Genomic DNA, 461,373 nt, shown 5'->3' on the forward strand with positions numbered 1-461,373 from the left:
GCTCGTGGTCACGCTCTCGGTCCTGGCCGGGCTGCTGGTGATCGCACTCGCCGCCACCGCCTACATGGTCTTCGCCAACCCCGCTCCCCGGCAGGTGACGGTGCCGAATGTCGTCGGGTCGGACCAGGCCACCGCGGAGAGCGCCCTGAAAGAGCAGGGCTTCGCCTCGAAGGTGGAGAACGTCGAGTCCGACGACGCGAACAAAGGCAGGGTCACGGCAAGCGACCCGGCCTCCGGCACCCAGGCCGCGTTCGGCAGCACGGTGACCTTGAAGGTCGGGCAGGGACCGACTCAGCTTGAGATTCCCTCCGATCTGAAGGGCAAGTCCTTCGACGACGCCAAGTCACAGCTCCAGAAAGCCGGTTTCACGGGCAAGATCACCAAAGAGGACATGAAACCGGCAGATGAGGCCGCCGATGCCGTGAAGGGGCAGGTGCAGGAGAGCGATCCCGTTCTAGGTCAGAAGGCCGCGCCCGACCACGACATCACCCTGAAAGTCGCGACGGGAACCTCCCCGGTGCCGGATTTCACCGGCAAGACCCTGGACGAGGCCCAGAGCCTGGCCACGAATGCGGGTTTCCAGGTGACGCTAAAGAGCTCGGAGGGCGAGACCAGCCAGCAGGATGCGGGGAAGGTCTTCAAACAGAGTCCCGACGAGGGAACCGCCCTGGACCGCAAGACGGGGAAGATCACCGTCACCATTGCAAAGGCAGCCCCCACGACCGCCAAGGTGCCGAACATGATCGGCATGGATGAGAGCCAGGCACAGCAGGCATTCAAGAGCGCTGGTTTCTCCCGGCCACTGCGGATCAGGCAGGTCGAACAGCCCGGACAACAGACCTACGGCCGGGTGAGCGCCCAGAATTTCGATGCAGACACCGAGCTGCCCAGGAACACCGAAGATGTGGAGGTGACCATCCCGACCCAGCCGGCCCAGAACTCGCAGGAACCTACCCAGACACCGAGCCCATCACCGACACCCCTGCCATCCCCGCCGCCGTCGCCGAAGCGCTGACTGGTGGGGAGCACATCCAGGCACCACCCGCGGACATGCTCACGTGAGGCAAACGCTACCGTTCCCGGACATTTTTCGTCAGTCTCGTCGCGCTCTGTACAGAAACGATTGATTCCGGGTAGGGTCCACCAAAAGCGCATCGATCCACAACGTAACTAAGGGAGGGTGATGGGTTGTGCGATACGTTGTCAGCGCTATTTTGGCTGCCGCGATCTTCTTCTCCGGCGTTACCCATGTCTGAAGTTCAGTACCGAAACGTTGCGTTCGCTGTCGCCCTCAAGACGACGGTGATCGCCACGGTCCTGGTCATCCTGGGGCTTTCCGGTTGGGCTCCGTGGCTCCGGTTGATCGGTTCCGGGGTCGGGTTGGTGGTGGTCGCGGTGATTGCCTCCTGGTACACCGACCGACAGCAGAGGTTCTTGAGGCGTGGCGAGAGGATCGTCTTCTCGCTCGGTGTCGGCCTCGCTGTGTGTCTGCCGTTCATCGGGCACGAGCACTTCTGGTTCCTCGTCAGCCTGGGCGCCCTCGGTACGGTCATCTCAGCGGTCTGGGGAGAGTGGATCTCCCGACCTGCTGACCGCAACGCCTAAGGCCCTTTCTTGCTAGGACAGCGCTGTGGTCGCCAAGGGGGCGAAACCCGCGGCGCGGGCTGGCGCGTCGGCGTCGCCGCAGGTCACCAGCCAGTTGGCGAGCATCTGGTAGCCGCCCTCGGTGAGCACCGACTCGGGATGGAACTGCACGGCCTCCATCGGCCATTCACGGTGCTGGATCGCCATGATGACCCCAGACTCAGTGCGTGCCGTCACCTCCAGCTCAGCTGGCATGGTGTCCTCGACAGCGGCCAGCGAGTGGTAGCGGGTGGTGTTGATCGGCGACGGCAACCCGGCGAAGATTCCCTGGCCGTCGTGGAAGACCTGGGAGACCTTGCCGTGCAGTAGCTCGGTGGCGCGGCCGACGACGCCGCCGAGGGCCACCACCATCGCTTGGAGTCCGAGGCATACCCCGAACAGCGGCGTGCGCCCTCCGACCTGCCGGATGACGTCGACGCACACCCCGGCGCGCTCCGGGGTGCCCGGCCCGGGTGAGAGCAGCACCCCGTCGAAGGCGTCCTCCCAGCCGGCTTCCGCGAACCTCGGGTCGTCGTTGCGCCACACCTGCGTGCTGGCCCCGATCTGGGCCAGGTAGGAGACGATGTTGTAGACGAACGAGTCGTAGTTGTCGATGACGAGGATGCGTGCCACGGGCGCAATTCTGTCACGCGGAGGCGGCCGGCACGCTGCCCCACCCCTGTTATGGACCAACCGGCGACACGGGCCTGGTGAAATTTCCGCCACCTTGCGCATCGTGCCGGCACACCGCGATGTTGCTGTCCCTTGCCTTATCATTCCCCCATTGCCCGGCGATGCCCCGTCGAGGCGGCCGATCCCGCCCTGTAGCAGGTCCTCTACTGAAAACGGCTATGACCCCCCAAACACGTAGGTTTTCCTCTATGGTAGGTGGAAATGCAGTCCGTGAGGAAAGCTAAGGAGAACGATGAAGTTCAAGTCCAAGGCAGTCGTGTTCATGGCGGCTGCCGCTCTGATTGCTCCGGGACTGGCGGCATGCTCGTCAGGTCCGGGGCAGCAGACCACGTTGACATGGTTCATCAACCCCGATAGTGGTGGGGCGTCGCCGACCGGCGGCGGGCAGGCGCAGCTGGCGGCCGAGTGTTCCGCGGCCTCGGGTGGTGAATACTCCATCAGGGTAGAGCAGCTGCCCAATGAGGCGTCGGACCAGCGGCAGCAGCTGATCCGCCGTCTCGCAGCTCACGACAGCGGGGTCGACATCATGAGCCTCGACCCGGTCGTCGTCCCCGAGTTCGCTGAGGCCGGCTATCTCGTCGACGTCCCCGAGCAGTACCGGCAGGACTTCACTGCGGACCGGGTCCAGGGTGCGCTGGATGCCTCGCACTGGAAAGGGAAACTGGTCGCAGCACCGTTCTGGGCCAACACCCAGCTGCTGTGGTACCGCAAGTCCGTCGCCGAGAAGGCCGGGCTCGACATGAGCGGTCCCGTCACCTTCGACCAGGTCATCGCCGCCGCTCAGGCCACGGGCAAGGACATCGCGCTGCAGGCCAAACGCTACGAGGGCTACACCGTCTTCATCAATGCGCTCGTGGCCAGCGCCGGCGGATCGATCATCGAGAACGAGGGGGCGGCCGCCGCCGACACCCAGCTGGGGCTCGACACGCCAGCCGGCAAGCGGGCCGCGACGCTGATCTCCAGCCTCGCCCGGTCCGGGGCCGTCGGGCCGGCGCTGTCGTCGATGAACGAGACCAACGCGCTCAACATGTTCCAGGACGAGAGCACCTCGGGGTTCATGCTGAACTGGCCCTACGTCTACGCGGCCATGAAGGGCAACGACGTGCCGTTCATGGACGACATAGCCTGGACGACCTATCCCCGGGTGGATGCGGATAAACAGTCGGCTCCCCCATTCGGCGGGATCGAGCTCGGGGTGAACTCGGCCTCCCAGAAACCGGACCTGGCGTGGAAGGCGATCCAGTGCATCACGACCGAGGACCATCAGAAGGCCTACATGATGGGGACCGGCAACCCTGCGTCCCGGGCCGCGGTCTTCGAGAACGCCGAGATACGTGAGCAGTTCCCGATGGCCGACGCCATCAAGGACTCCCTCAACGCGGCGGTGCAGCGCCCCCGGACCGCCTACTACGGCGACCTCTCGACGGCCATCCAGCGCACCTGGTCGCCGCCGGAGGCCGTGGACCCGGAGCGGACACCCCGCGAGTCCACCGAGCTGATCATGAAGGTTCTCAAGGGGGAGGCCCTGCTGTGAGCGCCACCACGACCCGTAGCGGCAGGCCACGGCTGTCAGACCGCGCGAAAGAGGAACGCAGGCTCGGCTGGAAGCTGGCCGGACCAGCCTTCGTGATCATGATCCTGGTGACCTTCTACCCGATCCTCCAGGCCGTCTACACCTCACTGTTCCAGTACCGGCTCACCGACCCGGGCAGCAGGCAGTTCGTGCTGTTCGAGAACTACCTGATCGTCCTGCGCGACCCGCTGTGGTGGCAGGCGTTCGGGACCACGGCTCTGATCACCGTGATCACGGTAGTGGTCGAGCTCGTCCTCGGGTTCCTGATCGCCCTGGCGATGGCCAAGGTCCTCGACGGGCGCGGGCTGCTGCGCACCATCGTGCTGATCCCGTATTCAATCATCACCGTGGTCTCGGCGTTCTCCTGGCTCTACGCCTTCGCCACCGACACCGGATTCGTCGATCCGCTGCTGAACAGCCTGACCTTCGGGATCTTCCCGAAGGACTTCGACTGGTTCGGCGACTTCTGGGCCTCCATGGTGCCGATCTGCGTATCCGAGATCTGGAAGACCACCCCCTTCATGTCGCTGCTGCTGCTGGCCGGCCTGACCCAGATCGACTCGGCCATGGAGGAGGCCGCGATCGTCGACGGCGCCACCTGGGGCGAGCGGATGCGGCGCGTGGTGCTGCCGAACATGAAGTCGGCGATCATGGTGGCGCTGCTGTTCCGCACCCTCGACGCCTTCCGCATCTTCGACAACATCTTCATCATGACCGGCGGCAGCCACGACACGGCCTCGCTGTCGCTGGTCGCCTACAACCAGACCATCTCGCGCACAGAGGTCGGACTCGGCTCCGCGGTCTCGGTGCTGCTGTTCCTGTGCGTGGTCGTCATCGCGGTGATCTTCGTCAGGGGCTTCCGCGTCGATCTCGCCCAGGGAAGGAGGTGAGGCGGGTATGACTCGCGAAATCACCATTGGACAGCGACTCTGGCAGATCGCCGGCAGCATCGCGATCATCATCTACACGATCGTTCCGCTGCTGTGGATCGTGAACCTGTCGCTCAAACCGGGATCCGAGCGGGCCGACGGCAATTTCTGGCCAGTCCACCCCACCCTGGAGAACTACGAGCTGATCTTCACCGGAGGCGCCCGGGATCTGTTCCTGCCCGCGCTGTTCAACTCCGCGCTGGTCACGGTCATCGCGACGATCATCGCTGTGATCCTGGCTACCTTCTGCGCCTACGCGATCGCCCGGCTCGACTTCCCCGGCAAGCGGCTCATCCTCGGCACGGCGCTCACGGTGTCCTTCTTCCCCGTGATCTCACTGGTCACCCCCCTATTCGACCTGTGGCGCCAGATCCACCTGTTCGACACCATCCCAGGCCTGGTGCTGCCCTATCTGGTCCTGACGCTGCCGCTGTCGATCTGGACCCTGTCGGCCTTCTTCCAGCAGATCCCGTGGGAGATGGAGCAGGCCGCGCAGGTGGACGGCGCCAGCAGCTGGGAAGCCTTCCGCAAGGTGATCGTGCCGCTGGCCGCACCTGGGGTGTTCACCACCGCGATCATCGCCTTCTTCACGGCGTGGAACGACTTCGTCTTCGCGATCTCACTGACCAGCGACAAAGCCCGCACCGTTCCCGCGGCGCTAGCCTTCTTCACCGGCGCCAGCCAGTTTGAGTCGCCCACCGGCGCTATCTGCGCCGCGGGCGTCGTGGTGACGGTGCCCGTGGTCGTTCTCGTCCTCATCTTCCAGCGCCGCATCGTCTCCGGCCTCACCTCTGGTGCCGTCAAGGGCTGAACCCCGACTAGGAGAGCAAACAGTTATGGCCAACATCACCCTCAAGCACATCGTCAAGGAGTACGGCGACGGTTTCAAAGCCGTCAATGACATCAGCCTGGACATCGCCGACGGCGAGTTCATGATCTTCGTCGGCCCATCGGGCTGCGGTAAGTCGACGACCCTGCGGATGATCGTGGGGCTGGAGGACATCACCTCCGGCGAGCTGCAGATCGACGGGCAGCGGGTCAACGACCTCGCCCCCAAGGACCGCAACCTCGCCATGGTCTTCCAGAACTATGCCCTATACCCGCACCTAACCGTCCGGGAGAACATCGCCTTCCCGCTGCGGCTCAACCGCAACAAGGTCGACGAGGAGGAGATCCGCCGCCGCGTCGACCAGGCCGCCGACCTGCTGGAGCTCAACGAGCACCTGGAACGCAAACCGGCGAACCTGTCGGGTGGCCAGCGGCAGCGCGTCGCGATGGGCCGCGCGATCGTCCGGGAGGCCGACGCGTTCCTCTTCGACGAGCCGCTCAGCAACCTCGACGCCAAGCTGCGCGGCCAGATGCGCACCGAGATCGCCCGGCTGCAGCGCCGGCTGGGCATCACGACGATCTACGTCACCCACGACCAGACCGAGGCCATGACCCTGGGCGACCGGGTCGCCGTGCTGAAACGCGGGCTGCTGCAGCAGTGCGCCTCGCCGCGGGAGCTGTATGAGGAGCCGGCGAACCTGTTCGTCGCCGGGTTCATCGGGTCACCGCCCATGAACTTCCTCCCCGCCACGGTCCACGAGGACCACCTGGAGCTCCCGATGGTCAACGCACCCATCCCGGAGAGCGCCCGTGAGGAGCTGGCGGGCAAGAAGGTCGTCATCGTCGGCCTACGTCCTGAGCACATCAAGGACGCCGACGCCACCCCACCACCCGAGGACGCGGTGTCCTTCACGTCGGTCGTCGACGTCACCGAGTGGCTCGGCAACGAGCAGTACGCCTATGTCCCGTTCCAGTCCGACCCCTCGGTGCAGAGCACCCTGGAGGAGCTGGACCGGGACCTCGACGGCGAGGGCATGCGCACGCAGTTCGTCGTCAACCTCGACCCCAGGTCCCAGATCCTGGAGGGCGAGGAGGCCGATCTGTACTTCATGCCGGAGTCCATGATGGTCTTCGACCCCGAGTCCGGCCGCAACCTGACCCGGGACGAGGCGAACGCCAAGCGCATCGCCGAACGCTCGGAGGCCGCGAGGAAGCGCGCCCTGGAACGGGCAAAGGACTAGCGCCCCGCCATAGCGAACGCCCAGCCTGCCAGTTCACCCAGCGGGCTGGGCGCTTTTCGCTGGCCCTATCGCCGTTTCGCTGGCTCTATTCGCATTTGCTGGCGTCACAGCACAGGCAAACGTGAATAAGGCCAGCAAACCCAGATCAGGACCAGCAAACCGGACTGCTGGAAGGGGCCGCTAGCTGCGCTTGGCGTGGGTCACTCTCAAGGCGCCCTGGAAGGCGGGAAGCGACAGGGACGACTCTTTGGCCACGCTGTATCCCAGGCCGTAGGCGTCGGCGTACTGCCGGTAAACGATCAACGCCCGGGAGGACTCCAGGGCGGTGCTCATCCGGTCGCCGGGGCCGATGGCCTCTATGACGTAGGGCGGGGCGTAGGGAATGCCGTGCAGGATCACGGAGTTGCCGACGCATTTGATCCCGGAGGTGGAGATGATCCGCTGCCCCTGGATGCTGACTGCCTCCGCTCCGCCCTTCCAGAGGGCGTTCACGACAGCCTGGATGTCCTGCTGGTGCACCACCAGGGCGTCGTCGTCGACTCCCGCGGGTTTCACGTCGGCGGGGGCGTCGGTGAGCGTCACGCGCAGGCCGGGACCGGCGACGGCGGTCGTCGAGGCCTGTTCCGCCGCTGTCCTCTGCTGCTGCTCCAGTTCCGGGGACGCGCCCTGCTGATGTCCGAGGGCGTCCAGCTCGGACCGGACCTTGCTGACGTCGCGGCTCAGTTGCTCGTTGCGCTGCGCCTGCGTTGCGATCAAGCCGCGCAGCGAGGTGTTGCGGTCGGAGCGCAGGTCGGTGCCGCGGGCGGCGAACGCAGAGGCGGTGAGCATCGTCCCGGCCAGGATGCAGATCACCCCTGTGCCGACCCGGCCCCGCAGACTCCGGGGCTGCCCTTCACCGCGGGGACGCCTGATGCGCCTCAGGAGACGGAGCAGTCGACCGTTTTTCATGGGCCAACCCTACGCGGCCCGCGGCACCGGATGTGTTCCCACCCGTGTGACTCCACTACCCTTGGCACGAGGAGATTGAAAGGAGGGGCGCGGTGCCCGAGTCCAAGGTGCGCAAGGAAGCCAAGAGCAAGACGCGCAAAGAGCAGGCCGAGGAGCTAGCGAAGACTCGCAAGGAGCGTAAGGAGCGCAAGCGCATCGCCGGTGGGACGGAACGCCGGTGGGTGCCGTGGCTCTTTTGCACCGTCGGGCTGCTGGGTGTGATGTGGATGGTGACCTGGAATCTGGCTGGCACCTACATCGGTTTCATGCGGTCGCTGGGCGAATGGAACATTCTGATCGCCCTCGGGTTGATCATCTCGTCGTTCATGCTGGCGACGTTCTGGAAGTGACCTGATGGGCTGGCAGCACGTCGTCGGTTCGTTCGACGCCGTGATCTTGGACCATGACGGCACCATCGTTGACTCACACGCGGCCATGCTCCGCGCCTACGCCACCTGGGCTGAGGAGTTCGACGTCGACCTGGAGAAGCTTCCCACGTATCTGGGCATGCCCAGCAGGGCCTTGACGAAGGCGCTGGTCGCGGAGGACCGCTGGTCGGCTGCGGCGATTCGCATCGAGGAGTTGGAGGTCACCGACACCGCGGGGGTTGCGGCCATGCCGGGTGCCGCGGAGACGCTGCGCGTGCTGCCCGCCGGCGCGGTGGCGGTTGCGACGTCCTGCACGCGGCGTCTGCTCGATGCCCGGATGGCTGCGGCGGGCCTGCCGCTGCCCCGAGTGGTCGTCACCCGCGACCAGGTGGCCAACGGCAAACCCGCTCCTGACTCCTTCCTGCTGGCCGCCGAACAACTCGGCGTGGAGCCGTCGCGGGCTCTCGTGGTGGAGGATTCGCTCGCCGGGATCGCAGCCGCCCGGGCCGGCGGCTTCCCCGTCCTCGGGATCCTCAGCACCCACTCCCCCGATGTCCTGCACGCCGACGTGCACGTGCCAGACCTGTCCCAGGTGACGTGGGAGGTCACGCACGACGGCATCCGGGCCGTGGTCGCCTGGGGTAGCGACTGATCGCTAAGCCACATAGTCACCCGTTAAGTTCTGAAGATCTTCTACCGCTTTCCCGCTTGCTATATGAGGGGTGACGGTGCCTGCGGGAATTCCTATGGGTGGTGCTGGTGTTCCGATATTCACCGTCGTCGGCTGGGTGTGGTGGTGGGGCGGCTATTACGGTCGGGGATGGTGACCACGTGGGCTTCGATCACATTCACCTCCAGCTGGGACGACAACTCGAGCTTGATGGTGCCGGTTTGTCCCATCCCGGACCAGACAATAGTCCAGTAGCTGGTGGCGGTGACTGTGTATGTGCCGCGCTTGGGGTACTGGTAGCCGCAGAACGGTGATGCCTCATCCCGGGTTTTGTTTGCTGGGTGTGGTATTCCTTTGCCGCAGGTTTTGTGGTGGCCATCGCCCATATCCCAGTCCAGACGAGTGACGCTGGCGGTGGCGGTGACGCTATAGCCGTCCTGCGACGCGGTCTTGACAATCGGCCCCCACGTGTTAGGAGCCGGGTCAGTGACCCACATCCAGTTACGCCACCCCACCAGCGTGTGCCGGCCGGGGAAGCCCTCAATCCGATCCGGCCACATCCCCATCCCCACCGGCCGCAACTCCATGCGTTCTACCGCGATTTTGGCTAAATCCGCAGGATCCGGGGGCTGAGCTTCTTCAGGGCCGGGTGCCCAATAATTGTAGGGAGAGTTCCCAGCGACATTACAGCTCATCACCACCCCGCCACTGTGCCCGGTCCAGATCGGATCCGTTTTCGGTGGCTGCGGATCAGCCGGCCTGACATAACACATATGCTCAAGATCCCACTGCCCACCATCAATACGGCAAGGAACCTCAGTCTTACCGTCATAGTGATAACACCTCTGCTCCCCCGACCCCCCAGAACCCCCAGACTGCGAACCACCAGACCCACCCGAATGCCCTGGAGCCCCCACCTCAAGCTCACAAACACCATACCTGCCCACCTCTGTGCAGCGGATTTCAGCGTTTGCTTGGGTAAAAGGCAGTTGGATTGCGATCAATAAAAAGACTATTAAGAGACTTAGCTTCTGGCACATGATTAGCATCCTGAACTTGCTTCGCTAGTAATAGCACCAATCAGCCACACCGTCGCCGGCTTGACCACCTGAATCTGCCAAGCCACGGTCCGTGGGCGAACAGGGTTCAAAACTTTCTCACTAGTCTTTGAATCGATAATTTCTACTTCCCTGCTGTCGGTACAGGCTTGGATTTCTACCATTTGAGAATCATCTACCTCAGTTGCTTCCGCAGCTCCTTTGATATGCACCTTAATGACTCCTGTCTGCACCCAGCCTTTGCTGCGATACTCACCAACTTGCCGCGTATCGAGTACCTGCGTTTGCCCCGTAGTGATATCCGCCAACGGCTGAATCGAAGCATCCGGATTCGTGCTCACCTCATCAAGGATCCGGAAATACTCCATCACCCGATCAGCAGCCTCCTGCTGCTCCGGACTGAACGTCTCCGATGGCTGCGGCGACACACTAGAAGGAGACGGACCAGGAAACGCAGACGTCGTCACCATCGTCGGCGATGCCACCGACGACCTATCGAAAGTTAAGGGACTCTTCGGAGCAGAAGACTCGCCACTTCCACACCCTGACACCACAACCACCACCGCCACAGCAGCAGCAATCCGCATACCCGACCGAACCATCACCCACACCTCCATTGGTGCACCACAACCCCCAGAACAGGAGGATGCAACTGATCCTAGATAACACAGCCCGCCCCGGGGAGGAATCCCAGAAAATTCCGGGAGGATTCCAGGAGGTGGGATGTGCTGCGCTTTATGCGCATGGTGCAGGGCTGACCGGATCTCTGTCGGCGGGATCTCGTCGTCTGGTGCCGGTAGACTCCCCTCACGTGACCGATGCGCGTACTCAAGCCCCTGATCCCGCCGACTCTGAGCAGACTGTGGTCCGCAAGGAGAAGCGGGAGCGGTTGCTGGTTGCCGGTACGCAGCCCTACCCCGCGGATCTGAGCCGCAGCCACACCCTGGCGGCGGTGCGGGAACGCTGGGGACACCTGGAGGCTGGCGAGGAGACCGGCGATGTGGTGACGGTCGGTGGCCGGGTCGTGTTCATCCGCAACACAGGCAAGCTGGCCTTCGCGACGCTGCAGGACGGCTTCACCCCCGGGGACAACGGCGAGCGGCTGCAGGTGATGCTGTCGCTGGCGGAGGTCGGCGAGCAGGCCCTCGCCGCGTGGAAGTCCGACGTCGACCTGGGCGATCACGTCTGGGTGGAGGGTCGAGTGATTTCCTCCAAACGCGGGGAGCTGTCGGTGATGGCCAAGGAGTGGCGGTTGGCGTCGAAGGCCCTGCGGCCGCTGCCGGTGCTGCACAAGGAGCTGTCGGAGGAGTCGCGGGTCCGCCGCCGTTACGTCGATCTCATCGCCCGCGAGGAGGCCCGGGAGATGGTGCGGACCCGCTCCGCCATCACCCGCGCGATCCGGGAGACGCTGCACGAGCAGGGCTACCTGGAGGTCGAGACCCCGCAGCTGCAGCTCGTGCACGGTGGCGCCGCGGCGCGCCCGTTTACGACGCATCTGAATGCCTTCGGCATCGACATGAGCCTTCGGATCGCGCTGGAGCTGCACCTGAAGCGCACCATGGTCGGCGGCGCGGACCGCGTCTTCGAGATGGGACGGGTGTTCCGCAACGAGGGCATCGACTCGTCACACTCGGCGGAGTTCACCATGCTGGAGGCCTACCAGTCGTGGGGCGACCAGTGGACGATCGCACAGCTCACCCAGGACATCATCGTCGCCGCCGCCGACGCCACCGGCTCGCGGCAGGTGGAGACCGAGAAGGGCACCATCGACCTCGACGGCCAGTGGCGCTGGCTGGCGTTCTTCGACGGGCTGAGCCAGGAGCTGGGCCGCGAGATCACCGTCGAGACCGGCGTCGAGGAGCTACGGGCCATCGCGGACGAGCGCGAGGTGGAGTACGACCCGAAGTGGCCGGCCGGGAAGCTGGCGATGGAGCTGTTCGGCGACCTCGTGGAACCCGGCCTGATCCAGCCGACGTTCGTGTGCGACTACCCGTCGGTGGCGCAGCCGCTGGCTCGCCCCCACCGCTCGGACCCCGGGAAGGTGGAGGCCTGGGACCTGATCATCGGCGGCATGGAACGCGGCACCGGTTTCACGGAGCTGATCGACCCGGTGATCCAGCGCGAGGTGCTGGTGGCGCAGTCGCTGGCCGCCGCCGCAGGCGACCCGGAGGCGATGCAGCTGGACGACGATTTCCTGGAAGCCCTTGAATACGGCGCCCCGCCGATGGGCGGCATGGGGCTGGGCATCGACCGTCTCGTGATGCTGCTCAAGCCGGGGGCCGGCATCCGGGAGACCATTCTGTATCCCCTGCTGCGTCCGTCTCATAGCTGAACGGAGGTCTCGACAAGGGCTAATTCTAAGGTTAGCCTTCGTGCAGACTCGAAGCCTGTCACCAGGTGACCCGAGATTTTCTGTGAACTGCCGTCGGCACCCCTTAAGGACCCCTTCATGCATCTCAAGCGGCCCCTCGTATCCCTAGCCCTGGTCTCCACTCTGCTGGTCGGTGGCTGCGCCGGCAGCGGCCAGCAGACCACATCTGGGTCAAGCAGCGCACAAAACACCTCGAGCGAGAGCGCTGGTTTCCCGCTGACCATCGAGAACTGCGGTCACCAGCTGACCTTCCAGAAAGCTCCGACGCGGACGGTGTCGCTGAACCAGTCGTCCACCGAGATCCAGCTGTCGCTGGGGGTGGCAGACACAATGGTGGGCACCGCGACCTGGACCGACCCGGTGCTGCCGTCCCTCGAAGAGGCGAACAGCAAGGTGGAGCGGATCTCCGACAGTGGCCCGTCGCTGGAGGCCGTCACCGCCAAGGAACCCGACTTCGTGACCGCGTCCTTCCCCAGCACCTTGAACGACAAGAACGCCGGCAGCTACGAGAAGTACGAGTCGCTGGGGGTCCCCGCCTACCTGGCCCCGAACCAGTGCGGCAAGAAGAGCGGCGACGACGCACCGGAGGAGAAGTTCACCATCGACAAGGTGTACCAGGAGGTCGAGGAGCTGGCGAAGATCCACGGCGTCCCCGACAAGGGCAAGCAGGTCAATGACGAGCTGAAGTCGCGACTGGAGAAGGCCATCGCTCAGAAGGGTGGCAAGCCGGTCAAGGTGCTGTTCTGGTTCGCGAACTCCGAGGCGCCCTATGTGGCGGGCGGCTCGGGCGCATCGCAGTTCGTCTCCGACCAGCTCGGCGTCACCAACATCTACTCCGACCAGAAGGACGAGTGGCCGCAGGTCAGCTGGGAGGACGTGGCTGACAAGAATCCCGACATCATCGTGATGGGTGACCTGACCCGCAAGAGCCAGACGGCCGATGCCGCCGACGAGAAGATCGCCTTCCTGAAGAGCAATGCTGTCACCGCGCAGATGGACGCGGTCAAGAATGAGCGCTTCATCAGGGTCGCGGGTGGCGACATGAACCCGTCGATCCGGACCGTCGACCTGACGGAGAAGCTCGTCGCCGGGATAGAGCAGTTCGGACTCAAGTGAGCCCATCCCAGGCCACGCAGAGACGCGCCCGTAGGCTCCCGGCGGCGGTAGTGGTCGTCGTCGGCATCGGGGTGCTGCTGCTGTCGATAGTGACGGCCATCAGCTTCGGACCCTCCGACCTGAGCGTCGGGAATGTCTGGGACGTGCTCGCGCACAAGCTCGGCTTCGGACCGGATCCGGGCCTGACCCCGCTGCGGGTCGCCACCATCTGGGACCTGCGCCTGCCGCGGGTCCTGCTGGCGGCGGCCGCCGGCGCCGGGCTGAGCCTGTGCGGTGTGATCATGCAGTCGCTGCTGCGCAACCCACTGGCCGAGCCGTATCTGCTGGGTGTCTCGTCGGGAGCCTCCACGGGCGCTGTGCTGATCCTGGTGATGGGGCTTGGCGGCGGGCTGGTGAGCTTCCCCGCGGGCGCCTTCGTCGGTTCTCTGGCGGCCTTCGCCGCGACGCTGGGACTGTCCCGCCTGGCGGGCGGCACCACCGACAAGATCGTGCTGGCAGGCATCGCCGTCACCCAGGGGTTCTCGGCCCTGACGTCGTTCATCATCATGGTCGGCGCGGACGCCAACACCACCCGGGGAGTCCTGTACTGGCTGATGGGCTCGTTCGCGAGCGTCTCCTGGACTGACGTGGCGCTTTCGGCGACGGTGCTGGCTGGGTTTCTCCTGCTGACCATGTTCATGGCCGGGTCACTGGACGCCTTCATGTTCGGCGAGCAGGAGGCCGCGACGCTGGGGGTTTCGGTGCACGCCACCCGGATCATCCTGCTGGGCGGGGCGGCGTTAATGACGGCTGTGGTGGTGTCCTCGTCGGGCGCCATCGGGTTCGTCGGACTGGTGCTGCCGCACATCGCGCGGTTGCTCGTCGGATCGCGGCACCGGGCCCTGCTGCCGGTGTCGGCGGTGTTCGGGGCGATCTTCCTACTGTGGGCCGACACCATCGCGCGCGCCGCCTTCGCCCCGCTGGAGGTGCCGGTGGGTGTGATCACCGCGCTGGTGGGTGTGCCGATCTTCGCCACCATTCTCGCTAGGACCAGGAAACGATGAAACTAGAAGCAGAAGATCTGACCTGGACCGCTGGCAACGCCATCATCGTGGACGGCATCAGCGTCCCAGCCATGCCCGGCCGGATCCTGGGGCTGCTCGGACCGAACGGGTCGGGCAAGTCGACGCTGCTGGGTATGCTGGCCCGCACCATCCAGCCACGGTCCGGGGAGATCATCCTGGGCGACCGCCCCTACGCGCAGTGGACACCGACGCAGATCGCCCAGCGGATATCGGTGGTGCAGCAGAAAGCGACCACGGACCAGGACGTCACCGTCCAGGACGTCATCGACCTGGGACGCATCCCACACCGCCGCCGCTGGGCCGGTCCCAACCCCCAGGACCGCAAAGTCGTGGCGGATGCCGCGAGGCGCACCGGGATCGAGCATCTGCTGACCCGGGACTGGCAGACCCTCTCGGGTGGCGAACAGCAGCGCGCCCACCTGGCGCGGGCATTCGCCCAGGAGGGGCAGCTGATGCTGCTCGACGAGCCGACCAACCACCTCGATATCTCGCATCAGCTGGAGATCCTCGCGACGCTGAGGGAGTCGGGGGTGAGTGTCGTGGTCGCGCTGCACGACCTGAACCTCGCGACCAGCTTCTGCGACGAGGTGCTGGTCATCCACCAGGGACGGGCGGTCTGCCTGGGCAAACCAGCCGAGGTGCTGACCGCCGACCTGATCCGCGAGGTCTACGGCGTGGAGGTGCGCATTCTCCACCCTGAGGGCGACGAGACCCCGCTGTTCCAGTTCCTCCGTCCCACGTCCTCAGCAGATACGGATTAGGACAGATACAGATTTAGGACCTGAACATCGAGAGCACCAGGAAGACTAGGCAGCCGGCGCCGATCACGATACTCAACCAGTGCATCGGGATGCCGTAGACGCTGTGCTGGTCCGTCACCTTCTCAGCCAGCTCCTGGCTACCCTGGAACCTGCCATTGACAACGGTCTATTACTGGTGGCGTTCCCCGGTGAGCATGGTCAGGATCAGGACGTTCTTCTCGGGGGCGTCGGCCGGGCAGTCGACCCGGTGGGTCAGGTGGCTGGTGAGGTGCAGCACCACGCCGGGACGCATCTCCACGACCTCGTCGCCACAGGTGAACAGCAGCCTGCCCTGGGCGCACTGCACGGTGATGGGGTGCGCTGCCTGGTGGTCGTCGAGACGCTGACCGGGGGCGAAGTTCATCAGGATGACATTCGCGCCATCGCCCTGAAGGTGCCTGCGCACCCCGGGCCGGCTGCGCGACGGGTCTGTCTGAGGGGCCGTGGCGATCGAGTCGATGACGGTCATCGTCCCGGTGGAGGACACCTCCGGCGCACCGAAGGCGTCGGGGGTGTTGATGGGCACCGTGATATCGGTCAGGCTCGGGTCGGCCATGGGGTTTCCTTTCGGGTGACGGATCTCAGGCTGCGGGGCGGTGCTGGTGGACGCGGTGGCCAGCAGCGAACATGCCCTTCATGTTGACGCCCGCCAGGGCCCGATCCAGCTGCTGGGGATGGGGCGAGACGAAACCGGTGATGGTGTCGACGCCGTAGGAGAAAAGTACCGGGTTCAGCGGGACGGACGGGCCAACCAGCACGGTGTAGGCGTTGCGGGAGAGCTCGATCAGGCGCGGCGCGGTCTTGTTCACGAAGGCCGAACCGGAGATGAAGACGTAGTCGCACTCAGGTAGGAGGTATTCGCAGGCGGAGTCCGGGTAGTCGCCGGGCTGTGGGTTGCGCTCCAGGCAGATGTACTCCCCCGCCATTTCGAGGGCCTTCTGGGCGAAGGGGAAATGCCCGATGACGGCGACCTTCTTGCCGGTGACGTCCGTGGCGTAGGGGTCGAAGACCATGCCCCAGTTGATGCCCTCGCCGGTGGGGACGAAGCCGTTGGCCTCAGCGACCTCCGGGGTGCTGTGCCAGGAGTTGATGGCGGCCTGCCCAATGGAGCTCTCCGCCAGGTTCCAGCTGCGCACCAGCTGGGCGGCCTCCCGCAGCGGCGCGCCGTCGAGGGTGACGCCGGGGAAGATGTCGGGACGGGATTTGACGTTCATCGTCCACGCCATGCCGATGCCACCGGCCGAGTTGATGACCCGGGTCCACTGCGCGCCGACATTGACCGTTGTCAGGGTCACCTCCTCCGGGATCGCGTCGATGAGTGCGTCGTAGATCTCCCAGGGGTTTCCCATGCCGTTCTCCGTCCAGCCAAGGTGGGGCTTACCTGATGGAGAGTACACGGCGATATCCGTCGCCAAAACCCCTAGCATTCATCGCTCAGAAACGTTATCATCGTTCCATGACGATGACTGAGGCAGGGTCCGCGCACCCCGAGACCGACACGGCGGCAACGCTGTTCCGGTCCCTGGCCGACCCGAACCGGCTGGCCATCGTCAAACACCTCATGCTGTCCGAGCACCGGGTCGCCGACCTCGTCAAGCACCTGGGGCTAGCACAGTCGACGGTGTCCGCCCACGTCAGGGGGCTGCGCGACAGCGGCCTGCTGACCGCGCGCGTGAGGGGACGCGCCACCTTCTATTCCCTGGCCGAGCCAGAACTGATCACCAACCTCCTGGCAGCCGCCGACGACCTCTTGGTCGCCACCGGCGAAGTCCCAGTCACCTGCGAACCGGAAGACGACGCGCAATGAGCAACCACCACGACGCAGCCCACGAGCACAGCGCCGCACCGCACGACCATCACAGCCACGAGAAGAGCTCCCACACCCACGGACATGGCCATGGTCACAATCACAATCACGCGCACGGATCGACGAACCGGAAGCGCCTCGGGATCGCCCTGGGGATCACCGGCGTGATCTTCATCGCCGAGGTCGTCGGCGCGATCGTCACGGACAGCCTGGCGCTGCTGGTCGACGCCGGGCATATGCTGACCGACTCCATGGGCCTGGTGGTGGCCCTCATCGCGGCGACGCTGATGAAACGGCCGCCGTCGGAGCAGCACACCTGGGGCTGGCAGCGCGCCGAGGTGCTGTCGGCGGGTGCGCAGTCCGCAATCCTGCTGTGCGTCGGCGGGTATGCGATCTTCGAGGGCGTCGGCAGGCTCTTCGCTCCCCCAGAGGTGGAGGCCGGCGGGGTCGCTTTCATCGGTGTGGTCGGCCTGCTCGGCAACGTCGCGTCGCTGATGGTGCTGCTCGGCGGCAAGGACAGCAACCTGAACATGCGGGCTGCTTTCCTGGAGGTGCTGAACGACGCGCTCGGGTCGGTGGCGGTGATCGTCTCCGCCGCCGTGATCGCCCTGACCGGCTGGACCCGCGCCGACACCGTTGCTGGCCTCCTGGTCGCCGTGCTGATCGTGCCGCGAGCGCTGAAGCTACTGAAGGAGTCGGGGTCGATCCTGCTGGAAGCTACCCCCAGCGGACTCGACCTGACCAAGGTGAGGGAGCACATGGCGGAGCACCCGCACGTCAAGGACGTCCACGACCTCCACGCCTCCGTCGTCTCCACCGACCTGCCCGTCCTGACCGCCCATGTGGTGCTATCCGACGAGTGCTTCAGCGACGGCCATTCCCAGGAGATCCTCTCCGAGATCCAGGATTGCCTGACCACACACCACGAAGTCAGCATCGAGCACTGCACGCTGCAGCTGGAGTCGGAGGAGGTCGCCAAGGAGCACAAGGAGCATTTGCACGCCTGAGGTTCGCGGGCGCTGTCCTTTTGGACAGGTGATCCTGTTCCTGCGGCGGGGGCGAAGGGCCGGGTGGCGCTGCGACGCTGATGCCATGAGAAACACAACCAGCAAGTCCACATCATCCACTGCACCAGCCACCAAGCACATCAGCAGACACAAGCCCCGCGGCTCCTTCCTACTGCGCTCCCTGGCACTGCCGGTGGCCGCTGTCATGGGAGCCGGCGCCTTCATGTTGCACAGCCCAAACGCAGCCATCGCTGCCCCGCCGGAGCCCACCGAATCAGCCTCCACCTCTGCTTCCGCCTCTGCGTCCCCGTCCGCCTCGCCCTCCCCCTCTGCTTCTGAAACCGGAGCATCCGCCGAATCCGCCGAGAAGGCCCGCATCACAGCGACAGCACAGGGCCTGGTGGACGCCGGTTTCCCGGCGGCTCTGGCCGCAGTGACGAAAGCCGATGGAAGCACCGTCGGCGTCGCCGTCGGCAAGGGAAACCTGGAAACCGGCGAAGCCCCACCCCTCGACGGCGAAGTCCGCATCGGATCCAACACCAAAACCTTCGTAGCAGTAGTGATCCTGCAACTCGTCCAAGAAGGCAAAATCACCCTCGACGAACCCATCGAAACCTACCTCCCAGGCCTACTCCACGGCGAAGGCATCGACGGCTCGAAAATCACCGTCCGCCAACTCCTGCAACACACCAGCGGCCTCCCCGAATACACCGACACTGTTCCTGGCGAGACCGACATCTTCCAGATCAGAGACAACTACTACTCAACCCGCGACCTACTCGATGTCGCTCTGAGCCATCCCGCACTATTCGAGCCTGGTAGCCAGTTCAAGTACACCAACACCAACTATCTTGTGTTGTCGCTGCTGGCCGAGAAGGTCACCCACCGGCCCCTGGCCGAGCAGATCACCCAGCGGATTGTTGAGCCATTGGGGCTTTCACACACCTACTACCCGGGCCCCGGAGAGGAAGACATCCGAGGCACACACCCCCACGGCTACCACCGCAACACCCCAACTGAGGACTGGAAGGACATCACCCGCATGGATCCGTCGTGGGGCGGCGGCGCGGGAGCCATGATCTCCACCCCCAGCGAGCTGAACAAGTTCTTCCAGGCCACCTTCGACGGCACCCTCCTGAGCCAAGACTCCATCGCCGAGATGAAGAAAACCGTCGACACCGGAGGCACGCACGGGAATGGCTACGGTCTGGGTCTCATCAACTACCCACTCAGCTGCGGAGGCACCGCTTGGGGGCATGGCGGCACCATTCACGGCTACCAGACCTACGACGCTGTCGGCCCCGATGGGGCCGCTGTCACCATCGCGGTGACTGCTCTACCCCAAACCTTCGTCGCCGACCTTCATGACACAGCAGCTTCGCAGGAAAAGAACCAACTCGGTTTGAAAGCCGTCGACTCCCTGCTGTGTAACCGCTGAGAACATATCAGCAAGGACCTTATTGCTCCCGCAGTCGCGCTAATTGCGGCTGCGGGAGCAGCACATCTGTTGCAACCCGATAGTGGCCGAAGACGGCTGCGACTTCCAGAACACCTGAACAGGGTTGCAGCGGACGGCTGGAACCCCACCAGATACCAACGCTGTCCTTTTGGACAGGGTGATGCTGTTCCTGCGGCGGGGGCGAACGGCCAGGTGGCGCTGCGACGCTGATGCCATGAGAAACACAACGAAGAACTCCGCACCATCCGCCAAGCACATCAGCGGGCACAAGTCCCGCGGCTCCTTCCTACTGCGCTCCCTGGCACTGCCGGTGGCCGCTGTCATGGGAGCCGGCGCCTTCATGTTGCACAGCCCAAACGCAGCCATCGCTGCCCCGCCGGAGCCCACCGAATCAGCCTCCACCTCTGCTTCCGCCTCTGCGTCCCCGTCCGCCTCGCCCTCCCCCTCTGCTTCTGAAACCGGAGCATCCGCCGAATCCGCCGAGAAGGCCCGCATCACAGCGACAGCACAGGGCCTGGTGGACGCCGGTTTCCCGGCGGCTCTGGCCGCAGTGACGAAAGCCGATGGAAGCACCGTCGGCGTCGCCGTCGGCAAGGGAAACCTGGAAACCGGCGAAGCCCCACCCCTCGACGGCGAAGTCCGCATCGGATCCAACACCAAAACCTTCGTAGCAGTAGTGATCCTGCAACTCGTCCAAGAAGGCAAAATCACCCTCGACGAACCCATCGAAACCTACCTCCCAGGCCTACTCCACGGCGAAGGCATCGACGGCTCGAAAATCACCGTCCGCCAACTCCTGCAGCACACAAGCGGACTACCCGAATACAACGACAAGATCGGCCTTGATGACCCCTTCGCCAACCGGGATGTCTACTATTCGCAGAGGGATTGCCTCGACGTCGCTCTGAGCCATCCCGCACTATTCGAGCCTGGTAGCCAGTTCAAGTACACCAACACCAACTATCTTGTGTTGTCGCTGCTGGCCGAGAAGGTCACCCACCGGCCCCTGGCCGAACAGATCACCCAGCGGATCATCGAGCCATTGGGGCTTTCACACACCTACTACCCGGGCCCCGGCGAACAGAACATCCGCGGCACACACCCCCACGGCTACCACCGCAACACCCCAACTGAGGACTGGAAGGACATCACCCGCATGGATCCGTCGTGGGGCGGCGGCGCGGGAGCCATGATCTCCACCCCCAGCGAGCTGAACAAGTTCTTCCAGGCCACCTTCGACGGCACCCTCCTGAACCAGGACAGCATCGCCGAGATGAAGAAAACCGTCGACACCGGAGGCACGCACGGGAATGGCTACGGTCTGGGTCTCATCAACTACCCACTCAGCTGCGGAGGCACCGCTTGGGGGCATGGCGGCACCATTCACGGCTACCAGACCTACGACGCTGTCGGCCCCGATGGGGCCGCTGTCACCATCGCGGTGACTGCTCTACCCCAAACCTTCGTCGCCGACCTTCATGACACAGCAGCTTCGCAGGAAAAGAACCAACTCGGTTTGAAAGCCGTCGACTCCCTGCTGTGTAACCGCTGAGAACATATCAGCAAGGACCTTATTGCTCCCGCAGTCGCGCTAATTGCGGCTGCGGGAGCAGCACATCTGTTGCAACCCGATAGTGGCCGAAGACGGCTGCGACTTCCAGAACACCTGAACAGGGTTGCAGCGGACGGCTGGAACCCCACCAGATACCAACGCTGTCCTTTTGGACAGGGTGATGCTGTTCCTGCGGCGGGGGCGAACGGCCAGGTGGCGCTGCGACGCTGATGCCATGAGAAACACAACGAAGAACTCCGCACCATCCGCCAAGCACATCAGCGGGCACAAGTCCCGCGGCTCCTTCCTACTGCGCTCTCTGGCACTGCCGGTGGCCGCCGTCATGGGAGCCGGCACCTTCATGCTGCACGCTCCAGAGGTAGCCATGGCAGCCCCACCAGAACCCACCGAATCAGCCTCCACCTCTGCTTCCGCCTCTGCGTCCCCGTCCGCCTCGCCCTCCCCCTCTGCTTCTGAAACCGGAGCATCCGCCGAATCCGCCGAGAAAGCCCGCATCACAGCGACAGCACAGGGCCTGGTGGACGCCGGTTTCCCGGCGGCCCTGGCCGCAGTCACGAAAGCCGATGGAAGCACCGTCGGCGTCGCCGTCGGCAAGGGAAACCTGGAAACCGGCGAAGCCCCACCCCTCGACGGCGAAGTCCGCATCGGATCCAACACCAAAACCTTCACCGCCGTGGTCATCCTGCAACTCGTCCAAGAAGGCAAAATCACCCTCGACGAACCCATCGAAACCTACCTCCCAGGCCTAATCCACGGCGAAGGCATCGACAGCTCGAAAATCACCGTCCGCCAACTCCTACAGCACACAAGCGGACTACCCGAATACAACGACAAGATCGGCCTTGATGACCCCTTCGCCAACCGGGATGTCTACTATTCGCAGAGGGATTGCCTCGACGTCGCTCTGAGCCATCCCGCACTATTCGAGCCTGGTAGCCAGTTCAAGTACACCAACACCAACTATCTTGTGTTGTCGCTGCTGGCCGAGAAGGTCACCCACCGGCCCCTGGCCGAACAGATCACCCAGCGGATCATCGAGCCATTGGGGCTTTCACACACCTACTACCCGGGCCCCGGCGAACAGAACATCCGCGGCACACACCCTCAAGGCTACGAGCGAAACAGCCAGGGACAGCTGGAAGATATCACCCGCATGGATCCCTCCGTAGCCACCGGGGCAGGAGCCATGATCTCCACACCCACCGAACTCAATAAATTCCTCCAAGCCATCCTTGACGGCACCCTCCTGAACCAGGACAGCATCGCCGAGATGCAGAAGACCGTCGACACCGGAGGCGCGCTCGGGAATGGCTACGGTCTGGGTCTCATCAACTATCCACTCAGCTGTGGCGGCTCCTATTGGGGGCATGGCGGTAGCATCGAGGGCTACGGCACCTTCAATGGCATGGGGCCTGATGGCACCGCCGTGACCGTCGCCGTCACCGCCCTGCCATCTGCCATTGTGGACGACCCCAACAACGCCATCGCGAAATACCAGCTTGGTCTGCAGGCGGTCGACTCCACGCTCTGCAACCACTAAAGAGACCCCTTCCCACTGCAGAGCGATGGTTGATGGGCCGGTGGAGTTCCAGCTGTCCTGCAACTCCACCGGCCCACGCACTAACCCTTGATAAGACAATGCTGCTCTCTTTCGGATAAAGCAACGCTCTCTTTCGGATAAAACAACACTGTGCCTGCGGCCGGGGCGAATAGCCGGGTGGCGCTGCAACGCTGAAACCATGAGAAACACGACAAAAACCTCTGCGTCGCTCACCGATCCGGCCACCGAAAGCACCGACAGGCACAGGGCCCGCGGCTCCTTCCTGCTCCGCTCCCTGGCGCTCCCGGTGGCCGCCGTCATGGGAGCCGGCACCTTCATGCTGCACGCGCCTGGGGTGGCGGTGGCCGATCCGTCGACGCCTGGGGCCTCGGAGACCCCGTCGCCCGTGGCGACTGGATCAGCTTCATCAGCCGAGAAGGAACAGGTGCTGTCAGCCGCACAAAACCTGGTCGATGGCGGCTACCCAGCAGCCCTGACAGCCGTACGCGACAAGGACGGCAACACCATCGGCGCAGCCGCAGGCACAGGAAACCTGGAAACCGGCGAAGCCCCACCCCTCGACGGCGAAGTCCGCATCGGATCCAACACCAAAACCTTCGTAGCAGTGGTGATCCTGCAACTCGTCCAAGAAGGCAAAATCACCCTCGACGAACCCATCGAAACCTACCTCCCAGGCCTACTCCACGGCGAAGGCATCGACGGCGCCAAGATCACCGTCCGCCAACTCCTGCAACACACCAGCGGCCTCCCCGAATACACCGACACTGTTCCTGGCGAGACCGACATCTTCCAGATCAGAGACAACTACTACTCAACCCGCGACCTACTCGATGTCGCCCTGAGCAAACCAGCAGCCTTCGAACCAGGCAGCCAATTCAGGTACACCAACACCAACTACATCGTGTTGACCTTGCTGGCTGAGAAGGTCACCCACCGGCCCCTGGCCGAGCAGATCACCCAGCGCATCACCGAGCCCCTCGGACTAGCGCACACCTACTATCCCAATCCCGGCGAAGAAGAGATCCGAGGCACACATCCCCACGGCTACCACCGCAACACCCCCACCGAGAATTGGCAAGACATCACCCGCATGGACCCCTCCTGGGCCGGCGGCGCGGGAGCCATGATCTCCACCCCCAGCGAACTAGGCACCTTCATCCAAGCCACCCTCAACGGCACCCTCCTCACCCAAGACTCCATCAACGAGATGAAGAAAACCGTCGACACCAGCAATCTGAGCGGTGTTCCTGGAAGCGGTTATGGCTTGGGCATATTCAGCATGCCCCTCAGCTGCGGTACCGCTTGGGGACACAGCGGCGGTATCCCCGGCTACACCACCCAGAACATGGTCGGCCCCGACGGCACCGCCGTCACCATCGCAGGCACCGCGCCGCTGCAGGCGATCGTAGATCCCAGCGACACCGCAGCTGTCCAGCAGAAGGCAAAGCTAATGCCTGACGCCGTCGACTCCCTGCTGTGCAAACGCCAAGGGTGAGAACTCTGCTGAGACTGAATGTTCACGGCATAACGATCCCTCGCCTGTGCTTGACTCACGACGCCCAGCGCACCTGACACACCAGAGGCGCAGGCTATCCGTTCGGACAGGTTCTCCCGGCAGAAAACACTGTTCCTGCGGTGGGGGTGAAGGTCAGGGTGGTGTTGCGACGCTGAAGCCATGAGAAACATGACAAAAACCTCTGCGTCGCTCACCGGCCCGGCCACCGAGGCCACCGGAGGACAGAAGCCGCGTGGTTCTTTCTTGCTGCGGTCCCTGGCGCTGCCGGTGGCCGCTGTCATGGGAGCCGGCACCCTCATGCTGCACGCGCCTGGGGTGGCCGTGGCTGATCCGTCGATACCAGGAACATCGGAGACCCCGTCACCCGCAGTGACAGGATCAGGCTCACCAGCCGAGAAGGAACAGGTGCTGTCCGCTGCGCAAAGCCTGGTCGATGGCGGTTTCCCGGCGGCTCTGGCCGCAGTGACGAAAGCCGATGGAAGCACCGTCGGCGTCGCGGTCGGCAAGGGAAACCTGGAAACTGGGGAAGCCCCGCCTCTGGACGGTGAAGTCCGCATCGGTTCTAGCACAAAGACTTTCACCGCGGTGGTGATCCTGCAGCTGGTTCAGGAGGGCACAATCAGCCTGGATGAGCCGGTGGCAACCTACCTACCCGGCCTGCTGAAAGGCGAGGGCATCGACGGCTCGAAAATCACCGTGCGCCAACTCCTGCAACACACCAGCGGACTACCCGAATACACCGACCAGACCGGCCACGAGGACCCCGTCGCCAACCGCAACAACTACTACTCTCCCAGGGACCTGCTCGACTTTGCCCTGAAGAAACCAGCGGATTTCGCTCCTGGCAGCCAGTGGAAATATTCCAACACCAACTACGTCATGTTGTCCTTGCTGGCAGAGAAGGTCACCCACCGGCCTCTGGCTGAGCAGATCACCAAACGCATCACCGAGCCCCTCGGGCTGAACCACACCTACTACCCGAACCCCGGCGAAGAAGAGATCCGAGGCACACACCCCCACGGCTATCACCGCAACTCACAAGGCGAGCTGGAGGACATCACCCGCAAGGACCCCTCAGAGGCCGGCGGCGCGGGAGCCATGATCTCCACCCCCAGCGAGCTGAACAAGTTCTTCCAAGCCGTCCTTGATGGCACCCTTCTGAGCCAGGACTCCATCGCCGAGATGAAGAAAACCGTCGACGCAGGGCAGCCCGAAACAGGCGTAGACCACTATGGCCTGGGCATCATCAGCACCTCGCTCAGTTGCGGAGGCACAGCCTGGGGACATGCTGGCAGCATCCCCGGCTACACCACCTTTAACGGGGTGGGGCCTGATGGCACCGCCGTGACCGTTACGGTCACCGCCCTGACAACGGCCATTGCAGATGATCCCAGTAGCGCCATTGAGAAATACCAGCTCGGTCTGCAGGCGGTCGACTCCACGCTCTGCAACCGCTAAGAAGACACCCACCTACTGCACTCCTGCGACTCCACCGGCCCACGGCGTTATCCCTTGGATAGGGGGACGCTGCTCTCTTTCGGATAGAACAACACTGTTCCTACGGCGGGGGCGAAGGGCCGGGTGGCGTTGCGACGCTGGAACCATGAGAAAAACAATCAGAAACTCTGCACTATCCACTGCGTCGACCACCGAGACCATCAGCCTGCGCAAGCCTCGCGGCTCGTTCCTGCTGCGGTCCCTGGCGCTCCCGGTGGCCGCTGTCATGGGAGCCGGTGCCCTGATGATGCACGCTCCAGAGGTAGCCATGGCAGCCCCACCGGACCCCACCGAATCAGCCTCCGCCTCGGCTTCTGCTTCCACCTCAGCCTCCGAGACGGAGTCCGCCGAGAAAGCCCGCATCACAGCGACAGCACAGGGCCTGGTGGACGCCGGTTTCCCGGCGGCCCTGGCCGCAGTCACGAAAGCCGATGGAAGCACCGTCGGCGTCGCCGTCGGCAAGGGGAACCTGGAAACCGGTGAGGCCCCGCCCCTGGACGGTGAAGTCCGGATCGGCTCAATTTCGAAGACCTTCACCGCCGTGGTGACCATGCAACTCGTCCAGGAAGGCAAAATCACCTTCGACGAGCCCATCGAAACCTACCTTCCAGGCCTAATCCGCGGGGAAGGCATCGACGGCTCGAAGATCACCGTCCGCCAGCTGCTGCAGCACACCAGCGGCTTGCCCGAATACAGCGACCAGATCGGCCTTGATGACCCCTTCGCCAACCGTGACAAGTACTACTCAGCGAGAGACACGCTCGATCTTGCCCTGAGCAAACCGGCGGCTTTCGAGCCCGGCAGCCAATTCAAGTACACCAACACCAACTACATCGTGCTATCGCTGCTAGCCGAGAAAGTCACCCACCGGCCCCTAGCAGAACAGATCACCAAACGCATCATCGAACCCCTCGGACTCACCCACACCTACCTGCCGGGTCCCGGAGAAGAAAACATTCGCGGCACACACCCCCACGCCTACACGAGGAACAACCAGGGGCAGCTGGAGGACATCACCCGGCAGGACCCATCCGCAGCAGGCGGCGCAGGAGCCATGATCTCCACCCCCAGCGAACTAACCAAGTTCCTCCAAGCCACCTTCAACGGCACCCTCCTCAACCAGGACTCCATTACTGAGATGAAGAAGACCGTTGAAGCCAGTGATCTGATTGGTGTTCCCGGGAGCGGCTACGGCCTGGGCATATTCTCCATGCCCCTCAGCTGCGGCGGCGAGGCCTGGGGACACAGCGGCGGTATCCCCGGCTACGGCAGCTACAACATGGTCGGCCCTGACGGCACCGCCATGGCTCTCACCGTAACCGCCCCACCAGATGCCATCGTGGACGATCCCACCGACACCGCGGCCATCCAGCAGAAGGGGAAGCTGGTGCGTGACACCGTCGACTCCTTGCTGTGCAACCGCTGAGGAGGAAATCCCTACCCGCCCAACGTGCATTCCGGCCGGGACCCCATAGGGTCCCGGCTCTTTGCCTGATACCCGTCATATCAAAGGCACCCCTGTCCATTTGGACAGGGTGGACGAACACATACTGTTCTCACGGCCGGGGTGCAGGAGGGGCGGCCGCTGCCAGGCTGGTTTCATGAAAGATTCGATGAACAACTCCGCATCACCTGTTGAGAAGAAAAGGATACTGGCAGCACTACAGAGCTTGGTGGACGCCGGGTATCCAGCTGCCTTGGCTACAGTGCGTGATCCTCAAGGCAACACCACCAACGCAGTCGCAGGCACAGGGAACCTGGAAACCGGCGAAGCCCCACCCCTCGACGGTGAGGTGCGGGCCGGCTCGAACACGAAAACCTTCGTGGCAGTGGTGCTCATGCAACTCGTCCAAGAAGGCAAAATCACCCTCGACGAACCCATCGAAACCTACCTCCCAGGCCTAATCCACGGGGAAGGCATCGACGGCACCAAGATCACCGTCCGCCAACTCCTACAGCACACCAGCGGGCTGCCCGAGTATCACGATACGCTGGTTCTTGAAAAAGACATCTTCCAGGTCAAGGACAACTACTATTCACACCGGGACCTGCTCGATGTTGCCCTGGGTAAGCCAGCAGCTTTCGAACCGGGCAGCCAATTCACATACACCAACACCAACTACATCGTGCTAACCTTGCTGGCAGAGCGGTTGGAGCATCGGCCTTTCGCAGAGCAGATCGACAAGCGGATTGTTGAGCCACTGGGGCTTTCGCGAACCTACTACCCGGGCCCAGGCGAGGAAGACATCCGCGGCACACACCCCCACGGCTACCACCGCAACACCCCCACCGAGGAATGGAAGGACATCACCCGCATAGACCCCTCCTGGGCCGGCGGCGCAGGAGCCATCATCTCCACACCCAGCGAACTAACCAAGTTCATCCAAGCCACCTTTGATGGAACCCTTCTCAACCAGGACTCCATCACCGAAATGAAGAAAACTGTCGACACAGACCATCCTGAAATATGGATGGGCGGCTACGGTTTGGGCATATTCCCCATGTCCCTCAGCTGTGGTGGCGAGGCCTGGGGACATAGCGGCGGTATCCACGGCTACGGCAGCTACAACATGGTCAGCCCCGACGGCACCGCTGTGGCCCTCACCGTCACGGCCATGCCGCATGGGCTCGTCTCTGATCCCACCGATATGGAAACTCTGCTGCAGAAAGCAAAACTGATGCCTGACGCCGTCGACTCCCTGCTGTGCTACCGCTGAGGAGGCGATCTCTGCCCGCAGAACCTGCATTCCGGCCGGGACCCTATAGAGTCCCGGCCTTTTGCCTGATACCCATCAGAGCATAGGCACCCTGTCCATTTGGACAGGTCCTTTTGGAGGAAACACATACTGTTCTCGCGGCCGGGGTGCAGGAGGGGTGGCCGCTGCCAGGCTGGTTTCATGATCAATGTAAAGAACTCTGCAACCACATCCGCTGCTCCGAAACGCAAAGCCACCCGGTCTGGCAAAGGGGTGTTCCGGGGCTCGTTCCTGTCGCGATCGGTGGCAGTGTCGCTGGCAGCCGTGATAGGCGCGAGCGCCTTCGGATTGCACAGCCCCAGTGTGGCTGTGGCCGATCCGTCGACACCTGGAGCTTCGGAGACCCCGTCACCCGTGGCGACTGGATCAGCTTCATCAGCCGAGAAGGAACAGGTGCTGTCAGCCACACAAAGCCTGGTCGATGGCGGCTTCCCGGCAGCTCTGACAGCCGTACGCGACAAGGATGGCAACACCATCGGCGCAGCCGCAGGTGTAGGAAACCTGGAGACCGGCGAAGCTCCACCCCTGGACGGTGAGGTGCGGGTCGGCTCCAACACCAAAACCTTCGTAGCAGTAGTGATCCTGCAACTCGTCCAAGAAGGCAAAATCACCCTCGACGAACCCATCGAAACCTACCTCCCAGGCCTAATCCACGGGGAAGGCATCGACGCCTCGAAAATCACGGTGCGCCAACTCCTGCAACACACCAGCGGACTCCCCGAATACACCGACTACATCGGGCTGGAGGACAAAGTCTTCGAAAACCGAGACATCTACTACTCACCCCGGGACCTGATCGACATCGCCCTGACCCATCCCGCAGCCTTCGAACCCGGCAGCCAGTTCAAGTACACCAACACCAACTACATCGTACTATCGCTGCTAGCTGAGAAGGTCACCCACCGACCTCTGGCAGAACAGATCACCCAGCGCATCATCGAACCATTGGGGCTTTCACACACCTACTACCCGGGCCCCGGAGAGGAAGACATCCGCGGCACACATCCCCACGGCTACCACCGCAACTCCTCAGCTGAGGAATGGAAGGACATCACCCGCATGGACCCGTCCTGGGCTGGCGGCGCAGGAGCCATGATCTCCACCCCCAGCGAACTAGGCACGTTCATCCAGGCAACCTTCAACGGCACCCTCCTCACCCAAGACTCCATCGCCGAGATGAAGAAAACCGTCGATACAGGGCAGCCTAATCACGGTTATGGGCTGGGCATATTCTCCATGCCCCTCAGCTGCGGCGGCGAAGCCTGGGGACACAACGGCGGCCTCCCCGGCTACGTCACCCAGAACATGGTCGGCCCCGACGGCACCACTGTCACCACCGCCGGCACAGCCTGGGGGCCAGCGCTCCTCTCTGACCCCACTGACAGAGCGGCTCTCCAGCAGAAGCAGAAGCTGATGTCCGACGCCGTCGACTCTCTGATGTGCAAGCGCCAAGGGTGAGAACTCTGCCGGACCTGGATGTTCAGGGCATGATGATCCCCCGTCTGTGTTTGACTCAGGACATGCCCGGTTCAGCCGCCCCGATGCGCACGCCGCCGCGACTCGCATGGGTCGCGGCGGCGGTGTGCCTGATCCTGCCCATCATGTACCTCGGCATTATGCTGGCGGATCCGGCTCAGGAGCTCCTCTACACGTTCGGAATATTCGATGGAGCGGTTTCCTACTTCGCATGCGCCTGCCTCCAGTCGGTGTTGCTGGTCGGTTTGCCGTATCTTCCGCGCACGGTGCTCATCGCCGCCATCGTCATGTATCTGGTGACTGTCGCTGGCAGTGGCGGGACGATTGGGATAGGGACGGCGCCGGTCATGTTCGCCGTGTGGTGGCTGGCCCGCTACCAGATAGCCCAGTTGTGGTTCATTGTCGTCGTCGGCATTTCCTGCGCCGTGATCGTGATGGTGGCTGTGGTGTACACGGCCCGTCTCGGACTCACCGTGATCCTCGTCGGGCAGGTAGCGAGTGCCCTGCTGATGTACGTCGCTCCGGCTGCGCTGGGCAGGTACATGCTCGGCCGCGAGCTCCTGAACCAGGCCCTGGAGGAGAAAGCTGAGCTGCTGGAGCGGGACCGGCGAGGACGGCTGGAGCGTGAGCTGACTGCCAGCCGCAATGCCCTGGCCCGGGACGTCCACGACATCGCCGGACACCACCTCTCCGGCGTCATCATCGCCACCCAGGCAGCCTCTGCTCTGACCCGCATCGACCCCGAGCGGGCCCGCCAGATGCTGCAGACCGCCCAGGAGAGCGCGCGTACGGCGCTGGCTGATCTGCGCCGCACGGTCGGCCTGCTACGTGGCGAGGGCGAGAAGGAACCAGTGGCGAACGCCGAGCAGCGGCCGGTGCCGTCGCTGAGCGCCATTGCCGACCTCATCGCGGATGCGCGCAGCCGCGGGCAGCACGTCGACTACACGACGCTCGGCGACCCCCAGTCCCCCGGCCCCCTGGCGGAGACTGTCGCCTACCGCATGGTCCAGGAGTCGCTGGCCAACAGCGCCCAGCACGCACCGGGAGCTCCCTGCCAGGTGCTCATCGTCCACCAGGAGAAGCGCGTGAGCATCACGGTGAGCAATAGCACCCCACCCGAGGGGACGGTGCCCATGGATCGCGGGGAGGACCGTGAGGGGCACGGCCTGTCCGGCATGGCGGAGCGAGCCGCCCTGGTGGGAGCCCGGCTCAGCGCCGGGCCGCGGCCTGACGGCGGCTGGTACAACCACCTCGTTATTCCGACGGGAAACAACCGGCTTCCACCCACCCCCGTTGCGCCTGCGAACCCCGAGGACCCCGGGTCCGTTGCCATTACCTGAATCGCACTTAGTGCAGTCGTCAAATATCATCGATACACAGGCCTTTAACGGCAGCAGTCATCGCACCCGGGGCACCGGGAAAGCGGCCGGACAGTGAACTGACCAGGACAGAGGCAAGAGAAGAAGAAAGCGCAAGGGCAGAAGAAAGGCAGCAGCCCATGATTCGTCTCGTCATCGCCGACGACCAGGCGGTCGTCCGGGCTGGGCTCAGCGTCATCCTGGGAGCTGAGGAGGACATCGACGTCGTCGGCGAGGCCGCCGACGGTGCCGAGGCGGTCAAACTGGCCCGTAGCCTGCAGCCCGACGTCGTCTGCATGGACATCAGGATGCCGGGCGTCGATGGCATCGAGGCGACCCGGGCGATCGTCTCCGACCCGGACGTGGCCGCCGACGTGCTCATCCTGACGACCTTCGACATCGACGACGACGTCCTGGCCTCGCTGGAGGCCGGCGCAGCCGGTTTCCTCCTCAAGGGCGCCGACGAGGCGACGCTGCTGGGCGCCGTCCGCTCCGTGGCGGCAGGAGACGGGACCCTCGATCAGCGGGTCACCCGCCGCATCCTGCATGAGCTGGCCAGCCGTTCGCCGCGCTCTGTCCAGGGAGGCACCGGCGAGGACGCCGGCGGCAGGGGTCCTGCGGCGACCTCCGGAGTGGGTGGCAGCGTCGCGTCAGTCCGGATGGCACCGGGAGCGGGAGCCGACACGTCCCCTGGGGTGACGAAAGTGCCCCACCCGGGCGGCGGGTCCGAGGAGGTATCCCTGACGGCGCGCGAACTGGATGTGCTGAGGCTGCTGAGCCAGGGGCTGTCGAACTCGGAGATCGCACGCCAGCTCTATGTGGAGCCCACAACCGTCAAATACCACCTGACCGGGCTCATGCAGAAGTCAGGATCCAGGGACCGGCTCCAGGTGGCGCTGTGGGGCATCCGGACCGGGCTGGTGGACCCGGGCACTGTGTGAGCCCGGCTCCGCGCCAGGTGACCGGCGGGACGCGCCAGCTGGGGTGAACCGGCGTGTCAACCGACGTTCAGCAGGGGGCGAGTGGCTCGATCCGCCACGTCGTCGCCTGGTCCTCCTCACCGGTGATGGGCTGCCCGGTGGTGGCGGACAGGGCCAGGCCGCTGAGTTTGGAGCGGATCCTCGCTCCGCCGTCTACCGGCAGGAGGTGCCACCGGAACCGGCTGCCTGCGGTGTCAGTCCCGGTGCTCACATCAGCTAAGGCCTCCAGGCCGCCGCCCGGGTAGGCGTTGGTGGAGGCAGCACCCAGCGCGGCCCCTTGCGGCGAGGTGATGACGTAGGTGAGGTCGTCCTGCCGGCGCAGGTGCCAGCGGGTGTCCTCACTGGTGGAGGCGCTGAGGGCGACGCCGCCGGGGGTCAGGGTCAGTGCCCGGCCTTCGGGGTCGAGGAGGCGGACGTCGCCGTCGGGTTGCGCCTGCGCGGGGGTGCGGTAGTAGGTGCGGACGTAGTCGATGTCGAAGGAGGCTGGCAGGGCGGAGTCCTGGGGCGCGCCCAGGTGCCCCTCCAGGCTGAGGACCACGTGCCGGGACATGCGCCACAAACAGGGGTCGGGGGCGGGTTGCAGATGCCAGATGAGCTGCCGGTCCCAGTAGATGAGCAGCTCGCCCTCCCGGCGCTCGACGCCGTAGAGGTGGTAGTCCGCGGAGACGTCGTCGGCTGTTTTGTGGGTGTGCTGACCGAGGGGACGGTCCGGGGCGTCGCTCGGCCAGAGGCGTAGGCCCGGTATCACGGCGTGGAAGTCGAAGGTCTCCTGGAGGTCGATCTCCGGGTTCGGGTCGGTGGCCAGCGTGCCCTCTCCAGTGAGGGTGGACGACTGGAACCACACGGCGGAAAGCACGTTAGCCGCCGAGGGCAGGGCTTTGGCCCGGACTTCCACATAGCTGCACACGCCGGGGGTGTCGAAGACGGACTCCACAGCCCCGAAGGTGTGACTCTTGTTCCTGAAGCTCTCGGCTTTGGCCGTCAGGTGGAGGACGCCGTCGGACGTCTCCGCGTTCTCCTCGCGGAAAGCCCCGGCCCCAGAGACCGAATACCACAGACCCCGACGCCAGCGCGCAGCGTCCAGCGGAGCATCGAAGGAGTCGCTGAGAGAGTCGATGAGCGTCCACTCCCCCAAGTCGATGCCGGGTCCCTCTGCATGGGCCGAAACCTGCCCCAGGAGAGGCAATCCAGTCAGCGCCGCTGCGGACAGCATGACACTACGGCGGTTCAGTGTGTTCGGTGTCGTCGTGTTCGGTGTCGTCATTGCTCATACTCCTCTCACAGCTCAGAGTGCTACCACGCTCACCGTAACTCTGGGTCAGCTCACAGTGGGGCGGGAGGTGGTCGCAGGTGGAGCGCTATGGGTTTTGTGGACACCGCTGAAAAATGGGATTTCTAGGCTGCTTGCTGGTTTTGACTCCATTCCTGTGATGGACGTCATTGGGGATGCAGTTCCTAAGCGTCGAGTGGAATCATTTGTGATTGAAGCGTAACTCTATCTAGGCTGCCACGGGACATGATAAAAGCCCGCGAAGGAGCCAAATAAAGGAGGAAGGAAAGCCGCGATGGCCAACGACACCACCACCTCGCCCGCCGCTGATCAGCAGCAGCCCGGGTTCATCCCCACTTGCGCGGGAAAATCCGTCGGCATTTAGTGCTCAAAGTTCCCTTAGCTCAGCTAGTGGACATAGCTCACCTAGCGCAATAGGCCAGCGGTGTGGGTTCGAAGCACGCATCAGCTCCGCGACAAGGCAGCTGCCCTGACGTTGCTTATAGACCCTACAAGGTCTACAATGATGGTGTGTGGAGTGTGGACATCGAGCTGATCGCAGACTGGCTCGCTTCACTGGACGATGACTCGCGCGAGCAAGTTGTTGCTGCTATCGAGTTGCTAGAGGACCGTGGCCCGCAGCTTGGACGGCCCATCGTCGACACGGTGACATCGTCGCGGCACCGCAACATGAAGGAACTCCGGCCGGGATCGTCCGGGCGCTCCGAGTTGCGGATCCTGTTCGCCTTCGATCCCAAGCGAGCAGCGATCATGCTGATCGCCGGTAACAAGGCGGGCAACTGGGTTCGTTGGTACAAGAAGAATATCCCGCTAGCCGATGACCTGTTCGATGACCACCTACGCGCATTGAGAAAGGTGAGAGAGGAGTGACTGCTATGGCCATGACACTGAAAGACTTCCTTGCTGAGAATCCCGTGGACCGGGAGCGTGTCGAGGCACACAAGGAACGGATGCTCACAGAGGTCCGCGCCTACCACCTCCGCGAGCTGCGGGAGCAGGCAGGCTTGACCCAGGCCCAACTGGCCGAGCGGATTGGCGTTGGCCAGCGTCAAGTCTCCAAAATCGAGCACGGCCACTTGGACAACGCGAAGGTCGGCACGATCCGCAACTACCTCAAAGCCGTCGGCGGCAGTTTGGCCCTTGAATATGTGGTAGGAGACCAACGCGTGCAAGTCGCCTAAACTCTGACGGTAGTTTCTCCGGGAGATCAAGCTCCCGGAGAAACTACCGTCAGAAAGCTGCGTGCAACCAACCACCACGCAATGGAGACAGACAATATGAAGAGCAGGTAGGGGCTAGTGACCTGCGGTACACGGAAGCCTATTCATAGGGTGGCTGATAAACAGTAAACTCCTTGTCAGGGCAGGTTGACTGCGGCTGTGAATAAGCCTCACGGCTGAATACATTAGGAGCGGGGGCCTGAGGTTTTCGGCTGGGATCTCTTGGCTTTACGGGCCTCGGCGACTCGTTTTGATCGCGCCGGTGCCTGCCAGACCTCATTCAGCACCTCAGCCATAAGATTGAGGACTTCCTCGGAGTCCTCCGGACCTTCGAAATCGTCACTCCACAGTTCCCTAGGATCACGTGACGTCTGCCATGTAGCCACGCTCATCCGATGGCAGCCATCGCAGATGAAAGCAGCATCCGCCATAAAGGTGTTAGTCACAGAGAAGGCGTTGCCAATAGAGACAGGGTTTCCAGCGAAATCGGTCAAGTTTACACCGCTGCACCGCTCCATGTGACAACGGGCTCTGCACCAACCACACATAATCGTTGTCATATCTCTTACCCGGCCTCCCTAGCCACACCCGCCCCGCTACGACCGTCACACGAGGCGAACTAAGGATATCGAGGCTCGCAAGGAACGGATGCTCACGGAAGTCCGCGCCTACCGCAGGCCGTTGTCGGTTGGCCAGGTAGCATCTATAAAAGTCTGAGAGACGGGAGCCCAAGCATGCAGACATTCGATGTCGAGGACCGCTGGCCCGAGCTGTTCGCACAACTTGATGAGGCGCAACGCGACAGTGTGCGGCAGTCCCTGGCCGCTGGCTGGCACGAGGGCTTCACCCCGACCCGTGAGGACGTGGAGAACCTCACCGACTACGCCCGCGGCGCAATCGACTTCGCCGAATACCGTCGGCGAAGTCACGCTGCCGCCCGCCGGGAAGTTGGCGTGGTCACCACCGGCCAGTGACATGACACCGAGGTTCGATACCTGGGAGTCGTATTTCTACCCAGAGACAATCGATCCAGCAACCGGCTACGGCACACTGCGTAACCTCTACGGCGAGCGTGACGCCAGAGTGCTCGCACGTCTGGAGTACGTCGAAACCTCAGGACGGGCACAGCAGATCGACAACGGCACCATAACTATTGCCAGAACCTACGACGGCGACCACATGCGAGCGATTCACTGGCACCTGTTCCAAGACGTCTACGAATGGGCGGGGCAGTACCGGAGAGTCAACATCTTCAAAGGACCAGGTCGCAGTTTCGGAGACGTCCTCACCGGTGAACTGGACCGCTACCTACACGATATCCACCAACTCATCACCCACACCCCATGGAACCAGCTAGACCGCCACGAGTTCGTAGACCAGGCGGCGACCGTGTTCGCCTACGTCAACCAGGCCCACCCGTTCCGGGAAGGTAACGGCCGCACATCGAAGCTGTTCATGCAACACGTCGCAGAACAAGCGGACTATAGATTCGATTACGCCCGCGTCACCCCCGAAGTGTGGAACCAAGCCTCTGGAGTGCTATGGGTTTTGTGGCCACTGTTGAAAAATGGGATTTCTAGGCTGCTTTCTGGTGTTGGCTCCATTCTTGGTGGACGTGGTTGGAGGTTTGGTACCCTAACGCCGAGTGAAGTCGTTTCTGATTGTAACGTAACTCGATCCAGGCTGTCACATCCTTTATAGCATGTTTCCGTGTTGGGTAGATCTTCCGGTTCACTACCTCCTTCTTGCAGGTGGCATTAAATGATTCCGCTGCGGCATTGTCGTAACACGACCCAGTTCTACCTACCGAGGCACGGATACCATATGTGTTCATGATTTCCGCGTAATCAGCTGAGGTGTATTGCGAACCACGATCCGAATGGAAGACGGTTTCACCTCGGGTTACTGGGCAATTTCTGACTGCCATGTGTAAAGCCTCGGCAACAAGCCGGGTGCGCATATTCCCGGCGATCGCATAACCGATGATCTTTTTCGAGTAGCAATCCATGACGGTTGCTAGATAAGTGAATCCTTCCCAGGTGGGGATGTAGGTGATATCGCCTACCCATTTCTGCCCTGGTTTGTTGGCGGTAAAATTCCTTTTCACCAGATCCGGGCGGTGGTGAAGATCCTGGGCCGGGATGGTGGTACGGACCCGTTTCCGGGGCTGACAGGCCACCAAGCCAGCCCGGTGCATGAGCTGACGCACCAGCTCTGGGCTCGCGTGGATTCCCCGTTCAACCAGAGCTGCGTGGATACGTCGATACCCGTAGGTTTGCTCAGACTCGTGGAAGAAATGCGTAATTAAAATAGTGAGTTCTTCCCGGCGTTTCTGCGTCTCGGATAAACCCTGATTCCGCCATCTGTAGTAGCCGGAACGAGACACTCTGGCCCAGCGGCACATCAGATACACAGGATAGCTGCCTTCCTCGCGGTGAATATAAACATATTCTTCGCTGCTACCGGGATTCCTGCGCGAAGAAGGCCGCCGCTTTATCTCTGAACTCGAACCCTCCGTCTTCGCTTCACCCAGCCTCGGCCTGCAAGCGCTTGTTCTCCGCCACCTGATCCGACGAGGCTTCTACCATACCTGGGTCGGGATGCTGCTTCCGCCATATTCTCACCCAGTTACCCACAGTTTGCGGAACCAGATTGTAGGACTTCGCCACTTCCGCTATCGGCCGAGACCCCTCAAGAACCTCCGCGATGATTTGTTCTTTAAACTCTTTACTAAATTTCGAAGCCGGCATAGTACAGATTTTACCTCACATGTTCGAATAAACTCAGGTTTTTCACCACTGTCCACGAAACGCCGGGCACTCCACTCGGCCTCGGGGGCTCGGTGTTGGTCGACGGCCCCGGGTTTGTGGAACGACAACCCGGCCAGGTGGAGCAGGAAGTGGTAGGAGGTCTCGGAGGCATAGGTGATCTGGAAGTGGGAGTCGATCCAGTTGGCGAGGTCGGGTACGGTCCAGAACTCGGCGGGTAGACCCAGCTGGCCGGGTGGTTGTTGCAGCACCTCGATGGTTTCTGCCCGCTGCTGGGGGGTGAGTTTGGAGGCGTTGAGGTTGCCAGCATGGCCGGTGTGTATTGACGCGAGTCGGGTTTCATGCCAGTCCTGTAGCCAGGTTTTGATGGTTGCGGTGGTGCGTTCTGCGAGTTCTGCCACAACCCCGATGTCCACGTTTCGTGACAGCAGTAGGATCGCTTCGGCTTTTCCTTTCATGAGTTTGTGGGGACCCTCGTGTTTGTAGTCTTGGAGGATCCGGAATTCCTCTGGAGATATCTCAACTGTTTTCACGCATCAAGGATATTACACACCCGACGGGATATCCACCACATCCACCCGGGAAACCCGATTCCCCCGGCCGACCCGAATACCCCACAGACATCGGATTTTGATTAAAGAGAGCTATAAGAGGCCGGAACAATGCCTCCGTGGACCGCTCCGCCACAGCCCGAGCAGCCTCGTCTCAATGGAGTCCGGCCTAAGAGGCCGGAACAATCCGGTGTGGCCGGAGTGGCACCATGACGGCCCCGTCCGGTCTCAATGGAGTCCGGCCTAAGAGGCCGGAACAATGTGGCGGCGACCGGATATTCGCACGCGTGTTCGACGGGTCTCAATGGAGTCCGGCCTAAGAGGCCGGAACAATTACGCCGCCGACACCCTCCTGTCACTCATCCCTTGGTCTCAATGGAGTCCGGCCTAAGAGGCCGGAACAATGATTGGAGACCAGGAGGCTTATTCATAGGGGTGTTTTGGCTTTCCCCAGCTAACACTTTACCCGAGGGGGATGTGAGGGCGGCTTGCCCGATCTGAGATAATTCAAAATGCAGAAAGAAAACCCTCAGATGAAAGACAAGCCGCCGCCGTGAATACTACCACAAGCCTTGACCGTGACCAGATCCTCAACCTGTGCGAACTGATCCACACATCCCGTTCCGGAAACCTTCCCCCGGCAGGGTCCCGTGTCCTGGGCTTGTTCCGCTGTATCCAGGTCACTGTGTTGATATTGCGGCACAATCTCACCCAGGAGTTGCTGGCCGACATCCACACAGTCTCCCAAGCCACCATCTCACGAGTGGTGGCGGTCTACACTCCCCTGATCGCCGAAGCCCTCCAGAACTGGGTGCCCAGTGTGGGGGACCTCGACCCGGACCGTCAGTACATCATCGACGGTACTCTGGTGTCCTGCTGGTCGTGGCACGACCGTCCCGAGCTGTACTCAGGCAAGCACCACACGACGGGGGTGAACCTGCAAGTGGCCTGCACCCTGGCCGGACAGCTCGCCTGGATCTCCCCGCCCCTGCCGGGTAGTGTGCATGATGCAAAGGCCATCAAGGAATCCGGCTTCCTCGCAGCCCTCGACAGTCAAAGTCATATTGGAGACAAAGGCTACATCGGATTGGGGATGATCACCCCCGCGAAGAAACCCGCCCATGGTGAACTCACCGACAGCGACAAAAGAAACAACACGACCATCAACCGCGTCCGCTACCTCATCGAACGTGTCATCGCGAACGTCAAAACCTGGCGTGTTCTACACACCGATTACCGCCGCCCCTACAACACCTTCGAAACCACAATACAAGCCGTCACAGGACTCATCTTCGCCTACAGTCTATGAATAAGCCTCATGGTGACCAAAGCCGTCTTGGGCGCGAAAAACCTGTCTCAATGGAGTCCGGCCTAAGAGGCCGGAACAATTCGCGATCAGCAGGCGACGTTCTATTACTCGTTGTTGTCTCAATGGAGTCCGGCCTAAGAGGCCGGAACAATGGTAGTTCATGGGTGATTTTGGACCCCGGCATACGGTCTCAATGGAGTCCGGCCTAAGAGGCCGGAACAATCACCCTCACCCGTGCTCAAGAGATGCTCACCGACCTCGTCTCAATGGAGTCCGGCCTAAGAGGCCGGAACAATTCCAAGGATGGCCGCCACCGCCCCGGGAAGTAGGCCAGTCTCAATGGAGTCCGGCCTAAGAGGCCGGAACAATGGACAAAACTCTGGCTTGTGTACCGGCTCTACCGCAATGTCTCAATGGAGTCCGGCCTAAGAGGCCGGAACAATTCGAAACCCAACTCGTGGTCCCCAACGTGCACCAGGTCTCAATGGAGTCCGGCCTAAGAGGCCGGAACAATCGGCTAGACCGGGGGGAGAACCGACAGTGAAAAGCAGTCTCAATGGAGTCCGGCCTAAGAGGCCGGAACAATCTGACCCTGGAATGACTTGGGCTGAGATCTCCTCGTCTCAATGGAGTCCGGCCTAAGAGGCCGGAACAATCGCAGCATCCCGAGCCACATGCGATTCTGTTTCTTCGTCTCAATGGAGTCCGGCCTAAGAGGCCGGAACAATCTGCCCAGCTGGCCGGCCAGCTGGGGATCAGGGATGAGTCTCAATGGAGTCCGGCCTAAGAGGCCGGAACAATGTCCCTTGATCGTTCCTGCCACGTCGAACGCTAGTAAGTCTCAATGGAGTCCGGCCTAAGAGGCCGGAACAATAGCTCGCCTCGGAAGGCCACCTTGACTAAGGACTTTACCAGCACCTGCGAGCTCTCCGCACCGCCGGGTCCCATAAAACCACTCTGTTGAGTTGTCATGGGGTAAAACACCTAGTCAAACCCCTTCGAGCGCTCCCCGGGGGAGACGACATGACCGGAGGTCTCGCAGCGGCTCACACCACCACGGGCCCCTCATCGGGCAACCTACGCGGTACCCCAAGCATACTGATGTCTGCGTCTTGCGGGGCGCCGAGGTCGATCACCACCACCGAATCGTAGGCGAGTGCGATCACATCACGAATGTCCCGTTCCCACATTGCGAGTTCAGCCTTGCTCAGGTCACACACGAACACCGAGTACTGGAGCCACTTCCCGTAGCCCTTCATGAGGTTGAAGGTGGCTCGCAACCGCTTGGGATCCGATATGTCATAGGAAATGAGATATCTTCGTCGGGCCATGGGTCACCTCGTCATCAATGGGGTGTAGGAATCCAGTTCTCCCGTGAAAGAAGCCGCCAGCACCCGTGCCTGAAGATCCAGCACCCTCCGGTACGACACCTGATAGCCGAACAGCGGGTGCTTCAGCTCCATTTCTAGGCGGCGTTCGTGCGCCTGGATGACGGAACGTCGCCCATCCGCGGTCAGTGCCACCCCGAGATGTCCCCGCATGAAGCTTTTCTCGTTGATTTCGCCGTTGTTGAGGCATTGCAATGCGACAGATTCCGCCACGAGGGCGCGGAACTCCTCGGCCAGATCGAGGGCGAGGGCCGGTCTGCCGTAGCGGGGCTGGTGCAGTACCCCGAGGAAGGGATCCAGCCCCACCCCGGTCAGCACCGCGACGAGGTCCTTCGTCAACAGGCTGTAGCAGAACCCGAGCACCGCGTTGACGGGATCGGGTGGCGGACGTCGCGCCCTGCCGTGCGCCTGGAACTCGGCCGCGACCTCGAGTCGGGGAGACAGCAGCTTGTGGAACTGCCCGAAGTACAGTCGCGCTGCCGTGCCCTCGATCCCGAGCAGCGTCTCCAAGGACGCAGCGGATTCGGTTTTCGCTTCCAGTTCCTTGAGCTGCTCCAGAATCGAATCGTCCAGCGACACCTTCGCGTTGCGGCGCAACAGCACCCGCTGGTTGTGGATCTTTCCCCGGATCATCTGCTGCGCGAACCGCAGGCCATGGACGCTCGCCAGCACCTGCCGTCGCCTGAGCGTCACGTGACCGTTCATCGGCCCCTGCGACCATCCGTCGAGCCAGCCCCCGTAGCTGAGCCAAATCACCACCGCGCCCCTGCGCCACAATGCCCTGAGTGCCTGGGTGGTGATCTGCACGTTTCCCACCACGCACACCTGGGAGATGTCGAGGAGTCACCGCTCGGCCACCGTCTCACCCTTGACCGCCACCAGCAGGCGGCCACCGGACACCTTCACCGACGCCCCCTGCGTGTTCACGTACACGGGTCTGGCGTCGGGATTCTTGACGATGATCCGACGCGGCTGCTCGCCGGAACGTTCGAGCAGATAGTTCGTCTCATCGGGCATGCACAGCGGCGCCAGCGAGCAGCGGAGGCAGCGCGGGTCGTTCAGCAGCGGCGGGGGCGGAAGTTCCTGCGCAGCCACCTTCCGCGCCAACGCCACCAGCTCCCGCACCTCCGTCTCCGCGTCCTGCCCCACCTCGATCGAAGCCCTGTGATGCGATCCCAGATAGGAGATGTCGGCGCGGTTCACTGAATACCCGGCGCGTCGCAGCAGCACCGCCTGGGTCAGGACCTGCACCCGGTCGGCAGGCCACATTCCGCCATCCCTGGGACCGGATCCCTTCTTCATGTCCACGGGACTCGACGATCCGTCCTCGTGGTCCACCCGGTCTATGACGGCCGTCACCCCGAGGTCCGGATCCGACAACGCCACCTGGATCGAGGTGAACGGTTTCTCCTCCTCATCGGGCGCGGGCATCCGCCCGGAACGACGATCCGTCGCGTCGTGGGCCACTGAACCCTGGATCGTGTCGTCGTTGTGAGCCCAGCGGCCGTCCACCCATTCGAGGTGGAACAGCCGCTGGCAGTACACCAATTCGTTCAGCATCCTCGCGGGAACCAGCTGCGGTTCCGCCGAGTACTCCCCCTGCGCCGGCATGGTTATCGCTCCACCGGCCGGAACAATCCGAAACCGAAATGCGAGAGGGACCCGAGCACCAGAGGCTCCGGGCGTTCCCCGGGACCCTTCGGAAGGGGTTCGTCGAAATCCAGCTGCAACAGCATCCCGCGGCGACGTTGCGCCATCGATTCGTTCCAGCGGTATCGACGGAACCTCACCACATCCCGGTCCTCCCAGTCGGCTAGCAGTTTCGCCCTCACCGGCGGCGTGCCCCCGGGGTGGCGGAAACCGAGTTCGCGTTCCACGAGTTTCTGCGCGAACTCCTCCCGCGGTTTGTTCAGCTTGGGGAAACGGTCGGTCAGGAACGGGGTCACGGAAACCCACGTGGTGGCATCGGCACTGGTGTATTCGTGCATCACCGTATCGACGGGTCCCATCAGCTGCAGGTGCAGTTCAGCTCCGGAGCGATACCCCTTGGGCGCGTTGCTCCAGCGCGGCAGGTACCTCGCCCCGGCCAGCCGGGAAAGCGTATCGGCAGGTATCCCGTCAGGCACCCACAACACCAGGTCCTCCACCTGCCCCGTCAGCTCACCGTCGGCGCCCAGCGTCGGCAACCAGAGCCAGTGGGGATGCCGATGCTGAGGGCCGTCGTCGAAAACACCGTGGTGTCCGGCCAGCGCCTCGACCCCGCTGCCCTGCTCCCGCAGGTCCGTGTTCTCCTTCTTGGTGCCTAGGATGCGGCCCCGGAGTCCATGGGCAGCGAGAATGCCGTCCTCGACACGGAAGGGGGCGGTGGGTTCCAGCCGCCACCGAACGGTCGTGGGTCTGAGCAGGTCATTCACCTCGCGACGGGCTGGAGCATTGCGAACTTCTCCGGGCAGCTCGTACCGGACCCACCGGGAACCGCTGGGGTATCGGAGACGGGCCTTGCGCATCTCCAAGGGAGAGGTCTCGAGTTGCTTCCTGGTCACGCCAGGCTCAGGTACCAGCACCTGGGTGTTTCCCGTCTCAGAAGGACGAACCCACCCTTTCTCATGCTGGGAATGCTCGTCGGAGAGTAGCCGTGCCTCACATCGCGACTCCGCCCGCCCCAAGTAGGACAGTTTTCTCAACAGTCGTTCCAAGGCGTCACGCTGTCCGGCGGGCAGGGTGAGATTCGGCCAGCGGATCACCACCTCGGCCTCGTCGCCCAGGTTCAGCCGAGGGTCGAGCTGGAGCGACGTGGAATGCTTGACTCCTTCGAGGAAATCGGGATTGGGCATGTAGTGCCGGGTCTGCGACGGCCTGGCATCCGGCAGCAGGTATTCCGGAGGTTCAGTGGCGAGCCCGGTCAGTAGGTCGCTGATCGTCTCTTCGGGTATGTCGTCGCAGCGGGTGTGCCAGATGCTGATCAGGGCGCGGAGCAGCCGCCAAGGTGACGGCGGCCACTCGCTGACCCCCTCGTTGAGGGCATGGTCCCACCCGTTCGCGTGGTATTTCCCTGTGACAAAGCGCAGGGCCACCTGGGTAGGCACGGTCACTTCCCCCCGCCGGTCCATTTCAGTTCCGAGATCGACGCGAGATCACCGTGCTGGTCGATGGCCTGCCGCAGCTTCGCGGTGGCCTCGTCCAGGGCGGGGATCTTGGCGAGGTCCTCGCAGTCCTGGTCCACGACCAGATGGCATGCGGTGCGCAGCCGCAACCCGTCCTGCCTGAACAGACTAGCCAGTTCGAAATCGACGAGGGCGTTCAGCACCGCCTCGGATTTCTCGCCGAGACCATAAGACTGGATCTGCCCATGATCCACGACAACGGACGCCGTGATGTCACGTGCCGTGTACTCGACCCGCTGGTGCGGCACCATGCCGTAGCCCTCCTTGGCTCCCCGCCCTTCGTCGTTGCTGGGGTTCACCGAATCCGTCTTCACCCCACCGGAGACCGCGGGCCGAACGTCGAGAGCGTCGATGAAACAGGTGATGGCCCGGGCAATCTTCGGCTGGGAGGGCCACGATTTCTGAGCGAAGAACACACCATGGATCAGAGACACTGGGTCCAGATCAAAAATGGCCTTGGCGAGGACACGGTGATCCACCAGCCTGCCTTTAACCAACCCGAGCCTGTTCTTCAACCACTCCTTTCCGGTCTCACCGTCAATCGTGGCGTCCATCAGGTAGGCGCTGGCCAGTCTGTGAGCCTCGAGACGGGAGCTGGTCAGGAACCCACCGTCAGCATCAACGATGCGCACATACGGCAGGCCATGCAGAGCCTCCGCCTGGTCGTTGACCGCCGGATCCCAGGTGCACAGTTCCAGCCGGTTCGCCATCGACTGGGGCGACTCCACGTGAAGGGCCTGCACCCACCCCTCGCCGGGCACATGAGCCTGGTAGGTAGCCGCCCCAAGATCGGGGAACCCGGTTGGCTGGAACCGGAATCCGACGGCGGACCGGAGGGTCAGAGTGAGGACGGTGCTGGTCATTGCAGTGCTCCTTCGTAGAGGTCAGTGGTTTCGTAAGACTCTGTGTTCTCGACTTCTGGCGCGCTCCTTCTGAGCGCCCACGGCTTCGAGGGCGCTGCCAGAGCCGCGAGAATTCGTGGTCCCAGACCGGGCTGGGACATGCGTGTGGAATGAGTGTGAACCTGAATGTCGGTTTCCTCAGCCCAAGGGAGACGGATCGTTCCTCGGTTGATCACACCGCTCGCAGCACGGTGTACGTCGGCAACACGATCGGCACGCAGCTGAAGTGGCCAGCTGGGTTCGAGGCCCACCGCCGCTCCCGTCGCATCCGACGCTGTTCCCCGCACGCGCACGGACCTGGACGCGAGGGCCTGGAGAATCGCCAAGGTCGGGTCCAAGAACAAGCACTCGCCATCTGATGTCACGGTGTCCATGTACTCTCCGCCGCTCCAGTCGACAGCCAGGAAAGCCAGCAGGTGATGGGTGACGAGGTCGTCATCGAGAAGTCCCCCAACCCAGGCGTGGATGTCGGCCCAAGGCACCAGGTACCGATGAGACAGGAAGGGCAGCCATCCCCGGGCCAGGTGGGTGTCCTCCCCCGGATGCTGTGCCAGCCACACCATTAGGTCCGCCAGCACATCGACGATGGGTCTGGCTCCGAGACCCGGCACCATCACCTCGGGGCCAATCGGATCTTTAGGATTCTTGGGATCCGCACCGACGAGCAGCCGACGAATCGGCTGCCCACCGCTTCCCCCGCCCTGCTGGGAGGCCGTGGGCGGCAGGAAGGTCGCGGAGGCGATCCCGGCGGCGATCCGCGCCTCGGGGCTGTTGAGGAACAGCTCCCGACACACAGGGATGACGGCATTCGCCGGCACCAGTTTCGAGGGATGTCCCAGTTCCTCACGGTTTTTCCGGGAGCGCAAAGCCGTCAGCTCCAGCTCGGTCTGAGCCCGAAGCATGGCGATTCCATTCCACCACTCGGGGTCCCGCACGAAAGCCGTCACGCTCGCATCGAATCGACGCGCCGCGGTTTTAGACGCCACTCCACTGGCCTTGTGGAACGTCCGGACACGGCGCAGCGGTTCCCTGGCCATGACCACCTCCGGGCGCGCCTTCACCTTGACGTGATCCAGCGGAACAGCGACAAAGGCCAAGCCGTTTCGTTTGAGAAAACCGAAACGCTGAAAAGCCGAAATACCCCTATTCACACCGAAGGAACGCACTGCCGCATACATGGACACAGCGCTAGAAGCGGTTCCACCATCCCAGGAAACCCGCGCCTCCTCGAAGACCTGACGCAGCTCCGGCAACGTGACGCTCTCCAACAGAGGCGCCCACAATTCGCCGCGGCCTTCCTCCTTCGCCGACCCCGGAATCGGTCCGTCCGGGCTGGACGAGACAGTGAAAGGAATGGCAACCCTGGAGTTCTGTTCACCCAGTCTTTTCGCAACCGATGCAGCAAACAGCATGGCCCCTTCCACCATGAGAATGAAACCCCAGGGGTTGACCATCGCGTCGGCGCTACCGAACGCGGAAGAACCGGGAGTCCCTGCCCCGACGGGATCGCCCTGACCTACGGAGGCAGCAAGTAGTTTCTCTGTCGACCTCCCCCACAGCAGATCCTGCATCCACGCCCGGCTGCGTTCGGGTTCCGCTCCGAGCTCCGGCAGAACATCCTTCAGGCGTTGGTGAACGTTTGTACTGAAATCCAGTCGGCCATCATTTCCCCCTGTACCGAGAATAGGAGGGTACTCCGTCTTTTTCGCGGTGAGGACCACGCTGGCGTCCATCCACGGCAAGGCATCGTCCGGAAGTCGGTTGCGAAGTTCCTGCACGAAGCGTTCCTTCGTCCATCCTTTTTCCGATTTCGCAATCAACACCGACCGAATCACCGCAAGAGCATTTCGGTAGGGCGCGAGCCTGTGCGCGGTGGAGGATTCCAATATCCGGATGTATTCCAACGGTGTCTTGTCCTTCTCACCGAACCCGCTACCGCCATTCCACGGAGAGAAAACCGGGGTAGGAACGAAATCCCGGACGAAGAAATCAGCGACGTCCTCCACCTCGGTGTCCATGTGGAACACGCCGTCACGCCAGCCGAACCGCGCCGCAGGATCGGCCTGTTCGGAAATCCCCTTGGCCACCCCGAGCGCCGCCAGGTAGTTGATCAGGGGAACACACCCCAGGCCAGGAAACACGTGCGTGGTCATTCTTCGGTTCCTTCCACGGCGGGGAGTTCGAGGGTGGCGCTGGCCCGCCAGTCGGCCATGCGCACCAAGGTTTCGAGATAGGCCAGACGGAACGGTCCGAGGCGCTCCAGAAGAGCCAGGGCGTTGGCGGTCCAAGAGTCGGCTCCGCTCCGGAAGATGCCGTGGTCGACCACCGATTCGGGCAGCTCGATCCCTGGAAGCGTCACGGCATTGATGGGTTCTTTGTCAAAGCTTCCGAGGAAACTCAGGCCGTCGCTTCCGTCGTAGCGGGGATCGCGGGCGGTGATGCGGATATGTCCGTGATGCGCCGCGATCAGATACAACACGAGAGAATGCAGCTCAGGCTCCACCCCCAAGTCGATCAGCAGTTGCCGTCCGGCATCGGTACGCAGCATGAACACCGAGATCAACTCGTGCCGGAATCCGAAACGTCGCTCCGCCCGGGCATTCTTCTGACCATCCACCATGAGTTCACGCCGCACTCGGAGCGGGGCAGTTCCGGGAGACTTTGCGTACAGCTGTTCCGGGTCATCGAGAGGTGTGTCCGTGTTCGCATCCAACAGCGCCTGCGCCCAGTCGCGGTGGGCCTTGCCGAGGTCGTGGAGCGCCCCAGCGACCGCCGCTGCGTGCAGGTGCGCATCATCGATCCCAACCGGACGGAGCGCCGCAGCGAGGGCCTCGACCTGTTCCCGGGTGTCCGCGAGGTGTTGATGCAGGGTGACCCATCCGTTTCCTCGGGCCCCGGCGTCCTGGGAACCGGTAATGCTCTCGGGAGTAGTCGCATCCGAGAGGTTGTGCACATCGACGTAGTCCTGGACCGTGTGCTTCTCGGCGGGGTCGAAACCGTGTTCGATGCTGTAGCCGCCGAGCCCGGCCTCCACCAGGATCAGCTGTTGGGGTCGCAGCTGGTCCGCTCTCACGGGGATCCAGCAGTCATCCTGGACCGAGAAGGTCCAGGCCCGCTGGTCTCTTCGGTCCCTGATGTCCTTCCGGTTCAGCAGTTTCTTCGCCCGGCTCATCGAAACGCCGCAGCGAAGCGGCTGGCCGGGGATCTCAGTCGTCAGCTCTCCCCGAGGCTCTTTCTGGGACGTGATGGAGCCGTTCGGTATCCAGGCCAACTGAACGTCGAGGTCCTTGTCGGGGCGGATGTAGCAGCTGATGTCGACATCGTTGCCTGTCAGATCGGGGGTGGTATCGAACAGCTGACGGAAGTCGCGGCGACGCAGGATGCGCAATTCCAGATCCTCCGGCGGTATGTCGTCGCCCAGCCGGTGGAGCTGGGCGCTGGTCAACGACATGCCCTCCGCGCGCCTCAAAGCCTCGACCGCGCACGCAACCTGTTCCGAGTCGTACGGATGCCCTTTGGCGGGTTCACGCCAGTGAACCACCGCTTCCCCCACCGGGTACCGGGCAGCCCTGTTGCAGCGCCCGGCTCGTTGGACGACGGACGCCCACGGCGCGGCCTCGGTGATGAGGGTGCGGGCATCGATGTCCACTCCGGCCTCGATCGCCTGGGTCGCGATGACGATTCCTCCATCACGCGCAATCCCCCGCAGCTTTTCGAGCTGGGTTTTGCGTTCCACCCCACGGAATTGGGAGTGGATCAGCAACCTGGGCTCCTCCGGGGCCAGTGTGCCGAGTTCCCGGTAGGCATCGACGGCGGCGTCAACCGTGTTCACCACCACCAGGGTGAGGGTCCCGGGTTGGTGGCGTTCGACGATCTGGGCGGCGAACTCCTTCGGTTTGTCGACCGGGGGAAATTCCCTGATCGTTCGCTCTGCCGACATGCGCCGGAGCAGCTCCGGGGACTCCGACGACTCGTCGATCCCCAGCACGTCGGCGCCTTCCCAAGGGTTGTCGACGGTGTCCAGGATGCGTTCGTCGATGGTGGCCGACATGATCATGAGCCGGCTCGGCTCTGCCGTGCCGAGTTCTCGTTGGAAGGCCGCGAATTGACGCAGGGTGGCGGTGGCCTGGGGCGCGAGCTGAACCTCGTCGACCACCATCAGGGTGCCGTTCCCGATGAGCGCGAAATCGATCGGGTAGGACGCTCGGAAGGTTCCGTATCCTCGTGCGAGTCCCCGCGACACCCCCATGTCGACGGTGCCGATGACGATGCTGGGGCGGTGCAGGTTCATGCGCCAGTCCTGCTGGGAGGACCGGATGTCGCGGCCACCCATGAACACGTGCACGCCGACCGCATCCAACAGCCCGAGCCGGTCGAGCCAGCCACGGACCGTTTCCTCGTACTGCTCCACCAGCGTGCGCGAGGGCAGGAGGACGACCAGTCGCCGCGGGGTCGCCGCCCGAACTGAGGCGTCGGGATGGAAGAGCAACCGCCACACATAGGCCAGGACCACCGCCGTCTTGCCCGATCCCGTCGGCGCCCGCAACGCGTCGGGGAAACCTTCCTCGGCAAGACGCACCTGATACCGGTAGGGGTCACATCCGTCCGGCGCACCCTCCGAGCGGGTGGCTCGCCGGAAGCACTCAGTGAAGTTCGAGAACCGCATCATCGCATCCCTTCAAGCTGTCTCCACCTACCTATGACGGCCAGACCGCGGCCAGTCCCCAAAAAATTTTCGGCAGGTCATCCCCACAGGAACGATCGTAGCAGAGTTGTGTACCTGCTCTGAAAGTTATATGCTCAAAGAGCCCGGGGCGGCTGCATTGAGAAAGAGCGGGTACCTGAGACCCATGCACACAGGGCATCGTCCGTCCCGGGTTGCACTCTGGGAGCGACTGACGAAAGAGGGGCGAACCGGATGAAGCGACGACGAAAGGCGGGGATACGAAGCGGCGCTAGCTCCCTGCCCTCGAGGAAACTGCTGCGGAGCATAACCAGCCGGGGTCGCAGTCTGGGTCATGTTCTGCGCAAAGCAAAACCCCGGCGACATCATTCCAAGGAACGAGGGGTCATCCGGGGTGTTCGTGGTCTATTGTGCCAGATGAGCAAGCCCGACGCAATCTTGCAGGCGACGGGGACGAACACTCGGAGGAAGCCTTGAATCATCCAGCGCATCGCGCATCGGTCGAGCGTTACGTCACACAGTCGCGTCTGGGACCCTACCTCACCGAAACCGGCAACGACTACGTCCTAGCCGAGGAGTTGTACGTCTGGAACCTCCGAGTCAGCGGCGCCTTTCATGAGGTGCTCGACGTCTTCGAGGTGGTGCTGCGCAACGCGCTGTGCGAGCAGCTCAGGCATTGGCACGGCAAGAGGACGGGCACTTGGCTGGACGATCCCACGAGCAAGCTCGATGATCGCAGGATCGAACAGATCAAGGAGGCGCGTCAGGCTCTGTCACAGAAAAACAAGCCGTTGACCGAAGGACGCATCGTAGCCGAGTTGTCGTTCGGATTCTGGAGGTTCCTACTGTCGAAGCACTACCAGAACACTCTCTGGGCCCCACATCTGAGGAAGGCGTTTCCCGGCATGAAACCGCAGCGCCGCGAAGTGGTCTACAAGCATGTCGAGGAACTGCTCACGTTGCGCAACAGGATCGCACACCACGAACCGATTCATCGCTTCCCCCTGGCCGACCTACATGCCGCAATGCTGCTGGTCACATCTTGGATCGACCCGGACATGTCCAACTGGCTCACAAACCTGAGCCGCGTGCCTTCAGTCTTAGCGGCCAAACCGAAGTCCGGTTCCGGATCAGGCGGCCGACCTTCTTGACCCCATAGCCGCACACAGACTCTTGGCCCAGAAGGAGAGCGTCAGTTCCGAGAAGGCGACCTCGGTCAGGGCCGGCTGCGGTAGTCCGGGATCAGACGACACGACACCGGAGCCAGCCTCGCTAGGGGTCGAGGGGCCTCGTCCTGTCGACCTCAACCAGGCCCCCTACCTCGCATACGAGTGACGCAATACCACTCATCATCGCCGAGTCATACTTCGGCAGCACACTGCAAATCGCCCACGCCACTGCGGATGCCCTGCCCAACACCCAGACCCAGGGCTCCAACGAAATGCCCGTTACCGATCGTCGCCGGCCCCAGTTCCCATCCAGTTTTGAATGAGTGAGTACTCACTCATACATTGGTGCGCCGTGATGACCCGCGCCCGACCTCTCCCGCCCGCCGAACGACGAGCGTCGCTGATTGCCGCGACCCGCCAGTTGATCCTGGACCACGGTCCCGAGGTGACTACCCGGCAGGTGGCGGAGGCCGCCAAGGTGGCCGAGGGAACCCTGTTCAGGGTGTTCCCGACCCGGCGCGACCTGATCGCCGCCACCATCGCCGACCACCTCTCCCCCGAGCGGCTCGCCGACATCTTCGCTGCGGCCCCCGCCACCACGACCGTCGACGAGACCACCGAGGTGTGTCTGTCCACCGCCGCCGACTACGTCACCACCTTCGGGCGTTTCATCCCCCGACCGCACCGGAGCGGCGACCAGGACGAGATCCGGTTCCGGATCATGGAGCTGTGGGAGGCCCGGGTCTGTGACATCGCGAACTGGATGCGTGACCGCCTGGCCCCGCACGAGGCCGAGTTGACGATCCCGGTCAAGGACTTCGCCCATCTCGTCATCACCCTGGCGATGGGGTATGCGCACGGCAGATCTCCCGATACCAGCTTGAACCCCGCCACCCTGGCACGCCTCGCTCTCGACGGGGCCCGCCGGAAGGAATCCCATTGATCACAAGACTCAACAGACTCATCACCGCCTATCTCAGGCCGTATTGGAAAGAGCTGCTGGCCGCGCTGGCCCTCCAGGTGGTGGCAACAGTCATGTCACTGTACCTACCGAACCTGAACGCCCAGATCATCGACGACGGCGTCGTCAAAGGCGACACCGACCTGATCTGGCGCAGCGGCGGCATGATGCTGCTGTTCTCGCTGATCCAGGCGACAGGGCAGATCGGCGCCACCTGGTTCGGGGCCCGCACCGCCATGTCGATGGGACGCGACCTGCGGGCCGCCGTCTTCGACCGCGCCCTGTCGTTCTCCACCCAGGAGGTGCGCCAGTTCGGGGCGTCCTCCCTGCTGACCCGCAACACCAACGACGTCCTGCAGGTGCAGACGATCGTCCAGACCACCCTGACCATCATCATCGGAGCCCCCATCATGATGGTCGGCGGTTTCATCATGGCCCTGCGCGAGGATGTCGGGCTCTCGTGGATCATCGCGGCCGGGGTCGCGGTGCTGGGCTCGGCCATCGGCCTGCTGGTGGTGTTCGCCGCCCCCCCTGTTCCAGCGGATGCAGACCAACCTGGACAACCTCAACCGCGTGCTGCGGGAGCAGATCACCGGCATCCGGGTGATCCGCGCCTTCATCCGCGAGGACCACGAGTCACGCCGCTTCGAGAAGGCGAACGACGACGTCTACAGCGTCACGCTACGTGCCTCCCGGCTGCTGATGCTGCTGTTTCCCTTCGCCATGTTCATGGTGAACGTCTCATCCGTGGCGGTGATCTGGTTCGGGGCATTCCGCATCGACTCTGGCGCAATCCAGCTCGGCCAGATGACAGCATTCCTCAACTACCTCATCCAGATCCTGATCTCGGTGCTGATGTCGACGATGCTGCTAACCCTCGCGCCACGCGCCGCCGTATCGGCAGACCGGATCCTGGAGGTGCTGGACACCGAGCCCACGGTTGCCCCGCCGGCCAATCCCGTCACCCCGAAGGAGGCGACGGGGGTCGTCGAGTTCCGTGACGTCACCTTCACCTACCCGGGGGCCGACACCCCGGCCCTGTCGGACCTCTCCTTCACCCTGAACCCCGGCCGCACGACCGCGATCATCGGCTCGACGGGCTCGGGGAAGTCCACCCTGGTGAACCTGATCCCCCGGCTGTTCGATGCGACCGGCGGCGAGGTGCTGATGGACGGCGTCGACGTGCGGCAGCTCGACCCCGACGCCCTGTGGTCGCGCATCGGGCTGGTGCCGCAGAAGCCCTACCTGTTCTCCGGCACCGTGGCCTCCAACCTGCGATACGGCCGTCCCGACGCCACCGACGAGCAGATGTGGGAGGCGCTGCGCATCGCCCAGGCCGCGGACTTCGTCTCGGAGCTCGAAGGCGGCCTCGAGGCGCGCATCGCACAAGGCGGTACGAACGTATCGGGCGGTCAGCGGCAACGCCTGTCGATCGCCCGGGCCCTGGTCAAGGAGCCTGCCGTCTACGTCTTCGACGACTCCTTCTCGGCCCTCGACGTCGCGACCGACGCCCGGCTGCGTGCCGCACTCGCCCCGGCCACGGCAAACCGCGCCACACTGATCGTCGCCCAGCGCGTCGCCACCATCCGCTATGCCGACGAAATCCTCGTCCTGGAACACGGTCGTATTGTCGGGCGCGGCACCCACGACGAGCTGCTGGCCAGCAGCCGCACCTACCAGGAGATCGTCGACAGCCAGCTGAGCGCCGAGGAGGCGGCATGAGCGAGAAGAACACGAAGACCACCGCCAACAAACGCCCCGAGAACGGCCCAGGCAAGATCAGCTTCGGACCCGGCGGTCCCAGCGGCACCGGCGAGACCGCCGCTGCTTTCCTGCCCTCGCTGCGCCGGTTGTTCGCGACCATGAGGCCGCAGCGGGTCATGGTCGTCCTCGCGCTGCTGCTGGCCGTCGCCGCGGTCGTGATGTCCACCCTCGGCCCGAAGATCCTCGGCGCGGCCACAGACCTGCTGCTGGCCGGCATCATCGGCAAGAACATGCCCGCCGGGGCCAGCAAGGAGCAGGTCATCGAGGCCGCCCGGGCCAGCGGGGACAACAGCACCCTCGTCGACATGCTGCAACGCGTCGACTTCACCCCCGGCCAGGGCATCGACTTCAGCGCCATCGGCTCGATCCTGCTGCTGGTGCTGGGGCTCTACGTCTTCTCCAGCGTCGCCACCTACGCCGCGAACTGGATGCTGATCGGGGCCTCGCAGAAGTCAGTGCGGCGAATGCGCAGCGACGTCGAGGCCAAGCTCCAGCGCCTTCCCCTGTCGTACTTCGACAAGCAGCCGCGCGGTGAGCTGCTGTCCCGCGTCACCAATGACATCGACAACATCTCGCAGACGCTGATGCAGACCCTGCCGCAGCTACTCAACGCCCTGCTGACGGTGCTCGGCGTGCTGGCCATCATGATGTGGATCTCGTGGCCGCTGGCGCTGGTCACCCTGGTCTCCATCCCGCTGTCGATGTTCATCGTCCCACTCATCATGCGCCGCTCACAGCGCCGCTTCTCGGACATGTGGAAGTCGACGGGTGAGCTCAACTCGGAGATCGAGGAGGCCTACACGGGCCACGCGCTGGTGAAGGTTTTCGGCCGCAAGTCCGAGGTGGAGGCGAACTTCCGCGCCCGCAACAACGAGCTGTTCACCTCGTCGTTCGGGGCACAGTTCCTCTCCGGGATCCTGATGCCCGTGATGTTCCTGGTCGGCAACCTCAACTACGTCGTCGTCGCGGTCTTCGGCGGCCTGCAGGTCGCGACGGGCCAGATGAACATCGGCGACGTGCAGGCCTTCATTCAGTACTCGCGCCAGTTCACCCAGCCGCTGACGCAGCTGGCGTCCATGATGAACCTGCTGCAGTCGGGTGTGGCCTCCGCCGAGCGGGTCTTCGAGCTCCTCGACGCCGACGAGATGTCGCCGGAGCCGGGCCGCGAGCTGACCGCCGAAGGCGGGCATGTCGTCTTCGAGGACGTCACCTTCTCCTACAGCCCTGACCGGCCGCTGATCGAACACCTGAACCTGGAGGCGAAACCCGGCCAGACGGTCGCGATCGTCGGCCCTACCGGCGCGGGCAAAACCACCCTGGTAAATCTGCTGATGCGCTTCTACGACCTGGACTCCGGGCGCATCCTCCTCGACGGAACAGACATCGCGACGGTGGACCGCCAGGCGCTGCGCGACAACCTGGGCATGGTCCTGCAGGACACGTGGCTGTTCGGCGGCACCATCCGCGACAACATCGCCTACGGCAAGGAGGGAGCCACCGAGGAGGAGATCCTCGCGGCCGCGAAGGCGGCGTTCGTCGACCGCTTCGTCCACTCCCTGCCCGACGGCTACGACACCGTCATCGACGAGGAGGGCAACAATGTCTCGGCGGGCGAGAAGCAGCTCATCACCATCGCCCGGGCGTTCCTATCCGAGCCGGAGCTGCTGATCCTCGACGAGGCCACCTCGTCGGTGGATACCCGCACCGAGCTGCTGCTGCAGAAGGCGATGGCGGCGCTGCGGAGCGGTCGCACGTCGTTCGTGATCGCGCACCGGCTGTCCACCATCCGCGACGCCGACCTGATCCTGGTGATGAACGACGGCGCCATCGTCGAGCAGGGCACCCACTGCGAGCTCCTGGCCGCGAAGGGCCGCTACTACGACCTTTACCAGTCGCAGTTCAATGCCCCCAGGCAGGAGGCGCCCGTTGGCTGAGGGACCGCGGCCACTGGCCCTAGGAGCTGGGAACCCGGGATAATGGCCGCACGACCAGGAGGTACATCATGAGTCATCACGAGATGGACATGGTGGTCCTGATCGCGTGCGGAGTGCTGCTGCTCGGGGTGGCTGCGGTGCGGATCTCGTCGCGCAGCTCCATGCCCGGCCTGCTGCTCTACCTGGGGATCGGCCTTTTCATCGGCGAGGCTGGACTCGGCATCCGGTTCGACGATGCCCAGCTGGCCTACAACATCTCCGCCCTGCTGGTGGCGCTGCTGCTGTTTGACGGCGGCTTCACCACCCGCTGGTCGGAGTTCAGGCCCGTGGCGGCCCGGGCTGGGCTGCTCGGGACGGTCGGGGTGCTGGTGTCGGTGGCGGTGGCGTCGTCCATCGCGATGCTGGTGTTGGGCGTCGACCTGCGCACTGGCATCCTGATGGCCGCGATGGTCTCGTCCACCGACGCCGCCGCTGTGTTCGCGATCCTGCGGCGCCTGCCCCTGAAGTCGAAGGTGCGCACCACTCTGGAGGGTGAGTCGGGGTTCAACGACCCGCCCGCCATCATCATCGTCACCGTCGTCGTCTCCGACGCCTGGAACCAGATGTCGGTGACGGGAATGATCGCGAACGGGATCTTCCAGCTCGTGGCCGGGGCGCTCATCGGCGCGGCCGTGGCGATGGTGGGGCAGGTCTTCCTGCACCGCATCTCCCTGCCCAGCGCAGGCCTGTATCCCCTCGCGACCCTCGCCATCGCGCTGACCGCCTACTCCGTCGCTGGGGTCATGGGTGGCTCGGGGCTGCTGGCGGCCTACATCGCGGGGTTGTGGCTCGGCAACCAGGCCCTCCCCCACCACTCGGCGACGGAGGGGTTCACGGAGTCGGTGAGCTGGCTGGCGCAGATCGGGCTGTTCGTGCTGCTGGGTCTGTTGGCCTCACCCAGCGAGCTCCCGGCGGCGGTCGTGCCGGCCCTGGTGATTGGGTCGGCGCTGACGTTCATCGCCCGGCCGATCTCGGTTCTCGCCTGCCTGACGCCCTTCCGGGAGAAGCTCAGGACCCAGCTGTTCATCTCGTGGGCGGGGATGCGCGGGGCGCTGCCGATCATGCTCGCGACCATCCCGCTGACGCACAATCTGCCGGGCGCCTCGCACATGTTCCACGTCATCTTCCTGTTGGTGGTGATGTTCACCCTCGTGCAGGGGCCGCTGCTGCCGCGTCTCGCCCCCTGGGCCGGGGTGCTGGAGCGGATCTCACCGCGGGAGCTGATGTTCGACTCCTCCCCGCTGGAGGGCATCAACGCCTCCCTCGTCCAGTTCCGGGTCCCCAGGAAGGGACGCCTGGTGGGCATGTGGGTGAAGGACCTGCGACTGCCGCGCGGTGCCGTCGTGTCCATGATCATCCGCGACCAGGAGGTGCTGATCCCGAACCAGGAGCTACGGCTCGAAGCCGGCGACCAGCTGCTGCTCGCCGTCCACTCTGGCCTGGTGGAGCGGGTCCAGGGCCGGCTGACGCTCATCAACGAGCACGGCCCCCTGGCCCGCTGGATAGCCTCCGGTCGCAATCGCCGCCGCCTACTCGACGGCGACTAACAGCCAGGTCTCCCGCACCTCTGGAACCCGCGGCATCGATGCTGAAGGAAGGCAAAGATGTCAACCGATGTTTCAGACGCCATGCAGGACCTCATCCGCCTCCAGCAGCTTCACGAAATCGTGAACCTCGACTACCAGCGAGGCTTGCGGGCTGTGGCCAATTCCGGAGTCAGCCAGCGCGAGATAGCTCAACGCCTACGAGTCACTCAGCCGACCATCTCCGCGGTGCTCCGCAAAGCCCAGGATCTCCCCCAGGTCGCCGAGGAATTCTCGGGCGCAGGACCCGCAGAGATCTGCCAGCGTTATGCAGCAGGCCTGATCAGCCGCGACCAGCTGATCGACGAGCTCACAAGGTGGCCATACGCCCCGGTCAAGGACGACGACCCCTACGACTGGCTCGTCGTCGCTCCTCCAGGATCCTGGGAAGAAGTCACGGACGCTCTATTCGAAGGCTGGATAGACGACGATATCTACGATGAAGTGATCCAACGCTCCGAGGAGCAGCACAAGGATCACTAGGTCATGCCAGAATCACACATAGAAACAGTCATTGGCTTGTCGCGTCCCGGCCAGGCGCTCGGCACGGATGCTCCCACCGCCTCGATCAAGAATCCACAATGGTTCACAGCAAACGGGAAACCACGCCGACAAAGGCTTATTCTCCATCGGCAGCTGCTACACCTATCGCGCCAAATACCCACACGCAGCCCGAGAGGGCCGTGCAGTCGTGCTGGCGGGGCCACCAGGCGCAGGGAAAAGCACCCTCGAAACCGACTTGCAGCGCATAGCTGAGGGCCGACCGCTCGTCGATACATCCCAGATTGCCGCTATGCGCGTCATCGAAACCAGCAGGCCACTGACCTTCCGAGGCAACACCCCTCGGCCGCGGGGAATCGACCGATGATTCTGCCCAACACGCTGCTGCCCTGAGTAACGGACTGCCGGTGGGGTCCTGCTGGTTTTCCAAAAACTGAAGGTCCTCATCTGCGATGAGAACCTTCACCGTGCGCGAGAGAGGAGTTGAACCTCCACGCCCTTGCGGGCACTGGCACCTGAAGCCAGCGCGTCTACCATTCCGCCACTCGCGCGTCGGGGATGAACTCTAGCACGATGCGACGGACCGCATGCAACTCAGGCCTGACGAGAACACCGCTTCCATCTACCATGTTGTGTCAGGAGGAACGAATGAGCAATAACCAGTGGCCTGGGCCGTACCAGCCCCAGGGAGGCTACCCGCAGCAACCTCAGCAGCCTCAACCGGGCTATCCCCAGCAGCCCCAGCAGGGCTACCCACAACAACCCCAGCAACCGCAGCAGGGGTACGGGCAGCCGGCTCAGGGGCCTGGATACCAGCAGCCGGGGTACTCGCAACCCGGCTACGGGCAACCCGGTTCCGGCTACCAACAACAACCCGGTTATGGACAGCCTGGCTATGGGCAACCTGGCTACGGACAACAGCCTTATGGCGCCGGCGCCCCCGGGTACGGGCAGCCCGGCCAGGGCATGCCTCCGAAGAAGAACAACAACGGCCTGATCATCGGGCTGATCGCGACGGTTCTGGTGGTCGCCATCGGGCTGGGCATCTTCTGGTTCATCAACCAGAACAACAATCAACAGGCCACCCCCACGACCAGCACGCAGACCACCCCCACCGGGAAGGCCAGTACGTCCAAGGAGCCAACCTCTTCGCCGACAAAGGAGAGCTCCAAGTCCAAGGATCCGACGCCGACCAGGAGCAGCCGTGCCTCAAACGCACCCGACATGCCTGATTCATTCGGCAATTTCACATTGCAGGATAGGAAGGAAATGGTTTCCACCTACACGAGCTCAGACAATAAATTTTTCGTGGCTTCCTACGGTGCCGGCGCGACAGCAGAACTGACTGCCAACGAGTTCGAGGATCCTCAGACCTTTGACGGCTGGATCTGCGGTACGAGCAGCAGCATGCTCATGTGTGCGGCCGATGCACATTCAGGAGTAGTCGTCACAACGCTGCAGGGTGAGAAATCAGCACCCAAAATCGTGGAAGTCTCCAAAACCTTCCTCGAAGCCTGGAAGTAACCCTTTACATAGTCATGGTCAGGAAGCCATGTTCCGGTGAGGCAACACGGCATGGCAGGCAATAGCACATGGCAGGCAATAGCAATAGCCCCTGCGAGGCTCACCAGCCCCGCAGGGATCACCACGAGACACAAGGGGCAGGGATGAGCAGCAGAGGCCTGGTCGTCAACACCGCCGCCGTGATGACGGCGGTGCTCGTCGGCTCCGGGGCCTGGTGGATCGTTAGCCGCAATGGGGAACCTGCGCAAACGCAGAGTCCGGCTCCCGCGCAGGAAACCAGCAGGCCTGTGGAGGCTCCCCTGATGCCGCAGGCTTTCGGCTACTTCTCGACCGAGCACGCGTCCCCGATCCTGACCAACTACTGGAACGTGGACGGCAGCAACTACCTGATCGCCCTCCACGACAAGATCGTGACGGCGGAGAACGTCATCACGGACCTGAGCGACGCGCAGGTCTTCGGCGACTGGACCTGCGGGTACCGGGCGTCCAAGATCAGCTGCGTCACGACTGCCTACAACGCCACCCTCACCACGACCCTGCACCCAGCCACGCCCCTTCCCGAGGCGGCAGAGATCAGTGCAGCCTTCCTGGCCAGCTGGGCATAGTGCCCACCCAGCTCCCCACGGGGCATCTTCGGTGAGAAGACCCGCCGATGGGGACGGCAGCTCGCAGAGGGCCTACCATGAGACGCGGGAGGCAGGAATGAGCAATGACCAGCGGTCAGAAGCGGGTGGATCCCACGGTCCGCCGGAGGATCATGCCCACGAGTCGCCGCCAAGGGCCGGCAGTTGCCTGAGAACTCTGTCCTTCGGCATCCTCGCCTTTGCCCTCGGATTCGGCACCTGCTGGGTCCTGACGCACCAGGGACAACCAGCTGCGCTCCCCTCCCAGGACACGACCACCAGCGCCCCCGCCCCCACGGTCTCCGAGGCCCCTCCCAGCGCCACTGTCTCCGTCTCCGCGGGGACGACCACCCCCCGGGACTCCAGCCCGACGCCCACACCCAGCGACGGATCACCCGCCCCCGGCGCCAGCAAGCAGAACCAGCAGCCCAGCAGCTCCGCGAGCACAATCCCCAACATGCCCTCGTCGTTCAACGACTTCAAGAACTCCGCGCCGAACCCCAACATGACCATCTACTACAAGGGAACGGTTTTCTTCCGGGCTCTGTACCTGGAAGGTGACAAGGCGTTCGAGACCATGACCCGGGACTTGAAGAACCCCCAGAGCATCGACGGCTGGACCTGCGGCATCGACGAGTTCGGCGGAGCCAAGTCCCTGAACTGCGTGACCACCACGCATGGTGGGGCGGTCAACACCTCCATGGGGGCCGACGCGGAAGTCACGATCCTGGTGGAAAACAGCAAGGCCTTCGTTGAGGCCTGGAGATAAAAGATCCCCGGCTGTGTGGGTTTTCGGCCCGGCGGCGGCGCTCCGGCAATAGCATCGGTACCGTACCAGCCGTCCGGAGAAAGCAGCCATGAATCATCAGCCCGCCTCACCAGACAACGGACTGCGCGTCGCCTTCGTCACCATGCACACCTCGCCCCTGGAGCGGGCCGGCACCGCGGACGCAGGCGGCATGAATGTGCTGATCGGCGCGCTGGCGCGGGCACTGGGGCTGCTCGGGGTGAGGGTGGAGTTCCTGACCCGCCGCACCGACCCCGGCCAGTCGGACCTGGAGGAGGTGGCCCCGTCGGTGACGCTGCGCCGCCTGCCAGCAGGTCCCCCTTCGCCGCTGCCGAAGAGCGAGATCGACCAGCACATCGACGAGTTCCGGGCTGGGATGGAGGCCTTGGAGCCCTACGACCTGGTGCACTCCCACCATTGGATGTCGGGGGTGGCGGCGCTGCCCGTGGCGCGCGCCTGGGGGGTGCCGCATGTGATGACCTTCCATTCGGTGGCAGCCCACCCGAACTCACCGCTGCGCGATGGCGAACCCCCCGAGTCACCCGCCCGGGTGGACGGCGAAGTGGTGTGCGCGGAGCAGTCGGACCTGGTGCTGTGCGTCTCCCGGCACGAGGCGGCCGTGGTCATCGGGCGGTGCGGCGCAGACCCGGAGCGGGTCCGGATCGTGTGGCCGGGGGTCAACGTGGAGCTATTCCATCCCGCGACAGGCCCCTGGCACCCCCCGGGTGTGCGGCCCGGATACGTCGTGTTCGCCGCGCGTCTGCAACCACTCAAGGCACCTGATGTCGCGATCCGCGCCCTGTCCCACCTGCCCGGCGACATCCGCCCCGACCTGGCGTTGATCGGTGAGACGTCGGCGGACTTCGCGGACTACGAAGCGGAGCTTCACTCCCTCGTCCGCGGGCTGGGCCTGGAAGACCAAGTGCATTTCCTGCACGGCCAGGACCGCGCCAGCCTGGCCCAAATCATCCGCCACTCCTTGGTGATGCTGGTGCCGTCGTACTCCGAAACCTTCGGCCTGATCGCCTTGGAGGCATCGGCGTCGGGGATCCCCGTTCTGGCGGCCGCAGCGGGAGGACTAACCGAGGCCATCTGCAACACCCACACCGGGCTGCTGATCCCCACCCACGACCCCCGCGACTGGGCTGCGGCACTCGCGTCACTACTCACCGACGCCCAGCTGCGCCAGTTCCTGGGCGCGACCGGCAGAGAGCGGGCGCTGACAATGACCTGGTCGCGTTCCGCTGAGAGCACCCTCCGGCAGTACCGTAGGTTGTTGTGAGAATAACCTTCATCCACGCCCATCCCGATGACGAGACCCTCGCGACGGGGGCGCTGATCGCCTGGCTGGTAGCGTCCGGGCATGAGGTGTCGCTGCTGACAGCGACCAGAGGCGAACGCGGCGAGGTGGTGCCGGGACCGCTGTCACACCTGGCGGACACCCAGAAGCTGGAGGCCCACCGGGAGCGTGAACTGGCCGGGGCGCTGAGGGTTTTGGGGGTCTCGCGTCACGGTTTCCTGGGCGATGCGCCGGGTTCCGGCCGCCGGTACCGCGACTCAGGGATGCGCTGGGTCAGGGAGGGGGTGGCGGGACCCGCTAAGGACGTGGAACCTGGAGCGCTGTGCACAGCAGACCCCGGTGACATAGTGGCGGACCTTGAGTCGTGGATCCGCGACGTCGCAGCCGAACTCGTCATCTCCTATGACAAAGACGGCGGCTACGGGCACCCCGACCACATCCGGCTGCACTACACCGCCGTCGTGGCCGCGCAGCAGCAGAAGGCGGGGTTCGCCTCGATCGTCCACCACCCAGGCAATGGCGTCTACTGGTTCGACCTGCAGCACCTGGAACCCGTCGTGGAGCGGGCCCTGACCCACCACGCCTCCCAGCTGACCACGCACGGCGACGGCACCCTCACCCACTCCGGCGGCCAGCTCGATTCGGTCACCACCTCCGTGGGCCTGCTGCCCTCCGACCAGACCCCAGGGGCTGTAACACTGGTCAATTCGCTGGCTCGCTAGGTCGCCAACCCCAGCCATTCCAGCCGGCCTGAGATCCTGCGCACCGACCCGCCGGGCACCAGGACCGGACCCTGCCCGCGCCACGACACCACCAGGTCGTCGACCGCGGCGACGTGCACCTGCCCGGCGAGGCAGCCATGGTTCCTCAGCCAGCTGAGCAGCATCCTGCCCCGGAGGGCATCTGGCTGCGCCACCAGGACTGCGACGTCGAGCGCATCACCCCTGGCTGCCCGGGTAAGGGCCAGCTCCGCCAGCTCGTCGAGGAGGTCGGCATCGCTGCGAGCCAGCTTGGCGGTGCGGGCCAAACCGACGGCGACGTCGCGGCCCAGCTCGGTGCTGAGCAGCGCCAGCACCGACCGGGTCCGGACCCGCGCGAATCGCGGGTCGGAGTTCATCGGGTCGCTCCACCAGTCGATGCCCCACTCCCGGCAGGCAGCCTCGGTCTCGACGCGCCGGATCCCCAGGAGAGGACGCAGGAACAGCCCACGCCGCGGCGCCATCCCCGCCAGCGACCGGATGCCGGAGCCGCGCAGCAACCCCAGCAGCACCGTCTCAGCCTGGTCGTCGAGGGTGTGGCCCAGCAACACCGGATGCCCGTCGCGGGACAGGGCTGCCAGGCGGGCCTCGCGAGCCGCGGCCTCGATCCCGCCGTCACGGCCCACCTGCACCTGTCGCACCTCGGCGGCGACGCCACGCGCCTTGAGCGCATCAGCCGTTTGTCCCGCGACCTCCGCGGAACCGGGCTGCAACCCGTGGTCCACCACGATGCACGTCACCTCAGCCGACACGCGCGGCGCAGCCCACGCGGCCCCCAGGGCCAGGGCCAGGGAGTCGGCACCCCCGGAGACGCCGGCGACGACGGGGCCCTCCGGCAGCAGGTCCGCCACCGCCCTGCCGACCTTCAGCGCGGTGGGTCCGAGTTCACGCCGCGCCATGACATCCCTCAGCCATGGACCCTGGCCACCCAGGCAGCGGGGTCGGTGATCTCGGCCAGGCTCGGCAGGTTGGCGGGCACCGCGAAGGCCGCCGCCAGCCCCGACATCCCCACATCAGCTGAGACACGCTGGCAGAAAGCCAGGCCATCGCGATACTGGACGGCCTTGTCAAGACCGGGTAGCAGCCGCAGCCATCCGCTGCTCGTCTGGGTCCTGGCGAAGGCCCGCCGCAACGCCCGCGCCGATGGCACGTGGCGGGCTCCCGCCGCATCCGCCACCAGGTCGGCATGGCCCTCCAGGAGAGTCATGGTGGCGGTCAACGCGTCCAGGTGGCGCTGCCCCTCGGCGGTGGCCAGCAGCGACATCACCCCCCGGCCCGCCCTGATCCCGGAGGCCACATCCACCGGGGAGGGGTCGTCGAGTGAGAGCGCAGCGATCAGGTCCTGGAGGTGTGCGAGCAGCCAGGGCGCCGAGTTGAACTGCACCGCGTGGGTCTGTTCGTGAAGCGCCACCCACAGCCGGAAGTCGCCGTCGGCAAAACCCCGGCTGCGCTGCACCTCGACGATGCCCGGTGCCACCAGCATCAGGCGGTCCGCATAGGGGTCGTACTGGCCGAGCAGTCCCCGTCCCACCGCCGTCAGCATCGCCCCGGCGGCGAGGCCATAGCCGATCCCGCAGAGGAGACGCCGCACGCCCGGTGGCCGCGCCTCAAGAGGCAGCCTGCGCAGCATGTCATCGACCATGCCGCTAGCCCGTCTCGACCATCCGGGACGGTCCACGACCACGACGTCCGCGGCGGCCGGGCCGCTCAGCTGCGAGTACTCGACCGCAAGGCCACCAGCCCGCCGGGCCGCCAGCCTGAGAGCGGCGACGGCGCTCAGCGCCTCCGGGCGCGAGACCCTGGGCCCTGGGTCGCTGCAGAGCCGCTGCACGGCCAGCGCCAGCGGCCACAGGACATGGGGACGGCGCTGCATCAGCAGCCGCACCCCGTGACCAGGCTCGCCGCCTGGTCGCTCCACACCTGGGCCGCCCAGCCGTCGGTGGACCCGTTCATCATGAACGCCATGGCCACCTCGCGCCCGTCAGCGGTCACGGTGGTCCCGGCGAGGGTGGACACCAGCGACAGGGTGCCCGTCTTGGCCCGCACGACGCCGCGTCCCGGCGCGGAGGCCTCGTCCTCGAACCGCTTCGCCAGCGACCCCGATACCCCCGCGATGGGGAAACCCTCCTGCACGATGGACGATTTGGGGGTCGTCATCACGTACCGGACGACCCCAGCCAGCATCGACGCGGTGACATGGTTCTCGCGGGTGAGGCCGGAACCGTCGTGCAGCACCGCGCCCTCATGCCACAGCCCGAGGCTGGTCAGCTCCTCCTGCACGGCCGCGGCCGTGCCCGCGAAGGTCGTGGGTTTCCCGAGCCTGTGGGCCAGCTGCATGCCCAGGACCTCCGTGAAGGAGTTGTTGGAAGCCTCCATCGCGGCCGCGGCCATGGCGTGGACACCCGGCGAGGATACCTTCGCGACCTCCTCGCCGGACGCCGCCGCGCTGGCGGGGGTGCCGTCGACCGCCACGCCCTGCGCGGTCAGCTGGCTGGCGAAGATGCGGGCGGCATCACCGGCGGGGTCGGTGGAGCGGGCCTGGCTGGCGTCCATTCCCTCGTCCGCCCAGAGCGCGGAGATCGGGGTCACCTGGTCACGGTAGCTCGACGGCCAGGTGGTCGCCCACGACTCCTGGAACAGGGAGGCGTCGTAGCCCAGTGTCACCTTCTCCACACCCTGCGACTTCAGCTTCTGGGCGGTCCTGGCGGCGAGCTCCTCCAGCGAGGCCCGCTTCGGGTAGGCGTCGGAGGCGGCGGAGGCGAGCAGCGGGTCGCCGCCGCCCACCAGCACCAGCTGCCCGGGGGCCGGTGAGACGACGGTGGTGTCGAAGGTCTCGGTGCCGTCGAAGACCGACAGCAGGGAGGTGAGCGTCAACAGCTTCGTGTTCGACGCGGGAACCAGCGGCTGGTCGGCATTCGACGCGGCCAGCACCTCACCGCTCTCGACGTCGAGCACCTGATAGGCCAGGGTTAACGACCCACCGTCCTGGACGCCCTTCGTGAGCGCCGCGATGTCGAGGGAGTTGATGCGCTGCTCCAGGGTCGCGCGGTCGGGCAGCGTGCCCGGGGCGGCCTCGGAAGCCGAGGCGATGGGTCCTGCGGGCGTTGGAGCCGGTGTCGGTGACGGCGTCGCGGAAGCCGGGGGGGTGGGCGCCGGGGTGTCCTCCCCAGCCATGGTAAAGACCGTGCCACGGAAAACCACCACGATGAAAGCGGCCGTCAGCAACGCCCCCACCACCCCCCAGATGATCACAGGACGCCACGGGATGTTGCGGGAGGTCAAATCGGCGCTCCTTCTCCGGTAAAGTGCTTGATCACGGGTCGCCACGAGGCGGCGGTGGATCAATCATAGGAGCGGACCCAGTGAGTGACGACGTCATCGAGAGCATCGAGATCTTCAACCCCGAGAACCGGGTGCTGTTCGACGTCACGGTGGAGATCCCGAAGGGCACCAAGAACAAGTACGAGATGGACCATCTGACGGGACGCATCCGCCTGGACCGGACCCTGTTCACCTCCACCCAGTACCCTTACGACTACGGCTTCATCGAAGGCACCCTTGGCCTGGACGGCGACCCCCTCGACGCGATGGTGATCGGCGCCGAACCTACCTTCCCGGGATGCTTGATCGAGTGCTACGCCGTCGCGATGTTCCGCATGACCGACGAGATGGGCGGCGACGACAAGGTGCTGTGCGTGCCGACCGCGGACACCCGCCGCAGTCACCTGAAGGACCTCGACTCCGTGGCTGAGCACATCCTCCTGGAGATCGAGCACTTCTTCAGCGTCTACAAGGACCTGGAGCCCGGCAAGTCCGTCGAGGGAGCCACCTGGACGCACCGCAAGGACGCGGAGGAGGAGATCCTCGCCTCCCTCGAACGAGCCAAGGGCACGCCTTTTGAACACCACCACGTGAACCTGGCGTAACCGCGTCACTCCACATCCGCGATGACCTCAGTACGGGGCCAGCGCCACAGGGTGAAGGGGCTGTGTGACTTGCACAGTTCCACGATCCGAGCACCCAGACCCGTCCGCCAGGTGCCTGCTGGGCCGTGTTCGAAAGTAATCTCTTCACGAAACCCATACGAATGCGCCAGGGTCACGGCTGAGGGTTTGCCTCTGCGTCGCGTCTTCAAAACAGTCCCCGGGGGGTTCGGATTACTCGCTGGGGAGAAGGAAACACACACCACTCCCTGCTCGGCAGAAGGACCATACCGCATATCGTCAATGAACCACGCGCTGTGTTGCACCACCACCCAAATCTCAAGAAAGAAAAAGGACGCTCCCTTCGGGCACCACTCACGTGAGCTTGGCGTAAGAGCCCAGCATCTGGGGGGTTTCCGCGACCTCGACCGCAGGCTCCCAGCGTGCCACAAGGCGGCCCAGCGGTGACCTCCCCCTGCCCTACAATCGTTTTAAACCCCTAGCCACACCGCAGGACGGCATGTCCAGCCTGCATAGCCAGACCGGAAACAACCCAACAGGCTGCGGCATTCAGCCGGCAACAAACAGCAAAAACAAAAGAAAAAGGAGCACCGTGCAGACCTTCAAGCTGCGCCATCGCGCAAAGGGCAGGACACTACTGGCGATACTGATCTCAGTGATCTACATCCTGGCAGACGCGGCCTTCGGGTACATGATCTTTCCCTACTTCAACGTGCACTACCGCCGGGGATCCAATACCTTCGCATATCTCGTGGTCCTTCCCCTCATAGGGCTGCCTTTCCTCGTGTCTCTTCTCTATCCCTCCTATACGGTACGGATCGACGATGAGACCGTCCTTGTTTCCGACGGCAAGAAGGAGCTGCACCGGGTCGCTCGCCGGGATATCGCACACGTGCGGTTGCACAACAAGAACAAGCACCTGGACATATACCACCACTCGGGCACGATGCTGCTGCGCCTGGAGCCGTTGTTTTGCAATCTGAAATGGGTGAATGCCAAGATGAATGCGATCGTCGATCACCTGCGTGACCGCTTCGGAGGCTCTGAGACACAGGCCAGGGTAAGGGCCTACGTCGAACGTTACATCGACTTCCCGGAGCAGTAGACCATAGCTGGGACCTCCTGAGACGCCGGGAATTGGCGTAGGGTTTCGGTTCGTGACTGATCCGGTGATCCTGGCCAGGGGGCTGCGTAAATCGTACGGGCAGTTCGAGGCGGTGCGAGGAATCGACTTCGAGGTAGCACCTGGCACCTCTTTCGGGCTGCTGGGCCCCAACGGCGCGGGCAAGTCCACGACGATGCGCATGATCGCCGGGGTCTCCCACCGCTCCGGCGGGCAGCTGCGCATCCTGGGGATGGATCCCAACGAGCAGGGTCCCCGGATTCGCGCCCATCTGGGCGTGGTACCGCAGAACGACAGCCTCGACGACCAGCTGACGGTCCGCGAGAACCTGATCTTCTACGGCCGGTACTTCGGGCTGCCGAAACGCTGGCTGGCCGCGAAGGCAGAGGAGCTCATCGAGTTCGCGCAGCTCACCGAGAAGCGCAACTCGCGCGTCGACGACCTGTCGGGCGGCATGAAACGCCGCCTGACGATCTCCCGGGCGCTGGTCTCCGACCCGCGCATCGTGCTCCTCGATGAACCCACCACGGGCCTGGACCCGCAGGCCCGTCACATCCTGTGGGACCGGCTGTTCCAGCTGAAGGAGAAGGGCACCACCCTGGTGCTGACCACCCACCACATGGACGAGGCCGAACAGCTCTGCGACCGGCTGATCGTCATCGACCACGGCCAGATCGTCGCCGAGGGTACCCCACCGGGCCTGGTGCGGGAGTACGCGGGCCGTGAGGTCGTGGAGCTGCGGTTCGGCTCCACCCGCAACGCCAGCGCCGCCGCGCAGCTGAGCGGGGTCGGTGACCGCATCGAGACCCTGCCGGACCGGGTCCTGATCTACGCTGCCGACGGTGAGGGTGCGCTGCGCGCCGTCCTGGAACGCGGCCTGGAGCCGAACTCGTCGCTGGTGCGGCGCTGCTCGCTGGAGGATGTGTTCCTGCGGCTGACGGGGAGGTCGTTGATTGACTGAGACCCAGGCTGTGATGCATCACGACGCCCAGGCGGCGCGGGTCGCGCGCTGGGGCGCTTTCTATCACGCCCGCAATGTGGTGTTGCAGCTGCGCGCCTGGTGGGTGAGCCTGTTCGCCATCGGAACCATCGAGCCGCTGCTGACGGTGCTGGCGCTGGGTGTCGGCCTGGGTGTGGTGGTGGACGCCGCCAGCCCCGGGGCGCTGGGCGTGCCTTTCCTGCAGTTCGTGGCGCCTGCGCTACTGCTGTCGACCACGGTGCATGCCGCGCAGATGGAGAACACCATCGGGGTGTACGCGGATTTCAAATGGAACGAGCTGTACCAGGCGGCGGCCTCCACCCCGACCACACCGTCGCAGCTCGCGGAGGGGCACTGGCTGGGATCGACGGCACGCTACGTGATCGAATGCACCACTGTGCTGGCGGTGCTGCTGCTCTTCGGCGCCGTCACGCCCGCCGGCGCGCTGATCCTGCTGCCGGTGGCGGTATTGACGGCATGGGCGTTCGGCAATCCGGTGATGGCGTGGACGTCCTGCCTGCACCGGGACCGTGGCCAGTTTTCGATCTTCTCCCGCCTGGTGGCGCTGCCGTTGACGCTGTTCTCCGGCACCTATTTCCCCCTCGACGTGCTGCCCGGGTGGCTGCACCCCATCGGCTGGGTATCGCCGCTGTGGCACGGGGTGAACCTGGCCCGGATCTGGACCCTTGGGCAGGCCGCCCCCGCCTGGCTGCCCGCGGTGCACATCGCCTATCTGACGGCGCTGACCGTCGGCGGGCTGCTGGTCGCACGGCGGATCTTCCATCTGCGGCTGACCGGGGTCCTGCCCCGCCCTGGCAAGGAACACACCAGGAACAGGACGCGGACAGCACCCGTGACGTCTTCCGTGGGTGAGCTGGCGGACGGCCAGTCCCTGCTGCAACACCCCCGGACCTCACCGGCATTCCTCACGGTCGCCGCCCGGGGACTGAAGGCCAATTGGGGAGCGAACAGCCTGCTGATGGCCTCGGGGGCTGTGGAACCGGTGCTCTACCTGCTGGCGATGGGTCTGGGACTCGGCACATTGGTCGGCCAGGTGGGACCGGGAGTCAGCTACGCGGCCTGGATCGCACCCGCGCTGCTGGCGAGCTCCGCGATGATGGGCGCGGTGATGGACGCCACCTGGAACGTGTTCATGAAGCTGAAGTTCGACAAGCTCTACGAGGCGATGCTGAGTACCTCGCTGGGACCGTTGGACGTCGCGCTGGGTGAGATCTGCGTCGCCCTGGTGCGCGGCGGCAGCTACGCTGTGAGCTTCGTCGCGGTGATGGTGCTGCTGGGGCTGGCGGGGTCGTGGTGGGTGCTGCTGGCGATCCCGGTGTGCCTGCTGATCGCGCTCGGGATCGCGGCCATCGCGATGGCGGCGACGTCGTTCTGCCGGACCTTCCAGCAGATGGACTGGATCATGCTGGCGCTAATGCCGATGTTCATGTTCTCCGGCACCTTCTATCCCGTCGACGTCTATCCAGAGCCGATCGCCGCGGTGGTGAAGTGCCTGCCGCTGTGGCATGGCATCGAGATGCTGCGCGACCTGAACGCTGGAGCAGTCAGCTGGGGCACCGCCGGTCACGCCCTCTACTTCGCCGCACTGGCCGCGGTCGGAATATGGCTGGCAGCCATCCGGCTGAAAGCACTCTTCCTGAGGTGATCTTCCATTGGTAGACCCGACGAAACAGCCATACGACCAAGGAGCTGGCGGAGACTTTTCAGAGTTCCTGGACAAGATAGCCTCGGCGCTTCAGCCCACGGCCCCGCACACGGCGGCGATGATGAAATCCGTCCACGCCGGGTACCTTGCACGCACGCAGCAGGGGGCACCAGGAATTACCCCTGAGACCCTCATATCGGATTTGGTGAGGTTACTCGCCAGTCTTGAGATGAGACTGGCCGAGGTCGGGAAAACATTGCCAGACCACGAGAAGTAAAAAGGCGAACCAGAGATTCCGCCAGGGAGCGCGGTGGTGAAATGCCTGCCGCTGTGGCATGACACACTTGACCTCATGCCGTCCTATCTGCTGCTTCGTCACCCGTCTGCGAACCGCGTCTACGCGGGTGAGGCGGCTGCCCTGACCGCCGCCGAGCTGGAGATCACCGCGCCCTTCGCGTCCGGGATCGGACAGGCCGAGGTGGCCGAGGTCAACTACCTGGCCTTCGATGCCGACCCCCTGGGGCGCGACGAGCTGGCGGCGATCGCACGGCAGTCGGCGGCGTTCGCGCTGTTCGAGCGTTCTGGCGACCTGCTGCGGCCCGTCGGCCTTCCCCAGGTCGATCTCCTGGACGACGACCTGGTGACCATCCCGAAGTACCAGGGCAAGACCAACGAGCAGTTCACCCGGTTGCTGCTGAACGTCACCGTCGCAGCCGCGCGCCGGCCCAGGCCGTACCGGGTGCTGGACCCGATGGCGGGGCGCGGCACCACCGTCTCGACGGCGCTGCTCGCGGGCTGTGACGCCTTCGGCGTGGAGGCCGACGACAAGGCCTTCGATGCGATGACCGCCTTCTACAAGACCTATCTGCGCCGCAAACGCCTGAAGCACAAGGCCGACGTCACGCCGGTCCGGCGCGATGGCAAGCGCATCGGCCGGCGTTTCGACGTGCGCATCAACCTGGGCAAACGGGAGCTGCTGGCGACGGTGTTCACCGGCGACGCCCGTTCGTCGGGGTCGCTGTACGGGAAGAAACGTTTCGACGCGATCGTCACCGATGCCCCCTACGGCGTGGTGCACGGAGCCGCCTCGGGCGGGCAGCGGTCGCGCACCCCGGAGCAGCTGCTCCGAGAGACGATCCCGGTATGGTCCGGGCAGCTGCATCCGGGAGGGACGCTGGGCATGAGCTGGAACACCCTCGGGATGCCCCGCGAGAACCTGGCGGCACTGCTGGAGTCAGCAGGCCTGGAGGTCATGGCGGGGGGCGCATGGGAGCATTTCGCGCACCGCGTCGACTCCTCCATCCGCCGCGACCTGATGGTCGCGAGAAAGCCGGCGACCTGAGCCAGGGCGTCTTCGAGCCCTAGCAAGAAGAATGCGTCTTCATAGCAGACCGGGAGGAATGCCATGACAGATTTGAAAGTTCATCCCAAGAGGGCCTGGCGGCCATCGTCGCCTGCCTGGATCCTAGTTCCACTGTGCGCCAGTGTGGTTGCCTACTACCCCGCCTTGCCCGTCTCCCTGATGCTGACGCTGGTGGCTTTGGTCATGACTTTGCTGACCCCACCCGGCGCGCCATACAGGCGCCGGTATCTCTGGATGGTCGGGGTGTGGACACTACTGCAGTTAGCGGGCATAGCGGTTGGCTTCTCGCTCTGGTCTTCCTTTTCCGAATCCGCCAGGTAAAAGAGACCTCGAACAGGTACTTCGGCCCGACCGCCAAAGCCTCGCTTTGCGGTAGCGCTACCCGCCAAGGATGGTGTCCGCAGCTCCCGCTGTCTTCGCTAGTGAGCTTCGATTTGGCAGAACCTCTAGACTCGGCCCATGCGACGACTTGTGCTGATGCGCCACGCGAAGACCCAGGCAAGCCACCCCCGGGGAGACCACTCACGGGAACTGCTGCCCGCAGGCATCCAGGATGCTCAGGAAGCGGGGGTGCTGCTGCGCGAACTCGGTGTGGAGCACGCACTGGTCTCGACCGCCACCCGGGCCCGGCAAACTTTCGCAGCCCTCGGCCTTGAGACTCCCGCCGAGTATCTCGACGACCTCTACTACGAGGGCGCCGACGCCCTGATGCGCCACATCGGCGAGACCGACCCCACCGTCACCGGGCTGCTGGTCGTCGGGCACGCACCCACCGTCCCCGCGCTGGCTGCCCAGCTCAGCCAAGCCGCCGGCCCCGGGCAGGCCGACCGCCTGGGGAGCTGGTACCCCACAGCCACCTTCACGGAGTTCACCTTCGACGGCGACTGGATCGACCTCGCGACCTTCAGGCTGGACAACATCCAGCTGGCGCGAGTGGAACGACGCTGACTCCGACAGAAACCGAGTACCAAGCCACGTCGTAACAGAGCCAGGCAGGGCAGCGGAACATCGGCCACCCCTTGACATTTGCAAAAGCAAATTGTAGATTCGCGATTGCGAATACGGAGCAAGGAGGTAAGCCGATGACCCGATCCCACCGCATAGCAGCAGCCTGCGGGGCCATGCTGCTGGCCTCCATCCACTGCCCCGCCCCGACTGTCTCCTACGCAGACGATGCCCCGCCCAAGATCTTGCTCATGCTGGATGCCTCCGGTTCGATGAAGGACCCCGACCCCTCCGGCGGCAGCAAGATGGACGCCGCCAAGAAGGCGCTCACCCACAGCCTCGACGCCATTCCCGCCAATGCCCAGGTGGGTCTCAGGGTCTACGGGGCGGACAACGACGGCGGCAGCAGCTCAGGGGCGTGCACCGACTCCCGGCTGGCCCGTCCGGTCGCCGCGCTCGACAAGTCCGGCTTGACCAGCGCCATCAATGAGTTCCAGCCCCGCGGCGACACCCCCATCGCATACTCCCTCAAGGAGGGTGCCAAGGACCTGGGGGATGACGGCAAACGGCATATCATCCTCGTCTCCGACGGCGAAGAGACCTGCTCGTCCGACCCCTGCCAAGAGATCCGGGAACTAGTGGCAGGAGGCATCAGCCTCCAGATCGACACCGTCGGATTCGGCGTTGAAGACAAAGCCCGCCAGCAGCTGAGCTGCATCGCCGAGGCGGGCGGCGGTTCCTACTACGACGCCCAGGACGCCGGCGCCCTGGACTCGACCCTCCAGCACCTCAGCACCCGCACCGCCCGGCCCTACACAGTGGCGGGAACTCCGGTGCACGGCACCGCCACCAAAGAGGAAGCACCCACCCTGACGGCAGGCCAATACACCGACGTGTCGAAGCCGGCACAACCCAAGAATGATGACCGGTACTACCGGATCAAACGGCAGTGGAAAAACTCCACCATCCGCGTCAGCGCGGTGTCCCGGATGCCAGGAGTAGGTTTAATGGACTCCATCGTCAGAGCTAACTGGAGTTTTGAGCTGTCTACCCCCGACGCCACGACATGCAGCAAATCAATGACTGGCGCCGCTGATAGCGATAAAGCCGGGGTCATGATGTCAGCAACCATGCTCGCACTCCAGCGGGACCCCCACAAGGAAACACCAAGCTCCGAGGAGACGAAATGCGCCGAGGCCGACGAACTGGTCTACAAGGTGAGTCGCCCCAGCGCCTCACAAGACAAGAACGAAAACCCCTTTGAGATCCGGGTACTGGAGGAACCACCCGCCGACAACGCCGACCAGCTCCCGGCCGGGATCTCCGAGGTCCCCCAGGCGAATTCAGATTCAGTCACCTCGCCAGCCTCCGGCACCCCCCAAGCGATCGTAGGGGGAGCCAGCTTCAATGACGCCACCGAGCTGCCTTCAGGAACCTACAGCACCGAGGTGATCCCAGGCGAGAAGCTCTTCTTCAAGACCCGGATCGACTACGGCCAGCAGGGCATCTTCTCCCTGGATAGCCTAGAGCTCTCACAGGCATCCATAGCCAACGCCCCCGGCATCGGCGAGTCGGCTTCCGTGGCATCAGATGTCTATGCCCCAGATTTCACCAAGATGAACTCCTCCGATAAGAAGTCGACTGAATATTTCGTTTCCGAGAAAAATGGAGTAGCCCATCCGGAGCCGACAATCAATCAGGTACCCGAGGTGCGCTTCCGGAACCGTTGGGACTCACCCACGATGTCTGACGACAAGAGCCAGGGATTCTCGATGGGTGGCTATTACTATTATGTTCTTGGTCTCGCCCCGGACAAGTTCTTGAAAGGCCAGCCTGGGAAGATCAACTTCTCCATCAAGGTCTCCGGCGACGCCGCTGGGCAGCCGACATCTACAATCTCACCCTCCCCCAACGAAAACGGCGAGGACACATCGCGATACCACGTCGCGGATCCCACGAAGCGGTTGCTGTTTGCCACGGGCGGCGGGCTGGTGGTATTCGGCTGCGGCGCAGCGATCTACGCGCTGCTGCGGCGCCGGCGTCGGAACATGTGACTCGGGACGCTGATGAATTGCCGGACACACCGAGCGCCGAGAGCCCAGCGCGAGTTATTGTGCAGGGTACAGCAGCATCACCCGCCCAGAACCAGACCGGCCTGCGCTGGGGATTCGCAGTAACAGGCTCCAGTGCGTAACTACACATAAGCGAAAGGGAGACGGATGAGCCTCTTGCGTCGTCTGCTCGCCACTAGCGGAGCTCTACTGCTGGTCTCTGCCAGCGGGTCAGTCATGCCCCCAGCCCACGCGGATGACCCCACAGACAAGCCGGTACACGGCACCTCCGAGCAGGCTAACGCCCCCATGCTCACTGCGGGCCGTTACACCGACGCCTCCCCTGCCTCAGACCCGAAGAAGACAGAACTGCACTACCGGGTCAAACGGCAGTGGAAGAACTCGTCAATCCGGGTAAACGCCATCGTCCAGAAACCCGATGAAGGTGGCTCAGCATCTAATGGTGGAACTGTCTGGCGTTTCGAGCTATCTACTCCCAATGATGAGCTGTGCGATTCCTCAAGCGGGAATGCCGTTGATCGTGAGAAACCCGGACTTCAGTTATCAAAAACCCTGCTGGCGCTCCAGCTGGATCCCAAGAAGACCAGCCCAGAGGCAACGGAGAAAGTCTGCGCCGGAGCCGATGAGCTGATCTACAAGGTGGGGGTGGAGCGCTTCCCCGGGGCGAAAGGGGAGATGCCCTTCGAGATCCAAGTGATCGAGGAACCCCCAGCCGAGAACGCCGATCAGCTCCCGGCCGGAGTCCCCGAGGTGCCCAAGGACGGCTCCAGCTCACCGGCTCCCAAGGGCACCGACACCCCACAGCCAGTCACCGGGGGAACCAGCTTCGATGACGCTGTGGAACTGTCCTCGGGATCCTACGCCGTCCAGGTGACGACGAACGAGAAGGTCTTCTGCAAAACCCGGATCGACTACGGCCGCCAGGGCACCTTCTCCCTCGACCAACTGGAGCTCTCACAATCGCTGATAAACCAAGCCGGGAATCTCACCATGGTGAACGTGATACCTGACGTCTATGCCCCGGATTTCAGCCAGATGAACTCCAATAAGTCATCTGGAGTCAGCAATTATTCCGTCTCCATGGAGTCTGGGGTAGAGCAGAAGGATCCCGTGATCAATCAAGTGCCCGAGGTGCGATTCCGGAATCGCTGGGACTCACCCACAATGTCTGACGACAAGAGCCGGGGGTTCTCGATGAGCGGGTACTATTACTACGTCCTGGGCACAGAGAGCACAGCCCAGTTCCTGAAGGACCAGGCCACGAAGATCTACTTCTCCATCAACGTCGCAGGTGATGTCACCGGCCAGCCGACGACAACAGCCACCGCCTCCCCCACCGGCGGCACCGCCTCACAGGATGACCAGTCAGCAGGCACGTCCACAAAGCTGGGGCTCCTCGTCGCCGGCAGCGGCCTGGTGGTGCTCGGCGGCGGCGGGGTGACCTACACGCTCCTGCGACGCCGGGGCTAACGCCGCTTAGAGCGAGGCCCTGCCACAACTCCTGCGGATCGCCACGCCAGGCACTGTCTTCCCTATACCGGTCCGGGTTATTGTGCATGAAGTCTTCGAGTGGGACTGCCCGCCGGAGGCGGCCAACCAACACTGGAGATTCGCAAGAGCAAACTCCAGTCTTCTGTACATAGCGAAAGGGAAATGGATGAGTCTCTTGCGCCGAATATTAGCCACCGGCGGAGCTCTACTGCTGGTCTCCGTCTGCGGACCACCCACGCCCCTGGCACACGCGGACGGCTCCACAGAAAAACCAATAAGCGGCACCTCCGAAAGCGCCAGCGCCCCTATTATCACGGCGGGTGAGTACGGTGATAAATCGCAGGGCTCGGACTCAGATAAAACAGCATTGTATTACCGCGTCAAAAGGCAGTGGAAGAACTCGACGATCCGGGTCAACACCGTCGCTCGCATGTCCAAGTCGGACTACTCAAAATATGGCGATAGAGGCATTTGGCATTTTGAGCTGTCGGCCGGTGACGAACAATGCGGCTCTGTGGGCGGGGACAGCATCCAGGACAGGAAGACGGGGACTCTGGTCTCGCAGACCCTGCTGGCACCCCAGCTGGATCCCAAGAAGGCCAGCCCGGACCCGAAGGAGAAGGCCTGCGCTGAAGCCGACGAGCTGATATACAAGGTGGAACGCCTGCCCGGGACCGGCGGTGAGAGGCCCTTCGAGATCCGGGTAGTCGAGGAGCCCCCAGCTGACAACGCCGATCAACTCCCAGACGGGATTTCCGAGGTGCCCGACAATAAATCCGGTTCGTGGTCCTCCCCGGCCTCAGGGACTCCCCAGCAGGTCACCGGAGGCCTTGGCTTCGATGACGCCGTCGAGATCTCCTCAGGGACCTACAGCACGGAGGCGCCCGCGGGGAAGAAGATGTTCTTCAAGACACGAATCGGCTACGGCCAGCAGGGACTCTTCTCCCTCGACAGCCTGGAGCTCCCGCAGAGGGTGATCAACAACGCCAAAGAGACGAGCGTGGCATATGTGGCATCCGACATCTATGCCCCGGATTTCAGCCAGATGAATTCCTCAGCGGTAACGGCCACCAGATTCCCCTTTTCTGAGAAGACGGGCGTGGTCCAGCAGAAGCCAGAGTTCAGAGTGGTCCCTGAGGTGCGGTTCCGGAATCGCTGGGATTCGCCCGCAATGTACTTCGGCGAGAGCCGGGGATTCTCTATGGACGGGTATTACTACTATGTGCTCGAGATGGGGAGCACACACAGCTCCCTGGATGGGATATCCGCAAAGATCAACTTCTCCCTCAATGTGTCAGGGGACGTCTCCGGCCAGCCGAGAACAACAGCCACCGCCTCCGGTGGGGGCACGCCCTCCGCAGAGGACTCCACGAAACTGGGGCTCCTCGTCGCGGGCAGCGGCCTGCTGCTGCTGGGAGGCGGAGGCGTGACCTATGTGCTGCTACGCCGCCGGCGCTGAGGACTCGTCATGGGGAGGGCGGGAACCAAGGTGGGCCCCTGCGGAGCAGCTCAGTGGCTCACCTTGTACACCTCAAGTTCGTCGAACCGCGCTACCAGCGTCGCGTGATCCAGAGCACCACTGACGGTGGCGCGCTGTCGGTATGTCTCCTGCCGCAGCGGCAGGGTCAGCACCACGTAGTCGATGTCTCTCCAACCGTTGGTCAGATAGCTGTCAACCTCGGTGTCACTGTTGGGTTTCTGGTACCAGATGACGTTCTTGCGGGGACGGCCCGCGATGATAAGGTCGAACCACAACGAGTTGTCAACGATCGTTATGTCGTCGGCTGTGGTGTTTGCCAGCAGCCATTCTTTGGCCTGCCGATACTGGGACACCTTGTCCTCGACAAGATACTTCTGACTCTTAGTCACGGCCAGACCCGCCGTCCCCGCCACCGCGGCGGCAAGCACAACGATCAGGCCCGCCCGCACGGCCCGGCCCACGCGCAGCTTGCGCAGTAACGCCAGCAGCCGAGCGGAGCACAACGCCACCGCCAGCGCCGAGGGCCAGATGAGACCCACCGGGTAGGGACCTGGCAGGTATCCGCCCCTCACCACCACTGCCCACAGCACAGCCAGCAGCAGTGAGAGTGGCCGGAGACGAGACCATCTGACGATCAGCAACGCGGCCACCACCCCGGCAAGCAGCACGATGCCGTCCGTCTCAAGCCACGACGCAACCTTGAGCGCCACGTCGCTGGTCGGGTCGAAAATCGACCCCGATGACTCGCGCGACACCAGCTGCCAGCGCAGAGCCCACTCCAGCGACAAATGCCCTGGGCCATCGAACAGCTCATTCTTCATGAGGGCGAAAAGTATGTATGCCAGCCCCATACCGGTGACGAGCCACAGATAGATCGGCACCACATAGCGACGGTGCGACCGGGCCGATTGCAGTAGCGACCAGAAGATGGCCGGGGCGAACAGCAGAGTCGTCTCTTTGGTGAGCACCGCACAGGCCAGCAGGATCGCGCTGACTGCGAAACGTGACAGCCGTTGTCGCCTGTCAAGTGCCAGCAGCCAGGCACCCAGCAGGAAAGGGGTAGCGATGTTGTCCAGCAGCACCAGCCGGCCCCAGTCCATCATCACTGGCGACGTGCTGAACAACACCGGCGCAATCACGGCTGCCCAACGTGGTGCGGACAACCGCCGCGCCAGCGCATACAGCAGGACGCACGACATCACGTGCACCACCAGCATCGCGATCCGTCCAGCAACCCACTCGTCTATGCCGAACAGCCGGAACGGCTGGTTCCAGGCTGCCAGCAGCATCCATCCCAGCGGGGGATGGTCGTACCAGTACGTGTAGTGCGACAACTCACCGTGAGTCGCGAGCGCCCACGCCTGCGAAACGTAGGTCCCTTCGTCGTCGAACGGCATGGGCGAGCGCAGCATATTCCAGGCGTGCAGCACAGCCGAGCCAATCAGCACCGGAAGCAGCCATATGAGGTCACGTACCGCTCTCTTGGACAGTCGCACTTTGCGGCGTGCTGGTGGCTCCTCCGAGACCCGCTCGTACAGGTCAGGCTCCAGCTCAGCCAAGGTCTGGGATTGGGCAAGTCGTTCCAACTTCACAGCCGCCGGTTTCATGCGAGTTCCCGTTCCTGCTGGCTTCCGCGCTCCTGCTCCGTCGCTGGAGCTTGCAGATGCGCTCCGATATGCGCCGTCTTCTCCCACGAGATGCGCCCAAAGGCCATGCGCCAGCACGCCCGTACGGCAGCGAATATGAGCAACGCCTGGTATGGCGCCAGGCCAATCAGCAGGAACAGATAGTGACGGATCCCAGGTCGCCGCCCCACGATCTGCCCCAGGTCATGCAGCCCAACGCACTCCACAAAAAGCGTCGCGAGCATCGGCAGGATGGGCATGAAAGTCAACAACGACCACCCGTCTGGCAAGGGTATGAAAAACATTGACCCCAGCGACAGCAACAGCAATGGGCCCGAGAACGCAATCAGGAAGGGAGTCAGCAGCGTGACCACAGCCAGCATCCGCTGCGATCGTTCTGGAAGCCGCCGCCACTCCCCCTTGCGCAGCACCTGGATGAACCCCTGATTCCATCGCGTGCGCTGTTTGATGAACTGCTTTACGGTGACCGGCGCTTCTTCACGCGTAACTATTTCTGGATCATATATTACCGAGACGGGCAAGCCATGACTTGATAATCGCACCCCAATCTCACAGTCTTCGGCAAGGCAGTCGGAATCCCACCCGCCAAGTTCGCACACAACCCGGCGGCGCATAAAGACCGTGTTGCCGCCAAGGGGAATGAAGTCATGCTCCCCCTGGAAAACCAGCCTGCTGCGGAACCAGAAATAATATTCTAGCGTGTTACGTAGCGTGTACCATTTCGACCAAAAGTTAACCAACTGCACACCCGCTTGAACGGCGGCCGACCGGTCCTCAAGCATGGTGCGCTCCACCGCTCTCAGCAACCCAGGGTGCACGACATCCTCAGCATCGAAGATGCCAATCACGTCACCACGGCTGTACTCCAAGGCCGTGTTGAGGGCTTTGGGCTTCGACTTCTCCTCGTGATAGTCGACGATCACCCGGATTATCCCTGGATGGCGGGCTGCAGCCTCCTCCGCCACCTGGGCGGTGCCGGGGTCGTCATGACCGACGATGACCAGAACCTCGTAGTCAGGATGGTCAAGCGAGGCCAGGCCATCAAGCGTGGCCCCGATTACCGCTTCCTCGTGCCGAGCCGGCACGAGGAGAGTAAACGAGAGCTTGCCCTCAGGCGCGGCACCCGAGGCTACGGGCCGGTGATAGTCCCGCCACGCCCAAAGCATCGCCCCAAGAGTAAATGTCGACAGCACAAACAAGTAGCCTGATGCCAACACCACAAGAAGCCACAGAACAATATTTACAGACACGGCCAGAACCTCCCAGACCAAGTCACCGGGACGGGTGCGCCCCGAAAGAATCCGGAGTCAAGCACCGATTAATAGTTCTGCCGACCCCCCTTATAAAGCATCAGCTTAAACACTGCAATCCCGGAGCGCAACCCTCCAGCGGCCGACACGGCACAAATACCTCATAACGCCTAGTCAACAATTAATTCACAAGCGAACTTCGGACTGGATTAGGCGACTGCAGGCCGCTCTCACAGCACGCTCCGCACCTGCTCAGAGCTAATGGAACACTCCAGCCTGAGTCCCGTTCCCGAGTCGCCGCCACAGAGGGAGGAACATTCATGCCCATAGGTTAATTGACCTTGGCGAACAGCGCCACCACCTCAAATATCACCTATGAATACGCCTCACCGTCAAGGTTTACTTACCTTGAAGCGATATGGATTTCATGAAAACCGTCGAAAATGGGTTTTCCAGTAATGCCCACAAACCCCATGGTTCTCCGCTCTAAAGCACCGGGGGCAGGCCCAAGAGTTCACTCTGTCAGGAATGGCCACGACCTGAATGCCTTCTCGAAACCTGTGATCGCCCGGTTGGAGAGGCGGATGAAAGGGGTCAGCTCCAGGTTCCTGCGTCCCGGGGCGCCTTTGCGCTGCCAGCTGCCCACCACCCGACCGCCCGCCACCGCGCTACGTCGGAAGAAGCCATTGTTGCCGGGGACCAGCTTGCGGTGGTCGGCCTCGGTCAGGGCGAACAGGCGGTCCTGGTAGCCCAGGATGAACTCGTCGAAGTCCGGCAGCAGGATCGGGCGCGACGCCCGCCTCCCCATCGTCGCCATCTCGTCGGCCAAACCGTTCCTCTGGTAGCGGGGTTCGTCACCGGGCAGCTCCTCAAACTGGTCTCTGACCAGGGGAAACGCCCGGCGGATCTGCCCGAGCGGCAGCTTCGACCACCAGGAGAAGTCCCGGAGCGTCGCGGGGCCGTGGGTCTCCAGGTAGCGACGCAGCAGCTCCGCGCAGGCGGCGTCACGGTCACCGTTGAAACGCCCCTCCAACCCGGAGTCCTGCGGCAGCCAGTGCTCGGCGAGGACAACGTGCTGGTCGCCGTCGACGACGGGGCCGTAGCACAGCGTCCCAGAGGCGATGTGCTGAAAGGTCAGGTGGTAGTTCGCGCCGTTTGCCTCCAACAAGCCAGCCTGCTTCCAGCAAGCATGCAGGTGTGCGCGGGAGCGGGGCCCAGCGGCCAGCTCCTCGGCGGCGATGGCAGCGGAGCGCTCCACGTGCCCTGTACCGATTCCACGACTCTTGATAATGCGCGACGATTCCCGCAGCGACTTCTCCGCGCACAGCTCTGTGATCCACCGCAGGTCCGCGGTGGCGGTGAGGAAGACGGTGCCGCGCATCGGGTAGCCGCGTACGATCTCGCCGCGGCCGCAAGCCTCCAGGACCGCGGCGATGCCACCGTCGCTGCGCAGTGCGATCGACGCCAGCACACCAGGCAGGTCCTGGCCCTGCTGTGCGCCGAACGCGGCAGCAGCGTCGACGGGCCGCTCCCAGCGACGGATCACCAATCCCTGGGACACGAGCCGCGCCCGGCCCAGGGCTGCGTCAACCACATCTCACTCCGACTAGCAGGAATCGTCACGCGTCACGACCGGGGCCACCCAGAATCCCTAGTCCTGACCGGCTAGCAGACGGGCGCTGGTCCCCTCGCCGAGTTTCTCCAGGGCTAGGCGGCCAACCATCTGCTGGTTCGTCGTGACCCGCTCCGACCGGCCACGGGTCAGGAAGCTGACGAACCAGTGCAGCAGCGTCGACATCCGCTGCTTGAAGCCCGCGATGTAGAGCAGGTGCAGCACCAGCCACGCCGCCCAGGCTGGATAGCCGGTGAACTTGATCTTGCCCATGCTGACGACAGCCGAGAACCGGGAGATCGTCGCCATCGATCCCTTGTCCTTGTACTTGAACGGGGCCTGCGGACGTGCTCCGGCCAGCTCGCCACGGATGGCGTTCGCGACGTATTTCGCCTCCTGGATGGCGCCCTGCGCCACACCCGGCACGCCGTCGAGTGCCGCCAGATCGCCGATCACGAACACCTCAGGGTGTCCCGGCAGGGTGAGGTCCGGCTGCACTTTCACGCGTCCCGCCCGATCGGTCTCAGCGCCCGTCTGCTCCGCGAGCATCGCGCCCAGCGGGTTCGCGGCCACCCCGGCGGCCCACACCTTGCACACCGATTCAACCCGCTCGGTGGAGCCGTCCTTGCGTTTGACGGTGAAGCCCTGCGAGTCGACCTCCGTGACCATCGCCTCCGTCCAAATCTCCACCCCTCGCTTTTCCAGCGACCTGCGCGCCGACCCGCCGAGCGCCTCGCCGAAGCTGGGAAGCACCAGCGGACCGCCCTCGATGAGGATGACCCGGGCCTGTTTCGGGTCGATGCGGCGGAACTCGCCGACGAGAGTCTTCGACGCCAGCTCCCGGATCTGCCCGGCCATCTCCACCCCGGTCGGCCCCGCGCCGACGACGGCGAACGTCAGGAACCGGGACAGGTCCTCTCCCTCCGGGGCGAGTTCCGCCAGCTCGAATGCCCCGAAGATCCGGGCCCGCAGCTCCAGCGCGTCGTCGATGGTCTTCATGCCGGGCGCGTAGCGGGCGAAGTGATCGTTGCCGAAGTACGACTGCCCGGCGCCAGCGGCGACGATCAGCGTGTCGTACTCGGTGACCTGCTCAAGCCCGTGGAAACGCCAGCGCACCTGCTTGGCCTCCACGTCGACCCCCTCCACGAGACCGAGCTGCACCGTCACGTTCCTGTTCTTGCGCAGCACCTCGCGGGTGGCGGGGGCGATCTCGCCCTCCGACAGGATGCCGGTCGCCACCTGGTAGAGCAGGGGCTGGAAGAGGTGATGGGTGGTTCGCGCTATCAGCGTCACCTCGACGTCAGCACGTTTGAGGGCTTTCGCCGCGAACAGACCACCAAAACCGGAACCAATTATCACAACACGATGCTTGCGCATATCAGCATTGTGGCAGGGACAAGCGGTTTAATGCCAACTTGGCGCAGTGTTTCTCTCAGCAGTGCGCCTTTCGAATATACAGCACTCTGCTCCTGGCCGCGCTCAGATCAAGGCCAGGGCGACGGTGGCCGCCACCTCCTCGGCCGAGCGGACGGCGCCCTCCATGTAGCCGTTGAACTTGGTGGAGTATTCCGCACCAGCCCAGTAGAGGCAGCCGTCGGGGGCCGCCAGGACGGGGCCGCTGGAGGTCCAGATCCCGGGTGCGAAATGTGCCCCGTGGCAGCCCCTGGTGTACTGCTCGGCCGTCCAGTCCCGTTCGACGTACTCGACGGGCTTGGCGGCCTCGCTTCCGAAAGCCCGGATGGCCGACTCGATGAACGCGCGCTGCCGGTCCTCAAAGGGACGGGCGGCCAGGGAGCCGGCCTCGTTGCCCTCGAAGAACCCCATCAGCAGGCCGCGTTCCGAGGCGGCCAGGGTTGTGTCAAAGGTGACGCGAACCGCCCCCTCATCAGAGCTCGACTGGCCTGACAGCCCGCGCTCCCGCCAGAACGGCGTCTCGTAGACCAGGTACGCCTTGATCACATTGCCGGGCGCCACCCTCTGAGCGACGTCGAGTCTCCACTGCGGCAGCGGGGGGTCGTATTCCAGGGCGACGGCCAGGCGCGGCGGCAGGGTCGAGATCACGGTCCGGGCCTCTATAGTCTCGCCCGAGGCGAGGGTCACCGACGCCACGTCCCCGTGTCCGATCCTCGTGACGGCGTTCCCAAGCCGCACGGCGTCCCCCAGATCCGCGGCGAGTGCCTCGCAGAGAGCGGCCATACCGCCGTCCACCCGCTGCTGGTTGAGTCCGCCATTGTTCGCGATCATCGTCTCCAGGCTTGGGCCGGAGTTGATCTGCCTCAGCCCCTCCAGCAGCGTCGCATCTGGGGCCATCGTCCCGAAAGCCGCCTCGTAGACCTCCCCGAACCGCGCCTGCGCCCCGCCCGTGCGTAAATTGGTCCGCACCCAGCGTCGCAGGTTCTGCTGCAGCCAGGCCTCGTTGGCGGCCACCCAGGCGGGGTCATCGGCCAGCCGGTGGGCGAGACGCCGCAGCCTCAGCAGGCCCTGGCTGAGATCAGCCACCTCGAACGGCGTCAACTCCTCACCGTCCTGGGCGGAGGGCACTTCCAGCAGCCTCCCATGGACCCGTACGACCAGGTTGCCCTGTGCGGGGATACCGATGGTCCGCAGCCCGTAACGCTCAACCAGGTCGAAGATGGCGTCGTGCCCGGCGCCAATCCATTGGCCTCCCAACTCCACATACTGACCGTCAGCGAGAACCCCATTCTCGATACGCCCCCCGACACGATCCCGGGCCTCGAGCACGACGACACCGAGCCCTCGGTTCCGCAGATCGCGAGCAGCCACGAGGCCCGCTAGGCCAGCCCCAATGATGGCGCAGTCCAGCATGTTTCCTCCCTATGAACCGGCATGCTCCTTGATGAACCGGCATGAGATCTCTCAGCCTACAAGGCCTCATCCGGCGTGGGACGGCACCCCCTCGATGGCCTGCCGGACCGCTCCGATGTGGGCCGGGATCCGCTTCACGTGCCGCGGGAGGTCCTCCAGGCCGGCGAAACGGTCGGGGCGCGGCGGCACGATGCCTATCGCCTCGGTAATGGTCTGGGAGAATTTCACAGGCAGCGCGGTCTCCAGCACCACGACGGGGCCGGTCACCTGGCCAGAGGCCAGGAGCTGCCGGGTCACGTGCACCGCATCGGCGGTGTGCGGGTCGATCAGCACCTGGCTGTCCTCCCAGGCGCTGCGGATCTCGGTCAGCCGGTCGGCGTGGGAGGAGGAACCGGAGACGAAACCGAACCGGGCACGATCCTCGCCGGACAGATCGATCCGGCCGGTTTCGGCCAGCTCCCGGCCGAACAGGTCCGCGACCCGCGCCCCGTCGCGTCCCAGAAGGTCGGCGACGAACCGCTCGAAGTTCGACGCCTTGGAGATGTCCATCGACGGCGAACTGGTGGCATGTGTCTCGCCAGCGCCCCGGATCCGGTAGACGCCGGTGCGGAAGAATTCGTCGAGGACGTTGTTCTCGTTGGTGGCCAGCACGAGGTTCGCGATGGGAAGTCCCATCTGCCGGGCGATGTGCCCGGCGGCTATGTTGCCGAAATTGCCTGAGGGAACCGCGAACGAGACCGGTTCGCCGTCGCTGACCTGCAGCCAGGCCGCGAAGTAGTAGACGATCTGGGCCATCAGCCGCGCCCAGTTGATCGAGTTGACGGCACCGACGCGGTGGCGTTGCTTGAAGCCGGCGTCGGCGTTGACCGCCTTGACGAGGTCCTGGCAGTCGTCGAAGACGCCCTCGACGGCGAGGTTGACGATCCCGGGGTCGTCGATGGAGTACATCTGGGCCTGCTGGAATGGCGTCATGCGATCCGCCGGCGACAGCATCACCACCCGTATCCCGGGCTTGCCGAGCAGCGCGTACTCGGCAGCCGACCCGGTGTCGCCGGAGGTGGCGCCGAGGATCGTCAGATGCTCGCCGCGGCGGGCCAGCTCGTAGCTGAACAGCTCCCCCAGCAGCTGCATCGCCATGTCCTTGAACGCAGCCGACGGTCCGTTGCTGAGATGCGCCAGCCGCATGTCATCCGCAAACCGAGTGACGGGCACAATCGCCGGGTCCAGGAACTTCTCAGGGGCGTAGGCGCGGTCACAGATGGCACGCAGGTCGCCAGCGGGAATGTCGTCGGCGAACAGAGAACAGACCTCGAAGGCGAGCGCCGCGTAACCCTCCCCAGCGAGCACCTCCCGCCACCTGGCGAGGGTGTCAGGCCCCACCTGCGGGTATTCGACGGGAAGGTACAGGCCACCGTCCGGGGCTAGGCCCTCGAGGAGGATGTCACTGAAAGCCCTCGTGGTGTGGTCGGTGGCACGGGTGGAGACGTATCGCACAGGCAGCAATCCTACCGGGCGGCGGCTGGTCGCAGCCGTGCTCAGGACCCTAGGTGAGAATGTCGCGGCGTGAGAAGCTGACCGCCGCCCAGATCCCGAACACCGCCAGCCAGAAGAGCGCGTATCCGAGGGAATACCCGTAGCTGAGGGTTGAGCTCTGGGCATGCAGTGTGAGGTCGGCGCCGTAAATGCCCTGGGTCCATTCCCCGTTGATGAGACTGCTCAGGTTCGTGGTCGGCAGGAAACCGGCCACCTGGCCGAGGGGCCTGGAGGTTCCAAGGAGCTGGGATGCCACCAGGCCTGCGGAGATCAGGACCCATGTTTTCACCGTCGACGCCAGCGCCATCGTCACCATCGCGGCCATCGCGGCCAAGACCAGGCCAGCCAGCAGGCAACGTCCCAGCTGGGCTGCCAGTTGCGGCCCCGCGACCAGTTCACCGGCATCATGCAGGAGCAGGAAGGCGAACACATTCATCAGTATCGCCGCCCCGGACCAGCAAGCCATCAGGCCGGCGCCTCCGATGGCAGCGGTTATGCCCTTGGCCCACAGCAGCGGCAGCCGTCTCGGGGTGAAGGTCAGCTGGGTGCCGATCGATCCGGTGGTGAACTCGGAGCCGACCATCACCGTGATCAGGACCACGACCGCGAACAGCCCCACCAGCGACGTCGACCTGAGGGTCGCGATGGCGAGCTCCTCGAAGTTCAGCTGGGGACGCAGGAAACCCTCGACTGTGATGTTCACGGGGAGGGATGAGCAGCCGGCGGTCGGCACCCCCGACCCGCAGGCGACGTCGAGGTTGATCTGCGCATCGTTGGACTGCCGCCGGGCCTCGTCCCAGTCGAGGGCGGTGTAGGGCTTGGTGTTCTCAGCCATCCCGGCCCCAGCCCAGCAGCCGATCGCAAGCCCGATGACGGCGACCGCCAGCAGCACCCGGCTGCTGAGCATCCTCAGTAGCTCAGCGCGCAGTAGGTTCTGCATCATGCGGCCCTCCCCTGGGTGGTGGTGAGGCCCTCGTCCGCAGTCAGCTCCAGGAACACGGATTCGAGGCTGGACCGTCTGAGGCTCAGGTGCGTCGGCCACAGGTCAGCCTCCCCCAGACACCGGGCGACGGCGGCCGGGTCGAGGCCCTCGTCGCGGGTGACACGCAGCTGCCCGGCGGCGAGCTGGCAGCCGAACCCGGCCTGCCGCAGCACCTCGAACGCCGCTGGCAGATCGCCGATCTCCACCATCACGTGCTCGGAATCGTCGTGCAGGAACTCCTCCAGCTCCCCCGCGGCAATCACCCGTCCCCGCGCCATGATGGAGACCGAGTCGGCGATCTGCTCGATCTCTCCCAGCAGATGGCTGGAGACGATGACCGTGCGGCCTGCGTCACCGAGCGCCCTGATGGTGGTGCGGATCTCATGGATGCCGGCAGGGTCCAGGCCGTTGGTGGGCTCGTCGAAGATCAACAGGTCGGGTTCCTTCAGGAGGGTGGCGGCGATCGCGAGCCGCTGCCTCATGCCCAGGGAGCTGGTGTTGAAAGCCGTCTTGGCACGGCCCCGCAAGCCGACCTCCAGCAGCACCTGCGTCACACGGCGTCTCGGCACCCCCGTCGAGGCGGCGAGGACCTCGAGGTTGCGCTGCAGGCTCATGGAGGGAGTGAATTTGGGGCTCTCGACGATGGCTCCCACCCGGTCGATCACCTCGGGCAGCCCGGACGGCACCTCGTGGTCGAAGATGCGCATCTCGCCACGGTCCGGCCGGATCAGCCCAAGCAGCATCCGGATGGTGGTGGTCTTGCCGGAGCCGTTCGGGCCGAGCAGCCCATGGACGCCACCCACGGGAACGTTCAGGTCGAGTCCTGAGACGGCCTGGATGCGCCGGAATTGCTTCGCGAGACCACGGACCTGCACCGCCCATGCAGCAGGAGTCCGTTTCCACCGTTGCTCGGTCATACGCAGACACTAGTGCGCGCCCGCAAAGGACCACGTCAGTCCGTGGTCGCGCTGACGTCATACCCCGGTCGCCCCGCGAGCACATCGACGGACCTCCCGTCGATGTGGTGCCACAGCCACCAGGTGGCCAGGACCAGCACCGGCAGCCCGAAAGCGACCTGGGCGGACGACGTCACCACGATCACGATGGTGGCGCTGAGCCAGACCCGCTGCCAGCGCAGGCTGGGAAAAGCCAGGGCCACGAAGGGCGCCACCCAGGTGAAGTACCAGGGCTGTAGCGCCGGCCCGAGGACCGCGAAAGCCAGCAGACCCCCGAGCAGGACGATCCAGGGTCGTCCGGGCTCACCGGGCCGGGGCCCGAAACGCACCACGAGCCAAGCCCAGGCCCCCAGCACCATCACCCCGGCCACGAGCGTCAGAATGCGTTGCGCCGGAGTCACCCATGCGTCAAGCGCCAGGAGCTTCATCACCTGGATGATCCACGACAGCGGTGAGTCGTTCATCACGGCCAGCGGGCTCCCTGCGGTGCTGTTGCTCCAACCGAACCCGAAACCGGAGCCCAGCGACACCGCGGCAAACACCGCCACGGCCGCAGCCCCCGCCGCCGCGGCGCGTCCCGCCAGCCGCGCCCAGGAGCGTCCTGGCGAGGCCGCCCACGCCAGGGCCACGATCCCGAGTCCCGCCGCGGCCCCCGACTGCTTGATGGTCAGGGACGCGCCGATCAGGACCCCGCCCAGCAGCAGGCCAGACCACCCGCCCCGCTGGGCCGCGACGACAGCCAGAGCGATCAAGGCCACCAGCACCGCGTCGTTGTGCACTCCGGCGATCCATTGGAAGACCAGCAGCGGAGTGGCGATCCCGGCCCACAGGGCAGGACCGGTAGGGACACCGATGCGCACCGCAAGCCTCCTGACCGCCCAGGCCACCACCAGCAGGCACCCCAGGTGCAGCAGCCGGAACAGCAGTATCCCCAGCCACGGCACACCGCCGCTCAACCAGAAGACAGCCGCGAAGATCAGCAGCGCTCCCGCGGGATAGACCGACGTGGTCTCGACCCAGTCCACCCCGACCTCAATCCCTGGCAGTCTCGGCTCGCCGAGCGTCATGGCATAGGGGTCGTGCCCGTTGAGCACCATCCAGCCCTGCGTCAGGTAGGCGTTGACGTCGAGGCTAAAGAGCAGCGGGGCGGCCAGCAACGGCAAAGCCCACAACACCGTCGCCATGACAGGCCGCGGGAACTGCGGCCCGGCCTGCCACCACGCCAGCAGCAGTGCCGAACAGGAGATCAGGAACAAACCGGCCAGCAGATAGTCGGTCACCGTGACCGCAGGACGTGGCACCAGCCAGCCCAGGACGCTCGTGAGTGCGCTGGCAAGAGTCCCGAACATCACCCAGCGCCAGCCATGGGCAGGAGGAGCGGCCTGGGAGCGCAATTCACAACGGGACATCACGCATAACTCTAGTGCCGCGTGACGGGAGTTCGCCGGGTGTTTTCTTCGCCCGGCTGCCTCAGGATCATCCACCCCGAAGGCTGCGAGATTTTACCAGAGATTTTCGAGAGCCAGCGATGGAATCATGTCATACGATTGGCTGGACGACCGACCGCAGGGAGAACCCATGAAGGCCTTCATCCGAGTGCTCCAGGACATCGCCCTGATGCTCACCCGCATCGTCATGGGCGTTGTGATGGTTACTCATGGATGGCACCGCTGGCAGAACGAGGGGATTACCGAGGAGGCGAACATCCTGGAGCGGGTGGGGATACCGGACCCCGCCCTGATGGTGTGGCTGCTGATCGGTTTCGAGGTGATCGGCGGCATCTTCCTGATCTTCGGCCTGGCCACCCGGGTGATCAGCTTCGGGCTGATGGTCCTGAACATCGGGATCATCGTGACGCTGAGGTCGAGCACGTTCTACGTCCACGACTCTGGCTGGGAGTACAACGCGGTGATGGCCGTCGTCGGCCTGATGCTGATGGCCCATGGCGCGGGGCGGACGGGCCTGGATCACCTTTTCGTGACGCCACGAGAGCAGCCGCTGCCAGAGGAGTCCGACCCTGGACCCACCCACGCCGCATTCTGAAGCGCGTTCTGAGGGCCGCGGGCTCGCAGCGGCCTGCCACCCTCGCCGGGTCACTACTCCAGTTTTCAACGACTGAGAACTGAAATCAATTAGCGCACTTTTAGATGCCTGAAGTTAATGATGCGCCATCAGCCGACACCCTGGGGAAACTGTTATGGACGTCGGGACGGCAGGTTGTTGCATAAGAAACCATCCGCGCACACGAAAACCAGCTGTGCACGCAGCGCCCGCCATCATACCAGATCAGGAGCATATTCCCCATCAATCCCGGTCCGGCCCGGCCCCTCCTAGCCTTACGACGAAGCCGTCAGACCTTCAAACACCCCGAAGATACCCCAGACTGCTTATCCTTAAACCCCGATCAGATGCAAAACACCTAGCCAGAGGGGTGTTGATAACTTTTAGACGCGCTCGCGCCACCTCTACCAGTCAGATGCCCTCCGGGAGTCCAGCCGAGATATAGCATAAACCCGAAGCAGCCTTCAGGATCACAAAAACAGTCGCCTTTCCCAGCACCCCCAGCCGGCGAGCAACAATATGTATAAACGAGATTTTCCAGACATTCTATAAAATAGAGCAAGTCTTTTCTAAATCCCCGCCTATTATCCTTTTCACAAACAGCCCAGAAGGAACCAAAAGAAGCTCCCGGCAAGGCATGACACAGCTTTCGCATTTCATTAGAAAAATGAGGATTTCCTGAAACACAACCGAAACAAAAGAATATATCAACAGCAGATCAAAGTGGCGTTGACTAGGACTTTTGCCCGCAGAAAAGCCAAAATAAAGCGTCCAAGGCGCCCCCACCGCCACCCTATCTGCGACCATGTTTCTAAGAAACTTCACAGTTGACTGGGCCCTTTGGAGTAAAGTAGAGTGCAGCAAACAACCTGAGAGCGCGCCGGGGGAGCATAAAACATTTATGTTGCGTAGCCGATTCCCGCGCCGCGAGACAGCAGGATCGGAGCACATGGATGACAATTTCACATTCAAACAATTCGGCCGAAAGGACGACAACATCCGCAGTTCATGTGGTTCGTGGACTTGAATCTTTAGTGGGGGCGCATCTTCGCTCCCTGCAGACGCTGCACCGTTCCCATCCGGGGCGGGTCACGGTCACCTGGAAGCATCTGCTGATAGCCCCGGCCCTGAATTCAACCGACCTGTCCCGGTTGCACTCGTATCGGGGCGACTACCTGATAGTCGGGGTAGTGTGCGACTCCATAGGCCGGCACACCAAAAGAGTGCTCGACGCCGGCGCCACCGGCGTGTTGAACACGCTGCTGGATCCTTGGGTCTGGGCCAGCGGGATGCTCTCCCAATGGGCCGAGATCAGCGCGGAGAGGCAGCAGGCCAACGTCCTGGAGACCCTTAGTGAGGCTGACCACCAGCTGATGTCCGAGCTGGCCCGGGGAGCGTCGACGCTCGAGTTGGCTCAGAAGTACTTCATCTCGGAACGCTCTATGTACCGTAGGTTGCGCGACCTGTATGCGCGCCTCGGGGTGCGCTCACGCGAGGAGGCGGTCGTCGTGTGCTCGACGGTCAATGCGCGCCTGGGCAGCACGCCGATCACCTTGGACTCGATCTCCCCGGCATCCCCTTGCTGATCAGGCTCACGCGAGTACAGGTCGGCGTAGCGCCCACCGATGCGCATCAGCTCACGATGGGTCCCCGACTCCACGATGCGCCCGGCCTCCATCACCAGGATGCAGTCGGAGTCCACCACCGTGGACAGGCGGTGGGCGATGACTATCCGGGTGCAGGAAAGGTCCCCGAAGAACCTGGAGACGACATCCTCAGACCGGTTATCGAGGGAGCTGGTCGCCTCATCGAGCACCACCAGCTTGGCTGCCTTCAGCGCCGCACGCGCCAGCACGATGCGCTGCTTCTGGCCTCCAGAGAAGTTGTCCCCCAGCTGGGCTATGGGCGTGTCATAGCCCAGGGGTAGTTCCGCGATCTCGTCATGCAGCCCGACGTCCCTAGCGGCCCTCTCAATCTCAGCCTGGCTGACCTTCCCCATACCCCAGGAGATGTTGCTGGAGACGGTGCCGCTGTTGAGGGTTACGTTCTGCGGCACATAGGCCACTTGCGCATGGAATCTCTCGCGGTCGAAGTCGTACATGTCGACCCCGTCGATGGTGATCTGCCCCTGATCAGTCGTGTAGAGCCCCACCAGCAGCCGGCCCAGGGTGGTCTTCCCGCAGCCGGACGGACCCACTATCGCGATCTTGGATCCAGCCGGCGCGTCGAAGCTCACATCCTGCAGGACGGGGGCCGCAAAGCTGCCGTAGGCGAAGGAGAGGCCCCGCACCGAGAGATCCCCCGTCATGGGCCAGTTGTGTACTCCCCGGAAACCCTGCGGGGTCTCACGCAGCAGCACGTCGGCCACCCGCTCCAGCAGCGCCGCACCCTCGGACAGCTTGGTGTAGGACCCCGCCATGCTGGCCACCTGCCCCAGCAGGACGCCGGAGAGGGTCTGCACCGAGACGACGAGGGCCATCGGCATGTCCGCTCGGGTTAGTACCAGGACCAGCAGGATCAGCAAGGGCCCGATGAACTGGAGGGCCATGGTCACCGACGAGAACCCGGTCTGGAGGGTCTGTAGCCTGCCGAACTGCTTCAGCAGCGCGTCGTTGTCACGATTCCAGCGTTCGATGTAGTGCTCCTCGAGCGCGTTGGTTTTGATCATCTCCAGGGCGGTGATCGAGGCGACCTGGGTGCGTTCCAGTTCAACCCGGTTCTGTGTCTCTTCAAGGGCCACGGACGTGATTGCCCGCGCCGAGAACACCGATATCAGCACTACTAGGAGGACCAGGGCCAGGGCGACGGCGACGCCCAGCGGCGAGACCCAGGTGATCCAGACGAGCACCGCCACCACCAGCACCGCGCTGACCAGGGTCTGCACGAGGTCCGTCGTGATCAGCGATCTCAGCTCCTGGACTGCCGACAGTGTGAACAGCAGATCCCCGGGACCACGCAGGGCGGAGAACTGATACGGCAGCCTCATGAGCCGGGAGAACAGGTCACGGGACAGGGAGCGTCCCACGGCGAGAGAAGCCATGACGCCGGCGAGGCCTCTGAAGAACACCGCCAGGGCGTATCCCAGCCCCAGGCCGAACAGCACCAGGAGCATCGCCGCGTCGCGGTGCTGGCCGGGGTCGGGAAGGACCAGCCGCAGGATCTCGGGCAGCGCCAGTGACACACCCGCCATGACCAGGGAGGCCAGCAGGACCAGGCCAATCAGGGTCCTGTGCCGCCTGGCGTAGACACCCAGCAGGCTCCACTGGCTCGGCAGCTGGCCGGACCGGACGTCGCTCTCCTGGCCCAGGGTGATCGCGATGCCGCGGAAGTCGCGCTCGAATTCCTCCGTGGTGAGCACCCGCCGCCCGCCGCCCGGATCGAGGATGGTCACCTTCCTGCCGTGGAACCGCTCCGTCACGACGTAGTGGTGATCGGTCCAGTAGCAGATGGCGGGTGAGGTCAGGAGCGCCACACCCGAGGCCGTCGTGCGGTACACGTGTGGCACCCCGCCCTCCTCAGTGAGGATGCGGACGATGTTGGCCATGTTCAGCCCGTCCCGGCCGACGATATACCGCTGCCTGAGGTCGTCGATTGAGGCGGAGCGATTGTGCTGGCGCAGCAGCATTGCGCAGCAGCACAGGGCGCACTCGGTCTGCTGGAGCTGGCGTATCAGGCGCGGACGTCGCAATCCCACCGTCAAGCCCCAACCCGGTAGGGACCGAAGGTCAGCGGCGACCACAGTGTCAGGCCGCTGGTCAGGCACAACAGCCCGTAGCCTATGCCGGACAGGCCGATCATCAGCCCGTCGTTGAGGAAGGTCTTGCTGTCCCGGGAGGCCAGGCCGTGCGCGATGCCGGGGAGCGCATCAGCGAGGCGACGCCTCACCCAGTCACGCCTCGCAGGGACGGCCTCGGCCAGCAGCATCAGATTGCCCAGGTCCCCATGGCACAGGGTGAAGTTCAGCCCGAAACCGCTGTTGAGGCACTCGTCCAGGAGGCGCTGCCGGGTGCCGGCGGGCAGCGGCGTACCGATGGTTTCCCGGATCCCAGCCGCCAGGAGGATTCCCGGAGCGCCGTGGCACCACCCTTTGCCCCGGGACCCCTCGGTCTCGGCATCCATCAGGAACAGCCTGTCGGGGGCACCGAACCAGCGGTCGTGGCGGGCGATCATCTCGCCCAGGGCCGCGGGGATGTCGGGATGCCGGTCCCGGCAGGCAGCCAGGGCCGCGATCCGGCCGCTGGTGCCGTGGGCCATGCCGCTGTACCGGGTTCCCAGGAACTCGTCGCCCAGATAGGGATCGCGGAACAGCGCCTGCGGCAGTCCGCGATCGATCACCCGGGACAGGATCCCGTCCTGGTCCAGGGCGTGCACCTCGGGGACGCGGTCCAGGTGGTGTGCCGCGGCGACTATCCCGAAGATGCCCATCATGAAGTCGCACTCCTCGAAGGCCTCGATCTCGTCGGCCACGCAGGACCACAACCCGAGGCCGGAGCGGATCCAGTCCAGGTTTCCCGTGATGATGCCGCCCGCGACGGCGGACCACGCGACGCCTGGGAAACCGCCTGCCATCCCACCGCTGGCTTGCCGGCTGCGGACGTCGGCATTCTCCCGCAACGCATCACAGCGCGCCACGAAATAGCTGCCGGCCAGCTCACACAGCTCCGGGTCGCCGAGATGAACACCGGCTGCGGCCAGGAACAGGGCAATGCCAGAGGCCCCGGCGTACATGTCGTCGCCCAGCTCCTGGACGCGCCAGGGATGCTTCTTCGCGGCGTCCTGGATCGCCGCCCCCAGCCATCCGGGAGCCCCGCCGTCGCCCCTGAGGGCGAATCGCGCCAGCTCGTCGGCAATGGCGCGGATCAACTTCCCCGGTTCCGCATCGCCAGAGCGCGCGGCAGCACGCATCCGCTGGTATTCCGGGGCCTTCTCCTCAACATCTAAATTGTCGATGAAGGAGGCTCTTATCAGGCGCTCGTTCAGCAGAAGATCGTTGCGCGAGAATTTCTCCAGCAGATACTGCGCATTGGACAACGGCGTGCGGCCGAGGACATCGGCGAGCCGGTCGCCAGTCGAGCCGAAGACCGCAGTGTCCTCGGTGTTGAGCGTGAAATACGGGATATCGCCGTGCATCAGGTCCTCGACCTCTGCGCGGATCACGGCGGCGGGGAACCGGGAGAGCTTGCCGATGCCAGTGCGGTGATAGAACAAATGGGCCACATCGCTGGACTGCTGCACCAGGGGATGGGCGCCAAGGTCGAGAAGCCTGCCATAGGTCCGGGTGTTGTCGATCAGGGTGCGCGTGAAAACCCCGGAGAAGCATTCCTTCAGCCAGCAGGACACACGCTCCCGGTGCGCCATCACCCATTCCATCGTGCGCCTATATCCCGCGCACAGGGCGTTCAGTTCGTCGACGGAGATGATGACCTTGCGGGTGGCCACCTCGCCGCTGACCTCGGGAGCCTGCATCTGGAGGCTGACCCCGCCCGATGAGGAACGCTCAAGAGTCATCGTGGGAGCCATCGGGGACTGATCCTCGACATAGCCGAGGAAACCCACATCCACGGAGAGGTGATCGTCGTATTCGGTGTCCATCCGGCTGGGGAGCAGGCCGCTGTTGATGACCGAGGAGACCAAGGCCAGTTTTATCGGCGTCGGCGGCGTCTTCATCTGGTTGACGCTGAACAGCGTCTCCGCGTCGATCACGACCGGCAGCCCGGCATGATGCCTCAGGTTCTCATGGTGCATGTCGCTGGCACCCACCAGCTGCAGCAGCGCCAGCAGCTCACCACAGCCGTCAAAGTAATCGACACCGGGCGGAAGCCGCTTCTCATCGGCCAGCTCCTGCCAGCCCCAGTCATCACCGAGAACCATGCGCAGCCTGCCGAACCGGGTGCCGGCCGCCTCGTTGAACCGGTCGCACAGCTCCCCCAGCCCACGATCCGCCCTCAGGTCCCGTGGCTTGTAGATCACAGATCTCCCGTCCGCGAACACCAGGCGTGAGACGCTCTGGCCGCCGCGATGGCCATCCCCCAGACCGGTGAGAATCTGGACGATGTCCCTCTGCTGTCCGGCCAGGGACGTCAGACGCCCATCTTGCAGGGCCTCGTCGGTGCGTGCGATCAGGGTCAGCAGGTGACGCCGCCGCTGTGCACAGAAGGTGTGAAGGGTTTCACCAAGCCTCGGGAAGGCCCGCAGCAGCGCGTCCCGGAAATCCGTCCGCCGGCAGAGCCGCGCGAAGGAGCCGGGGCTATCCGGCAGCCGATCAGCGTCTTGGAGGATGGTCATCGCCGAGACCAGGACCCGGGCCGACATCTCAGCCACGCCATTGGCGATGCCCTGGATATGGCCGTCCGCGATCGCCGCGGCATGGCCGGCAACGCTGGGATAGCGCAGCAGCTCCTCTGCCACATCATCTAGGTCACGCACCACGGCCGCCCCGAACTCCGTCGGCGGCGACGACTCACTGCCGTCGCCCGGCTCGATGCCGGCCAGTTCGGCAAGCCCCTGGGTATTGTCCGTCACGGGCGCGATATCTGATACGGAGATCCCGGACACCGTATACAGCAGATCGTCTATCTCGGCCTGGCCGAGTTCAGGAAACAGGAAAGCCGTATCACTGGTAAGCATGGAGGGCAGATCTTCTAGTGTGATGGTCTTCTGATGTAAATGGGTCGGGCGGTGGGCATCCGTGGCGCTTCCCCGCCTCATCCAGGAAATTCCTGAAAATGGCTAGAAAATCCCTGGCCTACTGGTTGGGGCCGCGCTCCTCACGCGACCCCAACCATTGTCACTGGCTATTTGTCAGCAGCCCTTGTGGTGATGGTGGTGGGGCGGCGGGCAGGGCTGGCACCAATTCTTGCTGCATTCCCAGGAGACGGTGCAGACATAGCCACAGCTGCTGGGATGTGGGACACTCCAGCAGCCACCGCCGGTCTCCGGGGCTTTGGCATCGATTTCCTGTGCCGACAGTTCCTGCAGGAAATCACCGGCCTCAAGGAATTTCTTGGAAGCAAGCATGTTTAACTCCTTCATTAGAGCTTTACACTGAACTTTGGTCACGCATACGCGGTAACCGAGCGTTACGTTACGCAGAAGGCACATCAGGTGCTATGGAATCCGGGGATCCTGGCGCCGACTGTCGTGCACCTGACAGCCAGCGCCCCCGGTAGATAACTTTCGTCCAGAGACCTTCATCCAGCACCGCCCCCAAAATCCGCGGCTCCGATGTGCGCACGACGAGCGCTGCGGGTCAGTCCCTGACACACCGGTGCCAGCACACCCAGCCAGGCGTCGCACATCCCACACAGGAAGCCCACAGGTTTCTCATAGCCAAACCCCGTTCCCGGCTGTCACAGTAGACGCATGCCTCCTGCACAGCCTGCTCCCCTGACCCGCCCTGACGGCACCGCCCTGAAGGTGCTAACCGTCGATGATGAACCCAGCCTGACCGAGCTGCTGGCCATGGCCATGCGTTACGAGGGCTGGGAGGTAACCACCGCCGCCACCGGAAATGACGCGGTCCGGGCAGCACGCGCCATCAAGCCCGACGCCATTGTGCTCGACATGATGCTGCCGGACTTCGACGGCCTGGAGGTGATGCGCCGCATCCGCACCGAGCAGCCCGACGTGCCGGTGATCTTCCTGACCGCGAAGGACGGCGTCTCCGACCGCATCACGGGCCTGACGGCAGGAGGCGACGACTATGTCACCAAACCGTTCTCCTTAGAGGAGGTCATCGCCCGGCTCCGCGGCCTGCTGCGACGTTCCGGGGCCACGACGGTGCAGCCCGACACACAGCTCGTGGTCGGGGACCTGATCCTCGACGAGGATTCCCACGAGGTCACTCGCGCAGGCCAGAGCATCAACCTCACGGCAACCGAGTTCGAGCTGCTGCGTTACCTGATGCGCAACCCCAAACGAGTGCTCAGCAAGGCCCAGATCCTGGACCGGGTGTGGAACTACGACTTCGGCGGCCAGGCGAACGTCGTGGAACTCTACATCTCCTATCTGCGCAAGAAGATCGACGCCGGCCGAGCGCCGATGATCCACACCATGCGCGGCGCCGGCTACGTGCTGCGGCCCGCGAGCGCGTGATGCGCCCCACCACTCTCTCCGCGCAGCTGCGCCACCGCGTCACGGCCGTGGTGGCGGTCCTGGCGCTGCTGATCTCGGTGGGCACCATCGTCGCGGCCAGCGCCATCATGTACTCGCAGCTCGACACGCAGATCGACAACGCCAAGAAGCTGCAGTTGCACTTCGCCCCCGGCGAGCAGGACGGTCGCCCCAAGGGCATCACCGCTCCCGGCATACCACCTGGCACCATCATCTTCATACGATTCGCCAACGGGGTGGACCAGGCCTCCGAGGTCGGCAACGGCACATACGACGACGGGGTTTCCCGGCAGGTCGAGGTCAAGAAAGCCTTGTCCAGAGTTGAGGCCGACGGGCAGAAGCACAACGTCGACCTCCCGGGCTGGGGACAGTACCGGGCCATCGCGCACTCCTATGTCACCGGCGACCTGGTGGTCATCGCCCTGCCGCTCGAGAGCCTCAACACCGCCATCGTGCGGCTGACACTGCTGGCCACCGGGCTGGGAGTGGTGGCGGTGGTGGCGGCGGCCCTCGCGACCCGGGCCGTCGCCAACGCCGCGACGAAACCCCTGAGGTCCCTGTCGGCGACGGCCTCGACAATCTCGCAGCTAGACCTGGACCATGGCGAGGTCAGCGTCCCGGCTGCCGTCCCCGACCCGAGAATGCACCCCGATCATGAGGTGGCGCAGCTGACCACCGCCTTCAACCGGATGCTGGGCAACGTGCAGGGAGCCCTCGCCGCCCGGCAGGCCTCCGAGACCAAGCTGCGCAGGTTCGTCGCCGACGCCTCCCATGAGCTGCGCAATCCGCTGGCCGCGATCCGCGGCTACTCAGAGCTGGCGGCCCGCAGACAGGGCAAAGACTCGGCCTTCGCACTTGGACGGATCGACTCGGAGTCGAGGCGCATGACCAAGCTCGTCGAGGACCTGCTCCTACTGGCCCGGCTCGACGCCGACGCCCCCGTCGAGATGCAGCCCGTGGACATCGTCGAGGTGGTGCTCAACGCCGTCAGCGACGCACAAGCCGCCGGCCCCGACCACAACTGGCGGCTGAAACTGCCGGAGGAGGGCTTCGAAGTACAGGCCAACGCCGACCGGCTGCACCAGGTGATCGTCAACCTGCTGACCAACGCCCGCAACCACACCCCGGCGGGGACCACCGTCACCACCATCGCCGGCATCCGGGACGGTCGTGCGTGCCTGATGGTCGTCGACGACGGCCCCGGGATTGCGCCCGACGTGCTCCCCCGGGTCTTCGAGCGCTTCACCCGCGCTGACGCCGCCCGCAGCCACAGCGAGGCGAAGTCAACCGGGCTGGGCCTGTCCATCGTCCAGGCGGTGGTCGCCAGCTTCGGAGGCCAGGTAGAGGTCGACTCCCACCCAGGCCGCACCTGCTTCACCATCTGGCTCCCCCTGGCCGTCTAACCTCCCGCAGCGCGACGCACAGATTTATCGACTTTATCGCGATACGGCGACGAGCAGAGCCATAAACCGCGACATCTAACTAACCGTTAACTGATCGGCCATGGCAGAACTCATCCCGCACGGTAACGTACGGGGCACAGCAGCTGGAACCTCGAGGAGGAGAGGAATGGACTGATGCCGTCGATCACGCCACAGAACCGCGACTTCCTGGAGACGGTCGCGGTGGGGGTTGTGCTGACGGCGATCACGACTGGGACTCTGCTGCTGGTCGGCTGGCTGGATCTGGGACGCAGCCTGATTCTTGCCTCCCTGTTCGTCGCGATCATGGCGGGAACAGCCGCCTACAAGGCCTATCAGCTGGGCAGACGGCAGCCATCCGAGACCTTCATTCTCATCGTCAGCATCCTGATCTCGCTCTCGATGGTTGTGGCGCAGCTAGGCAGCAGCAACCTGCAGTCCGCAATCATCTGCGCGATCATCCTGCCCCTGGTGACCTATGCCAGCCGGCACTGGGGTTTCAGACAGCCTCGTCAGGACGATTGAATTCTGGACAGCGATCCCCGGGGTTCGGGGTGGTCTCGATGCGTGAGGGACGATCGCCGTACAGCGTCCCCTCGTAGGCCTTGACGCCGGTGACCAGCACGAAGCTCAGCACGACCAGCAGGGCCCATGACCCCAGTTTGCCGACGTGCACCAGCTGCCAGGCAGCGAGCTGGTCGGGGTATTTCCAGGCTCCCAGGAACGTCGCGGCATTCTCGGCCACCCACAGCGCCCCGCCGATCAGCAGGAAGGACAGGGCAAGGGGCATCCGGTACCGCTTCGGGCCGACGGTGAAATACACCCACGTGCCCCATGTCGTCAGGATCATCCCAGCTGCGATCCACCAGCGCAGGTCGCCGATGAAGTGGTGGGTGTAGAAGTTCAGGTAGGCAGCCGCCCCGAAGAGGGTGACGGGCAGCCAGCGGTACTTGGTCACCCTGAGGTCGAGGCGCCGGAAGGCCTGGCAGATGTAGGACCCCACCGCCGCGTACATGAAACCGGAGAAGACCGGGACCCCTGCGATCCGCAGAAGCCCAGGCTCGGGATAGGACCAGGAGCCGGCGCTGACCTTGAACACCTCCAGCGCCAGGCCGATCAGGTGGAAGGCGCAGATCACCAGGAGTTCCCGCCAGGTCTCCAGCCCAGCAGCAACGAACAGGACCTGCACAACGAGCACATAGCCAAGAAGCACGTCATACCGGGCGACGGGAATATCCCAGGCGTTCCAGACCAGGCCCGAAACACCCAGCCCCGCGAAGATGACGATGGCGAAGGCGCAACAGGTCAGCTCGATCCATGCGAAACGCAACAACTGAAGCATGCCCTTCCTTCCGCAAGCCTGCCGGGAGCGCGGGAAACATACCACTACCCTGACCACATGGATGCCTCCCGCGAGATGCTCGCGCGCATAATCGACCACACCCTACTGACAACCGACGCCACCCCGGCGCAGGTCTCCGCACTCGTCGCCGAGGCGCGGGAGCTGGGGACCTTCTCAGTGTGCGTCTCACCGTCGATGCTGCCGCTGACCGATGACCTGGGGCCGCTGAAGGTGGCGACGGTGTGCGGATTCCCGTCCGGCAATCACACCCCCACGACCAAGGCAGCCGAGGCGGCGGAATCGTCGCGGCTAGGAGCCGATGAGGTCGACATGGTGATCAACACCGGCTACCTGAAAGCCGGTGAGCCACACTTGGTGGCCGGTGAGATAGCGGCGGTCCGCGCGGCCACATCCGGGCTGTTGAAGGTCATCATCGAGTCAGCGGCCCTGACGGACGAGGAAATCGTCGCCGCCTGCCAGGCCGCGGAGGAGGCGGGCGCGGACTTCGTGAAGACCTCCACGGGCTTCCATCCAGCGGGAGGAGCGACGGTGCACGCCGTCGAGTTGATGGCAGCCACCGTCGGCGGCCGCCTGGGCGTCAAGGCCTCCGGTGGCATCCGCGACTGGGCCACCGCCCAGGCCATGGTGGCAGCCGGCGCCACCCGGCTGGGCCTGTCCGCCAGCCGCGCCATCCTGGCGGGTGCACCGGACTGAGTCAGCTCCCGCATCGCTCCCGAGACCGGCAGCCTGGGCGAGCTCAAGGGGTGACAGCAGCTCACCACGCGCCATAGGATTTAAGCAAGCCTAACCTAATGTATTTGGGAACTCCCTATGCGTGCAGCATCAGATCAGCGCACCCCGGACTCGACCGGAGCACCGTCACCTCGCTCGTCCTCGAACAGTGTCAAGGCGATCATCCTGCGCCGCCAGGCGAGCCTGGTCCTCAGCGCAGCCCTAGCAATCGCCGGAGCACTGGCCGGGTTGATCCCCTACGTCGTGGTCTATTTCGTGGCCAACGAGTTGTTCCTCTCCGAACAGGTCGACCGGGACCGCCTGCTGAGCCTCGGTCTGTGGGCAGGGGCCGCGGTCATCGCGGAAATCCTGTGCAAGGCATTCGCCAATGCCGTCTCACACACCGCCGCCTATCGGATCCTCGCCGACCTGCGTCTGGCCTTGGCCGAGCGTCTGTCCCGGATGCCTCTCGGGCGCGTCCAGGTGCGCAGCTCCGGTCACCTCAGGAAAGTGTTGCAGGACGACGTCGAGCAGCTGGAACTCGGTTTGTCCCACGCCATTCCCGATATCGCGGCGGCCATCGCCGTCCCCCTCGCCAGTCTGATCGTGATGTTCGTGATCAGCTGGCCGGTCGCATCGGCGGCTCTCGCCGTAGTCTTGCTCTCAGTCGTGCTCGTGGCCTGGGGGGTCGCTCGTTCAGCTGGCGTCGCCGAGAGCGAGTCGGGGATCAAGGAGCACCTCAATACGGCGGTCATCTCGTTCCTGCGCGGCATGAAGGTGATCCGTGGTTTCCTACCGGGCAAAACCAGCTTCGCAGCCACAGACGACGCTATCGCAGCGAGCGAGCAGATTGAGAACACCAAGATGCAGCGGGGCAAGTGGCAGGCCGTCGCCTCAACCGTTCTCACCACAAGCGCGGTGCTGTTTGTGCTGCCCACAGGATTGTGGTGTGTTCATGCTGGCTACCTGACTCCCTCCGCACTCATCTTTTTCCTCCTTGTGGGAACCGGCTTCGCCCAGCCTCTGATGTCCCTGATGATCAGCATGGCGGTACTGCAATACCAGATCGAGGCAGGCTTGAAGAACATCTCCGAAATCCTGGATGAACCAGATCTGCCGAGTCCGGAGCATCCTGAGGTCCCTGAGGATTTCAGCATCGACATCCATGACGTGAGTTTCGCCTACGAGGATGGGCCGACGGTGCTGCATGAGATCAACCTGAACATCCCCGAGGGCACCTCGCTGGCTCTGGTTGGGCCTTCTGGAGGTGGAAAGTCCACGCTGCTCGGCCTGCTGGCACGCTTCTATGACGTCAATAGCGGCTCGCTGCGGTTGGGCGGGGTGGATCTGCGCGACATGGACCCCGTCGCATTGATGCAACGAGTCGCGTATGTCCAGCAGGATGAATATATCTTCGCCGGAACGCTCTGGGAGAACATCAGAATGGCCCGCCCGGAGGCAACCGACGAGGAGATCACCTCGGCTGCCGAACAGGCTCGGGTGGGTGAGTTCGTCGGCGAGCTGGACAATGGCTGGCGCACCGTGCTGCCTGCTGGAGGGGGACGGCTCTCCGGTGGGCAACGGCAACGCATCTCCATAGCCCGGGCAATCCTGAAGGGCGCCTCAGTCATCCTGTTGGACGAGGCGACCGCTTTTCTTGACCCGGAGAGCGAGGCCGCAGTGACGAAGGCGCTGGCGGAGCTCAGGAGCAGGACAACCATGATCACAGTCGCTCATCGCCTAGGCACGGTCACCGACTACGACCAGATCGCTTTCCTGGCAGAAGGCCGGATCACGGCCACCGGCACGCATGAGGAATTACTCCAGCATTGCCCGGACTATGCCCAGCTCTGGGCCTCTTTCCAGCAGGCACGTGGCTGGAGGATCACCAAATCCGCGCAAGAGCCAGGCGCCGGAGAAACCCAAGAGGCAAAAGCATCAGCTGGCGCGTTAAAACCTGGCGACGACACCACCACAACCTGGGAAAACACCAGAGTGGTGGGTTTGAAGAACATGAAACCAATCCGGCAGTGGCTCCATCTGCTCGGTGAGCAGCGCAGCTCGTTGTGGCGAAAGGGGTTGGTGTGGATCATAGCTGACGGCATGCTGACGAGTTCGCCCTTAGTGGTGACTCTCTTCGCCCTGCTGGAAGTCCTGTCTGGTCAGGTCGGAGCCGACATGTGGTGGCGCTACGGGCTGATCCTGCTCGCGATCTTCATCGTACGGTGGCTGGTTGGCGTCGGCCTCGCAACCGTGTGGTGGCCAACCACAAACAACGTCATCACCCATCTGCGCCAATCCATCCTCACCCATCTCCGGCGAATCCCATTGGGAAAATACGACCGGCTCGACGTCGGACAGACTGCGACTCTCTTGGTCGCCGACCTGCCCTTGATCGATTTCGTGAACCTCCCGGCCAAGGTGATCGTCAGCCTGCTGCAGCCTCTGCTTGCCATGACCATCCTGCTGATACTCGACTGGCGGTTGGCCTTGGCCGCCCTGGCGGGCCTGCCGGTGTTCTTCTTACTGCTGTGGCTATCCGACCGGACCCAGAATCGTATTCTGGGAGAGGTCACCCAGGCACGCAGCAATGCCAGTAGTGAATTGCTCGAGCTAGTCCAGGGAACGGCTGTCTTGAGAGCCAATCCGGATGCGCCCCAGGCCAAGAAATACCGGGATTCAGTGGAGGCTCTCCGACGTGCCAGTGTGGCTATGGCTATTCAAACCAGCCCACTTCACTCTCTCGCCTCTGTGGTGCTGGAGCTTGGATTTGCGGCGCTGGTTATGGTGGTCTGCTATGGATCAGTGAATGGCGACATGTCCAATATGGTCGCACTGCTCGGCTTGGTCATCTCACTCAATCTGTACCGGCCGTACCAAGAGCTCATGGATCTTTCGACCTATCGCCACCTGCAGGGCCATATCGTCAACCGTATTTCGCAGATCTGGGACATCGAACTGCTGTCGGAGGGGAACTTGGAGACACCGCCAGGGGAAGCCACCGTCACTTTCAACCACGTCAGTTTCGCCTATCTCGACAACCAGGAAGTTCTGCGTGATGCCACGCTCATGGCCCGGACGGGAGAGATAACAGCCCTCATCGGGCCTTCAGGAGCTGGGAAGTCGACTATCGCGAACTTGGTTGCACGTTTCTGGGATGTTGGCTCCGGCTCTGTCCGGATTGGCGACGCCGATGTCCGGGACCTGACATCAGTGGGTCTCGCCTCGCAGGTGACGGCCGTCTACCAGGATGTCTACCTGTTCCCAGGAACGATCCGGGAGAACCTGTGCCTCGGAAATGACATGCCGGATGCGAGACTAGAGTAGGCGCTCCAGGCCGCCCAGGCCTGGGATTTCGTCAGCCAGTTCCCTGACGGTCTGGACACCAGGCTGACAGAAGGCGGCACCAACCTGTCGGGAGGACAGCGTCAGAGGATTTCCATCGCGCGAGCCCTTCTGAAGAACGCCCCCATCCTGCTCTTGGACGAGGCCGTCGCTTCCGTGGATCCCGAGACCGAGATCCGCATTCAGCAGGCACTCAGCTCACTGGTGACCGGTCGCACCGTCATCGTGGTGGCCCACCGCCTGAACACCATCTGCTCGGCTGATCGCATCGTGGTGCTGGCACATCACGGTGTCGAGGCAATGGGCACCCATGAAGAGCTCCTAGATTCCAGTCCGGTCTATCACCGCCTGTGGATGGCGAGCCAGCAGTAGTGAACGACTATGAACCCCATAGGCATTGCCTCTCACAGCAGCGTCTTGTTGTCGTTTCTCGCGGGCCGGGACAGTCTAAGACCGTCATCACTTGCCGGATATCCTGAGATCGCTACCACCCGCCAGGAGGGATCATGGCCACCACCCAGCAGAAGAACCCGGCCAGTGTCTGGGAGCTGATCAGATCCGCCCACACCGCGATGATCGTGGGTGGTGCGGTCGCCTTTGTCGGGGCAGGACTGAAGGTCGTCCCTTATATCGCACTCGTCGAGATCGGCCGCGGTTTCCTGACCGGGGCGTCCGCCGCCCATCAATGGGGCTGGTTCACAGCGGCGGTAGTGGCCATGGTCATCCATGGGGTCGCCTACACCGGTGCCCTGGGCGCGACCCACCTGGCTGAGGCGAACCTGCGCAACGAGCTGCGGCTCAAGCTGGTAAACAAGCTGCCGCGCCTACCGCTGGGGTGGTTCAACGACCGTTCCTCGGGGCAGATCAACCGCGCCGTCATCAGCGACACCGAGCAAATCCACACCCTGGTGGCCCATCTCGCCGGTGACATGATGAACTCGGCCGGCACCATCGTCGTCGGCTTCGGCTACCTGCTGTGGCTGGACGCCCGTTTCGCAGGCCTGCTGATCCTGACCTGGCTGCTGGTGATGGGACTGTCGATGCTGCCCGGCATGATGGGGATGAGGCAGACCTTCGACGAATACTCCGCCGCCCAGCAGGAACTGTCCACGGTGACGGTCGAGATGGTCGACGGCATCAAGGAGGTCAAGAACTTCGGCATGACAGCGGACGTCTTCGGACGGTTCGACGCCGCGGCCCGCAAGAGTGCCGACGTCACGATGAACTGGATGCGCAAGTCCGGGGTCAGCGTAGCGATCATGGGCGCCGTCATGCAGCCTGCCGCGACGCTGGCCCTGACCATCGGGCTGGGTTTCTGGTTCGTCCAGCTGGGCTGGGTGACCCCGATCACGGTGGTGGCCTTCGCCCTGGTCTGGGTAGGGATCCCGGAGGGCCTGACGGCCCTGGTGCAGATCTTCCAGCACATCTATGCTGCCAAGCAGGCTGCCAACTCCACCCTGGAGGTCCTGAAGACCCCAGAGCTCCCGGTCCCCACAGCCCCGGCGTCCCTGACCGCCGACCCTTCGCTGATCGAGATCGACGACGTCACCTTCGGCTACGAGCCGGACAATCCGGTCATCAAGGATGTGACGCTGACCTGCCGGCCGGGCACCGTGACCGCGCTGGTCGGTCCGTCCGGTGGCGGCAAATCCACCCTCGCGAAGCTGATAGCCCGGTTCTGGGACGTCGGATCCGGCGTGATCCGGATCGGCGGCATCGACATCCGGGAGCAGACCGACAAGCAGCTGATGGGGTCTATGGCGCTGGTGTTCCAGGACGCCATGATCGCAACCGACACCATTGCCCGGAACATCGCCCTCGGCAAACCCGATGCCACACACGAGGAGATCATCGAGGCGGCCCGGAAGGCACACATCCACGACCGGATCATGGCCCTGCCGCACGGCTACGACACGGTGCTGGGGGCCGGCGACGGTTTCCTGTCAGGGGGTGAGGAGCAGCGGCTGAGCATCGCGCGGGCCTTCCTGTCGGCTCCCCAGATCCTGATTCTCGACGAGGCCACCGCCCAGGCGGACGCCCACTCTGAGCTGGAGATCCAGCGGGCGATCTCGGGGCTGGCTGAGGGACGCACCGTGGTGATGATCGCCCACCGGTTGTCGACCATCCAGTCCGCCGACCAGATCGCGGTCATCGACGAGGGCCGGATCACCGAGTGCGGTCCGCATGACGAGCTGATCGCCCAGGGCGGGCAATACGCTCGTCTCTGGGCTGCCCAGCAGAACACCATCACAGGAAGCCACCAGGTGGCAGGAGGCCAGGATGCTTGAGCGATTCCGGAAATACCTCGACCGGCCGCAGAGCGTCTACGCCCTGATCGCCGGCTACACCATCGCGGCAGTGCTGCAGGGACTGGCCTTCGGTGTCCTGATCTGGTTCCTGCGCGGTTTCCTGTCGGAGGATCCAGGCAGTGCCACTGGGGCCTTCTGGCTGCTGATCGCCCTCGGGGTGGTGTCCTTCGCCGTGATGGCGGCGACGATGATCGCTGCGAACCGGATCTCCGCCTACGACGTCTGCGGCAATGTGATCGCCAAGATCGGCCAGCGAGTCTCCGCCCTGCCGCTGGGCTGGTTCGACTCCGGCGCGACGGGACGGGTCTCCGCTGCGGTCACCCACGAGACCGACGCGCTGTCGCACCTGGCGTCCATCGTCTTCCCACAGCTCATCTCCGCCCTGGTCACACCGGTCACCGCCGCGGTGGTCACGCTGGTCTACGACTGGCGGCTGGGCCTGGTGATGGTCGTCGTCGCCCCTATCGTCTGGGTGCTGTGGCGATGGGCGATCCCGGTGATCCGCCGCGAGCAGGAGCTCGCCCCGAAGGTCAGTTCCGAGACCGCGGCGCGCATCATCGAGCAGGCCCGGCTACAGCCGGTGCTGCGGGCTCAGGGCGTGGCCGGCACCGACTGGGAGCCGCTGGATGAGGCGCTGCGCAGCGAATACGAGACGATGAAAGGCCTGATGGCGGCCCAGTCGCGACCCTCCTCGGCCTTCGGGATCCTGGGGCAGGTGTTCTTCGCCGCCGTCCTCGGCACGGGGCTGGCCCTGGCGATGGGCGGGCAACTCGACGTCCCGGGCTACCTGGCGATCGGCCTGATGGCGGCCCGCTTCACCACCCCGATCTCCCAGTCGGTGTTCTACGCCGCCGAGATCCAGAAGTCGGTCGTCAGCCTGGATACCATCGGCGCGATCGTCGACTCCGACCCGCTGCCCGAACCCAGCGACCCGAAGGTCCCAGAGGGGACGACGATCCGGTTCGACGACGTCCAGTTCGGTTATGTCGCAGATCAGCCGGTGTTCTCCGGCCTGTCGCTGACCGCGGCCGAGGGTGAGATCACCGCGTTGATCGGCCCGTCGGGCAGTGGCAAGTCGACGGTGACCCGCTTGGCCGCACGCTTCTGGGACGTCGGCCAGGGGTCGATCACCATTGGCGGCGTCGATGTGCGGGACATCCCGACAGCCAAACTCATGGAGATGACCTCCATGGTCTTCCAGGACGTCTACCTCTTCGACGCCACCATCGCTGAGAACGTCCGGATCTCCCGGCCCAAAGCGACCGACGCCGAGGTCACCAACGCCCTCCACCGCGCGGGGCTCGACCAGACGATCGCCCGGCTGCCCGAGGGCATCAACTCCCAGGTCGGGGAAGGCGGCCAGAAGCTGTCCGGCGGTGAGCGGCAGCGCGTCTCGATCGCCCGCGCCTTCCTCAAGGATGCCCCGATCCTGCTGCTGGACGAGATCACGTCCGCCCTGGACGCCGAGAACGAGGCCGCGATCACCCAGACCCTGGCGGAGTTGTCGCGGGGCCGGACGGTCATCGTCATCGCGCACCGCTTGTCGACGGTGATGCAGGCCGACCACATCTACGTGCTCTCCGGCCGCGAGAACGGCGTACCGACACAGGTCGCGGAACACGGCATACCAGCCGAACTAGCCTCCGGCAACGGAATCTTCGCGTCCATGCTCGCCGACTTCGAGCAGACCGCCCGCTGGCAAGTCCGCTAATGGCCTTACACCTCAACTAGCTTCATGCTGAAATCCATCATCCGCATGACGGCTGTGGTGACCGTGATAATCACCGCGATGCTTTCCTATACTCAGTTGTCCTTTCTGGAGAAGGACTACCCCCTAGGAACACAGTATTCTGGGACGATTCTCTTCAGCGATTCTTCACTGTCACGGGCCGAGATCCTTGATGGAATGCGTCACATCAGCAGGGAACAGGGAATCGAGATCTACCTAGGCACCCCAGGAAAATCTGATCCTTTCCACGGGCTGGATCTGTATTCTTTGGGGGATAGTCAACCCGACCAGCCTATTGACATCTCCTGGTTGAGTTTGTATCGGCATGGGAAACTATATCCGGCCTCAGAATTGGGCGACACCAATCTTTCCGCCGTATATGCCGTCAAGGGCTCGGACGCTGGAGTTGCGGCTTTGACCAGGTGGGCTATAGACCAGGAAGCGACCACTGTCGGCTGGGGGCTAGGCGGCCCACTGGCGTTGTTCGCATCCGGGCTGGTCTATGGGGGTGCAGGGATTCCGCTGGTGGCTTTGGTGGTGCTGGGCATAACCGTGGTGCTGGCCTGGTATGCGGCCCGTGCCGAGTCACGTGCTGTCCGGCTTCTGGCGGGAACCTCGGCATTCCGCATCCAGGCCCAGGACATGGTGGGATGGTTGCGTATTGCCGTTCCCGTGGCGGCGCTGGGCATGCTCGCCGTTGGCGCGGGTTTCGCGCTCACCAGGGGAATCGGGAATGGCCTGGCCATGGCTGGGGTGGTAGGCGGCTACCTGGTGGCGTTGGGCGGCGTAGTGGTGGTTTTCGGTGTAGTTGCCTCAGTTCTGACGAGGCCATCGGTGGCCTCGCTGGCCTTGCGCACGCCCCCGGAGGCTAGGTTTGAGTTCCCCAGTCAGCTTCTCAAAGCCGTGACCCTGGCCTTGGGACTTGCCGCCTTGCCTGCGCTGCTGCTGCACATCGGTTCCTCGCTACATCAAGCTGATATCCAGGGACGAGTGACTCCCCTGACTGGCTACGTTTCCCAAGCGGTCGGGGGAGCAACGGTTGAGAAACTGGATTCCAGCATCGATGACCTTGATCGTTTCATTGCCGCGGCAGACGCCACCGGTACCGTCGCCTACGCCGAGATCGTGAACCGTGACGATCCTGCCCCAGAGTTCGCCGCCGAGGGTTTTGACAGCCTCGCGGTGATCAACGCCCGCTACGCGCAGCTCTTCGGCCTCAGCCAAGACAACGGCACCCTGGCTCCTGTGGCGGAGGAGACCGCCGAACGACTGGTGACGGCCCTGGAAAACACGGAAGCTGGAGATCTGAGATCAGGTGTCAGGCAGAAGGAGAAAACGCTCACCGCCAATGGGCTGAAGGCGTACCGGGTGGTGGGCGACGGCGGGATCGTGGCGCCCACCGGAAGCGGATTGGGTTTCCTACAGGCCAGACAGCCGCTGCTCCTAGTCTCAGAGCACATCAGCGCCGCTCTTGACGATGATGCCCTGTACGCCGGTCTGAGCAGTGGCTACCTGATGTTCGGTGACGTCTCAGTCATTGACAAGGCGGCGCGGGAGACGGCGGTGACGTCGCTGCTGATGGATCGCAGCCGCGTCACAGACTCCGCCCTGCTGTCTGCGCAGTTCGCCTACCAGGTGGCGGGCTCTACGGGAGCCAGTATCGCGGTCCTGCTGGCCGCCATCGCCGTCAGCGGCTGGCTGTCCGCCCAGGTGTATGCCGCGAATAACGCCAGATTCATCTACCCAATGCTGACCTACGGACGAAGTTGGTGGAGTGTGCTGCGGCATCGGATAGTGGCCGAAGTGGGGATCGTCACCGTCACCTTTGCGCTTGTTTCCACGGTCTATCTGGCCCTCGCTGTGGCATGGTCGCCCGTGCTGCTCCTGGGCGTGGCCTGCTATCTGGTCTATTCCGCCTTCTGCCACCAACGCGCTGCCCTCGCCATGATCCAGCGAGTCACCCACCGAGCTCATTGATCGAGCCCACTTGATGGAGAAAACCATGCAGATCACAGCACGCAGCATCCACCTGCGCATCGGCTCTCGAACAATCCTGGACAAGATCTCATTGGAGATTCCAAGCGGCTCAGCGTTCGCACTCATCGGACCCAGCGGATCCGGCAAAACCACACTCCTCAACTGTCTCGGGCTGCTGCTTCCGGTCACCAAAGGCGAGATCCTCATCGACGGCACCGCCATGTCGCGACTGAAGGGCGAACGACGACGCCGGTTCTGGCGCGACAACGTGGCCTTCATCTTCCAGGACTATGGCCTGGTGCCCGATGAGAGCGTCGGTTTCAACGTGTGCATGGAGTCCTCACCCATCTTCCGCAGAACCAAGGCCTGGGACAGCACCGTCCACGACGCACTCGCCACAGTGGGGTTGGAAGGCCGCGAGAACGAGCAGGTGGCCAAGCTCAGCGGGGGCGAACGTCAACGTGTCAGCATCGCACGCGCCATCCACAAACAGGCGCGGATCATCTTCGCCGACGAACCCACCGCCTCACTGGACGCAGGCAACCGGCGCATCGTGCAAGACCTCCTCCTGGCCGAGAAAGCCCGCGGCGCCACCGTCGTCATCTCCACCCACGATGACCGGCTTTCATCCGCCTGCGATGAGGCCCTACAGCTGGAATGCACATAACCTCACACCCACTGCTCCAACAGCGTAGTCAAGAGCAAAATCCCCAAGACGGGACCTCCGGCCGATAGAAAATTCATTTCTGATCGCTTGACAGCAAAGACAGTAAGGATATAAGAAAACCTCTCCATGGACCGACATCACTCAATTTAGAACTTTCTTCCCGGCCTAAATCCCCAGCATGCTCACCTCCCTCTGTAGCAACTCGAAGAGCTTTAGGGCGTTATTCACGACCTTAGACGACTGGGTTCTGACAAGGGGTTTTGCATTCTCTCACGGCGCTCGTGAATAACCCCCTTATTATCTAATTTATCGATACTCCGTAGCCGCTTCTCTATTATTCTGGCACTTTTGATATTCATAACCCCAGCACTCAAGACATAACGGCGTTGAAAATAAATGAAAAGCCCGAGTTTACGCTCCAGACACGTGAGCAGGAAAAGCATAGAAACGCAGCCAATGGGAACTAGACTCCGAAGGTTGAGTTCCGAGGAAATCTTCATTGTCGACGTGACCACCAAAAGAATAATATTCAAGACCATTCCTAAAGCAAGAACAGATTCCCCCAACGACCTATACAAGCGAATCAACCCGAATCGGAAGACAAGCCACGCAACCACCGATGAGAGCAGCAGAACAACAACGAAAACTAAGAAGAAATTAAATTCACCTAAGAAAATCCCTGCGACACCAGAAATTAAAACAGAATTCAAGAATACCACTAGACAAGAAACCCAGGCCCGACCTTTCTCACCGCGGATACTGTGCTGTCTTGCCTCAGCAGCGAACGCCAAGTAGAGATCCAATTTCACATCAGCCGAGAGAGCCGAATCCTGAAGCACGCCAAAGATAACATTAAGCAAGAAGCAGGCAAAGGGAATAGCAAAGTAGCCTAATCTCAAACCTTCAGAAATCATGCCCAGAAGACCAACCCAAGCACATATGAAACTCCCGAGAAATGCGGACAACCTCGCACATTTAACAAAAATATATCGCGTCAAACGCGAGATCTTCACATCCTTCAACCCCGTGAAAACTATCGCAATATAAAGCGTAAGGACTACTCCTGTTACGGCAAAAGGATAGCTTTCGAAAGATTTATACTCTGGCCAGTAATTAAGCAGCGCATTTCGGGCTGTGTAGAGATTCAAGCTTACAATCTCTTCCGCACCCGGCGAGGCAATGGTTATCGCAGCTAGAAGAAAAATACCTATAAGCCATTCTTTGAGGCTTATTCATAGGGGTGTTTTGGCTTTCCCCAGCTAACACTTTACCCGAGGGGGATGTGAGGGCGGCTTGCCCGATCTGAGATAATTCAAAATGCAGAAAGAAAACCCTCAGATGAAAGACAAGCCGCCGCCGTGAATACTACCACAAGCCTTGACCGTGACCAGATCCTCAACCTGTGCGAACTGATCCACACATCCCGTTCCGGAAACCTTCCCCCGGCAGGGTCCCGTGTCCTGGGCTTGTTCCGCTGTATCCAGGTCACTGTGTTGATATTGCGGCACAATCTCACCCAGGAGTTGCTGGCCGACATCCACACAGTCTCCCAAGCCACCATCTCACGAGTGGTGGCGGTCTACACTCCCCTGATCGCCGAAGCCCTCCAGAACTGGGTGCCCAGTGTGGGGGACCTCGACCCGGACCGTCAGTACATCATCGACGGTACTCTGGTGTCCTGCTGGTCGTGGCACGACCGTCCCGAGCTGTACTCAGGCAAGCACCACACGACGGGGGTGAACCTGCAAGTGGCCTGCACCCTGGCCGGACAGCTCGCCTGGATCTCCCCGCCCCTGCCGGGTAGTGTGCATGATGCAAAGGCCATCAAGGAATCCGGCTTCCTCGCAGCCCTCGACAGTCAAAGTCATATTGGAGACAAAGGCTACATCGGATTGGGGATGATGGTGGTGTCATAGGGTCGTAGCAACAGTGTTTGTTAAGGAGGGGTTGTTGGTGCGGCGGTTGTTGACGGTGACGGATCGGGCTGGGATCGCGAGGGGCTTGGCGGAGGGGTGTGGGTTACGTGAGATTGCTCGGCGGATTGGTAGGGATGTGTCGGTGGTTTCGCGGGAAGTGGCCCGGAATCAGGGTGAGACGGGGTACAAGTGTGTGGCTGCTGATGTAGCTGCGCAGCGGCGGCGTGCCCGGCCCAAGCTCCGCAAGATTGATGCTGATCTGGTGTTGAAGCAGCGGGTGATTGCTGATCTTCGGAGGTCTCGTACACCACGTCAGATCGCGGGAAGATTACGTGCTGAGGCTGGGGGTGACAGGCTTGAACCGTGTCAGGGTTCCCCCACGGCCCAAGGAGCGAGCGTGTCTCATGAAGCGATCTACACCTGGATTTATGCGATGCCGAAGAAGACGCTGCGGGAGCACGGTGTCATGCTCGGGTCGAAACGCACTAGCCGTCAGTCCCGGCGTCGTTTGGGTGAGCGGAAATCCCCGATTGTGGGAATGGTCAGTATCGATCAGCGGCCTCAGGAGGTTACAGGACGGAAGGTTCCCGGTCATTGGGAAGGAGACTTGATCATCGGCGCCTACGGCAGAACAGCCGCGATCACCCTCGTCGAACGAACCACCCGGTTCGTCACGATCCTCGCCCTGCCGAAGGGCAAGAACACAGACGGGGTGTGTGACGCCCTGATCGACCACATCACTGGGCTGCCCGAATTGATGAAGGGCACCCTGACCTGGGATCAGGGCTCTGAGATGGCCCGGCACGCCGCGTTCACCATGGCCACCCAGATGCCGGTGTACTTCGCCCATCCCCACTCTCCCTGGGAACGCGGCAGCAATGAGAACACCAACCGACTCATCCGTGACTACCTACCCAAAGGCACTCCCATCCCCCAACACCAGCCCTATCTCACAGCCATCGCCGAAGAACTGAACGAACGCCCCCGAGCCACCCTCGGCTACCTCACCCCACGAGAAGCCTTCCAGAAACTACTCGTTGCTTCCACCACTTGACACCGCCGATCACCCCCGCGAAGAAACCCGCCCATGGTGAACTCACCGACAGCGACAAAAGAAACAACACGACCATCAACCGCGTCCGCTACCTCATCGAACGTGTCATCGCGAACGTCAAAACCTGGCGTGTTCTACACACCGATTACCGCCGCCCCTACAACACCTTCGAAACCACAATACAAGCCGTCACAGGACTCATCTTCGCCTACAGTCTATGAATAAGCCTCTTTGATATCTTTTACAGTTCGCAGATATTCCTCTTTTAGCTCGGCGAGCTCTTCTGACCCCATAGTCTTCACCTTTCCGCGTAGCCACAGCTCTCCTGATCAGATTTTAAACCTACTCCGGAGACCGCGAGGCCGAACTAAATAATTCACTGAGCTCTCGTCACGGCGCACCGATGCCTCTTTATTCACGGGGTGTGGGGTTGGGGGTGAAACGGACTGCGGTGGTGTCGAGGTGTTCTCCGGTGGGACCGCGGTATGGCGCCGGCCTGAGGGGGCAATAGCCGCCTGACGGGGATTTCGCCGCGGCCTGGGCGGTGGCTGTGGCGTTGGGGCCGATGCGTTGCCCGTACTGGCTGGTGAAGACCAGGCCATCCGGGATGTCCGGATTGCCGTTGATCAGGAACCGGCCCTGGTGGTGTTGCCGGTGATGCGTGGGGCAGAGAGAAACGACGGTGTCACGGTTGGTTGCCCCGCCTTTGCTCCAGTGCTGGATGTGGTGGTTTTCCAGGAATCCGGTGACGGGACAGCCGGGATAGCGGCAGCCACGGTCCCGGTCCTCGACCAGGCGGCGGGTTCTGAGCGGCACGATCCGCTGCGCCCGGCCAACGCTGACCGGCAGCCCGTCGGTTTCCCACACCGGTATGAGGGTCCCATCGCAGGTGAATTCTTGGAGCAGGTGGAACGGGATTGCGCCCTTCTTGCTGACCCAGCCCTGGCCGTCGGTGTCCAGGTGGAGAAGCACCCGGTAGTGCTCTTTCCGGTTTCCGGAGGTGACGGCGCAAAGGGAACGGTTGGCCATCTCCACGAGCCCATCGGCCAGCGTGGCGTCCTGGTTACCCGCGGTGAACAGGGCATCTTTGGCTTCCCGCACAGCGGTTTCTATCAACGCACCGTCGACGGCAGTGGTGGACAGGTGTAGCTCAAAGCGGCCGTCGCGGGTGGTCATGGACAGCTGCGACGCGTCCGCTTTGGCTTGTTCGTGCGGCTCGCGCGGTTGCTCCCCGGCGTCGGGGTAGCTGTAGCGGCTGAGGGTACGGCGCAGCTGAGTGACGGTGGCGTTCTCAGCGAATGAGACGATGCTGACGGAGTACTCCGCTGGTGCGTGCTGCGCCACCACGGCCGCCTGGTCCAGCCCCAGGCGGCCTGCGTCCACAGCGGTGACGAGCTCTGGCAGCTCACCGGAGCGGCGGGCGACCTTGACTACCGCGGCAGCGTTTGCTGGAGACAGCCCGGCAAACACCTGCAGCCAATGCTCAACCGAGCGGATCCCGTCTCCACACCAGCTGTCCGTGGCGATCAGCTCGGTGGTGAAAGCCACCAGATCAGCATGAACCGCAGCCAACCGGCCCGCCAGCTCGTGGGCCATGCCGACGCGGCGTTCCCACCCCCGGCCGGTATCCTCCGCAGGCCCGTGCACCGGACCCGCGGCATCAACCCGAAGGTCGGGAACGTCCACACCAGCCATGCATTAATGGTACACCTGTTCGATTAAACACGCAAGGCCGTCGGAAAAATCGGTCACACTCACAAATGACCTGCCTCTTGGGAGGCGACTCCGGGACGGATGGTGCACCAAGGCAACTGAGCGAAACGGCACCGGGCGCACCGTGATGAAGGTGAACAAAGTGAGGCGCCGCATCCGGGGGAAGGAAACACCGGCGAACTAACGACACACGACACCAGGCTGACAAAGGGCCATGCGGAGACAAGGCCGACTGCTGAACAACTTTCCCGGCACACGACCCCACCAGCCCGCGACTGCGAAGCACCATACCCAGGCACCAGCACTGCACCGCCATCCCGATTTCACACGAAGGCGATAGGACTCCCAAATCCACCTCAGACAGAAACCCAAACCAGCTCTGACCAGAGAATTCATAAGCACTCCCCCGGTTTTCCCAAAACACCAAGCATGATACTTATCCTCAGATAAACCAGCATAGAGAAGTCGCGCATCATCGAAGGTTATCCATAGTCGCGACTGACCCCGTTCCGACAACGAATCACGCTGCCCTGATTTTATTCACCAATACAGTCGCACCTCTGCCAAACTGCTGTTGAAAAAGCGAGATGTCGGGAAAAGATGACTTCTAAATAACCCTCCCTACTAACCAACCATGACTCTAAGGATAATTATGACCGCAAATAGGTTTATTTCTATTAGGAAACCATGCTACGGCAAGACCAAGCAGCACCAATAGGGCTATTCACAGGAGCTTTGAAACCAGCAAAACTCCTTGCCAAAGGTCAGTTGATCGCGGTTATGAACAAGCTTTCAGGAGTGACCTCCAGCACTGCTATCCTTTAAGCACCTCGCCCTAGAGAACCAGGAAAGTTGAGGAAAACCATGTATTGCCAAGACTGCGGTGAGCGAATTGTAGATGCCAACAAGTTCTGCCCCCAGTGCGGCAGCAGTATTTCAGGAGCATCGGACGTCAGTCACCACTCACCCATGCCTTCTTTCCCCAAAGCAGGAACGGACTCCTTTTGCATAGGCAGCGCTATCGCGGGAGTCATCGCCCTTCTCATTCCGCTGTTCGGTATCACCGGTATAATCGCAATTATTCTGGGAGTCCAGGGAAGAGGCAATGCCAATCGCAATGGCATGGGCGGTGGGGGACTCGCAGTCCTTGGAATCATCCTGGGCATCGTGTCACTCTTGAGGATATTATTCATATTCGCCAGCTTTTTAACGCGATAACTGGACCGTTCATAACAACGCGATCCAGCCGACCCTGCCGGTGGGATCTCTCGCAGAGCCCACCGGCAGGGTCGGCCGTAGCTCAGTAGTCGCGTTTCTCTGACAGGACGAAGTGCTGCTCACGACGGCTGATGAGCCACTGCCCGTCGCGGTTCACCAGGGTGTCGGTGTAGCGGATCGAATGCTCAGTCAAAACGTCCCTGCCGTCCTCCTCCTGCACCAGCGAGGCCTGGCAGTAGTGGATATCTGTGGCGGAGTCCCCGTCGATGGTGATGACCTGCTGGCCGTTCATGTGGTAGGCGGTCTTGACGCCCGCCATGGCTCCACCGAATAGCTCGATGAGCTTCTCCCGTCCGTCGAATTCCATCATTTTGGAACCGTCAGCGGCATACACCTCCACGTGCGCATCGGGCGTGAACAGCTTCGCCTGCTCCTTCACATCGATCTCCAGGGTGGAGAAACGGTCGATCACCTCGCGGATGGCTTCCTTCTGCTCCAAAACGGTCATGATTCCCCTCATCTTCTCTGGTTGCTATTTCTCCCTGCGGGAGGTTTGCTTCCGCCTGTCCGTACTGCTGACTGCCGCTATTCCCAGCGAATGACCCGCGCCGGAACATCCCCCAGGCATCTGGCTCACGACCTGCCCAGGCGGGCGATGTCCTCCTGGACCTGAGCCGGTTCCTCGCTCACTGGGACGTTGTTGGTGTCCAGAACGCCGTCAAGCGCGCCGGGCTCGTCGGGCTGCGTGGCGGCGAACAGAGCCTCGTAGTCCGTCACGGGATCCCCGGTGGTGCTGAAGATCTCGACCGTGCGCCGCGCCCCGGAGGGTTGAGCGATCCCCTCAAGGAGCACCTGGGCGATGTGACGGCGATCCACCCCCGGCTGTCCGGTGACGAGGTCACCCTGCCGCAGATCGATCCGCACATCACCGGGCCCCTGGTAGTCGAACCAGCCGGGACGCACGATCGTGTAAGGGTGACCGCTGATGCGCACGAGCCGCTCGGCCCGCCGCTTCCACTCAACGAACCCGTAGTGGCTCGGCCCCGCAGACTGGCTGGTGTTCATGGCGGTCATGAGGCTGACGTGCAGGCCAGCCGCACCGGCGAGCGCCTCCAGGAGCGCCGCAACGGTCGCATAGAAGCTGATCCCGCCCTCGCCGTCGACGTCACCGCCGTGGGTGAGGATGACGGCGTCGATGCCCTCGGTCAGGGGACGCAGTTCGTCGGCAGAGGTGGCGACGCCTTGACCACCTCTACTCCGTCGGGGAGCAGGCCCCGCGCACGTTCCACATCGCGGGTCTGAGCCCGCACGCCGAGGCCGCGCCTCACCGCCTCCTCAACAACAACGCGACCGACCTGTCCAGTGGCACCGATGACAAGAACCGTGCTCATGAAAATCCTCCAGAAACGTAAGAACACGTGTGCACTTCCAGCTTGCCACCCATGCCAACAGCCATGGAGGCTTACTCAGCAATGCTATTAAGTCTCTGGCAGCCCGCAGTTGACAAGGAGAGATGTTACGGAAGGAGTGATTCCTGAATAACCCTCATGGTCACAATAGACATGGCCACAATCAGCCTGGGGAATCTGCTGACGATGACTCGCAACCGGGGTGGGACACAGACGTTAGCCACGTCAGCCGATCCCCAGCGGTGCTTTCTTACTTCATTGGGCTTCTACTTCATTGGAATTGCCGTTGATACAGCCGGGCATAGGCGCCGTCGGCGGCCAGGAGCTGCTCGTGGGTGCCGCGTTCGGTGACCTGCCCGTCCTCCACGACGAGGATCTGGTCGGCGGCACGGACCGTGGACAGCCGGTGCGCCACGACAACGGCAGTGCGGCCCTGCCGAGCGACGTCGAGGGCGCGCTGCACCAGGTGCTCGGAGGCGGCGTCGAGGTGGGCGGTGGCCTCGTCGAGGACGATCACCGGCGGCGACTTCAGCAGCAGCCGCGCGATGGCCAGCCGCTGCCGCTCGCCACCGCTGAGCCGGTAGCCCCGCTCCCCCACCAGGGTGTCCAGGCCCTGTGGCAGGCTCTTGACCAGGGCCGCGATCTGCGCCGCCTCCAGGACCTGCCACAGCTCCTCCTGCGTTGCCGCCGGCTTGGCGTAGAGCAGGTTGGCGCGGATGCTGTCGTGGAACAGGTGGGCGTCCTGGGTGACGTAGCCGACGGTGCCGTGCAGGCTGGCCTGCCGCAGCTGCCGCACGTCCACCCCGCCGACCTGCACGGACCCGGAGTCGACGTCGTAGAGGCGGGCCAGCAGGTGGGTGAGGGTGGTCTTGCCCGCCCCGGAGGGGCCGACCAGGGCGATGGTCTGCCCTGGCTCGGCGCGGAAACTGACCCCGCGGATCACCGGTGTGCCACGCCCCTCCTCGGCGGCGTCGGGTTTCAGCGACGCTAGGGACACCTCCTGCCCCGCGGGGTAGCTGAACCACACGTCGTCGAAGACGATACCCGCCGGGGAGGGGACGTCCACCGCGTCGGGGGCGTCCGTGATGGCGGGCTGGAGGTCGAGGACCTCGAAGACCCGCTCGAAGCTGACCATCGCGGTCATCAGATCGACCCGCAGGTTCGTGAGCTGCATCAGCGGCCCGTAGAGGCGGGCCAGCAGCGCGACCATCGCGGTCAGGGTGCCCAAGCTCAGCTGCCCCGCGATGACGGCGCTGCCGCCAAGCCCGTAGAACAGGGCGACGGCCAGCGCCCCGACCAGGGACAGCGCCGACAGAAAGACACGCGTCACCATGGCCATGTTCACCCCGTCGCGGGCCAATTGCCTAGCCTGCTCGTCAAAGAGCCGCGACTCGCGGCGCTCGTCACCAAACAGCTTCACCAACAGCGCCCCGGAGACGGTGAACCGCTCGGTCATGGTCTCGGTCAGCTGGGCCTGGTGCTCCATGCGCAGCCGCGCCAGCCGTCCCATGCGCTGGGCCACTAGTTTCGCAGGCAGCATGAACACGGGCAGCAGGACCAGAGCGGCGAGGGTGAGCTGCCAGGACAGCAGCAGCATCGAGGCCACCACCAGAACCAGGGTGGCGGCGTTGCTGAGCGCCTGGGAGAACGTGGAGGTGAAGGCCTGCTGCGCGCCCGCGACGTCAGCGACCACCCGGGAGACCAGCCGCCCGGTGTTGGAGCGGGTGAAGAACGCCAGCGGCATGCGGCTGACGTGGTCGAAGAGCTGGCAGCGCAGCCGGTGGATCAGCCCCTCCCCGACCTGCGCCGAGCACCAGCGTTCCAGCAGCGCCAGCCCAGCCCCGAGCAGCGCGAGGGCCGCGACGATCAGCGCCAGCCTCACGACGGTTCCGGCATCACCCGCCAGCACCCCGTCGTCGATGATGTGCTGGAACAGCAGCATGGGGAGCACGGTGGTGGCGCTGCCACCCAGCACGGCCAGGGCGAAGACCACCAGCAGGCCCGCGAACGGACGGCCCTGAGCGAGCACCCGGCGGGCGGTGCCGCGCGGCAGCTGGTGACGCAGCACGGAGCGGTCGCGCGCCAGGGGACTCAGCATCGCCCCGTCGCCACGGCTGACTCCCAGCCCGTCCAGAGGTCTCATGGAATGAGAGTAGCGGCAGGCGCTGACAATTCCCGCTGCCAGAACAGGAGTGGACAAGAAGCAGCCAGCCCTTAGAAAAAGCCTCGATCCCTCACCACCGGGGCGGGGACTGATTGTGCCAGTGCCGTGTGTCGGGAGTTTGTCAGTGGGAGGCGGCTCCGGGGCGGATGGATCGCGAGGTAACCGAGTAAAACGGTACTGGGCGTACCGTGATGAAGGTGAACGAAGCGAGGCACCGCTTCCGGGGCCGAAAAACACCGGTGAACTCACGCCACACGACACTAGGTACCGGTGAGGACGCGGGCGCGAAATGCTTCATGACCAGGGCGGGGACGGCTAGGCTCGCTCCATGCTCCTGAGCGACCGCGACATCCTGGCCGAGGTGGACGCCGGCCAGATTGCCCTGGACCCGTGGGATCCGGCGATGCTCCAGCCGTCCAGCGTGGACGTGCAGCTGGACAAGTACTTCCGGGTGTTCGAGAACCACCGCTACCCGCACATCGACCCCGCCGAGGAGCAGCCCGAGTTGACCCGGCAGATCGAGGTCGGCGACGGGGAGGCGTTCGTCCTGCACCCCGGCGAGTTCGTCCTCGGCTCCACCTGGGAACAGGTCTCGCTGCCCGCGACGGTTGCGGCCCGGCTGGAGGGCAAGTCATCGCTGGGCCGCCTGGGATTGCTGACCCACTCCACCGCAGGTTTCATCGATCCGGGTTTCTCCGGCCACGTGACCCTGGAGCTGTCGAACATGGCGACGCTACCGGTGAAACTGTGGCCGGGCATGAAGATCGGGCAGCTGTGCTTCTTCCGGCTGTCCTCTGAGGCCGAGCACCCCTATGGATCGCAGAAGTACGGCTCCCGCTACCAGGGGCAGCGCGGCCCCACCCCGTCGCGCTCCCACCTGAATTTCCACCGCACCCGGGTGTGAGGGGAAGGTGCTACCGAGCCTGTTCGACGCGCAGGCTGACGCCGTCGCCCAGGTTGAGGACTGTGCCGATCGGCACTGTCACGGACTCGCCGTTCTCCAGCAGGTAGGGTTCCTCGCCGTTCAGCTGGACGGTGGTGCCGTTCGTGGACCGCAGGTCCGTCACCCGGGCCTCGCTGGCACCGGCGGGTTCAACCAGCAGGTGGCTACGGGAAATGTCATTGCCGGGGCTCGGGACGCGCATCAGCGACGACCCTATGGGGCCGCGCGCCGCGTCGGGGGCACGTCCCACCACTAGGCCGCCGACGACGTTCGCGAACTCACCGGTGTTGACCTGCACGCCGATGCCGAGGGGCGTGGGCGTGTACTGCTCCTCCACGTAGCCGCCGATGTCGGGCCGCTGGAACTGGGAGTCCTCGCTGTGGGCGGCCATCTCCTGGGTCTCTGGCATGGCCACGGGCTGCAGTGGCTCGGAGATGGGCTGGGGTTCCGGGGAGACCGGTTCGGGAAGCTGATGCTCGGCGTCGGGAAGCCGTACGAGCTGGTCGGGATCGGTGGTCAGGTGCAGCGCCGACGCACCGACGGCGCCGACGATGAGCGGCAGGTGCAGCAGCGCGTCGTATTCCAGGACCCCCATGTCGACGCGGAGGCCGCGGATGGTGCCAAGATGCGCCTCATGCCAGGTCAGCGCACCTGATCCGTCGAGGGCGGTCTGCCCCGTGGCGACATCGACGACCGAGATCCGGCCACGCGCCAGGCCATGGAGGGAGCCCCCATCCCAGACGAATGCCGCGAAGTCCGGCATCTGGTCCAGGGAATAGCCGCGCAGCAGCTCCAGCAGCGACGCCAGCGAACCGGCGGCCTGCATGTCCGTCCACAGCTGGTTCACGAGCACCGACATCTTAGGCGGCGCAGGCTGCATGACAGCGACCAGACGCGGACCAGCCAGCACCAACCACTGGCCAGGCGTGTAGGTAAGCCGCCAAGGACCCATAGGAAGCGACATCACACTTCTCCCGTCGTCAGATTTGTTTTCAGCCTAATGCCGGAAAGCTCAACTACCCCGTTCAGACACCCCGCTGCACCAAATGGGGGACAGAAGAGATTCCATGCCCAAAAAGGCGATCCCGGACGCCGGGGCCACGCGGCTGGCGTCCGGGATCTGGGCTCTCAGACCCTAGTGATCTGCACCTTCAGGCCGAGTTCCGGCTCCTGCGCGGCCAGAGTCTCGACCTCGCCCTGCTCCAGCTCGACGGCCAGCACCTCGTCGGCGATCAGGTCCGCGTGCTCGGTGATGGCCTCGGACAGCTCCGCACCGGCCTCAAGGCGCAGCCGGATCCGGTCGGAGACGTCGAGCCCCGACGTCTTACGGGCCTCCTGCACCACGCGGATCACCTCACGGGCCTGTCCGGCGCGTACCAGCTCAGGGGTGAGCTCCAGGTCCAGGGCGACGGTCTCGCCCTGCTCGTTGACGACGCTCCAGCCCTCGCGGGGACGCTCTGTGAGCAGCACATCGTCGGCGGTGACCTCGATGGGTTCGTCGTCGAGATGCACCAGCGACCTGCCCAGCTCCCGCAGGTCCTTGGCGAGTCTGGCTGCGTCCGCGGCAGCGATCGCGGCCGCCACATGCGGGGTCCGTTTGCCGAACCGCTTGCCCAGGGCGCGGAAGTTGCCCTTGGCGGAGTGGTCGACGAGATCGCCCGCGGAGGTGAACGACGCGACCTCCCTGACGTTCAACTCGGACCGCACCTCAGCAACGAGTTCCTTCGTCAGCTCCGCCAGGGCCGCTGTCGGGACCAGCATCCGGGAAAGCATCTGGCGCACCTTCATCCTCGACTCGGCGCGGGCCGCGCGACCCAGCTCCACGATCCGCCGGGCGGTGGCCATCGCACCCATGAGACCGGCATCGATCAGTGACTCGTCGGCGACGGGCCAGCTTGCCAGGTGCACCGACTCGGGCCCGGTGGGATCGGTGGCGGCGAACAGGTCCTGCCACACCCGTTCCGTGACGAACGGCATGATCGGGGCCATCAGCCGGGTGACGACGTCGAGGGTTTCGTGGAGGGTGGCCAGCGCGCCGGCCTCCCCCGCCCAGAAACGCCGCCGCGAGCGGCGCACATACCAGTTCGACAGATCGTCGATGAAGGCTGTGAGCAGCAACCCGACCCGCTGCGTGTCGAAGTCCTCCAGCGCTGCGGTGACATCGCGGATCAGCTCGTTGGTCGCGGAGACCAGCCAGCGGTCGAGGACGTGCCGGTCAGCGGCCGCGGGCACCTCGCCACCCGGCTCCCAGCCCGAGGCCCGCGCGTACAGCGACTGGAAGGCGACGGTGTTCCAGTAGGTCAACAGCACCTTGCGGACCGTCTCAGCGATGGTGTTGTGGCCGACGCGCCGCGCCATCCACGGCGACCCGGAGCAGGCCATGAACCAGCGCACCGCGTCAGCGCCATTGGCTTCCATCAGCGGGATGGGTTCGAGGATGTTGCCGAAGTGCTTGCTCATCTTGCGGCCATCCTCGGCGAGGATGTGACCCAGGCACACGACGTTGCGGTAGCTCGACCGGTCGAACACGAGGGTGCCGACCGCCATCAGGGAGTAGAACCAGCCGCGGGTCTGGTCGATGGCCTCGCAGATGAAGTCGGCCGGGTAGTTGGCCTCCAGCTTCTCCGCCGACCCGGGCGCGTGCGGGTAGCCCCACTGCGCGAACGGCATAGCCCCGGAGTCGAACCAGGCGTCGATCACCTCGGGCACGCGACGATAGGTGGCCCCGTCGCGGACGATCTCGACGTCATCGATGAAGGGACGGTGCGGGTCGAGATCGCTCAGGTCACGGCCGGCCAGCTCACCCAGCTCTTTCAGGGAGCCGACACAGATCAGGTCGGACGGATCGTCGACGTTGCGCCAGATGGGCAGCGGTGTGCCCCAGTAGCGGCTGCGCGACAGCGCCCAGTCGATGTTGTTGTTCAGCCAGTCGCCGTAGCGGCCGTGCTTGATGGACGCGGGATACCAGGTGGTGGCCTCGTTCTGAGCCAGCAGCTCATCCTTGACGCGGGTGGTGCGGATGTACCAGGACGGCTGGGCGTAGTACAGCAGCGGGGTGTGGCAGCGCCAGCAGTGCGGGTAGGCGTGCAGGTAGTCGAGCCGGCGGAACAGAATCCCGCGCTCCTCCAGGTCGGCGACCAGGGGCGCATCGGCGGATTTGAAGAACATCCCGCCGACCTGCGGGACGTCGTCCTGGAAATGCCCGTCGGGACGGACAGGGTTCACGAACGGCAGGCCGTAGCCGCGGCAGGCGATCATGTCCTCCTCGCCGAAGGCAGGGGCCTGGTGCACCAGGCCGGTGCCGTCGGTGGTGGTGACGTAGTCGGCCAGGAGCACATAGTTGGCGGGCTCGTCGAACTCGATCAGCTCGAAGGGCCGCTGGTAGGTCCAGCGCTCCAGCTCGGAGCCCCTGAACACCTGTCCCCGCGACCACTCGTCACCCAGCACCTCGTCGAACAGCGGCTCAGCGACCACGAGGGTGCCCTGCTCGGGATGACTGCCGACGACGTAGTCGACGTCGGGGTGGACGGCGACGGCGGTGTTGGACACCAGCGTCCAGGGCGTGGTGGTCCACACCAGCAGGTCGGCTTTGCCGGCGAGCGGCCCAGAGGTGACGGGGAACCGGACGTAGACCGACGGGTCGGTGACGTCCTCGTAGCCCTGCGCCAGCTCATGGTCGGACAGGGTGGTGCCGCAGCGCGGGCAGTAGGGCGCGACCCGGTAGTCCTCCTGCAGGAGCCCCTTGTCGAAGATCTGCTTCAGCGCCCACCAGCACGACTGCACATAGCCGGGGGTCATGGTGACGTAGGCGTCATCGAGGTTGACCCAGTACCCCATGCGGCGGGTCAGCTCGGCGAAGGCGTCCACGTGCCGCAGCACCGACTCGCGGCACTTGGCGTTGAACGCCTCCACCCCGTAGGCCTCGATGTCGGGTTTGCCGGAGAAGCCGAGCTCCTTCTCGACGGCCAGCTCGACGGGCAGGCCGTGGCAGTCCCAGCCGGCCTTGCGGTCGACGTGGTAGCCCTGCATCGTCTTGAACCGCGGGAACAGGTCCTTGAAGACGCGGGCTTCGATGTGGTGCGTGCCGGGCATGCCGTTGGCGGTCGGCGGGCCTTCGTAGAACGTCCAGGGCTGGCCACCGGCGGTGGCGTCGAGGGATTGTGCGAAGGTGTCGCGCTCAGCCCACAGCGCGATGATCTCGTGCTCCAGCGCAGGGAAATCGACGCTTGCGGGCACGGCGTTATAGGAACTCATCGGTACCTCCGGTAGGCGAACACGACCAGAGGGACGAGCCAGGCCCGCGGTACCACCCTCCTTGGACGCACGCGGCGTCCCGCTTGATTGTCGATCGCGGCCGGGTCTAGTAGGCGTTCACCGTTCTTCCGGCAGCTCCGGGGTGATGGCCCCATCGTCGCCTTGCGATGCGGGAACCAGTATGCGTCAACCCCGGTGTCGGGGCAAACTGAAGCCCTGACCGATCACCCACAAGGGCTGACAAGTTCGACAGAACTCAGGTCAGATGGCAGCCATATCTCAGTCGGCGTCACGAATGGGCTGGAACACCGAATGGGGCGCAGAAAACAGGGCCTTCTTTCAACCCCAAGCAGCTTTGCAGTCTCGCGCGGGTATCCTCATATTGCGTCAAAACCGATATAGGCCATACAGCGTAGCCCGCCTCCTCAGCACACACCCACAGATCAAATATCTGCTCCCCTAACTCAACCAAGTCGAAAACACAGCTGTCAGTATCACACCAGGCAACCAGAATCCCCTTGGCATCGCGCAACCCCCGGAGGCCAGAGGAAGCCAGTCTCCGCGCACGCGCCTCTCTCACTGACTGAGGAGAGAACCTCGGATGGAGAAGGACCCGGTTCAGAATCCCGTCAACCGAGAGAAGCGGACCCAAAACATCCCCAGAGCGCAACCCTATCACACGCTGAGCAGCTGAGGGGGAACCGTGAATCCAGCTATGCGTCTCGCGCCACACCGCAGGATCTGAATAATCTCTGAATCCGTACTCCCCGTAGAGGGAGAGCCAGATCTCAAATGACTCATGATCCATCACGCGAATGCGAGCGCAATCAGAATCGGAATTATACGACCAGAATCGACCACGATCCTCCCCGACCGAAACATCCTGTTCCTCACGAAAATCGCCACGATACGTCTTGCGGAGCAATCCCTTGAGCAAGGAATCATGAACATCCTCACCCCGCCCTTCAGAATCAACAGAATATTTCGCAACACACATCAAGAGGCTTCCCTTTAACCTCCTTTCCACCAAAAGTAGGTCCGAACAAGAATCGATACTCCTCTCCTCCAGATATTCCAACGACAATCGCGAACAACCAAAAGTCTTCATGGCCCGATCAAACAAGGCAATGTAGCAGCCAAGCGATATAAAAACCTCCCTCGCAACATGCTTATTGGCCACCAGTGCTCGAGAACACTCAATGGAGAAGATAATTTCACAGCAGGCGCCGCCCTCAACCTCCCGGCACACAGGAATCCCCCATGGCTTTGAATTATGAGAGGAGGGAGCCCGATCCGCAAACATCGAGCTCAGTGCAGCAACAGTTTTCCAGCACAACATCAAAACTCCAGAATCACCTATCTCAAGGCACGACAAAACCTCAGAACACCGCCAGCAGACATCAGTCCCATAACCAGCAGGACTCACAGAGAAGACTTCGACCGTCAAGGAAGGGCAACATTCCTCCGGGCGGCACGCCTGCCTTCCAGCGCTCGACCATCGGGGCACTCAAGACACGACGTCCACTCGAAGGGTGCAAACGACACAGCCTTAAGAAACTAGCCCGAAAGGCTGCGAAACCGTCAAGACCCGAGAAACCACACGCGAAGGTTCAGTTCATTCTCCGATGATGGTCCAGGTCAGGACGACGCCGCTGAGAACGCCTCCATTGGCGAGGCTGCCATCGATGCCACTCGATGGAGATGAGAGACGAGAAGACAGAGCCTCAGACGTCCTGCATCTTCCTGCGCATACGACGCTTGCGCAAAATCCAAAGCGCGGCTCCCGCAAAAGCGATATCCACGGGAATGACAGCCGGCAGTGCCCGATGAAGCACTGTGACGAACGTGCCGAGCATAGGCAGGGTGCCGACGAGCGCCGCATCGACAAGCGGTCCCTCTCCCGCGAGCATTGCCACACCAGCGCCCGTCATCGAAGATGCTACGAGGGCATTCGCCCCCTGGTGCTCGCGAAGAAGCCACGCGGTGGGCTCCTCAAACACCGTGCCACGGTTCGCCTCAAGCGCCTGCGTCAAACGCCCCTCAGTGCTCTCCCAGGAGGGGAAGCATTTTGCGATGCCTGCGACAAGATAGCATGCGCCTAGCACCCTGCGCGCCCGAAGCTCAACTGAGCCTTTCGAACTCTTCTTCATCGTTACTAACCTTTCTCTGCGATGATGTAAAAGGAATAGAAAAGAGGATCAGCGGGTAGAATCTCTTTCAACCGGAAACCCGCCTCTCGTAGCATGGCCCGGTATTTCGCCCAGTATACAGGAGAGCGGAAGTGAGCAAGCATCCTATTGAGAAGCACTTCAGCGTCGACGCAGGATCGCGCAACCTCTGCAACATATCGCGCCAACGCGTCGCTCCCCGATGTTTCCTCGACGAGAGCCTCCTGAGGCTCCTCAAAGTCGGGGAAATACTGGCAAAGCACGAAGACCCCGCCAGGGGCAAGCGCCTCACGGATCATCCTCAGCATGTCGACCTGTTGTTCCTCCTCAAGGTAGAAGAGCATGTAGCACGCGAACGCCATGTCGACCGGTTCATCCGGCTGGTAGCAGCAGATATCACCCGTGACGATCTCACCTCCTTGGGCAGTTACCCGCGCACGGGCCGATGCAGCGACGTCAGGATCCACCTCCACACCGAGAGCCCTACGAACGGCGGGATGCGACGACGCGGCAACGACATGTCGACCTTCACCGCATCCCACGTCGAGGAAGACGCCTGGCCGGACAGCGTCCAGAAGAGCGTTGAAGGACGCGTGCGTGAACTTGACGAACGCCATCTCCCCAAGATCCGAGCAGAACGCGGTCCCCTCTCTCATCGGCCGTCGACCCGTGAAGTCAATACCCTCGATCTCACGGAAGTAGTCGATCATCCAGGGGAAGTATGCGACATCGTCGCGACGTATCCACACAGGCGCGGTCTCGGCACGGGCCTCCTCTGCGAACCGGATCATGAAAAAGTAATCCTCACGGTCCGCAGCAACCTGACCTTGCGGCTCCCGACCAGCGGCAGTCCACGCATACGAGGGACGCAGGCGAACCTCATCCACCTCCCACCCGGCCTCAAAAACTCCAAGACGTCGAGCCAGCACGCAGAACTCTCGCCAGATCTCCACATCCCAGTCAGGGCGGGGCTGCACCACGCCATCGACCACATGATCGCTCACCGCCCCCAGCACGATTGTGCGAAGAAAACCACGCACACGAGAGAACACGGCCAGCGAGGCCGTCTCCGGAATCTGCGCGAGATCCTCACGCGCCTTCTCAACGATGGCACGGGCATCATGGTCAAGTCCACGGCTGATCGCCCGCTCCTCACAATATTCCTCAAGAGCATCGAGTTTCATAGCTTTTCCTTCCGGTCGATATCATGTGTTGCCCTGTAGCCCAGGCCGACTACATCCTCCACCGTCTCCGATGTCACTGCGGCCAGGGCGCCGAACTTCTCCTCGAGTCTTCGGAACTCCTTGGAATCCATGTCCCTCGCAAACGCCTCCGCGTCCGTGACGAGAATGAATTCACGATAGAGACCTGGAACTTCTGCGTCACCTACAACGGTGAACGCGAGAAGGCTGCGGAATGCAGGGCAGGTTGGGTAGTCCTGCTCCTGAACGAATCGCTCGAACTCTTCAGGATCAACGCCTGCATGAAGGGAGATCTCATGCGAGATGAGAAGAGGCATAGCTGATCATTTCCCCTTCGCAGAGACGCGCTGGTCACGATGTGCGAAGTCGAGAGCTCTGGCGATGTTGTCGAGCAGGACATCATTCGACCCAGAGAAGACCTGTGCTGGAAGGGCATCACGAACAAGCCTCTGAGCCGAGGAGCCGAATAAGCCCGCGCCCCCCTGAAGACGCGTGCATACAAGCCCCACGTCGAGGGCTGCCCGGCTGACGACCACCTTGGCCATGTCCCCGAGGACAGCAGCGTCGGAAGACTCAGCATCGAGTGCAGTCGCCGCTCTCAGCAAGAGAGACCTCGCCGCCTCCAGGCCTGTCGCAGCCTCCGCGAGGGCATGTCCCACTGCCTGAAGATCGATGAGGCGCTGTCCGAACTGCTCTCTCGACGCCAGATACTCCCTAGCCTCTCTGAGAGCGCGTCGGCACTGGCCCAAATAGAGCCCGTGAAGGCACACACGTTCCCAGGCCATCGCCATGCTGAAAACCGCGCCCCCTGCACCCGCGCCCCCAAGCATGGCCTCTGGACCGACCTGGCAGCCATCCAGCCTCAGATCACCAAGCGGCGCAGAGGGCATGAATGGCTTTTCATAGGAGACGCCACACTCAAACCCAGGGGCGCCTACGGGGACAAGGAACCCTGAGGATGCAAAGAAGGAACGTCCCTGGGCTGTTTTTGCGATGACCAGAATCAGATCGGCCTCAGGAGCGTTTGTGATCATCGCCTTGGCGCCGCTGAGACGCCAGCTGTCGCCGTCGCTCTGTGCCGACGCCTTGCCACCCATGGCATCGGAACCGGCTTCTGGTTCTGTCACCGCGAAAGCCCCGATAAGAGAACCCTCAACGAGTCCGGGAAGCCATCTCTCCCGTTGTTGAGAATTTCCAAATGCCGCGAGGGGCCGGACACAGGCGAAATTATGCGCACACATAGCGAAGATGAAGCCTGCATCGTCGCTGTTCTCGCTGAGCGCCTCAATGACTGCCACCGACTCGTAAGCCGAGAGCCCCGCCCCACCATAATCCTTTGGAACACCCAAGCCGGTCAGGCCCAGCTTCCCGGCCTGACGGAAACGAGCACGAAATGTGCCCTGGCTATCAAGCTCACCTCCTGCCTTTTTGGCCCAAGAAAGCAGTCTCTCAAGATCCTCTGAGTCAGAGGCTTTGGGCAGTCTCATCGTTTTTTCCTCCTTCTAACACGACGTGATAATTAATGCCTCCTGTACCGAAGGCACTGACAGCAGTACGACGGATGCATTCCTCCGTTCTCGTGAAGGGCTCTCTCTGCGAGGGCACATAGACGCCTCGTCTCCTCAAGCGTTGGCGGTCCACGTCCGTGAGTCCATGGCTACTCGGGAACATTCCACTGCCAGCAGCCGCCTCAGCACGGAGAAGCCCCGCCATCCCGGCAGCCGAGAAAGCGTGTCCGATGTAGGACTTCACCGATCCGATGCACAGCTCCCCGGGTCCGTAGACAGCGGCCAGCGAGTCGAGTTCAACGGTGTCGCCACGCACAGTTCCGGTCCCATGCGCCTCGATATATCCGACGGTTGAGGCCTTCACACCAGCTTCCACAAGCGCCGCTCTCATGGCGGCCTTCTGGCCCTCCACATCCGGGGCCAGCATGGATCGCGCATCACACGAGCCCCCCACTCCGAGCACCCTGACGGCATCACCACTGAGCTCTTCATCCGGCAGCAGGAGCACCGCCCCCGCCCCGTCACCAGGAAGAAACCCGTCGGCGGCCTCGGAGAACGGCGTCATAGCAGTCCGACTCAGCATCCCCAGCTCGGAGCAGAGGACGAGGTCCCGTGCCCACGCTGGAAAGTCAACCCCACACACCAGCACATATCCGACCTCACCTGCGCGCAGAGCCCGGGCAGCAACGTCAAGAGCGGCAAGGCTTGAGGCGCAGGCCGCCTCGACTGCGAGCGGCACGGCCGCAAGTCCCAGCCCATCGGCGACGAACGCAGCAACCGAGCCAGAGGAACGCGCATCGATCGAATGCGCTGTGCAGGCGCCGCTTTCCAGGGATTCCGCCAACAGACGACGGCGGAGACGAAGCGAGATCTCTGCTTCCCCGCCGAGCGCATTACCCAGCCGCTCAAACATCCCGTCGGCCTCATCCGATCCGAGGCTGCTCAGTCGGCCATGCGGAACACCAATCGGCATTCCGACGACGACCATGCCGTTGCGACCCGAAAGATCAACCCCCGCATTGTCAACGGCCTCACGGCACACATGCAAGGCAAGGAGATGCATGGGCCCCAGCGCACGTGCCCGGGCAGGCTGAAGCGCGAATCCTCCGACTGGGATATCCTGTGGGCACACAGCAGCACCGAGTGCGCAATAGGAACGGCCCACTCGCATATTCCCCTCGGAGCGCAACTGCCGAGGAAGACGATTACCCAGGTCCGCGAACAAAGGCTCACAGATCCGGTCGAATGCCTTCCGCCCCTGAGCGCTCGCAAACCACGCGCCCGCTCCGGCAATCGCAACGCCACGTCCCGCGCGGTCTTCGGGAGCATCGACGTCACAGGCGCCGCCCGCGACATGCACCACAGCAGCCGCTCCGCTCACCGAGGTCACCACGACCTCACGCTCGGCTTCCCCCTCACCACATTCATCGAGCGTGTTCATCACGCTGAGCGCCAGGTCTGTAACCCGCACAGGCCCGGAGAAACGGCATCGGACATCACTTCCACCAAGAAGCTCACGGCTCTCTTCCTCATCGGGGTAGCGGTGAGGTCCTGCACATGGCCGTCGCCGAATGCGCGCCCCGAGAACTCGCGGAAGGACATCGTGTGGTTTCGCATTCCTGACGAGCATCGCCACGGCCTGACCCTCCCGAGGAACTCCCGGATCCATGCAGGTCTTCTGCGACCATGCCCGCATATCAGAGGCATTATCAGGCTCATCCACAAACACCAGCAAGAGAGCGGTGACGCAGTTCTCGAGCAGCAGAAGGGCGTGGGAAAACACTGCCGCCACGGTGGTCTCGTGCGCATCAAGGGCGAGAACACGACCACGAAGACGAAATGCCACAGCGAGACGCGCCGGTATGCTGCTCGCCATCTCCCCAATCTTGTCTTGGGGCCCACTGCCGAATGCCTCAAGCACAGCATCAACGGCCTCATCGGGGTTCACCCCCTCATCGGACCAGAGCCTGGAGGCGCTGCAGGCGATGCGCATCGCATTACGCCGCTGAATTGCAGTACTGCCTGTGAGACCGACAAGAACACCAGTGCTTTCCCCGTCGTATCCCTCAGAGCGGCTGAGGCATTCCTCCGCAGCTCGCAGAGACAGGATCTGTGCCCAGGACAGGGAGCTCCGATAACTCACAGGAATACGACAGCGCCGGAGCAACGCGTCGATGTCTCCAACGTCAGAGTCGGAGCACACGGCCGAGCTGGTCACAACAAGTGCGTTCACGGCTGGCTTTCGTCTCTGCCCAGAATCCGCACAGTGCCTTGGGAGCCATCCACACGCACCCAATCACCGGTGCGAATCTGTGAGGTTCCATACCGGGTATTCACGACGGAGGGAATGCGCAGCTCTCGCGCGACGATAGACGAGTGTGAAAGCAGGGAACCGGTATCAGCCACAACTCCCGCGGCCATGGCAAACAGCGGAGTCCATGATGCATCTGTGAATGTGGTGACCAGGACCTCCCCAGACTGCATCTCTCCAGCCTGGGATGCGACATCGACGATGACGCGTGCCCGGCCTTCGACGATCCCAGCGCTCGTGCCCAAACCGGTCAGCAGAGCTTCATCACTCCCATCAGAGTTCGAGGTCTTCTCGGGGATGCTTCCATTCCAGGTGCCGATGATCGTCAACGGAGGCTCAGGCCCGCAAAGGTTGCGGTCATGCTCCTCACGTCCCCGTTCAACTGCCTCCCTGGAAAAGAACTTCTCCCATGCCAGTCCGCCTGCCAGGCAGCGTCGGAAATCCTCAAAATCGAGCAGCCACGCTTCCTCCGCAGAACGCAGCAGTCCATCCGCCACTGCACGCCGGGCGCATTCGACGACAACGCGACGCACAAGCCAGATTGCCGTCACCATCGGCATGCGCGTCACTTCCCTGAGCCGACTGAATTCGGTGTATGCACGGACGATCGCTCTGAGAATGAAGGCACGGCGATGCGGCAGAGTTGCCAATATGTTGGTGGGATTTCGTCGCTCTGACACGTGAGTTTCCACCGTCTCAAGGAGTCCGGGCTGCGTGAGATAGGCCGACAGCATCGTCAGGACATAGGACGGATCATCAACCCAACGAGGACGTGAGAGCTCCATCTCCTGGCGTCCGCGCGTGCCGTGTTCTCGGAGGAATTGGGCAACATGTGATGCGAGGAAGTCACGCCCTTCCGCACTGTCTGAGAGGGCCGCAAGCCGTCGGGGGGCAGATTCACCCCGAAGAATCCGCGCGACATCTGGAATCTGCTGAGCCACACGCGCGAGAGCCGCAAGATCCCCGGCGGTCCTCACGGTCCGCAACGCGGACATGTCTGATTTCACACCATTGACAAGCTCATCCACAGACGTCTCATTGAGCCAGGCTCTACTGATCCTTTCGAGCACCTGATACACACCAGCCGCGTTGAGGTAGTACGGCATGTACCCGACATGTGTCGTGTGAAAAGCCGCAAGGGCCTCCTCAAGTTTTCTTCCAAGCTGATACCGAGACAACTTGGAAAGATCCTCGTCCTCCGCAGAGCGAAGCGCCTCGAACCGCCACCGATCAAGACGTCGTGCCCGAGCGCGCATGCTGACGAGTTCCCGACATGTCATGAACGCCCAATGAGCTGCCCCTCTCAGAGACTCAACGGCTCCGGGACGCTCCCCAAAAGGATTGCTGTATGTCTCCGCAGCCGTCTCCTCGCTGCGGAAACGCTCTGTGAAACCCGCTTGATTCCGTGAAGCAGGCGACTGCTGAAGCAGTCGTGCGGTGTAAGAGATGTTGAGATACACATACCCGCGCAAATATCCCATGTGCAATTCAGCACGTCCGCCATCCGCAATTCCGGTGGAACGCACACAATCAACATGAACCTGGTACTGGTAGTGCCTAGCAAATCCGAGGCCCATCGGAGTCATCATCCCGTTGAAGATCTCGCCGATATCCATCCGGGACCACATTGTCCCGGCACGCACCGAGGGGATGACATCCACCTCATAGGGTGAGAATTCGCGGGATGAGAGTTCGTCGGGCAACGCGTCAAGCGCAGTGATGCGACGTGCCTGCAGAAGCCGAATCCCTTCCGCTCCGACACAGAATTCAAGATCCACAGGACCGGCAAATCGCTCACAGACCTGCCGTGCGAACATGCACAACTGTTTCCTCTCCTCCTCAGAAAGGCTCGCTTCAAGACGCCGATCCCGGGAGACAGCAACCGTTGTCGGCCCCTCACCGGGCCGGATCATGATCTTGTCAGGCTTATCCCCTATCTCAGCCCTCAGCGTTCTTCCGCTCTTCACATCAAGTCGGAACCTGTCGACTGCGACACGCGCCTGGACGACACCCTCACCCGCACCCCAACTCGACTCCACCACCGACTCCCCGCTCTCAGGCGCTAGGGGATCCACCGTGAAGAAAACTCCTGAGGTGCGCGCATCCACCATTTCCTGGACGATCACAGCCATACTCGCCGATTCTCGGGTGCCACCGTAATAGGCTTCAGCCCTGTCCGAGAGGCCAGAGGCAAGGCAGCTCGTAATCGCTGTGAGGAGCCCCTCCTCAGTGTTCACCCCCAGGACAGTCTCATAAACACCCGCTGCAGAGCTGGATTCCCCATCCTCAAGCAGAGCAGAGCTGCGCACTGCGACAACCGGGCTCCCGAGACGGCGGTAGGCTTCGCGGATGAGTGCCCTTCCCTCCTCGTCAAGCCCTCGGTCAAGAAGCCCACTTGTGACGCAGAAGCCCCGCGGAACGGGCAGCCCCCAGGCAGCGAGTGAGTCAAGACTCGCCCCCTTGCCGCCCAATTGCTCGCGACGCGCGGGCAGCTGGCCGCCCTCGCCGAGCTTGACGACGCCCCCACGAACCGTGGTGCATGTCATCTGCCCCGTCACAGTGCCGCCTCTTCCCGACAGGCAGTGAACGCGATGAGGGAGAAACCTGGCAGTGGACGTGTGCAGGCAACGTCACCGAACCCGGCCTGCTGGAGTGCCTCCCGCAGCTCCTCCTCAGAGGGCAGTCCCGAGGCGACAGCGGAGCAACGGAACCACAGGTCAAGGGCGGAGACGGCGGTGACGCGTCCGGGCACGGATGTCGTGAGAAGGAGACGACCTCCCGGCTCAAGCAGCTGCGCGCAGTGCCTCAGCAGATCGACACGTTCTTTCTGGGGGAAATAGTAGATGAGGTTATGGAGGGTCACGACATCGAACCGGCGATCTTCCAGGTCGCGGACATCACCGCATTCAGCCGTCACGCTCTCGGAGACTCCCTCACGGACGAACATGTCCCGCATGCGCTCGACGAGCTCCTCCTCAAGTTCGAGGCATGTCACACGCAGGCCTGGTTCCTGTTTCCGGGCGTAAAGCGCGTATTCCCCGTCCCCGGCTCCGACCTCAAGCCACGTTCGCGGCTTGACCTGCTGCACGAGGTGACGCACCACGGATTTCACCAGGGGCTCCACGAGGCGCGTTGAGCGCGCTATGACAGCCGGGTCTTCAAGCGTCAAGGCACCCCCAGAAACGGCAAGCCGAGGAGCAACAAGGATCGCCTCACAGTGGTACAAGACGACCTCAAGCAACCCCGCCGGGCCGACCCCACTCACGTCCCTGGCGAGCAGCCGTGCTTCAATTGCGCGTAGCCTGAAGCGCCCCTCGACGTCGCGACGAAGCACTCCAGAAGCAACACCAAAATCAAGCCATGGGGCCACGAGGTCAGGTCGGGTGTCGGCTCCAAGCCGCTGTATCACCTGTTGCGCAGTGAGCGAACGATTTCCCGCGAGAGCCGTCAGCAGACCACAACGAGCGGCCGAGGCAAGGAAAACGGCTCTGTAGTAAGGACCCATCAGACGTGCCTGAACGGCCGCGAGACCCGGCATCCAACTAGCACTGACCATCTTTGCGAAGGTCTTCAGCGCTCCCATTTTTTTACTTCCTCCTAATAGATCTGGTCGGCCCAACAGATGAGCTCGTCAACGACCTCTGAAGCGACGGCGTCGTCGAACAGAAAGAAGTGCGAGCCTGAATACTCACGTCGCGAGAATGGACCCGTCGTGTACCTGGCCCATCGTTTGATCTGCTCACTCGTCGCAACGGAATCCCCACGCCCCGTCAACGCGATGACTGGACAGGAAAGCGGCGCCTCACCCCGCTGTCGTCGACTGCGACAGATCTCAAGATCGGCTTGAAGCAGGGCGATACGCTCTGGGCTCGGGAGCCGAGCTCCAAGGGCCATGAGTTCGGAGCTTCCTCCCAAGGCCTCGGCCGCGATGTCAGCGTCACCACCAATGCCCAACAGGCGAGTCGACTCACCGTATTCCGAGGGAACACGGCTGCCTGAAACAAAGAGGGCCTCAGGCTCCCGGAAGCCCTTGCTTCTGAGGTCGAGAGCAGCCTCATAGGCCAGAAGCGCCCCCATGCTGTGCCCCAACATCATGAATGGCCTTCCGGGTCTTGTTCCAAGGGCTGCCCGCAGAGTTTCGGTGACATCCACAATGGCTGAAGTGATATCCCGGATCACGGGGTCGTGCAGACGCCGTCGCCGTCCGGGTAGATCGAGGGCCACAACCTCACCGTGAGCCTCAAGACGCTCAACCCATGAGTAGAAGACGGAACTCGCGCCTCCAGCATGGTGGAAGAGGACGAAGAGCGGACGGTGGTCACATGTCTTGTCGGCGTTGAGTAGGGATCCCGGCGACGATTTCCGCACTGTCAATGAGACCACCACCACGTTGCAGTTTCGGCAAGAGCACGAGGATACCTCCAAGGTCTGTCAGTCCAGAAGACATCCATCGCCTCGACACCTGCCCGGAATCCTGCCCTGTCTGTGGGCGCAGGCCCCAGGTCCACGGTGAGATGCGAAACAGCCATCTCGCTCGTGAGTGCAAAAAGATCACACAGATACCGACCCCATGTGAGGCCATGGGGATCTGCGATCTCCATGCGGCGGCCATGCGTCGCCTCGGAACCGGCAGCCTGGACGGCGGCGGCTGCCAAGTTGATCGTGCAGACCAACGGAGCGGGTTGGGAGGCCATCTCATCGTCAACGATTCCGGCGTGGGCAAGAGCCGCAGCCGTCACAACAGTTCCACGGCAACCTGGTCCATAGACGGCGTGGGCCGCGAGCACCGTGAGTTCTATACCAAGCGCCTTGGCCTCGGCGAAGAGTACAGCCTCGCCATCTCCTCGCAGCGGCTGCTCTCCCTCATCGTGCGTCGAAAGGCTTGGAGGCAGCGCATCCGACCAGGCGACACGAACCACACGAGAGCCTCGAGCGAGTTGCCTCAACTCGACAGGGCCGACACCGTCCGTGCCGACGCAGTCGAAGACGAGGCCCGGCTGTTCAGCAGCGGGGGTTCCCGCCACCACGAGAAACCCTTTGGCCTGCAAACGCTCAGTGAGCGGACGTCCCACAGCGGAATCAGGATTGGTGACGTAGGCAGTCGCCTGCTCACGTGACACGCAGCAGCTCTCATCGATTCTCGTCATGATCCGTCGACGGGCTTCAAGATCTGGGAACGCTGCCCCATCCCGTGGTAAAGGGACAGCAAGGGATGGAGATGCCTGCGTCCCTGGTCCTGACAGCCGAGTCACTCCTGCAGGAGATCGCCCGCCGAGTAAATCGGCGATGCACCCCACCGCCTCCTCGAGTTCATACTCCTCGTGCTCGGCATTGATGAAGAACCGGATCCGTGCGGCATCACGGGAAACGGCAGGATAGCCGATCGGCATGGCGTTAAAACCACAACGGAACATCTGATTTGAGATGTTGACGGCTTGTGCCCATTCCCCGACGATGACCGGCACAACGGCAGATTCGCGGGAGACGCCTGTGTCGAGCCCGGCCTCTGAGGCAAGCCGACGGAATAGGTCAGCTCGGTCGTGAAGGACCCGCACCCGCTCCGGCTCATTCCGCAGGACGTGGACAGAGGCAAGCGCAGCCGCCGCGTTAGCCGGGGAGGGGCCAGTGCTGAAAAGGTATAGCGGTGCCGAGTAACGCAGATACTCGACCATCTCTCGCGAACCGGCTATGTAACCTCCAAGGCTGCCAAGAGCCTTGCTCAGAGTGCCCATCCAAAGATCAATGGCAGTGCCGCAGACGTTCTGGGCCTCACCTATTCCTCGCCCCGTCTCGCCGATGACCCCGATCGAGTGGGCCTCATCAACCATGAGAAGGGCATCGTGCTTGTCTGCCAAGAGCGCAAGGCCGGGCAGGTCCGGAAGGTCCCCATCCTGGCTGTACGCACCCTCGGCGCATATGAGTGCACGGCGATGCGATCCTCGAAGCTGGGTGAGCAGCCCATCGAGCGACTCCAGATCATTGTGACGGTAGGAACGACGAGTCGCCCCAGACAGAAGTGCTCCCCGCACGCAGCTGTCATGAGACCACTCATCGTGAATGATGAGATCCTCCGCGCCCATGAGATGTGAGACCGTTCCCACATTTGTCGCATGCCCGCCCGCGAAGACGATGGCCGACTCGGTTCCCACGAGCTCGGCGATGGCTGACTCGAGTTCCCGATGAAGTGGCGTCTCCCCGTACAGCAGGGGGGTCGCAGCAGCAGACGTTCCATAAGTCTCGATCGCCTCCACTGCACGACGTCGCACCTCAGGGTGATGCGAGAGCCCGAGGTAGTCAAAACTCGAGAAATTCACCATCGGACGTCCGCCCACAGTGATATGAGCGCCGTTGAACCCCTCGTGGATGCGCTCATAGGGATTTGCAGCTCCATCTGTGGCCTTGGCGAAGCGATCAGCGACTTCACGAGCCTCAGACCAGAGCGCGACATTCCGTCGTGATCCGTGACGGAACATCGTCGTTGCAGGCCTCACGACATCGTTCTCCGACGTGTGGCGCAAATGAGGCTGCGACGCGGTCTCAGGGTTGGCACAGACACTGCCGCCCTCATCAACCTTGCCATTGGGCCCAGCGCCGAGAGCCAGAAGAGCAGTCTTGATCGTCGGATCCCCAGAAAGTTTGTCCATCAGCTGTTCCCGACTGAACGGCCCTCGCTCGGCAAGGGACCGAGCGAGAGCACTGATCATGAGCGAGTCCAGCCCAAGATCGCTATGAAGTCTGTCCTGCATTGCGATCCGATCCTCAGAGAAACCACTCGTCTTTGAGATCTCATGTAGGATGACTGTTCTGTCCAGCCAACGCATGCCCATGGCTTCTCCTCCTTCAGTTCGCGTCGCCCCAGCGACTTTCGCCTGCCGCCCCGCGCTGGAAGCCCGAGTGGCCGATTCTCTGGTGAAGTTCGTGAACACCCGACGGGGGCGACGCGTTGGACGTTTGTTCTCTGGACCCCAGTCGACTTCAAGCCCCGCAGCCTCAGCAGTCGCGAGGGCTCGGAGGAAAGCCTGTGCACCATGCCCAGCATCCAGAAGCGGCACCACGCACGTCGACTCGGGCAAGATGCGCAGTGCGGCGCCTGTCAGGGTCCTGACTCCCAATTCCACAGCCAGGCCCAGACCGCTGCCCCCCGCACAGGCAAGGGCATCCCCAAACCGCACCGGCTGGATGGCGTGCGAGACCCAATAATCCGCACTGATTTCCTCCACAGGCCTGCCCGTGAATGAGGAAATCCAGGTCCGCTCGGGCTGCCGACCAACGAAGTTGGCTCCCACATCACGCAGAACCTCCACAGCCTCTGCGACAGCCGGGGTGTGAAAAGCATGGTTCACCGAGAGTCGCCGCGCAGGAAGTCCCGCCTCGGCAGACAACATCAGAAGGCGTTCTGCCTCCGTCTCCGCCCCCGCGAGCACAACAGCCGACGGTTCGTTGAAAGCAGCGACGCGCCAGGTGGGGCAAGCAGCTAGGATCTCCGCAAGTTCGGACGCAGAGGCTCGGCACGCGATCATGGCTCCTGGGGGCACCGCAGCCATGGCCTCACCCCGAAGCACGGCAAGGTCCATGGCCTCAGCCTCACTGAGCACCCCGGCGAGCACCGCAGCAGTGATCTCACCGGCACTGTGTCCAAGCAAGAGGTTTGGGACGACAGCATGCTGTGCAAGTGCCTCAGCAAGCGCTAGCTGGAGCGCTACGAGTAGCGGCTGCTGCACCTCTGTCCGTCGAAGAGAATCCGGATCCGCGGCAGGGTCCACGAGAAGATCCTTCGCCGCGTGAACGCCACGCACCTCCAGCTCACCGCATAGACGGTCCAGGGCGAGTGCGAAACTCTCACAGTCAGCGTTCAGACCTCCAGCGGCTCCCGGCGAAAGGCTGCCCTGCCCAGGAAGAAGGAACAGCGTCGCGCCCCGCGTCTCTGATCCGATGCTCCACCTGATGGCATCAGGATGCCGTCCGCCGTGGACGGTGGCGCGAAGAGCCTCGCAGGCATTCCCAGGCTCCGAGGCGATGACGACAAGACGCTCACGGCCTCCCGCCATGGCGGGGAGCGGGACGTCCACACCCCGGGATCTGTCCACCTCATCTGCAATCCGTGCCGCCGCGTCACGTAATCCTTGACAGTCCGCAGCCTCAATCCGAAGGGCCCTGGCACTCGGGCGTCTCGCCTCAAGGCCTTCTGGCGGCCCGAGGATCACGTGGCCAAGCGCACCCCCGAACCCGAAGGAGCTGACTGCAACACACGCCAGAACATCCGAGGGGAGCAGGGCAGGCTCATGCGGAAGGATGAGCCCGCTGCCCTCCCATCCGAAATGCTCTGTCGGAGCTTCCACGCCCACAACGGGAGGCACGACCCCACTCTCAATGATGAGGGCTGCCTTGACAATCCCGGCTATCCCAGCTGCTGCTTCAAGATGTCCGATGTTGTTCTTCACCACCCCGAGCAGGAGTGGGGATGACGTCTCTCGCCCCCTGCCATACACCTCCGAGAGAGCCGCGAGTTCTATGGGGTCTCCGAGAGCGGTCCCGGTGCCGTGGGACTCGACGAAGGCGACTTCACTGGATTTCGTCCCGGCGTCCTCAAGAGCGGCACGCAACACCGCGGCCTGGGAGGATGAGGAGGGCGCAGTCAGTCCATTAGTCTTACCCACATGCGAGAGTGCACTTCCCCGTACCGTCGCATACGCTCTCTCACCCGCAGCCTGAGCATCCTGCGATCGACGCAGGAAAAGCGCTGCGACACCCTCGCCACGCACATATCCTGCGGCTCCTTGTGCAAAGCCTCGGGGCCTTCCATCGAGTGCAAGCATCTGACCGTCCTCCAACGCCTCGAAGAAGCGTGGCGACCTCAGGTGGCTGACTCCCACAACGAGGGCAGCATCGCACTCACCGTGACGGACAGACTGCAACGCGAGGTGAAGAGCTGTGAGCGAGGATGAGCACGCGGTGTCCACTGCCATGCTTGGGCCTGTCAGGTTCAGCAGATAAGAAACTCGGTTGGCTGCGACGGCATGGCTCATCCCAGTGGCTTCATAGAGGTCCGGAGGAGCGCCAGATGCTTGGCGTTCAAACGCTGAGTCACTGGACGATATCCCAACGAAGACACCCATCCTTCGTGTGGGGGGTTCCCGCCAGTCGTATCCTGCGTCCTCCAGAGCCTGGCAACAGGCGACAAGGGCCAGCGCATGTTGGGGATCCATCGTCATCGCTTCACGCTCAGAGATCCCGAAGGCCTTGGTATCGAACGCTGCTAGAGGCTCAATCCAGCCTGCGAGACGTCCCGAGAGACCCGTGCGCTCTGCCGGACCGATGCCCGTGGCCCCCTCAAGGAGCATCTTCTCGAAGGCACGTGGCGTATCTGCTCCTGGCAGTCGGCATGAGAGGCCCGTGATGACGACGGGGCCCTCAGGGGGTGTGCTCACGAGAGGTGCTGGGCCGGGGACATCCTGAGCTACTGGGAGGGCCTGGGCCAGTGCAGACACCGTCGGATGATCGAAGACGAATTCGGGATTCATGCGAACCCCTCTGCGCCTCGAGAGGCGCTCACAGAGCATCACGGTCTGCCGCGATCCGATGCCGAGATCCCTCAGCGGGGTCTCTTCGTCGATATGCCCAGGCGCGACCCCTAGAAGCTCACTGAGAATCTTCTTGACCTCGGCGGCGGTATCCTCCACCGAGGAAATCGAGGCGGAGGCAACCATATCGTTCCCAAGCGACCCGAGAACCGGTTCCCGCAGGACCTTGCCGACGTCAAGCCATGGATGCATCGCAGCGTGACAGAGAAGGTCTGCGAAATGGATTCCGAGGTCAGCCAGAGGTGTGTCCGGAGGCAGAGTTGAGGACTTCAGGGACCGCGCATCATCAAGTTGCAGTGCATCCAGGTCCAGGAGGGAGACGGCGTCAATCCTGAGACGCAGGTTTTCAAAGAGCCTCCGGAACTCAGCGCGCCTGATCTTGCCGCTGGTGGTCCGCGGCGATGTCCCCATCGGCACCAACAGAACCGCAAGCGGCGTGACCCCCGTGTGCGAGGCAAGCACTGAACGCATCCGCACAAGCAGCTGCCCAGGATCGGCGGCTCCCCTGCGAACAGGCTCATAGACGACGACGACACGCTCGCGGCCATCGACCATCGTTCCGAAGACCGCCCCATAACCCCGTCGAAGCTCAGGCATCTCCCGCTCGAGGATCTCCTCGACATCTGGCGGGTATATGTTGCGCCCCTCGTCAATGATGAGGTCCTTCACCCGGCCGGTTAAAAAGAGGTCGCCGTCTAGGATGAACCCAAGGTCTCCTGTGCGAAGGTATTCCTCGCCCTCGTCATCTGCGAGGTGCGCTCTGAAAATCTCCGCGCTCTGTTCCACGCGCCCTCGGTAGCCTCGTGCAACGCCAGGACCTGCGACCCACACCTCGCCGACGCGCCCTTCCTGAAGCTGGACGCGTGATTCGGGGTCGACGATGCGGATGTTCGTGTTCCGTGCGGGATGCCCACAGCCGACCATAACAACCCCGCCTGCATGCTCCGCCTTGACCGCTCGTCCTTCAGCTAGGGCCTCACGATCGAGTTCGACGACCAGAAGGTCCCTATCCGCAGGCGAGGCCGTCACCATGAGTGTCGCCTCGGCAAGGCCATAGGCAGGAGCCAGTGCCTCACGACGGAAACCAGCAGGCTTGGCGAACTCGGCGAAACGCTCCAGAGATGCTGCACGGACCGGTTCAGCCCCGTTGACAGCACGATGCCAGCAGCTGAGGTCGAACCCGGCGATGTCCTCCGACCCAAGCCTTGTGACGATGTAGTCAAAAGCGAAATTAGGGGCGAATGTCGTCGTGACGCGTCCCTCCGAAATTGCTCGAAGCCAGAGCGCAGGCCTTCGGATGAAGGTCGTCGGCGCCATGTGCCAGGACGTCAAACCGCCGAAGATGGGCAGAAGAATGCCTCCGATGAGTCCCATGTCGTGATATGGCGGGAGCCATGATGCAACGGCGCTGGCTTCATTGTGCTCAAACGCAAGATGCATCGCGGTGAGGTTTTCAAGAAGGTTGCGATGGGTCACCTCCACGCCATGCGGATCTCCCGTCGAACCTGATGTGTACTGCAAGAAGGCAACAGAATCCCTGACCTGACGAGAGATCGGAGGCGGCTCATCTGCGAGTGGAGCTGCGGCAACGTCAACCCATGTGAGCCGAGCGGGCAGACCTGGCAACTCTGGCAGGCACTGAGCTTCGCCACTGTCTGAAGGATTTACCAAAGCAATCTGAGCCTCGCAATCCTCAACGATGCTCCCAAGCCGCTCAAGTGACGAGCTGATGTTGCGTGTGTCGAGTGGATAGGCAGGAACTGCCACCATACCTGCGTACAGACAACCCATGAACGACGCGATATAGTCGATGCCGGGTGGCAGAAGCAACAGGACTCGCTCCCCGGCACCACCCGCTTCAAGGATGCGATGCGCGATGCCCCACGCTCGGCGCCGAAGTCCAGCGGCATCGATGGTCTGGGCTCCGCCCATCGAGTTGAGGAAGCACACAGCCGTCTTGTCGGGGGTTTGCTCCGCGAAACGGTCGAGCAGGTCCGGGACTGTTCCTGCGAGGCGATCCGCAAGCGCGGCATCGAGATCAGTGGGCTGCATCATCGCACCAGCCCTCCAAGCTCCGAGAGCACCGCTACAACTCCTTGATGATCGATCTTTCCGTTGCTGTTCCTGGGAAGTCTCTCAAGGTTCCAGACCCGCTGCGGGATCATGTGCCTGGGCAGCAGCCCTGCACAGTGTCTCTTGAGACCCAAAGCTGGAACGGGACGCCCTCCCACGCCGACGATCGCAGCCACGAGAAGTGTCCGCCCCCCAATATCAATTGCCTCGACAGCCGCGTCCAGAACTCCGGGGGTCGACGAGACGGCTTCCTCGACCTCAGCCAGTTCGACGCGGTGCCCCCCCCGCCTGAATTTGCCGGTCCGCCCGACCACGAAAGATGATGTCCCCGCGTTCGTCGTACTCACCGAGATCTCCCGTCGCATAGCTCCGTCGCCCTGCCGCATCGAGGACTGGACGATCCGGCTGTCCCCAGTAACCTGGTGAGACGCAGGCCCCTGTAATGACGATCTCGCCGACGAGGCCGGTCTTTGAGACCTGCTCACCGGATTCGTCCATGATCTCGACGCGGACCCCGTCAACAGGTTTGCCCAGGAAAAGCTGCCCGGAACGCTGGAGAACATCCCCTGCATTCGAGACTGCTGCTATGCACACATTCGTCTCAGTTGGCCCGTAGAGGTTGCCGAGGACGACTTCACCCGGCAACCGCAGGGCAAGCTCCCGCAACCGTTCCGGTGCGTAGACCTCACCCGCGAAAAGTATGCTCCTCAGAGAGGAGCCGCCCTCTCGGGGAAACTCGGTCCGGCTTACGAGGATGTCAAGCGCGGAAGGCACGGAATACCAGATTGTGGGATGCCAGCGCCGCAGCAACGCCTCGGTCGCGAGAGGATCCGCACGCAACTGGTCGGGGATGGGAAGCATCGCGGCCCCGGCGGCCAGTGCAACGAAAATGTCGTGTGTGCTGAGATCAAACGCAACCGATGCATGCGCGGCAAACCGATCCTCACAGGTCGGTGTGAAAGTGCGCAAACACCAGCGGATGAAAGAGCTGATATTACGGTGCGTGAGCCGGACGCCCTTGGGATACCCCGTCGACCCGGAGGTGTAGAGGATTGCGGCAAGATCCTCAGGTCGCAACTCCGGTTCAGGCGTCACAAGCCTTTGGGCGTCGGCTCCACACGGCTCAACGACATTCGCCGCCCACCGAGCCCCCAGTGATCCTGCAAGGTGGGGGGTCGTGATGATGACCTTTGGCTCCGCGTCGACGAAGATGGCCTCGACGCGCGTTGGGGGATGGGTTGCATCCGCAGGTACATAACACGCCCCGGAACGCAGCACCCCCAGGATGCTCGAGATGCATGCGCTCCCCTTGGGAAGCCAGACGGCCACCCGGTCTCCGACGCCCACACCCAACGACGTGAGATGGCCCGCAGTCGATGACGCTCGAGCCCACAGCTCCGCATAGTCACATCCATCCTCGCCAAGGATGGCGGGCCTGGAGGCAACATCTCGCGTGGGGGGAAGAATGAGCAGAAGTTCACGCTCAAGGCCGCCGAGAAGGCCGTTCATCAGCGTCCATCCCGTCTGAAACCGATGACATCCGCGGCATCTCTCACGATGTCTGCCGCCTCATCCAGATCTCGGGACACGTGGTCTGCAGTGACGCTGATGCGGAGCCGCGCCTGTCCCAGTGGGACTCCGGGAAAGACGACGGTCTGGCAGAACATCCCGCGACGCCTGACCTCCCGTCCGAGGGCGAGGGCCGTGGGCTCATCGCCCACGACGACCGGGAGGATGGCACTTTCTGTCCGCTCAAGATCGAATCCATCGCTGATGAGTCGTGAACGCAGACGGCGAATGTTTTGCCATAGCCGTCCCAATCTGCCTGGCTCAGCCTGGAGTATCTCGAGCGAGACGATGAGGCCTGCCACAACAGGGGCTGGAAGCGTCGCGGCAAAAACATAGGAGTCGGCGTAGTAGCGGAGGTACTCGATCACGTCACCATCTCCAGCAACAAAGCCGCCGATGCCAGCAAGGGCCTTGCTCATAGTTCCCAATTCCAGATCAGGTGCGCCCTTCAACCCGAAGTGCTCTGCGGTGCCCGCGCCGGTGCCGCCAAGAACGCCTGTGGCGTGGGCATCATCGACGAGCAGTCGTGCGCCGTATCGCCTCGTCATCTCCACAAGCACTGGGAGCGGACAAATATCACCATGCATGCTGAAGACACCGTCGACAGCGACGAGAACGCCCCCTGGTCGAGCGGCTGCCTCACGCAGACGTCGCTCAAGCGACTCCACATCGTTGTGGGCAAACGCCATCCTTCGGGCTCCAGAAAGCCTCGCCCCGTCTGTGATGGACATGTGGTTGAGAGAGTCAACAAGGACATGGTCCCCAGGGCCTGCTAGAGCTGAGATCGCCCCCAGATTTGCCGCATAACCTCCGGGAAAGACAATGCAGGCTTCGCGCCCCTTGAATTCGGCAAGTCTGCGCTCAAGTTCGAGATGAAGCTTTGTGGTGCCCCCGATGATGCGGCACCCCGTGTTTGTCGCTCCATAGACGCCTGCCGCCTCAGCGATGGCTTCGGACACCCGGGGGTCGTTGGCGAGGCCAAGGTAGTTGTTTGACGAGAATAGAAGATATTCGCGATCACACCCGGCCTGCATGTCGTGGTAAATTCCGCGCCCACGGAGCCGCCCTGAGGAGGGCATCCCATACCAATAGAGCTGTTGCTCCTCCATGGTGCGACGATGCTCGGCGAAACGAGCGGCCTTAGCGAAAAGGTCATGGGCGCCATCTGGACCAAAGTCTTTCATCGTGACTGCCGTCGAGAGCTTTTCAGCTTCCTCGGTCAAGTCGGCATGATCGAGCCTGAGATCATCCTCCAGAGCTGCTTGTCCAGCTACCTCATCGGGGTCAACGCACGCAGCGGGTTCCACGACATCAATGGTTTGGACTTCCTCAAGGATGTCACCAACGGTCTTCACATCCCGCCTAAGGTGGGCACCCACGGCGTCCCTTTCGATCTCGATGAGCACAGCCTCGAGAAGCACCGAGTCAATGCCCAAGTCGTCTTCCAACAGGAAGTCCCGAGAAAGTTCCTCAGAACTGTAGCCCGTGTGACGGGTGAGGACGCGATAGACGGCTGTTTCACCGACCCCAGAGTCCATTGCCAGACTCATCGGTTCTCTTCCTCTCCCTCAAGGATGATGTCCCGAATCCTTCTCACTGTGCTGAAGTTCTCGGGAACGACCCTGGTGAGGGGAACGGCCTTCCCAAAGCGGTCGTGGATGAATCTCACCACGCTGAGGATCTCGACCGAGTCGAGAATATTAAGTTCAAGAAGAGGAGTTTCAGGAGTCAGCCCGTCTTTATCCCCATCAAGATAGGTTTCAACGAGATGGTCAATGAGTGCGGTCTCGACCATTTCCACGTCCACGTGCCTTGCCTCCTCATGCTTACAGATACGGCGCCATGCCGTCGTATTCTTCTGAGACTTCAGACTTGCAGACCTCTCTGACAGAGGGAGCCACAAGCAGCTGACACCTTCCTTACACCCAATGTCAGCCTTATGGCGGACACACTACGGTCTCGTGTCAGGCAGCCGTAGGACACTTTCTCTGTGTCCGCTGCCCTTCTTGCACTCCGTACGCTCCTCATCACGCCGCTTGCCGCGCGTTGCGCAGCCGAGGGGCGGGATTGGGCGACCACGAGGCTCACACCGCGAGAGAGGGATCTCTGGGGCCAGATGAGAGGACGACGCTCTGACGAATGGCTCGCAGGCCGAATCGCCGCGAAAGATGCCGTTGCCGCACTTCAGATCAGCGACGGCTCCCATCACCCCCCTTCTTGGCCGGAGATCACAACGAGCTCCTCACCCGAAGATCGCGGGCGCCCGCTCACATGCAGCCCCTATCACGTGAGCATCTCGCACTCCCATGGCCTCGCGGCAGCTGCTGCCTCGTTCGCCCCAGTTGGCGTCGACGTCGAGGCGCACACGCGTCACTGGCCTCGCGAGGCGCTGGAGCTGGCCGGCTGCATCACAGTCCGACTTCCCCGACCACGCGATCTCATGCCCGCCGTGGCTTGGAGCTGCGCCGAAGCCGTCCTCAAGCAGCGCGGGTGTGGGATAAAACATGGCATCGACGCGGTCACCCTCACCCGGGTCACGGATGAAGGCTTTTTCGAATGGACCGAGCAGCCTCCCCGCGAGGGTCCCGACGCCGAAGCGCCACTCAAAGGCCGCACTTACGACTTGGGGTCACACGCCCTGTCCTTCGTGTGGGAGCCCACAACCATCGGGGCTCTTGACACAGCACGAGTGCACAGCAGCAAGAGTTCCGGGGAGTTGAGCACCACGCATGAAGCCGTGAGCCATACCGGAAACTCTTGGCCTCAAGAGCAGGTGACGATGTTGTTCAACAATTCCTGGACAAGACTGCCCAGGAACCTATAGGCTGGAATTGTTCTGATCAGAGGAGGCAGTACAAGTGGCTAGGCCCGCACAACCACTCGACCCGCAACGACGAGCGCGTCTCCTCAGCGAGGCCCGCCTGGCGTTCGCGGCCAACGGCTTCAGCGCGGCTCGCCTCAGCTCAATCCTTCAGAGGGCAGATTTCCCACGCAGTTCCTTTTACCACTTCTTCGGCACCAAAGAGCGACTTCTCGACGAGGCCTTTGCCGCCGGTCTGAGCGAACTTGCGAGTCTCGTGCATATCCCCGAGGTTGCCGATCTCGATGAGAATACCTTCTGGCCATCGCTGACGGGGCTCATCACTGACATCTCGACTGCCGCAAAGCGTCCGGACCTCGCTGCGGTTGGCACCATGTACTACCTCGATGATCTACCCCGATGCCCAAGCCTTGAGGCTTTCAAGGAAGTAGTCATCTCATGGAACATGACCATCGTCTCACGAGGGTTGGAGCTCAAGTTACTCAATCCAGGCATACCAGCTCACATGCACGCAGAGCTCGCATATGCCGTGACAAGCTGCATCGATCGTTGGGCCATCCGTGATGCAGCTCCCCCCGATAAAGCACTGGAACTCGCTTGCACCGTCCTTCCACGGATGCTCGGCGCATCGAGAGCTCCCTCCTCCAGCACCCAATACATGTCAACAGGATAGGAAGGTTTTGATTATGACAACTCTTGTTGCTGGATCTACTGGCTACCTTGGACGTTTCATCGTTGCCGAGCTACACCGCCGCGGATACCGAGTACGTGCTATCATGCGCAGCCGCGAGCGGGCTGAGTCTCCAGGCCTCTGGGACGCACCTTCTCTGGAAGGCCTCGTTGATGAATGGGCGGTCGGCGAGGTCACAGACCCTAATTTCATAGCCGATATCGCCGAAGGTGTTGACAACGTCGTCTCCGCACTGGGGGTAACCAAGCAGAAGGCAGACCCTTGGGATATTGACTACCGCGCGAACCTAGCGATCCTACACTCTGCCGAGAAGCACAAAGTACAAAATTTCTGCTTTGTCAATGTGATTGGCGGCGAGCAGTGCCCGGCCGAACTGACGAAGGCAAAAACAGCTTTCACCCATGAACTTGCCTCCTCGCCAGTCGTGAGTCAGATTATCAATCCCCCTGGGTATTTCTCAGATATGACCCAGATTCTGCAGATGGCCAGGCGAGGAAAAGTGTTCCTGTTCGACCCGAAGGTGCAGATCAACCCGATCCATGGGGCAGACCTTGCCAGATTCTGTGTCGACCGGATGGAAGCAGGCCAAGAGGGCCAGTGGGACGTAGGAGGACCGGAGGTGTTCACCTGGGAAGGCTTGGCGCAATGTGCTTTCCAAGCACTCGATCGCCCCACAAAAATCAAGACTATCTCTGCACGCTTGCTGCCACCGCTGACAAAGATCCTGGGCATATTCAGCCGGAGACGAGCCGATACAGTGCGTTTTGTCACCTGGAGTATGCTGCACAACTGTGTGGGTGCGCCTACCGGAACTCACAAACTGCTTGAATTTTATCAAGCTCACGCCAAAGACAACGTCTAATGTCTATTCAGACTGCGCTAATTCGGCTGCTGTATCGAGCCTTATCCCTCGGCACAGCAGCAGCCTCAGACTTTAAGCACATCAAACGCCGCACCGCGGCCCGAGTCATTCAAAATGATCTCGTAGACAGCATGCAGACGCTTTCCAGGAACCATCCCCATCTTCTCTCCAAGGACCGACGTAAAACGGCCAAAGTGCTCAAGAGCCTCCGCGTGACACCCTCGTCGATAAAGAGCAAGCATGCGCAATTCGCAGTATCGTTCATTCAGCGGACGCTCAAGCACAAGTTCTGCCGTATTATGGTCCGCGCTGGTGGTGTGTCCGTCAGCAAGTTGTCGCAGCACAAGCCGCTCACACACATCGAGCCGGAGTTGCTCAAGATCTCGGGCATATGCATCACAACGAGCAAATCCAGCGGTACCCATGAGAGGCGGCCCATACCAGTGCGTGAGAGCTTCGTAGCACTCCGTCACCGACGCCCCCGAAGACCCGAAGACCCTATTTGCTGCAGCCTTGAAGGCAAGCGCATCAACAGCCCCTGGAGCAAGTTCAAGCCGGTACCCTCCTGGCACTGTGACTATCAGCCCCTTCCCACCACAGCACTCCCGGATGAGACGACGGATGCGCGCAATCGTTGCCTGCAGAGCGTTATCAGCCGCTTTCGGCGGATCATCGCCCCAGAGTTCGTACTCCAAAACCGATTTGGGCACCGGACGCCCAGCCTCCATCCCTAGCAGCGCTAGACATACCCGCGCATTGTTTGAGCGGACCGGGTACCAGTCCGAACCATTACGAATGGCAACACCGCCCAACAGTTTTAGCTGCATCTAAATCTCCCTAGCTCAACCTCTACCTTACATAGCGCGCTGTCGCGTCACAGCCACCCAACGGCGGCGCCCTGTTAAATAATTAACCATCCCACAGAAACCAACAGATGTCCATCAGAGAATATGAACAGTACACCACGATTCTAATAATAGCGAACTAATCCGCAAGCTTGCAGCAGCCTTTGAAGATGTAACCGCGATGGGTTGATACCCACGCAACCAATGAGATAGCCGAATATAATTGAACATTTGAATAATTGTCAAAAAGTTCGGCACTGAAAATTTGATGAAATATAAAATAAAAAATCTCGAAGAAATAATTAACGGCTACGAGCGACACGCAATTAGCAAACAAATCTACGACATTCAGAACCTCAAGTAAACAAGCTCCTATGCATAAGTATTCGACGAGGCAACAAAATCCCTTATCAACGCCAGGACGCCGTTAACTATGAAATATGATTCAATCAATGAGGCTTATTCATAGCTGCCAGCAACTGGTTTCTGACAAGGGGTTTCGCTGTTTTCGGCACCCCCACGAATAAGCATCAATGAAATCATAAAACCCCATATCAACATTAAAGCTTATTCATAGCTCATGGCCACCCGCCAATGAGAAGGGGCTCCGCGACCCCGTCGACCGTCCGTGAATAAGCCTCATTCTTGAGAAAAGGCACCATCAGATAGAAGATGCGAAAGTAAAAGCTTCATAAAATACCCCGGCAAGAACCAGCTCAAATACCAAGCGACTCCTCCCATAAAAGCAGTAAACAAAATTAATAAAGAACAGATTCCATAAGCCATAGGACGCGTAAGACTAGGCGGAAAAAAAATACAAATCCCAGCAGCGCAAATAACGCCTGCATAGCTAATTACGCCAAGTGAAAAACTAAATCCACTATACAGTGCCCCAATGATAATGGGATGCAAATGAAACAGAGTAAAAAATATAAAGCTACCACGCTTAACGCCAGGACGATGCCACCATCGCCTAGCAGAATTTGTAGCATTAGCAGTTGCCCCACCAAAAACATCAAAAGCAAGAATACAGATGATAAATAATTTCCAAAAAGAAAATTCTTCTCCTAGAGTAAAAAGAATGCCAGCCCCTATCATACCAGTAAAAGCAACAAAATAAGTAATCATGTTCTCTGGCCGCGTAGCGCTAGGACCAACCAAAAACCCATTGCATCTGCTAATCAGGGTTGCAAAGCGACTTGACAAATCTTTTTTCTCATATCTTAGAAATTGCTTCCTTGACAATTGATTCAACTAATTTCCCCGCTAACGGCTCAAATATCCCGGATAAACTAGGTATTCCCATATCAAATACAAGCGAAAATTCAATCTTCGTACCCACATCAACTTTATAGAATTCCCATGATCCTTCAAAAACATCAAAATCACCTTTCTCTATAGAAAAACAGATATTTGGTATTCTTAAATCAAGTTCATCTTTTTCAGTCCACCGAAACTCCTCATCACGAAAAGCAACTCGCCACGAACTTATTCGTGATGATTGATCACAAATATTAGATAGATTAATAGCTATGACGTCCCTAGATCTTCCCAGAGAATGCTCGAATTGCCACACAAATTCACAAGTCTGGAGAGGGGACATACCTCGTACATTTTCTATGACCCGGACATCATGCATCGGAACTCCTATTAAGCCACTCAGTTAACATTAAATCGATCGCCCTAATATCGTTTTCCTCTATTATTACCGGAGGAGTAAAACGTATAATATTTGATGAATTAAGTGCAGTACTTGGTATAATTCCATAATCCATACAATGAAATAAAAATTCTCCCGAAGCAGCGCCCGGTAAAAACTCTACAGCCCACAGAAGACCTTTTCCCCGAACTTCCAATACCTGTGGATCCTTTAAAACACGATTCATAATAAAGGACAATTTACGCCCAAGTTTATCAGCTCTGTCAGGCACTTGGTTATGCTCAAGATAATCCATGACAGCTAGCACTGTAGCACATGCAGCAGGGGAACCTGCATAGGTACTACTATGCAAAAGTGGATCGCCATCAAATGGTTTATACAGCTCTGATGTTACTGAAACTGCGGCAATAGGATAAACACCTCCGGAAAGGACTTTACCGCTCAGAACAATATCTGGATTACACCCGGCGGCTTGGTATTCCCACCAGCAACCCAATCGGCCAAGTCCCGTTTGGATCTCATCAACAATTAGAATCGCGTCTGCTTCCTGACAGATCTTTCCGAGAGAAGACAAATATCCTTCTGGGGGGAAAACCACTCCGGCCTCTCCTTGGATAGGTTCAACTATAACTGCTGATCTACCACCATCCCGAATTTTGTGTTGCAACGCATCGATATCGCCGAATGGTACATGTTCAACATCTAGGAGCGGTCTAAATGGCGCCTGATAAGTCCCCCTTCCCGATAATGCTAAAGCCCCAGTAGTTTTACCGTGAAAAGCATTATCCATCCCTATCAAACGATTACATCCATTAATTTTAGCAATTTTTACGGCAATCTCAGTAGCCTCAGCCCCTGAATTAGCAAAAATAACCTTTGCAAGAGACCCACCTTGAGTAGACAACAGCTTAGCAGCCGCCTGCCCTAATAATGTATTCGGAACAAGTCGCGTAGACATAGCCATCTTTTGCATCTGGTTAGTAACCGCCTGAAGAACACTCTTAGGATTGCCTCCTAAAAGAAAAATCCCGTATCCACCTAAGTTTAAATACTTTCTACCGGATGCGGTAATAAGATACTGCCCTTCATGGGAACACTCGACTTCGGCAGTAAGCATCCTTTGCATCGTGACCATGGCCGCATTAGTTACTTGCTTTTGAATATCTAAGGGATCTATCATTTCAACACTCCTAATACCTCTTTCATTCAACTATACCACGCCAAACAGTAGCTTCAAGGTGCGATGTTCTGAGAAAAGGATAGTTAGCCTCACCATGTACGTCCGCACTAGCACCTCGTCCACCCTGTGTGGGAAGCCCAGCAATAAACTCAGTATGACTAGAATTAATCTTAATTGTTCCAAAACCTAATGGAATTGAGCTCAACCATTTACAAAAACTCATATCAGTAGACCAAATAGACATACGAAGTCTGTGCTTTGTTAAACGAAGTAGATATTCAACAGCTCTCATGCATTCAGACTCATCTCGCTCATCAATATTCACTATTGGCAGAAGAGGGAAAAAGGTTTCTTCTAAAACTATATGAGAGCGACAAGCAGTTTGGATAGAGTACAAAGCAGCGGCAGGTTCAAAAAAGACACCATACTTATCCCGCTCACCGAAATCATTTAGTCTTTGACCACCAAATAATAAATTTCCACCTTCCTCATGCACTAGTTCCAAGGCGTCAAGCATACCTTTAGAATTCCCCACTGGCGCTAAGAAAGAACCAGGTTTACTGATCTTCTGTGGTCTATAGTTTAACGAATAAATCCGTAGGTATTCCAGAAATTCTTTAATAACTTTATGGTGCACAAAAGCCACCTTAGGAACTATGCAGATCTGAGCTGAACCCATATAGCATTCAGCTGCAGCTTTAGCTGCATTCCTAACGTCAGCGTCCCGCCAAACAACTATCGGATCATTACCCGATAATTCTAGGATAGGTTTAATCCCTCGCCTTACACATTCAATTTCAAGTTCCTTACCACGCTCAGAGCTGCCAATAAAAAATATGTCATCGATTTCTTTAGAATTAAGCCAACTATCAATGGCCATTCTAGGATGGCAGCATAGGAACTGACATACTGGCTCATCAATCTTAAATTCATCCAGAACAGGAAGTATCACCTCATGAAAAAGCCAAGCAGCTGCATACGAATGATTCCGAGGAGCTTTCATGATAACAGAATTTCCTGCTGCCAAAATAGGCAATGCCATCGCAGCATTTGCTCCTGCAGCATTACGAGGAAGAACTATTGCAACTACGCCATCGGGTCTCCTTTCAACCTGATTTAACCCTATAGGTGTCTCAATGGAAAATCCCATAAATGCAGAAAGCACGTCAAACATACCTTGTCCACCCCCAGCGATTACCCCTGACACCTCCCATGCTGCCAGGTTTCTCGGATGTCCATCATTCACAAGAGACATAATATATTCTTGAGAACGTTCAACTATACGATTATGCATCGCAACTACTATCTGCTCTCGAAATTTTCTAGATCTTTGCGCCCAAACCCCACACGCTTCCCGCGCGGCACTATTTGCTTTTTGGCAATCTTGTGGACTCGCCAAGCCAATACGCCCAAGAACTAATTTCTGATCTAGCAAATCACTATCATCACCGCGGTCGAGACGTCGTTTAAGTCTAATCGCACTTGCAGGATTAGACATAAAAAAGTCCGGTTCAATAACATAACTCCACTCGTTATTATTAACGTGGACCCCTTCGACAAAACAATTATAGGTCTTCATTATACCCTCCACAGTACATAAAATTGCCACGGATTGCCTTTTTAATCTTTAGGCATATTTCATAGCCCCCATAAAATAAATTTTACTATCACATCCTCCCTAAAGCAAAACATGCCATACCTGAGTATGCCAGGTCCCCGCCACATGAGCCTGAAAATTAGGGAAACATTTAAGGCGCCATTCGCAACCTCAGGCGACCGGGCTCTGACAAGGGGTTTACATCCTCCCGAGGTGCTCGTGAATAACCCCTTTAGATTTTATTAAACGCGAGCTACAGCAGCTTTATAGGCTATCTACGAAAAACTTCAGCTCCGCAAGTACTCTTTCAGAGTAAGTTTATTATGGAAATCGCGAATAACCTCCTTATTTTTAACGCTGTTCAGCGTTATATGCACTTGAGACTTACCCGCAGCCGCGGATAACCTGGCTCCGACGAAAGGGCTGCTGGTGACTGCCGGCTGCTCATAAATTGCTTCAATAATCATGGATAATCAAATTATAGCCTCCCAGTTGATTGAACTCTACGCTTTTAATCAAGTACTGCGCTTCCAGAGTTTCCATTGACTGTAATGACATCACCGGTACGGAAAAATGATGTCGCATCCCGGGTACTCACAATACAAGGTATGCCGAATTCTCTTGCGACAATTGCACTATGAGAAAGATACGATCCTTCATCAGTTACGATTGCAGCCGCATCACGTATTAGTGGGGTCCATGAGGCGTCGGTGTATGGGGCTACTAAAATTTCTCCAGTTCGAAAATTTCGGAGTTCTCTATCAAGGTTCTTAATCACACACACCCTTCCTTTGATAACCCCGGTGCTTACGGGAAGACCAGTTATTCTTTTTTCATCGCGATTCAAGTCATTAGATATCATAGTTGGATTCCAATAACCGTAAAAGCTTTGTGGCGGCAGTGGACCTTCAAGGGCAGTCTTCCAGTCCGCATCACGGTTTGCCAATTCTTGGCCCGAAGGAATACGTGTCACATCGCCTCTTAACGCAGAACGGATCTCTTCAAACTTGCAACACCATATCTGCTTAGGATCCTCTAAGATATTTTTCTTACATAGACGCTGAGATAATTCGATTATTATCTTCCTAATAATCCAACTAGAAGTAATCATCGCCATACGCGCTACTTCACGCTGCTCGCTTGTCTTTTTATATAATTTTGCCACTGTCAAAATGATGGCCCTACGTACTCCAGAAATAGGTAATTCATCTATACCTACGGTTTCTCTCAAAATTCGTGGTCGCTGAATCTGATCCGAATGGTTATTAGCTTCCAATGCTCGGCGAACAAGAAACTCGACGACTTGCTCTGGTTCATCAACCCATCGGGGGTTCGCGAGTTCCATCTCTTCATGACCTCGCACGCCATGTTCCATAAGAAACGGCTCAAGCGCCTCCGATATAAAATCTTTGCCACCTTTGGCAGAAGATATTGCGTCCATGGCTTCACCCAGCGGCGCTTGAAGAAGAGCCTCGTAAACACCTGAGTATTCCTTTGCATGTTCAAACAACGCATCTATATCTTCCGAAGCAGCAACGGTGCGGAGATTTGACATATCAGTTTTTAGATTCTCAATAACTGATGGACCAATTTCAGGCACCCAGACTGACACGACGCCCTCCAAGAGAGCATGTATCGTGGAAGCATTTATATAATATGGCATATATTGCGCGTTCATGCGGGAAAAATAATCTAATCCCTTCTCAAAGAGCTTTTCTAGAGCACTGTTTGAATACTTTTCAAGTTTTAAAGATCGCATCAAGGCAAATGCTTTTCGCCTTGATTCATCCATTCTCTTAGCCCGTCTACTAGAATCCACAATTTCACGGAAAAGCGACCCTAGAAAGAAGAGAAATGATCTACTAATTTTCCCATAGCCTGAATATATTCCAAAAGGATTGGTAATTCGGGTGGGATCTACGTCTGGACTTGTAAACCTATTTGTGAAACGAGCAAGATCTCGCATATGAGGCATTTGCGACAACAGATGCGCTGTATAAGAGACATTTAGATAGACATGATTTTGCAAATATCCCATATGCAATGACATATCACCATAATCTCGGGCGCCAGTCCAACGTCCACATTTCTCGTGAACATTCATCTGATAATATTTCGCAAAATCGACACCGATAGGAGATAACTGCCCGGTAAATATTTCGCCGATATCCATTCTGGACCATAAAGTTCTTGCTTCTGTATAAGGATCAACATTACCAACATATGGAGTTCTGGCCTCATCAGATACGACCTGCGTAGTCACAGGTCTTAGTTGCAAATAATAGACACGCGACTTATGTATGGCCCACTCTAGATCAACCTGTCTTCCTAGATAATTAGCTGCATATTGTGCATCATTAGCAATTTTCAAAACACACGCTTCATCAAGAGCTAAGCCTGATGCACTGGTGGATTCAACAACACTCTTCTGAATACCACCAGAGACCGTTTGATCGAAACGAAATTGCTTTGATCCAATAGTTTGATGCACGACAGTATCCGTCCCAACTGCCACCCAATGCCGATCCGGAACTGTATGGCCTCCGACAACCACTTCCCCTAATCCATAAGAGGCTTCTACGAGTGCCAGTGATCGGTCAACATCTGGTTTCCCTGAGAAAACTATGCCACTACATTCCGCGACTACCATCCGCTGCACGACTAACGAAAGCATTGCACTGTCATTCTGTCCCATAGTTTCTGAATACTTTCGTTGACGCTCACTAGTAGCTGATTCCCAACACCGCATAATTGCTTGGCTAAGTTTTTCTATACCTTTAACACCAAGTACCGTTTCAAACTGACCAGCAAAAGATGCCGCCACCTGATCTTCTCTTGCCGAGGAGCTTCTAACGGCTAAGTATTCCCCATCAAAGTGCTGATTAATTTCCTCAGCTAGAGTCATCAAATTTAAATTAAACGTTTGGGAATCATATAGATAAGATGAACCAAAAAGTTCTTTGATAACCGAGTAGGGAATTATGATAGCATCAGGTACTTCAAATCCCAGAGATACTAATTCGATTAGGCCATCTGCCTTACCTCCATATTCATTACGTGGTATATCTTTAGTTAATTGAATAAAACGATGCTTGTTCATCCGGTTATCCTCCCAATCACAACAGAAATCTAGATTTATTCATGGCTAATCTTAAACCTAGCAAATACTAACGAAATCGCCAATTAGAAAACGACTTTGGCTAAGATTTTTGAATAAATTGAAATTTACTTCATTAGGGTCTTCTAACTTTCAAAGCTCTAGGTTGACAGAAGGCTATGTGGGACATACTGCTCACTGAGTAAGCTTCACCTAACCTGGTTCATATGTCCTTCTCTTTACTCAGTGAAATTTATTCATATTTCGGACTTCACGGCACCTCTTTATCAATCACAGATTAACGGAGACTTAGCCACACGCATTACTGAATAGCCCTCCGGATTGCACATAATAAAATCCATCGATTCTTCTCTACCAATAGAGCTATAATTCTCATCTATCAGTACATATATCCCTTCGCTCAAATGCCCAAATACCTACAGATAGCGCAACACAAAAAATAACTACCAAAAAGATCCACGCGGTTAGAGGAATATCTATCTTTCCCACATTAATCCATCCAGCCCCATTCCCAGCTTTTTCAGTTGGTGACCATGATAACAGACTTAAATTCTCTGCCCACTTAGGAAACTTCAATAACGAAGAAAATACAGTATCGAAACCAGACCATGCTGCAGCCAGCCATGTAACTACGTAAGAAAACCGAGGTGCGATACCTATTGATATTACAGCTACACCTATGCCAGCCATTATACCAGGTAAATGCCCAAGAGTACTTATGATTGCTGCACGCATCACCTCTTCTTTGCTGCTTACGTCATCTTTCAAGGTCTGTCCTCCAGTATACCCCATTAAGACACCTGACAATCCCAACAGTATCGCTACTGTGCAACTTGCCAGAGACACTCTTCCTAATAATGCACGATGTCTGGAGACACCTACTGATAACTCATTCAAAGCTTGCCCATTAAGCTCTTCATGCCACCACTTTAAAACACAGCTAAGAGCGAAAACAAGAATAACGATTGTAAGTATCAACCCAAGAAGTTTAAAATATTGTTGTATAGGCGAAGCATCATTTTTTGAGAGATCTCCTAGTAACTGGGCCGTTCTGCGATCTTTCTTAATCGCTTCAGTCATTCCTCCAGCCGATAAGCCAACCATGGCCGAGGCTAAAAGTATAGCACTAAACCAGGCGACAAATTGATTCAAATCTTTGTAAAAAAGCCAGCCTTCGACTGATTTAACCTTTACCCGAAGTTTAGAATACGATGAGATATCGGGTATTATACTCCCTCTGTATTCTCGCAATATAAATAAAATTAAAGCTAGGATCGTGCCTGCCAAAATTATGACTAGAATTGTAGGAAGGTGATTCAATCTATCATCAGTATATGGCGATAATTCATTTCGCCACCCTAGAATGGATAGCCAATTGATTGCCTGAGAAAGCCTTTTTTGATTCCTATGCCACAACTCATCCGCGATAGCTCTCAAAGCAAAGCATAACCCTACACCGATAAGGGCAAAGCTTCGCACTGCTGAAGAATCGCGCCGAATTTGGGCACAGATAACACCTAAAAGGCCAAACATAACCCCGATAGCCAAGACAGTAAAGGAGAAAGTAAATGCTCCAATGTGTGTAAGCTCATTACTTTGAGCTACTTGCAGCTCGAGTGTGATCCAAACCCCTAAAGCAATAACAATCGGCACAGTAAAAAGTACGAACATACTTGTTACCATGGCCATCCACCGTCTGATCCCTGCCGCCCACACCATTTCAAGTTGTCCAGAATTTTCACTTACTCGCGTAAGACGCACCGCTAATAACACCATCATTATAGCTGTAAGAAGAAGAACAAATGTGCCAGTTTCCCACACAAAAAACTGCCCTAGTGTGCCTGGTTTAGGTAGGTTTCCATAGAGCAATCTTGTACCTGAGTTATCACCCATTTGCTCTACCAAGGTTTTTCTATCTTCTAGGCCTGGGTAATATGATTTATACGATGGCACTGTAATAGCCACAAGTGCTACTATACCAGTCATCCAGGAAATAATAAAGACCCAAGAGCTCCGAACACTAATTGAAATTAACTGTAAAAACTGTTTGATAGACATGAAAATATTCCTCAATAATCCCGCATGTTTCACAGAAACTTCGCTTATTCTCTGACTATTTGTTTCAGCAGTATTCATCTTTCACCAACTTCGTAGTGGCGTATAAAAAGCTCTTCTAATGATGTCGCTTGACATGTGAAATTACTTATCCCTTGATTCCCTAAATAAGTAAGGACTCTAGGCATCTTTTCCCTATCAACAGCAAACTTCAATCTAGAAGGCTGCCTAATAGTTTGGATATCCTCGATGTTTATCTCAATTTCCGATGCAAGTCTTTTTTGAGATACATCTATGTCGATGTCCGGAGAAACCTCCATTTCTATGATCATGTTAGTGATCTGCTTCATCTTAGACATCTCGCTGCTCTCTACTATGAGCCCGTTCTTTATAATGGTAACATGGCTGCATAGCCTCTCTACTTCAGGAAGTAAGTGCGAAGAAAGTAGGATAGTTTTGCCTTGAGCAACTGCGTCGGTTACTAGCTCTTGGAAAGCCAGTTCCATAAGTGGATCTAAGCCTGAGGTAGGCTCATCTAAGATAAGAAGATCCGTTGGGGCAGCAAAGGCTGCCACTAACAATAGTTTCCGGAAATTGCCAGTTGAATACGTTCTAACCTTTTTTGATGGATCAAAAGATAGAATATCAATAATTTTTACTTCTGCCCTCCGATCTCTTGACCCTCGTAGACCTGCTAACACGTCAAGAGTCTGTTGACCCGTCAAACTCGGCCAAAGCGCGGCCTCAGCTGGAATGTACGAAAGCTGGCTATTAATTTCAGGAGAATCCCGAATTGGGTCAAGGCCAAATATACGCAGACGACCGCTCGTAGGTTTATATATGCCTAGCATAGTACGTATTGTTGTAGATTTCCCGGCACCATTTGGACCTAGGAAACCATGTACTTCCCCTTCATTTACACTAAACGATACACTATCGAGTGCTTTAAATTTTCCAAATAATTTTGTCAGTGACTTTACTTCAATAATGGGAATATTTCTCCCTGCCATTATCATTCACTCTCTATAGATCATTAAATATGCTCAGTGAAGTCTGCTCGTAGCAACGAACTGTCTAGCATTTTAAAGCAGCTTGATTATTCTGCATGCCCCGTAGGTATCCTTAAACATTTATCCCATACGTATATGAGACTATTCATATGCAGGTTAAAACTTTACTCATAAACAAAAACACCAGCTTCATTAATGATTGACGAACATCTTCTTTACTTACTACAGTAGCATGTGATTTTACAGTAGGCAACACGTTTTGATACCTCCGGTTGGGCTGCCCAAGGATCGGGACGGGGGATGCTGACGCACCCCGAGCAGCGGGGTGCCGACGAGAAAGTCACCGGCGTTCACTAACAGCACGAAACCGAGGCCAGCGTCAGGCAGCAGCACGAAGACGCTCGTGGCGCCAGGAACCTTGCCGACGTGAAGGTGCACCGGACGTCCACGGACCTGCTTGCGCACCCAGCCCAGGCCATACTCTCCCTGGTCACCGAATGGACCGGCCACCGCTGGGCTGCCGTCCGCCTGGACCACGTCGTTCAGCATCATCGTGACGGAGGCTGGGGAAAGCACGCGCCGCCCGTCCAGGACTCCCCCGCCGAGCATCATGGCCAGAAACCGGCCGGCATCGGCGGCGCTCGCCGTGACCGCGCCCGAAGGCCCCTGAATCCAGGACCCCGGCCCGGCTTTAAAGGCCCGCACGGGGATGTTCACGCCGAATACCGCGACGTGCCCCGGCGCTCCGGGCCGCAGCGGCGGACACCAGCTCTGGTCCATGCCGAGTGGCTCCAGGACTCGGCTCGTCAGGAGCGAGGCGTAGGTCATGCCGGAGGCCGCCGCCAGGACATTGCCCAGCAGGTTGTAGTTCTGGTTGGCGTACCGAAACTCGCGCGTGCGAGCCTTGATTAGGTGCGCCGGCCGGGCGTCCGGCCTGAGGCCGCTGCGGTGATGGGCAAGGTCCAGCAGCGTGACCTCCTGGGGGAGGCCGACGCCGGGCAGGTAGCGCTGCACCGGGGCGTGCAGATCCACCAGCCCCTCCTCGGCGAGCTGCAGCAGGACGGTGGCGGCCAGCGCCTTGCTGGTCGACCCGAGAGTGACCGGGTCGCTGGCCGCCAGGCCACCGTATTCGACGGTCTCGCGAGGTCCTTGCGCATCCACGACGTGCAGCACACCGCCTGGGACTCCGGCCGCGTCGAAAGTCTCGGCCACCAGGCGCTCCAGGTCGTCGCGGCTCATCTCTTCCCTGGTCGTCCTGACGATGTGCTGGCCTTCATCACGGTTGCCTGTGCTGTGGAGCCAGCGAATACGAACAAGGCCAGCGCAACAGGACCGGCCTGGCGGACGTCCTACCGGCAGAAGCCAGAGGCGCGCCGTCCCTCACCGGGTTTTCTCAGCTGCCTTCTTCAGGCCAGCCCAGGCGACGAGGGCGACCGCTGCGGCCAGGGCGACCTTGCGGCGGCATCGTTTCGCCTTCTTCCTGGGGGACGGCTCCGGCTTCCCGGATTTCAGAGCCATTGCGTGATGCCCCTTGGACGGGACATTGCCGACGGCCCGCTTGGACTTGACGCTGAACAGCGACCGGGACGATCCCAGCGACCCGACGGACAAGAACGAACCCACCGAGCCGATGGACAGGATGGAGCCCATGGAGCCGATCGACAGGAATGACCCCACCGAACCGACTGACAGGCACGACCCCAGCGACGCGGCGGACAGGCACGAGAGCACCGATCCGACGCTGAGCAGGCTGCCCTTGCTCTTGATGGACAACACCGACTTGTCAGACTCGCCATAGCCGGCTGAACGCTTCGAACTCATACGAATGTCCTTCCTCGTGGAGCTTGGTGACAAGCCTGCCACGTGCTCAGGGCCACTCGCGCATGCCCTTCAGCTGAGCGGTCAGGCATGGCTGGTCCTTCTGAGCAGGAGCGTGTTCACGACGGTCACGGCGGTTTCGGCGTCGTCGACCGTGACGGTGAAGGAGCCCTCAGAGCTGCCGCGGTCGATCCGGATCGCCTCACCGCGCGAGGTGATGAAACCCGCCGCGCCACCGATTGTAAATCGCGCTCCTCCCCAGCCGTAGAAATCACGCAGCGGATCGACGTGGACCACGCTGGCACCGGAAATCTCCGAGAGCGGGATGGTCGCGTACGGGAACAGTCCGGCTCCGCGGACCCGCACGCCACGGGAGTCGATCGTGACGCGCGCCGCCATGGAGACACCCACGGAGACGAACACCAGCAGCAGGAAAGCCATCATCGCCACGGGCTCCCAGGAGAGGTTGATCAGCAGCCAGCAGACCACCGCGATGAAGGCCACGGCGATCCCTGAGATCAGGGCCACCCAGAGGCCGCGGGAAACGCGCGCCTGCCCGGTCCAGGCGACCTTAACGCCATCTTTCACTGCCAGCCGCGGGTCCGAGTCGCCGAGGGTGACGGGCACCTCTCGCTCGCCCGGACGCCGGCGCAAGGCGAACGCCAGCCCGGCGCCGACCAGGATCGCCACCAGCATTGCCAGAAACGCCAGGGGCAGCGGGGACGGCGCCGAGGCCTGAATCTGTTCCTCGGTCATGCCGCGCTGCAACGACAGCACACCCCCAAAGATGATCGTGAGCAGCGCCGCGACTCCCCCGGCGACGGGGGTCAGGATGCGGCCAAAACGCAGGAGCAGCCCCAGAAGGACCAGCAGCAACGGAATGCCAAGGGACAGGCCGAGTCCGAGACCCCATATCACCCCAGGATCGATGAAGGCATCAACATGGCCGTCCATTCCCCAGCCCCTCGCGACCTGGCCTGGTATGTCCGCCAGAATCCCCCGCGTCCATAGCGCTCCGGCTCCGGAGATCGCGATCACCACCGCGATCCCCACCAGGGAGGCAGTCAGCTCTCCTCGGTTCGTCAACTTCGATGTACTCATGCCTCAACCTGCTTCTCAATCAGATGGAATAGTTCTTCACGGCTGATGCCAGCGCTCTTCGCCTGCCGGACGAGGTCGGCGATCAGGGCGTCCAGCCGTGTCGTGCTGCCTTTGGCGATCACCACAGCACCGCGTCCGCGCCGCAACTCGATGTGTCCCTCGTCGCGCAGCTGCTGATAGGCCCTAAGGATGGTGTGCAGATTCACATCCAGGCTGGCCGCGAGTTCCTTCGCGGCAGGCAACCGGTCTCCTGCGGTCAGCTCCTGGTCGGCCACGGCGCGACGGACCACCTCAGCGATCTGCTCATAGAGCGGCTGCGGGTCGCGGGGGTCAACTTGCCAAAGCATAGTTCTAGAATAACTAGAACAAATTTGGATGTCCAGTGAACTACACGAAATGTCCAGCGACCGTCAGGACGACGTCCCCCACAAGAGCCGATCGCCTCACCGCCTCACAGGTGCATCACATATGATGCAGTTATGCGCACCACGGTCGATCTACCCCCTGCAGTCCGAGAAAGAGCACAGGAGATAGCTCAACTACAGGGCCGCTCACTATCAGCCGTCGTAGCAGAGCTGGCGACCCGGGGGCTTGCCCAGCTCGATGACCACCCAGCCATCATCGAAACCGATCCCCGCACCGGCTTCCCCGTTCTACGCATTGGCAGATCCATCACAAACGAACAGGTTGCAGACCTCATCGAGGAGTCATGATCCGCTATCTCCTGGACGCCAACGTCTTGATAGCCCTCACCGCAGCCGAACACGAACACCATGAGGCCGCAGGTGAGTGGCTCGCAGAAACCACCCAGTTCGCGACCTGCCCCACCACAGAAAGTGCTCTACTGCGTTTCCTCCTTGGTTTGGGCGAACCAGCCACCATGGCTCTGGAACGCATCCGGCTCATCAGGGCACTCCCTGCTGCCGAGTTCTGGCCCAGCGACCTGTCATACGCCGATATCGACGCCACTGGCCTGATCGGTCACCGCCAAGCCACAGATCTCTATCTCGTCTCCCTGGCTGCCGCGCACGGCGGACTCCTCGCCACCTTCGACAAGGCCCTTCATGCCTCCCGACCAGACCTGACCTTTCTGATCCCTCGCCCATAGGCTGGAGCGGCTGTCCGCCCCAGCGACTTGCGCCCGGTCGCCGGGACGCATAGGAATAGGGCATGCTGAGCGTCCTGTCACCGGCCAAGTCGCTGGACTTCGAGTCCCCGCTGCCCACCGCCGAGCACACCACACCGCGGCTGCTGGAGCAGTCGATGGAGCTGATCGACGTCATGCGCACCATCTCGCCCGGGGACCTGGCCCGGCTCATGCGCATCTCGGAGGACCTGGCGCATTTGAACGTGACCCGCTACCGCGAGTTCAGCCCGGAGCACACGCCCGCGACGTCGCGTCCGGCGGCGCTGGCCTTCAGCGGCGACGTTTACCAGGGGCTGGCGGCGTCGACGTTCGGGAAACGCGATTTCACGGAGGCGCAGAAGACGGTGCTGATCCTGTCGGGACTGTATGGGCTGCTGCGTCCCCTGGACCTGATCCAGCCGTACCGTCTGGAGATGGGCACCCGCCTGGTTACCGGGCGCGGCCGCAGCCTCTACGACTGGTGGGGCACGCGGATCACCGACCTGCTACGCGAGGACCTAGCAACCTCCCCCGGCCCGGAGGTGCTGGTCAACCTGGCCTCCCAGGAATACTTTTCCGTCATCGACATCGACCGTCTCGGCGTCCGCGTCATCACACCCCGGTTCGAGGACCGCAACAAGGACGGCGCCCCCCGCATCGTCAGCTTCCACGCCAAACGGGCCCGCGGCTCGATGGCCGGATGGCTGGTCCGCAACCGGGTCCGCTCCGTCGCTACGCTCCGCGACTTCACCGAGAACGGGTACCACTACGACGAAGACCGCTCCACCCAGGACGTCCCGGTCTTCGTGCGCTGAGAGCTGCCCCGCTGGATTGCTTTTATCCTGAGGGCATGGAAACCGCGCCAGATTCCGCCCCACGAGCACCAGACGTCACGATGGGCGAGGCAATCTCGGCGCCGATTCCCGCTGAGTCGGCATCACAACATCAACGACACAACGTCTGGTGCTCCTGCCCTCGGCCAAAGGCCATGTGGTCACGAATGCGATGGTTGCCGAGGCGCTCGACGACGAGTGTGGACCTGCGCCCTGACAGCTCTGGGACCTGGTGATCCTCAAATCCGGTGGTGAGCGGCGTCGTTCCTGAAGTCCTGGGCCTCACGGGGTAGTGTCGGTGCGCAGCGCATGACGGCTTGCCACCCGGCCTTCCGGAACTAGTCCATCCCAACTTCAGTGAGGAGCAGCTATGAAAACCCTCGTGCTCGTCTTCCATCCGAACATGGCGGCCTCACGGGTCAACCGTGCGCTGGCTGAGCGAGCCGAGAGTCTTGGCGATGATGTCGTTGTGCGCCGGATGTACGATCTCTACCCCGGCTTCCGCATCGACATCGCCGCCGAGCAGCAGGCGATGGAAGCCGCAGATCGCATCGTCCTGCAGTTCCCCATGTACTGGTTCTCCAGCCCGCCCCTGCTCAAGAAGTGGGAAGACGACGTCCTGACCTACGGCTGGGCGTACGGCTCCACGGGCAACGCCCTGGCCGGCAAAGAACTCCTCGTCGCCTGCTCCCCCGGCTCCAGCAAATACGGACGCGAAAGCGACTACATCTACACGGTGCACGAGTTCCTGCGACCCTTCCAGGCCAGCGCAAACCTCTGCTCCCTCACCTACCTGAAACCCTTCCTCACTATCGGGGCGATGGCGATCTCGGACGAGGACCTGGCGAAGCGGGTCGAGGACTACGAAACCACGCTCAAAGCCAACTCTCTCCCCACGCTGAGTGACTTCGACTGACCTGCCAGGGTCAGGAGGACGGCGCTGGACTCACTCTGGTCTGCCTTTTACCTTTTACTTGTCTCACCCCTGAGCCCTGGAGTGCTGTGGGTTTTGTGGACACTGCTGAAAAATGGGATTCTCAGGCTGCTTTCTGGTGTTGACATCTATTCTTGGTGGACGTGGTTGGGGGTTTGGTACCCTAGCGTCGAGTGGAGTCGTTTTGTGATTGCAGCAGTTGCTCGATCCAGGCTGCAACATCCCCGGCTGCGTGTTTTCGTGTCGGGGTAGAATTTTCCGGTTCACTATCTCCTTCTTGCAGGAGGGAGATTTATTCATGGGTAGCTGAGGGGTGGTGAACCCCCTCGTCAGAGCCTGGTTGCCCGTAGCTGTGAATAAACTTCAGGGTGTTGAATGATTCTGCTGCGGCATTGTCGTAACACAACACCAGTTCCACCCGATCGAGGCGCGGATACCATATGTGTTCATGACGTCCGCGCAATTCAGCCGAGATGCAAGTGTGAACCACGCACCGGAATGAAAGACAGTCTCACCCACGATAGGGGGTTGATTCCTGACCGCCATGTGTAAAGCCTCGTCAACAAGCCGGGTGCGCATATTCCCGGCGATCGCATAACCGATGATCTTCATCTCGGGTAGCAATCCATCACGGTCGCTAGATAAGCGAACCCTTCCCAGGTGGGGATGAAGACTGACCTCGCCCACCTCGTTTCTACCCCTGGTTTGTTGGCGGCGACAGTCCTGCTTGACCAGATCCGGGCGGTGGTGAAGGCCCCTGAGCTGGGATAGTTGGTGCAGGCCCGCTTTGCGGGACCGGGTAGGCCAACTAGGCCAGCCCGGTGCATGAGCTGACGCACCAGATCGGAGCTTGCGTGGACCCCCCCGCTCAACCAGAGCAGCGTGGATACGTCGACACACCTGTAGGTTTGCTCAGACTCATGGAAGAAGACCTGTAATCACACTAGTGACTTCCCCCCTGGTGTTTCTGCGTCTCCGATACACCCTGGCTCCGCCACCTCGTGGTAGCCAGAACGAGACACTCTGACCCAACGACACATCACATACACCAGATAGCCGCCTCCATCCGCGGAGAGATATAAACACATTCTTCGCTGCTACCCGGAGTCTCCTGCACGCATGAAGGCCGCCGCTTTATCTCTGAACTCGAACCCCCGTCTTCGCTTCACCCAGCCTCGGAAGCTTATTCAGCAATTCCGCTAAATCCCTGGCAACCCACAGTTGGCAAGGGGGAATGTCGCGGATGGAACGATTCCTGAATAACCCTCTCGGCCTGTAAGCGCTTGATTTTCCGCCATCTGATCCGAGGACGCTTCTACCGATGCTGTTTCCGCCATATTCTCACCCAACTGATCCACAGTTCGCCGACTCCAGATTGTAGGACTTCGCCACTTCCGCTATCGGCCGAGACCCCTCAAGAACCTCCGCGATGATTTGTTCTTTAAACTCTTTACTGAATTTCGAAGCCGGCATAGTACAGATTTTACCTCACATGTTCGAATAAACTCAGGTTTTTCACCACTGTCCACGAAACGCCGGGCACTCCATTCATCTTTTTTCCTTTGCTTTGATTGGGTTTTTTTACATGTTGCGAGTCGGGGCTCACCTACACCACGACATGCACTCGCTGGTGATGCTGCACAGGTGGCCACGGTTGCCCCAGTAGTCGCTGAGGGAGAACGTGTTGGTGGTGCAGGCACCGAAAACGTCCGTATCGAACTCCTGCTCAGCGACCTCCTGCATCCAGGTGACGTCCTGGAATCCATTCTGATCCTGCATTTTTCTTACCTCCTTTGGTAGGTTTGGAAAGGGTTTGTGACCTATAAGACTCCGGACATCCTCCACGTCTTTGCGCGGTTCACTCGAGGCTAAAACCCTTTCTCTAGCCCCACCCTTTCGAGTTATTCGCCGCGTTTGCTGCGATGAGGAAACGGTATTTCACCACCAGGCACCCTGCAATACTAAGTCACCGTAAGTTGACCCCCATGCGTCAGAAAGCTGCATCTGCCCTTGCCAGGCCCTCCTCAGGATTCAGCAAATAGTCACTACAGCGCCTGCCTGCGCGAGCCTTTTGGCGCAATCCGCCGGGCAGTCAACTTTCGACAACCGCGCGAGAGAGTGGCTCTTCTCTGGTGCTACCATCAGCACGATCATCAACAGTTAGGATCGGCAATGAATGAGGTCATCAATGCTGAACACGTGACGCGACGATACAGTCAGTTTGTGGCCGTGGATCGCGTGTCCTTTCACGTGCGCAAGGGGGAACTCGTGGCGCTCCTCGGTTCGAACGGGGCGGGGAAGACCTCCCTGATGGAAGTGCTTCAAGGCGCCACCCGCCCAGCCGAGGGGCGGGCTCAGGTCTTTGGCCTGGACCCGATCGCTGATCGGGCGCGCGTGCGTCAACGCACGGGCATCATGCTCCAGGAAGCGGGTTTCGCCCGTGACCTCACCGTGCGCGAGACCCTGCGCATGTGGGCAGGCACCCTCACCGACCCCCGTCCGGTGGATGAGTCGCTGGGCATGTGCGGGCTGAGTGAACGCGCGGACATCCGGGTGGGCAGCCTCTCCGGAGGCGAGCGTCGACGCCTCGATCTGGCGATGGCCACCCTTGGTCGGCCTGAGCTGCTCTTCATGGACGAGCCGACCACAGGGCTCGACCCGGCGGTACGACAAATGACTTGGGACCTCGTGCGCGCGATGCTCGACGAAGGGGCAACCGTGTTGCTCACCACCCACTACATGGAGGAGGCGGAAGAGTTAGCCGATCGCCTCCTGATCATGGACGGCGGGAAGATCCTCACCACAGGCACGGTCGATGAGATCGTCGCCCAGCACCCGTGCGAGATCACTTTCCGCACCGCGGCCCTCCCGGAGCAGCGGTTGGCTGCCCTCCCCCAGCTCAGCGCCCCGGTTTCCCACTACCGAGGTACCACCAGGTTGTTGACCTCGGATCTGCACACGACCCTGCGGGAGCTGCTCTCCCTCGCCGACGAGCACCGCATCCACCTGGATGGCCTCAACGCGCGGGCCGCCTCGCTGGAGACCGCGTTCCTCGCACTGACCAATAGGAGCTCGAAATGATCACGAATTCGCTGCACCGCACCTGGGCGATCTCGCGCGCGGAGATCAGCCTCTACGTCCGCAATCGGTCCATCGCCCTCACCGCCCTGCTGCTGACCCCAGTCCTGGTTCTGGCCAGCAGCCCAGTGATCCTGCGCGAGGACACCATCGTCTCAGCACCCACCGTCGTCCTGCAACTGGTGATGAGTATGAGCCTGCTGATGGTCGTGTACTACAACCTGACCGTGATCTTTGTGGCGCGACGCGAAGACGGCGTGTTTCAGCGCATGGATACAGGCGAGGCGACGCGGCTGGAGACCGTGGTTGCCACCACCGTGCCTAGTGCGCTGGTACTGCTGCTTCAGGCGGGGATAGGGCTTGTCATTGTCGGCTTCGCCGCCCGCGCGTGGCCGATCACGAACCCGCTTCTGCTCCTGGTGGCCCTCCTGCTGGCGTTTGCGATGTTTGCGGCATTCGGCGCCTTCACTTCCTCCTTCTGCCGCACCGTAGAGTCGGCCCAATACGGCGCACTGCCCGGGTTCTTATTCCTCTACCTCATCTCCGGCGTCATCATCCCGCTCCAGGCTTTCCCCGAGCCGATCCCAAGCATCTCCGCTTGGAGCCCCATGGTGGCCGTCAACAACCTGATGGCGTTGAGCACCGGGTCTAATCCCGCTAACGGGGCCGAGATCTCCTTCGTCGACAGCTGGGCCCCGGCCACGCAGCCGTTGGCGGCGCTATCTCTGTGGCTGCTGATCTTCGCCTACTCGGCACGCCGCTACATGCGCTTTAACCGCCGCTAACCCGCGTCAGGATCGAGGGTCTGCGTGAGGTGAAGGGCGGGTTGCCGAGAGGATGCACATTCGGCGGCCCCTCGGGTGCGTTTCCAACGCAGGCCCCAGTCTGCACTGGTGGGTTGACTAGAGTGCCCGGCGTTTCGTGGACAGTGGCGAAGCGGGTCGAGGACTACGAAACCACGCTCAAAGCCGACTCTCTCCCCACGCTGGGTGACTTCGACTGACCTGCCAGGGTCAGGAGAACGGCACTGGGCTCACTCTGGTTTGCCTCTCGTATGTTTCACCCGAGCTCCTGCACTGCCTCTCCCGCAGTGACGGGGCGCATCAGCACCGCAAACTGATTAACCGTTTTCTGCTCCGCTTTCTCGGGAAACTGCCAGACCATCACCTCGCCATTCTCAAGGGTCAGGCGGATTCGCTCCCTCTCCTGGCCAGCATCGCCATGAGGAAAGCGACGAACCCCCGTCTTCTCAGAGATCTCGATGGATTCCTTCTTGGCCCCGCTCGTGAGGAACTCTTTCGGTTCTGCGGTGAGGATCCGTTGATCGGTCACAGCAACGAGGAGCCCAGGTGAGGCAAATCTGTCAGCAATCCCATCTTTTACGCTGACGACCTTTTCTTTTGCCCAGCGAACCCTGTCTTGCACCCGGCCCAGAGGCTTCTGTGCCCCATCCTTCTGAGATGAGAGCGAACCCTGGACACGATCATCGGCCGGGACCTCCTCGACGATCGCCACACCACGAAGTTCCTCGTCCACGCCGAGATGCCATCGAAGCATCTCCAGATACCGCTTGATGTCCTCACCCTCCGGGACGCACACCATCTCTGACGCGACCACTTTGGGCGGCACGGCATGCACGCTCTCCGCCAGCGGTTCAAGGACCTCCAGCAGCTGCGATGCCCGTTCCCTAGACTCTTTGACATCCTTGCTCTTTTTCGTCAATGATGGGACTTTCAAGCTATCTTTGGGCTTTGCTACCTTCCCCACTTCTCTCGTCAGATCCCCCATGAGGGAGCGGACATCGCGCGCAGATTCCTCCAATCGACGGAGCGCTTTCCTGCTGGTACTTTCGGCAAGTTTCAGTTCTCTCGGATCGGTTTCTCCTTTTTCTCTGGCGCGTGCGGCACACAGGGCATCGTAGATGGCGTGGGACTTGAGAATTCTCAAGAGCGCATGCGAGTCGAAAGCGATCACACCGGCATTCATCCGGAGGTATTCGCGGCGAGCAGAATCCCCACGATCACTCAGCTGCTGCTGATGATCTGAAACCTTGAAGCCTATTCATAGGGTGGCTGATAAACAGTAAACTCCTTGTCAGGGCAGGTTGACTGCGGCTATGAATAAGCCTCCTTGATTCTGTAGAGTTCCTCTTGTTCCCAGATCAACGTTTCAAGATTGTCGATTCGGTCCCAGAGCGTGTCAGGAACACTCTGACATTCACGGGCATAATCTAGCGCATCATTAACTTGTCTCAACACCGCCTCAAGCTTTGCCCACTCTTTCTGGCGGATTTCCCTCAGGACCTGGCAGATCAGGTCGTTATTGGTCTGTATCAGTCCCCGAACATCGCTGATCATTGTCTGGAGCGCCAGCATCGCCAGGGCAGGGCCGATGGCAGCCACCAGCCCGGCCGCAGTCGCGGCAACTGGGATGAATCGGGCCTGGGCCGCCAGCTTTCCGTTCATGAAGATGGCCCCCAGATTCGCGCCGTCCTTGACCGCGAGCTGGGCGCCGCTGCTGAGCAGAGCTTGCGTGGCCGCATCCACCCGGTAGATGCCCTGGAGCATTCCGGCGATGTTACCTCCCAGGGTCCCCACATTCCCCGCCGTTCCCAGCGCCTCGGCGAGCCATTCACGATCAGGCAGAAGGCTAAGATCGAATGGCGCAACCCCATCAGCAGCTTGGTCGAAGAGTGCAACATATCCGTCAGGTAATTCAACTATCACCGGTCCCTGTTCCAGAACTTCGCCAGGAAGCTTTTCACCTGTTCCTGCTGGCATCTGGGGCACACCGTCGTTGTCATTCTGCCCTGGCCCCTGTTGCGGCTCGTTCTTCATGCAGCCTCTCCTCGATTCGGCTCACCCCTGAGCCATCAGTAGCACCGACAATTATGCAGCAGAGCCTCAGCGACGTCATGCTGCGGGGCAGCGGTACTACGAAGCGGAACGCGAGCCGCGGCGAGACCGCCTCGTCCGAACAGCACGCCGGTGTCACGGCCGCTGTGGACAGCGGGCCTCAGTACCCAGGGAAGTCGCGACCCCAAGCATCGATGGTGTTTTTCGCCGTACGCAGGTCTGCCCCTGTGAACTCGCGATATAGCTTGATGGCGTGGATCTTGCGGCCGGCCTCGATTTCACGCATCACCCGGTCGCGCTCTTGGAACGTGAGCTGCCGGGGCTGGACTGGCGGCAGGGCCGTCCGTCTGTTCCGGGACCGGGAGAGCTTGGGTGCAATGACCATCGCGAAAATTACTATGGGCACCAAGGGCCAGAGGATTCCTCGCGAAGTCATCACCAGGATGATGACACCCCAGAAAACCCAAGCCTGGTTATACCAGGGTTTGTTCTTGGCCGGCTCCTGCGACGACTCATAGCTAACAAGACCTTCACCCGGCGATCCCAGGTTGCTGAGACCATATGTTTCCTGCATCGACGGCGTCGTCCCCACCTGGGATTCCCGCTGGGGCGAACCTCCCGGTAAGTCGACAAATAGCTTGTCGATATCCCCTCCGGTCTTGGCCGCCAATGCCGCCTGAATACGCTCCTGCAATTCCTCAACAGTGAGCCGCCCCTCAGCATGGCACTCCTGGAGACGCGCGACCGCCTGGTCCCGTTCCCGGTCACCCACCCTGATGTGCTCATCACCCATATCATCCAGCGTAACGAAGCAGACCAGATACCCCAGCCCTACCCTGCCACCCTTCAACCGAGGACGTCCGTCCCGGATTTCTCCGGGACGGACGTCCTGACCGGCGGAGCACAACCCCACCGGGCTCTCAGACCTGGATCATCACTCCCACTGGGCGGTCTCCGGGTCGACGCCATGAGCCGCGGCGTTGGCGTCGACGATGGCCTTCAGCCACGGTCCGAGACCCTTGCGCAGGCCCTCGTAGTGGTCGAAGAACTGGCCGTCCTCCGCGTAGCCGCGGGCGATGAGCACCTGCTTGGCATAGGTGACATCGAACCAGGTGCCGATCGACGCGCGGAGCCGCTCGGCCAGGGCATTGGCCTCAGGGCTGCCGGGCTGGACGCCGCCCTCCAGGGCCGCGACCAAGTCGGCTTCCAGGTCGCGCGTCTCGTCGCGGACGTCGATCCAGTCCTGCCTGGTCATCGTCGCCTGCCGGGCCATGGACTGCGCCCACTCGGGGGTCTGACCCCAGGCCTGCTCGGCTTCCTTGCGGTAGTCGCCCCAGTCGGTGCCGAAGATCTCGGCCTGTTCCGCGACGCTCACTTGGGTGTTCATGCTGCTCCTTTCCAGCATCTGATCCACTGCACGGGCCATCCGTTGCAGCCGTGAGATGCGTTCGGCCAGCAGGTCGCGCTGACGCATCAGGTGAGCGGTGTCGGTCTCCTGGTCCAGGACCTCGGCGATCCGCGCCAGCGGCATCCCGACCTCCCGGTACACCAGCACCCGGTGAATCCGGGCGATGTCGGCGGCGTCGTAGAGACGGTAGCCGCTCCACGCCCGCGCACTGGGCCGGACCAGTCCGATCTCGTCCCAGTGATGCAGGGTGCGGACGGTCACACCTACCAGCCGCGCGACGGCCCCGACGGTCAGTTCCTCCACCTGCTCATCCTCTCTCACACCTCCAGCCTGAGACCTCACGCCAGGTGAGGGTCAAGGACCCAGCCGGCAGGCGTGGTAGCGCCGTCCGGGATCACCGGCGGGGATGGCCGACGAGGTATCCGAAGGCCACGCGCCCGCCTGCCTGGGCGACGCCCAGCCGGCCGGCCCAGTAGTCGTCAATCAGCCCGCCCGCGACCACCCCCGCCAGGCCCAGTTCGGCGGCCGCGAGAGACAGCTGCTGCATCACAGCGCCGGCCTCCAGCAGCGCGAACCGCCCGCCGCGCTCGTCGTATTTGCCAGTCAGCCGGCCGGCGAACAGCACCGCGACCACCATTGCCGCGGGCTGCCCCGTCACCGGGGCATTGATGCGGGATGAGGCCTCCTCCCAGGCCGGTGCTGGGTCGGGCAAGGTGACCAGGCCGTGCGCGATGGGGTCGTAGTAGGCCATGTGCACCTCAGGCCGCCACGCGACGACGAACAGCTCCACAGCATACGAGGCCCCGGCCGACGGGAAACTGCGGTGCTCGGCACCGCCCCAGGCCCGGCAGGACCCCAGCAGGCGGGACAGCTCCCTGGGGTGCAGCGGGCGTTCCGCGAACTCACGGCCGCTGCGGCGTCGCGCCGCGACCCGCTCCAGGGGACTGCGCCGCGCCTGTGGCAGGGACGCCGGGGCGGCCGGATAGTCGAGGCGCAGCGGCTTGTCGTCGCCGTGGAACGCGGTGATCCGCTGCCCGAACTCGGGCAGGTTGTAGGCGTCAAGCTCCGAGGCCAGCCAGAAGTCGTCGAAGAAACGGGTCATGGATCATCCCAGGGGGTGCGGCATGCGGTTGGGGAACCTCGACTCTGCGACCCGGTCCGGGTAGCGCGCGGGCAGCATGCCCGCCACCCGGCCGAGCAGCGGCCAGTCCTCGTGGGCGTAGATCAGGGCCATGTCCGGGGACAGGGCTTTGACGACGTGCAGGCCCGCTTGGAGGGCGTCGATGGTGGTGATGTCGCGATAGTAGACGCGGATGCCGGCCTGGCCGAGAGCCTGCCGGGCGGCGGCCAGGGGATCCATCCCGGACGGCGTCGGCGGAGGCGGGTGACGGACGCCGTCGTGGTGCAGGATCGGCAGCCGGGACCAGTGCTCGGGGTTGCGGGTGTAGAACATGGCGTGGTGGTCGAAGCTGCGGACCTGCGCGTACTCGGTCAGGCCGCTGACATCGACGAAATCGCCGTAGATGCCTGCGAACAGCACTCCCTGATTCCATTCCAGGAACGCCTTCTCGGCCGCGGAGTCCCAGTCCTGACGGCATGCCACCCCCAGCGAGTACCGCCACACACCGCGTTTCGGGATGCCGCCCAGGACGGCAGCGACGGGGAATGGGCTGTAGGCGGGGGTCAGGTCGAAGAGGGTGAACTCACCGCCCAGCCGCTCCACCTCCGCGGCATGCACAGCCGGCGGCTCGACGGACCGCCCCGGGAGGGAGTGCAGCCACGTCGTCATGAGGGCGTCGCGTTCGATCAGTTCGAGGATGCCTCGCAGCAGCGCCTCACGGGCGGTAGGCGCGGCAGCCAGGCCGGAGGAGGTCGGCATCCCGGTGCGGTGCGGGTCCTGCAGCGTGACAAAAGGCTGGGGCACCCACCACGGCGAGTTGTCGCGCAGGTCGTAGGCGACGGCGTACGGGCAGTCGTCGTCGAACAGCGTGCCGTGCGGAAACGCCGGGTTAAGTCGCTGTCCGGGAGTGAATAGCGAAAACTCCCCGGCGTCGATCCGCGGCTCCCCGTCCAGCTCCCGGCGCGGTCGCGTCGGCAGCCTCACCTGCGCGGAGGTCGCACGTTCGACAGCCTCCCCGATAGCAGCGAGCCGGGCGTCGGTCACGCTGCGTCCCACCCCACCTGCGGCACTCTCCCAGGGCCGTTCCACCGCCCGGGGCGCCCCGAAGTGGGCGATCGCACTGATGTCGGCCATCGACAACGAGGCACGCTGCGGCTGCAACACCAGCCCGTGGCGGTTCCCGACCGCCTGCCCCATCAGGAAAGAGCTCAAAGTCCCCGCGGGTGAGGCGCGGCCGGCTCGCTCATGCGTATCTCTACCGGTGGGGTCTTCAGCCACCTGACGCATCGCCTTGCTCATCCTGTGGCTGGCCTGGGTATTGTGGCGGCAGCCCGGCTATGAACTCAGGGAGCGTGCGCCCCGCGCTTCCACGCGCCGACAGCAGCTTGAGGCTCAGCACCAGGCTCAGCACCGGCGCCAAGACAAAGTAAATAGCGAAAGTCTTTATCAGGGCTAGGGACCATATTGCGACGGCAAGCTCAAGGAGTCCAGTCGCCATGACTCCTGCGGTGAACAGCATCCCCGTCCTGATAGGGGCCTGACGTTTGAGCAGGATAAAGAAGACCAGATAAGCGACAAGAACGACGAGAACCCCATAGGCCGTAAGTTCCAAGATACCCCTGTTGAAGGGGACAAATTTCATGCTCCAGAACGGCAGGACCACCAGCCAGGGCGCGGCCATCCCGAGGACCACCCCGCACACCCTCGCCCCCGATGACAGTTTCCGGTGCCGGCTCGCGGCTGCAGCAGCAGCGGCCCCGGTCACGCTGGCCGTGGCGAATGTCGTCACACAGCAGCAACAGCAACACGACGAACAGCAGGAAGGCGTCGCAACCGCTCCAGAGAACTCACCAGCGTCAAACTGGGTCCGGATAGCTTTCATAGCGGTATCACACCCGAGGACTCATACTCCTGGCAATAGGGGCAGGCAGGAACAGTCAACAGTTTCTCCCTCATGACGCGCCGCTGCCGCAGGTCCCAGGCGACCGTCCAGCCCACCAGGGAGGTGTCGCCTTGAAGACATCGCTTCACCTCGACGCAGATCAGCGCAGCCGCGAGAGGGCCGTAGTCGGTCACAACCCCTGGCTGAGACGGGGGTTCCCGGTCTCCCCACCGCTCGTTGAGCCGGCCGTAGAGACAGCTGATGCAGGGAGTCTCGTGGGGGATCACCAGCGGCCCGATAGAGACCGTGTGATGGAACGCGATGTCGACATACAGGTGGGGCAGCTCCAGACCCAGGACCTGATGCGCGATCCCCAGGTGGGTTGAGCGGTGGCGCACGACGACGGCCAGGTCGGCGTCGCCGAGCCCTGCGAGTTCCCACCCGGCGTTCTCCTGGAGTTCCTCGGGGAAGGGGTCGCCGAGCAACGCGACCCGCCCCGTCACGGACGTCAGCTCGGGTGCGATCACCCCAGCGGACCGGAGCTGCTCGAACTCTTCCAGCTCCCCGTCCGGGATATCGGACCGGTCAACCGCCGCACCACCGGCGAACCGGGCCGCCAGAGTGGGGGCGGAGATCAGGAACCGGGCGTCGTCGCCACCATGCACCTCGCAACCGTCAAGGACCCAGGCGGGCGAGAGTCGGAAGACAGCCATCCACGGATTCTACCGGCGCAGGCCAACGCCACATCCGGTCCGGAGCGCTGCGCGCTACGCAGCCATACCCGGATTCGACAAGCGCGCCCACAGATCCAGGCCGGGGACGATGAGCTCATGCATACCGAGAGGCGCATGATCAGGGGAGCAGCGTTATGTGCTCCTGCTGGTCGCCACTCACGCTGCCCACCGCTTGGTTGCGACCTGGGGACGATCACTGAGCATAGGCACCCACGCACCGGCAGAAATGTATCCGGCACAGAAACTATCCCGGCGCTGACACGGCTACCTGGTGACACACGCGTAGCCCCAGCGGATGCCACGACTCACTCAACCTATTGCCCTAGGAATTATGGGGCAGGTTTCCATTACTTCACAGGGGCAGATTACCCTGCCCGTCTCCATTAGACGCCGTTGGGGAATCGAGGGAGCAGCGTCGCTGGATCTGGAATTCGATGAAGAGAATAACCTCGTTGTCCTACGTCCGAAGCCGAGTGTGGATGAGGTGCTGAAGTACCTTTCGTCGCTACCTCGCAACCGGAAAGCTGCCCCACTGGTCGATGTGCACGAGCTTCTACGAGCGAGAATGCCTCACTGTTCACCTTCGACCAGAAACTCGCCCAGCAATGCCCAGCCGGCGTCCTCGTGCCCTAGATCAGGAACGTAGCGCCTCAACGGGTTCGAGACGTGAGGCCCGCAACGAGGGATAGATCCCAGCGAGGATATTCGAACACATCGTTTACCGGCATCGGACTCATTCCTGCACGTATCCTATTCCACCTTGCCCCAAGACGACCGTATGGTCCGGGCTGGCCGTCCCTGCGGGTTTGCGGTACCGGCGGCGTCGCGGACGAGGGAGCACGCCGTCGCAATAGAATCCCGTGCATGACCGTTTTCGATGTCCCCCTGGAGGAGCTCCGCAGACGCCGCAGCATCAAATGGGCACGCTTCGGCCCCGACGTACTGCCGATGTTCGTCGCGGAGATGGACGCCCGCCCGGTGCCTGCGGTGGTTGAGGTGCTGTCGCGGATGGTCGCCGACGGCGACACCGGGTACCCGGAGCTGCCCGACTACCAGGAGGCATTCGCCGGTTTCGCGCGCGACGTCTGGAGCTGGCAGATCGACCCGGCCGAGATCCTGCTGGCAGGTGACGTCATGTCGGGCATGCGGGAGCTGACGCTCGCGACGACGCAGCCCGGCGACGCCGTCGTCATCAACCCGCCGGTCTACCCGCCGTTCCGCGCAGTGTGCCGGACCACAGGACGCCGCATCGTGGAGGTGCCCGTCACCGCCGACGGCCGCCTGGACCTCGATGCGCTGGCCGAGGCCTTCAAGAGGGAGCATCCCGCCGCCTACCTGCTGTGCTCGCCGCACAACCCATCGGGGGTCGTGCACACCGCTGACGAGCTGGCGCGGGTGATGGAGCTGGCGAACGCCCACGACGTCACCGTCATCTGCGACGAGATCCACGCCCCGCTCTCGGGTGCGGAGCACACCCCCATCCAGCTGGTGCCGGGCGGTGAGCGGGCGCTGACCGTGACGTCGGCGTCGAAGTCGTGGAACCTCGCGGGCCTGAAGGCTGGCCTGATCGTCCCGGGCGCGGAGGCAGCTGGCTTGGTGAGGAGCCTGGGCGGCTATGTGCCGGAGTCGGCTAGCTACCTGGGTGTGGTGGCGCACGCGACGGCGCTGACCCACGGCCGCGACTGGCTGGCCGAGGCCGTCGCCGGGATCCACGAGAACAAGCAGTACTTCGCCGACGAGCTGCACCGCGCCATCCCCGAGCTGTCCTGGACGCCGTCCCAAGGAACCTATCTGGCCTGGGTCGACTGCTCCCCCCTCGGCCTGACCCACGCAGGCCAGCACTTCTTCGAACAGGCGAAGGTGCGCTTCGGCCAGGGCACCGACTACGACCCGGCAGCCACCCAGTTCGTCCGCGTCAACCTGGCGACGTCGCAGGAGATCATCTCCGAAGCCGTGCGACGGATGGCCGCCTCGCTGTAGTCCGCAACGCCTTCCCGCCTAGCCTGGTGCCTTGGTTTGCTGGCCTTAATCCGGTTTTGCTGGCCTTGTTCACGTTTGCCTGTGCTGTGACGCCAGCAAACGACGATAAGGCCAGCAAACCGCCCCAGGCAGCGGCTAGGACGGCGAAAGCAAGCGATCAGAACGCAGGTACCCAGCCATAGAAAGGCGCCCCGGTATAGACAGAACGCAGGTGCCCAGGCATAGAAGGCGATCAGATCGTGACCTCGGCCTCCTGCTGTGGCCGGCCGAGTTGCCCCAGGCACGTGTCGAGGACCCGCATCACCTCGACGGTGTCGGACAGGGGCATCGTCGCGGACTGGATGCGTCCGGCCAGCAGGCAGTCGCTGACCTCCATCAGCTCATGGGCATAGCCCTTGCCGACCTGTTTGGCCTCGATGATCCGCGGCAGCACTCCTGACCGGTGCACGGAGATGGTGGTCGGGTGGTGGAACCGGGGTTGGATCTCGACCCACCCCTTCGTGCCGTAGACCGCCATCTGGGCCGGGCCGTGGACGTCGAATCCGCAGGTGAGCGCTGCCGTTCCGCCGCCGGCGTAGCCGATGGACATCGTCGCAGCCGACTCCACGCCGTTCGGGGCATACCGCCCGACGCAGTGCACCTGGCGCGCCGCACCGAGGAACGCCTCGGCCATGGAGACGGTGTAGACCCCGAGGTCCAGGATGGCCCCGCCGCCCGTCGCCGGGTCCCACAGCCGGCTCGCCGGGTTGTAGGGACGGTAGGCACACAAGTCGCCCTGGACGCCGAGCACCTGCCCGATCCTGCCCCACGCCACGACCTCCCGGGCGGCCTCCACCGCGGGCAGGAAGCGCGTCCACATGGCCTCCATGGCGAACACCCCGGCCTCGGTTGCGGCCGCAACCACCTCCTGGGCGCCCGCGAGGGTCGAGGTGAACGCCTTCTCCACGAGCACCGCCTTCCCGGCGGCGATCGCAGCCAGGGCAATGTCGCGGTGCTGTGGATGCGTGGTCGCGATGTAGACCACATCGACACCACGGGACTCGATCAATGCCCGGTAGTCCCGGTGGGCAGCGGGGATCCCATGTTTGCGGGCGAACTGCCGCGACCGGTCCGGATCACGCGATGCCACCGCCACCAGTTCAGCCTGGGGCACGAAGGCGAACTCCCCGGCAACAGTATCGGCGATGCTCCCAGCCCCGATGATTCCCCACCGAATGCGCTCCATGGCGTAAGGCTACTCTGGACCCCTGGGGGGTGACCATTATTTTGAAACGAAAACTTTAAGAGATTCCGCGGATGGGGCGCAGGCGATGCCGGTGACGTCCAGGGGCCGGGCTGACACGGCTCCGGTGAGAGGGCGCATCGCATCACGCACTGACGACCCACGGCCTGGACGGGGCCTGGGGCTTGCCCGGCGGGCAATCCCTGCAGGCGGGATCTCTCGGGAAGCTTCACCGGGTACCCGGTGAAGCCCATAGATGTACTCCCGGGTTTTTCCCTCAAGTTTGGGAAGTCGTGGGAAAATGCCGACGATGCAGTTCCAAGAGCCAGCCAGAAAGATGCGCCGCCTGATGGGGTTCGGCGTCGGAATGGCTGCCGCCCTGCAGGGAATCACCCCCATCCAGGACATGCTGACCTCCGGCCTGCCCACCCTGGCATTCTTCGGGCTTGGCCTGATCGCGCTGGCGCATCTCATGGCCGCTTTCGGCGCCTTCCTCGACCTGCCCCTGGCCTGGCCGGTGGCCCTGGTCAACACCATCGGGTTCTGGCTGACGGGCGCGGGGATGTGGTCCAGCGAGGCCCCGGTGATGTGGCACAGCAATCTGTGGGTCTGGACGATCCTGATCTACCTGCTGCTGCGAAGACGCGACGGGAACGGTCCCTGGATCTTCATGGCGTCCGGGGCCCTGGTGCCGATGATCACCCTGCTGCCACGACTCGACTGGCGGCAGCAGATCCTGGACATCAACTTCACCCTGGTGGGGATCTGCATCATGACGCTGGCCTACAGCACCATGAAGGCACAACTGCAGGACCTAGAGGACAGCGTCGCCGACGATGCCCGCCGCCGGAGCGTCGAGCATCGCGCCCGGCTGCTGGAGAGCACCCGGCGTGCGAATATCCGCCGCGTCCACGACACCCTGCTGCACCTGTTCCAGCAGGTCGCGAGCGGCCGCGGGGAGATCACCCGCGAGGAGGTGCTGCGGCTCGGCGAGGAGTCACGGGCGGGGCTCGGCACCTCCGACCTGGACCTGGAGGCGTCACCGCTGCTGACGGCGCTGGAGCAGGCCGTGACGGACGTCGGCTGCCCCGTCGCACTGCGCATCGAGGACGAGGCCAGCCTGCCTTCGAAGGTGACCCGGAACATCGCCGAGGCCACCCGGGAGGCGGTCCGCAACGTCGCCAAGCACGTGCCCGGCGGCACAGCCCAGGTGACGGCCCGTACCTCCAGCAACGGCTGCACGGTGGTGATCAGCGACTGGGGGCCCGGATTCGACCCCAGCGACGTGCCGCGCAGCCGCATGGGCATCAAGGAGGGCATCCACGGGCGCATGGCGGAGGTCGGCGGGCACGCCACCATCCACTCCGACATCGTCGGCGGCACCGCCGTCACCCTCACCTGGAACCCGATCCCGCACGCGGTGCGCATCGGCCCCTCGGGCAGGCGATGGCTGTCGATGATCGCGCTGCCGAGCCTGTTCGGCACCGGGCTGCTGCTGACGTTGAAGGATCCCAGCCCGAATCCCGTCCTGGCCTGGACGCTCTTTCTCGCGACGGCGGCGGTGGTGCTGCTGACCAGTCATGTGCTGCGACGTCGCGGACTGCACATCCACGAGGCGATCCTGGCCAACGCCTGGGGCATCGGGCTGCTGGTGGCGAACTATGCCTGGCTGTCGCAGACCGCCGGCGGCCGCTACGAGCTATGGACCATCGGCCTGGCCAACGCGCTGATGATCATGACCATCCCAGGACGCCAGTGGCAGGAGGCGGCCAGCCTGGTGCTGGCGAACGTCACGGCGAGCGTCGCGGGGGCGGCGGGGCTGTTCGGCCGGGTTCCCGAGGGGACCAGCACCGGCACCTGGGGCGCCACCGTCATCACGGGCATCGTGACGCTGGTGCTGGCGGTGGGGGCCTCATCCATCGGCAAGAGCGCCCACCAGGCACAGGAGAAACGCACCGAGGAGCAGCTCGCGGAGCAGCTCCACAACGAGCGGGCAGCGGAGCAGCAGGCGTGGATCGCGGCGCTGGACCGGATCTGCGGCCCCCTGTTCACTGGCCTCTACACTGGCACCGTCGACCCAGCCGACCCCGCGGTGCGCGTGGAGGCCCGGCACGTGGAGTCGCGGCTGCGGGACGCCCTGCGGCTGTGGCCCGGCGGCATCCACCTGGCCACGGCCCTGGACCGGCTGCGCCGGTCCGGCTGGGGATGCCTGCTTGACGTCGAGCAGGTGGAGGCCTTCGAGGCGACACGCTTCGCCGCTCTCCTGAACCAGCTCGACCCCGCGGTCAAGGGCCAGCATCTGACGATCACACGCCGAAAAGGAGTTCTCGTGGCCACTGTGGCTGAACCAGGTTTATCAGAGACGCGACAGGCGGGCCTTGCAGGTGCCAGAATCTTGCTTACAGATCCGGATTTCACCCAGTTCAGTTGTGAGGAGGACCAGCCGTGAGCATAAAGGTGGCAGTCCTCGATGACCACGAATTCATCTGCCGCGCCATTTCGGCGCTCGGTCGCGACTACCCGGAGCTGGCGGTGGTGTACACCAGCACCAGCCCCGAGGAGTTCCAGGCGTGGTGCCTCGAGAACCATCCCGATGTGGCCATGGTGGACCTGATGTTGCACGGCCAGTTGGCCGGGCACGAGACCATCCGTGTACTCAGCCAGGCCAGCATCTCATGCCTGGCATTCACCGCCGACCACCGCCGCGTCCCGATCAGCCTGGCCATGCGGGCCGGGGCCCGGGGACTCGCGTTGAAGGACGAATCTCCCGACAAGCATTTCGAGACGCTGCGGGAGATCCACGAGACCGGCTGGTCGCCGTCCTCGGCGATGGCGGCCGCGCTCATCGAGGACGCCGCGGAGCTGCCGGCGCTGTCCGCCCATGAGCTGCGCTGCCTGCGGCTGGCGTCGGAGGGAGTCCCCATCAAGGCCATCGGCCGCCAGTTCAACCCCGTCATCTCGCTCTCGACCGTCAAGACCTATCTGGCGCGGGCGTACGAGAAGTACGCGGCGGTCGGGCGTCCCGTCGGCAACACGACGGCCGCGGCGACGCAGACCTGGGAGGACGGCTGGTTCGACCTCAACGGGACGAGCGAGTCGAGCTGACACCCATCTGCCAGCGTTCCCGTCGGAGGCGCTCTCCCCTGGAAGCTGCAGACCCCGGGCGACCCCCCTGGGTTTTCCCGGGGTAGCTCCGGTAACCTTCCCTCTCGGCAAGGAGGTTTTGCGTGGGACGCATTGTTCAGAAATACGGTGGCTCGTCGGTCGCGGATGCCGAGTCCATCAAGCGCGTGGCCCGGCGGATCGCCCGGACGCGCGCGGAAGGGCACGACGTCATCATCGTCATCTCGGCGATGGGTGACACCACCGACGAGCTGATGGACCTCGCGCTGAAGGTCTCGCCGCAGCCGAAGTCCCGCGAGCTGGACATGCTGCTGACCACCGGGGAGCGCCAGTCGGCGGCGCTGCTGGCCATGGCGCTGTCCGACCTGGGCATCGACGCCGTCAGCTACACCGGCAGCCAGGCGGGCATCCTGACCACACCCACCCACGGCAACGCCCGCATCATCGACATCACCCCCGGCCGGGTGGTGCGCTCCATCGAGGAGGGCTCCGTCGTCATCGTCGCCGGCTTCCAGGGGGTGGCGCAGTCGACGAAGGACGTCACCACGCTGGGCCGCGGCGCCTCCGACACCACCGCCGTCGCCCTGGCCTCGGCGCTCGGGGCGGATCACTGCGAGATCTACACCGACGTCGACGGCGTCTACACCGCCGACCCGCGGATCACGCCGAGCGCCCAGCGGATCGCAGAGATCGGCTACGAGGAGATGATGGAGCTGGCCGCGTCCGGAGCCAAGATCCTCCACCTGCGCTGCGTCGAGTATGCGCGCCGCGAGAACGTGAAGGTCCACGTCCGCTCGTCCTTCAGCGACAAGCCGGGCACCTGGCTCAAACCCCAGGAAGAGGTCAAGAAGGGAAAAAGCATGGAAGAAGCCATCATCACGGGCGTGGCCCATGACCGCAGTGAGGCGAAGATCACCATCATCGGCGTCCCCGACCAGGTGGGTGCGGCGGCCGCGATCTTCCAGGCCATCTCGGACGCCGACATCAACATCGACATGATCGTGCAGAACGTCTCGCGCCTGTCCGCGGTCAAGACCGACATCTCCTTCACCCTGCCCATGAGCGAAGGCCGCAAGGGCATCGAGGCGCTGGAGGCCATCAAGGAGAGGACCGGCTTCGACGAGGTGCTCTACGACGACCAGATCGGCAAGGTCTCGATCGTCGGCGTCGGCATGCGCTCCCATCCAGGCGTGACCACCACCTTCTTCAAGGCGCTCGCAGCCGAGGACGTCAACCTGCAGATGATCTCGACCTCCGAGATCCGCATCTCCGTGGTGGTCGGCGCCGACGAGGTGGACCGGGCCGTCCGTGGCGCCCACAAGGCCTTCGGCCTAGACGCCGACGAGCAAGCGGTCGTCTACGCCGGGACGGGCCGCTGAGAGGGCCCGGGGCCGGCACACACTGGACTGAGGAAGCACGATTCCTACCCCGCACAGTACCTGCTTTCGTGGCGCTGTCTGGTTGTTGACGCAGCTTAAGAATCAGAGCTGAAAGGACTATCCCGTGCTCAGCCGCTTTCCCACCTGGTCCGTCCGGAAACCGGAAAACGCCCGGGCCGATGCCGTCTGCAAAGTGGGTGGGGCACCGATCGGATGGTCGCGGGACTGGCCGGTGTGTGCCTTGTGCAGCCTGCCCATGAGTTTCCTCGGCCAGTTCACCGGCGACCCCCTGGCGCCCCGCCTCCTACCCGGGCACACGCTGTTCCTGTTCACTTGTGAACGCGACTCGATTGCGACTTCTGGGATCCCGTCGCAGGCGCCAACGCCTGCGTTCTCATCCCCCACGACGAGCTGGGCGCGCACCCAACCCCCATCCCGGGAGACACCCCCGTGCTGCTGGAGCTGTGGGTGAGCAGCTGGACGAGCAGGGACGACGGCATCCCTGCGGAGCTGGAGGAATCGCTCCACGAGAACGGGCGGTTCGATGAGCTGCCCGAGGATGTGGCCTTCCCCCACGACTTCGACAGCGCTCTGCTGACGAAGGCCGGGGGCGCACCCTACTGGACGGCCAACGGTCCCTGTGCCCTGCTCGACCCGTCCGACCGCATGGTGCTCCAACTCGACAGCTGGTTGACGGTCTCCGAGGGCCAGGAGGCCCTCGCGGCCCACGCGGAAAACTTTCCCGGCACCGTCCAGCTGGAAGACGACGCGGCATCGATCGCGAACTTCTGCCTGGACGGCATCGGTTTCGTCATGACCCATGCGGGGGAACCGGAGATCTACTTCATGATCAATCGCTGATCCCACCCCCTGTAGGGTCGGCGCCTCCCGGTTCCACCCGGTTGCGCAGCACTCAACCCGGATTTTCCTCCCTCGGCGGCGGTTTTCGGGTTTGAGTGCTGCATGACCGCGTTGTGGGCGCCGCAGCTTGGCGTCATTCCGGTTTCCTGGACCAATGCTCGACCATCAGTCGCTGCGCATCAGGTTCCGACAGATTCGCTATTTCCTCCATCGGCAGGTGCAACTCCTCCCGAAGTCCCCTGACGAGCCAATCCGGTAATCCGGCAGGTTGGGTGGGTTCGGGAGTCGCAGGAATATCGCTGTACAGCCTGCCCATGTGCTCCAGCACCTCGGCGAGCGGTTTCGCCTGCGGATGTCCTGCCTTCCTCGCCTTTTCCACCCTGCGTTTCATCTCCGAATAGATCTCTCCGTCCTCGCGGGCCCCAGCGGCCCAGATCTCGGAGATGTCCAGCACGGGGTTGTTTCGCACATCCGTCGTCTCGCGCCACACGATGCGCCACGAGCGATCACCGACGACGAGCTTGCGGAACCCGACCAACGCGCCGACGAGAGGCTCACCCGCATCGCTCGCCCGTTCGAGCAGAAGCATTTGTGCGAATACGTCGCGCACGATCCGGGGGTCTTTCCTGTGCAGCCTGCGGAGGTCGTCAATGGCGTCGTCGGTGAGGCGCACGCGCTTCGCGTTCTTCGTCACGGCAGGGCGTGCAGGCCGGACTTGATCTCGGATTCGAGTTCATCCCGGTTGATTCCGAAAGCCTCCATCGCGTCGTCGAGCTCCGTCCGATTGCCCGAATCGGTGACCATCCGGGTCATGATGAGGACGACATCGCGGAGAGTTTCCCGGTCGCGGCGGAGCAGGTCCATCTCTTCCCGGGAAACGATCTCGGCAACAGGTTTTCCGTGACGGGACAGGGTAACCACCCGCCCGGATTCCGCGGAACTGACGAGCCCGGAAATTCCGACGTGGTTCGCATCGGTTATGGAAAACACGCTCACGACGACAATTCTACCTGGAAATCTAACTGGAACAACGAGGCCGAGGGGATCGTGGTCGTCACTCGGTCGCCCAGGAAAACCCCGCGAACAGACGCCCCATCGCAGCCGGCACGGTCACGAGCACGGGGAGACGCTCCCGCACAGAAGGGCGCCACCCGGTCACACAGACCGACAACAACAGTGACACATCACATCGACACTTGTCACTGTAGATGTACAAGTGTCACTGTGATCCTCACCGAACGCGAGCTGCGCAGCAGGGAGTGCGCGGAACCAGGTACCAGCTCACGGGGAGATCCACCCGGTTGCGCAGCGCTCAATCCCGGAAATCGCCCCCGAATGGGCAGAAATCGAGTTAAGTGCTGCGAAACCGGGATTCCCGCCGCTCAGGTTTGCGTCACCGGCCTGAGGAACTGGAACAGCGGCGTCTCGTCGCCGTCCGGATGCAGGATCCGCACCTCCACCCCGTAGACCTCACGGATCAGGTCCTCGGTCAGCACGTCCGCCGGACGCCCCAGACACACCGCCCGGCCCTTGTGCAGGACCAGCACCTCGTCGCAGAACGTGGTGGCCAGGTTCAGGTCGTGCAGGGCGACGACCACACCCAGACCCGTCTGTCTCAAGGTTGTGAGGATGTCCAGCTGGTGGGAGATGTCGAGGTGGTTGGTGGGTTCGTCCAGCAGCATGACCTGCCCCTCCTGGGCGAACGCCCGGGCGAGGTGTATGGTATTGCTCGAACTCGACTGAAGACTGTTATCCCAGCGACGAGTGTGGTCGAGGCTTCTTGTGGACCACCTCGATCCAGCGGGCGACCTCAGTGCGGGTTTCGGCTCGGGTACATCCAGCACCTGTGGAGCCTCTCGTAAGGTGATTGGCCGATAGTTACTACTGCCGGATGGTGTCGGCGGGGTAGCGTGGTGAGAACAAAATTTCACCGAGACCTATCGCACGGCATTTCACATCGCAATTCCGGTTTGACAGGGGATCTGAGTGGATCTGCCTCGTGGTGCTGGTTGAAGCAAGGATGCGACAACTTGGAAGCGCTGATTTTCTCGAGGGGCTGCGGCTGTGAATCTCAGGGGTGGGTGGTGCGCCGTTGGACTCGTGCGTGTGCTGGACCCGTTCGATGTGTCCGTGCGGGATAGTTCGTTGGGTTCCGTTTCGATGGTAGGTCTTAAGAAGAGAGGATGAGGAGATTCCGGTGAGGTTCAAGAAGATGTTGGCGACGACGGCTCTCGTTGCGACGATGTCGTGTGGTCAGGCTATGATTCCTGCTTCGGCCGTCACTGTTCCCGAGGATGCGTCGGTTCCGAGTCTCGTACAGGATGATGTCGATCTCCAGGCTGTGGAGGCTGAGGTTACAACTATTTTTGAACGCTATCTTCAACAGGATTCTGAGGGCAGGTGGAGCGTTAATGTAGAGGCCGTCCGGCAGGACGGGGCGCCTGAGGCTGAACTGCAGCGTATCGCGGAAAGGTTCAATGTCCCGATCGGGACGTATGTGTTCCCGGGCTCGGAGGACAAGGACGCAGGAGGGAAGGGCGCGAGTCCCCAACACCAGTTCGGCAGCTGGGAGTGGGGCAAATGCGTGCTCGGTGCTCTCGTCCCTACTTTCGGAGCGGTGGTCACGAAAGCTATGCAAGGGGGCTATCTTTCCTTGTTGGCCAAAGGGCAGTATGCCAAGGTGGTGTCGCACCTGATTCGGGTAGTCGGGCCTGCGGCCTTGAAAGAGGGACTGAAGGCGGTGGGCGGAACCGTCGGGTTGATCGGGTTACTCGCTGGTGCAGCTGCTTGGTGCGCCTCCCCGTGGGCGTAGTGATGGATGATACACAACCCGGTACGCGAGAGAAGGCAATCGCGTACTTTGCCCTGTGTACGTTTCGGCTGGGCCTAGTGGGGCTGGCTTTCTTGGCTTTCTGGTTGTCCACCTGGGTTTCCCTTGAGACTGCGGGGATAATTGCTGGCCTGATGGCAATGGTTGTGCTGGGAGGCACGGCATATGAAGTCTTCATATCTCGTGCTGATAGTGCGCAGCTTCCGTACAAGATCATTGTTTCTCTCCTGATAGTGGCTGCCATAGTTCTGCCCGTGTGGGGGACCGAGAAATTCTGGCCTGCGCTGACCTCGACCCTGCTGGTGTCCGGACTCATAACAATGCGCCGACCCGGGGGATAAGGTTCATAGATAGGCTGATCTCACTTCCCGGTGCGACACGAGCAGATGAGTTACTAAGAGGGCTTTATGATGGTCAGTGGACATGTCGACAGACGTGAGAGAACGAGTGCCTATGCGATTGTGGGTGCCTTCTGGTTGACGTTGGTGGCCGTGTTCTTCCCCGGATGCGGCGGCTCTACGCGGACTGGGAGGACGTGACCCGGGTGGCGGTGGAGCAGCTGCGCAGGTTCAACGCCACCACCCCTGACGATCCGGAGTTGCGTCGTCTCGTCGCAGAACTGTCCGCCGGGGATGATGTTTTCGCGTATTGGCGGCGCCAAGCTGTTGCGGCACCCGCTGGTGGGGGAGCTCGAATTCGAATGGTCTGCGCTGACCTGGAACGCTGACCCGGGGATGCAGATCATCGTTTGGACCGCGACCCCGGGCTCGGCCTCCCGAGAGCGCCTCGCCCGGTTGAGGATACTGGCGTGAGAAGCAGCGCATCCACCCAACAGCCTTGCCAGCGTGATGGGTGCGGAAGGTGGCTGAGTCGGGTGCGATGTGGTCACCACCCGCGGAACTCTCTCGTGAGGTGATTGGTTGGTAGTTGCTACTGCTGGATGGTGCTGGTGGGGTAGCGTGACGGGAACAAAAGTTCACCGAGGCCTGTCGCGTGGTGTTTCGCATCGCAGTTATTGGTTTGACAAAGGGGGTCTGAGTGGATCCGCCTCGTGGTGCTGGCCGGGGTAGGGGTGTGACAACCTGGAAACGCCGGAGTCCCTGGGGTGTTGCGGCTGCGGATCTCAGGGGTGGGTGGTGCGCCGTTGGACTCGTGCGTGTGCTGGACCCGTTCGATGTGTCCGTGCGGGATAGTTCGTTGGGTTCCGTTTCGATGGTAGGTCTCAAGAAGAGAGGATGAGGAGATTCCGGTGAGGGTCACGAAGATGTCGGCGACGACGGCTCTCGTGCAGGATGATGTTGATCTCCAGGCTGTGGAGGCCGAGGTCACAACCATTTTTGAACGCTATCTTCAGCAGGGTTCTGAGGGCAGGTGGAGCGTTAATGTAGAGGCCGTCCGGCAGGACGGGGCGCCTGAGGCCGATCTGCAGCGTATTGCGGAAGGGTTCAATGTTCCGATCGGGACGTATGTGTTCCCGGGTTCGGAGGACAAGGGAGCAGGAGGGGAGGGCGCGAGTCCCCAACACCAGTTCGGCAGCGGGGAGTGGGGCAAATGTGTGCTCAACGTCGCGGTTCCCGGTGCAGGAACCATGCTTATCGACGGTGCTATCAGGGGTCTTCTGGCAAAGGGGAAGTATGCTCAAGTGGCTTCTTGGCTCCTGCGCGTGGTTGGCCGGTCGGCAATTCGGGGTGGCGCAATCGGCTTGGTGGCTTCGCTTGCCGCGGCAGCAGCCTGGTGTTCTACGTCGGTTGCATCATGAAACAATCCGGTCTGCCAACAAGGGAACTGCGACAACGGCACTTCCCACAGGTTGTCATCTTCATTATCTGCATGGTATTTCTCCTGGCCACCATCATGACGGCAATCTCGTGGATCACGATTCCGCGTGCGACAATCATGGCATCCGTGCTCATCGTAGGACTGACTGCCGCGATGGCATACAAGACCTTTGTAGCGCAAAACATCGCGTACAGCACGAATTTCACTATCGTTTGCTCTCTGATCTTGATGGCTGGTATCGCTGGAGCACAATGGGGAACAGAAAAATTTATGCCCGCACTCATCGCTACGCTCACAGTTTCTGCCATTATGACCATTCGCCAGGCCAGATCCACATCCTCTCGGATTCGACCCTGACGCTCTGCCTTTCGGCCTGATGGCCTCGGCAAAACTTCTCACTCACAAGATCAGCGGATCATTGCCCTAGAAGCCTATCCATGGAGTGGTGGCGGACGGGACACCTGAGCCCGATCAGCAGCGTATTACGAAAAGGTTCAATGAGGCTTATTTAACAGACAGCGTGCCGGCCAGGAAAAACCCCAGTAAGCGCACGCTCAAAGAGAGTTGTGAACAAGCCTCACTGAAGCTATCAGACCATGTCCAAGACCATCAACGCCTAAGATTTAGGTGATCCTCTTCCTCGCCCTGACCCCTTTCACACAAATCTCCCCCACGAAGGAGCCGATGGGTCTGCGGGTCCAACTCAAGATAGAGATCAAAACCGACGACGACCTTGCGAAGACGGCTACGGAAAATTCTCTTGAAGACGCCCTTGCCGCGGAGAAGATGTTGTGGATATCAAAGCACACTGAGCGCGAGAGTTCACAGTTGCAGCCTTGGCTGAATATAGATCAGCCGCATGAACACACACGAAATGGCTGCCGCTGAAACGCAGCCCATCGGAGCCTTGGGGCAGACCCACATCGCATTCTGCATGATGAAGGAGCGAACCAAGGAACTCTTCAACGACAAAACCAAGGGACCCATGGATGAGGTCATGAATCTCGCCACCACGACCTCTCGGTTCGACGGCTTGGCCGCGCATTTGTTGCGAGCAGTGGTCCTGCAGTACGCCGGCGAATTCGATGACATCGAACGCGCAGAGGCGCTCGACCGCTACGTAGACGTGAACAAGGTCCGACTGCCTGACTGGCAGGGTGCGCTCCTGTCTCACATGGCCGCGGACGCTGCACTCCAGCTGGACGACCATGCTTCACCACTGAGAATTGCCGTCCCGCAGAATCTCCCCGACGGGGCAGTGGGCGATACACTCGTTTACCGTGTTCTCGGTATGAAATGGGGTGTCGCCAACGTGGACGAATGGGTGGCAACCGCCAAGGCCCGGGGGATCGACCCCCTCAGCGACGTGGCGGATGCCGAACGACCCACAAGTCTTCGGATCTGGGCGGCCTCAGCACGTGGCGCAATGCATCCCGATCTCTCCACACAACAGGAGGAAGACACCAAGGAGAGATTGCAGGGACTTACCACCTGTGACAATGTTGAACGTTTGGCGATGGCGGATCAGGACAGCCCCGAGAAATGCAGCCTCGATTCAACCTTCGCCTACTATCTGAGCTCTGTTTGGGGAATTAAATGACGACCAGAATCGCGTGTCACGGCATCACGAAGTCGTATGGCGAAAACGTCGTGCTCAAAGATCTCGATTTCTGGGTCGACGCCGGCGAATTGGTGACGCTCGTATCGCCGTCCGGCGGTGGGAAAACCACCTTGTTGAACATCCTGGGAGGTTTGACCACGGCGGATCAGGGTGTCGTCGAGGTGGCGGGGCAGGACCTCAGCCAGCTGGACGAGGACGGTCGGGCCAGCCTCAGGCGCCACGCGATCGGCATCGTCCACCAGTCGAGTTACCTGTTTCCCTGGCTCTCGGTGAACGAGAACCTGGAGATCGCTCCCGGCTCCCGCGCTCCCGCCTCGTGGCTCGCGGAGGTCAGGAGAAACCTAGGGATCGATGAATTCCACGACACCGAGATCAACAAGCTCTCCGGCGGGCAGCGACGCCGGGTGTGCATCCTGAGGGCCCTGCAGATGGAGGCGAAGGTCCTGTTGCTGGACGAACCGACCACTGGACTCGACGATCACCTGGCTTCCTGCGTTCGGCGGGCGTTGCGGGATCTTGCCGACCGGGGCTGCGCGGTCGTCGTCGCGACCCACGAGGAGGCCATCTCAGCAGCAGCGGATCGTGCGATTGCTCTCCGCGGAAGGAGGACCATCCTATGAGCACCTTCGCTCTGGTGAGACGCAGCCTGGCCAGGACCGTGCGGCGGCACAGGTTGATCGCGGTGCTGGTGTTGCTCCTGGTGTTGGCAACGGTTGTCCTGTCCTGGCTGGCCCGAGGGGCCACGCACGGCACATCCCGAGGATTGACGGAAAGCCTCGGAGCCAAGGAGATCGAGGTCATTCAGGGCTACAGCGGGCCGAACAGTCCACCGTTGAACACGAACGCGGTCAAGCAACTGGGGAAACTGGACGGTGTGGAGCACGTGTTCCCGTCGGGCATCTCAGGAATCGACCCGCCCGCGGACATCGCCGATTCCGAGGACGGCGCGGGGCCGTGGTGGCTGACACCCCGCAACCCGTTCGACGACCGAATGAAGGACGTCCACAGCAATCCCGCCGCTTTCCCGGAACCCGGCCAGATGCTGGTACCCGGACAACACGAAAACCTGGTGGGAAAGACGATCGAGGTCAACGTCACGCGGGCGGTCAGTTCCACCAGCGGAACGGGCGAGGCGAAACACTTTATGGTGATCGGCACCTACGACCCGGAAACCGTCCAGGGGGAGCCCCCGGATGCGGTGTTCATCAACTCCTCCCAGTTCAACGAGATCCAGGCGGCGGCACTGCCACCGGACACGCCTCCCTACAGCTCCATCTACCTCTACGTCGGGGACGTGAACGACGTCGCGAAGGTGCAGAAGTCGGTGGAGGACCTGGGCTACGGCACCCGCAGCGCCATCGGCTCCGGGATCCAGCTCGACAGGGCCCGGCAAGGACTCGCGGTGGCCTCCGTGCTGGTGCTCTTCGTCACCGTCCTCGGGGCGCTGTTCGCGGGCACATCCGTGGCGGGGACGTGGATGACATCGCGCATCGAGGAGATCGGGTTGTTCAGGTCCCTGGGGTGGACGCGGCGGGCGATCGTGAGGTTCTACCTGCTGGAAGCCCTCATCTTCGCGCTGTGCGTCTCGGCCATCGGGGTGCTTCTGGGCGTCGGGGTGGTCATGGCACTGGCGGCGCTGCCGTCCCTGCTGACGTCGGTGGCCGGCTTCAGCATGGATCCCGGGGCGTTGCTGGCCCAGGCGTGGGTGGTAGCGGTGCCACTGATCGCCGTGCCGCTCGGTTTCATCGCCGGAGCGGGTCGCAGGGCCGCCACGCTGCTGCGCGTCGACACGGACACGCTCCTGCGTCAGATCTGATCCAAGACCCCGGACGCCCTCACCGTGGTTTCGACACGGACCGCTCCTTCGCCGCAACCCGGCTCAACCAACTTCCACGTCTCCAAGCTGGTTGAGCCAGCACGTGAGCGCCAGCAAACGGCTGAGTCGAAACCACCACTGGCACCCGGCAGACAAACCCAACCCCAAGTCACCATGGTTTCGACACGGGCCGGGAAGCGATCTCTATCGCCGTCTTCCGGTGCCGAATAGGCCGCGGACGACCTCCCGGGTGACGGTGCGGATCACCTGCATGATGCCGCGGCTGGCGATCCGCTCCACCGCCGATGTGCGACCGCGGCCAGAGGACCTGTCGTTGGAGCGCTCCTCGCGCTCCGACTCCGCGCGGCGCTCGGCCTCGGCCCTCTCCTGCTCGGCACGCTGCTGTTCCTCCTCGGCAGCCTTCGCCCCGGCTTCGAGCTTCGCAGTGAGGATCTCATAGGCCGACTCCCGGTCGATGGCCTGACCGTACTTCGCGATCAGCGGCGACGCGGCCACCGCCTGCTGCATCACGGCGGCGTCGGTGGGCTCCATCGACGCCTCGGGGGCCCAGATCCGGGTCCAGGCGACAGGCGTCGGAGCGCCCTTGGGGTTCATGACGGTGACGATCGCCTCGCCGGTCCCGAGGCTCTGCAGCACCTCCTCCAGGTCGTAGGCCGACTTCGGGTAGGTGGACACCGTCGCCTTCAGGGCCTTGGCGTCGTTGGGGGTGTGGGCGCGCAGCTGGTGCTGCACCCGCGACCCGAGCTGCGCCAGCACGTCCTCGGGCACGTCCTTGGGGGTCTGGGTGACGAAGAACACGCCGACGCCCTTCGAGCGGATCAGCCGGACGGTCTGGGTGATGGAATCGAGGAATGCCTTGGATGCCCCCTTGAACAGCAGGTGCGCCTCGTCGAAGAAGAACACCAGCTTCGGCTTGTCGGGGTCGCCGACCTCGGGCAGGGAGCTGAACAGGTCGGCCAGCAGCCACATCAGGAAGGTGGAGAACATCTCGGGCCGCGACGCCAGATCGGGCAGCTCCAGCAGTGACACGATGCCCCGGCCGTCGGAGGCGGTGCGCAACAGCTCCTCCGGCTCAAACTCGGGCTCGCCGAAGAACACGTCGCCACCCTGCTCGGAGAGCGTGACGAGGTTGCGCAGGATCACTCCGGCCGTGGCGGCGGACACCCCGCCGATCTCCTTCAGCTCGTCCTTGCCGTCGTCGGAGGTGAGGAACTTCAGCAGCGCGACGAGGTCCTTGAGGTCCAGCAGCGGCAGGCCGTTGTTGTCGGCGTAGTAGAACACCAGCCCGAGGGAGCTCTCCTGCACCTCATTGAGACCCAGCACCTTCGACAGCAGGACCGGGCCGAACGACGAGACCGTCGCCCGCACCGGTACGCCGGTGCCCTGCCCGCCGAGCGCCAGGAACTCGCATGGCGCGGCCTTCGGTTCCCACGGCTGACCCTGCGCCTCGACCCGCGCCGTCAGCTTCTCGCTGGCAGCTCCCGGGGAGGCCATGCCGGACAGGTCGCCCTTGATGTCGGCGGCGAAGACGGGCACGCCCGCCTTGCTGAGGGCCTCGGCCATCAGCTGGAGGGTCTTGGTTTTGCCGGTGCCCGTGGCCCCGGCGACGAGCCCGTGCCGGTTGAACATCCCCAGCGGAATGCGGATGGGAGCCTCGACCACCGGACTCCCCTCGTCGAGGAGCACACCGAGCTGCACCGCGTCACCGTCGAATCCGTAGCCTGCCTGAATCGTCGCAACCAGTTCTTCACTCACGCCCCTAGCCTGCCATGCCACTCCCCCAAACGCAGCGGACAACACCTCCCGGCACGGCCTGGATATGCATTAATGCGCGCGAGGAACTATCCGACACCGGAAATGGCTAGACTGACCGCGTGATCTTCAAGCGTGTCGGTGATTCCCGCCCCTACCCGGACCACGGCTACGTCCAGAAGCAGTGGGCCGCCATCGCTCCGCATCAGGTACGGCTGGATGAGCTGGTCACGACGAAGCGCACTCTCGACCTTGAGGCCCTCCTGGAGGAGGACTCCACTTTCTACGGCGACCTGTTCGCGCACGTGGTGTCCTGGCACGGTGACCTATACCTAGAGGACGGCCTCCACCGCGCCCTGCGGGCGGCCCTACAACAACGCCAGACGATGCACGCCCGCGTGCTGGAACTCTCGTGAGAATCTGAGACAGTGCGTATCTTCCGACTCCTCGCCACTCCGGTCATACTGATCGGGCTGCTGATCTTCCTGCTCTGGGGCGCGAGCTGGGGCTGGAGCGCCATGACGGCCCCCTTCCCCGGCCCGCCCCCGACGCCGTGCGTATCGCAGAAACTGGGGTCGGTCACTCCGAAGGACGTCACAGTCCGGGTCTTCAACGGCGGCTCCACCGACGGCCTGGGGTCGACGGTGAGCCAGGCGCTGAAGACGGCAGGCTTCGAGGTCAGCAAGACCAAGAACACCGAGGAGCAGATCACCAAGACGATCATCCGCGCCGGCTCGAACAACGCCGAGGCGGCAAAACTGGTGGCCAGCTACCTGGTGGAGCCGACCATGGAGACCGACTCCCGCGTCGACGGCACCGTCGATGTGCTGATCGGCTCCAAAAACGACTTCCAGGGCATGTCGGAGTCCGGGCTGTCAGAGGTCCCCGTCGAGTCCGGGACCATCTGCCTGGCCCCCAGCCCCTCACCGTCGATGTGAAAATGCTTGTGAGAATGGGTTTGCCGCCGTCTGGGACGACCCCGTTCTCCGATGCGCGCCGTCCAGCCGTGACGGGGAATGTGAAATTCACAGCGAGGAACATATAGTGCGCCGGGAAGAAGTCGAATAACATCACCCCCCGTGCGCGATATTCCCGAAGCGGGCTCCGAGGACGCGGAGCACCAGAACATCGAGGTCTGGAATGACCTCGTCTCACCCAAAGACCTTGTGATCTCCCTGCTGGTGGCGGTGGTGTGCGCCGTCGCGGCGGTGCTGCTGTCGTTGGCCGTCGGCGGGCAGACCCTCTTCTGGGGGCTGGGAGCCTCGGTCGTCGGCTTCACCGTGAACTGCTTCCTCGTGACCCCCAAACGCGAGGTCAGCATCGTCGACGGCGCCGACTCCGCCGCCGGCGAGTACGCCACTGAAAGCGGTGCCCAGTGACCCCGGACCTCATTGTCATGATGCTGGCAGCGGTGCTCGGCGCCGTCGTCCTCTACACCTTCATTGGCTTCATCCCCGGCACCGACGAGACGAGCGTGCTGGCGCCCGTCACCCTCGCCATTGTGTTGGCCGGGGCGCCGCCGCAGGTGGTGCTCGCGTTCTTCATCTCCGCAATCGTCACGCTCAACCTGATGAACGGCATCCCGACGGCGCTGGTCGGCCTGCCGGGCGGGGTGATGTCGGCTCCGCTGATGGAGCACTCCCTGTTCCTGCGCGGCAAGGGCCTGGCCTCGGACACGATCCGGAAGATGGCCGTCGGCTCCACCATCGGAACCGTGGTCTCCATTCCCCTGAGCTTCGCCCTGGCGGGGCTGCTCGCGCCCCTCGCCGGCCCGATCAAGGCCCAGACCAACATCATCCTCGCGGCCGGCGCGGTGCTCCTGGCGCTGCTCGGCAAGAATCGGATCCTCGCGCTCATCTCGATCATCCCGATGGCGATCCTGTTCCAGGCGCTGCCCGCGCTTTATCACGCGGCCGGGATCATCCCCGCCGAGAAGAAGGTGAGCATCTCCTTCTTCCTGGGGATCACGGTGGGTCCCATGCTCATCACCCTCCTGGAGCTGCTCAACGCCAAGCGCCGCGAGGCCCTCCCCCATGGCGGGCACACCAAGACGACGCTGCTGCGCTCCGGCTTCGAGTCCCACCAGCTGATGCCGGGACGCCTGGTCACCCAGTCCGAGGGATGGTGGAGCGCCGGCATGGCGGCTGCATCCACGCCCCTGTTCGTGCTCAGCCCCGTCGGCCTGACCTTCCTGCTGGGCGAGGCGTCTGTCGCGCGTCACAAGGAGGATCACGTCCAACGCTCCCAGCGCGCGGTCACCGTGATGAGCGCGCTGACGCACTCCACCTATCTCGCCGGCGTGATCATCCCGCTGGTCGCGCTGGGCATCCCCATCTCGGGGGTCTCCGCCGGACCCGCGGGGCCGCTGTTCAACGCGCCCCCTGTCTACAGCCTGGAGAACAACCTGCACCACCTGCTGCAGCTGCCCGAGTTCATCCTGGCCGTGACCGTGGGCGCGCTGATCTCCGTCGTGATCACCTACGTGATCGCCGTGCGCTGGTCGTCGCAGATCACCTACTTCGTGATGCGGCGCATCCCACACGAGGCGGTGCTCGCGCTGTTCACGGCCTTCATCCTGCTGCTGGCCTACATCGACGCAGGCATCCCGAACATCTTCGGGGTGCTGCTCATCGGCGTGGTGTGCGGGACGCTCAACCGGCTGGGGGTCAACTACGGCGTGCAGTTCATGACGCTCTACGCCGCCCCCGGCATCGTCGCGGCGCTCGCGGCCCTGTCCTGACGTGCTCAGCCCGCTGACCGGCGGGCGAGCTGTCCGAGGTCCACGCCGAGCAGGCGCGCCTGCTCGGCGGTGCGGCCCGTCACCAGGACGTCCGTATGGCGCAGCTGCTCGACGCTAGCCGCGCCCAGCAAGGTCATCAGGGTGCGCACGTGCTCAGTCCACGAGCGCAGCTCCCGCCGGAGCGTGTTGGCCCCGTCAGCCACCAGGGTGCGCAGGAAATGCCCCGAGACACCGACGGCCCGGGCACCCAGCGCGAGCGCCCGCACGACGTCGAGGGGGGTGCGTACCCCGCCGGAGGCCAGCACCGGCAGGGTGACGGGGTCGTCGCCACTCAGCGACTCCAGGAGGCACAGCACCGCCGACTGCCCCCAGCCGGTCAGGTAGGAGTAGTCGCGGTGGGGGCGCCGCTCGTTCTCGATGGCGATGAAGTCGGTGCCGCCGGCCCCGGCCACGTCGACGGCGTCGACACCAGCCTGCGTGAGAGTCGCGATCGTGCGGCGCGACAGCCCGAACCCGACCTCCTTAGCGACCACCGGGACGGGCACCGCGTCGGCGATGGCGGCGATGCGCCCGGCCCAGTCGCGGAAGTCGCGGTCGCCCTCCGGCATGATCAGCTCCTGCGCGACGTTGAGGTGGACTTGCAGGGCATCGGCCTGCAGCATCTCGACGGCGCGCAACGCCTGCTCCCCGGTGACGGTCGGGCCGACGTTGGCGAGCACGAAGGCGTCGGGGGCCTCGCGGCGGATGACCTGGAAGCCGTCGGCGCGCTCCGGCTCCCGCAGGGCGATGTGCTGCGACCCGCAGGCGATCGCGACGCCCGCCTCGGCGGCCGCCCTGGCCAGGCCGGCGTTGACCTGGGCCGTGGCCTGCGTCCCCCCCGGTCATCGCGTTGATGTAGAACGGCACCTCCCAGCGCACCCCGCACACCGTCGTACCGGTGTCGGCGAGCCCGGTTGCGGTGCCTGGAAGGGCGTGGTGCATGAAGGACACATCATCGAAAGCGTTGGGCCGCTCCTGGCCGTGCAGGCGCACCGCCAGGTCGAGGTGCTCGTCCTTGCGCACGGCGCGCTCCGACGCGGTGGGCTCGAAGCTCATGGGGTGGCCTCGCCGTGCGAGTAGACCGACAGGTCCAGAGGCTGGATGCCCGCCGACTCCCAGGACGCGCACATGGCGGCCACGTCCGTCTCGGGCAGGCACAGGGCGATGCCGCAGTCCCCGCCACCGGCGCCGGAGCTCTTGGCCATTGCCCCGCACTGACGGGCGATCTCCACGAGCCGCCGCAGCTGAGGGGTCTCGATGACGATCCCGCTCGTGCGGCTGAGATCTGACAGCAGCCGCCGGTTCTCCTCGATCTGACGTCCGATCTCCTGGGCGTCGTCGCCCTCCAGAGCCTGGATCAGCGCGCTCAGGCAGCTTTCGCTGCCCCGCAGGAACGCGGCGTAGGCGGCGTCGTGGGATCCGCGGGTGTGGGCCTGGACGCCCGCCACCAGCCGCGGGGTGGACGCGGGAGCCCCGGTCCAGCCCACGCGCAGGTTCAGGTCCGGCGACGGCAGGCGGCGGATGCTCAGGTAGGGCCAGTCCATCCGCACCAGCTCCCCGACGCTCGTGTGGGCGCGCAACTGGTGCAGCCACCAGCGGTCGGGGGAGGTATAGCTGACCCATCCGGTGAAGGCGCTGGCCGCGATGTCACCGCCGGAGCCGATGGGTTGCACGGCCTCGCTGGCCAGCAGCGCCAGCTTGTACACAGCCAGGTCGTCGAGGGGCAGGTCGTAGAACCTCGCCACGGCACGCACCGTGGCTACGGTCACCGCGGAGGAGGACCCCAGGCCGAGTTTGCGCCCGCTGCCGTCGTCCAGCTCGCTGGAGACGTCCAGGTCGAAGAATCGCAGCGGACCACCCGCCTCGCGCACCAGCTGCTCGACGAGGCGGATCGCCGAGACCACGTAGTCGTCGAACTGCTCCTCGACCTCCACCATGCCGTCCTCCGGACGCCGGTACCAGGCTAGGGAGCGGGTCTCGTACAGGGCGGAGCTGATGCGGCCGGCGTGCTCGGCGGGTGTGATGCGTACGGTGATGAACCGGTCGACCGCGACCAGCACCGCCCGGTGACCGGGCTCGACGACGGCGTACTCCCCGGCGATGTAGAGCTTCCCGGGCGCGCTCTGCGAGATCACGAGACGGCCTCCCCGCTGCGCACCCCGGCGCCCGGGTGGCGGAGCGACACCGCCGCACCGGGGACGCGCTCCCGCAGGGCGGCGGCGACCTGCTCCGCGCTGCTGCCCTGGGTGAGGACCTTCACGTTCGGCCCGGCGTCGATGGTCGCCCAGGCGGGAAGGCCCTCGTCGCGCAGGGCCCGGACGGTGTGCAGCACCTCGACCGTGCGGGGCAGCCAGTACATGATGCCGGGACGGGAGGTGAGCATCGCGGCGTGCATCCCCAGGGCGTTGGCCTCGACGACCTCACCGAGACGCGGCAGGTCGCCGGAGCGCACCGCCGCCAGCGCCACGCTCAGGTCCTGGCGGCTGGAGGCGACCCAGGCGGGGTAGAGCGGCGAGGTGCGCATGGTCTCGCGCATGGCCTGCGTACTGCCGATGGTCTTGTGCCGCCCGGAGACCACGACCACGACCATCGCCAGGTCCAGGGCGGCCTCGACGGGCTCCGCGTAGGAGGTCTCGTCGTCGGTGCCGGCGTTCCACAGCACCAGCCCGCCGAAGATGGATCGCGCCGCCGAGCCGGAGCCGCGGCGGGCCAGCCGGGAGAGCGCCCGGTCGTCGAGGTCCAGGCCAGCCGCGCGTGAGGCAGCGGCGGCAAGCGCGGCGAAACCGGCAGCGGAACTCGCCAGGCCGGCGGCGAGCGGCACCGTGCTGGCGGAGGTGACGCTCGCCTTCGCGCTCTGGCCCGCCACGCCGCGGACGAGGTCGAGGAAGCGGCTCACCCGGGCCAGCTCGGTCCCGCTGGGGGACGAGCCGTTGATGGTCACCGCGTCCTCGCCTGCGGAGCCGCCGTCGAAACAGACCGTAGTGGTCGTCCAGGTGTCGTCGAGGGTGAGGGACAGGCTTGAGGTGGTGGGGATGGTCAGCGACTCGTCCGCCTTGCCCCAGTACTTGATCAGGGCGATGTTGGTGTTGGCGCTGGCTGTTGCGGTGGGTGTCACTCAGTTACCTCGCTGATACGCATCTGGTAGGTCCATGTGGCGGGTGAGCCCGCAGCCAGGAGGGCGGCGCGGATGCGGTCTGCCGTTCCAGCGCTGTCCGCCAGCGCGATCATGCAGCCGCCAAGTCCTCCGCCGGTGAGCTTGGCTCCCAGCGCCCCGGCCTGGCGGGCGGCGTCGGTGAGCCGGTCGAGGACCGGCAGGCTCAAGCCGAGTTCCCGCAGCACCGCATGCCCCTGGTTCATTGCGGTCCCGAGCGCGGGGGCGTCGCCGTCGCCCAGTGCTGTGATCGCCGTCTGCGTGAGCGCGCCGAGAGTGTCGATGAGCGGGCCGATGGCCGCGGTGTCGGCCTCGTAGCGCTGGCGCAGTCCACCGACGGCCTCCCGGGTGCTGCCGTGGACTCCCGAATCGGCGATGACGAGGTGCGCGCGACCAATGCGCTGGCTGAGGAACCGCATCTCACCGCGCTGGAACCGTATCGGCGAAGGGGAGCTGGTGGCTGCCGCATCCAGCCCGGATGGTCTCCCGTGCGCGACCTGCTCGGCCAGCTGCGTGAGCGCGAACAGCTCATCAGCGGAGGCGGCGCGCTGGCAGGCGTCCAGGACCGCGCGGATGACCGCCCCCGCTGCCGCGGCCGACGATCCCAGCCCGCGCTCGTGGGGGAAGTCGCTGTGGGTGGTGATCTCAAAGCACTGACCGGGACACCCCGCGAACTCCCGGGCTGCGTCGAACGCGCGCACGACGCACGCGAAGTGTGATCCACTCTCGTCCATGGGGCCGTGGTAGCCGAGGCTGTTCAGCGTCGAGGGGCCGGAGACGGGGGTGGCGGTCGCCTGCATCTGCAGGTCGTGGAGCGGGATGGCGACAGCGGGATGCCCGTATACGACGGAGTGCTCGCCCAGCAGGATGGCCTTCGCCCAGGTGCGGCCCTGCCCCTTGCGAATGGGGGAATCTGTCATGTCTTTCCTTGCCTGTGGCCGGGAAGCGCGGGGATGGCGGCCTGGACTGGGTGAGGCAATGCCTGGTGCGCCATGTCGCTTTCCAGCGCGCGGTGGTGCTGCGACCCCCGTCGCATTAACGTTTGCTCATGCGCGGATAGTTCCCTACAACTGATAATTCTCAGGCTCGGCTATGGGGCGTGATTGAGCGTATCGGTCTGGTCTGCGCAGCCGCAAGCCTTGTTCAGCCCCTGGCTATGGGTAACGTGGTGGCTGCCCCCATCTCCCTAACAGAGAGAGCACCTCGCATGCCAGACTATGAGAGCGATTTCATCGAGCGCCCCTGCCAGTCGGCTCCCGGCACGATCCGCCTGCCCTACCGGCGCTACCGGGGCACCGGGACCGCACGCGGCACCTGCTTCTTCCTCGGCGGCGGGCCGGGGATGAGCAACCTCAGCTTCAGGCCTCCCGAGGCCTGGCTCGACCTCATGGACGTCGTCGTGCTGGAGTATCGCGGAGTGGGCAAGTCGGCACCGGTCCTGCGGTCCCCTCACTTCACTAAAGCGGTCCTTAAGCCTGTGAAGAGACTGAGCCTGGCCGGTTCCGCCGCCGTCGCCGACGACCTGGCGCGAGGTTTCGCGGACCTGAGGTCGCAGGGGGTGGTGTTCGACGACTTCGGCTTGACGAGCATGGCCGACGACCTGGAGGCGCTCCGCCAGCAGCTCGGCCTGGGACCGGTGCTGCTCGTCGCCCACAGTTTTGGGACCCGGGTGGCGCAGGTGATGCAGACCCGTCACCGCGCCTCGGTGCAGGGTTCTCTGCTCCTCGGGTCGAACACCGCCCCGGGGCTGATCTGGTTTCCCGACGAGATCCAGGCGGTGTGGCGGCGGTGGCTGAGCACGCAGGAGGCCGAGAACACGATCGGGGCGGAGGTCGCCGCCAGGCTGCTGGACGGCTGGACCCGGCGGGGCCGTTGGAGCGCGTCGGACTCCCGGGCTCTGGTAACGGCCTTCTTCATAGCCTTTTCTGGCCAAAGCGCCCGGCAGCGTGTCCTGCGCACCATGCTCGCGGCGCAGCGCGGCCCGAGTGCCGCCTGGTGGCTCATGGCCCGGCTGTACTCGCCGGTGATGCGGATGATCTTCAGCTGGCCTGCCTTCTTCGTGACAGGTTATGTCGTCGACGGGGATCCCACCGCCGTCGCCCGTGCGGACACCCAAGGGGGAGCGGCCATGTTCCAGAGCCCGTCGTCGCTGCTGTTCAGCGGCCTCGACGGCTTCTTCGAGGCGGGCGGCCGCCGCGAGGAGGTAACTGCCATCGACTACGCCAATACCCTGCTGGTCTCCGGGGAGTTCGACACGTCCACGCCCATAGAGCGCTGGCCCGCCGAGGTGCCGGAACGCCACAAGGTCGTGCTGCCCGGCGCCGGGCACACCGACTCACTGGCCGCCGCGCGGGACACCGGCGCCAGCTGGCTGCGGCACCTCATGGAGCTGCCGCCCGTCGCGGGGTAGTGCAGCGGCGTCTCATGGCTGCGAGGACAGCAAGGGCGCAGACATCTGCCCGTATAGTGACCCCCATGTCAGCAGCCCCCTCTACCGGCCTGAAGGCCACCATGCGTCCCCGTCACCTGGTGATGATGAGCCTCGGGTCGGCGATCGGGGCTGGGCTGTTCGTGGGCTCCGGTGTCGGCATCGCGGCCGCCGGCCCCGCTGTGCTGCTGGCCTACCTGATCTCGGGAGCCGTCATCCTGGCGGTGATGCGGATGCTGGCCGAGATGGTCGCCGCCGATCCGAACCCGGGAGCGTTCTCCTACTACGCGGGCAAGGCCATGGGCCAGCCCGCGGCGTTCGCGCTGGGGTGGCTGTGGTGGATCGAGTTTTGCCTGGTGGTCGCCGCGGAGGCGACGGCGGCCGCGCAGTACCTGAACGGCATTTTCCCGTCGGTGGCCCCGTGGGTGTTCGCGCTGATCGCGATGGTCGCGTTCACGGCGAGCAATCTCGTGCACGTCGGCAACTTCGGGGAGCTGGAATTCTGGTTCGCGCTCATCAAGGTGGGGTTCGTCGTCGGGTTCCTCATCCTGGGGGCCGCCTTCCTGCTGGGCCTCACCTCCGGGACTTCCCCGGGGCTGCACAACATCGTCGACGTGCCGTTCATGCCGAAGGGGGTCAGCGGGGTCGCGGGGGCGCTGCTGGTGGTGATCTTCGCGTTCGGGGGGATCGAGCTGATGGCTGTCGCCGCCGCTGAGACGGCGGACCCGCAGCGCAGCGTCGCCAAGGCCGTGCGCACCATCTTGTGGCGCATCCTGCTGTTCTACATGGGGGCGGTGACCGTGATGCTGCTGGTCCTGCCCTGGGACAGCCCCGAGATCGAGCAGGCCCCGTTCGTCGCCGTGCTGAACGCGGCGGGGTTCCCGGCCCTGGCCGCGGCGATCGCGGTCGTCATCATCATCGCCCTGCTCTCCTCGCTCAACGCGAACCTCTACGGCGCTTCACGGATGATCTTCTCCCTGGCCGAACGCGGCATGGCGCCAGCCGCGCTGCACCGCACCAACTCGCGCGGGGTGCCGGTCAGCAGCGTCCTGGCGACGTCGGTGTTCGGTTTCGTCGCCGTGGCGCTCAACTATTTCTGGGGCGACGCGGTGCTCAAAGCGCTGCTGAACATCGTCGGCTCGACCCTGATCGTCACCTGGCTGGCGATCATCGTCTCTCACCTGGTGCTGCGGCGCCGGGCTGAACGCGAAGGCACGGACCTGCCGCTGAAGATGTGGGGCTTCCCCTATCTGTCCTGGCTGACCCTGGCGGCGCTGCTCGGCATCGTCGTCCTCGGCTTCACCGTCCCGGAGGTCGCAGCACAGCTGAGCGCCACCTTCCTGCTGACCGCGGCGCTGTTCGTCGTAGGCTGGCTCCTGGACCGGCGGCGCATCTCCTCCGCGACATAACCCAACCGGCCGCCCGTGCTATGAAACGGACTATACGAACAGAAGAACTTCTCGACGAGATCGAGAATGCCAACAACGGCGAAGGACCCGACCCCATCGCCACCATCACCGACCCAGCACTGATAGAGGTCTACAAAGCCCTCTTGGGAATCAAGGCTGCCGAAAACCGTCTTGACACGGCCGTCCAGCATGCCCGTACCGCCGGGTGCTCCTGGCAGGCAATCGGCGACATCATCGGCATGACGCGCCAGGGAGCCATGAAACGTTTCGCCGCGTGACTGGAGGACCCGGTGTTTCGTGAGCAGCGGTGGGCAACTGAGCCGACAATAAAATCAAGCCCCCGGCGTTGCCGGGGGCTGCTGCGGTGACGGTGGGATTTGAACCCACGGTGGCTTGCACCACACTCGCTTTCGAGGCGAGCTCTTTCGGCCGCTCAGACACGTCACCGCCGATGAGCGTATCCCAGAGCGGCCTCGTGGACAAGTTCGGTCCGGCGCTGGTGCCGTGTACCGGAGGTTCAGCGGGAGGCGGTCCCGGGGCGGATGCTGCACAAGGCAACCGAGTAAGACGACGCTGCCGGGGCGTACCGCGATGAAGGTGAACGCAGCAAGGCGCCGCGGGAGAAAACCACCAGCGAACGACAGCGACACCAGCGCAGCACCGGCGGGGCTGGCTGGCTAGATGGCGGCGACGGGCGCGATCGTGAACGACCCCACCCGGTCTGCGATCCCCGCTGCCAGGTCCTCGATCAGCCCGGCGGCGTGCAGCTTGTCCCGCCAGCTCTCCGGGATGCCCTGCCGGCCGTGGAATGCCCCGGCCAGCTGGCCGTAGATGGCGCCGACGGTGTCTGCGTCATCGCCCAGGTTCACCGCCAGCAGTGCGCCCTCGGTGAAGTCGTCGGCCCGGGCGAACGCCCACAGCGCCGCCTCCAGGCTGTGCAGCACATACCCCGACGACGAGATCTCGTCGCGTCCCTTCACCCGGTAGGAGCCGCGCAGGATCGTCGCCAGGATGGGGTCGGTCACTTGCTCGCCGAGGTCCGCGGCCAGAACGAACAGCTCCGTCCGCGACGCCCCCTCGATGGCGGCCGCTATCAGCCTGCCGTACGCCCCGCATGCCTCGACGCACTCGATGGCGGGGTGGGTGGTGCGGGAGCTGTCCGCGGAGAGCCTAACGACGGTATCGGGGTCGTCGCAGAACGCCATCGCGACCGGCGCCAGCCGCATCAGCGACCCGTTACCCGCGCTCATCCCGTCCACCGTCGCGCGGTACGGCTCGCCGCTCATCTCGAACTGCTCCACGGCGGTCCTGGTCCGGTTGCCGATGTCGAAGCACTCCCCCGTGCTGCTGAGATACCCGTCGCGGTACCAGCGGACGAACCGGGCGAGCTGGTCGAGGGGATCGTAAGCCCCGGTCTCCGTCAGGCTAGCCGCGATGCACAGCGCCATCGACGTGTCGTCGGTCCACTGCCCGGGCGCGAGGTTGAACACCCCGCCGCCCGTCATGCCGGTGACGGGCGGGAAGGAGTCGCGAGCCTGGAACTCGACGGCGGTGCCCAGCGCATCACCCACCGCGAGCCCGAGGAGACTACCCAGCAGCCTGTCGCGCCATGCGTCACTGATCGCCATGCGCCTAAGCCTAGGTGACATTCAGGCCATGGTTGAAGGCTGTCCGCAACAGGCGCAGGAAGTCACCGGCGCTCCCCGAAGAACTCCGCCAACAGGTCCTCGCAGTCCGCCACGAGCACCCCCGAGGTGACGCGGGGCCGGTGATTGAGACGCGGATCGCGCACCACGTCGAACAGCGACGCCACCGCGCCGGCCTTCGGGTCGAAGGCCCCGAACACCAGGTGGGCGACCCGGGAGGCGACGATGGCTCCCGCGCACATCGCGCACGGCTCCAGCGTGACGACCAGGGTGCAACCCGTCAGACGCCACTGCCCCAGTCTCGCGGCAGCGCGGCGGACGGCGACGACCTCGGCGTGGGCCGTCGGGTCACCAGCCAGCTCCCGCTCATTGCCTCCGGCCGCGAGCAGGCCGCCGCCGGGATCCAGGACCACAGCCCCGACAGGCACGTCGCCGCGCCGTCCCGCTGCGCGCGCTTCCTCCAGGGCCAGCCGCATCGCGGGCTCGAAGCGTCGCGCCACAGGTCACTCGTCGAAGGCCTCGACGGCCCGCTCGAACACGTCGGCGATCTTCAGCCGGCTCGCGACCTGCATCAGCAGCTCGTCGGAGTCCTCGTCGTAGTTCGTGGCGATGGCCTCCAGCTCGAAACCGCGCAGCCCCGCGGCGGCGAACATGTCGAGGTCGCCGATCGGCGCGGACTCCTCGTCCTCGTCGGGGATCTCCTCGCCCAGGTAGTCCACGACGTCGCGGGCGATGGGCCAGTCGTTGGCGGCGGTGGCGTCGCTGAGCAGCACCTCCACGATGCGCCCCCGCACCCGGCAGATCACGAAGAACTCCCCCGCCACCGACACGAACCCGTCCGCCCCCGAGTCGCCGGGCAGGCGGCCGAGCTGGCGGATCAACTCCTCCAGGTCGTTGGCCAGGTCGTAGTCGAGCGGCACCGCCGTCGCCTTGCCGTCCTCACGGTAGACGGCGACAACGAGGTCGATGTCGTCCTCACCTGCGTCCTCGAGGTCGTCGTCGAAGAACTCGTCGTCGGAGTCGTCGGCGGCATCCAGGTCGCGGTCATCCTTCAGGTCAAAGGGCTCGGCGTCTTCGTCAAAGGCGTCCACGGCTGATCTCCTCACGGGTGTTATAGAGAACCCATCCTTCCAGATCCTGCACCCGCTTGAGGACTCGGGCCAATATCCGTTCGCCCAAACCCTTCCGGTATGCGAAAGTTACCTCGTGGAACTTCGCGTCATCTCTCATCCCCTCGTCGATCACAAGCTGACCCTTCTGCGCAGCCGCACCACCGAGCAGCCCATCTTCCGGCGTCTCGTCGAGGAGCTGGTGACGCTGCTGGCCTATGAGGCGACCCGCGGGGTGCGCGTCCACGAAACCGCCATCGAGACCCCCGTCGCCCCGGCCACCGGCACGAAGCTGGACTCCCCCGCCCCGCTCGTCGTGCCGATCCTGCGCGCCGGCCTGGGAATGCTCGACGGCATGCTGCGCCTGGTGCCGACCGCCGAGGTCGGTTTCCTGGGGATGATCCGCGACGAGACGACGCTTGAGCCCACCACCTATGCCGAACGCCTCCCGCAGGACCTCTCCGGACGTCAGTGCTACGTGCTGGACCCGATGCTGGCGACGGGCGGGTCGCTGGGTGAGGCCGTGAAGTTCCTCGTCGGACGCGGCGCCGACGACATCACCTGCATCTGCCTGCTGGCCGCCCCGGAGGGGATCGAGAGGATCCAGGACCTGCTGGCGGACCTCCACGTCCCCTGCACCCTGGTGGTGTCGGCCGTCGACGAACGCCTCAACGAACAAGGCTTCATCGTCCCCGGGCTGGGCGACGCCGGCGACCGGCTGTACGGGCTGGCCGACTGAGGGCACCGCCTGCGGCAGGAGATCATCAAAGTTCACATAAAAACGAGGGCATCACTGCAAACACAGACCCGGGCACCTGATGTTCCTCAGGCACCCGGGTCCGGGAGGGGCACTCAGCCGCGAACCTGGTTCGCCATCTGGGTATCGGTCTCGCGCATGGCATTGGCCATGGAGCGCAGGCCCTGCGCAATGCCATCGAGTGACGAGATGGTGTTGGAGGCCGAGGTGGTGAAATTCTGGTACATCTCGTTGAACGCGCCTGACGCCTGGTCAGTCACGAAACCATTGGTGACCAGACCCTCAATACGGGCTTTCATCGCCTGCAGCTGCTGGTGGATCTGATCCTTGCCACTGACCAGAGCGCTGGCCTCGGACTCCATCGCGTCGTAGCTTACGTTGAGATTTGCCATTTCATTCCCTTTCTGATGTGTGGGTTACATTTGTTTTTGACGCAGGGCCCCACCGTCCCGTCGCCACACCTTATTTACCGACCCTCGCCAACAAGGATGAGTTGCTCGGCTAATTCACCGGCCAGGAATACCCCCAGGGGCCAGAACACGGTAGCCAAGTGGTCGATTTCTCCACCAACGAAGTACAAGCACACGTCCCGTTGCAGCCCAGCGATACCCCGAGTGGTCGCAATAGCTCCGCGCAGCACAACTGATTCCGGTTCATCCGCTGGAGCCACCACACGAGACGCACGGTACAAAGTGAATCCTTTTACATCGACAGTGTCATCCACGCTATTGAACACGTGCGCAGCTGGAATATCGACGAGAGCCCGCGGCATCTCTTGGGCTTGCCCAGCGGGCTCTGGAGAAGCATAGACCGTCACCAGGCAAGGTTCAGTACCTGGTTGCAGCAACGCGCAGCAGCCCACAGCCGCATCGGGGATACCGAAGACCAGCATCCGGTTCAGCCGGTCCACGACCAAACCCATTTCCTCCTCAAACCCAGCTGACAGCAGTTCTGGACGCACTGTTTCGAACCAGGCCTGCCAGTCGGACTCGGGCATCCCTGGCGGCAAAGGGAGGATCGTCGGAGTGACATCACTCATCGTCATCGTCCTCCCAGCTCAGCGTCTCCACCCAAGCGTCAAAGAATTCCTCGACGGCATCAAGTGCCTCACCGGCCCCCTCGGCCAGATCACAGCTCACCGACGCCTCCACATGCATCCAGCGTTCCGGATTCCCCGGCTGACCGATGATATAGCGGACCTGGCGCACCAAACGTGTACGTTCCGCCGCCGCAGCCAGCATCTTCTTTTCATCCGTGAGCTCCCGGACATCATCCGGGAGTATGTCCAGGCTATCCAGGAGAGCGGATTTGGCGTCCTCTGGGATCCGCAGCTTGGCTCCCACCATGCCGCTCGGCTGTATCAAGGAGGTCTCACCTTCCCCGCTCGTAGCCATGGCAAGCACGGCCTCCATCGGATCGTCACCTATCTCCGTGGCGTCGAAAGGCCGGGTTACGATCATCGGCCGCACCACCGAAGCCCGCGGATCCTCCACCGGTAGGTAGGCAGCCCAGGCCCCCCGCTCTGAGAGCGGCTCCAGCATTGAGAGCATGCGGCTGGTTACCCAGCCGGAAATCCTCACTCGGGCCACCTCATCGGAAATGTTGGAAAACATCTTTTCCGTGGCCTTTTTAACAGCCTTCGGCTCCACAGGGTCCAGCCTGATCTGCTCCCAATCACGGGGCAGCACATACCTGTACTTCACCACGCACTCCCTCCTCCGCCTCCGCCGCCGTCGGTGAAACCGCCGCCCGCACCAAGGGGCTGGAGGCGATGTACCTTGGCGCTGTTTTTTGGAACAAACAGCCCGGTGACGGTGTCAGACGCCACTCCGATGCCCGTTTTGGCGGCCCATTTGATACCCTTGTCTGCGGCTTTGAAAGTACCCCAGCCCGCAGCGGCAGGCAGGAACTTCTTGAGGCCTGGCGAGATTTTCTCCGATGAACGTGTCAGCCGAGCAACGTATGCCCCTGGTTTGCTTCCGATCTTCCCCGCGATCTTATCGATCTTCTTCCCAGCGAACTTCTTCAAAGCAGCCCCGCCCACAGTCTTGAAAGCCCCAGAGATGTTCTTCTGCGAAGGATCGATGATTGCCTTGCCGACAGATACAGTGATATCGAAGGCTGTTTTGCACTTGGTGAGGAAATTAACCACTCTCAAGGCCTTCGCGACAAGCTGGAGCGCTGGAGCAAGCCCAGGAACAAACGCCAACACGAAGGAAGCTATCTCCAGGACAAGACAGATCTCATCCAAGTGTTCCCAGACCCATTGAGCAACTTTGCAGATGCCATTCCAGATTTTGCTGAAAATTGACTTGAAACGATCCCACCAGGAATCTTCCAGGCCAGAGTCGTCGCTGATCTGCTCGATCTTCGCAGCGGCCCTCTCATTGGCTTCCTTGACTTTACTTACAGCAACCATAAGTTGCTTTAAAGATGTCTGAAAATCAGCGTCTGCATTCTTGTATGCAACAGCCGCGCGATTTCCATCTTCGCAGGCTTGGCGCTGTTGCCCAGGGTCCGAGTTCATAGCCCTCAACACCGCGGTTTTATGCTGTTGTTCCGCATGATCCCTCCGGGCGAGGGCACTTTGGGCCTGGGGGGCCGCTCGCCGCCCGACCTGCTGCTCCTCCTCCAGCACATTGGCGAATTCATGAAGGGCTTTGGCCATGCCCTGGTAGCGGAGACCTGCGACGCGCAGCTTCTCCGTGGCCACAATGCCCTTCTCACCCAGCGCCTTGAAGGCATCTGAGGTGACCTCATCTGTGCTGCTGACTAATTTATCGACGGCGCGGGCAGCATCGTTGAGCTGATTTCCGGTGGTCTGCATCTGAGAAGCGCCGGAATGCACAGCCTCCGGGTTTCCCTTCAAGTCCTCGAGGGCTGCTTGAATCATGATGTTAGTGACATAAGAAGACATGTCACTCCTCCCCTCCGTCGTCCGCGACTGCGTCGTTTCTCAGCACTTCTGCGGCTTCCTCGCGTATCGCCTGGCGTTCACCCAGCACGTCCAGCGACGGCTCGCCCTCGGAGCGGCTTGCGGAGGCGGCCGCACCCATGGCAGCCGCCATACCGCCCATCATCAGCGGGACGCCAGCCCGCGCCGGGGAGCCCTGCGGCTTCTCCTCCAGATCCGGCAGGTCCTGCTGCGGCGCTGAGGATGCCGTCGGTTCAGACGCAGTCTCCAGGCTCGGCAGATCAGTGCCACTCGGCTCTGCAGGGGTGGAAGCCTGGGACGCCGTCTCGAGCGAGGGAAGCGGCTCAACCCCACCGCCGCCACCGCCTGACGAGGTCAGGGGCGGCAGATCCGGTGCGTCCCCGCCCCCAGCCCCGGTGGCTCCGCCAAGATCCCCAGCAGGGTCCTGAAGATCCGCGACAGCCTCCTGGAGGTTGCTGTCTGTAAGATCCTCCGGGGCCTTAACGTCCGCGATATCCGCCAGGGACGTGGACTCACCATCATCCAGGCCTTTCAGACCCTCACCCATGCCGAGCATGTCATCCTGGGAACTGGGCAGCGCGCCCTCCAGCCCCTGGAGATCCCCGAGGCTTCCGCTGCCCTCAAGGGCCGACCCTGAGTGCAGTGGATCGGTGAGCGAGTTGTCGCCAGTGCCCACCTGCCCGAGGATGCCTTCTTTCATCGTGCCGGAGAGGCTGGCCAGGGCGCCGGTGCCGATCATTCCTCCGATAACGGAGAGGACCTCGCCGACGGGACGCCCAGTCAGCTTCGCCCATCGTTCGGCGAAAGTGCGAATCAGAGAACCGAGCTGCCGGTCACGCTCCGGGCTCGTCCCTGTCTCAGGAAGTCCGTGAATGCCCAGCTGCGCGCCATCGTCCCTGTCGGTGCCCTGCGAGTCAGGAAGTTCACTCCCGTCCGCGCCCTGCAGGGAAGGCACCTCGCTCCCTCCCGCACCCGGGCTGGAGGGATGGTCTGTTCCCGTCCCGCCTGATGACGAAGACAGATCGGTGCCGCTTGAGGAAAGCGGAGGTACATCAACGCCACCTCCATGGGCACCGCCACCGGAAGCACCACCAGAACTTTCCAGGGGAGGAACGCTGGCGCCACCGCCACCAGCAGAACCACCACCGCCGAAGCCACCCCCGTCACCACCAACGGAACTGCCACCACCACTCAAGGGAGGAATGCTGGCGCTACCAGCGGCAGAACCACCGCCACCCGAAGCCGGGGGACAGGTCTCACCCCCAGCAGCCGGATCAGGACTCCCGGTTCCAGGGTTGCCAGCCCCAGCAGCCTGCTGCTTATCGCCCCCCTTTCCAGCAGACCGCTTTCCCTGGGCATCTTCAACGCTCTTGTTGAGATCGCCCTTGATTTTCTCGTCAAGCCTCTTGAATTCGTCGTCACACTGCTGCACCACGTCGGCGAGCTTGCCCAGCGATTCAGCCATCTTTCCGCGGGCAATCTCCCAGTCGCTCTCCTGCCCCTCGATCACCGAATTGAGACGGCCTGCTTTACCGACGGCTTCCGCCAAACCCTCTGCAAATCCCTGAGCAGAATCCAGGTAGTTCTTGGCCTCACGCGCACCCGTAGTCGCATCCTGAGGCTTATTCATAGGGGTGTTTTGGCTTTCCCCAGCTAACACTTTACCCGAGGGGGATGTGAGGGCGGCTTGCCCGATCTGAGATAATTCAAAATGCAGAAAGAAAACCCTCAGATGAAAGACAAGCCGCCGCCGTGAATACTACCACAAGCCTTGACCGTGACCAGATCCTCAACCTGTGCGAACTGATCCACACATCCCGTTCCGGAAACCTTCCCCCGGCAGGGTCCCGTGTCCTGGGCTTGTTCCGCTGTATCCAGGTCACTGTGTTGATATTGCGGCACAATCTCACCCAGGAGTTGCTGGCCGACATCCACACAGTCTCCCAAGCCACCATCTCACGAGTGGTGGCGGTCTACACTCCCCTGATCGCCGAGGCCCTCCAAGCCTGGGTGCCCGGCGTGGGGGACCTCGACCCGGACCGTCAGTACATCATCGACGGTACTCTGGTGTCCTGCTGGTCGTGGCACGACCGTCCCGAGCTGTACTCAGGCAAGCACCACACGACGGGGGTGAACCTGCAAGTGGCCTGCACCCTGGCCGGACAGCTCGCCTGGATCTCCCCGCCCCTGCCGGGTAGTGTGCATGATGCAAAGGCCATCAAGGAATCCGGCTTCCTCGCAGCCCTCGACAGTCAAAGTCATATTGGAGACAAAGGCTACATCGGATTGGGGATGATCACCCCCGCGAAGAAACCCGCCCATGGTGAACTCACCGACAGCGACAAAAGAAACAACACGACCATCAACCGCGTCCGCTACCTCATCGAACGTGTCATCGCGAACGTCAAAACCTGGCGTGTTCTACACACCGATTACCGCCGCCCCTACAACACCTTCGAAACCACAATACAAGCCGTCACAGGACTCATCTTCGCCTACAGTCTATGAATAAGCCTCCCTGTACCAGGCTTTCCTTGACGACTAGCCGGTCTGCCACCCTGGGCCTCCTTTCGACGCATACGATGTTCTCAGCACTTTCACAACCCTGCAATGGGGTCAACTGCCCATATTCACCAGTGCCCTCAGTCCACTTCTGGGATCTGGACCCGGACCGCGTCACCGGCAGCGATCCAGTAGCCACGGCCAGGCGGGAAATCAGCAGCCCTCACGCGCGGCAGCTGCGCCTTCAGCAGGTCACCGTCGTTCATCTCCGGCTGCAGCAGCAGTCCCTGCCGCGCGCCCTTCAACTCCGGCATGCTGGAGTTGAAACCGGACATGGTGGCGATCTCGCCCGCGCCGATCAGCAGGTGGCCATTGCGGCGCGCCAGTTTCAGTGACTCGGCAAGCGTGGAATCTGCCGGGGAGCCCGCCAGCTCGGAGAACTGCTCCACGAACACCGCGACCCGTGGAAGCCCCGGCGTGGTCTCCGTGGTCAGATAGGGCTTCAACTGGTTCGTCAGGAAGTCCTGCACCCGGTCGGCACCGTGCACGGTGGCCGTCCACAACGGCAGCCCAGCCAGCGGAGTGCTGCGTGCCGTGAGCAGCACCCTGGGCACATCCGGATACACATTCGCCATCGACTGCGCAAACCAGCGCACTGCCGAGCTGAGCCCCGATTTGGGTGGCCCTGCCACGAGATAGACACCCTGTGGCTCGAAGCCGATCGGCCCCAAAGTGCGGTCCTCCAGGCCGAGCGTCGGCAGGCCGCCGACCGTGGCGGGCAGCGAGGCGGCGGGCACCAGGGAAGGCAGCCTGCGGATCGGCTCCGGCCTCGACGGCTGGAAGCGAGCGACGCTGGTCGCCAGCGACTCGATCTCCCGGGCCTGCGCGGGTGGCGACGGGTCCGGCCCCAGCACCGCGATCTGCAGCTCGTTCGGCTCCTTGACGTTCATACAGCGTCCCGGTGGGCTGTTCGGGTTCAGCACGTCCTTCGGGACGTTCAACGCGATGTACTGATCAGGGTCGCTCATCCTCAGCACCATGCGCTGTTGGAATGCGCCCTGCATGGATGACGGAACCGCCGCACCGCGGTCTGCCGTTGCCGCGAAGTGGATACCGACGGACCGGCCCTCACTGAGGAGCCGGTGGAACTGAGCGTAGGTCTTGGCCCGCTGCAACCCCGAGTCATATTCCGTGCGGAAACTCTCGAAACCATCTAGCAGCACCAGGACGCGCGGCTCGTCGGGGTTGCCGTGCTGCCGGTAGCTGCTCAGATTGTCGGCCCGCACAGCCGTGAAGGCGGCAGCCCGCTCGTCGAGCTTCTTGGTCAGGAACTCCATCAGCCGCGTGACCCGCTCGTCGTCATCACCCATGATGATGGCGCCGACATTGCTGAGCGGCTCCAGCAACGTCAAACCACCACCGGCGAAGTCAAGGCCGTAGATGTGCACCGGGCCGGACCGTGGGGTGATGGAGGCGGCGATCGCCAGCGACCGCAGTGCCGTGGTCTTGCCCGAGCCGCTGGTGCCGTAGTAGATGATGTTGCCCGCCTCGTCGGGACGAAACACCTCGGCATGCTGGGCCTGCTGCGCAGGCACATCCACCATGCCGAGCACGATGCTGGTGTCCCGGCGCTGCCTCAGCTCCATCAAGTCGTAGACCTCGGCCAGCGTGTCCAGCCATGGCTTGCGGGGCTCCGGTATCCGGCCGAGCTGCGCGGCTGCGGACACGCTACGCACCACCCGGTCGATGTCCTTGTCCACCTGTTCACCCTTAAGCTTCGGCCGGGGCAGTTTCCAGGCGGTGTCCAGGCCGAAATCGAACTCGTCGATGTCGATGGGCGGGGCAGGCGGCTCAGCGGGTGTCCTGGCCCCGGGGAAAGCCGACTGGAACCGGATCAGCCGTCCTGGACCCATCTTCGCGACGCCCCGGCCGGGGGTCGAGGGGTCGATCGCGGCTGCTTGCGGACTGCCCAGCACGTCGGTGGAGTCGTGCTCGTCATTCATGCGCAGTGCCACCCGCAGGTTGGTGTTCGCTCGCAGGCTGTCCTTGATGACGCCGGCGGGGCGCTGCGTGGCGAGCACCAGGTGTAGGCCGAGGGACCGACCGCGCTGGGCCACGTCGATCACCCCGTCGACGAACTCCGGCACCTCGCCGACGAGGGCCGCGAACTCGTCGACGATGATGATCAGGCTCGGCGGGCAGTCGGGATCACCCGTCTTCTCGAAATCGATCAGGTCCTTAACGCCCTTGCTGTTGAACAGATGCTCCCGCCGGTGGATCTCGGCGCGGAGGCTCTGCAGAGCCCGCCGGACCAGGTATGGCGACAGGTCGGTGACGATGCCGACGCAGTGCGGCAGATCAACGCATCGCGCGAAGGCCGCACCACCCTTGTAGTCGACGAACAGGAACGTCACCCGGTCCGGGCTGTGCGCATGCGCCATGCCCAGCACCCAAGCCTGCAGGAACTCCGACTTCCCGGCGCCCGTGGTGCCGCCAACCAGGGCATGCGGCCCCTGCGTGCGCAGATCAATGGTGAACGGCTCCGCACCCGCATGCCCGACCACGGCCCGCAGATCCCCGGACCGCTCCCGGGGAATGGCGGGTAGGGATCGGTTGACGAACGACCCATTGTCCTTCCAGCGGGCCAGGATCTGCTCCTCGTCGTCGGCGGAACCGCCAAGCAGCCCGACCACCGACACCAGGCGCGGCAGGTCGGACTCGTCCGCGACGGGGGCGGAGGCGTCCACCAGGGGGGCCATGGTCCGGGCCACCGTGTAGGCGGTATCCAGACCGACGGCTTCAGTGGAGACATTCGCGAACACCCGCTCAGAGCGAACCATGCCGATAACGGCCTGGCCGTCAGGCTGCAACTCGACGTAGGTCCGGCAGGCCGCGGGCAGCTGGTCGCGGGTGGATGACACCCACACCACATAGACGCCGACATCAGGTCCGCGTTCAGCCAGCCGGGCAACACGCGCCAGGTCTACGGAGGCCTCGTGCACGATGACCACCACCGACGGCGTCACAGGCTGCTCGGTCTTCTCGCTGGACTGGACCGGTCCCCGCAGAGTGGGCTCGTCGCCCTCAGCCCGCTGCTCGATCAGCTCCTCCAGCTGGTCCAGCAGCACCCGTCCCCGAGGCCCGTCGGCCGCCAGGCAGGGGCCGGGGATGGGACAGTGGGGCGAGGAGGTGTGCGGCAACCATTCGAGCCAGGCCCATTCAGGTTTGCTGTCGGTGGAGGTCAGGCAGGCGATCACCACCTCGGCGGGCGAGTGCAGTGAGGCGACCTGGATGATCAGCCCCCGGGCGATCTCGATGAGACTCGGGTCGCACCCCACCACGCCCAGCCCGCCCACGGAGCGCAGGTCAGCGACGATGGGGGTGTTGTGCAGCAACCGGTATCGCTCCCGCAGCTCGGTCTGCTGACGCTGCAGATGGACGAAGCCTCGGCGTCTACCGGGCTTTGAGAACTGATGCAGGGCCCTGACCGAGCCAGCACCGATCCGCACCTGTAGGAACTCGGGATGCTCCGGATGCCGGCACCACAGGGCGCCGTTGCGCTGCGTGGCAGCTTCTATGCACTCGTCGGTGGCCGGGTAGAGGCGCTGCAACTGCCGGGTCTCCAGAGCCTGGGCCTCGGCCATCTCCTCCTCGGCTGCACGCATTCCCTCGGTGAAGTTCGCCAGGTCGGCTTTCCTCTTGCGAGAGCCGTCGATGCGTTGGCTGACGTAGTTGCCGATCATGAGCACAGGGCTCAGAGCGACGAACATCAGCGTCATGGGTGAGCGGGTGAACACATACATGCCCACACCCATGACGATGGGCGCAACCAGCGAGATCCACGGGAATCGGGAATTATTGGGCGGCTCCGGCACCTCGGGCAGCTCCACCTCGGTCTTCGTGGGCCGCGCCAGCACCCGCGGGGGGCGCATGAAGGCAACCTCGGTGCCGAGGCTCTGGCCACTGCGGTTCCCGACGGCGTCAATCCGCACCTGGGTGCCACCCAGCACCGCGATGTCCCCAGCTCCCAGGGTGGCGCGGGTCACCCGCTGGTCGCCGACCACCACGCCGTTGGCAGAGTCATCGTCGATGATGTCGATGCCCGCGCCCACCAGCACCCGGGCGTGGGACTTCGAGACCCTGGGGTCGGTGAGCCGCACATCGCTCTGAGGGGAACGCCCGATCCGGGAGGACCCGAAGCGCAGCGGGACCTCCGCGCCGGCGTCCGGCCCGGCGACGACACGCAGCACGGCCCCGATCTCGTCAACGGCTCCCTGCTGCTCGCGGACCACCTCGATGACGCCACCGGACTGCACTCCTGACTCGGACACGGCCGCGTCCGCAGCCAGCACCCGAGCCCGGCCGAGCGGATCCTGAACGCGCAGGGTCGGGCGTCCCTCGGAGGACTGGAAGGGCTCGCTCAGACCCTCGCTGAGGATGGCGTTGGCGACGTCCGTCGCGGTGGCGGTGGCATCGGCCCGGATCAGGATGTTGCGCGCTGCCCCGCCCCGGAGCAGCGTCACTCGGATCTGCACTACTGTTCCCCGATCTTCCGGTTCTGCTCCGCCTCGGCGTCGAGGGCGGGAAGATGGTCAGCGGTGACCAGGCGGGAGCTGACAGCCCAGTCCACCAGGTTGGCGCGACGGGAGTGGGCCTGGGAGGTGGGCCCGCCGTGGAGTCCACGTACCCCGGCCTTGTCGAGCTTGTCGCACACATTGTCGAGTTTCCGGTTGAACCGGGTCTGCGTCCATCCCAGGCGCTGGGCGGCCTCGACGGCTGATGGAATCTGCCAGGCACCAACTCCCGCGCGTCGCAGCACCGGTTCCGCGAGGGCGAGGATCACCAAAAGCTGAGAGTGCGTGAACTGGGTCTCCCCCAGCGTCGTCTCTCCCCCGTTGTCCTCGGAGATCACAACCGTCTGATAGACCGCCGAGGCCAGCGAGATCTCCAGTTCGTAGCTGGTGTTCCCGGCATGAAAGGTCAGCAGCATCGACTCGAACACCAGCGGCATGGCGGAGCCCGGGGTGAGAGTGGACTCGATGAGCCGGTTGACGTCCGACAACCGCGCGGGAATCCGCGACCCGACGTTGTGGATCCACCAGATCTTGCCGTCGTGCCGTATCGCCAGGAAGTTACGGTGCAGGTAGGGATTGTCGTCGATGACGAGGTTTCCGCAGCGCCCGATGGTGAACTCCTCACCAGGCTGCACCTGGTGGATCTCACCCGCGAAGTCAACCAGCAGCGTGCTCATGGCGCGCACACCGTCGCCGGCTGTGACTCCCGGCCATTGAGCCGCACCAGATGCACCTCCAGGCAGGTGTCACCCGCCAGCGCCGCGACCGTCACCGTGGTCTCGCTGGTGAGCTCGGATACCGAACCACCGCGCGGGTCCCTCACGGCGTAACGGAACCGGTCCCCCTGCTGCGGATCCGGGTTGGTCCAGGTGAAGGTCACCTCGGAACCGCTGACGCTGCCGCTGAGGTCCGTGACCGCAGGCACCGCGGCGGCGAGCGGGTCAACGGGTTTGGCGGAGGCCGATGGGCTGCCGGTCTCATTGGGGGTCGTGGCCGCGTTGTTCCGGTTCACCAGGACGACCACTGTCACGACGACCCCCACCAGCACAATCAGCAGCGACGCCACGACCGCCACCCGGGGAAGCCGTTTCCTGGCAGAAGGCTCAGATTCCGGCTCCGGCAGCAGGGTGGCGGGGGCGCTTTTCTCCTCTGGCGGGGCAGGAGCAACAGGACCGGTGAAATCCCGCAGGCCCGGCTGGGCCACACCCCGGCCATGCTGTAGGACGCCCTGACCCGGGACCAGGTAGCCGCCGGTCGGTTCGGAACGGTCCAGCGGGGAGGTGAGGCCGCCACTCGGTCCCGTGGCATGACTGGTGGGCTCGCCTGCCTCGGGGTCAATGAGCTGAAACCCCTGGATCCGGGTGCCCCCGTCACGCTGCTCCGGTTCGAAACCGGGCTCATCTGCTTCGTCGGTAAACACCTGGACGGCGGTCACGGACTGGTTCAGCAGGCCCTGCACACCTTGCATGGCTCGCGCGAACTCCAGGGCGCTCTGGAACCTCTCCCTTGGATCCTTGGCCATGGCGACGGCGAGCACCCGTTCCAACTCATCGGGCACATCCGCCCGTCCCGTGCGGGGCGCTGGCATGCTGCGCACCCTGGCGTTGAGGTGTAGAACGTCATTGCCCTGGCCTTGAAGGTACATGGGGCTGTGCCCGACCAACGTCGCCCAGACGCTGGCGGCCAGCGAGTACACGTCACTCCACGGCCCGATACCCACCGGAGAGTTGCCGAACTGCTCGGGCGGCGCCCACAGCGGGCTCATGGCCGTCGACGCCGTCGCCCCCTGGTCCACGGAGATGGAGATACCGAAGTCGGTCAACGCAGGCACACTGAACTGGGTGAACAGGATATTCGCAGGCTTGATGTCGCGGTGCAGCACGCCAAGACGGTGAGCGGTCTCGACGGCCCCAGCGATCTGGACACCGACCTCCATGGCCTTCGCGGGACTGTAGAGGCGGCGCGACACCCGCTCCCCCAGGTGCGCTGCCGGGCACATCTCCATCACCAGGTAGGGACGTCCGTCGGAAGCGATGTCCATCTCGAAGATCGTCACGATGTTGGGATGGCTGCTGAGCTTGGCCATCAGGCTGGCCTCGGTCTGGAAGGCAGCCAGGGTCTTGGGATTGACACCGTGGTGCAGCATCTTGATGGCGACGTCGCGTCCGAGGCCTTCCTGGTGGTAGTGAAACACATCTGCGAAACCGCCGCCGCCCAGCCATTTCCTGAAGGTGTAGCCGGGAAGCTCTGGGGCAGGAGTGCGTTGCGCCATGTCAGGGAATCCGTTCCACGTTGATGAACACGCCATGACCGAGGTCAATGACGTCGCCTGGGACGAGCGGGACGTCTTGCTCGGGCATCCGCATCGGTGGTTTGCCGTGACGGCGCAGGTAGGAGCCGTTGCGGGACCCAAGGTCCCGGGCGAGCACCGTCCAACCCTCCAGCAGGAACGCGATGTGGCTGCTGGAGACGTGCGCGTGCGGAAGGGCCACCAGGCGCGGTGTCGTCTCCGCGGAGATCACCCTGGACTGGGGGTTGCGCCCTGCCACCACCGGGCCGAGCAGCGGCACCTTCTCCCCGCCGTTGATCCGCAGCCACCCGAGCTGTGGCCTGGCCATCTGGCGTGGCTGCCCCCCGACGGGAGCGTCGCAGGTATAACAGGTGGCGCGCTGCGGCGGGTTGGGGTGCCCGTTATCGCAGACCACCGCCAGCACCTCGATGCCGTTGCGCGACGGGACAGCGGTGACGGCGACCTCGGCATCCTCGTCAGCTATCGTCTCGCCATGGCGCAGCTCCTCGAGCCTCTGCGGGACGGAAGACTCAGGTTCCTCCTCCAGCAGCTGGGAGTCATCCCACATGGCGTCGTAGGGGCCAGCTCGCCGCGCGGAGGAGTCAGTGGACGAAGAAGCGGACTCTGCCACAGAGTCGTCCGCGGCAGGATCAGCATGGGTGGGGTCAGGCATCAGGGTAGGGATCTGCTCCGGCTGGATCACCGGTTCATCGAACACCGCGGGCTGGGGGGCTGTCACAGGCCCCTCTGGCTCGGCCTCGTCTGCCTCTTCCTCGGCGTCGCTCTCCTGCGACTCAGGTGGCTTCGGAGAGGCTGGGGCTGGTGCAGCGGCAGATGCGCCTGCCTCGGCATCGTCGTCCTCGTCCGAATCGGGTTTCTGCTCCGCTTTCCTCTCCACGGACTCCGGGCTCTCCGACACGGGACTCGCGGTGCTGGCCTCTTCTTCCCTGGCCTCGGCTTCCTCCGCCGCGACTTCCTCCGGCTCGGGTTTGCGGGGCGCGGACGTGACCGGCGGGGTCGTCGTCGGTTGCTGTTCGGACCGGCCATCCCAGACCAGGCGGGACGCATCTGTCAGGCCTGCAATCAGGAGAAGCGAGCGACCACCGGCGTCATCAGCGCTCAGCTCCACCGCAACCGGGCCGGCAACATGCTTCTCATCCCAGGTCGTCACCTCCCGCCCGCTGATCAGCGTGTCGCCATCCACGGAGGTGATCCGGGCCCGCAGGGGGCCGCGCACAGCGACGTGGGCTCCCTCAGAGAGGATGGTCACCGCGAAAGCCGGGATCGTCAGCAGCCCCGTGCCAGTGGCCTCCATCAGGACCTGCAGGAAAGTTCCGAGCTGGGGATCGCGCAGCATCGAGAGCCACACTTGCTCCGCCTGCTCGTCGCTCACCTGAGCATCCACCAGCGCCATCCCCGCCTCCCAGACCAGAGCACGGTGGGTGCCTGGGGTCCAGCGCACAGTCATGGCATCTCCAGATCCTGAACGGTGTCGTCATTGCCGGGGATGGTCTCCTCGTCCGGATCAGAGTCAACGCCATCTGCGTCAACGGTGTCAACGACGACGACAACGGCAGTCACGTTATCGCGTCCCCCAGCGCGTTTCGCCGCATCGACGAGCGCCGCAGCCTTGTCACGGGGATCGGCGTCCCCCAGCAGGAGCGCGGTCATGAGAAACTCGGTCACCTCGGAGTACAGGCCGTCACTGCAGATCAGGATCTGGTCACCCTTGTGGATGCTGAGCAGCCACTGGTCGGCGACGAGAGGCTTGACCATCCCAGCCCCGAGCGCCCGGGTGATGACGTTGCGCGACCCTTCCCCGGGGCGTTCCCACAGCACCGAGTGGTCCTCACTGATCTGGGTGAGTTCGCCTTTGCGCAGCAGGTAGACCCGGGAATCACCGATGTTGAACACCAGCCAGCGCGGCTGATTGGCCTGCAGGGTCAGCACCACCCCGGCCAGCGTGCTGCCCGGCGGCCGTCCCTCCCCTGACAGCCGGGACACAGCCGCACTGGCGCCGTCGATAGCAGCCAGCACCTCTTCACCGGTCGCCCACTTGTGGCCTGTCAGGGAGAGGAAATTCTCGACGGCAGCCTGCGACGCGGCCTGACCGCGGGCATGCCCGCCCATACCGTCAGCCACGACGAAGCAGGGGGGCGCTGTGATGTAGGAGTCCTCATTGTGGAGCCGCACCATCCCGCGATCTGAGCGGGCACCGAACCGCAGCTCAACCCTCGGTTCCGTGAGCCTGCCGTGTGGTGTGTCGATCATGACTCCACCTGGAAAGAGCGCCCACCCAGGTAGACCACGGTGCCGGGACGAACCGGTGTCCTCAGGTGCTGCTCGATGCGCCACCTGGTCCCCTCGAACTCGAAGATGACGCCATTGCGCGCACCCACATCAACGACGTGCACGTCCCCATCGTTGGCCAACACCACTGCATGAACCTTGGACATCTTCATGGTTTCGTCGATCAGCTCGTGGGGCTGCGACTCCGGGTATTCCGGCAGGGCGACGGGGTTGCGGCCGAAGACCAGCGGTGTGTCAAGGCTGAGCACCGTGCCGTCATCAAGACAAAGCTTGGGTTCCGCGGATACCGCAACCTTGTCGAGCATGGTCTCGTCGCGGCCTGTGGTCCTGGTCTCCGACACAGTCTCCTGGGAGGAGGCAGGCGTATGCAGCGGTTGCGACACGGAAACGAGCGGAACCGCCGCGGATCCTTCCCGAAGGATCGTGGCCGGTGTGGGGGCGGCGTCCTTGGGGGCGAACGGTGACCGTTCGATCAGCGCACCGGCTGATGCCGAGGTCACGGGGGACACGGGCCGCGAGGCCGGCATGGGTGCGGCGGGCGAGGCTCCAGCAGCGTGCGGCGGGGAGACCGGACCGGCTGCGACCCAGGACGACGGGATGCCGGGCGGCGGGGTGGCAGCGCCCGGCTGGGGGGGCGACGGCTGCATTCCGGGGGGATCCGGCGGCTGCTGGCTCACCGGCGCCGCCGTCGCCATGCCGGGCATGGTCACCTGACGCACCCGCCCCACCGGGGCAGCATTGAGTTTCGGCCTGGGCTCCTCCGGAATGTCCTTCGGCCTCGTCGCGACCAGCCCGAGCCAGCGGTCGACCATCGACTGGCCGCGGCGGTAGGTCACCAGCAGCACAATCGCCATGACGCCCACCGTGACGGTGGTCAGCAGCGATGTCAGAAGCAGCTGACAGAACAGGCGGCCTCCCCTGGGACGGGCCGTCTCCGGGTCGCGGTAGTCGAACCTCAGAAGCGAGGAGCCGATGGTCTGGGCGCGTCTGAGGACCAGCACCAGCTGCATCACCACGACGGCCAGCGCGCAGACCCCCAGCAGGATCTCGACGATCCCAACCCGGTAGCCGGTGGCGTCCTTGCCGGTGTAGAAGAGGAACAGCTCAGCCCCTGCGAGCAGCAGCATCGGGACGGCGTTCAGCACCTGGGCACCGACGCGCACGCCCCGTCCGGCAAGCGCCTTCTCCAGGCGCGGTGAGAGGGCTGTCTCAGGCATCCTTGACCTCCTCGGTCATGACCTTCCCCCGACTGCAGGACTTGCTCAGGCTCGTCGCAAAGCCGTCGGCTGGCTTGTCGGCCCGCCGCAGGGAACGCAGGGACAGCAGAGCCAGCGGACGCCGGTACCACTCCACCTGTTGCAGCATGCCGCGCTTGATCTGGTCCACCTGCCGCCACGTCTCCTCGGAGGCGGCAGGTGCCAGCTGGTTAGGACCGTAGAGGGCGGAGTCCATCAGCCGCGCTGTGGGCATGATCGGGACCTCCGGGTAGGCCTCCTGCATCCTGGCGGCGGCCTCCCGCCGGGTCTCGCACTGCGATGCCGGGAAGCCGAGGTCGCGGGCCCGGTCGACGATGTCCTTCCAGCCACCGGACACCGCGTCGCGCACCACAGCAGCGTTGCGGCGGCGGGTCGTGCGTCTGGCCTTCAGGCCCAGGACCAGCAGGAACGGCGACGCGATCACTCCGGCACCGCCCAGGACGCCGAGCGCCATCAGCACCAGTCCCCAGTCGATGGTGAACCGGTCGTCGCCCTCCCCGTCCTCGGCATCACGGTCAGCGAGCACCGGCTCGTCCGGCAGCTTCTCGGGCGGGTTCGGCGGCGGGTCGACCTGAGGCTTGGGCTTGGGTTTCGGCTTGGGGACCTCAGTCTGCAGGGTCTTGTCCCGGTCCGGAGTCGGGTTGAAGGCCACCCAGCCCGCACCGGCAAAATAGGCCTCAACCCACACGTGGGCCTCGGTGCCCTTGACCTGCCATTCCTGTCCCGGATACTCCTTGGGGTAGAAACCCATGACGACACGCGCAGGCACGCCGAGCTGACCGGCCATGATCGCCATGGCGGTGGCGTATTGCTCGTCGTCGCCGACCAGAGCCGGGCTGTTGAACATCGTGGCTAGCCGTTCGGCGGTGTGGCCGGAGCGAGACTTCTGGTCAGAACCGTCGGAGTAGTAGCCGTCCTCAACGAGCCTGGTCTCGATGGCCACCAGCCGCTCGAAATCGGTTCCTGCCCCCTCCGCGTACTCGGTGGCCCGGGTAGTGAGGATCTCCGGGGCAGCGTCCAGTTTCGCCAGCGGCGCGTTACCCGCCGTCTCGGCCCCCAGGGCGGCCCGCTCCTCCAGGGTCGGCTCCGGGCTGATCGCCGCTTCCAGCCGGTAGCGGTCGCCTGGGGCTAGAGCGCTGGTGGTGAGGGTCTGGTTCGCGGTGCGGTTGTAATAGGCTCCCTCGGATAGTTTGACGGCGTGCTCGCCCGTGAACTCCAGCCAGCTCGGCGTTCCGGCCTGCGGCACCCAGACACCGGAGTACTCGGCTGCCACCTCGACGCTCAGGCCGGCGTTGGCCTGGACATCCTGGGAGACGGTGCGGCCGGTGCGCAGGTACTGGTTGGCCTGCTGGGACACGTTGAACACGTTGCCGTCGTAGCGGTCCATCACCGCCAGCCGCAGCCGGGCACCCTCTGGCATGCCGGTCACTGTGAACAGCGTGGTGTCCTTGAGATCGAGTTCCATCAGCCGGTAGCTCATCAGCGGCGACGGATAGTTCCGCAGGTCGAGAGGCGGGGCGATCCGGTCGCGCAGCACCTGCCGGTCGGCGTGGGCCCCCGTCGCGGCGGTGGCACCGACGGCGCCGGTGGCGGCGGCCGCCAGGATGATGACGGCGGCGACGGCCTGCCGGGCGACCTGCGCCGCGTCGGCCTTGCGGTTGACCAGGATGTCGGCGTTGTCGCTGCGTTGAGCTGCCAGCTGGTGTAGCCACACCCAGGTGACCATGCCCAGTCCGAGCGCGCCTCCCAGCCACAGGGCGGTAGGCGCGGTACGCACCCCGAAGGCGATGCTGACCGCGAGGTAGAGGGGTGGGACCAGCAGCGGCCAGAACACAGTCCGCCGCCGCAGGGCGATGGTGGCAGCGACCACCCCGGCCAGCAGCCCGGCGAGCCACGGAACCACCGCCGGTCCCGTGAAGTCGCCCGCCGGGGTGGCGATGGTCAGTAGGTCGCGCCAGCTGTACACCGCGAGCAGCACCAGACGCCGCAACGTCTCCACGGTGGGGATGACCCCGGCGATGGTGGTGCGAGGCAGGGCCGCCACACCACCGAACAGCAGGTATACGACAGTGGTCATGAGCACCATGAGGGCCGCGGACAGCCGGAACCGGGCTGCTGCCCAGCCGACAGCGACGCCCGCCGTTATGCCTGCAAGGCCGGGGACGAAGCCCTGCCAGTCGCCGAAGGCTGGTTGCAGCGCGACAGCACCAGGGACGAGCAGCGCCCAGATCCCGAGCGCCCGGATCACGGACCCCCTCATGTCAGGCTCCCCAGAGCCCGCGGCAGCTGCTCCAGCTCTGGCAGGTCCAGCACCGTGATGTCGCCCACTTGGTGGCGCGCGATCGTCAGGCTGGACTGGTTGCGCAGGGCGAAGGTCTTGATCTGCTGGGGCAGCACGAGCTGCGCTGCCCGCAGCTCCATCGGATCGGTTCCCCCCGTGATGAATCCAGCGACGGAGACCCCCGAGGCCTCACTGCCCGCCAGCAGCGCCAGCTCCTGCAGGCTGGGGCCGTCGTCTGTCAGCTCGACACGACACAGCTCGTCGAGCAGTCCCACGCCCGTCGGGAACGTAAGCCTGCCCGCCGAGGTGTAGAACGAGACCTGCCGTTCCTCCCGCAGCGCGGCGACGCTGAGCGACGCGGCCGCGGACAGGGCCGCCTCAAAGTCGTCGCCGGTGGCGTAGTCACGGCGCACCGTCGACAGCATCAGAAGCAGGTGCGCCCGCATAGTCTCCTCGAACTGACGCACCATGAGCCGTCCGGTGCGGGCGGTGGTCTTCCAGTGGACGGAGCGACGGTCGTCGCCGGGAACGTAGTCGCGCAGGGCATGGAAGCTGACGTCCGAGCTGGACAGGTTGGCCGTGGTGATGCCCTCGACGTCCTTGAGGAAGCCGATTGCGGTGGCCTCCACCATCACCACCCGGGGGTGGATGAACAGTTCCTGTGAGGGCGTCAGCTCCCGGGTGCGGCGGATCAGCCCCACCGGGTCGGCCTGCACGGCGCGCACCGGTCCGACGGGGACCACGCCACGCCTCCGGGTGGGGATGGAAAACAGCTCCTCGTGGAAGTCGTCGGCACCCAGCGCAGCCACCCGGAACCGGGCGACAGCGCGACCGACGGGCAACTCGATGGTGGCGGAGGACGATCCGCGCCGCTGGCCGCGGATCCACACCCGCCCCAGGCCAGGCTCTCCCACTTGCACGCGCGGCTGGTGCAGCTCAAGCGTCACGTCGTGGATGGCGCGACGCAGGGTCAGGAGTACGGCGACGACGACCAGCGCCAACGCCAGGAACGCAAGGGTCCGGAATTCCAGCCAGCCCCACAGCCAGCCGATGACGGCGCACACCGCACCGAGCCCGGCGACACCCCAGCCCAGTGGGGTGACAGCGGATACGAACTCGGCGCGCCGCACCCGGCGCATCAGGCCTACGGCCGCATCTTTCAGACCCCGCAACCCCACGAGTCTCAGCCAGCCTGACTCGCCGGGCTGGGGACGGTGCCTAGGACGCGGGCGATCACCTTCTCCGCCGACGACCCACCGAAGGTGGCCGTCGGGGACATGATGATGCGGTGCGTCCACACCGGGACCACCAACTCTTTGACATCGTCCGGTATCACGAAGTTGCGACCGTGGGCGGCGGCCCAGACCCGGCAGGCCCGCACCATGGCGATGGCTCCCCGGGTCGAGACGCCCATGGACGTGTCGGGATCATTGCGGGTGGCGTCGGCCAAGTCCTGGACGTAGTCGAGGATGCCATCGTCGACGTGATTGTCGCGCACCAGGTCGCACATCTCGGCGATGGCTTGCTGAGAGATGACGGGGCTCAGTTTCTTGGAGCGGTCTGGCTGCGCGGATTCGGCCAGCACCTTCCGGGCTGCGTCGCGGCTGGGATAGCCGACGGAGGTTTTCATCAGGAACCGGTCCAGCTGGGCCTCGGGGAGCTTATAGGTTCCGGCCTGCTCCACCGGGTTCTGGGTGGCGATCACCATGAACGGACGGCCTGCGGGGTAGCGCACGCCGTCGACGGTGACCATGGCTTCCTCCATCACCTCCAGCAGCGCGGACTGGGTTTTGGGCGAGGCCCGGTTGATCTCGTCCGCCAGCACGATGGACGCGAAGATGGGACCCTTGTGGAAGTCCCACTGGCTCTTTTCCTGGTCGTACATGGTGATGCCAGTGATATCGGAGGGCAGCAGGTCGGGGGTGAACTGGATGCGGCTGTGGCTGCCCTGCACCGAGGCCGCGATGGCGCGGGCCAGGGCCGTCTTGCCGGTGCCCGGAGCATCCTCCAGCAGCAGGTGTCCCTCGGAGAGCAAGCAGGTCAGCGCCAGCCGGACAACGGGCGCCTTGCCCAGCAGCGCCTGGCCGACGTTGTCGACGATCTTCGCGAAGGTGTCCGCGAACCAGGCAGCATGTTCGGGGGTGACTGTCATCGGTGGTCCTCTTTCACTGCTGCTTGCATTGGCTGGTGATGTCATTTCCCGCAGGGAACCTGGTGTCTATGAACCACTGCTCGAACCGGCCCTGGAAGTAGCCATTCTGATCGACATTGAGGCGGCCTGAGCTCGTGTATCCGTTGTAGCTGATGGTGCAGACCACAGCAGAGTTCGGCTTCCAGTAGTCCAGCCGCACGTGGAACTGGTCACACGATGCGAAACTGCACGGCTCCCCCGAGCCGAGGGGCGGGCCGTGCAAGTCGGCGGCCTTGGGCGCAGGCCAGCTGGAATTGCACTTCTGAGTGCTGGCGCTCTGCCCCTCTGAGTTGGTTGCCGTGACCGTGATGCAGGCCTGCGTGCCGAAGTCGACGTCCTGCCCGCCGCCGCCGCCGCTGCCAGCGCTACTGCGCTCCCCCGTGGAGGTGGTGATGGTCGACGGCCGGCCGCCGGAGTTGGGGTCGTGGCTCCAGCTGTAGTTGACGCGCCGGTAGGTGCCCTCGGCGCTGACAACCGGTGCCTCAGGCGGCGCATAGGCGTTGACGGTGGCGGTCGCGGAATCACCCTCCGCGGTCTCACCGTTCACCGTCGCGATGGCCGTCAGGTTCACTGCGACGTCCCGGCCGTTGACGAACGCCCCGTTGGTGACGGTCTCCCCGTTGCCCACGACACCGGATGCGCCGCCCGCCGACCAGCGGTAGCGGATCTCGCCAGCCCTGGCGCCCTTGCCGTCCGCGCCGGAGAAGGAGAACCTGACCTGATTCGAGACGCCGGTGGGCGTGAGCGAGAACCCGGTCGGCGCGCCCGGCGGCTGGAAGGCCCGCACCGCATTCGACGCGGATGACCAGTCGCTCCATAGCCCGGACTTGTTGCTGGAGCGCACCTGGAAGGTCTTGTCCTCGGAGCTGACGCTCATGGTGACGGTGGTGCTGGTGGCAGGTCCGGAGTATTTCACCTCTCCGGAGCCGGATTCCCGCAGCTCGTAGACGAAGCTGCGGTCGCCATTGGCGTCACCGGGGGCTCCCCAGCTGACGGTGGCGCTGGGCGCAGCTCCAGAGGCCTTGTTCTTGTTGACGGTGGGCGCACCCTGCCCGGTGGGTGCGCCTGCCGGGATCTCAGGGGCCGAATAGTCGCTCCACAAGTATTCGGACTCGCGAGCGACATTGCCCTCCGCGTAGCGGTTGAGTGCCTGGATGCGGAACCGGTATGCGGTGCCGTTGCTGAGGCCCGTCGCCTGCCACGCGGTGTCCGCTGTGGTGAACTCGGTCTGCCCGTTGATACCTGGGCTGACCTGGATCTTGTACTGGGTCACCGGAGATCCCCCGTCGGGGACGGTGGTTGCGGGCCAGCTGAGATCGATCACCCGGTCGCCGAACTTCGTGGTGGGGACTGCGGGCTGGTTGGGTTTGGCGTCGGGCCGGGCCGTGGCCGGCGCAGAGGGATCCGACGTGCCTGCCTCCGTGACCGCCGAGACGGTGAAGCTGTAGTCGACATTGTTCTGCAGGCCTGTGACGCGGCAATTCGTCACCGCCGGACAGTTCTGGGAGCCACCGTTCCAGTTGACCACGAAACTCTGTAGGGCACCGCCGTTCAGGTCGCCCTGCGTCCACGCCAGCTCCACGGTGCCGGAGACATCCGACTTGGCGGTCAGGTTGCTGGGCGGCTGAGGTTTGTCCTTGACGGTGATGGAGACCTGGCCTGTGACCTGCCGTGACGCATCGCCAGTGGCATCCTGCGCGACATAGGTGACGACGACGCTGCCGACCGCGCCAGGGGTGGCGGTCAGCTCCATCCCGGACGCGGCGACGGTGGCAGTGCCCTGGGTGACCTGCGGATCGAGGATGGTGACCTGACCGCCCTGATCGGCGAATGGGTTGGTGATCGCCTGGGCCAGGTCGAACGTCTTGGACTGGCCCACCCGTCCATCCGGCTCGGTCAGTTCGGTGGTGGTGATCAGCGGGCGGGTGGAGGTCACCACGCTGAGCGGGATGCTCATCTGCAGGGGGTCTGTGCTGCCGTCGTGGACTTGGACGACGGCGGTTCCAGACGTCCCCGTGGGCACACCGGACTTCGCGGAGACCTGCATCTGCTGCCCGGTGACGGTGACGTCGAACTGGTCGGTGGGGGCCGAAAGCAGCTGGTAGGTCATCCGTTCGTTGTCGCCTTCGTCGGGGTCGTCGACCATGTCCTTCAGCGCGACATCGATGGGGGCCTCACCAGGCGCGACCTCAACGGGGGTGGGGCGCAGCACAGGCGGGGTCGCACCGGAGCTGATGACTTCGATGGGCAGGGTGAGGGTGGCACGTAGGCCGTTCGGATCATCAGGATCGGCGCCATCGTAGACCCCGAAGGTGACGGAGGTCGGCCCGTTGAACGATGGGTCGGGGGTGAACTCGATCATGGTGTCGCTGACGACTTTGAGACCCTGGTCTGGGCCGCCGGTCCACGCCCCGGAGGCTGCGGTGACGGAGTCAGCTGAGGTCACCTTGGCGACGTGGTCGGGGCGGGTGAGAACATACTTCGACAGGTCGATCTGCAGGGTCTCGCCGCTTTTGGCCTGGGCAGGCAGCTGGTCTGGGTCGAGGGTTGGTGGCAGGTGCCGGGTGCCGGGCACGAAGATCGCGGCCTGTGCCGTGTTCCCGTCCTTGTCCCTGATGGTGTAGAGCACGACCTGCGGATCCTCGGCGACCGGCACGACGACGTTGCCTCCCCCGGTGACTCGGGCCGGTTCTGCCACGGAGACGGTCAGGTCGTCGCGGGCGCCGTCGGGGTCCTCGTCGTTCTCCAGGACGGGGACCTCCACCTCACGGTTGCGGAAGACATCGGCCATGGGGACCCTGTCATCAGCGGCGACCGGCGGCAGCAGCGGCGCGTTCTGGTCGACCAGGACGGTGGCATACCCGGTGACGGGGGCGCCGCCCTTGTCGGTGATGTCGTAGGAGAGCTGGTAGCTGCCCTCTTTTTCCGGGGCGACGACCCGGACGTCCTGGCCGACCACCTCCAGGTCCGTCTGCCAGGAGCCGAGGGAACGAGCAGAGCCGTTCACGATGCTGATGGTGTCGCCGTCGGGGTCGACGTCGTTCTTGGTGACGGGCAGGTCGAAGCGCTGGCCGGGGCGGACCTTGATCTGGTCCGGTACCGCCACGGGCAGCTGGTTGCTGTCCGGCGGGGGAATCACGCCGACCCGGATCTTGCCCTCCCCGATGTCCCCGAACCGGTCCCTGACCTGATAGGTGAAGGTATCGGTTCCGCTGGCTCCGCGCGGGGCCTTGTAGGTGAGGTAGCCGCCCTTGACCTGCGCCCGGCCGAGAGTGGGGCCGGTGGAGCCGCCTTCGATGAGCTCGACTGAGTCGCCGTCGGGATCCACGCCGTCCAGCGGCACCGCAATGTCCACCTCGGAGTCCGAGAACACGCGGGCGGTGACGGGCACCGGGTTGGGTTTCTGGTTCCCGGCGTCGAGGCCCCGCACCGTCACGCTGATCTTGGCGCTGGCGCGGTTCCCGGCGGCGTCGGTGGTGGTGTAGACGAGGTTCACCGCGCCCGGGGTCTGACCTGCTTTGAAGCGCACCAGGTTTCCGGAGACGAACGCTTGGCCGATGTCCGGGTCGCGCACCTCGACGTCAGGGGCGACGCTCAGGTCGAGGTCCGTCGGCGAGTAGTCATTGTCCAATACGGGGATGGTGACGATGTCCCCGGCCCGCACCGTCGCCTGGTCATCGACGGCGACCGGCGGCTGGTTGGTGGCCTTAGGAGGCTGGGGCAGCACCAGCACCGTCGCCGACGCCGTCTCGGCCCCGTTGGAGACGGAGTACGTGAAGCTGCAGGACTCCTGGAGACCTGCGGGCGCGGAGAGACGCAGCGACGAGTGGTCGATGACCTCGGCGTTCAGGCCCGTGCAGTTGCCCATGGACAGCGATCGCACCGCGAGCACCCCGCCCGCCGGGTCGGAGTCATTCTCCAAGACGTTGACGACGGTGGAGGAGCTCTCCGGAAGCAGCGCTAGGTCATTCTCGGCGCTCGGAGTCTTGGATGCGGTGGCCGGGTCGAGGACGTCAATCCGGATGCGGCTCTCTGCCGTGTTGGGGCCGTCGGAGACCTTGTAGGTGATCTCGTGGGTGCCAGCGCGGGTGGAGCTGAACAGCGCCGTCGCCTGCTCGAAGTCGGGCTGCAAGGTCTCGTCGGAGGCGGGCTGGCCCAGCTCGGAGAGCTGCAGCGGCTCCCCGTTGGGGTCGGAGTCGTTGCTCAGGGGCCTCAGCACCACTTCCTCACCGAGGTTGACGACATAGTGGTCGGCGTTGGCTATCGGCGGCAGATTCGTGGCCCCGGACGCGACCTGCACCTGCAGCTCACCGGACGCTTCTTGTTTGCCGTCGGAGACGGTGAGCTGCACCTTGCGGGCCCCAGGTCCGCCGGTGCCGTTGTCCCGCAGGGACAGGTAGCCGTCCTGCCGGAAGGTCACCTGCATGCCATCGTCGCCGACGGCGTTGACCAGGTAGAGGGGGTCGCCGTCGGGATCCACCCAGTCAGGCAGCGCCGAATATTCGACGGAGGCCTGCTCCGACATGCTGACGGTGCTGTCGCGTTTCTTCTCAGGAGGCGAGTTCTCCCCCGCCGACCGGGGTGTGACGGTGACGGTGGCGGTGTTGGAGAGGTCCTGGCCGTCGAAGGCCTGGTAGGTGAAGGTCACCGGTGCGGTCTGCCCAGGAGGCAGGAAGATCTGCGCGGAACGGCCGTTGCGACCGGAGGTGACCTGCACTCCCTCTGGGATGTCTCCCAGCTTCACGGTCAGCACATCGCCGTCGGCGTCGATGTCATTGAGCAGCACGGGGAGGCTGGTGGATGTGCCGGGGCGGGCCCCGAACTCGTCATCGGTGGCGACGGGCGGCACCTGGTCCTGGTTCTCGACGGACTGCTCATGCCGGACCTCGTCGTCGGATTCCTCCTCGGTTTCCTTCTTCTGCTCCTGCACCTGGGATCTGACGAGTTCCCAGTTGCTGACGATCTTCATGCCCTCGTTGGGCAGGTAGACGTTGCCTGCAGCGTCATTGATGACGACGATGTCGCGGTTGGTGCGAAAGACAGGCGTCTTGGCTGCGGCGAGGGTGTCATTGACGGCGTTCAGGTCGTCGCCATCACCTGCGCAGTCGCGGACGTAGGCGCCGGAGCCGCCCCAGGCGCCGTAGACACAGCCTGCGACGTCCGCGGGGGCGGCCGGTTCTCCCTGAGGGACATCGGTGGTTTTCGGGGAGCCACCACCCAGGGGGACGGTGATGAGCGCGCTGGGGGTGGCGATGCTGACCTGGCCGCCAGTGCGGCTGGGCAGCTGGGCGCGGGCGGTGCCGTCGGCCTGGGGGACGTCGATGGATCTGCCGGTGGTGCGCACCCGGCCCGCGCCGACGGCCACGATCTCATCTCCTGCCACGGTGAGCTGGGTGTCGGAGGTGATCCCGCCGTCGAGGCGCCCGGCGTCCTCGGTGGTGAAGTGGTGGTCGCGGGAGGTGACTCGGGTAACGGCGCCGGCGGCATCGACGATGAACCCCACGCCGCCGCGGCCGGCGGTCACGCGCGGCTGTTGCAGGTCCTCGGCCACCGGTGTAGCGGAGGCGGTGTTGAAGGAGGCGAAATCCTCCAGGGTGGTGGCCCAGACCTTGCCCCCGGCGGTGTCGGCGATCAGGACGGTGTCGTCGCCCTGGACCACCGTCATGTCCCCGACGGAGACGCGGGAGTTGAGAAGCAGCGATGCGGTGGTGATGGTGGCGGCCGCGGAGCCCTGCGAGTCGTGCAGCAGGACGCGGTTGCCCTCCTGGCTGACGTCGAACTGGTGGGAGGCGGGGTCGAGGCCGCCGTCGAGGGTCCGGGACTGATAGTTGAGATGCCCGACGAGGCCTTCGGCGGGGTTGGTGACCCAGACGCCGCCGTCGTGGAGATCCACCTCGGTGGCTGGCACTCCCTGATGGACCAGCGCGAATCCGGTCAGCGACGCCAGCAGCAGACCGACGATACCTGTCTCGATGCGGCGTCGTGTGAACAGCAAGTCAACTCCCCCGTAACAGTTATCGTCTGGTCGGATCAGTTCGGAATCATAACCTCTGGGGCAGCGGGCAGCAGCGTCACGACCATGGGGCGGGGACCCCATGAGCCACCCCAACCCACTATCTGCCGTAGTGGAAACAGGTTGGGGATGCCTGCGCGGTGTCCTCTGCCTCAGTATCAGGAGTAGCAGTGGCTTCAGTAGTAGTAGGGGAAATCCGACCAGTCGGGGGCGCGGTGCTGCAGGAACGCGTCGCGGCCCTCTACCGCCTCGTCGGTCATGTAGGCCAGGCGGGTCGCCTCGCCGAGCAGCACCTGCTGGCCGACCAAGCCGTCGTCGACCAGGTTGAAGGAGTATTTCAGCATCCGCTGCGCCGTCGGGGACTTCGCGCAGATCTTCGCCGCCCACTCCAGGCCTGTCTCCTCCAGGTCGGCGTGGGGCACCACCTTGTTGACCATGCCCATCTCACGGGCCTCCTGGGCGTCGTGGACGTCGCCGAGGAAGAAGATCTGGCGCGCGAACTTCTGCCCCACCTGGCGGGCCAGGTAGGCCGACCCGAAACCGCCGTCGAACGATCCGACGTCAGCGTCGGTCTGCTTGAAGCGGGCGTGCTCGGCGGAGGCGATGCTCAGGTCGGCGACGACGTGGAGGGAGTGGCCACCACCCGCGGCCCAGCCGTTGACGAGCGCGATCACGACCTTCGGCATGAATCGGATGAGGCGCTGCGCCTCCAGGATGTGCAGGCGGGCGAGCCGGGCTTTGTCGACGGTGCCTGCGGACTCGCCGTCGGCGTACTGGTAGCCGGCCCGGCCGCGGATGCGCTGGTCGCCGCCGGAGCAGAATGCCCAGCCGCCGTCCTTGGGGCTCGGGCCGTTGCCGGTGAGCAGCACGCACCCGACGTCGGAGCTGGTGCGGGCGTGGTCGAGGGCGGCGATCAGCTCGTCGACGGTGTGCGGCCGGAAGGCGTTGCGCACCTCGGGCCGGTTGAACGCGATCCGCACGGCAGCGACGTCGCGGGCGCGGTGGTAGGTGATGTCGGTGAAACCGAAGCCGGGGACCTCGTCCCACCGCTCAGGCCTGAACGGATTGGTCATGGCCCACCAGCCTAGTGGGAGCCGCCCTGTCTGGAGGAGGTGCCGTCCTGCCGGTCTCAGTCTCAGAGATAGGGGCGTTCCAGGGCGCGGCGGGCCCGGTCGGGAAGGTTCGTGAAGATGGCGTCGACCCCCAGGGCCGCGAGGGCCCGGATGTCCTCGTTCTTGTCGACCGTCCACACGTTCACCCCGATCCCGGCCTCGTGGCACAGCCACATGTAGTTCGGCTGCTGGAGCGCGTAGAAGTGCGGGTGCAGGTAGCGGGCGCCGAAGAGATGGGCGTACTTCCACGGGTCGTAGAGGCCGTCGGAGTACAGCAGGGCCAGGTTCTCCGCCGGGACGGCGTCGCGCAGGTTCGCCAGGGAGAAGTGGTTGAAGGAGGAGAACAGCACCCGGTCGAGCAGCCCCGCCTCCTGGACGATGTCGAGGGCCTCGCTCTCCATGCCGGGGTAGAGCTCGACGGAGTTCTTCAACTCGATGTTGATGCGCAGCCCGGTGGGGCCGAGCAGGTCGAGGGCCTCCCGCAGTGTCGGGATCTGCACCTTGCGGTGCCCGACGAAGCCGTTGCTGAAGTTGCACAGCCGCAGCTGCTCCAGCGTCAGGTCCACCACCCTCCCGAACCCGTTCGAGGTGCGGTTGATGGTCTCGTCGTGAATGACGACGAGCTGCCCGTCGCTGGTGCGCTGGACGTCGAACTCGACGCCGTCCGCCCCCATCTCGATGGCCTGCTCGAAAGCCGGAATGGTGTTCTCAGGAGCGTAAGCCGATGCTCCGCGGTGAGCCCAGATCGCTGTCATGCCTCCTCCTTGGCTGCAATGGTAATACCAATGTTCAGCGGAGGCCGGCTGTTCAGCGAAGGTCGGCATCACGGGCGAGGATCACCAAACCCACCCGGTCGCGGCGGCCGAGCTTGGTCAGCAGCCGGCTGATGTAGGTTTTCACGCTCGACGGGGCCAGGTGCTGGGTTTCGGCAATCTCGGCGTTCGTCAAGCCCCGTCCGACGGCGACCAGCACCTCCAGCTCTCGTTCGCTGAGCCGCCTCAGAAGCGCCCTGGCCGCTGCCTGGCGTTCGTCCAGCCGGGGTTGCGGCTGCTGGTTCAGGACGCTGCGAGCCAGGAGTTCGCGGGTGATACGCGGGGCCAGCACCCACTGGTCGCCGGCAGGACCTGCGTAAAACTCACCGCCCGCCTCGGCGATGCGGCGCGCTATGCCGGCCAGGCCCCGGCCACCCCCGGAGGGCGGCGCCGCGGTGGGGGGGCAGACCACTGGCCACCCGCACCTCGGCTCCCCCCGCCGCCGCGGGAGTGACGGCGACCAGGATCTGGGAGTCGTCGGCGTAGCGCAGCGCATTGGTCAGGGCCTCCCGCACCACCGGCACCACGAGGGAATGCGCGACCTCAGGGGCGGGCCCCGCGACGACCCGGACCCTCCGGCCCGCAGCCCGGACCCGCGCGACCAGCCCGGCAACCGTGTCGTCGCCGTCGTTGCTGACCGGGGTGTCGCTGTTCAGCTGGGCAACCACGCCGCGGGTGCGGTCCAACCCCACCTGGGCGGCCTCTTGCAGCATGACGAGGGCCTCGCGGGCGGCGGCGGGGTCGTCATCGAAGGTCGCCAGCGCGCCCCGCGACAGGCTGATGACGGCGGTCAGGGCATGCCCGACGGTGTCGTGGAGATCGGTCGCGATGGACATCCGGGCCTGGGCCTGACGCTGGGAGGCATCAGCGCGCAGGTCGTGGTCGCGGGCCTGTAACCGGTCGTACCGCCACCTGATCAATAGCCCAGCGGATGCCCCGGCCAGCAGCATGAAGGCCATGGAGAAATAGCCTCCACTGACCCGGCCCCCAGGCGCCGCGAGCCAGCTCCCGGCCAGCACCGCCGCCTGCAGCAGCACGGTGGCCACCACCGCCGCGGGGAGACGGCCGGCCCGCACGATGCTGTACTGCACCATGACCGCCGGGACCATGACGAGAAAAGCACCAGTCAGCACCGCCTCGGCGAGCGCAGCGACGATCACCAGCCCCACCGCGGCCTCCGGGTACCGGCGTCGCAGAGCCACCGCCACTAGCCCGGCGGCCGCGCAGATGATCTCCCACGGCAGCAACCCCAGGGAGAGGTGCTGGGTCAGCGGCAGCCGCCAGACCATGACCGTCAGGTACAGCGCTACGAACCCGCACCAGAAGCCGTCGACCAGGCGGGGATTGTGCTCCCAGCCCTCGATCCGGGCCTCGAAAGGAGTGCGCCGCGTCCGGATGTCGCTGCTCACCTCACGCCTCCATTCGTGCCGCACGCCGCCTGGCAACACCATAGAGTGCGATCACCCATGCCAGCCCGATCCCGGCCCAGCCCGCCATGTCTAAGAAGGAGAAGAGCTCGTCGCCACCCTTCGCCACCATCGCATTCACCGGCAACGCGAACGGCATGAGCCAGGAGAGCCCCGGAACCACAACCCGGATCGCCATGGCCAGGATCGACCCCAGCAGTCCGGCGGCCGCTAGCCCTGAGAATTCACGAATCCACAGCCCAGCCGCGGTGATGACAGATCCGACGGCCCAGTAGCAGGGCACCGACGCCAGGGGGCGACCCACGATCACCGCGAGTCCACCGTCCGCGAGCAGGTCCTGTCCGAAGCCCATCACCACGATGGCTCCGATGATCATGCTGGAAAACACCAGCGCCGTGACCGCGGCACGCTCCAGGTTGCGCAGAACCTGGGCACGTAACAGCACCCCGGCTCGGTCCAGCGACCGGGCACGCTGCCAGCTGCGGGCTTTCTGCGCGCGGGCTGCGTCGACGGCCGCGAACATCGCCAGCCCCGCGGGCAGGAAAACCATGGCGGGCAGCTGGACGCCGTTGATCAGCACGGCCTGCCAGGTCGTTTGCTGTTCGGCATAGATCTCCTGGTTGTACTGGTAGTTCCAGCACCCGGACAGTGCGCCCAGGAGGCCGAACAGGGCAGCGGTGGCGGCCACGGGCAGCAGGGAGATCTTGCGGCGTTCCCACTGCCAGGCACGCATGGTCAGGTGACGGGGCCGGGTGATGGTTGCTTGAGTCATGAGAGTTCCTTGGGTTTGGTGACGAACCAGATGGCGGCGGCGGTCCAGGCCGCGGCCAGGACGATCAGGGCTATGACGTCGAAGACGCCGGTCGGGGTGGTCAGCAGCTGCAGGGCGGCGGCTGCGGTCCCGGTGGAGTAGGCGGTGGCGGGCTCCAGCGGGGAGGCACCGACGGTCAGGCTCCAGGGCGTCAGCCACCCGGCCTCGGGGATGCGCAGCGGTTCAAGTGCCGTTGTCAGGAATGCCCCGGCCACGCTGACGATCAGCCCGATGGGACGGTCGGGGAATCGCATGGCCAGCGCCAGCTGCACGGCAGCGACGGCGACGGACCCCAGCAGGAGCACGGCCAGGCAGCGGGCCGCCGTCGCGGGCAGTTCCGGACTGGACGGCATCCCGGTGGCGACGCCGAAACCAACCACGACCGCGACGAGCAGCACACAGCACAGGGCTGCTAGGGCATTCAGGATCAGCAGCTTCGCCACGAACCGCTGCCGTAGCGACTGGCCCAGCGCGTCGAAGACCTGCCCCATGCGCTCCTGATGGTCGACGGCAGCCAGCCGGGCTGCGATCACGGCGACAAAGAGCGGGGAGAACACCCAAGACATGACCATCCCGTCGAGCAGGGCGAAGTCGGTCGCGGCGAACTGCCCGCTCTTGGCTGCCCGGGCCCGGACCAGGAAGAGCGTCCACACGATCCACAGTCCCAGGATGCCGGCGGTGAACAGGATGATCCGGCCCCGCCGCTGCTTGCGCAATTCAAGTTTCAGGGGAAGTGCTGCTGCGCTCATCAGACCATCACCTGCTCCCGGTGGGAGGTGTCCTGGAGGCGCAGGCCCACGGGGACGGTTGCGGCGGCCGGGACAGCCGTCTCAGTCAGGGACAGGAAGATCTGCTCCAGCGACCGCCTACGATGCTCGACGCGAGTGACCTGATGTCCCGCACGTGCCAGCGCTGCGACGCCGTCGGCCACGACCGGGTCGGGCAGGTGGCTGGAGATCAGCTCGCCTCTCTCGACCCGGGTGCGGATGCCACGCTGAGCCAGGACGCCGGCGGCGCCGGACAGGTCGGAGGTGCGGAACACCATGCGTCCCTCATCACGGAGCCGCGAAAGGGGACCCTGATAGCGCAGCACACCATCCTTGATGATGCCTACGTCGTCGGCCATCTGCTCGATCTCGCTCAGGATGTGGCTTGAGACCAGCACGGTGATGCCGTGCTCGCGGGTCAGGCGGACGATCAGGTTCCGGATCTCGACGACTCCCGCCGGGTCGAGTCCGTTGGTGGGCTCGTCGAGCAGCAGCAGGCGCGGCCCACCGACCAGCGCGATCGCGATGCCGAGCCGCTGCTTCATACCCAGCGAGTACTGGCCGGCGCGGCGGTCGGCGGCGTGAGCGAGGTCCACGGTCTCCAGGACCCATTGGACGGCGCTCGCGGGTGCGCCGAGATAGTCAGCGACGAGAGAGACGTTCTCCCGGCCAGTCAGGCGGGGAACGAAGGCGGGGCCCTCGATGAGGGAACCGATGCGCGGCAGGATCTCCGATGCGTTGTGGATGAGGTCGCGGCCGAGGATCTCGATGCTGCCTGCGGTGGGCCGGGTCAGGCCGAGTAGCAGTTTGAAGGTGGTGGACTTCCCGGCCCCGTTGGGTCCGAGGAAGCCGTAGACGCGGCCCTGCGTGACTTCAAGGCCGATTTGGTTGACGACGGTCTGGTCTCCGTAACGCTTGGTCAGCCCAAAGGTGCGGATCAACATGTTCATGCTCTTCATCGAACCGCCGTTGAATCCACGAAACAGTCCTCCACGGATGACACTTGAAAGCCACCCGCCAGCACACCAGGACAGCCGACGCTTTGCGGGGGCGGGCGCGCCCGAGGCGCCGAATATCTGTGGGTCCAGGAGACCCATGTCTTTGAGCTGGGTGGTTGGTCTTTGGGCTGGGTGGTTCACTGGTGGTCCCGACCGGAAGGACACCTGTCATGGCACGAATTTTCATCACCGGTTCGACGGAGGGACTGGGCAGAAACGCCGCCGAGGAGCTCCTCGACGCGGGACACGACGTCGTCGTGCATGCCCGCAACCAGCAGCGCGCCGCCGCACTCGACGACCTTGTCGCCCGCGGCGCCGACCTCGTGGTCGGCGACCTCGCCCAGGCTGAAGAGGTCAAAGAGCTGGCGGAGGCGGTGAACAGCCTCGGACGGATGGACGCGGTGATCCACAACGCGGGTGCCGCCAACAACCCGAAATCAACACACCCGGGGAACCCGAAGGCGCTGCTTCCGGTCAATGTCGTGGCCCCATACCTGCTAACCGCGCTGATTGAGCGGCCCAGCCGCCTGGTGTACCTGAGCAGCGGCATGCACCTGAGTGGGCAGCCCGGTCTCAGCGGCATCGACTGGTCGGGGGAACGCGAAACCCGCACCTACGCCGACAGCAAACTCCTGCTCACCACACTTGTCTTCCACATCGCCCGCCTGTGGCCTCACGTGCTGAGCAACGCCGTCTGCCCCGGCTGGGTGCCCACCCGCATGGGCGGACCCGCCGCCACGGACGACCTCACCCTCGGCCACAAGACCCAGACCTGGCTGGCAGTGAGCGACGATCCCGAAGCCCAGGTCAGCGGGGAATACTGGCACCACCAGCAGCGACAGGACCCCCACCCCGCCACCCGCGACCCAAAACTTCAGCAGGAACTCGCCGCCGCCCTCGCCGACCACGCCGGAGTTCCTCTGAAACCCTGAGCCGACGGTTCACTGGCCTTCACCCGTTCCGCTGGTCCTAACCCGGTTTTGCTGACCCTAACCCGGTTTTGCTGGCCCTAACCCGGTTTTGCTGGCCTTATTGCTGTTTGCTGGCCTCACAGCACAGGCAAACGCAAACAAGGCCAGCAAAATGACATTAAGGCCAGCACATCACCGATTGGCCTCGAAAGGCCACGACGCCGCCGGATCCGCCGGGTCTGCATCGACATTCCGGAAATTCAGCTGTTCGGTCTCAAGCGGACGCGACCGGCGTACCTGCCGCAGGCCCGCCTCAACACCGTCCAGTGAGCCCATGATCGTGACAGGTCGCCGTGAGTGGCGCTGGGAGAGGATCCAGCCATCTGTCTCCTCCATAGCCTCCAAGACCATGTCATAGCGTGATATCAGGTCGGCGACCACATGGTCATGGTCGTAGGACAGCCGATGATGGGCAGAGAGGCCGGCAACCGAACCTCTCACCAGGACAGCATCGGGCACAATTTCCTGGAGCCGTGCCGCTGACGTCAGGATCTGCTCCATGCCGGAATCGACTGACGGACGCGGAACACTCATAGACCGAGGGGGTTATTCACGAGCGCCTTGAGAGAATACAAAATCCTTTGTCAGAGCCCAGTCGCCTAAGGTCGTGAATAACGCCCTGATTTTGTCAGATCAGATAAATAAGAATGCTTCCAGGGCGATGCGATACATACTCCCCGCTCCCCGGCATAACAGCACTCGGACACGGGCAAGGCCGGCAGATCTAGGTTTGCGTGAGCGGGTTCCGGGTTTTCAGACTGGGGAAGGGCGAGTAGTCGCGATCCGCGGTCAACAGTTCTGTGACGCCGTGCCCCAGGCAGATGGCCGCGATCCTGGCTTCGTGCAGTCTCGCCCCGGTCATTCCAGGGCCGCCGAAACCCCTGAGGGTCCGCAGATAGTCGGACGTCTCCCCTAGGAGAAGGGCCTTGGGCAGTAAGGTCAGCTGCTCTATCGCGTCCAGGGCGACATCCAGCAGGGACGGTGGGTCGTAGATGCGGGGGTGCGTGGTCACCGCCAGGAACTCAGAAACGCAGGGCCAGGGGATGCCGAACACTCCCGGCGCGTCCGTCAGCTCTTGAATGACCCGGAGGGCGGCCGTATGGTGCGGGCTGTCCTCACGGTGCGCGTATACCAGGATGTTGGTGTCGAGTGCGATCATTGCCCGTAAGCCACCTCGATGATCTGATTCGCCGCGACCTTGAGTCCCATTCCACCGGTTGTTGCCCACGTGAACGCCAGCACCGAGCTGGCGTCACGGCGAGCCAGCTCCGCCTCCAAACCAGCAACGATCAAGTCAGCCATGGTCACGCCTTCAGCCGCCGCGTAGCGTTTGGCGCGCATCAATAACGCAGCGGGCAACTCCAGCGTCGTCTTCATGCCCTGAGGTTACATCGCCGGGACAGCCCGGTTTCCTCAAACCGGTAAATCCATTGGCTTGCAGTCGCGACCAGATCGAAGGTACGGTCCAGCGCCAGCTCGGTTGCGTTGGGACAGACATTCTTGTTCATTCAAGCATTGCCTAGCTTTCACCATCACAGCCAGCATATGGCCATGTAGACCTGATCAACTTAGCCACCCGCTGGTACTCTAAGAAGGATGAGCATCCAGATCAACGTGGCTGACGCCAAGGCGAGGCTCTCAGAGCTCCTCACCAGGGTAGAGAAGGGCGAGCAGATCACATTGGCGCGCGCCGGACGACCCATCGCCACGTTGAACCCCGTGGAAAATGCACCAAAACGCATCCTCGGACAGCACCCTGAATTCGCGATCCCACGCGACGAGCTCCTGGCCCCGATGAGCGAAGCCGAGCTGGCCGAGTGGGAGTGAGCCCAGACAGATCGTAAAATACGAACGCATTGGCCTGGATGCTCGCGGTCCAGGCGATCAGGCGCAGCTATCACCTGGTCAGCGCCAACCCGGTGTTCAGCCAGCTCCCAGGACTCCAGCTGCTCCCCAACTGATCATTGATCTGGATCAACGTTTCGTCGCCGATGCCCTTCGGGCAGCGCCGTGTTGCTTGCCTGCCGGCTCCTGAGCAGGCTATGTTCCTGAACCTAACCTTAAGATAAACTTTAAATAGTTAAGGATTCCGGATGCGGATGCCCAAGCAACGAGGCCTAGCGATCGCCGCCACCACCCTAGCCCTGGCTGGTTGCGGTGCGAATATCAATTCAACGGAGGGAGGCCTGCCGGTTTCAGCTCTCCCGGCGCCACCTTCAGTTTCGTCGGCCTCCCCGGCACCCAGCCTCGATACCACCCCGACCATAGATGTGACCATAGATGTAACGCCGACGCCGTCAGAAAGTCCGACGCCCTCAGAAAGCCCCACCCCCATGGAGAGTCCAACGCCGAGCGTGGAACCGACTCCCAGTCCCAGTCCGACACCGAGCGAGGAGCCTTCTGCCACGCGGTCACCGAAGGCCAGCAGGAAGTCCAGGCAGGCCACTAATTCCCCCACCTCCACCGGGAAGAGCCCGGAGCGGTCGGCCCCGGCCGAGGTCAAGGCCCCGCCGCAGGAGGCTCCCCAGGAGAGAGACAACAGCTCCGCCAATAAAGTGCTGAACCTGGTCAACCAGCAACGCTCCGCCGCCGGCTGTGGACCGCTGACCCTCGACAACCGGCTGAACCAGGCGGCCACCGCCCACTCCCAGGACATGAGCCAGAACAACTATTTCGCGCACAACTCCCAGGACGGCCGCGACCCGTTCCAGCGGATGCGTGATGCCGGTTACCCGTCGCCGGGGGCCGAGAACATAGCCCAGGGCTATGCCGACGAGCAGGCGGTGGTCGACGGCTGGATGAACAGCCCAGGCCACCGGGCCAACATCCTCAACTGCAACCTGCACACCATGGGCCTCGGCACCGCGTCCTCACCCGCGAAGGGAATCTACTGGACGCAGACCTTCGGCTTCTAACCTCACCCCGGCGCCTACGGCAGGTCCTCGCTGGCCTGCCGTAGGTTGTTCTCAGCAGGTCTGAGGACGAGGAGGGGCCATGCCTGAGTACCCGACACCCATAACCGGCCTCCCACCGGGGCGGGTGGATGTGCTGATCGTCGAGGATGAGCGGGAGCTCGCCGAGGCCACCGCTGAATACCTCGATGCCATGGGGATCAGCAGCCATCACGAACCGACGGCGGAGGCCGCTCTTGACGTCCTGAGCCGCCGGGAGGCGGGGGTGGTCCTGCTGGATGTGAACCTGCCAGGCGACAGCGGGTTCGCGTTCTGCCGGCAGCTGCGGCAGGCCTCACAGGTCCCGGTCATCTTCATCAGCGCCCGCGGCAGCGAGGACGACCAGGTGCTCGCCCTGAGCGTCGGCGGCGATGACTACATCATCAAGCCCTTCTCGCTAGCCGTACTGGCCGCCAAGATCAGCCGCATGCTGAGCAGGTCCGGTCAACACACCGCCGGGTTCGACGATGGGAGGCTACGGGTCGACGACGAGGCGGGACGGGTTTGGCTGCATGACCGGGAACTTAGGCTGCCGACCATGGAGGACCGCCTGCTACGACACCTGGTGCGCCACCGCGGCCGCGTCGTCACGAAGCAGGAGCTGTTCGACGAGGTCTGGGGCGAGCCGTTTACCTCGGACGGGACGCTGACGGTTCACATCCGTCGGCTGCGGCGGCGGATCGAGCCGGACCCCGAACGCCCCACCTATCTCAAGACCGTGTGGGGACGAGGCTATCTGTTCGAGGACACCAGGTGAGACGGGGCTTTGGCATCGGCATCGTAGTGGTCGCGGTGGTAGGCATCGTTGTCACGTGGTGGCTGGCCAGCCGTCCGACGCCCACCCCTCAGACCGCCGAGTTCAACGACATCGCCCAGACGCTGGCGGAGCATTGGCCCAGTATCCACGAGGAGGACTTCGCCCGCTCGCCGGTTCCCTTCCTGGTCATCGGCGAGGACGGGACACCACTCTTCAGACGCGGTGACATCCCGGCCAGCACGCTGCAGGCGGCTGGAGCCGGTTCTCCCAGCCTGCCCGTGCTGGTCTCGGGCCGCTGGGTGGCACAGGTGTACTTCCCCAACATCCCCGCCGGGGACTACGCGGCCCGGCAACACCTGACCGCCTGGGCTGTCACCGGCGCGATCGCAGCGGTGACGCTGCTCGCCACCGCTCACACCTGGTGGCTGCGGCGCCGGGTGGTGCTTCCGTTCCGGCGGCTGGAACGGTTCGCGGCCGACGTCGCGGCGGGCGATCTCGACGCTCCCCTACAGGTGGATGCCGGAAATGTGTTCGGAGCCTGGAGTGAGAGCTTCGACGTCATGCGGCGCGAGCTGGCAGCCGCCCGCACCCAGGCTGCTGCCGCCGAGGAGTCCAAGAGGCAGCTGGTGGCCCAGATCAGTCACGACATCCGCACACCGCTAGCATCCATCAAGGCGACGGCGGAGGTGTTGGGCCTCAAAGAGACGGACCCCTCACGGCTGGAGCGCCTCGGCGTCATCGACTCCAAGGTGGCCCAGTTGCAGTCCCTGGTGGCCGACCTCGCGACTGCCGGCACCGCCTCGCGCCCCAGCCTGGAGATCAGGCCCGAGGTGGTGACCGGCAGCGAAATCGCCACGTGGGTGAGCCACGCCGGCTCCGCGTACGGCGTCACCGTCGGGCCCATCCCGGACTGCCTGGTCGAGGTCGATCCCGGCAGGATGCAGCAGGTCTTCGACAACATCCTCACCAACGCTACAAAATACGCTCGTACGGCCGTCACCGTCACCGCCCGGCTCGACGCCGACGTGCTGTGCATCGATGTGCAGGACGAGGGGCCGGGGCTGCCTGCTGCAGAGGTGCAGGCGGTCTTCGATCACCGGTTCCGCGGCTCGAACTCCGCCGGGATTCCCGGCGAGGGGCTGGGTCTTCACACCTGCGCCCAGCTGATGGACGCGATGGGCGGCTCGATCTCGGCGAGCGGGGATCCCGGTTTCCGCATCCGCCTCGGCCTGCCGCTGGCACGCTGAGGCTGATCTCGCGAGCCGTCATGCCGCCGGGTTCTCCAACCCCAGGCGCGTGCATGGCAGAAGTCCACCTCGCTCACAGCATGATCCAGGAGCATTCCACCCCGGAACCGCTTTCCACTGACGGATCTCCAGCGCACGCCACCAGGACCACCGCAAGACCCGCACAGTTAAGACTTTGTTAGGGAACCGGAAAGGCTCTGGTCAGGACTATGTCCGTAACGTCGGGGACGGAAAGGACTTCATGGCCATGAACCCCATCATCGAGACCTCGAAGCTGTCGAAGACGTTCTCCGTCGGTGGCACGCAGCAGCACGTCCTGGTGAATCTCGACCTGAGGATCGAGGCCGGTGATTTCACCGTCATCATGGGCCCCTCGGGGTCCGGTAAGTCGACGCTGCTGTATACGCTCTCCGGCATGGACCGCCCCAGCCTGGGCCGGATCCGCTTCCTGGGCACCGACATCACCGGCTACAGCGAGAACCGACTGGCCCGCTTCCGCCGCAGCCACTGCGGTTTCGTCTTCCAGCAGATCCACCTGCTGGACTCGCTGTCGGTGTTCGACAACCTCATGGTGCTCGGCCTGCTGGTCGGCCGGAACCGGCGGGCCGTCGCCGAGCGGGCCCGGCAGCTGCTGACTCTCGTCGGACTCTTCGAACAGGACTACCGCAAGTTCCCCAGTATGCTCTCAGGCGGCGAGGCCCAGCGGGTCGGAATCGCGCGTGCACTGATCAACTCGCCCGCGGTGTGCTTCGCCGACGAGCCCACCGGACAGCTGAACCACGACAACACCGACCGGGTCCTGAATCTGCTGACCGGTATCCACCGGGATGGGCAAAGCATCGTGTTAGTCACCCACGACCCGCACGTGGCGGCGCGCGGCAGTCGAGTGCTCTACCTGCGCGACGGCGGCGTCGTCGATGAGCTCGTCCTGGGACGTTATCAGGGCGACGACCACGCCAGGAGCCAGCACCTCAACGGCTTCCTGACCAAGATGGGGTGGTGAGGATGCGACCGGCGCTCCTACTCACTGTGCGCAATCTCCGCAGGCGTCCTGGTCAGCTGGCGGTGCTCTTCATCCTAGTGCTGACCACCTCCGCCATGGCCTACCTGGGCTTGGTCGTGTCCACGGACTACGGCAGCTACTTCGACCGTCTCGCCAGCGAGACGGACGCCCCAGCCGCGCTGGTCTCCCTTCCTAAGGAGGAAGCCGGACAGGTCACAGAGCTGCTACAGGCCGACGGCCGGGTCACCGACGTCCGCGCCATGGCGGTCAAGTCCGGGAATCCACAGATCAGGTTGAACGGCCTAGAGGCCAATACGCCCGTCTTGTTCTTCGACATGGCAGCCCCTCCCGAACTGGGCAAGATCCGGATCCTCTCTGAGAGTGTCTCCCCGGTGCCGAACCCGGTCTGGGTGCCGCGGATGCTCGCCACCCAAGGCAGCTATCACCTCGGCGACGAGCTGACGCTGAAAAGTCCAGAGGGTAAGGCGACTTTCCACATCCAGGGATTCTTCGAGAGCATCTACGGCAGTTCGACCTCCAGCTTCCTCTTCCTCGGGCTCAGCCATGCGGGTTTCACCGGTTTCGATGCTCCGGGATACCAGGACTCGACGTGTCTCCAGGTGCAGGGACCAGACGGCAGGGCGGTTCGGGAGGCATTGTCAGCGACCACGGACGGCAAGAACACCCAGACCAACGACTCCCTAGACAGCTGGCGCAACGGCACCCTGATGGCCCCCATGATGTTTGTGGTCCTGATCGTCGCGCTGGCGATACTGCTGGGCGCGGTGATGGTGGTCCTGGTCCGGTTCGTGGTGCGCAACGTGGTTGCCGCAGAACTCGGCGTCATCGGGACGCTACGAGCAGGAGGTTTCACCACTGGCGGGGTCATCTGGCAGCTCATGCTGACGTTCGGCTTGGTGGCGGCGCTGGCCTCGGGCATCGGGACAGCGGCCAGCTCGGTCCTGTTCGCTCCAGTGGAGGAGATCCTCAACATCCAGACCGGTCTGGCCTGGAGAGCCCACCTGGACCCGGCACTGATGGCCGTGGTGCTGGGACTCCTCGTCGTCGTGTTCGCACTCGCGGCCGGGGGCAGCGCCGTACGGCTGCGACGGGTCAGCACGGTGGAAGCGCTACGCGGCGGGACACGCACGCACACATTCAAGAGGACCTGGCTGCCCTTGGACTCCACACCCGGGCCGCTATCCATGCTGCTCGGCGTCAAGGCGGCAATCCAGCAGATAGGACAGAACCTGGCGTTGGCGACAACCTGCCTGGTGTTGTCCTTCGCCTCGGTGTTCACCCTGACGCTGGCAGCCAACCTGACCCCGCAGCGCGTCGTCAACATGCTGATCGGCGACTTTCCCGAGGTCATGATCACCGCTCGGGACGATGTAGACGCAGCGGCTCTCAGCGACGAGGCTGGGAAGGTCCCGGGTGTGTCGAAGGCATTCTGTGAGACTGTGGTCACCCTGAAGACCGACCGGGGAAGCATCAGGTTCGACGTGCTCGACGACCCCGCGGTCTTGCGCTACACCCCGGTCGCTGAGGGCCGGCTACCCATCCATGCCAACGAGGTTGCGGTCAGCAGAGGGGTGGCGCGGCGGCTGGGGCTGTCCGTGGGCGATGTCTATGCCGTCGCAGCCGGCGGGCAGCAGACCGAATACCTGGTCACCGGCCTGACGTCGCCCCGGGAGGGTGTGATGGTGACCGCCGAGGGCTTCAAGGTCCTCTCCCCCGCCTTCAGACAGCGGACGATCAACATCTACACCGCCGAGGGCGCCGATGTGGGCAGCGTCATGGACGCTCTGAGCGCGGCGGTGGGGTCGCGGAGTGCCGTCATCTTCAATAACAAGGACTCCGTCGGCTCCCGGCTGGGTTCCTATCTCGGGATGTTGTCGATAGCGGCGGGCGCTGCGGTCGCGGTAACCGTCTGCGTGGTGTCGCTGGTGATGCTGCTGGTCACGGCGACGATGATCGCACGAACCCGTCGTGAGCTGGGTGTCAAGAAGGCCCTCGGGTTCACGCGGTCGGATCTGACCCGCCAGGTGCTGTGGTCTTACCTACCCACGGTCGCCGTCGCAAGCCTCACTGGAGCGGTCCTGGCAGCGTGGTGCGCGTACCTGGCCGGAACCCTACTGGGCGGTGGAACGGCAGCCGACCTGCGAGTCTCCCCCGCGGTCGTCCTCGGCGGACCAGCCCTCATAGTGGTCCTGGCCTGGGCCATCACCTGGCTTGCGACGCTGAGGATCGGAAGCATCAGCGCCCGGGCCCTGATCACCGAGTAGGCCGGGCGGGGCTTGCGGCTCCTCTCAGTAGCCAACATCCCGGCCGTGAAACACCCGTATCCTTTGGGCATAGTCATGAGGATCGTGGTAAGTCTGCCGGACGATCAGGTGAACTGGCTTTGCCATGTGGTCAGAAGGGGCAGGTCGGCGTCGGTATCGGTTTTCATCAGCGATGCCATCGCTCGCGCCGAACGGGAAGACAGCCTCGCGGAACTACTGGATGACCTCGACCAGGAATTGGACCCAGTCAGTCAGGACGACGTGGCTTGGACCAACGAAGCCCTGGGCGGTTGCCGAACGGCTCTGCCAGACGAGCAGCCAGCCGACAAATGGAAGAGTTCCGATGCCGGAAATGGAAGAGTTCGTGGGCCGGAAACGGTAGAGTAAGGGGATGGATTATCTTCCGCGGACCCTCGACCAGGAGCTTGACGAGCTGCTGCCTGCGGCGTCTGCCATCGCGATCGACGGCCCCAAAGGCGTGGGCAAGACGGACACCGCCCTCCGACGGGCCAAGACGACATGGTTCCTGGACAACCCAGCTCAGCGTGAGATCGCCCGCGCCGACTTCGACCTCGTCTCAGCTCCACCCGGGACGCTGTTGCTTGATGAGTGGCAGAAGCTTCCGCAGGTGTGGGACTCCGTGCGTCGGCAGGTCGATGCGGGCGCGTCACCGGGAAGGTTCCTCCTGACAGGCTCAGCCACACCAGCCGATCCGACAGGCACGCACAGTGGGGCTGGCCGCATCCTGTCACTGCGGATGCGCCCGATGGGCCTCCACGAACGCGGACGGACAGAGCCCACCGTCTCTCTCAGTGAGTTGCTGGCGGGCAGGGGGCAGAAGGTTGAGGGCCACACCGGCTTCAGCCTGCGTGACTACGCCGATGCCATCGTCGACAGCGGCTTCCCCGGCATCATGAACTCCGTACCACGGCTGAGGCGGAGCATGCTGGACGCCTATTTACAACGGATCATCGACCGCGACCTCCCCGAGCAGGGATACAGCGTGCGACGCCCGGAGACGCTCCGCCGATGGCTGAGCGCCTACGCAGCGGCTTCGTCGACGACCACCAGCTATTCACGCCTCCTAGCCGCCACCACTGGCGGGGACGGTGGCCAGCCTGCGAAAGAGACGACGATCGCTTACCGAGACCATCTCTCGCAGCTCTGGCTACTCGACCCGGTCCCTGGTTGGATCCCCGCCAACAATCCCATCCGGCGGCTTCAGCAGGCCCCGAAGCACCAGCTCGCCGACCCCGCACTGGCGGCCCGGCTCCTAGACCTGTCAGCCGGTGCGCTACTGGGCCAGGCGGGAGCCCACATGGCGGGCCCGTTGTTTGAGTCCCTCGTCAGCCTGGGGGTCCGTGTCGCCGCACAGGCCGCAGAGGCAAAGGTCTTCCATCTGAGAACTTCTGGAGGAGACCGGGAGATCGACCTGATCGTGCAGGGGCCGGAGGGGCAGCTCCTCGGCATCGAGGTCAAACTGGCACCTGAGATCACAGACTCGTCTGTGCGGCATCTCCGCTGGCTACGAGAACAGCTTCCCAGCCGGGTGGCCGATCTCATGGTGGTGACCACCGGGCCGACGGCCTACCGGCGTCCAGACGGCATCGCCGTCATACCCCTGGCGCTGCTGGGCGCGTGACCTGGCTGGCGCTCAATGCGTGATGTCGTAGCGCAGCAGTTTCGCCTTGTCGGCTTTGCGAGTGGAGCCCTGCAGGGCCAGCAGCTCGGCATAGATGCCGCCGGTGGTGGCCAGCTCGGCGGGTGAGCCGATCTCGTCGATCCGCCCGTCCCGCAGCGTCACGATCCGGTCCACCGACGAGATCGTGGACAGCCGGTGCGCGATGATCAGCGTGGTCCGGCCCTCCATCAGCTCGTCGAGACCGGCCTGGACGGCGCGCTCGGCTTTAGTGTCTAGGGAACTGGTGGCCTCGTCGAGAATCAGGATGGGAGCGTCCTTCAGCAGGGCCCGGGCGACGGAGATCCGCTGCTTCTGCCCGCCGGAGAGCTTGATGCCCCGCTCCCCGATCTCGGTGTCGAGGCCATCCTTCAGCTTGCCGGTGAACCCGGCGGCGTTCGCGCGACGGACGGCCTCCGCCAGCTCCTGATCAGTGGCGTCGCGCCCGTAAGCGAGGTTCTCGCGGATGGTGCCGCTGAACAGGGAGGCATCCTGGAACACGGCCCCGATCTCGCGGCGCAGCACCGTCACGGGGATCTCGCCGATGGGTTCGCCGTAGACGCGGATCTGTCCGGAGGTGACCGGGTAGAGCTTCATGATGAGGTTCACCAGAGTGGTTTTCCCGCCACCGGACTCGCCGACGAACGCTACCCGCTCGCCGCGGCTGATCACCAGGGTGATGTCGTCGAGGACCAGGCTGGTGTCCTCGCTGTAGCGGAAGCTCACGTGGTCCAGCTCGATGGCGGGGCCGGTCTGCGCCCATACGTGCTGGATATCGCCGGCCTCCAGGGCGTTGCGCGGCTCGTCGGCCTGGTCCATGACCGTGAAGTACTCGCGGCTACCGGCGATGGCGCGCTGGCTGGTGTCGACGAGCCAGCTCATCGATGCGACGGGCTCGCGGGCCATGTTGACCAGCTGAATCAGCAGGATCATGACGCCAACGCTGTAGGTGCCCTGCGCGGTCTGCACGAAGATGATGGCGTAGATGGCGAAGAACACCACGTCCAGGACCGCCCGCCGAGCGGTGTCCATACGGTGCCAGAACCGCGACTGGGCGCTGGTGGTGGCGATGGTGCCGTCGTAGAGCCGCGAGAACCGCTCGTACTCGCTGCGCTCGGCCAGGAAGGACTTGACCACCCGCATCTGGCCGATGACCTCCGCAAACCGGCCGCCCGCGGAGTCGTAGGCGGCGTTCTTGGCGTGCTCCCACTCCTGCCAGCGCCTCGACGTCAGCGTCGTTAGCCACACGAACGCCGGGTAGATCACGATTAGGAGCACCGCCAGCCACGGCGAGTAAACCACCGCGATCACCAGCACCGCCCCGATGGTCAGCAGCAGCGGGAAGAATGCGTTGGCGAACTCTTTCAGGAAGTCGCTGATGGCGGTAATCGACCGGTTGAGCCGGGAGATGATGGTGCCGGTCAGCTCGTCGTCGTAGTAGCGCAGGGGCAGGCGCAGCAGCTTGTCGAAGTAGCGCTGCGACAGGATCACCCGGAGCCGGGCGGCCAGCACGTCACCCCAGTAGCCGGTGATGTTCGTCAGAACGGAGTTCGCCAGGCTAACCGCCAGCAGCGCCACGGCCAGCCACAACAGCCCGCCGACCGTCCCGGGGCCACCCTGCACCATGCCGATGACGGTGTCCGTGGCACGGGCGATGATGAACGGCATCAGCAACGTGGTGGCGGAGATCGCGACCGCACCACACACCACACCGACGTACAGCGGCCACAGCTGCCGGGCCGCAATCAGGATCCTGCCGATTCCCCGCACAGGTCGCACTCTAGTTCTTGCCGGGCCGCCATGCCCTCCTGATACCTTTAACACCAAAGACGTGACATATAACAAAGGAGTTGTCATGAGCACCATCACGATTCTTGGTGCCGGGGCGATGGGTTCCGCCATCGCCACCCCGCTGCGGGACGCGGGACACCAGGTCAGGCTCTGGGGAACGCACCTGGACGACCACCTCATTGCCGCCGTCCGCGACGGCAAACCCCACCCGCGCACGAAGGTTCCACTGGCCGGCGGGGTCGCGACCTTCCTGGCAGGCGACCTGGCGTCGGCGCTCGACGGGGCGGACGTCGTGGTGCTGGCGGTGTCATCGGCCGGCGTGATCGACATCGCCCAGCTCGCCGCACCCCACCTGGCGGGTATCCGGGCGGTCCTGCTGACCTCGAAGGGCTTCGCCCCGGACCACGAGGGCCGCATCATCCTGCTGCCGCAGGCGGTGGAGGCGCAGCTGGCCACGCCCCTGCCCATCGTCGCCGTCGGCGGGCCCTGCAAGGCCAACGAGGTGGCGGCCCGTCGTCCGACCGCAGCCATCTACGCCGCCGCCGAGGACCCCCAGGGCTGGGCACGGTTCGCCACCACCGACGCCTACCGCGTCGCCCACACCACCGACCGCGACGGCGTCGAGCTGTGCGCCGCGCTGAAGAACGTCTACGCCATCGCCCTCGGGGTCGCCGATGGGCTGACGGAGTCCGGCGGGGAGCCGTTCCACGACCTCAAGGCGGCCGCGTTCGGCCAGGCGCTGGCCGAACTGCGTCGGCTCCTGGCGGCGGAAGGCGCCGACCCGTGGACAGCCCTCGGACTGGCGGGCGCGGGCGACCTGGAGGTCACCGGCTTGTCGGGCCGCAACAAGGTCTACGGCACCCGCCTGGGGAAAGGACAGGGCGCTGACGAGGCCCTCGCGGAGATGGTCGCCGCCGAGCAGACCGTCGAGGGCGTTCCCGCGGTCGCCCTGGCCACCACCTTCATCCAGCAGCGCCACCCCGAACTGGCCGGGGAGCTCCCCCTGCTGCACGCCATCCACGCCGTCGTCCACGAGGGCACCGGCCTCCAGCGCATCATCGACGCCGCCCTACCGCACTGAACCCCCACTACGGCAAAGAGGCCATCATGACTGACACCACCCCCGTAATCCTCGCCCTCGACTCCTCGACCACCGCCACCAAGGCCATCGCCTTCGACCTGGAGGGTCGCACCGTCGTTGAGGCCCGCCGCGAATACCCACGCCACAACCCGAGACCCGGTTGGCAGGAGCAGGACGCCGAGGACTGGTGGCGCGCTGCCGCCGACGCCATCCGCGAGGTGACGGCGAAGCTCCAGCCCAGCGGCCGGGAGGTCCTGTCGCTGTGCATGACCCACCAACGTGAGTCCTTCGTGCTGCTCGACGAGCACGACCAGCCGATCCGGCCCGCCGTGCTGTGGCTCGACACCCGCGCCGGCGAGCAGATCGCGCGGGTCGGCAGCGACCAGGTGCACGCACTCTCCGGCAAGCCGCCGTCGACCACCCCTAGCTTCTACAAGCTGATCTGGCTGGCCGAGCACGAGCCGCAGGCGATGCGCGCCGCCCGCCGCGTCGTCGAGGTCCACGCCTATCTCACCCACAAGCTCACGGGGCAGTGGGTGACCAGCTGGGCCACCGCCGACCCCATGGCGGTGCTCGACATGAGCTCTTTCACCTACTCCGACGCGCTGCTGGCGCTGACCGGGCTGACAAGCGAGCAGATGGCAGAGCTGCGGCCCCCGGGCAGCATCATGGCCACCGTCAGCGACGCCGTCGCCGACGACCTGGGCCTGCCCCGCGACCTCCCCGTCGTCGCCGGCGCGGGCGACGGGCAGTCCGCCGGGCTGGGCGCGAACGTCACCACGGCATCCCGGGCCTACCTGAGCCTCGGCACGTCGATGACGATGGGCATCCACTCCGACCAGTACCTCTACTCGCGGGCGTTCCGGACCCTGTCGAGCCCCATCGCGGGCAGCTACACCCTGGAGGCGCTGCTGTCGTCGGGTGGGCTGTGCATCGCGTGGTTCCGCGACCGACTCTCCGGCATGGACCCCAAGGACGGCCCCATCGAGCCGCGCCTCAACGACCTGGCCGCCGACGTGCCGCCCGGCGCCCGCGGGGTGCAGTTCCTGCCGTACCTGACCAGCGCCGAGACCCCGTACTGGGACGCGGACGCGCGCGGCGCGTTCGTCGGGTTCTCCGACACCCACGGCGTCCCGGAGCTGTACCGGGCGGTGCTGGAGGGGCTCGCCCTGGAGGAGCGGCTGACGCTGAAGCGGGTCGAGAAGGCCACCGGCACCGCCGTCGAACGCCTGGTCGTGATGGGCGGCGGCACCAAGTCGGCGCTGTTCAACCAGATCCTCGCCGACGCGCTGCAGCGGCCCATCGATGTGTGCGCCGAGCCGGAGACCACCTGCCTGGGCGCAGCCATCCTGGGGGCCGCGGCAGTGGGGGCGGACGGCGTCACGGACGTCCGAGCGACGGCAAGCCGGATGAGCCGCGTCTCCCACACCGTCGAACCGCAGCCGCACCTGAAGAAGCTCTACAAGAAAGCCGCCAAAGCCCACCAGGCGCTCTACCCGGCCCTGCGCAAGGTGTTCCCGACCATCGCAGAACTGCGGGAGTCCGCCGACTGACCACGCGGTGGGGTGCTGGCAGGTCAGTCGGCACCCCCTGCGCCCCAGCCTCAACCATCGCGTCAAGAAACCCCAGCAACCAGGACTCCCGGGCCGCGAGGCGTTCCGTATACGATATTGGAGTGAATGAGCACCTCCTGCATGGCAAGCCCGTCAGCGACGAGCAGATACAGGCCTGGGCAGATGAGGCCGAGGCAGGATACGACCTCGCTCGCCTCCCTCAGCCTCACCGGGGCCGTCCCCCGGTGGGTGACGGCCCCGGCACCGTCGTTCCCGTACGACTCGACGCCGCCACCATCGCGGCTCTCACCGCCCGCGCTGAAGCTGAAGGCATCCAGAACCGCTCAGATGCGATCCGGGCCGCGATACAAGCCTGGACGCACGTTGCCTGACCTCCACAAGTCCGCACGAAAACACTTCCGTCGCGACCGGCTCGACGATGAAGCAGTCCACCACGCCGCCGCGCATGTGCTGCATGCACGTGCGCTGGATGAAGAAGATGATCCTCGTCGCTGGCTGGTGATCGGAACTGATCCAGCCGGACGTCTCCTAGAGCTCGTGGTCCTGGTCTACGACGATGGCTACGAACTGGTCATCCACGCGATGAAAGCCCGGCCGCAGTACCTGGGCAAATTCTGAGCCTCCAGAACACAACAACACCCATGCCGCTCAGAGAGCCATCCGAGGCACTCATTCCGAGCCACCGGTGACACGAGCTGACGTGGTCAAGGGCCAAGCAGCGCCAGCGGCACGACGGCGACACCATCGCCACGACGGTAGGCGTGAGTTCCGGTGGTGATCACGACAAGATCGCTCACATCATCAGGTAGTTGCTCACGCAGCCACAGCAGGTGCCGCACGTCACTGTCCGCAACGGCTGCCGCTAGTTTCACCTCACAGGCGACGATCCGGCCATCACGTCCCTCGACGACGAGGTCGATCTCGTGGTCGCCGTTGCGGGTGCGAAGATGGCCGACGTGCGCACGGATGGCCTCGGCCGCGACCCGCACTGTGAGCGTAGCCAGAGACTCGAACAGCGGGCCAGCCAGGTGCGAACTGCGTGGAGTCATCATGGATGCCGCTGTGGCTCTCAGCAGGGTTGCCGCCAGTGCGGGATCCACCAGTTGATGCTTGGGCGCCTGTTGCAGCCGCGTGAAGGGATTGCCGCTCGGGCTCCATCCAGGAACAGGATCCAATAACCACAGCTGCGTCAGGTGGTCCCGGTATGCCAGGGTGGTGTCCCGAGTCGGCTGACTGCCATCTCCTGCTGTCGTGGTGTTCAGCAGCTTGGAGTAGGCGGTGGTCGTCGACGAGGCTGCGGCATAGGCGGCGAGCCAGCGTCGCAGAGCCTCAGGACGGCGTACGGCATAGCCTGCGTCAGGCAGATCCCGGTCGATGACCCGCTGCACATAGGCGCTGAGCTGATCGGAACGCAGCTGACGCCCAAGCCCCATCATCCCTGGGAAACCGCTGGCCTCAATGGCCTCCAGATAGTCGGGAAGCGTGAATGATGTCTTACCGCCGATCTCCCCCGAACACGGCGTCTCCGTCTCGAACAGCTGCCGCACAGAAACAGTCGGGGTAATCTCTCCGCGCTCATGGAGTGCCATGGGACGCATCCGAAGCGACAGGATACGCCCAGCCCCACTGTGCGTTCCCTGCGCTGTGGCCGGAGTAGCGGATCCAGTGAGCAGAAAACTGCCCGGCGGCGCACCGTCGTCGACATTACGGCGCACAAGGTCCCACACCTCGGGCATGCGCGACCACTCATCAAGCAGTGTTGTGCCGGGAGCCAGGAGGCCATCCGGGTTGGCGGCAACCAAAGCACGCTGGTCAGCTCGATCCAGCAGGTACCGGTGGGTGGCGCGCTGAAGAGCGGCGCCTGTCTTGCCGACGCCCTTTGCCCCATCAAGCGCAATCGCAGACGCTTGAGGCAGATAGTCGTCCAACAGCTTGTCAACAGTGCGTGGCAGGTACACATCCCCTCCTAGTCGACGTTTAGCACGACCCTTAGTCGACATCTAGCAGATAACATAGGCGACATTTAGCAGGACTTCTAGTCGACATCGAGCCGGAGGGAGGATGTGCCCACAGCCGCACACCGCCGAGGGGCCGTCCCTCGCGTGGAGGGACCAGCACCACCCCGCCGGCGCGGCCGCCGGACCCCAGCCGTCTCGCGCTGGAGGGCTCAGCGGCCGCTGGTCCTTACCCCACCACCGCCAGCAGCTCCCTCGCCCGGGTTCCCATCACGCCCTTGGCCTTGGTCAGCTCCGCCAGGCCGGTCCAGGGACACTCGGCCACCTTGCCGCGGCGGGCAGCCTCCTGCAGCACCAGCGCGATCTGGAGGCCGAGGGCCAGGGCCCGCGGAGTCCAGCGAGGCGGGACGTCCTGGGCTCCGGCGTAGGCAATGGCCTCCGTGACGATCGGCCACAGCACCCCGCAGTGCCGCGGGTTCTTCTCCACCCCTCGCAGCAGGGCTGTGGCCAGCCGGGGTTGAGACAGGAGCGGGACCACCGCCGAGGCGACAGCGGCCGGGGCCAGCGCACCGTCACACAGGAAATCCCTCAAGTGATAGTCACCTTCAGGACCGTAGCCGGAGGCCAGGGCCACCGCCGTCAGCCCGCTGCTGAGCGGCCCGTCAGTCCTGGGCTTGTCTTCCCGTTCGCCGGTGACCCGCAGCTTCTTCTCCTCCGGGTCCCACCACAGCCAGACCCTGGTTTCTGTCCCAGCCAGCTCGCAGCCGTGCTGCCGTTCATCTCTGAGGCCATAGGTCCAGCCGCTGACCGTCACATAACGCGTCCCGTCGCCAGCGATCAGGTCCAGCATGACCGAGCGGTCGGAGGCTGAAACCTCCATGACCTCGACGGTGAGCCCGTCGTCGACCGGCTCCCAGCGGGGATCCCCCCGCCAGACGTCCTCATAACGCCACGGCTGGATCGTCGTCCCAGCCGGTACGGTCGTATTTGCCGAGGGCAGTTTCCCGGCCAGCTCGCGAGCCAGCTTGACCGCCTCAGAACCGCCACTGCGCCCCGCGACGGCCCGGAGCCCAGGTTGCTCCAGAGCTGCGGCAGGGGCGTCTCCGGAGGCGACGGCGGCCAGCACCGAATCGGTCAGGTGCGACATCGCCACCACCAGCTCCTTGGCTCCGGCGGGCAGCCGGGACGAGGCGGCAGCCAGGGCGAGCAGCGCATCGAGTACTCGCCAGGACAGCGCGAGCATCCCGGCCTCGGCGAGGTCCTCCACGGTGGTGGCCCAGGCCGCCAGCCGGTCAGGCAGAGCGCCCGGCTGGAAGCGTTCGGGCAGCAGCAGGCCGCGTTCCCAGGCATCGATGGCGGCCTGGAAGGCTCGGGCGCGGTCCTCCCCATGGACCGCGACGCTGAGCAGGTTGACGACGGCGCGACACGGCAGCGGACGGCGGCACCTGGCGGTCTGCACGGCACTTTCTGCGCCCCCCGGGTAATAGAACGCTTGAATCAGAAAATCCGGGAAGCCGGGAAGCAGGTAGTGGGCGCCCCCTTGGCACAGCTCCATTCCCGCCGGCCAGCCAGCCATCCCGGGCTGCCCAGCCAGGTCAGCTCGGATGAAATGATCCCTGTCATCGTCCCAAAGATCGACGAGGGGATGCTCCAGCAGCTGGGCCAAAGCATCACCAGCGGTCAGCTGGTCGCCTGGACCGGATGGGGTGTGGGCTCCGCGGGTCAGGACAGAGCCGTCGGCGAACCGCACCGCGGCCTGAATCGTGCGGGCGCGGGAGATCAGGTCCTTGGTGATGTCGCTGGTGTCGACGCGCAGCAGCGCCCAGTAGAGATCCCCGGCCGGCACCGCGATGCCGGCCTCGTCGAACTGCCGTAACCGGGCGAGGAGATCCTCGGGGTCGATGGTGAGGTCGTCGTGGCTCGGCAGTGACACAATGGCGGGCACCTCCGCCAGCCGGGGACCAAGGTCCCGGGCGCGCACATCCGCCACATTGTCCGAGGTTCTGACGAGGGACCGCTGCCACTCGGCATAGACATCGAGACCAAGGCGGTACCTGTCCCCGACCCCAGCCAGCGCGAGCCTGGCCTCCTCCGGGTCGCGGCGGACGACGGCGTGCAGGGTGGCGACGAACTGCTCAGCCAGCAGCGAGTCCTCGAAGCTCCCCAGCGCGGCCGCGAGCTCGGTGAGGCGCTCAGCGGTGGCGGGCCCAGGGTCGAAGGCCGGGACCTGCCAGGTGGGCGGGACCGGCTGCCAGGGCAGCAGCGCCGTCTCCGGTTCGGGAGCCTGCGGGGTGATCCCCCAGGCCTCGCACAGCCGCTGCGTGGCCTTGGCGATGTCGGCGTCACGGACCAGCAGGTCGGTCAGGAGCGATTCAAGTTCCGTAGTCTCCGCGGGACGGGGCCGGCTGGCCAGGGCCGACAGCAGCGCCTTCGCGGCCTTCTTGGTGCGGGCGGCTCCCGCGATGACGAGCAGGTCGGGCAGGTATTCGTCGCCCAGCACCGCTACGCAGCGGGTTCCCAGGCCCTCCAGAAGCGGCCCTTCTCCGCTGGCGAGGGCTCCAAGGAGGAGGTCTGCGCGGGCACGCAGCTCGTCGTCGGTAACCGCCAGGTCGAGGAGCAGACACCCCCAGTCGGCACGATCGCTGGGACGCGGCGCGGACTCCAGGCCTGCCAGGCAGAGCTCTAGGCGACGTTCGCGAGGCAGCAGATCGAGGCGCAGTAGGTCGCCAAGGGCGCCGTGCGGGGGCAGGTGCACCTCGACGGCGAGGCTGAGATGCTCCTCCGCCTCCGCGGTGAAGGGCTCCGGGTCACCCTCGCCGCGACAGGCCTGCAGCGCCAGCGTCGTCCAGGCGACGGCGTAGCCCAGCTGGCAGGGCGGCTCCAGTTCCAGGTCACGCACGAGTTGGACCCAGGCGTCGCCGTGACTCGGGGTCATCGTCACGTACGCGATGTCGTGGCCACTGGACTCGCGGTCGATGTAATCGGCGGCGAACTTCGCGCCGCGCTCAGTGAGCAGTGCGACCAGCAGGTCATTGTCGAAGGAACCGAACCAGCGCAGCCTCACCGCCCGGCGGGCCGGGATACCGCACCGGATGGCGAAGGCCAGGAGTGCAGCACGGTCGACGTCGTCAGGGAAGGGCGACTCGAAATGACGCTGTTCACGGTTGTACTCCATCCAATCCCCCGACTTCAGTCCGTCGCGGGCGATGCGTCGCTGCTCAGCGGTGCCGATGGGCAGCACCGGCCACTGCTCAGCGGTGGTACCCACCCAGCCAAGGTCACGGAAGACGTCGATGGCGGCTGCCTGCCTGGTGTTCATGCGTTTGCCTTTCCTGTCTTTTCTGCCTTCTCCGCGAGCTGTGCCGCCAGCACATGTTTGCAGGGCCCGCGGGAGCCAGCGTGCCGCAGGTACCAGGCGCAGGTGCAGCTCCCGTCCTGGACGCGGTACCGGGTCTCGCCGCTGGCCACGAGCCAGCGGTCACCGTCCCGGGTGAGCGCCCCGGAATCAGCGAGCCGCTGCGCCGCGACCAGACGGGGGTTGTCGCGCTCGACCCGGCTCGGGTCGTGGGGCACTTCGCGGTGGAACCAGGCCCGCTCGTGGTTGTCCCAGCCGACCCGCCCCGACGCGCCGAGCACCGCCAGCGCAGCCCGCACCCGCGCCTCGGACAGGTCAGCCTCCCGGGCCAGCCGGACCTCGTCGATACGCGGGTCGAAGGCCAGCAGCGCCGAGACGAGGTCGACATCCTCAGCGACGTTGGGGGCGGCCAGCGCCGTCAGAAGCGACCCCTCACCGGAGAAGCCGCGGAAAGGCTCGGCGGTGAGCACCAGCGTGAGGCGAGCCCCGGGCAGCGCGAACTCCAATGCGGTGACGCCGTCGTCAGCGGCATAGACGGTGAGGCCTTGAAGGTCGACGAGCAGCCGGGAGACGGCGGCCAGGCGATGGGTGCCGGTCAGCCGTACCGCCCCTGGGGTGCGGTGGGGCTTGGCCATCAGCTGACCTCGCGCAGCGCTCAGCCACACCTCATCCGCCCGCGCGGCGCCAGCCCGGGGCCGGGTCTGCACAAAACGCCGGGCAGCCGCGGCCCCGACGCTGAACTGCTCGACCAGGGGCTGCGTCAACTCGGCGGCGTTGCCGAGGGCCCGGACCCAGCGGTCGGGCATCTGGACGCGACGCTCCTCCACCTTCTCGGCTGGGGTGGAGGCGCGCAGCCGGTCAGCCCCGACGTCGAGGTGCAGCAGCCCGCCGCGCGGCACCCGGGTGAGGGCCTGCCGCATCGCCGGGCCGATATCGACATTGGTGGTACCGTGCCCGATCTGGCCACCGTCGAGGCCGGCCTCCAGGAGGTCGAGGCGGGCCAGCACCCCGTTGCAAGCGGAGAAGCACTCGGCGCGTAGCCGGTCGCCGTTGGCCGTCAGGATGGGGTCGCGCAAATCCACGGGGACGGGCCGGAAGTACCGGGTGGCGGCGATGTCGGCCAGCACCAGCAGCGACCGCGTCACCACGACCGGGTGCGCGGCGAAACCGTGGAAGAAACTAGGATGCTCGACGAGGCCCGACGGGGTGAGCGCCGGAGCGAGATCCAGCGTCAGGCCGTCGTCGGTGAGAGTCGATCCATGTGAGAACGAACGCATGGCAGGGAGTCTAGGAGGGGCCACCGACAAATAGTCCGGCGCGGGAAGGCCCCCAGACGCACGCAGGACATCGATGCTTCAGCCGCGTCTGCCCCTACAAGACATCGGTTATCTTGCAAATCTACCCGCTCGGCAAGCTCGACAGCGCGATCTTGTGGATCTGGTCGAGCAGCCCGACAGGAGGAACGGCAACGTCAAGGGGATGAGTGCGGACTGTAACCCCGGAGTTACGGATCAGTGCATCGGAACCGTCGGAGCCAAACCGAGAGCCAGCATAGATCAGATGCCCTATATCGGCCCCGAGAATGGTGCAGTAGGCATGCATCTGATAAAGGTCTGCGGTCTTCTCTTCAAGCTTGTATTTCACGTCATAAACTGCCTGCACCCGACCTCGGGCAATATGAACCAGATCAGGGCGCACGGGGAAGCGATGATCGTACGTCAAATATGTCGGGTACTGTTTGCGGGTTACGCCAGGACTTATAAGCATCAAGGCCCCACCCAAAGCAGCGCCAACGAAATCTTCGAATACATCAGCCATGTTGACAACGAAGGAGGCCATGGGATGATTACCTTGCGTGGTTGTCAATCCAATCAAATCCAGGATTAATCCAGCTAGCCGCAGAGCAGGGATATAGCGTTCATTGAGGCGGTTCGGAGTCCAGGTCGGCCTCAGCGCCCCAGGTACAAGCAGTGCAGCACCCGCAAGTCGTCCCTCAAGATGACGTAGACCGCGGACCATATCGGAAGGCAGCCGCTCGACAGAAGCCATATGTCTGAGCGCCGCTCTCAGTATCTGATTCTCCGGTATATCCATGGAGAGAGCAGAGAATCGGACCTCCAGCGGAATTGGGATCCCGTGACGCCGGGTGAGTTGATCGGAAATCCTGATCCTGCCTCGCACGACGGGAAGGCTGTCGTCCTTCGTCACGTAACCGCGGAGCACTCCTCGTTCAAGGGCCCTTTCGCCGAGCCGAATCAAGGTCTCGCCAAGGGCAGGCCACACCTCGTCGCTGGCAGTCCCGCCAAATTCGGCGGGCCGGAATCCCTGATCCTGCGCATAGGCGAGCATGAACAGGAGCGAGGAAAATGGCGCCTTGGGTCTGACCACGATGTCACAGTCATTGGACCGGATTGCGCCGACCTTATTGAGGCAGGGCCGCATCTCCCACCGCCTGTCCGGTAAAGGCGTAACCTGCACCAGCTGAGTGGCATTGAGGCCTGCGGCCTCGATGGCAGACAGCCGGACGGCCGCTGCTTCCGTCTGATTCTCCGTGAACGTCAGCCGCTCCATGATCAGTTCTTATCAGCCTCGGTCATCACCCTCCGAGAGGTGAGCTTGTCGCCGTCTAAGCAGCGCCCCACGGATAGCCTCCAGGCTGAAGTTGGCGTGAATCTGCTCATGGTCGTGCATCGCGAAGAGCTGTTCCTCCAACAGCGGCAGGATGTCGTGACGCCAGATACGCCTGAGCCCCTCATCAGTAGCTGCCTCATCACGCATCAGATATGACGGACCGATCTGAAAATCACGCAACCTGCCGTCCAACTGATTATTGAGCTCGACTAGAAGGTCAGCCCGCTCGGAACCGTGTCCGAGACTCTGGAGATAGGAGGCTAGCACTCCTGAGACCGGTTCTTCAGATGGATGCATCTCGATGAAAGGGAAACGCCGCCGAATGGCAGCATCAACCAGGGCAATGGAGCGGTCGGCTGTGTTCATGGTACCGATAAAATAAAGATTCTTCGGAAGGAGGAATTCCTTCTCCGGTGAGTACTGGAGATTGATCTTGTCGCCTCGATATTCCAGCAGGTAGTAGAGCTCGCCGAAAACCTTGGCGATATCGGCTCGATTGATCTCATCGATGATCAGCACATAGGGATGGTCGGGATCCTGCTGAGCAGCTTCAGCCAGCAAGCTGAGAGGACCTGGCATAACGGCATAGGTGATACTGCCTTCCATGACCACCGGACGTAGGCCCTCAAAGAAGTCCTCATAGGAATAGGACGGATGAAATTGGACAATCCGCACGTTCTCACCTGCGACGTGACGGGCAACTTTACGAGCAATAAAGGTCTTGCCGGTGCCAGGAGGGCCGTAGACGATGAGCTGTCTGCGGGACTCCAGCAGGTCGATGTACTCATCCAGCCATGCTGTGGATATGTGGACTTCGGCAGCCAATTCATCGGTAGCGCGCGGCAGAGTGACCTCGGAAGTCAACTCAATGGGGGTATCCCCGTCGAACAGTGCCTCGATGGTGTTCCCCACACGCGCCAGGTCGACGATCAACCTGGGACTGCCGGACAGACTCGCTGTTTCTGGGGGCAATGCCTCGATAGGCACCTCGATCCTGTTCCAGGAGACTCGACGACGCAGCCTTGGCGCCTCATCTGTGAAGTAAGGTTCGCCTGCGATGCGCCCCACCCAGGCACGATCGTCACGCCTGGCGATGATGGCGTCGCCTTCGTGCATCAGGGACAGGAAGGCGTGGTAGTCCTCGACCAGGGCTCGGCGCTGCGCATATTCGACGTGCTCATAGCCCGATTCGACTTGGGCATGTATCTGTTCTTTGGTGGCCCCCGCCTCCAAGGCCTTGATATGCGCGGCGGCCAGGGAAACATAGCCCTGTCCAAGCCACTCGTTGATGGTCGCCTGCCCGTCTGGGCCGGTGCGTGTCAGCCAAGCGCGTTGTTCGGTTTTCACAGCCTTGGGGTGCTGCCAGCGGGCTCGAAGAGGATCGCGATACCACTCGATCGGCTGCTTCATCTCTCTGAACAGCTCCAATCGAATGGCCAGCAGGTCTCGGTCGATAGCCTCCTGATCATCGCCGGTTGCGCCGTCAATGACGCCTGCCAGAGCATTCCGGATCTCGCATTTATGCCCCATGCTGCTGATGGGCTCAAACACCTTTGGGAATACGAGGAAAAGCAGGGCGTTGCGAATATTTGAAACGTCGTTGCGATCATCCATCACAATTTTGTGAAATTCCCAAGGATCGCGGCGCGCTGCGTCCTTGCGACCTTCGGAAAGCGCGGCCCAGCGGCCAACAAATCGGGCAAACCAGGGAATCTGTTTCCACAGCCGCTGGTTGTAGCCCACGCCACCCGCAAATGAGCCCTTCTCAACGCCCAGGCTACGTCTCATCTCATCCGGTAGACTGACGGGGGTTCGTAGACACGACAGAATGCGTGTCACATCTTCGAGTTTCTTCGTGGCCGTTATGCTCCGATTCGGCAGATCTCGCAGGAACACGATCTCCGCGGCCAGCAATATCACCTCGCGGGGCTGGTCGGTGAGTTGAAGATTCAGCGTCTCCCACACACTTTTGCCTGTGGTAGCGGAGTCGTCCTCTACGGCTCTCCTCAATGCCTCGGCAGTCTCGACGGTCCAGATGGGGGTTCCTGGGTCGATCACGGACATACCGTCGCCCATCATGTGGTCCACGACATAGGAAGCCGCTTCTCCGACTGCCAGATCCGACGGCAGACGTGATGCAGCAGAGTGGTACGGGTCAACGTGGAAGGTGGAGAACATCACTAGCTACTCTCATCCGACGAGATGACCAGCGATGACAGATCGACGACCGGCTTATAGGGGACGCCGGAATTGATGGCATGCTGCATGGCGTCGTAGATACCGAGGATGATCCGCTTGGTCCGGTACTCACCGTGAGCGGCTTCGTCGTGTTTTCGCACCGCACGGAATGTGTCCATGATGTAGACCACATCGTCACGGGCAATGCCAAACAGGTGGAACACCGCAGCATCGATCTCGCACCGGATCAAGAGCCGCTTCCCCGGATCCCAGGCGTACACCTTCTCTTTCCCCATCAGGTCTCTCGCCATGGGGGCCATCGCCCACGAGGTACAGCTCAATGCAGCCACTCGTTCATTCATCCAGCTGCGGAGAGAACCAGCACCCCAAGAGCATGGCCGATCAAACGTCTCCGGGCTAGGCATCGGCAACTGCTTCAAATAAAAGAAATTAAAATTTAGCCCTGCTACTTTGAGGCGAGCTACATAGTCAAATGCAAAGGAATTGAACACCCCTAGGAGACACTCCTTGCATTCTCCCATCACCAGGGCGTAGGAATTGCCAACTCCACCCCTCGGCAAGGCTGCCGAAAGCATGGTGCGCTCATTGGTTGCGCTCGTCACGTTGGAAAATCCGACCAGCCACGCTGGCAGATCACCGGGCAACACCTCCTCCCGCACCCAGTTGATCGGCAGAGCCTCACGCCACGGATCGGCCTTGTCCTCATCCGTCAGATAACGCGGCTGGTTCTGGCGCTTCTCAGCGGTCGCGCTCTTGTAGACGTCGGCGTCACGATGGTCGTACGCATCGAGCATCTTGGCCTCGTAGAGCGGGAACATCCGTTCCACTGTGTCAGTCATGGCCTGTCGTCCTTCCCAGATCTGTCATCCTCGTCAACCGTAGCCAGCTCTCACCTCAACTCGGCAGCCAGCTGCTCCTCAGCCGGCAAATACAACTGATACCGCGACGTGAGAATGGTCTGGTTGTTCTCAGGCAAAGAAAACCGAACCACCGCATCATTCTTATCAGCACACAAAAGAACCCCCATCGTGGGATTCTCATCCGATTGCGCCCAGTTCGATTGCGAACGCAGTGCGTTCGCAATCGGGTACGTCTGATAGAACTGCCTGGCCAGCTCCAGCTGGCGCACCGAGAAACCCGATCCGAACTCAGGCTCGATCCTCTCCGCCAGACCCCTGATGGTGTAAGCACCATATTTGGCTCGCGCGGCTCCACCCTGCGCCTCCTCAACGATCCGACGTCCGATCCTCCAATACATGAGCACGCGGTGATGACTGACACTTCGCGTAACCTCCCCGCGAGAATCCAGGATGATCCTGCGAACATCACGCACCAGAGCGCCCAGCTGCACCTCGCCGCTTTCAACCAGAGACGGCTGACCAGCATCCCGCCGTTCAGATGAATCATTCATCTCAGCCTCTAAAAGATCCAAGACAAGTTAAGGTCATGAGCCGACGATACTGGCGGGGCCTGACAATTTTGGGTCATGAGCGAGCCCCCTCAAACGGAGAGCAATACGGCCGTCCCGTGGTGATGGCCTCGGCCATGGCGTCGTATGCCTCCAGGATCAGGCGCTTGGTGCGATACTCACCGTAGCGCCCCTCGTCCTTGCGCTTGACGATGGGAAACGTCTCCATGATGTAGTCGACATCATCCCTGATCACACCATAGACATGGAACATCAGCGCATCCAGCTCCGCACGCACCTGGGCGCGTTCATCCTCCGAAACGATCCAGGCATTGAGCCGATCAACTCGGAGGCCGATCCAGGAATCAGCAGAACGTCCGAGTTGCAAACCAACCACTTCGAAGTCTTCTGGAGCTGGGGTGGTAAGCTGCATTGTGGTGAAGTATTTGAGATGTGTTCCCCCGCTCTTCTGTCGAGTGACAAAGTCGAACACAAAAGAGTTGAACGCTGCTTCAAGTGAAGTCCGGTAGCCACGACCAGGCATAGCCAGCAGCACTGGATCACCAAAGGCAACTCGCGGAAGCAAGGTTGAGATCATCGTACGTTCATCGGTCGCACGGCAGATATCGCGCCATCCGAGGAACCAGTTCTTGTCCCACTTGTCCCCGATCTTCTTGTCGATCTCGGATTCGTGAACCCAGTAGCGCGGCATGGGAAGGCGTCGCTGGGCTTTCTCCTGCTCCGTCATCAGCCGTGTCGAGCCGTCGCCCTCGTAGGTGGCCCACCGGATGTCATAGTGATGGATCATCTTCGCCTCAAACAGCGGCATCATCCGCTCCACCTGGTAGCTTGGTGTCCTTGGTCTGTCTGTCTGTCTGTCTGTCTGTCTGTCTGTCTGTCTGTCTGTCTGTCTGTCTGTCTGTCTGTCTGTCTGTCTGTCTGTCTGTCTGTCTGTAATGATGCGTTCGAAGACGTTGCCGTTGAGGCTCCAGCCAGCGTCCTCCAGCTCCTCGCGAGTGTAGAAGAGATGCGAGTCGTTCGACATGTCGAACATGCGCAGGAAGCTGATGCCCCACGGGTTGCCGTTCGGGTCGCCCTCCCTCAGGAGCACCGGCAGGCGGCGATAGATGCCCAGAGTGATCTCGGCATCACGGCGCGTCCGGAAGATGGGCAGGGTGCCGGTGTTCGGATTGACGAGGGAGATCTCCTCCGGCGTCATCGTGAACACCGCTCCCTCGATATCACTGGGATCATGCAGGAAGAACGCAAACCGGGGCCGATCACATTGAGCCTTCCGCCCTGTCAGCGTCAGTAGACAAAACTTAAAGGAACGATGGACACCTCGAAAAGTAGGAGCTGAGTTCTCGAAATCGAATAGAGATCGGATGCGGTGGTGCTGCACCAGATCCTTGAAGTAATCCTTGGTGGTGCTGTCGGTGGCGATGCCGGTGGGCACGATGATTCCGACCTGACCGGTGGGGGCTACGAGGGTGCTGGCAAGTTCGCAGAAGACCGCGTAGGTGTTCACATCGCCCTGCCCCGCCAGCGGATAGCGTCCTGATTTGTGAAGCAGATGGCTCGCGCCCTCGGCCTTTCGCCGTGCGGCGAGAAACTCGGTATGGAGTGCTTTGTCGGCTAGGGAACCACTCGTCGCCAGCTTTTCGATCAGCCGGCCTCGGGCAGCCTTGTTGGGCGCGTTGGCTATCTGCTCATCCCGCGAGGCGAAGAACTCCTGCTCCTGAAGCTTGACCCGCTCCCACGGTGGGTTGCCGACGATGCAGTCAAACCCTCCGCCCCATCCCTCTGGGCCGTGGGCATCGGAAGCCTCGAAGACCTCGGGAAACTCGATATGCCAGTGGAAGAACTGATGGTCGGCTGCGATCCGCGCCACCTCGAAACTCTGCTGTTCCAGATGCGAGGCCGATGGATCAGAGGCAAATTGCTCCAGGGTTGCCGATGTGGGCACGGCATTGGCATCGGTCAAGATCCATACAAAAGCTGACATCCATGCATCGGCTTTGATCTTCTCACTGCGATAGGCAGCAGATTGCTCATAGTCACGCCAACGTCGTGCCTGATCACGCACCAAGTCGATGTCATCAAAGGTGCCCAGCAGCCCACGGTGAACCTGCGCCAGAGGACTCCCTAATGAGAAGTCAAGCTGCCCCTGCCCACCATAAACGCCAGATTTCCGCTCGGCTTTGTTTCGTTTCTTGAGTACGGCCGCGACCTCCTTGTCGTCGCCCTCCAGAGCGGTGAAGGCGCCGTCAGGCAGACCTTCTCTGAGCAGCGTCGGCGTGGTACCCAGCAGGGAGTTGCCGACGCGGATGCGGGAGTCGAGGAATCCCAGCGGCTTGCCCGGTTCCATGGCCTCAAGCCAGAGCGACACCTTGGCGAGTTCAGCGGCAAGCGGATTGATGTCGACGCCGTACACACACCGACCGACGACGTCACGGAGCGCATGTCGCACGTCGTCGGGTGTGGGCTCGCCTTCCCCGGAACGGATTGACGCCAATCGACGGGCAAGACGGCGGGCACCCGCGACCAGGAAATGTCCCGAACCACAGGCAGGGTCACAGATGGTCAGATCCAGCAGGTTCTTCTCAGCCTGCTCATGATCATTCCCCGCCACCTCAATGGCCTGATCGATCACGGGGTCGAGCGCGGTGTCCAGAAGGGCGGACACCAGCGACGAGGGCGTGTAGTAGGACCCCGTGGTCTTACGCTCATTGCCCGCAACCTTGATGAACTCGTATCGGCGTTCCTCAACCATCACCCGAGGGACCAGTTCCAGCAAGGACTCATAGACGGAGCCGAGTTCCTCCGACCCGAGGTTGCGATAGTCCACCAGTTGAAGGCGTTGCCCCGACTGGAACCAGCCGAGGTCACGGACAGCGGCCAGCAGCACATCGTTCCCCAGTTTGAGGTCGAGCAGCAGATCACCGTCGCCTTCCATCGGGTCGAAAAGACCACCCAGCGCGGGAAGCGCGAGGGCCGGCTGTCCCTCATCGCCAAGAGATCGTAGGACGATCACCTGAGCCTGCCACAGATCGCCGTAGGCAGCGGATCCCTGCCGAGAGTGGGCCTGTTGACGAAGTCGCTTGGTCGAGAAGTACCTGTCGTAGCGTTCCCTGGCCTCAGTCAGGGCCGCTCTCTCCGCCGACGAGTTGTCTGTGGTTTCTGGTCTCAGCAGCAGACCCCTGTCCTCGATCACGAAGAGGAACAGCATCCGGTAGACAAGCCTCAGCAGGTGACGATGGTAGGTCTCGGTCGTGAGCGCACCGACGCTGAGAGCCTCACGCAGCGAGCTGTTGTCCCGATGGGTCAAGAACCCTGAACCGAGGTGCCTCAGTGCACTCTCAACGCCATCACGCAGCTGGTCGAGGGCGCGGGCGCCGGTCCTGATCGAATCCTCACGCCACAGCTCCAACCAGCACTGGGAGGGGATGGGGTCACCTTCCGGACCGAGCCGCGGCTCAAGGCGAGACTGGTGACACAGCTGCCACAGGATCATGAACTCACTGAACAGCTCGCCCTCGAAGATGGTCTGAAGGTCGAATTCGACGTACGCGGACCCGGCCAATGCTGTCGAGTCACGCAACAGCCGGAGTTTGAGCCCATTGGATAGCAACGCCCACAGCCGCCGATCATCCCGGTTGAGGACTTCCTGCACCATCGCCTGTGGGGCCCGCGCAGCCCCAGAGACACCGGGGTTCCGTCGGTCCAGATCAACACCGGGACCAAGCAGATGAATCGGAACCTCATTCCACTCGTGTGAGATCGGATATGACTGGTCGTCAATCTGAACACCGTGGCTGGGAGTGAGACGTCCATAGCCAAGCTCCTGCAACAGAATCAGCAGCCAGCATTCGCGGACCACGGCTGAGTTCGTGGATCCCATCCCTCCGGGTTCCCTGGCCTGGGTTTCCAGCCAGGCTGTCCAGGCCCCCACCAGATACGTCCAGGACCGGTTGACCGCGTCAGCGATCGTCTGGCGTCCGGCAATGTGAAACGACGAAGGGCTGCGGGACCCATCGGGTCCCAGCGTGCCATCCCGGAGCAGCTGCAACAGGCTCGACGGGACGATACCGCCCTCTACGCGGATGGCCTGGATAGCGTTCACTCGGCACCGCCTGGCTGATACACGAATACTCCCAAGATGTCCACAGGCAGCTGCGGCGTGACATCCAACCCCCGCAAGGTGAGTGATCCCACGGCCTCTCGGCCACGCGCCGACTGACGAACCCTGGCATGAGCCTGCCGCAGCTCCTGAGCAACCTGCGCTGCCAGAGAGTCGAGGAGCACCGAGCTGTTCTCCCCAACAGAGCGAAGCACGTTACCCATCAGACCAGGCACCCGATCCGCCGGAACATTGGCTGTTGGGAGCGAGCCCAATAGCTCCTCCACCCGATCGGGTGGAAGCCACGTCGGATTCTTGGGTGTGCCTGTAAAGGCAAGGGCCCTGGCCTCCTCAGCCACCTGAGTTCGCGGCCCACCACGCCCGGGAAGAGTCAGGTGAATGCGGAATCGGACGATGAGCAGGGTCGTCATCACATCCACACTCTGCGTGGTGATGACCCCGGCGCGGCGGGCCGGCCGCACATCCTCGTGGAGGCCGGAGTCCAGGGCTCCGTCGAGAACAAACTGGGCCAGCGCCCCAACGCGCCTGTCAGTGCGGACCATGGCAGCGGCACCCTGGGGTGCGGGCAGGTCAGGGACCCAGCGAAGTCTCCCACCTGCCTGCAGGGTGTCCTTGAGGCCGATGGGCAGAGAGCCCATGTCGAGCATCAGGTTCTCGTTCTCATCCCAGGTCTCGGCTTTGACGGCTTTGAGGGCACTGCGAACGAAAGCGGCCACGTCGCTGAAACCACCTATCCGGGAGCGGGCTTCTTCCACCTCCCGAGACACCTCGTCGGGATGAATGGCAGCTTGAGCGTAGCGGGTCCGGGAAACCCTTTCCTGCTCGGCTGCAGATTCCCAGTGGTCGGTGAGGGTGAAGAGCTCGTCGTCGAGAGTCGGCTGCTGGGCGGGCTGGCCACGCAGCATGAGTCCCTCCATGAGAGCGCTGAGCACCCGTTCGTTCGCCTCGTTGGGCACGGGCACGCTGACGCCGAGGTCCTTGCGGATCTGGGCGTGTTTGCGGATAAGCGCATCCATCACGATGCCGTCAATGCCTGTGTCCTCGCCGTAGATGGTCACGGCCCGCACGATTTTGGCTATCTGGCCGAACCGATCGACGCGCCCCTCACGTTGCTCGTGCCGAGTCGGATTCCAGGCCAGGTCGTAGTGCAGGATGGCTTGGAAACCGACCTGAAGGTTGATGCCCTCGGACAGGCAGTCGGTGGCGACGAGAACGCGTCGACCGTCGGGGTCCTTCACCAGCGCAGCCACTCGGGCAGCGCGGTCCTCTGGAGTCAACTCACCGGTGACCACCTCGATCGGGTAGCCCTTGGAAAGGACGGCACGCAGGTGTTCGGCGACGTATTTCGCCGTGGGAATGAAGCGACAGAACACAATCGGTGAGAACCCTTCTTTCAACAGGTTCTTCACCTCAGCCGTGAGCCTGGAGAGTTTGGCATCGTCCTCGGGGGCGAGATCCTCGGCGCGAGCCGCCATGTCGGTGAGGAGTCGGGTCTCATTCGTCGCGGAGTCATCGGGAACGGCCCCCGGGGCGGTGTCGTCGCCCTCGGTGTTGCTGTCGTCGACGAGGTCGAAGATGGTCCCACGCCCCATCGCGTCCACAGCGGCGGGAGTCTCAGCGGCACTGGTGTTGGATCGAGTGCGCATGGTGGCAACGGCGGCCGCCGGGGAGGACGCGACAGAGCGCAACAGGTTCAGAGCGGACCACCACCGCATCCGCCGCTGCGCGTGACTGCCGCTCTCGTTCCTGACCTGCCCCTGGGCGTAGGCGATAGCATCACGCAACAGATCGGCGTACTTCGGCGAAAGCCGGTATGGAGCCTCACGGGTTTGACGGTCGTCGGGGAATCTGGTGTCGACGCCGAGATAGTCGCGGATGTCACCACGACGTCGCTGCACAAGGTGGCGGGCCAGTTTGGCGCGACCTGCCTCGGTGTCGAGCTTTATGGTTCTCAACTCCGGGTCAAGCAGACCGAGCATGTTACGAAACGCTCCCTCGTTGCCGGAATGTGGCGTGGCCGTGACCAGGACCAGATGGGTTTCAGCTTTTTGGGACAGGGCCTCAAGGAGTCGATAACGCTGCGTGCGAGCACGACCACTACCACCGCTGTCGTCGACCACACAGGTATGGGCCTCATCGACGATGATCAGATCGGGTGCGGCGCGCAGGAAGTCGTCACGACGCCGGTCCGCCTTGATGAAATCGGTCGAGACGATAGTGACCGGGTAACGCTCGAAAATCGATTCGCCGTGTTTGAGACGACGCTGCAGACGGGTGACCGTGGAGCCCAGGACAAGTTCTGCTTCAAGACCGAACTTCTCACGCAACTCGGCCTGCCACTGCTCGGCCAGCGAGGGCGGACACAGCACTGCGAGCCGCTCAGCGCTACCCTGCGCGAGGAGCTCGCTGGCGACCAGTCCGGCCTCAATAGTCTTACCGATGCCCACATCGTCGGCGATCAGGAGTCTCACGGTCTCCTGCCGCAACGCCATCAGCAGGGGGACGTACTGATAGGGCCGTGGATCGACGTTCAGGGACGCCAGCGACCGGAAGGGACCACCCGTGGAGCGGAACCCGATACGGAGTGCCTCTCGCAGGAGACGGGCTGACTGGTAGTCGCCGAGGTCGTCCACCGAGGGTGGCGGGAAAGTGGCGGGAGTGACTTCCTCAACGTCGGGGAGGACACCCGCGACGTCTAGGCTTCCCCCGGCCAGCGGTCGGAGAACAAGAAAGTCGTCTTGGCTCTCCGGCAATACCACCCAGTCACGACCGCGAGCTGTGACCAGGGTTCCCACGTTGAAACTGGGCATCACTCAACACTCCCAAACACGCTCGGATGAGCCGCAACCAAGTCCTTGAAGGGATCCTCGGGTCGCCAGGCCATGACCTCCCAGCCGCTAAAGGTCAGCGGGTCGAGATCGATATCGGATTCATGCTCGTCACTCAGAAAGATCACGACCGCCATCGCCTGCGGATAGACCAGGTCGACATTGATACCTGCGATGGTCCCACCAACCTCGGCCGGCTGGTTGAGGTCGTGGCTGCGAAGATATGCCAATGCCCTTTCAATCGGACTCGCCAATTCGTCGAGGTCACCGGGTGGCATGGTTGGTCCGGTCTCGAATGATGTCGACGCGGAAGAAACCGATTGGGTTCTGGACCTGAGCAGGCGAGTCAATGTCTTGATGGCAAGGCGTCGGTCGATCTGCTCATGGCTGTTCTGATTGCCGTATGTGAGCAAGCAGCGATAACAACCTCGAACGCAAGCTTTGGGGTCTTCTTCACCTGTATCAGGATCGACATGAATGATCTCCAGTGCCTTCCGGGCCACCCGGCTCATAGCCTCCGACTCGCCTTGGAGCCGCCGCAGCACACCGGCGCCGCCCTCCGCTGCCTCGACGATCATGAAACGACCCTGGTCACCAGCATCCGGCAGCGCCTCGGTGGTGAGCTCGGAGTCCTCAAGCTGGTATACCGCCTCGATACCTCGCTCTATGGCATTCATCAACGTTATTGCCTCTGCAGTGTCAACCTGTGAGCTCCACCGCATGATGGCGATATTGCGACGATCCTCCACGTAGGGGATGACTCGTTGCTTTCGAGGCACATCCTCCGCCCTCAGGTCATCATCGTCGTCTGAGTCCATCTCGGCTGCTCGTTTATCGCTGAGCCATTCACCTCGAATGGTGTTGAGCCAGAAGCCATCATTAGTTGCCGTGCTGTGCCCGCGGTTGATAGAGCGAAGTTCGGCGGCGTCGCCGTAGACGATGTCAGCTATGACACTTTCGTTTTCGTTGTCGACGATTTCGGACTGAAGACTGGCTGGGCGGGATCCTCGCCGGGTGAAGCGGTACGAGGTCTCGATTTTGAAACCAGCGCGTTGACGTTCTTCCTCGTCGGCTCCGATCCGGTCACGTCGGCGGGTGATGACCATCTGCATTGGAAGCAGATTCGTCATCGGATCACCGAGGAGCTCTCCGCAGTTCTGGCACAGATCCACACCGACCTCACGGTCATGGTGGTAGCCGCATGCCCCACAGAGACGCACCTCGCGCAACGTGACATTGCTGTTCTGATCCTCTGATCCGCCACCTGATCTTGGAAGATTGATGCGAGCAACTCGATAACGGGCGCCCTCATGGTAGATGAAAGCGCCTGGCCCGAACTCCCGCAAAGCCAGGAAACGCGGCCGCTGCAACCAGGCCGCATCTTTGTTCTGCCGCCCCGGGATGTAGGCAGCCAATGGTAGACGTGGAAACGAATAACCCGGTAGGAAACCCTCGGATGCCAGGTAGCGGTAAGGGTAGAAATCTCCGCCGCTGTGGGCTCTGTCATCATCGTTGAGCAACAGATCGCGTTGGCGACGAGCTTCTGAAAAACGAGACTCAGCAGCCATGCGATCTTTCTTGCTCAGGTTCGCATCCTGCGTCAGCTTCGTGGCGATGTCCATCTCTCCCCGGGTGGCACGATCCAGCATCCGCCAGCGTTCGCAGGCCTGGTCGAGCGCCGTATAGGCATCACGCACGACGTCGTCCACCCAATTTTTGGACCACCATGGCGCCAACTCTAGTTCCCTCGCCATCGGGTCAAGGACGGCATGGGCAGCCTTCGCGGCGCTTTCAAAGAGGGATTCCCGCGTGAATCGCTCAGCCAGCTCCGGCAACACCGGGTAGTCATCCCCCTCCGATGGGATGGACAGCACATCCTTCATCGACTTACCGAGACTAACCCCGCTGGTGGCGAGCCAGATGGAGTGAACGTGCGAACGCACCAAGTCCTCGTTGGCCAGGTCGATACGTGGGGGCAAGACCCGCCCAGCGACCATCTGATCAGAGCGTTCGAAATAGTAGGAGTCATGAGCATTGCCACTGGCACAGTACGTGACGACAAGGGCTGGCTGGCCCGAGCGGCCTGCCCTGCCAGAACGTTGTGCGTAGTTCGCCGGTGTGGGTGGCACGTTCCGCATGGCCACGGTGTTCAACGAGGCGATATCGACGCCCAGCTCCATCGTCGGAGAGCAGTACAGAAGCTTGAGCTCACCTACGCGGAACCGCTCCTCACGTTCCTCTCGATCCTCAGCGCGAACCTGAGCGGTGTGCTCACGAGCCTGGAGCGTAGCCAATTCATTACCCGTTTTGAGATACAGGTCCTTGAAGTATTGGACTATCCGAGTGCCCGACTCCCCATCGTTCGTGCGACGCAGGGGGTCGGGAGCGCCGTGTTCCCCCTCACCTTCGAATACTCTGATCTGGTGGAGCTTGAGCCGATAGCCTCTCACTCCTCGCTCAGCGACTTGAGCCAGAATGCCGTTGTGCTCCAGCACCTTGACCAGGGACTCCTGAATCTCCTCGATCTCATACCCATCAAGGCCCTCAAACTGGCGAATCAGCCAGCGACCGAATAAGGATCGTCGCGAGATCGACAGGACACCACGATACGCGTTGCTGGGGGTTGAACCGAGCACAGCCAGTCCAACATCGGGAACAGGCTCTCCTTCTTCTACCGTCCAGACGCCCTGCAGATGCTCCCGGCTGAGGCGCTGCAGTTGGTCGACATGATCTCGTCCAAACAGATCGGTGTCGATGGCCAACACCCGACGGAACTCGTCCAGCAGGACGTTGACGAGTTCTTTGCGTTTCTCCGGCGCGGCACCACGAAGCAGTCTGTGTGCCGCACCCCAGGACGGCTCGTGTTCGCAGAGTCGTTCGGCGGTCGGATACGTGATCCGGACCAGACCGGTCTGCTCCAAGTTCGGCAAAGTGATCCGCCAGCCCCTACGAAGGTCCTGTAGCGCACGATATTCGACGACTTTAGCGAGTGCTCTCCTAGCGGGCTGGGGATCGAATGCAGCAGCGCTCTGGGCGTAGTGCTTCGGCTCAAGCTTGAGATATTTCGGCAAGAGCTGAACGTACTCGAGGGGATCAATCCCTTCTTCTCCCGCACCTTTGCAAGCAGCATAGATGGCTGCGCGTAGCTGACCGACCAGGATAAAATCATTGACGTGACCTGCTTGAAGACTGGCATCCTGCCGATTGTCGACAAAGGTCAACAGCTTCTTGACGTCCTCGTTCAGGCTTTTGAAGCTTTCCAGCGATTTCATGATGCTCAGGCTCAACACCGTCATCGCGCTGGATCGACCCTCTTGGTCGAGCGCCACAACCTTTGAGGCCTCCATGGCGCGGGGCTGGTGATAGGTCGTGCCGCAGCGTAGGCAGAACAGCAGGCCTTTGGGAATCCAGACGGCCTCAATCGCTCCCAGATCCTCGGAGAGGTTTCCATCCTCAAGGATCTTCCCCATGGGGTTGACCATCATGGCCTGGGGCACACGGTCACGCCGAGAAGGTATGACCCTAAGCGTTCCCTTGGCGGAAACCTGAGTCCACGCATCGGGAACCCGGTCGACGGGGTCACTGGGCCATGGGTCGGAGGTGTCGATGTAGAGATAACCGTCATGCTCATCACGGATCTGCATTCGAGTTCGGGCGACGAAGGCCTCCTGTTTGGTGTCTCGTCGCACCATCAGGTATTCCTGTCCACAATCTCGGCAGAAGGCCAGCGGATAGAGACGCCGCTCGGTGTCGGAACCACCAGAGGAGCCGGCAAGAACCACCTGATAGCTATGCTCGATGGCGCGAGTTTCCTCAGGTTCCAAGGTGACATAGATCGAGGCCCCCTTGGAGATGAACTGGTGCAGCCTGAAAGCGAAAAGAGGCCGCTTCGACTCAGGATCCGACACACGAGCGCCTGCCAGCAGAGTCTGCTGAATGGCGGTGCGACACGCCTCTTGTCCTTTGCCCGTCAAGTCAGCCAAGGTTTTGCCTTCAGCCTCCACCGTGGTGGGGGTGCGCCGCACGAGAATCCCAGTTTCAGGTTCCTTGGTCAGCCCGAAGCGCTGTTCGATCCATTCCGCCAGCGGATCTTGGGATAATTGTTCATAGCCAGCCGACAGTCGAGGATCCTTGGACTCTGTACCGCCCCGAGCATCAACTAATTCACCAAGATCAATGGCGGCACCGGGTCGTGTCGCTCGGGTCAGTGTCTCCGTGATCACATCGCACGGCTCGATCAGAGTCCCGAAGATCTGGGTGGCAACGTCGGCAACGTCTTTGCGCTGCTTCGCTATCGTCTCGGCTGTTGACATCGTCGCCGAGGTACCAACGCACTGCAGCTTGCCTGTTGTGTGCACGGCTTCGCGGACGCGCCTCACCAGCATGGCGACGTCTGCGCCCTGTCTGCCTCGGTAAGTGTGCAGCTCATCGAGCACCAGAAAATTGAGGTTGTTCGTCGCGCCGAACAACCTATTTCGTTCGTTGGGACGAGTCAGCAGGAGTTCGAGCATCACGTAGTTCGTCAAGAGGATGTCCGGTGGATCGGCCAGGATGCGTTCGCGTTCATCGTCGCCCTCTTGGCCCGTGTAGCGCTTGTAGCTGACGACACCGTCCTCGCCGAGGAATTTCTTGAGCTCCTGGACCTGACTGTTCGCCAACGCGTTCATGGGGTAGACGATGATCGCCTTAATACCAGGCAGGCCACCATTGCGCAGCACATAGTCAACGATGGGAATGATGTATGCCAATGACTTACCGGAGCCGGTTCCCGTCGTCAAAACATATGACCTGCCCTCAGCGGCCTTCTCGATCGCCTCAACCTGATGTTTGTACAGTGACAGTGGCTTGCCCTTGAGTTGGAAAAGGTCAGCGGACTCTGACAGCAGCACATTGCGAGAAGCCAGGTCATCGACCGTGCCTCCGCTTGCGAAGGTCGGATTCAAGGAGAGCCAGGGCGCCGGCCATTGCGCTCCATTATCCGACTGGGAACGCACCGAATCCTTCAGACGACGATCCCGGATCTCGACGAAGCCCTCTGTGAACTGGCGGTAGTCCCCGATCAGCTCGCGATGCATCCGGAAAACGTCCAGGGGTTCCGGGGAGGAGGAACTTGCCCCCATGGCGAAGCCTCCTTCCATGTGCTGTGCAACTCGTCAACGTCATTATGAGGTACGGGCGTTGATAACGCGCACCCTGGTGACGAAGCCCTGTGACCCTGGGGACAACCATGTCCGTCAAGCAACACTGCACTATCCTGGCGCGCAACTGGTCAGCTGAGCTAAACAGTCGGGGGCTAGGAAACATCCTCTGAGAGAAACCGGAATCACCCCGACTCGTGGGCCATCACTATCGGTTTGCATCGATGATCCTCCGCGCGACTTTCACCGACTTCGAGCTGCTCTTGCGGTCTGCCAGTGCGGTGACGGCGGGCAGGCTGGGTTTTACCCCTGCGGTTTGGACCTCCGGCAGCAGGTGTAGGACGATTCCCGGACCCCGGTGGTGATGACCGCGCGGATGGCGTGCTGGCCCCGTGGCATCCCGGAGGTGTGGGCCGTGACACATCAGTCATGGTCGCTCTCCAGCTGGGCGGCGAGGATGTGTTTGCAGACGCCGCGGGTACCCTCGTGGCCGCGCCACCAGGTGCAGATGCAGCTGGCCGGATCGGTGCGCACGACGTACTCGCCGTTGTCGCCTTGACGCGGAACACCCCCGGATGCCCGGCGAAGGACCGGACCACTCCCGTGGACACCAGATGTTTCGCATTCCTCAGGCGGGGATTGTATCTCTCGGCACACCCTGCGTCGCTGGGCAGCTCCCGGTGGAAGTAGGCCTGCTCGTACAGGTCGAAGCCGACGCGGCCGTCGGCGGCGAGTTTCGTCAGCAGCGCGCCCTCACCGGAGAAGCCGCAGTAGTGCTCGACGGTCAGCATGAATGTGAGCCGGCCGTGGGGCAGCCCGAACTCCCAGACGGAGGCAGCCAGTGGCACCCGGGGATGACCGCAGACACGCAGGCCGGTGATCTGAGGACTGAGGCGGCGGGCGGCCCGGAGCCGGTTGAGGCCCTCGGCATAGACGGTATTCCTGCCGGGGCGCAGCGTCGGTTTCACCCCAAAGCGTCGACGATCCTGCAGCCTGCTCCACAATGATTTGATTGCATATTGCTAGCATGTCTGTATGGCGACCCTTTACATTCGCGACGTGGCCGAGGACGTGGCCAAGGAGCTGAAGGAGCGGGCGGCGACCGAGGGACTATCCCTGTCGGCTTACGTTGCTGCGCAGCTCACAGCAATCGCCTCCCGGCCTACGAACGAGCAGGTCATACGCCGCCTGCGGACCCGCGACCGGTCCACCGGCCCGGACACGGCTCAGGTGGTGGAGGCTGTGCGGGCAGGGCGGCGGTGATCGTCTTCGACGCCTCGGCGATGGTCGAGGTGCTCGTGGGCAGCGATGCCGACCCACGTCTACTCGACATGCTGGAGGACGACCTCGCCGCTCCCCACCTACTCGACGTCGAGGTCCTGTCCGCGCTCCGCGGAATGGTGCTCGGCGGGGTCCTCGCGGCCGACCGCGCCAACGAGGCCCTCCAGGACTACACCACCCTCAGCCTGACCCGGTATGGGTCAGAGCCGTTGATCGGCAGGATCTGGGAACTGCGGAACCAGTACACGAGCTACGACGCCACATACCTCGCCCTGGCCGAGGGATTGGATGCGCCCGTGGTGACATGCGACGCGAAGCTCAGCGCGGGTGGTCACCAGGCTGAGGTCATCGTCCTGCCCCAAGGCAGTTGACGGCCTAGCCACAGGCAGGATCGACCGTCCGCACCGCGGGTAGGCTTCAGCCATGAACGGACGCAAGCACAGCTGCACCGGGGCGGAAAACCCCCAGCCCGGGGAAAAGCAGCAGGCCGAGGGCGGCCCGCGGATGCCTCCGGCGGTCCTGCTGGCTGCGGCGGGATTGGCGCAGGCCGTCATCTCCCGGGGCCGGCGTGCGACGCCATGGTCCCTGGCTGTTGGCCTCCCGGTCCTCGGGGTCTCAGCATGGCTGCTGGCGGGCAGTCTGAGAAGCTTCCTCCGCAGCCGGACCACCGTCAACCCCCACAGAGCCGGCGAGGCGACGTCCCTGGTGGTGGACGGCCCCAACCAGTTCACACGCAACCCCATGTACGTGGGCATGACCGGCATGCTGCTGGCCCACACCGTGGCGCGCCGGCACCTAGCGTCGGCAGTGCCGGCGCTCGTGTTCTGGTGGCTCATCGACCGCCACCAGATCCCAGCCGAGGAGAAAGCCCTAGAAGACCGCTTCGGACGTGCATACCGCGACTACCAGCGACGCGTCCCCCGCTGGCTGGGCCGGCGCTCTGCCAGGACGGCGAAGTCCTCGTGACGTTTCCCGCGCTCGCCCCGGACGTCCCCTGGCTTCAGATGGCTGCAGGGGCACTAACCCACGCAAAGCGGCCTGCCGAACTCGATTCAATCCAGCTTAGCGCCTCAGCCGCGCTCAACGGGGAAGCCGCCACACGTGGATGCGTACTGATGCGGACGAAAGCGCCCAGTGTCTGCCACGGAAGACCGACCCGGGTGTTCCCGTTCAGGGCCGAGGTCAGCCATTCCGCAGCCGCCAGGTGATGTGCAGAAGCCTCGTCAACGGCGTAGAGGAGGATATTGGCGTCAACGATCACCGGGCTGCCCATCGTCTTCCAGGGCATCCAGGAGGTCCCCGATATTGGAGACATCGAGACGGAGCCCTAGCCTGCCGCTGCGGTGCACATAGGGTACGGGAGATTCATCCGTCCTCATGCCTCTGCGCGCGAGCACATTGATTGCCTCACTGGGGCCCAGGCCAGCCTCCCGGCGAAGACGCTCTACCTCAGCGTAAACATCGTCTGCAATGTTGACTGTGGTCCTCACCCGTCCACCTTAACGTCATGATGCTTGCCCGGGATCATCAGATCACCACCACTCATCAGCGACATTTCAGACGCGTCTGCCGCCACAAAGCGCCGACTATCTTGCAGGCCGACGGTGGCCATGCGCTCGCCGGCTGGCAGTATCGGGGTATGGCGATTTTCATCAACATCCTGCTGGTGCTTCTCGCTCTGGCGCTCATCGGGTTGGCTATCTGGGGGATCGTCCGCTACCGCTATGTAAAGTCGTTGAAGGCGCTGGGCTGGGAATTCGACTCGAACCCGCCCATCGACGTCGCCAACGGACTCAACGTGCCGCCGTTCGGCATCGGCTTCGGTCGCTCAGTCGACGACGCCATCCACGGCGCCTCCCGCGACCAGGCGACGCCTTTCGTCGCCTTCAAGTACCGCTGCACGAACTGGCGCAGCGCCGGCTATGTGGTGCGGATGCCGCTGCCCGCGCCCTACCTGCCCGGCGAGGTCACCGGTCCTGCCTGCTCGGCGGACCTGCCGCTGGCCCCCGCCCCAGTCCAGTACGGCGCCGCGACGGCCACCGCCCCCGACCCTCGGGTGGCGCAGGCCTACGGGGCCGCGCTGGCTCCCCAGCTGCAGGGACCCTGGCGTCTCAGCATCGACCACCAGGACCTGGTGCTCATCGACGCCCCGAAGAAGGCTGAGGAGCTGGCGGCGGTCGTCGAGGTGATGGCGCAGGCTCGCGGTGCCCTGCTGGCGCTGCCCCACGAGCAGTTCGCCGGGCCTCCCCCACCGCCCGGGCTCAGCGTCTACGGACACGACGACTGGACCTATCTACCCCGGGACGACTCCTACCTGCAGCAGATCGGGCACACCACCGGCGGCAGCAACCACAAGGCGAAGGACATCATCTACGGCACGGCGGCGAACATCTCCTTCCTGCGGCTGACGCACACCTGGGAGACGACGTACACCACCACCGACGGGCAGGGGAACACCCAAACCCACACCGAGCACCACGAGGAGATGCTGTGCGAATTCCGTCCGGGATTCCCCTTCATGGACCTCTCCGCCAACTGGGGATTCTTCGGCAAGAAGCAGAAGTTCGAGTGGGAGGAGTTCAACCGGCAGTTCAAGATCCGCTCCGCCAATCCTCGCTTCGCCTCCGACGTGATCCACCAGCGCCAGATGGAGTACCTCATGGCGTCGGGCCCCGTCAGCTTCAACATCTCAGAGGGTCGCATCCTCATAGGTGGCGACAATGACTGGTGGCCGCAGAACATCGAGGCGGTGCTGTCCTTCCTCGTCGGCTTCTTCGGACGCGTGCCCGACTTCGTCTGGCAGAACCTGGGTGCCTGGCCCCGCCCAGTCCCGGAGGTGCGCTAGGAGCGCAGCAAACTCACCGGCCGACAGTCGTCTCATTCATGACAGATCCGCCTGGTTCACTGGCACCGTCCTTGATGTGCTGGCACTCTTCACGCCTACCTGCGCTACCAGGCCGGCGGAGGGCGACGAGACCAGCTATCCGACGTCGGCACATCCAGAGCGCGACCACGCCCGGCACCAGGGCGAGCAGCCAGAACAACCAGAACCAGGGCTGCGGTGAGGGAACGTCCAAGGCCGCGCCCAGCGGGGCTGATCGCGCCCAGGCGACGAAGGCGTCCCCGACCGGCATGAGCCCCAGGGCGAAAGCGGCGCCAGAGCCCATCGGCAGCGGCAGGCCCAGCAGGTCGGCCTCCCGGTCCAAGACCTTCGCGAGCTCAAGGTCGCCGTTGCGGCGGGCGGCGGCCAGGGTCACCGCCGAGGCGCTGGCCGACACCCCGGCAACCAGCGGGCCGGAGTCCACGTCCCCGTCGTCGGCGACGCCGCGTGGATACTCCCGGACACCGACCAGTCCCAGCTCCGAGACGACGAACTGCTCCTTGAAGACCCGCCACTCGCGGGCGGCCCGGACGGGGTCGATGTCAGGCAGGAAGGCCTGGATGATCGCCTGCGACGACCCTCTGGCCACGTCGCCACCGCGCCGGTGGACCAGCAGGCCCGAGGGATCGCGGTGGGTTTCCACGGCCGCGAACCACTGCCTCGTCACGGCCGGCAGCCCGGGCAGCTCCACCAGTCCCGCCGCCCGGTGGGCCGCCGCCAGGGCGACCACCACGTCGCACGGCCAGGCCCGCCCCGGGTAGGAGGCCGGCAGCGGGTCAGCCTGGAGGGCCGTCAGGATCCGGCGGGCCTCGGTCTCCACCTCCGCCCGCTGGGCGGGGTCGCCGGTCAGGGCCGCGCGGTCGACCAGCAGCAACAGCCGCCAGCCGTGGTAGAAGGCACCGTGCGGAAGCGGGTCGCCAGCCCCGAACCGGTCCACGACCTGCGACGCCCCGGTCGCCGCGATGGCCTCCTCAAGCAGGGCGAGGTTGTCCGCTGGGTCGACGCCGTCCCGGGCAAGCCTGCCCGCCGCGAGCCCGGACAGCGCCCACTGGAAGAACTCCCCCTCTGGGAACAACCGCTGCATCTCAGGCGCGGCCCGGGGGTTCACTCGGCGCAGCCAGGTCAGCTGGCTGGAGACGGCCTGGGTCCCGCGGATCCCGGGGATCGCGGCCCGGGCGACGTGCAGGGTCGCCAGCAGCGAGGCCAGGCCCAACAGCAGGACCACGGCCCTCTTCAGCATCCGCCGCATCACTGGCCGCCGTCCGTGATGCCGCGGCGCACCAGGCTGGCCGGCAGGTAGTACAGCGAGAGCGACTCCAGGACCCGCCGGACCTGCTCCAGCGCCACAGCCCGCTCCCCGTCGTTCGTGGTCTTGGCGGCCAGCCGGGCCGCCTTCGCCGCGCGGTCCGCATCTGCCCTGGCCTCGGCAGGGAGGTGCCGCATCCCGGCGGTCTCCGCGTGGTCGCGGGCGGTGACGTAGCTGATCTCCAGCTCCGCAGCCAGGTCGTCGAGGTCACCGACCGGGAGGGTGTCGCCCTCCAGGTCGTAGCGGGAAAGCAGCACCAGGAATTCCGAGGTCAGCGGAGCGGAGGAGTCGAACAGGGCCGCATTCTCGATGCGATAGACCAGGTCGGAGTAAAGCCGTCCGTACTCCTCCTTGAGGTCCTCCACGCGTTTGACGATGTCAGCCCGCCGCTGGGCGTCCGTCGGCAATTGCGGATGCTCACCGCGACTGCGCGCCAGGGCATATCCGACGATATTGCTGCCGTCCAGTCGCATCTCACCTGCCGCGGCGATCTGGGTGGTCTTGGTGCCGGAGCGCCGGCCCCGGGAATACATCAAGGAGATCAGGACGCCATACAGCGGCGTGATGAACGTCAGGTACAGCGGGTTGAGCACGCCCACGACCACGATCAGCGCCAGTCCGCCGACGATCGCCGCCAACCGCTTGAGGTTCGCGGGATTGCGCAGGGAGAAGGCCTCCGATCCCCATTGGATGGGTGGGATCGCGATCATTTCGATATCGCTGGATTTCGCCACCTCGCTCATCAATGCGCCGAGGTTGTCCTGCGGGCTGTAATAGGGAATCGGGTGATCGGCTTTGGAGATGGGAGCGTAGAAGACAAAGTTGTTCTGTCCTGAATTTCCCCGGACACTGGCCAGTATCTCCTCTTTGTCTTTGACCAGCACCAGCAGGGAAAGTTTGTCGACCGCGAACATGCTGGTGTTCAGGGGGACCCGCTGCCACAGCTCAAAGGTCATTTCTCCTCCACCCGGCCCTCTTCCACACTGCGGCGGCCCGGCAGCGCCAGCAGGGCGCGACCCTCCAGCATGCGCCGCACTTGGCTGGGACGGGGCAAATAGTAGAGGGCGAGGGAGTCGAGGATACCGGTCACCTGTTCTAGGGCCGCTTCCCGCTCCCCCGGGCTGTCGGTGCCGGCGGCAACCCGCGCGGCCTTGAGCGCACGGCCCGCCGGTTCCCGGGCCTCCTCAGGCAGATGCCGTAGCCCCACCGCCTCGGCATGGTCTCTGGCGGCCTCGAAGGCGACGCGGACCTCAGCTGCCAGGGTTCCCAGCTCGGACCCGTCGAGGGTCTCGTGGGTCGTGTCCCACCGGATCAGGGCGGTGGTGAGGTGCCGGGTCAGCTCGTCGGCCGGGTCGAAGAGCGCGGGCGTCTCGATGCGGTAGGCGAGGTCGGTCAGCAGCCGCCCGTATTCCTCCTTGATGCCGTCCACCAGCGCGACGGCGGCTCTCGCGGCTGGACGGTCGTCGAGGAGGGTATCCAGCGCATAGTTTCCCTCGCCAGTCGCATACACCTGCCGTAACGCGGGCCACCTCGCCAGCAGCGGCACCGCCCCGGCGACCACAGCGACGAACAGGAGCGCAGCCAGCAGGCCCTGCCAGGTCTGCCAGATGCCGGTCCCCAGGCCGAACACCGCCAGCGAGGTGAAGACCATGCCGGCGACCGCCCGGACCAGAAGGACTCCCGGCCGGAACCGGTGAGCCACCACGCCCTCCGGGAGGGCGAAGGCCCGCACCGGCCGGGACGTCAGATGAGCGACAACCAGGTCGCCCAGCTCAAGCCGGCTGGGCGCCTCCAGGAACTCCGGCGTGGCCCCGGCCCGCGACATCAGCAGCTTGACCATCTCGCCCTGCCGTCCCCGGATGGTCAGCACCCGCAGCGACGTGTCCTCGAACTCGATGACCACGGGCGAGGTCAGCTCCCCCAGCTGGGTTTCGAACCGCACTGGCCTCAGGTCCAGAGGCGGCGGGGAGTCACCAGGCATCTTTCGAGGGTAGCCGCAGGCAGGTCAAGGTCGCCAGGGATTCGCTCGTTCTTGACGATACTCACTCGGTGACATCCCCGTCTCGCTCCGGAACATCTCCGAGAAGCTGGATGCGCGGCTGTATCCAACAGCCCGAGCAATCCCCTGGACTGTGGCCTCAGGCTGTCTCAACAGCACCTCGGCCCGCTCAACCCGGGCGCGACGCACGTAGCGGGTCAGCGACAACCCCGTCACCACCCGGAAGCTCTCCTTGAACTTGGTCGGGCTCATGCAGGTCTCCCAGGCCAGGTCGGCGAGGCGCGGCACCGCGGCCGGGTCCTGGTCGATGTGCTCGACGATTCTGAGAATCTGTTCCCGGTCACGTCGGGGCAATGATCTCCTCCGCCCAGTCTGCTGGATCCTGGTGCGCTCGATGATCAGTCCCATCGCCTGGAGCACCTTGCCCTCGTAGTAGAGGCTGCTGCGCCGTTCGTCCCCGGCGAGGGGCCACAGTCCCTGCAGCAGGGAGCGCAGCTCCGGAAAGTCGGTCATGTCGCTCAGCGAGACGAAGGCGTCACGGACGTGCTCGAACTGTCCACCGTACTCCTGCTCCAGGTAGTCGCGGGACATCGCAAGCTTCACCTCGATGCCAACAGACCGGACCGGCACCCCGCCGCGGATGCGACCGCGCCAGGCCCCGTCGCTGTAGAAACCCCAGAGGCTCTTCGGCTGGATGCGCCGTCCCGTCGTCAGATCCTCTCCCGCGATGGAGTCATGCCAGGTGACGGAAAGGTACTCGGGCAGAGGGAATCCCAAGATCATGTCGTGGACGAGGGTGAAATCGTGGATGGCGATCTGCCAGCCGTCATGCGGGGCCAGCACGTGGAAGAAGCCAATCGCGCCTTCCTGGGAGGAGTAGGACCGCCACAGCGGGCAGAACCCCTCAGGCGAGGTGACCTCATGGAACCCGGAGACCCTGAGGGATCCGCCGTGGATGGTGTCCATACCCAGCTGCTCCTATCGACAAGCCACGGCCGCAGTGCGGCGATCAGACGCCGTGCAACGGCGCCCGGACGCATCCTGCGCCGGTCAAGCTCCGTCAACCCAGTGTGAACCATACGCTGACCCAGAAAATTCGTTAGGCAAACCTTAGGAGGCAGACTGCGATGAAGACCATGACGGGTGCACAGCAATCGGGGCTGACGGCGCGTGACCTGGTGATCACCGGGATCTTCACAGCGCTCCACCTAGTCTTCATGATGGCCGGGGGCGGGTTCTTCGCCCCGAATCCCGTACTCACCTTCCTGATGCCTGCGGGTGCAGCACTGCTCACCGGGCCGGTCTATCTGCTGCTGATCGCCAAGGTTCCCAAGCACGGCCCGGTCATGGTCCTCGGTGCCATCGAGGCGATCGTCATCTTCGTCACCGGCATGTACTGGCTGTGGGCGGTGGCGCTGTTCGCGCTGGGGATCGTGGCCGACCTCATCGCCGGTGCCGGGGACTTCCGGAACCGGAGCCTCAACCTACTGAGCTTTGTGGTGTTCTCGCTGAATCCCCTGGGCTCCTACCTGATGTTATGGATCACCCCTGCCGCCTACTCCGAGTACCTCACCGGCCGGGGTTCCAGCCAGGACTACATGGCCACCATGACCGCCACCGGAACCGGCTGGGTGCTGGCCGGAATGATCATCTTGAACGTGGTGTGCGCGCTCATCAGCGGCATGGCCGGCCTCAAGCTGCTGCGCAAACAGTTCGAGAAGGCCGGTGTCACGGCCTAGCAACCCGAGGCACGGGAGGCTGCGTCTTGATCCCCGGACGAAGCTGTTCCTCCTCTTGGCGTGCGCCCTGGCCGTGCTGCTGTCGCCGTCGCACTGGTATGAGCTGGGCCTGATGGCTGCCGTCGCCACCCTGACGGCAGCGCTCGGACGGCCTGGGATAGCCACGCTGCTGGCCGCCGGATATGCCACGCTGATAGGAGTTTCCGTGCTAGCGCAGCCTCTCGACCTGGGAATCTTCACAACCACGGTCGTCTCGTTCCTGGTGATGCTGCGGAAAGTGCTGCCGTGTGCACTGCTGGGCGCGGGGGTCGTCGCGACGACGCACGTCAACGAGCTCATGGCGGCGTTCTCCCGGATGCGCGTGCCCCGGGCCGTGACCATTCCCCTCGCAGTGATGATGCGTTACCTCCCAGCGATCCGCGAGGACTGGCGACATCTACGGGACGCCATGCGGATACGCGGGATCTCGCTTGGCCCGTCCGGTTTCCTACGGCACCCGGCCCTCACGGCGGAATGCCTCTACGTACCCCTGATGATGAGCGCATCCGTTCTCGCCGACGAGCTCTCGATGGCTGCCGTCGCCCGCGGGATCGAGAACCCGGCACACCGGACCTGCTACACCCACATCGAGTTGCGGGCCATCGATGTGGCGCTGATGACGGCCGGGGCACTCGCCGTCCTGGTCGCGCTTGCCCTGCCCATGGCCGGCCTGCCGGGAGGCGTCGGATGATCGAGCTGCGTGACGTCACCTTCACCTACCGGCAGGCCGACCCCACCCCGGCCTCTGAGGCCCCAGGGGTCCGTGGGATCGACTTGACGGTGAGCGACGGCCGGTGCGTCCTGGTCTGCGGAGCGTCAGGATGCGGGAAAACCACCATCACCCGGCTGGCGAACGGGCTCGCGCCCGCTTTCTTCCCCGGGGAGCTCAGCGGGCAGGTGCTGATCGATGGCGAAGACTGTGCCGGGCTGGAGAGCTGGCAAGTGGCCGAGCGCGTCGGGTCGGTGTTCCAGAACCCGCGGACCCAGTTCTTCAACGTCGACTCCACCGGCGAGGTCGCCTTCACGCTGGAGAGCATGGGCTGGCCTGAGGAGAAGATCCGGGAACGCACCGATGCCACCATCTCAGAACTCGGATTGTCTACGCTGGCAGATCGTTCAATCTTCTCCCTCTCCGGCGGCAGAGACAGCGCATCGCCTATGCCAGCGCCTGGGCCGCGCACCCGCGGAACCTGGTGCTGGACGAGCCGACCGGGAACCTCGACCTGGAGTCGATCAGGGCCCTGCGCGGCTACCTGCTCGACGCCAAACGCAAGGGGGCTGCGATCCTGGTCACCGAGCACCGGCTGTGGTGGCTCCTGGACGTCGTCGACGAGGTGGTGGTCATGGCCGGCGGGGGCATCGCCCAGCGGCTGGCTCCTGTGGAGTTCGCTGCTCTGGACTCCTACGGGCTGGCCGGGCTAGGGCTACGGACCACAGATATCCGCGAAGTCCGCGCGACCTCCCCCCGAGGCACGGGAAGCTCCCCGGAACCGTTCCTCCAAGCCCGGGGGCTGCGAGCACGCTATGGGAGGCAGGAGGTGCTGCATGGCGTCGACCTAGAGGTGCGGAGCGGGGAGACCGTGGCGCTGACCGGCGGCAACGGCGCGGGGAAGTCGACGCTCGCGCGGGTGCTGTGCGGACTGCACCGGGCATCGGCGGGAACAATTCGGATGCGTGGCGGTGCAGCCTTCGTCAAGGACCGGAACCGGGCCTCGGCCATCGTCTTCCAGGACGTCGGGCATCAGCTGTTCGCCAACTCCGTCCAGGCCGAGGTGACCCTGGGGCTGCCCAAGGCCCGGGTGCCGTCGGCAGAGCACACCCAGGAGATCCTGGACTGCCTGGGCTTGGCGCAGCTGGCTGGACGGCATCCCGCCACGTTGTCGGGCGGGCAGAAGCAGCGACTGGCCATCGCAGCCTGCATCGCCAGCGGCAAGTCCCTGCTCATCCTCGACGAGCCCACCAGTGGCCTCGACCTGGTAGGCATGCGGGCGGTGGCTGGACTGGTGAGGGAGCTGGCGGCCGCAGGCCATGCCCTGCTGGTCATCACCCACGACGCCGAGTTCGTGGCAGCCTGCTGCCAGCGTGTGATCCGGCTCGCGGAGGGCCGGGTCGCCACCGATATCCCAGTCTATGAGGACGACCTGGTCTGGAACCTGATGACCGCATCCAGGGAACCTACTTCGAAGGGTTGAAGACGGTGCTCGGCACCCCGCACTGGTCGTAGAGGGCCTCGCAGGCGTGGCAGGGCCCGACGGTTGTCCCGTCAGGTCCTTTGATATTCACCCGGAAGTCTGACCCCAGCAGGTTCTCAACGTCGTCGTAGTGGCGGGCGGCCTGCACCAGCATCTGGTACGCCGCGTCAACCCGGTATTCCCACTGGGCAAAGGGCCCGCCGCCGCGGATCGCATTGTCGAGCCAGGCCTCGTACCAGGACGCGAACCCAGGGGCCACCTGCTTGACGTCATCATCGCAGGCGCGGGAGTCCAGCCACACCGATCCGTCGCCGAGGTTGAGAAGCCAGCTAGCACCACAGCCGGCAGCGGCCAGGTGCAGCCAGCCATCCTCGAAGTGTTTCAGGTCGAGTCCGTAGCCGGGCCCGGCCCCAGAAGCGGCGATCGTCTCCAGGTACCAGCGGGCATCGGGCGGCAGCGGCCCCCAGGAGGCCAGTTGCGCGGGTGTAGCGGGGACGCCGAGCCTCATGCCGTGGTGACGGCCTCCCAGCCAGCCGGCCTCGCCCTGGGGACTGTCGCCGGCGGCACGCAGCAGGTCGAGGGTGCGCTGCAACGACTCGCGGGTCAGGGGCGGGGCAGGCTCGACCGGCGCCAGGATCGCCCATTCACGCAGCATCCGGTAGCCCGATGCCTGGGTGGGGAGGTTGTCCCAGACGGCACACGCGGGAGCCCAGTCACCGAGACCGTATTTGACCTCGGAGGAAATCGTCGGCCCGATGCCCAGGAAGCACCCCAGCGGGATGACGTCCCCGGACCGCGACGCGGGGAGGGCCCCGCTGGCCAGCACCGCCCTCGTCAGGGCCTGGGATCCCCCGATCTGCAGACGGCAGGCCGCCAGCTCGTCGCTGCCAATCCCAGCGCCCAGACCACGGTCCAGACGGCTCATCGTCACCAGGTAGCGCCGCCCGCCGACGGTGGCCTCGAACTGCTCGACGTCGGGGTCCTGCGTGTTGATGAGGTCGGCGCGGCCGATCCCGGTCAGCAGCACCGGGCCGAACGCGCACGCCCAGTTGCACCCCGCCGCGACGAGCGCGTGATGCATATTCTCGCCGTAGCCGCTGGCGGTGACCGTCGCCCCGTGCGGACCGAGCGCCCCGCCCCGGATGATCAGCATGATGAACGTCCCGTGCGGCAGGACCTCCTGCATCGAGTTGATATGGCACTCGATCGTCGGCAGCCCCTCCCCCAGCACCACGACCTGGTCGCCGTCCTGCTCGGCGACCCTCGCGTTGATGAAGTGACTCGCCACCACCTCAGCGAGCAGATGTTCGGGGCTGGTGTTGGGCTCGTTGAGATCGCTCATGACACGAGCATGCCGCACTGGCGGATCACCAGCTCCACGTCCCCCCACGACGTGACAGCCCCGCTGAGGTCGCCATCCCAGCATCCGGGATCCGGTCCGCCGCAGGCACGGGTCAGGCACACTGGGCCCATGACCGGGCCGTCGATCACCACCCGCACACGCCGCGGGAATGCTCGCGCCCGAATGCGCGCCTGACCTGAACCAGCTCCGCCCACGCACATACGACGGCGGATGTTTCTTGAGCAAAACCCTGGCATGTCCCATCGGCATACCTGCTGCTGGGCGCTCGCGTGCCACCCCACAACCACGTACCACACCCAGGAGAACCCATGCCTCCATTCCCCTCAGCCTCCATCCTCGCCTATCCACGCATCGGCCGCGGCCGCGAACTGAAGAAGGCTCTCGAAGCCCGCTGGGCCGACCGGATCAGCGACGCCGCCCTGCTCGATGCCCAGGCCCAGCTACGCAAGACCAACCTGGCGCGCCTCGTCGAACTCGGACTCGGCGCTTCGGATGCCTCGCTGGCCGACGCGCCGTCGCTCTACGACCAGGTCCTGGACATCACACTCCTACTCGGGGCGGTCCCGGAGCGCTTCCGCGGCCGCGAAGGCCTCGACCTGTACTTCACGCTGGCACGCGGCGACGCGGGGGTGGCGCCGCAGGAAATGACCAAATGGTTCGACACCAACTACCACTACCTCGTCCCCGAGATCGGACCACAGACCCCCATCTCCCTCACCGACAATACGATCGTCCGGCAGTTCACCGACGCGCTCAGCTGGGGGTACGTCACCCGCCCGGTCCTGGTCGGCCCCGTCACCTATCTTGCGCTCGCGAAGGCCAGCACAGACGCGCCTAAGGGATTCGATCCGCTCTCCCGGATCGACGAGGTCGTGGCCGCCTACGCGGACGTGCTGCGTGCACTCGCCGCAGCCGGCGCCCCATGGGTGCAGCTCGACGAACCCGCCCTCGTCTCGGACAACCTCGGGCACCCACGCGCAGAGCTGGCTAAGACAGCAGGACGAGCGTATCGGACTCTTGCTGGGGCGCAGGCTGGAGTGGAGCGGCCCGCGATCCTCGTGACGACCCCGTACGGCGACGGCACCGGTGCCGTGGCGGCGCTGGCCGCCTCAGGCGTCGAGGCCATCCACGTGGACGCGGGGCGCGGTCGGCTGCCGGCTCCGGGTAGCGCCGACCTGTCCGGCGTGACCCTCGTCGTCGGCGCCATCGATGGCCGCAACATCTGGCGTGCCGACCTCGCCCGGGCACGGGATCTCCTCGATCAGGCCCGCGCGCTCGGGGCCGCGCGGGTTACCGTCGCCACCACGAACTCTCTGCAGCACGTCCCCCATGACACCGGGCTTGAAACCTGGGACGACGAGGAGCTCGACCGCAACCTCCACGCGTGGCTGGCCTTCGCGGACCAGAAGGTCGGCGAGGTCGTCACGCTCGCCCGCGGCCTCGACCTGGGCTGGGACGCGGTGGCGAACGAGATCGCCGAGTCCTCCCGGGTGCTCGCCGAGCGCGCCCAGGCGCCCGGCGTCGTCCGGCCCGAGGTCCGTGAACGCGTCGCGGCCCTGGCGGAGGCGGATCGCCGGCGCGAGGAATTCCCGGCACGCGAGGCCGCGCAGCGCGAACGCCTCGACCTGCCGGACCTGCCGACCACGACCATCGGATCTTTCCCGCAGACGAGCGAGATCCGCAGGACCCGCGCGGCCAATGCCCGCGGGGAGCTCTCCGACGCCGACTACGTCAAGCGGATGAAGGCCGAGATCGCATCGGTCATCAGGCTGCAGGAGGAGATCGGCCTGGATGTCCTGGTCCATGGCGAGGCCGAGCGCAACGACATGGTCCAGTACTTCGCGGAACTCCTCGACGGCTTTGCCGCGACCCGCAACGGCTGGGTCCAGTCCTATGGCTCGCGCTGCACCCGCCCGTCGGTCCTGTGGGGAGACGTCGCACGCCCGCAGGCCATGACCGTCGAGTGGGCCACCTACGCGCAATCCCTCACCGACAAGCCCGTCAAGGGCATGCTGACGGGACCGGTGACGATCATCGCGTGGTCCTTTCCGCGCAATGACCTGCCGCTTGGACAGGTCGCGGACCAGATCGGGCTGGCCCTGCGCGACGAGGTCGAGGAGCTTGAGGCTGCGGGCATCGGCGTCATCCAGGTCGACGAACCGGCCCTGCGCGAGCTGCTCCCCCTCGATGCGGCGCACCACGGCGACTACCTGGCGTGGTCGGTCGGCGCCTTCCGCGCGGCGACGTCCTCCGTGCGGCCAAGCACCCAGATCCACACGCACCTGTGCTATTCGGAGTTCGGGCAGATCATCGACGCGATAGCCGGCCTTGATGCGGACGTCACCTCCATCGAGGCCGCCCGCTCCAGGATGGAGGTGCTGCCTGAGCTATCCAGGCACGGCTTCGACCACGGCATCGGGCCCGGCATCTGGGACATCCACTCTCCGCGCGTCCCCTCCGTCGAGGAGCTGCGTGAGCTCATCACGCTCGCCGCCGAGTCGGTTCCCGCCGGCCGTCTGTGGGTGAATCCGGACTGCGGCCTCAAGACCCGCGGCTACGCCGAGACCGAGGCGTCCCTGGCCAATCTCGTCGCCGCAACCCGTGAGGTCCGCGGGCAACGGGAAACCGGACGCTAGTGTCAAGAAAGCTGGGGCGGCGAGACCTGTGGGTCCTCGTCGCCCCGGCTGAGGAAAACGGAGGCTTTGATGCTGGTCTTTCAGATCGCTCGGACTGGGTGAGCCGATCTTCACGCGCGCTCGGAGGGACTCGAACCCCCAACCTTCTGATCCGTAGTCAGATGCTCTATCCATTAAGCTACGAGCGCTTGGGCGAGAGGTAACTATACGCGCCCCCAGGACGCTTGGCAAAACCCCCGGACGCCAGCAGCGAAAGCACATACCACCCGGAAACCCTGTGCCCCGCCGGCGAACCGACGGGGCACAGACAGGGGTCTAGCGAATGTCAGCCGCCAGCCTTCATCATGGGGTTGAGGAGGGCACCCCGGTTAACGGGCGTCCCGGCCTTGACACTCTGGCCGCTCGGGTCGATCGCCTTGGCGACGTCCTCCGGCAGCGGCTTGCCTGAGTTCTCGGCGGGGCTGCCGGCCTTGATGGTGTAGTCGCTCTTCTTGTAGTCGTTGTTGTTCCCGGCCTCCGACACGAAGTACGGATTCTCCTGACGCGACCCGAAGGTGTCGAGCGAGTTCGCGTCCCGTCCGTCAATGCTGGAGCTGACCCGGGAGTCCTTGGAGATCTCAGCCGCGGACTTGTAGACCTGATCTATGGGATTGCCACCCGGGTAGTCCCACGTGAACAGCCCCGGCTCATTCTGCTGGCTGCTGCGGTAGTACGCGTTGTAGTCGAATCCCTTGAACATGTCGTTGGTGGTGACGACGGTGCCATCCTGGTTGGTGGCGCCAGTGGTGCGCACCGGATAGGCGTAATAGGGCTCGCTGCCGTCATTCGACACCCAGGCGCGGGACGAGATGATGTTGTTGTACATCTCAATGTTCTTCAGATCCCACGGCAGCTTCTTGCTCATCGACCATTTCTCCGGGCTATTGCATTTGCCATCGGAGAAACTGTTGCAGCCATTGATGCGTGTATCTTCGAACAATTCGAATGGCTGGAATGTGCGCGATATCGAATTGTTGTAGACCTTGACATCATTGCTGCTGGAGATGCCGATTCCCTTGCCGCTGCCCTCGATGATATTCGAGGCGATGACGCCACTGCCGGACACCTCGTAGAAGATGGCGTGCGGCACATTGGTGAAGAAGTTCCCCGTCACCGTCGTGTTGATGCACCCCTCATCACACCAGAAGGACGGAGCACGGTATTCCTTCGCATTGGCGGCGTCCGAGGAGTCACGGCCCAGCTGCGAGTAGTCGACGATGTTGTCACGGAAGGAGAAGTTCTCTATGTGCGTGACCTTGATGTCCGAGACGGTGCAGAAGGCCTTGCACACCGTCCCACGAGCCTCGAAACCCGCGGCATTGTTGTTCGTGAAGGTGTTGCCCTCATACGAGGAGCCGTGCGCCTTGTTCGCTCCGGCACCATTGGCCCCGTTGTCGATGAACGTGTTGCCGACAACGCGCGTCCCCTCAGCCTGGTCGAGGTTGAGTCCGATGGTTGAGCTCTGGGCGAAGATCGAGTCCTGCACCACGGAGTTCGCCTGGTTGACCGACGCCGCCGAGGTGCCGTTGAGACCTGGGTATTTCACGCTGTCGAAGCCCCACTCCTGGACGGGGGCGTACTGGGAGACGTTGATGCCCTTCCAGGCGAAATTCGCACCCACAGACGTGAAAGCCCGCGGCCGCTCGGAGATCTCGGTGGTGCCCGCCGTCGGGTCGGAGCCGACGTAGTAGGTGATCTCGTCCTCCGCGCCGTAGTTCAGGCCGGCCTTGTTGTTCTTCGGGTCTTTCGCCGTGGTCGGCGTCTTGTCCTCGACGAAGAAGGTACCCTCCGTGACCTCCTCCTTGGACGCGACCTGGCGGAGTGGCTTGTCATTGATGAAGACCTGTTCGGGATAGGCGGCCAGACCCTCCACGCTGGGATCAACATTGACTGTGCAGACATGGCACATATTGTTGAATTTGCCCGTGGTCTTCCAGGCTTTACCGTCCTTCGCCCACTGCGAACCCTCGACGACATCACTGCCCTTCAGCCACACCTCGGCATGAGGCGCCGCCTGAATTGTCAGGTTCGGCTTGTTGACGAAGAAATGGGCCTCACGATAGACACCACTCTTGACGACGATGGTGTAGCCATCGCTGGCCTTTTTCACCGCGTCGCCGATATTGCGAAGGGGCGCGGCCTCGGTTCCAGGATTGCTGTCACTGCCGTCCGTCGCCACCCACAGGACATTGCTGTCCGGGACAGGATAATTCGTATCCTTGAACTGATAGACACTGTTGAGGCGATCTGCCGCCTGAGCCTCCGGGACAGCATGCACCATCAGGCCCCCACCTCCCAGAGCAAGAGCCATGGCCGCAGCGATCATCCCTCGTGGAAACCGTCCACGTAGCTTCTCACGCAACATACATTCTTCCCACCTTTCCGGTTACGCATGAGACCCACTTCATTTGGCAGTCAATGTCATATAGATTTCATATTCAGCATCGAATTACACACAGCCATGAATGAATCTCATATATTTGCTTTTGCTAACTTTACTCTATCATGCGACAGGTTCACCCCTCAGAAACTACCCATTCAGCACCCAATATTCCGGGTCAGATATATCACAAAGAAATCTATCTGAACCACCAAGAAGAAATCAGATTATGCCGGCATGGACAACGCTAAACAGCAGCAAGTACAATGTGGCCAACCGACCAGCGCAGGCCACCAAAAACTCAGAGGAGAGCATCATGCCTCAATTAAGCAATATCCTTCCCGCTGGAATCGCGGATCTTCTAGCCAGCGGCGACCTCGAAAAGATATCCGCAGACCTCTCACACTGCCAGGTCGGAGCCCGGGAAGATGATTACTATCAGAAGTCTCTACTACATTTCACTCCGTGTCCCGACGAGGTGGTGAAATGGCTCGTCGAGCGTGGCGAGGACATCAACGCAGAGGACAGGTACGGCGATCGCCCTCTACACACCCGTGCCGCCCGGCAGACGGAACAGATCCCACTGCTGCTGAGCCTGGGAGCCGACGTCGATGCCTCCGATCACCATGGCAGAACCGCTCTGCACACAGCCGCTGAGCTACATTCCCTGGAGGCCATAGAATTTCTCCTTGCCGCTGGCGCGGATGCCACTCGGCGTGCGAGCGGATGGCCCGTGGAGGGCTACAGCGCCATTACCTTTGTGCTGCGTAGCGGGGAAACCTATCTGGCCAGGTGGATGCTCCCCGTCGTCGAGCGGCTCATGGCTGCTGGGGCTCAGCTCACCGGCGAAGAGGCCTCCCTGCTCAGACCCATCGGCAAGGATTTCCAGCGCGCCCTCGCCTGCGGTCATCGCGGCGAGGCGCTCGACGCAACCAGCGAGGCTCTGGATCGCCTATTCGAGATCTGCGAGGTTCCGCCCGTCGCTCCGATCCATATCCACGACGGGGTAAGTCGCATTGATGTGCCGCAGGGGACGTGGAGGCAGGCGTACAGCGCCTTGTGGGATTCGCTTGTGCCTGGGTCGGGACGCGCAGCTACCGCTCAAGGAGAGGTGATCCGCATCAGCGGAAAGATCGGGAACGAGATTCTCGGCAACGGTGGGGGCAACTGGGATGATGCCTACGATGCCCTGGCTGAGGGAATGTGCGACATCCTCGCCTCAGGAACGCCGCTGCCCCGAGAACAGCTCACAGAGGCAAACGACCTAACAGATGTCCTGATGCAGGGGATCATAGATGAGCATGCCGTCAACCGCGTCAGTGAACTCGCCGTCGCCTGGGTCGCGCTGAACCCGGATCCGATTCCGAATCCCCTGCCTGATGTCGGGCGGTAACCTGACACCAGGCAAGGTGCGCTTCCCGCCCGATAGACGAATAGAAGAAATAGAGATGAAAAGGTCCCCGGTCCTGCGACCGGGGACCTGGGCTGAACACCTCAGCGGAGGTGGCGGGATTTGAACCCGCGATGGGATTAAGTCCCAAACCCGCTTAGCAGGCGGGCGCCATAGACCGGACTAGGCGACACCTCCATGTAGGCCCAAAGCCTAGCCGAGGCACGACGGCACCAGCAAATGGGGTTCTGGCCTGCTGGGTGACTGTCATCCATTCATCCGACTGGCAAGTACACTGAGCCGCAGTATGGAAGGGAGGACGTGTCTTGTCCGACAGCAAGAGGTTCCCACGGATCTACCGCGGCGGTAACCCCGGACGCCAGCGCGACGACGTCACACACGAGTTCAGCGACGAGTCCGAAGCCGAGCGAACCTCCATCCGTCCACACAAGACACCATCCGGCAACAGCAGCCGGAAGTCCTCCACATCCCGGAGGAAGCCCAAAGACTCCGCCAGAGATTCGCAGAGCAGGAAGACCGCCTCGTCGGCTTCGCGTGACGGCAGCAGCAAGACGAGGTCGTCCAAGGACAGCGACCACAAAACCACCCCCAAGCACGCTGCCGGCGCGAAAGGACCATGGCACGACTCCTTCCGCCGCAGCGCCGCCCTAACCGCAGCCAGCGCAGTCCTGCCCGGAGTCGGCCTACTAGGTGCCAAGTCTCGCTGGGCCAAGATCCTGGGAATCCTGATCCCATCAGGCTTCCTACTGCTCCTGGTGCTGCTGGCCTGGCAGGCCATCACGAACACGAAAAGGGTCCTGGGGTGGGTGGCCAGCCCCAAGGCGCTGGTCGTCATCATGATGGCCCTGATCATCGGTGCCATAGGGCTGCCTCTGCTGATCGCCACGACCCACCTGCTGACCAGGCCACGCGGCCTGGAGATGGCGAAACGAGGCATCGGGGCCGGCCTGGTCGTCGCCCTCACCTTCGTCACCTCAGCACCCCTAGCAGTCGGCGCCCGCTACACCCTGTCACAACTGGATCTGCTGAGTAAGGTCTTCCGCGAAGGCCCTGCGCCTGGCCAGCCCACCATCGACCCGGGAGCGGCTAATCCGTGGGAGAACACCCCTCGCGTGAACATCCTGCTGCTCGGCGCCGATAGCACGGGCAGCCGCATCGCCGACAACAAGGGCAGCTATATTCCCCGCACTGACACCATCATGGTGGCCTCCATCAACACCTCGACGGGCGACACCGCCCTGATCCAGATCCCCAGGAATGTGCAGCACACGCCATTCCCGGCGGGCAGCAAGCTGGAGCAGCTGTTCCCCCGTGGTTTCCGGGGGGCCGGAAACGAGCAGGAATGGTTCGTCAACGCTATCTGGGAACGGACCGTCAGCGGGGACATGCCGCAGATGGCCGAGGCCGTCTCCTCAGCCCCCTATCCCGGCGCGGAAGCCCTCAAACAGGGAGTGGAAGGCATCACCGGACTCCACATGGACTACTTCGCGCTAGTGAACATCGACGGCCTACAGGCTCTGATCGACGCCATGGGCGGGGTCAGGCTGAACGTCAACCGGAAGCTCCCCATCGGTGGCGACCATTCCACCGGGGCCAGGCCCCACGCCTGGCTGGATTCCGGCCCCGACCAGCTCCTCGACGGCTATCACGCCATGTGGTACGCCCGCAGCCGCTTCGACTCCAGCGACTATGACCGCATGGCCCGACAGTCCTGCCTGGTCAATGCAGTCATTAAACAGGCAAATCCAACGACGATGGCCACCTCCTACGAGGCCATCGCCCAGGCCTCCTCGGAGATGGTAATGACCGACATCCCCCGGAACGTGGTGGAGCCGCTGACGGGACTGGCTTTGAAGGTCAAGGACGGCAATGTCTCACGGCTGGCCTTCGTGGATGGCAACCACGGCTTCATCTACGGCAACCCAGACTTCGCTGAGATGCGCAGGACCGTGCAGTCGGTCATCGACCCGTCCTCGGTCGCGAATGAGCCGACAGACAGCAGCACAAGCGCAGCGCCCACATCCTCTGCGGCTCCCAGCACGGCCAAGCCGTCAGCAACCTCGACTGCCCCATCCCAGCCTGCCCAGACCAACCCACAGCAACCCTCGGGCGCACCGTCGGCATCTGAGTCCCCGGCTGGGGAACAGGTGTCGGATGCCTGCGCCTATCATCCCGAGGGGTGAGGCTAGGAACAGGGGACGTTCTCTGAGCTGTGGCTGTGCGTGGCGGCGAGAGTGGGATTCGAACCCACGGAGAGTTGCCCCTCGGCCGCTTTCAAGGCGGCTGCACTAGTCCACTATGCGATCTCGCCGTGCGGGTTGTGTCCGCGTCGACCATCCTAGCCGGTTGGCGGCGAGGTGGCCGAATCGTCCGGTATGCCGATTGATCCGCGACAATGGTGGCCATGCCTCCGAAGTCGCCGCTCCCACCTCGGCATGGGTTGCAGGCTGCGTGGGTGCGGACCCTGGATCGTGGGGCGCCCGCGCCGTGGGTGACGATGCGGGAGTTTCTGCTCGACAAGCTGGGGCCGGGTCGTGACTCGGTCGATCCGATGCTGGCGCGCGGCGATTTCGTCGACGAGCATGGCGTCCCGTGGCGGGGCGATGAGCCGTACCGGCCGAACACCTTCATCTGGTTCCACCGGGAGCTGCGGCCGGAGGCGGAGGTGCCGGGGCTGCTGGAGGTGCTGCACCGCGACGAGCGGATCGTGGTGTTCGACAAGCCGCATTTCCTGTCCACCATCCCGCGGGGACGGCATGTGCTGCAGAGCGCCGTCGTCCGGGGACGGGCGGCGACGGGCCTGCCGGAGTTGTCGGCGGCGCATCGTCTCGACCGCGGCACGGCTGGGGTGCTGCTGATGACCGCGCAGCGGCGGTGGCGGTCGGCGTACCAGGACGTGTTCGCGCGCCGCGAGGTGCGCAAAGTCTACGAAGCCATCGCCCCGTTCGACCCGGACGCCAGCTTCCCGCAGGTGGTGCGGTCGCATCTGGTCAAGCGGGTCGGGGTGCTGCAGGCCGAAGTCCTGGACCTGCCGCCAAACTCGGAGACGTGGATCGACGTGATCGAGGTGCGTGGTTCCTGGGCGCGCTACGAGGTGCGTCCGCTCACGGGCAGGACGCACCAGATCCGCGCCCACTTCAACCAGCTCGGACTACCGCTGCTAGGGGATCCGCTCTACCCGGAAGTCGCGGACGTGGGCATCGATGACTTCGGCACCCCGCTGCGCCTGCTGGCCCGGGAGCTGTCCTTCACCGACCCGGTCGACGGCAGCCCGCGCCATTTCGTTTCAGCCCGGCAGCTGGCCTGGCCAGAGGACCCCATCTGAAACCGTCGATTCAATCAATCCCCTGAAGGGGCGCGCTCTGATGGCGGCTCTTGAGCACGGTCCCTGTGGCTCCTGTGGCCAGCGGCAATCCGTAGGAGGTGCCGACGACCCGCAGCAGGTCACCGTCGGTACTTCGTCAGCAACTCTCGTGGAATGTGGCAGGGGTCGTCGGGGCAGCGGGCCAGGTGATCCTGGTGCTCGTCGGCGCTGCAGATGAAATTGGTCAGCGGAAGAACTTCGACGACAATCCGGCCCGCGTCGCTGCGGCCGTCGATGAAAGCCCGCGCCTCTGCCAGGTGCGCCGGGTTCTGCGAGTACACCCCCGTCCGGTACTTCTCCCCGACGTCCGGCCCCTGCCGGTTCACGCTGTAGGGGTCGATGATCTCGAACAGGTGCCCGACGAGTTGAGCGACACTGACAGCGACCGGGTCGAAGCGCGTCCACACGCACTCGACATAGCCGTCGTAGGGACCGTCGAGACTGCAGCTGGCGCCATTGGCCCGCCCAGCCTCCGTCTCGACCACCCCAGGCAGGGTGGACACGAATGCCTGCACACCCCACAGACACCCGCCCGCCAGATAGATCTCCTCACTCATCGACGAGAAAGCCTAGTCAGCAACCAGGGGCGGCGGAGGCCAGGGAAAGGCCACGAATGTCTACGCGAGTTTCTCCCACGGCCGGAATGCGCCCAGCAGCGCAGCTACCAGCAGTACTTGGATCGCACCAATTCCGCCCCACAGTGCGTGCATCCACTGGAAAGAGTCCAGCACCAGGCACTCTCCGGCGATCCATCCGAGCATGACAGCGCCGGCGATCGTGTGCGCCGCAGGCAGCCAGGAACGCCGTCGCAGATGCACGACTACGGCCGCCCACTGCACCACGCCGACAGCCCCGAGCAGCAGCGCCGCCAGCCCCGTCTGTTCCACGAAGGGCGTGCCCTGCAGCATGGGCGCGAACCACTGGGGCGCTAGGAGAAGCTCAACCATCCCCACCCACGCAGACAGCCCCTGAAAGATGGCGAACCCCAGCAGACAGCCGCACAGCGCTCTTATGGAAGGCACGTCGTTGCGGCCGTCGCGGGAGGTTTGACTGGTGAGGTGGGGCATGCGCTGGGTGCTCTCACACGACAATCAGGGAAAGAGTGGGATCAATCGTACGCAGATCATCAGGATCAGAAGTGACCACGGTCTGGCCCTGCTCCCGAGCATGCAGCGCCACGTGAACATCCACGACGTCCGGATGCCCGGTTCGTCCACACAACAGCCCAACGGCTCGGGCCGTCGTATCGTCCAGCGGCGGCACGTTCACCGCAGGATCACCGAGCAGGCGAGCCACACGCGCCTGCCGGGGCCCGCCACGCCACGATTGCGCCACAACGCCAGCGGGCACTGAGAACCCGATGCCACTTTCGAGGGCCCGCCGTAGCAACGCCCGCACCCTGGAGTCGCCTCGCTCAAGCGCGAGCAGCGCCCCGGTGTCCAAAGTCAGCCCAGTCACCCTGCCGCACTTTGTCATCACAGACCCAGCGCCTTGTCAGCCCAGGCCAGGTCATCAGCGCTCACCTCACCCAGTTCACGGTCCAGGTCATCCAACAACTGCGCCAGGCTGTCCTCACGCTCTGCCCGGGCAACAGCCGCACTGATGAAACCGGACACGGACACCGCCCTACCTTGCTCCACGGCACGACGAATCGAGTCGACTTGCTCGTCCGGCAGGCTCACCGCAATCTTCCGAGTCATACCGTCAGACTACCGGAGGGGCCATCACAGTATTACCAGCACACCTTTAGGCTCATTGATCGTGCGCAGCAGGACTGGGAAAGGCAGTCCGGCGATCTGACAACTCGCATAGAATCGTGTCATGCGAGCTGTGACCGTCGAGGAGCCCAGGGCATTGAGGCCCTGAACATTGAGCAAACCCCACACCGCAGCCCAGGTAGATGCCGCCCGCTCCGGTCGATGAATTCCTCAACAAAACAAGCCTGTATATATTTGGCAATTACCTTGAATAATCCCCTCGAAACACGAGAGACATTCGGCCCATTGGTCGTCTTTTTGGACGACGTAATGACTTTTGCCTCCACCCCAACATGGCTCCGGCATGGGGATTTACTATTGTAAACATCGAGGCGGCACCGGAGGTTGAAAATTCTTTCACATATATCCTTCACCCTGCGGCAGCATCGTGTTAGCGTCAAGCCAGTCCAAAAGCAACTCCACGAGGGAGAAACCGCAATGAAGAGGTTGATTGGAAGCATAGTGGTGATGGCACTCGGGTTCCTCGGGCCCGCAGCCGTGGCACACGCCGACGGGCAGGACACCGAGGAGGAGGCCTGGGCCCGTCTCAATGAGCAGATCAATGCCGACTTCGAAGCCGGGCGTCTCACGCCCGACAAGGGCGAGACCGAGCTCGCACACGAAGACGGCATCCAGCCCGCCTCCAGCAGCGGAGGCAGCAACCAGGGAACCGGCACGCCAAAGGGGTACATCGGCTACTACCCGCAACGCCGGGGCGTGATCCTGGTCACCGACGACAAGTTTGGCGGGATCATACCCACCGGTCACGCAGGTATCGTCTACAGACCAGGCGTCACTGTGGAAGCTATAAACGACGGTGTGGTCCGGTTGAACACCTACTGGTACAACGATAAGAAACAGGCCTATGGGGTGACTGTGCGCGGCACCTCGACCGCCCAGGACGCCAAAGCCGCTGACTGGGCCAATGCCCAGGTCGGCAAGCCTTATAACCTCGCTTTCTTCAACGTGGATCAGCGCGACCGCTTCTACTGCGCTCAACTGGTGTGGGCCGCTTTCAAGGATCTGTACGGCATCGATCTCAACACCGAGGAGAACGGCAAGGCCATTCATCCCATGGAGCTGGTCAAGACCCCGAACACCAAGCTGGTCTACAAGATGCGGCCATGAGTATCCGGCGCCGCGTGATGGCAGCCCTCGCCCTGGCCGGGATCACCGCCTGGACGGCAGGCTGCATCGGGGATGCCGAGATCCGGGGGGACTGCAGCACCGGGGTGGCGGTGCTGTGGTCCTCCGAGACCGCCTTCCCCTCCTGGGTGGAGATATGGACCACCGGCGGCCGGCAGGCCAAGATCAGAGCCGACGTCCAAGGGATCCATAAAGTTGCTGAGTTCAGTGGCGCAACGCCTTCTCCCTGGTTTTCTACCACTGGCAATACCGTCCACGACAAGTCCAGCATTGGCCGGCTCAATCGCAGCGACTGCTCGGTCCAGATCACCCAACTTAAAGAAACCGCACCTTTTGATTTCGCCGATGTGGCAGGTCACCCTGCGGTCTCCTACCTCCGGGAGATCGGCAACACCGAGGTAGATGTCTACTCCCCCGAGGGCACCCGGCAGGGCAGCTACCGCACAGGCAATGCCGAGCCATCGCAACTGGCCGTCTCCGGAAGCGACCTGCTGGCCTTCACCACCACCATGACCAGAGACGCCACCCCACCCCAAGGCCCCGTCGAGTTACAGACCATTAGCGGCCCGCCAGAGAACCTGACCCTCTCCAACCGGGTCAACCTCTCCAAGGCCTTCGACTGGCCATCCATCGACGGAAGTGTCGGCGATGCCACTGTCCTGGACGGCAAGGTCTACTTCGCTCTGCCAACACTTGAAAACCAAGACGTGGAGCCAATGCTTGACCTCAAGCTCACCACCCTCGGAGTGGTGGATCAGGCCTCCGGACGCGTCGACCAGATCCAGCTGGAACACGACATGCCCTACCAGGTGGAGCAGCACAATGGGCAAATCTACGTGGCTCACACCTTTATCAACCCGGCATACCGCGACTTCAGCGAATACCGTTATATCTCCCGCATCACACCCGAAACCGGAAAAGTGGAAACCTTCGACGTCGGACCGTTACTCAGAGAGATCGCATTCTCCGACGGCCTGCTCCACGTCCTCCACTACGACCGAGAGAATCCCGTCCTCGAAATCTATCAACCCGAGACCATGCAGAAACTCGCCACCCACCATCTCCAAACACCCACCGGGGATTACTACTACATCGGAGCCATCGGACTCGGAACGCCATCGGGAAGATGATCTGAACGGAGCCCAGGCTGCGAGACCGACTGCACCATACCCGGTCCTGGCTGCTGCGAAACTGGCGCGGTGCGGCAGCGGCCGACCGGGTAGGCTTGGCTTATGGCACCGGACACTGCAAGGCTGATTCGAGACGTTCTCGCGCTCGACGCTGATCGTCGCGCGGTCGTCGCTAACGTTCTGCTTGAGAGCATCCACGACACCGATGAGACCACCGAGGTCGATGCCGCTTGGCGTGCTGAAGCCACCAGACGACTCGCCGAAGCACGTTCTGGCGCAGTCGAGCTCGTGGATGCCGATGAGCATTATCGGCGTTTGCGCGATTCCCTCACCGCATGACTCTCAGCCAATGGGAGCATCCCGAAGCAATTGCCGAGTTTGACGCTGCTGTGCGCTGGTATGAAGAGCAAAAGCAAGGTATCGGCCTTAGATTCATTGAACACGCACAGCAGGCGCGACTAGACATTGCAGAATGGCCAGACGCAGCCCCGCTCTTCGCAACCGGTGACGATGGAACGGTGATTCGCAGTAAAAGGGTTCGCGGCTACCCTTACCACGTTGTCTATTCGGTGGAACCAAACCTCATCCTCATTCTCGCTTACGCCCATGATCGCCGTGAACCTGGCTACTGGCTTGACCGGCTCAACAGCTAATCCGGAAGGACTAGCCTACTGATCGATGCACTGTCCGTATCGAGTTTCTTGCTCCGGCGAGGACGCCCGCTGGCCTTAACCCATATTTGCTGGTCATATTGCCGTTTGCTGGCCTCACAGCACAGGCAAACGTGAACAAGGCCAGCAAACAGAATTTCAGAGGCAGGCCGGCGGGCAGACCGGGAAGGGCAGTCCAGCGATCTGGCGACTCGCATAGACTCGGCGTCATGCGAGCTGTCATCGTCGAGGAGCCCGGGGACATTGAGGCCCTGAACATCGAGGAAACCCCCACCCCCACCCCGCAGCCCGGGGAGGTGCTGGTGCGCACCGTCGCTGCAGGCGTGAACCGCGCCGACCTCCTGCAGCGCCGCGGCTACTACCCGCCCCCGAAGGGCATCACCGACATCATCGGACTGGAGGCCTCCGGAGTCGTCGAGGCGACCGGCGACGGCGTGACCAAGTGGCAGCCCGGCGACGAGGTGGTGGCGCTGCTCGCCGGCGGCGGATATGCCGAGTACTTCGTCGTCCCTGAGGGACAACTGACCTCCCCTCCCCCGTCGGTCGACCTCGTGACCGCGGCGGGGTTGCTGGAGGTCGCGGCCACGGTGGTCTCGAACATGGACGTCGCCGGGTTGAAGCCCGGGGAGACGCTGCTGGTGCACGGCGGGGCCGGGGGCGTCGGCACCTTCGCGACGCAGTACGCCAAGGCCCTGGGCGCGCACGTCGTCGCGACAGCCGGCAGCGACCCGAAACTGCTCCACTGCCTGGCGCACGGCGCCGAGGTGGCGCTCGACTACCACGGCGACTGGGTCGACGGCGTACGCCAAGCCACCGGCGGCCACGGTGCCGACGTGATCCTCGACATCATGGGCGCCAAGTACCTTGAGGCCAACGTCAAAGCCTTGGCCAAGCGCGGCCGGATGGTGGTGATCGGCCTCCAGGGCGGCACCAAGGGGACCCTCAACCTGGGCCTGCTGCTGCAGAAGATGGGCACCATCGCCGCGACGTCGCTGCGGTTCCGTCCCGCCGGCGAGAAGGCCGAGATCTGCACTCAGGTCGCGGAGAAGGTGTGGCCGAAGATCGCCTCCGGCGAGATCCGTCCCGCCCCCGAGACCCGCGTCCCCTTCGACGAGGTGCGCCGGGCGCACAAGATCCTGGAGTCGGGCGACAACGTCGGCAAGCTGGTCCTGGAGTTCTGAGCAACATCCAGCTGGCGCTGCTGGCCCTGCCACAGGTTTGCTGGCCTTGTTCACGTTTGCCTGTGCTGTGAGGCCAGCAAACAGCAATAAGGCCAGCAAAACCGGGTTAAGGCCCCGCGGCATTCGGACCCCGCGGCATTCACTCTGCGCGATTACCGGTGCGCGATTCGGCAGCGGGTCTACTAGGCTGGCGGCCGTGACCAAGGTTCTGACTTCTCTTCCCGTCGGCGAGCGCGTCGGCATCGCATTCTCCGGCGGCCTCGACACCTCCGTCGCCGTCGCGTGGATGCGCGAGTCGGGCGCCGTCCCCTGCACCTACACCGCCGACATCGGCCAGTACGACGAGCCCGACATCGCGTCGGTGCCGGGCCGCGCCGAGGTCTACGGCGCCGAGATCTCCCGGCTCGTGGACTGCAAGGAGGCCCTCGTCGCGGAGGGACTGTCGGCGCTGGCATGCGGCGCCTTCCACATCCGCTCGGGTGGTCGCGCATATTTCAACACCACCCCTATCGGCCGGGCCGTCACCGGGACGCTCCTGGTGCGGGCCATGGCCGAGGACGACGTGTTCGTGTGGGGTGACGGCTCCACCTACAAGGGCAACGACATCGAACGGTTCTACCGCTACGGCCTGATGGCGAACCCGAGCCTGCGGATCTACAAGCCATGGCTCGACGAGGATTTCGTCTCGCTGCTGGGTGGCCGCGCGGAGATGAGCACCTGGCTGACGCAGCGCGGCCTGCCCTACCGCGACTCCAAGGAGAAGGCCTACTCCACGGACGCCAACATCTGGGGCGCCACCCACGAGGCCAAGACCCTGGAGGAGCTGAGCGTCTCCCTGGAGACGGTGGAGCCGATCATGGGCGTCAAGTTCTGGGACCCGGCGGTGGAGATCGCGACGGAGGACGTCTCGATCCGCTTCGAGCAGGGCCAGCCCGTCGCCATCAACGGCAAGCACTTCGACAGCCCCGTCTCCCTGGTGCTGGAGGCCAACGCCATCGGCGGCCGCCACGGCCTGGGCATGAGCGACCAGATCGAGAACCGCATCATCGAGGCCAAGTCACGCGGCATCTACGAGGCCCCCGGCATGGCGCTGCTGTGGATCGCCTACGAGCGCCTGCTGTCGGCCATCCACAATGAGGACACCCTGGCGAACTACCGCTCCGAAGGCCTCAGGCTGGGCCGGCTGCTGTACGAGGGCCGCTGGCTGGACCCGCAGTCGCTGATGCTGCGCGAGTCGATCCAGCGCTGGGTGGCCTCCGCCGTCACCGGGGAGGTGGACCTCAGGTTGCGCCGCGGCGACGACTACACCATCCTCGACACCCGCGGCCCGAACCTGTCCTACCAGCCGGAGAAGCTGTCGATGGAGCGCGTCGAGGACGCGGCTTTCGGGCCCACCGACCGCATCGGGCAGCTCACCATGCGCAACCTGGACATCGCCGACTCCCGCGAACGCCTGGAGCTGTACGCCGCCCAGGGCACGCTGCTGGCGGACCACGCCGACCTCATCGGCCGCCTGGAGCAGGGCGGGGCCGCGAAGATCGCCGCCCTCGGATCCGGGAAGACGACGGAGGAGGTCGAGGACGCGGCCCTGCGGTCGGCCATGGACTTCGGCACCGACTGAGCCCCCGCAGGTGCCAGCTAACGCGGACAAGCAGAGGACCCCTCGATGAGCCGACACCTGGATGCCCCGGCCCGGCATGCGCTCCGGCGGGTACCCAAGGGCCCGGTCATCGCCTACGGCGTGCTGACGCTGATCTGGGTGGTGCTGTGGCGTTTCCCCGTCCTGATGGCCGACGACCGGTTCTTCGCCATCGCCTCCGAGCTGCCGGGCGGCGCCCAGACCTGGGACGGGATCGTGAAGACCTTCAAGGACTGCTGGAAGCTGATCAACGGACGGCTCGTCGACGGCTTCGGGACGGTGCTGTTCGCCTTGGGAAACACTGGGATCCGCCTGGCAATGGCGTTGTTCTACGTCGCGCTGACAGCCATGGTCTGGGTCTACCTGCGCCTGGCCGCCGAGGCGATGCGGCGGCCCCTGCCTGCGCTGTCCGGGAAAGACGCCCGCGGCAGGACCTGGATCTGCTGGCTGCTGGCCGCCTCGTGGCCGTTCACGCTGATCGGTCTCAGCGCCGGGGTCGCCGGGGAGAGCGTCATGCTGATGGCCGCCACGTGGAACTACGTGTTCCCGCTGGCGCTGCTGCTGGCTGCCCTCTATCCCCTGTTCCGGCGGTGGGCTGGGCGTCCGGCGGCGTGGTGGGCCGAGCTGCTGTCCGTCCCGCTGGTGTTCGTGACCTTCCTGATGCACGAGCTGGTGACCGTCACGGGTGTAGTCCTGGTGGGGGTGGCCCTGCTCACGGCGCGCTCCCGGATGGTGACGGTGCCGGTCGGGGTGATCACACTCAGCGCGGTCCTCGGGGTCTATGTGAAGTTCACGGCCCCCGGGCTGCGGGCGCGCGTCGCGACATACCAGGGCATCGACCCGGCCCTGCTGACGACCCCGCGCGCGAAGCTGGTCAGCGGAGCGATGGCGCTGAACCTGTGGCCGCAGCGGGACCTCAAGCTGCTGCTGGCGCTGGCCGCGGTCCTGGTCTTCGCCGTCTACCTAGCGTGGCGCAGCGGACTCTCGCCGCTGCGGCGGCGGTCGCTGGCGGCCTGCGCATCAGCGATGACGCTAGGGGTGTTCGCGTGGCTGGCGGCCAACGTGCACTTCGTCCGGGAGCAGAAGCGCGTCGGAGGGACGGACCTGGACGCGATCAGCAACCTCCTCGGCGAGGCGGTCCTGGTGCTGGCCGCCGCCGGGGTCTTCGTGGCCGGTGTCCTGCTGGTGCTGTTCCTACTGCCCAGGGACCTGCTCTCGCCGCTGACAAAGGCCACGCTGCTGGCGGCGTTCCTCACGTCCGGGGCGGTGGCGTACTCCAGCTCGCCGCACTACGCCTGGGTGCACAGGACGTTCTACCTGTCGGGGATCCTGACGATCCTGGCGGTGGTCATGGCCTGCTCCGACCTGCTCGGACACGCCGGGCAGCGACGCCCCGAGGCCAGGCCAGCGTCCTTCGCGGCCCCCGTCCTGCTGGTCGCGGTGGCGCTGCACTCGCTGGTGATCACCGGCACCCAGCTGGCGGTGAACTGGGCGACCTGGCGGGGCGTCGAACAGCAGGTGGCGGCGGTCAAGGCCGGGCAGCAGAGCACGGTGACGGTCCCAAGCTTCCTGCCGTGTCCCAGCGTGACGTGGTATTTCACCAGCACATATCCCGAGCTCGCGGCGCATCAGTGGCGGATCTACTACGGCCTGGACCGGGACGTGCCGGTCCGGGTGCAGGTTCCCGAGACCGTCTACTCCTGTCCGGTTCAGTGACTCTGGCGTAGCTCCCTGCGACGGGCCCGGAGCCTGAGCAGGCCGAAGGCCATGTCCCGGATGTCGCCCAGCCGGATCCGGGTCTTGCCGTCGTCGTGGCGGGGAGCCAGAGTGACAGGCACCTCGATGACCGGCTTGCCCTGCTGCTGGGCGAGATAGACGATCTCGGTGCTGGCCAGGTAGCCGTCCTCACGCAGGTCGGGAAGCCGCGCAGCCAGCCAGTCGCGCGGCGCGAAGATCGTGCCCTGGCAGTCGGCGACGGTCATGCCGAGGACGACCCAGCGCAGCACCCGATACCCACCGGACATGACCGAGCGCAGCAGCGAGCGGGGCACCCGCGATTCCCGGTGCGCCTTCGACCCGACGACCAGGGCCGTCGCGTCCACCCGCCGCCAGGCGTCGATGTCCGTCAGGCCGAATGGGAGGTCGTCGGCGGTCAGCAGCAGCGTCTGACCGCTGGCGCGGCGGATGCCCTCCCGGTAGGCCGCGCCCAGGCCGACGTCCGACTGGCAGGCCAGGACGGGGAACGGCCCGGAGGTGGCCGCCAGGCGCTGCGCGACCTCCCAGGTGTCGTCTGTCGAGCCGTTCTCGACGATGATCACCTCGATCCCGGCGTCCCCCAGCTCCCGCCGCAGGAGGTCCACGGTGCCCTCCAGGCGGGTGCCGCTGTTGTGGGCGGGCACGATGATCGACAGCACCGGCATGTCAGGACCGCTTCGTCTCGGCATGCCCGTCCGGGACCGCGTCCTGCCCGCCGTTCCCAGCCGCCGTGGCCCGGGATGTGCCGGCGTAGACCCAGTGCTTGTAGGCGAAGTAGTTCCAGGCGGTGGTCAGGACCGTCGCGATCAGCTGCGAGGTGCCGAGCCCGATGCCGAGTCCCTCGTTGCAGAGCGTGACGACGACGGAGACCACGATCGAGTTGAAGGCGACGAGAATCGAGTACCGGACCAGCGACCCGGCGACCGGGGACTTCGACTGGAAGGCGAAGATCCGCTGCATCGCGTAGCTGAATCCGAAAGTGCCCCAGAAGGCGAGCATCGCCGCGACGCTGGTGGGCCATTTCAGCCCCACCTGGAAGACGTTCAGCAGGACGACGTTGAACACGAACGCGAGACCCCCCGCCAGCACATACCTGACGGCGCTGTTCTTGACGATCCTGGAGAAAGCCACCCTTATCCCTGTATCCCTGCCCAGCGATTCTCACACCCCCTCAAGGGACCTCGCCGCGAGTCGGGCGTGGCAATGCGCCACTCTATCCCAGCCACGGCGCCAGCCGTTCGGCTGAGAGCCGCCCGTCATGCCACGTGTGCGCGAACTCTCGGCCCGCGGCCGCCTGGGCGCGCAGCTCGTCGCGGCGGTCACGGATGGAGGCGACCACCTCGTAGAGCGTCTGAGGTGTGGCCTCCAGCAGCTGTGGCGACTCCGGCATTCTCTCGCGTACCGCGTCGATCATGCGTCCGACACAGACCCGGCCCGCGGCCATCGCCTCCACGGCCGCCACCCCGTAGGAGCCGAACATCACCTGATCCACCACGACGTCGCAGGACTTCACGAGCTCCCGCAGCTGCGCGTGGGGCAGCCCGGACGGCGCGACGTACTCGATGGCCCCTTCGTCGTGGAGACGGCGCAGCACCGGGTCGATGAACTGGGTGCCCTTGATCGGCGGGTGCCGCTGCGACGGGACGTGCACCACGAGCGGACGTTCGCGCTCCAGCAGCGGCGCGTCCGAGGCCCACGCCCCGACGTCGACCACCACGGGCAGCCAGGTGCTGGACGGCAGGTCGAAGCCCATGTCGGGGGTGGAGTGGAACACCGGCCAGCCGCAGCCCTCTGCGAAGCCCCGGTTGATCTCGGTGCGCCGGATCAGCGAGGCCCGCCAGTCGTCGTCGCCGACGGTGAAGTACGACCACTCGTCGCGGGCCATGTGCGCCAGGGGGTCGCGGACGTCGGAGCCGTGCGCGATCAGCGCCATCGAGTAGCCCATCTCCGCCAGCTGCCGGGCGTCGGCCTGGAAATGGGAGGCGCGGTCCCAGCGGGCGAAGGACATGAAACCGTCGAGCGCGACGTGGGTGACGCCCTCGAACATCCGCCTGGCACGGGACTTCCACGCGACGGGGGTGCGGAAAGCGAACCGGCCCAGCAGCCGGTCTACCTCGAAGTGGAAACCGCCGCCGCGCAGCGGCACCCCGGAGAACGACCACGCGTCCGCGGGCAGATGGGCGGCCACGGCCCGCGCCCAGGCGGTGGCCTGCCCGGCGTAGTTCGACGGCCCGATGGCCAGGACTGGTCTCATGCGGCTCAGGTTATCGGGTGGGTAGAATCGCCTCGGCAGCGCGCCAGTTCTCACCGTTGGAAGGATCCTTTCGTGAAGATCGCCGTCATCGCACTCGGCAAGATCGGCCTGCCGTTGGCAGTCCAGTTCGCAGACATGGGCCACGAGGTCGTCGGCGTCGACGTCCAGCAGGCCGTGGTGGACAAGGTCAACGCAGGGATCGAGCCCTTCCCGGGTGAAGCCCACCTCCAGGAGAAGCTCTCGGAGCTCGTCCCGGCCGGGAAGCTGCGCGCCACCACCGACTACAGCGACGCCATCCCGGGCACCGACGCGATCGTGATCGTCGTCCCGCTGTTCGTCAACGACGAGACCTGGCAGCCGGACTTCGGCTGGATGGAGGCCGCCACCCGCTCCTTCTCCGAGCACCTAACCCCCGGCACCCTCATCTCCTACGAGACCACGCTGCCCGTCGGCACCACCCGGAACCGCTGGAAGCCGATGATCGAGGAGATCTCCGGGCTGACCGAGGGCAAGGACTTCCACCTGGTCTTCTCGCCAGAGCGGGTGCTGACCGGCCGCGTCTTCGCGGACCTGCGCAAGTACCCGAAGCTGGTCGGCGGCCTCTCCGAAGAGGGCACCCGCAAGGGCATCGACTTCTACGAGCAGGTCCTCACCTTCGACGAGCGCCCCGACCTGCCCCAGGGCAACGGCGTGTGGGACATGGGCTCCGCGGAGGCCGCCGAGATGGCCAAGCTCGCCGAGACCACCTACCGCGACGTCAACATCGGCCTGGCGAACCAGTTCGGCAAGTTCGCGGCCGCCAACGGCATCGACGTCCACAAGGTCATCGACGCCTCCAACTCGCAGCCCTACAGCCACATCCACCGTCCCGGCATCGCCGTCGGCGGCCACTGCATCCCCGTCTATCCGCGGCTCTACCTCTACACCGACCCGGATGCCACGATCGTGCGCACCGCCCGCGAGGCGAACATGACGATGCCCGAGTACGCGATCGCGCTGGCCGAGGGTGCGCTGGGCGACCTGAAGGGACGCCGCGTCGTGGTGCTGGGCGCCTCCTACCGGGGCCGGGTGAAGGAGACCGCGTTCTCCGGGATCTTCCCGACCGTCGACGGCCTGAGGGCCCGCGGCGCCGAGGTGCTGGTGCACGACCCCATGTACACTGACGAGGAGCTCGCGAAGTACGGCTTCACCCCGTACCACCTGGGCGATCCCGTCGAGGCCGCCATCCTGCAGGCGGACCACCCCGAATACCTGGAGCTGGCTCCCTCCGACCTGCCCGGCATCGCCGTGATCGTCGACGGCCGCGGCGCCCTCGACCCCGCACGCTGGGAGGGAGTGGCCTACCGTTCGATCGGTGACGGCACAGCTCGATGAAACGGGTCCGGCACCTCTCGTCGGTCCATGACGTCCACGACACCCGCGTCACCTACAAGGAGTGCGCGTCTCTGGCCGCGGCGGGACATGACGTCGCGCTGATCGACTGCCACGACGGCGACACCGACGTGGCGGGGGTGCGGGTGATCGGCCTGGGTGCACCGCGCGGCCGCATCGACCGGATCTTCCGCAAGACGTGGGCGATTTTCCTCCGAGCGCTGCGGGAGCGCGCAGACATCTACCATTTCCACGACCCCGAGCTGATGGGGGTGGGGCTGGCGCTGCGGCTGTGTGGCAAGAAGGTCGTCTACGACGTCCACGAGGACGTCCCGCTGCAGATCATGAACAAGACCTGGATCCCGGGCTGGCTGAAGAGGCCGCTGTCCGGGATCGTCCGGGTCCTGGAGGGGATCTCGGGACGGGCGCTGAGCGCGATCGTCGCCGCCACCCCGTCGATAGCCGCCAAGTTCCCGGCCGCGAAGACGGTGGTGGTGCAGAACTTCCCCGAGAAGGGGCTGGCGAACCAGCGCAACGAGAAGCCCTTCGGCGAGCGGGACAACGCCTTCATCTACGTCGGCGGGCTGTCCGAGCAGCAAGGGCTGTTCGAGATGCTCGCCGCCTTCGAGCAGCTTCCCGGCGGCGTGACGGGCCTGCTGGCAGGGAAGTTCAAGCAGCTCCAGGAGCAGGCCGAGGCCCATCCGGGGTGGCAGCATGTCCGCTATCTGGGCCCGCTGCCCCGCGACGAGGTGGTGGCCGGGCTGCGTGACGCGCAGGTCGGCATCGTCCTGGACCACCCGATCAGCAACTACGTCGAGGGCTATTCGACGAAGATGTTCGAGTACATGGCGTGCGGGCTGCCGTTCATCGCCTCGGACTTCCCGCTGTGGCAGCGGATCGTCGCCGAGCACGATTGCGGCATCACCGTCGACCCGTTTGACACCGACGCCGTCGCGCAGGCCCTCGGCCGTCTCCTCAGCGATCCGCAGGAGGCGGCCCGGATCGGCGAGAACGGCCGGCAGGCAATCCTGCGCAAGTACAACTGGGACGTGGAGCTGGGCAAGCTCCTGTCGTGTTACGAAAGCCTCTGACGTGATGATCATCCCCGAACGGATCCTGGTACTCGCCCCGCACACCGACGACGCGGAGCTCGGCGCGGGCGGGTCGATGGCCAAATGGTTGGAAGCAGGGGTGGACCTGCACGTGGCGGTGTTCTCGACGGCGGAGGACTCGCTGCCCGCTGGGTCATCGCCGTCGCAGCTGGCCGACGAATGCAATGCGTCGCTGGACGTCCTCGGGGTCAAGCCGGAGAACCGCACGATCCTGCACTACCCGGTGCGCAAGCTCGGGTACCACCGCCAGGAGGTGCTGGAGAACATCGTGGAGCTGGCGCGGCGCCTGGATCCCGGCTGGATCCTGATCCCCTCCGGCTCCGACCTGCACCAGGACCACGCCACGATCCATGACGAGGCGCTGCGGGCGTTCAAGCACAAGACGGTGCTGGGCTATGAGCTGCCGTGGAACCACATCACATTCTCGGCGTCGGCCTTCGTGACGCTGGAGAGACATCACCTGGACACCAAGTGGGAAGCACTGACGAAGTACACGTCGCAGCTGGAGATGGGCAGGCCGTACTTCACGCGTGAGTTCCACGAGTCCCTCGCCCGGGTGCGCGGCCTCCAGGTGAAACACGACTGGGCCGAAGCCTTCGAGCTGATCCGCGTCGTCCTGTGAGCCGGGCATGATAGTCACCATCCACCAGCCGAACTTCGCCCCGTGGACGGGGTTCTTCGACAAGATGACGAAGGCGGATGTCTTCGTCCTGCTCGACACGGTGCCCTTCACCAAGGGCGGCTTCCAGAACCGGGTGAGGATCAAGGGCACGGGGGGCCCGCAGTGGCTGACGGTTCCGGTGCACACCAAAGGCCGGCTGGGACAGCTCACCTCGCAGGTGGAGACCAACGAGCTGAAGCCCTGGCGCAGCGACCATCTCAAGACCCTCCAGACCTTGTACGGACGCTGCCCGGGGTACGAGGCGGCCGCGGCGATGCTGGAGGCCGTCTACGCCCCCGGGACGACGAATCTGGCGGATCTGTGCACCGACCTGATCACCCGGCTGCGCGACCACTACCAGATCCCGGCGCGGCTGGTGCGCTCGTCGGAGCTGGAGGCGACGGGGTCGGCCTCCGAGCTGCTGGCTTCGATCACCGGGGAGCTGGGCGGGGACGTGTACCTGTCGGGGCCGTCGGGCCGAAACTACCTGGACGAGTCAGTCTTCGCGGACCGCGGGATCGCACTGGACTACCACGCCTACCAGCCCGTCCCCTACCCGCAGCCGCACGGCGACTTCGCCGGGGGGCTGAGCATGCTGGACCACCTGGCCTCCGGAGCAGATCCCTGGTGGTGACGAGCGGTCGTTCCTGTTTCACCGGGATTCATCGATGTCCGGTTCCTTCGGCATCGGATATTCTGATTGAAAAAACAATCATTCATGTCAGCCGGTCGTCTGACAAGAAATCTGAGCATTCGCGGCAAAAAACGACCCTCCCCGACCGGTTTGGCTCGCAAGGAAGGCAAACCAGCGGTAAGGTCCTATCTGCGGAATCTCAGTTAACCAAGGGCAGGTTCGCTACGCCAGTGACTCCGTCATCGCCTAGAGTCGGGGCATGTCGCCTTCCTGCCGGGAGAAGGACTCACCTGGATCCTGCCCGGTGCTGAGAAGACGGCTTCGCGTTGCGGACAAATGACAACTACGAGGTATGCATGTGGGATAAGGAACCGCTGCTGGCGGTCCGAGGGATGCGCAAGTCCTTCGGCCGCCTTGAGGTGCTGACCGGGGTCGACATCGACCTCCAATACGGGGAGGTGCTCGGCATCGTCGGCCCCAACGGCGTGGGGAAGTCCACCATGGCCTCGATCATCGCCGGCTACACCTCGGCCGACGAGGGGGTGGCCAGCCTCGGGGGTGGCGCATGGGATCCACGACGGATCATGCTGATCGACCCCCAGAACGAGCTGGACCCGAAGCTCACCGTCGTCGAGGCCATGTTCCGGCACGTCGAGGGGCAACACAGCCTCGCGGAGCTGATGACCAGGGCGAAACGGATCCTCTCCGAGACCGGGATCCCGCTGTCCCCCACCCACCGGCTCGGCGGCCTAAGCCACACAGAACGCCGCATGGCGGAGGTGGTGCGGATGCTCGCCGACCCACGGGATGTCATCGTCATCGACGAGCTCAGCAACGCCCTCAACTCCGAGGAGCTGGAGGACCTGCGCTACGCCCTGAACCGGACCGTCGAGGAAGGGCGGGGAGTCCTCTACATCACGCACCAGCTTGAGGAGGCACTGCGACTGTGCAACCGCATCGCGGTGCTGCGTGACGGCAAGGTCGAGGCGATCTTCGACTCGGCTACCACCACCGTTGAGGAGCTCACCGAGGCGATGTTCGGCTCGGTCGTCGAAATCACCCCGCGCCGCGCCAACGCCACCGCCGACGTGGTGATGGATGTGGCCGGCCTGGAATGCACGAAGGAGCCGGTCTCCTTCCAGCTGAACCGCGGCGAGGTCCTGGGCTTTACCGGCGTCAGGGACTCGGGCGTCGAGGAGGTCCGCGACGCGCTGATCGGGAAGCGGCCCGCCTACATGGCGTCGCTGACCGTGGATGGCCGCGCAGCCCGCATCACCGCCCCCCGCGACCTGCCGGCGCTCGGCATCGCGGTGCTGACCAACATGCTCGACCCCGAGAGCGAGGCCCACGCGGCCCGCAACATCGTCATGCTCGACGGCGGCGACAACGTCGACGACGAGGCCATCGAGGACACCACCCGGATCCTGCTCATGCTGAAGGAGTCGGAGACCCGGATGAGCGAGATACTGCACCGTCCCGTGCAGTCCACCGGACAGCGCCGCTGGCAGCAGATGCAGGAGATCGCGAGTCAGAACGCCCGCATCATGATCCTGATCCAGCCCACCGACGGCCTGGACATCGCCACCCGGGAGCGTTTCGTGCGGCTCCTGGAGGAGATCACCGGCCGCGGCGTCGGGGTGCTGCTGTTCACCACCGACGAGCGGGAGCTGCACCAGTTCAGCGACCGGGTGATCGTCATGTCCGGCGGCGCAATCCAGGAGGAGTGGGACACCAGGTCCATCACCGCCGACCACCTGCATGCCGCAGCACGCCGGGGAGCCTGACCACCGAGTCCCCCGCTAACCAACACTGGGAGTGCTGTTACGACGGATTGGCCGCGGCCGGTTGCAGTAACCGCATCGGGGCTGCCGATGAGGCTCTGCAAGCGAATTGTCAGGGCACTATTCGTCGTGATCTTCATCGGCGGCGACCTGCTCTTCCGCCGCACCACCACGGCGGAGCGGCTGCGAGTTAGCCAGACGACAGATCAGGCACTTTCCTTCAGGTAAGCATCCAGGGCTGCGCGCAGTACGTCAGAGCGGCGGCGCCCAGTGCGCTTCGCCAGGGAATCCACCTGTTCCCCAACACTGCTAGGGACCCGGAATGCCAGATACACCGAGGGTCGTTGTTCCGGGTCCAGATGGGGACGCCCAGCAAGTCCATGCCGCTCAACTTCATCCGCCAGCTCATCGGCCATCGCATTGGTCAACCGCGTCCCATCAGGAAGCCGGTAGTCCTGGGCATCCAGATCCACGTATTCCTCAGCGTCATCAAAGAACAGCTTTCCCAGCCCTCCACCCACGGTTCCCATCTCTACCTCCTTACATCAGTAGGCATAACATGAATGATCAGCAGGATCGGTTCCCCCGTCCGCTCATCGATCACCGGACGGCCCAGAATCTCCAGCTCAACTCCCCTGGAGCCCTCACCCACCCAGGCCAGATCACCATTGACCAGATCCACCGTGCCGGTTCACGATCACCTCACGCGCCTGGTGCGGAAGACACCCGATGCCTCCGGGCCGACTGAGCGAATTTAACCTGCACCCAATTATGTTACACAAAACCGGTTTGGGTGTTGAAACAGGGGCTTGGCTGGCCTTGCGCAGCTGCCGTGCAGCATTCCTGCCACGACAGAATCGCTGGTCTGGTCCAGGGGGAACCTGGACCAGACCAGCGACCATGGGGTGCTCAGGCGATCTTGCGTACCAGGGCTTTGAGGTCCTCGGCGGTTGGTGCGACCGGGTTCGTCGGGGTGCAGCCATCGGCCAGGGCCGCTGCCACCAGCTCGTTCTCGTCGCGGCGCACGTCGGATGCGCTGACCTTCAGGTCGGACAGGCGCGCCGGGATGCCAAGCTGGCCCCTGAGCTTCTCCACCGCCGCGACCAGCGACATCACCGCCGCGCGGCCCTTCGACGACGGCGCGATCATCTGCCCGATCTGCGCGTAGCGCTCCGCGGCCTTGGGGTTGCCGGCCGCGTTGAACTCGATGACGTGCGGCAGCAGCAGCGAGTTCAGCCGGCCATGGGCAATCGGGTAGTGCCCGCCCAGCGCGTGCGCCAGCGAGTGCACGATACCCAACCCGGCATTGTCAAAGGCGATCGCAGCCATGCATGCGGCGTTGTGCATGTGGGAGCGGGCCTCCAGGTCGTCGCCGTGGGTGTAGCAGCGCAGCAGGTTGGCGAAGATCAGCTTGATGGCCTTCTCAGCCATGGCGTCCGAGAGGTCGTTGGCGTCGGTGGCCACGTAGGCCTCGATCGCGTGGGTCAGCGCGTCCATGCCGGAGTCAGCGGTGATGTGGGCAGGCACCCCAGCCACCGCAGCCGGGTCCAGGATCGCCAGCTTCGCCACCAGGTCCTCGGAGATGATCGGGATCTTCGTGTGCGTCGTCTCGTCGGTGACGACGGCAAACGACGTCACCTCGGATCCCGACCCGCTGGTGGTCGGGATGGCGACGATCCCCAGGGGAGCACCGAATCCGGCCTCAAGCGCCGTCTTGTGCATCACCTTCGCGGCATCCATCGCCGACCCGCCGCCGTAGGCGACGACCACGTCAGGCTGGGCCTTCATGTAGACCGCGACGCCCGCCCCGATCTCGGAGGTGGTCGGGTTCGGCTTCACCCCGGTGTACACACTCACCCTGTCGCCAAGCCGCGCGACCGCCTGCTTGTAGACGTCGGTGGTGGCCAGGAAGTCGTCGGTGACGAGAAACACCGACTTTCCACGGAACTCGTCGAGTGCCTCCAGCGCCCCTGCCCCAACACTGACTCTGGTGGCGAGTCGGAATTCCTTCATATCTTGCTCCTGTCTTCCCCCGGTTGTTTGTTTCTCCCCTGAGCCGCAGGTATCCGTCCCTGCGGCTCGGCCGACGTCGCGGTCGGCACCTCTCGACCCGGTATGCCTGTCTCATGGGCGATGCGAATCATCCAGCGCAGGATGTGCACCGACGAGCGGACCCTGGTCATGCTGCTCTCTTGCTGTGTTCCCTCCGGTATTCCGACGGGGTCACCCCGACGTGCTTCTTGAACTGTCGCGAGAAGTAGTTGAGCGGGGTGAAGTCCAGCTCAGCCGCGATCCGCAGCACCGGCTTGTCGGTGTGGACCAGCACGAACTTGGCGCGTTCGAGCCGTTTCGCGGTCACGTAGTTGATGAAGCTGGAGCCGGTGCGTTCCTTGAACTTGCGTGCAAAATGCGACTCCGACCACATCAGGTAGGAGGCGGCCTTGCTCAGCGTCAGGAACGACGATGGGTCCTTCTCGATCTCGTTGAGCAGCGTCGCCAGGCTCCGCTCCCCGCCCCGGGCCGTCGGCTCCAAAAGGTTATGAACGCGGATCAGCAGCTTCTCGCAGTACACCTGGCACTCGTAGCGGTTCATGGGCCCGCGGCGGCGTCCCCGGTGGCGGGTGACGATCTGGGAGATGTCACGCCCGAACTGCACGGCCTCGCTGGTGGCGATGCCGATCATCATGTCCTCGTACTCGGACAGCTCCTTGGGATCCACCTTCTGGCTCCAGCGCGGCAGCAGGTGGTCCAGGTAGCTGCCGAGCAGCTCCAGGTTCGCGGCGGCATCGCCCCGGGCGATGTTGCGCGCGACGATCGGGGCCTCCAGCGAGATCTGCCGGTTCACCGACTCCACGGGGATCAGCGGCAGGGGCTTGCGGGTGCCGGCGAGCAACGGCGCCAGCGCCACGTTGCCACTCGGGTCGGGGATCTGGCCGAGCCGTCCCAGCACGGTGCCCGCCACGGCGAAGTCGGCCTCGCCCAGGGTGGATCCGAGCCGCGCGTTCGCCAGCCCGACGATCTCGTTGGCCGCGGCCTGCAGCTTGCCGAGGTCGACCACCGCCACCTGGTCCAGGAGCTTCGCGGTCTCCTCGTGCTCCAGTACGTCGGAGGCCCCGACGATCTGCTGGAGGTGATGCTCCCCCTCTGTCAGCAACACCTGCCCGGCCATCACGGCCCCGAGGTACTGGGAACCCCACATGATCGAGACGGAGAAGTCCACGAGCCCGGCATGACATCGGTACACGACCGGACGTCCCTCGATGGCGCTCTGCAGCCCACCGTGGGCGTCACAGCTGAAGCACTTGGCCCGGATCGCAGGATCGCGCCGCAGGTACTGGCACAGGGTGCTGAACCGCGACGCCTCCGTCACAGGACGGCCCATGGCGTCGACGGTGATCATCGCCAGGCCGGTGGAGGAGGCGAAATCGTCCTGGATGCGCTGCAGTTCGGCGACGTCGATGAGGCTGCGCAGGTCAAGGGGCGCGGTGACGCCCGCCGGCGGGGTCACGATGGGGTCCGGCACAGCACCTCCCGCACCTGGTCGAATCCCTCGCCCGTGACCGAGTCGACGGCGAGGATCTCACCGGCGCCTGCGCTGGTCAGGTGCTCGATGGCCTCGTGGATCTGCCCATCCGTGGCTATCCCCGCCTTCGTCACAACCCCCAGCACCTCGCGGTTGAAGGTGGTGGCGAAGCCGGGCGGGAAGCGCGTCTCGTCCGCGGTGGCCGACTGGATCAGCACCACGACGTCCACGTCATAGGACGCCAGCATCAGCGCATGCTTGTAGCGGCCCACCTCCAGGTACTCGCCGGGGGTGTCGATGGTGGTGGCGAACGTCTCGATGGCCTGGGTCTTGGCGTACTCGATCGGCAATCCCTGGAGGCACTGCCTGAACGTCGTCTTACCGGCACCGATGCTGCCGACCAGCAGGATGGACCTCATGTCCGGGTCAGCGGGGCTGGGGTGAATCCGAGGACCTCCTGGAGGGTGTTCACGATGCCCGTCACGGAGGACTCGACGTCAGCGAGCTGGCCGGTGACCAGGAGCGACCCGGAGAAGCGGTCGACGAAGGCCAGCTCGACGCCCGCCGACTTGGTGGCTATGTCGGCGGCGATCACCGCTGCCTCGCCCGGCGTGATGGTCAGCACCCCGATGGCGCCGCGGGTTCCCGTCGGCAGGCCGATCTTCGGGTAGAGGTGCGGATCCGGGTTGGCTATCACGTGAGCGAGCGTGACCTGCTTACCAGGCACGAACTCCTGGATGATGCGGGTCTTGTCGGTGAGATCGGTCAGCTCGGTCATTCATCGCTCCTCTGGGATGCAATCACGATAGGGCCACTTCGTCCCTGGTTCAAAGGCCCTCCAGAAGTCTGATCAAGAATATGTAACAACCGGGGCGGACTGTGTATCCGATGAGGCTCTATGGTAGCAGTGACGGGTGTGACTGGCCCGTCACTAGGAGTAACGACGAAGGAGTCCGCATGCAGGAAGCGCTCGGGATGGTCGAGACGAAGGGCTATGTCGGAGCGGTTGAGGCCGCCGACGCCATGGTCAAGTCCGCAAATGTGTCCCTGGTGGGCAAGGAGAGGATTGGCGCCGGCTACGTGACCGTGATGGTGCGCGGCGACGTTGGAGCGGTCAAGGCCGCGACTGACGCGGGCGCATCGGCCGCGGAGCGGGTGGGCGAACTCGTCAGCGTCCACGTGATCCCCCGCCCCCATAATGATGTATCCAAGATCCTCCCCGGCCAGGCCAAGTAGGAGTATTGAACAATGTCTGAGGAAATGATCAACAAGGTCTTGGCCGAAGTGGTCAAGCAGATGGGTGGCGAGGGCCCCGCACCGTCATCCGCTCCCGCAGCCCCCACGGCCGCACCCACGCCCGCGGCCGGCTCCGTTCCCGCCGTGACCGAGTTCGTCGGCACCAACGCCCTCGGTGACACCATCGGCCTAGTGATCGCGAACGTCGACTCGCAGCTGCTCAAGGCGATGAAACCGGAGAAGGAGTACCGCTCCATCGGCATCCTCGGCGCCCGCACCGGTGCCGGCCCGCACATCTTCGCCGCCGACGAGGCCGTCAAGGCCACCAACTCCGAGATCGTGTCCATCGAGCTGCCCCGCGACACCAAGGGCGGCGCCGGCCACGGCTCACTGATCATCTTCGGCGCCGAGGACGTCTCCGACGCCCGCCGCGCCGTCGAGGTCGCCCTCGAAGAGCTGGACCGCACCTTCGGCGACGTCTACGGGAACGAGGCCGGACACCTCGAATTCCAGTACACCGCCCGCGCCTCCCACGCCCTCAACAAGGCGTTCGGCGCCCCGCTCGGCAAGGCCTTCGGCATCACCGTCGGCGGGCCCGCCGCCATCGGGGTCGTGCTGGCCGACACCGCGGTCAAGGCCGCGACGGTCGATGTCATCGGGTATGCCAGCCCCGGCGACGGGACGAGCTTCTCCAACGAGGTCATCTCGTTCCTGAGCGGAGACTCCGGCGCGGTCCGGCAGGCCATCGTCGCCGCCCGCGAGGTGGGTATCCCCCTCCTCGGCTCCCTCGGTGAGAAGCCCGAATCCATCACAACCCCCTACATCTGAGGATCGATCTGATGCGTTCCAAGAGGTTTGAGGCGCTCGATGCGCGCCCAGTGAACCAGGACGGGTACGTCAGCGAATGGCCCGAGGTGGGCCTGATCGCCATGGACTCCCCCAACGACCCGAAGCCGTCGATCAAGCTGTCGGACGGCAAGGTGGTGGAGCTCGACGGCAAGACCCGCGACCAGTTCGACATGATCGACACCTTCGTCGCCGACTACGGCATCAACCTGGAGCGGGCCGAGGAGGCCATGGCCATCGACTCCCTCCAGGTGGCCCGCATGCTGTGCGACATCAACGTGCCACGTCACAAGATCATCCCGCTCACCACCGCCATGACCCCGGCCAAGCTCACCGAGGTCGTCGGCAATATGAGCGTATTGGAGATGATGATGGCGGTCACGAAGCTGCGTGCCCGCAAGCAGCCCGCCAACCAGTGCCACGTCACCAACGTGCTCGACCACCCGGTGCAGATCGCCGCCGACTCCGCTGAGGCCGCGCTGCGCGGCTTCGCCGAGCAGGAGACGACCGTCGGCGTGGTCCGCTACGCCCCGTTCAACGCCCTGGCCCTGCTGGTGGGCGCCCAGACGGGCCGTCCCGGCATCCTGACGCAGTGCGCGGTCGAGGAGGCCACGGAGCTGCAGCTGGGCATGCGCGGGCTGACCGCCTACGCCGAGACCGTCTCGGTCTACGGCACCGAGGCTGTGTTCATGGACGGCGACGACACCCCGTGGTCGAAGGCGTTCCTCGCCTCCAGCTACGCCTCCCGCGGCCTGAAGATGCGCTTCACCTCCGGCACCGGCTCCGAGGTGCAGATGGGCTTCGCCGAGGGCAAGTCGATGCTGTACCTGGAGTCCCGCTGCCTGTTCGTGACCAAGGCCGCCGGCTCGCAGGGCACGCAGAACGGCTCCGTCAGCTGCATCGGCGTCCCCGCCGGTGTGCCCGGCGGCATCCGCGCAGTCCTGGGCGAGAACCTGATCGCCATGATGCTGGACCTCGAATGCGCCTCCAGCAACGACCAGACGTTCACCCACTCCGACCTGCGCCGCGTGTCGCGGTCGCTGATGCAGTTCGTGCCCGGCACCGACTTCATCTGCTCCGGCTACTCGTCCACCCCGAACAGCGACAACATGTTCGCGGGCTCCAACTGGGACGCCGAGGACTTCGACGACTGGAACATCATCCAGCGCGACCTGCGGGTCGACGGCGGCCTGACGCCCGTCCTGGAGGAGGACGTCATCGCGGTGCGCCGCAAGGCCGCCCGGGCCCTACAGGCCGTCTTCGATGAGCTGGGGCTGCCCGCCATCACGGACGCCGAGGTGGAGGCCGCGACCTACGCCCACAGCTCCGAGGACATGCCGAAGCGCAACGTCGTGGAGGACCTCAAAGCCGCCGAGGACATGATGAACCGCGAGGTCACCGGCGTCGACGTGGCCAAGGCCCTGTCGCGCGGCGGCTTCGAGGATGTCGCCGAGGCGGTGTTCAACCTGCTGAAGCGCCGGGTCGCGGGCGACTACCTGCACACGTCGGCCATCTTCGACGCCGACTTCAACGTGAACTCCGCCGTCAACTACCCCAACGACTATGCGGGACCGCAGACCGGGTACCAGATGGACGATGAGCGCTGGAACCAGATCAAGACCATCCGCCAGGCCATCAGCCCCGAGAGCATCTGAAGGTGAGTCATGGACATTGACACAAACGCCCTGAAACAGATCATCGCGCAGGTGGTCCAGGAAATGACCGCCGGCGAGTCGCAGGCCGCGACCCCGGCCTCGCCCGCCACCCCCGCCGGCTCAGGCGGCACGGCGACGATGCCCGCCACGGCGTCCGGGAAGCTCACCCTCGCGGAGGCCGGGGACGCGGAGCGCGGCTCCGACCCGAAGGAGGTCGTGATCGCGGTCTCCCCGGCATTCAGCTCCCTGATCCACGAGACGATCATCGGCCTGCCCCACGCCGACGTCCTGAAGGAGATCACCGCCGGCATCGAGGAGGAGGGCCTCAAGTACCGGTTCGTGAAGATCTACAAGAGCGCCGACGTCGGCTTCATCGCCCACCAGGCAGCGAAGCTGTCGGGCTCCGGGATCGGGATCGGCATCCAGTCGCGCGGCACCACGGTCATCCACCAGAAGGACCTGCCGCCGCTGTCGAACGTGGAGCTGTTCAGCCAGTCGCCGCTGATCGACCTGGAGACGTTCCGGGCCATCGGCAAGAACGCGGCCAAGTACGCCAAGGGCGAGTCGCCGCAGCCCGTGCCCATCCGCAACGACCAGATGGCCCGGCCCAAGTACCAGGCCATCGCGGCCCTGCTGCACAACAAGGAAACCGCCCAGTGCGACCTGGCCAAGAAGCCCCAGGCGCTGCGGGTCAGCACCGCCTAGGAGAGTGACCATGGATCAGGAACAAGTAATCCGGCAGGTCATGGCGGAGGTCATGAAGTCCCTCGGGAACGCCTCCGTGACCTTCGAAAAGAAGTCCCCCGCCGCACCGGCCCCGGCGGCCGCGCCGTCGCAGGCTCCCCAGAGCCCTGCCGCGGGCGGCAGGCAGATCGGCCGCGACGAGTACCCGCTCGCGGAGAAGCACCCGGAGCTGGTGAAGACCAACACGGGCAGGCAGCTGACCGACCTCACCTTCGACAAAGTGAAGTCGGGCGACCTGAGCCCCCTGGACTTCCGCATCTCCTCGGAGACCCTGGAGCTCCAGGCCCAGGTGGCCGACGCCGCGGGTCGTGAGACCCTGGCCCGGAACTTCCGTCGCGCCGCCGAGCTGGTGGCCGTGCCGGACGCCCGGCTGCTGGAGATCTACAACGCCCTGCGGCCCTACCGCTCCACGAAGCAGGAGCTGTACGACATCGCAGCCGAGCTGGAGGGGACCTACGGCGCTAAGGTGAGCGCAGGTTTCGTCCGTGAGGCCGCCGACGTCTACGAGGCTCGTGGACGGCTGCGCGAGGACTGAGCAGGTACGAAGCAGGTAACAGGTAAGGGGACGATGGTGAAGCTGATCGCTGGGATCGACATCGGCAACGCGACCACCGAGGTGGCGCTGGCCGAGGTCGGCCCTGCCCCGGAGCAGGTGCGTTTCCTGTCCAGCGCCATCGTCCCCACCACCGGCATCAAGGGAACCAGCGCCAACATCCGTGGCCTGTTCCAGTCCCTCACCAACGCCCTGGGCGCGGCGGGACGCCGCATCGAGGACCTCGACTCCATCCGCATCAACGAGGCCGCCCCCGTGATCGGCGACGTCGCGATGGAGACCATCACCGAGACGATCATCACCGAGTCCACGATGATCGGACACAACCCCTCCACCCCCGGTGGTCTCGGCATCGGGGTGGGGACCACCATAGACATTGACTCGCTGCCCGCCGCCCCCGCCGGGCAGCCCTACATCGTCGTCGCGCCGAAGAGCCACCCCTACGACAAGGTGGCGGCCGAGCTCAACGCCGTCTCCGGCCGCCTGGAGATCACCGGCGCGATCCTGCAGGCCGACGACGGCGTGCTGGTGCACAACCGGCTGAGCCGCAAGATCCCCATCGTCGACGAGGTCCGCCTGATCGAGAAGGTGCCGCTCGGAATGCTGGCCGCCATCGAGGTGGCAGAAGTCGGACGTATTGTCGAGACCCTGTCCAACCCGTTCGGGATCGCGACCCTCTTCGACCTCGACCCCGACGACACCCGGTCCGTGGTGCCGCTGGCGCGGTCGCTGGTCGGCAACCGGTCCGCCGTCGTGATCAAGACACCAAAGGGCGACGTGCAGGAGCGCCGCATCCCCGCGGGGCGGCTGACCTTCCACGGCTCCAATACGCTCGACGTGGACGTCGACCTGGGGGCCGCCGAGATCATGGGCGTCGCCTCCCGCATCCGGGAGCTCAGCGACATCACGGGCGAGCCGGGCACCAACGTCGGCGGCATGATGGAGAAGGTGCGCGTCACGATGGGGCAGCTGACTGCCCAGCATCCCCGCGACATCCGCATCACCGACCTGCTCGCCGTCGACACCCAGGTGCCGCAGCAGGTCGCGGGCGGCATCGCCAACGAGTTCTCCATGGAGGCGGCCGTCGGGATCGCCGTCATGGTCAAGACCGACCGGCTCCAGATGGAGCGGATCGCCTCCGAGCTGGCCACTGAGATCGGCGTGCCCGTCGAGGTGGGGGGCGTGGAGGCCGACATGGCGATCCGCGGGGCGCTGACCACGCCCGGCACCGCCGCCCCGATCGCGATCCTCGACATGGGGGCCGGCTCCACCGACGCCTCCGTGATGCGCCCCGACGGCACCGGCACGTCGATCCACCTGGCCGGCGCCGGGAACATGGTGACGCTGATGATCCAGTCGGAGCTGGGCCTGGAGTCGTTCGACGCCGCCGAGGACATCAAACGCTATCCCCTGGCGAAGGTGGAGTCGGTGTTCAACATCCGCCACGAGGACGGCACGGTGCAGTTCTTCGAGGATCCGCTGCCGGGACACGTCTACGCCCGCACCGTGGTGCTCAAGCCCGACGGCATGGTCCCGCTCGACCTCGACCTGCCGGTCGAGACCATCCGTCAGGTCCGGGTCCGCGCGAAGGAGCAGGTCTTCGTGACCAACGCGGTCCGGGCCCTGAAGCGGGTCTCCCCCACCTCGGAGGTCCGTGGCATCGACTTCGTGGTGCTCGTCGGCGGTTCCGCCCTCGACTTCGAGATCCCGCAGCTGGTCACCAGAGCCCTGGCGGACTACCGGGTGGTGGCCGGGCGCGCCAACATCCGCGGCGTGGAGGGTCCCCGCAACGCCGTCGCCACCGGACTGGTGCTGGGAGGCGCGTCGTGAATCCCGTCGCGAGTCCTGAGCGTCCCACCATCAACATCGCCGTCCACGAGGGCATCGGCGATGGGCAGCTCACCCAGGTGCTCCTCGGCATGGAGGAGGAGGGTGTGCCGAGCCGCGTCGAGCGCCTGTCCGAGATGAATCCCCTGGTCCTGGCACACCGGGCCGCGACCTCGTCGCGGCTTGGGATCGGGCTGGGAATCGCCCTCGACTACGTGGTGATCACCACCGAGAAACTCCCTAAGGAGCGCCCCTACCTGGCGCATTTCCTGGGGCGCAGCGAGCAGGCGGACCGGATCATCGGGTCCAACGCCGCCCGCCTGGTGAAAAGACTTCCCCTCCGGGAACCTGAAAGGAGCCAGTGATGCAAGCACTGGGGAGCATTGAAGTAGTCGGCCTCGTCGCTGGCATCGAGGCCGCCGACGTCGCCTGCAAGACCGCCGACATCTCCCTCATCGGCTACGAGCTGACCAAGGGTGGCGGTTACGTCACCGTCAAGGTGGAGGGCCAGGTGGGAGCTGTGAACGCAGCCATCGACGCCGCTGAGGCAGCCGCGGCGAAGGTGAGCCGGGTCGTCAGCAAGCTGGTGATTCCCAGGCCCCACCCGGAGCTGGAGCAGATCGTCTTCTCGGCCACCACCGTCGGCTGCACCCCGCCCGCACCTGACGCGCCTGCCGCCAAGCGGCGGCCGTCGGCGAAGACCAAGCCCGGGTCCGTCCCGGAGCCTGAGGAGCCGGCGGTGACGGAGGCGCTGGCGGACGAGGCGCTGGAGGACGCCCTGACAGAGCCGGAGCCCACCCTGGTTCTCGACGAGGACCAGGAGCCGACCGTCGAGCTGGAGAGCACGCCAGAGCCGGACAAGAAACCGGAGAGGAAACAGCCGTCCCGTTCCGCGGCGGCCACGGCCTCGTCCGGACCCGCCAAGACGCAGCGACAGGTGACCCCGCCCGCCAGGGATAAGGAGCAGAAGCAGGTCACGGCCTCGGCCACGCCCGACCCGAAGGCCATCACGAAACCCGGGGAGAAGCCACAGCTGGCGCCGACGCCGCCCGAGCCGGACCAGCCCACGTCCCCTGAACCGGGCCAGAAGCCGCGTTCTACCCCGAAGGCCAGCCAGCCGAGGGGCACGGACGCCAAGAAACCCGGGGAGAGGAAACCCGCTCCCCGGACATCGAACAGGAGAAGGAAGCAATCATGAACGCTCTCGGAATGATCGAGACCAAGGGTCTCGTCGGTTCCATCGAGGCCGCTGACGCCATGGTCAAGGCCGCCAACGTGACCCTGATCGGCAAGGAGCAGATCGGCTCCGGTCTGGTCACCGTGATGGTCCGCGGTGACGTCGGCGCGGTGAAGGCCGCCGTCGACGCCGGCGCAGCCGCCGCCGCGAGGGTCGGCGAGCTGGTCTCCCAGCACGTCATCCCGCGTCCCCACAACGACGTCGAGAAGATCCTGCCGCACGCATGAGCACCAATCCCCAGGCCAGGCTCGCCCAGTTCGCACAGCTCGTGCGGACTGGGAGGGTGGCGCACAAGAACGCCAAACGCAGCGGGCTGCGGCTGGCTGTCGACCTGGGCACGGCCAACATCGTGCTCGCGGTGGTCGACGGCAGCAACCGTCCCGTCGCGGGCGGCCTGCGGCGGGCGAACGTGGTGCGTGACGGCGTCGTCGTCGACTGGTTTGGGGCGGTCACCAACGTCCGGGAGATCCTGGAGGAGATCCAGCCCACACTGGACCACACCTTCGACGAGGCCGCCGTCACCATCCCGCCGGGCATCAGCGAGGGCACCGTGAAGGTGTTCACCAATGTGCTCGACGCTTGCGAGCTGACGCCGGCCGAGGTGGTCGACGAGCCGGTGGCCGCGGCCCGGGCCCTCGGTGTCACCGATGGCACCATCATCGACGTCGGCCACGGCACCACCGGGGTGTCGCGGCTGCGCGACGGGGTCGTCGACTTCTCCATCGACGAGGCTACCGGTGGCCACCACATGACGCTGGTGCTCTCGGGTGCGCTGGGCATCGAGTACGACGACGCCGAGGCGTACAAGTGCAACCCGGTCAATGTCCGCACGACGTTCCCGATCGTGCGTCCGACCCTGGAGAAGATGGCCACCATCGCAGCCCAGGCGCTCGGTGGCACCGATCCCGGCCAGGTGTATCTGGTCGGTGGTTCCGCTTCCCTGCCGGATGCGCCTAAGGTGTTTGAGCAGGTGCTCGGAGTCGAGGTCCACCGGCCCGAGGAGCCCCTGTTCCCAACCCCCTTGGGTGCGGCCATGAGGAGTGTCCGATGAATGAAACGCAGCTACGTGAGCTGGTGACCCGGATCGTGCGCGAGATGTTCGCCGAGGCGGAGCAACAGCAGCCGGCTCCGGCCGTCGGCGAATCCGACAAGCCCAATGCGCTGGTGCTGTTCTCGGGGGCGCTGCTCGGCTTCGACGCGGCCCTGGAGGCGCTCGGACGGCTCAAGGAGCACGTCAACCTCGACTGGCGGCAGACCGACTCGGCGTCACGCATCCTGGACCAGGCGCGCATCGAGGAGCTGGGCATGACGCCGGCGGCGGAGTCGCTGGTGCAGGCCCACGACCTGCTGATCGTGCCGACTCTCACGGCGAACCTGGCGGCGAAGGTCGCGCACGGCATCGGCGACTGCCTGGCCAGCAATGTGATGGCGGAGTTCATCATGCTGGACAAGCCGGTGGTCGTCTCCGAGGTCGGGGTCTGCCCGGATGCCCCGGAGAAGCAGGAGTGGTTCCCGGCCATGCCGTCGGGTTACCAGGAGATGCTGCGGGGCAACCTGGATGCGCTGCGGTCGTTCGGGGTGCACCTGACGCGGCCCGAGTCCCTGGACAGCGCCGTCGGCGCGGCCCTGGACCCGTCGCAGAAGCTCGCCGAGGCACCGGTGAGCCCGCCCCGCCGGGCCACCAACATTCCCCCTGAGCCGGCGGCCAATACGGGCGTCATTGACTGCGACAAGCGGCTCCTGACGGAGTCCGACGTCATGGGCATCCCGGACGGCGCCACCGTCAGGTTGCGGCCGCGCGCCCTGGTGACGGCCCTGGCCCGCGACAGGGCACGCAAGCACCGGATCACCCTGGTCGACCCGTCACTCCCCCAGCTGGCACCGCCGCCGGTATCGCCGACGGCATAGAGTTTGAAGGCTTACAACACATGCCAAACGTTTACACGCGCACCGGCGACAAGGGCGACACGGGGCTGTTCGGTGGCTCCCGGGTCGCCAAGCAGAGCATGCGCGTCGAGGCCTACGGCACCGTCGATGAGGCGAATGCCGCGCTCGGCCAGGCGAAGGCGCAGCTCCCCCCTGGGGAGTGGCGGCGCCGCGTCCATGACGTGCAGCAGCGGCTGTTCGTGCTGGCCGCCGAGCTGGCCAGCGACGCCGAGGGCGCCGAGATCCTGGCGGGCAAGGTCGATGCTGACGACGTGGTCGACCTGGAGCACCTGATCGACGACTGCCTGGCGGTCACCGGGCCGCAGCGCGAGTTCGTAGTCCCGGGGCGCGACCGCCGCTCCGGCGCCTTCCACACGGCTCGCACCATCGTGCGCCGCGCAGAGCGGCGCGTCCTGACCCTGGCTGAGGCGGAGCCCGTGAGGCCAGAGGTCATCAAATATTTAAACCGCCTCTCCGACGCCGTCTATGCGCTGTCGAGGCTGACTGAGACCTGGCGTGATGAAGAGGTGGAACAAATCGTGCGTGATGTCGTCACCCGCTCCCTGAGCGGGCAGGAGGCCCCGGCGGCGCTGCCGTCGCCCAGCACCGAGGAGTTCGGGCTGGCGTCGGCGAAGCGGCTGGCGGAGTGCGCGGAGGCGCATGCGGCACGGCTGGGGGTCGCGGTCGTGGTGACGACCGTGGACTCCGGCGGGAACCTGATGCTGCTGCACCGGATGCCCGGTGCGCTGCTGGCCGCCACCGAGGTGGGCATCAACAAGGCGTGGAGCGCCGTCGCCTTCAAGGCCCCGACCGAGTCCCTCGGCCCCCTGGCCAGGGAGGACGGCGCCTTCCCGGGCCTGGCCGACACCAACTCCGGGCGGGTGGTCCTGTTCGGGGGCGGCAGGCCCGTTTTTGTGAACCAGAGACTGGTCGGAGGCCTTGGGGTCTCCGGCGGCTCCTCTGAGGAAGATATTGAGATTGCTACCTGCGCGCTGCAGGACTGGAACAACAATGGGAGATAGTCAATGAAGATCGATTCAGACAAGCTAGAGGCCACCATCCGCGAGGTCCTCGCGGCGATGGTCCCCAACCAGTCCGCGGCGTCCTCCCCCGCGCCTGCCGCATGCCCGGTGCCGGCCCCGGCCCAGGACGAGCCGACCGGCGACGGCGTGTTCGCGGACATGGACTCGGCGGTGGAGGCCGCCTACCGCGCCCAGCGCGAGTACATGACGCACACGATGGCGGACCGGCGCCGCTACGTCGCCGCAATCCGCGAGGCGATGCTGGCGCCCGAGGCCCTCGACTACATGTCGGAGCAGGCCGTGGCGCAGTCGGGGATGGGTGATGCCGGCCACAAGTACCTGAAGAACAAGGTGGCAGCCGCCGAGACGCCGGGCGTGGAGGATCTCCTCACGGAGGCGTGGTCGGGTGATGACGGCCTGACCACCGTCGAGTACTCGCCCTACGGCGTGATCGGGGCCATCACCCCCACCACCAACCCCACCGAGACCATCACCTGCAATTCCATCGGGATGCTGGCGGCCGGCAACTCGGTGGTGTTCAGCCCGCACCCGCGCGTCGCACGGCTGTCGTGCTGGCAGGTCCGTCGCATCAACCGGGCGCTGCGCGAGGCCGGGGCGCCCGACAACCTGGTGGTGACGGTGACGGCGCCGTCGCTGGAGAACACCAACGCGATGATGGCCCATCCCCGCATCAACATGCTGGTCGCCACGGGCGGCCCGGGCATCGTCAAGGCGGTGCTGAGCTCCGGGAAGAAAGCCATCGGCGCCGGTGCGGGCAACCCGCCCGCCGTGGTCGACGAGAGCGCCGACATCGAGCATGCCGCCCGGTGCATCGTCGACGGCGCGACCTTCGACAACAACCTGCCCTGCACCGCGGAGAAGGAGATCATCGCGGTCGACTCCATCGCGGACATGCTGAAGTTCTGCATGCTGAAGAACGGCGCCTACGAGGCGACGGGCGCGGAGATCACGGCACTGGAGAACCTCCTGGTGGCGAACGGCAAGCCCCGCACCGAGTGGGTGGGCAAGCCGGCCGCGAAGATCCTGGAGGCGATCGGCGTCACCCCGCCGGCTGGGGTGCGGCTGATCGTGTGCGAGGCCTCCGCCGACCACCCGTTCGTAGTGCATGAGCTGATGATGCCGGTGATCGGCCTGGTCCGGGTGCCGGACGTGGACGCCGCCATCGACCTGGCCGTCGAGCTGGAGCACGGCAACCGTCACACCGCGGTCATGCACAGCCTGAACGTCAACAAGCTGACGAAGATGGGCAAGCTGATCCAGACCACGATCTTCGTGAAGAACGGGCCATCGTTCAACGGCCTCGGCATCGGTGGCGAGGGCTACCCGACGTTCACCATCGCCGGGCCCACCGGTGAGGGCCTCACGTCGGCGCGCAGCTTCACCCGGAGGCGCCGCTGCGTGCTCGTCGGCGACCTGAACGTCCGCTGAGCGATGACCAAGCGGATAGCTGTCACGGGAGCGGCCGGGCAGATCGGCTACGCGCTGGTCTACCGGCTGGCTTCCGGCGACCTGCTGGGCGACGAGCCCGTCGAGTTGCGGCTGCTGGAGGTGCCCGCCGCGGTGCGGGCCCTCGATGGGGTGGCGATGGAACTCCTCGACTGCGCGTTCCCGCAGTTGAAGGGCATTGAGGTCACCTCCGATCCTCGGGTGGCGTTCGACAACGCGAATGTCGCGATGCTGGTCGGCGCCTCGCCGCGCAAGGCGGGGATGGAGCGCGCCGACCTGCTGGAGGCCAACGCCGCCATCTTCGCCGAGCAGGGCCGGGCTCTGGCCTCGTCGGCTGCCCCTAACGTCCGGGTGGTGGTGACGGGCAACCCGGCCAATACGAACGCATTGATCACTTCGCGGCATGCCGACGGGATCCCGGCGGAGCGGTTCACGGCGCTGACCCGCCTAGATCACAACCGGGCCCGGGCGCAGCTGGCGGCGAAGGCCCGTCGCCCGGTCGCGGATGTGACGCACGTGACGATCTGGGGCAATCACTCGGCGACGCAGTACGCGGACGCCTTCAATGCGCAGATCTGCGGCAGGCCGGCGGCGGAGTGGATCGCGGACGACGCCTGGATCGCCTTCGACTTCCTACCCACCGTCGCTAGGCGAGGAGCCGCGGTGATCATGGCCCGGGGCAAGTCGAGCGCGGCGTCGGCGGCGAACGCCACCATCGCCCACGTCCGCGACTGGCTGCTCGGCACACCCCAGGACGACTGGACGTCGATGGCGGTCGTCAGCGACGGCTCCTACGGCGTCCCGGCGGGCCTGGTCTCGTCGTTCCCGGTCCGCTGCGCCGGCGGGGACTGGCAGATCGTCCAGGGCCTGCCGCTGAACGCCTTCGCCAAGACCCGCTTCGACGCCTCCGTCGACGAGCTGAGGTCGGAGGCGGAGGAGGTCCGGTCGATGGGCCTGCTGCCCCGCTAAGGGTCGCGGTCGCCGCACCCACCGCACACTCACGCCCCGGTTTGCTGGCCTTATCGCTGTTTGCTGGCCTCACAGCACAGGCAAACGTGAACAAGGCCAGCAAACCAGCAACAGGGCCAGCATGTTATCGCCTTAAACCTGAGCTGGGGCCTGTCGATTTGTTGCTATTGCCCCGCCCACTGGACTCTCGGCGACCCCGGCTGGGTCAGTTCTCAAGGAGGGTGGTGATGACGCGGACCACGTCCGTGACGTCGTATCCCGCACGATCGGTGCGGGTGATGCGCGCGATCGAGACCGTCCGGGGTTGCTCGCCAATGGCGTAAGAATTCTCGGCGAGTTTCACCCGGGTCGCCCACGGCCGGTGTGCGCTGGTCATCGGAACAACGATCACCAAACCCATGCGTTGCGCCAAACGCTCATCCGACAGCACCAGGTGCGGGCGGTGACCACGCTGCTCATGCCCTTGGGTCGGATCCATCGACAACCACACCACGTCGCCGCGACCAGGCACCGCAGTTGCCATCGTCACGCTTCCTCAGCTGCGAGAGCGCGGTCCTCAGCGCTGTACCCCTCGTCCAGCGCATCGCCGTCGCTGGAGACCGCCGCAGCATAGGAATGCGGGGTGACGTCCTCAAACGACGCCCAGAACCGACGGCGCTCATATTCGTCCAGCAGCATGCGCAGATACGCGTCGATGGTCTTCGACTCGTTGGCAGCACCGGCCTTGATGCGGGCACGCGTCTCTTCCCTGACAGCAATAGTCGTACGACTCATGCATATAAAAGTATCAGACTACACAATCAGACACTGAGGCAGCCTTTGATGAAGGCCGCAGTCCCCCAGGAGCGCCGCACTGAGGACCCACGCGTGGTCATCGCTTGTCATCGCGCTTCCTCAGGTGCGCCGACACCACAGCACCCATCACGTGCGACAACACCAGCCACCCGCCCAGGACCCCCGCAGCTCGCAGCGGATGCATCGTCCGGGGGACGCCGGCCCGGCGCAGGGCGCGGAGAGCGTAGATCAGCTGGGGAATCACAACCAAGGGCGACGTGGCCGACCCGGTGGTGTATCTCCTAGCCGCCGCAGCCGCCAGGAGATGCCCAAACCCATGAAGCCCGAAACCCCATTGGAAGTCCTGGTAAAGCCGCCCCCGGCCGCGGGTCCGGATGCCGTTGGCCACCGCTGCCACGCACAGCCCTCCCATCATCGCGATACCGACGTTCACATGCCGCTGGTCGAGGTCCCGGGGAAGCGGGAGCCGGAGCCATGACGGCAGCGCATCGAGGGTCTTCTGAAACGTGGGGGCCATCGTGAGCAGTTCCTCCCCATCGTTGGCGAGGAAGGACGCCGCCAGCGAGAGCGGGACGAGCCACCGTTCCCGGTCATCAAGCCTGCCGTCCATGACACAACCTCCTCTGCGCGTGCTATTACGCTACTATCAGTAGCGTAATATTTCCAGCAGGAGGGAACCGATGCCACCAAGAGAAACCACCGGCAGGGATGGCGAGACGGGCGATGCCCAGGCATCGTCCCGGCGAGGCAACCGAAGGCGTCGTGGCCCGCACGACGACAATCAACGTGGCGGGAGTGGCACGTGGACATCCCCCGTCAGCCGGCCCCGTCCGACGGGATCCTCGCGGGGACGCCCCCGTAACCCGGACGCCGAGGGACGCATCATGCAGGCCGTCTTGGCCCTGCTCACGCAGAAGGGCTATTCGGGTCTGCGCATTGACGACGTCGCCCGCCTGTCCGGGGTGGCCAAGACGACGATCTACCGGCGCTGGTCGTCGCTGGCCCACCTGGTCGTCGACACCATGGCACAGAGCATCGGGGACCGGAGTTTCACCCCCACCCACGATCCGGTGGCCGACCTCCGCCGGATCTGCGCGATGCTGGCTGAGTCGGTCAGCGCCGGGGCGAACTCTTGGCTGGCCGCCGCGCTGGACATCCACCGGCAGCCCGACGAGGAGCTGCGCGCCCGCTACCGGGAACGTATCATCGACCCACCGCGACGGCTGCTCACCGACACCCTCACCCGAGTGCGGGACGCAGGCCTCCTGAACGTGACGACCGCCCCCGAAGACCTAGCCGACCTGCTCATCGGCGGAGCCATATACCGCCTCGCAATCCTCCACACTCCCCTGGGTACCGCACAGATCAGCACCATCCTTGACGGGATCGTCACCAACGGCACTAACGACCGACCGCGCCATCACCATAACCCGGCCAAGAGCACTCAACAGCGAACCAGCCCTAAAGACGCCAGCGCGCACTGAAGGCTAGTAGCCTAATAGGCAAAAGAGCGGATGTGCAGAGAAAATTATACGTCAAACACTCGGCACATCCGCCCCCCGAACAGGCTAGCTAGCCGAAGACCTTCTTGACAAGCTTCTTACCTCCATTGTAGATCCCCTCCGAAGCGTCCCCAATTCGGTCGCCGACGTTCTTACCGTCTCCAGTAGGAATCATCGTGGCTGCACCAACCACTGAGCCGATAGCAAAACCCGCAGCAGTACCAACTCCAGGAACAAAAGAACAGGCTGCTGCAGTTACAGCTGCCGTTGTCCCGATCTGCCCAGCCGTCCGGACGAATGCGCTCTCATTAGCCTTCCACTCAGTCTGCTCAGTAGTAAGGCCTGGCTGATTTTCGTATCGCGTCTTGGCAGAATCATATTCACTCTTATAATTGAGCAGAACACCTGCCGCAAACAAGCCACGACCCAACGTTCTTCCGACCGCAGAGACACCAATCTTCGTACTAGAAAAACGCTCATCTGTTACTTTCATTACTCCGTCAAAAGTTTCCGAAGACAAAAATTTCCACTCAGTCCACACACCCCGAGAAGGACCAACGAAAGAAGACTTAAACCTTGATCCAAATCTACCCCAAAAACCTTGTGGCTCGGGTCCAACGCGATGCTTATTGAAAATATCTAAAAAGTACTTAGAAGATCCTCTCGTTACGGCCGAATCAAGTTTGACAGAGCGCTCACCAATCTGAAAAATCTGTCGAGTATAGTAGCGGGTCTTAACTACCTTTATACCCTCAGCAGCAATCTCAGCGGCAGCCATAATCCTACCTCGGACATATTTAAGAAGAGGACTGAGAGGATCGCCTTGAGTTCCATCCTCTTGGATCGCATTTAAGCTATTCACACAGGTATCAACAGCGCTCTGGTATCGCTGAGCCAGATTATCGACCCTCCTTTGCAGGTCCAGTCCTTCGCTGTCTACATCGGGGTATGCTTCATTATCTGTAACAGGTTTACAGATAGGCTCAGTTCCATCACTATTGTTCGTCCACGCTTCGGGCGTTGCGTTGTGCGCCTCTACCTCAGCCAACAGCGAAGTACGTTCAGTTTCCAACGCACTAGCGGTGGAAGTGAAGGTGGTAATGGCCGTTTTAATAGTTTCGGTTCCGGTTCCGACGTCCTGGGAGGCGGTCACAGGGACATCAAGTGCGGAATAAAGCAGATCCTCATGTGGCGTGTGGTAGCACGAACTCAAACCATCCCAGCTAGACTTGGCATTACTGACAGCAGTCTTAAAGTTTGATCCATGTGCTTTGAGATTACCCGCTTCGCTTTCAAGCGTACCGGAGTCATAGCCCTCATTATTCAAAGTCTTTGTTGATTCGGTAGGGAAATTTGTTTTTGGTGATGAATTCTTCGAAGGCTTGGCGGGTGTGGTTGAAAGTGTCGCGTTGCTCGTTTGAGATGTTGTTTTTGGCTTCGGCCCAGACGTGTTCGATGGGGTTGTGGTCGGGGGCGTAGGCGGGCATGTTGATGAGGTGTATGTTTTCGAGTGTGTTGCCGGGGCCTAGGAGTTTGCGGAGTTCTTGACTGCGATGAAATGAGGCGTTATCCCACACGATTGTGATGTGCTTGCCCGGGTATTGCTTAGTGAGGTGAGTGAGAGCGTCGATGATGAGGTCACTTTTTTGGTGTGACAATCGGTGGAGTGGAGTGCTATGGGTTTTGTGGACACTGTTGAAAAATAGGATTTCTAGGCTGCTTTCTGGTGTTGGCTCCATTCTTGGTGGACGTGGTTGGGGGTTCGGTACCCTAACGCCGAGTGAAGTCGTTTCTGATTGTAACGTAACTCGATCCAGGCTGTCACATCCTTTATAGCATGTTTCCGTGTTGGGTAGATCTTCCGGTTCACTACCTCCTTCTTGCAGGTGGCATTAAATGATTCCGCTGCGGCATTGTCGTAACACGACCCAGTTCTACCTACCGAGGCACGGATACCATATGTGTTCATGATTTCCGCGTAATCAGCTGAGGTGTATTGCGAACCACGATCCGAATGGAAGACAGTCTCGCCCACGATAGGGGGTTGATTTCTGACTGCCATGTGTAAAGCATCGGTAATAAGTTGGGTGCGCATATTCCCGGCGATCGCGTAACTGATGATCTTTTTCGAGTAGCAATCCATGACGGTTGCTAGATAAGTGAATCCTTCCCAGGTGGGGATGTAGGTGATATCGCCTACCCATTTTTGCCCTGGTTTGTTGGCGGTAAAATTCCTTTTCACCAGATCCGGGCGGTGGTGAAGATCCTGGGCTGGGATGGTGGTGCGGGCCCGTTTCCGGGGCTGACAGGCCACCAGGCCGGCCTGGTGCATGAGCTGACGCACCAGCTCTGGGCTCGCGTGGATTCCCCGTTCGGCCAGGGCTGCGTGGATACGTCGATACCCGTACGTTTGGTCAGACTCGTGGAAGAAATGCGTAATCAAAATAGTGAGTTCTTCCCGGCGTTTCTGCGTCTCGGATAAACCCTGATTCCGCCACCTTGTGGTAGCCGGAACGAGATACTCTGGCCCAGCGGCACATCAGATACACAGGATAGCTGCCTTCCTCGCGGTGAATATAAACATATTTCGCTGCTACCGGGATTCCTGCGCGAAGAAGGCCGCCGCTTTATCTCTGAACTCGAACCCTCCGTCTTCGCTTCACCCAGCCTCGGCCTGCAAGCGCTTGTTCTCCGCCACCTGATCCGACGAGGCTTCTACCATACCTGAATCGGGATGCTGCTTCCGCCATATCCTCACCCAGCTGACCCACAGTTTGCCGGCTCCAGATTGTAGGACTTCGCCACTTCCGCTATCGGCCGAGACCCCTCAAGAACCTCCGCAACGATGTGTTCTTTAAACTCTTTACTGAATTTCGAAGCCGGCATGATACAGATTTTACCTCACATGTTCGAATAGACTCAGGTTTTTCGCCACTGTCCACGAAACGCCGGGCACTCCACTGGACGGAGCTGCACAGCCCGTCATCGATGCCGGAGACCGCCGAGCGTGTGGCCTACTCGCTCGCCACCGCGATGGGAGGATGGACGATTCCATTCTCAGGAGGACAGGAATGATGAAGGACGTCAGCGCGGACATCCTCACCGAGAAGACCCATCTGCTCATCCAGCCCCGCACCACCGTGGGACTCTCCCAGTGGCTGCTGTGCAACTACGCGCAGGCCTACCGTTCCGGCCGGGTCTTCGCCGTCGTGACCCGGGCCAACTCCGTACTCACCCTCGCCGCCGCGCGATTCATCACCAGCACCGGGTCATGCTGGATAGTCGACCATCCCGACGGCGCCTTTGACGGCTTCAGTGGGCTGCGGGCCAGCTGGGATGGCGTGTCATTCAAGCTTGGCGGAGGCATCCACCCCGCCTATTTTGAGGTCGCCGTAGGCGACGAACGGGCCCTCAGCATCAACGCCGAGATCCTCCACGGCTACCACGACAACCCGCAGCTCGGCCCTTTCTCACTGCAGATCCTGGCGGCAGCCGGATGCGCGCCACCGGTTCGCTTCGGAGCCATCGAGCCCCTCTACGAGGTTTTCTCCCCCACGATCGTCACCGAGCACGCACGCAGCTTCTCTCCCGAGGAGGCGATCGCCATCGTCTCCGGGGGTGACGGCGACGGTTTGATCATCTCCATCCCCGAGGCGATCGGCGTGACCGAACGGCTTGAGTTCTCAGGCCCATGCCCCCGGGACCTCACCCAGGCGTCCATCGACCACTTCCTGTATCACGCGCTCAGCGCCGGTGCCACCTATGCCCTGCTCGGCTACCGCCAGGGCCCCCAGGGCCGCATGGTCACGCCCCGCTATCGGCACGAGGTCATGCCACTGGCGCTGGCCGTCCCAGAGACCGCGATGCTCCACACCACCCTGGAGAACATCTTGTCGGAGGTGAGGCGACTCGGCGCAGATGAGGCGAGCATCATCGACTCCAGGCCGCGGGGCATAGGGATACGCTTCTTCCACGAGAATACGACGATCTCCGACCTGACCAGCCGGTATCACTCGGTGTTGCGGGCCATCCTGCCGCCGAAGGAGATCCAGGACATCAAACCCTGGTATCAGCGCGACGACGACTGAGTGGTTAGCGGTAGCCGTCGATGATGGCGGCGGCGACCTCAGCCCAGGCCTCCCGGGTGCGCTGATGGACCCGCTCCAAATCGATGCGGTCGCCGTCGGCGACGGTCGGGTCATTCGGCACCACGAACACCTGGCGGCTGTGACTCGCCAAATGCGTACGAACCATGTCCTTCTGCACCCGCGACGACACGTCGTCCTTGTCGGTGAGCACGACGATCGCCTCCTGCGCCAGCCTCTCATAGCCGTGCTGCGCCAGCCAGTCGAGGGTGCTGACAGCCCGCTTGGCCCCAGAGACCGCATAACCCGCCGAGATGACCACGCTATCGGCCCTTGAGAGAATCCCCCTCATAGCCTTCTGGGTGACGCCGGTGCCGCAGTCGGTGAGGATCACGGAGAAGAAGTGCCGCACCAGCTCGTGCGCTCGCGTATACCCCTCGGCGGTCAGGCTGTCCGACACCTTCGGGTCCTGCTCACCAGCCACAACATGCAGCCGGTCGACCTGCGTTATGTAGCCGGTGAGGTCGGTCCAGGTCCGCACCTTCGAGATGTCCCGCGCCAGATCCGTCAGGCAGCGCGGCTTGGCGCGCATCAGCTCGTCCTCGCCGAGCAGCCGCTCCGCCAGGTCGCCTGCGTCCGGGTCTGCGTCGATCGCGATGGGCGGGGCGCCGCGCAGCTGCGCGAGGATCAGCCCCACCCCCACCGTGGTTGAGGTCTTGCCGATCCCGCCCTTGAAGGACAGGAACACGGTGCTGTAGGGGCGCTCCAGCGGACGGGCGATCCGCGCGCCGCGCTCAGCGAGACGCACCTGCGTCTGGCTGGGCCCAAGATTCACCCGGCCCGCCGTCAACCGGTACATCGCCCCACGAACCCCGCCCTGGGGCACCGCCTTCGGCGGCCGCACGAACAGCGACGACGGTGGCGGTGGCTCCAGCTGGGCCGGCGGCGATGCCGCTGGAACGTTCACGTTCATCGAGATCGACCGCAAGGGCACGTCCGGCGGCACCGGCCGCGAGGGCGCCTTGTGCGTCGCTGCCCGCGGCGGCGGAGCCGACGGGACCGACGGCGGAGGCGCGTCCGGCGGCACCGGGGAGGTGGTGGCCTCCTGGGGTTCGGAGGCCCGCGCCCGCGCCGGGGACACCTGCTGGCGAGGTTCGGAGGCCTGTGGCTCTGGTTTCATGAGGGCCCGGGCGGGAGGTGGTTCGATGGCCTCGCGCTCAGGTTCCTCGACCATCGGCTGCGCGGGCGCGCGGCGCGGCCTCGGCGGGGTCCCGTTGGGTGGCGGGGGCTGGCTGTTGGACGGGGTCACGGATGCGGGCGATGCGGCGAGGGCCTGCCCGTTGGCGTCCACGGTGAACCAGGCCACCCGGCCGCCCTTGGTCTCGTCCACGCCGCGGGCCAGCACCGGACGCCCCGCTTGGCGCGCCACGGCCGCCAGGTGTTGGAACACTGACGAGTAGACGTTGGTCGGCACCACCATCTCGACTGGCACCCCGTTGACAGTCGCATCACTACTGCCCGCAATGGTGACGTTCCAGTAGGGTGACTTCACAGGTCTCCTTCCCGTCGAGAAAATTCCACCGAGCCTAAAATTGCCCGAACGTAACTAGGCTAACGCTTGCGAGAGTGCAGGCCAATCTGCTAGAGACAGCCTCCCGGAGCCCGCAAGCTGAGAAACCCTAAGGTACAACGACCCATACCGCCCAGCCCGGAGGCAGCCATCCCGGCCGTGCCGTGTCGGCCAGCCACCGGCGCTCAGCCGGGTCAGATCGCGTCGGCAATGTTGGCAGGACCTGACGGTGTCGCGTGCCGGAAGTTCATCATTCAGAAGTTCATTGAAGGAGGCGACCCTAGGGCGGATGCCACGCAAAGCAGTCAGGCAAAACGCCCAAGTCCTACCGTGCACCAGCGGACGACGCCAGGCACCGCCCCTGGGAGCGGGAAACACCCAGCGATATGACGACTAGGCTGGCGTGGTGACAAATCTGGGTGATGTCGGAGGCTGGTTCCGCACTGCGACCGGCGTCGCCACACCCGCCTGGGGCCCCGGGGAGGGCGGTTTCGGACGCGTCTCCCCTGACGCCGACCTGGCCGCCGCGCTCCACCTGTTCCGGGACCGCCCCACCGTCGTGCTCACCGGCGCCGGCATGTCCACCGGGTCCGGGCTGCCCGACTATCGCGGCCGCGACGCCGTGCCGCGCTCCCCCATGACCTTCCAGGAGTTCACCCGCAGCGACTTCAGCCGTCGCCGCTACTGGGCCCGGTCGACGGTGGGATGGAGCTGGTTCACCGCCGCCCGTCCTGGCATCGCTCACCTGGCGCTCGCCGAGCTCGGGCGTCTCACTCCGCTGACCGGCGTCATCACGCAGAACGTCGACGGCCTGCACCAGGCGGCCGGATCCGCCCCGGTCGTCGACCTGCACGGCAGCCTGGCCCGCGTCGTCTGCCTCGGATGCGGCGTCCTCTCCAGCCGCGCCGGCCTCCAGGATGAGCTCTTGGCGCTCAATCCCGGCATCACCGCCCGTCTCGGTGAGCTGTCCGAGCAGGCCCGCACCGCCCCCGACGGTGACGCCGAAGTCGAGATGGCCGACTTCACCTACCCCGCCTGCCCCCGGTGCGGCGGCATGCTCAAACCGGATGTCGTCTACTTCGGCGAGAGCGTGCGCCGTGACGTGCTGGACAGCGCCGTCGCCCTGTCCGAGGCCGCGGAGGTCCTCCTGGTGCTGGGATCGAGCCTGACGGTGATGAGCGGACTCAGGTTCGTCCGTCAGGCCGTGCGGCAGGGCAAGGATGTGATCATCGCGGGCGACGGCGTCACGCGCGGCGACGACCTCGCGACCCTGCGCATCCACGGACGGCTGGAGCAGGTCCTGCCCCGCTGGGTGGCCGCGCTGGCGTAGGTCAGCGCTGCGAGTCGTCGTCAGCGGTCAGATCGGCGACCGTGGCGTTAAGGGCTGCGATCATGTCGTCGGCCAGCAGATTCACCCCGACGCCGTGCGCGCCACCGCCCATGGAGATGCGCCTTCCGGCGATCGAAGCGTCGGCCAGCACCGGCCACGGACGGATCGCTCCGAAGGGAGTGATGGTGCCGCGTTCATACCCGGTGACCGCCTTGGCGATCTCGGCGTCGGGCATCGAGAGCCGGGAGGTGCGAAGAAGGGCCCGCAGCTTCGGCCAGGAGAACTCGCGGTCCCCGGGCACCAGGACGAACACGTAGTCGTCGCTGGCCCGGCGCACGACGATGGTCTTCACCAGGTCCCGCACCTCGATGCCGCGCACCGCCGCTGCCTCCACGACCGAGCTGACGGGCCCGTGCCTCACCACAGTGTGCGCGACGCCCAGTGCCCGGAGCTGGCGGAGCGCGGGAGTGTCATCCATGATCCCGAGTCTATGGCGGGCGGCGGCGTATGGCAGGAGACGCGAAGCGGCCCCGACTCTCAGGTATCGGGGCCGCTTCCCGGGTCTGGCTCAGCCGGTCAGGAACCGGTCCTGGGCAGACCCGGCTTCACCGGTGTGGGTGTAACCGGAGTCTGGGTGCCCGGGGTCGGGGCGACGGGGCCCAACGACCTCGGAGCCGGCGTGGAAGCCGGGACGTTCGCAGACGGCGCAACCGTGGGCGACGTGGTCGCCGACGGAGTCGGGCTGGGAGTGGGTTATGGGCAAATCGGCTGGTCTTTGGTGGCGGTGAAGGTCGCGGTCCTGCCGTCCAGCCGCTTCCAGCCTTCAGGGACGGGGCCGCCCAGCTGATACCCGTCCTCGACCGTCGCGGACATGGTCACCGTGACTTTCCCGTTCACGATCTCAACCTGCGGCTGGCTGTAGGTGAGCCCCGCGGTCTCAGCCGGCTTGACGACGGGGTCCGATGGCTGGGCCGCGCCCGGGGCGCACGTTCCGAGCTCGATGCCCGGCGAGACCGGCACCGCGCACTTGGTGCGGGGGACAGTCCTGACATAGGACACCGTCCCCTCAAGGGCCAGCCAGCCATCTGGCAGGTTCCCCTCGTCGATGTGGTACCCCGGCTTTGCCGTGGCGGTGACCACCACCGTCACCTCATCGCCGTTCACGGTGATGACGGGCTCGCTGTAGTCGATCTCGGCGGTGTCTTCCACGCCGGTGACGGTCGGCTGGCTGGGCGTGGTCGAGTCGGCGGGGCAGATCCCCGGGTTCACCACCGGGATCGCGAGGACGGCAGTCCTCTGGCACACCGGCTGCGTGATGGTGGTGGTGAAGGTGAAGGAGCCATCCCCGTTCGATACCCAGCCCTGCGGGAGGTTCTGGTCGTCGATCTGTTTGCCAGCGACCGGGGTGGCCTTGACCTTGATCGTCACCTGGCTCCCTGACGTGGTGATCTCCGGTTCGGTGTAGGTGATCCCGTCGGTCGGCCCGACCTCCACGGCGGGCTCCAGTGGCTCGGCGGCCCCAGGGGCGCAGACGCCGGGGGTCACCTGGACGGAAGCCAGCTTCGGGTTTACCGGGTTCACCTGATTGGTCAGGGTCACCTCCCTGGTCTTCAGGCCCTCGACGGCGACCTGGGCGCTGGTGGCGTTCGGGACGCCGTCGGTCACGCCATCGCCGGAGAAGGCGGGATCCCCGAAATCGACCCCGGTCACGGACGGCACGTTCTCGGTGAGAGTCACGACGGTGCCGTTGGGAATGTTGCTGAGGGTCTCCAGGGTCCCGTCACCCTTGACCGACAGCTCACCCTGGTGGGTGGTCCCGTTGTAGTCGTAGGACCAGGCCACCGGGTAGACGGTGTCGGAGGCGACGTCGCCGCCCGTGACGACTTTCTTCACCCCGATGTGGCCGACGGTGTCACCGGACCCGGTGCCGCCGCCCGAGGTCTCCTTCACAGCGGTGGCGGAGCGCACCTCGTTGTCCACAGTGGCTTGGTTGGTGTACCGGGAGCCCGCGAAGATCTTGCTGTCGCTGTCCACCAGCAGGTCGACGATGTAGATCCGGTCGGCCTCGAAGTTCTGACCCTTGTTGTCGATGACGACTTTGACCGTGTCGCCGTCGTTGTCGACGGTGACCTCAGACGACGGCGTGCTCGATGTGGTCAGGGCGTTGTAGCAGTCGGCGCTGCTGATTTCATTCCAGCATTTCGGGGTGCTGGGAACCCAGAAGACACTCGGGCTGTCCGCGGCCACGGTCAGGTCCACACCTGCCATCGCGAAATTGTCGGTGATGGTCATACTGGAGCGATCGGACACCTTCGACCCGGGGACCACGATGCGCCATTGAATTTTCTGATCGGCACCGGGAAACCAGCCGGACTTGTCGATTTCGGTGGGCACATAAGGCTTGTAGCCAATGCCGCTCTGCCCGTCAGGGAGGGGAACATCCACAGTCACGCCGTTGCGCAGGCCAAAGGTGAGTTTGTCGGCCTCGGTCAGTGCCCCCACCTGCGTCTTGACCCACAGCGAGCCGCCGACGTCGTTCTTGTTCTCGACGTTCTCATTCAAGGTGCAGACCACCTCGGACTTCGTCACCTGGCAGGTGCCGTAGGCGAGCGGGTCGCCCTCCTTCCCCTTCAGGTCGAAGCTGCCCTCAGAGCCTATGAGCTCCTTGGGCAAAGTAAGCATGAAGGTGTCTCCGGCTCTCCCGGTGCCGTTCGGGACGCGCCACGTGGCGTTGACCCGGACCGCGCTCCACATGTAGATGGCAGCCTCGTTCGCATCCATTTTCTCAAGATGGATACTGGACGACTGAATGCCGTTCACCTCGGTCGCCTTTGCCACAGAGGCGCCGGATACGAAACTAGTCAAAACAATCAACAATGCGACGAGGAGCGCCACCGGCCCACGCCCCCCAGAAAGCCTGATCATTTTCAACACTTCCCCTCCTTCGTCACGGCATTGTATGTCGCGATCTACTTTCCCGACGACTCGCGTTTCTGAAATTGTCGAAGGTCAGTATGATGCGATAAAAGAAATCACCTATCGGCCAATTGAGCACACAGAATCGGCATCTTTCGGCAAGACGGAAACCGATGGCCCTTCACCCGGGAACGCCCGCCCCTTCTGGAGAAGGCATCCGTGCAGCCAGGCGGTCGCAGCTGCCACAACACCTGCGAAAGAAAAGTGATCTCTGGAGTGATCGCCGCCAGGGTCTCGGGCAGCTCTCGTCTTTTAAGACGCAACTCGTAGCTCACCTGGAAGTTCATCCAAAACTCCCGGAAGTACCGCAGTAGCGCGCCACACGCGTCACGGTGCATGCGGCGGGGCAGCCTACGAGGCCCTAAACAGCAGTGCCAACCGGGAAGTATACTCTTGGGTATGACTGATATGGCAACTATCAAGGTGCCCCGAGCCTTGCGAGACCGGGTTCGTGACGCAGCTCGCGATGCAGACCTCACGCAGGGGCAGTTGATTGAGCAGATGCTTGTCCAGCGTGAGAAGGCCCTATTCTGGGAGAGGCTAGAGCAAGAAGCCCCAGACCAGGAGTATCTCGACGCGCTCGAAGAGACAGACACCGCTTTCACCTCGGATTCGGAAGAAGCGATTCAACGCTTCGAGGCAGACGAGTGAACCGCTTGCCGGAGCGCGGCGACGTCATTTGGGCGAGCATGGACCCTACGGTGGGTCGCGAACAGGCAAAACATCGGCCTTGGCTCGTGCTTTCGGAACGCGCGCTCCACAGAGCGCGCGGCCTTGTCATCGCCGTTCCACTCACGCATGCAGACAAAGGGTGGGTGACCCACGTGAACCTCGCACCGCTCAGCGATGAACCCACAATTGCCATGTGCGAGCAAGTAAAGTCGATGTCAACCTCCCGGATTACGCGTATTGACCCCACCCCTTATCCCAGGCACCTCGTGAACCAGGTTCACTCCGTTCTGACACTGCTAACCGAAGGTCGCTAGTGTCGCGTTTCAGGTGTGTCAGAGAAATGGTGTAAGTGACTACATCGCCCATAAAGGCAGGAGAAATCACGATGACCAAGATCACCACGAGAATCTAGCCGTGCGTGCTCTTCGCCCCGAGCGCCCTGGGGGACCCCCGTGACTTCCTCGCCACTGTGAGGTGAACCGCTGCCGCGCATTCAGCTGGGAAGTCATCTCGCTGGCGCAGCGTCAGGGCCACGCGATTCTGCGGGCCAGCCACAATATCTCAGAAATCGGTAAAGGACTCACGGGACAACGTGAAACCATGGCCTGTGGTGGCGTGCCAGCAGGTCATCCCGGTACTTTCAGAGGTACAGGCAAAAGCACCGGAAGCAGTCGATTGGCCATATTCCAACGTCATCAGATTATTTCCCATTCTGACGGCACTCCTGGGCCGCACTTGCCTACGACGCCGTCGAGCCCCACATACATATCGAAGCGCGGCCACCCACAGTCCTGATAGGAGAACTTCTGAATACCGCAGGAGACATATTCGCCCTGCAGATGACACATGATGTTCCCCGAGGGGCTAGCCACCATGTCATAGGAGAAGGCTCCCTGCGGCGCAGGCCGAGCTGGCGTGGCCATGACCTTGTGCAGCGTCGTATTTACTGCAGCGGTGGCCCCCAACCGCTCGGCCATCGTGGCGACCTGCATCACGTAGTTCCTACCGCAGGCCTGTTGCAAACGAACGATCTGCCGTTCCAGCTGGCCCTCCGCGTGAGCCGTGCCCCAGCCGCTACCATTGGAGTACTCCGATCCGTAAGCCACCAGCAGGCCGGCATCTTCCGCTGCGGCCGCACAGCCGCTGGCACCCAACGCGTCCAGGGTGACCGGTGGCGTTGTTCTCTGCGACGGGGCGGTGGGCTCAGTCGCCTGAGTTTGGGCCACCGTAGCCTCGGATTGCCCCGGCTGGACGGACGCATCCTGCATCGCAGCCCCCTGCCCAGCCCCCGGAGCGGTGGATTCTGCCCGCGGGGACTGCCCACCGTACAGGACAACGACCGTCACAGCCAGGAGCAGCACCAGCGTCACGGCCAGCGTGAGCACCACCAGCATGGGAAACCTCTTGCGCCGGCCCCGAGCCCCCTCATCCCCGGAGGAGGCCACCCCCCAAGTCGTCGGCGGGGAACCCACAGCCACGCTGGACCGCGCCTGCGTTCTTTCCAACAAATTCGCACGTAGTTCCTCGGGAGCCGCCGGATTCATCGCGATCACCGGACGGAGGTCCGGGCGGTCCAAGGCGAGACGCCACAGTTCTTTCTGGGAGGTCGCCGGATCGGCGGCGGCCCGCTTGTCATCGGGGGCGCAAGAATACACGGCGAGATAATACAGCATCCCCTGCCGCATGTTAACTCAACCTTAAAAACTACCATCGCATAACAAAAGATGATTATCGTATTTGAGAGTGTGATCTGAGTTTGAATGATCCAGCTTCAAGGAGGGAATGGGCGATGTAGTTGTAGCTCGCATTTAACAAAATCTAAATGTTTCCCTGATTTTCAGGCCCATGCAGCAGGGGTTTGGTGCACCCAAGACGGCAGGTTTTGTTTTAAGAGGGCTATATCACCACAAGGCCAGGGCGAGACCCTGGCCACCCAGGCTGCGGCACGAAGGTCTCCCCCTCATCTGCTTCTTGCCCCAGACTTCCGCCTGCGCCATGGAGACGGGGACTGTCCCTGCACGTTGGTAGCCTACGAAGAACACGTTGCAGATCTTGGAACCGCCCCCGTCGGGCAGGTAGCTCACTGGCCCTACCATGTCCGAGAGGAGCCGATAATGAACAATTACCCTTCGCCCAACATGAACCAGCCACGCGGCCAGTCGCCACGTAAAGGAAGGGTGATCTCATGAGCGCACGGATGGCGATCCTCCTTCGCGGCCTGCCGGGAAGTGGGAAGACGACGACAGCGGCACTGTTGCGAGACGCTCTCTCCCCGTCGGTGCGCGTGTCCGACGATTCAGTCAGGTATATGGCCCATCCGCGTGACTTCACCGCCCTCACCCTAGAGGCATCCGAACGCGCATGCATAAAGTTAGTGTCGCGTGCCGGACATTCATTGAGTGTTTTTCGGTCCCGGATACGGCGCCTCGCTTCGTTCACCTCGCTCACGGTACGGCCCGGTAGCGTTTCACTCGGCTGCCTCGCGATGCATCCGCCCCGGAACCGCCTCCCACTGATGAATCTCCGACACACGACACTGGCGCTGTCGTACTGCGACAGCGGATTCCTTCCCATCATCGACGGCGTATTCATGGATGCTGGATTTCTCATCCACCAAGTCCTCCGGTTCAGGCGATACGGCTATCAGCTCATCGTGATCTCGCTCGTCGCTGACATATTGGACCTTATAAACCGCAATCTAAGCCGCGACCCATTTGCACAAATGGACGAGAAGCGGATCCGTGAGTTGCACTCCACTTTCTCACCTGTAGGCTTCCCGCTTGGAATCCGTGACAAGCTGCCAGAGGAAGTCCGCGACGACATATTGACGATCGTCGGATCCCAAGAGACAGCAGGCCAGGCGGGCAGCCGCGAAGACGAGGTCGACTTGCTTTTCCTCCGCCATGGCACGCCAGAATCCCCGCAGGGAACCCCCGGCGCATTTGAGACGCCGCTCTCACCACAAGGCCGGGGCGAAGCGCTGGCAGCCCGCACAGCGGTGCGACGATTTGCCCCTGACGTGGTTTTCTCCTCGGACTCCGCCTGCGCCTTGGAGACGGCTCGGCTTGCCTGCGATGAGCTGGAGATCATCGTCGATCCCGCCCTGCGGGAATACTCGCCCCTGGGACTCACGGGCATGCCATCTGACGAGATCCGCCACGCGTCCGGACGGCAGGCCGCAGAGACAGAATCCGGCAAAGGTGATGCAGTCGGTGTTCCGCCGGGCGATTCCTACGACGACGCCCGCAAGCGGGTGCGGTCGTTCTTCAACGGCCTGACAGAGGCTCACCGGGGAAAACGTGTGCTCATCGTGGGGCACAGCGACCAGCACGCATGGCTCATCGAGCGGGCCATCGGGACGGAACTCAAAGCTGCCCGGCTACCCCGCTGGGACACCGGCTGTTTCAGCCGGTTCACACTGTCGGCTCACCAGACAAGACTGGAGGCCATGAATACCGGGCCTGAATCGGTGGTCCGTGACTTGGATCCCGGACCACCACCTGAGAATTTCACGCAGAACTGCAGGACTGAGGCGGACTGGAAGCCTCGTCATCATCCATAGCGGCAGCTGACATGACGAGATGCCCCCAGCCTCGTCGCGAAAGCATCGGGCCGCGACTCCCTGACGCACGACCACGGAGCACGGCCATCCCCCAGAAATTCCGTCCCAACGGCCGGGCAGCTCCCAATAGCTCTAGGCCAGGACTGCCCCTGCACGTTGGTAGCCTACGAAGAGCACGTTGCGGATCTTGGAAGCGGACCTTGGAACCGTCCCCGTCGGGCAGGTAGCTCACTGGCCCTACCATGTCTAAGAGGAGCCGATAATGAACAATTACCCTTCGTCCAACATGAACCAGCCAGGCGGCCAGTCGCCCTGGGGTGCCCAGCAGGGGGGCAGCCAGTACCCCCAGCAGGGGCAGCCCTGGCAGAACGCCCCTCAGCAGGGATATCCGCAACAGCAGCCCCAGGGGTACCCGCAGCAGCAACCGGCGCCGGGCTATGGTCAATATGGCCAGCAAGGGTACGGGGGCCAAGGGCACGGCCAGCCCGGTTACGGCTCACAGAACTACGGTCAGCCCGGCTACGGGCCTCAGGGTTACGGGCAGCCACCGACGCCACCCAGCAATAAGAGCACGCAGTGGCTGATCATCGCGCTCGTCGCCGTCCTGGTGGCCACGCTGGGGGTGGGAAGCTGGTGGTTCCTGGCGCGGAACCCGTCCGGCTCTGGCTCCGCCACACCCACCCAGTCGACGTCCGCGCCCGAGAAGAGCCCGTCGAAGTCGAAGAGCCCCTCCAAGAGCCCCACCCCGTCGAAGAACCCCAGCAAGAGTCCCACCCCCACCGAGACCGAGAGTGAGACGAGTACCGCCCCGGTGATGCCCAAGAGCTTCGACGAGTACAAGGCCGTGAAAACCCCCGACAACATCAGTGGCGTCTACGACTCAAAAACCAAGAGGATCTCCGTCAGGAACTTCGTGGGAGGGAATCTGAATATCTTGAAGCTGCAGCTGACCGATCCGGTCGAGATCGACGGTCTCTCCTGTGGCATCGCCACCGACTCCAAGGAGGGCACCTCCGTCATGGTGTGCCTCGCCACGGCCTACGACGGGGTGGTCGGGATAGGCTCCACCGAGGACACACCTGCAAAGGACATGGCCGCAATCAGCAAGAAATTCATCGAGGCCTGGAAGTGACGGATCTGCGAGACTCCGCGTGCTGAGGAGGACCACCGGGCAGTGGCTGACTGACGCCGGGACCTTCGTCCTGCCGTCGCTGGTGGGGGCCGCGATCTACCTTCCCAACGGCCTGCTCATGCCCTCCCGGCTGGTGATCCTGGCCCTGACAGCGACGGCCGCCTGGCGGTTCCTGCGCCGTCCCGCCAGGAACCCGGTGCTGGCCGGGGTGGTGGCCGTCTCCGCGGTGTTCTTGATCTTCGGGCTGCTGGGCGCGGTGCGTTTCCCCGAGGGCGTGCAGCTGGCGTACGGGGCGGTCCTTGGATTCGCGGCGCTGACCTGCCTGGCGTTCAGCGTCCTGGGCGCTGAACGCCGCACGCTGCACGCCGCGGTCTGGGGCTGGCTGGCCTCGCTGGTGACCACGGGCGCGGTAGGCACCTGGGAGATCCTCACCGACCAGTACCTGCCCGGCAACACCCCGGCCGTCTACTGGAAACCGCTGGACTGGACCTACAACCTGATCGCCTCCACCTACGACAACCCCAACCTGTACGCCTACCACATCGTCGTCGGGCTGCTGCTGATCCCCCTGGCCTGGCGTCTGGCCCCAGGCTGGACACGCTGGCTCCTGCTGCCCTTCGGGCTGTGGCAGATCGTGCTGCTGCTGCGCACCAGCGGACGGCTCGCGCAGATCGCGCTGCTGGTCGGGGCGGTGGTGTGGCTGCTTAGCAACCGTCGCACCCGCCTGGTCACAGCCGCGGTCCTGGCGCTGGTCGCCGGCACCATGGCCCTCGGACTGCCGCCGGGCAGCCAGGCGCTCGAATACCTGCACCTCGACCAGGCCGCCGCGCCCGGGTCGTCGATCTGGGTGCGGCTACTGCTGCTCAGGTCGGCGCTGTGGATCCTGCCGCACACCGGCTATCTGGGCACCGGTCCGGGCGGGTTCGAGTACTGGGCGCTGCTGCCGGACAACCCGCACCAGTTCTACGGACTCAACAACGCCCACTCCGGCATGACGGAGGTGCTGTCCGAGTACGGGGTGGTCAGCTTCGCCGTGCTGATCGCGGCCATGGCGCTGATGGTCGTCTGCGCCTGGCGCTGGACCCGCGGCACGAACGACCCGGTGCGACGTGCCCTCGGGGTGGCGGCGACGGCCCTGACCGTGACGATACTGCCGCTGTCAACAGCCCACTCGACCTGGCTGAACCAGCCGCTGATGGGGGCTCACCTGGGATTGGCGGTGCTGCTGCTCGCGGCCTGCCGGTCCGGCAGCGAGCAGACCGCGACAGCACCGGCGGCCAGCCACCACCAGAAGGCGTTGCCGGGCTCCTTAAGCAGGTAGGTGTCGAAGAGGAACGCGACCAGCCCCGCGACCAGCGCCAGCGCGAGCGGCGCGGTGAAGCCGTCCCTGCGGGTCCTGACGGCGAGCCAGCCGAGGGCGGCGACCATCACACCCGCCAGCAGCGCACCCACCAAGCCCAGTTCGACGACCACCGCCAGCAACGTCGAGTGCGGGCTGAGCAGCACCTGGCCCGCCGGGGTCGGCACCATCCGCTCCCCCGGCGCGGCCACCAGCCCGCTGTCGATGGCGAACCAGGGCCACACCTGCCCGGACCCAGCGCCGAAGACGACCGTCTGCCAGTCCCGCGTCCACCAGCTCAGCGCAGAGATCAGGTTCTGCTCCCGCAGCGGATCGGACAGCGAGACCAGCCGCCGCAGCGACGGGACCAGAACGACGACCGCCACCCCAGCACCGGCCAGCGCCAGCCACGGCCACAACCGCCCCGGGCGGCCCTGCCTGCCGCGGGCTCCGGTCAGCAGGCTCCGTCCGACGAGCAGCACCACCCAGGCAGCGAGCGCCAGCATCCCGCCTCGCGACCCCGTCGCCAGGATCCCTGCGACTCCCAGCACCGCCAGGGCCAGGCCCGGCCACGCCGGCCAGGACAGCGACACCGCGCGGGACGGCTCCGCCATCTCCTCCCGAGACCGCAGATACCAGCCCAGGCCGACGGCGGCGACCAGAAGGAACACCAGGTGGATCGTCGCCGACCCGCCGAGCGCGGTGGCGAGCCGCACGGAACGATGCACCGGCGCCTGGCGCGGCCACGCGACAAGACCCGCCCCGAGCAGCGCAGCCGCCGACCAGGTCAGCACCACGGGAAGACGCCGCCTATCCGCGGCCAGCGCCAGTCCGAGGCCCGCCGCCATCGCGGCAAGAGCCGTCACCAGGGGCACGACCAGATAGGTCTTGGGGACGGTCGTGAACAAGGAGGTCTCGACCACGGGGCTGGCATGCCACGCGATGGTCGCCAGGGCGTATGCGACCAGGGCGGCGAAGGCCCCGGCCAGCACCTGCACGCACCTATCCATCGTGCGGATCCGCACCCACGCCCAGGGCGCGGCGATCAGCGCCAGCAGCCCAAACAGCGGCAGCTCAAGCGTCATCGTCACACCCCCGACGGTGATGGGACGCCGCAGCCACACGAGCTGCATGCCGGCCGCGAGGGGCACCAGCAGCCATGAGAGCCGGTTCCCCCACCGGGAGAACCGGTCGTCGTCCGTGTCGCGCAGCGTCATCTCACCGGGTGTCCTCCAGCCCCGGGTGCGGCGTCTCGCCTCGTTCACCTCGCTCACAGTACGACCGGCACCGTTTCACCTGGCCGCTTTGACGCAGCATCCATCCCGGAACCGCGCCCTTTGGCTAACTTCCGCCACATAAGACTGGTTGTCATCCAGCCGGCACCAGGTCTTTTTCGCCCTCATCCGACCGCTCAACCAGGGTGCGGCGAACCACCCGGAGCCGTTCTGGCACCTCCGGCCTGCCGTCCTTGGCCCACTTCGGGACGGGACGGGCGATCTTGCGGTAGGCGCAGTAGAAGGCGAGCAGCGTCGCCACCTGGGTCCAGGCGATGGGAGAGTCCAGGAAGGTGCTGTCCCCGAAGGAGAGCACCGGGAGGGTGATGGCGGTGATGGCGATTCCCTGCCGGATGATCCGGTCGGCGGGATCCTCGCGGCTCTTCCCGATGCCACGCATGCTGCGCCAGGTCAGCGCCACCAGCGCCGCCCCCACCATCGCGGTGATGAGGAATCCGTACTGGCTGAGGATCTCGAAGACGCCGCTGTGCGGGTTGACGGCCTCGGACGTCGTGTACGGCACCTGCCTGCTTTGTATCGTCTTCTCGAACATGCCGGAGCCGATCCCGGCCCCGTAGGTCGACAGGAACATCCAGATGGCGTTGAGGTAGAGCCTCAGCCGTTCGGATCCCGAGCCCTCGAACGACTCCAGGATCCGGCTCATGACCGCCGGGGAGCAGATCAGCACCATGGCCACCGCGACGGCGAACGCCACCGTGACCGCTGTCAGCTGCCGCAGGTAGGGGCGCACAACCTCACGGGTCGCCACCATCCACAACAGGAACACCAGCGACACCGCCAGCGCCAGCCGGCCGTTGGTCGGATAGATGATGACCGGGCTGATCGCACAGCAGGTGAGCATCACGTTGCGCAGCCGCCGCTCCTCCAGCGCCGAGGACATCACGAAGATGGCCATCGACGCGCACAGGAAGTAGGCGAACGGGTTGGGGTTGACGAAGTAGGAAGCGACGTCGTCGGAGGAGGCCCGCACCCAGTCGGGCGAGCTGGACAGGTAGTTGGGCAGGTGATTGCCGCTGGCGATCTCGTAGATGGCCGGTATCACCGCAACAAACCACGCGAACAGCCAGGCCCGGCCGAGGAGCCGCAGCCGCTCGCGGGTCCAGGGGTAGAGGACGAAGGCCAGCAGGCTGGCCAGGCTGAGGGCGATCGAGAACAGGCGTTTCAGCGCGTCCATATCGTGGAGTGTCACCAGGCCCCACACCAGCCAGCAGACGATCAGGATCACGATCCACAGCGACACCCGGCTCAGGCGCGGCGCGACCGCGATCGTCGCGACCACCAGGACAGCGGCCAGCGGACGGGCGGCCGCGAGTCCAAACACCGAGACGACCGACCCGAGGGAGGCCACCACCGGCATCAGGAACAGCAGGAACGAGGTGAACCCCAGCAGGCTCCCCGTGGATCGTGACGCGTTGGATCGTGGCGCGGCGGTGCTGCTTCTCACCCGTCGTGCTCCGCGAGGTCGCTGACGTACTGGACGAAGTCCGGGTAGTTCTGGTCGGCGTTGTAGGAGCTCAGCGCGTGCTCCCGGACCTGCTGCCGGAAGGCGGGGTCCTTGGCGCGCTCGTGGTAGGCCAGCACCCGGTCGGCCAGGTCCTGCGGGGTGAGGTCTGCGGGGAGCAGCAGCTCGGGCAGCACCACCTCGCGGATCGCGCCGACGTCGGGGGCAACCGTCGGCACCCCGCGCACCATAGCCTCCATGATCGAGACCGGCACCCCCTCCTTGGAGCTGGAGTTCAGGAACAGGTCGACCTGGCTGTCGGCGTACAGCTGCATCAGGTCGGGGTTACTGATGTGCCCCAGCATCTCGCAGGTCAGGTTGGTCACATCCCCCAGCCCGTTGACCAGCGCGTGGATCTCGTCGCGCATTGGCCCGTCGCCCGCGTGCCGCCACACGACCTGCACATCCGGCAGCGCCTGCGCGATCAGCCGGATCGCGGCGACCATGATGTGAAGCTGCTTCAGCTTGCTCAGGGTACTGACCGACATGAGCTGCAGGGTGCCGGGGCCGGAGGGCTCGCACATCGGCCCGTCCGTGACGCCCAGGCGGCACACCTTCACCTGCTCGGGCCTGAATCCGTAGTTCTGCGCGTAGTCGGCGGCGTGCTGGGAGATCACGGCCAGGGTGTGGATGCCGGGGACGAACTGCCGCACCAGGGCCGTGTATCCCTCCGGGCGGGCGTCCTGGTAGTACTCGCTGTTGTGCGCCCTGGAGATGACCCTCCTGACGATGCCCTCCCGCTGCGCGAGGACCGCCGCGCAGGTGCCGACGGAGAACCAGTAGGTGTAGACGACGTCGATCGGCCGCCTGAGGCTGGCAGCTATCCGCCTGAGGTGCTGCAGCTCCATCTGCACCCGCACCACGGACAGGAAAGCGTGCTTCAGCTTGTAGGCGCTGACCTGCCTGGTGCTGAACAGGTACTTCAGCTCACGCCAGAGGACCGGGGAGAAGAGGGCGCGCAGCGAGTTCCTCAGCTGCGCGGAGCGGCGGTGCCAGTCATGCAGCAGTCCGGTGTCGACCTCCACCTCGGGAGGGGTCGGGCGCTTGCCGCGGCCCATGTGATTCTCGGGCAGGAAGATCACCCGGCCCTTGAACTCGGCCCAGTACGGGACCTCGGTCTCGATGAACTGCTCACCGCTGCCATACGGGAAACCCGACGTGATCCACACTACGCTGGGCTGCACCGGCATGCTGTCCTCCTAAAACTGGGCAGGCTCAGTCTACGCAGAGTTGCCGCTAAGCTGTTGGAATCGTCACACGTGGAAGGGTCCTTCTTGATGTCAGTGCGATCGTATCTCAGGCTGGTATCCCGCTATTGGCTGGGCGCACTGCTGATAGGTGTCCTGGCGGGTGTCCTGGGTGGCCTCGTCGTCCAGTTCATGAACAAGCCGGAGTACACGGCGTCGGCCACCATCGCGATGCACGTCGAGGAGGACGGGGCGTCGCAGGGCACCGTGCGTCCCAACATCGACCAGCTGGCCGCGTCGGCCCCCGCGCTGCTGACCTCGCCCAGGGTGCTGATCCCAGCGGGCAACTCCGTGAACCCGGCCATGTCAGCCGACCAGCTGCAGAAGGTCCTGAACGTCAAGACCCCGTCGCAGTCGCTGGTGTTCACGGCGTCGCTGAGCGGCCCGGAAGAGCGCGTCACCACCGTGATGAACAAGATCGCACAGGAGTTCCAGGACGCCGTCGCGGCCGGTGAGCTGCCCTCCTACGCCGGGGTGAAGCTGACGGTCGGCTCCGTCGACGTCCGCACGGAGAAGAGCGCCGCCTCCACCATCGGCCAGCTGAGCGGGATCATGGTCGGGGCCGGGGTCGGCCTGCTGGTCGCTTTCCTGTACCTGTTTCTGCGCGTGTTCCTCGACGACCGCGTCCGCAACGCCGAGGACCTGCAGGAGCTCACCGACGACGCGGTGCTGACCGCCGCCAGTCCGGCCGACGTGGTGCAGGTGCTCAGCCAGGGCCTGCCCTACCTGTCCGCCGGGCCTGGGGAGAACGTGATAGCGGTCAGCGGGATCGCCTCCGGGGCGACCTCCCTGGTCAAGGACCTGGCCGCCGCCACCGCGAAGAGCGGCGCCAGCGTCGCCCTGGTCGACCTGGACCTGGCCGCCCATCCCCTCGGCGACTCCCACCCGGGCCTCGCGGACGTGGTCAGCCAGCGCGCATCCCTGGCGGACGTCGTCACCAGCACTGACGGGGTCGATGTCATCACTGCGGGCGGCCCGGTGCCCAACGCCAGCGAATTCCTGACCCGCAGCGGCTTCGCCGAGGCGCTGCGGGAACTCGGCTCCGGCCACGACTGGGTGCTGGTCAACACCGGCGCCCTGACGGCCTCCAGCGCCGGCGTCTTGGGCGCGAAGCTGGCCGACACCGCCCTGGTGGTCGTGCAGCAGGGCACCAGCTCCCGCCGGAACGTGACACAGGCCCTCAACCTCGTCGAGGCCACCGGCGTGAAGGTCGCGGGCCTGGTCCTCGCCTGACCCGCGACAGTCGCGGCTGAGCCGCCACCTGAGTTCAGGACCTGGTGGCGGCGATGATGCGTCGCATCGGATGGATCGCCAGCGCCAGCCAGACGCCCGCGAAGACCGCCGCCACCACGACGTCGAGCCAGTAGGAGGGCGACAGCGTCTGGGTGAGCCACGACGCCACCCCGATGAACGCAGCGCTGCCCAGCAGGAAAACCGCCAGGCGGCTCCAGCGCTGCCCGGTCAGCCGCCACGCGACCACCATCAGGCTGACGGCGGTCAGGACGAGCCCGACCCCGTAGCCCAGCGCGACCGCAAAGAGCCCGAGGAAGGGCACCGCCGCCACCCACACGACGATGGCGGTGAGCAACCCGGCCTGGGACAGCAGCATCGAGTACCAGACGTACTTGTGCTCGCCGCTGGTGATCGCGCTCACCGACGGGGTGGCGACGTTGTTCAGCAGCAGGGCAATGCAGAACACCGGCATCAGGGTGGCGGCCTCCGCGTAGCCCGCGTGGCCGCGCCCCAGCTCGTAGACCACGTAGATCAGTGGGCGCGCCGCGATGGCCAGGGCCCCGAAGACCGGGACGAGCAGCGCCACGAAACCGCGGGTCATCAGGTCGGTGTGGGAGCGCAGCTTTTCCCTGTCCCCAGCGCCGTGCGCCTCCGCGAGGGCGGGATAGAGCACCGAGGTCAGGGCACCGGTGATCATCGTCATGGGAGTGACCAGCTGCGCGGCGGCGCCGTAGATGCCCGAGGCCCCCTCCTGCGGCAGGATCCCGGTGATGATCTGGGACAGACTGAGCACGCCGGAACTGGCGATGGAGCCAGCGGCGGTGAAGGTGACGAACTTGTCGATCTCGCTGCGCAGCGCCTTCTCCGGGCGTCCGTGCGCGGTCCAGGGCCAGCACAGCAGCGAGTAGACGCCGAGCGCGAGGCTGAGGGGCAGTGTCAGCAGGAGATTGTGGACACCGAGCAGCAGCAACAGACCCGTGCCCACGATCCCGATGAGGCTGGCGATGAGGTCCACCCGGGTGCCGCGGGCGACCTGGCCCGCACCGAAGTGCACGCCGCGCGCGTAGCTGGAGGTGCAGACGGTGATCAGGATCGCACTGACGCACAGCCCCTCCCACCAAGCGCCGCCGTAGAGGAGCATCCAGAGCACCGGGGCGGCGACCGCGAGAAGGGAAGTGACCTGCAGGACCCGGACGGAAAGATGGCGGGCGACCGCGTGGACCTCGGCATCGTCCTGCTTACCGCGGGCCCGGGCAATGAACTTGGACGCGGCCGGCTGGGCGCTAGAGGGCCAGAAGGTATGGAGCAGGAAGGCCAGGGCGGTCGCATTGCTCACGACCCCGTAGACGATCCGGCCGGCAAAGCTCGCGACCAGCCAGTTGGAGATGGACCGGGTGCCGCCCTGCAGGCCGACCGAGATGATCGAGAGGACGCCCTTCTTGGCGCCTGAGGTGCTGGCCGGGGAGTTGAGCTGCACAGGGGTGAACTTCATGCTCTGTCCCCTCGACTGTCCGAAATCACCGGTTCAGGCTACTCCCCGCGGCTGACCAGTGTCGTGTGGCGGGAGGTCGCCTCGGCTGATCGCGAGCGGACGCGTGGGGGTGCACGCGTGTAGGCTCCCCTCCATGGCTTTCCTCCCGTTCGCGCGCCCTGACATCACCGAGGCCGAGATCGAGGCCGTCGTCGGCGCGATGCGTTCCGGCTGGCTGACGACCGGCCCGAACGCCGCCGCTTTTGAGAAGGAGTTCGTCGAGTTCCTGGGCGCCGACGCGCACGCCGTCGCGATCAACTCCGCGACCGCGGGCCTGCACCTGGCCTTCGAGGCCATCGGGGTGCGGCCCGGCACCGAGGTGCTCGTCCCGACCTGGACGTTCACCGCCACCGCCGAGGCGGTGCGCTACCTCGGCGGCGACCCGGTCCTGGTCGACGTCGATCCCGCGACCCTGTGCATCGACCTGGAGGACGCCGAGCGCAAGGTCACCGACCGCACCATCGCCATCGCACCGGTGCACTTCTCCGGGCTCGCGGTGCCGGACGGCGCGCTGACCGGGTTCGCGCAGCGGCACGGCCTGCAGGTGGTCGAAGACGCCGCCCACTCGTTCCCGACTCTGAACGAGGGCCGGCTGGTCGGCACCCACGGCCACGCCGCGACGGTTTACAGCTTCTACGCCACCAAGACCATGACCACCGGCGAGGGCGGCATGGTCGTCACCCCCGACGCCGACCTGGCGTCCCGGATGCGCACCATGCGCCTCCACGGCATCAACCGCGACGTCTTCGACCGGTACTCGTCCACGAAGCCGGGCTGGCACTACGACGTCGTCGCCCCGGGCTACAAGTACAACCTGACCGACACCGCCGCCGCGATGGGACGCGTCCAGTTGCAGCGCGCCCGCGAGATGGCGGACCGCCGCGCCGCGATCGCCGCCGAGTTCGACCGCGCCTTCGCGGACCTCCCAGTCACGCTCCCGGCCCACGCACCTGAGGGCTCCAGTCACGCCTGGCACCTCTACGTGCTGCGCCTGGACCCCGGCGCCCCCGTCGCCCGTGACCGGTTCATCGAGCTGATGGCCGAACGTGAGGTCGGCACGTCGGTGCACTTCATCCCGTTGCACCTGCAGCCCTACTGGCGCGACAGCTACCAGCACTGGCCCGAGGACTTCCCCGTCGCCACCGCCGAGTTCGCCAAGGCCGTCAGCCTGCCGGCCTTCTCCGCCATGACGGACGATGACGTCGCGCAGGTGACCTCGGCGGTCCGCTCGATCCTGGCCTGACCATGGTCGCGAAACGCTTGTTCGACCTGGTCAGTTCCGTCATCGGCCTCGTGGTGCTGTCGCCGGTGCTGGTGGTGGTGAGCCTGCTCGTGTGGCTGGGCGACCGCGGCCCCGTCTTCTTCCGCCAGGAGCGCGTGAGCCGCGGAGGGCGGATCTTCCGGATCCACAAGTTCCGGACCATGCGGGTGGCGAACACCGGCTCCCAGGTGACCAGCGCCGACGACGACCGCATCACCCCCCTCGGGAAGGTGCTGCGCAAAACGAAGCTCGACGAGCTGCCGCAGCTCATTGACGTGGCCCTGGGCGACATGTCCCTGGTCGGGCCACGCCCCGAGGTGCCGCGGTATGTCGCGATGTGGGGGGATGAGGCCCGCGCGGAGATCCTCAGCGTGCGGCCTGGGATCACGGACCCGGCGGCCATCGCCTACCGGAACGAGCAGGACGAGCTGGCGGCCGCCGAGGACCCCGAGGCCCACTACACGCAGGTGATCCTGCCGCGGAAGGTCGCCATGTACCGCGACTACGTCCGGAATCGCAGCTTCACCGGCGACATCAAAGTGATCTTGGGCACCCTCGCCGCCGTCTTCCGCAGCTGAGACTGCCCAGAGAGCCGCTGACAGATATCGTCAAGGGCATTCGACCAGCGTTGAGCGCACCTCCTACAATTGCCGGTGGTTTACCGGAGCCGCTTCCCTACCCAGGAGTCATCTTGGATATCCTCGCAGCTGTGTCCGCTCATGCGGCGACGACGGGTGGTACCGTCGTCCACCGCTGGCGTGATGAAGAACTCACCTTCGCCGAGCTGGAGTCCCGCTCCACCGAGCTGGCCAAGACAATCACGGTGGCCTTCCCAGGCGGCTCCCCTGTCGTCGTGCACGGTCACAAGCATCCCCTCATGCTGGTGGCCTTCCTGGCGTGTGTGAAGTCCGGGCATCCCTACGTCCCCGTCGACAGCTCCACGCCCGCCTCCCGGCTGGCTGCGATAGTGGAGAGCTCGGGTGCCGGGCTGCTGCTGGCCGTCGACCCGGTCGACCTGCCGGGCATCGAGGTGTGGGACCGCGAGCAGCTCGCCTCCCCGGCGGCAGGCGGCGACGTCCAGCTCCAGCCGGTCGGGGACGACGACCCCTACTACATCATCTACACCTCCGGCAGCACCGGGCAGCCGAAGGGCGTCCAGATCAGCCGGGCCTCCGTGTCGGCCTTCGTCGACTGGGCGCTGACCCTGATCGGCCCCGCTCCCGCCGGGGGGCATGTGCTGCTGAACCAGGCGCCCTTCTCCTTCGACCTGTCCGTCTACGAGCTAATGATGTCGCAGGCGGCGGGGGCGACGATGTTCAGCATCGACCGCGACCACATCGCCCGGTTCCGCGACCTGTACGAGGAGATCAGCCACTCCGGCGCCACCGTGTGGGTCTCCACCCCGTCGTTCGCGGATCTGTGCCTGGCATCCGAGACCTTCACCGCCGACCTGCTCCCGCAGCTGCGCACCTTCCTGTTCTGCGGCGAGGCGCTGAGCAACGAGACGGCCCGCGAGCTGCGGCGACGGTTCCCGCAAGCCCAGGTGGTCAACACCTACGGACCGACAGAGTCGACGGTGGCGGTGACGTCGGTGGTGTGCGACGAGGAGCTGCTCGACGCCTTCCCGGTGCTGCCGGTCGGCAGCGTGAAGCCGGGCACCACGATCCAGATCTGGCGTCCCGACGGCACCCTGGCCGACGAGGGTGAGGCCGGGGAGATCGTGATCGCGGGCGACACCGTCAGCCTCGGCTACTTCGGCCAGCCCGGACTGACCGCCGAACGCTTCACGACAGTGGACGGCCAGCGCGCCTACCGCACCGGCGACGCTGGTTTCCTGCGTGAGAGGATGCTGCACTTCGCGGGCCGGATCGATTTCCAGGTGAAGCTGCACGGCTACCGCATCGAGATCGAGGACATCGAGACAAACCTGCGGACGCTGCCCGAGGTGCAGCACGCGGTGGTGCTGCCGGTCAGCAAGGAGGGCGGCCCGATCACCCATCTGCACGCCTTCGTGCAGCTGCTGGAAGTCCCGGAGAGCCCGCTGCGCAAGACCGTCGCGCTGCGCAAGCAGCTGAAGGAACTGCTGCCGGACTACATGATCCCCAAGTCTTTCAGCTACGTTGAGGCGATCCCGCTGACCACCAACGGCAAGGCCGACCGCGCGGCGCTGAAGGCCACCCTGTGATCGCCAGCTTCGGGGAGCTCACCTTCTTCGTGGTGCTGGCGGCGCTGGCGCTGCCAGCCGTCGTCCTCGGCCTGACGGGACGCAACCTGAAGTACTACGGGCTGTTCGCGACCATCGCGGTGCTGGGCCTGACCCTGGCGGGCAGCTTGAAGCAGCTGGTCCTGTTCGGGGCGTTCCTGGTGGGCGAGACCGTCCTGATGAAGCTGCACCTGTGGTTCATCACGAGATACGGCAACACCAACGTCTGGGAGCGGCGCGCCGCCGTGCTGCTGGCCCTGCTGCCGCTGGTGCTGGTGAAGGTCGCAGGGCTGTTCCACTTTCCAAGCTTGGGTTTCCTCGGCGCCTCTTACCTGACCTTCCGCGCGGTCCAGGTGATCGTCGAGATCTCCGACAAGCTGGTCAAGACCCAGTCGGTGCTCGACTACCTGTACTTTGTCGCCTTCTTCCCGACGGTCTCGTCCGGCCCGATCGACCGGTCGCGCCGGTTCCTGCAGGATGCGCAGCGACGTTTCACGCCCGGGGAATACCTGGCGATCCTCGGCCGGGGACTGTGGCTGATGGTGCTCGGGGCCTTCTACAAGTTCGCCCTGGCGACGCTGATCGCGGGATGGATGCGTGACCTGCCGGATTCGCGCTGGGGCACCGTCCGCTACATGTACTACTACGGCTTCAACCTGTTCTTCGACTTCGCGGGGTATTCGCTGATGGCGGTCGGGGCGTCGTATCTGTTCGGCATCCGGACCCCGCAGAACTTCAGGCTGCCGTTCCTGTCGGAGTCGATCAAAGATTTCTGGAACCGCTGGCACATCACACTGTCCTTCTGGCTGCGCGACTACGTCTACACGCGACTGCTGATGGCGTTCATGCGCCGTAAGGTGTTCAAGGACAAGGTGCGGGCCTCGCATGTGGCGCTGCTGGTGAACATGACCCTGATGGGGATCTGGCACGGCAGCGAGTGGTACTACATCGTCTACGGCGTCTATCACGGCGTGCTGCTGGTGTTGAACGACATCTACGAGCGCAAGTCCGGTTTCTACAAGAGGCATCACAAGGCAACCTGGTATCGCCTGCTGGGCATCGTGGTCACATTCCACCTGGCGATGTTCGGTTTCCTGCTGTTCTCGGGGCATCTCGCCCGCTAAGCAACCCCACCAAGAAGCAGATCCCATCCCAAAGAGCAGATCCCATCAAGGAAAGGTATGAGTATGACGGAAGTTGAACAGAAGGTCTCCGCCCTGATCTCCCAGGTCTGCGACACCGACGAGGTACTGGCCGATCCCGACCTGGATCTGTTCGAGGCCGGCCTGATCGACTCCATGGGTTTCGTCGAGCTGCTGTTCGGGCTGGAGCAGGAGTTCGGCATCCAGGTGCCGCCCACCGAGATCGAACGCGACGACGTCTCGACGGTCAACAAGATCCTCGCCTTCGTCAACGAGAAGCTGTGAGGCGTCGCAGGGCAAGCCAGGTCGTCGGCGTCCTCGTCGGGTCGGCTCTGTTCGCGGGCTTCTTCTTCACCCCGGCGCTGCCGGCGTTCTTCAGCGCCGAGGTGTTCGCACAGGGTCCGACGGGGATGTCGAAGCGGGAGCTGTTCTACGCCACCACCATGGAACGGCTGCGCGACCCCACGGCCTATTCGCAGGCGGTGGCAGCCGCACCGGAATCCAACCGGAACCTGCTGCTGCTCGGCTCGTCGGAACTGAGCTCACCGGCTCCGCAGAACCCGGCCCGGTTCTTCCCGCACCACGTCAGCGACTTCGACCTGTTCATCTCGGGGCGCGGCTACACGCAGTCGCTGTACCAGGCGATCTCGCTGTCCGCGACCGCCTCGCAGACGCCGATGAAGAAGGTGGCGCTGATCGTCTCTCCCCAGTGGTTCACCCGCGACGGAGAACTGCCGGAGGCCTTCCAGGACGTGTTCTCCGCCGAGGACTACAACCGGATGCTGGGTGATTCCAGCCTGAGCGACGACCTGCGGCAGCGGATCGTCGCGCGAGCCGATGCCCTGCGGCAGGTCTCGTCGCAGCCGGCGGCGCGGCTGGACCGGGTGGAGCTGGCCGTCGGCGGCCGGGTGGGACTGGCCAAGTCGGCCATCGAGGGGGCTGGCTACACCGCGCCATACTCGGTCGCGGAGGGGTCGGTGCCAGCGTCGCAGGTCGACTGGGACGCTCATCTGGCGCAGGCCACGCAGGAGGGTGCCGCGGCCTCCAGCAACGACCTCAACATCGAGGACAACTACTACAAGACCTACGTCGAACCGGCGCTGGAGAAGTCGAAGGGGTCGATGTCCACTCTGGACTACTCGGCCGACTCCCCGGAGTACGGCGACCTGAACCTGTTCCTGGAGGTCGCGAAGGCTCACGGCATCGAGGTGATGCTGATCAGCGTCCCGGTGCACGGCAAGTGGTACGACTACACCGGCTACCCGGCCGAGCGGCGGGCCCAGTACTACGAGAAGATCCGGCAGCTGGCTGCCCAGCACGGCGCCCGCCTGGCGGACTTCTCCTCGCACGAATACGACCCGTATTTCCTGTACGACGTGATGCATCTGGGATGGAAGGGGTGGCTGTATGTCAACCAGGCCTGTGTCGATTTCGCGACTTCTTGACTACCTCCAGGGCCTCGGTGAGCAGCCGGCCGTGAACCCGGCCCGGGTCAAGAACGGGGAGCTACCGGCCTTCGAGCTGCCCGAGCCGAAGGTCGGTGCCTGGCTGTGGGCCCTGCTATCCGCGGTCTTCCTCGCGGCAATCCTCTGGGTGGTCCTGTTCGGTCCGCCCGTCAGCGGCGGCTTCATCTACGAACAATTCTGAGATTCCCCCAGTCCGCTGAGCCGTCCCGCTGAGGCTTCATCACATCGAAAACCCCGAAAACCCTGGCAATGTCAAGGACGTCGTCAGTGATCTGTGAGCGGAGAGACTCGGGGAGATCCTTCAACGCGGACAGCGCGGATCTCAGGTTTGCCTCCACCCCGATGACGTCGTCGAGGAGCCCGGCGACCTCGGCCCTGGTCATGCCGACGAGTACCTTTCCCAGCAGGGTCTGGTGGTCTATGGAATCCAGGATCCTGCGGGCAGCCAAGGGATCGTGCATCAGGATGCGCCGGGCGCGTTCGACGTCTTTGACCAGCCCAGCCACCTCCGGACTGCGCAGCTCCGCTGGGACGGTCAGCCGCCAGGTGGACCGGTACCCCTCCTGTGCGTTGAGTAGAGCACCTTCACCCAACTCCTCGACGAGGTGGCTACCTGGCTCTGGAGCGGATGGGATGCCTACCAGGTGGACGAAAGAACGAACCGACCACAGGTCTGCGGCCTCCCGGACGGCGTCGCCCAGCATCGACGACGGACCGGTCAGCACCAGACAGCCCGCCCCAGGCTGGGCCACACGAATACGCAGCTCGTTGAGAGCGTGCAGCACCTCGATCCGGCCCCGCGGATCCCACAGGTCCAGCCACACCACGCCCGGCAAGGGCAGGGAGCGGCGCAACCAGCGATCCACGTCCCCGGTATCCGGTACAGCCCAGGCCTGCCCGGCTCTGCGGCACCAGAGCTCAGCCCTCGACCGGAGGTCGTCCAGTTGCAACCGGGACTGCGCGGCCAGGAACACCACGGAGCCGACGCCACGAATCCAGTCGAGGTGACGCCTCAGGTCGGCCCAGACCTGATCCGCGCCGACAGCAGGCAGCGGCGGTGAGGTGCCTCGCTCAGTCCGGCTCATCCAGGAGCCTGTCCAGGAGTGGGTGGACCCCATACCAGTCCACGTTCCCATTGCGGTAGCACAGCACATGTCCCAAGGCTTGAAGCAGCCAGGCATCAGATGCCTGAGCATGCGAGTAATCCAGTTGCTGAGTCCTTTTGACGTTGCGCAGGATCTCCCATTGCTCTTGCGCCAACGCAACAGCGAGCTGGGAACGCAATCGCCGCTCTACCTCGTCGATCTCCTCAGGACGGACGGGAAGTGGGCCCTCTTTGAGCAATAGGGAGGAGACCAGGCGAAAGAGCTCGCGGAACAAACCTCCGGAGGAGCGGATGATCCGGTCAGCCTCCCTACCCAGGAGCCGTTCGAGGTCGCCTCCCGGAGCACGCTTGGCAAGTACATCGCGCAGTAGGTCGATGCCCTGCCGACAGTCGCTGCCGTCTCGCTCACGCACCTTCACATTGAGCACCGGCCAGATCTGGCTATCCCAGCCGATGGGCTTGACATAGATGGGAACCGTGTAGATTACGTGCATTCGTGGCAGCGCCAGCTCCGAGGCATATTCCGAGAACAGCGCCTCCACCGATTCCTGGACCCTAGTAAAATTCGCGGTTCTTCCTCTGAAATGGTCAATAGAGTCAACGATGAAGACCGGGATTCGCCCCTCGGGCATATCCTTCACCATGGCCTCAAAGAAACTGTGCATCTCCCGCCGGAAAGTCAGGCGATTCGACTTCAACGCATGTGCGACACTGGACTGGAATGATTCGTCATCGCGCAAGGCCATCTTGACCTTCAGGCTCACGGGGCCTGCCTCGGTAGAGATGTTGGGTTCCACGCTGAGGTCAAGGCGCGAAAGCAGATCCCGCATCCGCTCGCGCAGGCTTTCTCTAGGCACCTCTGCGGCTTCACAATTGTCCACAAAACCAGCGGCCAATCCTATGAAGAATGCCCCAGCCTCAAGAGGCAGCTCCGTATTGAAATAGTCTTCGACATCACAATAGACGGGCACGTAGAGATTACGATCCAGTTCGCGTTCCAACCTCAGGAGCTCAGTGGTCTTGCCCGCCCCACGATATCCCGAGAGCAGCTGGACCGACCCGCCGGTGGTGAAGTCAATCGCCGTGGCCATCTCGCGGACCAGATCCGGACCCGCTGGCCCGTCGGGCTGGTCGTAGATCGGCACATAGTACCGGTCGTACTCCTCCTGCTCAGTTAGCTTTTGCGCACCCTGATGTAGGTTCAAGGCCCGGTAGAAGGCCTTGCGGCACTCCCGGTCGGTCTCGCCCATGCGGCGATTCTATCTGCTGGAATCGCACAAAAAATCAACCGAGCTTCCGCAACTGACCTCTCTACGAGGCCGACCCCATGCACATCCCAGACGCACAGAGCAGGTAGCCATCAAGCGAGGAGGCGCTGGTAGGCCTCAACCATGGGGCCGATACCCTCCTCCCAGGTGGGCAGCGGGGCGAGTTGCTTCCGGTAGGACAGTGCCGCCGGACGGTCCAGCCGCGCCAGGAAGGCTCCCAGCTGGTCTTTGGGCGAGGTGAGCACCAGGTCCCCGGCGAGAGGCCCCAGGCGGCGGCGCACCTCGGGAACGTCGGAGGCCAGGACCGGAACTCCCGCAGCGAGAGCCTCGAACAGCTTGTTGGGCGAACCCCATGCATAGGACTGTGACAGAGTCTCGATCAACGCGAGCGACATGTCAGCGCCCGCCACCACCGAAACCACCTCATCGGGTGGCACCGGATCCATGCGGTGAATGAACGGCGACCGCGCCGCAGCCTCATCAACCAGGGACTGCATGTCCCCCGCCCCCACGAACAGGACGTGATGCCTGGCCCCTGCCGCGAACTCCTCAAGAATGAGCGGAATGTTCCGTCCCTCGGTCAGGTGACCGGTGTGCACGAACAACACCTCGTCGTCACGCAACCCCAGTTCGCCCCGCAGGTCACGGGCGGGGCGCCCACGAGTCACCTTTGCCGGATAGTTGACCACCACCAGCGGCCGCGCGATCCGGTAGTGGCCGGCGTACCAGTCGGCGATCTCGTCGTTGACGGCGGTCACCACCTGGCAGCGACGGATGAAACGGGCCTCCACCTGCTCGGCGAGGGTCTTCTTCACCCCGGTCATGGTGGGGGTGCGGGTCTCGAGTTCGTGGGGGTTGTAGACCAGCGGGGCCTTCGCACGTTTTGCGAGCGCCCACGCCAGGGGCAGCGCCCAGACGGCGTGCGCACTGACGACGGCGATGTCGGCGTCGCGGTAGCCCCGGTAAACCTCCTGGAACCAGCCCCCGACCTTCTGGAACCGGCTCACGAGGGTGTCGTGTTTCGGGGTGGGGCTTCCGACCCGGTCGATCACGATGCCGGGTTCTACCGGTTGCAGACCAGAACGTTCATCCACCTGCAAGCCCACCAGCCGGACCTGAACGCCGAGGTCCGCTGCCACCAGGCTGCGCGCCATCCGCATCAGCCTGGACTCGTTGTCCATGGGCGACTGGTAGAGATGCAGGGCGAGACTCACTTCGGATACCAACCTCTCTTGCGGAGCACGTTGACGCCGTTTCGCAGGAATTGCACGAAACCATAGGAATTCTTGTAGTCGCGGAACGACTTCACGGGCGCGGCCATCAAGTCGTCGAACTCGCGATCCGTGAAGTTCAGCTTCTTGCAGAAGAACTCCCGGTCGCGGCGGATCAGGTCCTCGGTGTAGTCGTTGTGCTCGATCTCCTCGAGGGCCTGTTCGCGGGTGATCTGGCCGGAGTTGATCAGGTCCGACAGGTGCCCGCGGCGCTTGTCGATGTTGAACTTCACGGGGAGTATGTAGCCTTGGAAGAAGCGGGTGAAGATCGACTCGAAGTGCTTGCCCGGGTAGGGACGCCAGTCCAGCTGCTCCTGCATCTGTTTGACCGCGGCGGCCTTGTTGTACTCGAAGTAGTTCAGGATACTGACGATCCGCACGCGCGCCACCGTGTTGGTGTAGCCCAGCTCCGTGAACCCGAAGTGCGGGTAGGTGGTGAGTTTCTCGCGCCCGAACTTGTCGTGGACGGCCTTGATGTAGCGCCAGTCGGAGTGCCCGTAGGACCACGACGGGACGCTGATCGCCTCGGTGCGGAAGTTCATGCCGGAGATGATGTACTTGACGCCGTACTTGCGCGCGAACTTCCACATGCACGCCTGGATGGCGTGGTCGGCGGGCACGTCCGCGTCGGGGGTGGAGGCCAGCAGGAAGGCGCGCTGGAGGTCGTAGAACTGGCGCAGGTCGAGGACCTCGGTGACCAGGTCGAGGTCGAGGGCCTTGACCGTCTTCTCGACGTTGCTGACGGCCAGTTCCGTGTTCCAGCCGTTGTCGACGTGGAACGCGAGAGGTCGCAGCCCCAGCTCCTTGACCTTGACCGCAACCGACGTGGAATCGACGCCGCCGGACAGGCCGATCAGGCAGTCGTAGCGCTTCTTCGCGCCGGCCTCCTTGATCTCCTTGACGATGGCGGACAGTTTCGCCTCACCGTCGGCTCCCGTGAAGACCCTGCTGGGAAGCAGCTCCTCGTAGCGGCGGCAGTGGTTGCAGACCCCCCCCGACCAACTCCAGGGCCGGGTCGTCGACGCTGCGCATGATGCAGTGGCTGCACTCCAGAACGGTCATCCTCAGCTCCTGTCAGTCGTTGATCTGCGGCAGGACGGCATCCAGTTCCTGCTCCGTCGGGTAGGTGATCAGAACCGCCCGGTGCGGGCCGTAGAAGGTGAACATCGACCCGGCCGCGACGGCGGCGGCCCCCGCGTCCAGGGCAGCGGCGAAGTGCTCGACCCTGCCAGCCCCGCCGTGCGCGATCACCGGAACCGGCACCGCGTCCGCGACGCAACGCACCAGGTCAAGGTTGTAGCCGCCCATCTCACCTTCGCGGGCCATGTCCGTGACGATCAGCTCGCCCGCCCCCAGCTCACAGGCCTGCCGAGCCCATTCGGCGGGTTCGAGGTCGAGGGGCCGTCCCCCGCCGCCCGGGAAGGGGCGGAACCGCTGCTGGTCGTCGACGCCGACGTCGATGGCGCCGACCACGGCCTGCCTGCCGTAGTTCTGCGCGGCCGTCGCGACGGTGTCCTGCGCGTCGAGCAGACCGGAACCGAAGATGACCTTCTCGACTCCCGCGGAGAGGATGTCGCGCACCTGGGAGTAGGTCTTGACGCCGCCGCCGTAGGCGAGGGGCATGAAGGCCTCGGTGGCGATGTCCTCGATCTGGGCGGGAGTCACCACCGGTTTTCCGCGCCGGGCGGAGATGTCGACGATCACCAGCTCGTCGATGCCCTTGTCGTTGAAGATCTTGACCGTGTTGATCGGATCGCCGATGTAGGTCGTCCTCCCGTATCCCCGGGTCTTCACGACGAAGCCGTCCAGCAGCTGCATCGTGGCTATCACTCGTGCTCTCATGCTCGCCATCCTGCAAATTCGGTCAGCACCGCCATGCCGAAACGGTGGGACTTCTCGGGGTGGAACTGCATTCCCACCACGGAGTCCCGGCCCACGACCGCGCTGAAGCCCACCCCGTAGGTCGCGCGGGCCCAGGTGATCCCGCCTTCGTCCAAGGGCGCGAAGTAGGAGTGGGCGAAGTAGAAGCGTCCCGGATCGGGAAGGGCGAAACCGCCGTTCTCGACGGAATGGACGTCCCTCCATCCCATGTGCGGGATACGCCGGTTGGTCACGTGATCCGCGAACGCCTCGCAACGTCCCGGTATCAGACCCAGGCCGGGGAGTTCGCCCTCGGAACTGCCCTCCAGCAGCATCTGCATCCCGAGGCAGATTCCCAGGAGGGGTTTCCCGGCGGCCGCATGGTCCAGGACCGCGTCGGCCATCCCGGATTCCCGCAAACCGGCGATTCCCGCGTCGTAGGAGCCGACCCCGGGAAGGATCAGGTGGTGCTGAGCCGCCACCTCCTCGGGGGTGGAGACCAACACCGGGACGGCGTTGATGTAACGCAACATGTTCATCACGGACCCTAGGTTTCCCACACCGTGATTGACCACACCGATGGCAGCGGCCTGCGTCATGTACTGAAGCCTTTCCAGACCGGCGGACGCCCGGTCCTCCGTAAATCTACCACTGTGAAGCGACGACCTAGCCCGTCATCGCGGGGCTCAGAACCGCCCGCCCAGCACGTCCAGGAACTGCCTGGCCAGCACGGGCATCGCGTGGTGTTCACGCACCCAGGCCACGGACAGCTCCCCCAGCCTGGTTCTCTCCTCCGCGGGCAGGGCGACGGCCTGCCTGATGGCGCGGGCGATGTCGGCGGGGTCCTCACCACGGGCGCGGATGGTGGAGCCCGCGTAGACCATGGGTGAGTGCTCGGACGCGAAGGCGTTGATGATCGGGACCCCGGTGGCCATGTAGTCGAAGATCTTGTTGGCCGAGACCCCGAAGGTGTACAAGGGGCTGGTTTTCGATCCGATGTAGAGGGCATCGCACAGCTTCAGCGCCTCGTGCACCTGCGACTTGGGAATGCTGCCCGCGAAGATCACGTGCGCCCCGGAGTCCCTGGCCTGCTTCTCCAGGTCGGTCCGGTACAGGCCGTCGCCGAGCAGCAGCGCGGTGACGGGTTCGTCGCGGATCAGGGCCATCGCGGAGACGAAATCGTCCATGGCGTTGGCGTTGGTCATGCCGCCCGCGTAGCCGATGACCGCGCGCCCACGCTCGTGGAGGTCCTCGACCTGCGACGCGAAGGACTCAGGCGCGGGCTCGTGGGGGGCGTCGCTCTCGATGCCGTTGGGAATCGGGATCACGGGGGTGATGATCCCCAGCGACCGGACGTGGGGCTCGGCGTTGGGCAGGATCGACACGATGGCGTCGCTGTTGCGGTAGGCCGACTTCTCCGCCTGCGCCATCGCCCACATCAGCGGATGCCTCGGCGAATGGCCGCCGAGTTCGATGGGGGTCAGCGGCCACAGGTCGTGGATCTCGTGGACCAGCAGCGCTCCCGACGCCTTCGCGATCCGCTGCGCCAGGTAGGTGTCGAAGGGGTAGGTGGAGGACGCGATGACGGCGTCGGGCCGGACCTCGCGGGCGATCCGCCGGGCGGCCAGCCAGCCGCGGCCCGCGAAGTCCACCATGCTCAGCACCCGGCCGATGCCGTTGCCGTCGTAGGTGCGGGTCCGGATGAAGCGGAACTCGACCCCATCGATCTCCATGGGCTTGAGGGGTTCGGCGTCCGGGAAGTTCTTCTTCCGCAGGTGGCTGTAGGTGCCCGCCAGCAGGACGGTTTCAGCGCCCAGCCTGGCCCACTGCGTCGCCATCGCGTGGCAGCGGTACTCCATCCCCAGGGTCGGGGATCCGGCGTAGTGGTCGATGTAGAGGATGCGCATGTCAGGACTCGGGACGTTCCAGGTTGATTCCGTCGAGGCCGGAGTGGGCCAGTTCCTCCGCCAGCCGCGCGGCCTCCTCGGCGTTGCGCTGGTGGGTCAGCTTGGTCAGCGACTCGGGGTCGGAGCCGTCGACGGTCGCCAGGAGCACCGGGTCGAGGGCGGGGACGCTGACCCGGCTGATCATCTCGTGCGAGGTCGGGGTGCGGGACTCGTCGTCGCTGAACAGCACCTCGTGCATCTTCTCGTTGGGGCGCAGGCCCGTGAAGATGATCCTTACGTCCTTGCCGGAGCGCTTGATGAGGTCCTTGGCGACGTCCAGGATCCGCACCGGCTCGCCCATGTCCAGGACCAGGACGTCGGCGGGCTCGCCGATGGCGCCGGCCTGGATGGTCAGCTCGCACGCCTCGGGGATGGTCATGAAGTAGCGCGTGATCTCGGGGTGGGTGACCGTGACGGGACCGCCCTGCTCGATCTGACGGGTGAAGGTGTGCAGCATCGAGCCGCGCGAGCCGAGCACGTTGCCGAACCGCACCGACAACCAGTTGCGGCCGGTCTTGCCGGCGTAGAAGGCCGTCAGCTCCTCGGCGAGGCGCTTGGTCTTGCCCAGCACCGACGTGGCGTCGGCGGCCTTGTCGGTGGACACGTTCACCAGGCGCTGGACGCCATACTTCTCGGCGGCCTGCAGCACGTTGAGGGTGCCGACGGTGTTGGTCTTCCAGCCTTCGAGGGGGTACTGCTCCAGCATCGGGAGGTGCTTGAGGGCGGCGGCGTGGAACACCACGTCGGGGCGGTGGTCGGCGAAGACCTTGTCGAGGGCCTCGACGTCGCGGATGTCGCAGAGCACCATGTTGGGGGTGTCGAGCAACCCCTGGTTATAGATGGATAGCTGGGTGCCGTGCAGCCCGGACTCGTCGCGGTCCAGCATGACGAGCTCCTTGGGCCCGAAGCGGTGCACCTGGCGGGCCAGCTCGGAGCCGATGGAGCCGCCGGCCCCGGTCACGAGCACCACCTTGCCGGACAGGTAGTCGGCGATCTCCCCGAGGTTGGTCTTGATCTGGGCGCGGCCCAGCAGGTCGGTGACGTTCAGCTGGTGCAGGTCGCCCAGGCCCACGCGTCCCGAGACGAGGTCCTTGGTGGACGGCATCACGAGGGTCTCCAGGCCGGCCCCGTCGGCGAGCTCGGAGATCTCACGCATGAACGTGCGGTCCGCGGTCGGGATGGCGACGATGAGCTTCTCAACGCCGTGCTGGCGCGCGATGGCGACGATCTGCTCCCGGTTGCCGAGGACCTTGGCGCCCTGGATGTGCAGATTGCTCTTGGCCGGGTCGTCGTCGATGTAGCCGACGATCTCGTACGGGGCGTCGGGGTCGTAGGCCAGGAGACGTCCGAGCTGCTGGCCCGCGTTGCCCGCGCCGTAGACGAGGACCGGCTCGCCGTCCTCGTGACGCTGGGCGGAGCGGCTGACGGTGCGGAACAAGAACCGGCCCGCAGCCATCAACACCAGCGCCGCCAGGGGCACGGTGAAGGTGACCACCCGCGGATAGCCCGAGGGGGCGAAGAAGACCGAGAAGACACCGAGCACCAGCCCGATCCCGAGGGTGATCAGGGCCAGGAGGGCCGACTCCTCGAACGAAGCGATGACGTGACGGCCACGGTAGAGCCTCGTCAGCAGGCCGACGACAACCTGCAGGACGACGGCCGCGACGGCGTACTGGATGACGAACTGCGTCTCCGGCCGGGCCAGCGTGAAGGTGTAGCGCGCGAAGACAAGAGCCATCGCGGCGACGCACCAGCTCGCTCCGTCCCACAAGGCCAGTCCGGCTCGGAGGAGACCGGTTCGGGTGGTCATGGTTCGCAAAACTCCTCCTGAAGGACGGTCGACGTGGCTGAAGTCTAGCGCTGCACCCCCTCGCACCTCCCAACCGGCGGAGCCGGGAAACCGGGAAGGCCACGGTGCCAGACCATCATGGTCCGGCCGGCCGGTGCGACCAAATTATTGGACGGTCCTCCTTATCAGGGCGCTTTCGTAATAGGTTTCAGGCCCTAAGTAGTTTTTATTACCCGGAGCTGGATCCAATGGAAAAGCGTGCGCCCAAGCAGGAGAGCTTCAACTCCCGCAACTATTTCATCCTGGCGGCCATCGGGTCGGCCGTGGGGCTGGGCAACATCTGGCGCTTCCCCTACGTGGCCTATTCGAATGGCGGCGGGGCCTTCATCCTGCCCTACCTGATAGCGCTGCTCAGCGCGGGCATCCCGCTGCTGTTCTTCGACTACGCCATCGGGCATCGCTACCGCGGCTCGGCTCCGCTGGCGCTGCGGCGGCTCGGGAAATGGACGGAGACACTCGGCTGGTGGCAGGTGATGGTGTGCTTCGTCATCGCCCTCTACTACGCGGCGGTCGTGGCGTGGGCCGGGATGTACACCATCTTCAGCTTCACCCAGGCCTGGGGCAGCGACCCGAAGACCTTCCTGATGCAGGACTTCCTGCACGTGGCCGAGACCCCGGGCGTCGGCTTCGACTTCGTGCCCTCGCTGGTCATCCCCATGGTCGTGGTGTGGGCGGTGACGCTGATCACCATCGCGCTGGGCGTCAACAAAGGACTGGCCATGGCCAACACCGTCTTCATGCCGCTGCTGGTGGTCATGTTCCTGATCCTGGTGGTGCAGTCGCTGTTCCTGCCCGGCGCAGCCGATGGGCTGAACGCCCTGTTCACCCCCGACTGGGGCGCCCTGGGCAACCTAGGGGTGTGGGCTGCGGCCTTCGGGCAGATCTTCTTCTCCCTGTCGGTCGGTTTCGGCATCATGACCACCTACGCCTCCTACCTGAAGCGCCGCACCGACCTGACCGGCTCCGGGCTGGTCGTCGGCTTCGCGAACTCCGGTTTCGAGCTACTGGCCGGCATCGGCGTCTTCGCGGCTCTCGGGTTCATGGCCCAGGCCTCGGGCCTGGGGGTCAATGAGGTCGTCGACAAGGGCCTGACCCTGGCTTTCGTCGCCTTCCCGACGATCATCTCTCAGGCACCCCTCGGACCGCTGATGGGCGTGCTGTTCTTCGGCTCGCTGACGGTGGCGGGCATCACGTCGCTGCTGAGCATCGTCGAGGTCCTCGCCTCCGCGGTGCGCGACAAGCTGGGCATCCCCAAGGTCCGGGCGACGCTAGCCATTGGCATTCCGCTGGCAATCATCTCGACCGCTCTGCTGTCCACCACCACGGCGCTGTACTTCCTGGACATCACCGACGAGTTCGTGAACAAGTTCGGCATCCTGGCGGTCGCTTTCGCCTGCGTGATCGCGGTGGCGTGGATCGTGCGCAAACTCCCGGTGCTGAGCCGTCACCTCGACCGGTTCTCCAGCTTCCGGACGGGTAAGGCGTGGGTGGTCTTCATCGGGGCTATCGTGCCCGTGGCGCTGGGGTCCATGCTGGTCACCGAGTTCCTCGACAAGATCGGCAAGCCCTACGAGAACTACCCGCTGTCGCTGCTGGCAGTCTTCGGCTGGGGCATGGCCGCGGTGCTGATCGTCGCGGCCGTGGTCCTCACCCTGATCCCCTGGCGGCGCAGCATCACAACCGACTTCGACGAGCACGACAACGAGCACGAGGTGTCCGAATGAGCATGCCAGCCATCGTCATGATGATCGTCGCCATCGCCGCCCTGTGGGGTGGGCTGGTGGCGGCCACTGTGAATCTGTTCCGCCGCCCCGACCTGTCGGCCCAGGACGACGAGATCTCGCAGGGCGCGTGACGAAAGAGGACTACCCCCAGACTCACGTAAACTTTGGGCCATGAAGACGCGGGAGCCGAAGAGCAAGGCCTACTCGATTGGGATGTTCCTGGCCATCAGTGTGCTGTGCGGGATACTTATGTCCGGGCTGGCCTTGCCGCTGGTCGCCCTCGTCGGAGGCTTCACAAAGACGGCCGCCGACTCGATGCAGTACCTGCCGGCCGAGTTCCAGACCCCACCGCAGTCGGAACGCTCCCGCATCTTGATGTCCGACGGGTCGGAGTTGGCGACCTTCTTCGAGGAGAACCGCACCTATGTCTCCCTTGAGCAGATCTCCCCGCTGATGCAGAAGGCGCAGATCGCCATCGAGGATCACCGCTTCTACGAGCACGGCGCCATCGACATCCAGGGCCTCGGACGTGCGATCGTGCGCACCCTGTCGGGCTCCACCCAGGGCGCCTCCACCTTGACGCAGCAGTACGTGAAGCTGGTCCAGGTCGAGACGGCCAGGGACCGCGGGGACGAGGCGGGCGTGCAGGCAGCGCAGGCGGTCAGCATCGAGCGAAAGATCCGCGAGATGCGCTATGCCATGGCGGTCGAGGAACGGTTCAGCAAGAACGAGATCCTGGAGCGCTACCTGAACATCGCCTACTACGGCGACGGCGCCTACGGGGTGGAGGCCGCCGCGCACCACTACTGGGGCATCAGCGCCAAGGACCTGAGCCTCGCCCAGGCCGCGATGCTGGCGGGCATCGTCCAGAACCCCGTCGCCTATAACCCGGTGAAGTTCCCCGAGAAGGCCATCGAGCGCCGCAACCAGGTGCTGCGGCGGATGGCCTCCGCCGAGGTGGGCGCGGTCACGAAGGAGGAGGCCGACGCCGCCATCCAGGAGGGCTTCGACGCCTCCAACGTGCAGGCCACCCCGAACGGTTGCACCGCCTCCCAGTTCCCGGTCCTCTGCGACTACGTGGTGCGCACCCTGGTCTCCGACCAGATGGCATCGCTGGGGTCCACCACCGAGGAGCGAACGAACCGGCTGAAGCGCGGCGGCCTGACCATCAACACCCTCATCGACCCAAAGGCGCAGCAGGCCGCGGAGGACGCGGTCGCGAAGACCGTCGGCCCCACCGACCCGGTCTGGGGTGGTTCGGTGCTGATTCAGCCGAGCAGCGGGCTGATCGTCGCCATGGCGCAGAGCCGCACCAAGCTGGGCAGCGGCGAGGGCGAGACCTGGCAGAACGTCAACGTGTCCACGCAGTACGGCGGCATCGAGGGCTTCCAGGCTGGCTCGACGTTCAAGCCGTTCGTGATGGCGGCTGCCCTGAAGGACGGGGTGGGGACGAACACCACCTTCAACTCCCCGAAGCAGATGCAAGTCAAGGGGATGAAGTTCAAGAACTGTGAGGGCACGTTCACGTCAGGCTCGTGGGATCCGAAGAACTACGACGGGGACTACGGCACCATCGACATGCTGAAGGCAGCCCAGAAATCGGTGAACACCTATTTCATCCAGCTGGAGGCCAAGGTGGGCATCTGCGCCTCCATCGACATGGCCCAGCAGCTCGGGGTGAAGCTCGCTGACGGGACCGACATGCGCAGCATGGCGAGCTACCCATCGTGGGTGCTGGGCACCTCCTACGTGACGCCGCTGTCGATGGCCGAGGCCTATGCCACCTTCGCGAACCGCGGCACGCACTGCAACCCGATCATCCTTGAGAGCGTCCAGGCCAAGGACGGCAACAAGATCGAGGTGCCGTCGGCCGACTGCAAGCAGGTGCTCGACCCCGAGGTAGCCGACGGCGTCAACTACGTCCTGTCGACGGTGATGACCCAGGGGACCGGCCAGCCGGCGCAGCTGGCGGACCGCAGGCCCACGGCGGGCAAGACCGGCACCACCGACGACGCCATGTCGGTGTGGTTCGCCGGGTACACCCCCGACATGGCGGGCATCTCCTTCATCGCCGTCGACAACATCAACTCGTACTATGAGAACCACAGGAAGAGCCTGGACGGGCAGCGGATGTCGACCGGCAGAGTCCTGCGGGGTTCAGGCGGCGAGGACGCGGGCACCATCTGGCGCACCGCGATGGGCGCCGCGCTCCAGGGTAAACCGGCAACGGAATTCGGCGCCCCGAGCCAGCGGGTGCGGGAAGGCGACAAGGTGCAGGTGCCCAACGTCACGGGCATGGAGTATGACCAGGCGAAGCAGACCCTGGAGGATGCCGGCTTCACCACCGCCGACCAGCCGGTCTACAGCGCCTCCCCGGCGGGGACCTACCTGAAGAAGATCAGCCCGTCGGGGACTGCGCCGAAATCCTCGACCATCTACATGTACGTCTCCCAGGGTCCGCAGCCGACGACCCCGCCAACGGTCGTGCCGCCGAGCGCGGCCCCGTCCGATCCAGGAGCCCAGCCGCCCGCCCCAGCTCCCACGGATGGTGAACGTTGATCCCCCCTTTCCGGGTGGCGAAGGGGCTCGCCGCAATCGCGGCGGGCTGCTTCGCTTGGGGGCTGGTGGAGGCCACGCGATTCCAGGTGCGTCACGTCACGGTGCCGGTGCTGCCCGCGGGTGGCTCTGAGCTGCGGGTGCTGCATCTCAGCGACGTGCACCTGCTGCCCAGCCAGCAGCTGAAGCTGAACTTCCTGCGGTCGCTGGCGGAGTTGAAACCCGACCTGGTGATCAACACCGGCGACAACATCGCCAGCGACACCGCCATCGTGCCGCTGATGTCGGCGCTGGGCCGGCTGCAGGACGTGCCGGGCGGGTTCGTGTTCGGCTCCAACGACTACCACCGGCCGGAGTTCAAGAACCCGTTGCGCTACGTCACGCGGGGGCGCTCCGAGGCTTCGGAGGCACCGGAACCTCTGGCGACGGAGCAGCTGCGGGCAGCGCTGACCCGCAGCGGCGCGTGGCATGACCTGAACGACCGGCGCGCCATCGTCGAGGCCGGCGGGTATCGCATCGAGATGCGCGGCACCGACGACGCCCACCACGACCTGGACCACTACCCCGCTGTCGCTGGACCGCCCAGCAGCGGCGTGGACCTCAGCCTCGGCGTCACCCACGCCCCCTACCGCCGCATCCTGGATGTGATGACGGCCGACGGCGTGGAGCTGATCCTCGCGGGCCACACCCACGGCGGCCAGGTCTGCGTGCCGGGTTTCGGGGCGCTGACCACCAACTGCGACCTCCCAGCCGACCGCGTCAAGGGGCTGTCCGAGCACCACACCGAGGGACACCACGCCTGGCTGCACGTCTCCGCTGGGATCGGCACCTCGCCTTTCGCGCCGTACCGTTTCGCCTGCCCCCCGGAGGTCACGCTGCTGACCCTGGTCGGGGCTCAGGGGTCCGGCAGCTGAGATCCCATCGGTAGCCGCCGCAACGCACCCTTCGACAAAAATCAGGCATGACGGCTCTTTTTTATCCATTTTCGGGAGAATTTCTTCCAAAACAGCCCTAGTTCGCATACTGTTGGTGCATGCTGTTGTCGTTCACCGTCGAAAATTTCCGCTCTTTCGCAGAGCCTGCCACGCTGGCGATGACGCATCTGAAGACCGTGACGCCCCGGGCAGGCACATCCTGGGAGGATGCGACCGAGCGTGTCGCCGCGATCTACGGCGCCAATGCCTCTGGCAAGACGAACCTGCTGGATGCGATCTGCATGCTCTCGCTGGCATTGCGCTCACCCGGCGTCCCGTCGCTGTGGCAGCCGAACGCCGCCAGCTCAAAACAGCCTGTCACCTACTCCATCGACTTCCTGGCGGACGGGATCCGCCACAGCTATGAGCTGGAGGTTCTGGACTGGGGGATCGGCCGTGAGGTCCTCTACTCCTACCCAAAGGGCAGCCGACGCTTGGTCTTCGCGCGCACACAGCAGGAAGGCGAAGAGGCGGGCAAGCTTGAGAAGGGGGCATCCCTGACGGGCCCCACCGCATCGGTGTGGCGCATCACCAAACCCCGCGCGCTTTTTCTGGCCACCGCTCGCAAGTATGGCCACGATGTCCTGGCACCGGTCGCCAACGCCCTGGCTGCCAGCGTCGGCATGGATTTCATCGCCTTTCGCGACCGCCAGGACGAAGATGTGCTCCGTCGCGCCCTGTACGAGATGCTGGAGGACCCAAGCCAGGCGGACCTCATCTCAGCGCTCTTGCGCGCCGCCGATGTGGGAATCCAAGGCATTGCGATCGAGGCCGAGGAGGTGCCATCTGAGGTCATGCAGACAGTCCGCCGCCTCATCGAGGCCTTCCGAGAGGATGATGAGCCGCTGCCAGAACTGCCGCCCAGCACACGCGACGTGGTCACCTTCAGCCACGAGGGCGAGGACGGAAAGACATTCTCGCTACCCATCCGCCGCGAGAGCGCCGGGACGATTACCTGGCTCACCACAGCCTGGCACGCGCTCAATGTGCTACGCCACGGGACGTTGCTGTTGGTTGACGAGCTGGACGCTAGCCTCCACCCGGGATTGGCACGCTATCTCGTCCAGCTTTTCCTGGACCCCCAGATGAATCCTCACGGTGCGCAGCTGATCTTCACCACTCACGATGTCTCGCTGCTCGGCAACTCCCCCACCCGGCTGCTGGAGCCCCGCCAGGTCTGGTTCACCGAGAAGGACCGCTCGGGCCGCTCGGAGCTGTTCTGCCTGGATGATTTCGATAACCGCGCCCAGAACAACAATGAGCTGCGCTATTTGGCGGGCAAGTTCGGCGCCATCCCAGTCATCGATGAAGTTCCGCTCCTCAACTTCATCGAATCCAACCTTGTAGCAGCCAATGCCTAAAAACCGCAAACAGCGGTCCACAAAAAAGACCGTGCTGATCGCCACCAATGGCCTGGTGACTGAACGCACCTAAGAGTGAAATGCAATTCCTATTGAGGATCTGCCGCCATCTCCTGGAAGCGGGATGCCCCACCTTGTGAAATCACTCGGCCTGATCTAGCAGGTCTCCGACAAGACGTGGATTGCTGGCATCATTCACCTCGTGGCTGTGATGGCAATGCACTTCAATAGCACCGGGGTTGATCACTCGTAGATGAACGCGCCTTGAGGTGTGAAGAAGGTCAGGAGGATCAGGTCTGAGCCGCCGACTATCTCGCCGACGCAGCCGCCTGGCAGCCGCCAGGTGAGGGTGGGGTCCTCATTCAGGTCGACGTGGAACGGCCTGCCCCATGCCTGGGTGCCGGCGGCCTCGTAGGAGGCGAACAGGTCGTTCAGCCTGGCGGTGTTCTCCGCGGACTCGGTCTCGGGCGTGAATAGGGGGAAGGAGATGTTGTGGATGCCGCCCGACTTGCCGCCGAACAGCACCACCCGCCTGGATCCGGCCGGGAAATCGACTATGAACTCCCAGGGCCTGTCGGTCGGCAACCATCCGAGCCCAGCCGCCGCGTCCCGGAACCCGTCGAGGTCAAGCGGCCAGGACAACCCGGCTAGCTGATCAGCCCACGCCACGAAGTCTTCAGCACTCAGCGGGTTCATGACCCCTCCTTGGGACCGGACAGCCAACCACGACGCCCCCTGCGCCACTGTATCTTGACCAGGGCGTGTCCTTACACTGGTTACATGGTCAAGTCGACGTCTCTCTTGAATCATGATCTCCTCGTCGTCCAGCAGACCCGCGCCGGTGCCTCCACCGAATTCAACATCGAGGATGCCCAGGGAGCGCTGATCGGCCTGATCAGCTGCACGCAGAAGAGTGGTGTCCGCCAGTTCTTCGGAGGTGCCCGGGAGTTCGACCTGCTGGAGGCCGACGGTACCCGTCTGGCACATCTCAGCGACGACCGAAAGATCTGGCGGGACACCTATACGCTGCTGCGGGCGGACGGCTCCCAGCTGGCGACCGTGAGCAAGCAGGCAAAACTCTTCTCCCGCCGGATCACCACCACGCTCACCACCGGAGAGGAACTCCTGGTGGAGAGCAAGGGCAGCTTCTCCGATCGTGAGCTCAATATCACCAGCAACCGCAGCGGGAACGTCGTCGCCCAGGCCAGCCGGGAGCGAGTCGGCTTCGCCGAGGCTCTTCGCGGACATGACCGCTACGTCCTCCACGTCCCATCGCTCTCCCCAGAGCTGCGACTGGCCATCCTTGGAACGGTGGTGGCGCTGGACATGATGCGAGCCAAGGAAGAGGCAGCAGCAGCGAGCAGCAACTGACAGCTGGCCTTTCAGCCACCATGGGAAGACGGGGCCGCGGAGGTCCTGTCAGTGGACACCGGCCGGAACTTTGGCCGGAAACGGTGGATACTGGGACAGTGAGTGATCCGACTAACATCTGCCCCTGCGATACCGGCCGCCCCTACGAGACGTGTTGCGGTCCGATCCATGAGGGCCGGCCTGCGGCAACCGCGGTCGCACTGATGCGATCACGGTACAGCGCCTACGCACTCGGCCTGACGGACTACCTGCTGGAGACCTGGCATCCGAACACCCGACCCGAGACGATCGATCCTGAACCCGACTTGCGATGGACCGGCCTGATCATCGAGCACAGCGGAGCCGGCAAAGCCTGGGACGACGAGGGCATGGTCTCGTTCTCCGCCAAATGGCGGGAGGACGGCCAGATCGGCGTGATGCGTGAGGTCAGCTCCTTCCTGCGGGTCGACGGCCGCTGGTTCTACGTCAACGGCATACCCCACACCTGAGATCCCCTTCCCCGCCGGCACCCCACCGATGGGCGGCCCGCCACAGCACCCCCAGGGGAAGACGAGCCTTTGACGGATCCCGCCGATGAGGGCGGGGCCTCTACAGGGGTGCGGCGTTGATCTCTCGCGCCCACGCCACCACCGCCGGCAGCGGATGAGAGCGGGCGGCCCGCAGCCGTGCCCGCCACATATCGCCCCATCCCGACTCACCGCCCGCGTGCCTCAGCAGGGCCAGCGCAACGGCACCGCCGACGGCGTCGCCGCGTCCCAGCAGCTCGTCGATGACGACCGCGAGGTCGGCCCCCAGCTTCATAGCCTGCAGCTCCGTCACCACCTCCCAGGTGATCCTCAGCACCTCGTGGGCACGCAACGGATCGGACACGGCCCCGGCGAGGGCAGCCAGGTCGGCCAGCGGGTCGGCCCAGTTCGTGGCGGCCAGCAGCACCCGCCAGTGCTGCTGGGCTGCATGCGGGAACGGCGCCAGCACCCTCGCCAGCTCCTTGAGCTGGGCTCTGTGCTCCATGCTGCGTCGCGGCCTGCCGGAAATGAGCGCGGAGATCACGTCCTCCAGCAGGCGCTGGTGGGCGAGGTCCTCCGTGGCGGTGTCCGACTCATCTGCCGCGGCCACGGCGATCCCGGCCACCGCCACCAGCAGCAGGCCCCAGCGCAGCCCCGACCCCACCCCTCCCAGGGCCTCCACCGCCGCCTTGCGGACGGGGATCTCAGGCGAGTCGAGCAGCTCGACGATCCGGCTGGTCACCTTCGGGGTCCAGAACCCCCAGCCGGGCAGGGCGAGCACCAGCTCCGGATCCGGGGAGGCCGCCACCAGGACCTCGCCGAACCGGCCCCGGTGCCGGAGCGCCATCAGCGACGGGGCGATACGCGCGAGGACGAGAGCCTCGTCGCGGCCACCCGCGGCGGCCTCAGCCAGCGCCTCCCAGGCGCGTTCCTCGTCAAGGACCTCGACCAGGCTGGCGGTCGCCGCAAGCCGCACGTCGCGGTGCGTGCTGAGGTCCAGGGCCAGGTCCGCGAGAGTCTCCACGGCCCCCGGGCAGTGCAGGCGGGCGATCTGCCGCACGGCGAGCTTGCGGATGCCGACCTTCCGCCATGTGTCGGCGGCCACGACGGCCAGGGCATTGGCCGTCTCGACGGGCGGCAGCTCATCGATGACGCGGGTGGCGGCCTTCATGGCGACGGTGGCCAGGCCGCTATCAAGCAGCTCCAGGAAGTCGGTGAGCGACCACTCCACCGCCGGCGAGCGCAGCGCCGCGACCAGTTGCGCCTCCTGGATCTCAGGTTCAGCGTCACCGGGCGTGAGCACGCCGGGCACGAGCCAGGGAAGACGCCGCAACACCTCGACCGCCGCGAAACGCTGCCAGCGGGACTGGCTGCTGGTCTCGTCGGCTATCAGCCGGGCGAGGTCCAGCGAGTAGGGACGGCTCTGTTCGGGCAGCCAGCCCGTGAACGGCCCAGGCGCCAGCGCCACATAGGGGGTGTCGCCGTGCAGCCGGCCGGCGACCGGGGTCTTGCGGTGGAGGAACCCGGCCAGGTCCGGGCGGTGGCGGCAGATGCTCTCCTGAACATGCCTGAGGGTGACGAAGGACGGATCGAGCCTCAGCAGCGCCCCCAGGCGTTCCCCGCGGGTCCTGCGGGGACCCAGCCAGATCTGGGCGGCGGTCTCCAGCATCGCGCGGTCATGCGACTTCAGGGCACGGCGCATGATGCCGCTGATCTCCGGCAGGTCGTACCGCCTGGGGCCAAGGAGCGCTGCGAGTCCCTTCGCCAGCTGGTACTCGTCGCGGTCGGCCTCAGCCTTCATGGTCTCCAGGAAGCCCGCCGCCAGGATCTTGCCGGCGGCCGCCGGGATGGGCAGGGGCACCGGGATCCTCGTCCGGCCGGCGGTGGCGGAGCAGGGGTCGGGCAGGGCCTCCAGCAGCGCAATGGCCTCCTGGAGGTCCCCGCCCTGCTGGGCGCGGTGGATGACCAGCCGCCAGAGCGCACCCCGCAGATACGCGAAGGTCGCCGGCGACGTGTCCCGGGCGGCAGCCAGCATCGCCGCCAGCTTTCCGAGACGTTCACCCGCAATCCGGGCAATGATGTCGCCGCTGGCGACCGCAAGCGCCGATACGGCCGTATTGCGCACTGGGTCCTGCTCGGTCACCAGGTCGTCGATGTGGGCGAAGGCGATAGTGATCGCCTGGGGTTCACGGCTGTGCAGCGCGGCGGCGAGGATCGCATACCAGGCGGCGCCGCGCTCGTCGCTGTTGGTGGAGTTCAGGAAGGGCCCGGCGACGGCGAGGGCCTCGCCGGGGGCGAGGTGGGCGGCAAGCCTCAGCTGGTCCTCCCAGCCCTGGTTGGTGGGCATCGCCGCCATGCGGGCCGCCTCGGCCTCCCGCAGGTCCTTGGGCATGACGTCGAGCAGCTCCCCGTCCCATTCCCGGTTCCGCAGCTCGACGTCCTCGTAGGCGTCGGCGAAGGCCTGGGCGCGTTCGCTGGGGGCCAGCGCCCGCAGGTACGCCGCCATCGCCTGGTCGTCGGTGCGTTCGGCCCGCAGGATGGTGGCGCGCTGCTCCCGGTTTAGGAGTTGGAGACGCCTGCCCACCTGCCGGCGGAGACGCTGCGCATCCCAGGGGTCATCGAAGACGGTGGCGGCCAGGACCTGGACCATCTCGCCGGGGGCTGCGGCCAGCAGCGGCCCAGCGACGGCGTAGAACGGCTCGGGAAGCCCCTGCGACCTCTCCACCTCCGCGAGAAGCAGCGCGAGCTCCCGGGGCCGGCTGTGCGTCAGTCTCCTCAGGGCCGGAGCAGCCCACCGCCAGGCAGCGGCACGCCGGTCGGCCGGGGCGTCGGTGACGCGGCGGCGCAGCTCGGCGAGAAAGACGTCAGGATGCCGCTTGGCGAGGGAGGCCAGGTTCGGCACCAGGTCCCCCAGCTCAGGAAGATGCTCCGCGACCGTCGCGGAGTCGCAGGCCACCAGGAGGCTGGCGCGCTCCCGGTCCGTGATGGGAGCCGTCAGGAGCGCTGCGGCCAGGTCGTGGTGGCGTTCGTCGATGAGACGGCGGCGCAGGCGTCGCCGCTCCCCGACCGGGCATACCACGTACTGGGCGGCGAATGCCTCGGGATCGCCGGCGTCGAGGGGCAGTGAGTTCACGGCGCAGAGCCGGACGCAGCGCGAGGGATGGGCGCTGAGGGCCCGCAGCCGGGGCTCGTCGCCCAGCGCCCGGGCCGCGACGACCGCCAGCAGGGCGTAGTAGTCGGATTTGCCGGTCAGGGCGTTGAGCAGCACCGGCAGCCTCGGGTCGTCGGCGTGCGAGCGGACGAGTGTGACCACGCGATGCACCCGCTCGGAGTGCGACGCGACGGGCAGGCTGCGGATCAAAGCCGGCAACGAGGGCAAGGGCACTCGCTGAGGCTATCGGATCCCCCGGCATATCGGGTTGCCGGTCTCTCTCATGGGCGAAGCGTGAATTGGCCAAACCCAATCCCAGGCTCAGATCCTTGAAGTGCCCGGCGTTTTGTGGACAGTGGCGAAAAGCCGGAGCTGTGGCCGACGCGGAGCAGGTGCTCATTACGGCCGCCGTCGGGGCAGATGTCCCCGATTTCCCGGCCGCTCAGCGGTTTCAGGTCGAGGCAGGCGTCGTCCACCAAGAGGCGTAACCTCTCTGGATCAGGTCGTATTGTTTATCCATGGCGCTCAATATCAAGAAACAGCGGGTCTGCAACCTGGCTCGTGAGGCTGCTGAGCGCTTCAACACCACCCAGGTCGAGGTCATCGAGAAGGCCCTGCAGAAGCTGCTCCACAGTGAGGAGCAACGCAGAAAAGAACGCTACGAGCGGACCATGGCGGCTGTGGATGCCATCCATGCGAGCACGACTGATGAAGTCGCAATGGTTGAGGCCGAGCTCAAATTGATCTTCGAGCGTTATTTGCATGAATCCCCGGATGGTAGCTGGCATGTCGATGTTCAGGCTGTTCGTGCGGATGGAGCCCCTGAGGCCGAACTGCGTCGAATCGCTGACGGCTTCAACTCAGTGCTGGGTAAGGCCGTTTTCCCTGAGGGGGACGACAACGGGTTGGGTGATCAAGGTGTCAACCCGGAATATGCGTTCGGGCCAAGGGAGTGGGCTGTGTGCACCCTTGACTACGTTGTTCCTGGTGCGGGTGAAGGTCTGTTGGGAGGAGGAGTCTACGCTTGGCTCAAGAAGGGCAAGTACGCGAAAGTCGCCTCTTTCTTACTGCGTGCCGTCGCTCCGAGGATGCTTCTGGGCGGAGGTGTCGGATTGGCCGTTAACCTCGCTGTTGGTGCTAGCTGGTGTTGGATAGGCAAGAACTGATGACAATTCCTGAGAAGTCTGTTCCTGGTCCCCTCAAAGTGGCGGTGTTCCTGAAGCTGGGAGCGGTCCGCCTGGCGATGGTGTTGATCGTCTTCCTCATCTTTTGGGGTACCGGATGGGTTCCGGTGGCGACGGCGGCTCAGATCGCTGGATTGCTGGGTCTGGTGGTGCTCGGGATGACAGGGTATGAGGTGTTCGTTTCGTCGGCGGACCGTCCGGGTACCGGCTTCGTGATTGTGACCTCGGTGCTCATGGTGGTTTGCTTCGCTTTCCCGCTGTGGGGAACGGAACAGCTCTGGCCCACAGTCCTCAGCTCAGCGACCACCGGATTGCTGCTGACTCTCCTGCACCGCCATCGGTAGTTCACCTGGTCAAGCTGAGGACACGTAGCCTCCGATTGCCGGGACCGGCTGAGGGTCGGTCATCATGCGGGCTGCCTTGGCGGTTCCATAGGGACGCTCAGCTCCATTTGCGCCCGAACTGTACTCTAGATCGAAGTTCCAGCCATCGTCATTGTAGATACAGTGGCCTGCGGTCACGAGGGTATCGGGAGATACGAGCCATCCTGTGCAGTGTTGAGTTCCATTGTCCTTGTGCAGGTAGACGATGACGCGATTCGGGAAAGCGGTGGTGTTGGTAATGTGCCTACGACCGTCCTTCTATGCCACATCGCGCAGCCTACGTGAAAAATACCTCGATTATCGCGCTTGGACGGTGAAGTCCTGTGCGAAATCTTCATTTTTCGGCACCTCGACGGTGACGCTGGTCTCTGCGTACAGTTCCGAGTCGCAAGCGATAATCAAGATCTGCGACCCCGATGGGATAGCCATATCGAACTCTCCCTCAGCGCCACTGACGATCGCGTACTCCTTAGAGTCCCCTTCGATACGGATGAGGCAGCCTGCCACCGGGGCACCGCCCTCATTCACCACTCGCCCCAGCAGGCGCGATCCCCGGGGCGATGGCTGGGGGCTGTCAGTATCGCTGAACGGAGACGCACTCGCCGTCACACTGTCTTCACCCGACGGGCCGGCCTCAGCAGGCACGCCCCCAGAACAGGAGACCCCTAGCACCGCTGCACCCAGAGAAGCAATCAATAAAACCATCCGTCGAAAATCGCCCATCTGTCACCTCCTTAAATTTCGGGGATCTGCCAAAACCCACAAACCTCACGCTCTGCCACAGGCCCGGCACACCCCCTTCCCAGCAAACCACACAACACCTCACACCTTGAGGTTCATGCAAAACTATCATCGCGCCAAACAGAACACCCAACCAGAACAAATTTGACCAGTATTTCTAATGAACTTTCTAGGCCGCTCGATAGTCATTTCCTATCCTTCGATATAGAAAATCCGGCGAAATTAGACGAGCAACCGGCTGAGTCAGGAAACGGGCGACCCAGCCAGCTATTCATCAACATTAATAGTGATGACGAGCCAGTTCCTCCTGAAATGCTGCGATAGCCGGCCAAGGACCATCCAGGACACCGTCTATCGTCAGGCCATAGTGACCTTGCAGGGCACGAATGGCGGTGGAACCCATCAAGCCATCCCGGAGCGCATCAAGCTAGTACTGCATCACATCGACGACCTGAGATCCGGCCCCTTCCCCACCACATGCGCGGAAAGGGGGCGTTGACCGACTGCATGTGTCGTGGTCCTTCCACACACCGACGGGGAGAAGGACCGAGCCTGGGGAAGGGGCCGGAAGTTGGGAGTGCTGTCAGTCGCCGTAGCCGCTGACAGCGTTCAGTTCTGCCTGGAGTTTCTGGATGGTCAGGGATGGGCCGTCGAGGACCCCGTCCTGCGCCACCCCGTAGCGGGCCTGCAGGGCAGAGATCGTGGCAGGCCCGATCAGGCCATCCACCCCGGCACCCACCATCTTCTGCAGAGCGGAGATCGTGGTCGACCCGCCTGCACTGCCATCTGGCTGCCAGTCCCAGCCGCCGGCCAGCGCCGGATTCGAGTCAGCCTGGGAGGCCGGCTGGCTGTCGACCCAACCCGTCTGTGACAGACCGAAATGCCGCTGAAGCGCCATCGTGGTGTCGGATCCCCACCAGCCGTCCGTCGCCAGCGGGGCAGCGTTGGCGGGAGTCGCGCCCAGCATGTTGGTGGCGGCCAGCACACCCATCGCGGGCACACCGACGGCAGCCGTGGTGAGCACCTGCCGACGAGACATTCCAGGTCGTTTCTCAGTAGTCATTTCTTCTCCTTGAAATAAGAATCCTTAAGGGTTGCCATGTGAGTCTCATCTTTGAATTTGACTGACCCAAATAGCCTCCTAGTTCCCATTCACGATGAGGCATTAGCAATCACCTCTTTATGTCGATCTCTTGCGATCTAGTTTCCCAGAAAACGGTTTTTCAGCAAATAATGACAGCTCAACCTCCCAGCAAAAAGCATGCTGTTCCGCCAGAACCACGCGCCCATTGTCATCATTAGTATCTACCGAGATGTATCTTCATTTCCAAGAGGGTGAGACGATCAGCTCGGCCTGATTGCAGAATTCGATGCTTCTTCTGGTACTCGTGAGTCGCATCAATTGTTTCTTGACCGACGTAACCATCATCATTCACACCCAACTTTGACTGGATGATCCCGACACAGCGCATCAGCTCGCCCTGTGTCTGCGGCCCAGCCACACCGTCTTTTTCAAGCCCCATCCTATCCTGGAAGTCCCTCACGCCATAAGAAGTTCTCGGGCCGAAGACACCGTCTACATCAGAGAAATTCAAGTGAGCCAGATACGCCAGATCTTTTTGAATCTCAGTAACGCTCATCTCTTCAGCACTAGCTTGAGGGATGTTTAATGCTGTCAGCGCAACTCCTGCAACCCCGATGGGCGCCACAGCAAGCAAGGATCGGCGAGACATTCCAGGTCGTTTCTCAGCAGTCATTGTCAGTCCTTTCAAAGGTGTTTTACAGGTGCACGCAACCCAGGGGGAAACGATTGCAGATTTGGGAGGGAATGCAGGAAACCCCCGGGTCACGAGCACAGGGTTTTCATGACAGGCCATCACGGACATGCCAGCCACATTGCATCCGGCAATCAGCCACCGTCAGACTCCCGCTGACCTGGCCTGTCCCGGACACCGGCACCATATCGGCCATTCAGTTGTACGAATCCTGTTACGTACTGCGACACATCAGGCGGGTGCCCGTGGTTCCGTCAACCGCGGCTTCCGCACCGGCCTTCAAGAGAAGTTTGCTATTGCAACTTCATGCGACCACACTAGGAGACGTGGGAGCAACCTTCAACCCCCAGAACCGGTGTTTCTCAATCTTCACTCGGGCTGAGCTGGGTTTCAGCCCCATCACATGGGGCTGAAACCCAGTCGAAAAAATTCTGAGAAACTCTACTGACGGGCTGTTGCCACCCCGCATGGATGCGAGCGTAAGGAGAACGACCTCATGAGCGAACCAGCACGAAAGACTCCCCTGTACGTCACGATGGAGGAACCCATCACGATCGGCATGCTCTGCCGCTGTTTCCTGGCCCTGCTGGTCGGGGGTCTCCTCGGCTTGAGCCTGTTCACGCTCGGGGCACAGCTCGACGCCAAGGAGGTGGATTCCTCCGCGGTCGCCTGCGTCGTCCTCGGCTGTTTCCTCATCCCGTCGATGGCGAGTTCGGAGGACACCGCGCACCCGGCGGTGCTGTTCTCGGTCGGCACCGGTGCCCTGCTGGTCTGTCTGCCGCTGTCCTTCACGAACCCAGCGCACTACCTGCTGCCGTGGCTGGGAGGCGCCGCATTCCTCGGAGGCGGGACGGTGCTGTTGATCCGCTTCGCGAATCCCAGCTCGACGCCTGGCGGCCACACCCCGACTCTGGGGGAACACGCCTGGTCGGCGGTGGCGGGCCTCCTGGGCGGCCTGCTGGCCTACCTGCCTCTGATGGTCCAGAATATGGCCACCAAGCTGACTGGCGGCAGAGCCGAGGCTGAAACCGTGGGAGCCATCCTGCTGCCCTGCGTCCTGACGATAGGCGCGACGGTACTCGTGTTCTACCTGATCGCCATGCGCAGCTGCCTGGGCATCTTCATCATGGTGGCCAGCTGCCTGACAACGGCTGTAGTGGTCAGCAGCGCCAAGCAAGACATCCTGGGGGCGATGGTGTTCGGCATGACCGCGATCTCCGCGATAGCACCGCTGCTCGGACCCGGACCGGTCGAGCCCCCAGTCCTGAGGATCCAGGCGCTCCCCGACTGAATCCTCCGGCCGCTCCTGGACGCCGGAGGCGCGGCGACCTCACCGGGGCCGCGACGCGGCCGTCCGGTGCGCTTTCTCGGTGATCTCGTCGACGGGCAGCGGCCCCAGCTCCACCGTCATGCCGCGGCGTTCCAGGGCCTTGGCTATCAGGAAGTCCGCGATCCTCGGGTTGGCGGGCAGCACCGGGCCGTGCAGATAGGTGCCGATCACGTTGTGGTAACGCAGGCCCTCCTGCTGGTCCTCGCCATTGTTGCCGGCGCCGCGCAGCACCTTCCCCAGGGGCTCGCTGCCGGCGTCGACGTAGGTGCGGCCGGAATGGTTCTCGTACCCGACGACCTGGCCGAACTCCGGGGATTCGAGGGTGACGTTGCCGATGAGCCGGTCGGTGCTGGCGTGAGTGTCGAGGGGCAGGATGCCGGCTCCTTTGATGACCTTCCCCTCGCCGGTGACGAAGGTGCGGCCAAGCAGCTGGTACATGCCGCAGATCAGCAGCATGGGCGCCCCACCCTCGACCAGCTCCCGCAGCGCGTCGATATGCCCCTGGAGGTCCTCCTGGATCTTGTCCTGCCCAGCGTCCTGGCCGCCGCCACCGAGGAAGATGTCACCGTCGAGGCCGGTGGGATCGCCAGGGTTGTGGTCGACGATCTCGGCGTCGACGCCCCGCCATTGGAGCCGCTTCTGGAGCACGCGCGCATTCCCCCAGTCGCCGTACAGGTTCATGTCGCGCGGGTAGAGCTGAACGATGCGGATCATGCCGCCTCCTGACCGAGAGCCAGGCCGGACATCAGCTTCCGAAGCGCGGTCATGGCGGTGTAGGTGGTGTAGATGCGCTTCGGCTTGCCCGGGTTGAGGGCGGCGAAACGGTCGAGGGCCCGCTGTAGGTCGGCCTCGACTCCACCGACGGGGACATCGTCGTAGGCCAGGCGCAGCGCCATCCCGTCGGCGCGGGTCCCGGTGACCAGGGCGACGGAGTCGAGCGGGGTGAAGTCGACGTCCCACAGCCAGCTGATGTCGCGGCCGTCGGCGTAGTTGTCGTTGATGGCGATCATGTTGTCGGCCTTGCCGTCGGCGAACGACAGCAACGACAGCCTGAAGCCGCTGGGATTCTTCACCAGCACCAGCTCCATCGGGGCGCCCTTGTAGGTGATGGTCTCACCACGCCCGAAGGCGGGCCGCACGTTCCCGAGGGCCGCCAGGAGTGTGTCCGTCGGTACCTTGTCGCCGACGATCTGCCGCACCAGCGTAAGGGCGGCGGCGGCGTTGATGAGGTTGTAGACGCCATTCAGCTTCATCTCGACGACGTGGTCCGCCCCGTCGATCTCGTAGGTGGCGCGGTGCCCGTCGATGGCCTTCAGCAGCACGTCGGCGCGGGCCTCGTGGTTGGCGCGGGCCTGACCGCCCTTGAGGGTGTCGTCGGTGGGCATCAGCGCCAGCAGCTCGTCGGTGGTGCCGAAGTAGACGGCCTGAGCCGTGGCCCGTTCCCGCAGCCGGTAGACGCGCGGGTCGTCGCGGTTGAGGACCACCCTGTCGGTGACAGCAGCGGCGTTCTTGGCGAGCATCTCGGCAGCGGTGTCGATCTCCCCGAAACGGTCGAGCTGGTCGCGCATCACATTGAGGAACAGGCTCATGCGTGGTTTCACCTGCCGGACGAAGTGCACGGCCCAGGCCTCGTCGAGTTCGAGGACGGCGATGTCTGCGTCGAGTTTGCCGCGCCAGTTGACCAGCGGCAGCAGCTCGGAGATCACGCCACGGGAGAAGTTGGAGCCGGTGCGGTTGGTGAACACCTTGTAGCCGACCGCCTGCAGCACCTCGGTCACCACCTTGGTGGTGGTGGTCTTGCCGTTGGTGCCGGAGACCAGGATGACCCCCTCCCGGAGGGGCTCCAGGGTGCGTTTGAGGTATCCGTGGTCCATTCTCTCGACCACCAGCCCGGGCAGGGCCGACCCGCTGCCTCGAAGCCGGGCCACTTGTTTGACGATTTTCCCGATCATCGTGCTGATGGTGTGACGAGGCATGAGGGGAATCCTAGCCGCTCGGCGGAAGTCCCAAGCCCGGCGGTCACGGCCAGGAGACAGACGGCGGCGTGGCCAGGGACTCACCCCGGCCACGCCATCCTCCAGCTTTGCGGCTTTTCTCTAGGCCTTTGAATCTATGGTGACTCACTCACCTTCAGGGTCATCGGAGGGTTCTTCAGGCTTTGGCGTCTCGGCCTGCTCGGTCCTGCGGCCGACGACGTCGCGGCCCTTCTCGCTGAGCTCCCTGAAGCCGCGGTTGATCTCGTCGACGAACCGGTCCAGGTGGCTGCCCAGCTGTTCGAGGAACTCCCTGGCCCCCGGGGACTCGACGTCCGGGTGGGTCTTGGCGTACTCGGCGCGCTGCTCGTCGTAGAAGGCCTTTGCCCTCTCCCCGACGAGCCCGGCGAAACCTGCGACGGCGTAGGCGGCGTCCGTCGCGAACTTGATGGTCGTCTCGCCGAGCCGCTCGGCGTTGGTCTTGCCCTGCCCGGCCTCACCGGGCACCACTTCTCCCTCCAGGGGCTCGGCCTGCCCAGGGCTGACCTGCTGGTCCTCGGGCCTTGGGGCTGCCTGGTCGTCGTGCTGTTCCTGGCTCATTGCATCCTCCATATCCATGCTGCGTCCACACTGCCTATTCCAGTGTGACCGTTGTAGGCCGCGGGACAAGGGGGCACCTCCCTGACTCGCCCCTGTCTCGAAAGACCTCACGGACAAGGGACCACCCGGCTCTGGGCTCTAGGAGTCACGCGCCAACTGGTGGTGGGGCCAGATGGCCCCACCACCAGTGAGATTACGCGCCGCGGGAAAGAGTCAGAACTTCCCCTCGTTGAGTGCCTTCTGCAGCGCCATGATCGAGGAGGACTGTTCTGAGAGAACGCCGTCCTGCGTGGTTCCGAAGTGGGCCTGTATGGCGGTGATGGTGCCTGGGCCGATCAGCCCATCAGCGGCAGCGCCGACTTTCGCCTGCAGTTTGCTGATCACGTCAGCCCCCATGGCCTGACTGTCGGAAACCCACTGCCATCCAGTGGTCAAACCAGGGTTCTGTTTCTTCCATGACTCGGGCTGGCCTGGAACCAGTCCATCAGCCGTGAGCCCGAGCGTCTCCTGGAGTTTCTGGGTGGTCGCGCTCCCCCAGTAACCATCGACGACCAAAGAACCATCCGAGGCAACACCGCCGCTGCTACCAGTATCACTAGGTGCACCACTGTAATCGAGCCCCGGGACAAGACCACCGTCAGTCCATCCTGGGTCATTATTGTAAATTCCTACCGGATAGCCATAATTACGTGCCTCACAGTAAGTTCCATCACCACAGGAAATCCCGATGTGCCCAGGCATGTACATGATGGCTCCCGGAGTGGCCCTGGCCTCTTCAAGCCCAGCGCTCAAACAGGCATTGATCTGTTCCCCAGAGACGCGCGGGAAGGAGATCCGAAGCTGGGAAAGCGACCACTGGACCAGCCCAGAGCAGTCAAAGCTAGACGGCCCAGCTTCACCCCAGATGAACGGGCATCCTGTCTTACTCTCCGCCATTTGGAGGAAATCTGCCCCTGAGGGCGATGCGGCAGCCGGAGTCGCTCCAGCGAGGTTGAGAGCTCCCAAGACTCCCATCGCAGGAGCACCAATGACGAGAGTGGATAGAATACTCCTGCGGGACATTTGCGATTGCACGATTCTCATTAACACTTCCTTGTCCGTTAAATGACCCATGGCCGCTGGACTCTTCCCCGTACAGACCGACCCCCTGTACGGCACCGAATCTCACGACGCTTTTGCGAGCCTAACACCAGGGAAAGTCATTCTCTAAGGAAGCTTCAGGATTCAGCAATCCGATGCCTCGGAGGCAAGCACGACGCTCGACATCACTAGGCACCGCCCATCTATCTGGAACCCAGTCTTGACCTGTAATGGCCTGGCAGGGCTTCTCACATACGACCCGGCCGGCCACCTGCGTCCGTCACCCCAGACAGACCACCACGATGCAACGGACCAGTCCCCCGTCGAGAACTTGCGTCACCATATGAGGCGCCGGGTCGCCTGACCAAGCTTTCATCGCCAGCTTCCATCTTCCGCTTCTTGGAACCTCGCGTTCCAGTGTCACCGCCAGCTCCCGATGACACCAGAGGCCTTCCCCCTGACTCTCCGGAACACCCCCAGAGGCGGCGGATCAGATGAAGCAGATGCGGTCGCGGTCACGTCGTGAGGCCCGTTCCCCTTGGAGCTCACGCGCCGCGGCAGCTGATCAGGCGACCCGGCTAGGGGCAAGTGCTGGTCTCGTCTTCCAGCCTCACCCCAGCCAATCAAGAGACACTAACCACAGGCAGCGCCTCCTAGAACTTCCCGGAGTTCAATGCCTTCTGCATCTCCTTGATGCAGTCGGATCTCTCCGGAAAGGTTCCATCCAGGGTGGTTCCGTAATGCTGTTGCATCGCTCGGATCGTCTCTGGGCTGATCAGCCCATCCACCGCCACCCCCATTCTCTGTTGAATTGCGCGAATCACCGCCGAACCCGACGCGGCGTCACTGGGTACCCATTCCCAGCCGCTGACCAGCCCCGGATTCGTGGCCTTCCATGCTTGGTTCTGGCCCGAGACCACCCCATCGACGGGAGTGGCGGACAGCTCCTGCAGCCGCCGAGTGGTTGTCGATCCCCAGTAACCGTCCACGGTCAGTATCCCCTGGCCGCTTTCGGCCTTGGGAGTCGACGGCAGGGAAGAGGACCCGGCCGCCAGGACCTTCAACTCCGGGATCTTGTCCATATAGGTACCCGGACAGTCGGTCGAGGAGAACGCCTTGTGCGGCTCCAGCCACAGCGCCCCGTAGCGGCTGCGAAGCCTCGTGACCAGGTCACGGACCCGGTCCACGGTGGCGTCATCCATCTCAGGCCGGCATTCAATGCCCACGCTCTGGGCGTTGATGTCGTAGACACCCGCGTGGAAGGCAGTGTCATCCAGGCTGACGAGCTGGGTGACCCGATCGCCGCTGACCACATAGTGGGCGGAGGACCAGATAGTGTTCGACCCGGCCAGGTGGTCCACGACCTGCTGGTGTGACTGGCCACTGGGCTCACCCCACCAGTGGATGACGATCCCGGTGAGCTTTGTGGCCTCACCGGAGCTGAGGCTGCGTCCCGGCGCATAGTGGACAGCCTGCTGGAAGTCGTCCGCGAAATCCGCGGCATGCGCTGGGACGGTGCCCACCGCCGGGAGCCCGGCTCCTACCAGTCCCAGCATCGAGCCGGATCGCAGGACCGCACGGCGAGTCACCCGGTGGCCGGCGGACCGCGGTGTGACCAGATTCATGTTTTCCCAACTCCTTCCAGCTGAAACGGGCTTGAGGCTCAAACCGAAGCTTCACGACGATGCGGCGAGCGTAACACCCAGGATGGAGTTCCTAAAAGATTCTCAGACTTCCATAAGGGGGTAATGGATTCTGTTCAACCTGATTTCAGAAGCACAGAAAACGATCATCGAACGAGCCCTCCGGGAAACAGAAACGAAGCAAGAGAGCACATTAAAATGGCTCTGACTATGGGTTTTACATGATTCACGGCAGGGCTGCACCAGGCGCCAGGAGGGCAGACAGACCACATCCCACGCCGGGGCAATCAGCAGCCCAGAGGGGATCTAGCCAACCAAAAGTACGACAGGTGACCTTATTTGCGCCGCTAGCTGAGGATTAACTGAGAGCAATCTGAGATACCCCGCCGTCACCCAGACACTGGCTCTCCGGCCAGCGATGACGGTGCCCACGGAAATCCCAGGCAGCAGGGATCAGGGACTCCGCGTGACCGCGACCCCGCCGGCCACCACTGAGCCGTCGCGGTAGGGGATGACGGCGTGGAACTGGGGGCCGTCGTCGAAGACCAGGGGCAGGAAGTGACGGTCGCCCTCCCACATGGGCAGCTCGCCGATCTCAGCCACGGGCACCCAGCGCAGCGGCCCGTCCTCGTTGCGCTCGGGCGGGGTGCCGTCGAAGTCGTCGACGAGGAACACCAGGCCGAACCAGTCGCTTCCGTCCGACCCGAACCCTGGCCAGGAGACGGTGCCCCGCAGCCGCAGCGACGTCGCCTCGATCCCAGCCTCCTCGCGGAGTTCCCGCTTCAGGCAGGTGACGGCGTCCTCGCCTGGCTCCAGCTTGCCGCCGAGGCCGTTCCACTTGCCCTGATGGTCGTCGCCGTGGCGCTGCCGGTGCACGAGCAGCACCCGGCCGTCGCGCACGACATAGCCGAGTGTGCCGATGATGGCCCGGAGCATCTCGGGCCTCAGGCCACGCGATGCATCCAGCCGTGCCGGTCCTCGGCGCGGCCGTACTGGATGTCGAGGAGGTGAGCGCGCAGCCTGCCGGTCTTCTCGCCGGGCTCCCCGTCGCCCACGACCTGCGCCCCATGCTCGGGGGAGTCGAAGCCGGTGATCGGGGTGATCACGGCGGCCGTGCCGCAGGCGAAGGTCTCCGTCACCTGGCCCGACGCAATCCCGTCACGCAGCTCGTCGATGGAGATGGGACGCTCGACGGCCTCCAGCCCGTGCTCGCCAGCGAGGGTGAGCAGCGAGTCGCGGGTGATGCCGTCCAGGATCGATCCGAGAGCGGGTGTGACGAGCTGCCCGCCAGCCGTGATCATCATGAAGTTCATGGTCCCGCACTCCTCAAGCCACCGGTGCTCTGCGCCGTCCAGGTAGAGCACCTGGCCGCAGCCATGGGCAGCGGCCTCGTTGGCGGCCGCGAGACTGGCGGCGTAGTTGCCGCCGCACTTGGCGGTGCCGGTGCCGCCGGGAGCAGCCCGCGTGTAGTTGGGCGTGACCCACAGCTTCACGGGGGCCGGATAGTAGGCGCCCACGGGCGAGGCGATCAGGCCGTAGCGGTAGTTCTTGGCCTCACGTACCCCGAGATAGGGCTCGTTGGCGATCTCGAAAGGCCGCAGGTACATGCTGCGCTCGCCGTCGGGCAGCGGGACCCAGGCCTGCTCCAGGGCCACCAGCTCGTCGAGAGCGGCCAGGAACAGCTCCTGGGGCAGCGGCGCCATCTCAAGCCGCTCCGCGGAAGCGGCGAACCGCGTCGCGTTCCTCTCGGGACGGAACAGCCACACCGACCCATCGGCGTGACGGTAGGCCTTCAGTCCCTCGAAGATCTCCTGGCCGTAGTGGAACACCGCAGCCGCCGGGTGCAGCTGCCAGTCGCCGGTGGGGATGATGCGGGCGTCATGCCACCCCATGCCCTCGGTGTAGTCGGCGACGGCCATGTGGTCGGCGAAGAACTTCCCGAACACCGGATCCGCCACGATGGCGGCGCGCTCGGCCTCGGGCGTCGGATGGTCGGTGCGGTGAAGTTCAAACAGTGGCATGTGCGCAGACTAGTCGACGAAACGTCGCCCAGGACGCCATGACCACCGGCCGGCGGTCATTCCGGTAGCAGGTCCCGCAGACTCCGGCGGGCGGGAACCTCCGGCGGCCAGTGGGAGTTAGATAGGAGTTAGTAACGTGAGAGGAAGGAGCTATTAACGTAAGGGGATACACCAGGGTTCACCCCGACTCTCCCCCGAACTTGACTTCCTGAGAATCCTGAGAGACCCTTTCCGAGTCCATAACCACACAGGAGATGCAATGCGCAAACTCATGACCTGGCTCACCGCCGCCGCGGTAGCCGTCGCAGGAGTTGCCATAGCCGCATCAGCCACAGCCCAGGGTGAGAAGCCAGAGGTCGGGCCGTCGGTGGTGGGCATCCATGCGCCGTGTCCCGTCGCGCATCCCTGGCCGGGCGACGACGTCCCGGTCTCCAAGATCACCAGCCAGCTCAGCGAGACCTTCGGTCTGACCACCGTCGGTGACGGCTGGACCGACGCGAACCGCACCCAGATCCGCGTCGTGTGGCAGGCCCTCGACTCCGTCTCCTGCACCGAGTTCCTGCCTAGCCTGAAGTCCAAGGTCAACGGGACCATCGGCATCAACGCCGGCCCGATCAGCGGATTCGCCTGGGGCGACTGGTCGCTGACGAAACCCGGCTACCTCACCTTCGACTTCACCAAGTGGAAAGAGGCCATCGACCTCGGCGACATCGGTCGGCTGTCGCGCGTCACCATCCACGAGTTCACGCACATCTTCAACGCCGACCGCGACTCGAACCCCAAGTACTGGAGCGACTTCCAGGCCCTCGCAGCCAAGCAGGGAGTCTTCAGCCACTACGCGGGCAGCAACAATCTTGAGACCCTGCCCGAGGTGGTGGGCTATTACGTCGCCCGCTGCGCCAAGGACAACCCCTACGACAGCGGCAAGTTCAACGGCTACTACGAGTGGGTGAAGGAAACCATCTTCGCTGGCCGCGAGTTCGGGCCGGCCCCAGGTACCAAGGCCACCTGCGACGTGACGCAGGAGCAGATCCCAACCCCCAGCCCCTCCGTCCCGGACTGGGTCCGCGCCCTCAGCGGCGACTGACAGCCTCGCCGGTCGGTCAGACCTCCTCCTCGCAGCCGCGCATCTTCCCGTGGCCGTGCACGCCTCATCACGGAACCCCGCCAGCGCGGCGTACCGCCACCGCGTGCCACACAGGTCCCGCATGACTCCTTGAGCGTTTCAGCTGCATCTGCCAGAGCCTCTACACTTTCCGCGAGCACAGCGGACAAGGAGTACACAGGTGGTGAAGACCGGACGACTGGCCTGGCTGGTCTGGGTCATCGGGGTTTTCGCCTACGCGGCCGCCATCATGCAGCGCACCAGCCTCGGAGTGCTGGGCCAGCAGACCTCGGACCATTTCGGGACCAGCGTCAGCATCATCTCCACCTTCGTCATGGTGCAGCTGGCGACCTACGCCATCGCGCAAACCCCCGTCGGTGTGCTGGTGGACCGCTACGGGTCGCGGACGGTAATGATCTGCGGATCGGCGGTGCTGGTGACAGCCCAGACGATCATGGCCTTCGCCGACGTCCTGCCCCTCGCGTTCGGCGCGCGGATCCTGCTCGGCCTGGGTGATGCCTGCCTGTACGGCTCGGTGCTGCGCCTGCTCCCAACCTGGTTCAGCCCGTCGCGAGTCCCGGTTCTGTCCCAGCTGACGGGTCTGTTGGGTCAGATGGGGCAAGTGGCGTCGGCGGTGTTCCTGCTGCCGCTGTTCAACGCCCGGGGCTGGCTGTGGACCTTCCTGGGCGCGGCCCTGGTCTGCGTCGTGGCAGCGGGGGCCACCGCACTGTGGGTCCGCGACGCCCCGCCAGGACAGACGCGGCCCCGGCCCAAGGAGGAGCGCCTGGCGGACCTGCCACGCGGGATCGCGGCGGCGTGGCGGCATCCAGCCACCCGGCTGGGCTTCTGGGTGCACTTCACCAGCGGGTTCAGCGTCAACGTGTTCGCCATGATCTGGGGAGTCAAGTGGCTGGGCCAGGCGCAGGGCCTGAACGAGATCGACTCCGCCTTCCTGTTCAACCTGACCGCCCTCGGGTCGATCGCCTTCGGGCCGCTGCTGGGCTGGCTGACGGCCCGGCATCCGCTGCGCCGCAGCAACCTGGCGCTGATGGTGATCGGAGCCAACATGCTGGCCTGGCTGGCGGTCCTGCTCTGGCCGGGCCGGGCGCCCTGGGCGCTGCTGGTGCTGCTGGCCATCGCGATCTCCGCGGGTGGCCCCGGCACCGGCGTCGGTTTCGACTACCCCCGGACTCTACTGCCCGCCTACCGGCTCGGCGCGGCGAATGGCCTGGTCATCACCGGATCCTTCACCGGCGCCACGCTGTGCCTGCTAGTCATGAGCGTCTTCCTGAGCACGACCAACCCGTCGGGCGACTACACCCCGCAGCAGCTCAACTGGGCCATGGCCCTGCAGCTGCCGTTCTTCCTGGTGGGGCTGGCGGGCATCTTCATCACCCGGCACAAACTACGCACGATGATGCGTCCCCACGGCGTGATCGTCCCCTCCTGGCGGGAGGTGGCCCAGCGGATCCGCAACCACTAAGAGCGACCCTAGAACAGGCCCTCCTGGTCCTGCGGCGGCGCATAGGCGGGGTCGACGCCGTTGAACAGCGTCGAGACGGAGTTCCCGCTGTGGATGCGGGCGATGGCCTCCGCGAACAGCGATGCGACGCTCAGCGTCTTGAGTCCTGGGAAGTTGGCCGGGGCCGGAACCGTGTTGGTGGAGACCACCTCGGAAATGTGGGTGGCGGAGGTGAGCCGCTCCACAGCCGAACCCGTGAACAGACCATGGGTGCAGGCGATCGACGCCTCGGCGCAACCGTGGTCAGCCAGCCGGGAGACGATCTCGACGATCGAGCCGCCCGTGGCGATCTCGTCGTCCAGGACGATGGCCTTCTTTCCCGCGACGTCGCCGACTATCGACGAAATCACCACCTTGTCGTCGGCGAGACGCTGCTTGTTGCCGGCGGCGACCGGCAATCCGAGGAGCCGCGCCAGCAGCGTCGCCTGTTTAGCGTTGCCGAGGTCCGGGGAGACGACGACGTGGTTGCTGAGGTCGCGGCCGCGGTAGTGGTCGGCGATCACGCCGAGCGCGGTGAGGTGGTCCACGGGCACGGAGAAGAAGCCATGGACCTGCGGGGCATGAAGATTCATGGTGAGCACCCGGTCGACCCCTGCGGTGACCAGGAGGTCGGCGACCAGGCGCCCGCCCAGGGAGATGCGGGAGGCATCCTTCTTGTCGGAGCGGGCGTAGGCGTAGTGCGGGATCACCGCTGTGATCTGCGCCGCCGAGGCGCCGCGGGCCGCGTTGACCATCAGCAGCAGCTCCATGAGGTGCTCCTGGGTGGGGGGCACCAGCGGCTGCACGATATAGACGTCCCGCTGACGGCAGTTGTCGAGCAGCTGCGTCTGGAGGCAGTCGTTGCTGAAGCGGGAGATCTTCACGTGACTGCGGGGAACCTCCAGATGGTCACAGATCTCGTCAGCCAGCTTCTGGTGGGCGGAACCGGAGAAGACGACGATGCCTTTCAACAGCATTCTCCTTGTTAGACGGCTCTACGCCCCCACCCTAGTGCCGCGGCCCCTGACGCACCCCGCAAAAGGCATCGCGACACGGTACCCGTCAAAACTGGTGACGGATCCGTCCAGGTCGGCGCACGTCGGTCGTCGCGACCGCGCCACTACACTTGCCCACATGACCATTATGGCAGCACGGGAGCTACAGGATCGCACCAGCGACGTCCTTCAGCGGGTGGCTGCTGGGGAGATGATCAACATCTCTGTCCAGGGTGAGGTGGTCGCCGAGCTGCGCCCACCCGCCCGCCGGCGCCGTGCATACCTGACCCATAAGGAGCTGGACCAGCTCTTCTCTCGCCAGATCCCCGACGACCACTTGGCAGAGGACATGGAGTGGATCCGCGTCTGATGGCCTGGGGTCTCAGTCCTTCGACATCAGGCGGCGCAGCGAGCGTCCGATCCGGGTGAGATCGCTGCCCAGTTCGTTGTCGGTGACGGTGTATGCCCAGGTGGCGCTCGGGATCCTGGTCTCCAGGGATTCCAGGTCCAGTCTCCCGTCGACGACCGGCGCGTCCAGGAGGGTGGCGACGGCGTCGTCGAGGATCTGCTCAGCCAGCCCCTGGTAGGCGGCGCCCATCTCCTTCTCGAACTCGGACAGCGGATCCTCCCGGGCCAGTGCCCGCAGGTGGATGCCCTCGCGCAGCTCGGCCGCATGTCCGAGATGAGCACTCCAGGTAGCGTCGATGGCAGCGACCAGCGCCAGGCGCGCGGCCGCCTCTAGGGCGTCCTGCCCGACCCGCTCGCCCAGCTCCGCGATCTCCTCCCCGGCATGCCCGGCGAGGCGCTCCAGGGCCGCCGGACCCTCCAGACAGGTGTCCCGCACCCCCGCCAGGTGAGCGCGCTGCACGCGCAGCAGCTCCCCATAGCGCCAGGACAGCCACCTGAGGCTGCGCTGGTCGCCGTCGCTGACCCGCTGGGCATGGTCGATGACCCCCAGCACGCGGCGGTTGGCGCGGTTCTCCTCGACCTGGCCGTCGCCATCCACGCTGGCGGGCTGCGGATGGTCGGGGTCGTTGTCGGTGACGAGACGGTCTTCCAGGCTGGCGAGGAACACCGACTCGCCGGGGTCGCCCTGACGTCCGGCCCGGCCACGCAGCTGCCCGTCGAGGCGGGCGCTGGCGAACCGCCCGACCCCGACCACCAGCAGCCCGCCCGCGGCGGCCGCGTCCTTGGAGAGCACCACGTCGGTGCCGCGCCCGGCCATCTGCGTCGAGACCGTGATCCGGCCCGCGCTCCCGGCCTCCGAGATGATCGCGGCCTCCTCGGTGGCGTTCCGGGCGTTGAGCAGGACGCAGTCGAGCCCGACCGCGCGCAGCAGCCCCGCGATCCGCTCCGATTCGCGGACGCTCTGGGTGGCCACCAGCACTGGCCTGCCGTCGCCGCTCGCCTCTCCCACGAGGGCCGCGACGGCCGCGTCGCGCTGGTCGGAGGTGGCGTAGAGCCGGGTGGGCTGGTCGTCGCGACGGCAGGGCAGATGCGACGGCACCACCACCGTCTGCACCCCGTACAGCGACTCCAACTCCTCGTCGGCCGCGCGCATCGTCGCGCTCATCCCGACGAGCTGTTCGTAGCCGCCGACCAGTTCCGCGACGACGAGCTGGTCCAGCACCTGCAGCCCGGGGGCGGAGCCGAGAGCCTCCTTCGCCTCGACGGCAAGCTGCAGCCCGTCGGGCCAGCGCTGCAGCCGGTCCACCCGGCCCCGCGACCCGCTGACCAGCCAGACGCGCCCGTCAGCGACGAGGTAGTCGATGTCGCGTTCCAGCACGGCGTGGGCGTGGAGGGCCAAGTTCAGGGAAACCAGGAACTCGGAGTCGGTGCCAAACAGGTCCCGTCCGGGATGGTCGGCCTCGACCCGGCGCAGCCCGGCGTCGGTGAGGTTGACGGTCCGCCGGTCGGGCGCGACGACATAGTCCTCGCCCGCCTCGAGGCCCCGCACGTAGGCGGCGAGTGCCACGGCGTGCTCGTCGCGGTGTGGTTCGGCGTCGGCGGCCAGGACCAGGGGCACGCGAGCCTCGTCGAGCAGGACCGCGTCGGCCTCGTCGACGAGCACCACCTCGCGTCGCGCCCCGGTGCGGCGGTTAGGGTGCGTGGCCAGGCGGTCGCGCAGCAGATCGAACCCGGCCTCGGCCACCGAGGAGTAGGTGACGTCGGCGCCATAGGCGCGCTGCCGCTCCGGCAGGTCCTGGCCGGCCTGCACGGCGCCGCAGGTCAGCCCGAAGCCGCGGTACAGCGGACCCATCCAGTCGGCGTCGCGGGCGGCCAGGTAGTCGTTGGCGGTCAGGACATGGACGTGACGGCCCTGCAACGCCCAGCCGGCGGCGGCCATCGCCCCGACCAGGGTCTTGCCCTCCCCCGTCGCCAGCTCGATCGACGCTCCCCGCAGCAGCGCGGCCGCCGCCTGGTACTGGTTCGGGAAGGGCGGCAACCCCAGTTCCCGGCCGGCTGCCTCGCCGACGGCGGCCAGGAACCCGGCCAGGCTGGTGTCGCTGCCCATATCGAGGGCCGTGAGATCGGTCGGCGGGGTGGCCGGCATGGCGTCCACGACCCGTTTGAGGCGTTTGAGGCGTTTGTCGTTGGCGGAACGCCACATGGACTCGCGCAGACGGTCGGCGACGGATGTGAGGGGCACGATGACTCCTGGGTCGGGTGTCATCCAGCCTAGGGCGTGGCGCGCATGTGGTCGGGGAGGAACCCGACGTGGACACCCCGGGGCCGCGTCGCCTCACGGGGAGTGGAACATTGCTCGTGTTACGGTGAATTCACTTCTGTATCCAAACAGCCGTCAGGAAGGACTTCCCCGCATGTCGGACTCACTCTCCCGTCGCGCCACCATCGGCCTCATGGCGACCATCGCGTCCGGGGCCCTGCTGCATCATCAGTCTCAGCAGGCTACGGCAGCCACGCCGAGCACCCCATTCACTTTCACCGCATCCAACGGCTCGAGCTCCGAGTGCAGGTTCTACTCCGCCGGCGCGGCCAAGGCCGGGCTGGTCGTCTACCTCGACGGCGACGGCCAGCAACTCCACGACCAGGACCACGACGGCGACAACCCGAACTTCCCCGGCGGCCTGGCCGGCCCCGGCAGCATCGTGGAGGCCGCGCTCGCACGAGGCCACGACGTTCTCTCGGTACACACCCCAAGCGCAGACGGCATGTGGTGGCACACCGACCACAACGCGAAGATCACCTACCTCAACGAGCTGCTCCAGCACGTGCGGACCACGTACGGAGCAAACACCGCTGCCCTGTGGCTGGTGGGCTACTCCGGAGGCTCGGAGTTCATCACCCGGTACTTCTTCCCCCACCGGGCCAACGACATAGAGACCGGCGGTTTCCTCGTCTTCGGCGGCGGCGACGCCCCGGGCCCGGAGTGGACCGGATCCTTCTCCCAGTACGCGAAGTCGAATCTGTCGCTGAACCTGGTGACGGGGGAATCGGACCGCACCGACGACTACGACGCCCTGGGCGGAGCCCAGGAAACAGCCGCCTTCTACCGGTCCGCGGGATTCGAACACGTGTGGTCGCACTGGCCCCGGGAACACGACCACACAACCATCACCCACGAATTCGGCACCTACCTCGGCACCGTGATCGACGCCTACGACGAGTAGTGAGACCTCCCCAAACAAGCGGCTGAAAAGCGCCAGGAGCGGTGAACCGACCCCGTGTTAGCGTGAAGCCAATAACTTCAGTCAGACGGTTCCGCGGATGGTGGGAAATGGAGCGGGGACCGTCGTGGGGCACACCAGTACAGACAACGCAATGGGACCGCACACGGTCCCTGTTCTTGGCATGCCACCGGGACGGTCGTAGCGACGCGCGACCGCGTCCGCAGGAATCTCAGGGGGTCGAAAGGAAGGTTTTGTCAATGTCAGCTCATCTCTCACGTCGCGCCGTCACAGGCCTCATGGCGGCGACTCTCGCCTCTGGCGCGTACCTGTCGCAGACGGTCCCCAAGGCCTCGGCCGCGGTGAATAGCACATCTTTCACTTTCACCGACTCCGCCGGCACGAGTTCCAGCGCCCGCTTCTACCCGGCCGGTTCCGTGAGGACCGGGCTGGTCGTCTATCTCGACTGCAAGGACCATCCGCTGCACGACCAGGATCACGACGGCGACAACGCGAACCTGCCTGGTGGTCTGGCCGGCCCCGGCAGCATCGTGGAGGCCGCCACCGCGCGGGGTCTCGACGTCGTCTCGGTACACACCCCCAGCACGGATGGGTCGTGGGTGACGACCCCAAGCGGTGTGAAGATCACCTATCTCACGGAGCTGATCCAGCACGTGCAGTCCGCCCATGGAGCGGATCCGGCGGTCCTGTGGCTCGTCGGCTACGCCGAGGGCGCGGATTTCATCACCATGGATTTCTTCCCCAAGTACGCCAACACCATGCAGGATGGCGGTCTCCTCGCCCTCGGTGGCGGCGACGCGCCCACGCCGCCGCCGATCTGGGGCGACGATCTCTCCCAGCACGCGAAGTCAACCCTGTCGCTGAACTTCGTGACGGGCGAGAAGGACGAAACCGCCTACAGCAACGCCATCAACAGCGCGAAGCTGGGGGTCGGCTACTACGAAGCCCTGGGTTTTGAGCATGTCTGGTCGGAATGGCCTGCGGGGCTTGACCACGACTCCCTCGTCCCCGAGTTCGGCGCCTACCTCGGTAAGGTGCTCGACGCCCACAAGGGCTGAGCGAGGACTCTCCGGGATGTCTTTCCCGGGAATCGGCGAACCCGGTTCCCGGGAAGGACCCCGGCCCGGAGAACACCGAGGCACAGGAGTTACGATTTCCCGCATGTTGGCCGCAGTGATCACGTGTTCGGACCGAGCAGTCTCCGGGGCCTACTCCGACCGTTCCGGTCCGCTGTTGCGGCAGGCCCTGGACGCTTTGGGGTTCGAGACCCGCGACCCGCGGATCGTGCCTGACAATCTCGTCATGATTCGTGCCGCAATCCGGGAGGCCGTCGCTTCCGGGGCACGGGTGGTGCTCACCACCGGCGGCACGGGCGTCGGACCGCGCGACGTCACCGTCGAGGCCACCCTCGACCTGCTCGCCTGCGAACTGCCCGGAATCATGGAGGCCATTCGCCGTCACGGCGCCGAGAAAACCCCCCGCGCCCTGCTGTCGCGGGGCCTGGCGGGGGTGGTGGAGTGCGCCGGGACCCGCGCGATCATCATCAATGCGCCCGGTTCCGAGGGCGGCGCCTCCGACACCATCGAGGTCGCCGGCCCGCTGCTGCAACACCTCGTCGAACAGCTCGACGGCGCCGATCACTGATCTCGCGTCGGGTGGGAACAATTTCCACCACCACGATCTCTCACGCTGGCGGAAATTGTTTGCGGCGCCAAGCGCACTCCTCGCACTCGGGAAGAGCATCGGGGTCGGTCAAGGGAACGAAATACACCCCGCACAGGGAACGGACCGCCCTCCCGTCCACGCTGGCATCGCCGATGTGACGGCGGTGAACGCGGTGAGCCACGTGGCCACGGTCAGAATCCAGCAACCGGCGTTCCCGGGATGCGTCACGAAGCCGTTCGATCTGACGAGCACAGTGTCCGGATTCCTCCATAGCCGAGTAGATTCCCCCGGCAAGGTCCCATTCCTGCTCAGGAGGCGCGATGCTGATCAGAAGACGCCGTTCCATGACGTAAGCGAGATGCGTTCCCTGTCGGGTGTTGTTGATGAAACTCAGCACAAACTCCTCGATACCGTCCCCGGTGATGAACTCCAGTTCGACCTCAGCCAACGGAATGGTCTTCGTCGGATGCGGGACCACCACACGGTGACACTCGTGATGCAACGCCCCCGCCAGCAAGTCAACGGCCAATGCCTGCACCGCGAGTTCCCAATCGGTGAGGGCCCTAGCCGCAGTCTCGCGTTTCAGTAATCGGGCGTCTTCGTCCGTTGGAAGCAGCGCCTTTCGTCCTCGTTCCGTGTCACATTGCCGTTCCAGCCGCTGATAGAAATCCTCGTGATCCCGGTGCCCGCCCTTGGCGAGCCCAGCAGCCACCACCCACTGCACTCCCTCCGGATCGAACCACACCCCGGCACGCCACTGACTGGCGCGCACCTTCATCAGCCGAAGATCGCGAGAACACTCAATGATGCGATTCGCTACGGGCTCCGCCTCCGACAGGGAGCGCGATTTCACGAGGATCGGGTGCGAAAGCCTGGACAGGGGCTGAACGTCATCCCATCTTTGCTCGGTGATCGCCCGCTTCTCGTAAGGATCCGGCCACCTCTCCAAGAGTTCGGCGAGCAGCCTCAGGGTGGGACGGGCGGTGGGGTCGTGCTGCACGGGACACACCATACGACACGCTGTTACTCCTCGGCGGTGAACGTCACAGTTCTGTCTCAAGCTCATCGACGGCACCGCGGCGAATGGCCTCGGCGCTGGCGAAACGTTCGGCGAGCGCGCGGCGCTCCTCTTGGCGACGCTTCTCGAAGGTGACGACATCACGCCCGGAAACACGGCGGTCACGACCGACACGATGGGACGGGATCTGCCCGGAATCAAGGAGCTTGTACAGGTGAGTTCGGCTCATCCGCAGGCGTTGCGCGACTTGAGCGGGCGTGTAGTCGGTATCCACGTCGAGCAGGGCGACGGTGCCGCCGGATTCGAGTGATCCGGTGAGCGCGAGCAGAAGATCGCGCAGGGCGCTCTCCTCCAGGCCATCCACGAACTCGGACAGCGCAGCGAGTGTTTGCTCGTCGACTGCGGACGGCTCCACTTCAAGAACATCAACCACGATTCACCTCTTACCTGCCATACATGAAACATATGTCACAGATGACACCACGTGTGCAGAAGTATGCTACCCAACAAATCACCCGCAGCCAAAGACCCGGCTCACTCCCCCATGGTTGGGGGCTGGTTGCCTTCGTCGCGCTGGGCGAGGAAACGCTCCACCGCTGCCGCTATCTCGTCAGCGGAGGGCAGGTCCTCACTGGTGGGTTCGGTGTAGCGGTCGTACTGTTCCTCGAGTTGGCGCAGCAGCTCGCGGGCGGTCTCGTCGCCCCGGGTGTCGGCCTCGATGGACATCAGATTGGCCTCGGCGGCCAGGTCGAGTTCGTCGGTCGGCAGCGCGAGTCCCGTCACCTCCACGTAGCGGTGGAGGATCGTCGCGGCGGCCTGCGTGAAGGAGGAGTTCGCGAGGTAGTGGGGCACGTGCGCCGCGACCCCGTAGGCGTTGATCCCAGCCGCCCCCAGATGGTATTCGAGGTACGCGGAGAAGGAAGCCGGGATCTCAAGACGATCGATCCAGCGGGGGTTCTGCTGACGGAGCGCCGGATCGGTGGAGTGCGTCGCGAGGGGCGTGGGGCGGGTGTGCGGGAACGCCATCGGCATGCCGTAGCCAGTCAGCAGCATCGAAATGTCGAGCCGCTGGAACAACCCAGCCAGCTCGTCGCGGAACAGCTGCCAGCGATGATCAGGCTCGGGACCACGCATCACGAGGTACGGCGACCCGTTGGCGTCGCGTGCCAGATGCAGGTTGAGCGCAGGCTCGTCGATCGACGACCAGTGGTCGCGGTCGAACACCATGACGGGACGGCGCGCCCGGTAGTCGTGGACGAGATCCATGCTGAAGGCCCCGAGCAGCTGGGACTCGGAATGCTCCAGCAGGGCCTCGATCAGCGTCGCGCCGACGCGCCCCGAGTCGATGAAACCGTCGAAGAAGTAGAACAGCGGGGGCCGCGACCCCGCGACTGTGCCCCACAGGTCTTCATTGATGGCAAACCAGTCGGACATGCTTCCAGCGTAACCGGTGGAGGCCACAAGGTCCCGCAGCGACGAATGGGGTTGCGCGATCAGCTGGTCCCGGACGGCTGGTCCCCGTGCGCGGCGACGGTGTGCCCGTCGCCGCGGACGGGGATCATGACGGCCAGCCCTGCGGCCAGCACCAGCACGATCCCGAGGATGCCGAAGTGCACCGCAGACTCCCCGGCCGGCACCAGGAAAGTCCCCAGCCACAGGAACAGCACCCACATCGCCGACGACAGAAAGGACACCGCCCGTCCCGTCGTGGCGTACAGGCCGAACACCTCACCGGAGTGCCCCTCGGGGATGGTCCGGGCCAGGAAGGAACGCGACGCCGACTGCGCGGGTCCGACGAACAGCGTCATGGCGAGGCCGAATACCCAGAAGACGACCTGCCCCTGGTCGTGGAGCGCGAAGATCGCGGTTCCCAGGCCCACCAGGGCCCCCAGCGAGATCAGGATCACCCGTTTCGGCCCGATCCGGTCGTCCAGGAACCCGAAGGCGATGGTGGCGAGCCCCGCGATGACGTTCGCAGCCACCCCGAAGACGATCACACCGCCCGTGGTGAACCCGAACACCCGCCTGGCCAGCACCGCACCGTAGGTGAACACGCCCGCCAGCCCGTCGCGGAACAGCGCGGAGGCCAGCAGGAACCAGATGGTGTGGGGTGAGACCCGGTAGATGCCGATGATGGAGCGCACGAGGCTGCGATACGCCTGCCCCAGCGACTGGCGAGGCGGCGCGCCCGTCGCGGGCCGGTCCTTGATGGCGATGAAAAGCGGGATGGTGAACAGCACCGTCCACGCCCCGCACAGCAGCATGGAGTTGCGCACGCCGGTGGCGTCGATGTCGGTTCCGGCCGCGGCGACGATCAGCAGCAGGATCGCGATCCCGCCGAGGTAGCCCATCCCCCACCCGAACCCGGAAACACGTCCGACGGTCTCAGGAGTGGCGACCTGGTCGATGGCGGCGTAATAGTTGACGTTCGCCACCTCGGCTATGACGTTTCCCACCGCGAGCAGTACCAGTCCCAGCCATAGATACTGCTGGCCGGGCGCGACGAACCACAGCGCCGCCGAGACCACCGCCAGGGCCCAGGTCTGCCAGCGCAGGTGGGTCATGCGCCGGCCGGAGCGGTCGGAACCCTGCCCCAGGACGGGTGCCAGCAACGCGATGAAAACCCCCGCGACGGCCATCGCGACACCCAGCATCAGCGACGGCCCGTCGTCGCCCTCGCCGGCGCCGAAGAGCGACCCGGATGCGATGTAGGCGCTGAAGACGAACGTGGTGATGACGGTCGCGAACGGCTGCGTGCCCCAGTCCCACATGCACCAGGCGAGGACCCGCCCCCGGCTGGCAGACGTGGCACTGAGGGCAGTCCTGGATTCACTCACGGCACAAACGTAGTAGCTGACGACGGGTTGAGAACAGAAAACCAGCCCATGCACGTCAGGGATAGATAACCTGTCACGAGAGCGGGGCTGGTGTTTATGAGCTGAGAGTATCAGGAGGGAACGGGCAATGAAAGCACGCTTTAGGCTGGCCGCAAAGAACATCACGGCAGCTCTCATCGCCGGCGCGGCCATAACCGCCACGGGATGCTCTGCCAACGCTCCGGAAGATACGAAAGACGAGACGAAACAGGTCTCCGTCACCCGTACGAAGACCTATTCATCCCTGGACGAACTCAACGCCGATAGCACACTCATCGTCACCGGTACCCCCACCAGCCAGGAAATAGTCCAGGATATCGATCCTGATATGGACTTCACACTCAGCACATTCGAGGTCCAGTCGACGCAGAAAGGCGAGGCATCCGGTGTCATCACTGTGCGGCAGACCGGATCCACACGCCAGACACCGCCCACCGGACTCCTCGGTGTGGGGCAGCGATACCTGCTCTACCTCACACCCAGCGGCCTCTCAGGCGAGCAGGCATCGCAGTTCTATGTGACAGGCATGAACGCCGGCATCTACAAAGCCGCAGAAGGCGCTCAAACAGGCGGGGAGACATCCAGCGGCTCGACCTTCACGCAGGCAGACCCCGACCCCGCCGACAAACTGCCACCACACATCGAGATCCCATAACCTTGCGACGCCGCGCGGGCAACCATCGATGGACGGCCCACACCGGCAAGCAATCGCCGCATCCCGGATTCTGCGACTCCAAGGCCTTGTCAAGCTGGATTGCATGATAGTGGTTGAAGCTGGAAGCGGCTGCTATGGTTCCCCCGTCGGTGGCGCCCCCAGGCGCCGGGGAACCCGGTGAAAATCCGGGACTGACGCGCAGCGGTGAGAGCGACCAAGCGGACATATCCACTGGGGAGACCTGGGAAGGCGTCCGGGCAGGGATGAACTCAAGTCCGAAGACCAGCCGACGTCTTTAAACCATGTTTATCCATGCCTCGCGAAAAGGCCTTAGTGGAAAGAACGACCATGCGTCTTCGTGCCCGCCTGACAGCCGGAATCATGACCGCCGGCCTCCTGCTGACCGGCTGTGTCGGTGCCCCAGCCACCAACACCAGCTCCCCCGCAGCCGACTCCAGCTCAGCCGCCTACACTCCCGTCACCATCACGAACTGCGGTTTCGAAGCCACCTTCAACGAGCCCCCGAAAGCCGCCGTCAGCCTCAACCAGGGAGCAACCGAGGTGATGCTGGGACTCGGCCTGGAGAAGCAGATGGTCGGCACCGCCTACCTCGACAACGACATCGCGGAACGTTGGAAGGCCGCCTACGACTCCGTGCCAGTGCTGTCGGACAAGTACCCGTCGAAGGAAAAGTTCCTCGAGGTCAAACCGGACTTCGCCTATGCCTCCTACACCTCCGCGTTCACGGAAAAGAACATCGGGACCCGCGACGAGCTGAAGAGCGAGAAGGTCGGCACCTATCTGAGTCCCTTCGGCTGCACCAACGAGGGAGACGGGAGCATCCCCGCCACCATGGAGGCCGCCTGGGGTGAGGTCACCGACGTCGCCAGGATCTTCGGGGTGGAGGATCGTTCCACCAAGCTGATCGAGGAGCAGAAGGCCAAGCTCGCAGAGCTGAAGCAGAAGGCGGCGGGCAAGGACAAGAAGGTCCTGTGGTACGACTCCGACGAGAAGAGCCCGTTCGTCGGCGGTGGCGCCGGCGGCCCGCAGATCATCCTCGACACCATCGGCGCGACCAACGTCTTCGCCAACGTGCCGAAGGGATGGGACAACGTCTCCTGGGAGGACGTGATCAAGGCCGACCCCGACTACATCGTCTTCGCCGACGCCTCCTGGTCGACGGCAGCCAGCAAGCAGGCCTACATGGAGGCCGATCCGGCGCTGAGCCAGTTGAAGGCTGTGAAGAACAAGGCCTACATCACCGTCCCCTTCTCGGAGTCCACACCCGGTATCCGCTTGGTCGATGGCGCCGAGAAGGTCTCCGAGCAGATCGCCAAGAGCTGACGGTGAGTCGCTGGCTGGGGGTCACGCTGCTGGGCGTGGCCCTCACCGTCGTGATCCTCGCGGCGGCGACGGTGGCCCTCGGGGTGGGCTCGGCAAGTCTGTCCGTGGGTGACGTCGTCGACGTGATCCTGCGGCGGCTGGCGCTGATCCCCGGGGAGAATGTGACGGTGGAGGCCGACCGGATCGTGTGGGAGCTGCGGATGCCGCGGGTGCTCGGCGCGCTGTCGGTCGGAGCGGCGCTGGCGATCTGCGGCGTGGTGCTGCAGTCGCTGACCCGCAACGAGCTCGCCGACCCCTATCTGCTCGGCATCTCCTCCGGGTCCACGGTGGGCGTGGTCGCGGTGATCGTGTTCGGTCTCTCCCTGCCCCTCGTGCCGGAGTCGCTGACCCTGACGGCCGCGGCGTTCGGCGGCGCGATCCTGGCGATGGTGCTGGTGCTCGGGCTGGCGACAGGCCGGTCGGGCGCCCTGCCGCCGGGCCGCACCATCCTGGCGGGCGTCGCCGTCGGACAGCTGTGTGCCGCCTTCACGTCGCTGTCCATCATGGTGTTCGGGGAACGCGACGTCTCCCGCATGGTGATGAACTGGACCCTGGGATCGTTCGCGGGGATGCGCTGGCCCAACGCCACAGTCATGCTGTGCTGCGCCATCGCGTCGCTGCTGGTGCTGCTGTTCGCCACCAGCACCCTCGACGCCTTCGCCTTCGGGGAGACCTCAGCCCGTTCGCTGGGCATCAACGTCACCCGGGCGCGCTGGATCCTGCTGATCATCACCGCGCTGATCACCGCGGCGACGGTGGCCGTGGCGGGACCCATCGGCTTCGTCGGGCTCACCATCCCGCACCTGGTGCGGATCGCCACCGGGCCCGGGCATCGCACGCTGCTGCCGCTGACGGCGCTGGCCGGGGCGGCCCTGATGCTGGTGGCCGACACCCTGGCGCGGACGCTGCGTCCCAGCACGGAGATCCCGATCGGCGTGATCACCGCCACCATCGGTACGCCCGTATTGGTGTTCCTGCTGCGCAGGCAGGCGGGCAAGGCATGATCCGCCTGGAGGAGGTCGCCTGGGATGTGAGTGGGCGCCGGATCGTCGAGGACATCTCCGTCGGCTTCGCAGCCGGTGCCATGACGGCGCTGGTCGGCCCGAACGGCTCCGGCAAGACGACCGTGATGCACCTGGCTGCCGGGCTGCGGAAGCCCGCTTCGGGGAAGGTGCTGCTGGGCGACCAGCCCATGGACACGCTGTCGCCCCGCTCACGGGCCCGGCGGATCGCGCTGGTGGAGCAGCACCCAAGCACCGACCTGGACCTCACCGTCCGCGAGGTGGTGGCGCTGGGACGGATTCCCCACGTCGGGGCGTGGCCCGGGGCTAGGGACCGCGGCAGGGACGCGATCGACGAGGCCATGGAGGTGGCGGCCGTGACGCAGCTGGCCGCCAGGCGCTGGCAGAGCCTCTCCGGCGGCGAGCGGCAGCGCATCCACCTGGCGCGGGCGCTGGCGCAGCAACCCGAGATCCTGTTGCTGGACGAGCCCACCAACCACCTCGACCTCAGCCACCAACTGGACTTCCTGGAGCGGGTCAGCGGCCTAGGGCTGACAGTCGTCGCCGTCCTGCACGACCTCGACCTGGCCGCGGCCTTCTGCGACGACATGGTCGTGATGCACCAGGGCCGCCTCCACTCCCAGGGCACTGTCGCCGAGGTGCTGACCACCGAGCTGATCGACGAGGTGTTCGACGTGACAGCGCGCGTCGAGGTCGATGACCGCCGGCGGGTCAGCTGGAGCCGGCGATGAGGACCGTCCTGGTGGCGCTGACGCTGGCGGACGCCAGCCGCTGGCCGGAGCTGGCGGAGTCCGCCAGCCGCCTGGGTGGCGTCGCGGCGGTGCTGCAGGGCGAGGGACCCGGCCTCGTGGACCAGCTGGACGCCCTGGCCGCGACCGGGACCAAGCCAGTGCACCTGATCGGCGTCACCTTCGGCGACGACCTCGGCCCGGCATCCTGGGTGGGCCGGGTGGCGCGCTGGTGGCTGGACTCGCGCGGACCCCAGCTGGAGCTGTGGTTCTCCTCCCGTCCCCTCCGGGGCCTGCCTGAGGTCCTGCCCGATGCCGGCAGGGCACGTCTCCTGGCTCCCCGCGACTCCATGACCAATCCCGACTGGGAGGAGCCACCGCCCGTGGCGCGCCAGGTGCTGGTCTGCCGCGGGGTGCGCTGCAACGCCAAGGGAGCCGCGGCGACGCAGGACGCCCTCAAACGGGCCCTGGCGGAGGCCGGCGCGCTGGACGAGTCGGTGCTGGTGACCGTCACGGCCTGCTGCTACCCCTGCAACCGGGCGCCGCTGGTCGTGGTGCAGCCTGATATGCAGTGGCTGGGCCCCGTCACCCCGGACGACGTCCCGGCCCTGGTGCGGCAGCTGACCGGGGCGACGAACGGACAAGAGCCGGCCGGCGGCGCGCCGGAGCCCACGCAGCCGGCGTGACCACATCCACAAAGACGACCGTATTGACTGGGTTGGCACATCGATCCGGATGAGCACATCGATAAGGTGTCGGCATGGATGAGCGGGAAAGACGCCGCAGCGACGCACTCACAAGAGCCGAATTGGCCGAACAGGCCGCACAACGCGAGGCCGCACAGGCGCAGATCCTCATCGACCGTTTCGTCGCCGATGCCATCGCCGCGGGACTGGAGCCGGTGCCTTTGAAAGCGAGAACCCTCGACGGTCATGTGGTGAAAACGGATCGCCGCGGATGGTATCTGCGGCGTAACCATTCCATCGCAATCGACACTGAGGGCGGATATCACGTCCTGAATGTCTCCGGAGGCCTACTGGCGCGGCTCCGCGGCGTGCGGCTGGAGGCGGCCAGGCCCTCTCTGCAGGTGGGCCGGGGAGGCCGGGACGGGGAGACCGGCGACCTCAGGGAATTCCTCGCCTGGGTGCTGGCGGGGAAAGTCCCGCAGGACTAGTGTCGTGCGTCGCAAATCCGCTGATAGGAAGCCGATAGGAACCAGCCGGCTCACGACGCCCAGGCAGCATCCTGGCCGCGGTGAAAACCCAGATCCGCCGCTGCGCCTTTGCCGGCGGATATCGTTTCCACCGCCTTTCCCGGACGGGTGAGGAATCCACAGAAATCCGGCTTTCCCACAAGACCCTGTGGAAAACTTTCTGGAAAAAAGATACTCATCCGGACGTCCACGCGAAGGGCAGCGCCAGGTGACGAAAAGCTGGAGGACGGCCCCTCCCGGGGCGGCGGCCCCTGGCCCGCCTGGCCGAAAGTTGGCTTTTGGCCGCGCCCTCTCCCGCATCGCGCCGGGTGCTACTAGGCTGGATGCACCGGACGCCAGAGGCGACGCCCGACGAGATGAAAGGCATCATCATGGAGACCACGGAGGTAGTAAGCGAAACCAGAAGCGTGGCGGTCAGCACAGTGGCCCCCGCACAGTTGGAGGCCATCTGGAGAACCCTCATGACGCCTGCGGGAGCGCAGGCCCTGCTCGGCCCAGGCGGACAGCTTGGGAACAAGGGGGAATCCTGGAAGGCTGACGACGGCACCTACGGCATCACCCGTAGCTTCCATCCCAAAGAACAGATCCGATTCTCGTGGCATGCCGCCGACGACGCGCCCGCGACGCTCGTCGACATCCGGATGCGCTCCGTCGACGGCGGCACCGAGCTGACCATCGTCCACGACCACCTCCCGGCCAGCGCCGACCTTGAGGCCCTCCGCTCCCGCTGGGAGACCACCTTGGACAACCTCATCGCGGCCTCCTGAAAGCAGCACCCAGCACTCCCTAGCAGCGACGGCCCAGCCCGCGGGAAACCCCCGGCTGGGCCGTCGCGTTGTCCCCGGGACGGACTGCTCCCAGATTCCCGCCAGATCCTTGCCGCACCACCCTTCCGGCACGAGAGGGCCAGGCGTAAAGTGAACTGAAAAAGCTGGCGACGTAGCCAGAAAACAATGATCGCTAGGGAGCATCATGACTGAGCAACCGCAGGAAGCGGTGACAGCAACAGAAGAAAAAGTCCTATGCGCCGCGACGGGCAGCGCACCCGTGCGGCGCGGCCTCACCCGGTTCCTCGGAGCCGCGGTCGGTGTGCTTTCCCTGGCATCTTGTAGTTCGCCCTCCGGCGGCCAGTCCGGAGGGCACGCAGGCGGTGAGGCGAACCTCCGGCTTCCCGACCTCGGTTCCGTCTCCTTCCTCGGCCTGCCCGGCAATGTGCTGCTGGGGCTCGGACTGGTCGTGTGCGCTCTCGGCCTAGCCTTCGGGATCATCACGTACTCGCAGCTGAACCGCATGCCCGTGCACCGGGCGATGCGGGAGGTCTCCGAGCTGATCTACACCACCTGCAAGACCTACCTGAGGCAGCAGGGCCGGTTCCTGCTGCTGCTGTGGGCGTTCATCGCGACCATCATCGTCGTCTACTACCTGTTCCTCGTCGACTTCGGGGTGGGCCGGACGGCTGTGGTGATCCTGTTCTCGCTGATCGGCATGGGCGGCAGCTACGCCGTCGCCTGGTACGGCATCCGCGTCAACACCCTGGCCAACTCCCGCACCGCGCACGCCGCGATGTCCGGGAACCCCTACCCCTGCCACGACATCCCGATGCGCTCGGGGATGAGCATCGGGATGGTGCTGATCTCCGTCGAGCTGGCGATGATGCTGATCATCATGGTCTTCCTGCCCGGGGAGATCGCGGGCTCCTGCTTCATCGGCTTCGCGATCGGCGAGTCGCTGGGGGCGTCGGCGTTGCGCATCGCGGGCGGCATCTTCACCAAGATCGCCGACATCGGCGCCGACCTGATGAAGATCGTCTTCAAGATCAAGGAGGACGACGCCCGCAACCCGGGTGTGATCGCCGACTGCACGGGCGACAACGCCGGTGACTCCGTCGGCCCGTCCGCCGATGGCTTCGAGACCTACGGCGTCACCGGGGTGGCGCTGATCACGTTCATCCTCCTCGGCGTCTCCGACCCGACGGTGCAGGTGCAGCTGTTGGTGTGGATCTTCGTGATCCGCGCCGTGATGGTGGTGGCCTCCGGTATCTCGTACTTCATCAACGCCGCCGTCACCCGGCTGCGCTACCGGGGTGCCGACGAGATGGACTTCGAGGCACCCCTGACGTCGCTGGTGTGGCTGACGTCGCTGCTGTGCATCGCCTGCACCTTCGGCACCTCCGCGGCGCTGATCGGCGCTCTGCCGGATGGGCTGTGGTGGAAGCTGTCGCTGATCGTCAGCTGCGGCACCCTCGCCGGGGCCCTGATCCCGGAGCTGGTGAAGGTGTTCACCTCCACGAACGCCCGCCACACCCGCGAGGTGGTGGTCTCGTCCAACCAGGGCGGGGCGTCGCTGAACATCCTCTCCGGGCTGGTTGCAGGCAATTTCTCGGCCTACTGGATCGGCCTGGCGATCACGGGCCTGATGGGCCTGAGCTTCCTCATCTCGCTGCAGGGACTGGACCAGATCATGCTCGCCCCCGCGGTGTTCGCGTTCGGGCTGGTCGCGTTCGGCTTCCTGGGGATGGGGCCGGTGACGATCGCCGTCGACTCCTACGGCCCCGTCACCGACAACGCCCAGTCGGTGTTCGAACTGTCCACCATCGAGGAGCTGCCCGGCATCCACGAGGAGCTGGAGCGCGACCACAAGATCAACGCGGACTTCGAGCGCGCCAAGTACTTCCTCGAAGCCAACGACGGGGCGGGCAACACGTTCAAGGCGACGGCGAAGCCCGTGCTGATCGGCACCGCTGTCGTGGGCGCGACCACCATGATCTTCTCCATCATGATGGGACTGACGTCGCGGCTCACCGAGAACCTGCAGAACCTGTCGCTGCTGCACGCCCCGTTCCTGCTGGGCCTGCTGCTGGGTGGCGCGGTGATTTACTGGTTCACGGGCGCCTCGATGCAGGCTGTGACGACCGGCGCCTACCGGGCCGTCGAGTTCATCAGGGAGAACCTCCACCTCGACGGGGAGACGAAGGCCTCCGCCGAGGACTCGAACAAGGTGGTGACGATCTGCACCCAGTACGCGCAGAAGGGCATGTTCAACATCTTCCTGGGCGTGTTCTTCGCCACCCTGGCGTTCGCCTTCGCGGAACCGTTCCTGTTCATCGGCTTCCTCGTCGCGATGGCGCTGTTCGGGCTCTACCAGGCGATCTTCATGGCGAACGCGGGCGGCGCCTGGGACAACGCCAAGAAGCTGGTCGAGGTGGACCTCGATGCCAAGGGCACGCCGCTGCATGACGCAACGGTCGTGGGCGACACCGTCGGCGACCCCTACAAGGACACCTCGTCGGTGGCACTGAACCCGGTGATCAAGTTCTCGACGCTGTTCGGACTGCTGGCCGTCGAGCTGGCGGTCGCGATCTCAGCCCAGGGCTCGGCGCTGCTGTCCCACGTCCTGGCCGCGGTGTTCCTGCTGGTCTCCGCGTTCTTCTGCTACCGCTCGTTCTACGGCATGCGGATCGGCGAACGCATCGAGGACCTCAAGAGCAGCTGACACCCAGATGACAGGAGACGGGGGCCGGAATCTCAACACCAGCCCCCGTCTCCTGCTGTCGTGGCGCGGGATGTGGAAGAGTGATGGTTAGCTGAGTGCGCTTGTCCAGAGAGGAAACATCATGACCAACCCGCAGTACCCCAGCGACCCGTATGGAGGTGACCAGGGCCAGGGAAACATCTGGGAGCAGTCGCAGCCCACGGGCAACGTCTGGGACCCGCAGGCAACGGACGCCTGGAACCAGCAGCAGGCTACCGCTGGCATGCCCCAGACCCCAGCGCCAACCCCAGCCCCCACGCCGCCACCACCGCCCGGCCCGCCGAGCCCTCTCAGCCAGGCCGCTCCCCCGCAGCCGCCCCAGCCCAGCCCGAACAACTTCTTCTCCGCGCTGTTCGACTTCAGCGTCGGGACGCGCTTCAACAACGCAGCGATCAGGCTTGCCTATCTGGTCATCGCCAACACGGCCTTGCTGCTGGCGATCGCGATCATCGTCTTCGCGATCGTGACCCAGAACGCCCTGTTCATCGTGATATCGATACTGCTGGCTCCTATGCTGGTCATCGCGGGCATGGCCTCCATGCGGGTGCGCCTGCAGACGTACCGCGCAGTCGCAGGGAATCCGGAGAACAACTTCTGAAACCCAGGCGGCCAGGCCCTGGCCTTGTTGTGGGGTGCTGATATCTCGATGTTATGCCGTCAGGACCCCACCAACTGGTTCTCAAACAGTCTCGCCAGCAGCACAGGATTGCTGAAGATGATGCTGCGCCCTATCTGCTCGCGGCGGAGCATGCCTTCCTCAGCCAGCATAGACAGCCACCGGGAGGCGGTCTGGCGCTGTGCCAGGCCTACATTGACGACGTCCTCAATCCGGCAATACGGCTGACGGGTCAGGAGCCGGGCGAGGTCAGCGGCTGGCATCTTGGAGTGGCGTTCCCTGATGGCCTCATCCAGTTCATCTCGTGTGGTCAGCACAGCATCGATGAGCTCCAGGGAGGAGGACGCCGTGACTTCAACGGCGTCCATGAAAAAGAGGACCCACTCCTGCCACGCCGCCCGCTCCGTCACCTCACGCAACAGGCGGTAGTAGGCGGATTTGTGTCGCAGGATGTATCCGGAGAGGTAGAGCACGGGCAAGTCCAGTAGCCCGAAATGATTCAGACACAGCAGGTTCAGGATCCGGCCTGTGCGCCCATTGCCGTCGTAGAACGGATGGATGGCCTCAAACTGGTAATGCTGCATTGCCAGGGCGACGAGCGGGTCGTAAGGCTCGTAGTCATGCAGGAACTGCTCCCACTGCCGGAGATGGTTCAGGATGTTCTCTTTACCCTGGGGTGGGGTGTAGGAGCGTTCCCCAGTGGCGGGGTTGCCAATGAACGTGCCAGGCATCGACCGCACCTGCACCTCAGCGCCCATGAGCTGCTCACCCACCGCGAGGGCCGTGGAGAATCCGAGCGGGCGCGTGCTCATGACATCAAACCCGACGCGCAGCGCGGTGCGATAGCGCAGAGCCTCCTTGACTGACGGGCTCGGCGCCTCCAAAGCGCCTCTCGCGGCCCGGAACAACTCGTCGTTGGTGGTCACGATGTTCTCTATCTCGCTGGAGGCCTGCGCCTCGATGATCGGCGTCAGGTTGATCAGGAGGGTAGGGTCAGGGACACGCAGGCAGGCCGCATTGAGTGTCGCCAGCCGCCGGCTTGCCCTCAGCACGGCCTTGAGGACCGCCGGCGTCTCCACGTCCTGCGTAGGAGGCAAAGGCGGAGGATCGAAGGGCCTGCCAGGATCAAAAAGCATGTTTCGACTCTACGCAGATCACGAGGGATATGTACAAATTCCGGCAAAATTTGTACATATCCCGGCGATATGGTGACGGCGTCACCATATCGCCGCCTGTGCCGCCTGGCGGAGAGAAGCTGTCTGCCGACCCGCCGCAACCGGTAGGTTGTAGGTCGTGAGCATCACCGTCAAGACGATCAGCCCCGACGAGCACCTCGCCTTCGTGGCTGCCCGTGGACAAGCGAGTTTCCTACAGCTTCCCGCCTGGGGGAAGGCAAAACCCGAGTGGCGTTCGGAGTGCGTCGGCTTCTTCGACGGCGAGGCCCTCACCGGGGTGGGGCTCATTCTGTACCGGCAGTTGCCGAAGCTGCGCCGCTACCTCGCCTACCTGCCGGAGGGCCCGGTCCTCGACTGGGAACGTCCCGACGTCGACGCCCACCTGGAGGCGCTCGTCGCTCACGCCCGCCGCAACAAGGCGTTCGCCGTGCGGATCGGCCCGACGGTGGTGCATCACCGCTGGCTTGCCCCGACGGTGAAGGCCGCCATCGCCGACCCCGGGATCACGGCCCTGTCGCAGGCCACCCCCGACGAGACCACGCTAGCCGGCACCCGGGTGCTGCGGTCCCTCGAACACCTTGGCTGGCAGCCCCAGGGCGAAGGTCACGGCTTCGCCGCCGGGCAGCCGAAGTTCAACTACCAGCTCCGCCTGACCGACACCGAGGGCGCAGCGCTCAGCGACGAGCAGCTGCTGAAGGGCATGAACCAGCTGTGGCGCCGCAACATCAAGAAGGCCGGCAAGCTGGGCGTGACCGTCACCCAGGGTGAGCGCGCAGACCTGGCCCGGTTCCATCAGATCTACCTGGAGACCGCCGAGCGCGACCACTTCACCGGCCGCGGCCTGTCGTATTTCGAGACGATGTGGGACGCCCTCAACGCCGAGGAGCCCGACCGGATGCGCGTCTACCTGGCCGAGCATGAGGGCGACCTGGTGGCGGCCACCACCTTCATCCGCGTCGGCACCCACGCCTGGTACTCGTACGGCGCCTCCACGACCGCGAAGCGCGAGGTCCGCGGGTCGAACGCCATCCAGTGGCGGATGATGCGCGACGCCCGCGACGCCGGGGCCACCGTCTACGACCTGCGCGGCATCACCGAGGGTCTGGCCGCCGACGACCCCGAGCTGGGGCTCATCCAGTTCAAGGTCGGGACGGGCGGCGAGGCCGTCGCCTACCTCGGGGAGTGGGACAAACCCATCAACTCGTTCCTCCATTTCGCTTTCCAGCAGTATCTGAAGCGGCGGTGACATGACCCTCAAGCTGAACATCGACACCCGCTCCTGGCGCAACCACATCAAGGAGCTGCACGAGGAGTTCCCCGGCCTGGTGCCCGTCGCGAAGGGCAATGGCTACGGCTTCGGGCTGGACGTGCTGGCCCGCGAGGCTGCGCGCCTCAAGGACGACTGCCTGGCCGTCGGCACCGCCCACGAGGTCGCCAAGGTCCGGGACGCGGGCTGGTCGCGCGATGTGATCGTGCTGAACCCGTGGCGGCCCTTCGACGAGACGGCCACCGTCCTTATCGACGACCCCCAGATCATCACCGTCGTCTCCCGTCTGGAGGATCTCGACGAGCTACGGAAGAAGCATCCCCGCGCCCGGGTGGTGGCAGAGCTCATGACGTCGATGCGCCGGCATGGCATCACACCAGAGGAGATCGAGTCGGTCGATGCCGGGTCGCTTGGTTTCGAGGGCTGGACGATGCACCTGCCGCTGAAGGGACAGCTGGCGGAGGCCAAGCAGCTGGCGTCGGCGGCCATCGCCCACCACCGGGGCGCGGTGTGGGTGTCGCATCTCGACATCGGCGACTACCGCAGGCTCCGCACCCAGCTGGGCGTGCAGACCCGGATGAGGATGGGCACCCGGCTGTGGCTGGGAGCGCCGCAGGCGTTGTCCACCACCGCCACCGTCCTCGACGTGCACCGCATCACCCGCGGCACCCGTTACGGCTACCACCAGGCCAGCGCCCCCCGGGACGGCTGGCTCGTGGTGGTCAGCGGCGGCACCTCGCACGGCATCGCACTGTCGGCACCCCCGTCGGCCCGGTCGCTGCGGCAGCGAGGCGTAAGCCTGGCGCAGGGGGTCCTGGACGCCGTCGGATTCTCGCGGTCGCCGTTCAGCATCGGGGGCCGCAAACGCCCATTCGCCGAGCCCCCGCACATGCATGCCTCGATGCTGTTCGTCGGCGGCTCCGAGCCCGGCGTGAAAGTCGGCGACGAAATCCCCGTCACCGCCCGCCAGACCACCACCACCTGCGACGAGATCACCTGGAACTAACCCCAGTTTGCTGGCCTTGAGCCCGGTTTGCTGGCCTTGTTCACGTTTGCCTGTGTTGTGAGGCCAGCAAAAAGCGATAAGGCCAGCAAACCGGCAGGCCGCAGCGTCGGGCGGCTACGACCCCCGGGAGCTGACCTCCAGCGCCGGTGGGGACGCTTGCGTCTGTGCGCTCTCTCCGCTGGGTTTCCCGACGCTGTTGAGCACCCCACCGACCGGATCGGCGACATCCGGGGTGCGCAGCGCGTCGCCGCTTGGGCTGGTGACGTCGCGCAGGCAGGCGAAGAAGATCCAGATCTCCACCCCGATCCGCAGCAGGATCGCCGCGAAGTAGATGTTCGTGTTCGAGTTGAGGTGCCCGGCCAGATAGCCCCAGATTGCGGCCCAATAGATCAGCTGGGTGAGGGTGAACGCCACCTGTTCGACGCGCCCTGGACGGGCCAGCAGCAGCGCCAGGAGCAGCCACAGGGCCGTCTGCGGGGTGTAGGTGGCACCAAACAGCACCGTCGGGAAGACGAACAACGCCACCAGGGTCCCGACCCGGGGTTTGTGGCCCCGCAGGTACAGCCAGCTGACGAGGACCGCCAGCAGCAGCGCTGTCAGCATCAGCCCCAGCGATCCCGCAGCGCGCACCTCCCAGCCGAACAGATGCCCCAGGTAGAACAGCGACCCGTAGGACAGGTTCTTGGTGAGCTCTCCCTGGTAGAAACCCGCGACGGCACCCCAGTCCTGGATCAGCAGCGGCAGGTGCAGCAGGACGATGGCGACCGCGGCGGGTACCAGGAAACGTCCCACCTGCCTGGCCCAGCCCCGCAGGATGATGGCCGTCACCACAGCCAGCACCACCGTGAACGCCAACAGTCCGGCGCAGACCGCCATCCCCAGGACGATCCCCGCCTCCACGAGGCGTTCCCTGGAGAACAGCAGCAGGCCGGTCGCTGTCAATGCGACCGCGAACAGGTCCCAGGAGATCAGCCCAGCCGCCAGGACGACGGGGGAGGCTGCGACCCACATCCCGTCCCAGGTGTGACGCCGGCCTCCCCGCGAATCACGCCCCAGGAGGGACTGGCACAGCACCCACACCAGGAAGCAGGCGAACAGGACGACCATCCAGATGATGAAGAAAGCCTGCACCCCATCGAGCTGGGCAGGTGGCTCGGCAGAGCTGTCAGCGACCGGGGCGCCCAGGCCCCTGGCGAGCAGGATCGTCCCGAGCAGCAGCAGGCCCAGCAGCGGCGGATAGAGCAGCTGCCCGCCGTCGAAGGGATGCCGGCCGACCGCGAAACCACTGCCATTCCAGGCCAGCGGCACATCCGAGTAGCAGAGCATGATGAACGCGTCGGCGCGGTTTCTCCCCGCAGAGTAAATGCACGGCAGGTGCCGCAACGCGCACACCACGAACAGCGCGGTTGCCACCAGCAGCGACCACGGGACCGGGTTGAACCAGATCCCCGAACGCCGGGCATAGCGTCCAGCCGGACCGCCGAGCCCCTCCAACAGCGCACTGTTCATGAAGACATCTTAGAGATCCACTGGCGCGGCAAAGGCCTTGAAAGGACCATCCCCACTGCGCCAGGAAGGCTTCGTCAGCGCAGCGGCCGAGCCTCCCTACTGGCGGCGGCCACCGCCATTGCCCCTGCCGTCTCCAGAGTTCCCGGAGTTCCCGGAATTCCCCGAATTCCCGTTCCTGTTCCTCTGGTCATTGTCCTGTTGCCGGTCCCGGCCGCCGTTGCCGGTCGGTTCCGCCCTACCCGTCGGATCGGTCTGCCCGCCGGTCGCACCGCCAGAGGGTCGGGACGTCCCGCCGGAGGGAGCCTGGGTGGGGTCGCGGTCGAACCCGTTGTTGTTGTCGTCCTCGCCGCCGATCCCACCGCTCGGTTCGGGAGCCGGCTGGGTGGACGTCTGGGACGGGGCCTGGCTGGATGACTGACTCGGCTTGGCCGATGACGTGGTTGATGGCTTGGCCGAGGGCGCCGGCTCCTCCGGCGCGGTGGACCTCCCCTTGATCGGCTTGGCCTTGTCGAACTGCTTGACCTCCTGGCCCTTGGTGGCGGTTTGCATGTACTCCAGCCACGTCATCAGCGGATAGGTGGAGCCGAAGAAGGTCTTGTCCTTGGGGTTCTTGTAGGCGTCCAGATCCTCGTTCCCAGAGTCACCCGCGACGTACATGACCGCCGTCGAGATCTGCCTGGTGTAGCCGACGAACCAGGCGGAGGTGATGGAGTCGTCGACGCCGTTGGTGCCGGTCTTGCCCGCGACTGGACGGTTCAGCGCCGATGCCTTCGCACCGGTGCCGCCCTCCTCCTCGACCACGGAGGTCAGGGCACTGGTGACGTTGGCCGCCACGTTCTCCTCGATGCCCTGGGTGGCCTCGTTCTTGGCCTCGTAGACCACGTTGCCGTTGCGGTCCAGTACCTTGGAGACGAAATGGGTTTCCTTTCGGCGGCCCGAGTCAGCGAAGGTGGCGTAGGCATTGGCCATGTTCAGGGGGCTCACCTCAGCGGCACCGAGGGCGATGCGGTTGTTCACGTCCCAGCCCGCGCCACTCGGGGCACCCGCATCGTTGGCCGCTTTGATGACGGCGGGGGCACCGTTGTCCATGGACTCAGTCATGTCGACGAACGCGGTGTTGATGGACTCCGCGACGGCTCTCCTGAGCGTCACGTCGCCGTACTGCTCGTTGAACTCGTTGCGGATCGGGACGGGGTCACCCCGCGGCGTGAACGTATCGCCCTTGAGTGTGCTGTCCAGGGAGTAGCCGTTGCGCAAGCCCGCCGCGGCCGCGAAGGACTTGAAGGTGGATGCCGCGGGACGCGGGGTCGTCGACCAGTTGCGGGAGTCCTTGCTGTAGTCGGGACCACCGTACATCGCCAGGACCCCGCCGGTCGCGGTGTCGACCGATGCGACGGCGGCATGCAGCTTCGACGCATCCTGCTTGGGCTTCGCGGAACTGGCCGCCTGCTCCGTGTATTTCTGGGCAGTGGCGACAGCGGCGTCCTGCATGTTCTTGTCGAGGGTGGTGATCACCTTGAGGCCGCCGCCCTGCACTTCGGCGTCGCTGAATCCAAGCTTCTCCAGCTCCTGCTCCACCTGGGAGATTAGGAACCCCTTGGGGCCGCCGTAGCGGTCGGAGACGGGCACCTCGGGGAATTCCGGAAGAGCCTGGTAGGTGGAGTCGTATTCGGCTTTGGTGATGTAGCCGTTCTCCAGCATCTGGGAGAGCACGTACTGGTAGCGGCCCAAGAGCCTCTCCCGGTTCTTCTCCCCGCCGGACGGGTTGAAGCCGGCTGGGTTGTTGAGGATGGCCGCGAGCGTGGCGGCCTCCGCGAGGCTGAGCTCCGAGGCGGATTTCAGGAAGTACGACTTGGCTGCCGCCTCGATCCCGTAGGCACCACGTCCAAAGTAGATGGTGTTGAGGTAGCCCTCCAGGATCTTCTCCTTCGGCACCTCACGGCCCATCTTGATGGCGAGGATCAGCTCCCGGATCTTGCGGTCCGCGGTGCGTTCGGAACTCAGGTAGAGGATCTTGATGTACTGCTGGGTGATCGTCGACCCGCCCTGGACGTCACCTCCTCTGGCGATGGTCCACATGCCGCGGAGCATGCCGGGCAGCGAGAACCCCGGGTCGGTGAAGAAGGTGGAGTTCTCGGCCGCCACCACAGCGTTCTTCACGACCTGCGGCATGTTGGCGTAGTCGAGGGTGACGCGGTTCTGCACCGCTAGCGACCCAACCTGCTCCTGCTCATCGTTGTAGTAGATGAAGGTGGTGTTGGTGGTGAAGTCGCTGTTGGGGTCTGGCAGGTCCGTGGTCGCGTACAGGTACAAGAAGGTGCCCACCCCCGCCAGGCTCGCGACGAGGAACAGAATCAAAGCGCCGAGACCGACCCTGCCCAGGATCTTCCGGGCGCGGGACTTCGGGCGCTTCGCAGCGCGTTTGCGCTTCTGCTCCGGCTTGGCCGGTTGCTGATCCTGCTGTTCCATGTCAACCAGACTATGCGCTGAACCTGGGTGACTCACATGCAGATGCCTCGCCGCATAGTCCGAGGACTACGCACATCACACAATCCCACCAGGTGAAACCCCAAGCCAGAACAGCTATCAGCTCATCGGCGAGGGCCAGCTGGCCAGGTGGATGCTCCTGCATCATCTTAACCTGGCGACACGTCGTAGAATTCTCAGGCCTCTGCTGCCTCGGCCTCTGGCTCTTCGGCATGACGTCCGCGCCTGGCCTGATACTTCCCACGCCTGGCTGGTGGTGTGGCGGCTGCGCCGACGGTCAGGGCTGCGATCCCCGTCGTGATCGGGACGCTCAATATCAGCCCGATCGCGCTACCCAAGGTACGGACAATCTCACTGGCGAACATCTCCGCATTCATGAGCGCGAGAGCAGGACGATCGGTGAAATACAGCAGCAACAGAACCGCCAGCGACCCACCCGCATAGGCAAAAACGATGGTGTAGATGGTGGAGGCGATGTGGTCGCGCCCGATCCGCATACCCGCCGCGAACAGTTTCCCGCGGCTCATCGACGGCGCCGCCGCCCGCAATTCCCACACCGCCGAGCTCTGCGTGATGGTGACGTCGTTCATCACGCCGAGGCCACCGACGATGATGCCCACCATCAGGAGCTCCCGGAAGTTGAGCCCGGGCACGAGCTGCGCCAGGTCGTACTCGTTCTCCTCGGCGAACCCCGCCAGCCGGGCCAGCTCCACGAACAGGCTGCCCAAACCCGTCGTCACCGCCACGCCGAGCAGCGTCCCGGCCAGGGCCGTCGACGTCCGGATCGAGACGCCATGGGCCACGTACAGCACCACGAACATGATCGCCGTGCCGCCGACCAGAGCCACCAGGATCCCCGGTTTGCCCGTGATCAGCGCCGGCAGCATGAACCCGACCAGCACCACGCCGGCGAATCCGAGCCCGAGCAGGGCAAACAAACCCTTCAGGCGCGCCACCGCGAGCACCACCAGGACGAACAGGACCGCCAGCACAGCCAGCACCGGCATTCGCTCCGTCGACGAATAGGACCAGACTGGGTCGTCGGCAGATGCGATCCGGTTCAACTCGATCACATCCCCGGCCCGCAGCCCGGACTGCGCGTTCGGCCCGAGCAGCGGGATGGTCACCGAGCTGCCGGTGTCCTCGCCGGTGTTCACGGTCACCGTGGCAGTCACGCATTTGGCGTTCCCAGTCTGCTGCGCGTCGCAGCCGTCGGTGATGTCGGTGATGGTGCCGTGCTCGTGGGTCAGGTTGGGGGCGTCGTAGATCTTCTGCACCACCGAGGACAGGTCCGAGCCGGACGGCCACAGCCAGATCAGTCCCGCCACCGTCAGCACCCCGACCAGCGCCAGGAAACCGATCAGCACATTACGCGCCGTGGTCCCGACCGCCACATGGTCCAGATCTGCTCCCGAATGAGAATGCCCTGCGCCCATGCCATGGCACGATACCCCCGGGAACCAGAAGCAGAAGTAACCACGCGTGGTGGATTGCGAAGGTAGCCTTGCGCCCATGCAACAGAGCGTCTGCTACCGGCATCCCGGCGAGGTCACGGGCATCGTCTGCCAACGCTGCCACCGGCCCATCTGTCCCCGCTGCATGGTGGCGGGGTCCGTCGGATTCCAGTGCCCCGAGTGCGTCGTCCTGGGCCGGCGGCAGACCCGCCAGGCGGACCTGCCCTACGGCGGCTCCCGCAGCGCCATGCCGGCGCTGACCTCGCAGGTGCTGATCGGGATCAACGCGGTGGTCTGGCTGGCGATCATCCTGACCGGCGGCGCGAACAGCTTCCTATTCCAGACCCTGGCCATCCGCGCCCAGGCTTTCTGCGCCACGGACCGGTACATCCTCGCGGTGGACAGCCAGGCGCAGTGCACGGCAGTGGGCGCGACCTGGTTCGACGGAGTCAGCTCCGGATCCTGGTGGCAGGTCCTGACCAACGCCTTCACCCACCTGGACGTCCTCCACATCGCCTTCAACATGGCCGCCCTGTTCATGCTTGGCCCGCAGCTTGAGAGGGTGCTGGGCCGGACCCGTTTCCTGGCGCTCTACCTGGTCTCGGCGCTGACCGGGTCCGCCATGGTGATGTGGTTCTCCAGCCCCTACATCATCACCATGGGTGCCTCCGGGGCGATCTTCGGGATGATGGGCGCGGTGCTGCTGATTGCGTGGAAACATCAGGGCGACGTGCGGTCCATCCTGATGTGGCTGGGTATCAACGTGGTGATCACCTTCGTGGGCTCCAGCTACATCTCGTGGCAAGGGCACCTGGGCGGCCTGCTCGGCGGGCTGGCCGTCACCGCCGTCCTGGTCTGGCTTCCCCGGGAGCAGCGCCGCTGGCAGTGGCCGTTGGTGGCGGCGGTGGCTGCGCTGGCCATCGCCGACATCGTGGTGCGGGCGCTGATGCTGGCCCCAGGGACGCCGGTCAGCTGAACATCGCGTTGATGAGCGGGCCGGCCGTCGCGGAACCCGACTGGCCGTCCTGCACGAAGGCCGCCACCGCGTACTTGTCGTTCCACGCGATCATCCAGGCGTGAGCGCTGTCGGAGGCGGCGTCACCGAATTCGGCGGTGCCCGTCTTGGCGCCGGTCATGACGCCCTTGACGACGCTGCCGGACCCCTCGTTGACCACGGCTTTCATCAGGGTCTGGAGTTGTGTGGCCTCGTCCTGGGTCAGGGGCGTGGCCGTCGACTTCGCCTCGTGTCCCTTCACCAGCCACGGAATCCGGGTCTCACCCGAGGCGACGCTGGCCGACACCGAGGCCATCCCCAGCGGCGACATCTCGATGCCGCCCTGCCCGATCATGCTGATGGCCAGGTCGAGCGGGGAATTCGCAGGCTCCACCTTCCCGAAGTTCGACGAGAACCCGGCGTCGTAGTCCGTGCCCACCCCGAGGCTGCCCGCGGCTTCCTTCAGTTTCTCCGGGGTGACCTTGTCGGTGTTGCTCCCGAAGGCGGTGTTGCAGGAGTTCGCCACTGCCTGCGTCAGCGTGATGCTGCCGGTCTTGTCCTCGGGATAGCCGTCGTAGTTCTTCAGGGTGTGGTCGCCGATCTGCATGGTGGCTGGGCACTGCACCGTCGAGTCGGGCCGCAGGCCGGAGCGCAGCAACGCCAGCGACGAGACCACCTTGAAGGTGGAACCGGGCGCGTACTTGCCGAAGGTGGCGTAGGGATACTCGCCGGCCGCCTTCGAGTTGGCTGCTGCCAGCACTCCCCCGTCCTTGACGTCCAGCACGACCAGGGAGGCGAGCCCGGAGTCGCCAACCTGCTGCGACAGCACCGACTCCGCCTTCTCCTGCATCGCGCGGTCCAGCGACAGCTGAATCGGGCTGCCGACGCTGGACTCCTGCGAGAACAGCGTCGTGGTCTCTGCCTCCGCTCCGGAGCGCGCCACGATGTCGACAGTCACCTTCGGCACCCCGCGCAGTTCCTTGTCGTAACGCTCCTGCAGGCCAGTGACCCCGACCATGTCCGAGGTCATCAGGGCGCCCTCCGACTTGTCCACCTGTTCCTTCGACGGGTTCCCGACCTTGCCGAGCAGGCCCGCGGCGAAGGTGTCCGATGGCGCGACCGACGAGCTGGACTCCTTGACGAAGGCTCCCGGGATGCTGGAGACAGTGGACGGGATCTGGTCCTGGGAGGAGATGGTCTTGGCGACCACGAACTGCTTGGCCCCGCCAGTCAGCACCTTCTGGGTGTAGGAGTTGACGTCGACTCCCAGCAGCTGCGCCAGCTGCGCGGCCGCGGCCTCCCAGGTGGACTCCTCAGACTTCGACTTGTCGATGCCGACCTGGTAGACGGTGCGCTCCTCCACGAGGGCCACGCCCTCGCGGTCGTTGATGGCGGCGCGTTTCGGCCAGGTGCGCTGATGCCTGAGCCGTGTCTTGTCGGTGAGTTTCTCGTGCACCACCGTGGGCGCCCAGGTGACCACCCAGTTGCCGTCCGCATTCTCCAGCTGAACGTTGGTGGTGTATTGCAGCCCGGCCTGCCCGACGGGGTAGTTGTAGTTCAGATGAGCGGAGGCGGTCTTCCCATCGGGCGCGTACTGCACCCCAGCGGACTCCACCGCCGGGACGATGTCGTCCATGCCCGCGAAGATGGTCTTCAGCTCCGTGGTGGCGTCGGCGGGCGGCGTGGACAGCGACGTGCCAGTCAGGTCCAGCTTCTGCAGCCCCGCGACCAGGCCGGCGACCACGTCATCCGCGGAGGACACCCCGTTCGGTGGGTCGTTGGGGGCCCAGGCACCGGGCTCCGGATTGCCGGGAGAGCACCCTCCCAGCAGCAACGCCGAGGCCATGACGGCGGCCAGCACAGCCCGGAGCCTCCCGGCCCAGAAGGTCTTGGTACTCACGTCGGATCCCTTCCTCAGCTTCCTTGCCCTGAGACTACCGGGAGCCCCTGTCAAAGACGACAGGGAGGTTCTGGACAATGATTGTTGCCCCTCATGGAGACAGGTACCCTTTATAGGGTTGAAGGTCGTACAGATCGCTACTTACGGATCGGCCCGCGACCACCTCCCCGATCTATATCAAGGAGTGAAACCGGTTGTCCGTCCCCCTTTGGGTCTGGGTCCTGACCATCGCAATCATCATGGGGCTGCTCGCCTTCGACTTCTTCTTCCACGTCCGCAAGGCACACACACCCACCCTCAAAGAAGCCACCCTCTGGTCGATCATCTACGTGGGCCTGGCTGTCCTCTTCGGTATCGCCGTGACCATATTCGGCGGCGTCGACATGGGCACGCAGTATTTCAACGGCTGGCTGCTGGAGAAAGCCCTCAGCGTCGACAACCTGTTCGTGTTCCTGGTGATCATGGGTTCTTTCGCTGTGCCACGCCAGGACCAGCAGAAGGTGCTGCTGTTCGGCATCGTCTTCGCACTGCTGGCCCGGTCGGTCTTCATCGCCCTCGGCAAGGCGATGCTGGAGACGTGGAGCTGGACGTTCTACATCTTCGGCCTGATCCTCATGATCACGGCCGGCCGGCTGCTGGCCCCCGACGACGGCGAGTCCGGGGACGCCGACAACTTCATCATCCGGATGGCGAAGAAATACCTGCACACCACCGACCACTACGACGGGGACAAGCTGTCCACCGTGGAGAACGGCAAACGGGTGCTCACCCCGATGCTGCTGGTGATGATCGCCATCGGCGGCACCGACCTGATGTTCGCGCTGGACTCCGTGCCCGCCGTCTATGGCGTGACCACCAACGTGTACCTGGTGTTCACCGCGACCGCGTTCTCGATGATGGGGCTGCGGCAGCTCTACTTCCTGATCGACGACCTCCTGGACCGCCTGATCTACCTGAAGTACGGCTTGGCCGCGGTGCTCGGTTTCATCGGCGTCAAGCTGACCCTCCATGCGCTGAACGAGAACAACGTGCCGTTCATCAATGGCGGCAGGCACGTCGATGTGTGGGACATCAGCGATCGCGACTCGCTGCTCGTGATCCTGAGCATCCTGACGATAACGATCGTGATCTCGCTGTTCAGCCGGAAGGGAATCGTCGCCAGCGCCATTCGCAGCCTAGACCGCCGGGCGCACTCCTACCTGCACACCGAGTACCACAACACCGACGAGGAACGCGACGCCCTCTACCAGGACATCGTCACCCGGGAAGCTGGACTGGGGAAGTTCAATCCCAGGTTCGTCGCCGAGTACATGGAGTCCAGCGGCTTGGAGGCCACCCTAGAGAAGGTCCACAAGATGCACCGGGAGATCGGCTAAGACCGCCCCAGGAAATCCCTCACCTGAGCGGTACGCAGACTCCGCGCAACCATCTGAGCCCTCACTGAGCCCTCAGGCAGCAGCCTTGACGTCCCACGCGGCCGCAGCGACCATTCCCGCCAGCGTCTCCTCCAGGGGAGTGTGGGTCTCGCCGAGCAGGTCGCGGGTATCGGTGTCGTCGCAGATGAAGGGCGCCTCCATCTGGTAGCTGGTCTGGCCGATCGCACGCATCACCGGGGAGAACCAGCCCAGCAGGCGCATCACCGGGGCGGGGATGACGCGCAGTCCCGGCTCTCCGCCGATCCCGGCAGCCTGGAACAGCAGCCGGGCGAGCTCGCGGACACTGCGGGCGGGGGCGCTGGGGACGTGCCACGCCCGGCCGGTCATCCCGGGATCGGTGGCGGCGCGGGCCAGGAGACGTCCGAAGTCGGAGATCGCGGTCCAGGTGTGCGGGGAGTCGGCGCTGCCGATGATGCCGGCCCTCCCCTTGGCCAGCAGGGGCCCAACGATCCGCGACCCGGCATAGGACCCCGTCCCTGCGCCGGCCCCGAGGTACGACGACCCACGCACCTCGACCGCCCGGATCCGCCCCTGCTCATGGGCCTGGAACAGGCGCCGGGTCACGTCGGCCCGGACCTCACCAAGCGCCGACGGCGGGTCGAGGGGGTCGGTGGCACGCATCGGCATGACTCCGCGCGCATAGGAGTAGAGATTGCCCGCGACCACCAGCGTGGCGTCCTGTCGTTCCGCCAGGCGGATGAGGTTCTCGATGGCCAGGGGCCAGGCATGACGCCATCCGGCGACGGTGTAGGTGAAGTTACAGCAGGCGACGATCGCCGCGCTGGGCGCAAGCCCCTCCAGGCCATCGCCCGTGACGACGTCGGCCCTGGCGGCCTGCGCGCCAGGCAGCTGGGTTCCGCTGCGGGTAGCGACCGTGACCTGATGCCCGGTCTCGACGAGCGTGCGCGTCGTGGCCCTGCCGAGCGGCCCGGCGCCGATGACGGTGATGTGTTCCATGGTTCCTCCTCAGGTATCGACCCAAAACAGTAAACACTGTTTACGCAACATTGTAAACACTGTTCACGCTCCTGGCGTGGTGCGCGTGCGAGACTGGGGCCATGGCACCCACCCCACGCAGCGAGGCCCGCGACGCCTTCACCCGGCAGCTGCTGACGGTCGCGCACCAGCACCTGGTGGACAACGGCGCGACAGGGCTGGGGATGCGCGCCCTCGCTCGCGATCTCAACGTGACGCCTGGCGCCCTGTACCGCTACGTCAAGAGCCGCGATGACCTCCTGACGCTGCTCATCGTCGACGCCTACGAGTCGCTGGGAAAAGCCGTCGAGGAGGCCGAGGGCAGGATCCCACGCGGAGACCACGAGGGTCGCTGGCTGGCGATATGGCGCGCGGCGCGCACCTGGGCGCTGGAGCACCGCAACGAGTACGGCCTGATCTACGGCACCCCGGTCCCCGGATACCAGGCCCCACCGGAGACCATCCCTGCCGCGTCCAAGATCTCCATCCTGCTCGCGCGAATAGCCTCGGAAGTGGCCCCGCCCGCCGGCGGCACTCCCCCGGCGAGCGGGCCGGAGCTGGCCCCAGGCCTGTTGGAGGACCTCGAGAGGGTGCGTCGCTGGACCATCGAACAGGGACTACCCGCGAAAGCCTCGGACGAGATGATCCTGACCGTCCTGAGAGGTTGGACCGAGCTGTTCGGCTGCATCAACATGGAACTCTTCGGCCACTACGTCGGCAGCATCGAGAATGGCCCAGAATTCCTCGACGAACTGGCCCACCGCAGTTTCCACGAACTCCAAGAACTGGCACGGTCCTAATCAACACCCAGAAATGCTCATTTCTCCCTGAAAACCTACGAAAACTGGCTCATACCTAAAAGCGTCGGGAGCAACTGATAGATTTCCGGCGAGCGACAGGAGTAAGCCATGACGACGGTCACGCGGCGTGTAAAAGAAGTTACCCAACCCCGTGGCGGGTACATCAACCCGAGGTCCATGAGGGTAAAACAGCTGGACGACGGCAAACCATCACCGCTCGATCATAAAATCGAGAATCTCCACCCTACTCTGGTGGGCACAGCAGTGGATTACCTATCACGCCTCGCGAACGGCGCGGATCCACACGACGCCTTTGCGGTTTCACTGATGGGCGCCAACAACATCGGCGGCGCTGCTCGCACAGCTGCTGAGGTCGCGGTGGCAAGCCTCACACCAGGAAAAATAGACGGCTACGCCATCATTGCCGCCTGCAAGCTCGCCGGATACGACGTTGGATACCGCGTCGGTCCGGCAATGTACGATCCACGTGCACGAACCAAGCCGGATAAGGTCACGATCGATCACATCGTGACCATGGTTGATCGGTCAGTCAGGTTCTTCCGCGAATACGGGCCTATCACACTCGATGGCTTCACTTTCCCCGGCGGCTATACTGACGTGGTGACGGCAGGTGATGGAGATTTCCTGACCTCCGATACGCTGTGGGATTTCAAAGTCTCAGTGAAAAGCCCCACCAAGGATCACACGCTCCAGCTACTCATGTACTGGCTCATGGGCATGCACACAGGCCTGTCCCACTTCACAGGCATCACCCATCTGGGGGTCTTCAACCCGCGCCTCAACACCGTATACCGCATCGCGGTTGCGGACATCTCCAAGGAGGTTATCAGGGAGGTCAGTATCGAAGTGATTGGATATGAGGATTATCCACAGGCTTTAGTGCACCGATGACACGTGAGGACGGCTTTCCCGCTCGCACTGTAGGGAATATGGAAGTGGCAGCAGCCAACGGCACAGAAGACGCTCCCGGAGCCGTGGCCTTCGCCTGAGAGAGCTTCACGGGCTGCCACACGTCCGGTCATGGCGAGAGGGACAGCAGACTTCCAGCTCGTGTAAACCGCAGCGAGGCCGCCGCCAGGGCTGCGACACATCATGACCCGCGCGCAGAAGGCACGCATGCGAGATCTTCCCGATCGGACGAGACCGCCGAAGCAGTCCTGAGCCTGGTCAGCGCAGGCCTCTTCTGGCTGAGGTCGTCATCGCTGGCCTATGACCACACTGCCCAGGACACCCCAGGGCGATTCACCCAGATGCTAGGGTATTAAAGTGCGACACCGTACGGCACAACCGAGACAACGCACACGACCACAAGGAAAACCACGCCTTGTTAGAAGTCCTCATCGCCCTCTCCCTGGCGATCCTCATCGGCAACATCATTGCCCACAAGACACGCCTCACCCCCGCCATCGTTCTCATCGTCTTAGGGCTGGTGCTGGGTCTCATCCCCGCCCACCAGCTGCACGAGGTGCAAGAACTCGGCCTGCCCCCGCACGTCATCCTCGAAATCTTCCTGCCCATCATGCTCTTCTGGGAGGCGCGCAACACCTCCTGGCGAGAGATTCGTAAATTCATGCGCGGCATCACCCTCAGCGGCACGCTGCTGGTCATTTTCACCGCCGCCGTGATCGCCTGGTCGCTGAATTTCTTCTTCGGCACCGACTGGGGGGTGGCCCTCATCATTGGCGCCGCCCTAGCCCCCACAGACGCCACCGCCGTGGCCACCCTCAATGGCAAGCTACCCAAGTCGTCCATCACCATTCTGAAGGCCGAATCGCTTATTAATGACGGCACCACCCTGGTGATTTTTGCGCTCGCCCTCCAGGTAGCTAACGGGCACCAGCTCAGTCTTGGGCCCACCACCGGCATGTTCTTCTACTCGTTCGCGGTGGGCATCTTCGTGGGCCTGGCTGTGGGCTGGGCGGGCAATAAAATCCGCGCCTACCTCACTAACCCCATGTATTTCACCGTGTTCATGGTGACCACACCGTTTATCGCCTTCCTCATCTCTGAGCAGCTGGAGATCGCCGAGGGGTTCAAGGGCTCCGGGGTGGTGGCCGTGGTGGTGGCGGCCATCTACCTCACCTACAACGGCCCGGACACGATCACCGCGCAGAACCGCTTCTACGGTCTGCCGATTTGGGCGTTCATCTCCTTCGTACTCAATGGCGCGCTGTTCGTGCTGGTGGGAGTACAGCTGCCCGAGGTGTGGCGCGCCATGGACGAGGTGGCCCAGCACAACCACTACTCCGCGATGACTGGCGTGATGGTGGTGCTCGTTGCGTGGGTGACGAGCGTCGCTGCCTGGTTCGTGTTCCTTAACGTGACCGTGGGGATTATTCGCGCCCTGGACCGCAGCGAGAAGCAGCGGCGGCTGCGCGGCACGTTCCGCGGGCGCGTGGTGAGCACCTTCGCGGGCCTGCGCGGGGGCATCTCCCTGGCGGTGGCGCTGTCGGTACCCGTCGGCGTGGAGGGTCGCGAGTTCATCATCTTTGTGGTGGCCGCGGTGGTCATCCTCTCCATGGTGGTGCAGGGCCTCGCGCTGCCGGCGGTGATCCGGTGGGCAAAAATCCCCGCCGACGACTCCGAGGAGCGCGAGATCACGGATGCTTCGCGCCTGGCCTGGAACGAGACCTACAGGAACCTGGACGAGCTGGCCGAGCAGGCGCAGGTATCCCCCGAGGCGCTGGAGGGTGTGCGCAAAGAGTGCGAGCACCGCATCCGCCTGTATAACGACCACCACGACACCTACAAGGAGATCTCCAGCATGGAGGCCCGCCCGGACGGCTCCCACACCGCCACCCAGCTGGAGCAGGAGAATATTCTGCGCCTGGCGTTTCTTGATAACCAGCGGCAGGTACTCAAGCGCCTGCGCAATGAGGGCAAGATCGACATGAACGTGCTGCATGTGATTCAGGAGCGCCTGGACATTGAGGAGGTGCGCGTCCTCGGCCCGGTTGAGCTGGAATAGCACCCCCGCCTTATCCTCTGGAGCGACCAGCCCCCGTCTGTCTCGGTAAGCTTGGCCGCCAAGGCGTGAAAGGAGTAGACAATGGAGTTCATCCCCAAGGCCGGGGCTTGCCTGGCCACCCGCAATGTCATTGAGCAAAAGGGGCTGGTGCGGTGGATGGTGCGAGGCAAGTCGCAGGCGCCCGCCGACAACGGCTGGCAGATCATGAGCCACATTGACACCTCCGAATACCTCAACGACCCCTCGAACTGGCAGGTCGCCGACTTCAACGACCTGTGCACCATCGAGCCCGCCCTCATCGGGATCTGGGACCTGCCCGTCGGCTCCGACCTGCAGATAGTCCGCGACGAGCTGGGCATCCGCATCGTGGAAACCCCCACCGGCCGGGAGATCCCTGTGGAGGACCTCTACGTGCCCCCGTCCCAGCGGGCTGACTGAGACGAACCACCGCCGGTCTGAGGACACCACGCCCAGACCAACAGACCACCGCACCCGGTTGCCGACCAGCCAACCCTGGACGCTGCCCCGCTCTGAAGAGATGCGGGTAAGACCAGCACCACATCGCGGGACACCGCTTCTCCTTGAAAGCTGTATTTTGTCACGCTATCCTGAACGTGTTCAGTGAACTTGTTCAGGAGATGTGATGCCGACCCGCAGCGACATGAAGGCCGAGACCCAGCGGCGAGTGCTGGCCGAGGCCGACCGGCTCTTCCGTGAGCGAGGCCTCGCGGCCACCACCGTGCGCGACATCGCGGCGGCGAGCGGAGTGAGTGTCGGCACGGTCATGGCCGTCGGCGACAAGTCGGCGCTGCTCGTCAAGGTCTTCGACAGCCTGATCGAGGAGACCCACGCCGCCCGCCGCGAGACACCTCCACGCGGCGGCAACCGCGTCGTCCGCGTCCTGAGCCTCGTCGAACCCTTCCTGCAGCTGTTCGCCAGCCGCCAGGAACTAGCACGGGCCTACGGATCGATCCTGCTCTCCGGCAACCACTCGTCCGAGATCTTCACCCGCCTGACCAAGATCCTCCTGGCGGAGATCCGCGACGCCATCAGCAGCCCCGGACGCGCCCCGGACGACCTGGACCGCCAGGCCCAGGCCCTCTACTACGCCTACCTGGGCGTGCTGTTCACCTGGGCCACCCGGCCCACCTTCGAGGGCAGCTCCATCATCGCGGAGCTGCGCACCACTTTCGAAACCATCTGTAATCACAAGGAGCACGAATGATCATCACAGCCGACCCCTGGTGGCCCGCCGTCATCCTGGCTGCAGCGCTGCTGACCGACGCCGTTCTCATGATCCGGCCGCCAAAGTTCATCCGCGAGTGCCTGGACGGCGTCAACTTCCCCAGGGAATGGGCCTGGACGCTGATCGTCATCAAATTCCTCGGCACCGCGGGCCTGATCGCCGGTATCTGGCTGCCGGGGGTGGCATTCGCAACGAGCGTCGCGGTGGTGGTGTATTTCCTCTGCGGCGTTGCTGCGCATTTCAAAGCCAACAACGCCCGGGGCCAGGCCTTCGGAACCTGCCTGTTCATGCTCGCACTGGGTATCTTCACCCTGGTGTCATTGTTCATCCTGTAAAGACCCCACTGGTAGGGGACGATGGCACAACACAACATCCAGATGCCGTACTGCCGAGGCCTCGGTAAAAAGGCACACTGGTTTGTAAACCAGCGGCGATCCATAACCAGGACCGCGCATGGACGCCACAATTCACCCAATCCCCGATCATGTGGTATCTCGCAATTCCGCTAGGTCAGGAAGGTCAGTTGCGAAAAAGAGTGATCTCGCGAGCGAAAACGGCTGCAAGGCGGTCATTGCGCCCGGTAGCTTGGCTGTGGAAGCGAGCAGCGATAAAGTCGTTGCTACCTGGCGTGCCGGGGGCGAAGTAGGCGGGATTAAGTTGCCAGCCGGCTTGTTGGGCAAGTTGGGAGAAGAACACAAATTGGCTACGGGTGTTTCCCTCGCGGAAGCTGTGGACGACGTTCAATTCACCCCACACCTCGGCAAGCTCGGTTACGAATTCATCCCGGTCCAAACCACGCAACAAGTTCTTATACGCAAGCCGCTGGTACTGTTCCTCAGCTGCCGCCGTCAATGCTGGTCCTGCTGGGTAGTAATTATAGGGAACTTGGGGTGCTGTAGGGTCGCCTGGCGGGTAGTTGATGACGTCGGGACCGGTCTTCGTCATGAACTCTCCTACCGGTGCCACACGTTCCTGGCCTGCCCATTCATAGACATCCTGGAAGATGTAGCGATGGATCGCTTTCATGTGCTTGTAATCGAACTTGCCGGCGATCGGGTGCTTGGCAAGTTCCTCAAGCCGGATCGCGGCTGCGCCTTCTTCGAGGGCCCGGAGTTTTCCTGGGTCGGTTTCCCCATAGGGCTTGCCTGGCGTGGTGAACTTGTTGCGTAACACGTGTGTACCTGGAATGAAGTAGTCGTCCCAGGTACGATACGTGTTTACGGGCCGCCATCACCTTTGGATATGACGGCGCAGCGCCTCTATCGCCTGGTCTCCTGTCATATTGTCGTGGGCGACTTGGTCCATGAGGTCACGGACCACAGGATCAGTAACCTGGTGACCCGCCACAGCCAAGGCAGCCTCTGCAAAAGCGACCCGCTCTTGCGCCTCAGGTGTAGCGGTCCGGGCGATAGCGGTGCTACGGGCCATAATGCAGATCTCCCTACCTCTCGATTTCTCTACCCATCCTACCCCCCGACCTGAGTTGTCGCAGTTTAGTGACCCAGGATTTTCTCGATTATTGCTGTGGTGTCGGGGGTTATGTGGGGTTGGGCGGTGATGGTTTGACCGGCGATTTGGATGGTGACTTGGCGTAGGGGTCGTAGGGTTCGAATCAGTCGTTTGATGCTGATGCCGGTGGTGGTTTGGAGCTGGCGGGCGATGGCAAGAGCGGTGAACACGATGGTGAGGTGGGCTTCGATCGCTTCGGCTTGGTGGTGGAAGATTGACCTGGCTTTGAGGTCGTGTTTGGACATCCGGAATGATTGTTCGATGTTCCATAGGTCGTGGTAGGCGTCGATCACTTCCTGTCCTGGCATGGCGGTTATGGGAATGTTGGTGACGTAGCCTTTCAACCCGACCAGTTGTTTCGCTCGGGTCAGCGCTTCCTCGTTGAGGACAGCGGTGCCTTTGCTGGTGGTCACGAACCGTGGGTTGCGGGCGGTCTTCTCGCCGGCCACGACGGCCCGGGCCTTGTTCTCCTGCGCGGTGAGGGTTCTACGGTCGTGGAGTGCACGTTTGTGGCTGTAGTGCCATACAGCCCGCCACGAATGCGGATACCGGATTGGATCCCAAACCGGTTCGGCCCGTTCCGTAATGGGGTTGGCTGTCTGGGCCCTGGTGGTTTTATCCCTAGGGGTGATCGTGTCGATCAGTTGTCCGTCAGTGAACGCGTCCCCTATGCCAGCGGAAATGTTTGGCGAGGTCACCCGGGGCTTTGACCGGGCGGGACCCGACAATGAACCCCAATCCCGCCTCGTGAAGTGTTTGGAGGTTGGTCATCGACAGCATGCCGGCGTCGGCGACCACCACCACTTCGCCGAGCTGGTGTCGGGTCGTGAACTGGTTGATGATCGGGATGATGGTGTGGGTTTCGGTTTTGTTGCCTTCCCAGGAGCCGATCTCCAGCGGGAACCCATGGCGGTCTACGAGAAGCCCGACGATGATTTGCGGATCGACGCGGCGTTCCTTGCTGTATCCGACCTTGCGGAGCTTGTCTTCGTGCTCGACCTCGAAATGCAGGGTCGTCACGTCATACATCACTAGTGTCACGTCTCCGTCTCTGGTGGCGTGGCCGTAACAAGCCGCAGCCAACTGGTCTCGGTAACCCCGCCTTGCGATCCTGGCCAGACAGCGGTGCATCGTCGCCCGGTGCACCGGAACAATCCCGAGCTCGGTCAAGACCCGGGCACTGTCCAGCATCGATGTCGGCTCGACCAGGCGGGCCAGCACGAGCTGGAAGAACGCCTCATCACCGACCACGTCGAAACCCAACGCCTTCCAAGTAGCCCAGACCACCTCAACCAGCAAAGCGGAACTGCTCCCAGTGACCACCGCAGGCTGCGTGGGTGTCGCTGCGCTGAAGTCCAGCATCTGCTGATCTGGTGGGACCAGCTTGGCCCGGCCAGCGGCCATCAACACAGCCAGCCCGGCCTCGTCATGGGCAGACCCGAGATGCTCGATGATCCGGTTTTTGCGGCCTTCCTTGACCACGATCTGCACAGCTGTCGCCCCGGAAGCGGTCTTCACCTTCCGCAGAAACGGGCTCACCTACCAGATCCTACCCCCCGATTAGTGACCCACACGACACACCCAAAACGCCCTGACAAGCACCAACACAATCCACAGACACCAACCCAACCTCAACTGCGACAAGTCAGGCCCGAGGCGGGGATGCCGACGAATCGATTGCTCCACATCAGTTCCACGACGTCGCCCAAGCACTCCACCGTCCTCTGCGGCGTCGCTGCGCATTTCAAAGCCAACAACGCCCGGGGCCAGGCCTTCGGAACCTGCCTGTTCATGCTCGCACTGGGTATCTTCACCCTGGTGTCATTGTTCGTCATGTGATTCGGGCTGCAACAACAAGACAACGAACCCATTGAGCCGGATCACGACGGACCGCGCAGACTCATCACGCCCACCAAAGAGACGGCAAGAGACTGGCCGAAAGTTAGATTTCTTCAGAGGTCACATGGCATATAGTTCCATAAAACCAGTCACAGCAGATTGGAGTAGTTCATGAAAACCCATGCATTCACCAGTTTAATCGCGAGAACATATAAGGCGTGCTCCACACCGCAGATAGCAGCAGTGCGCACCGCCTGTATCGGAGGTTTTGCAGCAATAGGCATGGGTACGGCCAGTTTGGCCTCCAGTTGTTTCCAGTATCTGTGAGGTAAATCATGGGTATTTCGCAATCTGGGCATACCGGCCCCCGGCACCTTCCGATCCACATCCTTCAGATCGCGTTTTCTGGCTGCGCCCTCATGGCCACCATTCCCTTGGCATTTGACCATTTCTCGACGGGTTTCATCATGCTCTGGGGATTTCTTGTGGTTTTGTTGGCGCTGTCGACATATGCCGCACATCGTTCCAGGCGAGCCGAATTCACAACACCGCACCAGGATCGCTGAATGGGCCAATCCGAAGCAGAAGCTGAGGGAGGGAACGGCATGAGATCGCCTCCTCCCACAGCCGGCATTCAACGCATTGAAGCGCAATGGCGCCCGTCTTAAAAATTTCACGCAGGAACGCACACCGCCCCTTGCCCGGGACTCCCCACACCTGGACGAATCCGCCGGTACAACCGACGCCACCCTGCGACCTCAGCGTTTCCAATAGCCCATGAAGATGCCCCCTTCCTTCCGATGTGCCTGCAGGCTTATTCGCGGGCGGTCGACGAGGTCGCGGAACCCCTTGTCAACGGCGGGTTGCCATGAGCTATGAATTAGCTTTCGTGTATGTGCTATCGGCCTTCATTCTCGTGTGCTGGGATTTTGCTGGCGTTATTGTCGGTTTGCTGGCCTTATTCACGTTTGCCTGTGCTGTGAGGCCAGCAGACGCGAATAAGGCCAGCAAACCGGGGGCTTGGAGTTACCTGGCTGTTCACCACTGCCCACGAAACGCCGGGCACTCCACAGTACTGATCGAGGGCTTCTCGGGCCTCGGCCTCCATAGAGCGGTTGTTTGAGGCTGCCAGTTGCCTCAGGTTCTCATGTGTTTCGTCACTGAGCCCGCGGATGGTGACCGTAGACATGCTTGCACCTCCTCGCAGAAATGCTAGCCGTTCCCGTCGACTCAGCGTTTCCAGTAGCCCATGAAGGCGATCTGCTTCCGTGCAACGCCGAACTCCCTGACCAGCCTACGGCGCAACCCCGCGACCACCCGGCACTCCCCCGCCACCCAGTAGAACGTCTCACCGACCTGCTCCCGCGGCTCGTCGAGATCTTCGCCCAGTGCGGAGAAGGTCGGGGTCTCCCACACCAGCTCGCCCTCGTCGTAGGCGGGCAGGTCCCCGACGCCAGCATGCGTGCGTCCCTGCGACACCACATCCAGGAGCTCCTCGACCAGCCGGTCGCCGTGCTCCCGGTCGTCGCGGGCCAGCCACCGCACCTCGAAGCCCGAGGGCGCGTCGATGGGCAGCTCGTCGGCAGCGGCCGGGATCTCGATCAGCGCGTAGCCCTGGGAGTCGCGGGGTAGATCCTCCAGGATCCGGGCGATCGCGGGGGCAGCCGTCTCGTCGCCCGCCAGGACGATGACCGTCGCCGGTCCGGGCGCGAACTCGATCCCCGCCCCGGCCAGCCCACGGCGCGGCAGGATCATCGACGCCCGGTCGCCGGGCTGAGCAGCCTCGGCCCACTCTGACGCCACCCCGGGGCAGCCGGGCGAGAAGTGCAGCACGAAGTCGACGGTGATGAGGGTCTCGTCGTCGCGGCGGTCGATGTCCCGGACCGAGTAGGTGCGCAGCTGCCCCCGCTCCGCCTCGGGTGAGGCAAGCCATTCGCTGTACCAGTCGTCGCCGTCGGCCACCCAGGGGTCGCAGCCGGGCGACGGGATCCCGACGCGGATGCGCTGGTCGTAGGCGGGCCCGGCCCCGCCGACGTGGGCGGGTGCCCGGAACCGGATGCGCGCGAAATGCGGGGTAAGGCGCTGCGCCTCCACCACCTCGACGGCGACCGTCAGCCAGTCACTCATCGCTCACGTGCACCCGGTGCCGGCCGATCGGCATCACCAGGGGCGCACCGGAGACGGGATCCGGCACCACCTTCGACGCGATCCCGAACACCTCACGCACCGTCTCCTCCGTCACCACGTCCCGCGGCGATCCCTGCGCCAGGATCGCCCCGGAGCGCATCGCGATGAGCTCGTCGGAGTAGCGGGCCGCCAGCCCGAGATCGTGCAGCACCATCACAACAGTGGTGCCCTTGCGGGCATTGAGGTCGATCAGCAGGTCCAGCACCTCCAGCTGGTTCGCGACATCGAGGTAGGTGGTTGGCTCGTCGAGCAGCAGGATGTCGGTCTCCTGGGCGAGCGCCATCGCGATCCACACGCGCTGCCGCTGGCCGCCCGACAACTCGTCGACGGGACGGTCGGCAAGCTCGGTGGTGTCGGTGGCGGCCAGCGACTCGGCGACCACCTCATAGTCGCGGGGACTCCACCGCCCGAGCATCCCCTGGTGGGGGTGCCGGCCCCGGCCGACGAGGTCGGCGACGACGATGCCCTCCGGTGCCGTCGGCGACTGCGGCAGCAGCCCCAGCACCTTCGCGATCTCCTTGGTCGGCTGCTCGTGGAGGGACTTGCCGTCGAGTAGCACCTGCCCGCGTTTGGGCTGCAGCAGCCGCGCCAGGGAACGCAGCAGCGTCGACTTGCCGCAGCCGTTGGCACCAACGATAGAGGTGATGGCCCCGGGCCTGACGGTCAGGTCGAGGCTGTCGATGACGGTGCGGTCGCCGTAGGCGAGCCCGAGCTCGACGGCGGTCAGGGAACGATTCGAGGTCACGGGGTCTCCGGGGGTCAGTTCCGGCGCTGCCGGTTGGAGCGGATGAGGAGGTAGACGAGGAAGGGGGCGCCGAGCGCACCGGTGATGATGCCGACGGGGGTAGCGGGTGCCGAAGGCGAACTGCCCGATCAGGTCGGAGGCCAGCACCAGGATCGCGCCCACTAGAGAGGCAGGCAGCACCAGGGACGCGGCGGACCGGCTGATCCGCGCCGCGATCGGCCCCGACATGAACGCCACGAACGCGACCGGCCCGCAGGACGCCGTCGCAACGGCCACCAGCGTGACGGCCGCGATGATGGTCCACACCCTGACGGAGAACACCCTCACGCCCAGTCCGGAGGCAGTGTCGTCGCCGAACCGCATCGCCGCCAGCTTGCTGGAGTTCAGCCACATCAGCGGCAACACCACCAGGCAGGCCACCGCCAGCGGCACCACCCGCGGCCAGCCCGCGCTGTTCAGCGACCCCGTCAGCCAGCGGGTGGCGACCTGGAGGTCCCACGCCGACGCCTGCGCGAGGGTGTAGGTGACGACGGCTCCCAGCATCGATGAGATGCCGATGCCGATCAGAATCAGCCGGGTGCCCGCGAAACCGCCCTTGTAGCTGAGGGCGTAGATCACGACGGCGGTGCCGATCGCGGCGGCCAGCGCCAGCAGGGAGACGGTGGTCTCGTTGAGTCCCAGGATCACGATGCCGACCACCCCGGCGGCGCTGGCACCGGAGGAGATGCCGATAACGTCGGGAGAGGCCAGCTGGTTGCGCAGCAGGGTCTGGAAGGTGACGCCCGCCGCCCCGAAGGCCAGCCCCGCCAGCACGGCTAGGGTGGCGCGAGGCAGCCGCAGCGTGCCGACGGTAAAGGTGGCGCCCGGCACTCGCTCACCGATGATCACCCGCCACACCTCCGACGGGCCGTAGAAGGTCTCGCCGACCATCAGGGAGGCGGCCCACAGACCGGCCACCAGCAGCACGAGGATGCCGACCACCAGGACCTGGCCGCGGGTGCGCCGCAGCCGCGCGGCACGCAACGCCCGGACGTCGGGGGAGGCAACAGCGGTCACAGTTCACGCACCTTCTGGCGTCGGACGATCCAGATGAAGAACGGGGCCCCGATGAACGGGGTGATGATGCCGACGTCGATCTCGGAGTTGGGGGTGACGACACGGCCCAGGGTGTCGGCTCCGAGCAGCAGGCACGCGCCCGCCAGGCCGGCGAACGGCAGCATCCAGCGATGGTCGGTGCCGACGAGCAGCCGGCAGACGTGCGGCACGACCAGGCCGACGAACGCGATCGGCCCGCAGACCGCCGTCGTCACACCGCACAGGATCACCGCCCCGACTGACGCGACCAGCCGGGTGCGCATCACGTTCTCACCCAGACCGGTGGCGACGTCGTCACCGAGGGCCAGGGAGTTCAGGCCGCGCGCCGACAGCAGGCAGATCAGGGCGCCAGCCAGCAGGAATGGGGCCACCAGGCCCACCCGGTCCCAGGTGGCGCCGCCGATCCCACCGATCTGCCAGAACCGGAAAGAGTCCATCACACGGATCCGGGGCAGCAGGATCGCGGAGACCAGCGACGAGCAGGCAGCGGAGGTCGCGGCCCCGGCCAGGGCCAGTTTCAGCGGAGTGGCCCCGCCACGTCCCAGCGACCCGACGGCATAGACGAACGCAGCAGCCGTCCCCGCCCCGATCACCGCGAATAGCAGCGTCGCGTAGGGATGGGAGATGTCGAAGAAGGCCAAGCCGATCACCACCGCTAGCGACGCCCCCGACAGCACGCCGAAGATACCGGGATCGGCTAGCGGGTTGCGGGTGACGGCCTGCATGGTGCCGCCCGCGATCGCCAGCGACGCCCCGGCGAGCAGCCCCAGCACGGTGCGGGGCAGCCGGGCGACAGCCGCGGCCTGCTCAGCGGTCGTGGCCTGGCCGGTCAGCGCGGCGAGGGCGTCGTCCAAGGTGACGGCCCGCACCCCGAAGATCACGGAGGCCACCACGACCACCAGCAGGAACAACGCCAGGACCGCCAGCCAGAGCAGACGACGCCCGGCCGAGCGCTGGATACTCTCAGCGCCCGGCCGGGCCTGGGTGCCGGCAACGGTCACTTGAGACCTTCAGCCAGCTTCGCAATGTACTTGTCGACGCCCCACGGGATGGACAGCGGAGACGGGTTTGCGGAAGCCGACAGGGCGTCCTGTCCCAGGAAAACCACCCGGTCCTCGGCGACGGCCGGGATGCGGGAGACCAGCGGATTCGCCTTCATGGCCTCCCGTAGTGGCGCTGGATCGGCAGGACCATAGGTGAGCAGGATGTCGACGTCGTTGAACAGCTCCGGCTTCTCGGCGGACATGTCCACCCAGAAGGCCTTCGACTTGGCAGACTCGTCAGCCACCACCTGCGGCGCGGCCATGCCGGCGTTGATCAGGAACCCGGCACGCGGGTCGTGGGTGGTGTAGAAGCCGACCTTCGACAGATCGTCGGCGTTGAGGAAGCTGAACAGCACCTTCTTGCCCTTGAGGCCGGCATGCTGGTCCATCGCCGCGGCAACCTGCTTCTTGAGATCCTCGATCAGCGTCTTGCCCTGCGCGGACATCCCCATGGCCTGGGAGTTCAGCTCGATCATCTGATCCATAGTGGTGATCCACGGCCCCTCCGGGTAGGCGACGACAGGGGCTATGTCGCTGAGCGTCTTGTAGTCCTCCTCGGTGATGCCGGAATAAGAGGCGAGGATAACGTCGGGTTTGGTGTTGGAGACCGCCTCGAAGGGGACTCCGTCGTTGTCGTCGAACAACACCGGGGCCTGGCCTCCCAGGGCGTCGAGCTTCTCCTTGACCCAGGGCAGGAGGCCATCGCCGTCCTCATCGCCCCAGTTGGCCTTGCTCATGCCGACGGGCACCACACCGAGGGCCAGCGGCACCTCGTGATTAGCCCAGCCGAGGGTGGCTATGCGTTCGGGTTTCTTATCGATGACGGTCTCACCGAGAGCGTGCTTGATGGTGATGGGGAAGGCCTCAGTGGCTCCAGACGAGCTGGAACCCGCGCTGGGGCTGTCGCTGGCCTGCGTCGTCGAGTTATTGGCGCAGGCGGCAAGGCCCGCGGTGGCAGACGCGGCAAGCGCTGCGACGAATGTCCTTCTGGAAAGCACGTGGGCTCCGTTCGTTTTCGGAAAATAGCCCAGTTATGGTAAGCCAAACCTACGTTACATTCCAGAGATAACTTTCGGGAGTGTCGCCGGCCAGAACCGCGCACAGCAAGGCGGCCCCAGCGCTGCCGGGGCCGCCTTGGCTGAATCAGGTCGCACGTATTCCCGCGCTGGGGAGCACTCAGTGAACGGGCTTGCGCACCTCAGCGGAGAGGAACCACGCCTGCTGCTCCAGCTGGGTGGTGAGGTCCTCGATGATGCCGGAGGAGGAGGGGTCCTCCTCGTCGATGGCGCCGTGCACGTCACGCAGGGTGACGACGACAGCCTCGATGGCGGAGACGATGTAGGCGACGGCGTCGGTTGTGAAGATCTCGCCCTCCGGAGCGGTGGGCACGGTGGCCGAGGCGACCACGGTGGCAGGGCGGCCGTCGGGGGTCGCGTTGACGGCGCGCATCCGCTCGGCCACGTCGTCGGCGCCCGCGCGGGCAATGTCGACGACCGCGTCGAGGTTCAGGTGCAGGTCGCGGAAGTTCGGGCCGACGATGTTCCAGTGGGCCTGCTTGCCGACCAGCTCAAGGGCGATGAGGTCCACCAGGACGCGCTGGAAGTTGTTGCGCAGCGCGGGGGACGCAGTGAAAGAGAGGTTGACATACGGGGTGTTGACAGTCTCGGTGCTCATGGCCTCAACATTATGTCCGCCACCGAGGAAACCTGAGCCGGACTTAGGCAGGCCAGCCTAATGCCCAGACAGGCCAGGAAAGCCACGACCACAACGCACATGATCACCCCTGCCACGGTCACGGCCTGGATGCGCCACCGCCTGAGCACGCCGCGGGGCGGGGCGGGCAGCATCATCGCTACTCCCTTCACCAGGACATTGACAGGACATTGAGCTGACCGGCTCAAACGTAATGATAGGGACTCCGCCCGCTAGTGATGGAAAACCTGCCCTCGGGCTTATTCATGGCTATGAGAAACCTTCCTGACAAGGGCTTTATCGTTCACAGGTCACGCTGCGCATCAGGCATCGAGGCCATCACAGGTTTTCATGATGCCTTGGAACGGCCCAGCGACGGGCTGAGGAGCAGGATCACAACGGCGAACACCGGCACCACCCATAGCGCAAGGCGCAGCTCCGTCGCCTCCGATAGGGCACCGATCAGCGGCGGGCCGACGAAGAAACCGAACCTCATCATCCAGGTGACGATCATCAGGCCGTTGCCGTGGTTCATGCCGGGCAGCTCGTCGGCGGCGTGCATGGCCGACGGGATCGCCGTCGCGATGCCCCAGCCGACGCAGGCGAAGCCGAGGATCGCAGTGACCACGGTGGGCCAGACCAGCGAGATCCCCATTCCGAGGCAGGCGATCGCCGCGCCCTGCACGACGGCGGGTCGCGGGCCGATCCGCGCCACCAGGGCGTCGCCCGTGAAACGGCCGATCAGCTGCGCGCCCTGCAATGCGACGAAGGCCATGCCGGTCAAGAACGGGATGATCTCGAACTGGCGGTCCAGGTAGATAGCGCCCCAGGTGGCGCCTGTGTCCTCCATCAGCATGGCCGCAGCCCCCAGCGACCCCAGCGCGAGCAGCCGCAGCAGCGTCGGCGTGGGCAGGCGCCGTCTCGTCCCGCCGGCCTGGCTGGCGGCCGGGTCGTGGTCCTTGCCGGGCAGCAGCAGGGACTTCGCGCCCAGCGCCATGACCACGAACGCGCCGGCAGCTATGAGGCACTGCAGCCAGATGGGAACTCCGCCCTGCTTCGCCGCGGACCCGAGCAGCCCGCCACAGACCGCGCCGATCGACCACCAGCCGTGGAAGCTGTTCAGGATCGGACGCTGGTAGAGCCTCTGCACCCGCAGCCCGTGTGCGTTCATGGCGATGTCCGTCAGTGCATCACCCGCGGCCATCAGGAACACTCCAGCCGCCAGCATCCAGGCCACGGATGCATTCCCGATCAGGCTGAGCATCGCGACGCTGACCGCCTGGAAGACCACCGCGACCGTCGCCGACGAGAACCGGCGGATCAGGGCGGCTGTGACCAGGCCCGCCACCAGCCCACCGAGGGGCGCAAGTGCGATCAGCAGTCCCCACCACTGGTCGTCAATGACCAATCGGGACTTGATCTCCGGGTAGCGCGGAATGATCGACGCAGCCGCCGCCCCGTTCAGCCAGAACAGCAGGATCACGCCCCAGCGGGCGCGCCGGGCGGCAGGGGTAACGTCGGGGATCGGATGCACGGAAGAATCCTATGGGCAGCTCCCCAGCAGGGACGAGAAACCGCAAGCCGATCATCCGCAGAGCTTCCGGCACAGAAAGCAAAAAGGTAGCATCCTCTTAGTCGAGGGAGGCAATGATGCGATACCTGAAACGCATGGCAGCAGTGCAGCTGGTGGCGGTGCTGTGCCTGGCGCTGGTCGCCTGCACCTCCGACTGGGACCGCTGGATGAACAACCTCCGGAAAGACCCCATCGCCACCGCAAGATGGCCAGGACTAGAACCCCTCGGCAGGGAAGAAACCACCGGAGAGGGATACAAACCACGCCCCCCAAAAATTAACCGATGCTACAGACGCACCATCCCACTCGAAGAAGCCTTCACCCAAGTCATGACCACCGCAGAACAAGAAGGCTGGCAAGAAGATCAAAATCTTAGGTATTCAGAGAGTAGAGTCGCCCAGAAACAGCCAGAAGACAACAAAGCAACCCTGATACTCACCTCAGGAACGACAGGCTGTGAGAGCTATCATCATGCCGGATTCCGGATCACCATGACCTATGAATAAGAAAGACAGATAATCAACACTCTAGGCTGTTTCCTGAAAGTCCTCTGCGCTAGTCGTCCAACAACCCAGTACCTCAGCTCGCTCCTGCGCTGTATGGATGGCAGTTTTGTCAGCGACCCCACTAGAATCCCGCCATGGACGCCATTGAGGTCATCTCCAGGAAACGCGACGGCGGAAGGCTCAGCGACGCTCAGATCGACTGGGTGATCCGCGCCTACACCGACGGGGTGGTCGCTGAGGAGCAGATGTCAGCGCTGGCTATGGCGATTCTGCTCAATGGCATGGACCGGGGCGAGATCGCGCGCTGGACTGCCGCGATGATCGCCTCCGGGGAGCGCATGGACTTCTCGTCGCTGGGCAAACCCACCGCCGACAAGCACTCGACGGGCGGGGTCGGCGACAAGATCACCCTGCCGCTGGCACCCTTGGTGGCGGTGTTCGACGTTGCCGTGCCGCAGCTATCGGGCCGGGGCCTCGGCCACACCGGCGGCACCCTCGACAAGCTGGAGGCCATCCCCGGATGGCGAGCCGACCTGAGCAATGACGAACTTCTCGCGCAGCTCCGTGACGTCGGCGCGGTCGTCTGCGCGGCGGGTTCCGGCCTGGCTCCCGCGGACAAGAAGCTGTACGCCCTGCGTGACGCCACCGGCACCGTCGAAGCCATCCCGCTGATCGCGTCGTCGATCATGAGCAAGAAGATCGCGGAGGGCACGGGGGCGCTGGTGCTGGACGTGAAGGTCGGTTCGGGCGCGTTCATGAAGACCCACGACCGCGCGGAGGAGCTCGCCCGCACCATGGTGGCTCTGGGCACCGACGCGGGCGTCAATACGGTCGCATTGCTCACGGGCATGGATACTCCGCTCGGGCTCACCGCCGGCAACGCCCTGGAGGTACGGGAGGCCGTCGAGGTGCTGGCCGGCGGCGGACCTCCGGACGTCGTGGAGCTGACCGTCACCCTGGCCCGGGAGATGCTGGCAGCCGCGGGGAAGCCGGATGTCGATCCAGCCCCCGCCCTGCAGGACGGCCGGGCGATGGACGTGTGGCGGCGCATGATCGCAGCCCAGGGCGGCGACCCCGGCGCACCGCTGCCCGTGGCCGGGCACACCCATACCGTCACCGCCGAGCAGGACGGCTTCGTCTCCCGCCTGGATGCGATGGCGGTCGGGGTGGCGGCCTGGCGACTGGGCGCGGGACGAGCTCGCAAGGAGGACGATGTACAGGCGGTCGCCGGCGTCGAGCTGCACGCCAAGCCCGGCGACCACGTCACCAGGGGAGCACCCTTACTCACCCTCCACACCGCCACCCCGGAGCGTTTCGAACGCGCCCTGGAAGCCCTCGAAGACGCCGTCGGCTACTCCCAAGAGTCCATCACCCCCGGCCCTGTGGTCCTGGGTAAGATCGTTGCCGACTGACCACATCCAACCGCGGGCGACGATTTCACCTGGGGACGCCCACTGGTATAGTCTTGCCGCTGGCTCTGATGAGTCACCGGGGTGTGGCGCAGCTTGGTAGCGCGCGTCGTTCGGGACGACGAGGCCGCAGGTTCAAATCCTGTCACCCCGACAAAAAATTTCATCTTCAATCATCTATTCTCAGCAGAATCAGTCGCCCCAGCCTCATCAACCAGCCGCTGGGACTGGTCGCGATTGAGCAGATAGCCGCAGATCAGTCAATGTCACATGTCAGTGATCTCTCAGCTCCCGATAGTTACCCGCATTCAGGATATTCAGCTCCTTTCGAACTAGACAACATACTAATCAGTGATGTATGGTGACCTTGCTTACAGACGCGCCGCTCAATAATGGCACCTTCTGGTATGCGAAGAATCACTTTTTGTTCTGTGAGAAGTGTCGCCCATCCTTCACTGTTGCTGAGAACATACGCTTTTGCTGATGTGTTCTGGGTTGTGACCAGTTCGAGCGGCAACCACATTGAGCCAAATTGAGCGAGTACCGCGATAAGGATAGTTAGCGGAGGAATCATGGCGTATCGCAACTGGCCGAGCGCGAGGCTTGATAACCCCTTTTGCACATTGAAAATATCTTTCCATGAATTTTTTACACGTTCTCGCTCTAGTTTTTCGCCAAGGAAACTTACGAAAGATATGACAAAAAGGATGATAGGAACAACCACTAATGCCGCTGCAATCCACATGAGGTTAGAAAATACCACGAGGAGCAAAATAATTCCACCGATAAGAGTTCCCCATCGCCTTCGACCCTTCTTATCTCCCCCAAGAAGCCGCCCCGCCAGTGATTTCTCAACCATGAGGAAGGATGAAGCAACCATAGCCATTGCCGGCAAGATTGAGAAGAAGCTCCCCAGAAGCAGCGTCCTCACATCCAGATTTTCAATAAGAACCTGGGTCAATACCGGATCGCCGCCAGTGAATATGACGACTCTCAGCGACGCCACGACTATCGGCGCGACGGCCAGAATGATCCCGACGTCTAGCCAGCGCAGGCCCTTGTGGGTTTGGTTTGTTTCTGTGACTTCCTCGTCGGCTGCCATGCTTGACCAACTCCTTGGTTAGCCCCATATGGGGTGGTTTGTGCTGTCCATGAAAGCTTCTCAAGCGTAGCGTACGGTATGGCACTGCTGCGCAATGAGAACACTAAGGGCATTATTCACGGCTTTGGTTAAATGGGCCCTGACAAGGAGGTTCATATCTTTGCAAGATTCTGCTGAATAACCCCTTGGACTCACGGGCGGATCGCAGCGAACAGCGAACTGGTCCTGATAGCGTCTCTATCAGATTTTCAAACCAAATGCTCAGCAGGTGACGCAGGTCATGCGGATTAGGCTATGACACGAACACCTGTGCATTAACTTTCCTCAAGGTAAACTGTCTTGAATGGGTAACGTATGTCCAGACTTGCTATAGAGAGGGTGACGTTCTGGGGTCAC

Annotated in this window: 401 protein-coding genes, 6 tRNA genes, 9 pseudogenes, 1 CRISPR repeat array and 1 riboswitch (1 of these 418 only partly in view); of the genes and pseudogenes, 203 read left to right on the top strand and 213 right to left on the bottom strand. The window is 64.2% G+C overall.

Annotated elements, in window-relative coordinates; genetic code table 11:
* Window positions 1–1,015, top strand: partial view of a Stk1 family PASTA domain-containing Ser/Thr kinase gene (gene pknB / locus SK1NUM_RS12740; RefSeq protein WP_212322661.1) — the final stretch only. It extends 1,028 nt beyond the left edge of the window; 1,015 of the gene's 2,043 nt are visible here — the last part of the coding sequence; the start codon falls outside the window, past its left edge; it ends in the stop codon at window positions 1,013–1,015.
* A 233-nt stretch (window positions 1,016–1,248) separates the two neighbouring features.
* Complete coding sequence (locus tag SK1NUM_RS12745; RefSeq protein WP_212322663.1) at window positions 1,249–1,605, top strand: hypothetical protein; 357 nt, start codon at window positions 1,249–1,251, stop codon at window positions 1,603–1,605.
* 12 nt (window positions 1,606–1,617) lie between these two features.
* Here SK1NUM_RS12745 and SK1NUM_RS12750 read toward each other — a convergent pair whose 3' ends face one another.
* The gene (locus SK1NUM_RS12750; protein WP_223927592.1) at window positions 1,618–2,256 is read right to left on the bottom strand and encodes an aminodeoxychorismate/anthranilate synthase component II; all 639 of its coding nucleotides are present in this window, start codon (window positions 2,254–2,256) and stop codon (window positions 1,618–1,620) included.
* Window positions 2,257–2,548: 292 nt separating this feature from the next.
* On the opposite strand from SK1NUM_RS12750, the gene SK1NUM_RS12755 reads away from it, so the two are divergent.
* Genes SK1NUM_RS12755 through SK1NUM_RS12770 form a run of 4 tightly spaced genes read left to right on the top strand, consistent with a single transcriptional unit; the run spans window position 2,549 to window position 6,887 of the window.
* Window positions 2,549–3,850 carry an extracellular solute-binding protein gene (locus SK1NUM_RS12755; RefSeq protein ID WP_212322667.1) on the top strand — a complete coding sequence of 434 codons (1,302 nt, stop codon included), beginning with the start codon at window positions 2,549–2,551 and terminating at the stop codon, window positions 3,848–3,850.
* On the top strand, window positions 3,847–4,779 hold the full coding sequence (locus SK1NUM_RS12760; protein WP_212322670.1) for a carbohydrate ABC transporter permease: 933 nt from the start codon (window positions 3,847–3,849) through the stop codon (window positions 4,777–4,779). The genes SK1NUM_RS12755 and SK1NUM_RS12760 overlap by 4 nt, the downstream gene beginning before the upstream one ends.
* A 7-nt stretch (window positions 4,780–4,786) precedes the next feature.
* Window positions 4,787–5,629, top strand: coding sequence for a carbohydrate ABC transporter permease (locus SK1NUM_RS12765; RefSeq protein ID WP_212322672.1), 843 nt, complete (start codon window positions 4,787–4,789; stop codon window positions 5,627–5,629).
* A gap of 25 nt (window positions 5,630–5,654) precedes the next feature.
* Window positions 5,655–6,887: an ABC transporter ATP-binding protein gene (locus SK1NUM_RS12770; RefSeq protein WP_212322675.1), complete on the top strand. Its 1,233-nt coding sequence runs from the start codon at window positions 5,655–5,657 to the stop codon at window positions 6,885–6,887.
* Window positions 6,888–7,067: 180 nt separating this feature from the next.
* On the opposite strand, the gene SK1NUM_RS12775 is transcribed toward SK1NUM_RS12770, so the two are convergent.
* Window positions 7,068–7,835 (bottom strand): DUF881 domain-containing protein, encoded by a 768-nt coding sequence (locus tag SK1NUM_RS12775; RefSeq protein WP_212322678.1) that lies wholly within the window; start codon window positions 7,833–7,835, stop codon window positions 7,068–7,070.
* A gap of 92 nt (window positions 7,836–7,927) precedes the next feature.
* Between SK1NUM_RS12775 and SK1NUM_RS12780 the strand changes: the two genes are divergently transcribed.
* Both SK1NUM_RS12780 and SK1NUM_RS12785 read left to right on the top strand, forming a co-directional pair.
* The gene (locus SK1NUM_RS12780; RefSeq protein WP_212322681.1) at window positions 7,928–8,224 is read left to right on the top strand and encodes a cell division protein CrgA; all 297 of its coding nucleotides are present in this window, start codon (window positions 7,928–7,930) and stop codon (window positions 8,222–8,224) included.
* A 4-nt stretch (window positions 8,225–8,228) separates the two neighbouring features.
* The gene (locus tag SK1NUM_RS12785) at window positions 8,229–8,894 is read left to right on the top strand and encodes an HAD family hydrolase (RefSeq protein ID WP_212322684.1); all 666 of its coding nucleotides are present in this window, start codon (window positions 8,229–8,231) and stop codon (window positions 8,892–8,894) included.
* 119 nt (window positions 8,895–9,013) lie between these two features.
* Here the strand turns inward: SK1NUM_RS12785 and SK1NUM_RS12790 are convergent, their stop codons facing one another.
* Together SK1NUM_RS12790 and SK1NUM_RS12795 are read right to left on the bottom strand one after the other, a co-directional pair.
* A complete protein-coding gene (locus SK1NUM_RS12790) occupies window positions 9,014–9,499 on the bottom strand; it encodes a hypothetical protein (protein ID WP_212322686.1) in 486 nt (161 codons plus the stop codon).
* Window positions 9,500–9,954: 455 nt separating this feature from the next.
* Complete coding sequence (locus SK1NUM_RS12795; RefSeq protein ID WP_212322688.1) at window positions 9,955–10,341, bottom strand: hypothetical protein; 387 nt, start codon at window positions 10,339–10,341, stop codon at window positions 9,955–9,957.
* A gap of 440 nt (window positions 10,342–10,781) precedes the next feature.
* On the opposite strand from SK1NUM_RS12795, the gene lysS reads away from it, so the two are divergent.
* The 4 genes from lysS (at window position 10,782) to SK1NUM_RS12815 (ending at window position 15,282) form a co-directional block, all read left to right on the top strand.
* On the top strand, window positions 10,782–12,302 hold the full coding sequence (lysS, locus tag SK1NUM_RS12800) for a lysine--tRNA ligase (RefSeq protein WP_212322690.1): 1,521 nt from the start codon (window positions 10,782–10,784) through the stop codon (window positions 12,300–12,302).
* Window positions 12,303–12,419: 117 nt separating this feature from the next.
* Entirely contained in the window at window positions 12,420–13,457 is a 1,038-nt protein-coding gene (locus SK1NUM_RS12805; protein ID WP_212322692.1) for an ABC transporter substrate-binding protein, read from the top strand.
* Window positions 13,454–14,500 carry a FecCD family ABC transporter permease gene (locus SK1NUM_RS12810; protein WP_223927594.1) on the top strand — a complete coding sequence of 349 codons (1,047 nt, stop codon included), beginning with the start codon at window positions 13,454–13,456 and terminating at the stop codon, window positions 14,498–14,500. Before SK1NUM_RS12805 ends, SK1NUM_RS12810 begins: the two co-directional genes overlap by 4 nt.
* The gene (locus SK1NUM_RS12815) at window positions 14,497–15,282 is read left to right on the top strand and encodes an ABC transporter ATP-binding protein (protein WP_212322694.1); all 786 of its coding nucleotides are present in this window, start codon (window positions 14,497–14,499) and stop codon (window positions 15,280–15,282) included. Before SK1NUM_RS12810 ends, SK1NUM_RS12815 begins: the two co-directional genes overlap by 4 nt.
* 169 nt (window positions 15,283–15,451) lie before the next feature.
* Here the strand turns inward: SK1NUM_RS12815 and SK1NUM_RS12820 are convergent, their stop codons facing one another.
* Both SK1NUM_RS12820 and SK1NUM_RS12825 read right to left on the bottom strand, forming a co-directional pair.
* On the bottom strand, window positions 15,452–15,877 hold the full coding sequence (locus tag SK1NUM_RS12820) for a cupin domain-containing protein (protein WP_212322695.1): 426 nt from the start codon (window positions 15,875–15,877) through the stop codon (window positions 15,452–15,454).
* Window positions 15,878–15,902: 25 nt separating this feature from the next.
* Window positions 15,903–16,670 carry a Rossmann-like domain-containing protein gene (locus SK1NUM_RS12825; protein ID WP_212322697.1) on the bottom strand — a complete coding sequence of 256 codons (768 nt, stop codon included), beginning with the start codon at window positions 16,668–16,670 and terminating at the stop codon, window positions 15,903–15,905.
* Between the two features lie 107 nt (window positions 16,671–16,777).
* On the opposite strand from SK1NUM_RS12825, the gene SK1NUM_RS12830 reads away from it, so the two are divergent.
* The 12 genes from SK1NUM_RS12830 (at window position 16,778) to SK1NUM_RS12885 (ending at window position 32,272) form a co-directional block, all read left to right on the top strand.
* Entirely contained in the window at window positions 16,778–17,128 is a 351-nt protein-coding gene (locus SK1NUM_RS12830; RefSeq protein ID WP_223927596.1) for an ArsR/SmtB family transcription factor, read from the top strand.
* Window positions 17,125–18,135, top strand: a complete 1,011-nt coding sequence (locus SK1NUM_RS12835) for a cation diffusion facilitator family transporter (RefSeq protein ID WP_212322702.1) — start codon at window positions 17,125–17,127, stop codon at window positions 18,133–18,135. The genes SK1NUM_RS12830 and SK1NUM_RS12835 overlap by 4 nt, the downstream gene beginning before the upstream one ends.
* Before the next feature lie 85 nt (window positions 18,136–18,220).
* Complete coding sequence (locus SK1NUM_RS12840) at window positions 18,221–19,573, top strand: serine hydrolase domain-containing protein (protein ID WP_212322705.1); 1,353 nt, start codon at window positions 18,221–18,223, stop codon at window positions 19,571–19,573.
* Between the two features lie 235 nt (window positions 19,574–19,808).
* A complete protein-coding gene (locus SK1NUM_RS12845) occupies window positions 19,809–21,146 on the top strand; it encodes a serine hydrolase domain-containing protein (protein ID WP_212322707.1) in 1,338 nt (445 codons plus the stop codon).
* A gap of 235 nt (window positions 21,147–21,381) precedes the next feature.
* Window positions 21,382–22,707, top strand: coding sequence for a serine hydrolase domain-containing protein (locus SK1NUM_RS12850; protein WP_212322722.1), 1,326 nt, complete (start codon window positions 21,382–21,384; stop codon window positions 22,705–22,707).
* A gap of 199 nt (window positions 22,708–22,906) precedes the next feature.
* Window positions 22,907–24,223, top strand: a complete 1,317-nt coding sequence (locus SK1NUM_RS12855; protein ID WP_212322725.1) for a serine hydrolase domain-containing protein — start codon at window positions 22,907–22,909, stop codon at window positions 24,221–24,223.
* A gap of 180 nt (window positions 24,224–24,403) precedes the next feature.
* Complete coding sequence (locus tag SK1NUM_RS12860; protein WP_212322728.1) at window positions 24,404–25,702, top strand: serine hydrolase domain-containing protein; 1,299 nt, start codon at window positions 24,404–24,406, stop codon at window positions 25,700–25,702.
* Between the two features lie 145 nt (window positions 25,703–25,847).
* Window positions 25,848–27,167 (top strand): serine hydrolase domain-containing protein, encoded by a 1,320-nt coding sequence (locus tag SK1NUM_RS12865; RefSeq protein WP_212322744.1) that lies wholly within the window; start codon window positions 25,848–25,850, stop codon window positions 27,165–27,167.
* A gap of 175 nt (window positions 27,168–27,342) precedes the next feature.
* A complete protein-coding gene (locus tag SK1NUM_RS12870; RefSeq protein WP_212322746.1) occupies window positions 27,343–28,458 on the top strand; it encodes a serine hydrolase domain-containing protein in 1,116 nt (371 codons plus the stop codon).
* Between the two features lie 180 nt (window positions 28,459–28,638).
* On the top strand, window positions 28,639–29,955 hold the full coding sequence (locus SK1NUM_RS12875) for a serine hydrolase domain-containing protein (protein WP_212322750.1): 1,317 nt from the start codon (window positions 28,639–28,641) through the stop codon (window positions 29,953–29,955).
* Between the two features lie 62 nt (window positions 29,956–30,017).
* Window positions 30,018–31,313 carry a sensor histidine kinase gene (locus SK1NUM_RS12880; protein ID WP_212322753.1) on the top strand — a complete coding sequence of 432 codons (1,296 nt, stop codon included), beginning with the start codon at window positions 30,018–30,020 and terminating at the stop codon, window positions 31,311–31,313.
* 158 nt (window positions 31,314–31,471) lie between these two features.
* Window positions 31,472–32,272, top strand: a complete 801-nt coding sequence (locus tag SK1NUM_RS12885; RefSeq protein ID WP_212322757.1) for a response regulator transcription factor — start codon at window positions 31,472–31,474, stop codon at window positions 32,270–32,272.
* A 67-nt stretch (window positions 32,273–32,339) separates the two neighbouring features.
* Here SK1NUM_RS12885 and SK1NUM_RS12890 read toward each other — a convergent pair whose 3' ends face one another.
* Window positions 32,340–33,575 (bottom strand): beta-glucanase, encoded by a 1,236-nt coding sequence (locus SK1NUM_RS12890; RefSeq protein ID WP_212322759.1) that lies wholly within the window; start codon window positions 33,573–33,575, stop codon window positions 32,340–32,342.
* A 546-nt stretch (window positions 33,576–34,121) separates the two neighbouring features.
* Here SK1NUM_RS12890 and SK1NUM_RS12895 point away from each other — a divergent pair.
* The 4 genes from SK1NUM_RS12895 (at window position 34,122) to SK1NUM_RS15490 (ending at window position 36,523) form a co-directional block, all read left to right on the top strand.
* On the top strand, window positions 34,122–34,472 hold the full coding sequence (locus SK1NUM_RS12895; protein WP_223927598.1) for a type II toxin-antitoxin system RelE/ParE family toxin: 351 nt from the start codon (window positions 34,122–34,124) through the stop codon (window positions 34,470–34,472).
* A 5-nt stretch (window positions 34,473–34,477) separates the two neighbouring features.
* A complete protein-coding gene (locus tag SK1NUM_RS12900; RefSeq protein ID WP_212322765.1) occupies window positions 34,478–34,783 on the top strand; it encodes a helix-turn-helix domain-containing protein in 306 nt (101 codons plus the stop codon).
* A gap of 773 nt (window positions 34,784–35,556) precedes the next feature.
* On the top strand, window positions 35,557–35,796 hold the full coding sequence (locus tag SK1NUM_RS12905) for an antitoxin VbhA family protein (protein WP_212322767.1): 240 nt from the start codon (window positions 35,557–35,559) through the stop codon (window positions 35,794–35,796).
* A 205-nt stretch (window positions 35,797–36,001) separates the two neighbouring features.
* The gene (locus SK1NUM_RS15490) at window positions 36,002–36,523 is read left to right on the top strand and encodes a Fic/DOC family protein (RefSeq protein ID WP_223928012.1); all 522 of its coding nucleotides are present in this window, start codon (window positions 36,002–36,004) and stop codon (window positions 36,521–36,523) included.
* Here SK1NUM_RS15490 and SK1NUM_RS12915 read toward each other — a convergent pair.
* The 3 genes and pseudogenes from SK1NUM_RS12915 to SK1NUM_RS12925 all read right to left on the bottom strand — a co-directional run.
* Window positions 36,447–37,391: pseudogene (locus SK1NUM_RS12915) on the bottom strand (IS3 family transposase); the annotation flags it as partial. The gene SK1NUM_RS15490 and the pseudogene SK1NUM_RS12915 sit on opposite strands and share 77 nt — an antisense overlap.
* Window positions 37,348–37,572 carry a transposase gene (locus SK1NUM_RS15495; RefSeq protein WP_212322770.1) on the bottom strand — a complete coding sequence of 75 codons (225 nt, stop codon included), beginning with the start codon at window positions 37,570–37,572 and terminating at the stop codon, window positions 37,348–37,350. The pseudogene SK1NUM_RS12915 and the gene SK1NUM_RS15495, both read right to left, overlap by 44 nt.
* The gene (locus tag SK1NUM_RS12925) at window positions 37,497–38,123 is read right to left on the bottom strand and encodes a helix-turn-helix domain-containing protein (protein WP_212322772.1); all 627 of its coding nucleotides are present in this window, start codon (window positions 38,121–38,123) and stop codon (window positions 37,497–37,499) included. Before SK1NUM_RS12925 ends, SK1NUM_RS15495 begins: the two co-directional genes overlap by 76 nt.
* Before the next feature lie 571 nt (window positions 38,124–38,694).
* Between SK1NUM_RS12925 and SK1NUM_RS12930 the strand changes: the two genes are divergently transcribed.
* Complete coding sequence (locus SK1NUM_RS12930; RefSeq protein ID WP_212321357.1) at window positions 38,695–39,450, top strand: transposase family protein; 756 nt, start codon at window positions 38,695–38,697, stop codon at window positions 39,448–39,450.
* Window positions 39,451–39,494: 44 nt separating this feature from the next.
* Window positions 39,495–40,324: direct repeats of the CRISPR family, unit length 36 nt; unit sequence GTCTCAATGGAGTCCGGCCTAAGAGGCCGGAACAAT.
* 172 nt (window positions 40,325–40,496) lie between these two features.
* Here SK1NUM_RS12930 and cas2 read toward each other — a convergent pair.
* The 7 genes from cas2 to cas3g are packed head-to-tail and all read right to left on the bottom strand — an operon-like array spanning window position 40,497 to window position 49,570.
* A complete protein-coding gene (gene cas2, locus SK1NUM_RS12935; protein ID WP_212322774.1) occupies window positions 40,497–40,781 on the bottom strand; it encodes a CRISPR-associated endonuclease Cas2 in 285 nt (94 codons plus the stop codon).
* A gap of 3 nt (window positions 40,782–40,784) precedes the next feature.
* The gene (gene cas1, locus SK1NUM_RS12940) at window positions 40,785–41,663 is read right to left on the bottom strand and encodes a CRISPR-associated endonuclease Cas1 (RefSeq protein WP_223927600.1); all 879 of its coding nucleotides are present in this window, start codon (window positions 41,661–41,663) and stop codon (window positions 40,785–40,787) included.
* 18 nt (window positions 41,664–41,681) lie between these two features.
* Window positions 41,682–42,449, bottom strand: a complete 768-nt coding sequence (gene cas4, locus SK1NUM_RS12945; protein ID WP_223927602.1) for a CRISPR-associated protein Cas4 — start codon at window positions 42,447–42,449, stop codon at window positions 41,682–41,684.
* 2 nt (window positions 42,450–42,451) lie between these two features.
* On the bottom strand, window positions 42,452–43,924 hold the full coding sequence (gene csb2 / locus SK1NUM_RS12950) for a type I-G CRISPR-associated protein Csb2 (protein ID WP_212322776.1): 1,473 nt from the start codon (window positions 43,922–43,924) through the stop codon (window positions 42,452–42,454).
* A gap of 2 nt (window positions 43,925–43,926) precedes the next feature.
* A complete protein-coding gene (gene cas7g, locus SK1NUM_RS12955) occupies window positions 43,927–44,865 on the bottom strand; it encodes a type I-G CRISPR-associated RAMP protein Csb1/Cas7g (RefSeq protein WP_212322778.1) in 939 nt (312 codons plus the stop codon).
* Window positions 44,862–47,057 (bottom strand): type I-G CRISPR-associated protein Cas8g1/Csx17, encoded by a 2,196-nt coding sequence (gene cas8g1 / locus SK1NUM_RS12960; RefSeq protein WP_212322780.1) that lies wholly within the window; start codon window positions 47,055–47,057, stop codon window positions 44,862–44,864. The genes cas7g and cas8g1 overlap by 4 nt, the downstream gene beginning before the upstream one ends.
* Window positions 47,054–49,570, bottom strand: coding sequence for a type I-G CRISPR-associated helicase/endonuclease Cas3g (cas3g, locus tag SK1NUM_RS12965; protein WP_223927604.1), 2,517 nt, complete (start codon window positions 49,568–49,570; stop codon window positions 47,054–47,056). Before cas3g ends, cas8g1 begins: the two co-directional genes overlap by 4 nt.
* A 491-nt stretch (window positions 49,571–50,061) precedes the next feature.
* On the opposite strand from cas3g, the gene SK1NUM_RS12970 reads away from it, so the two are divergent.
* From SK1NUM_RS12970 to SK1NUM_RS12995, 7 genes and pseudogenes are all read left to right on the top strand, one after another.
* Window positions 50,062–50,739 carry a hypothetical protein gene (locus tag SK1NUM_RS12970; RefSeq protein ID WP_212322786.1) on the top strand — a complete coding sequence of 226 codons (678 nt, stop codon included), beginning with the start codon at window positions 50,062–50,064 and terminating at the stop codon, window positions 50,737–50,739.
* 373 nt (window positions 50,740–51,112) lie between these two features.
* Window positions 51,113–51,700, top strand: a complete 588-nt coding sequence (locus SK1NUM_RS12975; RefSeq protein WP_223928014.1) for a TetR/AcrR family transcriptional regulator — start codon at window positions 51,113–51,115, stop codon at window positions 51,698–51,700.
* A gap of 92 nt (window positions 51,701–51,792) precedes the next feature.
* Window positions 51,793–52,146, top strand: a pseudogene (locus tag SK1NUM_RS15500) (ABC transporter transmembrane domain-containing protein); the annotation flags it as partial.
* A 115-nt stretch (window positions 52,147–52,261) separates the two neighbouring features.
* Entirely contained in the window at window positions 52,262–53,440 is a 1,179-nt protein-coding gene (locus SK1NUM_RS12980; protein ID WP_396020915.1) for an ABC transporter ATP-binding protein, read from the top strand.
* Complete coding sequence (locus tag SK1NUM_RS12985; RefSeq protein ID WP_212322806.1) at window positions 53,437–55,416, top strand: ABC transporter ATP-binding protein; 1,980 nt, start codon at window positions 53,437–53,439, stop codon at window positions 55,414–55,416. The genes SK1NUM_RS12980 and SK1NUM_RS12985 overlap by 4 nt, the downstream gene beginning before the upstream one ends.
* A 68-nt stretch (window positions 55,417–55,484) precedes the next feature.
* A complete protein-coding gene (locus tag SK1NUM_RS12990; RefSeq protein ID WP_212322809.1) occupies window positions 55,485–57,002 on the top strand; it encodes a potassium/proton antiporter in 1,518 nt (505 codons plus the stop codon).
* A 57-nt stretch (window positions 57,003–57,059) separates the two neighbouring features.
* The gene (locus SK1NUM_RS12995) at window positions 57,060–57,521 is read left to right on the top strand and encodes a hypothetical protein (protein WP_212322812.1); all 462 of its coding nucleotides are present in this window, start codon (window positions 57,060–57,062) and stop codon (window positions 57,519–57,521) included.
* Window positions 57,522–58,007: 486 nt separating this feature from the next.
* On the opposite strand, the gene SK1NUM_RS13000 is transcribed toward SK1NUM_RS12995, so the two are convergent.
* A tRNA-Leu gene (locus SK1NUM_RS13000) sits at window positions 58,008–58,090 on the bottom strand.
* Between the two features lie 97 nt (window positions 58,091–58,187).
* Here SK1NUM_RS13000 and SK1NUM_RS13005 point away from each other — a divergent pair.
* The 5 genes from SK1NUM_RS13005 to SK1NUM_RS13025 all read left to right on the top strand — a co-directional run bounded on the left by SK1NUM_RS13005 (window position 58,188) and on the right by SK1NUM_RS13025 (window position 62,495).
* Complete coding sequence (locus tag SK1NUM_RS13005; protein ID WP_212322815.1) at window positions 58,188–59,063, top strand: flagellar basal body-associated protein FliL; 876 nt, start codon at window positions 58,188–58,190, stop codon at window positions 59,061–59,063.
* 143 nt (window positions 59,064–59,206) lie between these two features.
* Entirely contained in the window at window positions 59,207–59,668 is a 462-nt protein-coding gene (locus SK1NUM_RS13010) for a hypothetical protein (RefSeq protein ID WP_212322818.1), read from the top strand.
* A gap of 97 nt (window positions 59,669–59,765) precedes the next feature.
* Window positions 59,766–60,455, top strand: a complete 690-nt coding sequence (locus tag SK1NUM_RS13015; protein WP_212322821.1) for a hypothetical protein — start codon at window positions 59,766–59,768, stop codon at window positions 60,453–60,455.
* A gap of 88 nt (window positions 60,456–60,543) precedes the next feature.
* Window positions 60,544–61,755: a glycosyltransferase gene (locus SK1NUM_RS13020; protein ID WP_212322823.1), complete on the top strand. Its 1,212-nt coding sequence runs from the start codon at window positions 60,544–60,546 to the stop codon at window positions 61,753–61,755.
* Window positions 61,752–62,495 carry a PIG-L family deacetylase gene (locus SK1NUM_RS13025; RefSeq protein WP_212322855.1) on the top strand — a complete coding sequence of 248 codons (744 nt, stop codon included), beginning with the start codon at window positions 61,752–61,754 and terminating at the stop codon, window positions 62,493–62,495. Before SK1NUM_RS13020 ends, SK1NUM_RS13025 begins: the two co-directional genes overlap by 4 nt.
* On the opposite strand, the gene tilS is transcribed toward SK1NUM_RS13025, so the two are convergent.
* Genes tilS through dacB form a run of 3 tightly spaced genes read right to left on the bottom strand, consistent with a single transcriptional unit; the run spans window position 62,492 to window position 65,813 of the window.
* Window positions 62,492–63,430 carry a tRNA lysidine(34) synthetase TilS gene (tilS, locus tag SK1NUM_RS13030; protein WP_212322858.1) on the bottom strand — a complete coding sequence of 313 codons (939 nt, stop codon included), beginning with the start codon at window positions 63,428–63,430 and terminating at the stop codon, window positions 62,492–62,494. The genes SK1NUM_RS13025 and tilS overlap by 4 nt on opposite strands.
* 8 nt (window positions 63,431–63,438) lie before the next feature.
* Entirely contained in the window at window positions 63,439–64,449 is a 1,011-nt protein-coding gene (locus SK1NUM_RS13035; protein ID WP_212322860.1) for a zinc-dependent metalloprotease, read from the bottom strand.
* Window positions 64,404–65,813 carry a D-alanyl-D-alanine carboxypeptidase/D-alanyl-D-alanine endopeptidase gene (gene dacB, locus SK1NUM_RS13040; RefSeq protein WP_212322862.1) on the bottom strand — a complete coding sequence of 470 codons (1,410 nt, stop codon included), beginning with the start codon at window positions 65,811–65,813 and terminating at the stop codon, window positions 64,404–64,406. Before dacB ends, SK1NUM_RS13035 begins: the two co-directional genes overlap by 46 nt.
* Before the next feature lie 95 nt (window positions 65,814–65,908).
* On the opposite strand from dacB, the gene SK1NUM_RS13045 reads away from it, so the two are divergent.
* The 9 genes from SK1NUM_RS13045 to SK1NUM_RS13085 all read left to right on the top strand — a co-directional run bounded on the left by SK1NUM_RS13045 (window position 65,909) and on the right by SK1NUM_RS13085 (window position 77,573).
* The gene (locus SK1NUM_RS13045; RefSeq protein ID WP_396020940.1) at window positions 65,909–66,457 is read left to right on the top strand and encodes an inorganic diphosphatase; all 549 of its coding nucleotides are present in this window, start codon (window positions 65,909–65,911) and stop codon (window positions 66,455–66,457) included.
* A gap of 610 nt (window positions 66,458–67,067) precedes the next feature.
* On the top strand, window positions 67,068–67,580 hold the full coding sequence (locus SK1NUM_RS13050) for a hypothetical protein (RefSeq protein ID WP_212322863.1): 513 nt from the start codon (window positions 67,068–67,070) through the stop codon (window positions 67,578–67,580).
* Window positions 67,581–67,632: 52 nt separating this feature from the next.
* Window positions 67,633–68,559 carry an ABC transporter ATP-binding protein gene (locus tag SK1NUM_RS13055; RefSeq protein ID WP_212322865.1) on the top strand — a complete coding sequence of 309 codons (927 nt, stop codon included), beginning with the start codon at window positions 67,633–67,635 and terminating at the stop codon, window positions 68,557–68,559.
* The gene (locus SK1NUM_RS13060) at window positions 68,552–70,243 is read left to right on the top strand and encodes an ABC transporter permease (protein ID WP_212322867.1); all 1,692 of its coding nucleotides are present in this window, start codon (window positions 68,552–68,554) and stop codon (window positions 70,241–70,243) included. Before SK1NUM_RS13055 ends, SK1NUM_RS13060 begins: the two co-directional genes overlap by 8 nt.
* 352 nt (window positions 70,244–70,595) lie before the next feature.
* On the top strand, window positions 70,596–71,585 hold the full coding sequence (locus SK1NUM_RS13065) for a TRM11 family SAM-dependent methyltransferase (RefSeq protein WP_212327831.1): 990 nt from the start codon (window positions 70,596–70,598) through the stop codon (window positions 71,583–71,585).
* 480 nt (window positions 71,586–72,065) lie between these two features.
* Window positions 72,066–72,554 (top strand): SixA phosphatase family protein, encoded by a 489-nt coding sequence (locus tag SK1NUM_RS13070; protein WP_212322869.1) that lies wholly within the window; start codon window positions 72,066–72,068, stop codon window positions 72,552–72,554.
* A 134-nt stretch (window positions 72,555–72,688) separates the two neighbouring features.
* Window positions 72,689–74,605 (top strand): vWA domain-containing protein, encoded by a 1,917-nt coding sequence (locus tag SK1NUM_RS13075; protein ID WP_212322871.1) that lies wholly within the window; start codon window positions 72,689–72,691, stop codon window positions 74,603–74,605.
* Between the two features lie 165 nt (window positions 74,606–74,770).
* Window positions 74,771–76,093 carry a hypothetical protein gene (locus SK1NUM_RS13080; RefSeq protein WP_212322873.1) on the top strand — a complete coding sequence of 441 codons (1,323 nt, stop codon included), beginning with the start codon at window positions 74,771–74,773 and terminating at the stop codon, window positions 76,091–76,093.
* A 535-nt stretch (window positions 76,094–76,628) separates the two neighbouring features.
* The gene (locus tag SK1NUM_RS13085) at window positions 76,629–77,573 is read left to right on the top strand and encodes a hypothetical protein (RefSeq protein WP_212322874.1); all 945 of its coding nucleotides are present in this window, start codon (window positions 76,629–76,631) and stop codon (window positions 77,571–77,573) included.
* A 50-nt stretch (window positions 77,574–77,623) separates the two neighbouring features.
* Here the strand turns inward: SK1NUM_RS13085 and SK1NUM_RS13090 are convergent, their stop codons facing one another.
* The 9 genes from SK1NUM_RS13090 to mptB all read right to left on the bottom strand — a co-directional run bounded on the left by SK1NUM_RS13090 (window position 77,624) and on the right by mptB (window position 89,808).
* Window positions 77,624–79,201, bottom strand: coding sequence for an ArnT family glycosyltransferase (locus SK1NUM_RS13090; RefSeq protein WP_212322876.1), 1,578 nt, complete (start codon window positions 79,199–79,201; stop codon window positions 77,624–77,626).
* A complete protein-coding gene (locus SK1NUM_RS13095; protein ID WP_212322878.1) occupies window positions 79,198–80,490 on the bottom strand; it encodes a glycosyltransferase in 1,293 nt (430 codons plus the stop codon). Before SK1NUM_RS13095 ends, SK1NUM_RS13090 begins: the two co-directional genes overlap by 4 nt.
* 514 nt (window positions 80,491–81,004) lie before the next feature.
* Window positions 81,005–82,084, bottom strand: coding sequence for a winged helix DNA-binding domain-containing protein (locus SK1NUM_RS13100; RefSeq protein ID WP_212322879.1), 1,080 nt, complete (start codon window positions 82,082–82,084; stop codon window positions 81,005–81,007).
* 57 nt (window positions 82,085–82,141) lie between these two features.
* Entirely contained in the window at window positions 82,142–83,479 is a 1,338-nt protein-coding gene (locus tag SK1NUM_RS13105; RefSeq protein WP_212322881.1) for an NAD(P)/FAD-dependent oxidoreductase, read from the bottom strand.
* 102 nt (window positions 83,480–83,581) lie between these two features.
* Entirely contained in the window at window positions 83,582–84,928 is a 1,347-nt protein-coding gene (locus SK1NUM_RS13110) for a flavin monoamine oxidase family protein (protein ID WP_212322884.1), read from the bottom strand.
* A 66-nt stretch (window positions 84,929–84,994) separates the two neighbouring features.
* Window positions 84,995–86,422: a threonine synthase gene (gene thrC, locus SK1NUM_RS13115; RefSeq protein ID WP_212322887.1), complete on the bottom strand. Its 1,428-nt coding sequence runs from the start codon at window positions 86,420–86,422 to the stop codon at window positions 84,995–84,997.
* 49 nt (window positions 86,423–86,471) lie between these two features.
* Window positions 86,472–87,404 carry a hypothetical protein gene (locus SK1NUM_RS13120; protein WP_212322890.1) on the bottom strand — a complete coding sequence of 311 codons (933 nt, stop codon included), beginning with the start codon at window positions 87,402–87,404 and terminating at the stop codon, window positions 86,472–86,474.
* Window positions 87,401–88,360, bottom strand: coding sequence for an ABC transporter ATP-binding protein (locus SK1NUM_RS13125; protein WP_223927606.1), 960 nt, complete (start codon window positions 88,358–88,360; stop codon window positions 87,401–87,403). The genes SK1NUM_RS13120 and SK1NUM_RS13125 overlap by 4 nt, the downstream gene beginning before the upstream one ends.
* 35 nt (window positions 88,361–88,395) lie before the next feature.
* Window positions 88,396–89,808, bottom strand: a complete 1,413-nt coding sequence (gene mptB / locus SK1NUM_RS13130) for a polyprenol phosphomannose-dependent alpha 1,6 mannosyltransferase MptB (RefSeq protein WP_212322893.1) — start codon at window positions 89,806–89,808, stop codon at window positions 88,396–88,398.
* Between the two features lie 169 nt (window positions 89,809–89,977).
* On the opposite strand from mptB, the gene SK1NUM_RS13135 reads away from it, so the two are divergent.
* A complete protein-coding gene (locus SK1NUM_RS13135; RefSeq protein ID WP_212322896.1) occupies window positions 89,978–90,442 on the top strand; it encodes a DoxX family protein in 465 nt (154 codons plus the stop codon).
* Between the two features lie 1,391 nt (window positions 90,443–91,833).
* Window positions 91,834–92,046 carry a LuxR C-terminal-related transcriptional regulator gene (locus SK1NUM_RS15505; RefSeq protein ID WP_396020941.1) on the top strand — a complete coding sequence of 71 codons (213 nt, stop codon included), beginning with the start codon at window positions 91,834–91,836 and terminating at the stop codon, window positions 92,044–92,046.
* 221 nt (window positions 92,047–92,267) lie between these two features.
* Here SK1NUM_RS15505 and SK1NUM_RS13145 read toward each other — a convergent pair.
* The 3 genes and pseudogenes from SK1NUM_RS13145 to SK1NUM_RS13155 form a co-directional block, all read right to left on the bottom strand.
* Window positions 92,268–94,223, bottom strand: a pseudogene (locus SK1NUM_RS13145) (peptidase domain-containing ABC transporter); the annotation flags it as partial.
* On the bottom strand, window positions 94,157–97,087 hold the full coding sequence (gene lanM, locus SK1NUM_RS13150) for a type 2 lanthipeptide synthetase LanM (protein WP_212322903.1): 2,931 nt from the start codon (window positions 97,085–97,087) through the stop codon (window positions 94,157–94,159). The gene lanM and the pseudogene SK1NUM_RS13145, both read right to left, overlap by 67 nt.
* A 174-nt stretch (window positions 97,088–97,261) precedes the next feature.
* Window positions 97,262–97,477 (bottom strand): hypothetical protein, encoded by a 216-nt coding sequence (locus SK1NUM_RS13155; protein WP_212322906.1) that lies wholly within the window; start codon window positions 97,475–97,477, stop codon window positions 97,262–97,264.
* Between the two features lie 345 nt (window positions 97,478–97,822).
* Here SK1NUM_RS13155 and SK1NUM_RS13160 point away from each other — a divergent pair, with 345 nt between their 5' ends.
* The 3 genes from SK1NUM_RS13160 to SK1NUM_RS13170 all read left to right on the top strand — a co-directional run bounded on the left by SK1NUM_RS13160 (window position 97,823) and on the right by SK1NUM_RS13170 (window position 100,518).
* A complete protein-coding gene (locus SK1NUM_RS13160) occupies window positions 97,823–98,554 on the top strand; it encodes a response regulator transcription factor (protein WP_212322909.1) in 732 nt (243 codons plus the stop codon).
* On the top strand, window positions 98,554–99,975 hold the full coding sequence (locus tag SK1NUM_RS13165) for a HAMP domain-containing sensor histidine kinase (RefSeq protein ID WP_212322912.1): 1,422 nt from the start codon (window positions 98,554–98,556) through the stop codon (window positions 99,973–99,975). Before SK1NUM_RS13160 ends, SK1NUM_RS13165 begins: the two co-directional genes overlap by 1 nt.
* A gap of 174 nt (window positions 99,976–100,149) precedes the next feature.
* A complete protein-coding gene (locus tag SK1NUM_RS13170) occupies window positions 100,150–100,518 on the top strand; it encodes a hypothetical protein (protein ID WP_212322915.1) in 369 nt (122 codons plus the stop codon).
* On the opposite strand, the gene SK1NUM_RS13175 is transcribed toward SK1NUM_RS13170, so the two are convergent.
* On the bottom strand, window positions 100,493–101,335 hold the full coding sequence (locus tag SK1NUM_RS13175; protein WP_212322918.1) for a DUF817 domain-containing protein: 843 nt from the start codon (window positions 101,333–101,335) through the stop codon (window positions 100,493–100,495). The two genes, SK1NUM_RS13170 and SK1NUM_RS13175, sit on opposite strands and share 26 nt — an antisense overlap.
* Window positions 101,336–101,392: 57 nt before the next feature.
* On the opposite strand from SK1NUM_RS13175, the gene deoC reads away from it, so the two are divergent.
* The 6 genes and pseudogenes from deoC (at window position 101,393) to SK1NUM_RS13205 (ending at window position 112,094) form a co-directional block, all read left to right on the top strand.
* Window positions 101,393–102,049, top strand: a complete 657-nt coding sequence (gene deoC / locus SK1NUM_RS13180) for a deoxyribose-phosphate aldolase (protein ID WP_212322921.1) — start codon at window positions 101,393–101,395, stop codon at window positions 102,047–102,049.
* 117 nt (window positions 102,050–102,166) lie between these two features.
* Window positions 102,167–105,784 (top strand): annotated as a pseudogene (locus SK1NUM_RS13185) (ABC transporter ATP-binding protein).
* A 134-nt stretch (window positions 105,785–105,918) separates the two neighbouring features.
* Window positions 105,919–107,700 (top strand): ABC transporter ATP-binding protein, encoded by a 1,782-nt coding sequence (locus tag SK1NUM_RS13190; protein ID WP_223927608.1) that lies wholly within the window; start codon window positions 105,919–105,921, stop codon window positions 107,698–107,700.
* Window positions 107,693–109,432 (top strand): ABC transporter ATP-binding protein, encoded by a 1,740-nt coding sequence (locus SK1NUM_RS13195; protein ID WP_212322925.1) that lies wholly within the window; start codon window positions 107,693–107,695, stop codon window positions 109,430–109,432. Before SK1NUM_RS13190 ends, SK1NUM_RS13195 begins: the two co-directional genes overlap by 8 nt.
* 24 nt (window positions 109,433–109,456) lie before the next feature.
* Entirely contained in the window at window positions 109,457–111,427 is a 1,971-nt protein-coding gene (locus SK1NUM_RS13200; protein ID WP_212322927.1) for a hypothetical protein, read from the top strand.
* A 25-nt stretch (window positions 111,428–111,452) separates the two neighbouring features.
* Window positions 111,453–112,094 carry an ABC transporter ATP-binding protein gene (locus SK1NUM_RS13205; RefSeq protein WP_212322929.1) on the top strand — a complete coding sequence of 214 codons (642 nt, stop codon included), beginning with the start codon at window positions 111,453–111,455 and terminating at the stop codon, window positions 112,092–112,094.
* A gap of 224 nt (window positions 112,095–112,318) precedes the next feature.
* Here SK1NUM_RS13205 and SK1NUM_RS13210 read toward each other — a convergent pair whose 3' ends face one another.
* Window positions 112,319–113,242, bottom strand: coding sequence for a hypothetical protein (locus SK1NUM_RS13210; protein WP_212322931.1), 924 nt, complete (start codon window positions 113,240–113,242; stop codon window positions 112,319–112,321).
* A gap of 210 nt (window positions 113,243–113,452) precedes the next feature.
* On the opposite strand from SK1NUM_RS13210, the gene SK1NUM_RS13215 reads away from it, so the two are divergent.
* From SK1NUM_RS13215 to SK1NUM_RS13225, 3 genes are read left to right on the top strand one after another with little or no spacing between them, the layout of a single operon-like run.
* Window positions 113,453–114,010: a transposase family protein gene (locus SK1NUM_RS13215; RefSeq protein WP_223927610.1), complete on the top strand. Its 558-nt coding sequence runs from the start codon at window positions 113,453–113,455 to the stop codon at window positions 114,008–114,010.
* 46 nt (window positions 114,011–114,056) lie between these two features.
* On the top strand, window positions 114,057–115,064 hold the full coding sequence (locus tag SK1NUM_RS13220) for an IS30 family transposase (RefSeq protein WP_455550327.1): 1,008 nt from the start codon (window positions 114,057–114,059) through the stop codon (window positions 115,062–115,064).
* Window positions 115,061–115,285: a transposase family protein gene (locus tag SK1NUM_RS13225; protein WP_223927612.1), complete on the top strand. Its 225-nt coding sequence runs from the start codon at window positions 115,061–115,063 to the stop codon at window positions 115,283–115,285. The genes SK1NUM_RS13220 and SK1NUM_RS13225 overlap by 4 nt, the downstream gene beginning before the upstream one ends.
* A 190-nt stretch (window positions 115,286–115,475) precedes the next feature.
* Here SK1NUM_RS13225 and SK1NUM_RS13230 read toward each other — a convergent pair whose 3' ends face one another.
* Entirely contained in the window at window positions 115,476–116,759 is a 1,284-nt protein-coding gene (locus tag SK1NUM_RS13230) for an HNH endonuclease signature motif containing protein (protein WP_212322936.1), read from the bottom strand.
* 882 nt (window positions 116,760–117,641) lie between these two features.
* On the opposite strand from SK1NUM_RS13230, the gene SK1NUM_RS15510 reads away from it, so the two are divergent.
* On the top strand, window positions 117,642–117,995 hold the full coding sequence (locus SK1NUM_RS15510) for a DUF4190 domain-containing protein (RefSeq protein WP_212322939.1): 354 nt from the start codon (window positions 117,642–117,644) through the stop codon (window positions 117,993–117,995).
* A gap of 82 nt (window positions 117,996–118,077) precedes the next feature.
* Here the strand turns inward: SK1NUM_RS15510 and SK1NUM_RS13240 are convergent, their stop codons facing one another.
* From SK1NUM_RS13240 to SK1NUM_RS13250, 3 genes and pseudogenes are all read right to left on the bottom strand, one after another.
* On the bottom strand, window positions 118,078–118,503 hold the full coding sequence (locus SK1NUM_RS13240; RefSeq protein WP_212322940.1) for a nuclear transport factor 2 family protein: 426 nt from the start codon (window positions 118,501–118,503) through the stop codon (window positions 118,078–118,080).
* 125 nt (window positions 118,504–118,628) lie between these two features.
* Window positions 118,629–119,386: pseudogene (locus tag SK1NUM_RS13245) on the bottom strand (NAD(P)H-binding protein).
* Between the two features lie 289 nt (window positions 119,387–119,675).
* The gene (locus SK1NUM_RS13250; protein WP_223927614.1) at window positions 119,676–121,547 is read right to left on the bottom strand and encodes an ABC transporter ATP-binding protein; all 1,872 of its coding nucleotides are present in this window, start codon (window positions 121,545–121,547) and stop codon (window positions 119,676–119,678) included.
* Window positions 121,548–121,896: 349 nt separating this feature from the next.
* Here SK1NUM_RS13250 and dcd point away from each other — a divergent pair, with 349 nt between their 5' ends.
* Window positions 121,897–122,472, top strand: a complete 576-nt coding sequence (gene dcd / locus SK1NUM_RS13255; protein WP_212322953.1) for a dCTP deaminase — start codon at window positions 121,897–121,899, stop codon at window positions 122,470–122,472.
* Between the two features lie 10 nt (window positions 122,473–122,482).
* On the opposite strand, the gene SK1NUM_RS13260 is transcribed toward dcd, so the two are convergent.
* From SK1NUM_RS13260 to SK1NUM_RS15270, 16 genes are all read right to left on the bottom strand, one after another.
* Window positions 122,483–123,475 carry an FHA domain-containing protein gene (locus SK1NUM_RS13260; protein ID WP_212322956.1) on the bottom strand — a complete coding sequence of 331 codons (993 nt, stop codon included), beginning with the start codon at window positions 123,473–123,475 and terminating at the stop codon, window positions 122,483–122,485.
* Between the two features lie 164 nt (window positions 123,476–123,639).
* On the bottom strand, window positions 123,640–126,765 hold the full coding sequence (gene ileS, locus SK1NUM_RS13265) for an isoleucine--tRNA ligase (protein WP_212322980.1): 3,126 nt from the start codon (window positions 126,763–126,765) through the stop codon (window positions 123,640–123,642).
* A gap of 1,724 nt (window positions 126,766–128,489) precedes the next feature.
* On the bottom strand, window positions 128,490–128,915 hold the full coding sequence (locus SK1NUM_RS13270; RefSeq protein ID WP_212322982.1) for a DUF6041 domain-containing protein: 426 nt from the start codon (window positions 128,913–128,915) through the stop codon (window positions 128,490–128,492).
* A gap of 5 nt (window positions 128,916–128,920) precedes the next feature.
* On the bottom strand, window positions 128,921–130,117 hold the full coding sequence (locus SK1NUM_RS13275; RefSeq protein WP_212322985.1) for a class I SAM-dependent methyltransferase: 1,197 nt from the start codon (window positions 130,115–130,117) through the stop codon (window positions 128,921–128,923).
* Window positions 130,114–130,452: a hypothetical protein gene (locus SK1NUM_RS13280; protein WP_212322988.1), complete on the bottom strand. Its 339-nt coding sequence runs from the start codon at window positions 130,450–130,452 to the stop codon at window positions 130,114–130,116. Before SK1NUM_RS13280 ends, SK1NUM_RS13275 begins: the two co-directional genes overlap by 4 nt.
* Before the next feature lie 6 nt (window positions 130,453–130,458).
* The gene (locus SK1NUM_RS13285) at window positions 130,459–131,622 is read right to left on the bottom strand and encodes an acyl-CoA dehydrogenase family protein (protein ID WP_212322991.1); all 1,164 of its coding nucleotides are present in this window, start codon (window positions 131,620–131,622) and stop codon (window positions 130,459–130,461) included.
* On the bottom strand, window positions 131,600–133,876 hold the full coding sequence (locus tag SK1NUM_RS13290; protein WP_212322996.1) for a beta-ketoacyl [acyl carrier protein] synthase domain-containing protein: 2,277 nt from the start codon (window positions 133,874–133,876) through the stop codon (window positions 131,600–131,602). The genes SK1NUM_RS13285 and SK1NUM_RS13290 overlap by 23 nt, the downstream gene beginning before the upstream one ends.
* Window positions 133,873–136,512, bottom strand: coding sequence for a PEP/pyruvate-binding domain-containing protein (locus SK1NUM_RS13295; protein WP_212322999.1), 2,640 nt, complete (start codon window positions 136,510–136,512; stop codon window positions 133,873–133,875). Before SK1NUM_RS13295 ends, SK1NUM_RS13290 begins: the two co-directional genes overlap by 4 nt.
* On the bottom strand, window positions 136,509–137,537 hold the full coding sequence (locus tag SK1NUM_RS13300; protein ID WP_212323008.1) for an SAM-dependent methyltransferase: 1,029 nt from the start codon (window positions 137,535–137,537) through the stop codon (window positions 136,509–136,511). Before SK1NUM_RS13300 ends, SK1NUM_RS13295 begins: the two co-directional genes overlap by 4 nt.
* A 14-nt stretch (window positions 137,538–137,551) precedes the next feature.
* A complete protein-coding gene (locus tag SK1NUM_RS13305) occupies window positions 137,552–138,343 on the bottom strand; it encodes a thioesterase II family protein (RefSeq protein ID WP_212323011.1) in 792 nt (263 codons plus the stop codon).
* A complete protein-coding gene (locus SK1NUM_RS13310) occupies window positions 138,325–145,590 on the bottom strand; it encodes a type I polyketide synthase (protein ID WP_212323028.1) in 7,266 nt (2,421 codons plus the stop codon). The genes SK1NUM_RS13305 and SK1NUM_RS13310 overlap by 19 nt, the downstream gene beginning before the upstream one ends.
* The gene (locus SK1NUM_RS15515) at window positions 145,587–145,973 is read right to left on the bottom strand and encodes an AMP-binding enzyme (RefSeq protein ID WP_223927616.1); all 387 of its coding nucleotides are present in this window, start codon (window positions 145,971–145,973) and stop codon (window positions 145,587–145,589) included. The genes SK1NUM_RS13310 and SK1NUM_RS15515 overlap by 4 nt, the downstream gene beginning before the upstream one ends.
* Complete coding sequence (locus SK1NUM_RS13320) at window positions 145,867–147,117, bottom strand: AMP-binding protein (protein ID WP_223927618.1); 1,251 nt, start codon at window positions 147,115–147,117, stop codon at window positions 145,867–145,869. Before SK1NUM_RS13320 ends, SK1NUM_RS15515 begins: the two co-directional genes overlap by 107 nt.
* Window positions 147,117–148,715 carry an aminotransferase class I/II-fold pyridoxal phosphate-dependent enzyme gene (locus SK1NUM_RS13325; RefSeq protein WP_212323033.1) on the bottom strand — a complete coding sequence of 533 codons (1,599 nt, stop codon included), beginning with the start codon at window positions 148,713–148,715 and terminating at the stop codon, window positions 147,117–147,119. The genes SK1NUM_RS13320 and SK1NUM_RS13325 overlap by 1 nt, the downstream gene beginning before the upstream one ends.
* 8 nt (window positions 148,716–148,723) lie before the next feature.
* On the bottom strand, window positions 148,724–148,984 hold the full coding sequence (locus tag SK1NUM_RS13330; RefSeq protein ID WP_212323035.1) for an acyl carrier protein: 261 nt from the start codon (window positions 148,982–148,984) through the stop codon (window positions 148,724–148,726).
* 435 nt (window positions 148,985–149,419) lie between these two features.
* Window positions 149,420–149,683: a hypothetical protein gene (locus SK1NUM_RS15270; RefSeq protein WP_244980169.1), complete on the bottom strand. Its 264-nt coding sequence runs from the start codon at window positions 149,681–149,683 to the stop codon at window positions 149,420–149,422.
* 352 nt (window positions 149,684–150,035) lie between these two features.
* Between SK1NUM_RS15270 and SK1NUM_RS13340 the strand changes: the two genes are divergently transcribed.
* Both SK1NUM_RS13340 and SK1NUM_RS13345 read left to right on the top strand, forming a co-directional pair.
* Window positions 150,036–150,671 carry a TetR/AcrR family transcriptional regulator gene (locus SK1NUM_RS13340; protein WP_212323041.1) on the top strand — a complete coding sequence of 212 codons (636 nt, stop codon included), beginning with the start codon at window positions 150,036–150,038 and terminating at the stop codon, window positions 150,669–150,671.
* Window positions 150,672–150,684: 13 nt separating this feature from the next.
* On the top strand, window positions 150,685–151,551 hold the full coding sequence (locus SK1NUM_RS13345; RefSeq protein ID WP_212323044.1) for an NAD(P)H-binding protein: 867 nt from the start codon (window positions 150,685–150,687) through the stop codon (window positions 151,549–151,551).
* 65 nt (window positions 151,552–151,616) lie between these two features.
* Here SK1NUM_RS13345 and SK1NUM_RS13350 read toward each other — a convergent pair whose 3' ends face one another.
* The 13 genes from SK1NUM_RS13350 to SK1NUM_RS13410 all read right to left on the bottom strand — a co-directional run bounded on the left by SK1NUM_RS13350 (window position 151,617) and on the right by SK1NUM_RS13410 (window position 166,282).
* On the bottom strand, window positions 151,617–152,378 hold the full coding sequence (locus SK1NUM_RS13350) for an AfsR/SARP family transcriptional regulator (protein ID WP_212323057.1): 762 nt from the start codon (window positions 152,376–152,378) through the stop codon (window positions 151,617–151,619).
* Window positions 152,379–153,035: 657 nt separating this feature from the next.
* Window positions 153,036–153,524 carry a hypothetical protein gene (locus tag SK1NUM_RS13355; protein ID WP_212323059.1) on the bottom strand — a complete coding sequence of 163 codons (489 nt, stop codon included), beginning with the start codon at window positions 153,522–153,524 and terminating at the stop codon, window positions 153,036–153,038.
* A gap of 88 nt (window positions 153,525–153,612) precedes the next feature.
* Window positions 153,613–154,035: an SRPBCC family protein gene (locus SK1NUM_RS13360; RefSeq protein ID WP_212323061.1), complete on the bottom strand. Its 423-nt coding sequence runs from the start codon at window positions 154,033–154,035 to the stop codon at window positions 153,613–153,615.
* Complete coding sequence (locus tag SK1NUM_RS13365; protein ID WP_212323063.1) at window positions 154,028–155,236, bottom strand: aspartate aminotransferase family protein; 1,209 nt, start codon at window positions 155,234–155,236, stop codon at window positions 154,028–154,030. Before SK1NUM_RS13365 ends, SK1NUM_RS13360 begins: the two co-directional genes overlap by 8 nt.
* A gap of 22 nt (window positions 155,237–155,258) precedes the next feature.
* Window positions 155,259–156,815: an aldehyde dehydrogenase family protein gene (locus SK1NUM_RS13370; RefSeq protein ID WP_212323065.1), complete on the bottom strand. Its 1,557-nt coding sequence runs from the start codon at window positions 156,813–156,815 to the stop codon at window positions 155,259–155,261.
* A 305-nt stretch (window positions 156,816–157,120) separates the two neighbouring features.
* Window positions 157,121–157,300 carry a hypothetical protein gene (locus tag SK1NUM_RS13375; protein WP_212323067.1) on the bottom strand — a complete coding sequence of 60 codons (180 nt, stop codon included), beginning with the start codon at window positions 157,298–157,300 and terminating at the stop codon, window positions 157,121–157,123.
* A 44-nt stretch (window positions 157,301–157,344) separates the two neighbouring features.
* Complete coding sequence (locus tag SK1NUM_RS13380; RefSeq protein WP_212323069.1) at window positions 157,345–159,933, bottom strand: PEP/pyruvate-binding domain-containing protein; 2,589 nt, start codon at window positions 159,931–159,933, stop codon at window positions 157,345–157,347.
* Window positions 159,934–160,323: 390 nt separating this feature from the next.
* Window positions 160,324–162,087: a hypothetical protein gene (locus SK1NUM_RS13385; protein WP_212323072.1), complete on the bottom strand. Its 1,764-nt coding sequence runs from the start codon at window positions 162,085–162,087 to the stop codon at window positions 160,324–160,326.
* The gene (locus SK1NUM_RS13390; RefSeq protein WP_223927620.1) at window positions 162,084–163,022 is read right to left on the bottom strand and encodes an ABC transporter ATP-binding protein; all 939 of its coding nucleotides are present in this window, start codon (window positions 163,020–163,022) and stop codon (window positions 162,084–162,086) included. The genes SK1NUM_RS13385 and SK1NUM_RS13390 overlap by 4 nt, the downstream gene beginning before the upstream one ends.
* Before the next feature lie 234 nt (window positions 163,023–163,256).
* Complete coding sequence (locus SK1NUM_RS13395; protein ID WP_212323078.1) at window positions 163,257–164,255, bottom strand: serine hydrolase domain-containing protein; 999 nt, start codon at window positions 164,253–164,255, stop codon at window positions 163,257–163,259.
* Between the two features lie 141 nt (window positions 164,256–164,396).
* Entirely contained in the window at window positions 164,397–164,837 is a 441-nt protein-coding gene (locus tag SK1NUM_RS13400; RefSeq protein WP_212323081.1) for a hypothetical protein, read from the bottom strand.
* Between the two features lie 81 nt (window positions 164,838–164,918).
* Window positions 164,919–165,935: a hypothetical protein gene (locus SK1NUM_RS13405; RefSeq protein ID WP_212323084.1), complete on the bottom strand. Its 1,017-nt coding sequence runs from the start codon at window positions 165,933–165,935 to the stop codon at window positions 164,919–164,921.
* A complete protein-coding gene (locus SK1NUM_RS13410) occupies window positions 165,932–166,282 on the bottom strand; it encodes a GntR family transcriptional regulator (protein WP_212323087.1) in 351 nt (116 codons plus the stop codon). Before SK1NUM_RS13410 ends, SK1NUM_RS13405 begins: the two co-directional genes overlap by 4 nt.
* 132 nt (window positions 166,283–166,414) lie before the next feature.
* On the opposite strand from SK1NUM_RS13410, the gene SK1NUM_RS13415 reads away from it, so the two are divergent.
* The 4 genes from SK1NUM_RS13415 to SK1NUM_RS13430 all read left to right on the top strand — a co-directional run bounded on the left by SK1NUM_RS13415 (window position 166,415) and on the right by SK1NUM_RS13430 (window position 168,810).
* The gene (locus SK1NUM_RS13415; protein ID WP_212323090.1) at window positions 166,415–166,648 is read left to right on the top strand and encodes a hypothetical protein; all 234 of its coding nucleotides are present in this window, start codon (window positions 166,415–166,417) and stop codon (window positions 166,646–166,648) included.
* Window positions 166,645–167,043 (top strand): PIN domain-containing protein, encoded by a 399-nt coding sequence (locus SK1NUM_RS13420; RefSeq protein ID WP_223927621.1) that lies wholly within the window; start codon window positions 166,645–166,647, stop codon window positions 167,041–167,043. Before SK1NUM_RS13415 ends, SK1NUM_RS13420 begins: the two co-directional genes overlap by 4 nt.
* 62 nt (window positions 167,044–167,105) lie before the next feature.
* Window positions 167,106–167,876, top strand: coding sequence for a peroxide stress protein YaaA (gene yaaA, locus SK1NUM_RS13425; protein WP_212323093.1), 771 nt, complete (start codon window positions 167,106–167,108; stop codon window positions 167,874–167,876).
* A gap of 388 nt (window positions 167,877–168,264) precedes the next feature.
* A complete protein-coding gene (locus SK1NUM_RS13430; protein WP_212323096.1) occupies window positions 168,265–168,810 on the top strand; it encodes an NAD(P)H-dependent oxidoreductase in 546 nt (181 codons plus the stop codon).
* A gap of 1,359 nt (window positions 168,811–170,169) precedes the next feature.
* Here SK1NUM_RS13430 and SK1NUM_RS15520 read toward each other — a convergent pair.
* Together SK1NUM_RS15520 and SK1NUM_RS13440 are read right to left on the bottom strand one after the other, a co-directional pair.
* Window positions 170,170–170,301, bottom strand: a complete 132-nt coding sequence (locus tag SK1NUM_RS15520) for a transposase (protein ID WP_212323099.1) — start codon at window positions 170,299–170,301, stop codon at window positions 170,170–170,172.
* Between the two features lie 129 nt (window positions 170,302–170,430).
* Window positions 170,431–170,607 carry a plantaricin C family lantibiotic gene (locus SK1NUM_RS13440; RefSeq protein ID WP_212323102.1) on the bottom strand — a complete coding sequence of 59 codons (177 nt, stop codon included), beginning with the start codon at window positions 170,605–170,607 and terminating at the stop codon, window positions 170,431–170,433.
* Between the two features lie 393 nt (window positions 170,608–171,000).
* Between SK1NUM_RS13440 and SK1NUM_RS13445 the strand changes: the two genes are divergently transcribed.
* Together SK1NUM_RS13445 and SK1NUM_RS13450 are read left to right on the top strand one after the other, a co-directional pair.
* A complete protein-coding gene (locus SK1NUM_RS13445; RefSeq protein ID WP_212323105.1) occupies window positions 171,001–171,909 on the top strand; it encodes an ABC transporter ATP-binding protein in 909 nt (302 codons plus the stop codon).
* Entirely contained in the window at window positions 171,906–172,691 is a 786-nt protein-coding gene (locus SK1NUM_RS13450; protein WP_212323108.1) for an ABC transporter permease, read from the top strand. Before SK1NUM_RS13445 ends, SK1NUM_RS13450 begins: the two co-directional genes overlap by 4 nt.
* 274 nt (window positions 172,692–172,965) lie before the next feature.
* On the opposite strand, the gene SK1NUM_RS13455 is transcribed toward SK1NUM_RS13450, so the two are convergent.
* The 8 genes from SK1NUM_RS13455 to SK1NUM_RS13490 all read right to left on the bottom strand — a co-directional run bounded on the left by SK1NUM_RS13455 (window position 172,966) and on the right by SK1NUM_RS13490 (window position 179,884).
* Window positions 172,966–173,880, bottom strand: coding sequence for a hypothetical protein (locus SK1NUM_RS13455; RefSeq protein ID WP_212323111.1), 915 nt, complete (start codon window positions 173,878–173,880; stop codon window positions 172,966–172,968).
* Window positions 173,881–174,020: 140 nt separating this feature from the next.
* The gene (locus tag SK1NUM_RS13460; protein WP_212323114.1) at window positions 174,021–174,743 is read right to left on the bottom strand and encodes a hypothetical protein; all 723 of its coding nucleotides are present in this window, start codon (window positions 174,741–174,743) and stop codon (window positions 174,021–174,023) included.
* A 178-nt stretch (window positions 174,744–174,921) separates the two neighbouring features.
* Window positions 174,922–175,554, bottom strand: coding sequence for a DUF1707 SHOCT-like domain-containing protein (locus tag SK1NUM_RS13465; RefSeq protein ID WP_212323126.1), 633 nt, complete (start codon window positions 175,552–175,554; stop codon window positions 174,922–174,924).
* A 141-nt stretch (window positions 175,555–175,695) separates the two neighbouring features.
* The gene (locus SK1NUM_RS13470; RefSeq protein WP_212323129.1) at window positions 175,696–176,490 is read right to left on the bottom strand and encodes a MerR family transcriptional regulator; all 795 of its coding nucleotides are present in this window, start codon (window positions 176,488–176,490) and stop codon (window positions 175,696–175,698) included.
* 73 nt (window positions 176,491–176,563) lie between these two features.
* On the bottom strand, window positions 176,564–177,271 hold the full coding sequence (locus SK1NUM_RS13475) for a SagB/ThcOx family dehydrogenase (RefSeq protein ID WP_212323132.1): 708 nt from the start codon (window positions 177,269–177,271) through the stop codon (window positions 176,564–176,566).
* Window positions 177,272–177,274: 3 nt separating this feature from the next.
* Window positions 177,275–178,567, bottom strand: coding sequence for a YcaO-like family protein (locus SK1NUM_RS13480; RefSeq protein WP_212323137.1), 1,293 nt, complete (start codon window positions 178,565–178,567; stop codon window positions 177,275–177,277).
* A complete protein-coding gene (locus SK1NUM_RS13485; protein ID WP_212323140.1) occupies window positions 178,560–179,078 on the bottom strand; it encodes a hypothetical protein in 519 nt (172 codons plus the stop codon). Before SK1NUM_RS13485 ends, SK1NUM_RS13480 begins: the two co-directional genes overlap by 8 nt.
* Window positions 179,079–179,167: 89 nt before the next feature.
* Entirely contained in the window at window positions 179,168–179,884 is a 717-nt protein-coding gene (locus SK1NUM_RS13490) for a hypothetical protein (protein ID WP_212323143.1), read from the bottom strand.
* A gap of 352 nt (window positions 179,885–180,236) precedes the next feature.
* Here SK1NUM_RS13490 and SK1NUM_RS15525 point away from each other — a divergent pair, with 352 nt between their 5' ends.
* Window positions 180,237–180,551 carry an AbrB/MazE/SpoVT family DNA-binding domain-containing protein gene (locus SK1NUM_RS15525; protein ID WP_396020942.1) on the top strand — a complete coding sequence of 105 codons (315 nt, stop codon included), beginning with the start codon at window positions 180,237–180,239 and terminating at the stop codon, window positions 180,549–180,551.
* A gap of 218 nt (window positions 180,552–180,769) precedes the next feature.
* A complete protein-coding gene (locus SK1NUM_RS13495; protein ID WP_212323146.1) occupies window positions 180,770–181,885 on the top strand; it encodes a MalY/PatB family protein in 1,116 nt (371 codons plus the stop codon).
* A 232-nt stretch (window positions 181,886–182,117) separates the two neighbouring features.
* Here the strand turns inward: SK1NUM_RS13495 and SK1NUM_RS13500 are convergent, their stop codons facing one another.
* Window positions 182,118–183,110, bottom strand: coding sequence for a Gfo/Idh/MocA family protein (locus SK1NUM_RS13500; RefSeq protein WP_212323161.1), 993 nt, complete (start codon window positions 183,108–183,110; stop codon window positions 182,118–182,120).
* A gap of 307 nt (window positions 183,111–183,417) precedes the next feature.
* On the opposite strand from SK1NUM_RS13500, the gene SK1NUM_RS13505 reads away from it, so the two are divergent.
* The 4 genes from SK1NUM_RS13505 (at window position 183,418) to SK1NUM_RS13520 (ending at window position 188,470) form a co-directional block, all read left to right on the top strand.
* Entirely contained in the window at window positions 183,418–185,556 is a 2,139-nt protein-coding gene (locus SK1NUM_RS13505) for an ATP-binding protein (protein WP_212323164.1), read from the top strand.
* The gene (locus SK1NUM_RS13510; RefSeq protein ID WP_212323167.1) at window positions 185,553–186,212 is read left to right on the top strand and encodes a response regulator transcription factor; all 660 of its coding nucleotides are present in this window, start codon (window positions 185,553–185,555) and stop codon (window positions 186,210–186,212) included. The genes SK1NUM_RS13505 and SK1NUM_RS13510 overlap by 4 nt, the downstream gene beginning before the upstream one ends.
* Window positions 186,213–186,334: 122 nt before the next feature.
* The gene (locus SK1NUM_RS13515) at window positions 186,335–187,609 is read left to right on the top strand and encodes an aspartate kinase (protein ID WP_212323170.1); all 1,275 of its coding nucleotides are present in this window, start codon (window positions 186,335–186,337) and stop codon (window positions 187,607–187,609) included.
* A 450-nt stretch (window positions 187,610–188,059) separates the two neighbouring features.
* Window positions 188,060–188,470: a hypothetical protein gene (locus tag SK1NUM_RS13520; RefSeq protein ID WP_223927622.1), complete on the top strand. Its 411-nt coding sequence runs from the start codon at window positions 188,060–188,062 to the stop codon at window positions 188,468–188,470.
* 133 nt (window positions 188,471–188,603) lie between these two features.
* On the opposite strand, the gene SK1NUM_RS13525 is transcribed toward SK1NUM_RS13520, so the two are convergent.
* The 3 genes from SK1NUM_RS13525 to SK1NUM_RS13535 form a co-directional block, all read right to left on the bottom strand.
* Window positions 188,604–189,164 carry a type II toxin-antitoxin system RelE family toxin gene (locus SK1NUM_RS13525; RefSeq protein ID WP_212323176.1) on the bottom strand — a complete coding sequence of 187 codons (561 nt, stop codon included), beginning with the start codon at window positions 189,162–189,164 and terminating at the stop codon, window positions 188,604–188,606.
* On the bottom strand, window positions 189,161–189,466 hold the full coding sequence (locus tag SK1NUM_RS13530) for a type II toxin-antitoxin system Phd/YefM family antitoxin (protein WP_212323179.1): 306 nt from the start codon (window positions 189,464–189,466) through the stop codon (window positions 189,161–189,163). The genes SK1NUM_RS13525 and SK1NUM_RS13530 overlap by 4 nt, the downstream gene beginning before the upstream one ends.
* A 386-nt stretch (window positions 189,467–189,852) precedes the next feature.
* Window positions 189,853–190,152 carry an ATP-binding cassette domain-containing protein gene (locus SK1NUM_RS13535; protein ID WP_212323182.1) on the bottom strand — a complete coding sequence of 100 codons (300 nt, stop codon included), beginning with the start codon at window positions 190,150–190,152 and terminating at the stop codon, window positions 189,853–189,855.
* Between the two features lie 515 nt (window positions 190,153–190,667).
* Here SK1NUM_RS13535 and SK1NUM_RS13540 point away from each other — a divergent pair.
* The 7 genes and pseudogenes from SK1NUM_RS13540 to SK1NUM_RS13570 all read left to right on the top strand — a co-directional run bounded on the left by SK1NUM_RS13540 (window position 190,668) and on the right by SK1NUM_RS13570 (window position 196,516).
* Entirely contained in the window at window positions 190,668–191,282 is a 615-nt protein-coding gene (locus tag SK1NUM_RS13540) for a hypothetical protein (protein WP_212323184.1), read from the top strand.
* Between the two features lie 523 nt (window positions 191,283–191,805).
* Window positions 191,806–192,112: pseudogene (locus SK1NUM_RS13545) on the top strand (MmyB family transcriptional regulator).
* Window positions 192,113–192,549: 437 nt separating this feature from the next.
* The gene (locus SK1NUM_RS13550; RefSeq protein WP_212323190.1) at window positions 192,550–193,059 is read left to right on the top strand and encodes a hypothetical protein; all 510 of its coding nucleotides are present in this window, start codon (window positions 192,550–192,552) and stop codon (window positions 193,057–193,059) included.
* The gene (locus SK1NUM_RS13555) at window positions 193,056–193,436 is read left to right on the top strand and encodes a hypothetical protein (RefSeq protein WP_212323193.1); all 381 of its coding nucleotides are present in this window, start codon (window positions 193,056–193,058) and stop codon (window positions 193,434–193,436) included. The genes SK1NUM_RS13550 and SK1NUM_RS13555 overlap by 4 nt, the downstream gene beginning before the upstream one ends.
* 502 nt (window positions 193,437–193,938) lie before the next feature.
* Window positions 193,939–194,679, top strand: a complete 741-nt coding sequence (locus SK1NUM_RS13560; RefSeq protein WP_212323195.1) for a hypothetical protein — start codon at window positions 193,939–193,941, stop codon at window positions 194,677–194,679.
* Window positions 194,676–195,320, top strand: a complete 645-nt coding sequence (locus tag SK1NUM_RS13565) for an ABC transporter ATP-binding protein (RefSeq protein WP_212323197.1) — start codon at window positions 194,676–194,678, stop codon at window positions 195,318–195,320. The genes SK1NUM_RS13560 and SK1NUM_RS13565 overlap by 4 nt, the downstream gene beginning before the upstream one ends.
* Window positions 195,317–196,516, top strand: coding sequence for an ABC transporter permease (locus tag SK1NUM_RS13570; RefSeq protein ID WP_212323200.1), 1,200 nt, complete (start codon window positions 195,317–195,319; stop codon window positions 196,514–196,516). The genes SK1NUM_RS13565 and SK1NUM_RS13570 overlap by 4 nt, the downstream gene beginning before the upstream one ends.
* Before the next feature lie 204 nt (window positions 196,517–196,720).
* Here the strand turns inward: SK1NUM_RS13570 and SK1NUM_RS13575 are convergent, their stop codons facing one another.
* A complete protein-coding gene (locus SK1NUM_RS13575; RefSeq protein ID WP_212323202.1) occupies window positions 196,721–198,292 on the bottom strand; it encodes a helicase HerA-like domain-containing protein in 1,572 nt (523 codons plus the stop codon).
* Between the two features lie 119 nt (window positions 198,293–198,411).
* Here SK1NUM_RS13575 and SK1NUM_RS13580 point away from each other — a divergent pair, with 119 nt between their 5' ends.
* The 4 genes from SK1NUM_RS13580 to SK1NUM_RS13595 all read left to right on the top strand — a co-directional run bounded on the left by SK1NUM_RS13580 (window position 198,412) and on the right by SK1NUM_RS13595 (window position 201,029).
* Window positions 198,412–198,705 (top strand): type II toxin-antitoxin system VapB family antitoxin, encoded by a 294-nt coding sequence (locus SK1NUM_RS13580; protein WP_212323204.1) that lies wholly within the window; start codon window positions 198,412–198,414, stop codon window positions 198,703–198,705.
* Window positions 198,706–198,717: 12 nt separating this feature from the next.
* Window positions 198,718–199,227 (top strand): LytR C-terminal domain-containing protein, encoded by a 510-nt coding sequence (locus SK1NUM_RS13585; protein ID WP_212323206.1) that lies wholly within the window; start codon window positions 198,718–198,720, stop codon window positions 199,225–199,227.
* A 141-nt stretch (window positions 199,228–199,368) separates the two neighbouring features.
* On the top strand, window positions 199,369–199,668 hold the full coding sequence (locus tag SK1NUM_RS13590) for a hypothetical protein (RefSeq protein ID WP_212323208.1): 300 nt from the start codon (window positions 199,369–199,371) through the stop codon (window positions 199,666–199,668).
* Window positions 199,665–201,029, top strand: coding sequence for a tripartite tricarboxylate transporter permease (locus SK1NUM_RS13595; protein WP_212323210.1), 1,365 nt, complete (start codon window positions 199,665–199,667; stop codon window positions 201,027–201,029). Before SK1NUM_RS13590 ends, SK1NUM_RS13595 begins: the two co-directional genes overlap by 4 nt.
* A 5-nt stretch (window positions 201,030–201,034) precedes the next feature.
* Here SK1NUM_RS13595 and fni read toward each other — a convergent pair whose 3' ends face one another.
* From fni to mvk, 4 genes are all read right to left on the bottom strand, one after another.
* Entirely contained in the window at window positions 201,035–201,871 is an 837-nt protein-coding gene (gene fni / locus SK1NUM_RS13600) for a type 2 isopentenyl-diphosphate Delta-isomerase (protein WP_223928020.1), read from the bottom strand.
* 249 nt (window positions 201,872–202,120) lie between these two features.
* On the bottom strand, window positions 202,121–203,203 hold the full coding sequence (locus SK1NUM_RS13605) for a phosphomevalonate kinase (protein ID WP_212323216.1): 1,083 nt from the start codon (window positions 203,201–203,203) through the stop codon (window positions 202,121–202,123).
* Entirely contained in the window at window positions 203,200–204,183 is a 984-nt protein-coding gene (gene mvaD / locus SK1NUM_RS13610) for a diphosphomevalonate decarboxylase (protein WP_212323219.1), read from the bottom strand. Before mvaD ends, SK1NUM_RS13605 begins: the two co-directional genes overlap by 4 nt.
* Window positions 204,180–205,139 (bottom strand): mevalonate kinase, encoded by a 960-nt coding sequence (gene mvk, locus SK1NUM_RS13615; protein WP_212323222.1) that lies wholly within the window; start codon window positions 205,137–205,139, stop codon window positions 204,180–204,182. Before mvk ends, mvaD begins: the two co-directional genes overlap by 4 nt.
* A 179-nt stretch (window positions 205,140–205,318) precedes the next feature.
* Between mvk and SK1NUM_RS13620 the strand changes: the two genes are divergently transcribed.
* The 3 genes from SK1NUM_RS13620 to SK1NUM_RS13630 all read left to right on the top strand — a co-directional run bounded on the left by SK1NUM_RS13620 (window position 205,319) and on the right by SK1NUM_RS13630 (window position 208,334).
* A complete protein-coding gene (locus SK1NUM_RS13620; protein ID WP_223927623.1) occupies window positions 205,319–206,629 on the top strand; it encodes an alpha/beta fold hydrolase in 1,311 nt (436 codons plus the stop codon).
* Between the two features lie 65 nt (window positions 206,630–206,694).
* Complete coding sequence (locus SK1NUM_RS13625; RefSeq protein ID WP_223927624.1) at window positions 206,695–208,056, top strand: amino acid permease; 1,362 nt, start codon at window positions 206,695–206,697, stop codon at window positions 208,054–208,056.
* A gap of 20 nt (window positions 208,057–208,076) precedes the next feature.
* Window positions 208,077–208,334, top strand: a complete 258-nt coding sequence (locus SK1NUM_RS13630) for a hypothetical protein (RefSeq protein WP_212323228.1) — start codon at window positions 208,077–208,079, stop codon at window positions 208,332–208,334.
* An 84-nt stretch (window positions 208,335–208,418) separates the two neighbouring features.
* Here SK1NUM_RS13630 and SK1NUM_RS13635 read toward each other — a convergent pair.
* The 4 genes from SK1NUM_RS13635 to SK1NUM_RS13650 form a co-directional block, all read right to left on the bottom strand.
* A tRNA-Ser gene (locus SK1NUM_RS13635) sits at window positions 208,419–208,503 on the bottom strand.
* Between the two features lie 230 nt (window positions 208,504–208,733).
* On the bottom strand, window positions 208,734–209,684 hold the full coding sequence (locus SK1NUM_RS13640) for an ADP-ribosylglycohydrolase family protein (protein WP_212323231.1): 951 nt from the start codon (window positions 209,682–209,684) through the stop codon (window positions 208,734–208,736).
* 62 nt (window positions 209,685–209,746) lie between these two features.
* Entirely contained in the window at window positions 209,747–210,178 is a 432-nt protein-coding gene (locus tag SK1NUM_RS13645; RefSeq protein WP_212327849.1) for a nucleoside deaminase, read from the bottom strand.
* 27 nt (window positions 210,179–210,205) lie between these two features.
* On the bottom strand, window positions 210,206–210,793 hold the full coding sequence (locus SK1NUM_RS13650) for a tRNA adenosine deaminase-associated protein (RefSeq protein WP_212323234.1): 588 nt from the start codon (window positions 210,791–210,793) through the stop codon (window positions 210,206–210,208).
* 115 nt (window positions 210,794–210,908) lie between these two features.
* Here SK1NUM_RS13650 and upp point away from each other — a divergent pair, with 115 nt between their 5' ends.
* The gene (gene upp / locus SK1NUM_RS13655) at window positions 210,909–211,550 is read left to right on the top strand and encodes a uracil phosphoribosyltransferase (RefSeq protein WP_212323237.1); all 642 of its coding nucleotides are present in this window, start codon (window positions 210,909–210,911) and stop codon (window positions 211,548–211,550) included.
* Between the two features lie 113 nt (window positions 211,551–211,663).
* Here the strand turns inward: upp and SK1NUM_RS13660 are convergent, their stop codons facing one another.
* The 5 genes from SK1NUM_RS13660 to SK1NUM_RS13680 all read right to left on the bottom strand — a co-directional run bounded on the left by SK1NUM_RS13660 (window position 211,664) and on the right by SK1NUM_RS13680 (window position 216,133).
* Window positions 211,664–211,960: a WXG100 family type VII secretion target gene (locus SK1NUM_RS13660; RefSeq protein WP_212323239.1), complete on the bottom strand. Its 297-nt coding sequence runs from the start codon at window positions 211,958–211,960 to the stop codon at window positions 211,664–211,666.
* A 74-nt stretch (window positions 211,961–212,034) separates the two neighbouring features.
* Window positions 212,035–212,607, bottom strand: a complete 573-nt coding sequence (locus tag SK1NUM_RS13665) for a hypothetical protein (protein WP_212323241.1) — start codon at window positions 212,605–212,607, stop codon at window positions 212,035–212,037.
* Window positions 212,600–213,274: a hypothetical protein gene (locus SK1NUM_RS13670; RefSeq protein ID WP_212323243.1), complete on the bottom strand. Its 675-nt coding sequence runs from the start codon at window positions 213,272–213,274 to the stop codon at window positions 212,600–212,602. Before SK1NUM_RS13670 ends, SK1NUM_RS13665 begins: the two co-directional genes overlap by 8 nt.
* The gene (locus tag SK1NUM_RS13675; RefSeq protein WP_212323245.1) at window positions 213,268–214,485 is read right to left on the bottom strand and encodes a hypothetical protein; all 1,218 of its coding nucleotides are present in this window, start codon (window positions 214,483–214,485) and stop codon (window positions 213,268–213,270) included. Before SK1NUM_RS13675 ends, SK1NUM_RS13670 begins: the two co-directional genes overlap by 7 nt.
* 1 nt (window position 214,486) lies before the next feature.
* Entirely contained in the window at window positions 214,487–216,133 is a 1,647-nt protein-coding gene (locus SK1NUM_RS13680) for a hypothetical protein (protein ID WP_212323246.1), read from the bottom strand.
* Between the two features lie 122 nt (window positions 216,134–216,255).
* Between SK1NUM_RS13680 and SK1NUM_RS13685 the strand changes: the two genes are divergently transcribed.
* A complete protein-coding gene (locus SK1NUM_RS13685) occupies window positions 216,256–217,011 on the top strand; it encodes a transposase family protein (RefSeq protein ID WP_212323263.1) in 756 nt (251 codons plus the stop codon).
* Window positions 217,012–217,145: 134 nt separating this feature from the next.
* Here the strand turns inward: SK1NUM_RS13685 and SK1NUM_RS13690 are convergent, their stop codons facing one another.
* The 17 genes from SK1NUM_RS13690 to SK1NUM_RS13770 form a co-directional block, all read right to left on the bottom strand.
* Complete coding sequence (locus SK1NUM_RS13690) at window positions 217,146–221,540, bottom strand: FtsK/SpoIIIE domain-containing protein (protein WP_212323265.1); 4,395 nt, start codon at window positions 221,538–221,540, stop codon at window positions 217,146–217,148.
* Window positions 221,540–222,256, bottom strand: a complete 717-nt coding sequence (locus SK1NUM_RS13695) for an FHA domain-containing protein (RefSeq protein ID WP_212323268.1) — start codon at window positions 222,254–222,256, stop codon at window positions 221,540–221,542. The genes SK1NUM_RS13690 and SK1NUM_RS13695 overlap by 1 nt, the downstream gene beginning before the upstream one ends.
* A complete protein-coding gene (locus tag SK1NUM_RS13700) occupies window positions 222,253–223,851 on the bottom strand; it encodes a serine/threonine-protein kinase (RefSeq protein WP_212323271.1) in 1,599 nt (532 codons plus the stop codon). Before SK1NUM_RS13700 ends, SK1NUM_RS13695 begins: the two co-directional genes overlap by 4 nt.
* Window position 223,852: 1 nt before the next feature.
* Window positions 223,853–225,337 (bottom strand): FHA domain-containing protein, encoded by a 1,485-nt coding sequence (locus tag SK1NUM_RS13705; protein WP_212323274.1) that lies wholly within the window; start codon window positions 225,335–225,337, stop codon window positions 223,853–223,855.
* Window positions 225,334–226,140 (bottom strand): PP2C family protein-serine/threonine phosphatase, encoded by an 807-nt coding sequence (locus tag SK1NUM_RS13710; protein ID WP_212323276.1) that lies wholly within the window; start codon window positions 226,138–226,140, stop codon window positions 225,334–225,336. Before SK1NUM_RS13710 ends, SK1NUM_RS13705 begins: the two co-directional genes overlap by 4 nt.
* A complete protein-coding gene (locus SK1NUM_RS13715) occupies window positions 226,137–227,396 on the bottom strand; it encodes an FHA domain-containing protein (RefSeq protein WP_212323278.1) in 1,260 nt (419 codons plus the stop codon). Before SK1NUM_RS13715 ends, SK1NUM_RS13710 begins: the two co-directional genes overlap by 4 nt.
* The gene (locus SK1NUM_RS13720; protein WP_212323280.1) at window positions 227,389–229,695 is read right to left on the bottom strand and encodes a transglutaminase-like domain-containing protein; all 2,307 of its coding nucleotides are present in this window, start codon (window positions 229,693–229,695) and stop codon (window positions 227,389–227,391) included. The genes SK1NUM_RS13715 and SK1NUM_RS13720 overlap by 8 nt, the downstream gene beginning before the upstream one ends.
* A complete protein-coding gene (locus tag SK1NUM_RS13725; RefSeq protein WP_212323282.1) occupies window positions 229,692–230,888 on the bottom strand; it encodes a DUF58 domain-containing protein in 1,197 nt (398 codons plus the stop codon). The genes SK1NUM_RS13720 and SK1NUM_RS13725 overlap by 4 nt, the downstream gene beginning before the upstream one ends.
* An 11-nt stretch (window positions 230,889–230,899) precedes the next feature.
* Window positions 230,900–231,868 (bottom strand): AAA family ATPase, encoded by a 969-nt coding sequence (locus SK1NUM_RS13730; RefSeq protein ID WP_212323284.1) that lies wholly within the window; start codon window positions 231,866–231,868, stop codon window positions 230,900–230,902.
* A gap of 13 nt (window positions 231,869–231,881) precedes the next feature.
* Window positions 231,882–237,902 (bottom strand): Ig-like domain-containing protein, encoded by a 6,021-nt coding sequence (locus SK1NUM_RS13735; RefSeq protein ID WP_212323286.1) that lies wholly within the window; start codon window positions 237,900–237,902, stop codon window positions 231,882–231,884.
* Window positions 237,903–238,096: 194 nt separating this feature from the next.
* Entirely contained in the window at window positions 238,097–238,993 is an 897-nt protein-coding gene (locus tag SK1NUM_RS13740; protein ID WP_212323288.1) for a 1,4-dihydroxy-2-naphthoyl-CoA synthase, read from the bottom strand.
* A gap of 62 nt (window positions 238,994–239,055) precedes the next feature.
* Window positions 239,056–239,787, bottom strand: coding sequence for a glycerophosphodiester phosphodiesterase (locus tag SK1NUM_RS13745; protein WP_212323291.1), 732 nt, complete (start codon window positions 239,785–239,787; stop codon window positions 239,056–239,058).
* 52 nt (window positions 239,788–239,839) lie between these two features.
* Window positions 239,840–240,256, bottom strand: a complete 417-nt coding sequence (locus tag SK1NUM_RS13750) for a helix-turn-helix transcriptional regulator (RefSeq protein WP_223927626.1) — start codon at window positions 240,254–240,256, stop codon at window positions 239,840–239,842.
* Complete coding sequence (locus tag SK1NUM_RS13755) at window positions 240,168–241,253, bottom strand: sensor histidine kinase (RefSeq protein WP_223927627.1); 1,086 nt, start codon at window positions 241,251–241,253, stop codon at window positions 240,168–240,170. Before SK1NUM_RS13755 ends, SK1NUM_RS13750 begins: the two co-directional genes overlap by 89 nt.
* Window position 241,254: 1 nt before the next feature.
* Complete coding sequence (locus SK1NUM_RS13760; protein WP_212323295.1) at window positions 241,255–242,043, bottom strand: ABC-2 family transporter permease; 789 nt, start codon at window positions 242,041–242,043, stop codon at window positions 241,255–241,257.
* Complete coding sequence (locus tag SK1NUM_RS13765; protein WP_212323305.1) at window positions 242,040–242,831, bottom strand: ABC transporter permease; 792 nt, start codon at window positions 242,829–242,831, stop codon at window positions 242,040–242,042. Before SK1NUM_RS13765 ends, SK1NUM_RS13760 begins: the two co-directional genes overlap by 4 nt.
* Window positions 242,831–243,799, bottom strand: a complete 969-nt coding sequence (locus tag SK1NUM_RS13770; protein ID WP_223927629.1) for an ABC transporter ATP-binding protein — start codon at window positions 243,797–243,799, stop codon at window positions 242,831–242,833. The genes SK1NUM_RS13765 and SK1NUM_RS13770 overlap by 1 nt, the downstream gene beginning before the upstream one ends.
* Window positions 243,800–244,017: 218 nt before the next feature.
* Between SK1NUM_RS13770 and SK1NUM_RS13775 the strand changes: the two genes are divergently transcribed.
* Window positions 244,018–244,779, top strand: a complete 762-nt coding sequence (locus SK1NUM_RS13775) for an SDR family NAD(P)-dependent oxidoreductase (protein WP_212323310.1) — start codon at window positions 244,018–244,020, stop codon at window positions 244,777–244,779.
* A 171-nt stretch (window positions 244,780–244,950) separates the two neighbouring features.
* On the opposite strand, the gene SK1NUM_RS13780 is transcribed toward SK1NUM_RS13775, so the two are convergent.
* The 3 genes from SK1NUM_RS13780 to SK1NUM_RS13790 form a co-directional block, all read right to left on the bottom strand.
* A complete protein-coding gene (locus tag SK1NUM_RS13780; protein ID WP_212323313.1) occupies window positions 244,951–245,352 on the bottom strand; it encodes a hypothetical protein in 402 nt (133 codons plus the stop codon).
* A gap of 190 nt (window positions 245,353–245,542) precedes the next feature.
* A complete protein-coding gene (locus SK1NUM_RS13785) occupies window positions 245,543–245,977 on the bottom strand; it encodes a type II toxin-antitoxin system VapC family toxin (RefSeq protein WP_212323315.1) in 435 nt (144 codons plus the stop codon).
* Window positions 245,974–246,195 carry a hypothetical protein gene (locus tag SK1NUM_RS13790; RefSeq protein ID WP_212323317.1) on the bottom strand — a complete coding sequence of 74 codons (222 nt, stop codon included), beginning with the start codon at window positions 246,193–246,195 and terminating at the stop codon, window positions 245,974–245,976. The genes SK1NUM_RS13785 and SK1NUM_RS13790 overlap by 4 nt, the downstream gene beginning before the upstream one ends.
* Before the next feature lie 219 nt (window positions 246,196–246,414).
* On the opposite strand from SK1NUM_RS13790, the gene SK1NUM_RS13795 reads away from it, so the two are divergent.
* Window positions 246,415–246,645 (top strand): type II toxin-antitoxin system Phd/YefM family antitoxin, encoded by a 231-nt coding sequence (locus tag SK1NUM_RS13795; protein WP_212323321.1) that lies wholly within the window; start codon window positions 246,415–246,417, stop codon window positions 246,643–246,645.
* A 253-nt stretch (window positions 246,646–246,898) separates the two neighbouring features.
* Here the strand turns inward: SK1NUM_RS13795 and SK1NUM_RS13800 are convergent, their stop codons facing one another.
* Window positions 246,899–247,390 carry a hypothetical protein gene (locus SK1NUM_RS13800; RefSeq protein WP_212323324.1) on the bottom strand — a complete coding sequence of 164 codons (492 nt, stop codon included), beginning with the start codon at window positions 247,388–247,390 and terminating at the stop codon, window positions 246,899–246,901.
* On the opposite strand from SK1NUM_RS13800, the gene SK1NUM_RS13805 reads away from it, so the two are divergent.
* The 7 genes from SK1NUM_RS13805 to SK1NUM_RS13835 all read left to right on the top strand — a co-directional run bounded on the left by SK1NUM_RS13805 (window position 247,374) and on the right by SK1NUM_RS13835 (window position 254,703).
* A complete protein-coding gene (locus tag SK1NUM_RS13805) occupies window positions 247,374–247,733 on the top strand; it encodes a CAP domain-containing protein (protein ID WP_212323326.1) in 360 nt (119 codons plus the stop codon). The two genes, SK1NUM_RS13800 and SK1NUM_RS13805, sit on opposite strands and share 17 nt — an antisense overlap.
* Before the next feature lie 79 nt (window positions 247,734–247,812).
* On the top strand, window positions 247,813–248,526 hold the full coding sequence (locus tag SK1NUM_RS13810) for a response regulator transcription factor (RefSeq protein ID WP_223927631.1): 714 nt from the start codon (window positions 247,813–247,815) through the stop codon (window positions 248,524–248,526).
* Window positions 248,523–249,773 (top strand): HAMP domain-containing sensor histidine kinase, encoded by a 1,251-nt coding sequence (locus tag SK1NUM_RS13815; protein ID WP_212323328.1) that lies wholly within the window; start codon window positions 248,523–248,525, stop codon window positions 249,771–249,773. The genes SK1NUM_RS13810 and SK1NUM_RS13815 overlap by 4 nt, the downstream gene beginning before the upstream one ends.
* Before the next feature lie 241 nt (window positions 249,774–250,014).
* Complete coding sequence (locus SK1NUM_RS13820; protein ID WP_212323338.1) at window positions 250,015–250,776, top strand: ABC transporter ATP-binding protein; 762 nt, start codon at window positions 250,015–250,017, stop codon at window positions 250,774–250,776.
* 2 nt (window positions 250,777–250,778) lie between these two features.
* Complete coding sequence (locus SK1NUM_RS13825; protein ID WP_212323339.1) at window positions 250,779–253,061, top strand: ABC transporter permease; 2,283 nt, start codon at window positions 250,779–250,781, stop codon at window positions 253,059–253,061.
* Window positions 253,062–253,136: 75 nt separating this feature from the next.
* A complete protein-coding gene (locus tag SK1NUM_RS13830) occupies window positions 253,137–253,448 on the top strand; it encodes a ribbon-helix-helix domain-containing protein (protein ID WP_212323340.1) in 312 nt (103 codons plus the stop codon).
* A gap of 4 nt (window positions 253,449–253,452) precedes the next feature.
* A complete protein-coding gene (locus tag SK1NUM_RS13835) occupies window positions 253,453–254,703 on the top strand; it encodes an ATP-binding protein (RefSeq protein ID WP_212323341.1) in 1,251 nt (416 codons plus the stop codon).
* A 12-nt stretch (window positions 254,704–254,715) separates the two neighbouring features.
* Here the strand turns inward: SK1NUM_RS13835 and SK1NUM_RS13840 are convergent, their stop codons facing one another.
* Window positions 254,716–256,509 (bottom strand): ABC transporter ATP-binding protein, encoded by a 1,794-nt coding sequence (locus SK1NUM_RS13840; RefSeq protein WP_212323342.1) that lies wholly within the window; start codon window positions 256,507–256,509, stop codon window positions 254,716–254,718.
* 85 nt (window positions 256,510–256,594) lie between these two features.
* Here SK1NUM_RS13840 and SK1NUM_RS13845 point away from each other — a divergent pair, with 85 nt between their 5' ends.
* The 4 genes from SK1NUM_RS13845 (at window position 256,595) to SK1NUM_RS13860 (ending at window position 259,803) form a co-directional block, all read left to right on the top strand.
* Entirely contained in the window at window positions 256,595–257,611 is a 1,017-nt protein-coding gene (locus tag SK1NUM_RS13845) for an NAD(P)H-dependent glycerol-3-phosphate dehydrogenase (RefSeq protein WP_212323344.1), read from the top strand.
* A gap of 26 nt (window positions 257,612–257,637) precedes the next feature.
* Window positions 257,638–259,164 carry a xylulokinase gene (locus SK1NUM_RS13850; protein ID WP_212323346.1) on the top strand — a complete coding sequence of 509 codons (1,527 nt, stop codon included), beginning with the start codon at window positions 257,638–257,640 and terminating at the stop codon, window positions 259,162–259,164.
* Window positions 259,165–259,280: 116 nt separating this feature from the next.
* Entirely contained in the window at window positions 259,281–259,556 is a 276-nt protein-coding gene (locus SK1NUM_RS13855) for a ribbon-helix-helix domain-containing protein (protein ID WP_396020943.1), read from the top strand.
* On the top strand, window positions 259,549–259,803 hold the full coding sequence (locus tag SK1NUM_RS13860; RefSeq protein WP_223927633.1) for a hypothetical protein: 255 nt from the start codon (window positions 259,549–259,551) through the stop codon (window positions 259,801–259,803). Before SK1NUM_RS13855 ends, SK1NUM_RS13860 begins: the two co-directional genes overlap by 8 nt.
* 86 nt (window positions 259,804–259,889) lie before the next feature.
* Here SK1NUM_RS13860 and SK1NUM_RS13865 read toward each other — a convergent pair whose 3' ends face one another.
* From SK1NUM_RS13865 to SK1NUM_RS13915, 11 genes are all read right to left on the bottom strand, one after another.
* A complete protein-coding gene (locus tag SK1NUM_RS13865; protein ID WP_317988063.1) occupies window positions 259,890–261,143 on the bottom strand; it encodes an ATP-binding protein in 1,254 nt (417 codons plus the stop codon).
* A gap of 226 nt (window positions 261,144–261,369) precedes the next feature.
* Window positions 261,370–264,459, bottom strand: coding sequence for a hypothetical protein (locus tag SK1NUM_RS13870; RefSeq protein ID WP_212323353.1), 3,090 nt, complete (start codon window positions 264,457–264,459; stop codon window positions 261,370–261,372).
* The gene (locus SK1NUM_RS13875) at window positions 264,456–265,772 is read right to left on the bottom strand and encodes an SWIM zinc finger family protein (protein WP_212323354.1); all 1,317 of its coding nucleotides are present in this window, start codon (window positions 265,770–265,772) and stop codon (window positions 264,456–264,458) included. The genes SK1NUM_RS13870 and SK1NUM_RS13875 overlap by 4 nt, the downstream gene beginning before the upstream one ends.
* A gap of 121 nt (window positions 265,773–265,893) precedes the next feature.
* A complete protein-coding gene (locus SK1NUM_RS13880; protein ID WP_212323355.1) occupies window positions 265,894–267,066 on the bottom strand; it encodes an McrC family protein in 1,173 nt (390 codons plus the stop codon).
* Window positions 267,067–267,078: 12 nt separating this feature from the next.
* On the bottom strand, window positions 267,079–269,091 hold the full coding sequence (locus SK1NUM_RS13885) for an McrB family protein (RefSeq protein ID WP_212323357.1): 2,013 nt from the start codon (window positions 269,089–269,091) through the stop codon (window positions 267,079–267,081).
* Window positions 269,092–269,306: 215 nt separating this feature from the next.
* The gene (locus tag SK1NUM_RS13890) at window positions 269,307–270,164 is read right to left on the bottom strand and encodes a hypothetical protein (RefSeq protein ID WP_212323359.1); all 858 of its coding nucleotides are present in this window, start codon (window positions 270,162–270,164) and stop codon (window positions 269,307–269,309) included.
* A gap of 50 nt (window positions 270,165–270,214) precedes the next feature.
* Entirely contained in the window at window positions 270,215–270,736 is a 522-nt protein-coding gene (locus tag SK1NUM_RS13895) for a PDDEXK nuclease domain-containing protein (RefSeq protein ID WP_212323363.1), read from the bottom strand.
* A 73-nt stretch (window positions 270,737–270,809) separates the two neighbouring features.
* Window positions 270,810–274,856 (bottom strand): Eco57I restriction-modification methylase domain-containing protein, encoded by a 4,047-nt coding sequence (locus tag SK1NUM_RS13900; RefSeq protein ID WP_223927635.1) that lies wholly within the window; start codon window positions 274,854–274,856, stop codon window positions 270,810–270,812.
* On the bottom strand, window positions 274,853–277,684 hold the full coding sequence (locus tag SK1NUM_RS13905) for a helicase-related protein (RefSeq protein WP_212323370.1): 2,832 nt from the start codon (window positions 277,682–277,684) through the stop codon (window positions 274,853–274,855). The genes SK1NUM_RS13900 and SK1NUM_RS13905 overlap by 4 nt, the downstream gene beginning before the upstream one ends.
* A complete protein-coding gene (locus SK1NUM_RS13910; RefSeq protein ID WP_212323373.1) occupies window positions 277,684–282,822 on the bottom strand; it encodes a DEAD/DEAH box helicase in 5,139 nt (1,712 codons plus the stop codon). The genes SK1NUM_RS13905 and SK1NUM_RS13910 overlap by 1 nt, the downstream gene beginning before the upstream one ends.
* A gap of 203 nt (window positions 282,823–283,025) precedes the next feature.
* Window positions 283,026–283,808 carry a hypothetical protein gene (locus SK1NUM_RS13915; RefSeq protein WP_212323374.1) on the bottom strand — a complete coding sequence of 261 codons (783 nt, stop codon included), beginning with the start codon at window positions 283,806–283,808 and terminating at the stop codon, window positions 283,026–283,028.
* 67 nt (window positions 283,809–283,875) lie between these two features.
* Here SK1NUM_RS13915 and SK1NUM_RS13920 point away from each other — a divergent pair, with 67 nt between their 5' ends.
* From SK1NUM_RS13920 to SK1NUM_RS13930, 3 genes are read left to right on the top strand one after another with little or no spacing between them, the layout of a single operon-like run.
* Window positions 283,876–284,103, top strand: coding sequence for a FitA-like ribbon-helix-helix domain-containing protein (locus SK1NUM_RS13920; RefSeq protein ID WP_212323375.1), 228 nt, complete (start codon window positions 283,876–283,878; stop codon window positions 284,101–284,103).
* The gene (locus tag SK1NUM_RS13925; protein WP_212323376.1) at window positions 284,100–284,492 is read left to right on the top strand and encodes a type II toxin-antitoxin system VapC family toxin; all 393 of its coding nucleotides are present in this window, start codon (window positions 284,100–284,102) and stop codon (window positions 284,490–284,492) included. The genes SK1NUM_RS13920 and SK1NUM_RS13925 overlap by 4 nt, the downstream gene beginning before the upstream one ends.
* 52 nt (window positions 284,493–284,544) lie before the next feature.
* The gene (locus SK1NUM_RS13930) at window positions 284,545–285,087 is read left to right on the top strand and encodes a methyltransferase family protein (RefSeq protein ID WP_212323377.1); all 543 of its coding nucleotides are present in this window, start codon (window positions 284,545–284,547) and stop codon (window positions 285,085–285,087) included.
* Between the two features lie 284 nt (window positions 285,088–285,371).
* Here SK1NUM_RS13930 and SK1NUM_RS13935 read toward each other — a convergent pair whose 3' ends face one another.
* A complete protein-coding gene (locus SK1NUM_RS13935) occupies window positions 285,372–285,611 on the bottom strand; it encodes a CopG family transcriptional regulator (protein WP_212323378.1) in 240 nt (79 codons plus the stop codon).
* Complete coding sequence (locus SK1NUM_RS15275) at window positions 285,608–285,733, bottom strand: hypothetical protein (protein ID WP_263407055.1); 126 nt, start codon at window positions 285,731–285,733, stop codon at window positions 285,608–285,610. Before SK1NUM_RS15275 ends, SK1NUM_RS13935 begins: the two co-directional genes overlap by 4 nt.
* Window positions 285,734–285,760: 27 nt before the next feature.
* Between SK1NUM_RS15275 and SK1NUM_RS13940 the strand changes: the two genes are divergently transcribed.
* A complete protein-coding gene (locus SK1NUM_RS13940; protein WP_212323380.1) occupies window positions 285,761–286,966 on the top strand; it encodes a hypothetical protein in 1,206 nt (401 codons plus the stop codon).
* Window positions 286,967–286,979: 13 nt separating this feature from the next.
* On the opposite strand, the gene SK1NUM_RS13945 is transcribed toward SK1NUM_RS13940, so the two are convergent.
* From SK1NUM_RS13945 to SK1NUM_RS13960, 4 genes are read right to left on the bottom strand one after another with little or no spacing between them, the layout of a single operon-like run.
* On the bottom strand, window positions 286,980–288,242 hold the full coding sequence (locus tag SK1NUM_RS13945; protein WP_212323385.1) for a hypothetical protein: 1,263 nt from the start codon (window positions 288,240–288,242) through the stop codon (window positions 286,980–286,982).
* A gap of 8 nt (window positions 288,243–288,250) precedes the next feature.
* Entirely contained in the window at window positions 288,251–289,264 is a 1,014-nt protein-coding gene (locus tag SK1NUM_RS13950; RefSeq protein WP_212323386.1) for a hypothetical protein, read from the bottom strand.
* Complete coding sequence (locus SK1NUM_RS13955) at window positions 289,261–290,289, bottom strand: hypothetical protein (RefSeq protein ID WP_212323387.1); 1,029 nt, start codon at window positions 290,287–290,289, stop codon at window positions 289,261–289,263. Before SK1NUM_RS13955 ends, SK1NUM_RS13950 begins: the two co-directional genes overlap by 4 nt.
* Window positions 290,290–290,313: 24 nt before the next feature.
* Complete coding sequence (locus tag SK1NUM_RS13960) at window positions 290,314–291,273, bottom strand: helix-turn-helix transcriptional regulator (RefSeq protein ID WP_212323389.1); 960 nt, start codon at window positions 291,271–291,273, stop codon at window positions 290,314–290,316.
* Between the two features lie 161 nt (window positions 291,274–291,434).
* Between SK1NUM_RS13960 and SK1NUM_RS13965 the strand changes: the two genes are divergently transcribed.
* The 4 genes and pseudogenes from SK1NUM_RS13965 (at window position 291,435) to SK1NUM_RS13980 (ending at window position 294,277) form a co-directional block, all read left to right on the top strand.
* A complete protein-coding gene (locus SK1NUM_RS13965; protein WP_212323391.1) occupies window positions 291,435–292,046 on the top strand; it encodes an MptD family putative ECF transporter S component in 612 nt (203 codons plus the stop codon).
* On the top strand, window positions 292,033–292,776 hold the full coding sequence (locus SK1NUM_RS13970) for an energy-coupling factor transporter transmembrane component T (protein WP_212323395.1): 744 nt from the start codon (window positions 292,033–292,035) through the stop codon (window positions 292,774–292,776). The genes SK1NUM_RS13965 and SK1NUM_RS13970 overlap by 14 nt, the downstream gene beginning before the upstream one ends.
* Window positions 292,773–293,168: pseudogene (locus SK1NUM_RS15530) on the top strand (ABC transporter ATP-binding protein); the annotation flags it as partial. The gene SK1NUM_RS13970 and the pseudogene SK1NUM_RS15530, both read left to right, overlap by 4 nt.
* Before the next feature lie 110 nt (window positions 293,169–293,278).
* Window positions 293,279–294,277 carry an ATP-binding cassette domain-containing protein gene (locus tag SK1NUM_RS13980; protein WP_212323396.1) on the top strand — a complete coding sequence of 333 codons (999 nt, stop codon included), beginning with the start codon at window positions 293,279–293,281 and terminating at the stop codon, window positions 294,275–294,277.
* Here SK1NUM_RS13980 and SK1NUM_RS13985 read toward each other — a convergent pair.
* Window positions 294,261–295,619 (bottom strand): SMI1/KNR4 family protein, encoded by a 1,359-nt coding sequence (locus SK1NUM_RS13985; RefSeq protein ID WP_212323399.1) that lies wholly within the window; start codon window positions 295,617–295,619, stop codon window positions 294,261–294,263. The genes SK1NUM_RS13980 and SK1NUM_RS13985 overlap by 17 nt on opposite strands.
* 329 nt (window positions 295,620–295,948) lie before the next feature.
* Here SK1NUM_RS13985 and metE point away from each other — a divergent pair, with 329 nt between their 5' ends.
* Window positions 295,949–298,276, top strand: coding sequence for a 5-methyltetrahydropteroyltriglutamate--homocysteine S-methyltransferase (gene metE, locus SK1NUM_RS13990; RefSeq protein WP_212323401.1), 2,328 nt, complete (start codon window positions 295,949–295,951; stop codon window positions 298,274–298,276).
* A 115-nt stretch (window positions 298,277–298,391) separates the two neighbouring features.
* Here the strand turns inward: metE and SK1NUM_RS13995 are convergent.
* A tRNA-Arg gene (locus SK1NUM_RS13995) sits at window positions 298,392–298,464 on the bottom strand.
* Window positions 298,465–298,601: 137 nt separating this feature from the next.
* Window positions 298,602–300,596: a right-handed parallel beta-helix repeat-containing protein gene (locus SK1NUM_RS14000; protein ID WP_212323408.1), complete on the bottom strand. Its 1,995-nt coding sequence runs from the start codon at window positions 300,594–300,596 to the stop codon at window positions 298,602–298,604.
* A 415-nt stretch (window positions 300,597–301,011) separates the two neighbouring features.
* Here SK1NUM_RS14000 and SK1NUM_RS14005 point away from each other — a divergent pair, with 415 nt between their 5' ends.
* The gene (locus SK1NUM_RS14005) at window positions 301,012–302,088 is read left to right on the top strand and encodes an ankyrin repeat domain-containing protein (RefSeq protein ID WP_212323410.1); all 1,077 of its coding nucleotides are present in this window, start codon (window positions 301,012–301,014) and stop codon (window positions 302,086–302,088) included.
* A gap of 105 nt (window positions 302,089–302,193) precedes the next feature.
* Here the strand turns inward: SK1NUM_RS14005 and SK1NUM_RS14010 are convergent.
* Window positions 302,194–302,283 (bottom strand) — tRNA-Ser (locus SK1NUM_RS14010).
* A gap of 128 nt (window positions 302,284–302,411) precedes the next feature.
* Between SK1NUM_RS14010 and SK1NUM_RS14015 the strand changes: the two genes are divergently transcribed.
* Window positions 302,412–304,289: an LCP family protein gene (locus SK1NUM_RS14015; RefSeq protein WP_212323414.1), complete on the top strand. Its 1,878-nt coding sequence runs from the start codon at window positions 302,412–302,414 to the stop codon at window positions 304,287–304,289.
* A gap of 40 nt (window positions 304,290–304,329) precedes the next feature.
* On the opposite strand, the gene SK1NUM_RS14020 is transcribed toward SK1NUM_RS14015, so the two are convergent.
* Window positions 304,330–304,417: transfer RNA gene (locus tag SK1NUM_RS14020), tRNA-Ser, on the bottom strand.
* A gap of 186 nt (window positions 304,418–304,603) precedes the next feature.
* On the opposite strand from SK1NUM_RS14020, the gene SK1NUM_RS14025 reads away from it, so the two are divergent.
* On the top strand, window positions 304,604–305,431 hold the full coding sequence (locus SK1NUM_RS14025; RefSeq protein ID WP_212327855.1) for a pseudouridine synthase: 828 nt from the start codon (window positions 304,604–304,606) through the stop codon (window positions 305,429–305,431).
* A gap of 119 nt (window positions 305,432–305,550) precedes the next feature.
* On the opposite strand, the gene SK1NUM_RS14030 is transcribed toward SK1NUM_RS14025, so the two are convergent.
* From SK1NUM_RS14030 to SK1NUM_RS14045, 4 genes are read right to left on the bottom strand one after another with little or no spacing between them, the layout of a single operon-like run.
* Complete coding sequence (locus SK1NUM_RS14030; protein ID WP_212323416.1) at window positions 305,551–306,027, bottom strand: peptide-methionine (S)-S-oxide reductase; 477 nt, start codon at window positions 306,025–306,027, stop codon at window positions 305,551–305,553.
* Window positions 306,028–306,087: 60 nt separating this feature from the next.
* Window positions 306,088–306,537 carry a hypothetical protein gene (locus SK1NUM_RS14035; protein WP_223927637.1) on the bottom strand — a complete coding sequence of 150 codons (450 nt, stop codon included), beginning with the start codon at window positions 306,535–306,537 and terminating at the stop codon, window positions 306,088–306,090.
* A gap of 13 nt (window positions 306,538–306,550) precedes the next feature.
* Window positions 306,551–306,928 (bottom strand): type II toxin-antitoxin system VapC family toxin, encoded by a 378-nt coding sequence (locus SK1NUM_RS14040; RefSeq protein WP_212323418.1) that lies wholly within the window; start codon window positions 306,926–306,928, stop codon window positions 306,551–306,553.
* A 17-nt stretch (window positions 306,929–306,945) separates the two neighbouring features.
* Complete coding sequence (locus SK1NUM_RS14045) at window positions 306,946–307,170, bottom strand: ribbon-helix-helix domain-containing protein (protein ID WP_212323420.1); 225 nt, start codon at window positions 307,168–307,170, stop codon at window positions 306,946–306,948.
* 495 nt (window positions 307,171–307,665) lie between these two features.
* On the opposite strand from SK1NUM_RS14045, the gene SK1NUM_RS14050 reads away from it, so the two are divergent.
* From SK1NUM_RS14050 to SK1NUM_RS14080, 7 genes are all read left to right on the top strand, one after another.
* Entirely contained in the window at window positions 307,666–308,355 is a 690-nt protein-coding gene (locus SK1NUM_RS14050) for a YiiX/YebB-like N1pC/P60 family cysteine hydrolase (RefSeq protein WP_212323422.1), read from the top strand.
* Window positions 308,352–309,503 (top strand): hypothetical protein, encoded by a 1,152-nt coding sequence (locus SK1NUM_RS14055; protein WP_212323424.1) that lies wholly within the window; start codon window positions 308,352–308,354, stop codon window positions 309,501–309,503. Before SK1NUM_RS14050 ends, SK1NUM_RS14055 begins: the two co-directional genes overlap by 4 nt.
* A 102-nt stretch (window positions 309,504–309,605) precedes the next feature.
* Window positions 309,606–309,842, top strand: coding sequence for an addiction module protein (locus SK1NUM_RS14060; protein ID WP_212323426.1), 237 nt, complete (start codon window positions 309,606–309,608; stop codon window positions 309,840–309,842).
* Entirely contained in the window at window positions 309,839–310,156 is a 318-nt protein-coding gene (locus SK1NUM_RS14065) for a type II toxin-antitoxin system RelE/ParE family toxin (RefSeq protein ID WP_212323428.1), read from the top strand. Before SK1NUM_RS14060 ends, SK1NUM_RS14065 begins: the two co-directional genes overlap by 4 nt.
* A gap of 227 nt (window positions 310,157–310,383) precedes the next feature.
* Window positions 310,384–311,355, top strand: a complete 972-nt coding sequence (locus SK1NUM_RS14070; RefSeq protein WP_212323430.1) for an NAD(P)H-quinone oxidoreductase — start codon at window positions 310,384–310,386, stop codon at window positions 311,353–311,355.
* Between the two features lie 187 nt (window positions 311,356–311,542).
* Complete coding sequence (argG, locus tag SK1NUM_RS14075; protein ID WP_212327859.1) at window positions 311,543–312,976, top strand: argininosuccinate synthase; 1,434 nt, start codon at window positions 311,543–311,545, stop codon at window positions 312,974–312,976.
* Window positions 312,977–313,021: 45 nt separating this feature from the next.
* Window positions 313,022–314,710, top strand: coding sequence for a hypothetical protein (locus SK1NUM_RS14080; RefSeq protein ID WP_212323432.1), 1,689 nt, complete (start codon window positions 313,022–313,024; stop codon window positions 314,708–314,710).
* Here the strand turns inward: SK1NUM_RS14080 and SK1NUM_RS14085 are convergent.
* From SK1NUM_RS14085 to SK1NUM_RS14095, 3 genes are all read right to left on the bottom strand, one after another.
* Window positions 314,704–315,438, bottom strand: coding sequence for a glycosyltransferase (locus tag SK1NUM_RS14085; RefSeq protein ID WP_223927638.1), 735 nt, complete (start codon window positions 315,436–315,438; stop codon window positions 314,704–314,706). The genes SK1NUM_RS14080 and SK1NUM_RS14085 overlap by 7 nt on opposite strands.
* On the bottom strand, window positions 315,416–315,880 hold the full coding sequence (locus SK1NUM_RS14090) for a GtrA family protein (protein WP_212323434.1): 465 nt from the start codon (window positions 315,878–315,880) through the stop codon (window positions 315,416–315,418). The genes SK1NUM_RS14085 and SK1NUM_RS14090 overlap by 23 nt, the downstream gene beginning before the upstream one ends.
* 82 nt (window positions 315,881–315,962) lie before the next feature.
* On the bottom strand, window positions 315,963–317,003 hold the full coding sequence (locus SK1NUM_RS14095) for a glycosyltransferase (protein ID WP_212323436.1): 1,041 nt from the start codon (window positions 317,001–317,003) through the stop codon (window positions 315,963–315,965).
* A 72-nt stretch (window positions 317,004–317,075) separates the two neighbouring features.
* On the opposite strand from SK1NUM_RS14095, the gene SK1NUM_RS14100 reads away from it, so the two are divergent.
* From SK1NUM_RS14100 to SK1NUM_RS14120, 5 genes are all read left to right on the top strand, one after another.
* Window positions 317,076–318,377, top strand: a complete 1,302-nt coding sequence (locus SK1NUM_RS14100; protein WP_212323438.1) for a nucleotide sugar dehydrogenase — start codon at window positions 317,076–317,078, stop codon at window positions 318,375–318,377.
* Window positions 318,374–319,465 carry a glycosyltransferase family 4 protein gene (locus tag SK1NUM_RS14105; RefSeq protein ID WP_212323440.1) on the top strand — a complete coding sequence of 364 codons (1,092 nt, stop codon included), beginning with the start codon at window positions 318,374–318,376 and terminating at the stop codon, window positions 319,463–319,465. The genes SK1NUM_RS14100 and SK1NUM_RS14105 overlap by 4 nt, the downstream gene beginning before the upstream one ends.
* A gap of 4 nt (window positions 319,466–319,469) precedes the next feature.
* Window positions 319,470–320,108 carry a PIG-L deacetylase family protein gene (locus tag SK1NUM_RS14110; protein ID WP_212323448.1) on the top strand — a complete coding sequence of 213 codons (639 nt, stop codon included), beginning with the start codon at window positions 319,470–319,472 and terminating at the stop codon, window positions 320,106–320,108.
* A gap of 7 nt (window positions 320,109–320,115) precedes the next feature.
* Window positions 320,116–320,781 carry a WbqC family protein gene (locus SK1NUM_RS14115; RefSeq protein ID WP_212323450.1) on the top strand — a complete coding sequence of 222 codons (666 nt, stop codon included), beginning with the start codon at window positions 320,116–320,118 and terminating at the stop codon, window positions 320,779–320,781.
* A 356-nt stretch (window positions 320,782–321,137) separates the two neighbouring features.
* A complete protein-coding gene (locus tag SK1NUM_RS14120; protein WP_212323451.1) occupies window positions 321,138–322,565 on the top strand; it encodes an ATP-binding cassette domain-containing protein in 1,428 nt (475 codons plus the stop codon).
* 203 nt (window positions 322,566–322,768) lie between these two features.
* Here SK1NUM_RS14120 and SK1NUM_RS14125 read toward each other — a convergent pair whose 3' ends face one another.
* The 5 genes from SK1NUM_RS14125 to SK1NUM_RS14145 all read right to left on the bottom strand — a co-directional run bounded on the left by SK1NUM_RS14125 (window position 322,769) and on the right by SK1NUM_RS14145 (window position 326,863).
* Entirely contained in the window at window positions 322,769–323,092 is a 324-nt protein-coding gene (locus SK1NUM_RS14125; protein ID WP_212323452.1) for a ribbon-helix-helix protein, CopG family, read from the bottom strand.
* A gap of 379 nt (window positions 323,093–323,471) precedes the next feature.
* Entirely contained in the window at window positions 323,472–324,575 is a 1,104-nt protein-coding gene (locus SK1NUM_RS14130) for a 1-propanol dehydrogenase PduQ (RefSeq protein WP_212323454.1), read from the bottom strand.
* Between the two features lie 166 nt (window positions 324,576–324,741).
* Window positions 324,742–326,085 carry a PocR ligand-binding domain-containing protein gene (locus SK1NUM_RS14135; RefSeq protein WP_212323460.1) on the bottom strand — a complete coding sequence of 448 codons (1,344 nt, stop codon included), beginning with the start codon at window positions 326,083–326,085 and terminating at the stop codon, window positions 324,742–324,744.
* Window positions 326,067–326,504, bottom strand: a complete 438-nt coding sequence (locus tag SK1NUM_RS14140; protein ID WP_212323461.1) for a EutP/PduV family microcompartment system protein — start codon at window positions 326,502–326,504, stop codon at window positions 326,067–326,069. Before SK1NUM_RS14140 ends, SK1NUM_RS14135 begins: the two co-directional genes overlap by 19 nt.
* On the bottom strand, window positions 326,501–326,863 hold the full coding sequence (locus tag SK1NUM_RS14145; protein WP_212323462.1) for a BMC domain-containing protein: 363 nt from the start codon (window positions 326,861–326,863) through the stop codon (window positions 326,501–326,503). Before SK1NUM_RS14145 ends, SK1NUM_RS14140 begins: the two co-directional genes overlap by 4 nt.
* Before the next feature lie 179 nt (window positions 326,864–327,042).
* Here SK1NUM_RS14145 and SK1NUM_RS14150 point away from each other — a divergent pair, with 179 nt between their 5' ends.
* From SK1NUM_RS14150 to SK1NUM_RS14215, 14 genes are read left to right on the top strand one after another with little or no spacing between them, the layout of a single operon-like run.
* Window positions 327,043–327,321 carry a BMC domain-containing protein gene (locus tag SK1NUM_RS14150; protein ID WP_212323464.1) on the top strand — a complete coding sequence of 93 codons (279 nt, stop codon included), beginning with the start codon at window positions 327,043–327,045 and terminating at the stop codon, window positions 327,319–327,321.
* 12 nt (window positions 327,322–327,333) lie between these two features.
* Window positions 327,334–328,149, top strand: coding sequence for a propanediol utilization microcompartment protein PduB (gene pduB / locus SK1NUM_RS14155; RefSeq protein ID WP_212323466.1), 816 nt, complete (start codon window positions 327,334–327,336; stop codon window positions 328,147–328,149).
* Between the two features lie 11 nt (window positions 328,150–328,160).
* Window positions 328,161–329,822, top strand: coding sequence for a propanediol/glycerol family dehydratase large subunit (locus tag SK1NUM_RS14160; RefSeq protein WP_212323468.1), 1,662 nt, complete (start codon window positions 328,161–328,163; stop codon window positions 329,820–329,822).
* Window positions 329,823–329,831: 9 nt separating this feature from the next.
* Window positions 329,832–330,527 carry a propanediol/glycerol family dehydratase medium subunit gene (locus SK1NUM_RS14165; RefSeq protein WP_212323469.1) on the top strand — a complete coding sequence of 232 codons (696 nt, stop codon included), beginning with the start codon at window positions 329,832–329,834 and terminating at the stop codon, window positions 330,525–330,527.
* Between the two features lie 10 nt (window positions 330,528–330,537).
* Window positions 330,538–331,101 carry a diol dehydratase small subunit gene (locus tag SK1NUM_RS14170; RefSeq protein WP_212323470.1) on the top strand — a complete coding sequence of 188 codons (564 nt, stop codon included), beginning with the start codon at window positions 330,538–330,540 and terminating at the stop codon, window positions 331,099–331,101.
* Between the two features lie 33 nt (window positions 331,102–331,134).
* Window positions 331,135–332,949, top strand: a complete 1,815-nt coding sequence (locus SK1NUM_RS14175; protein ID WP_280526531.1) for a diol dehydratase reactivase subunit alpha — start codon at window positions 331,135–331,137, stop codon at window positions 332,947–332,949.
* A complete protein-coding gene (locus SK1NUM_RS14180; RefSeq protein WP_212323472.1) occupies window positions 332,946–333,311 on the top strand; it encodes a glycerol dehydratase reactivase beta/small subunit family protein in 366 nt (121 codons plus the stop codon). Before SK1NUM_RS14175 ends, SK1NUM_RS14180 begins: the two co-directional genes overlap by 4 nt.
* Complete coding sequence (locus SK1NUM_RS15565) at window positions 333,311–334,144, top strand: BMC domain-containing protein (protein ID WP_212323474.1); 834 nt, start codon at window positions 333,311–333,313, stop codon at window positions 334,142–334,144. Before SK1NUM_RS14180 ends, SK1NUM_RS15565 begins: the two co-directional genes overlap by 1 nt.
* A complete protein-coding gene (eutM, locus tag SK1NUM_RS14190) occupies window positions 334,141–334,410 on the top strand; it encodes an ethanolamine utilization microcompartment protein EutM (protein ID WP_212323476.1) in 270 nt (89 codons plus the stop codon). The genes SK1NUM_RS15565 and eutM overlap by 4 nt, the downstream gene beginning before the upstream one ends.
* The gene (gene eutJ, locus SK1NUM_RS14195; RefSeq protein WP_212323478.1) at window positions 334,407–335,234 is read left to right on the top strand and encodes an ethanolamine utilization protein EutJ; all 828 of its coding nucleotides are present in this window, start codon (window positions 334,407–334,409) and stop codon (window positions 335,232–335,234) included. The genes eutM and eutJ overlap by 4 nt, the downstream gene beginning before the upstream one ends.
* The gene (locus SK1NUM_RS14200) at window positions 335,231–336,091 is read left to right on the top strand and encodes a flavoprotein (protein ID WP_212323479.1); all 861 of its coding nucleotides are present in this window, start codon (window positions 335,231–335,233) and stop codon (window positions 336,089–336,091) included. Before eutJ ends, SK1NUM_RS14200 begins: the two co-directional genes overlap by 4 nt.
* A 20-nt stretch (window positions 336,092–336,111) precedes the next feature.
* Window positions 336,112–337,131 (top strand): cob(I)yrinic acid a,c-diamide adenosyltransferase, encoded by a 1,020-nt coding sequence (locus SK1NUM_RS14205; protein WP_212323480.1) that lies wholly within the window; start codon window positions 336,112–336,114, stop codon window positions 337,129–337,131.
* 3 nt (window positions 337,132–337,134) lie between these two features.
* Window positions 337,135–338,580 carry an aldehyde dehydrogenase family protein gene (locus tag SK1NUM_RS14210; protein WP_212323481.1) on the top strand — a complete coding sequence of 482 codons (1,446 nt, stop codon included), beginning with the start codon at window positions 337,135–337,137 and terminating at the stop codon, window positions 338,578–338,580.
* A gap of 3 nt (window positions 338,581–338,583) precedes the next feature.
* Window positions 338,584–339,567: a malate dehydrogenase gene (locus SK1NUM_RS14215; protein ID WP_212323482.1), complete on the top strand. Its 984-nt coding sequence runs from the start codon at window positions 338,584–338,586 to the stop codon at window positions 339,565–339,567.
* Window positions 339,568–339,772: 205 nt separating this feature from the next.
* Here SK1NUM_RS14215 and SK1NUM_RS14220 read toward each other — a convergent pair whose 3' ends face one another.
* The 3 genes from SK1NUM_RS14220 to SK1NUM_RS14230 all read right to left on the bottom strand — a co-directional run bounded on the left by SK1NUM_RS14220 (window position 339,773) and on the right by SK1NUM_RS14230 (window position 340,972).
* Complete coding sequence (locus SK1NUM_RS14220) at window positions 339,773–340,090, bottom strand: type II toxin-antitoxin system PemK/MazF family toxin (protein WP_212323483.1); 318 nt, start codon at window positions 340,088–340,090, stop codon at window positions 339,773–339,775.
* A 2-nt stretch (window positions 340,091–340,092) separates the two neighbouring features.
* Complete coding sequence (locus SK1NUM_RS14225) at window positions 340,093–340,341, bottom strand: hypothetical protein (protein WP_212323489.1); 249 nt, start codon at window positions 340,339–340,341, stop codon at window positions 340,093–340,095.
* A 97-nt stretch (window positions 340,342–340,438) separates the two neighbouring features.
* Window positions 340,439–340,972 carry an HXXEE domain-containing protein gene (locus SK1NUM_RS14230; RefSeq protein ID WP_212323491.1) on the bottom strand — a complete coding sequence of 178 codons (534 nt, stop codon included), beginning with the start codon at window positions 340,970–340,972 and terminating at the stop codon, window positions 340,439–340,441.
* Window positions 340,973–341,042: 70 nt separating this feature from the next.
* On the opposite strand from SK1NUM_RS14230, the gene SK1NUM_RS14235 reads away from it, so the two are divergent.
* Window positions 341,043–341,846 (top strand): TetR/AcrR family transcriptional regulator, encoded by an 804-nt coding sequence (locus SK1NUM_RS14235; RefSeq protein ID WP_212323492.1) that lies wholly within the window; start codon window positions 341,043–341,045, stop codon window positions 341,844–341,846.
* Window positions 341,847–341,934: 88 nt separating this feature from the next.
* On the opposite strand, the gene SK1NUM_RS14240 is transcribed toward SK1NUM_RS14235, so the two are convergent.
* The 4 genes and pseudogenes from SK1NUM_RS14240 to SK1NUM_RS15540 form a co-directional block, all read right to left on the bottom strand.
* Complete coding sequence (locus SK1NUM_RS14240; RefSeq protein WP_212323494.1) at window positions 341,935–343,191, bottom strand: hypothetical protein; 1,257 nt, start codon at window positions 343,189–343,191, stop codon at window positions 341,935–341,937.
* Window positions 343,184–343,522, bottom strand: coding sequence for a transposase (locus SK1NUM_RS14245; protein ID WP_212323495.1), 339 nt, complete (start codon window positions 343,520–343,522; stop codon window positions 343,184–343,186). The genes SK1NUM_RS14240 and SK1NUM_RS14245 overlap by 8 nt, the downstream gene beginning before the upstream one ends.
* A gap of 53 nt (window positions 343,523–343,575) precedes the next feature.
* Window positions 343,576–344,352: pseudogene (locus tag SK1NUM_RS14250) on the bottom strand (IS3 family transposase); the annotation flags it as partial.
* A 266-nt stretch (window positions 344,353–344,618) separates the two neighbouring features.
* Window positions 344,619–344,750, bottom strand: a complete 132-nt coding sequence (locus tag SK1NUM_RS15540; RefSeq protein WP_212323498.1) for a transposase — start codon at window positions 344,748–344,750, stop codon at window positions 344,619–344,621.
* Between the two features lie 185 nt (window positions 344,751–344,935).
* Between SK1NUM_RS15540 and SK1NUM_RS14260 the strand changes: the two genes are divergently transcribed.
* Entirely contained in the window at window positions 344,936–345,952 is a 1,017-nt protein-coding gene (locus tag SK1NUM_RS14260) for a DUF6177 family protein (RefSeq protein WP_212323500.1), read from the top strand.
* 4 nt (window positions 345,953–345,956) lie between these two features.
* Here the strand turns inward: SK1NUM_RS14260 and SK1NUM_RS14265 are convergent, their stop codons facing one another.
* Window positions 345,957–347,501: a MinD/ParA family ATP-binding protein gene (locus SK1NUM_RS14265; RefSeq protein ID WP_212323502.1), complete on the bottom strand. Its 1,545-nt coding sequence runs from the start codon at window positions 347,499–347,501 to the stop codon at window positions 345,957–345,959.
* 424 nt (window positions 347,502–347,925) lie between these two features.
* Between SK1NUM_RS14265 and SK1NUM_RS14270 the strand changes: the two genes are divergently transcribed.
* Window positions 347,926–348,849, top strand: coding sequence for a Sir2 family NAD-dependent protein deacetylase (locus tag SK1NUM_RS14270; protein WP_212323504.1), 924 nt, complete (start codon window positions 347,926–347,928; stop codon window positions 348,847–348,849).
* A 1-nt stretch (window position 348,850) separates the two neighbouring features.
* On the opposite strand, the gene SK1NUM_RS14275 is transcribed toward SK1NUM_RS14270, so the two are convergent.
* From SK1NUM_RS14275 to SK1NUM_RS14285, 3 genes are all read right to left on the bottom strand, one after another.
* A complete protein-coding gene (locus tag SK1NUM_RS14275) occupies window positions 348,851–349,327 on the bottom strand; it encodes an aminoacyl-tRNA deacylase (protein ID WP_212323506.1) in 477 nt (158 codons plus the stop codon).
* 90 nt (window positions 349,328–349,417) lie between these two features.
* A complete protein-coding gene (locus SK1NUM_RS14280; protein WP_212323508.1) occupies window positions 349,418–349,612 on the bottom strand; it encodes a hypothetical protein in 195 nt (64 codons plus the stop codon).
* The gene (locus SK1NUM_RS14285; RefSeq protein ID WP_223928024.1) at window positions 349,603–351,774 is read right to left on the bottom strand and encodes an Ig-like domain-containing protein; all 2,172 of its coding nucleotides are present in this window, start codon (window positions 351,772–351,774) and stop codon (window positions 349,603–349,605) included. Before SK1NUM_RS14285 ends, SK1NUM_RS14280 begins: the two co-directional genes overlap by 10 nt.
* Before the next feature lie 450 nt (window positions 351,775–352,224).
* Here SK1NUM_RS14285 and SK1NUM_RS14290 point away from each other — a divergent pair, with 450 nt between their 5' ends.
* A complete protein-coding gene (locus SK1NUM_RS14290; RefSeq protein ID WP_212323512.1) occupies window positions 352,225–352,476 on the top strand; it encodes a hypothetical protein in 252 nt (83 codons plus the stop codon).
* On the top strand, window positions 352,473–352,811 hold the full coding sequence (locus SK1NUM_RS15545; protein ID WP_212323514.1) for a type II toxin-antitoxin system PemK/MazF family toxin: 339 nt from the start codon (window positions 352,473–352,475) through the stop codon (window positions 352,809–352,811). The genes SK1NUM_RS14290 and SK1NUM_RS15545 overlap by 4 nt, the downstream gene beginning before the upstream one ends.
* A gap of 381 nt (window positions 352,812–353,192) precedes the next feature.
* On the opposite strand, the gene SK1NUM_RS14300 is transcribed toward SK1NUM_RS15545, so the two are convergent.
* Window positions 353,193–354,152 carry a variant leucine-rich repeat-containing protein gene (locus SK1NUM_RS14300; RefSeq protein WP_212323521.1) on the bottom strand — a complete coding sequence of 320 codons (960 nt, stop codon included), beginning with the start codon at window positions 354,150–354,152 and terminating at the stop codon, window positions 353,193–353,195.
* An 860-nt stretch (window positions 354,153–355,012) separates the two neighbouring features.
* On the opposite strand from SK1NUM_RS14300, the gene SK1NUM_RS14305 reads away from it, so the two are divergent.
* The 3 genes from SK1NUM_RS14305 to SK1NUM_RS14315 all read left to right on the top strand — a co-directional run bounded on the left by SK1NUM_RS14305 (window position 355,013) and on the right by SK1NUM_RS14315 (window position 358,512).
* On the top strand, window positions 355,013–356,059 hold the full coding sequence (locus SK1NUM_RS14305; protein ID WP_212323523.1) for a histidine phosphatase family protein: 1,047 nt from the start codon (window positions 355,013–355,015) through the stop codon (window positions 356,057–356,059).
* Window positions 356,060–356,321: 262 nt separating this feature from the next.
* A complete protein-coding gene (locus SK1NUM_RS14310) occupies window positions 356,322–357,191 on the top strand; it encodes a flagellar basal body-associated FliL family protein (protein WP_212323529.1) in 870 nt (289 codons plus the stop codon).
* A gap of 19 nt (window positions 357,192–357,210) precedes the next feature.
* Window positions 357,211–358,512 (top strand): O-antigen ligase family protein, encoded by a 1,302-nt coding sequence (locus SK1NUM_RS14315; RefSeq protein ID WP_212323538.1) that lies wholly within the window; start codon window positions 357,211–357,213, stop codon window positions 358,510–358,512.
* Here the strand turns inward: SK1NUM_RS14315 and SK1NUM_RS14320 are convergent.
* The 3 genes from SK1NUM_RS14320 to SK1NUM_RS14330 all read right to left on the bottom strand — a co-directional run bounded on the left by SK1NUM_RS14320 (window position 358,395) and on the right by SK1NUM_RS14330 (window position 362,516).
* Window positions 358,395–359,804, bottom strand: a complete 1,410-nt coding sequence (locus tag SK1NUM_RS14320; RefSeq protein WP_212323540.1) for an O-antigen ligase family protein — start codon at window positions 359,802–359,804, stop codon at window positions 358,395–358,397. The genes SK1NUM_RS14315 and SK1NUM_RS14320 overlap by 118 nt on opposite strands.
* Window positions 359,805–359,898: 94 nt before the next feature.
* Window positions 359,899–361,269 (bottom strand): O-antigen ligase family protein, encoded by a 1,371-nt coding sequence (locus tag SK1NUM_RS14325; RefSeq protein WP_212323542.1) that lies wholly within the window; start codon window positions 361,267–361,269, stop codon window positions 359,899–359,901.
* On the bottom strand, window positions 361,266–362,516 hold the full coding sequence (locus SK1NUM_RS14330; protein ID WP_212323546.1) for a glycosyltransferase: 1,251 nt from the start codon (window positions 362,514–362,516) through the stop codon (window positions 361,266–361,268). The genes SK1NUM_RS14325 and SK1NUM_RS14330 overlap by 4 nt, the downstream gene beginning before the upstream one ends.
* A gap of 87 nt (window positions 362,517–362,603) precedes the next feature.
* Here SK1NUM_RS14330 and SK1NUM_RS14335 point away from each other — a divergent pair, with 87 nt between their 5' ends.
* The gene (locus SK1NUM_RS14335; protein ID WP_212323547.1) at window positions 362,604–363,806 is read left to right on the top strand and encodes a Wzz/FepE/Etk N-terminal domain-containing protein; all 1,203 of its coding nucleotides are present in this window, start codon (window positions 362,604–362,606) and stop codon (window positions 363,804–363,806) included.
* A gap of 34 nt (window positions 363,807–363,840) precedes the next feature.
* On the opposite strand, the gene SK1NUM_RS14340 is transcribed toward SK1NUM_RS14335, so the two are convergent.
* Window positions 363,841–365,298 carry a lipopolysaccharide biosynthesis protein gene (locus tag SK1NUM_RS14340; RefSeq protein ID WP_212323548.1) on the bottom strand — a complete coding sequence of 486 codons (1,458 nt, stop codon included), beginning with the start codon at window positions 365,296–365,298 and terminating at the stop codon, window positions 363,841–363,843.
* A 133-nt stretch (window positions 365,299–365,431) separates the two neighbouring features.
* On the opposite strand from SK1NUM_RS14340, the gene SK1NUM_RS14345 reads away from it, so the two are divergent.
* The 7 genes from SK1NUM_RS14345 to SK1NUM_RS14375 all read left to right on the top strand — a co-directional run bounded on the left by SK1NUM_RS14345 (window position 365,432) and on the right by SK1NUM_RS14375 (window position 371,590).
* Window positions 365,432–366,580: a DegT/DnrJ/EryC1/StrS family aminotransferase gene (locus SK1NUM_RS14345; protein WP_212323550.1), complete on the top strand. Its 1,149-nt coding sequence runs from the start codon at window positions 365,432–365,434 to the stop codon at window positions 366,578–366,580.
* Window positions 366,581–366,582: 2 nt separating this feature from the next.
* Window positions 366,583–367,176: a sugar transferase gene (locus SK1NUM_RS14350; protein ID WP_212323552.1), complete on the top strand. Its 594-nt coding sequence runs from the start codon at window positions 366,583–366,585 to the stop codon at window positions 367,174–367,176.
* Window positions 367,177–367,289: 113 nt separating this feature from the next.
* The gene (dltA, locus tag SK1NUM_RS14355; RefSeq protein WP_212323554.1) at window positions 367,290–368,783 is read left to right on the top strand and encodes a D-alanine--poly(phosphoribitol) ligase subunit DltA; all 1,494 of its coding nucleotides are present in this window, start codon (window positions 367,290–367,292) and stop codon (window positions 368,781–368,783) included.
* The gene (gene dltB / locus SK1NUM_RS14360) at window positions 368,780–369,925 is read left to right on the top strand and encodes a D-alanyl-lipoteichoic acid biosynthesis protein DltB (protein WP_212323556.1); all 1,146 of its coding nucleotides are present in this window, start codon (window positions 368,780–368,782) and stop codon (window positions 369,923–369,925) included. Before dltA ends, dltB begins: the two co-directional genes overlap by 4 nt.
* A 63-nt stretch (window positions 369,926–369,988) precedes the next feature.
* Window positions 369,989–370,228 (top strand): D-alanine--poly(phosphoribitol) ligase subunit DltC, encoded by a 240-nt coding sequence (gene dltC / locus SK1NUM_RS14365; protein WP_212323558.1) that lies wholly within the window; start codon window positions 369,989–369,991, stop codon window positions 370,226–370,228.
* A complete protein-coding gene (dltD, locus tag SK1NUM_RS14370; protein WP_212323560.1) occupies window positions 370,225–371,388 on the top strand; it encodes a D-alanyl-lipoteichoic acid biosynthesis protein DltD in 1,164 nt (387 codons plus the stop codon). The genes dltC and dltD overlap by 4 nt, the downstream gene beginning before the upstream one ends.
* The gene (locus SK1NUM_RS14375) at window positions 371,351–371,590 is read left to right on the top strand and encodes a hypothetical protein (protein ID WP_212323562.1); all 240 of its coding nucleotides are present in this window, start codon (window positions 371,351–371,353) and stop codon (window positions 371,588–371,590) included. Before dltD ends, SK1NUM_RS14375 begins: the two co-directional genes overlap by 38 nt.
* Here SK1NUM_RS14375 and SK1NUM_RS14380 read toward each other — a convergent pair.
* From SK1NUM_RS14380 to SK1NUM_RS14415, 8 genes are all read right to left on the bottom strand, one after another.
* A complete protein-coding gene (locus SK1NUM_RS14380) occupies window positions 371,571–372,494 on the bottom strand; it encodes a hypothetical protein (protein ID WP_212323564.1) in 924 nt (307 codons plus the stop codon). The two genes, SK1NUM_RS14375 and SK1NUM_RS14380, sit on opposite strands and share 20 nt — an antisense overlap.
* Window positions 372,481–373,764 carry a hypothetical protein gene (locus SK1NUM_RS14385; RefSeq protein WP_212323566.1) on the bottom strand — a complete coding sequence of 428 codons (1,284 nt, stop codon included), beginning with the start codon at window positions 373,762–373,764 and terminating at the stop codon, window positions 372,481–372,483. Before SK1NUM_RS14385 ends, SK1NUM_RS14380 begins: the two co-directional genes overlap by 14 nt.
* A 110-nt stretch (window positions 373,765–373,874) precedes the next feature.
* Window positions 373,875–374,996: a glycosyltransferase gene (locus SK1NUM_RS14390; RefSeq protein ID WP_212323567.1), complete on the bottom strand. Its 1,122-nt coding sequence runs from the start codon at window positions 374,994–374,996 to the stop codon at window positions 373,875–373,877.
* On the bottom strand, window positions 374,993–376,012 hold the full coding sequence (locus SK1NUM_RS14395) for an N-acetyl sugar amidotransferase (RefSeq protein WP_223928026.1): 1,020 nt from the start codon (window positions 376,010–376,012) through the stop codon (window positions 374,993–374,995). Before SK1NUM_RS14395 ends, SK1NUM_RS14390 begins: the two co-directional genes overlap by 4 nt.
* Before the next feature lie 115 nt (window positions 376,013–376,127).
* Window positions 376,128–376,895 (bottom strand): HisA/HisF-related TIM barrel protein, encoded by a 768-nt coding sequence (locus SK1NUM_RS14400; protein ID WP_212323569.1) that lies wholly within the window; start codon window positions 376,893–376,895, stop codon window positions 376,128–376,130.
* Window positions 376,892–377,512, bottom strand: a complete 621-nt coding sequence (hisH, locus tag SK1NUM_RS14405; RefSeq protein ID WP_212323570.1) for an imidazole glycerol phosphate synthase subunit HisH — start codon at window positions 377,510–377,512, stop codon at window positions 376,892–376,894. The genes SK1NUM_RS14400 and hisH overlap by 4 nt, the downstream gene beginning before the upstream one ends.
* 87 nt (window positions 377,513–377,599) lie before the next feature.
* Entirely contained in the window at window positions 377,600–378,820 is a 1,221-nt protein-coding gene (locus tag SK1NUM_RS14410) for a glycosyltransferase family 4 protein (protein WP_212323571.1), read from the bottom strand.
* A gap of 1 nt (window position 378,821) precedes the next feature.
* A complete protein-coding gene (locus SK1NUM_RS14415) occupies window positions 378,822–380,669 on the bottom strand; it encodes a polysaccharide biosynthesis protein (RefSeq protein WP_223927639.1) in 1,848 nt (615 codons plus the stop codon).
* A gap of 227 nt (window positions 380,670–380,896) precedes the next feature.
* Between SK1NUM_RS14415 and SK1NUM_RS14420 the strand changes: the two genes are divergently transcribed.
* The 5 genes from SK1NUM_RS14420 to SK1NUM_RS14440 all read left to right on the top strand — a co-directional run bounded on the left by SK1NUM_RS14420 (window position 380,897) and on the right by SK1NUM_RS14440 (window position 387,323).
* Window positions 380,897–382,432, top strand: a complete 1,536-nt coding sequence (locus SK1NUM_RS14420; protein WP_212323574.1) for a sodium-dependent transporter — start codon at window positions 380,897–380,899, stop codon at window positions 382,430–382,432.
* Window positions 382,429–382,563 carry a methionine/alanine import family NSS transporter small subunit gene (locus SK1NUM_RS14425; protein WP_212323576.1) on the top strand — a complete coding sequence of 45 codons (135 nt, stop codon included), beginning with the start codon at window positions 382,429–382,431 and terminating at the stop codon, window positions 382,561–382,563. The genes SK1NUM_RS14420 and SK1NUM_RS14425 overlap by 4 nt, the downstream gene beginning before the upstream one ends.
* Before the next feature lie 40 nt (window positions 382,564–382,603).
* Complete coding sequence (locus SK1NUM_RS14430) at window positions 382,604–384,991, top strand: transglycosylase domain-containing protein (protein ID WP_223927640.1); 2,388 nt, start codon at window positions 382,604–382,606, stop codon at window positions 384,989–384,991.
* Complete coding sequence (locus tag SK1NUM_RS14435; protein ID WP_212323577.1) at window positions 384,988–385,902, top strand: metallophosphoesterase; 915 nt, start codon at window positions 384,988–384,990, stop codon at window positions 385,900–385,902. The genes SK1NUM_RS14430 and SK1NUM_RS14435 overlap by 4 nt, the downstream gene beginning before the upstream one ends.
* 119 nt (window positions 385,903–386,021) lie before the next feature.
* The gene (locus SK1NUM_RS14440; protein WP_212323579.1) at window positions 386,022–387,323 is read left to right on the top strand and encodes an AAA family ATPase; all 1,302 of its coding nucleotides are present in this window, start codon (window positions 386,022–386,024) and stop codon (window positions 387,321–387,323) included.
* Window positions 387,324–387,566: 243 nt separating this feature from the next.
* Here SK1NUM_RS14440 and SK1NUM_RS14445 read toward each other — a convergent pair whose 3' ends face one another.
* Window positions 387,567–388,019, bottom strand: a complete 453-nt coding sequence (locus SK1NUM_RS14445) for a DUF6301 family protein (protein ID WP_212323581.1) — start codon at window positions 388,017–388,019, stop codon at window positions 387,567–387,569.
* A gap of 84 nt (window positions 388,020–388,103) precedes the next feature.
* Between SK1NUM_RS14445 and SK1NUM_RS14450 the strand changes: the two genes are divergently transcribed.
* Window positions 388,104–388,694: an LURP-one-related/scramblase family protein gene (locus SK1NUM_RS14450; RefSeq protein WP_212323583.1), complete on the top strand. Its 591-nt coding sequence runs from the start codon at window positions 388,104–388,106 to the stop codon at window positions 388,692–388,694.
* A gap of 98 nt (window positions 388,695–388,792) precedes the next feature.
* The gene (locus SK1NUM_RS14455) at window positions 388,793–389,182 is read left to right on the top strand and encodes a YchJ family protein (RefSeq protein WP_223927641.1); all 390 of its coding nucleotides are present in this window, start codon (window positions 388,793–388,795) and stop codon (window positions 389,180–389,182) included.
* A 100-nt stretch (window positions 389,183–389,282) separates the two neighbouring features.
* On the opposite strand, the gene SK1NUM_RS14460 is transcribed toward SK1NUM_RS14455, so the two are convergent.
* Window positions 389,283–392,585: a hypothetical protein gene (locus SK1NUM_RS14460; protein WP_212323589.1), complete on the bottom strand. Its 3,303-nt coding sequence runs from the start codon at window positions 392,583–392,585 to the stop codon at window positions 389,283–389,285.
* A 284-nt stretch (window positions 392,586–392,869) separates the two neighbouring features.
* Between SK1NUM_RS14460 and SK1NUM_RS14465 the strand changes: the two genes are divergently transcribed.
* Window positions 392,870–393,517, top strand: coding sequence for a type II toxin-antitoxin system VapB family antitoxin (locus tag SK1NUM_RS14465; protein ID WP_212323590.1), 648 nt, complete (start codon window positions 392,870–392,872; stop codon window positions 393,515–393,517).
* Window positions 393,517–393,879: a hypothetical protein gene (locus SK1NUM_RS14470; protein WP_212323591.1), complete on the top strand. Its 363-nt coding sequence runs from the start codon at window positions 393,517–393,519 to the stop codon at window positions 393,877–393,879. The genes SK1NUM_RS14465 and SK1NUM_RS14470 overlap by 1 nt, the downstream gene beginning before the upstream one ends.
* A gap of 9 nt (window positions 393,880–393,888) precedes the next feature.
* Here the strand turns inward: SK1NUM_RS14470 and SK1NUM_RS15550 are convergent, their stop codons facing one another.
* The 4 genes from SK1NUM_RS15550 to SK1NUM_RS14490 form a co-directional block, all read right to left on the bottom strand.
* Window positions 393,889–394,158, bottom strand: coding sequence for a trypsin-like serine peptidase (locus SK1NUM_RS15550; RefSeq protein WP_212327869.1), 270 nt, complete (start codon window positions 394,156–394,158; stop codon window positions 393,889–393,891).
* 57 nt (window positions 394,159–394,215) lie between these two features.
* Window positions 394,216–394,641 (bottom strand): hypothetical protein, encoded by a 426-nt coding sequence (locus SK1NUM_RS14480; RefSeq protein ID WP_212323593.1) that lies wholly within the window; start codon window positions 394,639–394,641, stop codon window positions 394,216–394,218.
* Window positions 394,642–395,242: 601 nt separating this feature from the next.
* The gene (locus tag SK1NUM_RS14485; RefSeq protein WP_212323595.1) at window positions 395,243–395,722 is read right to left on the bottom strand and encodes a peptidoglycan-binding protein; all 480 of its coding nucleotides are present in this window, start codon (window positions 395,720–395,722) and stop codon (window positions 395,243–395,245) included.
* A gap of 235 nt (window positions 395,723–395,957) precedes the next feature.
* Window positions 395,958–396,416, bottom strand: coding sequence for a peptidoglycan-binding domain-containing protein (locus SK1NUM_RS14490; protein WP_212323597.1), 459 nt, complete (start codon window positions 396,414–396,416; stop codon window positions 395,958–395,960).
* A gap of 514 nt (window positions 396,417–396,930) precedes the next feature.
* Between SK1NUM_RS14490 and SK1NUM_RS14495 the strand changes: the two genes are divergently transcribed.
* Complete coding sequence (locus SK1NUM_RS14495; protein WP_212323598.1) at window positions 396,931–397,725, top strand: hypothetical protein; 795 nt, start codon at window positions 396,931–396,933, stop codon at window positions 397,723–397,725.
* Between the two features lie 39 nt (window positions 397,726–397,764).
* Here SK1NUM_RS14495 and SK1NUM_RS14500 read toward each other — a convergent pair whose 3' ends face one another.
* From SK1NUM_RS14500 to SK1NUM_RS14530, 7 genes are all read right to left on the bottom strand, one after another.
* Complete coding sequence (locus SK1NUM_RS14500; protein WP_212323599.1) at window positions 397,765–398,478, bottom strand: type 1 glutamine amidotransferase; 714 nt, start codon at window positions 398,476–398,478, stop codon at window positions 397,765–397,767.
* Window positions 398,475–399,740 (bottom strand): Mur ligase family protein, encoded by a 1,266-nt coding sequence (locus tag SK1NUM_RS14505; protein ID WP_212323600.1) that lies wholly within the window; start codon window positions 399,738–399,740, stop codon window positions 398,475–398,477. Before SK1NUM_RS14505 ends, SK1NUM_RS14500 begins: the two co-directional genes overlap by 4 nt.
* Window positions 399,741–399,884: 144 nt before the next feature.
* On the bottom strand, window positions 399,885–400,337 hold the full coding sequence (locus SK1NUM_RS14510; protein WP_212323601.1) for a hypothetical protein: 453 nt from the start codon (window positions 400,335–400,337) through the stop codon (window positions 399,885–399,887).
* A 213-nt stretch (window positions 400,338–400,550) separates the two neighbouring features.
* Entirely contained in the window at window positions 400,551–401,450 is a 900-nt protein-coding gene (locus SK1NUM_RS14515) for a C40 family peptidase (RefSeq protein WP_317988064.1), read from the bottom strand.
* Between the two features lie 620 nt (window positions 401,451–402,070).
* Entirely contained in the window at window positions 402,071–403,042 is a 972-nt protein-coding gene (locus SK1NUM_RS14520; protein ID WP_212323603.1) for a peptidoglycan recognition protein family protein, read from the bottom strand.
* Window positions 403,043–403,513: 471 nt separating this feature from the next.
* On the bottom strand, window positions 403,514–403,996 hold the full coding sequence (locus tag SK1NUM_RS14525) for an NUDIX hydrolase (protein WP_212323605.1): 483 nt from the start codon (window positions 403,994–403,996) through the stop codon (window positions 403,514–403,516).
* An 8-nt stretch (window positions 403,997–404,004) separates the two neighbouring features.
* Entirely contained in the window at window positions 404,005–405,081 is a 1,077-nt protein-coding gene (locus SK1NUM_RS14530) for a branched-chain amino acid aminotransferase (RefSeq protein WP_212323607.1), read from the bottom strand.
* Between the two features lie 259 nt (window positions 405,082–405,340).
* On the opposite strand from SK1NUM_RS14530, the gene SK1NUM_RS14535 reads away from it, so the two are divergent.
* Together SK1NUM_RS14535 and SK1NUM_RS14540 are read left to right on the top strand one after the other, a co-directional pair.
* Window positions 405,341–406,168 carry a hypothetical protein gene (locus SK1NUM_RS14535; protein ID WP_212323609.1) on the top strand — a complete coding sequence of 276 codons (828 nt, stop codon included), beginning with the start codon at window positions 405,341–405,343 and terminating at the stop codon, window positions 406,166–406,168.
* A gap of 199 nt (window positions 406,169–406,367) precedes the next feature.
* On the top strand, window positions 406,368–407,669 hold the full coding sequence (locus tag SK1NUM_RS14540; protein WP_212323611.1) for an MFS transporter: 1,302 nt from the start codon (window positions 406,368–406,370) through the stop codon (window positions 407,667–407,669).
* Between the two features lie 8 nt (window positions 407,670–407,677).
* On the opposite strand, the gene SK1NUM_RS14545 is transcribed toward SK1NUM_RS14540, so the two are convergent.
* Window positions 407,678–408,658: a ribose-phosphate diphosphokinase gene (locus SK1NUM_RS14545; RefSeq protein WP_212323613.1), complete on the bottom strand. Its 981-nt coding sequence runs from the start codon at window positions 408,656–408,658 to the stop codon at window positions 407,678–407,680.
* Between the two features lie 163 nt (window positions 408,659–408,821).
* Here SK1NUM_RS14545 and SK1NUM_RS14550 point away from each other — a divergent pair, with 163 nt between their 5' ends.
* Complete coding sequence (locus tag SK1NUM_RS14550) at window positions 408,822–409,052, top strand: type II toxin-antitoxin system Phd/YefM family antitoxin (protein WP_212323615.1); 231 nt, start codon at window positions 408,822–408,824, stop codon at window positions 409,050–409,052.
* A 12-nt stretch (window positions 409,053–409,064) separates the two neighbouring features.
* Here SK1NUM_RS14550 and secA2 read toward each other — a convergent pair whose 3' ends face one another.
* Window positions 409,065–411,332, bottom strand: a complete 2,268-nt coding sequence (gene secA2 / locus SK1NUM_RS14555) for an accessory Sec system translocase SecA2 (protein WP_212323618.1) — start codon at window positions 411,330–411,332, stop codon at window positions 409,065–409,067.
* A 172-nt stretch (window positions 411,333–411,504) separates the two neighbouring features.
* Here secA2 and SK1NUM_RS14560 point away from each other — a divergent pair, with 172 nt between their 5' ends.
* From SK1NUM_RS14560 to SK1NUM_RS14570, 3 genes are all read left to right on the top strand, one after another.
* Window positions 411,505–412,314: a hypothetical protein gene (locus SK1NUM_RS14560; protein WP_212323620.1), complete on the top strand. Its 810-nt coding sequence runs from the start codon at window positions 411,505–411,507 to the stop codon at window positions 412,312–412,314.
* A 257-nt stretch (window positions 412,315–412,571) separates the two neighbouring features.
* Window positions 412,572–413,390, top strand: coding sequence for a hypothetical protein (locus SK1NUM_RS14565; protein WP_212323622.1), 819 nt, complete (start codon window positions 412,572–412,574; stop codon window positions 413,388–413,390).
* 103 nt (window positions 413,391–413,493) lie between these two features.
* Complete coding sequence (locus SK1NUM_RS14570) at window positions 413,494–413,976, top strand: MogA/MoaB family molybdenum cofactor biosynthesis protein (RefSeq protein WP_212323624.1); 483 nt, start codon at window positions 413,494–413,496, stop codon at window positions 413,974–413,976.
* A 40-nt stretch (window positions 413,977–414,016) separates the two neighbouring features.
* Here SK1NUM_RS14570 and SK1NUM_RS14575 read toward each other — a convergent pair whose 3' ends face one another.
* The 4 genes from SK1NUM_RS14575 to SK1NUM_RS14590 form a co-directional block, all read right to left on the bottom strand.
* Entirely contained in the window at window positions 414,017–414,997 is a 981-nt protein-coding gene (locus tag SK1NUM_RS14575; RefSeq protein ID WP_212323626.1) for a DUF3039 domain-containing protein, read from the bottom strand.
* Between the two features lie 43 nt (window positions 414,998–415,040).
* Window positions 415,041–415,448 (bottom strand): helix-turn-helix domain-containing protein, encoded by a 408-nt coding sequence (locus tag SK1NUM_RS14580; RefSeq protein WP_212323627.1) that lies wholly within the window; start codon window positions 415,446–415,448, stop codon window positions 415,041–415,043.
* A 101-nt stretch (window positions 415,449–415,549) separates the two neighbouring features.
* Window positions 415,550–416,449, bottom strand: a complete 900-nt coding sequence (locus SK1NUM_RS14585) for a PAC2 family protein (RefSeq protein ID WP_212323629.1) — start codon at window positions 416,447–416,449, stop codon at window positions 415,550–415,552.
* 59 nt (window positions 416,450–416,508) lie between these two features.
* A complete protein-coding gene (locus tag SK1NUM_RS14590) occupies window positions 416,509–417,852 on the bottom strand; it encodes an MFS transporter (RefSeq protein ID WP_317988065.1) in 1,344 nt (447 codons plus the stop codon).
* 127 nt (window positions 417,853–417,979) lie between these two features.
* Between SK1NUM_RS14590 and SK1NUM_RS14595 the strand changes: the two genes are divergently transcribed.
* The 10 genes from SK1NUM_RS14595 to SK1NUM_RS14640 all read left to right on the top strand — a co-directional run bounded on the left by SK1NUM_RS14595 (window position 417,980) and on the right by SK1NUM_RS14640 (window position 427,021).
* Entirely contained in the window at window positions 417,980–418,546 is a 567-nt protein-coding gene (locus SK1NUM_RS14595; RefSeq protein WP_212323632.1) for a hypothetical protein, read from the top strand.
* A gap of 130 nt (window positions 418,547–418,676) precedes the next feature.
* A riboswitch (cobalamin riboswitch) is annotated at window positions 418,677–418,851 on the top strand.
* Window positions 418,852–418,894: 43 nt separating this feature from the next.
* On the top strand, window positions 418,895–419,890 hold the full coding sequence (locus SK1NUM_RS14600) for an ABC transporter substrate-binding protein (RefSeq protein WP_212323634.1): 996 nt from the start codon (window positions 418,895–418,897) through the stop codon (window positions 419,888–419,890).
* Window positions 419,891–419,892: 2 nt separating this feature from the next.
* Window positions 419,893–420,933, top strand: a complete 1,041-nt coding sequence (locus tag SK1NUM_RS14605) for a FecCD family ABC transporter permease (RefSeq protein WP_212323636.1) — start codon at window positions 419,893–419,895, stop codon at window positions 420,931–420,933.
* Entirely contained in the window at window positions 420,930–421,682 is a 753-nt protein-coding gene (locus SK1NUM_RS14610; protein ID WP_212323638.1) for an ABC transporter ATP-binding protein, read from the top strand. Before SK1NUM_RS14605 ends, SK1NUM_RS14610 begins: the two co-directional genes overlap by 4 nt.
* A complete protein-coding gene (locus tag SK1NUM_RS14615; protein WP_212323640.1) occupies window positions 421,679–422,365 on the top strand; it encodes a (2Fe-2S) ferredoxin domain-containing protein in 687 nt (228 codons plus the stop codon). Before SK1NUM_RS14610 ends, SK1NUM_RS14615 begins: the two co-directional genes overlap by 4 nt.
* A 74-nt stretch (window positions 422,366–422,439) precedes the next feature.
* Window positions 422,440–422,853 carry a hypothetical protein gene (locus SK1NUM_RS14620; protein WP_212323642.1) on the top strand — a complete coding sequence of 138 codons (414 nt, stop codon included), beginning with the start codon at window positions 422,440–422,442 and terminating at the stop codon, window positions 422,851–422,853.
* Window positions 422,854–422,933: 80 nt separating this feature from the next.
* Entirely contained in the window at window positions 422,934–423,104 is a 171-nt protein-coding gene (locus SK1NUM_RS14625; RefSeq protein ID WP_212323649.1) for a hypothetical protein, read from the top strand.
* A 111-nt stretch (window positions 423,105–423,215) separates the two neighbouring features.
* On the top strand, window positions 423,216–423,659 hold the full coding sequence (locus SK1NUM_RS14630) for an SRPBCC family protein (protein ID WP_223927642.1): 444 nt from the start codon (window positions 423,216–423,218) through the stop codon (window positions 423,657–423,659).
* A 205-nt stretch (window positions 423,660–423,864) separates the two neighbouring features.
* On the top strand, window positions 423,865–426,384 hold the full coding sequence (locus SK1NUM_RS14635) for a sodium-translocating pyrophosphatase (protein WP_223927643.1): 2,520 nt from the start codon (window positions 423,865–423,867) through the stop codon (window positions 426,382–426,384).
* A gap of 121 nt (window positions 426,385–426,505) precedes the next feature.
* The gene (locus tag SK1NUM_RS14640) at window positions 426,506–427,021 is read left to right on the top strand and encodes a hypothetical protein (RefSeq protein ID WP_212323651.1); all 516 of its coding nucleotides are present in this window, start codon (window positions 426,506–426,508) and stop codon (window positions 427,019–427,021) included.
* Window positions 427,022–427,080: 59 nt separating this feature from the next.
* On the opposite strand, the gene SK1NUM_RS14645 is transcribed toward SK1NUM_RS14640, so the two are convergent.
* The gene (locus SK1NUM_RS14645; RefSeq protein WP_212323653.1) at window positions 427,081–428,175 is read right to left on the bottom strand and encodes a Fic family protein; all 1,095 of its coding nucleotides are present in this window, start codon (window positions 428,173–428,175) and stop codon (window positions 427,081–427,083) included.
* Between the two features lie 157 nt (window positions 428,176–428,332).
* On the opposite strand from SK1NUM_RS14645, the gene SK1NUM_RS14650 reads away from it, so the two are divergent.
* Both SK1NUM_RS14650 and SK1NUM_RS14655 read left to right on the top strand, forming a co-directional pair.
* On the top strand, window positions 428,333–429,460 hold the full coding sequence (locus SK1NUM_RS14650) for a lipid II:glycine glycyltransferase FemX (RefSeq protein ID WP_212323655.1): 1,128 nt from the start codon (window positions 428,333–428,335) through the stop codon (window positions 429,458–429,460).
* A 1-nt stretch (window position 429,461) separates the two neighbouring features.
* On the top strand, window positions 429,462–430,487 hold the full coding sequence (locus SK1NUM_RS14655) for an alanine racemase (protein ID WP_212323657.1): 1,026 nt from the start codon (window positions 429,462–429,464) through the stop codon (window positions 430,485–430,487).
* A gap of 114 nt (window positions 430,488–430,601) precedes the next feature.
* Here SK1NUM_RS14655 and SK1NUM_RS14660 read toward each other — a convergent pair whose 3' ends face one another.
* From SK1NUM_RS14660 to SK1NUM_RS14670, 3 genes are all read right to left on the bottom strand, one after another.
* A complete protein-coding gene (locus tag SK1NUM_RS14660; RefSeq protein WP_212323659.1) occupies window positions 430,602–431,996 on the bottom strand; it encodes a hypothetical protein in 1,395 nt (464 codons plus the stop codon).
* A gap of 96 nt (window positions 431,997–432,092) precedes the next feature.
* Window positions 432,093–434,465: a transglycosylase domain-containing protein gene (locus tag SK1NUM_RS14665; RefSeq protein WP_212323661.1), complete on the bottom strand. Its 2,373-nt coding sequence runs from the start codon at window positions 434,463–434,465 to the stop codon at window positions 432,093–432,095.
* Between the two features lie 194 nt (window positions 434,466–434,659).
* Window positions 434,660–435,919, bottom strand: a complete 1,260-nt coding sequence (locus tag SK1NUM_RS14670) for a YibE/F family protein (RefSeq protein WP_212323665.1) — start codon at window positions 435,917–435,919, stop codon at window positions 434,660–434,662.
* Between the two features lie 76 nt (window positions 435,920–435,995).
* On the opposite strand from SK1NUM_RS14670, the gene SK1NUM_RS14675 reads away from it, so the two are divergent.
* On the top strand, window positions 435,996–436,913 hold the full coding sequence (locus SK1NUM_RS14675) for a rhomboid family intramembrane serine protease (protein WP_223927644.1): 918 nt from the start codon (window positions 435,996–435,998) through the stop codon (window positions 436,911–436,913).
* Here SK1NUM_RS14675 and SK1NUM_RS14680 read toward each other — a convergent pair.
* Window positions 436,906–438,831, bottom strand: a complete 1,926-nt coding sequence (locus SK1NUM_RS14680) for a penicillin-binding transpeptidase domain-containing protein (RefSeq protein WP_212323666.1) — start codon at window positions 438,829–438,831, stop codon at window positions 436,906–436,908. The two genes, SK1NUM_RS14675 and SK1NUM_RS14680, sit on opposite strands and share 8 nt — an antisense overlap.
* Window positions 438,832–439,025: 194 nt before the next feature.
* On the opposite strand from SK1NUM_RS14680, the gene SK1NUM_RS14685 reads away from it, so the two are divergent.
* Entirely contained in the window at window positions 439,026–440,207 is a 1,182-nt protein-coding gene (locus SK1NUM_RS14685; RefSeq protein WP_212323667.1) for a TerC family protein, read from the top strand.
* A 72-nt stretch (window positions 440,208–440,279) separates the two neighbouring features.
* On the opposite strand, the gene SK1NUM_RS14690 is transcribed toward SK1NUM_RS14685, so the two are convergent.
* Complete coding sequence (locus SK1NUM_RS14690) at window positions 440,280–441,224, bottom strand: NAD(P)-binding domain-containing protein (protein ID WP_212323669.1); 945 nt, start codon at window positions 441,222–441,224, stop codon at window positions 440,280–440,282.
* A gap of 101 nt (window positions 441,225–441,325) precedes the next feature.
* On the opposite strand from SK1NUM_RS14690, the gene SK1NUM_RS14695 reads away from it, so the two are divergent.
* From SK1NUM_RS14695 to SK1NUM_RS14720, 6 genes are all read left to right on the top strand, one after another.
* Window positions 441,326–442,042, top strand: a complete 717-nt coding sequence (locus SK1NUM_RS14695; RefSeq protein ID WP_212323671.1) for a TetR/AcrR family transcriptional regulator — start codon at window positions 441,326–441,328, stop codon at window positions 442,040–442,042.
* Window positions 442,043–442,150: 108 nt separating this feature from the next.
* Window positions 442,151–442,954 carry a hypothetical protein gene (locus tag SK1NUM_RS14700; RefSeq protein WP_223927645.1) on the top strand — a complete coding sequence of 268 codons (804 nt, stop codon included), beginning with the start codon at window positions 442,151–442,153 and terminating at the stop codon, window positions 442,952–442,954.
* 433 nt (window positions 442,955–443,387) lie between these two features.
* Complete coding sequence (locus SK1NUM_RS14705; protein WP_212323673.1) at window positions 443,388–445,031, top strand: Na+/H+ antiporter; 1,644 nt, start codon at window positions 443,388–443,390, stop codon at window positions 445,029–445,031.
* An 81-nt stretch (window positions 445,032–445,112) separates the two neighbouring features.
* Window positions 445,113–445,469: a DUF2185 domain-containing protein gene (locus SK1NUM_RS14710; RefSeq protein WP_212323680.1), complete on the top strand. Its 357-nt coding sequence runs from the start codon at window positions 445,113–445,115 to the stop codon at window positions 445,467–445,469.
* A gap of 205 nt (window positions 445,470–445,674) precedes the next feature.
* Window positions 445,675–446,256: a TetR/AcrR family transcriptional regulator gene (locus SK1NUM_RS14715; protein WP_212323681.1), complete on the top strand. Its 582-nt coding sequence runs from the start codon at window positions 445,675–445,677 to the stop codon at window positions 446,254–446,256.
* Window positions 446,253–446,612 carry a DoxX family protein gene (locus tag SK1NUM_RS14720; protein ID WP_212323682.1) on the top strand — a complete coding sequence of 120 codons (360 nt, stop codon included), beginning with the start codon at window positions 446,253–446,255 and terminating at the stop codon, window positions 446,610–446,612. Before SK1NUM_RS14715 ends, SK1NUM_RS14720 begins: the two co-directional genes overlap by 4 nt.
* A 184-nt stretch (window positions 446,613–446,796) precedes the next feature.
* On the opposite strand, the gene SK1NUM_RS14725 is transcribed toward SK1NUM_RS14720, so the two are convergent.
* The 3 genes and pseudogenes from SK1NUM_RS14725 to SK1NUM_RS14735 form a co-directional block, all read right to left on the bottom strand.
* Window positions 446,797–447,450, bottom strand: coding sequence for a Fic/DOC family protein (locus tag SK1NUM_RS14725; RefSeq protein WP_212323689.1), 654 nt, complete (start codon window positions 447,448–447,450; stop codon window positions 446,797–446,799).
* Between the two features lie 57 nt (window positions 447,451–447,507).
* Window positions 447,508–447,705, bottom strand: a complete 198-nt coding sequence (locus tag SK1NUM_RS14730) for a hypothetical protein (RefSeq protein ID WP_212323691.1) — start codon at window positions 447,703–447,705, stop codon at window positions 447,508–447,510.
* Between the two features lie 65 nt (window positions 447,706–447,770).
* Window positions 447,771–449,325, bottom strand: a pseudogene (locus SK1NUM_RS14735) (IS1634 family transposase).
* Between the two features lie 123 nt (window positions 449,326–449,448).
* On the opposite strand from SK1NUM_RS14735, the gene SK1NUM_RS14740 reads away from it, so the two are divergent.
* Entirely contained in the window at window positions 449,449–449,625 is a 177-nt protein-coding gene (locus SK1NUM_RS14740) for a hypothetical protein (RefSeq protein ID WP_212323693.1), read from the top strand.
* A 149-nt stretch (window positions 449,626–449,774) separates the two neighbouring features.
* Here the strand turns inward: SK1NUM_RS14740 and SK1NUM_RS14745 are convergent, their stop codons facing one another.
* From SK1NUM_RS14745 to SK1NUM_RS14780, 8 genes are all read right to left on the bottom strand, one after another.
* The gene (locus SK1NUM_RS14745; RefSeq protein WP_212323695.1) at window positions 449,775–450,314 is read right to left on the bottom strand and encodes a hypothetical protein; all 540 of its coding nucleotides are present in this window, start codon (window positions 450,312–450,314) and stop codon (window positions 449,775–449,777) included.
* Window positions 450,315–450,583: 269 nt separating this feature from the next.
* Window positions 450,584–450,814: a FitA-like ribbon-helix-helix domain-containing protein gene (locus tag SK1NUM_RS15555; RefSeq protein WP_396020916.1), complete on the bottom strand. Its 231-nt coding sequence runs from the start codon at window positions 450,812–450,814 to the stop codon at window positions 450,584–450,586.
* Between the two features lie 41 nt (window positions 450,815–450,855).
* Window positions 450,856–451,752 (bottom strand): siderophore-interacting protein, encoded by an 897-nt coding sequence (locus tag SK1NUM_RS14750; RefSeq protein WP_212323702.1) that lies wholly within the window; start codon window positions 451,750–451,752, stop codon window positions 450,856–450,858.
* Window positions 451,745–453,613, bottom strand: a complete 1,869-nt coding sequence (locus tag SK1NUM_RS15340; RefSeq protein WP_317988066.1) for an iron chelate uptake ABC transporter family permease subunit — start codon at window positions 453,611–453,613, stop codon at window positions 451,745–451,747. The genes SK1NUM_RS14750 and SK1NUM_RS15340 overlap by 8 nt, the downstream gene beginning before the upstream one ends.
* Window positions 453,610–454,653: a FecCD family ABC transporter permease gene (locus tag SK1NUM_RS14765; protein ID WP_212323709.1), complete on the bottom strand. Its 1,044-nt coding sequence runs from the start codon at window positions 454,651–454,653 to the stop codon at window positions 453,610–453,612. Before SK1NUM_RS14765 ends, SK1NUM_RS15340 begins: the two co-directional genes overlap by 4 nt.
* The gene (locus tag SK1NUM_RS14770) at window positions 454,650–455,693 is read right to left on the bottom strand and encodes an iron-siderophore ABC transporter substrate-binding protein (protein ID WP_212323711.1); all 1,044 of its coding nucleotides are present in this window, start codon (window positions 455,691–455,693) and stop codon (window positions 454,650–454,652) included. The genes SK1NUM_RS14765 and SK1NUM_RS14770 overlap by 4 nt, the downstream gene beginning before the upstream one ends.
* A 178-nt stretch (window positions 455,694–455,871) precedes the next feature.
* Window positions 455,872–456,369, bottom strand: a complete 498-nt coding sequence (locus tag SK1NUM_RS14775) for a Dps family protein (protein ID WP_212323713.1) — start codon at window positions 456,367–456,369, stop codon at window positions 455,872–455,874.
* Between the two features lie 367 nt (window positions 456,370–456,736).
* Complete coding sequence (locus SK1NUM_RS14780; RefSeq protein ID WP_212323715.1) at window positions 456,737–457,921, bottom strand: MFS transporter; 1,185 nt, start codon at window positions 457,919–457,921, stop codon at window positions 456,737–456,739.
* Window positions 457,922–458,034: 113 nt separating this feature from the next.
* Here SK1NUM_RS14780 and SK1NUM_RS14785 point away from each other — a divergent pair, with 113 nt between their 5' ends.
* The 3 genes from SK1NUM_RS14785 (at window position 458,035) to SK1NUM_RS14795 (ending at window position 460,029) form a co-directional block, all read left to right on the top strand.
* On the top strand, window positions 458,035–458,466 hold the full coding sequence (locus SK1NUM_RS14785; protein WP_212323717.1) for a hypothetical protein: 432 nt from the start codon (window positions 458,035–458,037) through the stop codon (window positions 458,464–458,466).
* A gap of 134 nt (window positions 458,467–458,600) precedes the next feature.
* The gene (locus SK1NUM_RS14790; RefSeq protein WP_212323719.1) at window positions 458,601–459,878 is read left to right on the top strand and encodes a thymidine phosphorylase; all 1,278 of its coding nucleotides are present in this window, start codon (window positions 458,601–458,603) and stop codon (window positions 459,876–459,878) included.
* Between the two features lie 77 nt (window positions 459,879–459,955).
* Window positions 459,956–460,029: transfer RNA gene (locus SK1NUM_RS14795), tRNA-Pro, on the top strand.
* 144 nt (window positions 460,030–460,173) lie between these two features.
* Here SK1NUM_RS14795 and SK1NUM_RS14800 read toward each other — a convergent pair.
* The gene (locus tag SK1NUM_RS14800; protein ID WP_212323721.1) at window positions 460,174–460,977 is read right to left on the bottom strand and encodes a hypothetical protein; all 804 of its coding nucleotides are present in this window, start codon (window positions 460,975–460,977) and stop codon (window positions 460,174–460,176) included.
* Between the last annotated feature and the right edge of the window lie 396 nt (window positions 460,978–461,373).

This window comes from Arachnia rubra, assembly GCF_019973735.1.
Taxonomy (GTDB): domain Bacteria; phylum Actinomycetota; class Actinomycetes; order Propionibacteriales; family Propionibacteriaceae; genus Arachnia; species Arachnia rubra.

Coding starts and splice junctions, on each gene's coding strand:
- SK1NUM_RS12745 (WP_212322663.1), top strand. CDS start 1,249: ATGTCTGAAGTTCAGTACCGAAACGTTGCGTTCGCTGTCGCCCTCAAG.
- SK1NUM_RS12755 (WP_212322667.1), top strand. CDS start 2,549: ATGAAGTTCAAGTCCAAGGCAGTCGTGTTCATGGCGGCTGCCGCTCTG.
- SK1NUM_RS12765 (WP_212322672.1), top strand. CDS start 4,787: ATGACTCGCGAAATCACCATTGGACAGCGACTCTGGCAGATCGCCGGC.
- SK1NUM_RS12770 (WP_212322675.1), top strand. CDS start 5,655: ATGGCCAACATCACCCTCAAGCACATCGTCAAGGAGTACGGCGACGGT.
- SK1NUM_RS12775 (WP_212322678.1), bottom strand. CDS start 7,835: ATGAAAAACGGTCGACTGCTCCGTCTCCTGAGGCGCATCAGGCGTCCC.
- SK1NUM_RS12785 (WP_212322684.1), top strand. CDS start 8,229: ATGGGCTGGCAGCACGTCGTCGGTTCGTTCGACGCCGTGATCTTGGAC.
- SK1NUM_RS12790 (WP_212322686.1), bottom strand. CDS start 9,499: ATGGAGTTGCGGCCGGTGGGGATGGGGATGTGGCCGGATCGGATTGAG.
- SK1NUM_RS12805 (WP_212322692.1), top strand. CDS start 12,420: ATGCATCTCAAGCGGCCCCTCGTATCCCTAGCCCTGGTCTCCACTCTG.
- SK1NUM_RS12815 (WP_212322694.1), top strand. CDS start 14,497: ATGAAACTAGAAGCAGAAGATCTGACCTGGACCGCTGGCAACGCCATC.
- SK1NUM_RS12820 (WP_212322695.1), bottom strand. CDS start 15,877: ATGGCCGACCCGAGCCTGACCGATATCACGGTGCCCATCAACACCCCC.
- SK1NUM_RS12825 (WP_212322697.1), bottom strand. CDS start 16,670: ATGGGAAACCCCTGGGAGATCTACGACGCACTCATCGACGCGATCCCG.
- SK1NUM_RS12830 (WP_223927596.1), top strand. CDS start 16,778: ATGACGATGACTGAGGCAGGGTCCGCGCACCCCGAGACCGACACGGCG.
- SK1NUM_RS12835 (WP_212322702.1), top strand. CDS start 17,125: ATGAGCAACCACCACGACGCAGCCCACGAGCACAGCGCCGCACCGCAC.
- SK1NUM_RS12840 (WP_212322705.1), top strand. CDS start 18,221: ATGAGAAACACAACCAGCAAGTCCACATCATCCACTGCACCAGCCACC.
- SK1NUM_RS12845 (WP_212322707.1), top strand. CDS start 19,809: ATGAGAAACACAACGAAGAACTCCGCACCATCCGCCAAGCACATCAGC.
- SK1NUM_RS12850 (WP_212322722.1), top strand. CDS start 21,382: ATGAGAAACACAACGAAGAACTCCGCACCATCCGCCAAGCACATCAGC.
- SK1NUM_RS12855 (WP_212322725.1), top strand. CDS start 22,907: ATGAGAAACACGACAAAAACCTCTGCGTCGCTCACCGATCCGGCCACC.
- SK1NUM_RS12860 (WP_212322728.1), top strand. CDS start 24,404: ATGAGAAACATGACAAAAACCTCTGCGTCGCTCACCGGCCCGGCCACC.
- SK1NUM_RS12865 (WP_212322744.1), top strand. CDS start 25,848: ATGAGAAAAACAATCAGAAACTCTGCACTATCCACTGCGTCGACCACC.
- SK1NUM_RS12870 (WP_212322746.1), top strand. CDS start 27,343: ATGAAAGATTCGATGAACAACTCCGCATCACCTGTTGAGAAGAAAAGG.
- SK1NUM_RS12875 (WP_212322750.1), top strand. CDS start 28,639: ATGATCAATGTAAAGAACTCTGCAACCACATCCGCTGCTCCGAAACGC.
- SK1NUM_RS12880 (WP_212322753.1), top strand. CDS start 30,018: ATGCCCGGTTCAGCCGCCCCGATGCGCACGCCGCCGCGACTCGCATGG.
- SK1NUM_RS12885 (WP_212322757.1), top strand. CDS start 31,472: ATGATTCGTCTCGTCATCGCCGACGACCAGGCGGTCGTCCGGGCTGGG.
- SK1NUM_RS12890 (WP_212322759.1), bottom strand. CDS start 33,575: ATGACGACACCGAACACGACGACACCGAACACACTGAACCGCCGTAGT.
- SK1NUM_RS12900 (WP_212322765.1), top strand. CDS start 34,478: ATGGCCATGACACTGAAAGACTTCCTTGCTGAGAATCCCGTGGACCGG.
- SK1NUM_RS12905 (WP_212322767.1), top strand. CDS start 35,557: ATGCAGACATTCGATGTCGAGGACCGCTGGCCCGAGCTGTTCGCACAA.
- SK1NUM_RS15490 (WP_223928012.1), top strand. CDS start 36,002: ATGCGAGCGATTCACTGGCACCTGTTCCAAGACGTCTACGAATGGGCG.
- SK1NUM_RS15495 (WP_212322770.1), bottom strand. CDS start 37,572: ATGCCGGCTTCGAAATTTAGTAAAGAGTTTAAAGAACAAATCATCGCG.
- cas2 (WP_212322774.1), bottom strand. CDS start 40,781: ATGGCCCGACGAAGATATCTCATTTCCTATGACATATCGGATCCCAAG.
- cas4 (WP_223927602.1), bottom strand. CDS start 42,449: ATGCCGGCGCAGGGGGAGTACTCGGCGGAACCGCAGCTGGTTCCCGCG.
- cas7g (WP_212322778.1), bottom strand. CDS start 44,865: ATGACCAGCACCGTCCTCACTCTGACCCTCCGGTCCGCCGTCGGATTC.
- cas8g1 (WP_212322780.1), bottom strand. CDS start 47,057: ATGACCACGCACGTGTTTCCTGGCCTGGGGTGTGTTCCCCTGATCAAC.
- cas3g (WP_223927604.1), bottom strand. CDS start 49,570: ATGCGGTTCTCGAACTTCACTGAGTGCTTCCGGCGAGCCACCCGCTCG.
- SK1NUM_RS12975 (WP_223928014.1), top strand. CDS start 51,113: ATGACCCGCGCCCGACCTCTCCCGCCCGCCGAACGACGAGCGTCGCTG.
- SK1NUM_RS12980 (WP_396020915.1), top strand. CDS start 52,262: ATGCAGACCAACCTGGACAACCTCAACCGCGTGCTGCGGGAGCAGATC.
- SK1NUM_RS12985 (WP_212322806.1), top strand. CDS start 53,437: ATGAGCGAGAAGAACACGAAGACCACCGCCAACAAACGCCCCGAGAAC.
- SK1NUM_RS12990 (WP_212322809.1), top strand. CDS start 55,485: ATGAGTCATCACGAGATGGACATGGTGGTCCTGATCGCGTGCGGAGTG.
- SK1NUM_RS12995 (WP_212322812.1), top strand. CDS start 57,060: ATGTCAACCGATGTTTCAGACGCCATGCAGGACCTCATCCGCCTCCAG.
- SK1NUM_RS13005 (WP_212322815.1), top strand. CDS start 58,188: ATGAGCAATAACCAGTGGCCTGGGCCGTACCAGCCCCAGGGAGGCTAC.
- SK1NUM_RS13010 (WP_212322818.1), top strand. CDS start 59,207: ATGAGCAGCAGAGGCCTGGTCGTCAACACCGCCGCCGTGATGACGGCG.
- SK1NUM_RS13015 (WP_212322821.1), top strand. CDS start 59,766: ATGAGCAATGACCAGCGGTCAGAAGCGGGTGGATCCCACGGTCCGCCG.
- SK1NUM_RS13020 (WP_212322823.1), top strand. CDS start 60,544: ATGAATCATCAGCCCGCCTCACCAGACAACGGACTGCGCGTCGCCTTC.
- tilS (WP_212322858.1), bottom strand. CDS start 63,430: ATGGCGCGGCGTGAACTCGGACCCACCGCGCTGAAGGTCGGCAGGGCG.
- SK1NUM_RS13065 (WP_212327831.1), top strand. CDS start 70,596: ATGCCGTCCTATCTGCTGCTTCGTCACCCGTCTGCGAACCGCGTCTAC.
- SK1NUM_RS13070 (WP_212322869.1), top strand. CDS start 72,066: ATGCGACGACTTGTGCTGATGCGCCACGCGAAGACCCAGGCAAGCCAC.
- SK1NUM_RS13075 (WP_212322871.1), top strand. CDS start 72,689: ATGACCCGATCCCACCGCATAGCAGCAGCCTGCGGGGCCATGCTGCTG.
- SK1NUM_RS13080 (WP_212322873.1), top strand. CDS start 74,771: ATGAGCCTCTTGCGTCGTCTGCTCGCCACTAGCGGAGCTCTACTGCTG.
- SK1NUM_RS13090 (WP_212322876.1), bottom strand. CDS start 79,201: ATGAAACCGGCGGCTGTGAAGTTGGAACGACTTGCCCAATCCCAGACC.
- SK1NUM_RS13105 (WP_212322881.1), bottom strand. CDS start 83,479: ATGCGCAAGCATCGTGTTGTGATAATTGGTTCCGGTTTTGGTGGTCTG.
- SK1NUM_RS13110 (WP_212322884.1), bottom strand. CDS start 84,928: ATGCTGGACTGCGCCATCATTGGGGCTGGCCTAGCGGGCCTCGTGGCT.
- SK1NUM_RS13120 (WP_212322890.1), bottom strand. CDS start 87,404: ATGATGCAGAACCTACTGCGCGCTGAGCTACTGAGGATGCTCAGCAGC.
- SK1NUM_RS13125 (WP_223927606.1), bottom strand. CDS start 88,360: ATGACCGAGCAACGGTGGAAACGGACTCCTGCTGCATGGGCGGTGCAG.
- mptB (WP_212322893.1), bottom strand. CDS start 89,808: ATGTCCCGTTGTGAATTGCGCTCCCAGGCCGCTCCTCCTGCCCATGGC.
- SK1NUM_RS13135 (WP_212322896.1), top strand. CDS start 89,978: ATGAAGGCCTTCATCCGAGTGCTCCAGGACATCGCCCTGATGCTCACC.
- SK1NUM_RS15505 (WP_396020941.1), top strand. CDS start 91,834: ATGTCCGAGCTGGCCCGGGGAGCGTCGACGCTCGAGTTGGCTCAGAAG.
- lanM (WP_212322903.1), bottom strand. CDS start 97,087: ATGCTTACCAGTGATACGGCTTTCCTGTTTCCTGAACTCGGCCAGGCC.
- SK1NUM_RS13155 (WP_212322906.1), bottom strand. CDS start 97,477: ATGCTTGCTTCCAAGAAATTCCTTGAGGCCGGTGATTTCCTGCAGGAA.
- SK1NUM_RS13160 (WP_212322909.1), top strand. CDS start 97,823: ATGCCTCCTGCACAGCCTGCTCCCCTGACCCGCCCTGACGGCACCGCC.
- SK1NUM_RS13165 (WP_212322912.1), top strand. CDS start 98,554: ATGCGCCCCACCACTCTCTCCGCGCAGCTGCGCCACCGCGTCACGGCC.
- SK1NUM_RS13170 (WP_212322915.1), top strand. CDS start 100,150: ATGCCGTCGATCACGCCACAGAACCGCGACTTCCTGGAGACGGTCGCG.
- SK1NUM_RS13175 (WP_212322918.1), bottom strand. CDS start 101,335: ATGCTTCAGTTGTTGCGTTTCGCATGGATCGAGCTGACCTGTTGCGCC.
- deoC (WP_212322921.1), top strand. CDS start 101,393: ATGGATGCCTCCCGCGAGATGCTCGCGCGCATAATCGACCACACCCTA.
- SK1NUM_RS13190 (WP_223927608.1), top strand. CDS start 105,919: ATGGCCACCACCCAGCAGAAGAACCCGGCCAGTGTCTGGGAGCTGATC.
- SK1NUM_RS13195 (WP_212322925.1), top strand. CDS start 107,693: ATGCTTGAGCGATTCCGGAAATACCTCGACCGGCCGCAGAGCGTCTAC.
- SK1NUM_RS13200 (WP_212322927.1), top strand. CDS start 109,457: ATGCTGAAATCCATCATCCGCATGACGGCTGTGGTGACCGTGATAATC.
- SK1NUM_RS13205 (WP_212322929.1), top strand. CDS start 111,453: ATGCAGATCACAGCACGCAGCATCCACCTGCGCATCGGCTCTCGAACA.
- SK1NUM_RS13230 (WP_212322936.1), bottom strand. CDS start 116,759: ATGGCTGGTGTGGACGTTCCCGACCTTCGGGTTGATGCCGCGGGTCCG.
- SK1NUM_RS15510 (WP_212322939.1), top strand. CDS start 117,642: ATGTATTGCCAAGACTGCGGTGAGCGAATTGTAGATGCCAACAAGTTC.
- SK1NUM_RS13240 (WP_212322940.1), bottom strand. CDS start 118,503: ATGACCGTTTTGGAGCAGAAGGAAGCCATCCGCGAGGTGATCGACCGT.
- SK1NUM_RS13250 (WP_223927614.1), bottom strand. CDS start 121,547: ATGAGACCTCTGGACGGGCTGGGAGTCAGCCGTGGCGACGGGGCGATG.
- dcd (WP_212322953.1), top strand. CDS start 121,897: ATGCTCCTGAGCGACCGCGACATCCTGGCCGAGGTGGACGCCGGCCAG.
- SK1NUM_RS13260 (WP_212322956.1), bottom strand. CDS start 123,475: ATGTCGCTTCCTATGGGTCCTTGGCGGCTTACCTACACGCCTGGCCAG.
- ileS (WP_212322980.1), bottom strand. CDS start 126,765: ATGAGTTCCTATAACGCCGTGCCCGCAAGCGTCGATTTCCCTGCGCTG.
- SK1NUM_RS13270 (WP_212322982.1), bottom strand. CDS start 128,915: ATGAAGAAGAGTTCGAAAGGCTCAGTTGAGCTTCGGGCGCGCAGGGTG.
- SK1NUM_RS13275 (WP_212322985.1), bottom strand. CDS start 130,117: ATGAAACTCGATGCTCTTGAGGAATATTGTGAGGAGCGGGCGATCAGC.
- SK1NUM_RS13280 (WP_212322988.1), bottom strand. CDS start 130,452: ATGCCTCTTCTCATCTCGCATGAGATCTCCCTTCATGCAGGCGTTGAT.
- SK1NUM_RS13285 (WP_212322991.1), bottom strand. CDS start 131,622: ATGAGACTGCCCAAAGCCTCTGACTCAGAGGATCTTGAGAGACTGCTT.
- SK1NUM_RS13300 (WP_212323008.1), bottom strand. CDS start 137,537: ATGGGAGCGCTGAAGACCTTCGCAAAGATGGTCAGTGCTAGTTGGATG.
- SK1NUM_RS13310 (WP_212323028.1), bottom strand. CDS start 145,590: ATGATGCAGCCCACTGATCTCGATGCCGCGCTTGCGGATCGCCTCGCA.
- SK1NUM_RS15515 (WP_223927616.1), bottom strand. CDS start 145,973: ATGCGACGGGAGATCTCGGTGAGTACGACGAACGCGGGGACATCATCT.
- SK1NUM_RS13320 (WP_223927618.1), bottom strand. CDS start 147,117: ATGAACGGCCTTCTCGGCGGCCTTGAGCGTGAACTTCTGCTCATTCTT.
- SK1NUM_RS13325 (WP_212323033.1), bottom strand. CDS start 148,715: ATGGACTCTGGGGTCGGTGAAACAGCCGTCTATCGCGTCCTCACCCGT.
- SK1NUM_RS15270 (WP_244980169.1), bottom strand. CDS start 149,683: ATGTTTTATCCCACACCCGCGCTGCTTGAGGACGGCTTCGGCGCAGCT.
- SK1NUM_RS13345 (WP_212323044.1), top strand. CDS start 150,685: ATGACAACTCTTGTTGCTGGATCTACTGGCTACCTTGGACGTTTCATC.
- SK1NUM_RS13350 (WP_212323057.1), bottom strand. CDS start 152,378: ATGCAGCTAAAACTGTTGGGCGGTGTTGCCATTCGTAATGGTTCGGAC.
- SK1NUM_RS13355 (WP_212323059.1), bottom strand. CDS start 153,524: ATGATTACTTATTTTGTTGCTTTTACTGGTATGATAGGGGCTGGCATT.
- SK1NUM_RS13360 (WP_212323061.1), bottom strand. CDS start 154,035: ATGCATGATGTCCGGGTCATAGAAAATGTACGAGGTATGTCCCCTCTC.
- SK1NUM_RS13365 (WP_212323063.1), bottom strand. CDS start 155,236: ATGATAGATCCCTTAGATATTCAAAAGCAAGTAACTAATGCGGCCATG.
- SK1NUM_RS13370 (WP_212323065.1), bottom strand. CDS start 156,815: ATGAAGACCTATAATTGTTTTGTCGAAGGGGTCCACGTTAATAATAAC.
- SK1NUM_RS13375 (WP_212323067.1), bottom strand. CDS start 157,300: ATGATTATTGAAGCAATTTATGAGCAGCCGGCAGTCACCAGCAGCCCT.
- SK1NUM_RS13380 (WP_212323069.1), bottom strand. CDS start 159,933: ATGAACAAGCATCGTTTTATTCAATTAACTAAAGATATACCACGTAAT.
- SK1NUM_RS13385 (WP_212323072.1), bottom strand. CDS start 162,087: ATGAATACTGCTGAAACAAATAGTCAGAGAATAAGCGAAGTTTCTGTG.
- SK1NUM_RS13390 (WP_223927620.1), bottom strand. CDS start 163,022: ATGATAATGGCAGGGAGAAATATTCCCATTATTGAAGTAAAGTCACTG.
- SK1NUM_RS13395 (WP_212323078.1), bottom strand. CDS start 164,255: ATGAGCCGCGACGACCTGGAGCGCCTGGTGGCCGAGACTTTCGACGCG.
- SK1NUM_RS13400 (WP_212323081.1), bottom strand. CDS start 164,837: ATGAGTTCGAAGCGTTCAGCCGGCTATGGCGAGTCTGACAAGTCGGTG.
- SK1NUM_RS13405 (WP_212323084.1), bottom strand. CDS start 165,935: ATGAGTACATCGAAGTTGACGAACCGAGGAGAGCTGACTGCCTCCCTG.
- SK1NUM_RS13410 (WP_212323087.1), bottom strand. CDS start 166,282: ATGCTTTGGCAAGTTGACCCCCGCGACCCGCAGCCGCTCTATGAGCAG.
- SK1NUM_RS13415 (WP_212323090.1), top strand. CDS start 166,415: ATGCGCACCACGGTCGATCTACCCCCTGCAGTCCGAGAAAGAGCACAG.
- SK1NUM_RS13420 (WP_223927621.1), top strand. CDS start 166,645: ATGATCCGCTATCTCCTGGACGCCAACGTCTTGATAGCCCTCACCGCA.
- yaaA (WP_212323093.1), top strand. CDS start 167,106: ATGCTGAGCGTCCTGTCACCGGCCAAGTCGCTGGACTTCGAGTCCCCG.
- SK1NUM_RS13430 (WP_212323096.1), top strand. CDS start 168,265: ATGAAAACCCTCGTGCTCGTCTTCCATCCGAACATGGCGGCCTCACGG.
- SK1NUM_RS15520 (WP_212323099.1), bottom strand. CDS start 170,301: ATGCCGGCTTCGAAATTCAGTAAAGAGTTTAAAGAACAAATCATCGCG.
- SK1NUM_RS13440 (WP_212323102.1), bottom strand. CDS start 170,607: ATGCAGGATCAGAATGGATTCCAGGACGTCACCTGGATGCAGGAGGTC.
- SK1NUM_RS13445 (WP_212323105.1), top strand. CDS start 171,001: ATGAATGAGGTCATCAATGCTGAACACGTGACGCGACGATACAGTCAG.
- SK1NUM_RS13450 (WP_212323108.1), top strand. CDS start 171,906: ATGATCACGAATTCGCTGCACCGCACCTGGGCGATCTCGCGCGCGGAG.
- SK1NUM_RS13460 (WP_212323114.1), bottom strand. CDS start 174,743: ATGAAGAACGAGCCGCAACAGGGGCCAGGGCAGAATGACAACGACGGT.
- SK1NUM_RS13465 (WP_212323126.1), bottom strand. CDS start 175,554: ATGGGTGATGAGCACATCAGGGTGGGTGACCGGGAACGGGACCAGGCG.
- SK1NUM_RS13475 (WP_212323132.1), bottom strand. CDS start 177,271: ATGACCCGTTTCTTCGACGACTTCTGGCTGGCCTCGGAGCTTGACGCC.
- SK1NUM_RS13490 (WP_212323143.1), bottom strand. CDS start 179,884: ATGGCTGTCTTCCGACTCTCGCCCGCCTGGGTCCTTGACGGTTGCGAG.
- SK1NUM_RS15525 (WP_396020942.1), top strand. CDS start 180,237: ATGGGGCAGGTTTCCATTACTTCACAGGGGCAGATTACCCTGCCCGTC.
- SK1NUM_RS13495 (WP_212323146.1), top strand. CDS start 180,770: ATGACCGTTTTCGATGTCCCCCTGGAGGAGCTCCGCAGACGCCGCAGC.
- SK1NUM_RS13500 (WP_212323161.1), bottom strand. CDS start 183,110: ATGGAGCGCATTCGGTGGGGAATCATCGGGGCTGGGAGCATCGCCGAT.
- SK1NUM_RS13505 (WP_212323164.1), top strand. CDS start 183,418: ATGCAGTTCCAAGAGCCAGCCAGAAAGATGCGCCGCCTGATGGGGTTC.
- SK1NUM_RS13535 (WP_212323182.1), bottom strand. CDS start 190,152: ATGCTGCTGGACGAACCCACCAACCACCTCGACATCTCCCACCAGCTG.
- SK1NUM_RS13555 (WP_212323193.1), top strand. CDS start 193,056: ATGAAACAATCCGGTCTGCCAACAAGGGAACTGCGACAACGGCACTTC.
- SK1NUM_RS13560 (WP_212323195.1), top strand. CDS start 193,939: ATGAACACACACGAAATGGCTGCCGCTGAAACGCAGCCCATCGGAGCC.
- SK1NUM_RS13565 (WP_212323197.1), top strand. CDS start 194,676: ATGACGACCAGAATCGCGTGTCACGGCATCACGAAGTCGTATGGCGAA.
- SK1NUM_RS13570 (WP_212323200.1), top strand. CDS start 195,317: ATGAGCACCTTCGCTCTGGTGAGACGCAGCCTGGCCAGGACCGTGCGG.
- mvk (WP_212323222.1), bottom strand. CDS start 205,139: ATGACAGATTCCCCCATTCGCAAGGGGCAGGGCCGCACCTGGGCGAAG.
- SK1NUM_RS13625 (WP_223927624.1), top strand. CDS start 206,695: ATGTCAGCAGCCCCCTCTACCGGCCTGAAGGCCACCATGCGTCCCCGT.
- SK1NUM_RS13630 (WP_212323228.1), top strand. CDS start 208,077: ATGAAACGGACTATACGAACAGAAGAACTTCTCGACGAGATCGAGAAT.
- SK1NUM_RS13640 (WP_212323231.1), bottom strand. CDS start 209,684: ATGGCGATCAGTGACGCATGGCGCGACAGGCTGCTGGGTAGTCTCCTC.
- SK1NUM_RS13645 (WP_212327849.1), bottom strand. CDS start 210,178: ATGCGGCTGGCCCTGGAGGAAGCGCGCGCAGCGGGACGGCGCGGCGAC.
- SK1NUM_RS13660 (WP_212323239.1), bottom strand. CDS start 211,960: ATGGCAAATCTCAACGTAAGCTACGACGCGATGGAGTCCGAGGCCAGC.
- SK1NUM_RS13665 (WP_212323241.1), bottom strand. CDS start 212,607: ATGAGTGATGTCACTCCGACGATCCTCCCTTTGCCGCCAGGGATGCCC.
- SK1NUM_RS13675 (WP_212323245.1), bottom strand. CDS start 214,485: ATGTCTTCTTATGTCACTAACATCATGATTCAAGCAGCCCTCGAGGAC.
- SK1NUM_RS13680 (WP_212323246.1), bottom strand. CDS start 216,133: ATGAATAAGCCTCAGGATGCGACTACGGGTGCGCGTGAGGCCAAGAAC.
- SK1NUM_RS13695 (WP_212323268.1), bottom strand. CDS start 222,256: ATGAGCACGCTGCTGGTTGACTTCGCGGGTGAGATCCACCAGGTGCAG.
- SK1NUM_RS13700 (WP_212323271.1), bottom strand. CDS start 223,851: ATGGCGCAACGCACTCCTGCCCCAGAGCTTCCCGGCTACACCTTCAGG.
- SK1NUM_RS13705 (WP_212323274.1), bottom strand. CDS start 225,337: ATGACTGTGCGCTGGACCCCAGGCACCCACCGTGCTCTGGTCTGGGAG.
- SK1NUM_RS13710 (WP_212323276.1), bottom strand. CDS start 226,140: ATGATCGACACACCACACGGCAGGCTCACGGAACCGAGGGTTGAGCTG.
- SK1NUM_RS13715 (WP_212323278.1), bottom strand. CDS start 227,396: ATGCCTGAGACAGCCCTCTCACCGCGCCTGGAGAAGGCGCTTGCCGGA.
- SK1NUM_RS13720 (WP_212323280.1), bottom strand. CDS start 229,695: ATGAGGGGGTCCGTGATCCGGGCGCTCGGGATCTGGGCGCTGCTCGTC.
- SK1NUM_RS13730 (WP_212323284.1), bottom strand. CDS start 231,868: ATGACAGTCACCCCCGAACATGCTGCCTGGTTCGCGGACACCTTCGCG.
- SK1NUM_RS13740 (WP_212323288.1), bottom strand. CDS start 238,993: ATGACCAATCCGTTCAGGCCTGAGCGGTGGGACGAGGTCCCCGGCTTC.
- SK1NUM_RS13745 (WP_212323291.1), bottom strand. CDS start 239,787: ATGACAGCGATCTGGGCTCACCGCGGAGCATCGGCTTACGCTCCTGAG.
- SK1NUM_RS13760 (WP_212323295.1), bottom strand. CDS start 242,043: ATGACTCAAGCAACCATCACCCGGCCCCGTCACCTGACCATGCGTGCC.
- SK1NUM_RS13765 (WP_212323305.1), bottom strand. CDS start 242,831: ATGAGCGCAGCAGCACTTCCCCTGAAACTTGAATTGCGCAAGCAGCGG.
- SK1NUM_RS13770 (WP_223927629.1), bottom strand. CDS start 243,799: ATGAACATGTTGATCCGCACCTTTGGGCTGACCAAGCGTTACGGAGAC.
- SK1NUM_RS13775 (WP_212323310.1), top strand. CDS start 244,018: ATGGCACGAATTTTCATCACCGGTTCGACGGAGGGACTGGGCAGAAAC.
- SK1NUM_RS13780 (WP_212323313.1), bottom strand. CDS start 245,352: ATGAGTGTTCCGCGTCCGTCAGTCGATTCCGGCATGGAGCAGATCCTG.
- SK1NUM_RS13785 (WP_212323315.1), bottom strand. CDS start 245,977: ATGATCGCACTCGACACCAACATCCTGGTATACGCGCACCGTGAGGAC.
- SK1NUM_RS13790 (WP_212323317.1), bottom strand. CDS start 246,195: ATGAAGACGACGCTGGAGTTGCCCGCTGCGTTATTGATGCGCGCCAAA.
- SK1NUM_RS13795 (WP_212323321.1), top strand. CDS start 246,415: ATGAGCATCCAGATCAACGTGGCTGACGCCAAGGCGAGGCTCTCAGAG.
- SK1NUM_RS13810 (WP_223927631.1), top strand. CDS start 247,813: ATGCCTGAGTACCCGACACCCATAACCGGCCTCCCACCGGGGCGGGTG.
- SK1NUM_RS13820 (WP_212323338.1), top strand. CDS start 250,015: ATGGCCATGAACCCCATCATCGAGACCTCGAAGCTGTCGAAGACGTTC.
- SK1NUM_RS13825 (WP_212323339.1), top strand. CDS start 250,779: ATGCGACCGGCGCTCCTACTCACTGTGCGCAATCTCCGCAGGCGTCCT.
- SK1NUM_RS13830 (WP_212323340.1), top strand. CDS start 253,137: ATGAGGATCGTGGTAAGTCTGCCGGACGATCAGGTGAACTGGCTTTGC.
- SK1NUM_RS13835 (WP_212323341.1), top strand. CDS start 253,453: ATGGATTATCTTCCGCGGACCCTCGACCAGGAGCTTGACGAGCTGCTG.
- SK1NUM_RS13845 (WP_212323344.1), top strand. CDS start 256,595: ATGAGCACCATCACGATTCTTGGTGCCGGGGCGATGGGTTCCGCCATC.
- SK1NUM_RS13850 (WP_212323346.1), top strand. CDS start 257,638: ATGACTGACACCACCCCCGTAATCCTCGCCCTCGACTCCTCGACCACC.
- SK1NUM_RS13870 (WP_212323353.1), bottom strand. CDS start 264,459: ATGAACACCAGGCAGGCAGCCGCCATCGACGTCTTCCGTGACCTTGGC.
- SK1NUM_RS13875 (WP_212323354.1), bottom strand. CDS start 265,772: ATGCGTTCGTTCTCACATGGATCGACTCTCACCGACGACGGCCTGACG.
- SK1NUM_RS13880 (WP_212323355.1), bottom strand. CDS start 267,066: ATGGAGCGGCTGACGTTCACGGAGAATCAGACGGAAGCAGCGGCCGTC.
- SK1NUM_RS13890 (WP_212323359.1), bottom strand. CDS start 270,164: ATGACTGACACAGTGGAACGGATGTTCCCGCTCTACGAGGCCAAGATG.
- SK1NUM_RS13895 (WP_212323363.1), bottom strand. CDS start 270,736: ATGAATGATTCATCTGAACGGCGGGATGCTGGTCAGCCGTCTCTGGTT.
- SK1NUM_RS13905 (WP_212323370.1), bottom strand. CDS start 277,684: ATGCCCAGTTTCAACGTGGGAACCCTGGTCACAGCTCGCGGTCGTGAC.
- SK1NUM_RS13910 (WP_212323373.1), bottom strand. CDS start 282,822: ATGGGGGCAAGTTCCTCCTCCCCGGAACCCCTGGACGTTTTCCGGATG.
- SK1NUM_RS13920 (WP_212323375.1), top strand. CDS start 283,876: ATGGCGACCCTTTACATTCGCGACGTGGCCGAGGACGTGGCCAAGGAG.
- SK1NUM_RS13930 (WP_212323377.1), top strand. CDS start 284,545: ATGAACGGACGCAAGCACAGCTGCACCGGGGCGGAAAACCCCCAGCCC.
- SK1NUM_RS15275 (WP_263407055.1), bottom strand. CDS start 285,733: ATGGCCACCGTCGGCCTGCAAGATAGTCGGCGCTTTGTGGCGGCAGAC.
- SK1NUM_RS13940 (WP_212323380.1), top strand. CDS start 285,761: ATGGCGATTTTCATCAACATCCTGCTGGTGCTTCTCGCTCTGGCGCTC.
- SK1NUM_RS13945 (WP_212323385.1), bottom strand. CDS start 288,242: ATGCTGAAGAGGGCCGTGGTCCTGCTGTTGGGCCTGGCCTCGCTGCTG.
- SK1NUM_RS13950 (WP_212323386.1), bottom strand. CDS start 289,264: ATGACCTTTGAGCTGTGGCAGCGGGTCCCCCTGAACACCAGCATGTTC.
- SK1NUM_RS13955 (WP_212323387.1), bottom strand. CDS start 290,289: ATGCCTGGTGACTCCCCGCCGCCTCTGGACCTGAGGCCAGTGCGGTTC.
- SK1NUM_RS13960 (WP_212323389.1), bottom strand. CDS start 291,273: ATGGACACCATCCACGGCGGATCCCTCAGGGTCTCCGGGTTCCATGAG.
- SK1NUM_RS13965 (WP_212323391.1), top strand. CDS start 291,435: ATGAAGACCATGACGGGTGCACAGCAATCGGGGCTGACGGCGCGTGAC.
- SK1NUM_RS13985 (WP_212323399.1), bottom strand. CDS start 295,619: ATGAGCGATCTCAACGAGCCCAACACCAGCCCCGAACATCTGCTCGCT.
- metE (WP_212323401.1), top strand. CDS start 295,949: ATGCCTCCATTCCCCTCAGCCTCCATCCTCGCCTATCCACGCATCGGC.
- SK1NUM_RS14000 (WP_212323408.1), bottom strand. CDS start 300,596: ATGGTGCATGCTGTCCCGGAGGCTCAGGCGGCAGATCGCCTCAACAGT.
- SK1NUM_RS14005 (WP_212323410.1), top strand. CDS start 301,012: ATGCCTCAATTAAGCAATATCCTTCCCGCTGGAATCGCGGATCTTCTA.
- SK1NUM_RS14025 (WP_212327855.1), top strand. CDS start 304,604: ATGCGGGAGTTTCTGCTCGACAAGCTGGGGCCGGGTCGTGACTCGGTC.
- SK1NUM_RS14030 (WP_212323416.1), bottom strand. CDS start 306,027: ATGAGTGAGGAGATCTATCTGGCGGGCGGGTGTCTGTGGGGTGTGCAG.
- SK1NUM_RS14035 (WP_223927637.1), bottom strand. CDS start 306,537: ATGCCCCACCTCACCAGTCAAACCTCCCGCGACGGCCGCAACGACGTG.
- SK1NUM_RS14045 (WP_212323420.1), bottom strand. CDS start 307,170: ATGACTCGGAAGATTGCGGTGAGCCTGCCGGACGAGCAAGTCGACTCG.
- SK1NUM_RS14050 (WP_212323422.1), top strand. CDS start 307,666: ATGAAGAGGTTGATTGGAAGCATAGTGGTGATGGCACTCGGGTTCCTC.
- SK1NUM_RS14055 (WP_212323424.1), top strand. CDS start 308,352: ATGAGTATCCGGCGCCGCGTGATGGCAGCCCTCGCCCTGGCCGGGATC.
- SK1NUM_RS14060 (WP_212323426.1), top strand. CDS start 309,606: ATGGCACCGGACACTGCAAGGCTGATTCGAGACGTTCTCGCGCTCGAC.
- SK1NUM_RS14065 (WP_212323428.1), top strand. CDS start 309,839: ATGACTCTCAGCCAATGGGAGCATCCCGAAGCAATTGCCGAGTTTGAC.
- SK1NUM_RS14070 (WP_212323430.1), top strand. CDS start 310,384: ATGCGAGCTGTCATCGTCGAGGAGCCCGGGGACATTGAGGCCCTGAAC.
- SK1NUM_RS14080 (WP_212323432.1), top strand. CDS start 313,022: ATGAGCCGACACCTGGATGCCCCGGCCCGGCATGCGCTCCGGCGGGTA.
- SK1NUM_RS14085 (WP_223927638.1), bottom strand. CDS start 315,438: ATGCCGAGACGAAGCGGTCCTGACATGCCGGTGCTGTCGATCATCGTG.
- SK1NUM_RS14095 (WP_212323436.1), bottom strand. CDS start 317,003: ATGAGACCAGTCCTGGCCATCGGGCCGTCGAACTACGCCGGGCAGGCC.
- SK1NUM_RS14105 (WP_212323440.1), top strand. CDS start 318,374: ATGAAACGGGTCCGGCACCTCTCGTCGGTCCATGACGTCCACGACACC.
- SK1NUM_RS14110 (WP_212323448.1), top strand. CDS start 319,470: ATGATCATCCCCGAACGGATCCTGGTACTCGCCCCGCACACCGACGAC.
- SK1NUM_RS14115 (WP_212323450.1), top strand. CDS start 320,116: ATGATAGTCACCATCCACCAGCCGAACTTCGCCCCGTGGACGGGGTTC.
- SK1NUM_RS14120 (WP_212323451.1), top strand. CDS start 321,138: ATGTGGGATAAGGAACCGCTGCTGGCGGTCCGAGGGATGCGCAAGTCC.
- SK1NUM_RS14125 (WP_212323452.1), bottom strand. CDS start 323,092: ATGGGAACCGTGGGTGGAGGGCTGGGAAAGCTGTTCTTTGATGACGCT.
- SK1NUM_RS14130 (WP_212323454.1), bottom strand. CDS start 324,575: ATGAAGGAATTCCGACTCGCCACCAGAGTCAGTGTTGGGGCAGGGGCG.
- SK1NUM_RS14140 (WP_212323461.1), bottom strand. CDS start 326,504: ATGAGGTCCATCCTGCTGGTCGGCAGCATCGGTGCCGGTAAGACGACG.
- SK1NUM_RS14145 (WP_212323462.1), bottom strand. CDS start 326,863: ATGACCGAGCTGACCGATCTCACCGACAAGACCCGCATCATCCAGGAG.
- SK1NUM_RS14150 (WP_212323464.1), top strand. CDS start 327,043: ATGCAGGAAGCGCTCGGGATGGTCGAGACGAAGGGCTATGTCGGAGCG.
- pduB (WP_212323466.1), top strand. CDS start 327,334: ATGTCTGAGGAAATGATCAACAAGGTCTTGGCCGAAGTGGTCAAGCAG.
- SK1NUM_RS14160 (WP_212323468.1), top strand. CDS start 328,161: ATGCGTTCCAAGAGGTTTGAGGCGCTCGATGCGCGCCCAGTGAACCAG.
- SK1NUM_RS14165 (WP_212323469.1), top strand. CDS start 329,832: ATGGACATTGACACAAACGCCCTGAAACAGATCATCGCGCAGGTGGTC.
- SK1NUM_RS14170 (WP_212323470.1), top strand. CDS start 330,538: ATGGATCAGGAACAAGTAATCCGGCAGGTCATGGCGGAGGTCATGAAG.
- SK1NUM_RS14175 (WP_280526531.1), top strand. CDS start 331,135: ATGGTGAAGCTGATCGCTGGGATCGACATCGGCAACGCGACCACCGAG.
- SK1NUM_RS15565 (WP_212323474.1), top strand. CDS start 333,311: ATGCAAGCACTGGGGAGCATTGAAGTAGTCGGCCTCGTCGCTGGCATC.
- eutM (WP_212323476.1), top strand. CDS start 334,141: ATGAACGCTCTCGGAATGATCGAGACCAAGGGTCTCGTCGGTTCCATC.
- eutJ (WP_212323478.1), top strand. CDS start 334,407: ATGAGCACCAATCCCCAGGCCAGGCTCGCCCAGTTCGCACAGCTCGTG.
- SK1NUM_RS14200 (WP_212323479.1), top strand. CDS start 335,231: ATGAATGAAACGCAGCTACGTGAGCTGGTGACCCGGATCGTGCGCGAG.
- SK1NUM_RS14205 (WP_212323480.1), top strand. CDS start 336,112: ATGCCAAACGTTTACACGCGCACCGGCGACAAGGGCGACACGGGGCTG.
- SK1NUM_RS14210 (WP_212323481.1), top strand. CDS start 337,135: ATGAAGATCGATTCAGACAAGCTAGAGGCCACCATCCGCGAGGTCCTC.
- SK1NUM_RS14215 (WP_212323482.1), top strand. CDS start 338,584: ATGACCAAGCGGATAGCTGTCACGGGAGCGGCCGGGCAGATCGGCTAC.
- SK1NUM_RS14220 (WP_212323483.1), bottom strand. CDS start 340,090: ATGGCAACTGCGGTGCCTGGTCGCGGCGACGTGGTGTGGTTGTCGATG.
- SK1NUM_RS14225 (WP_212323489.1), bottom strand. CDS start 340,341: ATGAGTCGTACGACTATTGCTGTCAGGGAAGAGACGCGTGCCCGCATC.
- SK1NUM_RS14230 (WP_212323491.1), bottom strand. CDS start 340,972: ATGGACGGCAGGCTTGATGACCGGGAACGGTGGCTCGTCCCGCTCTCG.
- SK1NUM_RS14235 (WP_212323492.1), top strand. CDS start 341,043: ATGCCACCAAGAGAAACCACCGGCAGGGATGGCGAGACGGGCGATGCC.
- SK1NUM_RS15540 (WP_212323498.1), bottom strand. CDS start 344,750: ATGCCGGCTTCGAAATTCAGTAAAGAGTTTAAAGAACACATCGTTGCG.
- SK1NUM_RS14260 (WP_212323500.1), top strand. CDS start 344,936: ATGATGAAGGACGTCAGCGCGGACATCCTCACCGAGAAGACCCATCTG.
- SK1NUM_RS14275 (WP_212323506.1), bottom strand. CDS start 349,327: ATGGATGACACTCCCGCGCTCCGCCAGCTCCGGGCACTGGGCGTCGCG.
- SK1NUM_RS14285 (WP_223928024.1), bottom strand. CDS start 351,774: ATGATCAGGCTTTCTGGGGGGCGTGGGCCGGTGGCGCTCCTCGTCGCA.
- SK1NUM_RS14290 (WP_212323512.1), top strand. CDS start 352,225: ATGACTGATATGGCAACTATCAAGGTGCCCCGAGCCTTGCGAGACCGG.
- SK1NUM_RS14305 (WP_212323523.1), top strand. CDS start 355,013: ATGAATCTCCGACACACGACACTGGCGCTGTCGTACTGCGACAGCGGA.
- SK1NUM_RS14310 (WP_212323529.1), top strand. CDS start 356,322: ATGAACAATTACCCTTCGTCCAACATGAACCAGCCAGGCGGCCAGTCG.
- SK1NUM_RS14330 (WP_212323546.1), bottom strand. CDS start 362,516: ATGCCGGTGCAGCCCAGCGTAGTGTGGATCACGTCGGGTTTCCCGTAT.
- SK1NUM_RS14335 (WP_212323547.1), top strand. CDS start 362,604: ATGTCAGTGCGATCGTATCTCAGGCTGGTATCCCGCTATTGGCTGGGC.
- SK1NUM_RS14340 (WP_212323548.1), bottom strand. CDS start 365,298: ATGAAGTTCACCCCTGTGCAGCTCAACTCCCCGGCCAGCACCTCAGGC.
- SK1NUM_RS14345 (WP_212323550.1), top strand. CDS start 365,432: ATGGCTTTCCTCCCGTTCGCGCGCCCTGACATCACCGAGGCCGAGATC.
- SK1NUM_RS14350 (WP_212323552.1), top strand. CDS start 366,583: ATGGTCGCGAAACGCTTGTTCGACCTGGTCAGTTCCGTCATCGGCCTC.
- dltC (WP_212323558.1), top strand. CDS start 369,989: ATGACGGAAGTTGAACAGAAGGTCTCCGCCCTGATCTCCCAGGTCTGC.
- SK1NUM_RS14375 (WP_212323562.1), top strand. CDS start 371,351: ATGTCAACCAGGCCTGTGTCGATTTCGCGACTTCTTGACTACCTCCAG.
- SK1NUM_RS14380 (WP_212323564.1), bottom strand. CDS start 372,494: ATGAGCCGGACTGAGCGAGGCACCTCACCGCCGCTGCCTGCTGTCGGC.
- SK1NUM_RS14385 (WP_212323566.1), bottom strand. CDS start 373,764: ATGGGCGAGACCGACCGGGAGTGCCGCAAGGCCTTCTACCGGGCCTTG.
- SK1NUM_RS14400 (WP_212323569.1), bottom strand. CDS start 376,895: ATGAGAGCACGAGTGATAGCCACGATGCAGCTGCTGGACGGCTTCGTC.
- hisH (WP_212323570.1), bottom strand. CDS start 377,512: ATGACGCAGGCCGCTGCCATCGGTGTGGTCAATCACGGTGTGGGAAAC.
- SK1NUM_RS14410 (WP_212323571.1), bottom strand. CDS start 378,820: ATGCGCATCCTCTACATCGACCACTACGCCGGATCCCCGACCCTGGGG.
- SK1NUM_RS14415 (WP_223927639.1), bottom strand. CDS start 380,669: ATGACCACCCGAACCGGTCTCCTCCGAGCCGGACTGGCCTTGTGGGAC.
- SK1NUM_RS14420 (WP_212323574.1), top strand. CDS start 380,897: ATGGAAAAGCGTGCGCCCAAGCAGGAGAGCTTCAACTCCCGCAACTAT.
- SK1NUM_RS14425 (WP_212323576.1), top strand. CDS start 382,429: ATGAGCATGCCAGCCATCGTCATGATGATCGTCGCCATCGCCGCCCTG.
- SK1NUM_RS14430 (WP_223927640.1), top strand. CDS start 382,604: ATGAAGACGCGGGAGCCGAAGAGCAAGGCCTACTCGATTGGGATGTTC.
- SK1NUM_RS14440 (WP_212323579.1), top strand. CDS start 386,022: ATGCTGTTGTCGTTCACCGTCGAAAATTTCCGCTCTTTCGCAGAGCCT.
- SK1NUM_RS14445 (WP_212323581.1), bottom strand. CDS start 388,019: ATGAACCCGCTGAGTGCTGAAGACTTCGTGGCGTGGGCTGATCAGCTA.
- SK1NUM_RS14450 (WP_212323583.1), top strand. CDS start 388,104: ATGGTCAAGTCGACGTCTCTCTTGAATCATGATCTCCTCGTCGTCCAG.
- SK1NUM_RS14465 (WP_212323590.1), top strand. CDS start 392,870: ATGGCGCTCAATATCAAGAAACAGCGGGTCTGCAACCTGGCTCGTGAG.
- SK1NUM_RS14470 (WP_212323591.1), top strand. CDS start 393,517: ATGACAATTCCTGAGAAGTCTGTTCCTGGTCCCCTCAAAGTGGCGGTG.
- SK1NUM_RS14480 (WP_212323593.1), bottom strand. CDS start 394,641: ATGGGCGATTTTCGACGGATGGTTTTATTGATTGCTTCTCTGGGTGCA.
- SK1NUM_RS14485 (WP_212323595.1), bottom strand. CDS start 395,722: ATGACTACTGAGAAACGACCTGGAATGTCTCGTCGGCAGGTGCTCACC.
- SK1NUM_RS14490 (WP_212323597.1), bottom strand. CDS start 396,416: ATGACTGCTGAGAAACGACCTGGAATGTCTCGCCGATCCTTGCTTGCT.
- SK1NUM_RS14495 (WP_212323598.1), top strand. CDS start 396,931: ATGAGCGAACCAGCACGAAAGACTCCCCTGTACGTCACGATGGAGGAA.
- SK1NUM_RS14500 (WP_212323599.1), bottom strand. CDS start 398,478: ATGATCCGCATCGTTCAGCTCTACCCGCGCGACATGAACCTGTACGGC.
- SK1NUM_RS14505 (WP_212323600.1), bottom strand. CDS start 399,740: ATGCCTCGTCACACCATCAGCACGATGATCGGGAAAATCGTCAAACAA.
- SK1NUM_RS14510 (WP_212323601.1), bottom strand. CDS start 400,337: ATGAGCCAGGAACAGCACGACGACCAGGCAGCCCCAAGGCCCGAGGAC.
- SK1NUM_RS14515 (WP_317988064.1), bottom strand. CDS start 401,450: ATGGGTCATTTAACGGACAAGGAAGTGTTAATGAGAATCGTGCAATCG.
- SK1NUM_RS14520 (WP_212323603.1), bottom strand. CDS start 403,042: ATGAATCTGGTCACACCGCGGTCCGCCGGCCACCGGGTGACTCGCCGT.
- SK1NUM_RS14525 (WP_212323605.1), bottom strand. CDS start 403,996: ATGCTCCGGGCCATCATCGGCACACTCGGCTATGTCGTGCGCGACGGC.
- SK1NUM_RS14530 (WP_212323607.1), bottom strand. CDS start 405,081: ATGCCACTGTTTGAACTTCACCGCACCGACCATCCGACGCCCGAGGCC.
- SK1NUM_RS14535 (WP_212323609.1), top strand. CDS start 405,341: ATGCGCAAACTCATGACCTGGCTCACCGCCGCCGCGGTAGCCGTCGCA.
- SK1NUM_RS14550 (WP_212323615.1), top strand. CDS start 408,822: ATGACCATTATGGCAGCACGGGAGCTACAGGATCGCACCAGCGACGTC.
- SK1NUM_RS14560 (WP_212323620.1), top strand. CDS start 411,505: ATGTCGGACTCACTCTCCCGTCGCGCCACCATCGGCCTCATGGCGACC.
- SK1NUM_RS14565 (WP_212323622.1), top strand. CDS start 412,572: ATGTCAGCTCATCTCTCACGTCGCGCCGTCACAGGCCTCATGGCGGCG.
- SK1NUM_RS14570 (WP_212323624.1), top strand. CDS start 413,494: ATGTTGGCCGCAGTGATCACGTGTTCGGACCGAGCAGTCTCCGGGGCC.
- SK1NUM_RS14585 (WP_212323629.1), bottom strand. CDS start 416,449: ATGTCCGACTGGTTTGCCATCAATGAAGACCTGTGGGGCACAGTCGCG.
- SK1NUM_RS14595 (WP_212323632.1), top strand. CDS start 417,980: ATGAAAGCACGCTTTAGGCTGGCCGCAAAGAACATCACGGCAGCTCTC.
- SK1NUM_RS14600 (WP_212323634.1), top strand. CDS start 418,895: ATGCGTCTTCGTGCCCGCCTGACAGCCGGAATCATGACCGCCGGCCTC.
- SK1NUM_RS14610 (WP_212323638.1), top strand. CDS start 420,930: ATGATCCGCCTGGAGGAGGTCGCCTGGGATGTGAGTGGGCGCCGGATC.
- SK1NUM_RS14615 (WP_212323640.1), top strand. CDS start 421,679: ATGAGGACCGTCCTGGTGGCGCTGACGCTGGCGGACGCCAGCCGCTGG.
- SK1NUM_RS14620 (WP_212323642.1), top strand. CDS start 422,440: ATGGATGAGCGGGAAAGACGCCGCAGCGACGCACTCACAAGAGCCGAA.
- SK1NUM_RS14630 (WP_223927642.1), top strand. CDS start 423,216: ATGCACCGGACGCCAGAGGCGACGCCCGACGAGATGAAAGGCATCATC.
- SK1NUM_RS14635 (WP_223927643.1), top strand. CDS start 423,865: ATGACTGAGCAACCGCAGGAAGCGGTGACAGCAACAGAAGAAAAAGTC.
- SK1NUM_RS14640 (WP_212323651.1), top strand. CDS start 426,506: ATGACCAACCCGCAGTACCCCAGCGACCCGTATGGAGGTGACCAGGGC.
- SK1NUM_RS14645 (WP_212323653.1), bottom strand. CDS start 428,175: ATGCTTTTTGATCCTGGCAGGCCCTTCGATCCTCCGCCTTTGCCTCCT.
- SK1NUM_RS14655 (WP_212323657.1), top strand. CDS start 429,462: ATGACCCTCAAGCTGAACATCGACACCCGCTCCTGGCGCAACCACATC.
- SK1NUM_RS14660 (WP_212323659.1), bottom strand. CDS start 431,996: ATGAACAGTGCGCTGTTGGAGGGGCTCGGCGGTCCGGCTGGACGCTAT.
- SK1NUM_RS14665 (WP_212323661.1), bottom strand. CDS start 434,465: ATGGAACAGCAGGATCAGCAACCGGCCAAGCCGGAGCAGAAGCGCAAA.
- SK1NUM_RS14670 (WP_212323665.1), bottom strand. CDS start 435,919: ATGGGCGCAGGGCATTCTCATTCGGGAGCAGATCTGGACCATGTGGCG.
- SK1NUM_RS14675 (WP_223927644.1), top strand. CDS start 435,996: ATGCAACAGAGCGTCTGCTACCGGCATCCCGGCGAGGTCACGGGCATC.
- SK1NUM_RS14690 (WP_212323669.1), bottom strand. CDS start 441,224: ATGGAACACATCACCGTCATCGGCGCCGGGCCGCTCGGCAGGGCCACG.
- SK1NUM_RS14695 (WP_212323671.1), top strand. CDS start 441,326: ATGGCACCCACCCCACGCAGCGAGGCCCGCGACGCCTTCACCCGGCAG.
- SK1NUM_RS14700 (WP_223927645.1), top strand. CDS start 442,151: ATGACGACGGTCACGCGGCGTGTAAAAGAAGTTACCCAACCCCGTGGC.
- SK1NUM_RS14710 (WP_212323680.1), top strand. CDS start 445,113: ATGGAGTTCATCCCCAAGGCCGGGGCTTGCCTGGCCACCCGCAATGTC.
- SK1NUM_RS14715 (WP_212323681.1), top strand. CDS start 445,675: ATGCCGACCCGCAGCGACATGAAGGCCGAGACCCAGCGGCGAGTGCTG.
- SK1NUM_RS14720 (WP_212323682.1), top strand. CDS start 446,253: ATGATCATCACAGCCGACCCCTGGTGGCCCGCCGTCATCCTGGCTGCA.
- SK1NUM_RS14730 (WP_212323691.1), bottom strand. CDS start 447,705: ATGGCCCGTAGCACCGCTATCGCCCGGACCGCTACACCTGAGGCGCAA.
- SK1NUM_RS14740 (WP_212323693.1), top strand. CDS start 449,449: ATGCCGACGAATCGATTGCTCCACATCAGTTCCACGACGTCGCCCAAG.
- SK1NUM_RS15555 (WP_396020916.1), bottom strand. CDS start 450,814: ATGTCTACGGTCACCATCCGCGGGCTCAGTGACGAAACACATGAGAAC.
- SK1NUM_RS14750 (WP_212323702.1), bottom strand. CDS start 451,752: ATGAGTGACTGGCTGACGGTCGCCGTCGAGGTGGTGGAGGCGCAGCGC.
- SK1NUM_RS14775 (WP_212323713.1), bottom strand. CDS start 456,369: ATGAGCACCGAGACTGTCAACACCCCGTATGTCAACCTCTCTTTCACT.
- SK1NUM_RS14785 (WP_212323717.1), top strand. CDS start 458,035: ATGATGCGATACCTGAAACGCATGGCAGCAGTGCAGCTGGTGGCGGTG.
- SK1NUM_RS14790 (WP_212323719.1), top strand. CDS start 458,601: ATGGACGCCATTGAGGTCATCTCCAGGAAACGCGACGGCGGAAGGCTC.
- SK1NUM_RS14800 (WP_212323721.1), bottom strand. CDS start 460,977: ATGGCAGCCGACGAGGAAGTCACAGAAACAAACCAAACCCACAAGGGC.